Annotated in this window: 427 protein-coding genes, 3 tRNA genes, 27 pseudogenes, 2 riboswitches and 1 other annotated feature (1 of these 460 only partly in view); of the genes and pseudogenes, 303 read left to right on the top strand and 154 right to left on the bottom strand. The window is 42.1% G+C overall.

The window, feature by feature from the left end:
- Nucleotides 1-57, bottom strand: the start of a protein-coding gene (locus tag JNUCC1_RS02215) for an IS256 family transposase (RefSeq protein ID WP_156643798.1). Its footprint begins 1137 nt before the window's first position; the window shows 57 of its 1194 coding nt (coding positions 1-57); the start codon lies at nucleotides 55-57; its stop codon lies beyond the left edge, outside the window.
- A 22-nt stretch (nucleotides 58-79) separates the two neighbouring features.
- Here JNUCC1_RS02215 and JNUCC1_RS19425 point away from each other — a divergent pair, with 22 nt between their 5' ends.
- The 5 genes from JNUCC1_RS19425 (at nucleotide 80) to JNUCC1_RS02195 (ending at nucleotide 5006) form a co-directional block, all read left to right on the top strand.
- The gene (locus JNUCC1_RS19425; protein WP_442915411.1) at nucleotides 80-271 is read left to right on the top strand and encodes an IS3 family transposase; all 192 of its coding nucleotides are present in this window, start codon (nucleotides 80-82) and stop codon (nucleotides 269-271) included.
- Between the two features lie 361 nt (nucleotides 272-632).
- Nucleotides 633-1565 carry an ABC transporter ATP-binding protein gene (locus JNUCC1_RS02210; RefSeq protein WP_156643797.1) on the top strand — a complete coding sequence of 311 codons (933 nt, stop codon included), beginning with the start codon at nucleotides 633-635 and terminating at the stop codon, nucleotides 1563-1565.
- A gap of 12 nt (nucleotides 1566-1577) precedes the next feature.
- Entirely contained in the window at nucleotides 1578-2849 is a 1272-nt protein-coding gene (locus JNUCC1_RS02205) for an ABC transporter permease (RefSeq protein WP_156643796.1), read from the top strand.
- Complete coding sequence (locus JNUCC1_RS02200; RefSeq protein WP_156643795.1) at nucleotides 2846-3946, top strand: ABC transporter permease; 1101 nt, start codon at nucleotides 2846-2848, stop codon at nucleotides 3944-3946. Before JNUCC1_RS02205 ends, JNUCC1_RS02200 begins: the two co-directional genes overlap by 4 nt.
- A 100-nt stretch (nucleotides 3947-4046) precedes the next feature.
- Nucleotides 4047-5006 (top strand): alpha/beta hydrolase, encoded by a 960-nt coding sequence (locus tag JNUCC1_RS02195; protein WP_156643794.1) that lies wholly within the window; start codon nucleotides 4047-4049, stop codon nucleotides 5004-5006.
- Between the two features lie 51 nt (nucleotides 5007-5057).
- On the opposite strand, the gene JNUCC1_RS02190 is transcribed toward JNUCC1_RS02195, so the two are convergent.
- Nucleotides 5058-7064, bottom strand: a complete 2007-nt coding sequence (locus tag JNUCC1_RS02190; RefSeq protein ID WP_156643793.1) for a S9 family peptidase — start codon at nucleotides 7062-7064, stop codon at nucleotides 5058-5060.
- Between the two features lie 175 nt (nucleotides 7065-7239).
- Nucleotides 7240-8121: a D-amino-acid transaminase gene (gene dat, locus JNUCC1_RS02185; RefSeq protein ID WP_156643792.1), complete on the bottom strand. Its 882-nt coding sequence runs from the start codon at nucleotides 8119-8121 to the stop codon at nucleotides 7240-7242.
- 219 nt (nucleotides 8122-8340) lie between these two features.
- Between dat and JNUCC1_RS02180 the strand changes: the two genes are divergently transcribed.
- The 16 genes and pseudogenes from JNUCC1_RS02180 to JNUCC1_RS02105 all read left to right on the top strand — a co-directional run bounded on the left by JNUCC1_RS02180 (nucleotide 8341) and on the right by JNUCC1_RS02105 (nucleotide 28820).
- Nucleotides 8341-8414, top strand: a tRNA-Gly gene (locus JNUCC1_RS02180).
- Between the two features lie 150 nt (nucleotides 8415-8564).
- A complete protein-coding gene (locus JNUCC1_RS02175; RefSeq protein ID WP_156643791.1) occupies nucleotides 8565-10268 on the top strand; it encodes an ABC-ATPase domain-containing protein in 1704 nt (567 codons plus the stop codon).
- A gap of 39 nt (nucleotides 10269-10307) precedes the next feature.
- Nucleotides 10308-11468, top strand: a complete 1161-nt coding sequence (gene queG / locus JNUCC1_RS02170; RefSeq protein ID WP_156643790.1) for a tRNA epoxyqueuosine(34) reductase QueG — start codon at nucleotides 10308-10310, stop codon at nucleotides 11466-11468.
- Between the two features lie 9 nt (nucleotides 11469-11477).
- Nucleotides 11478-12017: a methylated-DNA--[protein]-cysteine S-methyltransferase gene (locus JNUCC1_RS02165; protein ID WP_156643789.1), complete on the top strand. Its 540-nt coding sequence runs from the start codon at nucleotides 11478-11480 to the stop codon at nucleotides 12015-12017.
- Between the two features lie 54 nt (nucleotides 12018-12071).
- Nucleotides 12072-12914, top strand: coding sequence for an amidase domain-containing protein (locus tag JNUCC1_RS02160; RefSeq protein WP_231746947.1), 843 nt, complete (start codon nucleotides 12072-12074; stop codon nucleotides 12912-12914).
- Between the two features lie 336 nt (nucleotides 12915-13250).
- Nucleotides 13251-13724, top strand: a complete 474-nt coding sequence (locus JNUCC1_RS02155; protein WP_156643788.1) for a tRNA (cytidine(34)-2'-O)-methyltransferase — start codon at nucleotides 13251-13253, stop codon at nucleotides 13722-13724.
- Nucleotides 13725-14181: 457 nt separating this feature from the next.
- Nucleotides 14182-17043, top strand: a complete 2862-nt coding sequence (locus tag JNUCC1_RS02150; protein WP_331713566.1) for a 2-oxoglutarate dehydrogenase E1 component — start codon at nucleotides 14182-14184, stop codon at nucleotides 17041-17043.
- A complete protein-coding gene (gene odhB, locus JNUCC1_RS02145; protein ID WP_331713565.1) occupies nucleotides 17030-18337 on the top strand; it encodes a 2-oxoglutarate dehydrogenase complex dihydrolipoyllysine-residue succinyltransferase in 1308 nt (435 codons plus the stop codon). Before JNUCC1_RS02150 ends, odhB begins: the two co-directional genes overlap by 14 nt.
- A 192-nt stretch (nucleotides 18338-18529) precedes the next feature.
- Nucleotides 18530-19600 (top strand): undecaprenyldiphospho-muramoylpentapeptide beta-N-acetylglucosaminyltransferase, encoded by a 1071-nt coding sequence (locus JNUCC1_RS02140; protein ID WP_156643787.1) that lies wholly within the window; start codon nucleotides 18530-18532, stop codon nucleotides 19598-19600.
- Between the two features lie 248 nt (nucleotides 19601-19848).
- Nucleotides 19849-20847 carry an ABC transporter substrate-binding protein gene (locus tag JNUCC1_RS02135; protein ID WP_156643786.1) on the top strand — a complete coding sequence of 333 codons (999 nt, stop codon included), beginning with the start codon at nucleotides 19849-19851 and terminating at the stop codon, nucleotides 20845-20847.
- 468 nt (nucleotides 20848-21315) lie between these two features.
- Nucleotides 21316-22176 carry an ABC transporter permease gene (locus tag JNUCC1_RS02130; RefSeq protein ID WP_156643785.1) on the top strand — a complete coding sequence of 287 codons (861 nt, stop codon included), beginning with the start codon at nucleotides 21316-21318 and terminating at the stop codon, nucleotides 22174-22176.
- Nucleotides 22173-23405 (top strand): quaternary amine ABC transporter ATP-binding protein, encoded by a 1233-nt coding sequence (locus JNUCC1_RS02125; RefSeq protein WP_156643784.1) that lies wholly within the window; start codon nucleotides 22173-22175, stop codon nucleotides 23403-23405. The genes JNUCC1_RS02130 and JNUCC1_RS02125 overlap by 4 nt, the downstream gene beginning before the upstream one ends.
- A 149-nt stretch (nucleotides 23406-23554) precedes the next feature.
- On the top strand, nucleotides 23555-23794 hold the full coding sequence (locus tag JNUCC1_RS02120) for a hypothetical protein (RefSeq protein WP_156643783.1): 240 nt from the start codon (nucleotides 23555-23557) through the stop codon (nucleotides 23792-23794).
- A 399-nt stretch (nucleotides 23795-24193) separates the two neighbouring features.
- Nucleotides 24194-25947 (top strand): annotated as a pseudogene (locus JNUCC1_RS02115) (ABC transporter ATP-binding protein).
- A 17-nt stretch (nucleotides 25948-25964) separates the two neighbouring features.
- The gene (locus JNUCC1_RS02110; RefSeq protein ID WP_156645356.1) at nucleotides 25965-27971 is read left to right on the top strand and encodes an ABC transporter ATP-binding protein; all 2007 of its coding nucleotides are present in this window, start codon (nucleotides 25965-25967) and stop codon (nucleotides 27969-27971) included.
- Between the two features lie 21 nt (nucleotides 27972-27992).
- Entirely contained in the window at nucleotides 27993-28820 is an 828-nt protein-coding gene (locus JNUCC1_RS02105) for a S1 family peptidase (protein WP_156643782.1), read from the top strand.
- Nucleotides 28821-28853: 33 nt separating this feature from the next.
- Here JNUCC1_RS02105 and JNUCC1_RS02100 read toward each other — a convergent pair whose 3' ends face one another.
- On the bottom strand, nucleotides 28854-29090 hold the full coding sequence (locus tag JNUCC1_RS02100; protein ID WP_156643781.1) for a YhdB family protein: 237 nt from the start codon (nucleotides 29088-29090) through the stop codon (nucleotides 28854-28856).
- 209 nt (nucleotides 29091-29299) lie between these two features.
- On the opposite strand from JNUCC1_RS02100, the gene JNUCC1_RS02095 reads away from it, so the two are divergent.
- The 7 genes from JNUCC1_RS02095 (at nucleotide 29300) to JNUCC1_RS02065 (ending at nucleotide 35457) form a co-directional block, all read left to right on the top strand.
- Nucleotides 29300-29941, top strand: coding sequence for a YhcN/YlaJ family sporulation lipoprotein (locus JNUCC1_RS02095; protein WP_156643780.1), 642 nt, complete (start codon nucleotides 29300-29302; stop codon nucleotides 29939-29941).
- Nucleotides 29942-30053: 112 nt separating this feature from the next.
- The gene (locus JNUCC1_RS02090; protein WP_156643779.1) at nucleotides 30054-31424 is read left to right on the top strand and encodes a dipeptidase; all 1371 of its coding nucleotides are present in this window, start codon (nucleotides 30054-30056) and stop codon (nucleotides 31422-31424) included.
- A 16-nt stretch (nucleotides 31425-31440) separates the two neighbouring features.
- A complete protein-coding gene (locus JNUCC1_RS02085) occupies nucleotides 31441-32202 on the top strand; it encodes a (S)-benzoin forming benzil reductase (protein ID WP_156643778.1) in 762 nt (253 codons plus the stop codon).
- A gap of 726 nt (nucleotides 32203-32928) precedes the next feature.
- Complete coding sequence (map, locus tag JNUCC1_RS02080) at nucleotides 32929-33681, top strand: type I methionyl aminopeptidase (protein WP_156643777.1); 753 nt, start codon at nucleotides 32929-32931, stop codon at nucleotides 33679-33681.
- Between the two features lie 196 nt (nucleotides 33682-33877).
- The gene (locus tag JNUCC1_RS02075) at nucleotides 33878-34603 is read left to right on the top strand and encodes an AzlC family ABC transporter permease (protein ID WP_231746946.1); all 726 of its coding nucleotides are present in this window, start codon (nucleotides 33878-33880) and stop codon (nucleotides 34601-34603) included.
- Nucleotides 34600-34893, top strand: a complete 294-nt coding sequence (locus JNUCC1_RS02070; RefSeq protein WP_156643776.1) for an AzlD domain-containing protein — start codon at nucleotides 34600-34602, stop codon at nucleotides 34891-34893. Before JNUCC1_RS02075 ends, JNUCC1_RS02070 begins: the two co-directional genes overlap by 4 nt.
- A 24-nt stretch (nucleotides 34894-34917) precedes the next feature.
- Nucleotides 34918-35457, top strand: coding sequence for a GNAT family N-acetyltransferase (locus JNUCC1_RS02065; protein WP_156643775.1), 540 nt, complete (start codon nucleotides 34918-34920; stop codon nucleotides 35455-35457).
- A 39-nt stretch (nucleotides 35458-35496) separates the two neighbouring features.
- Here the strand turns inward: JNUCC1_RS02065 and JNUCC1_RS02060 are convergent, their stop codons facing one another.
- Nucleotides 35497-36378, bottom strand: a complete 882-nt coding sequence (locus JNUCC1_RS02060; RefSeq protein ID WP_156643774.1) for a cation diffusion facilitator family transporter — start codon at nucleotides 36376-36378, stop codon at nucleotides 35497-35499.
- 211 nt (nucleotides 36379-36589) lie between these two features.
- Between JNUCC1_RS02060 and JNUCC1_RS02055 the strand changes: the two genes are divergently transcribed.
- From JNUCC1_RS02055 to JNUCC1_RS02040, 4 genes and pseudogenes are all read left to right on the top strand, one after another.
- Nucleotides 36590-37810 (top strand): MFS transporter, encoded by a 1221-nt coding sequence (locus tag JNUCC1_RS02055; protein ID WP_156643773.1) that lies wholly within the window; start codon nucleotides 36590-36592, stop codon nucleotides 37808-37810.
- A 108-nt stretch (nucleotides 37811-37918) separates the two neighbouring features.
- Nucleotides 37919-38152, top strand: coding sequence for an IDEAL domain-containing protein (locus tag JNUCC1_RS02050; protein ID WP_156643772.1), 234 nt, complete (start codon nucleotides 37919-37921; stop codon nucleotides 38150-38152).
- An 84-nt stretch (nucleotides 38153-38236) separates the two neighbouring features.
- Nucleotides 38237-39694 carry a methyl-accepting chemotaxis protein gene (locus JNUCC1_RS02045; RefSeq protein ID WP_197431599.1) on the top strand — a complete coding sequence of 486 codons (1458 nt, stop codon included), beginning with the start codon at nucleotides 38237-38239 and terminating at the stop codon, nucleotides 39692-39694.
- A 92-nt stretch (nucleotides 39695-39786) separates the two neighbouring features.
- A pseudogene (locus JNUCC1_RS02040) lies at nucleotides 39787-41090 on the top strand (MFS transporter).
- 49 nt (nucleotides 41091-41139) lie between these two features.
- Here the strand turns inward: JNUCC1_RS02040 and JNUCC1_RS02035 are convergent.
- Complete coding sequence (locus tag JNUCC1_RS02035; protein WP_156643770.1) at nucleotides 41140-42054, bottom strand: zinc dependent phospholipase C family protein; 915 nt, start codon at nucleotides 42052-42054, stop codon at nucleotides 41140-41142.
- A 173-nt stretch (nucleotides 42055-42227) separates the two neighbouring features.
- Here JNUCC1_RS02035 and fumC point away from each other — a divergent pair, with 173 nt between their 5' ends.
- Together fumC and JNUCC1_RS02025 are read left to right on the top strand one after the other, a co-directional pair.
- Entirely contained in the window at nucleotides 42228-43613 is a 1386-nt protein-coding gene (fumC, locus tag JNUCC1_RS02030) for a class II fumarate hydratase (RefSeq protein WP_156643769.1), read from the top strand.
- Nucleotides 43614-43735: 122 nt separating this feature from the next.
- Nucleotides 43736-43933, top strand: a complete 198-nt coding sequence (locus tag JNUCC1_RS02025; RefSeq protein ID WP_156643768.1) for an alpha/beta-type small acid-soluble spore protein — start codon at nucleotides 43736-43738, stop codon at nucleotides 43931-43933.
- 803 nt (nucleotides 43934-44736) lie between these two features.
- Here the strand turns inward: JNUCC1_RS02025 and JNUCC1_RS02020 are convergent.
- Complete coding sequence (locus JNUCC1_RS02020) at nucleotides 44737-45834, bottom strand: ABC transporter ATP-binding protein (RefSeq protein WP_156643767.1); 1098 nt, start codon at nucleotides 45832-45834, stop codon at nucleotides 44737-44739.
- A 114-nt stretch (nucleotides 45835-45948) separates the two neighbouring features.
- Nucleotides 45949-46845: a PucR family transcriptional regulator gene (locus JNUCC1_RS02015; RefSeq protein ID WP_156643766.1), complete on the bottom strand. Its 897-nt coding sequence runs from the start codon at nucleotides 46843-46845 to the stop codon at nucleotides 45949-45951.
- A gap of 212 nt (nucleotides 46846-47057) precedes the next feature.
- Here JNUCC1_RS02015 and JNUCC1_RS02010 point away from each other — a divergent pair, with 212 nt between their 5' ends.
- The 8 genes and pseudogenes from JNUCC1_RS02010 to JNUCC1_RS01980 all read left to right on the top strand — a co-directional run bounded on the left by JNUCC1_RS02010 (nucleotide 47058) and on the right by JNUCC1_RS01980 (nucleotide 56624).
- Nucleotides 47058-47420 (top strand): YlbF family regulator, encoded by a 363-nt coding sequence (locus JNUCC1_RS02010; RefSeq protein ID WP_156643765.1) that lies wholly within the window; start codon nucleotides 47058-47060, stop codon nucleotides 47418-47420.
- 123 nt (nucleotides 47421-47543) lie between these two features.
- Nucleotides 47544-48344, top strand: a complete 801-nt coding sequence (locus JNUCC1_RS02005; RefSeq protein WP_156643764.1) for an ABC transporter ATP-binding protein — start codon at nucleotides 47544-47546, stop codon at nucleotides 48342-48344.
- Nucleotides 48331-49974, top strand: a complete 1644-nt coding sequence (locus JNUCC1_RS02000) for a hypothetical protein (RefSeq protein WP_156643763.1) — start codon at nucleotides 48331-48333, stop codon at nucleotides 49972-49974. Before JNUCC1_RS02005 ends, JNUCC1_RS02000 begins: the two co-directional genes overlap by 14 nt.
- Nucleotides 49975-50201: 227 nt before the next feature.
- Nucleotides 50202-51107, top strand: coding sequence for a hydroxymethylglutaryl-CoA lyase (locus JNUCC1_RS01995; RefSeq protein WP_331713564.1), 906 nt, complete (start codon nucleotides 50202-50204; stop codon nucleotides 51105-51107).
- A gap of 167 nt (nucleotides 51108-51274) precedes the next feature.
- Nucleotides 51275-51505: pseudogene (locus JNUCC1_RS18905) on the top strand (helix-turn-helix domain-containing protein); the annotation flags it as partial.
- A 39-nt stretch (nucleotides 51506-51544) separates the two neighbouring features.
- Nucleotides 51545-51874, top strand: coding sequence for a cupin domain-containing protein (locus tag JNUCC1_RS18420; RefSeq protein ID WP_231746945.1), 330 nt, complete (start codon nucleotides 51545-51547; stop codon nucleotides 51872-51874).
- Between the two features lie 747 nt (nucleotides 51875-52621).
- Complete coding sequence (locus JNUCC1_RS01985; RefSeq protein ID WP_156643761.1) at nucleotides 52622-54319, top strand: transglutaminase domain-containing protein; 1698 nt, start codon at nucleotides 52622-52624, stop codon at nucleotides 54317-54319.
- Between the two features lie 85 nt (nucleotides 54320-54404).
- Nucleotides 54405-56624, top strand: a complete 2220-nt coding sequence (locus tag JNUCC1_RS01980; RefSeq protein ID WP_156643760.1) for an MMPL family transporter — start codon at nucleotides 54405-54407, stop codon at nucleotides 56622-56624.
- 44 nt (nucleotides 56625-56668) lie between these two features.
- On the opposite strand, the gene JNUCC1_RS01975 is transcribed toward JNUCC1_RS01980, so the two are convergent.
- Nucleotides 56669-57322, bottom strand: coding sequence for a lysoplasmalogenase (locus JNUCC1_RS01975; RefSeq protein WP_156643759.1), 654 nt, complete (start codon nucleotides 57320-57322; stop codon nucleotides 56669-56671).
- Nucleotides 57323-57500: 178 nt separating this feature from the next.
- Here JNUCC1_RS01975 and JNUCC1_RS01970 point away from each other — a divergent pair, with 178 nt between their 5' ends.
- Nucleotides 57501-59300 (top strand): cation:proton antiporter, encoded by a 1800-nt coding sequence (locus JNUCC1_RS01970; RefSeq protein WP_156643758.1) that lies wholly within the window; start codon nucleotides 57501-57503, stop codon nucleotides 59298-59300.
- Between the two features lie 77 nt (nucleotides 59301-59377).
- Here JNUCC1_RS01970 and ltrA (JNUCC1_RS01965) read toward each other — a convergent pair whose 3' ends face one another.
- The gene (gene ltrA, locus JNUCC1_RS01965) at nucleotides 59378-60637 is read right to left on the bottom strand and encodes a group II intron reverse transcriptase/maturase (protein WP_156643757.1); all 1260 of its coding nucleotides are present in this window, start codon (nucleotides 60635-60637) and stop codon (nucleotides 59378-59380) included.
- Between the two features lie 1077 nt (nucleotides 60638-61714).
- A complete protein-coding gene (locus JNUCC1_RS01960) occupies nucleotides 61715-62245 on the bottom strand; it encodes a DUF420 domain-containing protein (protein ID WP_156643756.1) in 531 nt (176 codons plus the stop codon).
- Nucleotides 62246-62505: 260 nt separating this feature from the next.
- Between JNUCC1_RS01960 and JNUCC1_RS01955 the strand changes: the two genes are divergently transcribed.
- The 6 genes and pseudogenes from JNUCC1_RS01955 (at nucleotide 62506) to JNUCC1_RS01935 (ending at nucleotide 65796) form a co-directional block, all read left to right on the top strand.
- Nucleotides 62506-62814 carry a tetratricopeptide repeat protein gene (locus JNUCC1_RS01955; protein ID WP_231746944.1) on the top strand — a complete coding sequence of 103 codons (309 nt, stop codon included), beginning with the start codon at nucleotides 62506-62508 and terminating at the stop codon, nucleotides 62812-62814.
- Between the two features lie 226 nt (nucleotides 62815-63040).
- A pseudogene (locus JNUCC1_RS19115) lies at nucleotides 63041-63340 on the top strand (gamma-glutamylcyclotransferase family protein); the annotation flags it as partial.
- Nucleotides 63329-63688, top strand: coding sequence for a gamma-glutamylcyclotransferase family protein (locus tag JNUCC1_RS19110; RefSeq protein ID WP_331713711.1), 360 nt, complete (start codon nucleotides 63329-63331; stop codon nucleotides 63686-63688). The pseudogene JNUCC1_RS19115 and the gene JNUCC1_RS19110, both read left to right, overlap by 12 nt.
- Complete coding sequence (locus JNUCC1_RS19420; RefSeq protein ID WP_442915410.1) at nucleotides 63646-63828, top strand: hypothetical protein; 183 nt, start codon at nucleotides 63646-63648, stop codon at nucleotides 63826-63828. The genes JNUCC1_RS19110 and JNUCC1_RS19420 overlap by 43 nt, the downstream gene beginning before the upstream one ends.
- Before the next feature lie 62 nt (nucleotides 63829-63890).
- Nucleotides 63891-63987: riboswitch (TPP riboswitch) on the top strand.
- Nucleotides 63988-64065: 78 nt separating this feature from the next.
- Nucleotides 64066-64829, top strand: a pseudogene (locus JNUCC1_RS01940) (3-oxoacyl-ACP reductase).
- A gap of 109 nt (nucleotides 64830-64938) precedes the next feature.
- Complete coding sequence (locus JNUCC1_RS01935) at nucleotides 64939-65796, top strand: DUF1028 domain-containing protein (protein WP_156643754.1); 858 nt, start codon at nucleotides 64939-64941, stop codon at nucleotides 65794-65796.
- Between the two features lie 2 nt (nucleotides 65797-65798).
- Here JNUCC1_RS01935 and JNUCC1_RS01930 read toward each other — a convergent pair whose 3' ends face one another.
- A complete protein-coding gene (locus JNUCC1_RS01930; protein WP_231746942.1) occupies nucleotides 65799-66899 on the bottom strand; it encodes a GGDEF domain-containing protein in 1101 nt (366 codons plus the stop codon).
- Nucleotides 66900-67061: 162 nt separating this feature from the next.
- Here JNUCC1_RS01930 and JNUCC1_RS01925 point away from each other — a divergent pair, with 162 nt between their 5' ends.
- The 6 genes and pseudogenes from JNUCC1_RS01925 to ltrA (JNUCC1_RS01900) all read left to right on the top strand — a co-directional run bounded on the left by JNUCC1_RS01925 (nucleotide 67062) and on the right by ltrA (JNUCC1_RS01900) (nucleotide 73628).
- Nucleotides 67062-68048: a diaminopimelate dehydrogenase gene (locus JNUCC1_RS01925; protein WP_156643753.1), complete on the top strand. Its 987-nt coding sequence runs from the start codon at nucleotides 67062-67064 to the stop codon at nucleotides 68046-68048.
- Nucleotides 68049-68165: 117 nt separating this feature from the next.
- The gene (gene crcB / locus JNUCC1_RS01920; RefSeq protein WP_156643752.1) at nucleotides 68166-68546 is read left to right on the top strand and encodes a fluoride efflux transporter CrcB; all 381 of its coding nucleotides are present in this window, start codon (nucleotides 68166-68168) and stop codon (nucleotides 68544-68546) included.
- Nucleotides 68543-68905: a fluoride efflux transporter CrcB gene (gene crcB, locus JNUCC1_RS01915; RefSeq protein ID WP_156643751.1), complete on the top strand. Its 363-nt coding sequence runs from the start codon at nucleotides 68543-68545 to the stop codon at nucleotides 68903-68905. The genes crcB (JNUCC1_RS01920) and crcB (JNUCC1_RS01915) overlap by 4 nt, the downstream gene beginning before the upstream one ends.
- Nucleotides 68906-69003: 98 nt before the next feature.
- Nucleotides 69004-70886, top strand: a pseudogene (htpG, locus tag JNUCC1_RS01910) (molecular chaperone HtpG).
- 99 nt (nucleotides 70887-70985) lie between these two features.
- On the top strand, nucleotides 70986-71762 hold the full coding sequence (locus JNUCC1_RS01905) for an enoyl-CoA hydratase-related protein (RefSeq protein ID WP_156643750.1): 777 nt from the start codon (nucleotides 70986-70988) through the stop codon (nucleotides 71760-71762).
- Between the two features lie 606 nt (nucleotides 71763-72368).
- Nucleotides 72369-73628 carry a group II intron reverse transcriptase/maturase gene (ltrA, locus tag JNUCC1_RS01900; protein ID WP_156643749.1) on the top strand — a complete coding sequence of 420 codons (1260 nt, stop codon included), beginning with the start codon at nucleotides 72369-72371 and terminating at the stop codon, nucleotides 73626-73628.
- A 249-nt stretch (nucleotides 73629-73877) separates the two neighbouring features.
- Here the strand turns inward: ltrA (JNUCC1_RS01900) and JNUCC1_RS01895 are convergent, their stop codons facing one another.
- Nucleotides 73878-74063 (bottom strand): YhzD family protein, encoded by a 186-nt coding sequence (locus tag JNUCC1_RS01895; protein ID WP_156643748.1) that lies wholly within the window; start codon nucleotides 74061-74063, stop codon nucleotides 73878-73880.
- A 169-nt stretch (nucleotides 74064-74232) separates the two neighbouring features.
- Here JNUCC1_RS01895 and JNUCC1_RS01890 point away from each other — a divergent pair, with 169 nt between their 5' ends.
- The 5 genes from JNUCC1_RS01890 to JNUCC1_RS19105 all read left to right on the top strand — a co-directional run bounded on the left by JNUCC1_RS01890 (nucleotide 74233) and on the right by JNUCC1_RS19105 (nucleotide 80410).
- Entirely contained in the window at nucleotides 74233-75465 is a 1233-nt protein-coding gene (locus tag JNUCC1_RS01890; RefSeq protein WP_156643747.1) for a metallophosphoesterase family protein, read from the top strand.
- A 1-nt stretch (nucleotide 75466) separates the two neighbouring features.
- Complete coding sequence (locus JNUCC1_RS01885; RefSeq protein ID WP_156643746.1) at nucleotides 75467-78454, top strand: ATP-binding protein; 2988 nt, start codon at nucleotides 75467-75469, stop codon at nucleotides 78452-78454.
- A 39-nt stretch (nucleotides 78455-78493) separates the two neighbouring features.
- The gene (locus JNUCC1_RS01880) at nucleotides 78494-79036 is read left to right on the top strand and encodes a GbsR/MarR family transcriptional regulator (RefSeq protein ID WP_331713563.1); all 543 of its coding nucleotides are present in this window, start codon (nucleotides 78494-78496) and stop codon (nucleotides 79034-79036) included.
- A 29-nt stretch (nucleotides 79037-79065) separates the two neighbouring features.
- Nucleotides 79066-80010 carry a 3'-5' exoribonuclease YhaM gene (yhaM, locus tag JNUCC1_RS01875; RefSeq protein WP_156643744.1) on the top strand — a complete coding sequence of 315 codons (945 nt, stop codon included), beginning with the start codon at nucleotides 79066-79068 and terminating at the stop codon, nucleotides 80008-80010.
- A gap of 94 nt (nucleotides 80011-80104) precedes the next feature.
- Nucleotides 80105-80410: a sporulation YhaL family protein gene (locus JNUCC1_RS19105; RefSeq protein ID WP_331713562.1), complete on the top strand. Its 306-nt coding sequence runs from the start codon at nucleotides 80105-80107 to the stop codon at nucleotides 80408-80410.
- Nucleotides 80411-81077: 667 nt separating this feature from the next.
- Here the strand turns inward: JNUCC1_RS19105 and JNUCC1_RS01865 are convergent.
- The 4 genes from JNUCC1_RS01865 to JNUCC1_RS01855 all read right to left on the bottom strand — a co-directional run bounded on the left by JNUCC1_RS01865 (nucleotide 81078) and on the right by JNUCC1_RS01855 (nucleotide 83747).
- Nucleotides 81078-82016, bottom strand: coding sequence for a peptidylprolyl isomerase (locus tag JNUCC1_RS01865; RefSeq protein ID WP_156643743.1), 939 nt, complete (start codon nucleotides 82014-82016; stop codon nucleotides 81078-81080).
- A gap of 484 nt (nucleotides 82017-82500) precedes the next feature.
- A complete protein-coding gene (locus tag JNUCC1_RS01860; protein ID WP_156643742.1) occupies nucleotides 82501-83046 on the bottom strand; it encodes a DUF3267 domain-containing protein in 546 nt (181 codons plus the stop codon).
- Nucleotides 83047-83268: 222 nt separating this feature from the next.
- Nucleotides 83269-83403, bottom strand: a complete 135-nt coding sequence (locus tag JNUCC1_RS18900; protein WP_269448128.1) for a hypothetical protein — start codon at nucleotides 83401-83403, stop codon at nucleotides 83269-83271.
- Nucleotides 83403-83747 carry a GbsR/MarR family transcriptional regulator gene (locus JNUCC1_RS01855; protein ID WP_231746940.1) on the bottom strand — a complete coding sequence of 115 codons (345 nt, stop codon included), beginning with the start codon at nucleotides 83745-83747 and terminating at the stop codon, nucleotides 83403-83405. The genes JNUCC1_RS18900 and JNUCC1_RS01855 overlap by 1 nt, the downstream gene beginning before the upstream one ends.
- Before the next feature lie 430 nt (nucleotides 83748-84177).
- On the opposite strand from JNUCC1_RS01855, the gene JNUCC1_RS01850 reads away from it, so the two are divergent.
- From JNUCC1_RS01850 to JNUCC1_RS01840, 3 genes are all read left to right on the top strand, one after another.
- Nucleotides 84178-85389 carry a quaternary amine ABC transporter ATP-binding protein gene (locus JNUCC1_RS01850; RefSeq protein WP_331713560.1) on the top strand — a complete coding sequence of 404 codons (1212 nt, stop codon included), beginning with the start codon at nucleotides 84178-84180 and terminating at the stop codon, nucleotides 85387-85389.
- Nucleotides 85382-86224, top strand: a complete 843-nt coding sequence (locus JNUCC1_RS01845) for an ABC transporter permease (protein ID WP_156643741.1) — start codon at nucleotides 85382-85384, stop codon at nucleotides 86222-86224. The genes JNUCC1_RS01850 and JNUCC1_RS01845 overlap by 8 nt, the downstream gene beginning before the upstream one ends.
- Before the next feature lie 80 nt (nucleotides 86225-86304).
- Nucleotides 86305-87273 carry a glycine betaine ABC transporter substrate-binding protein gene (locus JNUCC1_RS01840; RefSeq protein WP_197431598.1) on the top strand — a complete coding sequence of 323 codons (969 nt, stop codon included), beginning with the start codon at nucleotides 86305-86307 and terminating at the stop codon, nucleotides 87271-87273.
- Nucleotides 87274-87312: 39 nt separating this feature from the next.
- Here the strand turns inward: JNUCC1_RS01840 and JNUCC1_RS01835 are convergent, their stop codons facing one another.
- From JNUCC1_RS01835 to JNUCC1_RS01825, 3 genes are all read right to left on the bottom strand, one after another.
- On the bottom strand, nucleotides 87313-87681 hold the full coding sequence (locus tag JNUCC1_RS01835) for a YtxH domain-containing protein (RefSeq protein WP_156643740.1): 369 nt from the start codon (nucleotides 87679-87681) through the stop codon (nucleotides 87313-87315).
- Nucleotides 87682-87816: 135 nt separating this feature from the next.
- Nucleotides 87817-88335, bottom strand: coding sequence for a tryptophan transporter (locus JNUCC1_RS01830; protein WP_156643739.1), 519 nt, complete (start codon nucleotides 88333-88335; stop codon nucleotides 87817-87819).
- Between the two features lie 130 nt (nucleotides 88336-88465).
- Complete coding sequence (locus JNUCC1_RS01825; protein ID WP_156643738.1) at nucleotides 88466-88891, bottom strand: HIT family protein; 426 nt, start codon at nucleotides 88889-88891, stop codon at nucleotides 88466-88468.
- Nucleotides 88892-90092: 1201 nt separating this feature from the next.
- Between JNUCC1_RS01825 and JNUCC1_RS01820 the strand changes: the two genes are divergently transcribed.
- Entirely contained in the window at nucleotides 90093-90836 is a 744-nt protein-coding gene (locus JNUCC1_RS01820) for an ABC transporter ATP-binding protein (protein WP_331713559.1), read from the top strand.
- Nucleotides 90829-92046, top strand: coding sequence for an ABC transporter permease (locus tag JNUCC1_RS01815; protein WP_156643736.1), 1218 nt, complete (start codon nucleotides 90829-90831; stop codon nucleotides 92044-92046). Before JNUCC1_RS01820 ends, JNUCC1_RS01815 begins: the two co-directional genes overlap by 8 nt.
- Nucleotides 92047-92086: 40 nt before the next feature.
- Here the strand turns inward: JNUCC1_RS01815 and JNUCC1_RS01810 are convergent, their stop codons facing one another.
- The gene (locus tag JNUCC1_RS01810; RefSeq protein WP_156643735.1) at nucleotides 92087-93256 is read right to left on the bottom strand and encodes a M20 family metallopeptidase; all 1170 of its coding nucleotides are present in this window, start codon (nucleotides 93254-93256) and stop codon (nucleotides 92087-92089) included.
- Between the two features lie 1161 nt (nucleotides 93257-94417).
- Nucleotides 94418-94855: a ferritin-like domain-containing protein gene (locus tag JNUCC1_RS01805; RefSeq protein ID WP_156643734.1), complete on the bottom strand. Its 438-nt coding sequence runs from the start codon at nucleotides 94853-94855 to the stop codon at nucleotides 94418-94420.
- Nucleotides 94856-94976: 121 nt separating this feature from the next.
- On the opposite strand from JNUCC1_RS01805, the gene JNUCC1_RS01800 reads away from it, so the two are divergent.
- From JNUCC1_RS01800 to JNUCC1_RS01775, 6 genes are all read left to right on the top strand, one after another.
- Complete coding sequence (locus JNUCC1_RS01800) at nucleotides 94977-95612, top strand: phosphatase PAP2 family protein (RefSeq protein WP_156643733.1); 636 nt, start codon at nucleotides 94977-94979, stop codon at nucleotides 95610-95612.
- Nucleotides 95613-95710: 98 nt separating this feature from the next.
- On the top strand, nucleotides 95711-96478 hold the full coding sequence (gene liaF, locus JNUCC1_RS01795; protein WP_156643732.1) for a cell wall-active antibiotics response protein LiaF: 768 nt from the start codon (nucleotides 95711-95713) through the stop codon (nucleotides 96476-96478).
- 11 nt (nucleotides 96479-96489) lie between these two features.
- On the top strand, nucleotides 96490-97557 hold the full coding sequence (locus JNUCC1_RS01790) for a sensor histidine kinase (protein ID WP_156643731.1): 1068 nt from the start codon (nucleotides 96490-96492) through the stop codon (nucleotides 97555-97557).
- 29 nt (nucleotides 97558-97586) lie between these two features.
- Nucleotides 97587-98216: a response regulator gene (locus JNUCC1_RS01785; protein WP_156643730.1), complete on the top strand. Its 630-nt coding sequence runs from the start codon at nucleotides 97587-97589 to the stop codon at nucleotides 98214-98216.
- 73 nt (nucleotides 98217-98289) lie between these two features.
- Nucleotides 98290-98724 carry a disulfide oxidoreductase gene (locus JNUCC1_RS01780; RefSeq protein WP_156643729.1) on the top strand — a complete coding sequence of 145 codons (435 nt, stop codon included), beginning with the start codon at nucleotides 98290-98292 and terminating at the stop codon, nucleotides 98722-98724.
- Nucleotides 98714-99181: a thioredoxin family protein gene (locus JNUCC1_RS01775; protein WP_156643728.1), complete on the top strand. Its 468-nt coding sequence runs from the start codon at nucleotides 98714-98716 to the stop codon at nucleotides 99179-99181. The genes JNUCC1_RS01780 and JNUCC1_RS01775 overlap by 11 nt, the downstream gene beginning before the upstream one ends.
- 118 nt (nucleotides 99182-99299) lie before the next feature.
- Here JNUCC1_RS01775 and JNUCC1_RS01770 read toward each other — a convergent pair whose 3' ends face one another.
- Entirely contained in the window at nucleotides 99300-99806 is a 507-nt protein-coding gene (locus JNUCC1_RS01770; protein WP_156643727.1) for an antibiotic biosynthesis monooxygenase family protein, read from the bottom strand.
- A gap of 180 nt (nucleotides 99807-99986) precedes the next feature.
- Between JNUCC1_RS01770 and JNUCC1_RS19415 the strand changes: the two are divergent.
- From JNUCC1_RS19415 to JNUCC1_RS01745, 5 genes and pseudogenes are all read left to right on the top strand, one after another.
- Nucleotides 99987-102193 (top strand): annotated as a pseudogene (locus JNUCC1_RS19415) (PBP1A family penicillin-binding protein).
- 122 nt (nucleotides 102194-102315) lie between these two features.
- A complete protein-coding gene (gene hemE, locus JNUCC1_RS01760; RefSeq protein ID WP_442915409.1) occupies nucleotides 102316-103353 on the top strand; it encodes a uroporphyrinogen decarboxylase in 1038 nt (345 codons plus the stop codon).
- 54 nt (nucleotides 103354-103407) lie between these two features.
- On the top strand, nucleotides 103408-104346 hold the full coding sequence (hemH, locus tag JNUCC1_RS01755; protein ID WP_156643726.1) for a ferrochelatase: 939 nt from the start codon (nucleotides 103408-103410) through the stop codon (nucleotides 104344-104346).
- Nucleotides 104346-105746 carry a protoporphyrinogen oxidase gene (hemY, locus tag JNUCC1_RS01750; RefSeq protein WP_156645349.1) on the top strand — a complete coding sequence of 467 codons (1401 nt, stop codon included), beginning with the start codon at nucleotides 104346-104348 and terminating at the stop codon, nucleotides 105744-105746. Before hemH ends, hemY begins: the two co-directional genes overlap by 1 nt.
- Nucleotides 105747-106037: 291 nt before the next feature.
- A complete protein-coding gene (locus JNUCC1_RS01745; RefSeq protein WP_156643725.1) occupies nucleotides 106038-108275 on the top strand; it encodes a putative bifunctional diguanylate cyclase/phosphodiesterase in 2238 nt (745 codons plus the stop codon).
- 52 nt (nucleotides 108276-108327) lie between these two features.
- On the opposite strand, the gene pepF (JNUCC1_RS01740) is transcribed toward JNUCC1_RS01745, so the two are convergent.
- Nucleotides 108328-110121 (bottom strand): oligoendopeptidase F, encoded by a 1794-nt coding sequence (gene pepF, locus JNUCC1_RS01740; RefSeq protein WP_156643724.1) that lies wholly within the window; start codon nucleotides 110119-110121, stop codon nucleotides 108328-108330.
- Nucleotides 110122-110872: 751 nt separating this feature from the next.
- Nucleotides 110873-111001 (bottom strand): protein YhfH, encoded by a 129-nt coding sequence (yhfH, locus tag JNUCC1_RS01735; RefSeq protein ID WP_156643723.1) that lies wholly within the window; start codon nucleotides 110999-111001, stop codon nucleotides 110873-110875.
- A 103-nt stretch (nucleotides 111002-111104) separates the two neighbouring features.
- Between yhfH and JNUCC1_RS01730 the strand changes: the two genes are divergently transcribed.
- From JNUCC1_RS01730 to JNUCC1_RS01715, 4 genes and pseudogenes are all read left to right on the top strand, one after another.
- On the top strand, nucleotides 111105-111830 hold the full coding sequence (locus JNUCC1_RS01730; protein WP_156643722.1) for an MBL fold metallo-hydrolase: 726 nt from the start codon (nucleotides 111105-111107) through the stop codon (nucleotides 111828-111830).
- 84 nt (nucleotides 111831-111914) lie between these two features.
- Nucleotides 111915-112910, top strand: a complete 996-nt coding sequence (locus JNUCC1_RS01725) for a lipoate--protein ligase (protein ID WP_331713556.1) — start codon at nucleotides 111915-111917, stop codon at nucleotides 112908-112910.
- A 23-nt stretch (nucleotides 112911-112933) separates the two neighbouring features.
- A pseudogene (locus JNUCC1_RS01720) lies at nucleotides 112934-113604 on the top strand (NAD(P)H-dependent oxidoreductase).
- A 907-nt stretch (nucleotides 113605-114511) separates the two neighbouring features.
- On the top strand, nucleotides 114512-115039 hold the full coding sequence (locus tag JNUCC1_RS01715) for a competence protein ComK (RefSeq protein ID WP_156643721.1): 528 nt from the start codon (nucleotides 114512-114514) through the stop codon (nucleotides 115037-115039).
- Here the strand turns inward: JNUCC1_RS01715 and JNUCC1_RS01710 are convergent.
- A complete protein-coding gene (locus tag JNUCC1_RS01710) occupies nucleotides 114987-115376 on the bottom strand; it encodes a hypothetical protein (RefSeq protein WP_156643720.1) in 390 nt (129 codons plus the stop codon). The two genes, JNUCC1_RS01715 and JNUCC1_RS01710, sit on opposite strands and share 53 nt — an antisense overlap.
- Nucleotides 115377-115587: 211 nt before the next feature.
- On the opposite strand from JNUCC1_RS01710, the pseudogene JNUCC1_RS01705 reads away from it, so the two are divergent.
- The 8 genes and pseudogenes from JNUCC1_RS01705 (at nucleotide 115588) to JNUCC1_RS01670 (ending at nucleotide 127464) form a co-directional block, all read left to right on the top strand.
- Nucleotides 115588-116237: pseudogene (locus tag JNUCC1_RS01705) on the top strand (TVP38/TMEM64 family protein).
- A 108-nt stretch (nucleotides 116238-116345) separates the two neighbouring features.
- A pseudogene (gene addB, locus JNUCC1_RS01700) lies at nucleotides 116346-119854 on the top strand (helicase-exonuclease AddAB subunit AddB).
- Nucleotides 119848-123586, top strand: a pseudogene (gene addA / locus JNUCC1_RS01695) (helicase-exonuclease AddAB subunit AddA). Before addB ends, addA begins: the two co-directional pseudogenes overlap by 7 nt.
- 213 nt (nucleotides 123587-123799) lie before the next feature.
- Nucleotides 123800-123946 carry a cytochrome c oxidase subunit 2A gene (locus JNUCC1_RS01690; RefSeq protein ID WP_156643719.1) on the top strand — a complete coding sequence of 49 codons (147 nt, stop codon included), beginning with the start codon at nucleotides 123800-123802 and terminating at the stop codon, nucleotides 123944-123946.
- Nucleotides 123947-123979: 33 nt separating this feature from the next.
- On the top strand, nucleotides 123980-124441 hold the full coding sequence (locus tag JNUCC1_RS01685) for a cytochrome c oxidase subunit II (RefSeq protein WP_156643718.1): 462 nt from the start codon (nucleotides 123980-123982) through the stop codon (nucleotides 124439-124441).
- A gap of 14 nt (nucleotides 124442-124455) precedes the next feature.
- Nucleotides 124456-126141 (top strand): cbb3-type cytochrome c oxidase subunit I, encoded by a 1686-nt coding sequence (locus JNUCC1_RS01680; RefSeq protein ID WP_156643717.1) that lies wholly within the window; start codon nucleotides 124456-124458, stop codon nucleotides 126139-126141.
- 130 nt (nucleotides 126142-126271) lie between these two features.
- Nucleotides 126272-126907, top strand: coding sequence for an SCO family protein (locus JNUCC1_RS01675; protein WP_156643716.1), 636 nt, complete (start codon nucleotides 126272-126274; stop codon nucleotides 126905-126907).
- On the top strand, nucleotides 126904-127464 hold the full coding sequence (locus JNUCC1_RS01670) for a hypothetical protein (RefSeq protein ID WP_331713555.1): 561 nt from the start codon (nucleotides 126904-126906) through the stop codon (nucleotides 127462-127464). Before JNUCC1_RS01675 ends, JNUCC1_RS01670 begins: the two co-directional genes overlap by 4 nt.
- 77 nt (nucleotides 127465-127541) lie before the next feature.
- On the opposite strand, the gene JNUCC1_RS01665 is transcribed toward JNUCC1_RS01670, so the two are convergent.
- A complete protein-coding gene (locus tag JNUCC1_RS01665) occupies nucleotides 127542-128735 on the bottom strand; it encodes an ornithine--oxo-acid transaminase (RefSeq protein ID WP_156643715.1) in 1194 nt (397 codons plus the stop codon).
- A gap of 163 nt (nucleotides 128736-128898) precedes the next feature.
- On the opposite strand from JNUCC1_RS01665, the gene JNUCC1_RS01660 reads away from it, so the two are divergent.
- From JNUCC1_RS01660 to JNUCC1_RS01620, 9 genes are all read left to right on the top strand, one after another.
- Complete coding sequence (locus tag JNUCC1_RS01660) at nucleotides 128899-129261, top strand: YisL family protein (RefSeq protein ID WP_231746939.1); 363 nt, start codon at nucleotides 128899-128901, stop codon at nucleotides 129259-129261.
- Between the two features lie 80 nt (nucleotides 129262-129341).
- Entirely contained in the window at nucleotides 129342-130814 is a 1473-nt protein-coding gene (locus JNUCC1_RS01655; protein WP_197431596.1) for an alpha-amylase family glycosyl hydrolase, read from the top strand.
- A 147-nt stretch (nucleotides 130815-130961) separates the two neighbouring features.
- A complete protein-coding gene (locus tag JNUCC1_RS19410; RefSeq protein ID WP_156643712.1) occupies nucleotides 130962-131381 on the top strand; it encodes a glycerol-3-phosphate acyltransferase in 420 nt (139 codons plus the stop codon).
- A 123-nt stretch (nucleotides 131382-131504) separates the two neighbouring features.
- Nucleotides 131505-133115 carry a GNAT family N-acetyltransferase gene (locus JNUCC1_RS01645; RefSeq protein WP_156643711.1) on the top strand — a complete coding sequence of 537 codons (1611 nt, stop codon included), beginning with the start codon at nucleotides 131505-131507 and terminating at the stop codon, nucleotides 133113-133115.
- On the top strand, nucleotides 133112-134953 hold the full coding sequence (locus tag JNUCC1_RS01640; protein WP_156643710.1) for an LTA synthase family protein: 1842 nt from the start codon (nucleotides 133112-133114) through the stop codon (nucleotides 134951-134953). Before JNUCC1_RS01645 ends, JNUCC1_RS01640 begins: the two co-directional genes overlap by 4 nt.
- A 350-nt stretch (nucleotides 134954-135303) precedes the next feature.
- Complete coding sequence (locus JNUCC1_RS01635; protein ID WP_156643709.1) at nucleotides 135304-135471, top strand: hypothetical protein; 168 nt, start codon at nucleotides 135304-135306, stop codon at nucleotides 135469-135471.
- Between the two features lie 9 nt (nucleotides 135472-135480).
- Entirely contained in the window at nucleotides 135481-136788 is a 1308-nt protein-coding gene (locus tag JNUCC1_RS01630) for an IS1182 family transposase (protein WP_156643708.1), read from the top strand.
- Between the two features lie 354 nt (nucleotides 136789-137142).
- The gene (locus JNUCC1_RS01625; protein WP_156643707.1) at nucleotides 137143-137886 is read left to right on the top strand and encodes a hypothetical protein; all 744 of its coding nucleotides are present in this window, start codon (nucleotides 137143-137145) and stop codon (nucleotides 137884-137886) included.
- The gene (locus JNUCC1_RS01620) at nucleotides 137877-138830 is read left to right on the top strand and encodes a transposase (protein WP_156643706.1); all 954 of its coding nucleotides are present in this window, start codon (nucleotides 137877-137879) and stop codon (nucleotides 138828-138830) included. The genes JNUCC1_RS01625 and JNUCC1_RS01620 overlap by 10 nt, the downstream gene beginning before the upstream one ends.
- Nucleotides 138831-139541: 711 nt before the next feature.
- Here the strand turns inward: JNUCC1_RS01620 and JNUCC1_RS01615 are convergent.
- Together JNUCC1_RS01615 and JNUCC1_RS01610 are read right to left on the bottom strand one after the other, a co-directional pair.
- Nucleotides 139542-140405 (bottom strand): SDR family oxidoreductase, encoded by an 864-nt coding sequence (locus tag JNUCC1_RS01615; protein ID WP_156645346.1) that lies wholly within the window; start codon nucleotides 140403-140405, stop codon nucleotides 139542-139544.
- A 1492-nt stretch (nucleotides 140406-141897) separates the two neighbouring features.
- Nucleotides 141898-142764 carry a DegV family protein gene (locus tag JNUCC1_RS01610; protein WP_156643705.1) on the bottom strand — a complete coding sequence of 289 codons (867 nt, stop codon included), beginning with the start codon at nucleotides 142762-142764 and terminating at the stop codon, nucleotides 141898-141900.
- 145 nt (nucleotides 142765-142909) lie between these two features.
- Here JNUCC1_RS01610 and JNUCC1_RS01605 point away from each other — a divergent pair.
- Both JNUCC1_RS01605 and JNUCC1_RS01600 read left to right on the top strand, forming a co-directional pair.
- A pseudogene (locus JNUCC1_RS01605) lies at nucleotides 142910-143754 on the top strand (YitT family protein).
- Between the two features lie 36 nt (nucleotides 143755-143790).
- Nucleotides 143791-144261, top strand: coding sequence for a hypothetical protein (locus JNUCC1_RS01600; protein WP_156643704.1), 471 nt, complete (start codon nucleotides 143791-143793; stop codon nucleotides 144259-144261).
- 101 nt (nucleotides 144262-144362) lie between these two features.
- Here the strand turns inward: JNUCC1_RS01600 and JNUCC1_RS01595 are convergent, their stop codons facing one another.
- From JNUCC1_RS01595 to JNUCC1_RS01585, 4 genes are all read right to left on the bottom strand, one after another.
- A complete protein-coding gene (locus tag JNUCC1_RS01595) occupies nucleotides 144363-144626 on the bottom strand; it encodes a NifU N-terminal domain-containing protein (RefSeq protein ID WP_156643703.1) in 264 nt (87 codons plus the stop codon).
- 666 nt (nucleotides 144627-145292) lie between these two features.
- Nucleotides 145293-145478 (bottom strand): DUF3813 family protein, encoded by a 186-nt coding sequence (locus JNUCC1_RS01590; RefSeq protein WP_156643702.1) that lies wholly within the window; start codon nucleotides 145476-145478, stop codon nucleotides 145293-145295.
- Nucleotides 145479-145628: a hypothetical protein gene (locus JNUCC1_RS18130; protein ID WP_197431595.1), complete on the bottom strand. Its 150-nt coding sequence runs from the start codon at nucleotides 145626-145628 to the stop codon at nucleotides 145479-145481.
- Between the two features lie 147 nt (nucleotides 145629-145775).
- Nucleotides 145776-146615 carry a Cof-type HAD-IIB family hydrolase gene (locus tag JNUCC1_RS01585; protein WP_156643701.1) on the bottom strand — a complete coding sequence of 280 codons (840 nt, stop codon included), beginning with the start codon at nucleotides 146613-146615 and terminating at the stop codon, nucleotides 145776-145778.
- A gap of 137 nt (nucleotides 146616-146752) precedes the next feature.
- Between JNUCC1_RS01585 and JNUCC1_RS01580 the strand changes: the two genes are divergently transcribed.
- From JNUCC1_RS01580 to moaD, 5 genes are all read left to right on the top strand, one after another.
- Complete coding sequence (locus JNUCC1_RS01580; RefSeq protein ID WP_156643700.1) at nucleotides 146753-147514, top strand: alpha/beta fold hydrolase; 762 nt, start codon at nucleotides 146753-146755, stop codon at nucleotides 147512-147514.
- A 95-nt stretch (nucleotides 147515-147609) separates the two neighbouring features.
- The gene (locus tag JNUCC1_RS01575) at nucleotides 147610-147921 is read left to right on the top strand and encodes a metal-sulfur cluster assembly factor (RefSeq protein WP_156643699.1); all 312 of its coding nucleotides are present in this window, start codon (nucleotides 147610-147612) and stop codon (nucleotides 147919-147921) included.
- 83 nt (nucleotides 147922-148004) lie between these two features.
- Nucleotides 148005-148535 carry a molybdopterin-guanine dinucleotide biosynthesis protein B gene (mobB, locus tag JNUCC1_RS01570; protein ID WP_197431594.1) on the top strand — a complete coding sequence of 177 codons (531 nt, stop codon included), beginning with the start codon at nucleotides 148005-148007 and terminating at the stop codon, nucleotides 148533-148535.
- Between the two features lie 11 nt (nucleotides 148536-148546).
- On the top strand, nucleotides 148547-149020 hold the full coding sequence (locus tag JNUCC1_RS01565; protein ID WP_156643697.1) for a molybdenum cofactor biosynthesis protein MoaE: 474 nt from the start codon (nucleotides 148547-148549) through the stop codon (nucleotides 149018-149020).
- A complete protein-coding gene (moaD, locus tag JNUCC1_RS01560; protein ID WP_156645345.1) occupies nucleotides 149013-149246 on the top strand; it encodes a molybdopterin converting factor subunit 1 in 234 nt (77 codons plus the stop codon). The genes JNUCC1_RS01565 and moaD overlap by 8 nt, the downstream gene beginning before the upstream one ends.
- 234 nt (nucleotides 149247-149480) lie before the next feature.
- Here moaD and JNUCC1_RS01555 read toward each other — a convergent pair.
- Nucleotides 149481-150175: pseudogene (locus JNUCC1_RS01555) on the bottom strand (Crp/Fnr family transcriptional regulator).
- A gap of 238 nt (nucleotides 150176-150413) precedes the next feature.
- Here JNUCC1_RS01555 and JNUCC1_RS01550 point away from each other — a divergent pair.
- Nucleotides 150414-151559 (top strand): TIGR04053 family radical SAM/SPASM domain-containing protein, encoded by a 1146-nt coding sequence (locus JNUCC1_RS01550; protein WP_156643696.1) that lies wholly within the window; start codon nucleotides 150414-150416, stop codon nucleotides 151557-151559.
- Between the two features lie 40 nt (nucleotides 151560-151599).
- Here the strand turns inward: JNUCC1_RS01550 and JNUCC1_RS01545 are convergent, their stop codons facing one another.
- Nucleotides 151600-152418, bottom strand: coding sequence for an undecaprenyl-diphosphate phosphatase (locus JNUCC1_RS01545; protein ID WP_156643695.1), 819 nt, complete (start codon nucleotides 152416-152418; stop codon nucleotides 151600-151602).
- A 90-nt stretch (nucleotides 152419-152508) separates the two neighbouring features.
- Here JNUCC1_RS01545 and JNUCC1_RS01540 point away from each other — a divergent pair, with 90 nt between their 5' ends.
- Entirely contained in the window at nucleotides 152509-152874 is a 366-nt protein-coding gene (locus tag JNUCC1_RS01540; protein ID WP_197431593.1) for a hypothetical protein, read from the top strand.
- A 113-nt stretch (nucleotides 152875-152987) separates the two neighbouring features.
- Here JNUCC1_RS01540 and JNUCC1_RS01535 read toward each other — a convergent pair whose 3' ends face one another.
- Nucleotides 152988-153206 carry a DUF2929 family protein gene (locus JNUCC1_RS01535; RefSeq protein WP_231746937.1) on the bottom strand — a complete coding sequence of 73 codons (219 nt, stop codon included), beginning with the start codon at nucleotides 153204-153206 and terminating at the stop codon, nucleotides 152988-152990.
- A gap of 67 nt (nucleotides 153207-153273) precedes the next feature.
- On the opposite strand from JNUCC1_RS01535, the gene JNUCC1_RS01530 reads away from it, so the two are divergent.
- From JNUCC1_RS01530 to fabF, 4 genes are all read left to right on the top strand, one after another.
- Nucleotides 153274-153888 (top strand): hypothetical protein, encoded by a 615-nt coding sequence (locus tag JNUCC1_RS01530; RefSeq protein ID WP_156643694.1) that lies wholly within the window; start codon nucleotides 153274-153276, stop codon nucleotides 153886-153888.
- Between the two features lie 12 nt (nucleotides 153889-153900).
- The gene (locus JNUCC1_RS01525) at nucleotides 153901-154881 is read left to right on the top strand and encodes a BMP family ABC transporter substrate-binding protein (protein ID WP_156643693.1); all 981 of its coding nucleotides are present in this window, start codon (nucleotides 153901-153903) and stop codon (nucleotides 154879-154881) included.
- Nucleotides 154882-154991: 110 nt separating this feature from the next.
- Entirely contained in the window at nucleotides 154992-155930 is a 939-nt protein-coding gene (locus tag JNUCC1_RS01520; protein WP_156643692.1) for a beta-ketoacyl-ACP synthase III, read from the top strand.
- A 24-nt stretch (nucleotides 155931-155954) separates the two neighbouring features.
- Nucleotides 155955-157193 (top strand): beta-ketoacyl-ACP synthase II, encoded by a 1239-nt coding sequence (fabF, locus tag JNUCC1_RS01515; RefSeq protein WP_156643691.1) that lies wholly within the window; start codon nucleotides 155955-155957, stop codon nucleotides 157191-157193.
- A gap of 78 nt (nucleotides 157194-157271) precedes the next feature.
- Here fabF and ltrA (JNUCC1_RS01510) read toward each other — a convergent pair whose 3' ends face one another.
- Nucleotides 157272-158531 carry a group II intron reverse transcriptase/maturase gene (gene ltrA, locus JNUCC1_RS01510; protein ID WP_156643543.1) on the bottom strand — a complete coding sequence of 420 codons (1260 nt, stop codon included), beginning with the start codon at nucleotides 158529-158531 and terminating at the stop codon, nucleotides 157272-157274.
- A 1564-nt stretch (nucleotides 158532-160095) separates the two neighbouring features.
- Here ltrA (JNUCC1_RS01510) and JNUCC1_RS01505 point away from each other — a divergent pair.
- The gene (locus JNUCC1_RS01505) at nucleotides 160096-160302 is read left to right on the top strand and encodes a hypothetical protein (RefSeq protein ID WP_156643690.1); all 207 of its coding nucleotides are present in this window, start codon (nucleotides 160096-160098) and stop codon (nucleotides 160300-160302) included.
- A gap of 65 nt (nucleotides 160303-160367) precedes the next feature.
- Nucleotides 160368-161126, top strand: coding sequence for a YjbA family protein (locus tag JNUCC1_RS01500; protein WP_156643689.1), 759 nt, complete (start codon nucleotides 160368-160370; stop codon nucleotides 161124-161126).
- A gap of 71 nt (nucleotides 161127-161197) precedes the next feature.
- Here JNUCC1_RS01500 and trpS read toward each other — a convergent pair whose 3' ends face one another.
- Nucleotides 161198-162187: a tryptophan--tRNA ligase gene (gene trpS, locus JNUCC1_RS01495; protein WP_156643688.1), complete on the bottom strand. Its 990-nt coding sequence runs from the start codon at nucleotides 162185-162187 to the stop codon at nucleotides 161198-161200.
- 138 nt (nucleotides 162188-162325) lie between these two features.
- Nucleotides 162326-162504 (bottom strand) — a binding site (T-box leader).
- Nucleotides 162505-162635: 131 nt separating this feature from the next.
- Here trpS and JNUCC1_RS01490 point away from each other — a divergent pair.
- From JNUCC1_RS01490 to pepF (JNUCC1_RS01465), 6 genes are all read left to right on the top strand, one after another.
- Nucleotides 162636-163862 carry a putative glycoside hydrolase gene (locus JNUCC1_RS01490; protein WP_156643687.1) on the top strand — a complete coding sequence of 409 codons (1227 nt, stop codon included), beginning with the start codon at nucleotides 162636-162638 and terminating at the stop codon, nucleotides 163860-163862.
- 166 nt (nucleotides 163863-164028) lie between these two features.
- Entirely contained in the window at nucleotides 164029-164622 is a 594-nt protein-coding gene (locus JNUCC1_RS01485) for a GNAT family N-acetyltransferase (RefSeq protein WP_156643686.1), read from the top strand.
- Between the two features lie 286 nt (nucleotides 164623-164908).
- Nucleotides 164909-165304, top strand: coding sequence for a transcriptional regulator SpxA (gene spxA, locus JNUCC1_RS01480; RefSeq protein WP_156643685.1), 396 nt, complete (start codon nucleotides 164909-164911; stop codon nucleotides 165302-165304).
- Between the two features lie 328 nt (nucleotides 165305-165632).
- On the top strand, nucleotides 165633-166316 hold the full coding sequence (mecA, locus tag JNUCC1_RS01475) for an adaptor protein MecA (protein WP_156643684.1): 684 nt from the start codon (nucleotides 165633-165635) through the stop codon (nucleotides 166314-166316).
- 427 nt (nucleotides 166317-166743) lie between these two features.
- Entirely contained in the window at nucleotides 166744-167922 is a 1179-nt protein-coding gene (locus JNUCC1_RS01470) for a competence protein CoiA (RefSeq protein WP_156643683.1), read from the top strand.
- A gap of 69 nt (nucleotides 167923-167991) precedes the next feature.
- The gene (gene pepF / locus JNUCC1_RS01465) at nucleotides 167992-169809 is read left to right on the top strand and encodes an oligoendopeptidase F (RefSeq protein ID WP_156643682.1); all 1818 of its coding nucleotides are present in this window, start codon (nucleotides 167992-167994) and stop codon (nucleotides 169807-169809) included.
- Between the two features lie 44 nt (nucleotides 169810-169853).
- Here the strand turns inward: pepF (JNUCC1_RS01465) and JNUCC1_RS01460 are convergent, their stop codons facing one another.
- The 4 genes from JNUCC1_RS01460 to JNUCC1_RS01445 all read right to left on the bottom strand — a co-directional run bounded on the left by JNUCC1_RS01460 (nucleotide 169854) and on the right by JNUCC1_RS01445 (nucleotide 172453).
- Nucleotides 169854-170033: a hypothetical protein gene (locus tag JNUCC1_RS01460; protein WP_156643681.1), complete on the bottom strand. Its 180-nt coding sequence runs from the start codon at nucleotides 170031-170033 to the stop codon at nucleotides 169854-169856.
- Between the two features lie 454 nt (nucleotides 170034-170487).
- Entirely contained in the window at nucleotides 170488-171396 is a 909-nt protein-coding gene (locus JNUCC1_RS01455; protein WP_331713554.1) for a ClpXP adapter SpxH family protein, read from the bottom strand.
- Nucleotides 171397-171413: 17 nt separating this feature from the next.
- Nucleotides 171414-171794 carry a globin domain-containing protein gene (locus tag JNUCC1_RS01450; RefSeq protein ID WP_156643680.1) on the bottom strand — a complete coding sequence of 127 codons (381 nt, stop codon included), beginning with the start codon at nucleotides 171792-171794 and terminating at the stop codon, nucleotides 171414-171416.
- Nucleotides 171795-171880: 86 nt separating this feature from the next.
- Nucleotides 171881-172453: a CYTH domain-containing protein gene (locus JNUCC1_RS01445; RefSeq protein ID WP_156643679.1), complete on the bottom strand. Its 573-nt coding sequence runs from the start codon at nucleotides 172451-172453 to the stop codon at nucleotides 171881-171883.
- A 172-nt stretch (nucleotides 172454-172625) separates the two neighbouring features.
- Between JNUCC1_RS01445 and JNUCC1_RS01440 the strand changes: the two genes are divergently transcribed.
- The 3 genes from JNUCC1_RS01440 to JNUCC1_RS01430 are packed head-to-tail and all read left to right on the top strand — an operon-like array spanning nucleotide 172626 to nucleotide 175001.
- Entirely contained in the window at nucleotides 172626-173234 is a 609-nt protein-coding gene (locus JNUCC1_RS01440) for a GTP pyrophosphokinase (protein ID WP_156643678.1), read from the top strand.
- Between the two features lie 48 nt (nucleotides 173235-173282).
- On the top strand, nucleotides 173283-174098 hold the full coding sequence (locus tag JNUCC1_RS01435) for an NAD kinase (RefSeq protein WP_156643677.1): 816 nt from the start codon (nucleotides 173283-173285) through the stop codon (nucleotides 174096-174098).
- Nucleotides 174099-174110: 12 nt separating this feature from the next.
- Entirely contained in the window at nucleotides 174111-175001 is an 891-nt protein-coding gene (locus tag JNUCC1_RS01430; protein ID WP_331713553.1) for an RluA family pseudouridine synthase, read from the top strand.
- On the opposite strand, the gene prpE is transcribed toward JNUCC1_RS01430, so the two are convergent.
- Both prpE and JNUCC1_RS01420 read right to left on the bottom strand, forming a co-directional pair.
- Nucleotides 174991-175731 (bottom strand): bis(5'-nucleosyl)-tetraphosphatase PrpE, encoded by a 741-nt coding sequence (gene prpE, locus JNUCC1_RS01425; protein WP_156643676.1) that lies wholly within the window; start codon nucleotides 175729-175731, stop codon nucleotides 174991-174993. The genes JNUCC1_RS01430 and prpE overlap by 11 nt on opposite strands.
- A 621-nt stretch (nucleotides 175732-176352) precedes the next feature.
- On the bottom strand, nucleotides 176353-177522 hold the full coding sequence (locus JNUCC1_RS01420; protein ID WP_156643675.1) for an FtsW/RodA/SpoVE family cell cycle protein: 1170 nt from the start codon (nucleotides 177520-177522) through the stop codon (nucleotides 176353-176355).
- A gap of 198 nt (nucleotides 177523-177720) precedes the next feature.
- Between JNUCC1_RS01420 and mgtE the strand changes: the two genes are divergently transcribed.
- Nucleotides 177721-179079, top strand: coding sequence for a magnesium transporter (gene mgtE, locus JNUCC1_RS01415; RefSeq protein ID WP_156643674.1), 1359 nt, complete (start codon nucleotides 177721-177723; stop codon nucleotides 179077-179079).
- 72 nt (nucleotides 179080-179151) lie between these two features.
- Complete coding sequence (locus tag JNUCC1_RS01410; protein ID WP_156643673.1) at nucleotides 179152-179676, top strand: CotO family spore coat protein; 525 nt, start codon at nucleotides 179152-179154, stop codon at nucleotides 179674-179676.
- A gap of 57 nt (nucleotides 179677-179733) precedes the next feature.
- On the opposite strand, the gene JNUCC1_RS01405 is transcribed toward JNUCC1_RS01410, so the two are convergent.
- Nucleotides 179734-180189 carry a CotY/CotZ family spore coat protein gene (locus tag JNUCC1_RS01405; RefSeq protein ID WP_156643672.1) on the bottom strand — a complete coding sequence of 152 codons (456 nt, stop codon included), beginning with the start codon at nucleotides 180187-180189 and terminating at the stop codon, nucleotides 179734-179736.
- Between the two features lie 169 nt (nucleotides 180190-180358).
- Between JNUCC1_RS01405 and JNUCC1_RS01400 the strand changes: the two genes are divergently transcribed.
- The gene (locus JNUCC1_RS01400; protein WP_156643671.1) at nucleotides 180359-180694 is read left to right on the top strand and encodes a hypothetical protein; all 336 of its coding nucleotides are present in this window, start codon (nucleotides 180359-180361) and stop codon (nucleotides 180692-180694) included.
- Between the two features lie 62 nt (nucleotides 180695-180756).
- On the opposite strand, the gene JNUCC1_RS01395 is transcribed toward JNUCC1_RS01400, so the two are convergent.
- The 6 genes from JNUCC1_RS01395 to JNUCC1_RS01370 form a co-directional block, all read right to left on the bottom strand.
- A complete protein-coding gene (locus JNUCC1_RS01395) occupies nucleotides 180757-181464 on the bottom strand; it encodes a DUF421 domain-containing protein (protein WP_231746936.1) in 708 nt (235 codons plus the stop codon).
- Between the two features lie 98 nt (nucleotides 181465-181562).
- A complete protein-coding gene (locus JNUCC1_RS01390; protein ID WP_156643670.1) occupies nucleotides 181563-181985 on the bottom strand; it encodes a GNAT family N-acetyltransferase in 423 nt (140 codons plus the stop codon).
- Nucleotides 181985-182503 (bottom strand): YjcG family protein, encoded by a 519-nt coding sequence (locus JNUCC1_RS01385; protein ID WP_156643669.1) that lies wholly within the window; start codon nucleotides 182501-182503, stop codon nucleotides 181985-181987. Before JNUCC1_RS01385 ends, JNUCC1_RS01390 begins: the two co-directional genes overlap by 1 nt.
- Before the next feature lie 102 nt (nucleotides 182504-182605).
- On the bottom strand, nucleotides 182606-183358 hold the full coding sequence (locus JNUCC1_RS01380; protein ID WP_331713552.1) for an alpha/beta hydrolase: 753 nt from the start codon (nucleotides 183356-183358) through the stop codon (nucleotides 182606-182608).
- 75 nt (nucleotides 183359-183433) lie between these two features.
- Nucleotides 183434-185251 (bottom strand): ABC transporter ATP-binding protein, encoded by a 1818-nt coding sequence (locus JNUCC1_RS01375; protein ID WP_156643668.1) that lies wholly within the window; start codon nucleotides 185249-185251, stop codon nucleotides 183434-183436.
- A complete protein-coding gene (locus JNUCC1_RS01370) occupies nucleotides 185244-186974 on the bottom strand; it encodes an ABC transporter ATP-binding protein (protein WP_331713551.1) in 1731 nt (576 codons plus the stop codon). Before JNUCC1_RS01370 ends, JNUCC1_RS01375 begins: the two co-directional genes overlap by 8 nt.
- A gap of 165 nt (nucleotides 186975-187139) precedes the next feature.
- Between JNUCC1_RS01370 and JNUCC1_RS01365 the strand changes: the two genes are divergently transcribed.
- Together JNUCC1_RS01365 and JNUCC1_RS01360 are read left to right on the top strand one after the other, a co-directional pair.
- Nucleotides 187140-187212, top strand: a tRNA-Val gene (locus tag JNUCC1_RS01365).
- A gap of 741 nt (nucleotides 187213-187953) precedes the next feature.
- Nucleotides 187954-188484: a hypothetical protein gene (locus tag JNUCC1_RS01360; protein ID WP_156643666.1), complete on the top strand. Its 531-nt coding sequence runs from the start codon at nucleotides 187954-187956 to the stop codon at nucleotides 188482-188484.
- Between the two features lie 25 nt (nucleotides 188485-188509).
- On the opposite strand, the gene JNUCC1_RS01355 is transcribed toward JNUCC1_RS01360, so the two are convergent.
- The gene (locus JNUCC1_RS01355; protein WP_231746935.1) at nucleotides 188510-189388 is read right to left on the bottom strand and encodes an alpha/beta fold hydrolase; all 879 of its coding nucleotides are present in this window, start codon (nucleotides 189386-189388) and stop codon (nucleotides 188510-188512) included.
- 101 nt (nucleotides 189389-189489) lie between these two features.
- Between JNUCC1_RS01355 and JNUCC1_RS01350 the strand changes: the two genes are divergently transcribed.
- The 4 genes from JNUCC1_RS01350 (at nucleotide 189490) to JNUCC1_RS01335 (ending at nucleotide 193797) form a co-directional block, all read left to right on the top strand.
- On the top strand, nucleotides 189490-190272 hold the full coding sequence (locus JNUCC1_RS01350; protein WP_156645338.1) for a SurA N-terminal domain-containing protein: 783 nt from the start codon (nucleotides 189490-189492) through the stop codon (nucleotides 190270-190272).
- 196 nt (nucleotides 190273-190468) lie between these two features.
- Nucleotides 190469-191683, top strand: coding sequence for an ISL3 family transposase (locus JNUCC1_RS01345; RefSeq protein ID WP_156645337.1), 1215 nt, complete (start codon nucleotides 190469-190471; stop codon nucleotides 191681-191683).
- A 145-nt stretch (nucleotides 191684-191828) separates the two neighbouring features.
- On the top strand, nucleotides 191829-193379 hold the full coding sequence (locus JNUCC1_RS01340; protein ID WP_331713550.1) for a BCCT family transporter: 1551 nt from the start codon (nucleotides 191829-191831) through the stop codon (nucleotides 193377-193379).
- Nucleotides 193380-193503: 124 nt separating this feature from the next.
- Nucleotides 193504-193797 carry a HesB/YadR/YfhF family protein gene (locus tag JNUCC1_RS01335; RefSeq protein WP_331713549.1) on the top strand — a complete coding sequence of 98 codons (294 nt, stop codon included), beginning with the start codon at nucleotides 193504-193506 and terminating at the stop codon, nucleotides 193795-193797.
- Between the two features lie 53 nt (nucleotides 193798-193850).
- On the opposite strand, the gene JNUCC1_RS01330 is transcribed toward JNUCC1_RS01335, so the two are convergent.
- Nucleotides 193851-194126 carry a hypothetical protein gene (locus JNUCC1_RS01330; protein ID WP_156643664.1) on the bottom strand — a complete coding sequence of 92 codons (276 nt, stop codon included), beginning with the start codon at nucleotides 194124-194126 and terminating at the stop codon, nucleotides 193851-193853.
- Between the two features lie 74 nt (nucleotides 194127-194200).
- On the opposite strand from JNUCC1_RS01330, the gene JNUCC1_RS01325 reads away from it, so the two are divergent.
- Nucleotides 194201-194854, top strand: a complete 654-nt coding sequence (locus JNUCC1_RS01325) for a tetratricopeptide repeat protein (protein WP_156643663.1) — start codon at nucleotides 194201-194203, stop codon at nucleotides 194852-194854.
- Between the two features lie 105 nt (nucleotides 194855-194959).
- The gene (locus JNUCC1_RS01320) at nucleotides 194960-195139 is read left to right on the top strand and encodes a hypothetical protein (RefSeq protein WP_156643662.1); all 180 of its coding nucleotides are present in this window, start codon (nucleotides 194960-194962) and stop codon (nucleotides 195137-195139) included.
- A gap of 15 nt (nucleotides 195140-195154) precedes the next feature.
- Here JNUCC1_RS01320 and JNUCC1_RS01315 read toward each other — a convergent pair whose 3' ends face one another.
- Entirely contained in the window at nucleotides 195155-196345 is a 1191-nt protein-coding gene (locus JNUCC1_RS01315) for a class I SAM-dependent rRNA methyltransferase (RefSeq protein ID WP_156643661.1), read from the bottom strand.
- Nucleotides 196346-196546: 201 nt separating this feature from the next.
- On the opposite strand from JNUCC1_RS01315, the gene rfbA reads away from it, so the two are divergent.
- From rfbA to JNUCC1_RS01265, 10 genes are all read left to right on the top strand, one after another.
- On the top strand, nucleotides 196547-197473 hold the full coding sequence (gene rfbA, locus JNUCC1_RS01310; protein ID WP_156643660.1) for a glucose-1-phosphate thymidylyltransferase RfbA: 927 nt from the start codon (nucleotides 196547-196549) through the stop codon (nucleotides 197471-197473).
- Complete coding sequence (rfbB, locus tag JNUCC1_RS01305) at nucleotides 197470-198501, top strand: dTDP-glucose 4,6-dehydratase (RefSeq protein ID WP_156643659.1); 1032 nt, start codon at nucleotides 197470-197472, stop codon at nucleotides 198499-198501. The genes rfbA and rfbB overlap by 4 nt, the downstream gene beginning before the upstream one ends.
- Nucleotides 198465-199445, top strand: coding sequence for a glycosyltransferase family 2 protein (locus JNUCC1_RS01300; protein ID WP_156643658.1), 981 nt, complete (start codon nucleotides 198465-198467; stop codon nucleotides 199443-199445). Before rfbB ends, JNUCC1_RS01300 begins: the two co-directional genes overlap by 37 nt.
- Before the next feature lie 4 nt (nucleotides 199446-199449).
- The gene (locus JNUCC1_RS01295; RefSeq protein ID WP_156643657.1) at nucleotides 199450-200133 is read left to right on the top strand and encodes a GNAT family N-acetyltransferase; all 684 of its coding nucleotides are present in this window, start codon (nucleotides 199450-199452) and stop codon (nucleotides 200131-200133) included.
- Nucleotide 200134: 1 nt separating this feature from the next.
- Nucleotides 200135-200491, top strand: coding sequence for an EamA family transporter (locus JNUCC1_RS01290; RefSeq protein WP_156643656.1), 357 nt, complete (start codon nucleotides 200135-200137; stop codon nucleotides 200489-200491).
- 32 nt (nucleotides 200492-200523) lie between these two features.
- On the top strand, nucleotides 200524-201645 hold the full coding sequence (gene rffA, locus JNUCC1_RS01285) for a dTDP-4-amino-4,6-dideoxygalactose transaminase (RefSeq protein ID WP_156643655.1): 1122 nt from the start codon (nucleotides 200524-200526) through the stop codon (nucleotides 201643-201645).
- On the top strand, nucleotides 201608-203311 hold the full coding sequence (locus tag JNUCC1_RS01280) for a DUF6044 family protein (protein ID WP_156643654.1): 1704 nt from the start codon (nucleotides 201608-201610) through the stop codon (nucleotides 203309-203311). The genes rffA and JNUCC1_RS01280 overlap by 38 nt, the downstream gene beginning before the upstream one ends.
- A 57-nt stretch (nucleotides 203312-203368) precedes the next feature.
- Complete coding sequence (locus JNUCC1_RS01275; RefSeq protein ID WP_156643653.1) at nucleotides 203369-204268, top strand: DMT family transporter; 900 nt, start codon at nucleotides 203369-203371, stop codon at nucleotides 204266-204268.
- 85 nt (nucleotides 204269-204353) lie between these two features.
- Nucleotides 204354-205847 (top strand): peptide MFS transporter, encoded by a 1494-nt coding sequence (locus JNUCC1_RS01270; RefSeq protein ID WP_156643652.1) that lies wholly within the window; start codon nucleotides 204354-204356, stop codon nucleotides 205845-205847.
- 1068 nt (nucleotides 205848-206915) lie between these two features.
- Nucleotides 206916-208142, top strand: a complete 1227-nt coding sequence (locus JNUCC1_RS01265; RefSeq protein WP_156643651.1) for an ISL3 family transposase — start codon at nucleotides 206916-206918, stop codon at nucleotides 208140-208142.
- Nucleotides 208143-208195: 53 nt separating this feature from the next.
- On the opposite strand, the gene JNUCC1_RS01260 is transcribed toward JNUCC1_RS01265, so the two are convergent.
- Entirely contained in the window at nucleotides 208196-209776 is a 1581-nt protein-coding gene (locus tag JNUCC1_RS01260; protein WP_156643650.1) for an MFS transporter, read from the bottom strand.
- 452 nt (nucleotides 209777-210228) lie between these two features.
- Between JNUCC1_RS01260 and JNUCC1_RS01255 the strand changes: the two genes are divergently transcribed.
- Together JNUCC1_RS01255 and JNUCC1_RS01250 are read left to right on the top strand one after the other, a co-directional pair.
- On the top strand, nucleotides 210229-210726 hold the full coding sequence (locus tag JNUCC1_RS01255) for a metallophosphoesterase family protein (protein WP_156643649.1): 498 nt from the start codon (nucleotides 210229-210231) through the stop codon (nucleotides 210724-210726).
- A gap of 560 nt (nucleotides 210727-211286) precedes the next feature.
- Complete coding sequence (locus tag JNUCC1_RS01250) at nucleotides 211287-213524, top strand: YhgE/Pip domain-containing protein (protein ID WP_156643648.1); 2238 nt, start codon at nucleotides 211287-211289, stop codon at nucleotides 213522-213524.
- A gap of 123 nt (nucleotides 213525-213647) precedes the next feature.
- Here the strand turns inward: JNUCC1_RS01250 and pepT are convergent, their stop codons facing one another.
- A complete protein-coding gene (gene pepT, locus JNUCC1_RS01245; protein WP_156643647.1) occupies nucleotides 213648-214877 on the bottom strand; it encodes a peptidase T in 1230 nt (409 codons plus the stop codon).
- Nucleotides 214878-215031: 154 nt separating this feature from the next.
- Between pepT and JNUCC1_RS01240 the strand changes: the two genes are divergently transcribed.
- Complete coding sequence (locus JNUCC1_RS01240; RefSeq protein ID WP_156643646.1) at nucleotides 215032-215589, top strand: GNAT family N-acetyltransferase; 558 nt, start codon at nucleotides 215032-215034, stop codon at nucleotides 215587-215589.
- Between the two features lie 157 nt (nucleotides 215590-215746).
- Here JNUCC1_RS01240 and JNUCC1_RS18400 read toward each other — a convergent pair whose 3' ends face one another.
- The 3 genes and pseudogenes from JNUCC1_RS18400 to JNUCC1_RS01230 form a co-directional block, all read right to left on the bottom strand.
- Nucleotides 215747-215854 carry a putative holin-like toxin gene (locus tag JNUCC1_RS18400; protein ID WP_231746934.1) on the bottom strand — a complete coding sequence of 36 codons (108 nt, stop codon included), beginning with the start codon at nucleotides 215852-215854 and terminating at the stop codon, nucleotides 215747-215749.
- A 341-nt stretch (nucleotides 215855-216195) separates the two neighbouring features.
- Nucleotides 216196-217388 (bottom strand): annotated as a pseudogene (gene tnpB / locus JNUCC1_RS01235) (IS200/IS605 family element RNA-guided endonuclease TnpB).
- A 250-nt stretch (nucleotides 217389-217638) separates the two neighbouring features.
- Nucleotides 217639-217908, bottom strand: a complete 270-nt coding sequence (locus JNUCC1_RS01230) for a hypothetical protein (protein ID WP_156643645.1) — start codon at nucleotides 217906-217908, stop codon at nucleotides 217639-217641.
- Between the two features lie 257 nt (nucleotides 217909-218165).
- Between JNUCC1_RS01230 and JNUCC1_RS01225 the strand changes: the two genes are divergently transcribed.
- A complete protein-coding gene (locus JNUCC1_RS01225) occupies nucleotides 218166-218741 on the top strand; it encodes a vWA domain-containing protein (RefSeq protein WP_156643644.1) in 576 nt (191 codons plus the stop codon).
- Nucleotides 218742-218843: 102 nt separating this feature from the next.
- Here JNUCC1_RS01225 and splB read toward each other — a convergent pair whose 3' ends face one another.
- From splB to JNUCC1_RS19095, 5 genes are all read right to left on the bottom strand, one after another.
- Nucleotides 218844-219872: a spore photoproduct lyase gene (gene splB, locus JNUCC1_RS01220; RefSeq protein WP_156643643.1), complete on the bottom strand. Its 1029-nt coding sequence runs from the start codon at nucleotides 219870-219872 to the stop codon at nucleotides 218844-218846.
- Complete coding sequence (locus JNUCC1_RS01215) at nucleotides 219865-220128, bottom strand: transcriptional regulator SplA domain-containing protein (protein ID WP_156643642.1); 264 nt, start codon at nucleotides 220126-220128, stop codon at nucleotides 219865-219867. Before JNUCC1_RS01215 ends, splB begins: the two co-directional genes overlap by 8 nt.
- Before the next feature lie 84 nt (nucleotides 220129-220212).
- On the bottom strand, nucleotides 220213-221967 hold the full coding sequence (locus JNUCC1_RS01210) for a GMC family oxidoreductase (protein ID WP_156643641.1): 1755 nt from the start codon (nucleotides 221965-221967) through the stop codon (nucleotides 220213-220215).
- A gap of 21 nt (nucleotides 221968-221988) precedes the next feature.
- Complete coding sequence (locus tag JNUCC1_RS01205; protein ID WP_331713547.1) at nucleotides 221989-222627, bottom strand: gluconate 2-dehydrogenase subunit 3 family protein; 639 nt, start codon at nucleotides 222625-222627, stop codon at nucleotides 221989-221991.
- The gene (locus JNUCC1_RS19095; RefSeq protein WP_331713546.1) at nucleotides 222591-222803 is read right to left on the bottom strand and encodes a twin-arginine translocation signal domain-containing protein; all 213 of its coding nucleotides are present in this window, start codon (nucleotides 222801-222803) and stop codon (nucleotides 222591-222593) included. The genes JNUCC1_RS01205 and JNUCC1_RS19095 overlap by 37 nt, the downstream gene beginning before the upstream one ends.
- A 230-nt stretch (nucleotides 222804-223033) precedes the next feature.
- On the opposite strand from JNUCC1_RS19095, the gene JNUCC1_RS01200 reads away from it, so the two are divergent.
- Nucleotides 223034-224263: a Zn-dependent hydrolase gene (locus JNUCC1_RS01200; protein WP_331713545.1), complete on the top strand. Its 1230-nt coding sequence runs from the start codon at nucleotides 223034-223036 to the stop codon at nucleotides 224261-224263.
- A 61-nt stretch (nucleotides 224264-224324) separates the two neighbouring features.
- On the opposite strand, the gene hemQ is transcribed toward JNUCC1_RS01200, so the two are convergent.
- Genes hemQ through JNUCC1_RS01175 form a run of 5 tightly spaced genes read right to left on the bottom strand, consistent with a single transcriptional unit; the run spans nucleotide 224325 to nucleotide 227166 of the window.
- Entirely contained in the window at nucleotides 224325-225071 is a 747-nt protein-coding gene (hemQ, locus tag JNUCC1_RS01195) for a hydrogen peroxide-dependent heme synthase (RefSeq protein ID WP_156643640.1), read from the bottom strand.
- Between the two features lie 54 nt (nucleotides 225072-225125).
- Nucleotides 225126-225425, bottom strand: coding sequence for a metal-sulfur cluster assembly factor (locus JNUCC1_RS01190; RefSeq protein WP_156643639.1), 300 nt, complete (start codon nucleotides 225423-225425; stop codon nucleotides 225126-225128).
- Nucleotides 225426-225451: 26 nt separating this feature from the next.
- Nucleotides 225452-226708: a hypothetical protein gene (locus JNUCC1_RS01185; RefSeq protein ID WP_197431591.1), complete on the bottom strand. Its 1257-nt coding sequence runs from the start codon at nucleotides 226706-226708 to the stop codon at nucleotides 225452-225454.
- On the bottom strand, nucleotides 226701-226919 hold the full coding sequence (locus JNUCC1_RS01180) for a DUF2249 domain-containing protein (RefSeq protein ID WP_442915408.1): 219 nt from the start codon (nucleotides 226917-226919) through the stop codon (nucleotides 226701-226703). The genes JNUCC1_RS01185 and JNUCC1_RS01180 overlap by 8 nt, the downstream gene beginning before the upstream one ends.
- Nucleotides 226906-227166: a DUF2249 domain-containing protein gene (locus JNUCC1_RS01175; protein WP_156643636.1), complete on the bottom strand. Its 261-nt coding sequence runs from the start codon at nucleotides 227164-227166 to the stop codon at nucleotides 226906-226908. Before JNUCC1_RS01175 ends, JNUCC1_RS01180 begins: the two co-directional genes overlap by 14 nt.
- Before the next feature lie 219 nt (nucleotides 227167-227385).
- Between JNUCC1_RS01175 and JNUCC1_RS01170 the strand changes: the two genes are divergently transcribed.
- Together JNUCC1_RS01170 and JNUCC1_RS19090 are read left to right on the top strand one after the other, a co-directional pair.
- On the top strand, nucleotides 227386-228429 hold the full coding sequence (locus JNUCC1_RS01170) for a beta-carotene 15,15'-monooxygenase (RefSeq protein WP_156643635.1): 1044 nt from the start codon (nucleotides 227386-227388) through the stop codon (nucleotides 228427-228429).
- A gap of 28 nt (nucleotides 228430-228457) precedes the next feature.
- On the top strand, nucleotides 228458-229369 hold the full coding sequence (locus tag JNUCC1_RS19090; protein ID WP_156643634.1) for a GNAT family N-acetyltransferase: 912 nt from the start codon (nucleotides 228458-228460) through the stop codon (nucleotides 229367-229369).
- A gap of 84 nt (nucleotides 229370-229453) precedes the next feature.
- On the opposite strand, the gene JNUCC1_RS01160 is transcribed toward JNUCC1_RS19090, so the two are convergent.
- A complete protein-coding gene (locus JNUCC1_RS01160; protein WP_156643633.1) occupies nucleotides 229454-230575 on the bottom strand; it encodes a M20 peptidase aminoacylase family protein in 1122 nt (373 codons plus the stop codon).
- A gap of 603 nt (nucleotides 230576-231178) precedes the next feature.
- On the opposite strand from JNUCC1_RS01160, the gene JNUCC1_RS01155 reads away from it, so the two are divergent.
- Nucleotides 231179-232246, top strand: coding sequence for an RNA-guided endonuclease InsQ/TnpB family protein (locus JNUCC1_RS01155; RefSeq protein WP_331713709.1), 1068 nt, complete (start codon nucleotides 231179-231181; stop codon nucleotides 232244-232246).
- Between the two features lie 194 nt (nucleotides 232247-232440).
- Nucleotides 232441-233759: pseudogene (locus tag JNUCC1_RS01150) on the top strand (SLC13 family permease).
- 58 nt (nucleotides 233760-233817) lie between these two features.
- On the opposite strand, the gene JNUCC1_RS01145 reads toward JNUCC1_RS01150, so the two are convergent.
- The 4 genes from JNUCC1_RS01145 to JNUCC1_RS01130 all read right to left on the bottom strand — a co-directional run bounded on the left by JNUCC1_RS01145 (nucleotide 233818) and on the right by JNUCC1_RS01130 (nucleotide 239012).
- Nucleotides 233818-234744: a prenyltransferase gene (locus JNUCC1_RS01145; protein ID WP_156643631.1), complete on the bottom strand. Its 927-nt coding sequence runs from the start codon at nucleotides 234742-234744 to the stop codon at nucleotides 233818-233820.
- 144 nt (nucleotides 234745-234888) lie between these two features.
- Entirely contained in the window at nucleotides 234889-235614 is a 726-nt protein-coding gene (locus JNUCC1_RS01140) for a GNAT family N-acetyltransferase (protein ID WP_156643630.1), read from the bottom strand.
- Between the two features lies 1 nt (nucleotide 235615).
- Nucleotides 235616-236725 (bottom strand): mandelate racemase/muconate lactonizing enzyme family protein, encoded by a 1110-nt coding sequence (locus JNUCC1_RS01135; protein ID WP_156643629.1) that lies wholly within the window; start codon nucleotides 236723-236725, stop codon nucleotides 235616-235618.
- A gap of 1003 nt (nucleotides 236726-237728) precedes the next feature.
- Nucleotides 237729-239012, bottom strand: a complete 1284-nt coding sequence (locus JNUCC1_RS01130; RefSeq protein ID WP_156643628.1) for an IS110 family transposase — start codon at nucleotides 239010-239012, stop codon at nucleotides 237729-237731.
- Between the two features lie 621 nt (nucleotides 239013-239633).
- Between JNUCC1_RS01130 and JNUCC1_RS01125 the strand changes: the two genes are divergently transcribed.
- Nucleotides 239634-240602 (top strand): glycine betaine ABC transporter substrate-binding protein, encoded by a 969-nt coding sequence (locus JNUCC1_RS01125; RefSeq protein WP_231746933.1) that lies wholly within the window; start codon nucleotides 239634-239636, stop codon nucleotides 240600-240602.
- Between the two features lie 192 nt (nucleotides 240603-240794).
- Here the strand turns inward: JNUCC1_RS01125 and JNUCC1_RS01120 are convergent, their stop codons facing one another.
- Nucleotides 240795-240986, bottom strand: a complete 192-nt coding sequence (locus tag JNUCC1_RS01120) for a hypothetical protein (protein ID WP_156643627.1) — start codon at nucleotides 240984-240986, stop codon at nucleotides 240795-240797.
- Nucleotides 240980-241132: a hypothetical protein gene (locus JNUCC1_RS01115; RefSeq protein ID WP_156643626.1), complete on the bottom strand. Its 153-nt coding sequence runs from the start codon at nucleotides 241130-241132 to the stop codon at nucleotides 240980-240982. The genes JNUCC1_RS01120 and JNUCC1_RS01115 overlap by 7 nt, the downstream gene beginning before the upstream one ends.
- A gap of 244 nt (nucleotides 241133-241376) precedes the next feature.
- Here JNUCC1_RS01115 and JNUCC1_RS01110 point away from each other — a divergent pair, with 244 nt between their 5' ends.
- Nucleotides 241377-241709, top strand: a complete 333-nt coding sequence (locus JNUCC1_RS01110) for an alcohol dehydrogenase catalytic domain-containing protein (protein ID WP_156643625.1) — start codon at nucleotides 241377-241379, stop codon at nucleotides 241707-241709.
- A gap of 20 nt (nucleotides 241710-241729) precedes the next feature.
- On the opposite strand, the gene istB is transcribed toward JNUCC1_RS01110, so the two are convergent.
- Both istB and istA read right to left on the bottom strand, forming a co-directional pair.
- Nucleotides 241730-242494 (bottom strand): IS21-like element helper ATPase IstB, encoded by a 765-nt coding sequence (gene istB, locus JNUCC1_RS01105; protein WP_156643624.1) that lies wholly within the window; start codon nucleotides 242492-242494, stop codon nucleotides 241730-241732.
- A 13-nt stretch (nucleotides 242495-242507) separates the two neighbouring features.
- Nucleotides 242508-244031 (bottom strand): IS21 family transposase, encoded by a 1524-nt coding sequence (gene istA / locus JNUCC1_RS01100; RefSeq protein WP_231746932.1) that lies wholly within the window; start codon nucleotides 244029-244031, stop codon nucleotides 242508-242510.
- 110 nt (nucleotides 244032-244141) lie between these two features.
- On the opposite strand from istA, the gene JNUCC1_RS01095 reads away from it, so the two are divergent.
- The 3 genes from JNUCC1_RS01095 (at nucleotide 244142) to JNUCC1_RS01085 (ending at nucleotide 246969) form a co-directional block, all read left to right on the top strand.
- Nucleotides 244142-244762, top strand: coding sequence for an NADP-dependent oxidoreductase (locus JNUCC1_RS01095; protein ID WP_197431590.1), 621 nt, complete (start codon nucleotides 244142-244144; stop codon nucleotides 244760-244762).
- 132 nt (nucleotides 244763-244894) lie between these two features.
- Complete coding sequence (locus tag JNUCC1_RS01090; protein ID WP_156643622.1) at nucleotides 244895-245377, top strand: hypothetical protein; 483 nt, start codon at nucleotides 244895-244897, stop codon at nucleotides 245375-245377.
- A gap of 167 nt (nucleotides 245378-245544) precedes the next feature.
- Complete coding sequence (locus JNUCC1_RS01085; RefSeq protein WP_156645333.1) at nucleotides 245545-246969, top strand: alanine/glycine:cation symporter family protein; 1425 nt, start codon at nucleotides 245545-245547, stop codon at nucleotides 246967-246969.
- A 57-nt stretch (nucleotides 246970-247026) separates the two neighbouring features.
- On the opposite strand, the gene JNUCC1_RS01080 is transcribed toward JNUCC1_RS01085, so the two are convergent.
- Genes JNUCC1_RS01080 through JNUCC1_RS01070 form a run of 3 tightly spaced genes read right to left on the bottom strand, consistent with a single transcriptional unit; the run spans nucleotide 247027 to nucleotide 250576 of the window.
- A complete protein-coding gene (locus JNUCC1_RS01080) occupies nucleotides 247027-248910 on the bottom strand; it encodes a PTS fructose transporter subunit IIABC (protein WP_156643621.1) in 1884 nt (627 codons plus the stop codon).
- Nucleotides 248907-249830: a 1-phosphofructokinase gene (gene pfkB, locus JNUCC1_RS01075; protein WP_156643620.1), complete on the bottom strand. Its 924-nt coding sequence runs from the start codon at nucleotides 249828-249830 to the stop codon at nucleotides 248907-248909. Before pfkB ends, JNUCC1_RS01080 begins: the two co-directional genes overlap by 4 nt.
- Nucleotides 249827-250576, bottom strand: a complete 750-nt coding sequence (locus JNUCC1_RS01070; RefSeq protein ID WP_156643619.1) for a DeoR/GlpR family DNA-binding transcription regulator — start codon at nucleotides 250574-250576, stop codon at nucleotides 249827-249829. The genes pfkB and JNUCC1_RS01070 overlap by 4 nt, the downstream gene beginning before the upstream one ends.
- Nucleotides 250577-250772: 196 nt before the next feature.
- On the opposite strand from JNUCC1_RS01070, the gene JNUCC1_RS01065 reads away from it, so the two are divergent.
- From JNUCC1_RS01065 to JNUCC1_RS01040, 6 genes are all read left to right on the top strand, one after another.
- Nucleotides 250773-251465, top strand: a complete 693-nt coding sequence (locus JNUCC1_RS01065; RefSeq protein ID WP_156645332.1) for a response regulator transcription factor — start codon at nucleotides 250773-250775, stop codon at nucleotides 251463-251465.
- A complete protein-coding gene (locus JNUCC1_RS01060) occupies nucleotides 251462-252448 on the top strand; it encodes a sensor histidine kinase (RefSeq protein WP_156643618.1) in 987 nt (328 codons plus the stop codon). The genes JNUCC1_RS01065 and JNUCC1_RS01060 overlap by 4 nt, the downstream gene beginning before the upstream one ends.
- 95 nt (nucleotides 252449-252543) lie before the next feature.
- Nucleotides 252544-253305, top strand: coding sequence for an ABC transporter ATP-binding protein (locus JNUCC1_RS01055; RefSeq protein WP_156643617.1), 762 nt, complete (start codon nucleotides 252544-252546; stop codon nucleotides 253303-253305).
- Nucleotides 253295-255265, top strand: a complete 1971-nt coding sequence (locus JNUCC1_RS01050) for an FtsX-like permease family protein (RefSeq protein WP_156643616.1) — start codon at nucleotides 253295-253297, stop codon at nucleotides 255263-255265. Before JNUCC1_RS01055 ends, JNUCC1_RS01050 begins: the two co-directional genes overlap by 11 nt.
- A 777-nt stretch (nucleotides 255266-256042) precedes the next feature.
- Nucleotides 256043-256924, top strand: coding sequence for a DMT family transporter (locus JNUCC1_RS01045; RefSeq protein ID WP_331713544.1), 882 nt, complete (start codon nucleotides 256043-256045; stop codon nucleotides 256922-256924).
- 35 nt (nucleotides 256925-256959) lie between these two features.
- Complete coding sequence (locus JNUCC1_RS01040) at nucleotides 256960-257538, top strand: ribonuclease H1 domain-containing protein (RefSeq protein ID WP_231746931.1); 579 nt, start codon at nucleotides 256960-256962, stop codon at nucleotides 257536-257538.
- 120 nt (nucleotides 257539-257658) lie between these two features.
- Here the strand turns inward: JNUCC1_RS01040 and JNUCC1_RS01035 are convergent, their stop codons facing one another.
- Nucleotides 257659-257859 carry a YjzC family protein gene (locus JNUCC1_RS01035; RefSeq protein ID WP_156643614.1) on the bottom strand — a complete coding sequence of 67 codons (201 nt, stop codon included), beginning with the start codon at nucleotides 257857-257859 and terminating at the stop codon, nucleotides 257659-257661.
- Nucleotides 257860-258167: 308 nt separating this feature from the next.
- On the opposite strand from JNUCC1_RS01035, the gene codB reads away from it, so the two are divergent.
- The 5 genes from codB (at nucleotide 258168) to JNUCC1_RS01010 (ending at nucleotide 264514) form a co-directional block, all read left to right on the top strand.
- The gene (gene codB / locus JNUCC1_RS01030; RefSeq protein WP_156643613.1) at nucleotides 258168-259436 is read left to right on the top strand and encodes a cytosine permease; all 1269 of its coding nucleotides are present in this window, start codon (nucleotides 258168-258170) and stop codon (nucleotides 259434-259436) included.
- Complete coding sequence (locus JNUCC1_RS01025; protein WP_156643612.1) at nucleotides 259437-260705, top strand: cytosine deaminase; 1269 nt, start codon at nucleotides 259437-259439, stop codon at nucleotides 260703-260705. It abuts the gene before it with no gap.
- Nucleotides 260706-260943: 238 nt separating this feature from the next.
- Nucleotides 260944-261633: a helix-turn-helix domain-containing protein gene (locus JNUCC1_RS01020; protein ID WP_156643611.1), complete on the top strand. Its 690-nt coding sequence runs from the start codon at nucleotides 260944-260946 to the stop codon at nucleotides 261631-261633.
- Nucleotides 261634-261638: 5 nt separating this feature from the next.
- A complete protein-coding gene (locus JNUCC1_RS01015) occupies nucleotides 261639-262538 on the top strand; it encodes an IS3 family transposase (protein ID WP_156643610.1) in 900 nt (299 codons plus the stop codon).
- 908 nt (nucleotides 262539-263446) lie between these two features.
- Entirely contained in the window at nucleotides 263447-264514 is a 1068-nt protein-coding gene (locus JNUCC1_RS01010) for an RNA-guided endonuclease InsQ/TnpB family protein (RefSeq protein ID WP_331713708.1), read from the top strand.
- Between the two features lie 206 nt (nucleotides 264515-264720).
- On the opposite strand, the gene JNUCC1_RS01005 is transcribed toward JNUCC1_RS01010, so the two are convergent.
- The 5 genes and pseudogenes from JNUCC1_RS01005 to JNUCC1_RS00985 form a co-directional block, all read right to left on the bottom strand.
- The gene (locus JNUCC1_RS01005) at nucleotides 264721-265686 is read right to left on the bottom strand and encodes an acetamidase/formamidase family protein (RefSeq protein ID WP_331713543.1); all 966 of its coding nucleotides are present in this window, start codon (nucleotides 265684-265686) and stop codon (nucleotides 264721-264723) included.
- A 16-nt stretch (nucleotides 265687-265702) separates the two neighbouring features.
- Nucleotides 265703-267043, bottom strand: a complete 1341-nt coding sequence (locus JNUCC1_RS01000) for an APC family permease (protein ID WP_231746929.1) — start codon at nucleotides 267041-267043, stop codon at nucleotides 265703-265705.
- A gap of 175 nt (nucleotides 267044-267218) precedes the next feature.
- Nucleotides 267219-267725, bottom strand: coding sequence for a ferritin (locus JNUCC1_RS00995; RefSeq protein ID WP_331713542.1), 507 nt, complete (start codon nucleotides 267723-267725; stop codon nucleotides 267219-267221).
- 130 nt (nucleotides 267726-267855) lie between these two features.
- Nucleotides 267856-268740 carry a fructose bisphosphate aldolase gene (locus JNUCC1_RS00990; RefSeq protein ID WP_156643607.1) on the bottom strand — a complete coding sequence of 295 codons (885 nt, stop codon included), beginning with the start codon at nucleotides 268738-268740 and terminating at the stop codon, nucleotides 267856-267858.
- Between the two features lie 182 nt (nucleotides 268741-268922).
- Nucleotides 268923-269147 (bottom strand): annotated as a pseudogene (locus tag JNUCC1_RS00985) (hexameric tyrosine-coordinated heme protein).
- Nucleotides 269148-269295: 148 nt separating this feature from the next.
- Between JNUCC1_RS00985 and fadH the strand changes: the two are divergent.
- Nucleotides 269296-270063, top strand: a complete 768-nt coding sequence (gene fadH, locus JNUCC1_RS00980) for a 2,4-dienoyl-CoA reductase (RefSeq protein WP_156643606.1) — start codon at nucleotides 269296-269298, stop codon at nucleotides 270061-270063.
- A gap of 60 nt (nucleotides 270064-270123) precedes the next feature.
- Here fadH and JNUCC1_RS00975 read toward each other — a convergent pair whose 3' ends face one another.
- Nucleotides 270124-270687 carry a methyltransferase domain-containing protein gene (locus JNUCC1_RS00975; protein WP_156643605.1) on the bottom strand — a complete coding sequence of 188 codons (564 nt, stop codon included), beginning with the start codon at nucleotides 270685-270687 and terminating at the stop codon, nucleotides 270124-270126.
- A 161-nt stretch (nucleotides 270688-270848) separates the two neighbouring features.
- Between JNUCC1_RS00975 and JNUCC1_RS00970 the strand changes: the two genes are divergently transcribed.
- The 5 genes from JNUCC1_RS00970 to JNUCC1_RS00955 all read left to right on the top strand — a co-directional run bounded on the left by JNUCC1_RS00970 (nucleotide 270849) and on the right by JNUCC1_RS00955 (nucleotide 272897).
- On the top strand, nucleotides 270849-271538 hold the full coding sequence (locus JNUCC1_RS00970) for a metallophosphoesterase family protein (protein ID WP_331713541.1): 690 nt from the start codon (nucleotides 270849-270851) through the stop codon (nucleotides 271536-271538).
- 96 nt (nucleotides 271539-271634) lie between these two features.
- A complete protein-coding gene (locus tag JNUCC1_RS00965; RefSeq protein WP_156643604.1) occupies nucleotides 271635-271976 on the top strand; it encodes a hypothetical protein in 342 nt (113 codons plus the stop codon).
- Nucleotides 271973-272104 (top strand): hypothetical protein, encoded by a 132-nt coding sequence (locus JNUCC1_RS18895; RefSeq protein WP_269448125.1) that lies wholly within the window; start codon nucleotides 271973-271975, stop codon nucleotides 272102-272104. Before JNUCC1_RS00965 ends, JNUCC1_RS18895 begins: the two co-directional genes overlap by 4 nt.
- A gap of 78 nt (nucleotides 272105-272182) precedes the next feature.
- Complete coding sequence (locus JNUCC1_RS00960; RefSeq protein WP_156643603.1) at nucleotides 272183-272380, top strand: DUF2188 domain-containing protein; 198 nt, start codon at nucleotides 272183-272185, stop codon at nucleotides 272378-272380.
- 154 nt (nucleotides 272381-272534) lie between these two features.
- Nucleotides 272535-272897, top strand: a complete 363-nt coding sequence (locus tag JNUCC1_RS00955) for a hypothetical protein (protein ID WP_156643602.1) — start codon at nucleotides 272535-272537, stop codon at nucleotides 272895-272897.
- Between the two features lie 50 nt (nucleotides 272898-272947).
- On the opposite strand, the gene JNUCC1_RS00950 is transcribed toward JNUCC1_RS00955, so the two are convergent.
- The 3 genes and pseudogenes from JNUCC1_RS00950 to JNUCC1_RS18380 form a co-directional block, all read right to left on the bottom strand.
- Nucleotides 272948-273562 (bottom strand): DUF3298 and DUF4163 domain-containing protein, encoded by a 615-nt coding sequence (locus JNUCC1_RS00950; RefSeq protein ID WP_197431588.1) that lies wholly within the window; start codon nucleotides 273560-273562, stop codon nucleotides 272948-272950.
- Nucleotides 273563-273634: 72 nt separating this feature from the next.
- Nucleotides 273635-274201, bottom strand: coding sequence for an MATE family efflux transporter (locus JNUCC1_RS18385; protein WP_231784123.1), 567 nt, complete (start codon nucleotides 274199-274201; stop codon nucleotides 273635-273637).
- Between the two features lie 291 nt (nucleotides 274202-274492).
- Nucleotides 274493-274893: pseudogene (locus JNUCC1_RS18380) on the bottom strand (MATE family efflux transporter); the annotation flags it as partial.
- Nucleotides 274894-275146: 253 nt separating this feature from the next.
- Here JNUCC1_RS18380 and JNUCC1_RS00940 point away from each other — a divergent pair.
- The 4 genes from JNUCC1_RS00940 to JNUCC1_RS00925 all read left to right on the top strand — a co-directional run bounded on the left by JNUCC1_RS00940 (nucleotide 275147) and on the right by JNUCC1_RS00925 (nucleotide 278559).
- Nucleotides 275147-275704, top strand: a complete 558-nt coding sequence (locus JNUCC1_RS00940; protein WP_442915407.1) for an O-acetyl-ADP-ribose deacetylase — start codon at nucleotides 275147-275149, stop codon at nucleotides 275702-275704.
- A gap of 41 nt (nucleotides 275705-275745) precedes the next feature.
- Nucleotides 275746-277554, top strand: coding sequence for a glycerophosphoryl diester phosphodiesterase membrane domain-containing protein (locus JNUCC1_RS00935; protein ID WP_156643600.1), 1809 nt, complete (start codon nucleotides 275746-275748; stop codon nucleotides 277552-277554).
- A gap of 90 nt (nucleotides 277555-277644) precedes the next feature.
- The gene (locus tag JNUCC1_RS00930) at nucleotides 277645-278334 is read left to right on the top strand and encodes an NAD(P)H-dependent oxidoreductase (protein WP_156643599.1); all 690 of its coding nucleotides are present in this window, start codon (nucleotides 277645-277647) and stop codon (nucleotides 278332-278334) included.
- Between the two features lie 42 nt (nucleotides 278335-278376).
- The gene (locus JNUCC1_RS00925; protein WP_197431587.1) at nucleotides 278377-278559 is read left to right on the top strand and encodes a hypothetical protein; all 183 of its coding nucleotides are present in this window, start codon (nucleotides 278377-278379) and stop codon (nucleotides 278557-278559) included.
- 449 nt (nucleotides 278560-279008) lie between these two features.
- On the opposite strand, the gene JNUCC1_RS00920 is transcribed toward JNUCC1_RS00925, so the two are convergent.
- Nucleotides 279009-279686, bottom strand: coding sequence for a DUF1129 family protein (locus JNUCC1_RS00920; RefSeq protein ID WP_156643598.1), 678 nt, complete (start codon nucleotides 279684-279686; stop codon nucleotides 279009-279011).
- Entirely contained in the window at nucleotides 279683-280012 is a 330-nt protein-coding gene (locus JNUCC1_RS00915) for a PadR family transcriptional regulator (RefSeq protein ID WP_156643597.1), read from the bottom strand. The genes JNUCC1_RS00920 and JNUCC1_RS00915 overlap by 4 nt, the downstream gene beginning before the upstream one ends.
- A gap of 180 nt (nucleotides 280013-280192) precedes the next feature.
- On the opposite strand from JNUCC1_RS00915, the gene JNUCC1_RS00910 reads away from it, so the two are divergent.
- Nucleotides 280193-280756 carry a hypothetical protein gene (locus JNUCC1_RS00910; protein WP_231746928.1) on the top strand — a complete coding sequence of 188 codons (564 nt, stop codon included), beginning with the start codon at nucleotides 280193-280195 and terminating at the stop codon, nucleotides 280754-280756.
- Nucleotides 280757-280989: 233 nt separating this feature from the next.
- On the opposite strand, the gene nagE is transcribed toward JNUCC1_RS00910, so the two are convergent.
- From nagE to JNUCC1_RS00895, 3 genes are all read right to left on the bottom strand, one after another.
- On the bottom strand, nucleotides 280990-282474 hold the full coding sequence (gene nagE / locus JNUCC1_RS00905; RefSeq protein WP_156643596.1) for an N-acetylglucosamine-specific PTS transporter subunit IIBC: 1485 nt from the start codon (nucleotides 282472-282474) through the stop codon (nucleotides 280990-280992).
- A gap of 72 nt (nucleotides 282475-282546) precedes the next feature.
- The gene (locus tag JNUCC1_RS00900; protein ID WP_156643595.1) at nucleotides 282547-283365 is read right to left on the bottom strand and encodes a PRD domain-containing protein; all 819 of its coding nucleotides are present in this window, start codon (nucleotides 283363-283365) and stop codon (nucleotides 282547-282549) included.
- 39 nt (nucleotides 283366-283404) lie between these two features.
- Nucleotides 283405-283899 (bottom strand): PTS sugar transporter subunit IIA, encoded by a 495-nt coding sequence (locus tag JNUCC1_RS00895; protein ID WP_156643594.1) that lies wholly within the window; start codon nucleotides 283897-283899, stop codon nucleotides 283405-283407.
- Between the two features lie 255 nt (nucleotides 283900-284154).
- On the opposite strand from JNUCC1_RS00895, the gene JNUCC1_RS00890 reads away from it, so the two are divergent.
- Nucleotides 284155-284979, top strand: coding sequence for a metallophosphoesterase (locus JNUCC1_RS00890; protein ID WP_156643593.1), 825 nt, complete (start codon nucleotides 284155-284157; stop codon nucleotides 284977-284979).
- Between the two features lie 221 nt (nucleotides 284980-285200).
- On the opposite strand, the gene JNUCC1_RS00885 is transcribed toward JNUCC1_RS00890, so the two are convergent.
- Nucleotides 285201-285608, bottom strand: coding sequence for a S1 domain-containing RNA-binding protein (locus JNUCC1_RS00885; RefSeq protein WP_156643592.1), 408 nt, complete (start codon nucleotides 285606-285608; stop codon nucleotides 285201-285203).
- A 781-nt stretch (nucleotides 285609-286389) separates the two neighbouring features.
- On the opposite strand from JNUCC1_RS00885, the gene JNUCC1_RS00880 reads away from it, so the two are divergent.
- Complete coding sequence (locus tag JNUCC1_RS00880) at nucleotides 286390-288573, top strand: MMPL family transporter (protein WP_156643591.1); 2184 nt, start codon at nucleotides 286390-286392, stop codon at nucleotides 288571-288573.
- A gap of 46 nt (nucleotides 288574-288619) precedes the next feature.
- Here the strand turns inward: JNUCC1_RS00880 and JNUCC1_RS00875 are convergent, their stop codons facing one another.
- Both JNUCC1_RS00875 and JNUCC1_RS00870 read right to left on the bottom strand, forming a co-directional pair.
- Nucleotides 288620-289225: a C39 family peptidase gene (locus JNUCC1_RS00875; RefSeq protein WP_231746927.1), complete on the bottom strand. Its 606-nt coding sequence runs from the start codon at nucleotides 289223-289225 to the stop codon at nucleotides 288620-288622.
- Entirely contained in the window at nucleotides 289200-290123 is a 924-nt protein-coding gene (locus JNUCC1_RS00870; protein ID WP_156643590.1) for a GNAT family N-acetyltransferase, read from the bottom strand. Before JNUCC1_RS00870 ends, JNUCC1_RS00875 begins: the two co-directional genes overlap by 26 nt.
- A gap of 146 nt (nucleotides 290124-290269) precedes the next feature.
- Between JNUCC1_RS00870 and JNUCC1_RS00865 the strand changes: the two genes are divergently transcribed.
- The 7 genes and pseudogenes from JNUCC1_RS00865 (at nucleotide 290270) to JNUCC1_RS00835 (ending at nucleotide 299908) form a co-directional block, all read left to right on the top strand.
- The gene (locus tag JNUCC1_RS00865) at nucleotides 290270-290668 is read left to right on the top strand and encodes an Hsp20/alpha crystallin family protein (protein ID WP_156643589.1); all 399 of its coding nucleotides are present in this window, start codon (nucleotides 290270-290272) and stop codon (nucleotides 290666-290668) included.
- 128 nt (nucleotides 290669-290796) lie between these two features.
- Nucleotides 290797-292401, top strand: a complete 1605-nt coding sequence (locus JNUCC1_RS00860; RefSeq protein ID WP_156643588.1) for a BCCT family transporter — start codon at nucleotides 290797-290799, stop codon at nucleotides 292399-292401.
- 662 nt (nucleotides 292402-293063) lie between these two features.
- Entirely contained in the window at nucleotides 293064-294470 is a 1407-nt protein-coding gene (locus tag JNUCC1_RS00855) for a cytochrome ubiquinol oxidase subunit I (RefSeq protein ID WP_156643587.1), read from the top strand.
- Nucleotides 294439-295470, top strand: a complete 1032-nt coding sequence (cydB, locus tag JNUCC1_RS00850; protein ID WP_231746926.1) for a cytochrome d ubiquinol oxidase subunit II — start codon at nucleotides 294439-294441, stop codon at nucleotides 295468-295470. The genes JNUCC1_RS00855 and cydB overlap by 32 nt, the downstream gene beginning before the upstream one ends.
- Nucleotides 295470-297200, top strand: coding sequence for a thiol reductant ABC exporter subunit CydD (gene cydD / locus JNUCC1_RS00845; RefSeq protein ID WP_156643585.1), 1731 nt, complete (start codon nucleotides 295470-295472; stop codon nucleotides 297198-297200). The genes cydB and cydD overlap by 1 nt, the downstream gene beginning before the upstream one ends.
- A pseudogene (gene cydC / locus JNUCC1_RS00840) lies at nucleotides 297197-298923 on the top strand (thiol reductant ABC exporter subunit CydC). Before cydD ends, cydC begins: the two are co-directional and overlap by 4 nt.
- Before the next feature lie 76 nt (nucleotides 298924-298999).
- Nucleotides 299000-299908, top strand: a complete 909-nt coding sequence (locus tag JNUCC1_RS00835; RefSeq protein ID WP_156643584.1) for an EamA family transporter — start codon at nucleotides 299000-299002, stop codon at nucleotides 299906-299908.
- 49 nt (nucleotides 299909-299957) lie between these two features.
- Here the strand turns inward: JNUCC1_RS00835 and JNUCC1_RS18125 are convergent, their stop codons facing one another.
- On the bottom strand, nucleotides 299958-300110 hold the full coding sequence (locus tag JNUCC1_RS18125) for a hypothetical protein (protein ID WP_197431586.1): 153 nt from the start codon (nucleotides 300108-300110) through the stop codon (nucleotides 299958-299960).
- A 180-nt stretch (nucleotides 300111-300290) separates the two neighbouring features.
- Between JNUCC1_RS18125 and JNUCC1_RS00830 the strand changes: the two genes are divergently transcribed.
- Nucleotides 300291-301547 (top strand): MFS transporter, encoded by a 1257-nt coding sequence (locus JNUCC1_RS00830; RefSeq protein ID WP_156643583.1) that lies wholly within the window; start codon nucleotides 300291-300293, stop codon nucleotides 301545-301547.
- A 62-nt stretch (nucleotides 301548-301609) separates the two neighbouring features.
- Entirely contained in the window at nucleotides 301610-302032 is a 423-nt protein-coding gene (locus JNUCC1_RS00825) for an OsmC family protein (protein WP_156643582.1), read from the top strand.
- A gap of 57 nt (nucleotides 302033-302089) precedes the next feature.
- Here JNUCC1_RS00825 and JNUCC1_RS00820 read toward each other — a convergent pair whose 3' ends face one another.
- The gene (locus tag JNUCC1_RS00820; protein WP_156643581.1) at nucleotides 302090-302470 is read right to left on the bottom strand and encodes a carboxymuconolactone decarboxylase family protein; all 381 of its coding nucleotides are present in this window, start codon (nucleotides 302468-302470) and stop codon (nucleotides 302090-302092) included.
- A gap of 229 nt (nucleotides 302471-302699) precedes the next feature.
- On the opposite strand from JNUCC1_RS00820, the gene JNUCC1_RS00815 reads away from it, so the two are divergent.
- Nucleotides 302700-303887, top strand: a complete 1188-nt coding sequence (locus JNUCC1_RS00815) for an exonuclease SbcCD subunit D (protein ID WP_156643580.1) — start codon at nucleotides 302700-302702, stop codon at nucleotides 303885-303887.
- Nucleotides 303888-303904: 17 nt separating this feature from the next.
- Entirely contained in the window at nucleotides 303905-307000 is a 3096-nt protein-coding gene (locus JNUCC1_RS00810) for an AAA family ATPase (RefSeq protein WP_156643579.1), read from the top strand.
- A 32-nt stretch (nucleotides 307001-307032) separates the two neighbouring features.
- Here JNUCC1_RS00810 and JNUCC1_RS18120 read toward each other — a convergent pair whose 3' ends face one another.
- Complete coding sequence (locus JNUCC1_RS18120; protein ID WP_197431585.1) at nucleotides 307033-307191, bottom strand: hypothetical protein; 159 nt, start codon at nucleotides 307189-307191, stop codon at nucleotides 307033-307035.
- A 224-nt stretch (nucleotides 307192-307415) separates the two neighbouring features.
- Here JNUCC1_RS18120 and JNUCC1_RS00805 point away from each other — a divergent pair, with 224 nt between their 5' ends.
- The gene (locus JNUCC1_RS00805; protein ID WP_156643578.1) at nucleotides 307416-308285 is read left to right on the top strand and encodes a glycine betaine ABC transporter substrate-binding protein; all 870 of its coding nucleotides are present in this window, start codon (nucleotides 307416-307418) and stop codon (nucleotides 308283-308285) included.
- A 90-nt stretch (nucleotides 308286-308375) separates the two neighbouring features.
- The gene (locus tag JNUCC1_RS00800) at nucleotides 308376-308729 is read left to right on the top strand and encodes a DUF4870 domain-containing protein (protein WP_231746925.1); all 354 of its coding nucleotides are present in this window, start codon (nucleotides 308376-308378) and stop codon (nucleotides 308727-308729) included.
- A gap of 46 nt (nucleotides 308730-308775) precedes the next feature.
- On the opposite strand, the gene JNUCC1_RS00795 is transcribed toward JNUCC1_RS00800, so the two are convergent.
- The 4 genes from JNUCC1_RS00795 to JNUCC1_RS00780 all read right to left on the bottom strand — a co-directional run bounded on the left by JNUCC1_RS00795 (nucleotide 308776) and on the right by JNUCC1_RS00780 (nucleotide 312399).
- Nucleotides 308776-310362 carry a peptide chain release factor 3 gene (locus JNUCC1_RS00795; protein ID WP_156643577.1) on the bottom strand — a complete coding sequence of 529 codons (1587 nt, stop codon included), beginning with the start codon at nucleotides 310360-310362 and terminating at the stop codon, nucleotides 308776-308778.
- A gap of 163 nt (nucleotides 310363-310525) precedes the next feature.
- A complete protein-coding gene (locus tag JNUCC1_RS00790) occupies nucleotides 310526-311740 on the bottom strand; it encodes an NAD(P)/FAD-dependent oxidoreductase (protein ID WP_156643576.1) in 1215 nt (404 codons plus the stop codon).
- On the bottom strand, nucleotides 311733-312134 hold the full coding sequence (locus JNUCC1_RS00785) for a (2Fe-2S)-binding protein (RefSeq protein ID WP_156643575.1): 402 nt from the start codon (nucleotides 312132-312134) through the stop codon (nucleotides 311733-311735). Before JNUCC1_RS00785 ends, JNUCC1_RS00790 begins: the two co-directional genes overlap by 8 nt.
- The gene (locus JNUCC1_RS00780) at nucleotides 312127-312399 is read right to left on the bottom strand and encodes a (2Fe-2S)-binding protein (protein WP_156643574.1); all 273 of its coding nucleotides are present in this window, start codon (nucleotides 312397-312399) and stop codon (nucleotides 312127-312129) included. Before JNUCC1_RS00780 ends, JNUCC1_RS00785 begins: the two co-directional genes overlap by 8 nt.
- Before the next feature lie 171 nt (nucleotides 312400-312570).
- Between JNUCC1_RS00780 and JNUCC1_RS00775 the strand changes: the two genes are divergently transcribed.
- On the top strand, nucleotides 312571-313746 hold the full coding sequence (locus tag JNUCC1_RS00775; protein ID WP_156643573.1) for an NAD(P)/FAD-dependent oxidoreductase: 1176 nt from the start codon (nucleotides 312571-312573) through the stop codon (nucleotides 313744-313746).
- Nucleotides 313747-314529: 783 nt separating this feature from the next.
- Nucleotides 314530-315444: a DoxX-like family protein gene (locus tag JNUCC1_RS00770; RefSeq protein ID WP_156643572.1), complete on the top strand. Its 915-nt coding sequence runs from the start codon at nucleotides 314530-314532 to the stop codon at nucleotides 315442-315444.
- Nucleotides 315445-315535: 91 nt separating this feature from the next.
- Here the strand turns inward: JNUCC1_RS00770 and JNUCC1_RS00765 are convergent, their stop codons facing one another.
- Nucleotides 315536-315742 (bottom strand): capping complex subunit for YIEGIA, encoded by a 207-nt coding sequence (locus JNUCC1_RS00765; RefSeq protein ID WP_156643571.1) that lies wholly within the window; start codon nucleotides 315740-315742, stop codon nucleotides 315536-315538.
- Entirely contained in the window at nucleotides 315742-316653 is a 912-nt protein-coding gene (locus JNUCC1_RS00760) for a YIEGIA domain-containing protein (RefSeq protein WP_156643570.1), read from the bottom strand. Before JNUCC1_RS00760 ends, JNUCC1_RS00765 begins: the two co-directional genes overlap by 1 nt.
- Nucleotides 316654-317127: 474 nt before the next feature.
- Here JNUCC1_RS00760 and JNUCC1_RS00755 point away from each other — a divergent pair, with 474 nt between their 5' ends.
- From JNUCC1_RS00755 to lepB (JNUCC1_RS00740), 4 genes are read left to right on the top strand one after another with little or no spacing between them, the layout of a single operon-like run.
- A complete protein-coding gene (locus JNUCC1_RS00755) occupies nucleotides 317128-317562 on the top strand; it encodes a hypothetical protein (protein WP_156643569.1) in 435 nt (144 codons plus the stop codon).
- 33 nt (nucleotides 317563-317595) lie between these two features.
- Nucleotides 317596-318369 carry a hypothetical protein gene (locus JNUCC1_RS00750; protein ID WP_156643568.1) on the top strand — a complete coding sequence of 258 codons (774 nt, stop codon included), beginning with the start codon at nucleotides 317596-317598 and terminating at the stop codon, nucleotides 318367-318369.
- 60 nt (nucleotides 318370-318429) lie between these two features.
- Nucleotides 318430-319017 carry a hypothetical protein gene (locus JNUCC1_RS00745; protein ID WP_156643567.1) on the top strand — a complete coding sequence of 196 codons (588 nt, stop codon included), beginning with the start codon at nucleotides 318430-318432 and terminating at the stop codon, nucleotides 319015-319017.
- Nucleotides 319018-319032: 15 nt separating this feature from the next.
- Entirely contained in the window at nucleotides 319033-319572 is a 540-nt protein-coding gene (gene lepB / locus JNUCC1_RS00740; protein ID WP_156643566.1) for a signal peptidase I, read from the top strand.
- 64 nt (nucleotides 319573-319636) lie between these two features.
- On the opposite strand, the pseudogene JNUCC1_RS19405 reads toward lepB (JNUCC1_RS00740), so the two are convergent.
- Both JNUCC1_RS19405 and JNUCC1_RS00730 read right to left on the bottom strand, forming a co-directional pair.
- A pseudogene (locus JNUCC1_RS19405) lies at nucleotides 319637-319717 on the bottom strand (YjcZ family sporulation protein); the annotation flags it as partial.
- Between the two features lie 90 nt (nucleotides 319718-319807).
- Nucleotides 319808-319915: a YjcZ family sporulation protein gene (locus JNUCC1_RS00730; protein ID WP_156643564.1), complete on the bottom strand. Its 108-nt coding sequence runs from the start codon at nucleotides 319913-319915 to the stop codon at nucleotides 319808-319810.
- A gap of 407 nt (nucleotides 319916-320322) precedes the next feature.
- On the opposite strand from JNUCC1_RS00730, the gene JNUCC1_RS00725 reads away from it, so the two are divergent.
- Nucleotides 320323-320613: a hypothetical protein gene (locus JNUCC1_RS00725; protein ID WP_156645324.1), complete on the top strand. Its 291-nt coding sequence runs from the start codon at nucleotides 320323-320325 to the stop codon at nucleotides 320611-320613.
- 641 nt (nucleotides 320614-321254) lie between these two features.
- Here the strand turns inward: JNUCC1_RS00725 and JNUCC1_RS00720 are convergent.
- Entirely contained in the window at nucleotides 321255-322034 is a 780-nt protein-coding gene (locus JNUCC1_RS00720) for a DUF2268 domain-containing protein (RefSeq protein WP_156643563.1), read from the bottom strand.
- Between the two features lie 136 nt (nucleotides 322035-322170).
- Between JNUCC1_RS00720 and JNUCC1_RS00715 the strand changes: the two genes are divergently transcribed.
- From JNUCC1_RS00715 to JNUCC1_RS00700, 4 genes are all read left to right on the top strand, one after another.
- Nucleotides 322171-322545, top strand: a complete 375-nt coding sequence (locus tag JNUCC1_RS00715) for a YppG family protein (RefSeq protein WP_156643562.1) — start codon at nucleotides 322171-322173, stop codon at nucleotides 322543-322545.
- Between the two features lie 175 nt (nucleotides 322546-322720).
- Nucleotides 322721-323773 (top strand): fatty acid desaturase, encoded by a 1053-nt coding sequence (locus JNUCC1_RS00710; RefSeq protein ID WP_156643561.1) that lies wholly within the window; start codon nucleotides 322721-322723, stop codon nucleotides 323771-323773.
- Nucleotides 323774-323800: 27 nt separating this feature from the next.
- A complete protein-coding gene (locus JNUCC1_RS00705) occupies nucleotides 323801-324928 on the top strand; it encodes a sensor histidine kinase (RefSeq protein WP_156643560.1) in 1128 nt (375 codons plus the stop codon).
- Nucleotides 324929-324939: 11 nt separating this feature from the next.
- Nucleotides 324940-325542, top strand: coding sequence for a response regulator transcription factor (locus tag JNUCC1_RS00700; protein ID WP_331713540.1), 603 nt, complete (start codon nucleotides 324940-324942; stop codon nucleotides 325540-325542).
- Nucleotides 325543-325613: 71 nt separating this feature from the next.
- Here the strand turns inward: JNUCC1_RS00700 and JNUCC1_RS00695 are convergent, their stop codons facing one another.
- The 5 genes from JNUCC1_RS00695 to JNUCC1_RS00675 form a co-directional block, all read right to left on the bottom strand.
- Nucleotides 325614-326069, bottom strand: a complete 456-nt coding sequence (locus JNUCC1_RS00695) for an Hsp20/alpha crystallin family protein (protein WP_197431584.1) — start codon at nucleotides 326067-326069, stop codon at nucleotides 325614-325616.
- 92 nt (nucleotides 326070-326161) lie between these two features.
- Nucleotides 326162-326719: a DUF4396 domain-containing protein gene (locus JNUCC1_RS00690; protein WP_231746924.1), complete on the bottom strand. Its 558-nt coding sequence runs from the start codon at nucleotides 326717-326719 to the stop codon at nucleotides 326162-326164.
- 168 nt (nucleotides 326720-326887) lie between these two features.
- Nucleotides 326888-327538 carry a peptidylprolyl isomerase gene (locus tag JNUCC1_RS00685; protein ID WP_156645323.1) on the bottom strand — a complete coding sequence of 217 codons (651 nt, stop codon included), beginning with the start codon at nucleotides 327536-327538 and terminating at the stop codon, nucleotides 326888-326890.
- A gap of 227 nt (nucleotides 327539-327765) precedes the next feature.
- The gene (locus JNUCC1_RS00680; protein WP_156643557.1) at nucleotides 327766-328470 is read right to left on the bottom strand and encodes a c-type cytochrome; all 705 of its coding nucleotides are present in this window, start codon (nucleotides 328468-328470) and stop codon (nucleotides 327766-327768) included.
- Complete coding sequence (locus JNUCC1_RS00675) at nucleotides 328467-328694, bottom strand: hypothetical protein (RefSeq protein ID WP_156643556.1); 228 nt, start codon at nucleotides 328692-328694, stop codon at nucleotides 328467-328469. The genes JNUCC1_RS00680 and JNUCC1_RS00675 overlap by 4 nt, the downstream gene beginning before the upstream one ends.
- A gap of 134 nt (nucleotides 328695-328828) precedes the next feature.
- Between JNUCC1_RS00675 and coxB (JNUCC1_RS00670) the strand changes: the two genes are divergently transcribed.
- The 9 genes from coxB (JNUCC1_RS00670) (at nucleotide 328829) to tatA (ending at nucleotide 338388) form a co-directional block, all read left to right on the top strand.
- Nucleotides 328829-329545 (top strand): cytochrome c oxidase subunit II, encoded by a 717-nt coding sequence (coxB, locus tag JNUCC1_RS00670; protein ID WP_156643555.1) that lies wholly within the window; start codon nucleotides 328829-328831, stop codon nucleotides 329543-329545.
- Nucleotides 329546-329575: 30 nt separating this feature from the next.
- Nucleotides 329576-331498: a cytochrome c oxidase subunit I gene (locus JNUCC1_RS00665; protein WP_156643554.1), complete on the top strand. Its 1923-nt coding sequence runs from the start codon at nucleotides 329576-329578 to the stop codon at nucleotides 331496-331498.
- Nucleotides 331485-332057, top strand: coding sequence for a cytochrome c oxidase subunit 3 (locus JNUCC1_RS00660; RefSeq protein ID WP_156643553.1), 573 nt, complete (start codon nucleotides 331485-331487; stop codon nucleotides 332055-332057). Before JNUCC1_RS00665 ends, JNUCC1_RS00660 begins: the two co-directional genes overlap by 14 nt.
- Before the next feature lie 214 nt (nucleotides 332058-332271).
- Nucleotides 332272-333156: a sulfate reduction electron transfer complex DsrMKJOP subunit DsrO gene (gene dsrO, locus JNUCC1_RS00655; protein WP_156643552.1), complete on the top strand. Its 885-nt coding sequence runs from the start codon at nucleotides 332272-332274 to the stop codon at nucleotides 333154-333156.
- 16 nt (nucleotides 333157-333172) lie between these two features.
- Nucleotides 333173-333757 (top strand): NrfD/PsrC family molybdoenzyme membrane anchor subunit, encoded by a 585-nt coding sequence (gene nrfD, locus JNUCC1_RS18890; protein ID WP_269448124.1) that lies wholly within the window; start codon nucleotides 333173-333175, stop codon nucleotides 333755-333757.
- Nucleotides 333754-334440, top strand: coding sequence for an NrfD/PsrC family molybdoenzyme membrane anchor subunit (nrfD, locus tag JNUCC1_RS18885; RefSeq protein ID WP_269448123.1), 687 nt, complete (start codon nucleotides 333754-333756; stop codon nucleotides 334438-334440). Before nrfD (JNUCC1_RS18890) ends, nrfD (JNUCC1_RS18885) begins: the two co-directional genes overlap by 4 nt.
- A 2-nt stretch (nucleotides 334441-334442) precedes the next feature.
- Nucleotides 334443-337541 carry a molybdopterin-dependent oxidoreductase gene (locus JNUCC1_RS00645; RefSeq protein WP_331713539.1) on the top strand — a complete coding sequence of 1033 codons (3099 nt, stop codon included), beginning with the start codon at nucleotides 334443-334445 and terminating at the stop codon, nucleotides 337539-337541.
- Between the two features lie 27 nt (nucleotides 337542-337568).
- Nucleotides 337569-338159 (top strand): molecular chaperone TorD family protein, encoded by a 591-nt coding sequence (locus JNUCC1_RS00640; RefSeq protein ID WP_156643551.1) that lies wholly within the window; start codon nucleotides 337569-337571, stop codon nucleotides 338157-338159.
- A gap of 34 nt (nucleotides 338160-338193) precedes the next feature.
- Nucleotides 338194-338388 (top strand): twin-arginine translocase TatA/TatE family subunit, encoded by a 195-nt coding sequence (gene tatA, locus JNUCC1_RS00635; RefSeq protein WP_156643550.1) that lies wholly within the window; start codon nucleotides 338194-338196, stop codon nucleotides 338386-338388.
- Between the two features lie 40 nt (nucleotides 338389-338428).
- Here tatA and JNUCC1_RS00630 read toward each other — a convergent pair whose 3' ends face one another.
- Nucleotides 338429-339118, bottom strand: a complete 690-nt coding sequence (locus JNUCC1_RS00630) for a Crp/Fnr family transcriptional regulator (protein WP_197431583.1) — start codon at nucleotides 339116-339118, stop codon at nucleotides 338429-338431.
- Nucleotides 339119-339283: 165 nt separating this feature from the next.
- On the opposite strand from JNUCC1_RS00630, the gene JNUCC1_RS00625 reads away from it, so the two are divergent.
- Both JNUCC1_RS00625 and JNUCC1_RS00620 read left to right on the top strand, forming a co-directional pair.
- Entirely contained in the window at nucleotides 339284-341104 is a 1821-nt protein-coding gene (locus JNUCC1_RS00625) for a MotA/TolQ/ExbB proton channel family protein (protein WP_156643548.1), read from the top strand.
- Nucleotides 341094-341783: an OmpA family protein gene (locus JNUCC1_RS00620; protein WP_156643547.1), complete on the top strand. Its 690-nt coding sequence runs from the start codon at nucleotides 341094-341096 to the stop codon at nucleotides 341781-341783. Before JNUCC1_RS00625 ends, JNUCC1_RS00620 begins: the two co-directional genes overlap by 11 nt.
- 32 nt (nucleotides 341784-341815) lie before the next feature.
- Here the strand turns inward: JNUCC1_RS00620 and JNUCC1_RS00615 are convergent, their stop codons facing one another.
- Nucleotides 341816-342595 carry a helical backbone metal receptor gene (locus tag JNUCC1_RS00615; RefSeq protein WP_156643546.1) on the bottom strand — a complete coding sequence of 260 codons (780 nt, stop codon included), beginning with the start codon at nucleotides 342593-342595 and terminating at the stop codon, nucleotides 341816-341818.
- Nucleotides 342596-342830: 235 nt separating this feature from the next.
- Nucleotides 342831-342904: transfer RNA gene (locus JNUCC1_RS00610), tRNA-Pro, on the bottom strand.
- Nucleotides 342905-343088: 184 nt separating this feature from the next.
- Here JNUCC1_RS00610 and JNUCC1_RS00605 point away from each other — a divergent pair.
- The 3 genes from JNUCC1_RS00605 (at nucleotide 343089) to ltrA (JNUCC1_RS00595) (ending at nucleotide 347613) form a co-directional block, all read left to right on the top strand.
- A complete protein-coding gene (locus JNUCC1_RS00605) occupies nucleotides 343089-344498 on the top strand; it encodes an MDR family MFS transporter (RefSeq protein ID WP_156643545.1) in 1410 nt (469 codons plus the stop codon).
- 121 nt (nucleotides 344499-344619) lie between these two features.
- Nucleotides 344620-345765 (top strand): MFS transporter, encoded by a 1146-nt coding sequence (locus JNUCC1_RS00600; RefSeq protein ID WP_156643544.1) that lies wholly within the window; start codon nucleotides 344620-344622, stop codon nucleotides 345763-345765.
- A gap of 588 nt (nucleotides 345766-346353) precedes the next feature.
- Nucleotides 346354-347613 carry a group II intron reverse transcriptase/maturase gene (gene ltrA / locus JNUCC1_RS00595; protein ID WP_156643543.1) on the top strand — a complete coding sequence of 420 codons (1260 nt, stop codon included), beginning with the start codon at nucleotides 346354-346356 and terminating at the stop codon, nucleotides 347611-347613.
- Nucleotides 347614-347689: 76 nt separating this feature from the next.
- Here ltrA (JNUCC1_RS00595) and JNUCC1_RS00590 read toward each other — a convergent pair whose 3' ends face one another.
- Nucleotides 347690-347944: a hypothetical protein gene (locus tag JNUCC1_RS00590; RefSeq protein ID WP_156643542.1), complete on the bottom strand. Its 255-nt coding sequence runs from the start codon at nucleotides 347942-347944 to the stop codon at nucleotides 347690-347692.
- A gap of 138 nt (nucleotides 347945-348082) precedes the next feature.
- Between JNUCC1_RS00590 and JNUCC1_RS00585 the strand changes: the two genes are divergently transcribed.
- The 4 genes and pseudogenes from JNUCC1_RS00585 (at nucleotide 348083) to JNUCC1_RS00570 (ending at nucleotide 353184) form a co-directional block, all read left to right on the top strand.
- A complete protein-coding gene (locus JNUCC1_RS00585; RefSeq protein ID WP_156643541.1) occupies nucleotides 348083-349207 on the top strand; it encodes an IS4 family transposase in 1125 nt (374 codons plus the stop codon).
- Between the two features lie 389 nt (nucleotides 349208-349596).
- A pseudogene (gene dacB, locus JNUCC1_RS00580) lies at nucleotides 349597-351029 on the top strand (D-alanyl-D-alanine carboxypeptidase/D-alanyl-D-alanine endopeptidase).
- A gap of 59 nt (nucleotides 351030-351088) precedes the next feature.
- Entirely contained in the window at nucleotides 351089-352432 is a 1344-nt protein-coding gene (locus tag JNUCC1_RS00575) for a vWA domain-containing protein (protein ID WP_231746923.1), read from the top strand.
- 56 nt (nucleotides 352433-352488) lie between these two features.
- Nucleotides 352489-353184, top strand: coding sequence for an SDR family oxidoreductase (locus JNUCC1_RS00570; RefSeq protein WP_156643539.1), 696 nt, complete (start codon nucleotides 352489-352491; stop codon nucleotides 353182-353184).
- Between the two features lie 47 nt (nucleotides 353185-353231).
- On the opposite strand, the gene JNUCC1_RS00565 is transcribed toward JNUCC1_RS00570, so the two are convergent.
- Nucleotides 353232-353882, bottom strand: coding sequence for a DNA-3-methyladenine glycosylase family protein (locus tag JNUCC1_RS00565; RefSeq protein ID WP_197431582.1), 651 nt, complete (start codon nucleotides 353880-353882; stop codon nucleotides 353232-353234).
- 208 nt (nucleotides 353883-354090) lie between these two features.
- Between JNUCC1_RS00565 and JNUCC1_RS00560 the strand changes: the two genes are divergently transcribed.
- From JNUCC1_RS00560 to JNUCC1_RS00550, 3 genes are all read left to right on the top strand, one after another.
- On the top strand, nucleotides 354091-355305 hold the full coding sequence (locus JNUCC1_RS00560; RefSeq protein WP_156643537.1) for an NAD(P)/FAD-dependent oxidoreductase: 1215 nt from the start codon (nucleotides 354091-354093) through the stop codon (nucleotides 355303-355305).
- A gap of 238 nt (nucleotides 355306-355543) precedes the next feature.
- Complete coding sequence (locus JNUCC1_RS00555) at nucleotides 355544-355795, top strand: hypothetical protein (RefSeq protein ID WP_156643536.1); 252 nt, start codon at nucleotides 355544-355546, stop codon at nucleotides 355793-355795.
- A gap of 95 nt (nucleotides 355796-355890) precedes the next feature.
- Complete coding sequence (locus tag JNUCC1_RS00550; RefSeq protein WP_231746922.1) at nucleotides 355891-356751, top strand: VanW family protein; 861 nt, start codon at nucleotides 355891-355893, stop codon at nucleotides 356749-356751.
- Nucleotides 356752-356775: 24 nt separating this feature from the next.
- Here JNUCC1_RS00550 and JNUCC1_RS00545 read toward each other — a convergent pair whose 3' ends face one another.
- The gene (locus JNUCC1_RS00545) at nucleotides 356776-358719 is read right to left on the bottom strand and encodes an aconitate hydratase (protein WP_156643535.1); all 1944 of its coding nucleotides are present in this window, start codon (nucleotides 358717-358719) and stop codon (nucleotides 356776-356778) included.
- A 176-nt stretch (nucleotides 358720-358895) separates the two neighbouring features.
- Here JNUCC1_RS00545 and JNUCC1_RS00540 point away from each other — a divergent pair, with 176 nt between their 5' ends.
- From JNUCC1_RS00540 to JNUCC1_RS00520, 5 genes are all read left to right on the top strand, one after another.
- A complete protein-coding gene (locus JNUCC1_RS00540) occupies nucleotides 358896-360674 on the top strand; it encodes a M3 family oligoendopeptidase (RefSeq protein WP_156643534.1) in 1779 nt (592 codons plus the stop codon).
- Between the two features lie 72 nt (nucleotides 360675-360746).
- A riboswitch (TPP riboswitch) is annotated at nucleotides 360747-360849 on the top strand.
- A 108-nt stretch (nucleotides 360850-360957) separates the two neighbouring features.
- Entirely contained in the window at nucleotides 360958-361530 is a 573-nt protein-coding gene (thiT, locus tag JNUCC1_RS00535) for an energy-coupled thiamine transporter ThiT (RefSeq protein WP_156643533.1), read from the top strand.
- Nucleotides 361531-361648: 118 nt separating this feature from the next.
- Nucleotides 361649-363070 (top strand): hypothetical protein, encoded by a 1422-nt coding sequence (locus JNUCC1_RS00530; protein WP_331713538.1) that lies wholly within the window; start codon nucleotides 361649-361651, stop codon nucleotides 363068-363070.
- A gap of 165 nt (nucleotides 363071-363235) precedes the next feature.
- Complete coding sequence (fdhF, locus tag JNUCC1_RS00525; protein ID WP_156643532.1) at nucleotides 363236-366172, top strand: formate dehydrogenase subunit alpha; 2937 nt, start codon at nucleotides 363236-363238, stop codon at nucleotides 366170-366172.
- 1 nt (nucleotide 366173) lies between these two features.
- On the top strand, nucleotides 366174-366704 hold the full coding sequence (locus JNUCC1_RS00520) for a DUF1641 domain-containing protein (protein ID WP_156643531.1): 531 nt from the start codon (nucleotides 366174-366176) through the stop codon (nucleotides 366702-366704).
- A 23-nt stretch (nucleotides 366705-366727) separates the two neighbouring features.
- On the opposite strand, the gene JNUCC1_RS00515 is transcribed toward JNUCC1_RS00520, so the two are convergent.
- From JNUCC1_RS00515 to JNUCC1_RS00485, 7 genes and pseudogenes are all read right to left on the bottom strand, one after another.
- Nucleotides 366728-367585 carry a DUF421 domain-containing protein gene (locus JNUCC1_RS00515; RefSeq protein ID WP_156643530.1) on the bottom strand — a complete coding sequence of 286 codons (858 nt, stop codon included), beginning with the start codon at nucleotides 367583-367585 and terminating at the stop codon, nucleotides 366728-366730.
- A gap of 14 nt (nucleotides 367586-367599) precedes the next feature.
- On the bottom strand, nucleotides 367600-367803 hold the full coding sequence (locus JNUCC1_RS00510; protein WP_156643529.1) for a DUF1657 domain-containing protein: 204 nt from the start codon (nucleotides 367801-367803) through the stop codon (nucleotides 367600-367602).
- A 7-nt stretch (nucleotides 367804-367810) separates the two neighbouring features.
- Nucleotides 367811-368161 carry a stage V sporulation protein AE gene (spoVAE, locus tag JNUCC1_RS00505; protein ID WP_156643528.1) on the bottom strand — a complete coding sequence of 117 codons (351 nt, stop codon included), beginning with the start codon at nucleotides 368159-368161 and terminating at the stop codon, nucleotides 367811-367813.
- Nucleotides 368158-369173 (bottom strand): annotated as a pseudogene (gene spoVAD, locus JNUCC1_RS00500) (stage V sporulation protein AD). The gene spoVAE and the pseudogene spoVAD overlap by 4 nt, the downstream one beginning before the upstream one ends.
- Nucleotides 369173-369607: a stage V sporulation protein AC gene (gene spoVAC, locus JNUCC1_RS00495; protein ID WP_331713706.1), complete on the bottom strand. Its 435-nt coding sequence runs from the start codon at nucleotides 369605-369607 to the stop codon at nucleotides 369173-369175. Before spoVAC ends, spoVAD begins: the two are co-directional and overlap by 1 nt.
- A gap of 58 nt (nucleotides 369608-369665) precedes the next feature.
- Nucleotides 369666-370124 carry a YhcN/YlaJ family sporulation lipoprotein gene (locus JNUCC1_RS00490; protein ID WP_156643527.1) on the bottom strand — a complete coding sequence of 153 codons (459 nt, stop codon included), beginning with the start codon at nucleotides 370122-370124 and terminating at the stop codon, nucleotides 369666-369668.
- A gap of 60 nt (nucleotides 370125-370184) precedes the next feature.
- Complete coding sequence (locus JNUCC1_RS00485; protein ID WP_156643526.1) at nucleotides 370185-370391, bottom strand: DUF1657 domain-containing protein; 207 nt, start codon at nucleotides 370389-370391, stop codon at nucleotides 370185-370187.
- Between the two features lie 220 nt (nucleotides 370392-370611).
- Here JNUCC1_RS00485 and JNUCC1_RS00480 point away from each other — a divergent pair, with 220 nt between their 5' ends.
- The 5 genes from JNUCC1_RS00480 to JNUCC1_RS00460 all read left to right on the top strand — a co-directional run bounded on the left by JNUCC1_RS00480 (nucleotide 370612) and on the right by JNUCC1_RS00460 (nucleotide 377128).
- Complete coding sequence (locus JNUCC1_RS00480; protein WP_156643525.1) at nucleotides 370612-371892, top strand: molybdopterin molybdotransferase MoeA; 1281 nt, start codon at nucleotides 370612-370614, stop codon at nucleotides 371890-371892.
- Nucleotides 371893-371896: 4 nt separating this feature from the next.
- Nucleotides 371897-372919 carry a GTP 3',8-cyclase MoaA gene (gene moaA, locus JNUCC1_RS00475; protein WP_156643524.1) on the top strand — a complete coding sequence of 341 codons (1023 nt, stop codon included), beginning with the start codon at nucleotides 371897-371899 and terminating at the stop codon, nucleotides 372917-372919.
- Nucleotides 372920-372932: 13 nt separating this feature from the next.
- Nucleotides 372933-373343 carry a YwpF family protein gene (locus tag JNUCC1_RS00470; protein ID WP_156643523.1) on the top strand — a complete coding sequence of 137 codons (411 nt, stop codon included), beginning with the start codon at nucleotides 372933-372935 and terminating at the stop codon, nucleotides 373341-373343.
- A 428-nt stretch (nucleotides 373344-373771) separates the two neighbouring features.
- Nucleotides 373772-375133, top strand: coding sequence for a TrkH family potassium uptake protein (locus tag JNUCC1_RS00465; RefSeq protein ID WP_156643522.1), 1362 nt, complete (start codon nucleotides 373772-373774; stop codon nucleotides 375131-375133).
- A gap of 18 nt (nucleotides 375134-375151) precedes the next feature.
- Entirely contained in the window at nucleotides 375152-377128 is a 1977-nt protein-coding gene (locus JNUCC1_RS00460; protein WP_156643521.1) for a GGDEF and EAL domain-containing protein, read from the top strand.
- Nucleotides 377129-377179: 51 nt separating this feature from the next.
- On the opposite strand, the gene JNUCC1_RS00455 is transcribed toward JNUCC1_RS00460, so the two are convergent.
- The 3 genes from JNUCC1_RS00455 to lepB (JNUCC1_RS00445) form a co-directional block, all read right to left on the bottom strand.
- Nucleotides 377180-378316 carry a S1C family serine protease gene (locus JNUCC1_RS00455; protein WP_156643520.1) on the bottom strand — a complete coding sequence of 379 codons (1137 nt, stop codon included), beginning with the start codon at nucleotides 378314-378316 and terminating at the stop codon, nucleotides 377180-377182.
- Nucleotides 378317-378334: 18 nt separating this feature from the next.
- Nucleotides 378335-379492 (bottom strand): zinc ribbon domain-containing protein, encoded by a 1158-nt coding sequence (locus tag JNUCC1_RS00450; RefSeq protein ID WP_156643519.1) that lies wholly within the window; start codon nucleotides 379490-379492, stop codon nucleotides 378335-378337.
- A gap of 300 nt (nucleotides 379493-379792) precedes the next feature.
- Nucleotides 379793-380323, bottom strand: a complete 531-nt coding sequence (gene lepB / locus JNUCC1_RS00445) for a signal peptidase I (RefSeq protein WP_442915406.1) — start codon at nucleotides 380321-380323, stop codon at nucleotides 379793-379795.
- Between the two features lie 210 nt (nucleotides 380324-380533).
- Here lepB (JNUCC1_RS00445) and JNUCC1_RS00440 point away from each other — a divergent pair, with 210 nt between their 5' ends.
- Nucleotides 380534-380716 (top strand): aspartyl-phosphate phosphatase Spo0E family protein, encoded by a 183-nt coding sequence (locus tag JNUCC1_RS00440; RefSeq protein WP_156643517.1) that lies wholly within the window; start codon nucleotides 380534-380536, stop codon nucleotides 380714-380716.
- Between the two features lie 136 nt (nucleotides 380717-380852).
- Nucleotides 380853-380987, top strand: coding sequence for an FbpB family small basic protein (locus JNUCC1_RS00435; RefSeq protein WP_156643516.1), 135 nt, complete (start codon nucleotides 380853-380855; stop codon nucleotides 380985-380987).
- A gap of 48 nt (nucleotides 380988-381035) precedes the next feature.
- On the opposite strand, the gene ric is transcribed toward JNUCC1_RS00435, so the two are convergent.
- The 6 genes from ric to JNUCC1_RS00405 form a co-directional block, all read right to left on the bottom strand.
- Complete coding sequence (gene ric, locus JNUCC1_RS00430) at nucleotides 381036-381728, bottom strand: iron-sulfur cluster repair di-iron protein (protein WP_156643515.1); 693 nt, start codon at nucleotides 381726-381728, stop codon at nucleotides 381036-381038.
- 477 nt (nucleotides 381729-382205) lie between these two features.
- Nucleotides 382206-383489, bottom strand: a complete 1284-nt coding sequence (locus tag JNUCC1_RS00425; protein WP_156643514.1) for an IS110 family transposase — start codon at nucleotides 383487-383489, stop codon at nucleotides 382206-382208.
- A 652-nt stretch (nucleotides 383490-384141) separates the two neighbouring features.
- On the bottom strand, nucleotides 384142-384618 hold the full coding sequence (locus JNUCC1_RS00420; RefSeq protein ID WP_156643513.1) for a YkyB family protein: 477 nt from the start codon (nucleotides 384616-384618) through the stop codon (nucleotides 384142-384144).
- Between the two features lie 92 nt (nucleotides 384619-384710).
- On the bottom strand, nucleotides 384711-385562 hold the full coding sequence (locus JNUCC1_RS00415; RefSeq protein ID WP_156643512.1) for a metallophosphoesterase: 852 nt from the start codon (nucleotides 385560-385562) through the stop codon (nucleotides 384711-384713).
- 147 nt (nucleotides 385563-385709) lie between these two features.
- Nucleotides 385710-386612 (bottom strand): cation diffusion facilitator family transporter, encoded by a 903-nt coding sequence (locus JNUCC1_RS00410; RefSeq protein WP_156643511.1) that lies wholly within the window; start codon nucleotides 386610-386612, stop codon nucleotides 385710-385712.
- Between the two features lie 11 nt (nucleotides 386613-386623).
- Nucleotides 386624-386923 (bottom strand): ArsR/SmtB family transcription factor, encoded by a 300-nt coding sequence (locus tag JNUCC1_RS00405; RefSeq protein WP_156643510.1) that lies wholly within the window; start codon nucleotides 386921-386923, stop codon nucleotides 386624-386626.
- A 193-nt stretch (nucleotides 386924-387116) separates the two neighbouring features.
- Between JNUCC1_RS00405 and cbpB the strand changes: the two genes are divergently transcribed.
- The gene (cbpB, locus tag JNUCC1_RS00400) at nucleotides 387117-387557 is read left to right on the top strand and encodes a cyclic-di-AMP-binding protein CbpB (RefSeq protein WP_156643509.1); all 441 of its coding nucleotides are present in this window, start codon (nucleotides 387117-387119) and stop codon (nucleotides 387555-387557) included.
- Between the two features lie 68 nt (nucleotides 387558-387625).
- Here the strand turns inward: cbpB and JNUCC1_RS00395 are convergent, their stop codons facing one another.
- Nucleotides 387626-388468 carry a mechanosensitive ion channel family protein gene (locus JNUCC1_RS00395; RefSeq protein WP_156643508.1) on the bottom strand — a complete coding sequence of 281 codons (843 nt, stop codon included), beginning with the start codon at nucleotides 388466-388468 and terminating at the stop codon, nucleotides 387626-387628.
- 203 nt (nucleotides 388469-388671) lie between these two features.
- Here JNUCC1_RS00395 and JNUCC1_RS00390 point away from each other — a divergent pair, with 203 nt between their 5' ends.
- The 5 genes from JNUCC1_RS00390 to JNUCC1_RS00370 all read left to right on the top strand — a co-directional run bounded on the left by JNUCC1_RS00390 (nucleotide 388672) and on the right by JNUCC1_RS00370 (nucleotide 394334).
- Nucleotides 388672-389214: a peroxiredoxin gene (locus JNUCC1_RS00390; protein ID WP_156643507.1), complete on the top strand. Its 543-nt coding sequence runs from the start codon at nucleotides 388672-388674 to the stop codon at nucleotides 389212-389214.
- 103 nt (nucleotides 389215-389317) lie between these two features.
- Nucleotides 389318-389770, top strand: coding sequence for a redoxin domain-containing protein (locus JNUCC1_RS00385; RefSeq protein ID WP_156643506.1), 453 nt, complete (start codon nucleotides 389318-389320; stop codon nucleotides 389768-389770).
- Nucleotides 389771-389941: 171 nt separating this feature from the next.
- Entirely contained in the window at nucleotides 389942-391690 is a 1749-nt protein-coding gene (locus JNUCC1_RS00380; RefSeq protein WP_156643505.1) for an ABC transporter ATP-binding protein, read from the top strand.
- Nucleotides 391691-391804: 114 nt separating this feature from the next.
- Nucleotides 391805-393547 carry an ABC transporter ATP-binding protein gene (locus tag JNUCC1_RS00375; RefSeq protein WP_156645319.1) on the top strand — a complete coding sequence of 581 codons (1743 nt, stop codon included), beginning with the start codon at nucleotides 391805-391807 and terminating at the stop codon, nucleotides 393545-393547.
- Between the two features lie 124 nt (nucleotides 393548-393671).
- On the top strand, nucleotides 393672-394334 hold the full coding sequence (locus JNUCC1_RS00370) for a potassium channel family protein (protein ID WP_156643504.1): 663 nt from the start codon (nucleotides 393672-393674) through the stop codon (nucleotides 394332-394334).
- A gap of 41 nt (nucleotides 394335-394375) precedes the next feature.
- Here the strand turns inward: JNUCC1_RS00370 and rnjA are convergent, their stop codons facing one another.
- The 3 genes from rnjA to def form a co-directional block, all read right to left on the bottom strand.
- The gene (gene rnjA, locus JNUCC1_RS00365) at nucleotides 394376-396043 is read right to left on the bottom strand and encodes a ribonuclease J1 (RefSeq protein ID WP_156643503.1); all 1668 of its coding nucleotides are present in this window, start codon (nucleotides 396041-396043) and stop codon (nucleotides 394376-394378) included.
- Nucleotides 396044-396047: 4 nt separating this feature from the next.
- Nucleotides 396048-396257 (bottom strand): DNA-dependent RNA polymerase subunit epsilon, encoded by a 210-nt coding sequence (locus tag JNUCC1_RS00360; RefSeq protein ID WP_156643502.1) that lies wholly within the window; start codon nucleotides 396255-396257, stop codon nucleotides 396048-396050.
- 427 nt (nucleotides 396258-396684) lie between these two features.
- Nucleotides 396685-397236: a peptide deformylase gene (gene def / locus JNUCC1_RS00355; protein WP_156643501.1), complete on the bottom strand. Its 552-nt coding sequence runs from the start codon at nucleotides 397234-397236 to the stop codon at nucleotides 396685-396687.
- Between the two features lie 251 nt (nucleotides 397237-397487).
- Between def and JNUCC1_RS00350 the strand changes: the two genes are divergently transcribed.
- The 5 genes from JNUCC1_RS00350 (at nucleotide 397488) to lpdA (ending at nucleotide 403318) form a co-directional block, all read left to right on the top strand.
- Nucleotides 397488-398156: a YkyA family protein gene (locus tag JNUCC1_RS00350; RefSeq protein ID WP_331713537.1), complete on the top strand. Its 669-nt coding sequence runs from the start codon at nucleotides 397488-397490 to the stop codon at nucleotides 398154-398156.
- 365 nt (nucleotides 398157-398521) lie between these two features.
- Nucleotides 398522-399604: a pyruvate dehydrogenase (acetyl-transferring) E1 component subunit alpha gene (gene pdhA / locus JNUCC1_RS00345; RefSeq protein ID WP_156643500.1), complete on the top strand. Its 1083-nt coding sequence runs from the start codon at nucleotides 398522-398524 to the stop codon at nucleotides 399602-399604.
- A 3-nt stretch (nucleotides 399605-399607) separates the two neighbouring features.
- On the top strand, nucleotides 399608-400585 hold the full coding sequence (locus JNUCC1_RS00340; RefSeq protein WP_156643499.1) for an alpha-ketoacid dehydrogenase subunit beta: 978 nt from the start codon (nucleotides 399608-399610) through the stop codon (nucleotides 400583-400585).
- Nucleotides 400586-400603: 18 nt separating this feature from the next.
- The gene (locus JNUCC1_RS00335; protein WP_156643498.1) at nucleotides 400604-401905 is read left to right on the top strand and encodes a dihydrolipoamide acetyltransferase family protein; all 1302 of its coding nucleotides are present in this window, start codon (nucleotides 400604-400606) and stop codon (nucleotides 401903-401905) included.
- 3 nt (nucleotides 401906-401908) lie between these two features.
- Entirely contained in the window at nucleotides 401909-403318 is a 1410-nt protein-coding gene (lpdA, locus tag JNUCC1_RS00330) for a dihydrolipoyl dehydrogenase (RefSeq protein ID WP_156643497.1), read from the top strand.
- Nucleotides 403319-403360: 42 nt separating this feature from the next.
- On the opposite strand, the gene JNUCC1_RS00325 is transcribed toward lpdA, so the two are convergent.
- On the bottom strand, nucleotides 403361-404884 hold the full coding sequence (locus JNUCC1_RS00325) for a glycine betaine uptake BCCT transporter (protein WP_331713536.1): 1524 nt from the start codon (nucleotides 404882-404884) through the stop codon (nucleotides 403361-403363).
- A gap of 202 nt (nucleotides 404885-405086) precedes the next feature.
- On the opposite strand from JNUCC1_RS00325, the gene JNUCC1_RS00320 reads away from it, so the two are divergent.
- From JNUCC1_RS00320 to JNUCC1_RS00305, 4 genes and pseudogenes are all read left to right on the top strand, one after another.
- The gene (locus tag JNUCC1_RS00320) at nucleotides 405087-405971 is read left to right on the top strand and encodes a polysaccharide deacetylase family protein (protein WP_156643496.1); all 885 of its coding nucleotides are present in this window, start codon (nucleotides 405087-405089) and stop codon (nucleotides 405969-405971) included.
- Between the two features lie 150 nt (nucleotides 405972-406121).
- The gene (locus JNUCC1_RS00315; protein ID WP_156643495.1) at nucleotides 406122-406232 is read left to right on the top strand and encodes a GapA-binding peptide SR1P; all 111 of its coding nucleotides are present in this window, start codon (nucleotides 406122-406124) and stop codon (nucleotides 406230-406232) included.
- Between the two features lie 111 nt (nucleotides 406233-406343).
- Nucleotides 406344-407308: pseudogene (locus JNUCC1_RS00310) on the top strand (NAD(P)H-dependent flavin oxidoreductase).
- Entirely contained in the window at nucleotides 407305-407592 is a 288-nt protein-coding gene (locus JNUCC1_RS00305) for a UPF0223 family protein (RefSeq protein WP_156643494.1), read from the top strand. Before JNUCC1_RS00310 ends, JNUCC1_RS00305 begins: the two are co-directional and overlap by 4 nt.
- Nucleotides 407593-407600: 8 nt before the next feature.
- Here JNUCC1_RS00305 and JNUCC1_RS00300 read toward each other — a convergent pair whose 3' ends face one another.
- The gene (locus JNUCC1_RS00300; RefSeq protein WP_156643493.1) at nucleotides 407601-408221 is read right to left on the bottom strand and encodes a YktB family protein; all 621 of its coding nucleotides are present in this window, start codon (nucleotides 408219-408221) and stop codon (nucleotides 407601-407603) included.
- A 149-nt stretch (nucleotides 408222-408370) separates the two neighbouring features.
- On the opposite strand from JNUCC1_RS00300, the gene JNUCC1_RS00295 reads away from it, so the two are divergent.
- Complete coding sequence (locus JNUCC1_RS00295) at nucleotides 408371-408562, top strand: hypothetical protein (protein ID WP_156643492.1); 192 nt, start codon at nucleotides 408371-408373, stop codon at nucleotides 408560-408562.
- Between the two features lie 140 nt (nucleotides 408563-408702).
- Nucleotides 408703-409518: an inositol monophosphatase family protein gene (locus JNUCC1_RS00290; RefSeq protein ID WP_156643491.1), complete on the top strand. Its 816-nt coding sequence runs from the start codon at nucleotides 408703-408705 to the stop codon at nucleotides 409516-409518.
- A 40-nt stretch (nucleotides 409519-409558) separates the two neighbouring features.
- Here the strand turns inward: JNUCC1_RS00290 and JNUCC1_RS18115 are convergent, their stop codons facing one another.
- Nucleotides 409559-409735 carry a DUF5325 family protein gene (locus JNUCC1_RS18115; protein WP_197431581.1) on the bottom strand — a complete coding sequence of 59 codons (177 nt, stop codon included), beginning with the start codon at nucleotides 409733-409735 and terminating at the stop codon, nucleotides 409559-409561.
- Between the two features lie 109 nt (nucleotides 409736-409844).
- On the opposite strand from JNUCC1_RS18115, the gene JNUCC1_RS00285 reads away from it, so the two are divergent.
- Nucleotides 409845-410156, top strand: a complete 312-nt coding sequence (locus JNUCC1_RS00285; protein ID WP_156643490.1) for a YlaH-like family protein — start codon at nucleotides 409845-409847, stop codon at nucleotides 410154-410156.
- 36 nt (nucleotides 410157-410192) lie between these two features.
- Here JNUCC1_RS00285 and JNUCC1_RS00280 read toward each other — a convergent pair whose 3' ends face one another.
- The gene (locus JNUCC1_RS00280; protein ID WP_156643489.1) at nucleotides 410193-410396 is read right to left on the bottom strand and encodes a YlaI family protein; all 204 of its coding nucleotides are present in this window, start codon (nucleotides 410394-410396) and stop codon (nucleotides 410193-410195) included.
- 128 nt (nucleotides 410397-410524) lie between these two features.
- Here JNUCC1_RS00280 and JNUCC1_RS00275 point away from each other — a divergent pair, with 128 nt between their 5' ends.
- Nucleotides 410525-410776, top strand: a complete 252-nt coding sequence (locus JNUCC1_RS00275) for a hypothetical protein (RefSeq protein WP_156643488.1) — start codon at nucleotides 410525-410527, stop codon at nucleotides 410774-410776.
- A 29-nt stretch (nucleotides 410777-410805) separates the two neighbouring features.
- Here the strand turns inward: JNUCC1_RS00275 and JNUCC1_RS00270 are convergent, their stop codons facing one another.
- Entirely contained in the window at nucleotides 410806-411408 is a 603-nt protein-coding gene (locus JNUCC1_RS00270) for a YhcN/YlaJ family sporulation lipoprotein (protein WP_156643487.1), read from the bottom strand.
- 128 nt (nucleotides 411409-411536) lie between these two features.
- Entirely contained in the window at nucleotides 411537-412037 is a 501-nt protein-coding gene (locus JNUCC1_RS00265) for a hypothetical protein (RefSeq protein WP_331713535.1), read from the bottom strand.
- Nucleotides 412038-412259: 222 nt separating this feature from the next.
- On the opposite strand from JNUCC1_RS00265, the gene JNUCC1_RS00260 reads away from it, so the two are divergent.
- Both JNUCC1_RS00260 and JNUCC1_RS00255 read left to right on the top strand, forming a co-directional pair.
- Nucleotides 412260-412532, top strand: coding sequence for a YlaN family protein (locus JNUCC1_RS00260; protein ID WP_156645316.1), 273 nt, complete (start codon nucleotides 412260-412262; stop codon nucleotides 412530-412532).
- A 138-nt stretch (nucleotides 412533-412670) separates the two neighbouring features.
- Complete coding sequence (locus JNUCC1_RS00255) at nucleotides 412671-413858, top strand: FtsW/RodA/SpoVE family cell cycle protein (protein WP_156643485.1); 1188 nt, start codon at nucleotides 412671-412673, stop codon at nucleotides 413856-413858.
- Nucleotides 413859-413888: 30 nt separating this feature from the next.
- Here JNUCC1_RS00255 and JNUCC1_RS00250 read toward each other — a convergent pair whose 3' ends face one another.
- Entirely contained in the window at nucleotides 413889-414848 is a 960-nt protein-coding gene (locus JNUCC1_RS00250) for a COX15/CtaA family protein (RefSeq protein ID WP_156643484.1), read from the bottom strand.
- A gap of 1116 nt (nucleotides 414849-415964) precedes the next feature.
- On the opposite strand from JNUCC1_RS00250, the gene coxB (JNUCC1_RS00245) reads away from it, so the two are divergent.
- The 5 genes from coxB (JNUCC1_RS00245) to ctaG all read left to right on the top strand — a co-directional run bounded on the left by coxB (JNUCC1_RS00245) (nucleotide 415965) and on the right by ctaG (nucleotide 420943).
- Nucleotides 415965-417023 carry a cytochrome c oxidase subunit II gene (gene coxB / locus JNUCC1_RS00245; protein ID WP_156643483.1) on the top strand — a complete coding sequence of 353 codons (1059 nt, stop codon included), beginning with the start codon at nucleotides 415965-415967 and terminating at the stop codon, nucleotides 417021-417023.
- Between the two features lie 54 nt (nucleotides 417024-417077).
- Entirely contained in the window at nucleotides 417078-418931 is a 1854-nt protein-coding gene (gene ctaD / locus JNUCC1_RS00240) for a cytochrome c oxidase subunit I (protein ID WP_156643482.1), read from the top strand.
- The gene (locus tag JNUCC1_RS00235; protein WP_156643481.1) at nucleotides 418932-419555 is read left to right on the top strand and encodes a cytochrome c oxidase subunit 3; all 624 of its coding nucleotides are present in this window, start codon (nucleotides 418932-418934) and stop codon (nucleotides 419553-419555) included.
- 3 nt (nucleotides 419556-419558) lie between these two features.
- Complete coding sequence (gene ctaF / locus JNUCC1_RS00230) at nucleotides 419559-419879, top strand: cytochrome c oxidase subunit IVB (RefSeq protein ID WP_156643480.1); 321 nt, start codon at nucleotides 419559-419561, stop codon at nucleotides 419877-419879.
- Between the two features lie 158 nt (nucleotides 419880-420037).
- A complete protein-coding gene (gene ctaG, locus JNUCC1_RS00225; protein ID WP_156643479.1) occupies nucleotides 420038-420943 on the top strand; it encodes a cytochrome c oxidase assembly factor CtaG in 906 nt (301 codons plus the stop codon).
- An 84-nt stretch (nucleotides 420944-421027) separates the two neighbouring features.
- Here ctaG and ytvI read toward each other — a convergent pair whose 3' ends face one another.
- The gene (gene ytvI / locus JNUCC1_RS00220; protein ID WP_156643478.1) at nucleotides 421028-422086 is read right to left on the bottom strand and encodes a sporulation integral membrane protein YtvI; all 1059 of its coding nucleotides are present in this window, start codon (nucleotides 422084-422086) and stop codon (nucleotides 421028-421030) included.
- A gap of 163 nt (nucleotides 422087-422249) precedes the next feature.
- Complete coding sequence (locus tag JNUCC1_RS00215) at nucleotides 422250-422618, bottom strand: YugN family protein (protein WP_156643477.1); 369 nt, start codon at nucleotides 422616-422618, stop codon at nucleotides 422250-422252.
- A gap of 151 nt (nucleotides 422619-422769) precedes the next feature.
- On the opposite strand from JNUCC1_RS00215, the gene JNUCC1_RS00210 reads away from it, so the two are divergent.
- The 6 genes from JNUCC1_RS00210 (at nucleotide 422770) to coaD (ending at nucleotide 425749) form a co-directional block, all read left to right on the top strand.
- The gene (locus JNUCC1_RS00210) at nucleotides 422770-423168 is read left to right on the top strand and encodes a YlbD family protein (RefSeq protein WP_331713534.1); all 399 of its coding nucleotides are present in this window, start codon (nucleotides 422770-422772) and stop codon (nucleotides 423166-423168) included.
- Nucleotides 423169-423181: 13 nt separating this feature from the next.
- The gene (locus tag JNUCC1_RS00205) at nucleotides 423182-423415 is read left to right on the top strand and encodes a YlbE-like family protein (protein WP_156643475.1); all 234 of its coding nucleotides are present in this window, start codon (nucleotides 423182-423184) and stop codon (nucleotides 423413-423415) included.
- Nucleotides 423416-423510: 95 nt separating this feature from the next.
- Nucleotides 423511-423948, top strand: a complete 438-nt coding sequence (locus tag JNUCC1_RS00200) for a YlbF family regulator (RefSeq protein WP_156643474.1) — start codon at nucleotides 423511-423513, stop codon at nucleotides 423946-423948.
- Nucleotides 423949-423983: 35 nt separating this feature from the next.
- Nucleotides 423984-424256, top strand: a complete 273-nt coding sequence (locus JNUCC1_RS00195; protein WP_156643473.1) for a YlbG family protein — start codon at nucleotides 423984-423986, stop codon at nucleotides 424254-424256.
- A gap of 439 nt (nucleotides 424257-424695) precedes the next feature.
- Nucleotides 424696-425274 (top strand): 16S rRNA (guanine(966)-N(2))-methyltransferase RsmD, encoded by a 579-nt coding sequence (gene rsmD, locus JNUCC1_RS00190; protein WP_156643472.1) that lies wholly within the window; start codon nucleotides 424696-424698, stop codon nucleotides 425272-425274.
- On the top strand, nucleotides 425267-425749 hold the full coding sequence (gene coaD / locus JNUCC1_RS00185) for a pantetheine-phosphate adenylyltransferase (protein ID WP_156643471.1): 483 nt from the start codon (nucleotides 425267-425269) through the stop codon (nucleotides 425747-425749). Before rsmD ends, coaD begins: the two co-directional genes overlap by 8 nt.
- Before the next feature lie 18 nt (nucleotides 425750-425767).
- Here coaD and ylbJ read toward each other — a convergent pair whose 3' ends face one another.
- On the bottom strand, nucleotides 425768-426973 hold the full coding sequence (gene ylbJ, locus JNUCC1_RS00180) for a sporulation integral membrane protein YlbJ (RefSeq protein WP_269448120.1): 1206 nt from the start codon (nucleotides 426971-426973) through the stop codon (nucleotides 425768-425770).
- A gap of 153 nt (nucleotides 426974-427126) precedes the next feature.
- Between ylbJ and JNUCC1_RS00175 the strand changes: the two genes are divergently transcribed.
- Nucleotides 427127-428155, top strand: a complete 1029-nt coding sequence (locus JNUCC1_RS00175) for a SepM family pheromone-processing serine protease (RefSeq protein WP_156643470.1) — start codon at nucleotides 427127-427129, stop codon at nucleotides 428153-428155.
- A gap of 4 nt (nucleotides 428156-428159) precedes the next feature.
- Here JNUCC1_RS00175 and JNUCC1_RS00170 read toward each other — a convergent pair whose 3' ends face one another.
- Nucleotides 428160-429377 carry a nucleotidyltransferase gene (locus JNUCC1_RS00170; RefSeq protein ID WP_156643469.1) on the bottom strand — a complete coding sequence of 406 codons (1218 nt, stop codon included), beginning with the start codon at nucleotides 429375-429377 and terminating at the stop codon, nucleotides 428160-428162.
- 152 nt (nucleotides 429378-429529) lie between these two features.
- On the opposite strand from JNUCC1_RS00170, the gene JNUCC1_RS00165 reads away from it, so the two are divergent.
- From JNUCC1_RS00165 to JNUCC1_RS00150, 5 genes are all read left to right on the top strand, one after another.
- Complete coding sequence (locus tag JNUCC1_RS00165; protein ID WP_331713533.1) at nucleotides 429530-430111, top strand: YceD family protein; 582 nt, start codon at nucleotides 429530-429532, stop codon at nucleotides 430109-430111.
- Between the two features lie 36 nt (nucleotides 430112-430147).
- Nucleotides 430148-430321, top strand: a complete 174-nt coding sequence (gene rpmF / locus JNUCC1_RS00160; RefSeq protein ID WP_156643467.1) for a 50S ribosomal protein L32 — start codon at nucleotides 430148-430150, stop codon at nucleotides 430319-430321.
- A 128-nt stretch (nucleotides 430322-430449) separates the two neighbouring features.
- A complete protein-coding gene (locus JNUCC1_RS00155; protein ID WP_231746921.1) occupies nucleotides 430450-431031 on the top strand; it encodes an enoyl-CoA hydratase/isomerase family protein in 582 nt (193 codons plus the stop codon).
- Nucleotides 430992-431186: a hypothetical protein gene (locus JNUCC1_RS18375; RefSeq protein ID WP_231746920.1), complete on the top strand. Its 195-nt coding sequence runs from the start codon at nucleotides 430992-430994 to the stop codon at nucleotides 431184-431186. Before JNUCC1_RS00155 ends, JNUCC1_RS18375 begins: the two co-directional genes overlap by 40 nt.
- A gap of 106 nt (nucleotides 431187-431292) precedes the next feature.
- Entirely contained in the window at nucleotides 431293-431781 is a 489-nt protein-coding gene (locus tag JNUCC1_RS00150; RefSeq protein ID WP_156643466.1) for an RsfA family transcriptional regulator, read from the top strand.
- Nucleotides 431782-431856: 75 nt separating this feature from the next.
- On the opposite strand, the gene JNUCC1_RS00145 is transcribed toward JNUCC1_RS00150, so the two are convergent.
- Nucleotides 431857-432342, bottom strand: a complete 486-nt coding sequence (locus JNUCC1_RS00145; RefSeq protein ID WP_156643465.1) for an N-acetyltransferase — start codon at nucleotides 432340-432342, stop codon at nucleotides 431857-431859.
- Nucleotides 432343-432526: 184 nt separating this feature from the next.
- Between JNUCC1_RS00145 and bshC the strand changes: the two genes are divergently transcribed.
- From bshC to JNUCC1_RS00005, 28 genes and pseudogenes are all read left to right on the top strand, one after another.
- Nucleotides 432527-434155, top strand: a complete 1629-nt coding sequence (gene bshC, locus JNUCC1_RS00140; protein WP_197431580.1) for a bacillithiol biosynthesis cysteine-adding enzyme BshC — start codon at nucleotides 432527-432529, stop codon at nucleotides 434153-434155.
- Nucleotides 434156-434342: 187 nt separating this feature from the next.
- Nucleotides 434343-434774 carry a division/cell wall cluster transcriptional repressor MraZ gene (mraZ, locus tag JNUCC1_RS00135; protein ID WP_156643463.1) on the top strand — a complete coding sequence of 144 codons (432 nt, stop codon included), beginning with the start codon at nucleotides 434343-434345 and terminating at the stop codon, nucleotides 434772-434774.
- 18 nt (nucleotides 434775-434792) lie between these two features.
- Nucleotides 434793-435724, top strand: a pseudogene (rsmH, locus tag JNUCC1_RS00130) (16S rRNA (cytosine(1402)-N(4))-methyltransferase RsmH).
- Between the two features lie 33 nt (nucleotides 435725-435757).
- On the top strand, nucleotides 435758-436135 hold the full coding sequence (ftsL, locus tag JNUCC1_RS00125) for a cell division protein FtsL (RefSeq protein ID WP_156643462.1): 378 nt from the start codon (nucleotides 435758-435760) through the stop codon (nucleotides 436133-436135).
- A 5-nt stretch (nucleotides 436136-436140) separates the two neighbouring features.
- The gene (locus tag JNUCC1_RS00120) at nucleotides 436141-438342 is read left to right on the top strand and encodes a penicillin-binding protein (RefSeq protein ID WP_156643461.1); all 2202 of its coding nucleotides are present in this window, start codon (nucleotides 436141-436143) and stop codon (nucleotides 438340-438342) included.
- Between the two features lie 79 nt (nucleotides 438343-438421).
- A pseudogene (locus tag JNUCC1_RS00115) lies at nucleotides 438422-440358 on the top strand (stage V sporulation protein D).
- Between the two features lie 189 nt (nucleotides 440359-440547).
- A pseudogene (locus JNUCC1_RS00110) lies at nucleotides 440548-442016 on the top strand (UDP-N-acetylmuramoyl-L-alanyl-D-glutamate--2,6-diaminopimelate ligase).
- Nucleotides 442017-442018: 2 nt separating this feature from the next.
- On the top strand, nucleotides 442019-443389 hold the full coding sequence (locus JNUCC1_RS00105; protein ID WP_156643460.1) for a UDP-N-acetylmuramoyl-tripeptide--D-alanyl-D-alanine ligase: 1371 nt from the start codon (nucleotides 442019-442021) through the stop codon (nucleotides 443387-443389).
- A gap of 36 nt (nucleotides 443390-443425) precedes the next feature.
- Nucleotides 443426-444412: a phospho-N-acetylmuramoyl-pentapeptide-transferase gene (gene mraY / locus JNUCC1_RS00100; protein WP_331713530.1), complete on the top strand. Its 987-nt coding sequence runs from the start codon at nucleotides 443426-443428 to the stop codon at nucleotides 444410-444412.
- A complete protein-coding gene (murD, locus tag JNUCC1_RS00095; RefSeq protein WP_156643459.1) occupies nucleotides 444409-445755 on the top strand; it encodes a UDP-N-acetylmuramoyl-L-alanine--D-glutamate ligase in 1347 nt (448 codons plus the stop codon). Before mraY ends, murD begins: the two co-directional genes overlap by 4 nt.
- Before the next feature lie 74 nt (nucleotides 445756-445829).
- Complete coding sequence (gene spoVE, locus JNUCC1_RS00090; RefSeq protein ID WP_156643458.1) at nucleotides 445830-446939, top strand: stage V sporulation protein E; 1110 nt, start codon at nucleotides 445830-445832, stop codon at nucleotides 446937-446939.
- A gap of 126 nt (nucleotides 446940-447065) precedes the next feature.
- The gene (locus tag JNUCC1_RS00085; protein ID WP_156643457.1) at nucleotides 447066-447851 is read left to right on the top strand and encodes a cell division protein FtsQ/DivIB; all 786 of its coding nucleotides are present in this window, start codon (nucleotides 447066-447068) and stop codon (nucleotides 447849-447851) included.
- A 157-nt stretch (nucleotides 447852-448008) separates the two neighbouring features.
- A pseudogene (gene ftsA, locus JNUCC1_RS00080) lies at nucleotides 448009-449399 on the top strand (cell division protein FtsA).
- Nucleotides 449357-450502: a cell division protein FtsZ gene (ftsZ, locus tag JNUCC1_RS00075; RefSeq protein ID WP_156643456.1), complete on the top strand. Its 1146-nt coding sequence runs from the start codon at nucleotides 449357-449359 to the stop codon at nucleotides 450500-450502. Before ftsA ends, ftsZ begins: the two are co-directional and overlap by 43 nt.
- A 234-nt stretch (nucleotides 450503-450736) precedes the next feature.
- Nucleotides 450737-451657: a sigma-E processing peptidase SpoIIGA gene (gene spoIIGA / locus JNUCC1_RS00070; RefSeq protein ID WP_331713529.1), complete on the top strand. Its 921-nt coding sequence runs from the start codon at nucleotides 450737-450739 to the stop codon at nucleotides 451655-451657.
- A gap of 23 nt (nucleotides 451658-451680) precedes the next feature.
- Nucleotides 451681-452400, top strand: a complete 720-nt coding sequence (gene sigE / locus JNUCC1_RS00065; RefSeq protein WP_156643454.1) for an RNA polymerase sporulation sigma factor SigE — start codon at nucleotides 451681-451683, stop codon at nucleotides 452398-452400.
- A 122-nt stretch (nucleotides 452401-452522) separates the two neighbouring features.
- Nucleotides 452523-453302, top strand: coding sequence for an RNA polymerase sporulation sigma factor SigG (sigG, locus tag JNUCC1_RS00060; RefSeq protein ID WP_156643453.1), 780 nt, complete (start codon nucleotides 452523-452525; stop codon nucleotides 453300-453302).
- Between the two features lie 184 nt (nucleotides 453303-453486).
- The gene (locus JNUCC1_RS00055; RefSeq protein WP_156643452.1) at nucleotides 453487-453753 is read left to right on the top strand and encodes a YlmC/YmxH family sporulation protein; all 267 of its coding nucleotides are present in this window, start codon (nucleotides 453487-453489) and stop codon (nucleotides 453751-453753) included.
- 61 nt (nucleotides 453754-453814) lie between these two features.
- On the top strand, nucleotides 453815-454624 hold the full coding sequence (gene pgeF, locus JNUCC1_RS00050) for a peptidoglycan editing factor PgeF (RefSeq protein WP_156643451.1): 810 nt from the start codon (nucleotides 453815-453817) through the stop codon (nucleotides 454622-454624).
- Between the two features lie 4 nt (nucleotides 454625-454628).
- A complete protein-coding gene (locus JNUCC1_RS00045; protein ID WP_231746919.1) occupies nucleotides 454629-455345 on the top strand; it encodes a YggS family pyridoxal phosphate-dependent enzyme in 717 nt (238 codons plus the stop codon).
- Nucleotides 455346-455351: 6 nt separating this feature from the next.
- Nucleotides 455352-455783 carry a cell division protein SepF gene (locus JNUCC1_RS00040; RefSeq protein ID WP_156643449.1) on the top strand — a complete coding sequence of 144 codons (432 nt, stop codon included), beginning with the start codon at nucleotides 455352-455354 and terminating at the stop codon, nucleotides 455781-455783.
- A 1-nt stretch (nucleotide 455784) separates the two neighbouring features.
- Complete coding sequence (locus JNUCC1_RS00035; protein ID WP_156643448.1) at nucleotides 455785-456066, top strand: YggT family protein; 282 nt, start codon at nucleotides 455785-455787, stop codon at nucleotides 456064-456066.
- Nucleotide 456067: 1 nt separating this feature from the next.
- Entirely contained in the window at nucleotides 456068-456817 is a 750-nt protein-coding gene (locus JNUCC1_RS00030; protein ID WP_331713528.1) for a YlmH family RNA-binding protein, read from the top strand.
- Nucleotides 456818-456944: 127 nt separating this feature from the next.
- Nucleotides 456945-457448: a DivIVA domain-containing protein gene (locus JNUCC1_RS00025; RefSeq protein WP_156643447.1), complete on the top strand. Its 504-nt coding sequence runs from the start codon at nucleotides 456945-456947 to the stop codon at nucleotides 457446-457448.
- 160 nt (nucleotides 457449-457608) lie between these two features.
- Nucleotides 457609-458079, top strand: a complete 471-nt coding sequence (gene lspA, locus JNUCC1_RS00020; protein WP_156643446.1) for a signal peptidase II — start codon at nucleotides 457609-457611, stop codon at nucleotides 458077-458079.
- Nucleotides 458076-458987, top strand: a complete 912-nt coding sequence (locus JNUCC1_RS00015; RefSeq protein ID WP_156643445.1) for an RluA family pseudouridine synthase — start codon at nucleotides 458076-458078, stop codon at nucleotides 458985-458987. Before lspA ends, JNUCC1_RS00015 begins: the two co-directional genes overlap by 4 nt.
- A 192-nt stretch (nucleotides 458988-459179) precedes the next feature.
- Nucleotides 459180-459722, top strand: coding sequence for a bifunctional pyr operon transcriptional regulator/uracil phosphoribosyltransferase PyrR (gene pyrR, locus JNUCC1_RS00010; RefSeq protein ID WP_156643444.1), 543 nt, complete (start codon nucleotides 459180-459182; stop codon nucleotides 459720-459722).
- Nucleotides 459723-459879: 157 nt separating this feature from the next.
- Nucleotides 459880-461276 (top strand): annotated as a pseudogene (locus JNUCC1_RS00005) (uracil-xanthine permease family protein).
- Nucleotides 461277-461373 lie beyond the last annotated feature (97 nt).

The raw sequence follows: 461373 nt of genomic DNA, 5'->3' as shown, positions 1-461373 counted from the left end.
TTCAATGTCTTGTTTTTGGGCTAGTGCTTCGATTAAATCTGTAGTAAGATGGTTCATAGGGAAGACCTCTTTTCTGTGAATGTTGTCGCTAACTCTATTCTACAGAAAGGGGCTTCCTTTTTTAAATGAAGATCGTTTAATCGTCATTTCTATTTACACAAACTATTTTACACTCTCCTATATTTATTACTACAATCATTTAAGAATCAAATCAAGATTAAATCGAAAAACCCCAGTAGCTTATCGTAAGCTCTTTGAGTTAAATGCATAAAACCGAGTGTCCAATTTTATGGGTCCAGTGCAGTACATTAGGGAGGGTCGACTAAGTGTGAAAGTAGTTTTCTTGAACAGATGTCGCACTTGAACTGTGATGAAGTTAAAGCGACTTCCCGCAGCGCAAATCACGACCCTCTCATAAAATTATAGTGGATCTAATTAGTTCGCAGTTTACTTATATTATGCTTATAATGATACAAAAGCTTGGTAACTTGGTTATCGGGCTTTTTTTGTGAGTTGTTTTAGAACATGACTTAGGTCATATGGTTTGTGTTTAAATCATGACTGGAGGCAGTATTCCTTTTGTCTTAACTCCTATAAACTAGAGTTAGAAACCATGAACGGGGGAAGAGGCTATGCTTGAATTAATCGAGGTATCAAAGCGATTTAAGAAGAATCAAGCTGTGAAAAATGTAAGTATGTTTATTGAAAGAGGAGAGATTATCGGTCTGCTTGGTCCAAATGGAGCAGGGAAATCCACTACTATATCCATTTTGTCATCACTCATTGAACCAACAAACGGAGATGTGCGCTTGTTTAATAATAGCATCCTTAAATCACCGGGCCCCATTCGAAAAGTTCTTGGGATTGTCCCCCAGGAAATTGCCTTGTACACGGATTTGACGGCGTCTGAAAACCTGAAGTTTTTTGGGAAACTTTATAAACTGTCTGGGCAAGTGCTGAAAGAACGTGTTACTGAAGTGCTCAACATCGTCGGATTAACAGATAAACAAAATGAAGTGGTGAAGACTTTTTCAGGGGGGATGAAACGGCGGCTCAATATCGGTGTTGGCCTTATGAATGATCCGGAATTGCTTGTGATGGATGAACCGACAGTAGGGATTGATCCGCAATCACGTAAATATATACTAGAAACCGTCAAGCGTCTGAACAAGGAGAAAGGCGTAACCATTTTATACACAAGTCACTATATGGAAGAAGTTGAATTTCTTTGTGACCGGATTTACATCATGGACCAGGGAAATCTGATCGCATCCGGCACAACAGAGGAAATCAAACACATTATGTCAGCTGAAAAAACAGTTTTGATACGGACTTCTGAGATCAATGATGCCTTTTTGGAAAGGCTTAATGAAGATCCAACCATTCAGCATGTGACGGTGGAAGAAGAAATGATCACAGCTCTTGTACCACGTGAACTTAATTTATTCCCAGTCATATCACATGCAGCGGAAGAAACTCAAACAGAACTGATGGCTGTAACGATCCAATCACCGACACTTGAAGATGTCTTTCTGCATTTAACAGGCCGGGCATTAAGGGATTAGGAGGGAAGTGAAATGATATGGTCAACCATAAAAAAGCATGGACTTCTATTCTGGCGCAACCACTCCCATATGCAACTCTTGATTGGCTTACCGTTAATTTTGATTGCTATTTTAGGGTTTTCATTGCAAGGATTTATGAGTGGGGATGTGACGACGTCATTTCAAGTGAAAGTAGCGTTGGTGGAACACGAGAATGAAGAAACACAGATCAATCAATTTATTCAAGAGCTTAATGATCAAGGACTACCACCTGAACACATACAAGAGCTGAAAAATAAAGCTGTATCTTTTGCGCCGATCGGGATGTTTAAAGAGATTGTTTCCGATCAGCTTGACGGCGCTGTAACGATTGATAGGGTTGATCCAAGTGAGAAAAGTGCTGTTCTCGAAAATGATGAATATGCTGCTTTGATCGAGGTGCCGAAAGGTTTTACTGTACAGACTTTGAAACAGGCTTTTTTAAATGAAGCACAGGAGGAACAGGCACAGCTCCATATTATCAAGAATGAAGATAACCAACAGAAGGCTCAAATGGTTGTTGATTTATTCAAGACCTACAAAGAACAGCTGGCACGATCGATATATATTCAAAAACTTGACTTGAATCAGGATATGCTCACAGCCGGAATGGGGTCTGCAATTGGGGCGGCACAAAGTATTGGTCATGCTGAACCTATATCTGCAAAGACATATTATGCCATAGGAATGGTGACGATGAACATGCTTTTTGTGGCCACTTCAATTGCTATGTGGGCCTATCATGAGCGCGAAAATCACATATTTAACCGCATGATCATCAGCGATACAACAAGGCGGCAATATGTACTTGGAATTTTTGCTGCCGGCAGCCTGTATGCATTACTGCAAGCTTTAGTGATATTTGGTATTTCGGTGTTGCTGTTTAAAGTCTATTGGCCTGATATAGGATTGTTTATGTTTGTAACAGGGACACTTGCGCTATCGGTGGGTGGTTTGGCGGCGCTGTTATCAGCCGTCAGTTACCAGCTCGATTCGCTCGCTGTCACCAGTTTATTCAGTTCTTTTGTCATTTATATGTTTGCATTTTTGGGCGGGAGTTTCTTCCCTGTCAGTGATGTGGCGGAAATTATAGGCAAAATGGGCAATTTGACACCAAACGGAGCAGGCATGACAGCTTATTTAACCATCATGCGCGGTGGAGATTTAATGGATATTCTGCCTTATGCAAGTGCCCTGGGTATTGCTGCGCTTGTTCTCTTAATTGCGGCGTTAGCGGTCTTTCCGAAAAGAGGTGCTCACATATGATTGGCATACTGTCAGCAAAGTTTAAATTAATTTATCGTAAACCAGGGATGCTTCTGAGCATGACCATTATGACATTTATCTTTGCTTTTGTTGTTGGTATGGGGGACAAAGGCAGTGTGCAGGTTCCCGCATACGAAGCGGATGAGGGTGTTCGGGACTCCTTTGGGCAACAGCTTTCTGAGCTAAATGGATATTCTTTTACGTGGATGGACAAGGAAAATCTTATTAAGCAAATTGAAAGCGGCAAGGCGGAAATGGGTGTTATTCTTCATGATGAGGAATTTGAGGTGCTTGTCGGCGTTCAATCCGGTTTTGTGAATCTGGTGCAACAGAATATTGAACAGGTGTACAGAACCACCATGCAGGACAAAAATATTGTGGAAGCAGCGGCATCAAGTGGGAAAACTGTTCAGCTGGATGACCTACATCAAGCTGTTTCGGCAGGGCCTTTTCAATTGGAAGTTGAGAACGCTGGAAAGGAAGAAGGCGCTTCTTATAATCAGGCTTATCATGCATTGTTCGGTTTCACGTTGTTTTTTGTCATTTATACAATTGGCAACAGTGTGTTTCAAATATTAGCTGAAAAAGAGATGGGCGTTTGGGATCGATTAATTCTTTCACCTGTAAAAAAGTGGCAGGTCTACACAGGCAACTTCCTCTACAGTTTTTTAATCGGATACATCCAGGTTGCAATTGTGTTCATTGTATTTAACTATGTGATTGGTGTTGATTTCAAAGGGCAATTTACAGAGATGTTGCTGGCGATATCAGCTTACGTGTTTGCGATTGTTGCATTATGTATATTGCTAACCGGTATTGTTAAAACAGGACAACAGTTTAATGCGGTGATCAGCATCGTCGCACTTGCGATAGCAATGATCGGAGGATTATTCTGGCCGCTTGAAATTGTAGAATCGGATATTATGCTCATGCTGTCTAAGGGGGTGCCAACATCTTATGGGTTAAGTTTGATTAAAGATATTGTCGTTTACGGGCACTCATTTTCGGAAGCTCTTTTCCCAATGGCCATGCTTGTTTTTATGGGGGTCTTGATGGCAGGTGTTGGCATTCATTTAATGGAAAAAAGACATATATAAGTCTTGTAAACAAGTTCCAGTGAGCTTTTGCTAAAAAATCTCCATAAGTATCTATTTTCATATTATAATGGATGAAGAGGCAAAACTCAGGGGGAATAGCATGAGACGTAAAAAGTGGCTGAAAATCATAATTGGGTTGGTACTTTTTGTGTTGGTCATTGATATTGGTGCCAGCCTGTTTTTCTATAATTTAGCAATTAAACGAGAGGAAACCAAGGATTTTCTGCAAGGAAACAAAGATCTTGAGGTTTCAGCGGAAGCGATGGCTGAATTCACTCAGGGTGATTGGCGTGACTGGGTGCGTGAACAGCCGTTTGAATCGATGACCTTGACCTCATATGACGGGCTCAAGCTGGAAGGCTATTTCCTGCCGGCAGACGAACCGACTGATAAACTGGTTATTTTGACGCATGGCTATCTTGGAAATGGTAAGCAAATGGGACTTTATGGAAAATACTATTATGAAGAGCTGGGCTACAACATCTTTATGGCAGATGCCAGGGGACACGGACAAAGTGAAGGGGATTATTACGGCTTCGGATGGCATGATAGGCTTGATCTGATCGACTGGACTAAAATCCTCACTGAAAAGCTGGGAACTGACACTGAAGTCGTCTGGCATGGTTTGTCAATGGGAGCAGCATCCGTCCTGATGGCAAGTGGGGAAAAGGTGCCTGAAGAGGTGCATGCGATTGTGGCCGACAGCCCGTATGCAAGTGTGTATGACTTGTTTGCTTATCAGATGAAGCGCATGTTTCACTTACCGGCATTTCCGATTCTGGACAGCACAAGCGTTGTTTCAAAAGTGCGAGCAGGGTATTCACTTACTGAAGCCTCAGCTATGGACCAGGTGAAAAAAGCCGATGTTCCAATCCTTTATATTGCAGGTGAAGGAGACACATTTGTCCCGACAGAAATGGCGCTTGAACTCTATGAAAATACCAACAGTCCGGCTGAGATTCTTACGGTGGAAGGCGCCAATCACGGAGAATCCTATATTGTAGACCGAGAAGCGTATTTGAATAAATTGAACGCCTTTTTAGATCAATATGTAGAATAAAATGAGACAGGGTCCCTGGCAATAAGGGAAGCCCTGTCTCATTTTCAAAACTTACAAATATGTCTCAAACCATCTTAAGATATGATTCAGACGTTCGATTCGCATATATGGCGCACCGCTGCGGCTCAGTTCGTGATTTGCACCTGGAAAACGGACGAATTCCACTTCTTTTTCAAGATGCTTCAGTGTGATAAACAACTGCTCGCCTTGTTCGATTGGGCAGCGAAGATCCTGCTCACCATGGACAATTAAAAGCGGTGTTTCAACGTTAGCTGCATATTTCAAGGGTGAGAAATCCCATAGTTTTTCAGGATCGTCCAACAGGTTCAGGCCGTGCTCCCATTTGGTGAAGAAGAACCCAATGTCACTTACACCATAGAAACTGAGCCAATTGCTGATGGAGCGCTGAGTGACGGCTGCTTTAAAGCGGTTCGTGTGGCCGACAATCCAGTTGGTCATGAAGCCGCCGTAGCTTCCACCTGTAACGCCAAGCCGTTCTTCATCGATAAAACTGTAATTCTCTAATGCATAATCAACAGCGCTCATCAGGTCTGTGTAATCTTTGCCACCATAGTCCTCACGGCAAGCATCTACAAAGTGCTGACCATAACCATGGCTGCCGCGCGGATTCGTATAAAGAACGACATATCCTTTTGCCGCGAGAAGTTGCATTTCATGGAAGAATGACTGTCCATACATCATATGCGGACCGCCATGAATTTCAAGAACGAATGGATATTTTTTGCCTTCTTCAAATCCGTATGGTTTCAGCAGCCAACCTTGGATTTCCCATCCATCTTCAGCGGTTACCGTCAGTTCTTCAGGTACAGCAAGATGTACATCAGCCAAAAATCCGGCGTTCGCCATCGTGATTTGCTCAAACATCCCATCAGTGCCGAGCTTGTAAAAATTACCCGGGTCTACAGGCGTGCTGACGCCTATAATAAACGTATGTGATGATTTATGGTAACTGAACCCAAATACATGATTGTCGCGGTTATAAAGTGTAGACAGTTCACCATTTAATGTAACAGAGTGTAAGCCGGTTGCGCCTCTGTCTGTGCCAATGAAATACAAGGTTTCTCCATCTTCACTCCAAACTGGCCCAGCTTCAGAGGCCCCCAGTCTGGTGTCCCCGATCATTAAATCGCCTACAGGAAAATCCCAATCGGAACTGAGACATGTCCGTTCATTTGTTTTCAAATCGTATACATACAGATCATTTAATGTCGCTCCGGCGTATTGCTGTTCATGGCCGACAACAGCAACCTTCGTTCCGCAAGGCGAGAATACTCCTCCGCCATAGCTGCCTTTGCCATTGGTTAATTTTTCAATTTGCTTGGAGGCTGTATCCAATTTATATATATCGTTAATGAGTTCACGATCAGCTTGTTCATTTAAGTTAGCAGCAAACAGGATGGTCTGCCCGTCTGGTGAAATATCAAGAAATCCGTGATCTGCATCAGCTGAAGTCAGTTGCGTAAAAGACTCATTGTCAATGTCATACAATACGATCTGGCTGCGTTTTGCATCCCGAAAACCGCTGGCATCAGATTTATGTTTCAGCTGATCGATGACAATTGGCTGTTTCTTTTTCTCTTGGGCTTCTTTCTGACGCTCTTCTTTTGATAATTCCTTTTGACGCTCAACATCGTCATCAGCTTCAAGCATGGCTGTAAAAATAATAAACTTTCCATCTTTTGACCATTCAGGATTAACAGCACCATTTTTAAAGGTGGTTAATTGCCTCGCTTCACCGCCCTCAACCGGGAGAAGCCATAACTGTGGCACACCGCTCCGGTCAGACTGAAATACGATGGACTTGCCATCCGGAGAAAAGCGCGGGTGACTTTGTTTGCTTTTGTGGAATGTCCACTGTTGTGGATTGGTTTCTGATAGATTTTGAAAAAAGAGTTGTGATTCATACGAGTCATCATCTTTCACTTTTGTTGATACAAAGACATATCCGCTGCCATCAGGGGCAATTTGCGGATCACTGTATATATCGAGTTTTTTGAAATCTTCTGCCGCAATTGGGCGCAGTGTGTGTTCTGTCATGCTAATTCCTCCTCATTTCGCTTCAGATTATAACAACTTTTCTTTATTTTAATCTATTTCGGGTGGCGAATCAAATCTTAAAGATATAAAGACCCGAACACTCAATGGTATCCGGGTCTTATTTTGTATCCGTCATTTACATAATTTCTATTAAACAAGGAACAGAGTTTTGGACCTATGATTGAATAAACTGAGGATCCTTTTTTCTGTATGTTTGTATTTGTGCACTGAAACGTTCTTGAAGTTTTCGTGTAATAGGGCCAGGCTTACCGTCAGCAACGATTGTCTGATCAACTTTTGTAATTGGAATGATCTCTGATGTTGTACTCGTCAAAAACATTTCGTCAGCTGTGGTAATCTCTTCAACTGTGAAACCGTCTTCAACGAAAGGGATGCCTAACTCATCTGCGTAGTTTTCAACACGCCTGCGTACACAACCGTGCAAAATGCGTTTAGTCGCAGGGAACGTATAAATCTTTCCAGCGTGTACCAAATAGACATTTGACGAGGTGCACTCTGTGACTTCACCATCAATGTGAAAGATGGCTTCATAGCAACCTTGTTGGCGAGCTTCCTGTTTGGCAAGCACATTTGGCAATAAGTTCAAGCTTTTAATGTAGCAATAGCTCCAACGCACGTCGGGTTTGGTTATAGTGGAGACACCATGCTCCAGGTGCTCTTCGTTGCGCGGCAAGTCATTGATATAAGCATACACATTTGTTTTCGCATCTGCCGGGAATAGATGATTTCTTGGAGCAGAGCCGCGTGTTGCTTGTAAGTAAACCGTGCCGTCTGCTCTCATATCATTCTTCTCCAGAAGTTCAATAAGCAATGTCTTAAGCTCTTCGTTCGTAAACGGCAGTTCAAGTTTAATAGCTTCTGCCGATTGAAATAGTCTGTTGACATGCTCGTCAAATAAATCATACTGGCCATTATAGATGCGGATTACTTCATAAACACCATCACCAAATTGCAGGCCGCGTTCTTCAAAGGGATACGTTAGATTATCCTTATGGGTAAAACCTGTTTGGGACATGATGATTGGATATTGGGTCATTGTTAGCCTCCTAATTGCTAAACTTACATTCTATGTAATTGTATGAAAGTATGCATGACCATTATAGCATGATTATTTCTTTTTTTGGAAAGACAATAATTGGGTTTTGTGCTAAGTATTATGCATCTTACAGCACCTCCATTTTTTTTAACCAAAAAAATGTTGAATCATGTCGTTTTTCCTGATATACTACTTAATACGTCAAAAGCAAAGCTCTTTGCGGGTGTAGTTTAGTGGTAAAACCTCAGCCTTCCAAGCTGATGACGAGGGTTCGATTCCCTTCACCCGCTCCATACATACCAACGCAGTATCTCGTGGATCTGACCACGAGGTGTTGCGTTTTTTATTGTTCAGCCTACTGGCTGGGTGTATGATAGGTTTAAACAGAAAGCTGATCGGCAATCGATTAACATACAACTTAAGCAAAGCGAGGTATTTAACTTATGAATAAACTTTTGCAAACGTTGAAGCGAATCGATGGGAACAGTTATAAAGCATATAAAGACATTAGGGGAACTTATGAATTCAACAATTTCACATTGTATATAGATCACGTTCAAGGAGACCCCTTTGCAGCTCCCTCAAAAATCAGACTTGTGATCCCGACAGACAAGCGAGCGCTGAAAGACAATTGGTTTCAAGAGCGTTACCGTCAAACAGCTGCAGAAGACACACTGGCCCGATCCGTAAGCAAAGCCATTCGCCATAACCGAACAACGGTAAAAGGTTCAGGTAAAAGCGGACGTATTCAATTTGACGCCCCTCACCAGGAAGTGCTGGAAAGAAGTGCAGTGCAGATTACTCCTGAAAAAATTACCGTATGTCTGTCAGTAGGGCTGCCTGCTAACGGACGCCGTATCAACGGCGGAGAAGCGATCAAACTGTTAACGGATGCGATGATCGATATTATGAAGCATTCCATTTTAACAGTAAAAGATGAAACGATTGAATCGGCTGTACAGCTTGCTGATCAGCAACAGGCGATTCGAAAAGAAATGTCAGATAAAGGCTGGATTGCTTTTATTGCTAATGGATCGATTCTCCCTAGGGAAAGCGGTATTAGTGACAGACCAATGAACAATGCAGTCCCCTTTCAAAGTCCGCCTGAACTGGAAACGGAGATTTCTGTGCCTCATCAAGCGTCCCCTGTAAAAGGGATGGCTGTCGGAAAAGGGATCACATTAATCGTGGGAGGCGGCTACCACGGAAAAAGCACCCTTCTGCAAGCGATTGAGCGTGGTATTTACCATCATATAGCTGAAGATGGTAGGGAATATGTTCTGACGGACCCTGATGCAGTTAAAATCCGGGCAGAAGATGGACGAAATATAACGGGGGTTAACATTTCACCTTTCATTAATAATTTGCCTCATGGACAGGACACGCATAACTTTTCGACTGAGAATGCAAGCGGGAGCACATCACAAGCTGCGAACGTCATGGAGGCGCTTGAAACAGGTGCATCAATCCTTCTTGTCGATGAAGATACAAGTGCGACGAACTTTATGATCAGAGACCACCGTATGCAGGAGTTGGTTCATAAAGATAAAGAACCGATCACCCCGTTCATTCAGAAAATCAAACAACTATCTGATGACCTTGACGTGTCCACCATGCTCGTCATGGGTGGTTCGGGTGATTATTTCTCTGTTGCAGATACTGTTATTATGATGGATGAATATTTGCCTTATGATGTCACCCAGCAAGCTAAGAAGATTATGGAGGCAGATCCATTAAAACAGAACATCAATACTGACTCAACATTCGGTCCAATCACGCACCGGTCATTTGACCCGAAAACACTGCAAACTCAAAAAGGCAAACGTTCTAAGACACAAGCTAAGGGACAGACCCATATTTTAATGGGGCGCACGGATATTTCTTTCAATGAAACGGAACAACTTGTGGATGCATCCCAGACACGCATGATTGCTGAAATCATCCAGCATTTGGAACAACGAGGTAGCTTGAAAGGACAAACGCTAAATGACATGCTTGACGAGATTGAAAGCCAGATCGATCAAAAAGGCCTGGCATCATTTACACCTTTTCCAAAGCAGCACCCAGGTGACTTGGCACGTCCTCGCCGGCATGAAATCGCAGCAGTGTTTAACCGGATGCGCACAGCCCTGGTGATACAAGCCTAACGTACAAAAACTACCGAACAATCGAAAGGAGGTGCCCCGATGTCTGAAGCATCATTGAAAAAGAAGATTATTGCTTACAGTAAATCAATTGGCATTGATAAGATCGGTTTTACGACAGCTGACGTTTTTACAGCATTAAAAAACAGACTGAAAGAACAGCAAGAACTTGGCTATCAATCTGGATTTGAAAAAGGGAGTATTGAAGAACGAACCGAACCAAAACGTTTGTTCACAGAAGCTCAGTCGATCCTTTCGATTGCCATCGCCTATCCCTCCCGTATGCCGAATCCGCCAAAAGGTGAAAAAGGCAACCGCCGGGGCATCTTCTGCCGTGCCTCATGGGGCACAGATTATCATGTTGTGTTAAGAGATAAATTAGAGCAGCTTGCTGCTTTTATTAAAGAACAGAAACCAGAAGCAGAAACCAAAATTATGGTAGACACAGGCGAGTTATCTGATCGCGCTGTAGCTGAACGGGCAGGTATTGGCTTCAGCGGAAAAAACACAGCCATTATCACACCGGAATTCGGCTCATATGTATATTTGGGAGAAATGCTGACAAATATTTCTTTTGAACCGGATCAGCCGCTTGAAGATGGCTGTGGAGATTGTACGAAATGCCTGGATGCCTGCCCAACAGGTGCGCTCATTGAAGGCGGCCGGCTGAATGCCCAGAAGTGTCTGGCGTTTCTAACCCAAACAAAGGATTTTCTTCCAGATGATTACCGCTCCAAAATCGGAAATGCCCTGTACGGATATGATACATGTCAGGTTGTTTGCCCTTATAATAAGAAAGTGGACTTTCACCTGCATCCAGAACTTGAACCAGAACCCGAGGTGGCTAAACCAAAACTTGTACCGCTTTTGACGATTTCCAACAGACAGTTTAAAGTAACATTTGGACACGTGGCCGGCTCATGGCGGGGTAAAAAACCTTTGCAGCGCAATGCTCTATTGGCTCTTGCTCATTATAAAGAAACAACTGCTGTTCCTGACATCATTCATGTAATGACCGAGGATGTACGACCTGTGATGCGTGGCACTGCAGCCTGGACGCTTGGCAAAATAGGGACAGATGAAGCATTTGCTGCTATAAAAAAAGCAATGGAAAATGAAACAGATGAAGATGTTCTATTTGAAATGGACAAGGGGCTCCAATTTGAAGCCAGCCACTTACAAGCGGATAAAGCGAGGGAGTGAGGGGAAACGATGAAGTTGCTATACAAAGAGACGAGAACGCCACTTGGTCCAATAACAATAGCTGGAAGTGACACCCATGTGGTGCGGATCGACTATGGACCTTATTCTGATCTGAAACCAGTCTGGGATTCGTGGAGCAGCCGGCAGATCGGAAGTACAGATTTTTTACCGAATTCCAATAATGCCATTGATCTAGCAGCGGCTGAACTTGGGGACTATTTTGAGGGGAAGCTGTTTAATTTCTCGTTCCCTTTTTATTACTATGGAACAGACTTTCAGAAAAAAGTGTGGCAGGCACTTTATATGACGCTTCCCTATGGGGGCACCAGATCCTATAAAGACATTGCTGAAATCATTAACAAGCCAAAAGCAGTCCGGGCTGTAGGTGGTGCGGTTAATAAAAATCCATTGTCGATCGTTGTCCCATGTCATCGTGTAGTCGGAAAAAAAGGCGGGCTTGTTGGCTACAATGGGGGACTTGATAAAAAGGAGTTCCTTCTGAAACATGAACAAGAACAACTAGACCGCGTGTCTTTGCACAGGTCTTAAATTATAAATATGTGCAAGCCCTCCCGGCATAAATATAAAGGGGAGGGATTGCAATTGGACCAACTTCAGAATATCTGGATGCGTATGTTTGAGAATGAAAATAAGCGTGATGCGTGGTGGCATAAAAAGTGTACGGTGTACCACCAAAGAGGATATGAAATGCTTCGAGTGCGGGGACGCGGGGAATTGTATCGAATTTTGCGTTATGCCCCCACTGCTGAACATGAATATCTTATGCATCTGTCCATTCTCTTGAAAAAAAGGGATCACTTTTATATTGAAGAGCTTTCGGTTCCTTTTGTTTTTAATGTGGAAAGAGGAAACGTTGTTCATCACCGGATATGCGGGATTTCGTCAGCGGATGAGGAGACATCGCCAGTGCTGACAAGGGAAATAAGCCCTGAAGCACATCAAAGGTTCACCTATGATCGACAGGCTGCTGTGAAATATGCTGAGCGGTGGTGGAACAGCTATAACCCCGCATATCGGCGCTTCGATGTGGATTGTACAAATTATGTTTCCCAATGCCTGTATGCTGGAGGCGCGCCAATGCATGGCGCCCCTAAACGGGATAGAGGCTGGTGGTATCAAGGCGACAATTGGAGTTACAGCTGGTCTGTCGCCCATTCGCTGCGGTGGTATCTAAGTGGGGCAACACAAGGTCTTAAAGGGTCGGAAGTCAGTGAGGCGAGTGAATTGGAGCTGGGAGACATTATTTGCTATGATTTCCAGGGCGACGGCAGGTGGGACCACAACACCATAGTTGTCAGCAAAGACAATAACGGCATGCCTCTCGTCAACGCCCACACAGATAACAGCCGCATGCGTTACTGGTCATACGAAGACTCTCTAGCCTGGACCCCCGACACCCAGTACAAATTCTTCCACATCGGCTGACACACCCTTATATGCGTACTAAGACACAAACAGCGAACGAACGAAGAATTGTATGACTGCTTCTGGCATCCGCTCTGGGAAAACACTGCACTTTCCGCGAGCGCTGCTGAGCCTCGTGCCCACAGGAAGTGGATCATGAAGGCTTTGCGACAAGACGTCGCGTTCTTAGCCTTCCTTCCCCTATACCATGCTGTGGGGTTTCACCGAGGTTTATTTTCCCGCTGGAGTCTCCGTGTTTTCTCCGAGCTTGATTTGCCTGGTTACTTTACGGGTGTTGTTGATTGATGATTTTTAGGTAGGAATAATATATAGATGAGATGAAAGTGAGAGGTTTTTATGGGGCTTCATATTGTGTTATATCAACCAGAGATTCCGGCTAATACGGGGAATATATCTCGAACATGTCATGCTACGAATGCTACACTGCATTTGGTTCATCCGCTTGGTTTTTCTACAGATGACCGGATGTTGCGGCGGGCGGGGCTCGACTACTGGAAAGATGTGGATATCAAGGAATATCCAGCAATCGATGACGTGTACCGTACATACCCGCACGGTGACTTTTATTATATCGAAAACTTCGGCACCCGGCATTACACTGATTTCGATTTCAGTGATTCTAATAAAGACTGGTTTTTTGTATTCGGCAGGGAGACCAATGGTATTCCACACGAATTGCTTAAAGGTAAAGAAGATAAATGCCTGCGTGTCCATATGAATGACAAAGTGAGAAGTCTTAACTTGTCCAACACTGCTGCTGTCATAGTCTACGAAGTATTGCGCCAACAGAATTTTCCAGGCCTTTCTTAAAAAACACCATCAAAAAACTGCCGTACAGGATAATCTGCACCGGCAGTTTTTAACTTTTTACTATTGATTCTTTTTAGGAACGCCGGGTTTGGCTTCATAACCAGACGTGAAACAAGATGTAAGGAATACAACGATTACGCCAGCTAAAAGGGCAAGCTTCATGAAATTAGCCTCCTTTGATCAACCTTTATGTATTTAATATAAGTGCTTTTTGCTTCAGTTATGTGTCTATTATAACGGAAAAAATGCTCCTTGTGAACCAAGAACCATTTAATCTCGCTGAAACCGTATATTTTTTTAAAAAAATCCCTTTTCGCAGGTCTTTGATCCACTGGGAAATAAACATTGAATAAATAAGTGATATTAGTTGATGAAATAAGTCATCAAGCCTATAATGAGATATGGATTTGAACACTTTCCACCGAAAGAAATGTTAACGACTATTGGGGGTATAGACGTGGCACAGAATGAAGAATCTTATGACAGATTCTGGGGGGATTTTCACGGCCCGAACCGAGGGTATGTTGAAGAACAATATGAACTTTACAAGGAAGATCCAGATGCTGTTGAATCATCGATTAGAGCGGTGTTTGAAAAGCACGGTGCTCCAGATTGGCTAAAAGGTGCCGCTGGATCGTCCCAGGATACACAACCTGCTACATCAATCGAACAAGTAAAAACACTTACCTCGGCAATGAAACTTGTGGAGGCCATCCGTCGTTACGGACATCTCGAAGCAAAAATTTATGCTGTAAGTGAAGAAGACCGTCAAAGTAATCTTGTTCAACCGGAATCATACGGACTGACGGAAGACGAACTGCGTAATATCCCGGCCAATTGGCTTTGGGAAGAAGCGCCAAACGGTGTTGATAATGGTCTTGATGTTGTAAAACATTTAAAAGAACGTTATTCCGGACCTATTACATTTGAATTTGATCATGTTAATAGCGATGAAGAGCGGCAATGGCTGCTCGAACGAATTGAAACAGGCGCCCACCAATTTGACCCATCAAATGACGAGCAAAAACAATTGCTGGAGCGTCTCGCGCAGGTTGAAGGCTTTGAACAATTTTTGCAAAAAACATTTGTTGGCCAAAAACGGTTCTCGATTGAAGGACTGGAAGCAATGGTTCCGATGCTTGACCGTATTGTCAAGTACGCAACGCGGGACAACGTCGAACACATCATGATGGGTATGGCGCATCGTGGTCGTTTAAGTGTGCTTGCACATGTACTTGGTAAACCTTTTGACAGGATTTTTTCTGAATTCCAGCATTCACCGGATAAAGAATTGGTTCCATCTGAAGGTTCAACCGGTATTAATTATGGCTGGACAGGTGATGTGAAGTATCATTTCGGTGCTGTCAAAGAAGTTCAGGGCGGAGATGAAACGACTACCCGCATTACGCTCGCCAATAATCCGTCACACTTGGAGTTTGTTAACCCTGTTGTAGAAGGATTTGCACGTGCCGGGCAAGACAATCGCCTTGAAAAAGGCTATCCGAAACAGGACTTTAATCAAGCACTTCCTGTTCTGATCCATGGTGATGCTGCTTTTATTGGTGAAGGGGTAGTTGCTGAGACGTTGAACTTAAGCAATTTGCCTGGTTATGACACGGGTGGTTCCGTTCATATTATTGCCAACAACCTTGTAGGCTATACGACAAACCGCCATGAAGGCCGGTCTACACGGTATGCCAGTGATCTGGCCAAAGGATTTGAAATTCCGATTATTCACGTGAATGCTGATGATCCTGTCGCGTGTATTCAGGCTGTTAAGATCGCCTATGATTACAGACAAACATTCAAAAAGGATTTTCTAATTGATCTTGTAGGTTATAGAAGATATGGTCACAATGAAATGGATGAACCGCGGACCACACAGCCGCAGTTGTACCAAATTATAGATGAGCATCCGACCGCAGCACATATCTTTGCTGAAAGACTTGAGGTTGATGGTGTTATTGATAAGGATCATTTCGAGCAAGTGAAGAGAAATGCTCAGGAAGAGCTGCGCAACGTATATGATGGCATGAAGGAAACGGAATCAAGCAAACTCGAGCCGCTCACGATGCCAAAAGCGCTGACGAATAGTCTGGAAGATTATGATACCACTTATCCGCTTGAAAAACTGAAACAACTAAATCAAGGCTTATTGAAGCGGCCAGAAGGGTTTACACCGTTCAAGAAACTGGAAAAAATCCTTAAACGCCGTGAAAAAATGCTTGATGAAGGGAATAAAGCAGACTGGGGTGCCGGAGAGGCTCTCACATATGCTTCTATTTTGAGTGACGGTATTCCAATTAGGCTAACAGGTCAAGATTCTGAACGTGGCACATTTGCGCATCGTCATCTGGTTTTGCATGACGTTAAGACAGGCGACACGTATTGTCCACTCCACGGTATTGAAGAGGCACAGGCTTCATTTGACATTCGTAACAGTCCATTATCCGAGGCAGGCGTACTCGGGTTCGAATACGGGTATAGTGTACAATCACCAGAAACACTTGTAATCTGGGAAGCTCAATTTGGTGATTTTGCCAATGCGGGCCAAGTCATTTTTGACCAATTCATTTCATCAGCTCGTGCAAAATGGGGGGACATTTCCAATATGGTCATGCTTCTGCCACACGGGTATGAGGGACAGGGCCCTGAACATTCCAGCGCACGTCTTGAGCGTTTCTTGCAAATGGCTGCCGAGAATAACTGGATTGTTGCAAATGTAACATCATCTGCACAATTCTTCCATTTGATGCGACGTCAGGCATCTATGCGTGGACGTGAGGAAGCCCGTCCATTGGTGGTTATGTCACCTAAAAGTCTATTAAGAAACCAGCGTGTGGCCTCTTCTGCAGAAGAATTTTCAGAAGGCAGCTTTAGGCCGTTGCGTGACCAACCGAATCTTAAAGTCTCCAAGAAAAATGCTAAACGGCTGTTGATTGGATCCGGTAAAGTGATGGTTGATGTTGAAGAAGCGATAGACGAAGCAGATGAATCATTTGAGTGGCTCAGAGCCTTAAGACTTGAACAAATTTATCCATTCCCAGCTAAAGAACTGGAAAAAGAACTGAAGGCACTGCCAAATTTGGAAGAGATTGTTTGGATACAGGAAGAACCTAAAAACATGGGCAGCTGGGATTTCGTTGATGATTATCTCCGCGATCTTCTTAAAGAGGGTCAAACGCTGCGTTATGTTGGCCGTCCTGATCGATCTTCTCCTGCTGTCGGAGAACCAAATGTGCATAAAGCTGAACAGAATCAAATCATACAAGAAGCGATAAACCCGTCCAAAGGAGGAAATTCCAGTGAAAGAAATTAAAATTCCAGAACTGGCTGAGTCAATTACGGAAGGGACCATTTCACAATGGTTAGTTAAAAAAGGAGAAAAGGTTGAGAAAGGCGATCCAATCGTTGAACTTGAAACAGACAAAGTCAACGTCGAAGTCAATTCCGATTATGCAGGTGTATTGGCTGAGGTTCTTCATGAAGAGGGCGACGATGTTGAAGTTGGCGATGTGATTGCCAAGGTTGACGAGAATGGTGAAGCAGGAGGCGAAGATACGTCCTCTGAAACAACAGAAGAAAAGACATCTGACGCTTCTGATGCCAAAGAAACTGAACCAGCCAAAACTGAGGAAAAAGAAGAAACTTCCCAGTCTAAGCAGGAAACATCAGAAACAGAATCTGAGGGATCAGATAAAGAAGTCGTTGCTTCACCTGCAGCACGTAAACGGGCACGCGAGCTGGGCATAGATCTGAGTTCCGTAAAACCGCGTGATCCACTCGGCCGTGTTCGTCCAGAAGATGTGGACGAAGCAGCCCGCACAAAAGAAGAGGCAAAATCTGCACCTAAAAAAGAAACAAAGAGCAAGGAAGACAAATCCAAGAGCAGCGAGAAAACAGAATTCTCAAAGCCAGTTGAGCGTGTGAAAATGTCGCGTCGCCGTCAGACAATCGCCAACCGTCTTGTTGAAGCACAGCAAGGAGCTGCAATGCTGACAACATTTAACGAAGTCGATCTGACCGAAGTGATGAAACTTCGCAGCCAACGCAAAGACAAGTTCTTGGAAAAGCACGATGTTAAACTTGGTTTCATGTCGTTCTTTACAAAAGCTGTCGTCGGTGCTTTGAAAGACTTCCCGCTTTTAAATGCTGAAATTCAAGGCAACGAAATCGTCATGAAACAATTTTACGATATTGGCATTGCCGTATCAACGGAAGATGGGCTTGTTGTGCCTGTTGTTCGCGACGCGGACCGTCTGGATTTTGCCGGTGTTGAAAAAGAAATTGGCAAACTCGGCAAAAAAGCACACGACAACAAACTTGCCTTGAGTGATTTACAAGGCGGGACGTTTACCATTACAAATGGTGGCATCTTTGGGTCAATGCTGTCTACGCCAATCCTGAATGCTCCACAAGTCGGTATTCTTGGGATGCACAACATTCAGAAACGTGCTATGGTTATGCCAGATGATTCCATTGAAGTGCGCCCGATGATGTATATCGCACTTTCTTATGATCATAGAATTGTTGACGGCAAAGACGCTGTTCAATTCCTTGTTAGAGTAAAAGAGCTGTTGGAAGATCCTTATGATTTATTGCTCGAAGGATAATAAGATCGAAAAAACCTGTCAGGACTTGTCCTGACAGGTTTTTTCATCCCGAGCGCCGATAAAACCTCCCGAGCGCCGATATTTTCATTCTGTGCTTCCTTTTTGTTGGATTTTCCATTATCATTGAAGATGGTTCGTTTAAAACACAGCTCCATCTTTGGAGTCCGCTAATTAGAGAAGGGGCCAACATTTATGAAGCATAAACATATTTTATTTACAGGCGGGGGAACTGCAGGGCATGTTATGGTCAACCTGGCACTTATCCCCGTTTACCAGAAAGATGGCTGGTCGATTGATTACATCGGATCACACGACGGCATTGAAAAAAAACTGATTGAACCACTTGAAGGCGTTACATATCATAGTATTTCCACCGGTAAGCTTCGTCGCTATATGTCCAAAGAAAATTTCAAAGATCCTTTTAAAGTGATAAAAGGGGTCATGCAAGCATGGCGGATCATAGGACGCACAAAGCCGGCAGTCATATTTTCTAAAGGCGGTTTTGTATCTGTTCCCGTCGTTCTCGCCGCAAAATTACGCGGGGTACCCACAATTATTCATGAATCTGATTTTACACCAGGGCTTGCCAATAAGATTGCAATTCCATTTGCTAAGAAAGTTTTGGCCACATTCCCCGAAACAGTGAAATACTTGCCAGATAACAAAGCTGAATATGTCGGAGCAGTTATTCGTGATGAATTATTTCAGGGAAATCGCAGCAAGGGTCTCGAGCTCGCGGGACTGAATGAGGAAAAACCTGTCCTTCTCGTCATGGGCGGCAGTGGTGGTGCCCAAATTATCAATGAAAAAGTGCGGCAAACCCTTGATGACCTGCTGAAAGACTTTCAAATTATTCATATCTGTGGTCAGGGAAAAGTTGATCAAACTATTGATAGAAAAGGGTACGCCCAATTCGATTATGTAAATGAAACGCTGAAAGACATACTGGCAGCAAGTGATTTTGTCCTGTCCAGAGCAGGTGCCAACGCGATTTTTGAATTCCTGGCGCTTGAGAAACCAATGCTCCTGATCCCATTGTCACGCCAAGCAAGCCGGGGCGATCAAATCATTAATGCTGAATCATTCAAAGACAAACAATATGCCCGTGTTCTTGAAGAAGAAGAACTGACTGAAATCCGCTTGGCCGAAGAACTCACACGTCTCAAAGAAACTGCACCGGTCATGCGGGATCACATGAAGGCGTACCGAAGCGACAAGGCAAAGGACAAAGTAATCAACATTATTAATCAGACTAGTAAATAATAAAAGGATCTGCCCAAATAAATGGAGCAGATCCTTTTACTATTTAGAATTGAAATCGGTAACACGTCGTATTTGTTAGAATGTTGTACGATAAGTAGCTATAGCTGATGATACATACAATAATTGGACATTATAGCCAAATATGCGAGAATATACGGCTTTAACGTGCTTGCTATATCAAAAAGAACTTTGGCATAATTAAACATAACCTGAATGACATCAGGAAAAAAGTCTCATAGGAGTGGATCATGCGAAAATACAGTTTAATAGTTCTAATATGCATCATCGTGTTAACAGGCTGCGGTGTTAATGCGGATGGAAAGCTTGATAAAATTGTTCTGGCAGATGCCCAGTGGAACAGCCTTCAAATCCATAACGAAATTGCCTCCACCATTATTGAAGAGGGCTATGGAATAGAAACGGAAGAAATGACAGGTTCAACAACAGCAACCATACAAGGTTTACGTGAGGGCAACATCCACGTTTATATGGAATTCTGGACTGATAATTTCGCTGATTTGTATGAGAAAGCAATGGAAGCAGGCGATATCGAAGTCGTTTCCGTTAACTTTGATGATAATAAGCAAGGGTTATACGTCCCGACATATGTCATTGAAGGGGATGAAGAGAGAGGCATTTCTCCGATGGCACCTGATTTGAAAACGGTTGAAGATCTTAAGAAGTATCCGGATGTATTTGAAGACCCAGAAGACCCTGGAAAGGGAAGAGTGATCAGTTCCCCAAGTGCATGGGAAGAGGTGGATACCGCAATATCAGCCAAATTTGACCATTATGGGTTAGATGAAACCTTCAATAAATTCCTGCCCGGATCAGATGCTGCAATTGCAACGTCATTGGCAGGCGCCTATGAGAAAGGCAAAGCATGGGTTGGGTATTACTGGGAACCAACAGCTGTGACAGCGAAGTACGATCTGACACTGCTGGAAGAACCAGAATACGATGAGGCGGAATGGAAGGAAACAAAAGGCACAGAATTTCCGCCAAACGATGTGGTCGTTGCCGTTCATAAAGATTTTCGTGAAAAAGCGCTTGAGGTTGCTGAGTTTCTTGATCACTACGAAACAAGCAGCGAGCTAACGGAAGAAGCGTTGAAATATATGGATGAAAACGATGCGACAGCTGAAGAAACTGCAGCCTGGTGGATGAAGCAACATGCCGATGTGTGGACTTCTTGGCTACCAGAAGACATTAGCAGCAAAGTTCAAGAAGCTCTCAACATAAATTAACGCTTTCAAAAACTCGAAACACTGCTGTTTATGCATCGTTCCGGGTATTTTGATGTTATTATATCATGTTATCATGACATATTTGGTGTTAATGGAAGGATTTATAATAATTAGGCTAAAATTTCCTTAATAAGTGCTGATTCCTCGGGTTTATGAAGGATTATCACCAAATACTAACTGTTAGCTGGTTTGAGTATTATGTGGAAATTGTATATTATTTTAACTAGTCCAACCCATCCTCTATGCTTTCTTCTTTTCATCATTATCCAACTTCATTATATTTTCGTAGAGCGGTAGTGTAATAGAGAAGCAAATCAGACTTCAGGAACAAGACAGAAAAAGTCAAGAATGCTCTAATTTCTTATAAGAGCAGCTGACCAATCTGGTTGGCTGTTTCTTCTTTACGGATGAATTTAAAAACTGTACAAAGAGAGGTGAAACGGCTGCACAAGATGCTGCAGTCTGCCCATGTTCGATTTTCCTGATATAAGAACGAATATCGGTGATTACGTTAATGATTTTGTGAAATTCTTAGACAGTACGTTTGAAGGTTTATTTGAATTTATCTTTTTTGTTGCTTCTCGTACCATAAATGGCATTGATGATTTCCTTGTGATGCTGCCCTGGTGGTTGTTTATTGCTATTATCATATTGCTGGGCTGGTATTTTAAATCGGTTTTGTCAGGTGTACTCTATGGTTTTTTTGTCTTCCTAATTGGTTCTTTCGGTTTATGGGAAGACATGATGACAACGATCGCGATCATTCTGGCTGCCGTCTTAATTTGCTTGATTTTGGGGATTCCAGTCGGGGTTTGGATGGCCTTCAGTCAGCGATTTTCGACTATTTTCACACCTGTGCTTGATGCCATGCAGACGATGCCGAGCTTTGTGTATCTCATTCCAGCAATATTCTTTTTTGGACTTGGAAACGTTTCAGCGATCTTTGCTACTTTGATCTATGCATTACCGCCGGTTATACGTCTTACCGAACTCGCTATACGCGGTGTAGACAAGGAAGTTGTTGAATCAGCTCAATCATTTGGTTCTTCCAGATGGCAAACGCTTAAGAAGGTTCAACTTCCTCAAGCTCTGCCGACAATAATGGCTGGAGTGAATCAGACGACTATGATGGCGCTTGCGATGGTGGTTATCGCCTCCATGGTTGGTGCTAAAGGTCTTGGTGAACAAGTCCTTATATCGATTAACCGGATTGATATTGCACTTGGTTTTGAAGCAGGAATCAGTATTGTATTTTTGGCCATTATTATCGACCGGATTACAAATGGTGTTGCGGATAAATTTCAGAAACACAGGAGGGTGGCTAAATGAGTCATATCAGACTTGAACACGTCTCTAAAGTCTTTGGTCCGAAACCAAAATCAGTTCTGCCCATGGTGGAGCAAGGGGCATCTAAAGAAGAGATTCTTACTGATACCGGTCACACAGTCGGTGTATATGATGCTTCGTTAGAAATTGATCATGGAGAGGTCTTTGTGATTATGGGCCTGTCCGGCAGCGGTAAATCAACATTGATCAGATGTTTCAATTTACTGAACAAGCCGACAGCGGGATCTATTTATATTGATGATGAAGATATTACGACATATAAAAATAACGAACTTAAAGAAGTCCGCCAGAAAAAAGTAGCGATGGTATTCCAGCATTTCGGCTTATTTAACCACCGAACCATTATTGGCAATGTAGAGTATGGACTTGAAATTAGACAGATGGCAAAAGAAGAGCGTCGTGAAATTGCCATGAAAAATATTGAGATCGTTGGGCTGAAAGGATATGAAGATAAATATCCGGATGAACTCTCAGGTGGTATGCAACAGCGTGTTGGCTTGGCGCGTGCACTTGCCAATGACCCGGATATTTTGCTGATGGATGAGCCTTTCAGTGCTTTAGACCCTCTAATCAGAAGGGAGATGCAGCTGGAACTGTTAGATATTCAAAATCGTCTTCAGAAAACAATTGTTTTTATTACACATGATGTAAATGAAGCCTTCAAGTTAGGAGACCGTGTCGCTGTAATGAAAGACGGGCGTGTTGTCCAGGTTGGAACGCCTGAAGAGATTATCGAATCACCGGCAAACGAATATATTTCGGAGTTTATTAAAGATATTGATCGGTCAAAAGTTTTTCAGGCTGAACATATTATGACGAAGCCAAACGCGCTCGTTTCAGTAAAAGACGGTTTAAAAGTGGCAATTAAGGAAATGGAAGAAAACGGTATATCCAGTGTGTTCGTTGTGGATCGAAGCAGAAAACTGCAAGGTCTTGTGACAATAGACGATGCTGTTGAAGGGATCAATCAAAAGAAGCAACTCATTGATGTGCTTCGTAAAGACATTACTACCGTTAAAAAAGAGGAGTATGTGAGTGAACTGATCCCGAAAGCACTGGAATCCTCGTTTCCGCTCGTTGTGACAGACGAAACTGATCGTGTGGAAGGTATAATCCTTAGAGTGCATGTAATGTCTGGTCTTGTTGCAGAGGATATTGATGAAAGTGAAGAATATAAGTCAAATGGAAATGATCAACAAGTACAGCCATAAGCTGTACTTGTTTTTTTAGGTATTTATACCTTATTAGAGAAACACTTAAATAAGCTGAATGACTCATTTTTTTAAAATGTTAAAAAACTGCTTGTGATACGAAGCGGATCATGATAAAGTAAAGGCACAGACTCGGAAGGGGTGATTTTATGGAACGTTTTGTCAGAAGTTGTCGCTTGTGCAAACGTGAAATGGAAGCCAGTCCATTTACCATGTGTCGGGAATGTTTACAGGATAGTGAACGTATTCGTCAATATACCTTAAGTCATCCGCACGCTTCTGTAGATGAAATTGCCGAGTCAACAGCTGTTTCTTATAGTAAAGTTCTCAACATGATTCAACTTGGGATGAGTACTAAGAAACCTGCTGAACCTACTTCGCAACAATGAGGATGAGCTGAGAATAGGCATAGTAGTCCGATGAGAAGAGCTGAGAGCAAAGCTGTTCTCTTCTTTTTGTGTCAATAAACACTGCCCCCAGGGTTACATTCAGTTCCAACGTCGTCCTGGGGTGAACAAGTTGTTTCCATTTCGAAAAATCCTTTACTTTTAGAAAATGATTGGCTATACTTAGCTGAGCATATATTGAAAGGTGGCCATACAAAATGAAAAGTTTGAGAATCCCACAATGTATTTCTAAAACTGCATATTTTGTTATGGCCTCTTCAAAACTATAGTCGTTTATCAAAAAAACTGTATTCAATAGGCCACATATGTGTGGCCTTGTAATTTATGGGCATGCGTCACAGACGTATGCTTTTTTCTTTTTGAAAGTGTAGGTGATTTAGCTTGTTTCATGTATTTAAAAAACTGGATTGGTTTTTCAAACAATATTGGAAGAGGTATCTATTTGCCGTTGTTGCGTTGATTACAGCAAGTGCCATTGGATTAATCCCTCCAAAACTGGTGGCTATGTGATCGATCAGATCCAATTTGATACTTTAACGATGGCTCTTTTGACATCTGTAATCCTTGGTTACATTACATTGACGCTCTTACATTACGCTATTTCTTTCCTTTGGGATTACACACTATTTGGCGGTGCGGTTATACTCGAGCGCTCAATGCGCAGCATGTTAATGGATCACTTTCTTAATATGTCTCCCACTTTTTTCGGCAAATACCGAACAGGGGACTTGATGGCACGTTCGACCAATGACTTGAAAGTGATCTCTCTGACTGCTGGATTCGGAATCTTGACCCTTGTGGATTCAACGACATTTATGCTGATGCTTGTTGCTATGATGGGTTTCACCATTAGCTGGTCCTTAACGCTAGCCGCACTTATTCCGCTTCCCATTATGGCACTCATCATGAATAAATATGGGACAGCGATCCACTCACGCTTTACAGAGGCTCAAGCGGCTTTTAGTGATTTGAACAACAATGTCCTTGAATCGATAAAAGGGGTTCGTGTCATTCGAGCTTTTGTTCAGGAAGAGCGTGATCAACAACGGTTTGAAAGTATGACAGAACATGTTTATGAGAAAAACATGCAGGTTGCCAAAATTGAAGCATTATTTGAACCGACAATGAAGATTCTCGTTGGCTTCTCTTATACAATTGGTCTTGGCTACGGAGCGATTCAGGTCTTTGAAAATAAGATATCTCTCGGTGATCTGGTGACATTCAACGTGTACCTTGGCATGCTAATCTGGCCAATGTTTGCTGTCGGTGAGTTAATCAATATTTTGCAGCGGGGGAATGCCTCCCTAGACAGGGTGAATCAAACATTGCATTATAAACCGGATGTAACGGATGTTGGCCACCCGACACTTGTCAACAAACCCACATCAATTGATATTGCACATCTAAGTTTTTCTTACATAGGAACTGGGGTTAACCAATTAACCGATTTGAATCTTTGCGTGCGTGAGGGAGATACCATTGGTGTTGTCGGTAAGACTGGTGCAGGTAAAACAACTTTGTTCAAACTGCTGCTTAGACAATACCCCCGTTATACAGGCTCAATTGAGATTGCTGGTGTTGAATTATCACGCATCCGACTTACTGACATCCGTTCATGGATTGGATATGTTCCACAAGATCAAATGATGTTCTCCAAAACCATTCGGGAAAACATACAATTCGGCAAAGCTGATGCTACTGATCAAGAGATTTTTCGAGTAATGGAGCTCGCTCATTTTCTGGATGACATTAAAGCCTTGCCCAAAGGTCTGGATACAGAGGTCGGGGAAAGTGGTGTGACGCTTTCAGGCGGCCAGAAACAGCGTGTGGCCCTGGCACGGGCGTTTATTAAAGATCCTGATATTTTAATATTGGATGATGCCTTATCTGCTGTGGACGGTAAAACCGAAGCGAATATCATTGCCCATCTGCGAAAAGAGCGCCAGAGTAAAACAACGTTTATCGCAGCCCACCGGTTATCAGCCGTTCGGCATGCAGACCAGATTATTGTGATTGAAAACGGAAAAATCACTGAAAAGGGAACTCATGACACACTCATGGGTGAAGGCGGCTGGTATAGTCGACAGTATATTCAACAGCAGCTTGAAGGGTCAGATGAGGAGGTGGAGCAGTGAAAAAACGTTCTGCTGAGATGCGGTTGATGCGCTATGCCTGGTCGTTTAGAAAAGGCATCTTAATTGGAATCGTTTGCCTTGTCATTGCGACAGCATTAGAACTGGCAGGTCCGCTGATCGCCAAGACCGTCATCGATGACCATATTCTAGGGGTGGAAGGGGAATGGTCTCAGGTTAAAGTTGAAAATGACCGGTATACGGTCGAATATGATAATCAATTGTATAAACGAACGGATCGTATTAAAGGCGAAGAAACAACTGGAAAGGTTACCATTCTGCAAGCAGACAGAAGTTACTACATGGTGGACGAAGCAGTCCCACTTAATGGCAAACGCTCTGTAAAAGACGGGGTTATTTCGATTGAAACCGGCGAAACTACCCAAACCTTTTCAGGGGAGAGGTTATCCTTAAAAGACATGTATCCATTTTTCAAGCCTGAGCAAAAGCCCATATTATTATTGCTAGGTTTGTATATGGGGCTGCTTCTGATTGCAGGGGTGTTTCAGTATTACCAGACTTACAAGCTTCAGGAAGCGTCCAATCGTATTGTGCAACAAATGCGAAATGATATTTTCGCACATACGGAGCGCATTCCGATCGACTATTATGTTAATGAACCGGCTGGAGCGATTGTCTCGAGGGTAACGAATGATACAGAAGCAATCAGGGATTTATACGAACGGGTTCTATCCATTGTTGTAGCGAGTTTGATCTATATGGCAGGAATATTTGTCGCTTTATTTATTCTCGATGCGAAACTAGGTGCCTTTTCCTTGGTCCTCATTCCCATTATATTTGGATGGATGAGAGCGTATAAGGCTTTTGGAACCCGTTATAACACGGTTATTCGCTCGACGATCAGCTCCCTGAATGCTCATATTAATGAAGCCATCCAAGGCATGCCAATTATCCAGGCTTTCTTAAGACAAAAAGCAACCAAACAGGAATTCGACGTACTTAATGAACGTCATTACACATATCAGCGTAAATTGGTGAAACTAAATGCATTGACTTCTTATAACCTCGTTACAGTCATCCGTAATTTAGCATTTGTTGGGTTCATCTGGTATTTCGGTATATTTTCCTTTGAGCCGGAAGCTCTTTTATCAATTGGAATGCTCTATGCGGTGGTTGATTTGCTGAACAGGCTGTTTGAGCCTGTGACTGATATTGTTAACCAGCTTCCCCTCATTGAACAGGCACGGGTAGCTGGACGGCGTGTATTTGAACTGATGGATCATGAAGGAGAAACGATTAATAACACAGAAGTGGCCAAATACCGGGGTCATATTCGATTTGACGATGTATCTTTCAGTTATAATGAAACGGATTATGTGCTCAATCATATTACTCTTGAGATTAAACCAGGCCAGACGGCTGCTTTCGTCGGTCATACCGGTTCAGGCAAGAGTTCGATCATGAATCTGCTGTTCCGTTTTTATGATCCGCAGCATGGCGCGATTACAATCGATGGACAGGACATTCAAAAATGTTCTCGACAACAGGTCAGACACCACATGGGCATCGTGTTACAGGATCCGTTCTTGTTCAGCGGCACCATTCTTTCTAATGTCACATTAAATGATGAAACTGTATCTCAAGATAAGGCTATAGCGGCTTTAAAAGCTGTCGGTGCAGATCACTTTATTGAAAAACTGCCTCAGGGGTATGACGAACCAGTATCGGAAGGCGGGAAGAGCTTTTCTTTGGGGGAACGACAACTGATTTCATTTGCGAGAGCTTTGGCATTTGACCCCGCTGTTCTGATTCTTGACGAAGCCACGGCGAACATTGATACAGAGACTGAAATGATCATTCAAAAAGCCCTCGATGTTTTAAAAGAAGGCCGCACAACATTGGTCATTGCTCATCGATTATCGACCATTCAGCAGGCAGATGCGATTTTTGTGCTTGAAAGTGGTAGAATAGTGGAACAAGGAAATCACGCTGTTTTGATCGGCCAAAAAGGAATCTATTACCATATGTATCAAATGCAGCAAGGCCAGTCGAAGCACGTGAATTAACTACCTGGACAGGGTGATGGCATGACACATCATAAACAGGATGAGCATGATATTATCGATGAAGACTTGTATGAGGAATTTGATGATGAGGAATTATATGAACTGGTTGAGGCCGAACGCCAAAAAGCATTAAATCGAGCACGTGAAGAGCGGCACAACCCCAAACCGAAACGTCCTTTTCCAAAATGGGTCTTCTGGATCATTGCGATGGCGATGGTATTAAATATTATGGCGCTTCTGCCCCAGACATTCGCATTACCGGTGTTTGATTTCATAAAAACATCTGCAAGTTTATCTTCTCAGGATGATATTCAGGCCTATAAAAAAGCTGTCGCAGTGGTTGAAACCGAAGATGGGCGCGGAACCGGGTTTGCCATATCTCAAGACGGAAAACTAATTACGAATCATCATGTGATCGAAGGACAAGATGAAGTAACGGTTGCTTTTCCAGATGAAGGACTGTACAGAGCAGAGGTCATACAAACCAATCCTGACATTGATCTGGCAATCCTTCAAGTGATCGATTCAGGGCAATCATTTCCACATCTTAACCTTGCAAAAGAAACCACTTTTAAGGATCATGAAAACGTTTATTTTATCGGTAACCCATTGAGGTTTCAAGGTATAGCAAACGAAGGTGAAGTGCTTGGTTATACCGAGCTGTCTGGCTGGGAAGAACCGGTTCTTATGATTAAAGCTCCGATTTATAATGGTAACAGCGGGAGCCCAGTAATCCGGCATAATGGGCAGGTGATTGGAGTTGTATTTGCAACATTGAACCATGATGATAAGGGGAAAGTTGGACTCGTTGTACCAATCGATTATTATTATAAGTACTTTGAACACTAAAAGCCAGCTGTTATTGGGAACAGCTGGCTTTGGTTATAACTCTAAGGCGAATGTTGGAACATGTTTCATGGCATGATCAATATAGTACAATAAATCATCATGCGCCGATAAAATGTGCTGCTCGTCAAGGGAATGCTGATAAGCCTGTAAAAAAAACTGGATCTTTTTTGACAACAAGTCATCTTCTGTCCGGACCATTAATACAAGCAAATCATCCCAATGTCCCCATAAAGTATAATATAATGCTTTATCGTAATCAGGTATATCCATGCTATTGCCCTCCTTGTATCCAAGGGTTGTAAGGCGTTCGGCAAAATCAGTCACCAGAACAGGTGAATATAAATTAGCTTCCCCTTGAAACCATTATATTTACAAACAGAAAAATGGTGCCTGTGCCAATTTAAGGTTTCATGATTACAGGGCATAAAAAAAGCAGGTCCGATTCATACTAACCTCAAAACATAAAGGAGGTTTGTAATATGAAGAAATGGATCAATATAAGTTTGATGCTCGTTTTTGTGCTTGTGATTTTTGCTGCGTGTCAAAATACGGGTGATGAAGACAATATGGAACAAGGCATGTTAGATCGTGACAATGGTCGCGATGGTGTCGAGCAAACAAGATATGGGAATGACGGAAGAAATGATGCAAACGATACCGACACGCCACTCATGGACCGGAACCGTGACTCAGACATGGACAGAAACAACAGACAATTGAACAACGACCGTAATAACGGCAATAACGATAACCGCTATGAGGTTGCTGATGAAGCAGCTGACAAAATTGCGGACCAAGTAGACGGTATTGACTCTGCATATGTGCTTACAACAAATAATAACGCTTATGTCGCAGCAATGCTTGATAACGATAATAACCGTGGGAATTCACAAAAAAATAATGACCGCGGGGATGAGTTAACAGACGATGTTAAAAAGGAAATTTCAGATATCGTTAAAAAAGTCGACGGTGACATTGACAATGTTTACGTGTCAACAAACCCTGACTTTATTGATTTAACGAATAACTATATTAATGATGTGGACAGAGGAAACCCTGTGGAGGGTATGTTTGACCAAATGGGCAATATGATTGAAAGACTGTTCCCACAAAATCGTTAATAACACTGACAAGGTCCCGCCTACACAGGCGGGGCCTTTTTTAAACCCTTTAAGTCGTCATACCTCATCTCTTTGTGATAAAATAGATCAAAATCAAATGGAGGGATGTTCGATGAGTAAACAAGCAATAACGTACTTGCAAGAAAATCGTGATGCCTTACTCAATAAACTAAATGAATTTTTAAGCATTCCGAGTGTAAGTACAGATAGCGTACATAAACAGGATATTGCTGATGCGGCCAGCTTTTTAGAGACATACTTAACAGATATCGGGTTCTCCGGGGTTCAGCAAATCGATACGGGCGGTCATCCCCTGGTATTTGCTGAGTATAATGAAGCAGGACTGGATGCTCCAACGGTTTTATTTTATGGTCACTATGATGTGCAGCCCGTTGACCCAATTGATGAATGGGACAGTGATCCATTTAGGCCAGAAGTTCGAGAAGGACGCTTGTACGCAAGAGGTGCCAGTGATGACAAAGGTCAAGTCTTTATGCACCTTGCAGTATTTGAAGCGTTCATGAGAACTGAAGGCTATTTGCCGGTTAATGTGAAAGTGTGTATTGAAGGTGAGGAAGAAATCGGAAGTGAGAATTTATACCGTGTGCTTCACGAACAACAAGATCTTTTCAAAGCAGACTTTACCGTCATTTCTGATTCAGGCATGGTGGCTAAAAACCAGCCTACGATTCTTTACGGTCTAAAAGGATTTACTGGACTGGAAGTGACTGTGGATGGCCCTGACCATGATATTCACTCCGGACTTTATGGCGGTGCCGTTCGTAACCCACTCATGGCGCTGAGTCATATCCTGGCTTCAATGAAAGATGTTGATGAAATTGTCACAGTTGATGGTTTTTATGACCATGTTGAGCCATTGTCTGAAGAAGGAAGACGCTTAATCCAAGATGTTCCTGGGGAAGATTATCAAGAAACACTAAACATCCCGGAAACAGCATCAGAGAAAGGCTATACGCCTAAAGAACATACAATGGGACGACCAACTCTGGAAGTGAATGGCATGTATGGCGGGTATCAAGGCGAGGGAACGAAAACGATTATCCCTGCATCCGCCACAGCAAAATTGACATGTCGCCTTGTTCCTGGACAGGATCCCGAACAAATCCAACAGCTGCTTGAGGATCACATTCATAAAGCCGCTCCATCAGGTGTCAGTGTTCATGTGAAAAAAGAGAATTTGTCAGCCAAAGCCTATAAGGTATCACCTGACCATCCTCTTATTAAAAAAGCCGCTGAGAGCTATACAGAAGCGTTCGGGAAAGAAACGGTTTATGTGCGTATGGGCGGCTCCATACCTGTGGTAGAATGGCTTGATGCTATTTATGGTGCCCCGATTGTCTTAATGGGCTTTGGCACTCCAGATGACAGATTGCATTCACCAAATGAAAGCTTCCCGCTGGATAGTTTTGACCAAGGGATGGAAACATTGGCACACTACTGGACAAAAGTAAGCCAGAATTAACAAGGAGGAGAACGGCATGATTTACGCTGTTGTAACAGGTGTATCTCGCGGACTCGGCGCCGCGGTGGCAAAGCGATTGCTTGAAACAGGCGTCCACGTTATTGGCGTATCTCGAAAAGGCAACTCTGAATTATCCGATATAGCCACTTCAAAGGGTGTTAAATACAAGGATGAACGCTGTGATTTGTCCAATCTTGAAGAGATAGAAAAAGCATTTAACCGCATATCAGAAATACTGATGAACAACCGACCGAAGAAGCTTTATCTCATTAACAATGCTGGTGTTGTGGAACCGATTGATCACAGCATGAATATTGATCATCAGGCCTTGAAAGATCATGTGATGATTAACACTTTGGCGCCTATGGTCCTCATGAATATGAGCTTGAAATATGCCACTGAGAACGGATTAACATTTGTAGGAGCGACGGTTACCTCCGGGGCTGCTGAACGTCCCATGTATAGCTGGAGTGCTTATTGCAGTACGAAAGCCAGCATTAACATGTATACCGAAACTTTGGCGCTGGAACAGAAACAACTCAGAACAGGCCACAAAGTGTTCGCGTTTAGTCCGGGTATTATGGACACAGATATGCAAAGTGAAATCAGGAAAACTTCCGAAGAGGCATTTGCGGAGCGAGAAACATTCCGAGCCTACAAAGAAAAAGGAATGCTGCGTGCACCGGAAGAAGTAGCAGGCGTTTTGGCAGATATCATAACAAATGAGAGCAAGATCGACAGCGGCAAAATCTACAACGTTCGTGACTACTTGTCCTAACAGAACATGATAACAGGGCTTCAGAACAAAGCAATCTGCTATCCAGGCAGATTGCTTTACTATTAGGAACCCCCTTATTCCAGACCCGCTCCAAAACCCATTAACAAAAGTCGACACAAACTCCGAACTAGCGAAAACTTGGAGTAACTGCTTCTGGCAACAAACCACCACAATGACAGTATCGTGATTTGCGCTCCGGGAAGTCGCTTTCCGCGGGCACGGCCTCAGCCTCCTCGCTCGCAAAAACCGCTCGCTGTGGGGTCTTCGGACTCGTGCTGTTCCCGCAGGAGTCGACTTCCCTCCGCTCCAATCACTCTATGTTAGTCAGTGGCTTGGACGTCCCAGCACACATATTCATCCGGGACATTTATGAGCTCTAACAAAGCTCGGGAATACACGGAGACTCCAGTGGGAGGACAAGCCTCGGTGAGACCCCGGAGCGCGGTAGCGCGAGGAGGCTCAGCAGCGCCCACGGAATGCGGAGTGTTTTCCCCGAGCGGTTGCCAGGAGCAGTCATAAAATGCTTAGTTTGAGCTACCCAGTTAGTTCGCAGTCTACTTAAACTGTCTCAATGACATAAAATGTACATGAACCGAAACTTATCAACGTGCATGTTGTTCATAGAGATTAAATTCAGTGGTGATGATGATTCTTGTGATTTGTGGTACACTTTAACAGGGATATTCGTACGTTGTGATTAATTTTTATGAAAGGAAGAAGACATCAATGATAACAAGAAAAAGCAAACGGGAAATTGAAAAAATGCAGAAGGCAGGTGACCTTCTTGTTGCCTGCCATAAAGAGATAAAAAAAATGATCAAACCAGGCATTACAACAATGGAGATTGAGCAGTTTGTTGAAAAGTACTTGGCCGAACACGGGGCAACCCCTGAGCAAAAAGGCTACAGCGACTATCCATATGCCACATGTGCTTCCATCAATGATGAAATATGTCACGGATTCCCGAGAGATACCCAACTTAAAGACGGTGATATAGTAACCATAGACATGGTTGTCAATCTTAACGGCGGCTTGGCGGATTCAGCCTGGACATACGCAGTTGGGAATGTTGATGAAAAAGGAAAACAGTTAATGGACGTAACAAAGACTGCACTTTATAAAGGCATTGAGCAGGCCAAGGCCGGGAATCGAATTGGAGATATCGGCCATGCCATTCAAGCATACGCTGAAGGAGAAGGCTTTTCAGTGGTGCGTGACTTTACCGGTCATGGGATCGGACCAACCATTCACGAAGAGCCGCACATTCCACATTTTGGACTCCCAAATAAAGGACTCAGATTAAAAGAGGGCATGGCGATTACAATTGAGCCCATGATTAATGAAGGTGATTGGAAAAGCAAGATGGATGATAACAATTGGACGGCCCGAACAATCGATAAGGGACGTTCAGCCCAATACGAACATACCCTCATTGTTACAAAAGGTGAGCCCATCATTACGACCGACCAAGATCAATAAAACTTCCTTTAACCCCGCAATAGATACAATTGCGGGGTTATTTATAGAACCCATAGATCGCCGTTGGCAATTCGGTTTTAAATTTCACTACCCCACACTTTGGATTTGGTGGTTTATCTTTTTTCTGGTTTCGGATATAATGGTGTAATATTTCTAAATAATATGGTTTGTATTTATTGCAGCAAGGGGGATGAGGATGGAGAGACAGATGGCTGGAACGTCTGGTACAACTGCGAAAGATATGATAAAAAGGGGATTTTGGGTTGGGTTTCCGATCATGCTTGGATATTTGCCAATTGCCATAACATATGGGGTTCTGGCTAAACAGGCAGGGTTGTCACTTCTTGAATTAACGTCTATGAGTGCACTTGTATTTGCAGGGGCAAGTCAATTTATGGCGGCGAATATGATTGCGATTGGTGCAGGTGCAGTGGAAATCATTATCGCAACACTTGTGCTGAATTTTCGACATTTCGTCATGAGCCTATCCTACTCCAATCATGCCCGAGATATTGGACGTTCTTGGAAAGTTCCTTTATCATTAGGATTGACGGATGAAACCTTTGCCGTCTCAGCCATACATAAAGACGAAGGCAAAAAGGCTTATGGTCGCTATTTTTATGCAGCACTTATTTTAACGGCCTATTCTTCATGGGTAATTGGATCGCTGCTGGGGGGACTCCTCGGTGAAGTGATACCGCCGCGTTTAAGTGAGAGTATGGGAATTGCTTTGTACGCCATGTTCATAGGGCTCCTTATCCCTTCAGTAAAAAAAGAACTTAAAGTTGGCCTGATTGCGCTTTTTGCAATGCTTCTGAACTATTTATTTGGCTTGTATTTAAGCGAAGGATGGTCGATTGTCCTGGCTACGGTTATAAGCGGTTTTTCTGGTGTGTTTCTGCTGAAGGAGGATCAATCATGATTTTTATCATCATTTTAGGTATGGCACTTGTGACAATGATTCCCAGGATGATTCCTGCCATTATCGTTGAAAAACTAGAGTTTCGCGATTGGGTCAACAGATGGTTGAATGCGGTTCCTTATGCAGCGCTTGGTGCTCTGATTTTTCCGGGAATTATGTCTGTGAATACCGATAATCCATCCATAGGGCTGCTTGGAGGGCTTGTTGCTGTTGGTCTCGCCTTGCTTGGTCTAAATGTGATCATTGTTGTTTTTGGAGCCATTGCGACCGTTTTTCTTTTGTCCATGTAAATTAGTCTGTCAGGAGGACGTTTGATGTATACCATACGCAAAGCCCGGGATGAAGACGCTGCAGCGATTGCTGATGTTCATATCCGGAGTTGGAAAAATACCTATCAAGAGCTTATAGATGAACAGGACTTATCGAATACAACATATGAAAACCGGAAAACTTTATGGGAAACAGTGCTTCGGGTACAGAAGCCCAATCAGTGCACATTAGTGATCGAACAGGATGGAAAGATTGTAGGATTCGTTTCTGGGGGGCCTGAACGTACAAAACGATTTAAACACGATTGTGAAATCTATACGATTTATTTACTTGATGCTTATCAGAAACAGGGACTCGGAACTCGCTTGTTGAAAGCTTTTGCCACAGAAATGAAAGCGTTTGGCTTTAGTTCTTTGCTCGTCTGGATCTTAACACAGAATCCATCCAGCCGGTTTTATGAGCGATACAAGGCAGAGCCTGTTGGAAAAGAAGCAACAACAATTGGAGAAGGCACATATCAAGAAACAGCATACGGCTGGGATACACTGGATGAATTGCTTCATATGCTGAATCAGCCGGTGTAAATACGAAGAATAAGAGCGAAGGCAGATACTGCCTTCGCTCTATGTTTTTGGCTTTTTTTCAAATGGTTCGATGTGTATATGAGCGTGTGAAACCCCGTGTTTATCTTCCAGCAGCTGCTCTACACGCATAGTAATATCATGACTTTTTTTCACGTTCATTTCTGGATCAACGAGAATGGTAATATCAATTAGTGGCATATTTCCATGAATCCGACCTTTAACATCTTCCACTTTCTTCACATCAGAAACTTGTGCAATGCTTTCTTCTATTTCCCTTATCAACTGTTCATCAAATCCGTCTGTTAAAGCATGGGCGGAGTCACTGAAAATATCCCAAGCTGTTTTACAAATGATCAGTCCAACGATCAGCCCTGTCAGTGGGTCAAGCCAGAATATACCAAACTGTGCCCCTGTGATTCCAAGAAAGGCACCAATACTCACCAAGGCATCTGAACGATTATCTTGTGCAGCAGCATGCAGTGAAGTGCTGTCAACTTTACGGGATAAATTCAAGTTAAATCTGTAAACGGCATACATGGTAATTGCGCCGCCGAGAGCGACCCAAGTTGCCAGCATGCTTGGTTGTGTATGACCAGAAACAAACAACTTTTGCACGGTATTTACAATGACCTGTAAACCAACGGCTGCCATAACAAACCCAGCGAATAAGGAAGCAATTGTTTCTGCACGGTAGTGCCCATAGTGATGATCTTCATCAGGGGGGCGCCGGGAGATTCTCAGCCCGATGAGGACTGCGACGGAGGCAATAACATCGGTAGCATTGTTCAACCCGTCAGCTCTTAAAGCATGGGATTGTCCAACATATGATATAAAAATTTTTGCGAATGCCAGTATTAAGTAGGCGATAATACTGACCCAAGCGCCTCTTTCCCCTTTTTTTAAGTCATCAGCCCTATTCATAAATGTGACCTCCATCTCAATTCCTAAGTGCATCATATAGTGTATCAGACCGTTTCATGGTGGGTCGAGAGAAACATTGAAGCCCTGAGTTACACTTCTTGGTCTGAGTCAAACTTAATCACCACTGGAAAAAATTCGGTCTTTCCAGCGAGCATAAAACGAGCGCGAGTGTGCATAGTAATCATAGTTTAAAGTAAAGGATGCATGGCATATGACACATACCAATCAGTCCGGTGTGGATCAGGATAAAAGAAGATGGGCAATCATTTCTTTAGCTTCCATACCGTTGATTATGACGCTTGGCAATTCAATGCTGATTCCAATTTTGCCGCTTATGGAAAAGGAACTCGGCATTACTGCACTGCAATCAAGTTATATTATCACTGCCTATTCAATCGTCGCCATTATTCTGATACCTATTGCCGGGTTCTTATCAGATCGGTACGGCCGGAAAGTCATCATTGTTCCAGCGTTGATTATCACTGGCATTGGCGGTCTGGTAGCAGGAGTTGCTTCCTGGAAAATGGATGATCCATTCATGGTGATTTTACTTGGAAGGATCCTGCAAGGTGTTGGATCTTCCGGAGCGGCCCCAATTGTTCTTCCACTTGTTGGAGATATGTTTCAGCGGGATGAAGATGCAAGTTCTACTATGGGCATTATCGAAACGTCCAACACGGCCGGCAAAGTTCTCAGTCCCATTCTTGGGTCACTTCTAGCACTGGTCGTATGGTTTTTGCCATTCCTGTCCATTCCGGTATTCAGTCTTATATCTGTTTTGCTGGTTATATTTTTAATAAAAGCAAGTGATGATCAGGGTGAGGAAGAAGAGCCATTTACATTTAAAAAATATCTTCAATTAATTAAAGATGTATTTGCTGAACATGCCAGATGGCTGGTGGCCGTCTTTATAATCGGTGCCATATTAATGTTTATATTGTTTGGCTTTTTGTTTTATTTATCCAGTGTTCTTGAAGATCAGTATGGATACACAGGGGTATGGAAGGGTTTAATGCTGGCTGTTCCGTTGCTCGCTCTTGCAGTAGCATCATACATTTCCGGAAAAAAAATAAAAGACGATCTGAAAGTAATGAAGTGGATCACATTTATCGGTATTATCCTGGCAGGTAGTGCAGTGGTTTTAATTCCTCTTAAAGCTTCACCTGTATATTTGCTGGCCATTTTCTTTGTTTGCGGAACAGGCATAGGCATGTCGCTGCCTGCACTTGATGCTTTAATTACAAAGAGTCTTGAGAAAGATGTGAGAGGCATTGTAACTTCAATTTACAGTGCAATGCGTTTCATAGGTGTTGCAGCAGGCCCGCCGGTCATTGCGTTTTTAATGACAAAAGAAATTGCATGGATTGCTGGTTTGCTTGCGGTGTTTGCACTTGGAGCGGGGTGGCTCGCATACAGAAATATTAAACCATAGCAAATTGCAAAGTTTTTTCTAGGTAAAACACACATTTTTGCTTTTTATGCTTGCAATTATTCTAAACATTAAGCATAATGGTAAAAAGGGACCAAAGGGGTGTGTGCCATGCCAAAACAAACAGCAATTTGCACGTACGTTCGTTACACTGGTCCGATGATTCGGGCGAGACGGGAGATCCCGTACGAACTGCAAGTGTCAGCCCGATTGATTATGGATGAACTATGTTTTAATTGGAACAAAGCATATTTGGAAGAAGAAATTAACAAAGCGATTGATCATGGAGACCGAGAACGCTTTATAGAGTTAGGGTTACAATACAAACCTTTTATACGGGAGTAATGCTTTTGGACGTCTTGCTGCATCCTGGCAAGACGCTTTTTCTGTGCTCGAAATATAATGCGGTTACATATAGGGGGAAACAGCATGCGGGGTCATGAGAATATATTATTGCGACAGAACAAGATTATGATTTACATACTCGTCTTTTCAGTTTTACTCGGATTTACAGCGGAAATCGTTGTCGGGGCACCTAAAGAAAACATTTGGGCAATTGGTGGCGGCGGAGCCATTTGTATAGCTTTTTTAACGTTTCTACAAGTAAAGCAAAGACTGCTTGATCTTATTCCATATCTGGCCATTGTGTTCATTGGGGTGGTTTCACTTATTGTGATTATGAGCTCTAATTATGTAACAAATATGCTGTTTGTGTTTTTTATATTGGCTGTTTCAGCTATTTCTCTTTCAGCAAGAACGCTGGCAACCGGGGGCGTATTAGGACTTTTGCTGCTGGCATTTTTTGTTTCTGAAAAAGGGGAAGCGTTAGGCTTCACAGGGAGAGCAGCAACAATTACGATCGTTTTTTATGTCCTGATATTTGCCGTTCTTTTCATGCAGGTTAAAACTGCCCGTAAACTTTTGCTGGCGTCGGAAACGGCTATAGAGGAAGGAAAGAAGAGAGAGGAGCTGCTGCAGCATCAGCAAAAACTGATGGAAGAAAGTGCTGTAGCTGTTCAGCAGCAGATGGCAACGATGGAAAAAGACAGTACAGATTATACACATTCAATGAATGAAATGCTTGCAGCTTTTAGCGATATTGCGGCGGCAAGCCAGCAGCAGGCAGATGGTGCAACACATATTTCATCAGAAACCAATCAAACAAATTCACGTTTGGATAAGATGCTTGGTTCTTTTGCAAGAAGTACACAAGACGGAAAAGAATTGATCGACTTATCGCAAGCAGGGGAATCCTCTCTCAATAAACTTACTCATACTATGTCTGGTTTCCACCAGTCGTTTAACGAATTGCATAAAAATATGGAACAGCTTGTTAAACATATGAAAGAAAACAGTCAGTTTACAGCCGATATTCAAAGCATTGCAGAACAGACAAACCTCCTTGCACTGAATGCCAGTATTGAGGCGGCGAGAGCAGGGGAGGCCGGAAATGGTTTCACGGTTGTTGCCAAAGAAGTAAGGAAGCTTGCTGAAGTTTCACAGCAAACAGCCGAGTTGATCCGCAACAATTTAAATGCTGTCGAAGAAGATGCCTTGAATGTTCGCGAAGAAATGGTACATAACACACATCAGTTAAACGAAAGTCAGACATATATATCAGAAGCCAGGAATAACTTCGAACATATCACAAAACAGCTGATAAATTTCATTCAATATCTGGGTTATTTGCAAAAGCAAGCAACGGAGATTCAGTCAGCATCGCAATCTATTGACGGATCTGTTGATCAGTTGGCTTCGTTGATTGAGGAAACCACCGCAACGATAGAAGAACTGGCAGCAGTTGTTCATCAGCAGGTAGACCGGATGAACCATTTATCACGCGCTATTGAGGAAACAAATCAAACCGCGGCTGCGTTGCAAACATAAAATGCGTCAAGATGAAAACCAGACATGGATCACCATTTAATCATGGTTTTTGTTATGCTTAAACATGAATATAAATAAAAGGGGTGAATTAATTGGAGAGAAACAAAAAGACCAAATTTAGTTGGATCCTGTACGATTTTGGTAACTCGGCTTTTGCAACAACAATCATGGCTGCGGTATTGCCAACATTTTATTATGATGTCGCTGCTAAAGGCTTGGGAGAATCACAGGCTGCAAGTTATTGGGGATATTCTCAATCCATTGCTGTTTTAATTGTAGCAATCCTCGCTCCGATATTAGGCGCAATCAGCGACTACTCAGCCGCCAAGAAAAAGTTCCTGCGTTTTTTTGCTTACATGGGGATTATTGCGAGTATCCTATTGGCTTTCGTAGGTGAAGGTGATTACCTGTTTGCATCGATCTTACTGATTGTGGGCACTATTGGTTTCTCAGGTGGTAATGTGTTTTATGATGCCTTTCTGCCCGAAATTGCAGGAGAAGAAGAAATAGACAAGGTGTCAACTGCTGGCTTCGCATGGGTTATATTGGGGGCGGCCTGCTTTTGGCTATTAATGTGTTAATGATTCTGAAGCATGACTGGTTTGGATTGCCAAGCGTCACGGCGGCGAGTCAGGCTGCTTTTGCTTCTGTCGGCGTATGGTGGTTTGTTTTTTCCATTCCGCTCTTCAAGCATATTCGTGAAGAAAAGAAAACGGCAGTTAAACGGGAACGTTCCTATATCGCGATTGGTTTTTCACGGGTGGGAAACACGTTTAAGGAAATCAAGCAATACAAGCAATTGCTGATTTTTCTCTTGGCATTTTGGATGTATAATGACGGGATCTCAACGATTATTAAGATGGCCACTATTTATGGCAAAGATATTGGTATTGATACGAATTCATTAATTATTGCACTTTTAATCACACAATTTGTCGGGATTCCCTGTACGTTCTTCTTTGGTTATCTGGCCAATAAAATAACGGCTAAACGTGCACTTTTTCTTGCCTTATACGTCTATTTAGGGATTGTCGTACTCGGGTATTTCATGTCATCGGCGCTACATTTTTACTTACTGGCCATTTGTGTTGGTCTTGTTCAAGGCGGTGCACAGTCATTAAGCCGTTCAATATACGGCCGGTTAGTCCCAGCTAATAAACATGCTGAGTTCTTCGGATTTTATGGCATATCGTCAAAGTTCGCGGCAATTGTTGGGCCGTTTGTCTTTGCACTCGTCGGGCAGTTAACCGGATCAAGCAGACTTGGAATCATGTCACTGATTTTCTTCTTTATTGGCGGCATTATTTTACTCAAATTTGTCGATATTGATAAAGGGGTACGAGAAGCTGCATCACAAACTTCATGGTCCGATCGAACGGAGATCAATCCTAAATGATGAAAGCAAAACATCCGGTTGTCAGTATGACGACCGGATGTTTTTGACTTTATACAATGGGCCTGCAGTATCGGTTTTCCAGGTTTAAATCAAGTGGTTCACCTGTATCGTATGAGATATTTCCTATCATACTCTGAAGTCTTTGTTCAGATGCTTTGCTATGTGCGCGCCAGTACATGAGGATTTCTGTCATAATGGCAATGCCTTCATCCCTGCTCTTACAATACAGGTCCACAAAGCTCTCTGTATGGTATTCATTAGTGGCGGAGTGATACCATGGCTGATGATTCAAGTTTAAGTAATCCACTTCACCTTTGATTGGACGATGGGAATACGGCCCGACCACTGACTTAAAAAAGGTGTTTTTCCATCCAATAGGATCTTTCAAAAGCTTAAGTGCCAGCTTCATATCTTTGTATGATTTTTGAATGTAGTTTGTGTCCTGAGCCGGTAGCTCTGTATAATAAGCTCGCATCGTGTTGTCCAATAAAAAGACGATGTCATCCGGCAAATTTTTTCCAACATCAATTTCTTTATAAACAGGGGCTTTCCACGTTTTAAGCTTGTGGTATTTTTCCATCATGATGGTATCAATAATCACTTCAAGTTTTTGGTGGTCACTGCCGGCATATCCCGCCTTGTAGTGAATGTAGGGGTGTGTATTACGATCAAGGATATGATGTGTCACAAAGCCAAAAATATATGCACGGACATGAGGTTTCATGTCTTTAGCTTTCTTGATTAAATCCATTAAAATGGGGCCGCATTGCTCAGTGTGGAGTTTGTTCCCGATATTTTTGACAGGATCGTTTTTAATCCATGGCCAGAAATTATGATAAAAGAAAGGGTCTGGACCTTGAGCTCCTAATTTCATAAATGTATCATACTGCATAAAAGGATTTGGATTGTCAATCGAATCGATGACATCTTCACAAAAAAGCATATGGGTCCATATATTAGGCATCACGAAAACCTCCTCTCGTGCTATTCTTGTCTGTATTATAATAGATACGACATGTACTGACTACCAGAAAAAGGCACGAATTTGTGTCAGAACGAACACGTTGTATTTATCCTTTAACCAAAAGTTTGGTACAATGTTGTTGGGTATACAACATACAAAGGGAGGATCACATTATGGATTATCGGAGTGAACATGATACGTTTGGAGAAGTGAAAGTACCGGCAGATAAATTCTGGGGAGCCCAGACGCAACGCAGTAAACAAAACTTTCCAATCGGTAACGAAACTATGCCTATTGAGATTGTAAAAGCTTTTTCAATCCTTAAAAAAAGCGTGGCCAAGGTAAACTACGACCTGGGAATTTTGGAAAAAGAGAAAGCAGATGCCATTGCATATGCAGCAGACAAAATTCAAAAAGGTGAACTGAATGAACATTTTCCGCTTGTTGTCTGGCAAACAGGCAGCGGCACGCAGTCCAATATGAACGTAAATGAAGTCATTGCATATGTCGGGAATGAGTGGCTGAAAGAACAGAATAGCGATTTAAAGCTTCATCCGAATGATGATGTCAATAAATCACAAAGTTCAAATGATACATATCCGACAGCAATGCATATTTCCTTTGTTTTGAAGCTGGAACAAGATGTCTTGCCGGGTGTAAAGCAAATTAAGGCGACTTTGAAAGAAAAAATGGATGCTTTCATGGATATCGTAAAGATCGGAAGAACCCACCTTCAGGATGCAACTCCATTAACACTCGGCCAAGAAATCAGCGGCTGGCACCGGATGCTGGAAAAGTCTGAACGGATGGTTCAGGAAAGCCTGACTTATTTGCGCGAATTGGCTATTGGCGGCACAGCTGTTGGGACAGGATTGAATGCGCATCCTGAATTGTCTGAGCGTGTTTGTGAAACGATAAGTACTGAAACAGGTACTAATTTCATATCTGCTCCAAATAAATTTCATGCATTGACAAGCCATGATGAAACAGTTCATGCCCATGGTGCATTAAAGGCCCTTGCTGCTGATTTGATGAAGATTGCCAACGATGTGCGCTGGCTTGCAAGCGGACCACGTTGCGGAATCGGTGAGATTACGATACCGGCAAATGAGCCTGGAAGTTCAATTATGCCTGGCAAAGTTAACCCGACACAAAGTGAAGCTGTTACGATGGTTTCTGCTCAGGTTATGGGGAACGATGCGACCATCGGATTTGCTGCAAGTCAAGGGAATTTTGAACTGAATGTATTCAAACCTGTGATCGCTTATAATTTCCTGCAATCCTGTCAGATCCTTGCTGATAGTATGCTATCTTTTGATGAACGGTGTGTGCAGGGGATTGAACCCAATCAGGAAAAGATTGATCAATACCTTAACGATTCTTTGATGCTTGTTACAGCTTTGAATCCGCACATCGGGTATGAAAATGCTGCGAAAATAGCTAAAACGGCTTTTGAAGAGCAAAAAACATTAAAAGAAACTGCTGTTGAATTAGGTCTGTTAACCGAGGACCAGTTTGAAGAATATGTTAACCCAAAAGAAATGACTTATCCAAAATAATGCCATGCACGTCACCTCTTTAGTCTAGGGACCGATTGTCAACTTACACACTATTTACCAGTTAATATATGTGATAAGTTTTTGGGTTCTGCAGACAATATGGTTACAGGAGGTGATAAGACATGGCAAACAATAATTCAAACCAGTTGGTCGTACCTGGTGCACAGCAGGCTCTTGACCAAATGAAAACAGAAATTGCCCAGGAGTTCGGTGTAAGCCTTGGTCCTGACACGACTTCCCGTGCAAACGGTTCAGTCGGTGGTGAAATCACTAAGCGTCTTGTTCAAACTGCACAGCAGCAAATGGGTGGACAATATTAATTGAGTTATGTAACTGAATAGCGAATGGCTATAAAAGGAGGGCAAAACGCCCTCCTTTTTCAAATGGAATAAACTCCATCACAATTTAAGTAAACTGCGAACTAACTTATGACTGCCCCATGCAGCCGCTCGGGGGAAACACTGCGCTTTCCGCGGGCGCTGCTGAGCCTCCTCGGTCTGCCGACCTCCGGGGTCTCATCGAGGCTTTGCATCCCGCAGGAGTCTCCGTGTTTCCCCCGAGCTAGGTGTGGAATGCTCACCTTCTTTCTCTTGCGTAAGCAGAATGGTTGGAGGTGTGAATGCGCATATAGGAGCTGGGATCCCTTATAAACGGAAATAAATGCTCATAAGCAAGCCGTGGTTACGCATAAATCGAAATTAATATGCATAAGTGGACCTAGTACTAACTGCTAAAGAAGTGTTTACGTTCTTACTTGAATTTTGAGCAGAACCGTCCAAACACCACTTTAATATATAGTGATTGGAGCGGAGGGAAGTCAACTTCTGCGGGAACAGCACGAGTCTGAAGACCCCACAGCGAGCGGTTTTTGCGAGCGGGGAGGCTGAGGCCGTGCCCGCGGCTAGAAGACACTGTGAAAGTGTCCTTCTTGAACAGATGTTGCACTTGAGCTGTGATAAAGTTAAAGCGACTTCCCGCAGCGGAAATCACGACCCTCTCATCTTAAGTATAGCCAAGTTTTCTCTGGTTCGTAGTTTGTGTCAATTGTGTCATAGGTCGGGTTTTTTGAAGGTGTGATAATTATAATGAAAAAAGAGACGGTGGGCCGTCTCTTTTTTGGTGTTTATCGGATTCTTAATTCTGTTTCGGGATCGAAGAAGTGTACGCGGTTCATGTCGAGGGCGAGGTCGATTGAGTCGCCGCCGTCGATGTCGGTTCTTGAGTCAATGCGGGCTACGAAGTCCTGTTCGTCTACTTTGGAATAAAGGAATGATTCGGAACCCATGAGTTCAGCGACATCAATGTCTGCTGTGATTTTTGTTTCTGGAGATGAATTGATAAATGCCAGTTCGTCGTGAATGTCCTCAGGACGGATTCCAAGTATAACGTCTTTATTAACAAAGTTTTGTTCACGCAGCATCTTCATCTTGCCTTCAGGTACTTTAATACGCAGATCCCCCATTAAAAAGTATCCTTCTTCCAATTTTCCGGTTAGGAAGTTCATGGACGGGGAACCAATGAAGCCACCGACAAAGACATTCTCAGGGAGGTCGTAAACTTCTTTTGGAGCTCCAACCTGCTGAATAATACCATCCTTCATAACAACAAGGCGCGTGGCCATGGTCATTGCTTCTGTCTGGTCGTGTGTCACATAGATCGTTGTTGTTTGCAGACGGCGGTGCAATTTTTGAATTTCAGCACGCATTTGCACACGTAACTTTGCGTCCAGGTTTGATAACGGTTCGTCCATGAGGAAGACCTTGGCGTCACGAACAATAGCCCGGCCAAGTGCAACACGCTGGCGCTGACCACCAGAAAGTGCTTTTGGTTTTCTGTCCAAATACCCTTCCAATCCGAGTATTTTGGCGGCGTTATCAACGCGTTCTTTAATTTCATCCTTTTTAAACTTACGGAGCTTAAGACCGAATGCCATGTTATCGTAAACGTTCATGTGTGGATAGAGCGCATAGTTCTGGAATACCATCGCAATATCACGGTCTTTAGGAGCAACATCGTTCATTTTCTTGTCATCAATATACAATTCACCTTCTGAAATTTCTTCAAGTCCGGCCACCATACGCAATGTGGTTGATTTACCGCACCCTGAAGGCCCGACGAATACGATGAACTCCTTGTCTTTAATATGTAAATCAAAATCATTCACCGCAACGACGTCTTTGTCGAATACTTTTTTAATTTTATCTAATCTCAGTTCAGCCATTGTAATCCCTCCAAGTTGTTCTGATTTTATTGTACAACAGCCAATGGAGGGGGTAAATGGACAATGTGCACGAACTATGTAAGCGTTTTTTGTGCATGTGTTCCAGTCTTCGTTTTAGTGTATTTTATTAGCCAATAGAGCCAAGTGGACACTGACGGCCTCAGGGAACTGCCGAATGTCAATCCCTGTTTTTTCTATAAACTTGTCCAATCGATATTGTAGACTGTTACGGTGCATATAAAGCTTTTTAGCTGTAGTCGAAACATTCATATTGCAGCTCACAAAGGCACCTAATGTCTTAAGCATGTCTGGATCTTCCGCAAACTCACCGAGGACAGCTTGTTCAATTAATTGCTGTTTTTTCATAGACAAGTGGTTCAGCAGAACAGCAGGCAAAGCTTCCGTATATGACAACACAGCTTGATCAGATGATTGAAAAGCTGTTTCTGCTGCGACAATAATATTGTTGTAAAGGTCTGGTGCGGTCGTATAATCTGTTGTAATCGGGCCCACGAAAAAGTGGAGTTTCATGTATAAATCACTCATAAGAATGTCAATTATCTGCTCATATGAAATGGCTTCTTCACCATTTTCGACGGGAGATTCAATTAAAACGCCAGAGTAATCCGTAATCCATAGCATTGGTATTTCCTTATTAAACAGTTCTTGTATGGCTTCTTTAAATACATCCGGATGAATTCGATCTGGAGGAAAAGCAAAATATACAAATCGATAAGATTGCTTATTATTATTGACTGTTTCTTTCCGGGAGCGCCGATGGACCAGATCATTCCAAAAGCGTTCATTTGCTGTCATGTTCGGCAATACGGGATTTACTGTTTTCATAAATGTGGCAAGATACATGGAATCACGTTCCGTCAGTGCCGCTTTTGGAAACCCAAGCACTTCTTCTGCAGGTGTTTTAAACCACTCATACGCTTCGTAGGCAACGTCAGGCTGATCAGCGATATCGACAAGTTCAGGAAACAATTTTTGTAAATTTGCTTTCATATTTAATCGATCCTTTATGCGGGTTTTATGATGTCAGTATACCAGTTGTAACTGTGAATAGGAATTGATGTTATTGGTATACATCAATTCCTGCCTTTGTTATAGTATGTTTAGTGTTCGTATTTCGGCCGGTATAAACGAATTTTCATGTTTTGAAAACATTTGGACGGATACTTTCACCTGCCAAACAAAAGAACGAAGGAGGATGCATTATGGCTAATATTACAGAACGTGCGCACGATCTTGAACAAGCCATCAGAGACAGCGAGGAATTTCAGGCGCTTCAGTCTGCCTTTGAAGTTGTTATGCAAGATGATATCGCGCGCAACATGTTTCATGAGTTTCGCAACACGCAAATGACACTTCAGGAAAAACAAATGATGGGCGAAGATATAACAGAAGAAGAAGTGCAAAACGCCAAACAAGTGGTTGAGCGTGTTCAACAGCATGAAGGCATTTCAGCACTGATGGAAAAGGAAGAACAAATGAATCAGGTTGTTAACGAAATCAGCCAGATCATTACTAAGCCCCTGGAAGACCTTTACGGAACACAAGCTGAAAATGAAAACAACTAATCATTTATGAAAAAAGCACCCGCAGAAAATTACTTCTTGCGGGTGTTTTCTATATGGAGTAGAAACTTTTATCGTTATATACACGTAAAGAAGAAGGAGACTATAGAAAATAGGGGGATAAGGATGGTTGATGAGAAAGTATTGTCACTTGAAGACTTAACGATGACATTTCCTGGAAAAACAGTGTTAAAAGGCATTAACCTGGACGTGTACAGGGGACAAATAATAGGCTATATTGGCCCCAATGGTGCGGGAAAGAGTACAACGCTGAAGATCATGCTTGGTCTTTTGGACGGTTATAAAGGCCATGTTGAAATACTCGGCCAAGATATTGCCAAGAGTGATCATACATACAAACGTAAAATCGGCTATGTGCCTGAGAACGCGGATCTTTACGACAACCTCACCGCTTGTGAGTATCTGGTGTTCTCTGGAGAATTGTATGGTTTAGCTCGAGAAAATGCTGAAACTAAGGCCCGTCAACTGCTAAATGAATTTGACATGCTCGATGTATGTGACACGCGTTTATCTTCTTTTTCAAAAGGGATGCGACAAAAAGTGCTGTTGATTTCGAGCTTACTTCATGACCCGGATTTGATTTTCCTTGATGAGCCCTTGAACGGCTTGGATGCTAACAGTGTCATGGTTGTTAAAGATGTACTCGAGCAGTTGGCAGCCAAGGGGAAAACGATTTTTTATTCCTCTCATATTATGGATGTCGTTGAGAAGATCAGTAATCGCATCGTATTGATTGTTGATGGGCAGATCAAGGCAGATGGCTCATTTGAAGAGTTAAGGGAACAGAGCAAGGCAGGCTCACTGGAAGCTGTATTTAATGAATTGACAGGGTTTAACGAACATAAAGAAACTGCCCGTAAATTCGTGGATATTATCATGGACGGTGCTGCCGATGCAGAACTTTAAAATACTTCAGCTGCTCGATTTAATCAGTGGGATCTTTAAGGCTCTGAAAATTGATTATCCAACGATGCGCAAAATTCTCCAAGTTAAATTGACGATGGATCAACGCCGTGTTCCAACAATGTTTCAAGCGAACATGACAGAGAAAAAGGAAAAGGATAATCAATTACTCAAATCACTTGGAATATATGTGCTTTATGGCTTGATATTGGTGCCTTTTTTGTTTTTAGGGGATTACTATTTTGAAATGAGCCTTTTTTTCGGTGTGTCAATGTTTATTTTAATGACATCACTGATTTCTGATTTCTCCTCAGTGCTTTTGGATGTTCGTGATAAAACATTGCTCAATACAAAGCCTGTGGATGAGCGGACGGTTAATGCTGCTAAATTCGTTCACGTCGTTATATATATCAGCCAATTGACTGGTGCATTTTTATTTATACCATTAATCGTAGCGATTTTTGCTAAAGGGATATTGTTTTTCCTTTTATTGATCGCAGAAATCGTTTTACTCGTTTTGTTTGTGGTGGCTTTAACAGCTTTGATCTATATCTATATACTGCAGTTTTTTACAGCAGAGAAATTGCGGGACATTATCAATTATGTACAAATCTTGTTGTCCGTCAGCATTGTAATAGGGTATCAGATTGTGATCCGCATGTTTGAATTCACCGATATGAATTTTGTCTATACGTTCGAATGGTGGCATGTGGTACTTCCGCCAATTTGGTTTGCCGGGCCATTTGATCTGTTTTTCCAGAGTAACCAATCAGGCGCAGCTGGTTTAATGACTGTATTAGCGATTGTCGTACCGATTAGTGCGTTCATGTTATATTACCGTCTTGTACCTTCGTTTGAAAGGAATTTGCAAAAACTGATGTCAAGTTCCTCCACCAGCAAAGGATCACGCTGGAATTTATCAGATTTATGGGCACGGATGCTTTGTCGCTCAAGGGAAGAGCAGTCGTTTTTCCGTTTTTCAGCCTCAATGATTAAGCGGGAACGTGATTTCAAATTGCGGGTATACCCATCACTTGGCATGGCGCTCGTCTTTCCATTCATTTTTCTGATGAATTTTGTAAGTATGGAGTCTTTTGATGCGCTTCGAGAGAGTAACATGCATTTTAATATTTATTTTACTGCGATTGTCATTGGGCCGGTTGTATACATGCTAAGACACTCCAGCAGATATAAAGGAAGTTGGATATTTTTCGCAAGTCCAATTAAAAATAAATCAATGTTCTACAGTGCGACTCTAAAGGCGTTTCTTATTTTATTATATTTTCCAGTTTATTTCGTAGTTGCAATTGCTTTTGTATGGATTTTCTCCGGTCGGATCATACCAGACTTAATCGCCGTTGCTATCGCTATTATCTTGCAGACGCTGATTTCTTATAAGCTGACGAATAATGATGTTTTTCCATTTTCAAGGCCATTTGAAACAGCACAACAGGCCGGGAGCACTATGAAGTTCTTTTTGATGATGTTTTTTACGGGGATATTTTTCGTTTTCCACTGGCTGTCATCGAAAATTGATTATGGTGTGTATATTTATATAGCCATTTTACTAATTGCTACAATCGTAAGTTGGAAAATGGTATTCCGACAGAAAAAGATGTTAATTGATATGTGAAGCAAAAAATCGGGTGAGTAGACATCCGATTATTTTGTTCATATAAATAAACGGAAATGTCTGATTTGACAAATGGGTTTGTGTTCAGCTATAGTGAATTCAACAAGGTTGAATAAAAGTAAACAGTGATGAATATAAATACAAGTAGCAATATATCTTTTTTAGCAAAGCTTAGGGGTGGGAGCAGCTATTTTGTAAGCGAATTCAAAAAAGTGAGGAGGGGTTTTGTGGGACGTTTGCCTGAATTTGTTCAAGTAAAGGAAGTCGGACCAAGAGATGGCCTGCAAAATGAAAAAAAGCAGGTGTCCACGGCAGATAAAGTGGCATGGATTGATATGCTATCTGACTCCGGCGTTAAAGAAATAGAATACTCATCTTTTGTTCATCCAAAATGGGTGCCGCAATTATCAGATGCGCATGATGTAGGGCGTCAAATTAAACGGCGGGAAGGTGTGAGATACTCAGCGCTTGTTCCAAATATGAAAGGTCTTGAATTGGCACTTGAAACAGGAATTGATGGGGCATCTGTTTTTATGTCTGCCAGTGAAACTCATAACAAAAAAAATATTAATAAAACCATTAGCCAAACTTTTCCTGTTCTGGGTGAGGTGATCAAGGAAGCTAAGTCAGCCGGGAAGCACGTTACTGGCTATGTCTCTACTGTCTTTGATTGTCCATATGAAGGAAAAATTAAACCTGATGCAGTCATAAGAGTCTGTGACGAGCTGCTCGAAGCAGGTGTAGATGATTTATCTCTTGGGGACACGATCGGAACCGCTGTGCCATCAGAGGTCGAAACCCTATTGGACACTGTCATGCAGCGGTATTCGAAGGACAGAATTATTATGCATTTTCATGATACACGTGGGATGGCAATAGCGAATATCATGGCATCATTAAGATATGGTATTACACGTTTTGACAGCTCAGTTGGTGGTCTGGGCGGATGTCCATTTGCTCCCGGAGCTGCTGGAAATGTAGCAACGAATGATGTTTTGTATCTTTTACACGGGATGGGTATTAAAACGGGTATAGATGAACGAAGCATGCAGGAAGCAGCGCTTATGATGCAGAATAAATTGGGAAAGACATTACCCAGTAAATCGCTCGCTTCTGCCCTCGCTCAGGAGTAACAGGGGATGATAGATGCGGGTAAGAGAGACAGCTGATTTGCTGGGGCCGGCTATACCAGCGAGCCTGGAGAATATGAGCCAGTCTGTTGATGTGACGGAATGACCGTACTCAATAGGCTGGCTTGTAGTTTAAATTGACGCATGTTGCTCACTCCTCTATGATATAGATTATAATTCTATTCGAGATAAAGGGTTGGGAAGGGGGAATCACCATCAATCTACAACACATCGGAACAAAAATAAAACAAGCACGACAACGCAGTAAACAAACACAGCAGCAAATCGCCGACCAATGCGGCATTTCCAAAAGCTTATTATCGAAAATAGAGAATGGACAAACAGCCTCAGCTGTCGCTACTTTATCCAAGATTTCTGAGGCACTGGAAATCCCCTTATCCTGGGTACTTGATGATCAGCCTGAAACAGATCTTGTTTTATTGGAACAATCCAAACGACAGCATGTAATCGGTGATGAGCATATGGGTTACTCCTATGAATTGTTGGCTAAATCACGTTTTTCTTCTGTAGAACCAACGATTGTACATGTTACACCGAAAGACCAGAACGTGCGCCATGATCCTTACACACATACCGAAGATGAGTTTATTTATATTTTGCAGGGGACGATCGAATTATTTTATGACGACGATACATATGAAATGAGCCAAGGAGATACAGCCTATTTTAAAGGCAGTAAACCTCATTTATTTGTCCCAGTGGATAACATCGGAGCAAAAGTATTAACAATATTTATAGAAAACCCCTAACCAACAAGAAGCGTATCCCAAACGCTTCTTTTTTACGTCCCTAACCCCCCTTCCCCTAAAGTACAGTAGACACAACCTGCGAACTAATGAAAACTTGAATGACTGCTTCTGGAAACTAACCACTACAATGAGAGCGTCGTGATTTCCGATGCAGGAAGTCGCTTTAACTTTATCACAGCTCAAGTGCGACATCTGTTCAAGAAACCCACTTTCACAGTGTCTTCTAGCCACTGGCACGGCCTCAGCCTCTTTGCCCCGGCAAGGGGTATGTCGACGTTGCCCGCAAAGGGCGGTCTTAGTCGACCCTCCTTAATGTACTCGCTGTGGGGTCTTCAGACTCGTGCTGTTCCCGCAGGAGTCGACTTCCCTCCGCTCCAATCACTCTATGTTATTAAGTGGCATGGACGGTTTTACTCACATAAGAGTTAGAGAATAACCTCTCATATCTAGCTCGGGGAAAACACGGAGACTCCCGTGGGAGCAAAAGCCTAGATGAGACCCCACAGCGCGCAGCGCGAGGAGGCTCATCAGCGCCCACTGGACGCGGAGTGTTTTCCCCGAGCGGTTGCCAGTGGCATTCATTAGATCTGTCTAGTTAGTTCGCAGTTTACTTAAACTTAGGAGTTGGGGAGTGTTGTCTAGAGTCGTCCTCTTTTGGAGGGTGGGGTTGTTGGTTAGAAATTGAATATGTGGTAAAATATTTATACTATTTTCTTGAAATTCGTTTGGGCACAGGGGGTATTTTGAATGAGGCGTTCTGGAGTCATCTTTATCTTGAGTTTGATGCTTACAGGTTGTTTGGGTCATGATAACGAGCCTTTATCAAAAGAACACACCGCTCCTGAGAACACTGAGGAGAAAACCGCGTCCAATCAAAAAGTCTCGTCTGAAGTAACTCCTGTTAAACTGACCTCTTATGCAGAACGTGCCGGATTAAAGCTTGATTCCCCATTACAAGACCCAATGGAGGTCAACACAGGCTTTACGCTTTCTGGTGAATTGAGAGATGTGCCAAAAACTGATTCGCCTGTGTATATTTGGGTTAAAGTAATACCAAAAGCAATCATAGATGACCTTGACGATGAGAACTTTCATTATTACATCCCCATTGAAGATGGGAAGTTTTCCACTCAAGTTAATATGCATCACGGTGCTGGAGATTATCAAGTTTCGATTCTGATTCCAAGCTCAAAAAAAGAAGAAGCAGATCAGTATTATGATGGCGCTAAGTTTACTGTAAAAAATAAAGATCAGGAAATTGGGCGCGATATCCTGTATCACGAACTGGCCTTTGTAAACGGATTAACAATTACGACACCAGAAAAAGGTATGATCACTTCAGATGATGGCACATTTGCATTGAAAGGTCGGGTAGGAAACCCTTCTCCTGGTGAGGAACTGGTTGTTGAAATGTACAAAGGAGAGGAAAGTGAATTGGTGGTATTGCCCCTTTATGACGGCTATTTCGAGGAACAGATTCCATTATATCTTGGTAAAGGACGGCACCATATTAAGTTGTTTACCCTATATAAAGAGGATGATAATTATTATGAAACGGCTTCATTTTTCATAGATAATCAGTCTGATATTGACTTTGCCGAGTTTCAAAAAAGCGAACTCTACTTGGCAAGCGGAGTGGCTTTAGAAGAGCCAAGTCTTCACAAAGAAGCCTTAATTGATGAGGCCATTTATCCAATTTCAGGAAAAGTTGTACCGGAAGCCCCATTATCCAGCGATGTGGATTATGTGATTGCCACTGTGGTGCTTCTTGATGAAGAATTAGAAGCCAATTACCTGATACCTGTTGAAAACGGGCGGTTTTCAGGGGAGGCGTATTTTCGGTTTGGTCCGGGGGAATATGAGGTTATATTCAGCATTCCTGATGTTGAAAAGGGGGATGATCCTTCTGCCTATCATTATCAGCCGATTGCACACTTCACTCATACAGTTGCCGATGTGCCCGATCACCGCGATCTTTTGCCGTCCTGGGGAATCCAGTCTGAACATCCTGCTATTAAGCAATGGGCTGAAGAATTAACGACTGGCAAAAAGGATGACCGATCTAAAGCAAAAGCGATTTATCGTTTTGTTGCACAACATATTGCTTATGATGTGGATAAAGCAGAACAAAATACTTTCAGAGCTGATGACAGTGCGCTCTCTGCGCTCGAATCCGGCACTGGCGTCTGTCAGGATTATGCATATCTTGCAACAGCCTTATTGCGTGCGGCAAATATAAAAGCACATTATGTGACAGGTGAAGCAGTCGAGCGTCATGCTTGGGTGGAAGCTTTTATAAATGGGGAGTGGATTGAGATGGACCCGACATGGGGAGCGGGTTATGTAGAAAATAACACGTTTTATCCGGCGTATACGGAGGTCTATTTTGATCCTGATCCTGAATTGTTGGCAGAAACCCATACCAGAACAGGCATTATTTATTGATCCAGGTGTATGAATCAACTTAAAGGGGTATAGTTTGAAATGCTGTTTTATGAATAACGAGAAATACGAAAAAAGGGGGTATTTTATGAAGAAATGGCTCAACTTTTGGTCTAAGGGTGTGACTGGGAAACGAACACGCTGGGCGGTATTGGGATTGTGGATCGCCATAATTGCTCTTATTTCAGTTATTTGGCCGCAAGTAAACAGTCAAACCACCGATACCAATCAGCTTCTGCCGGATGATGCGATGTCAGTCGAGGCCTCACAAATAATGGATGAACAATTCTCAAATGACGCAGGAAAGCCGCTTTTGCTTGTCTGGTACCGGGAGTCTGGTTTAACAACTGAGGATTTTGAAGCAGTTCAGTCGCTGTACAAAAAGCTTAAAGAATCACCAATTACAGAGCAAAAATTCATCCCTCCATTTGGAGAAGCACCGCCCCAGGCATTGGAGGGATCAGCTTCGGAGGATCAAGCTGCATTATCAACACCGGTTTTTTTTGATGAAGGGGCAAACGAGGAAGAACTGCAGAAAGGTCTCGATACAATTGAACAATACATAACCGACATCACGGGTGAACAGTTAACTGAAAAAGACTTGGGCGCATCAGGTCTCCATGTTCGCTTCAGCGGTCCCGTGGGAATACAGCTTGATGCGGGTGCTTTGTTCGGTAATGCAGATATCACCCTGCTTATAGCTACCGTTATCCTTGTGCTCGTATTATTAATTGTTCTCTATCGATCGCCGATTTTGGCTGTTGTGCCGCTTGTTGCAGTCGGATTTGCCTATGGCGTGATTAATCCGCTCCTTGGTTTTATGGCAAAATGGGGCTGGATTGTGGTAGATGCACAAACAACTTCGATTATGACAGTCCTTTTATTCGGGGCGGGGACGGACTATTGCTTGTTCCTTATATCCCGCTATCGTGATGAATTAAGACATGTTGAAGACAAATATACTGCACTTGAACGTGCACTGAAGCACTCCGGTGGGGCAATTATGATGAGCTCATTAACCACAATGCTCGGCCTGCTTACCTTGGGGCTTGCACTTTACGCTTCCTATAACCGTTTTGCTGTGCCATTTAGCCTTGCGATCTTTATTATGGGCATTACAGCCGTGACCGCATTGCCTGCTATACTTTCCTTACTGGGTAGAATCGCATTTATTCCATTCATCCCACGCACAGAAAAAATGATTCAAGCACTAGAGAAGAAAAAAAGAAAAAAACTGCGCCGCCCTAAAGAAAGGACGCGTTTTAGCAGTTGGTTAGGCAAGCTTGTAACCGAAAAACCATGGCGAATCATTATCAGCCTTGTACTGATATTTGGTGCATTTGCCGCTGTAATTCCAAAAATGCAGTTCACTTATGGACTTTTGGACTCTTTCCCTGAAAACATGCCGTCACGTGAAGGATTTGAAATCATTCAGGAACATTATCCTCCAGGGGAAGCCGCTCCTGTGAATGTCATTGTGAATACGAAGGGGAAAGATGTGCCACTGGCAGAAGCTTTTTCTGACATGAACCATATTGAAAAAGTTAGTGATCCCCATATAGGATCTGAAAACAGTGACTATATGCAAGTGGAAGCGACACTTAATATTGATCCCTATTCAGATAAAGCAATTAAACAGATTCCTGAAATCGTCATGACCACGGAAAATGCGCTTAAAGCAGCTGGAATTAACCAAGTAGAGGATGTTGTCTGGGTAGGGGGAGAAACTGCCACACTCTATGAAACAGAAGAAATCACCAGCCGTGACCAGGATATTATTATTCCGATCGTTTTACTGATCATTGGCGCCTTACTGTTTGTTTACTTACGTTCATTGGTTGCAACCTTATATTTACTAGCGACGGTTGTATTGTCATACGGAAGTGCGCTTGGGATCGGCTGGCTTGTGCTTCATTATATCTTTGGGGTTTCGGCTATACAAGGCTTGATCCCACTTTATTCATTTGTGTTTCTGGTCGCACTTGGCGTGGATTATAATATCTTTCTGGTCTCCAATATATGGAACAAGGCTAAACGTTTTCCGATTACACAAGCAATCGATGAAGGGGTTGGAGAAACCGGGAGTGTGATTAGCTCTGCGGGACTTATTCTGGCTGGGACCTTCTCAGTATTAGCCGTTTTACCGTTACAGGTTCTTGTGCATTTCGGGACAATTACCGCAATTGGTATTCTGATTGATACCTTTATAGTCCGTCCGCTGCTTGTTCCGTCCATCACAACTGTGTTTGGCCGTTACGCTTTCTGGCCAGGAAAATTATGGAGGCAAACTTCACGAAACAAGGATTAACTGAAACAAACAGCCGATCGGCATTGTGGCCGGTCGGCTGTTTGTTACCATATGAACCTGCGTCTGCGGCCGTCCAAGTTATGCAAGCTGTGGGCAATGAAGAATTGAGCCCCATAATAAGTGAGCATAATAAGGGCATGTGAATGGTCAATGCCGCCAATAAATTTGTTCCAGGCAAGGATTGAATCTGACACAATAAATAAAAGGCTTCCCAACATTGCCCACTTGCTGCCTGTCATAAAGGCTGTTAAGGCCATAAGCGATATGGCGGCTATATAGAGGATGACTGGAATAATAAGAGCTTGTGAGTCATCCAGTTGCAAAGCTTCGACCATGCGCATTGAAAACCAAATTCCATAAATGGCGAGAGGCACGATGATAAGACTTTTGACAACAGAGAAACGAAATTGTGTTAGAAAACCGCATATATAAAACACATGCCCAATGAAAAATGCAATCAAGCCAATCGTAAACCATTGGATGGTGGCATCCCCAATCATTGAGAAGATGAGAGCAAATAATATCAGCCAGTGAACAGGCTGTTTTTCTTTGGGAGACATCCTGACAGCGTAATAAAAAATCATCAGCATGGGAATCAATTTGAATACGAGTTTAATGCCAAATGGTTCTAAGGGAACGATATAAACATAGACAATACTCATAAGTGCAATTAGAATAGGCATCCGGTACATAATCATTGTCAATACCCCTTTCAACAGCTTTTATTAAATCATCTTTCCCGCATATGATTCAACAACCAGAAGTGAAATTCCTGCTTATACGACATCTGAACTGTCTGTTTAAGTCAACTTTTGGTAAAATATCAATACATATTCAATGTATAATGCTCAATAATATTTCTAAGAAGGTGTTTAAATGGAAGAAGCAGCCCTCATAAGTATCGTTGTAATTCTAGCGCTTGGCATATTCTCACAGTGGCTGGCATGGCGGATTCAATGGCCCTCAATCGTCATAATGTCGGTCTGTGGTTTATTAATTGGCCCGATTCTAGGTTTAATTAATCCGCAAACAGCCTTGGGCGACCTGTATAGCCCAATGATATCACTAGCTGTAGCCATTATTTTATTTGAAGGAAGTTCGAGTCTGGATATACGGGAAATCAAAGGCGTTTCCAAATCAATATTTCGAATCATTACCTTTGGTGCGTTTATGTCCTGGATTCTGGGGTCACTTGCCGCCCATTATATTGCCGGCTTAACCTTGGAAGTTTCTTTTATAATAGGCGGATTGTTCATTGTGACTGGTCCTACAGTTATTATTCCACTTCTCAGAAATGCGAAACTTAAACAAAGAACTGCTGCTGTCTTAAAGTGGGAAGGAATTATTGTAGACCCTGCTGGCCCGCTGCTGGCGTTATTTGCTTATGAAGTGATTAAAGTGCTGACCCATGAAACACTAACAGCGACTTATTTGCTGCAATTCATTGGTGCGGCATTTCTAGCGGCCCTCCTTGGATTTATTGCAGGCGTGGGAATCAGCATTTTGGCTAATAAAGGATTCTTTCCTGAGTACTTAAAATCGCCCATCATTCTTTCAGCAGTATTGTTGTCGTTTACTGGCGCCGAAATTATTATGCATGAAACTGGCATGTTAACGGTGACCGTTATGGGACTCACCATGGCTAGAATGAAGCGTTACGTCTCATCGATTGGCAATGTCAGCCATTTCGTTGAAAACATTTCAGTTTTACTGACGTCCACCGTATTTATATTATTAACTGCCTCACTCTCACGTGAAACGATTGCAGAAGTATTTACACTCCCGATTATCGGGTTTGTATTGGCTATGTTATTTATCGTTCGACCTCTGTCCATCTGGCTGCCGACAATCGGGACAGAACTGACCAAACAGGAGAAAACCCTTATTGGCTGGATTGCTCCACGAGGAATTGTAGCCCTGACTGTAGCTGGTTATTTTGCTTCCATATTAATTAATGATGGCTATGAAGAGGCTTCACTGCTTATGGCGCTCACGTTTGCGCTTGTGTTTATTACTGTATGTGCGCATGGGTTTACTCTAGGCCCTCTCGCAAAAAAATTAAACCTGGCTAATACGCAGCCCCCCGGCGTTTTAATTGTCGGGGCCAGCAGCTTTTCGATTGCATTAGGTCAAAAGATTAAAGAATTGGGTCATCCCGTGTTGCTTGCTGATTCTTCAGAGGGCCGCTTACGTCCTGCAATCAATGCCGGTCTTGAAACATATAAGGGAGAGATTTTATCGGAACATGCTCAATATGAAGCAGATTTGACGCCATATGACACCATCTTGGTTATGACAGCAGATGCTTCGTATAATGCTCTGGTTTCTCAGACGTTTGCACCTGAATTCGGGTTTAATCATACATTTAGTCTGCCTAGTTCCCAGCATGCTCAGGTGAACCAGGGTGAACTGCCTTATGCGGTCAAAGCTCATTTGTTATTTGGAGAAGCAGCCGTGTTTCCTGAATTAAATAAAAAAATCAATACCACCTATTCCCTTGTAACACATGCCATTGCTGAAGGGGACCCAACAAATACAGATGCTTTCAGAAAAAAATCCATACCGTTGTTTATTAAACGAAATAATGAAAAGCTTAACTTTGTCACGGAAAGTAAAAAGATCACTCTAGAAGAAGGAGATCAGCTCGTTGTCCTAGCAGAAACACAATCTCATTAAGCATCGAGTAGGAGGGGGTGATTAACCCCCGACCTCTCACACCACCGTACGTACGGTTCCGTATACGGCGGTTTCATTTAAGTCCAACGCAACGTTTGATATCGTTTAAGCAGACTCTTAAGCCCTTGGGTTGACCAGTATTGGTCACCAAGGGCTTTATGCAAGATAGGGCTTTTGGCAATCCGCCAATAAGCCTTTCTTGTGTTGGCCCATTCCCACGCTTTCTCTTTCTTCACGCCGTATTTCACAAGATTCTTGTACTTCGTTTTGACTAGCTTCCATTCTTTCCACCTAATCATTCGCAGTCTTCTTCGAATCCAGGCATCCAGTTTGTTGAATGTGGTTGGCGTTTCTGCCAGTTGATAATAACCAAGCCAGCCCACCAAATATCGATTGAGTTTCTCGATTCTATCTTTCATATTCATGGATTTTCTTCTGGATGTAAGAGCCCGGACACGTTGTTTGAAGCGTTTGATACTCTCTTTGGGTATCCGGATTTTCGGGTGATCTTTGTGAAACGTGAAGGAAAACCCCAGAAATTTACGTCTCCATGGGCGATCCACCGCACTTTTCTCTACGTTGACCTTCAGCTTGAGTTTATTTTCAATAAATTGTGTAATATTTTCCATTACACGCAACCCTGCACGTCTTGATTTGACGTATATATTACAGTCGTCCGCATAGCGGACGAAACGGAGTCCTCTTTTCTCCAATTCCTTGTCCAACTCATCTAAGACGATATTGGAAAGTAGTGGACTGAGCGGACCACCTTGCGGAGCTCCTTCTGTATTAGGACGCACTAAACCCTCTTCCATAATACCTGCCTGCAGGTATCTTCGAATCAGCTTCAATAGATGTGGGTCCTCAATACGTTTGTTCAATGTGCGCATCAAACGATCGTGGTTGACTTTATCGAAGAATTTCTCTAGGTCCATGTCAACGACCCAACGGTAGCCTTCTTTCATGTATTGCCTTGCTTCTCTTACGGCATCATGTCCTCGCTTGTTTGGTCTAAATCCATAACTGTGTTTCGAGAACGTTGAGTCGTATTCTTCAGTGAGAACTTGTGCAATTGCTTGTTGGATGAATCTATCCAACACGGTTGGGATGCCTAACTTCCTCTTCCCGCCGTTTGGTTTCGGGATTTCGACACGACGGACAGGTTGAGGACGATAAGACCCCTCTTGGATTTCTTTTCGCAGGCTTATCCAATGTTTCATGACATGCGCTCGTAGGTTTTGTACGGGCATTCCATCTACACCATGACTGCCTTTATTGCGTTCAACGCGTTTTAGTGCGTTTATTAAGTTTTCCCGTGATAGAATTCGATCCAACATGATATCCAACTCCTGCGTGAATTGTTCTCTCCTCTTGTGTGGCAATCACTTTCAGCCCTTCTAATGTCCCCCACGGAATTCACCGTTTCCTCCATTAGGAAGGATATATGTTTCTGCTTCATCAAGTGTTGCGTACGCGAAGCGACAATTCTCCTTAAATGATTCAGCCCTTCATGGGAACTCTAGATATCCCCATTACTATGGCGTCTGCTGACTTCTGACAGTTCAGTGAGTACTTACGTACTCAGTTACACAATGGGTTGTGCATTTCTGCCAGACCTCCCAGGGTAAGCACACACCCTTCCTCCCCATGTCCCCGCTTCATCTACTTTATGCACCCTTTGGCAGTATGGGTTTTGGCTTGTTGCGCAGCCTCGTCCAAGTACATCTAGCCTTATGAAGTTCGTGTTCCTCGGGGCGGAGATTTGCCGCAGACTTCCTTCAGATTCCAGATTTCTCTGGACACCCTTGTCCTTGGCTAATCGCTACTACTGCCTTCACGATTCGGGACTTTAACCCTATAGAGTGTGTGCATGCCTGGCACACACAAAAGGTGGCGCACCATGCGAACCAACATGATGCCCCACCTTTTTGTCATTGTCATTTCAACATACACATTCGACACAAACTGCGAACTAATGAAAACTTGAATGACTGCTTCTGGCAACCGCTCGGGGAAAACACTCCGCGTCCAGTGGGCGCTGCTGAGCCTCCTCGCGCTGCGCGCTGTGGGGTCTCACCGAGGCTTTTCCTCCCACAGGAGTCTCCGTGTTTTCCCCGAGCTTGGTAAGGAGTGTTTATCATTTCTTTTGCTTTTGTGAGCAAACAGCTCAAGCACTGATTAACATAAAGTGATTGGAGCGGAGGGGAAGTCGACTCCTGCGGGAACAGCACGAGTCCGAAGACCCCACAGTGAGCGGTCTTTGCGAGCGAGGAGGCTGAGGCCGTGCCCGCGGAAAGCGACTTCCTGGAGCGCAAATCACGGTGCTCTTATATACATTGATGGGTTTTGACCTACTATGCTTTTTAGTTCGCAGTTTACTTAAACTGTGCCTTGATTGATGGTAGGGTGATTTTTTAATAGTATGGTGAGATCATGAAGTAGACGATGACGCCGCTGAGGCTGACATAGAGCCAGATGGGCATTGTCCAGCGTACGATTTTTCGATGCTTTTTCACTTGTCGAGTCAGTCCCCAAACGAGAGAAAACAAGGCGAGGGCCACGACTATTGGCGCCAATACAATATGAGATATCAGCACGAAGTAATAGATGGATTTAACTATCCCTTCGCCGCCAAAAGATGTGCTCGGTGCAAGATAATGGTACGTCAGGTATGAGACGATGAACAAAGTTGTTGTTGTGAAAGCCGCAAAAATAAAATTACGATGCATCGCAATATTTTTCCTCAAAATAAAAAAGAGTGCTGCTAAGAGAAAAATAAACGTGAAAGCATTAAAAATGGCGTTCAATCTTGGCAGGATCGTTACGTCAAACGGGATGGAACGGTCCTGCTTTGGCATGAAAAATAAGAAAGCGATCATACCGTTTACGATTATGGTGAGTGTAATTACAGGCCCTGCATAGTTTTTATCTTTATTCAGAGACATATTGAAAACCCCATTTCAAATAAGTTACTTCAAATATTGTAGCATGCCTTAAACATTCCATGCCACGATGGTGTCTCATTGATCCCTGTTTAAATCTAAGGCGGAAATTTGATCTTATGGAAAGCTGGACATGATATACTAGTGGGAAAACAAACAGTCAGCTAAATCCAGAGAGGTGTTTCATTATTACATTAAAAAAAGCCATTCAATTAAGGGAGAAGGGGAATATTACAGAATCCAATGCTTTGCTTGAACATTTATTGGAAGTAACACCTGAGGAAGCATTGGTTTGTTTTCATGCTGCTTGGAACTATGATTTACTAGGGGAAGAGTCAAGAGCGGTTGTACTTTATGAAAAGGCGCTTCAGTTGGGTTTACCAGATGCCGAACAGGAAAAGACGTTATTGCAGCTTGGCAGTACATACCGTACATTGGGGATTATGATAAAGCAAAGAACGTACTTGAGAAAGGGATCAATCTGTATTCTGATAATCATGCTATCAAGATTTTCTATGCGATGTGTCTTTATAATTTGGAAGAATACCATCAATCAATATCAATATTATTAAATAGTGTGGTGAACACAACACGAAATAAAGATATATTAAACTATAAAAAAGCAATACTCTTCTATTCTACACAGATAGATAAAGTGTGGAGATAATGATGAAAAATGGGTAAGGTATAAACTACAAAATTGTGATATTAGCAGTAAAGGAGGCCTGTTTTAATGAACAGTAAGAAGTTTGTCTTTGTTTATGGCACGTTGAGACAACATGAACGCATCATTATTTCTTAAACCAAGCTTTTCTCGTTTCAAAAGAGGCCTGGACAGCTGGCAGGTTGTATGAGACACGGCATGACTTTCCTGTAATGGAACCGACTAATGAAGATACTGTATTTGGGGAACTGTACAGAGTTTCAGAGGCAACACTGAAAGAGCTGGATGCATTGGAGGGTTATCGAGCAGATGCTTTCGATAACCTGTATGACCGCGTTGAACAGACCGTATACACAGATGCAGGACACTACGAAGCAATTATGTACGTGCTCGCCTCACAAACGGATCAGCTCAAAAAGAATGTGATAAAGGGAGGCGACTGGAAAGTACACCATTTAATCAAACAGCCTTCATTTCTTTACTTTGCCTACGGGAGTTGTATGGATGACGCACGATTTAAAGCGCAGCAGGCAGATCAGTTTTTTACAGATGTTCTCGGGCAAGGAGTACTGAAGGGTTATACACTACGCTTCACACGCAAACAGCATGACGGGGGGCGTGCAGATATTGTTGAAGAGGGAGGTGTTGTTGAAGGGAAGGTGTATCGTGTAACACCTGAAGTTTTGCCTTATTTGTATAAGCGTGAGGGGTTCATGCGGGCATATATCGTCCGGCTGTTGTGTCTGTCGGCTTCCAAAATGAAGAGACTAAGGAGGCGTTGACCTTTATTGTCCGTTATAAAGAGGCTGAAACTGCGCCGCCATGGCATTATATGAAGGAAATTTTAAGAGGCGGGGAATCATGCTGCAGTGAAAAGTATTTGAGCGATTTGCGGGAAAGATATTCGTATATAAAAGGATGAACAGTGTCTAATGTTGCACAAATAAACCATTGTGCTAGAATGAAAGCATACCATATCATAAAACCGATCACTGGGGGAGCGCAAGCTGAGAAGAGGAGACTCTGACCCTTGGAACCTGATCCAGTTAACGCTGGCGTAGGGAAGTGGCGTCTAAATTGAGGCATGAATACATATGCGATCAAACACGTCCACCGTTCCTGGTGGTCTTTTTTTATGGGGAAAGGGGAGAAGGATATCATGAAATTAAATGAACAGATTGTTTTGGTCACAGGTGCGAGCAGAGGGCTAGGAGCGGCAATTGCCAAAGCGTTTGGACACGAGGGCGCAAAGGTGGTCGTGAATTATTTGGCTAGCGAAGATCTGGCTGAAGCTGTGGTACAGGAGATTGGAGCTGACCGTGCTATTGCATTAAAGGCAGATGTGCGCGATCAAGATGCGGTCAAGCTTATGTTTGCCAAAGCCAAAGACCATTTCGGCTCACCGGTGACAACGGTTGTGAATAATGCATTGATTGGCTTTAAATTTAATGGAGATTTGCGCAAACAAATCAATTCGATTGCTTGGGGGACTTCCAAACTCAATTTGAAGGTAGTATTAAAGCAGCACTGAATACGGTCCAAGCAGGTCGTGAAGATATGATTGATGCCGGGTTTGGGCGATTCATCAATATTGGGACTAACTTATTCCAGAATCCGGTTGTTCCCTATCACGACTACAACACAAGCAAGGCTGCACTTCTGAGTTTCACCCGAAATGTTGCGAAAGAACTGGGACCGCATGGTATAACGGTTAATATGGCCTCGGGTGGGCTTCTCGATAAAACGAACGCCAGTGCAGCAACACCTGATGTTGTGTTTGACTTGATTCGAGAGCAAACACCCCTTCAAAAAGTAACATCCCCGGAAGAGGTTGCAGATGCTATTTTGTTTTTCGCATCACCTTGGAGCCGTGGCGTTACCGGACAAAACTTGATTGTTGATGGCGGACTCGTCATGAATTAATATGAAGAAATGCTTTCACTTCTCTCATAATGGTTGTTATTCACTGGAAAAATTGTATAATTATGATAACACATTCCGTGATAGATTCAACGACAAGGGTGGGGTGGACATGACTTTTTCAATTGCAGGGTATGATCCCGAAACAGGTGAACTCGGTGTGGCTGTTCAATCAAAGTTTCTGGGGGTTGGTTCGGTAGTACCGTGGGCAAAATCTGGTGTTGGTGCAGTGGCCACACAATCCTATGCCAATCCCGCCTATGGACCCATGGGACTGGACCTTTTGGAACAGGATAAAAGTGCCCAGGAGACGATCGACATTTTAACATCTCAGGATGAGGGCCGTGCTTATCGTCAGGTTGGTATTGTCGATTCAAACGGGAACGCTGCGACCTTTACTGGTGAACATTGTTATAACTGGGCTGGTGGCAGAACAGGAAAGCATTATGCTGCTCAGGGGAATATTCTTGTTGACGAAAATACAGTCGATAAAATGGCCGAAACATTTGAAAGAACTTCAGGCTCTCTTGCGGATAGGTTGCTTGCCGCTCTAGCTGCGGGGCAGGAAGCAGGAGGCGATAAGCGGGGACAGCAGTCAGCAGCTCTTTATGTGGTGAAAAAGCACGGAGGTTATCTCGGGGTCAATGATCATTATATCGACCTTCGAGTTGATGATCACTCAGAGCCCATCAATGAACTGCAGCGCATCTATCTGCTTCATCAGCTTTATTTTGGTGTGACACAGCCAGATGATGTGCTGTTAGTGAAAGATGAAATAAAAAATGATGTTGCATTTCATTTGCGGCGTCTTGGTTATATTTCTTCTAACAAAATAGATGAAAGTCGTTTAATCGAAGCATTGACTGCCTTCATTCATAAAGAGAATTTCGAAAACAGGGAACTGAAAGAAGGACAGATTGATGCGAAAGTACTGGGTTTTTTAAAGTCCAAACAAGAAACACAACGCTGATTTCAGCGTTGTGTTTCTTTCGTATTATGAACGGTATCTATTGAAGAGACTTTGTTTCGTCCGGTTTGCTTAGCGTTATATAAAGCATGATCTGCGTCTTCAATTAAATGATAGGCGTTTTGGGTCGTTTCAGGAAATGTTGCTACTCCTATTGAAACGGTTAAATAAATTTTTGTTCCCGAACTGAGTAAGAAAGGCTCGGCTTCAACAGCTTGGCGAATTGATTCTGCAATATCTTGTGCATATGCTAACGGACATTCTGTGAGTATTATTGTAAATTCTTCACCGCCTTTGCGGCTTACAATATCAGTAGAACGGACCGAGCGGGCCAGAATCATGCCAAGCTCTTGCAGAACCAGATCCCCTTCGCTATGGCCGTATGTATCATTAACCTGCTTGAAAAAGTCGATGTCAATATAAAGAAGTGAAATAGGATGTTTTTCATTAGCATGCTCAATTAACTGGTTGAACGTGTGGTCAAAGCTGCGATGGTTATTTAACCCCGTAAGTCCATCTATTTTAGCCTCATTCATATACTTTGTATAAAGTATATGAGAGTTCAGCAAAAACTCAGCAACATAAAAAGCAATAAAACCGGCCAGATATGAAATCAGCCAAAATGCGGGTATGATAATCACAAGATCAGTCGGCTTAATTAAGATAGCGACTAGGCTTGTAAATATGATGTTAGAAAAAGTCATAATGCTTAAGAGCTTAAATTTTTTGGCAAGGTGCTGTTTCATAATGAAAATCGAAAACCCTGTTGTCAACAGGATGAACAGGATACCAAACACACTTGATAAATTGAATCCGATCAAGAGACGGCCCGCAATGATCACAAATGCCGCAGTAAGAGCTGGGACCGGGCCTCCGTAGTATGACATCAAGACAACTGGGATATGCCGCAAATCTATAATAGTTGTATCAATATTCATACTGAAAAACATCAGCACAAATCCAAGCAGCCCACCGAGAAAGCCGGCAATGACTTTTTCTCTAAAAGCGGACTGCCTGTTAAGCGGATGTTTATTAATAAATTGTGTATAAAGGAAAAGCATAGCTACAATGATAGCCAAGTTGGTAAATAAATCTTTAATTATCAAACCGATCACCCTTTGAATTCATCCGTATCTAAACATAGCATAACAGGAAGAGAAAATGAACCTTAAAAATGAGAACTTGATAAAAAACAGCATGTTAAATGATGACAACTCATATAATGCATGATGTGATGCTTCGAAAAACTTCAGAGGGTCGTGATCATCATGAACAGACTGATACGTGCAGGGATTGTCGGATATGGTCAAGTGGGAAGAGGCGTAGAAATTGCATTGAAGCAACAGAGAGATATGACGCTCGGGGCAGTATTTACGCGAAGGCGGCCTAATGTGATTAAACCTTATTTTAGCGATACAGTTGTAAGAGATTACAATGACATGGCATTGTATGAAGATGATATTGATGTCATGATTGTTTGTGCACAATCAAAAGCAGATCTTCCTGAGATGAGTCCGCATGTTGCTTCCATGTTTAATATGGTTGATAGCTATGATATCCATGCTGAAATTGTTGAGCACCTTGATGCAGTGGATGCAGCTGCTGAGAAGGGCGGGAAAACCGCGATTATTGGAGTGGGGTGGGACCCGGGGATTTTCTCCATGCAGCGTCTGTTGGGAGAAGTCTTGCTTCCGAACGGTCAAACAGATACGTTCTGGGGTGAGGGGTTGAGTCAAGGACATACTGCTGCTGTAAAGGATGTTGCTGGCGTGACAGATGCTGTTCAGTATACAATTCCTAATCAAGATGCATTAGAAGCGGCGCGGTCGGGCAGAAAATTATCGTTTAACGCGACAGAACGGCATGAAAGGATGTGTTATGTAGTGGCTGACAATCCAAGCGAAGAAAAAAGAATTGCCCATGAGATCAAGACAATGCCGCATTATTTCGCTGATTACCGAACGACGGTTCATTTTATCAGCTTGGATGAATTAAGAACAAATCATCATCAAAAAAAGCATGGCGGTCACGTAATCAGGTCTGGTTATACAGAGAAATCACACCATCAATATGTAGAGTTGACCGCAAAATTTGACAGTAATCCCGAATTTACTGGGAGTGTGATGGCTGCTTATGCCCGTGCCGCCTGTCTTATGCAATCAAATAGGCAAACAGGTGCAAAAACTGTTTTCGATATTCCGCTTACTTATTTAACCTCCCGTCCAATCCGCGATGTAATCCGAGAGATGCTTTAAGCTAGAATTGGTTTTATACTGAGAGCTGACCTTTGGAGCGTTTTTGCTCCAAAGGTTTTTTAGTGTACAATAAATAGCATCGATGACTTCTATTTCGGAATTAAAAGGATGAGCGGTATGAAGCAACTATTATTGGTTATGGCTGGCGGAACGATCGGAGCTGTGTTGCGTTATGGGATAGGCGCTTTTGTTTCCTACGATGCATTTCCATATGCAACGCTTCTGGTTAATATGTTGGGCTGTTTTTTGCTCGGATGGCTTTTAACACTGGGAAAAGTTAAAAAGAAGTTGCATCCGGACTGGAGTCTCCTGCTGGGTACTGGCCTGCTTGGATCATTTACAACATTTTCCGCATTTTCATTTGAAACGGTACAGCTGCTGGAAAACGATATGATCGGTCGCGCATTGATTTATGTGACTCTTTCCATTGGGGCTGGGCTTATACTTGCTTACGCGGGTGTTAAACTTGCCCTTAGAGACGGAGGTGAAAAAGCATGATTATGACCGGTATCGGCGGTGCGTTCGGTGCGGTCTTCAGATACACTCTGGCAAGTTTAATCAACCGTAACATGGAACACCGTACTTTTATTCCCGTTGGAACTTGGTTTGTCAATGCCGTTGGATCGTTTACCCTCGGGGCTTTGTACAGCCTTCACGTGAATCAGGTCATAACCGACCCACTATGGTTCTTGCTTGGAGTTGGCTTTTGCGGAGCTTTTACGACATTCTCCACGTTTGGTCATGAAACCATTACTCTATTACAATTGAAGAAAACATATGCAGCAGCTTCATACGTAGCAGGTTCGGTTATCGTTTGTACTCTGGCTGCGTGGTTGGGAATGCATATTTTCGCGTAATCTTAGCACTTGATCATGTCGAGTGCTAATTTCTTTGCTCAAATTCTTATTTCTTATATAATAAGTAAGGGATTAATATAACAAAGGAGAGAATGTAAATGGCACAAAAAGCATTTCAAGCTGAATCAAAGCGCCTGCTAGATCTGGTGATTAACTCGATTTATTCACAGAAGGAAGTGTTTCTCAGGGAACTGATATCCAATGCGAGCGATGCGATTGACAAAATCTATTACAGAGCTCTTACAGACGATAACCTGTCTTTCAATCAGGCGGACTACTATATAGAAATAGAAGCAGATAAAGACGCTCGAACATTACGGGTTTCAGACACAGGAATCGGTATGACTCAAGAAGAACTGGAAGATAACCTTGGAACCATTGCTCAGAGTGGGTCTTTTGCATTTAAGAATGAAACAGAACTCAAAGATGGCTATGATATTATCGGGCAGTTTGGTGTCGGTTTTTATGCTGCATTTATGGTAGCTGATAAAGTGACTGTTGTTACCAAACCACTTGGCAGTGATGAAGCTTTTAAATGGGAATCTGAAGGCAGAGAGGGCTATTCAATCGAGCCTGCACAAAAAGACACAGTCGGGACTGACATTATTTTGACCATCAAGGAAAATGGTGAAGAGGATAATTATGATCAGTTTCTTGAGGAAGATCAACTCACAACAATTATAAAGAAATACTCAGACTTTATCCGCTATCCGATTAAAATGGAAGTCACGAAGTCCAAGCCAAAAGATGAGGACGAGGAAGAATATGTGGAGTATACCGAAGAGGAAACCATCAACAGCATGGTTCCGATCTGGCGCAAAAATAAAAGTGAGCTGACTGATGAAGACTATGAGAACTTCTACCAGGAGAAACGGTTTGGGTTTGATAAGCCTCTCACATACATTCATACAAACGTTGACGGCACGATTCGCTATCATGCGATTTTGTACATTCCAGAAACCATGCCATTCGACTATTACTCCCAGGATTATGAAAAAGGCCTGGAGCTTTATTCAAACAGTGTCTTGATTATGGATAAATGTGCCGATCTTTTGCCGGATTATTTCAGTTTTGTCAAAGGGATTGTGGACTCCGAGGACCTGTCTTTAAACATCTCGCGTGAGATGCTGCAGCATGACAGGCAGCTTAAACTGATTGAGAAGAACATTACCCGTAAAATCAAAAAGAATTGGAAAACATGATTAAAAACGATCGGGAGAAATATGAGACGTTCTATAAAACATTTGGTCGTCAGCTGAAATTCGGTGTGTACTCGGACTTTGGCGCAAATAAGGACACACTCCAAGACCTCCTGATGTTCTATTCGTCTAAAGAAAAGAAGCTTGTCACATTATCTGAATACGTTGAGAACATGCCAGAAGATCAGCCGTATATTTATTATGCAACAGGCGATTCTTATGAGCGAATCGAAAAGCTGCCACAAACTGAAATGGTTGCTGATAAAGGATATGACATCTTATTCTTTACAGAAGATGTCGATGAATTTGCGATTCGCATGCTGATGACCTATAAGGAGAAAGAATTCCGTTCTGTCTCTAGTGGGGATCTTGGTTTTGAAGACGATGCGGAAGAACAAGAGGCAGAAGAGAAGGAAGCAGATAATAAAGCGCTTTTTTCAGCTATGAAAGATCTGCTAACAAATAAAGTGAAAGATGTCCGTGCGTCCAAACGTTTGAAATCACATCCAGTATGCCTGACAGCTGATGGCGAGATTTCACTTGAAATGGAAAAGGTTTTGAGTGCCATGCCGAATAATCAGTCTGTTCAAGCGGAAAAAGTTCTGGAAATTAACGTAAATCATGATGTATTCCAGGCTCTCCAGAAAGCGTACGACAGTGATCCTGATCAATTGAAGTTGTATACAAACCTTTTATACAACCAAGCGTTGCTTATTGAAGGGATCCAGGTTGATGATCCGGTTGAATTCACCAATGACATCTGTAAAGTAATGGTGCCTTAAATTGGTTGTCCCGCTAAGACATGATATGATGGACATGACGCATGCATTTGCACCATGAACGTCTCACCAGCGTCGATTTGATTTCCAAGGGGAGTTAGAATGAATACTGTTTTATTGGAAAGTAAAAAGGGTGTTTCTTATATTTCTCTCAATCGGCCCAAGAGCTATAACGCTTTAAATGTTGAGATGCTGAATGAACTGTTGGATGTCATTAAACAAGTGGAAAAAAACGATGATCATGTAGTGATGATCTTCGGGGAAGGCAAGGCGTTTTCAGCTGGCGGTGATGTAAGCATGTTGCAGCATGACTTTGCTGATGAAGAATTATATGATAACGTCATGGACACCATTGAAGACATCATGAGACGGTTGTATATGCTGCCTAAAATTGTGATTAGTGCAGTTGACGGGCCTGCAGCGGGTTTGGGTATGAGTCTCGCTTTAGCAGGGGATTATGTTGTAGCGAATTCAAAGTCACGGCTGGGCATGCTGTTTTTAGGTGTTGGGCTTGTTCCAGATGGCGGCGGTCACTTCTGGCTTAAGGAAAGACTTGGCACTGTGGCTGCTAAGAAATTTATCTGGAGCATGGAACAAGTAGTGGCCAGCGATGCAGAAGAGATGGGCTTGGTTGATATAGTATCCGATAAGCCTGCAGTCGAGCGTGCAGAACAAGTGGTCAAGCATATTCTTGTTGCACCAATTCAAACGATGCTTAAGACAAAGAAGATCTACCATGAACAGAAGTTGAATGAACTCAAACATTACCTGGCAGAAGAAAGGGAAGCCCAGCGCATATTGAGACGTTCTGAAAATCATCAAGAAGGTGTTAAGGCATTCATCGAAAAACGTGCGCCTGTTTTTAACAATAACTTGTAAAACACGAAACCAAGATCAAAGAACCCTGTGCCTTGGAAGAAGCACAGGGTTCTTTTTTGTGTGTGCCAGGCATGCGCACACTCTATAGGGTTAAAGTCCCGAATCGTGAAGGCAGTAGTAGCGATTAGCCAAGGACAAGGGTGTCCAGAGAAATCTGGAATCTGAAGGAAGTCTGCGGCAAATCTCCGCCCCGAGGAACACGAACTTCATAAGGCTAGATGTACTTGGACGAGGCTGCACAACAAGCCAAAACCCATACTGCCAAAGGGTGCATAAAGTAGATGAAGCGGGGACATGGGGAGGAAGGGTGTGTGCTTACCCTGGGAGGTCTGGCAGAAATGCACAACCCATTGTGTAACTGAGTACGTAAGTACTCACTGAACTGTCAGAAGTCAGCAGACGCCATAGTAATGGGGATATCTAGAGTTCCCATGAAGGGCTGAATCATTTAAGGAGAATTGTCGCTTCGCGTACGCAACACTTGATGAAGCAGAAACATATATCCTTCCTAATGGAGGAAACGGTGAATTCCGTGGGGGACATTAGAAGGGCTGAAAGTGATTGCCACACAAGAGGAGAGAACAATTCACGCAGGAGTTGGATATCATGTTGGATCGAATTCTATCACGGGAAAACTTAATAAACGCACTAAAACGCGTTGAACGTAATAAAGGCAGTCATGGTGTAGATGGAATGCCCGTACAAAACCTACGAGCGCATGTCATGAAACATTGGACAAGCCTGCGAAAAGAAATCCAAGAGGGGTCTTATCGTCCTCAACCTGTCCGTCGTGTCGAAATCCCGAAACCAAACGGCGGGAAGAGGAAGTTAGGCATCCCAACCGTGTTGGATAGATTCATCCAACAAGCAATTGCACAAGTTCTCACTGAAGAATACGACTCAACGTTCTCGAAACACAGTTATGGATTTAGACCAAACAAGCGAGGACATGATGCCGTAAGAGAAGCAAGGCAATACATGAAAGAAGGCTACCGTTGGGTCGTTGACATGGACCTAGAGAAATTCTTCGATAAAGTCAACCACGATCGTTTGATGCGCACATTGAACAAACGTATTGAGGACCCACATCTATTGAAGCTGATTCGAAGATACCTGCAGGCAGGTATTATGGAAGAGGGTTTAGTGCGTCCTAATACAGAAGGAGCTCCGCAAGGTGGTCCGCTCAGTCCACTACTTTCCAATATCGTCTTAGATGAGTTGGACAAGGAATTGGAGAAAAGAGGACTCCGTTTCGTCCGCTATGCGGACGACTGTAATATATACGTCAAATCAAGACGTGCAGGGTTGCGTGTAATGGAAAATATTACACAATTTATTGAAAGTAAACTCAAGCTGAAGGTCAACGTAGAGAAAAGTGCGGTGGATCGCCCATGGAGACGTAAATTTCTGGGGTTTTCCTTCACGTTTCACAAAGATCACCCGAAAATCCGGATACCCAAAGAGAGTATCAAACGCTTCAAACAACGTGTCCGGGCTCTTACATCCAGAAGAAAATCCATGAATATGACAGATAGAATCGAGAAACTCAATCGATATTTGGTGGGCTGGCTTGGTTATTATCAACTGGCAGAAACGCCAACCACATTCAACAAACTGGATGCCTGGATTCGAAGAAGACTGCGAATGATTAGGTGGAAAGAATGGAAGCTAGTCAAAACGAAGTACAAGAATCTTGTGAAATACGGCGTGAAGAAAGAGAAAGCGTGGGAATGGGCCAACACAAGAAAGGCTTATTGGCGGATTGCCAAAAGCCCCATCTTGCATAAAGCCCTTGGTGACCAATACTGGTCAATCCAAGGGCTTAAGAGTCTGCTTAAACGATATCAAACGTTGCGTTGGACTTAAATGAAACCGCCGTATACGGAACCGTACGTACGGTGGTGTGAGAGGTCGGGGGTTAGTCACCCCCTCCTACTCGATTGTTTAGGAAATTATAAAATTTCGAACTGTTAACAAATATTTCCAAAGGCCACGTCCAGCTCCAACGCCTACCCCATCGAGTCATAAGCAAGAACGTTTCGTGTCAAAGCCCACCACTACGCGTTCTTGCTTATGCTTTTCGGGGGTGACCAAGGCGTTTCTGCTTTGTTCTGTTTATCTGTGAAACAGGATGAGTTTTGCATCTGGTGAGACGCAACGATGTGTTTTGTCGTTCAACCCTTCTTCCTCAAGTCTCTTGGCACCAATTACTTTTGCTTCGTCATCATTAGCTGCAGTGAAAGATTCGTCGAGCAGTAAGTCTCCATTTTTTTCGAAAACCGTCAAAGCATAAGTTTGCATGTGTCCCATCCTCCATATGTAGAGATTTGTCGATAAGTCCTTTTAATCTAAAGATAACACATCTTCTTAAAAGTTGCACCTTCGAACGTGCATTCGCCTTTTCTGTTTGATACAATAGATCAAAACATACAACAGTTGATCGTAAAGTTAATCGATGGAGGTAATAATAATGGCTGAAACGCATATTTCATTTATCCATGCAGCCGACCTGCATTTGGACAGTCCGTTTAAGGGGCTGGGAGAAGCGCCAAACTCAGTGCTTCAAGACGTGCGGGAGAGTACATTTAAGGCACTTCAAAATCTTGTAATTGCAGCGATTGAGCATGAAGTAGACTTTGTGTTGATTTCAGGAGATGTGTTTGACCAAGACCATCAATCTTTAAAGGCCCAGGTCAGGTTACGGACAGCCTTTGAAACCCTCGAAAAACATGGGATTAATGTTTACATGTTATATGGGAATCATGATTATACAAGCGGAAATAAATATCCAGTGACATATCCTGAAAATGTTTATATATTTCCAGATGAAGAAGTTCGGAGCATTGTTTTTCATAAAAAAGGAATACCACTCGCAGCAATATACGGATTCAGTTACGAACATCGCTCAGTAACCGAGAACAAAACAGGTTCTTATTACAAAGAAGATCCCTCTATCCCCTACCATATCGCTATGCTGCACGGTAGTCTGGCATCCAATACAGAGCATGATGTTTATGCACCTTTTCAATTAAAGGATATGATGGAGGTGGAGATGGATTACTGGGCTCTTGGGCATATTCACAAACGAGAAATTTTACACACAGATCCGGCTATTGTGTACCCTGGGAACACCCAAGGCCGGAGCCGCAAAGAAACGGGGGAGAAAGGGTGTTATTATGTAAAAATGACGCCTAATGACGTGAACCTTACCTTTATGCCACTCAACACAGTGACTTTTAGGGAAGTTCATGTTGCAACTGGTGAGTGTGATACCATTTTCCACCTGGAAGAAGCCATTTCATCTGCTCTCACTGACCGCATAGATCACACACACCAGCTGATATATCTATCCCTTTCAAGTACAAACCGTTTACTGGACACCTGGGAACAGGATGGACGGCTTTCAGAATGTATGGAGCTGATTAATGAAAAGATGACGTCCGATTCTCCATGGCAGTACATATACCAATATCGTCTGACAACACACATCTCATATGAAGACCTGTATCAAGGCTCCCATTTTGCAGGGGAGCTTTTACGAGAATTAGATGAGGCTCCCGTACAATCGTATTTAGATGATTTATATCGTCATCGCCATGCCAGAAAATACTTGAAGCCAATTAATTCAGAAACAGAGCAGGCACTTAAAGAAAAAGCGAAACAGTGGCTTGTTCAGGCACTTTTTTCTGAGGGGAGGCAATAACATGCAATTTGTTAAAGCGCATATTTTCGGGTTTGGTAATTGGATTGATGAAACGATTGATCTGTCCAATCGAGATTTTATTTGCCTATATGGCGAAAATGAAGCCGGTAAATCTACATTGCAGGCGTTTTTGCTGTTTATGCTTTTTGGATTTCCCCCGAAGAAAAGGGCGTTTTATCAGCCGAAAGCAAGCAGCCGCATGGGTGGGCGATTGACAGTGAAGGATTCAGATCACCAATTATACACCATCGAACGGATGCACCATGTACGTAACGGTGCAGCGGTTTGCGAAATGGAAAATGGGGAAATCTATCAGGAAGACTGGTTAAAAGCGCAATTAAATGGCATGACTCAAGCGACATATGAATCTATTTTCTCCTTTTCAGCCTTGGATTTGACAGAAATTCGCAATATGAAAGCAGAAGATCTTGGAGATGTACTTTTAGGGGTTGGTCTTACAGGATCCTCAGGCATACAGCGTATTGAGAAAAAACTAGAAAACGAAATGGGAGAATGGTTTAAGCCAACAGGAAAAAATCCGGTCATTAACAAACAGCTGAGACACTTGGACGACCTTAAGAAAAACATCTCTGAACTCAAAGAAACTGAAGAAACGTACCGAGATAAAAAACAAAGCTTAGACGCGTCTGTAATCTCGTTTCGAGAGTTAAAAGAACACGTAAAAACCTTTCATGACAAACGTCAAATGTTGGAGAGACAAGTGGAAGCTCTGCCGCTTTTAAGAGATTATGATGCATGCTTGAGAGACTTGGAGGCGTTCCCTGAAGAAATCCGATTTCCTGATAACGGCACAGAGCGCTTTGAAAGATTGGCAGACCAGCTGCTTCCATTGAGAGGTGAATATGCCGCGCTTGAAAAGACCAAGACACAATATAAAAACATTCTAAGTCAGTTGAAAGCAGAGAAGTGCTCTGAAGAACACCTTCAAACAGTTCGATATCTTCTTGAACAGCAAAATATAAGGAGTGATCTGCACCGGCAGATTAAGAGACAAAGCGATCAAATTGAGCAACTGCATCATCAGATTGAAGCCGAACTCAAGTCACTCAGCCTTGATCTTGGTCAAGAAGAACTGGTCCATATAGAACTGCCTTTTGGAACAGAAAAACGTTGGCAGTCCTTAAAAGAAAGACATATGGAGCTGGATTCAGAAGAACAAAACCTTCAAGAGCAACATCTAATACTGCTTCGCGAACAAGAAGTGCTGGAGCAAGATCAGGAGAAACTGACGCGTCAGCTGCTTGATGAGAAAGAGGTAAGGAAACTTAAGGCTTTGATTGATGAGGATGATGCACACAATACCGCAGAAACGTTACTTCAGCAGACGAACAAGCAACAGGATCAGTGGCAGCAAATGAAACAGAAACGTCTGAAACGTTTATCCATAACACTTTGGTCCGCGCTTACCATCGGGGCTGCTGTAGCTTTTGCTGGGCTATTTATGACCAATACCGTGATGTTGTTTACTGCAGGATTGATATGGGTCTTCGGAATTGGTCAATACATCTTTGGTAATCGATCTTTAAATGATATGTCTGAGATGTTTTCAACAAACAATGGTCATGACGGCCGTACAGCATTGTCTGAAGCTGAACGTGCTCAATTTGAAGCTGATCTCACACGGCATAATGAAGCTCAAGATGCACTTAAAGACCTTAAAGCTGCTGAGAAAACCAATCACTTGGAATGGCTTAAATGGGATGAAAGAAAGAACACCTTTGACATTCAAAAAAGCCAGCAGAGTCAAGCCGAGGCAGTGGAGAAACAAACGTATCCGTTCCTGGGACAAGTTGATATCACTTATTGGCCGGAACTATATTTGACACTTCGCCATATGTTATCACGTTTTGAGGAAAAAACGATACTTATTGAGGAACGTACAGCCACAGAACAGAAATCCTATGAACTTCATTCTCAGGCATCCGCATTTTATAAAGAAAAGGGCTGGCCTTTTTCAAAGGAGAAAACAAACGTTGCGGCTGAGTTGTCAGCTTATCTTGACGAACAACGCAATATAGAAAATCGGATTGATTCTTACATTGTTTCCATAGAAGATCATCAAACCGCTCTTGATGCACTTAAGGAAAAAATGCAAACGTATGAGAATGAGCAAGCACAATTGTTTAGACAAGCCGGGGTGTCAGAGGAAGAAGACTTTTGGGAAAAGGCAAGCAAATTTGAATCCAAACAACAGTTAAAGCATCATTTGAAAAGTATTACGGACCAGTTATCGAATCGTTTTTCCAAGGAAGAACAGCATTATTTGTATACTGAAGCTTCACGTGACGAAAAGAAATGGCAGCAGGAATTCGAAGTTTTGCAGGTACAGCAGGAAGGGTTGGAAGAGAGGCTCGAACAGGAACGTTCAAACCAATCGCAGTTGTACGCTGAATTGAAGCAAATGGAATCCGCTGAAACCTTATCCCAACGCCAACATCAGTTTAACAGTGAGCAGGAGGAATTAAGAAGACAAGCTGAGAGATGGGCGGTGCTCGCAACTGCAAAAGGTGTGCTTAATGACGCTAAGCGCACGTTTCGTGAGAAGTATATGGATAAAATAATGCGCCAGACAACGTTATACTTTAAGACTTTAACGGACGGGCGATATTCAAATGTGTTTGCTCCTGAAAAGGGTGAACTGTTTCGTGTAGAACAGCAGGATGGTATGCGCTTTAATGTGACAGAATTATCTCAAGGCACCCTTGATCAGTTATATGTCTCTTTGCGGCTTGCGATCGGCTCTGTTATAAGCGATGCACACAATTTTCCTTATATGATTGACGATGCCTTCGTTCACTTTGACGCAGTTCGTACGCGTCAGGTGCTGGGTCTACTTCAAAAAATCAGCTCACAACAACAAATTATACTATTCACCTGTAAAAAAGAAATTGTACAAACTGTTAAAAAAGAAAAGACAGTTTACTTGAACGAATCCGTTCGCATTGCTAATAATTTAGTGATAGAATAGCTTTAGCAAAATTTATCAGGTGTGATGGAGGGGTGGCAAGTGACTGAACAGCATGAGAAGGACTGGGAATTGTATGAAGAGAAAATTGAGAAGTTCATACAAGTGATCGCTAAAAACATGAATTTATACGGAATCACATCGTCTATTGGCAGATTATATGGCGTCCTGTACTTTTCCGGTGACCCGATGACACTTGATGACATGCGCGATGCACTTCAGATGAGTAAAACAAGCATGTCTACAGGAGTCAGAACGTTGTCAGATATGAAAATGGTGGAATCAACATTCCGGCGCGGCATCCGTAAAGATTTATATCAGTCTGAAGAGGATTGGTATAAATCATTTACATCTTTATTTGGCAATCGTTGGCGTCAATATACGGAATCCAATATTGAAGAGGCGGACGAGACGATTGCAGAGCTTCGCACAATCAGCGAACAAACGAGAGATGAACGTTTGCAATCTAAAATTGACCAGGATATAGAACGTCTCGAATATGCCCGCAACTATTATGAATGGCTTATGGAGTTTATCCATGTCATAGAATCAGGCAAGATATTCGAATACATTCCAAAAAAATAGACATGCATGTTCAGGGGGAGGAACGGCATATGAAAAAAGGTATCGGCCATCACCAAGTAGGAGAATCATTTGATGATTTTCTCCTGATTAAAGACGCTGCAAAGGGCGTTGCGAGTAATGGAAAACCCTTCATGACGCTGATTTTATGTGATACTTCGGGAGACATTGAAGCAAAACTGTGGGATGCAAAAACAGAAGACGAAACAACTTATACTCCGGAAACGATTGTGCGTATCAATGGCGAAATCACTCAATTCCGCGGTCGATCTCAATTGAAAATTATGTCGATACGTCAAGCTCAAACAGCAGAGGGCGTTCAAGTGGCTGATTTCATTGAAAAAGCACCTGTAGAAAAGGATGAACTTGCAGAAAAACTTACTGAAGCGATTTTTGAAATGCAAAATCCGGTTTTACAGCGACTTGTCCGAGCTTTTCTTAAAAAGCATCAGAACGATTTATTGCTATATCCCGCAGCGGCGAAGAACCACCATGAATATGTGTCAGGACTTGCGCATCATATCGTGAGCATGCTGGCAATTGCCAAAGAACTGCATCGCCTGTATCCTGAAGTGAATAAAGATTTGTTGTATGCAGGGATCATACTTCATGATCTTGGAAAGTTGAAGGAATTGTCGGGAACGGTGACGACAACATATACCCTTGAAGGAAAGTTAATCGGACATATTCCCATGATGGTGGAAGATATCGGGCGCATGGCTGAACAGCTCCAGATTGAGGGAGAAGAAGAAGTCCTTATTCTTCAGCATATGGTTTTGTCACATCATGGGAAAGCTGAATGGGGCAGTCCGCGTCCTCCGCTTGTAAGAGAGGCTGAATTGCTGCATCTCATTGATTTGATCGATGCAAAGATGAATATGCTGAATAGAGCACTTGATAAGGTGAAGCCAGGAGAGTTTACAGAGCGGCTGTTTCCACTTGATAATCGCTCCTTTTATAAACCAGTATTTGATTAACATTAGTCCGCTGTAAATTATAAAAACAGGTTATTTTCTTACATGCTTGTTCATATAAATGAGAACAGAAGCCGTGGACAAGGGAGGGAATAACATGCTGTTAGGTTTACCCTGGTGGATCTATATGGTGATTGCTTTCATTTTTTTCAGTGGGTATATGACGTTTCGAGCAATCCGAGCAGAAAAACAGTTGGAGCAACAGTATATTGAGCGTGAAGGCAGTATTTTTATGGAACGTATGGAATATGAACGATTGATGAGAAAAGAAGAAAGAAATGAAGCTTTGGTGCACGAAGCCGAACAAGAACAACATATCTATGAACAAGACAACGAACGTCAAATTGAAGCAGAAAACATGAAAGAAGATAAAGAACAACAACGCCAACAAGTCTCGGTTTGATCTAATACCACCTTACAATCGACACAAACTGCGAACTAATGAAAACTTGAATGACTGCTTCTGGCAACTAACCACCACAATGAGAGAATCGTGATTTGCGCTGCGGGAAGTCGCTTTCCGCGGGCACGGCCTTAGCCTCCTCGAGGAAAACCACCTCTGCGGGGTCTTCGGACTCGTGCTGTTCCCGCAGGAGTCGACTTCCCTCCGCTCCAATCACTTTATGTTCTTTCAGTGACTTGGACGGTTCTACTTAAGAAATCAGGTATGAACGTGAACACTTCTTGGGCCGCCCACTGACAGGTGAGGTTCCTTATTAGTCATAATCTTGGCTTACTATGAGATTTATTTCCGTTAATGTTTTTCAATCCCTATATGCTGATTCACACTTTCAACCGTTCTACCCACGAAAGCGAGAAGGAAGGTCGACACTTCTCACTCAGCTCGGGGAAAACACGGAGACTCCCGTGGGAGCAAAAGCCTAGATGAGACCCCACAGCGCGCAGCGCGAGGAGGCTCATCAGCGCCCACTGGACGCGGAGTGTTTTCCCCGAGCGGTTGCCATTGGCAGTCATAAAATCCCAAATTAGATCTAACTAGTTAGTTCGCAGTTTACTTAAATTGTGCATAAAAAAAGGTTCATCTCATGGATGAACCTTTTTGTTTGGTGTTATTTTTCGTCTTTATTTTCTTTGTCTTGTTCTTCTGGCGCTTTTTGGTCTGAGTTTGATTTAAATAAATCTTCATCAATGCCCTCTGCTTTAACCTTCACATCTGCTTCTTCCATGATTTTATCAAGTTTTTCTTGTGCTTTTTGCATGTCGACTTTTTCATTTAAAAGCGCGCGACGAATGTCTTCTTTATTGTCTTCCAGTGAACCGACTTCTTCTTCTTTTTCTCGTTTATCATTTACTTTAATGATATGGAAACCATGAGATGTTTCGACTGGATCACTGATTTTACCTTCTTCAAGGTTCAGAACTGCCTCTTCAAATTCAGGCACCATACGCTGTCCTTGTGGGGCAGTTACACCGACTGAGAAATATCCAAGATCTCCACCGTTTTCAGCTGATCCCTGATCTTTTGAATATTCTTTGGCCAGCTTAGCAAAGTCCGCACCATCCTCAAGCTTTTTCTTTACTTCTTTTGCAGTTTCTTTATCTTCAACAAGAATGTGCTGGGCCTTGATTTCCTTTTTCATTAGTTCGTACTGCTTTTCGATTTCTTTATCGGTAATTTCAATATCCTCTGATGCAGCAGCTTCACGTAGCATGCTTGTATACATCAGGCGACGAAAGTTTTCTTCATCTCCGAATCCCTGTTGCTGAAGGAGCATAGGGAATTGCTCACCGTACTGTTCTTTCATTTTATCAACTTCTTCGTCGGCATCTTCTTGCGTAACATCCTCATATTTATCGCTAAGAACCTTGACTTCAATCATTTCCCGGAGAACATCCTCTCCGTAACGGTCCTTTAATTCATCGTAAAATTCACTTTTAGTAATATTTCCTGCTTCTGTTTCAACGACTGCTTCAGAATCATCGTTGCTGCATGCCCCCAGTGTGAAAAGTGAGGTTGTTGCAACTGCTGCAATAAGTACCTTTTTCATATGTTACACTCCTAATTTAAATGTGTTTTTAGTACAACCATTAGTTAATATATCACATCTAATGTGAAAAAATATAGCGTGTTTAATGATTTCCACACTTTTAATATTAAACAGTCACATTTATAACCCTGACGTATGAGGATAAAAGCAAGATTAAAATCATGATATTTATAAAGCGGAAAAATGTTTTTTGTTTAGCTGGCTTCAATTCCATTTTTAGGCAAAAATTTTGTGTGAGTGTATTAAAAATGAAAAAGACTACAAAAGCATACACTAAAAAAATAATCTCCATACTGATCCCCCGATGCTAAGCAGTAATACGATTTGATTTGCCAAGCGTCTTTCTACAACCTCTACTTTATCAAAATTAACCCTCAGTGGAAAGTGGTAAGTATGATCAGCATGATCTGATCAGTTCATTCATTGGATTCTGAGCTATAAGTAAAGGTTCTGTCATAACAAAATGACAGAACCCGAAATACTTTTATCTAGACATTTTTACAAGGATATCTAAATCATTCGCACCATTTTCCACAACGGCTGATTTGGGTGCTCTTAAAATGTGGACAATATAGACAAAATCTCTGAACGACACCCCAATATGAAGCGCAGTAAACACGAGAGCATACGCAAATAAAGACGGGGATGCCAGACTCAAGGCCAATCCGGGGATTGTTATTAAGAGTGTTGGGAGAAGCATGATCGCCAATGCTAATTTTTTTGACAAATAGCTTCCCGAATAGCAGTGAAACGTTGGCAGACATTTAACGCGTGTTTTATATTTAATTTTTACAGGCTTATTTGTAATAAGAAGCGGCAGTATATGAGCCAGTGAATGCAGTGTGGGCAGCATAACAAGTGCCAAAATGAATAAAACCATACCTTGGTCGGCAATTGTATCTGTTCCATGAATCATAGAAACTGGCACAAACAAAATAATAAAAGAGCCTAACCCGATTAATGAAGACATTAAATATAATCGGTTGCTCCCATAATCTTTCTCAATATTAATCGACTTCCAGCAATTCATTTTGATCACCCCTGTTATCCTACATAGTTCTGACTTTGAAATCTTAATGAATCATAGTATGTTTTAAGCAAAAAAGCAATAGGTTTTTACCCATTTTTTCATACTTTTTCTCGACATGTTTCAACTTTGATTCATTATGTTTCAGGAAGCAGATCATAACAGGTTTTTTAGGTAGTTATAGGTACAAAAAAAGCACCCTTTTTAGGTGCCATTTTCTGTAGGTTATTCACTGGCTGAAATGTTTCGTAACTGACTGAAGCTGTCTTTAATGTTGTGGTGAAAATCGATCATTTGTTCAAGTTGTTTTAGAGTAGAAGGATTGAGATCTTCGTGTTGGGTGGTATCTTTTATATGCATTAAGGCTTCTTTCTGGTTTTGCGTAGCACTGACCCATTTTTGTAAATAAGCATCCATGAATATATTAAACAGGGGGAAGCAGCCTGATATAAATCTTTTCGTTCTCCTTTTTTCCATACACGTGTCACCAATTTTAGATCTAACAGACCTCGGACGCCATTGCTCATTGATGTTCTGCTTTTTCCGATGGCCTCACTCATCTCATCTAATGTTAATGGTCTGTCCTCTAAATACATATATGCGAATAAACGGGCTTCCAGTGTTGTCAGGCCAAACAGTTCAGCGGTTTTGGCAAACTCCATTATAATCTGATCAGAAACAGTCTCTTGTGTATATCGAAACATATTAACCTCCTAAAAGCCATGCTAATATAAGGTTACACGAAAGTGATCTTTTTTAAAAATAGGCATTTGAATAGTATATAGAAGCATAAGCAAGGAAATAAAAGGATAATCCTTTATAAGTTCGTACAGTATAAACTGAATGGATTATACGTACAAAAACAATGGTATTTACTGTTTGAGTTATATAGTGCTTTAGGTATATAGTAGTATAGTGATATAAAGAGTTGATAAAGTTTGTGGGCGTTGCGAATAATTGTTAACCTTAAATGCATGGTCTATAAAACAGCTCGTAAATAAATAAATAATGCATATGTCCCATGTCCATTGGTGAATATAAGCGTAATGTTTGTCATCTGCTAATGGATTTTGTATGTTGTATCATGTGGTTTTTTTGGGCATATGACAAAAGAAAATTAAGAGAGGTGACAACGTGAGCGAGATTAAGGTTGAAAAATTAACCAAAGTCTTTGGCAGGCAACCTAGCCGTGCTCTTGAACTTTTAGAGCAAAACAAAACCAAAGAAGAAATTTTGCAAGAAACCGGCATGACGGTCGGTGTCAATCAGGCCTCTTTCGAAGTAAAAGAAGGGGAAATTTTCGTTATCATGGGTCTGTCAGGTAGTGGTAAATCCACGCTTGTAAGACTATTGAATCGTTTGATTGAACCGACAGCCGGAGAAGTTTGGGTAGGAGACAAAAATGTCACGAGTATGAAGAAAGAAGAACTTCGTGATCTTCGCCGTAAAAAAATGAGTATGGTATTTCAGAATTTCGCTTTACTTCCACACAGGACCATTATGGAGAATGCGGAATATGGATTGGAAATTCAAGGCGTTGATAAAAGTGAACGAAGTAAAAAAGCGCAAGAAGCCTTGGAAATGGTTGGTCTGGGAGGCTATTTGGATAAGTATCCAACAGAGCTTTCAGGCGGTATGCAACAGCGTGTCGGTCTTGCACGAGCGCTTGCAAACGATCCAGACATATTATTAATGGACGAGGCGTTCAGTGCCCTTGATCCACTAATACGGAAAGACATGCAGGATGAGTTGCTGGACTTGCACCAATCTGTCGGAAAGACTATCATCTTTATCACACACGATCTTGATGAGGCTCTTAGAATTGGTGATAGAATCGCACTCATGAAAAACGGAGCAATCGTACAGATCGGTACGGCAGAAGATATTTTGATGGATCCTGCCAATGATTATGTCGAACGTTTCGTTGAGGATGTTAACTTGGCTAAAGTTCTTACTGCATCACACATAATGAAACGTGCAGAAAATATAACGCCTGACAGAGGCCCGCGTGTGGCACTGGAAATCATGCGTGAAGAAGGCATTTCAACACTTTACGTAATTGATAAGAAGAAGAAACTTCTCGGGTATATCTCTGCTGATCAAGCTTCAGAGGCAGTGAAAGAAAAGAAATCGGTTGAAGATGTCATGTCGACCGATGTACCAACAGTAGCTCCGGATACATTGCTCACAGATCTGTTTGAATCTGCAGCGACATCAAATGTTCCACTGGCTGTAGTTGATGAAGAAAACAGACTTCAGGGCATCGTTGTAAAAGGTGCCATCATGGGCGGCATGGCCGGTGATGAAAAAATAATTAACGGAAATGGGGTGACAGATCATGGATGAACCATTGTTGCCAAAGCTTCCGTTGCAAGACTGGGTTGAATCATTTGTTGATTTTCTTACAGATACGATCGGTCCTGTATTTGATGGTATATCATCTTTTATCGGGACATTGTCAGAAGGGCTTGTATGGTTATTATCAATTGGGGAAATCCCTTTTGCACCGTATATACTCATTGCCCTAATTACTATTTTGGCATGGTGGGTAGCAGGCTGGAAAGTTGGTCTGTTTGCACTGATTGGTCTCGAGTTGATTAACAATCTTGGATATTGGCCGGAGACAGTGGATACACTAGCACTTATTTTCATGTCGGTCATATTTTCTATTGTAATTGGTGTCCCTATTGGGATTTGGATGTCCCAAAAAGGATCCGTCCAGGCGATTATCACACCGATACTGGACTTTATGCAGACAATGCCTGCATTCGTATACCTGATACCTGCCGTTGTGTTCTTCGGGCTTGGTGTCGTGCCTGGCGTCATTGCAACAATTATATTCTCGATGCCGCCAACAGTCAGATTGACAAACCTCGGTATACGCCAAGTTGATGAAGAATTGATTGAAGCTTCCAGTGCATTTGGGTCAACAACAGCCCAAAAACTGAGCAAAGTACAAATCCCGCTTGCAATGCCGAATATTATGGCAGGGATTAACCAAACGATCATGCTTTCTCTATCAATGGTCGTTATTGCTTCTCTAGTAGGGGCACCTGGTCTTGGTGAAATTGTTTACCGGGCTGTAACACAAGTTAGAATCGGTCTTGGATTTGAAGGTGGTCTGGCACTTGTTATAATTGCTATGCTTCTGGACCGAATCACACAAGGTGCCAATAAGTAATGCGCATGACTCTATGTGCCGGATCTATAGCCGGCACATAGGGATTGCATATATATTAAATTTTAGGGGGTAATTAGTTTATGAACAAAAAGTTCAATCTTAAACTGACAGCTTTTGCTTTGATCTTAATGCTGTCGATGCTGCTTGCAGCTTGCGGTGGCAATAATGCTGAGGAAGACGGGACAAATGACACATCCGGAAACAATAACGATTCCGGAAATGATAATGGAGAACTTGCCATCGGCCAGGAAGACCTGACATTACCGTATGTTGCTTGGGCAAGAGAAACACTCAGTACGTACATGCTGGCAAACCTGCTTGAACAAGTTGGCTACAATGTAGATGTCAAACAAGTAGAAGCAGGTCCAATGTTCTCAAGTGTTGCTGATGGTTCAGCTGATTTCCATACATCTGCATGGCTGCCTGCAACACACCAGTCTTATTGGGAAAAGTATGAAGGCGACATCGTAAAGGTCAACCAAGTACTTGATAAAGCACCACTTGCATTGGTCGTTCCAAGCTATGTTGATGGCATCAACACAATGGAAGATTTAAAGAATAACGAAGAGTTCGGTGAATCAGTAGATTGGAAGATTACGGGTATTGACCCTGGTGCCGGAATTATGCAGAATACTGAAAAGGCACTGGAAGAATATGGCCTTGACAAATGGGAGCTGACAACAAGTTCAGAAGCTGCTATGCTTGCTGAATTGCAGTCTGCAATAAAAGATGAAAAGCCAATTATCGTACCATTGTGGAAGCCACACTGGGCATTCGGTGATATGGATCTGAAAATGCTTGAGGATCCAAAAGAAATCTACGGCGGTGAAGGTGACCAAATTTACACTGTAGCACGCAGTGGACTTGAAGAAGATGCACCGAGAGCATACAAAGTACTCGAGCAATATGACGAAACGTATGATATGCTCGATAGCATGATGCCTAAAGTCTATGTTGAAGACCAGGATCCAGAAGACGTTGTTCAAGAATTTATTGACAACAACCCTGATCTGGTTGATGAATGGCTTGATGGTGTACCAACAGAATAATGATATAAAGAAAACTGCCCGATTTACCGGGCAGTTTTTTTATGCTTCGTTTTTCTTTTGGACGTTTTCTTCAAGCTCTTTTAAGCTGGCTTCAATTTGTTTTAAGTATTCCTGAATATTTTCCTGATGGGGTTCAACGGCTGTTTTCCATTCCTCAATGGATTCTTTCATTTCATTAGTAAGATTTTTAATGAGTGTAACGCCTTCTTTTGAAGTGTCAGAGATTTGCTGTTTCAGACGAACGCTATCTTCTTTTAGTTTTAACATGAGCTCTTTTAGGTCAGTGCCTTGCTCTTTTGCTCTTATGCGCAAGTCTCTTCCTGAAGAGGGGGTCATTAATAGTGTTGCAGCAGCACTAACGGTTCCGCCTATTAAAAAACCCAGTAAGATTGATTTGCTTTTTGCCATATTCTTGCACACTCCTTCATTTTGGTTATATATGTGTGTACCTCGTTAGTACCTACCAATAAACATTGTCATAAATGGTTAAAAAAATCCTCTGACAAAAGCCGTGCCAGAGGATTTGTGTATTGTTTGTTACTGTCAGGAAACGGGTATTGGCTGCCGTTTCAGAATGCCTTGCACAACTGGATAGATGACCGCCATTACGATTGTATTCACCACTGCAGCTGGTAAGACTACAGTTGCAAACATGGGAATAAATGCGCCTTCCATCAATCCAACAATAAATAATGCTACTGAGAGAAAGATCGATCCGCTGACAATGGTTCCCAAAGCCGTTAGAACAGGTGCACTGATATGGCCGTTAATCTTATTTCGTACCAGTAAAAACAAACCAAAAAACACAAAGGCTGTAATTGGTTTATCAATTAAGTTGGAGATTTCTCCACCTGGCACTGTTGTGGTTAAAGCAGACATAATGCCAGTAACGATAGACAGGAGCACCACATACTTTGCTTTTGGAAATATCATAATCCCCAAAAACATCATTGCCAGAAGCATATCCGGTCTCATTCCAAACAGAATTGGCGGTGCAACGGCGTGCAGTACGGCTCCCATACTGACCAACAGCGACATGACAATCAAAATCCTAATATTCATTTATACCTCTCCTCTGCTCAAGCTAAAGCTCGGCTAATGATTTTATCTCCCAACTGTACGCTCATCGTCAGTTGCGGAAACTGATTTCATTATAGCAGACTTTTCTAATAAAAAAAAGTATCAGTTTGAATTAAATATGCTTGTTGATTTCTGCTGCGATTTGCTGAAGGTCTTGTTGTGTATAGTCATCCTCGTGTGTAACCCAGCTCGGTTGGAAGCCATCGGCTGTGCCATATCTGGGCAATATATGGATGTGGTAATGGAATACAGCTTGTCCAGCAGCTTTTTCGTTGTTATTCAGTAAATTGATACCATCGGGCTTATAAGTCTCTTTAATGGCCCGCGCAATCTTAGGCACACGTGCAAAAAGTTCAGCAGCTACATCGTCAGAAGTATTATAAATATCCTTCGTATGCGTCTTTGGAATAACAAGTGTGTGTCCCTTTGTAACCTGACTGAGGTCTAAAAAAGCATACACATGCTCGTCTTCATACACCTTGGCAGAAGGCAGTTCCTGATCAATGATTTTACAAAAGATACAATCTTCATGACTCATTTACATCGACTCCTTGTATACAATTTGATGCTTCTATTGTAGCGATGAACACACCCATATGTAAAGCCAACACTTCAAACCCAGATATACATATCATCACCAACAAACAGCTTAGTCAGAGTTTAAGTAAATTGCGAACTAAAAAGCATAGTAGGTCAAAACCCATCAATGTATATAAGAGCACCGTGATTTGCGCTCCGGGAAGTCGCTTTAACTTTATAACAGCTCAAGTGCGACATCTGTTCAAGAAAACCACTTTCACAGTGTCTTCTTTGCCAAGGGGCCTGCAGGACGCAGGTCGTTCGATGTTGGCGCAGGACGCGCCGGTTTTAATCGAACATCCCCTGACGCCTCCTTGCCCCGGCAAGGGGTATGTCGACGTTGTCCGCAAAGGACGGTCTTAGTCGACGATCCTTAATATGCTCACTGTGGGGTCTTCGGACTCGTGCTGTTCCAGCAGGAGTCGACTTCCCTCCGCTCCAATCTCTCTATGTAATTCAGCGGCTTGGACGGTTCTGCACACGTATTAATATGGGACATTAACACGCTCTAACCAAGCTCGGGGAAAACACGGAGACTCCCGTGGGAGGAGAAGCCTCGGTGAGACCCCGGAGGTCGATAGACCGAGGAGGCTCAGCAGCGCCCACTGGACGCGGAGTGTTTTCCCCGAGCGGTTGCCAGAGGCAGTCATTTCAGGCTTTCTCTGGTTCGAAGTTTGTGTCTAGTATGTATTAAAAAAAACAGGCTGATCCGGGTTTTAGGCGGACCAGCCTGCTGGGTGAAGAAAGAGGATGAATGCTGTCTACAGTATCCAATGTCGGGGACCGGTAAACAAATTGTTAAATCGCGTGCTTGGTTTTACACCATTAAGCTTTTTAACGGACTTGCCTACGTGCACCTTTTACCAGTGATCTCTTGCGGGAGATGGGTACTGGCAAAATGGTTATATCATTGAATTGTCGATCGCAAACACCTCATTTTGTGGTTGACCACAAGTCATGGTTGGTGATGCTGTGCAACTCATCCTCCGTCTTCAATACCTATTGTGGACTGAAGGTGTTTCTTTTATACACGAATAACAAAAAAATTTTAGATGAACAAAGGTGCTTTGATATATGCGATTAATGAATTGATATATTTTGGCATATATTAAATAACGTGATAAGATTTGATTCAAAGGAATAAGATTGGGGGACGCATTGTGGAGCCGCTTTTGAATGTTAAGCAATTACACGGGGGATACACACATAAAGACGTTTTGCACGGTATTTCCTTTCAAATATACCCTGGTGAGATCATTGGTTTAATCGGTTTGAACGGGGCAGGTAAAAGCACAACCATCAAACATGTTATTGGGATGATGGAGGCAAAGAGAGGAACCATTGAAGTAAAGGGGCAAACGTTTAAAGACCACCCTGAATCCTATCGGCAGCATATGGCTTACATACCGGAAATGCCCATTCTGTATGATGAGATGACTTTATATGAGCATTTGAAACTAACCGCAATGGCATATAACGTGTCAGAAGCTGATTTCGAAAAAAGGTTGCCACCACTATTAAAGGAATTTCATATGGAGAAACGGCTTAAGTGGTTTCCGGTTCATTTTTCTAAAGGGATGAGGCAAAAAGTCATGATCATGTGTGCTTTTTTGATTCAGCCTGATTTATATGTTGTGGACGAGCCTTTTGTTGGTCTAGATCCACTTGGGATACAATCTTATTTGGAAATGATGGATCAAATGAAGGAACAAGGAGCTGGAGTGCTGATGTCCACCCATATTTTGGCGACAGCAGAAAAATATTGTGATCGATTTGTGATTCTGCATGAAGGATCGGTTAAAGCGATTGGAACGATGGAGAAGTTACGTTCTGATTTTCATATGCCTGGTGCTTCACTTGATGATTTATATGTGCAGCTGACAAAGGAAGATAGCCATGTTTGATGCACATGATTTTTTTAAAAAACGTTTTTCAGGTCATTTGAAAGAAATCAATCGTTATTTACGGTACATACTTAATGAGCATATTGTGTTTGCGATGCTGTTTTTTGTTGCGGCTCTTGCCTTTTACTATCAGCAGTGGCTGAGTAACCTACCTGAAGATTTTCCTACAGCTTGGGTGTTGGGGCTTGTATTTGGGATAGTGGCCTCTCTAAGCCCTGTGCAGACACTTTTGAAAGAACCTGATCTTGTTTTCTTGACACCAGTCGAGCACTTGATGGGACCTTATTTTCGTAACAGTCTTATCTATAGCTTTGTGATCCAGCTTTATCTTGTTTTGATTGCGGCAGCAGCGCTTGGACCGCTATATTTCCACACTTATCCTGAACGTGGCACGAAGATGTATTTATTGATCGTGGTTGTGCTGCTTATTTTTAAAGGCTGGAATTTGCTAGCCAACTGGTGGATGCTAAAGATACGCGATGTCAGCGTGCGGAGAATTGACACTGTTGCAAGACTGATCCTTGGTATTGCAATCTTTTATTTTCTTATTGATGGCAATGTGCTGCTTGCTGGTGTATCGACTTTGCTTTTTATGATTGTCTTTCTTTATGATTGGCGTGTCTCGAGCCGGCAAGCTGGTGTTGCTTGGGACATACTTCTTGAAAAAGACCAGATGCGAATGCAAGCTTTTTACCGTTTGGCCAACATGTTTACTGATGTGCCACATTTGAAAACCCGCATTAAAAAAAGACGGTGGGTGGCACGTTTTGCTGCAAAAGTTTCATGGGGGCAAGATCAGACGTATGATTATTTATACCGTCTGACGTTTGTGAGAAGCGATTATTTTTGGATGTATTTGCGGCTTGTTATTATAGGAGGGGTTGCCGTCTGGGCGGTCCCAAATATATGGATGAAGATTATTTTTACCCTATTGTTTCTTTATTTAAGCGGTTTTCAAATGATGACCTTATTCCATCACCATAGAACTGTTATGTGGCTGGATTTGTACCCTGTTCGGACTGAACTTCGCAGCCGCGCACTCCTCAGACTTTTAAGAAAGCTGGCTTATTTACAGACGGTGCTGCTGGTCATTGCAGCTTTAATCAGCAGCAGTGGCGACTGGCTGACAGCTTTAAGTGTGTTAGGGGTTGGAATTGGGTTTAATGTCTTATTTAACGAAGGTTATGTCCGCAAAAAAATGTATGCCTAATTAAGAGAACCCTCCAGATTGTCCTGGAGGGTTCTGTGCATTATTTATTCTGATAAGCAAAATAGGCACTGATAAGCGTTTTTGCAGCGATGGGCATGGCGCGTTCATCAAAGTTGAATCTAGGATGATGATGCGGATATTCATTTCCTTCAAGTAGGGCGCCTGTAAAGAAGTATGCTCCTGGTTTTTCCATGACGTAATAGGCGAAATCTTCGCCACCCATAACCGGGCGTACTTCATTACGCGTGTGAATTTCTGCAATGTTTTTACTTGATTCGAGAACAAGCTCAGCTTCATCTGCGTTATTTACGAGCGGGGGATAGCCCTTGAAGTAATCCAATGTACATTCGGCATTATGTGTTGTGCTGAGCCCCTTAGTGATTTTTTCCATTTCATCTATGACAAGCGCCTGTACGTCAGGATTTAGGTACCTAACTGTTCCGACAATACGTGCTTTATCGGCAATGATATTAAAGGCATCTCCTGCTTCAAATTGCCCCACGGTCACTACAGCTGTTTCCAAAGGATCCAGACGTCTGCTGACAATATGCTGTAGCTGTGTAATAAGCTCGGTCCCAATTACTATTGCATCTTTGGTTTCGTGAGGATATGCGCCATGTCCGCCCTGTCCTTGAACTGTAATTTCAAACCGGTCTGCACCTGCCATGAATACGTCTTTTGAGGTTTCGAGTACACCGAGCGGCGTTGTGGCCCAGAGGTGTGTTCCAAACACAGCATCTACATCATCAAGTGCACCAGATTCTACAATTGGCTTTGCTCCACCGGGCGCATATTCCTCCGCATGTTGATGTAAGAATACAATTGTGCCTGGCAAATCTTCTTTATGAGCTGTCATGACTTTCGCGAGTGCAAGCAATGTAGATGTATGGCCGTCATGCCCACAAGCGTGCATAACACCATCGACAGTTGATTTGTACGGTACATCTTTTTCGTCTTGAATGGGAAGCGCATCAAAATCTGCCCTTAATGCAATTGTTTTTCCTGGTTTGCCGCCTTTGAGCCGCGCAATCACACCATTTCCTCCCACATGAGTTTCATACGGAAGGCCAAGCTCTTCATAGAACGCAGCAATATAAGCTGCTGTTTTTGTTTCTTGAAAAGACAATTCCGGATGCTGGTGCAAGTATCTGCGCCGCTCAACCATTTCCGGATACATCGCTTCAATCTCTTTAAAAATTCCCTGCAACATCATACATCCCCCAACTGATTTTCCAACATTATAACACGCAACAACCACTTTGTCTTGACAGTTTAGAATATGAAAAAGATACATACAACAGAAATTAAGTAAACTGCGAACTAACCAGGCAGATTTTATGACTGCCTCTATATGTTAAACGAGCACCGTGATTTGCGCTCCGGGAAGTCGCTTTCCGCGGGCACGGCCTCAGCCTCCTCGCTCGCAAAAACCGCTCACTGTGGGGTCTTCGGACTCGTGCTGTTCCCGCAGGAGTCGACTTCCCGGAGCTCCAATCACTCTATGTTAATTGAATGCTTGGACGATCCTATTCAAGAAAACAAGTAAAAACGAGAAAACTCTTAAGTAATTAGTACTAAGTCCATTCATACGTATTATTCCCAATTCAGACGTAATCTTGGTTTACTTATGAACATTTATTCCGTTTATGAGTGATTTTCAGCCCCTATATGCGCTTCAACCGTTCCGCCCAATAAAGCAAGAAGAAATGAACACCACTCACCTAGCTCGGGGGAAACACGGAGACTCCTACCATGAAAATTAAATCTCTTAAGAATCGCAAAAAGACAATATTTAAGTAGACGCAGCTCATGTTTTTTAAAAAAACTAAGATGAGAGCGTCGCTGTATTGGTGCATTTAGGTTAGTAAGATAATGTGTTCTTGATCTCCTTCCTAAGACATACGGCATCCGTTATTTATTAAGGCTGGCGCAACAACCAGAATAGGGTTAATCTACCATGAGTGCTTCCCGAATGGGAGCAACAATAAGTGATGCGCCGTGGTCGAAGGAGTCAGACTGCGGGTAGGGCTCTAAGGCACCAAGGAGTATCGACCTTCCTCATCCAGCCGTAGCACTAGTATCGCCACCCTACATCTATTTTCATCCCCTTGTGGTGTATAGCGCTTTTCGCGATACATGGTTGACTGTGGGAGAAAAAGCCTAGATGAGACCCCACAGCGCGCAGCGCGAGGAGGCTCATCAGCGCCCACTGGACGCGGAGTGTTTCCCCCGAGCGGTTGCCAGTGGCAGTCATAAGTTAGTTCGCAGTTTGGGTCGATTGTGTCTTATAGATCAGGGGAAAGGGGTGGGTTTTTGAGTGAAAAAGCCTGCGTCGACTGTGTCGCGCAGGCTTTGGAGATTGGTATTGTGTTTAGCCGCTGATTCTTGGATCGTCGAGCAGGCGTTGCATTTCTTCTTTATGGTGGGTTTCATCTGCAATGATATCTTCCAGTTTAACAACGAGCTCTGTCAATTTAAGTGCTTCAGCTTGCTGTTTGCGTTTCTCATACCGTTCGATCGTTGCTTTTTCAGCCTTCATGACTTCCTCAAGCAAGTCTTTTACCTCTGTTACTTGCGGTGGTTGGGCAGCAGTTGTTGTTGGGGTGCCGCCAAGTGATTTGATTTTTTCGGACAGATAAAGCGCATGTCCGAGTTCATCAGAAACTTCATCCTCGAAAAATGGTTTTAACGCAGACCGGTATAATCCGGATACCACAGCGGCACTGTATGTGTATTGTATGGCTGCACCATACTCACCGCTTAAATCTTCATTCAAACCTTCAATGAGTTCTTCCATTTGTTTGTCCATCTTAATATCACACCTTTTTAATCATTGTTTTGTTCTACTAAGATATGTTCCCCGAAAAATGTGTTTTAAAACACGTGGATGCGGTATGATGGAAAGAGATTACTTTCAGGAGGAATGCTGAATGAAACGTACACAAATGAGATGGTTCTTACTCATTCCTGTGCTGATTCTTTCAGGGATATGGATAGCGGAGCTCGTCTCAGACCAAGTGCCATTTATAGATCAATGGACACGCGGACCAGTAGAGGTTGTTGCATCGACACCTGTATATTCATTTTTTCGTTTTATGACAAACTTTGGTTCCTATTTTTTTATGTTTCCGTTTACAATTGTCATGGCTATCTTCCTTGTATTTATGTACCGCGATTGGATTCAGCCTATCTTCTTTGCCGGGGGCACACTTTTAGCCAACCTCACCAATAAAGGCATTAAACATCTAGTTCAAAGAGAACGCCCAAGTATTTTGGAAGCAGCTAATGCGGAGGGGTTTAGCTTTCCATCGGGACACGCTATGATCTCCCTCGTGGCATATGGATTGCTGATGTATTTTATCGCTAGAAAAATACAGACGAAAACGACTGCGATCGCTGTTCAAGTTACATTTGTCTTATTGATTGGCCTGATTGGCATCAGCCGTTATTTTATTAATGTCCATTATCTGACGGATGTTGCAGCAGGGTTTGTATTCGGCTATCTAATCTTTCTCGGCCTCACGCACTTATATGAACATATCGAAGAAAGAAGAACTCAGTCTTAAGACGGAGATAAAAAGAGACTGAGGGTTGTTTCACACGTGCCGGAGGTCATATATAATGAAAGCAGAGTTTATGTTAAGCGTTGGAAAGGGTGGGGAATGTGAGAGGACGATTTTTAACGAACCTGGTGGCTATTACATTAATTACGTTTGGTGTTTTGCTTGTACTGGCAAATGTTGGAGTCATTCAGTTCGACTTTAAAACGATTTGGCATCACTTTTATCCGGTTTTGTTTGTTGTCTTTGGCTTGAAATGGCTGATCAATGGCCTACGCAATAAAGGTGGCAGCTGGATTTTCGGGTCGTTGTTTTTGCTGGTGGGAATATTATTGTTATTGGACAGGTTTGATGTAATTGCATTTGGGTTTGAAGATATGCTGAAATTATGGCCGTTACTTATTATTTACATCGGGTTTTCCATGATTGGATGGCCATGGAAAAAAAAGGGACGCACGTTTGTTTACACTGAGAATGGAGAGAAGAAAGTGTTTCACCGCCATCGAAAAAGCAGCCGGTTTTCCATAGGGGATCACTCTTTTAATGAGGAAAATTGGACATTGACACCGATTGATTATCGTGATGCGGTTGGCGATTACTACATTAACATTGCGAAAGCGTTTATACCGGAAGAGGAAATTCCAATCAGGATAAATAACTGGGCAGGGGAGATTCAAATCTTGCTTCCAAAGGACGTTCCGTGTCGAGTCGATGCCAGTGTTAAAGCAGGCGAATTGATTGTGTTTGGGGAGGCTTTGGATGGCATTAATCGTTCACTGTTTTTCGAATCACCTGATTATGCAGATGCCACACGCAAGCTTGGTATGCATTTGAGAATGAAAGCCGGATCTATCCGTGTTGACCGGGTCTAAGGGGGTAAACCATGAAGAATTGGTTTAGCAGTATTCGATTCAGTTATATTCGTTCACATCTGTATACACTGTTTATGGTAACGGTTATACTATTGGCCTTTTTTCTGACCGTGCATGTACTCTTTGATCCGAACTGGCTCACGGCAACCGGGATTTTTAGTTTTATACTGGCTTATACCTTAATTGGGCTGATTGTTGCCATTTATTCTGGGTATAGGGCAGGTGGATATTTAAAGATGCAAATTGATGGTATTTCAGTGCTTGTGACACAGTTTGCTAACGGGAATTATGAATCGTCTATATATTCCAAGGAAAATAATGAGCTGGCTCGATTGAGTCTTGAATTGAATGAACTTGGTGGGAAATTTCAGCAGCAAGTGGAATCATTGCAACGTCTTGCTGATGAAAATGCGGAATTCACTAAGTCGGCACATAAAGCAGCGGTGATTGAAGAACGGCAACGATTGGCCAGAGATCTGCACGATGCCGTCAGTCAGCAGTTATTTGCCTTGACAATGATGTCAGAAGCAGCCTTGAAACAATTTGACCGTCATCCGGACATGGCAAAATCACAATTAGAGGAAGTAACGGCGGCCGGCCAACAGGCTCAAACTGAAATGCGCGCTTTACTCCTCCATTTGCGTCCGGTTTATTTGTCAGGTGATCCACTTCCAGTTGGTATTCACAAACTGGTTGAGGAGTTAAAGCAGAAATGTTATATCAATTTTCATCTGAAAATTGAAGAAGACCTCGGCTTGCCTGAATCAACCGAGGAGCATTTGTTTCGCATTATTCAGGAGGCGTTGTCCAACATACTTCGCCATGCAAACGCATCCAATGCTAAAGTAGTGATTGAAAACCGCCAACGTGAGGTTTATGTCCATATAGCTGATGACGGAGATGGTTTTAACGTTCGCGAAGACAGTACGCGCAAAACATCTTATGGCCTTAAGACAATGAAAGAACGAATAGGTGAGGTCGGAGGAACATTAAATGTCCGTTCAAGTAAGGGTGAAGGAACCTATATTGATATACGCATTCCAAAATCATCCGTGCTTAACGAGGGTAAAGAGGATTAGCGAACCATTTGTGGAGGGGAGAGATACAGATGATCCGATTGGTGGTTGTTGATGATCATGATATTGTAAGAAAAGGTCTTATTGCTTATTTACAGACAGAGGAGGAAATAGATGTAGTTGGTCAGGCTTCCAGTGGCAGAGAAGGAGCCGCTCTCATTATTAAAGAAAAACCTGATGTTGTGCTTATGGATTTAATGATGGAAGACGGAGACGGAATTGAGGCAACTGCAGAGGTCATGGCATATAATAGCACATGTAAAATTATTATACTTACAAGTTTTTATGATGACGATCAAGTGTTTCCGGCAATCGAAGCAGGTGCTTTCAGTTACATGTTAAAAACGTCTTCTGCCGCAGACATTGCCGAAGCGGTAAAAAAAGCGGCAAGAGGGGAGACGGTTATTGAACCAAAAGTAGCTGGTAAAATGATGACAAAATACCGTGATCAAGCGAAACAGCTTCATGAGGAACTGACACAACGAGAGCTGGAAGTCTTGCTTCTGATCGGTGAGGGTATGACCAACAAAGAAATTGGCGATCACCTTTATATTGGCATCAAAACGGTGAAAACGCACGTAAGTAATATTTTATCCAAGCTTGAACTGAGTGACCGCACTCAGGCAGCGGTGTATGTTCACAAAAAACAATTGCTTCAATAGCAGACCATAGCTCAGCTTTGTTTTTTGGAAGAGATCCTAGTATAATACAACTGAACAAAGAGGAGTGAATGGCATGGCCAAGCAGGATACAATATTGCTGGCGATATGGGTTCAAGCTCTGATTGCGAGCGCGGGCAGTTTGTTTTACTCTGAAGCGGTAGGGTTTGTCCCGTGTGAACTGTGCTGGGTTCAGCGTATATTCATGTACCCGCTTGTTGTGATCTACGGTGTCTCCGCATGGAAGAAGGATATCAGATTTGCCCCCTCAGGACTTATATTAAGTGTACTTGGGCTCATGGTATCTGTATTTCATTATTTAACACAGAAGATACCTTTCTTTCAGGCGGCAGGAGATGCCTGCGGGACCGTTTCATGCAGTGGTACATATGTGAATTATTTAGGATTTATTACAATACCATTTATGGCCGGAATCGCATTTATTGTCATTATTATTGGGCATATTCTGCTCATCAGAGGTTTCAAGGAGGACATAAGTTATGAAAAATAAAATGCTCGTTATTCTCGTTATCATCGCACTATTATTTGCAGCTTTATACTTTGTTGTAGACTATAGGGACAGATCAGCATCTGAAGATAATCCTTTTGGAAAAGATAAATTGGATCCGGCTACTATTGACCAGCTCGATGATCCTAATTATGACAATCAGATTATTCCCTCAGAACTTGATGAGAAGCTGGCAAATGAAGAAGATATTACAGTTTACTACTACAGCCCAAAATGCTCTTTCTGTATAAAAACTACTCCTGTACTTGTTGATGTGACAGAGGAGATGGATGTGGATGTGAAGAAGTTTAACCTGCTGGAATTTGAAAACAAAGCCATCCAATACACGCCAACATTAATTCATTATGAAGACGGAAAAGAAGTTGGTCGCCTTGTTGGAGAACATTCAAAAGACGAATTCCGCAACTTCTTTAATGAATATGTATTAGATGATGAATAAAAAAGGAACCGCTGACTGATTGATTCCAGTCAGCGTTTCTTTTATTCGTACATATTTAACACAAACCCGAATCCTAGTTAGTTCGCAGTCTACGGAAAATGTTGAGTATGTTGCTGGGTTAGTCTTGTACTTCGTCTGGATCGATCATGTGGTAGTGGGTCTGGAATGGGCGATCTGCGAAGTAGGCTGGATGTTTTGTGCCCTGATCAGCATGCGCAGCGGAGAAGTGATCAGATGTTTTCCAGTTCTCAAAGTCCGTTTCACTTGACCACTGTGTCAGCACAACATACGTACGTCCTTTGTCAGGCCGCAGAAGTCTGAAAGCAGAAAATCCCGGTACGCCTTCCATACGTTTTTTATTTTTCTTAAACCGATCTTCAAAAATTGGTCGACCTTCTTCAGTAACCGGAATGTTATTCATCACAACATATCCTTGTTTCTTCAATGTTCCCTCTTCAGCTATAATTTCATAGTCTCTGCCTGATTCGAACACACTTTTATCTTCGGACTCATAATAAACGGTGACATTTTTATTATTTTCCATATAATAAAAATGATGTTCTGGGTGCTGATCTATTAGATTCAATAAGAAATCGAGTGTGCCATTTGTCATATAGGCATGCATTTACTTCATCTCCTCTGTTTTCTATTATAACCATCAATGTTCCTCTAATTTCATTGTACCTCTTATTGTGCCAGGTTAGTCAAATAGATGCCTCTTACAATTGTCCCCTTTACGGATGAATGTCAAACTTTCACCCTTGCAGTTTTTGTCGTATACTGGAACGTATGAACGTATTCAGGAATGGTGGCCTTTATGAAAAAACGTACAAAAGAAAACAAAAAACGACCAATGACACCTAAGCGCATGTTAAAACTTTCAGGTTGGCTGATGACGTGTCTCATTCTCCTGGGTTTAATTGGATATGCTGTTATATTGTATGGAGGCAGATGGGTTGTTGATGATGATGCTTTGATACCTGATGCTGCCACAATTATTGAAACGGCAGATGGTGAGGAAATTGGACGTGTATATACAGAAAATCGTATACCAGTAACAATTGATGACATCCCGGCACATGTGCAGGAAGCTTTTATTGCAATTGAAGACAGACGTTTTCGCAAACATTCCGGTGTTGATATTAAAGCGATCGCAAGGGCAGTTTATAAAGACATTCTGGCGATGGATAAAGTAGAGGGCGGCAGCACCATTACCCAGCAACTTGCCAAGAATCTTTTCTTGTCACATGATAAAACATGGCTCCGCAAAACCAAGGAGGCTATGGCTGCCATTTATTTGGAACGGACACATACGAAAGATGAAATATTAGCACTGTATTTGAATGAAATCTATTTCGGACAAGGTGTTTATGGCGTAGAAATGGCTGCTCAAACCTTTTTCTCAAAACATATCAATGAACTGACGCTCTCTGAGGGGGCAATGCTTGCAGGCCTTGCCAAAGCTCCAAATGGCTATTCACCGGTTCAGCATCCCGACAAAGCATTAGCAAGGCGGAATGTTGTACTAAATGCAATGACTGAGGCAGGTTACTTATTAACCGAGGAAAAACTGCGTGCACAGGGTAAAACGCTTGGTTTAGAGGTCTTAAAAAAAGAATCGAGGCCTTGGGTTGAGAGTTATATAGATCTTGCGATGAAAGAAGCGGCAGAACTATACCATCTAAGCATTGACGAGCTTAAACGCGGCGGCTACCACGTCGTTACCGCTCTTGAGCCAGCTGCCCAAGAAACTGCCTATAAACTTATGCAAGAGGATGCGTATTTCCCGGGTAATACTGAAGGGGCAGAAGGGGCGTTTGTGTTAATGGAGCAGGACTCAGGTGCTATCGTTGCAGCGCTTGGGGGACGCGCTTTTGAAACAGGAGATTTGAATCGTCTGACAGTGAAACGGCAGCCGGGCTCAGCGTTTAAACCGCTCGCAGTATACGGTCCAGCTTTGATGACAGAGACGTTTGAGCCTTATTCTATACTGACAGACGAGCAGGCAGCGGTAGCAGATTATGAAGTTAGAAATCATGATGACCAATATGAAGGCACTATATCACTTTATAAAGCGCTTGTGGAATCCAAAAACACAGCTTCTGTCTGGTTACTAAATGAAATCGGACTTCCGTACGCCAAAGACTACTTGCAAAAAATGTCGATTGATGTTCCTGATGAGGGGTTGAACGTCGCGTTAGGCGGCCTTTCAAAAGGAGTGACTCCAATCGATATGGTCAAAGGCTTCAGAACGTTTGCACACGGGGGGAAGTGATAACGCCTTATACGATTTTAAATATATATGATCAAGACGATGAGAAAATTGTTGAGGCAGATCTTGAAGAAAAGGAAGTGTTTTCTCCGCAAGTTGCCTGGTATATGACTGAGATGTTGACAACAGCAGTTAAGGAAGGAACTGGGCAGCCTGGTGATTATGATAAAGCATTAGCAGGTAAGACGGGGTCTACTCAGCATCCTCGTGCTAATAAAGGCTATAAAGATGCATGGTTTGTGGGCTACACGCCAGATTATGTGGTCGGAACCTGGATGGGATTCGACCACTCCGATGAAACCCATTACCTCACCGGTGGGAGCCCGTATGCGACACGCTTAACCAAAGCTATTCTAAGTGACCTTGATCAGCAGCAATCTCTCAGTGCATCTTTTACGAAACCTTCCGACGTGGAAAAACTTGAAGAACCGGTTGAACTGGCAGATATCACGCAAATTGAATTGAATTATCAGTTTGGTGGCCTCTCCTTGGTTCAAGGAGAGCTGATTTGGGAGGGAGGCACAGACGATCGAATCGTGTATCGAATTTATAAAAGTGAAGAGGGAGAAGTTGAACAGATCGGAGAAGTGACAGGGCAACATTCATACACAATTAAGCGTCTGTCATTGTTTAGTCAGGTTTCTTATTATGTTGTGCCGTACAATCCGCAGACAAACGAAGAAGGAAAGCCTTCAGAAGCTGTATCGCGATCACTATTTGACTTTTACCAAGGTCGATAAAGCAACGACATTTTAGACAAATTGATGACAATAAAGCCTTTCAGCTATACAGAAGGTAATTAACGTTTTATAGTAGACAAGGGAAGATTATGATTGGAAATAGATTAAAAGGGTGGATGAATGTGGCGAAGCAGTTTAACGATACGATTATTAAAGCGTATAAAGGAGAAACAACCAATTACACGCCGACATGGTTTATGCGGCAAGCTGGACGGTCACAGCCGGAATACCGGAAATTGAAAGAGCAGTATTCACTTTTTGAAATAACACACCGTCCTGAGACTTGTGCATATGTGACACGTTTGCCGGTAGAGCAATATAACGTTGATGCTGCGATCTTGTATAAAGACATCATGTCACCGTTGCCAGCGCTTGGGATCGATGTGGAGATCAAGTCCGGAATTGGCCCAGTTATACATAATCCGGTTGAAACAATGGAAGATATTGAGAGGCTCGGGACAATCAATCCGGAGAAAGATATCCCGTATGTACTGGATACGATTCGCTTATTGACTAAAGAACAATTGTCGGTGCCACTGATCGGTTTCAGCGGAGCACCATTCACATTGGCAAGCTATATGATAGAAGGCGGACCATCCAAGACCTACGCTAAGACAAAAGCGTTTATGTACCGCCAGCCTGATGTATGGTTTGGATTAATGGACAAGTTAGCTGATATGACCGTTGCCTATGTACAGGCACAAATTGATGCTGGGGCACGGGCGATTCAGATATTCGATTCTTGGGTCGGAACTCTGAATGCTACAGACTACCGCACATTTATTAAGCCTGTGATGACCCATATCTTCTCGGAACTCCAAAAAAATGAGGAGATCCCGTTTGTTCTGTTCGGTGTTGGTGCTAATCATTTGTTGCTTGAATTTAATGATTTGCCAATTGATGTACTTGGTCTCGACTGGCGTACATCGATTAAAGAAGCGCGGGATATGGGAATCACGAAAGTGCTGCAAGGCAATCTTGATCCCGCAATTTTACTTTCCGACTGGGAAACCATTGAAGCTCGGACTAAAAAAATACTTGATGAATCCAAGAATGACGGGCACCATGTCTTTAACTTGGGACATGGGGTGACACCTGACATTAAACCTGAAACACTTAAGAAGTTGACCGATCTGATTCACAGTTATAGCGCAAGATAATGTATTATGGCGAGCTACATGCTCTTTTGAAATTTTATTGAAGAGGTGTTGAACATGGAAAAAAAGAAAATCGGACTGCTTGTTATGGCCTATGGGACTCCATACAAAGAAGAAGATATTGAACGCTATTACACACATATCCGTCACGGCCGCAAACCGTCCAAAGAAGCATTGGATGATCTGACAGAACGCTATAAAGCAATCGGCGGCATTTCGCCCCTTGCGAAAATCACGAAACAACAAACAGAAGCGCTTGAAAACAGGTTAAATGAGATTCAGGATACGTATGAATTCAAAGCTTATATCGGCTTGAAGCATATTGAGCCTTTTATAGAAGACGCCGTAGCAGAAATGGCTAAAGATGGCATTAAAGAAGCTGTATCCATTGTGCTGGCACCGCATTATTCCACGTTCAGCGTGAAATCTTATAACCAACGCGCCAATGAGGCCGCGGAAGAACATGGCGGACTAGCCATTCAATCTGTTGAAAGCTGGTATGATGCTCCAGGCTTTATTAAATATTGGGCTGATGCAATCAACGATACCTATGCCAAAATGACCGACGCAGAACGTGAAAAAGCCGTTCTGGTTGTATCTGCTCATAGTCTTCCTGAGAAAATTCTCGCAGGTGGAGACCCCTACCCTGAACAGCTTAATGAAACAGCTCGGCTTATTTCCGAAGCTACTGGCATTACGGACTATGAAATCGGTTGGCAAAGCGAAGGGAATACACCTGATCCATGGATTGGACCAGACGTGCAGGATTTAACCCGTGATTTATTTGAACATAAAGGCTATACCACTTTTGTTTATGCGCCTGTTGGCTTTGTTGCTGATCACTTGGAAGTGCTCTATGACAACGATTATGAGTGCAAAGTAGTATGTGATGACATTGGAGCAAGCTATTACCGGCCTGAAATGCCCAATAGCAAACCCCAATTTATTAACACCTTGGCAGAGGTTGTCATGAATAAACTGAGGCTTGATGTGTGATGACACAACACAAGCAAATTGTTATCGTCGGTGGAGGCATTACAGGGCTCACGACTGCTTATTATTTAAAACAGCATATTGAAACAGCATCACTGCCTTACGATGTGAAACTTGTAGAAGCAAGCTCCCGTTTTGGGGGCAAAATTCGCACACTCAGACGTGATGGCTTCACAATTGAACGCGGTCCTGATTCCTTTCTTGCTCGTAAACAGCCAGCGGTTAAGCTCGCTGAAGCACTTGGCATGGAAAACGAATTGGTGCGTAACGGCACAGGACAGTCCTATATTATGACTCATGATCAACTGCATAAAATGCCACAAGGTGCATTTATGGGGATTCCGACACAAATAAAGCCGTTTCTGTTTTCAGGTATATTCTCCAAGCGCGGTAAACTGAAAGCTGGAATGGATCTGGTTAAACCGAAATCAAAACCTCAGACAGACCAGTCACTGGGTGGCTTTTTCAGACATCGTTTTGGAGATGAGCTTGTTGAAAGCCTTGTTGAACCGCTACTTTCCGGTATTTATGCCGGAGATATTGACAAGATGAGCCTCATGGCGACGTTTCCGAACTTCTATAAGTTGGAACAGGAATATGGCAGCTTGATTAAAGGGCTTCAGAAGACGATGCCGAAACGAAAGAAAAGCAAAGGAAAGAAACCAGGTATGTTCTTTTCGTTCAAAGGCGGCTTGGAGTCTATGATTGAAAGGCTCGTTGAAGCGTTAGGTGATGAGATTCCATTTACGGATACAGCGGTAGATCATATCGAAAAGAAGCCTTATGGCTATCATATTCTGCTCGACAACGCTGAGGTGTTAAAAGCAGACGCTGTTGTTATGGCAAGCCCACATTATACCTTGCCGAATGTATTCAGTCAGTATGATTTTTTCAAAGCGTTTAACGATGTGCCATCCACATCTGTTGCCAATGTTGCTTTAGCATTTGATGAGTCAGACATTAAGCAGGACATTGACGGCACTGGATTTGTTATTTCCCGCAATAGTGACTACCGTATCACCGCAGTCACATGGACACATAAAAAATGGCCGCACGCTGCTCCAGACGGAAAAGCGCTTGTCCGTTGCTATGTGGGGCGGCCAGATGATCAGCAGGCTGTGGACTTGTCAGATGAAGAAATCATTGACATTGTTATGAAGGACCTGAATAAAACGATGGATATTAAAGCCGATCCTGAATTTTCAGTGATCACCCGCTGGAAAAATGCGATGCCGCAATATACAGTCGGACATAAGGAACGGCTGGAGGGCGTCCGCGAACAAATGGAAGTCAAGCTGCCAGGCGTGATGCTTGCTGGCAGTTCATATGAAGGCATCGGTGTGCCGGATTGCATTGCCCAAGGAGAAGCAGCTGCTCAGCGTGTGCTGGACTTCTTGCGTTAGTACATCTGAAAAAGCTCCAGGATACGTTTTAAAGCGTGCCTGGAGCTATTTTGTTGCTTAGAAATAAAATATCCGAGCAGTTAATATCCATTGGCAAGGGCCACGTCCAGCCCAACGCCTATCCCCTCGAGTCATAAGCAATAACGTTACGTGGCCAGACCGGCACTACACGTTCTTGCTTATGATTTTCGAGGATGACCAAGGCGTTTCCGCTTTTGTTCACTTTTTGTGGATTGTATTTAAGAAATACGGGAAAAGTTAAGTAATACGCGGTTTGAAGAGAGGGTTTTTATGGGGTTGTTACAAGCGAGATGGATGATCGTTTTTTTTATGATTGTTTACTATATCGCAACAATTATATTTAGCGGAGAAACAATTCTACGTCAATTTACCGCTTCTATGTTTCCTATTGCAGGAGGACTGCTCGCGCTTCAGTGGGTATGGGGTGCTTATCGATCGTCAAGAAAGCGAATTGAACATATTTTCTGGCGCTGGACGTTATGGGGTGTTATTGCCTATTCGATTTCAAATATTGCGTGGCTTTCATGGCAGGTCATGTACAAAATTGATTATTATCCCGGGATGGCTCATGTGACTTGGTTGTTGGCACCGACTTTTTTTCTTGGAGGCTTACTATACTTACTTTACATTTTACAAAGAAACACAACAAAAAATCGGTTTTACTTTAATATTGCCATCTTCATGACAGCTGCTGCAGCTATTACGATCCATTATTTGATACAACCGTTGTTCACTTGGTCAGATGATTCTCTTGTTTATGAAATTCTTCAAGTTGCGCATCCAATTTTAGATTTGGCGTTAGTATTTGCATTAATCCATATCTTTCATCTTACTTCTCCAAAGGATAGGAAGACATGGTTTTACGTTTATGTATGTGCTATTGTGGTGCAATTTGTACCTGATTCTGTTTATGTCTCGTTGAATACCTACAATCTATACGATTCAGGGAGTATGCTCGATCCGCTCTGGGTGCTTTCAATTTTGTTAATTGGTTATGCCGGGCTTTGCTATAAAAAACTGAAGGTCTCCAATGAATGGCAACCACCCCAATATTTTCACGATAAAGATACACTTTTGCCATATGTGGCCGTTTTTGGCCTTCTTGCTTTTTATATTTATGAAAACGAATTGCACACAAGCGCACTCGGAGTCGGTCTTGGTATTGTTTTTATCCTAATTATGATCAGACAGATGCTTGTGATTAAACAAAATCGTGATCTCATTAAAGAATATCGTGCGAAAGCATTCCAAGATCCTTTAACATCGCTAAACAACCGCAACCGATTCCAATATGACATGGAATTTTATATGGAGAGAGCCTATCGACTGGACTTAAACGTCTGTATTTTTATGATTGATTTGGACAGGTTTAAGGACGTCAATGATTCTTTGGGCCATGATATGGGAGATGTGTTGTTAAACAATGTTGCCCAACGGATTGAGCAGAGCCTCGGTGAAGACGATAGATTATATCGTTTTGGCGGGGATGAGTTTGTAACGATACTTCCAAACGGAACAAAACAGTATTGCCTCCAGGTAGCCCAAAAGATTATGGCCCGTTTTGTGGAGCCCATCACTGTAAAGGAATATGAAATTTCAGTTGTGCCAAGCATCGGAGTCAGTGTATACCCGGAACATGGCCGTACAAGTGAAACATTGTTGAAACAAGCTGACGCGGCGATGTTTGCTGCAAAAAGGGATGAGGGCAATCATATACACATCTATAATGAACAGCTTCAGCAGGCCCATATTCGTAAATTTAAAATCGAATCCGGTCTTGGGCAGGCAATTGCTCATAACAGACTTCGTATGGTGTACCAACCTAAGGTCATCTTGGATACAAGACAAATGATCGGGATGGAAGCTCTCATGCGGTGGGAACACCCGGAACTGGGATCCGTATCACCAGGTGAATTTATCCCTGTTGCTGAAGAAACCGGTCAGATTATTCCGATTGGCGAATGGGCCCTTGAGGAAGTCTGCAGACAAAACAAGGCGTGGCAAGAGGCTGGTTATCCCGAGATGTGCGTTTCAGTCAATGTTTCTGTACGGCAGTTTCAGCATAGTAACTTTGTGAAAAGTCTCGACAGGATTTTAAAGAAAACCGGTTTAAATCCAATGTACCTTGAAATTGAGATTACAGAGAGTATTATGCAGTCATTAAGTGCATCCAGGAACATCCTTAATCAATTACATGGGTTAGGTGTCAAAGTGGCGATTGATGATTTCGGAACAGGTTATTCATCTTTATTCATCCTGGAGAGTCTGCCAATCGATACAATTAAAATCGATAAAGCTTTTATAGATGACCTATCCTCTTCAAAAAGATATTCTCTTGTAAAATCCATGATTGATATCGGAGAGAATTTGAATTTGGGAGTTGTTGTTGAGGGAATTGAACAAGAAACACAAGTCCGTTCACTTAATTCAGACAATAATCTCATTGGTCAAGGCTACCTATTCGGAAAGCCGATGCCTCCTGATCAAATTGAAAAAAGATTTACTTGAACAACAAGCAGAGACCGTGTCTTTGGGTTAAAGACACGGTCTCTTATTTGAGTTATTTTTCCAATTGATCGATGAGAGAGCCAACATAGGATACAGCTTCTTTGATGGCATCTGGCTTGGACATATCAATGCCTGTTTTCTTAATTAGGTCGAGCGGCTTTAACTTTCCGCCGGTGCGGAGAACATCGAGCCATTGTTCCACAGCGGGGGTGCCTTCTTTTTTAATTTTTTGTGCCATGGCGGTGGAAACTGTCAGACCAGCGGAATACGTGTATGGATATAGACCCATGTAATAATGCGGCTGACGCATCCAAGTGAGGCCTGCACCGTCGTCAATGGTAACCGCATCTCCCCAGAAGTTTTCGATGACCTCTTTCTTTTGCTGACACAATACGTCAGCTGTAAGAGGGGTGCCAGCTTCTGCCAGTGCATAAACACGACGCTGGAATTCACCTTCAAGCAAGTGCGTTACAAAGTTATGGTAATAGGTACCGAGCAGCTGGCTCACCACCCAGCGCTTCATGCGAGGGTCATCGGTTTTCTCCATAAGATGGTCTGCTAGTAAAAGCTCGTTCATTGTAGATGGCGCTTCTACGAAATACGTCGATGGACGCGTGTTAACGAGCTCTTGGTTTTTGCCGGCCAAATAAAAATGTCCAGCATGACCAAGTTCATGAGCCAATGTAAATGTACCGCGCATCATGTCGGTCCATGTGATTAAAATATATGGGTGTACGCCGTATGGACTCGCGCAGAAAGCACCACTCTGCTTACCGACGTTATCAGCCAAATCAACCCAACGGTTTGAGAGACCTTGTTCCATGATGTCACTGTACTCAGGCCCCATGACTTTGAGGGCTTCAAGGATCATGGTTTTGGCTTCCTCGTATGTTGTAGATGGATTAAACTCTGGATCAAGCGGGGCTTTTAAGTCGCAAAACCGCAACTCATCGAGTCCATAGTCCTCTTTCACCAACTTCGCGTAACGGCGCATATGCGGAGCCAGTTCTTTCTGAATGACATCAAGTTGGTTATGATACATTTCCTCAGTCACTTGCTGTGGATGTAAAAGCATTTCTGTTGCAGACTTATAACCGCGCAGCTTAGCCATTGTAACCTGCTTGTTTACTTCTGTTGCATAAGTGGCTGCATATGTGTGTTTATATTGATTCAGTGTTTTGATAAAAGAATCATATGCGTTCCGGCGTTCTTCTGTACTTGGTGACATTTCATACCGATCTTCATACAGCGTTTCAGACATCGGCAGTTGATTGCCTTCAGCATCTGTAATAGGGTCAAAGACCATGTCAGATGCTTTGCTGCGCTCATAAATCATAAACGGTGCATCGTGTACTTCACCGAGTGCAGCAAGTGTTTCTTCAATGTCTGGAGCCAATGTGTATGGTTTCATTTCCATCACATCATCAAGCATCTTTTTGTAAGTATCCAGCTCTGGCTTTTCTTTAATGTAAGTTTCAAGCGTATCAGCCGGAACCGTTAACAATTCTGAATTGAAAAATGACAGCTTGGCGCTGATTTGGGCCATGGCTGCACCAACTTTAGCAGCGGCTGCTTGGTTTTCGGAATCAGAACCATCAGCACTGGAAATTAAATTCGCATAGGTGCCAACACGGATTAACCGCTTTTGATAGGCTTCCAGTGCTTGGAGCGCCTCGAGCAGTGTCTGAGCTGATTCACCGAGTTTTCCTTTGAATTGTGTGACAGTCGTGACATCCTTTTGCAATGCCTCAAGTTCTTTCTCCCAATCCGTATGTGTTTGGAATAGATCTGTTAAATCCCAAGTGTGCTCAACCGGTACCTGATCCCGTGTTAAACGTTGCGTCATCAACAATACCCCTTTTCTCATCAAAGTTTCGTGTCCCTAAACAAAGACATAAATTAAAAATAACAGCAATGATAAAATTTTTCAATCAATATAACCAACATTTTTCATTTCCTAGACAATTATGATATAGACACAAACTGCGAACTAGTAAAAACTTGGAATGACTGCTTCTGGCAACCGCTCGGGGAAAACACTCCGCGTCCAGTGGGCGCTGCTGAGCCTCCTCGGTCTATCGACCTCCGGGGTCTCACCGAGGCTTTTCCTCCCACAGGAGTCTCCGTGTTTTCCCCGAGCTTGGAGAGGTGTGTTTACCTTCTTTCTCGATTTTATAAGCAGAGGGATTGAAGGTTAAATGGACTGAGCATCAATCGGAAATCACCTTAAAGTTGAGTTAGCATTAGCTGCTCAAGAAAAGTTTACGTTCACTCTTAATTTCTTGAGCAAAACATCCAAGCACCTAATTAACATGAAGTGATTGGAGCGGAGGGAAGTCGACTCCTGCGGGAACAGCACGAGTCCGAAGACCCCACAGCGAGCGGTCTTTGCGAGCGAGGAGGCTGAGGCCGTGCCCGCGGAAAGCGACTTCCTGCAGCGGAAATCACGGTGCTCGTTTAAACATATGGAGTGCTTAGTGGCAGTCATTAGATCTGTCTAGTTAGTTCGCAGTTTATTTAAATTGTGTCTTAGGAAGTGGGGGATTTGTGGGGGTAGGTGTTGAAAGGAGCTGGGGGCAGCTCCTTTTGGGGTGTTTTTAGTGTGCGGGGTGGTCGCATTCGTCGCAGATGTTGCCGTAGCAATCGGCTTTTTCGTGGATGGCATTTTGGCATATGTGACACTTTTTTCTTGGCAAGTTGCGAAAAAACTCCAGAACGTTCATCATAAAAGGGAAACCTCCTTGAATAAATGCGTGTCGTTGTATTATAACAGTATGATAATAATTAACGGTGTGTTACAACAAAATAGAGAAATAGGAGTGATTTACAATGAAATGGACAGTTGTCGGATTTTGGGGCGGTTATCCTGCCCCGGGTAGCGCGACCTCAGCATACCTCTTAGAAAAAGATGGTTTCACGTTGTTGGTGGATGCAGGGAGCGGGGCACTATCCCGTCTGCAAACAATCAAACCATTGTCCGAATTGGATGCAGTGATCCTGTCACATTACCACCACGACCATGTAGCTGATATAGGTGTGTTGCAATACGCTCAGCTCGTCAGATCTTTTATTGAAGACGGTGTTAAAGTGCTTCCGATATACGGACATCAGGAAGACAGCACTGGATTTGATGCGTTGACACACCGTATGACAAAGGGGGTCCCTTATTTCCCTGAAGAGGAGCTGGTGATTGGGCCGTTTCGAATCACATTTTTAAAAACTAAGCACCCTGTGCCTTGTTACGGAATGCGTATTACGGACGGTGATCAAACCATTGTATATACAGCAGATACTGCTTATCAGGATACTTGGATTGATTTTGCACGGAACGCTGACCTCCTTGTGGTTGACTGCAATTTTTATGCCCACCAAAGTGGAGGAGATGCTGGCCATATGACCAGTGCAGAAGGAGGACGATTGGCCCAAGCAGCTGGAGCGAAGGAATTGCTTTTAAGTCATTTACCTCAGTACGGGCTCCGTCAACAGTTGGTTGAAGAAGCGACAGAACACTTTACTGGAAAAATACATCTGGCGCATGAAAATTTTACATGGTGAAGTTAGTGGACAAGCCTGCAAGTTGAACAAAAACAAGCGATCCATTAAACTGTTAGATGGTAATTAAAAAGGGAGGGCACACTTGTGAAATTTATTGATAACAAAGGGATTACAGATCCAACCATTAATTTGGCTCTGGAAGAATACGTACTGGAGAATTTCGGTGAAGAAGATACATACCTTTTATTCTACATCAATAAGCCATCGATTATCATCGGCCGTAATCAAAATACGGTTGAAGAGATCAATACGGACTATGTTGAAGAAAATGGTATTAAAGTTGTTCGGCGTCTGTCTGGCGGCGGAGCGGTTTATCATGATGAAGGCAATTTAAATTTCAGCTTTATCACAAAAGACGACGGAGAAAGCTTTCATAACTTCGAAAAGTTCACGAAACCTGTCGTTGAAGCGCTCAATCAAATTGGAGTGCCGGCCAAGCTTGAGGGACGTAATGATCTTTTGGCAGATGGACGCAAGATTTCAGGTAATGCTCAGTTCTCAAAGAAAGGTCGTATGTTCAGCCACGGCACATTAATGTTCGATTCCGAGATTGAGCACGTCGTATCTGCACTTAACGTCAATAAAGCCAAAATCACATCAAAAGGGATTAAGTCAATCCGCAGTCGTGTCGCTAATATCTCTGAATTTCTTGAAGCCAAGATGACAATGGATGAGTTCAAGAATATGATCTTGCGCTATATTTTCGACGTTGAAGACGTAAAGGATGTTCCCCGTTATGAATTAACAGATAAGGATTGGGAGAACGTCCACCAAATTTCAGCAGAGCGCTACAATAACTGGGACTGGAATTTCGGGAAGTCACCTTCATTTAACGTGAAACACTCGCATAAATTCGACTCCGGTCTTTTAGATGTGCGCCTCGACGTTAAAAAAGGCATCATTGAAAATTGTACAATCTATGGGGACTTCTTCGGACTTGGAGATGTTCATGTACTTGAGGACAGACTGACAGGAGCACGTCATGAACGCCAGGCGATTGAAGCGGCCCTTGAAGACATTGATGTGTCTTATTACCTAGGGAAGATCACAAAAGAACAATTTATCAACTTGATTTATTAATATTTGAAAAGGATGAACCAAACATGCTAAAGCAAGCAAACATCAATAGAGAAGACATCTTGGCAGCTTATCATTTTCGTCACGCCACGAAAGTATATGATGACACCCGACAGATTTCAAATGAGGATTTTGATTTTATTTTAGAAGCCGGGCGACTGTCGCCCAGTTCGCTTGGAAGTGAGCCATGGCAGTTCTTAGTTGTGCAAAACCCTGAACTTCGCCAAAAACTGTTGCCAGTTGCACCAGGTGCAGCAGAAAAATTAAGAACTGCATCTCATTTTGTCATTCTCTTGGCCCGGAAAAACCTACGTTATGACTCGGAACATATGTTGAACCAAATGACACATGTGCAGAAGATGCCCAAAGACATTATTGACCGTGCCGTCGGGAGCTTCAAGAGTTTTCAGGAGCTCAATAAGATTCTCGATAATGACCGCACGCTTTTTGATTGGGCCTCTAAACAAACTTATATTGCGCTTGGCAACATGCTACTGCGGCCGCTTTGAGCGGAATAGATTCCACTCCGATGGAAGGGTTTGACCGGGAAGCTGTGGAAGACTTGTTGCAACAGGAAGGCGTGTTGGATAAAGACGCCTTTGGTGTATCTGTCATGGCAGCTTTCGGTTATCGAAAAGAAGATCCGCCTAGAGAAAAGGCCCGTCAGTCTTCAGAAGACGTGGTCCACTGGGCATAAGTTGAAAAATACGTTTTGTCGTCATACTTCAAGTAAGGCCCGGTATAATACCGGGCCTATTTTGATAGGAGGTGTGGGACATGGCTCATGTACCAGAAGAATTATCAACGTTTACTGCATAAATCCAGATTTCCATGCACAGGCTCACCAACTGCAATACCGAATAAAGAAATACAACACCAACCCGACAACAAAACCCCAAAACCTAAAACACCCAAACAAGAAAACATCTTTTAAAAACAACTGTCCCCTCATCCAACAAACAATCGACACAAACTGCGAACTAATGAAAACTCGAATCAAATATTTTAGAAGAAACCTCACTTACTTAACGAGAAGGACACTAACCACCACAATGAGAGTATCGTGATTTGCGCTGCGTGAAGTCGCTTTCCGCGGGCACGGCCTCAGCCTCCTTGCGGAAAGACCACCGCTGTGGGGTCTTCGGATTCGTGCTGTTCCCGCAGGAGTCGACTTCCCTCCGCTCCAATCACTCTATGTTATTAAGTGGCTTGGACGGTTCTACTCTCATATGAGTAAGAGAATAACCTCTCATACCCAGCTCGGGGAAAACACGGAGACTCCCGTGGGAGCAAAAGCCTAGATGAGACCCCACAGCGCGTAGCGCGAGGAGGCTCATCAGCGCCCACTGGACGCGGAGTGTTTTCCCCGAGCGGTTGCCAGTGGCAGTCATAAAATCTACTTAGTTAGTTCGCAGTTTACTTAAATTGTGTCCTTGGAAGGCTAAGTTATATGAAAGAGAGATCAGGTGCTGGGGAGTGTAATTGTGAACAATTTGTGAACTTTTGTCTAAAAATCAGTTTTTGCTGTATTTTTGTGTAAAAATTTGCTAAATTATTTAAGAAGCCTCTTTTTTCTTTCCAATATTGAAGGGAATGATTCATTCATGTTGGAACACTATCACACAACAATGCCCTCGCATGAAATTTCACCTCTGACATTGGCTGTTATTGCGAATCAAGATCAGTTCGGAAAGACGCAGACTTTTGTAATGGAAGAACAAGACGAGTATGTCGTAAAACAGACACCCAGCAAGATCATTGATGAGGCATGCCGCTTCTTTGGAGCCAGTCTGCGCGGTCGTCAGGACGGTACCAAAGACATATGCGGTATTACACACAAGGCCCCTATATCCATTGATCCCATAAGCGGCATGTATTTCTTCCCGACAGCCTCACCTGCACACCGCCAATGCTCCTGGATCGCTCATTCCCATATTGATGACATTTTCCAAGCAGGCAAAAACCAGACGGAAATCTACTTTAAGAATGGCAAGAAAGTTGTAATCGATGTGTCATTCGGCTCTATGCTGAATCAAATTCAACGCACAGCGCAATTCCGTTATTTATTGGACCATCGGATTAAGCTTTTGCAGAAGCATAATCCCGGGAAGGTGCCAAAGCCGCTGACATGAGCTCACGCACAATGGCCTCCACTTTTTTGCGAATCGCCGGATTAAAGTAGTTACGTTGTTCTTCTCGTCCTTTACACAAAAACAAGTAAGATGAAAAAGTTTCGTTTTGGTTTAGGGTGACGACCTCAATTTCTTGCTGCTGCATTTTTTTCCGTAAGGTGCGCCGTTCATTTTTGGCGATAGTTGCCATTTTGCCCAGAAGTTCTGTATATGGTTCTTTAATTTTAAAATTGCCCTGACGGATCCGTTTTGCGTCTTGTTCAACCACGACCACGGCCATTGATAAAAAGAGAAAGCGTGAAGCAATTTGCAATTCTTCTTTGTTCAAGTAACTCATTAGATACCCCTCCTCGGGACAGGAACAAGTGTTCTTTACTCTATTATATGTTAAAATAAAAAAAAATAAACCGTTTAGCATAAAAAATTATGGAAATGAAAGAAAGAGGCTGAACTTGCTAAGACTATACATAATGGAAAAACGCATTAAAACGTTGTATAGTAGAGTTTGACAAGTAATGTATGTCGTCTGAATGAGGAGAATTTGCTGCATGCCTGTTATGAACATCATCACAAACCTGAAGTTTATGTACGAGAACGATGAATTGGATGAATACATCTTTCAATTGTTGAATGATTATGAAAGCCTCGGGCCGCTGCCTGGGATTCTGCTGCCATTAATAGAAGCTTTTTTACCGTTTTTGCCACTTGTCGTGTTTGTTATTGCCAACGGAGCCGCATATGGGCTTGTTAAAGGATTTTTGTGGTCTTGGATTGGCGCGAGTGGTGGGGCAATTGGCGTCTTCCTGTTAGTTCAAAAGCTGGGGACAAGCGTCTGTTCAAGGCAATCCGGAGAAATAAACAAGTTACAACGGTCACCAAATGGCTGGAGCGACATGGATTTGGTGCTTTATTTTTACTGATGTGTTTTCCGTTTTCACCTTCATCTGTTATTAACGTGGTATCAGGATTGTCGAAGATCAGCACCCAACAGTTTATACTGGCTGTGTTACTTGGAAAGTCAGTGATGATTTTTTCGATTGCCTACATTGGATCGAGCATTCTTTCGTTTGCGGAAAATCCAGTGCGGACAATCGTTGTGGCTGTTTGTATTTTGCTGTTTTGGGTAGTTGGAAAGTTTATTGAGAAAAGGCTGCAGCGCCGTGGTGCTCTTGATGAGCGTGAACAAAGAGAAGAATAAGCTTATTTTATATATCAATCTGCTATATAAACGTGTTCGTCTTTGATAAAATGAAAAGACGAACACGTTTTTTTAAAAGATTTTAACGCCAAGATGAGGGGAAGTGCTGTGGGATTGCGTGTATTGCTTGGGGGAGCCGGGACTGATAAGAGTCAAGCGATCCGAGATGAAATCAAAGAACAAGTTGTTGCCAAACCACAAGGCTCGGCAATTTTTTATATTGTGCCAGATCAAATGACTTTTCAGGAAGAATACAGTCTGTTTCATCCTCATGATGTTCCGGGGAGTATACGGGCACAGGTGATGAGTTTTTCCAGGTTGGCCTGGCGTGTGCTTCAGGAAGCGGGGGAGGAACACGTCAGTTTATCAGCTCCATTGGTGTGCAAATGATGCTTAGAAAAATTATGGAGGAAAGGCAAGACGAATGGAATGTTTTTCAGAAGGCGAAGGAAAAACAAGGATTTCTCGAGCGTCTGGAAGCGATGATGACAGAATTTAAACGGTATTTAATTACGCCAGAAATGCTGAAAAGTCAGATCGATGAGATGGCGCGCTTCCAGCACAAATATACATCTGAACAGGTACTGACTGATAAGCTTGAAGATCTGGTCTACATTTATGATAAGTTCACAGATCTGTTGCAGGGTCAGTATATGGATGGGGAAGACCAACTGCAAATACTTGCAGAAAAAATCCCTCAGACAAACATGTTTCAGGATGCAGAGATTTACCTGGCTGGTTTTCACAGTTTTTCGCCAAAGGAGTTGTTTGTTATTGAACAACTTCTTAAGACATGCCGCCGGGTGACGATTGCTCTGACAAGCGATGAGGTGCCAACATATGCCGTTCAGGAGCTGGATCTGTTTTTCCGGACAAAAACGACTTGTCAGGCATTGAAAAACATAGCCCGTGAAAATGGCCTTCCGATAGAAGAAGATGATGTGTTGCCTGCCGATCAGGGACGCTTCAAAGACAGACCAGCTTTTGCTCATCTTGAGACCCAATTTGATGTAAGACCGCCAGTTCCTTATGAAAAAGCCGAGGTGCCGATTCAAATTGCTGAAGCTGTTCATCCGAGGGCGGAAGTTGAAGGTGCGGCCCAAGAAATAATCAGACTCGTACGGGATGAGGGGTATCGTTATCGTGATATTGCTATTTTGATGAGACAGGCGGATGTGTATCATGATCTGATTGCCACGGTTTTTAATGATCATGATATCCCGGTGTTTATTGATGAAAAGCGGTCAATGCTCAATCACCCGCTGATCGAAATGCTCCGATCGTCATTAGACGTTATTGAGGGGAACTGGCGATATGATGCTGTGTTTCGTGTGCTGAAAACCGGTTTTATTCCTGCAACAGATTCTAGCGCGCCATTGACGCCGGACGCCATTGATGAACTTGAAAATTATGTGCTTGAATATGGCGTGAAGTCACGAGGACGCTGGCTTAGTGATGAGGACTGGGTATTCCAGCGGTTTCGTGGATTTGAGGACGCCTCCCAAACAGATCAGGAGAAAGAAACGCAAGAGAACATTAATGCGTACAGACGTCAGGTGGCTCAGGGCTTGGCTGATTTCGATCACAATATGCGCCAAGCGACTACAGTAAGGGCATTTTGTGAAGAATTATTTTTATTGCTTGAGCATCTCGGGGTCCCAGCACAACTGGAAGCGATGCGTACATTTTATGATGAAGAGGGGAAAATTGAAAGAGGCCGCGAACAGGAGCAAGTATGGCAAGCCTTGATCCAGCTGCTTGAGGAGTTGGTTGAGACGGCGGGAAACGAACCTATGTCGCTCGCAGTTTTCAAAAAAACGATTGAGTCCGGGCTTGAAACGCTCACGTTTGCCCATGTGCCTCCAAGTATGGACCACGTCATTGTCGGTACCGTGGACCGTTCTCGTCTAAGTCATATTCAGTGTGCCTTTTTACTCGGGGTAAACGACGGGATCTGGCCAATGAAACCGCCGATAGACGGGATGATCAATGAGGAAGAACGTGAGCTGTTGCGTGACAACGGATTTGAACTGGCAGACGCCGGACGCCGGGAGTTGCTTGATGATTGGTTTTTCATGTATACCGCACTCACCTTAGCCCGTGATCATTTATGGGTGAGTTATCCATTAAGTGATGAAGAAGGCAAGTCGAAAATGCCATCACCACTCATTAGCCGGCTGGAGAGTCTGTTTCCATCTTTGACTGAGCATCTGCTTTTGCAGGATCCAGATGAATTGCTGGAAGCCAACCGATTCATTACCACACCCCTAAGAACCCGGGCGGCACTTACATCCCAGCTTGCACGTTATCGGAAAGGCTACCCGGTCCAGTCGATCTGGTGGCATGTGCTTAATTGGTATATTGCCCATACGAAAAAGAATGAAAGTACGTATCGCATTTTGCAAAGTTTATATTACCATAACACCCCTGTGAATCTGTCAGAAGACACAACTGAGAAGTTATATGACAAAACCGTGAAAGCAAGTGTTTCCCGGCTCGAGACCTATTACAGCTGTTCCTATCAGCACTTCGCCAAATACAGTCTCGGGCTTGAGGAGAGAAAGACATATAAATTGGACGCACCAGATATTGGACAACTCTTCCACGAAGCATTGAAGCAGATCACAGAATGGGTGCAAGGGGAAGGGCGCCATTTCGCAGATCTCTCCAAGAACGAGACAGACCAATATGCGGACAGAGCCGTCAATGAACTTGCGCCTGTTCTGCAGCATCAAATTTTGCATAGTTCAAACCGGTACTTATATATTCAAAAGAAATTGCGTGAAGTGATTGCGCGCGCAACGTATGTACTGAGTGAACAAGCACGGTACAGCGACTTTTCACCAGTCGGTCTGGAACTTGGATTCGGAACAGGGAAAAACGAAACGCTGCCGGCACTTACACTTCCGCTTGCAAATGGCTACAACCTTATGCTGCGTGGACGAATCGACCGGGTGGATCAAGCTGTGCGCAACGAGCAGTTGTATTTGCGGATTATCGATTATAAATCAAGTGCCAAGGGATTAAGCCTTATTGATGTATATTACGGCCTTGCGCTGCAAATGCTTGCCTATCTTGATGTGATTCTAACCCATTCAGAGACATGGCTCGGCAAGCAGGCGACCCCGGGTGGCGTCTTATATTTTCACGTGCACAACCCGCTGATTAATCGGAATAGCAACATGCCGGAGGATCAGCTTGTTGAAGAGATTTTCAAACAGTATAAAATGCAGGGGATGCTGCTCGCTGATGAATCGATTGTGCAGATGATGGACACGTCCCTCAGTTCCGGGCGCAGTCAGATCGTGCCGGCCGGCGTCAGGAAAAATGGCGGCTTTTACAATGATTCAAAGATTGCTGACCAAGGAACATTCAACGCTCTGCAGGCGCATATTCATCAGCTTATGCAGACAGCAGGCCTTGATATGACATCGGGACATGTGGATTTGAATCCTTATTTACAAAAGCAGCATATTCCATGCACCTATTGCCCGTTTCTCTCAGTTTGTCAATTCGATACGGCGCTTGAAGACAATCAATACCGAAAACTGAAATCAATGAGTGATGAAGACGTTATGGAAGAGTTGCGCCGGAGCAAGGAGGAAACACAATGGTAAAATGGACAACAGAACAAGAAAGGGCGATTTATACAGCTGGACGCGATGTGCTGGTCGCTGCTGCTGCCGGCTCAGGAAAGACGGCTGTATTGGTGGAGCGGATCATTCAAAAGCTGGTCCGTACTGACAATCCGGTGGATATAGACAGCTTGCTTGTAGTAACATTCACAAATGCTGCCGCTCAGGAAATGCGCAACCGGGTTGGTGAAGCACTGGAAAAAGCGCTTGCGGATAATCCCGAGTCCAATCATTTGAAAAAACAGCTGTCTCTTTTGCAGCGTGCATCGATTTCAACTTTGCATTCGTTTTGCCTTGATGTGATTAAACAATATGCTTACGTCCTTGATATTGATCCAGCGTTTCGCATCGCTAATGATATGGAAGCGGATTTAATGAAACAGGATGTTCTGGACGATCTGCTAGAGAACTGGTATGGACAGGAAGGTGCGGACCAGAGAAGCTTTTTTGCAGTGGTGGATCGATTTTCAAGTGACAGAAGTGATGTGGATATAGAGGATCTGATTTTGAAGGTGTATACATTCGCTATGCAGCATCCACAGCCTGAAGCTTGGCTTGATCAGCTTGCTTCAGTTTATGAAATTTCGGATGATTGGAGCGAAGAAAACCTGGGATGGCTTGAAATTATCAGGCGTGAGGTTCAAAGTGAACTGACAGCAATTCGTTCAGAAATGAATTTGGCCCATCAGATGACCCAATTGCCGGATGGTCCTTATCCCTACGCGGAAGCGATTGATCGGGACTTTGCCATGGTAGACGAAGCGTTAAAGCTATCTGATGATTGGAATCAGCTGCAGACCTTTATGACTGAGAGCAAATTTGCAGCATTGTCACGTAAAAAATCTGATGGCAGCGAGGACATAAAAGAGCGTGTGAAGAAACTGCGCGACGGCTATAAAAAACGCTGGAACGATATGAAGGGCGAATGGTTCAGCCGTAACCTCGAGGGTCATGTTGCCGATATGCAGGAACTTGCGCCTGTGATCAGACAGTTGACCAATTTGGTCAAAGCGTTTAAGATCAGCTTTTCTAAGAAAAAACAGGAAAGCGGTGTTGTGGATTTTTCAGATCTGGAACATTTTTGTCTGCAGATTCTCATTGAAGATATCGCACCAGATGGCTCAGTACAGGCCTCAAGTGTTGCGAAACAGCTGAAGAAACAATTCAGTGAGGTTCTTGTCGACGAATATCAGGATACAAACTTGGTTCAAGAGACGATTCTGCAGCTGGTGAGCGATGAAGAGGGAGCGGGGAACCGATTTATGGTTGGGGATGTGAAGCAAAGCATATATGGGTTCCGACATGCCGAACCATCTTTGTTTCTGGACAAATATAAACGCTTTGCCAAAGACCGTGAGCCAGGTGAAAGAATTGACCTTGCGCGTAATTTTCGCAGCAGAAAGGAAGTGCTGTCAGGTGCTAACTATATCTTCAGACAAATTTTGGACGAAGATCTTGGAGATATGGTGTATGACGAAGCAGCAGAACTGATCTATGGAAACATGTCATACGATGAAATGCCTGCTTCTGCACCTGATCCTGAGCTCATTCTTATTGATCGAGAAGCCTCTGATGAATATGAAACTGATGCGCAGGACGGGGATGAAGACTATCTTGATCTAGAGAAGGCCGAGCTTGAAGCCCGCGCCTATGCAGACAAAATTAAAACATGGATCGGACAAAAAGAAGCCAAGCCGATGCAAGTTGTCGATAAGGCGACCGGCAAACAACGGGATCTGCAATTCCGTGACATCGTAATCTTGCAACGAGGCATGAGCTGGGCACCTACCATTGTAGATGAATTGAAGAAACAGGGAATTCCGGTGTATGCTGAGTTATCCACAGGATATTTTGCGGCCATTGAAGTGAAGATTCTTCTAAATACGCTGAAAGTCATTGATAACCCGCGGCAGGATATTCCGCTTGCATCTGTTCTGCGGTCGCCGATTGTCGGTCTGAATGAAGAAGCATTGACACAAATCCGTTTGGCTGATCGGCGCGGCACGTATTATGATGCGCTAAAAGCTTATATGCGTACGACGTCATCAGGAGAAACACTTCAAAAAGTAGAACGCTTTCTGGAGCTGTTCGAGCGGTTTCGGCTTGCGGCAAGAGAAGGGCTCTGTCAGATTTGGTCTGGCAAATTTATCGTGAAACAGGCTATTACGACTTTGTTGGCGGTATGCCAGGCGGACGCCAGCGGCAAGCAAATCTCAGAGCGCTGTATGACCGGGCCAGGAGTTATGAAACCACAGCATTTCGGGCCTATTCAGGTTCCTTAGATTTATTGAGCGTATGGAAGAACGCGATGATGACCTTGGGGCAGCCCGCGCACTTAGTGAACAAGAGGATGTTGTCAGGATCATGACGATCCATAAGAGTAAAGGTCTCGAATTTCCAGTGGTTATTCTGGGAGGAATGGATAAACAATTTAATATGACTGATTTGCGTCAGCGTTATTTGCTGCACAAAGATCTTGGATTCGCAACACGGTATATTGACCCCGAAAAGCGAATCTCTTATCCAACTTTGTATTACCATGCCATGAAGCAGGAGAAAAAGCGCGAGATGCTTGCTGAAGAGATGCGGGTCCTATATGTAGCGTTGACCCGGGCGAAAGAAAAACTCGTCATGATTGGTAACGTCAATTCATTCGCAAAAAAACAAGAGAAATGGGTTCAAATGATTGAACATGGTGAATGGGTGCTTCCGGCCCATTATCGCATAAAGGCTAACTCATATTTAGATTGGGTAGGGCCTGCTCTTGCACGTCATGAGATGAATGAGGTTCTGAGAGCAGAAGAGATGGCGGATGCGGTTCTGGAAGATATTCGAATTGACCCATCCAAATGGGAGGTAACCATAGTCCATGGAAGTGATTATGCCAACATGGATGAGGATGGGGCGCTGGGGGCAGACACCTTAAAAGCTCATATCGAAGCATGGACGTCTGTGCCAGTGGATCTGGACGAAAGTCTTGAAGGAGAGGTTACACGCCGTCTTGATTTTGTGTATCCTTATAAACAAGCAGCAGAGAGCCGGGCAAAGCAGTCTGTTACAGAAATCAAGCGCCAGCGTGAGATCCGTGATGAATATAGTGGGGAGGGCCTTGTGAAATCGTTTCAGGCTCCGATCGTAAAGCGGCCGAATTTCATGCAAAAGGAACAAAGCATATCAGCGGCTGAACGAGGAACAATCATGCACGCTGTCATGCAACACATTCCGTTTAATGCCCAAATGTCAGAAGCTGAGGTTTCTGCCTTTACAGAAGGGCTTGTCCACAAAGAAATACTTACCGCAAAACAGGCGGAAACCGTTGATACAGAAGCAATTGCATCTTTTTTTCAAACGGATATCGCAAGTCTTATGATTAATGCCTCTGAGCTCTATCGTGAAATTCCATTCAGTCTCGCACTTCCTGCAGATGATGTATATGCGGACTGGAGGGGAGAGACAGATGAAAAGGTGCTTGTTCAGGGTGTGATTGACTGTGCGATTCCAACAGAAGATGGCCTAATCCTGCTTGATTATAAGACAGATCGAATTAGGGGCGAAGCGGATGATGCTGTTATTAACCAGCTTAAGAAACGATATGAAGTTCAAATTAAGTTGTATCGACATGCGATCGAACAAATTTGGCAAGTCCCCGTTGCCAGCACATATTTATATTTCTTTAATTTAGGCGGAGAATCACCTGCAACCCTTAAATTATAAATATCTAGAGCACATTGTGTCGGATTTGTTACAAGTGTTCTAAGAGCTTCAATTCCTTGCACGGCAAGGTTTTGAAGTTCTTTTTTTACGTCTTTTTTTCTAGTTATGGTATGGCTGTGATTTGAATCACACTAGGGGCGTGATTTGCTTCACTTAAGTGAGAACTGCTCTCATTTATTCTATATACAAGAACAAAAGGAAAGGGTGAGCGGGATGACTTCTCCAAAGAAGACAGAGATGGCACATACAGACCATGAAGAGGTTTCCATGAAAGGCACATTGGTTTCAGTACTGCTTATAGGTGGCTTTATTGCACTTCTGTGGTTTGCGATTTGGGGCATTTATATGATGAGAGTTTAACAGACATCTGCTTATAAAAAGGAGGAAGCACTTATGCATCGCTATGAAAAGTTTTGGCTGATCGCGAGCAGTCTTATGATATTAGGATTTATGTTTTTTATCGGTTATCAGGCTTTTGCACTCGAAATGGGGCCACCAAGTCATCAGGAAACACTGGATCCGGAAAAGGTGGATGAAACAGCCCCTTTTGACAATCCCGGCGTTAAAAAAATTGGTGAAAACGAATATGAAGTCGTCATGACTCTGCAAATATTCAGCTTTACGCCAACAGATATAGAAATTCCGGCCGGATCAACTGTTCACTTTACAATGACATCAAAAGATGTTGTTCACGGGTTCCAAGTAGCAGGTACAAACATTAATGCCATGGTAATGCCAGGTTATGTTCAAAAAATTACCCAGAAGTTTGACAAACCGGGAGATTATCTAGTTCTATGTAACGAATATTGTGGTGCCGGCCACCAGGCCATGAGCACAACCATTAAGGTGAAATAAAGGAGGGAGAACAGATGGAAGCTGTATTAAAGCAAAACACAATCATGGAAAAAACCAATCGTGTATTAGGAATCAACGAGAAAGACGCACGTATTTCCAGAACTTATTTTATCGTAACCTTTCTCGCTTTGCTTGTCGGTGGTTTTCTTGGGCTTTTACAGGGGCTGAATAGAGCAGGTCTGCTGGAATTGCCAACCTGGATGAATTATTATCAGATTTTGACAGCACACGGCTTATTCTTAGTACTGGTCTTTACATCGTTCTTTACAATTGGATATTTTTACGCTGCATTATCACATACTCTTGGAGGGCTTTTAGCTGAAGTTCGGACAATGGCTTGGATCGGTTTCGGTCTTAAAATTGTTGGGTTCGTCATGGCTCTTATCCCAATTCTGATGAACGAAGCATCTGTTATGTATACTTTTTATCCGCCAATGGCCGCTTCACCCTGGTTTTATGTTGGCTTGGCTTTGATTGTAGTAGGTGTTTGGATGTGTGCATTCGGAGCCTTTATCAATGTTGCTCATTGGCGCAAACAAAATAAAGGTAAACACATTCCGATTCTATCGTTCTTTGCAACTGGTGTATTTATACTGTTGTTCTTCGGAAGTCTGCCTGTTGCCATTGAAGTGATCGGTCTGATTATTCCTTGGTCATTTGGCTGGGTTGATACGATCAACGTCATGTTGAGCCGGACTTTGTTCTGGGCATTTGGTCACACTTTGGTAAATATCTGGTATTTAACAGCTGTCTCCGCCTGGTATGTTATTGTACCTAAAATTATGGGAGGGAGACGTTTCAGTGACTTACTCACTCGGCTTGTCGTAATCCTGCTTGTAATCTTGAATATACCGGGAGGTTTCCACCACCAGATCGTGGACCCCGGCATTTCGGAAACAGTCAAATTCCTTCACGTGTTCATGAGTTTGGCAATTGGTTTCCCTTCACTGATGACTGCATATGCTATGTTTTCCGTGTTTGAAAAAACTGGTCGCAAAAAAGGCGCTAAAGGACTGTTTGGCTGGTTTAAGAAACTGCCTTGGGGCGACGTGCGTTTCTTGGCACCAATGATTGCCATGATCGCTTTCATCCCTGCTGGTGCTGGCGGTGTGGTTCAGACAATGAACCAGCTGGACCAGGTCGTTCATAACACCATGTGGATTGTTGGACACTTTCACCTAACACTTGGAATGACAGCTGTTATGACCTTCTTCGGCATGAGTTACTGGCTCGTTCCATATGTGTCAGGACGGATTCTCACACCTAAAATGAATAAATTCGGTGTCATTCAGACAATTATCTGGACCGTGGGTATGTCCACGATGTCAATCGCAATGCACCTTGTTGGCCTGCTGGGCTCTCCAAGACGGACATCATTCTCAACGTATGGTGACCATGCCACAGCTTTAGGCTGGGATCCATATTTGATCTTCCTTGCTATTGGCGGCACACTGTTAATCATTGGTGTCATCATGCAGGTATACGCTGTTTTTCACCTCATGTTCCGTGCGCCAAAAGGGCAAGAAGAATTCCCGATTGCAGAGCCAGAAGAAAGTGCGTCGAAAACACCATTCTGGACAGAGCGCTGGACACGCTGGATCTTCATTATGTTGATCGTCGTTGCAATGGGCTACGTGATTCCGCTCGTCGACTTTATCGGCAATGCACCTCCAGGATCACCACCATTTAAAACTTGGTAATCATAAAAAACAAGAACAGCCAAAAGCCCAAGCAATCCCGGCTGTGGCTGTTCTTTCATCATTTTTAAATTCTATGCATTTTAGATCTGACTCAAACGTTTAGAGCTTTTTTATAAAGGAAGTGGTCGGTATGTTGAAGGGAAAGGAAAGTAAGGTGGCGCTTGGACTGGTTCTGTTGTTTGGTTTTTTATTGTTTTTCATCGGAACGGACGGGTTCAGTGCTTTCACAGCGGAAACAGCGCGTAAACACAATTTGATCGACAGTCAGCCTGTGTTTCCGGAAGTGACACTGGAAGACAGCCAAGAGCGTGTCTATCCTTTTTCCGAATTTGCGGGGAAATATGTGCTGATTACATTCATATATACCGCATGTACCGATGTATGTCCACAGCTTGAAATGAACATGTCTGAAGTATACCAGGCATTACCTGAGGATGTTTTGGGAGAGGACATTGTGTTTTTGAGTGTCAGTTTTGATCCCGAACAGGATACACCCGAAACTCTGTCAACGTACAGAGGTTATTTTGACAGTGACGGTGAAACATGGCGAATGGCCAGAATTAATGATCAGGAAGAACTTAATAGTCTTTTAGATGCTTTTGGTGTGATCGTTATACCGGATGATAATGGTAATTTCACTCATAACTCAGCCTTTTACCTGGTAAACCCTGAAGGACGTCTGGAAAATGTTATGGATTACAAACAGCCGGAAGCTGCCGCTGAAACCATCCGAACTATTTTGGAGGAAAAGGGTGGTGATGTATGATGACACAAGTCAAAGTTGGATTAGCGATGTGGGTGTTTCTCATGCTTCCTCCAGTAGCGGAATTGCTGGAATCTATTATGATCATTCATATGCATATGCAAATGCCGCTCTTTGTCATTGCCGGATTTTTAATAGCCCCATGGTTTCAGAAAAAATGCCCTGCCGTTTTCTCCAAGTATAACAGGAATGGCATTCCCGGCATTGTTTTGTTCTTAATTATTATGCTGTACTGGATGGTGCCGCGGACTATGGACGAAGCATTAACACTGTCTGTTATGGAAATCTTTAAGTTTGTCAGTTTACCATTTTTGGCTGGGGTTCCGCTTCGTGACAGTTGGACAAAATTGGGAAAAGCAGCGAAGAATATGGTATTTATCTTTTTTCTGGTATCATTTGCTGCGATGGGTGCTTTGTACATTTTTTCCCCGGTGCAGTTGTGCAATAACTATCTCCAGATCGAACAGGTCACATTGGGATGGGGCTATATTACAATGGGCGCTGCCATACTGGTGTATCTCGCACAAATGCTTTTCATCGATCCTGCAGATTATGAATAAGGATACGCTTTTTACAAACAGAAAAGAAACCACCATGGCAAAACATGCCGCGGTGGTTTCTTGCTTGTTTACTGTTATTATTGGGCTAATACGTCTTTAATGTGGTCAATGGCCCATTCAAGATCTGTTTTGTTTATGGTTAATGGTGGTGCAAAGCGGATGACGTTCTCATGTGTTTCTTTGCATAGGAGCCCTTTCTCTTTCAGTGCTTCACAGTACGAACGTGCAGGCTCAGTCAATTCCACACCGATAAACAGCCCTTTGCCTCGTACTTCTTTAATGACAGGATTATTGATTTTCTTCAACTCACCCATCATGTAGTTCCCCAGTTCAAGTGAACGATCAGCAAGCTTTTCATTTTCAATGACCTCGAGTGCTGCAGAAGAGACAGCGCAAGCGAGCGGATTCCCGCCAAACGTGGAGCCGTGTGACCCCGGGTTGAAGACGCCAAGTATATCTTTGTTGGCAACAATGCATGAGATCGGCATGACACCTCCGCCAAGCGCTTTACCGAGAATAAGAATATCCGGTGTAACATCTTCCCAGTCACAAGCGAACATCTTTCCACTGCGGCCAAGGCCAGCCTGGATTTCATCGGCGATATATAGAACGTTATTTTCATGACAAACGTCGTAAGCTTCTTTCAAAAAGCCTTCAGGCGGCATAACGATTCCTGCCTCACCTTGAATGGGTTCAAAAAGAAAGCCCGCTGTGTTCTCGTTGATCGCTGCTTTTAGCGCATCAATGTCTCCATAAGGAATAATTTTAATTCCTGGAAGCATGGGACCGAAGCCACGTTTATACTCTGCTTCTGAGGAAAGAGAAACCGCTGTCATGGTCCGGCCGTGAAAGTTTCCTTCGCACGCAATGATTTCCGCCTGATCTTCTGCGACACCTTTCACATCGTACGCCCAGCGTCTGGCCGTTTTTATAGCTGTTTCCACAGCTTCTGCACCTGTGTTCATCGGCAAAGCCATTTCTTTGTTGGTTAATTTACAAATCTTCTCATACCAAGGTCCAAGTTGATCGTTATGGAAAGCGCGTGAGGTCAATGTGACTTTTTCCGCTTGTTCCTTTAATGCTTCGATAATTTTTGGGTGACGATGTCCCTGGTTGACCGCAGAATAAGCACTTAGCATATCCATATAGCGGTTGCCTTCCGGATCCTCGACCCATACGCCCTCTGCGTGAGCTACGACAACAGGTAGCGGGTGATAGTTTTTTGCACCATATCTTTGCGTTTGGTCGATGATGTTTTGACTGAGTACCATGCAATCCCTCCATATTTAACAAAAATACATAACACTTTCAGTATATCATGATTGCTCTGTTTTTACAGAATTTAAAGGCTTGGCGCTTCAACCGTATGTTGTGAAAAATTTTGGCTGGCATGATATGATACAAGCAAGCACCAAAAAGTGGGAGGAAAAAAAGTTGAATACACATTTACATGTTACATCTTGGGTTTTGGCCCTTATTTTACTTGCTGTAGTTGTAATGTTGCATAAACAAGGAAAGGCAAAGGCAGGGAAAATTGTACATATGATCCTGCGCCTGGATTATTTGCTCATACTTTATTCAGGCGGAGATCTGTTTGCAAATTACATGGGAGATGACCTGCTGATGCTTGCTATAGTGAAACTTTTAGCAGGAATCTGGGCGATCGCTGCCATAGAAATGATTGGTGTCAAAACGGCTAAAGATAAACCCGCCGGTTCATGGTGGGTACAGCTCGTGCTCGCATTTATCATCACATTGGTGCTTGGATTTGGCTTTTTACCGTTGGGATTCGCTTAAGATTGCGGGCGGGTGTCTGGGGAGAATTTCCAGACACCCGTTTTTTGCACGAAGCGGTTTAATTAATGGAGGTACATATCATGAAAAAACAACTTTGGATAGCAGCTTTGGTCGCGTGTGTGCTTATGAAGTCAGTGCCAGTGCATGCGGAAACAAATTCAATAGATCAAGGCATTTCATATCATATTTTGATCGACCGATTTAACAATGGAGATGTCAGTCTAGATGAGACAGTGGACGTAACAGATCCACTCGCCTATCATGGCGGTGATTTTAAAGGCATCGTTAAACGCCTTGATGCGCTGAAAGAACTTGGCATCACTACGATTGTCTTATCACCTCCAATGGCCAATGCTGACAAAGGTTTTCACGGATACTGGATTGAAGATTTTATGGCAGTGGAGCCGCAGTTCGGTACAATGGAAGATTTTAAAACACTTGTTAATGAAGCACATGACAGGGATATAAACGTGATCATGGAATTCGTAATGAATTATGCGGCAAAGTCCCACCCGCTGGTCAAAGAGTCGCCTGAAACGACTGTGGAAAATGCTGTGATAGATGCTCCATGGAAAGAAGGAGCTGTTGTGTTGGATCAAACAAATCAGCAGGTGAAAGAAATGATCACGGAAGCTGCGCTGTTTTGGGTGCAGAATACAGATGTGGACGGCTTCAAATTACATGCTGCTGATCAAACAAATCAACAATTTTTACAGGAATTGACAGATCAGATTAAAAATGAGAATGACTCTTTTTTGCTGCTCGCCAGTGTGCTTGATGAAGAAGCAGATCTAACACCGCTTTTGGAGAACAATAACTTAGACGTCATTGATGATCCAGATATTCAAAATCGGCTGAGAGCAGCGTTGGCTGAGCCAGGGCAAAGCCTTACTCCAGTTATTGATGCAACTGACTCAACGGATAAGCAGCGTTTATTGCAGGCTGATGATTTTTATACGAAGCGCTTTTCTCAGCTGACCGCTGAAAATGGGCGCAATGACCTGACGAGCTGGAAACTGGCGCTCACATATTTATATACCGCTCCAGGGCTCCCAAATCTCACTCAAGGATCGGAAATCCCGATGTATGGAGACGGATGGCCGGAAACAGCCAAACTTGTTCAGTTTAACCGTCAGGACGAAGATACTCTGGCTTTTTACGAAAAAATAGCTTCTATTAGAGAACAATTTCCTGTTCTGGTTGATGGAGCGTTTACTTTTGTTGGTGATAGTGGTGCGATGAGTGTCTATAAACGAACGAATGATAATCAAACCGTATATGTGGCTTTGAACAACGATGTAAAGTCACAGGTTGTTTCTGTAGAAGGATTGAGTGACGAACAACAGCTGAATGGGATACTTGGTGATAACATAGTCCGGCAAAACGAAGACGGTGCCTTTGATCTCGTCCTGCCACGGGAGACAGCCGAAGTGTATATTGTAGAAGAAAACACTGGTCTCAACTGGCCGTTTATTCTTTTTGTCGGCGGCGTCTTTCTCTTGTTCCCGATAGGGATCATTGTTATGGGGAGAAAAGCAAAGAAAAATAATTGATTGAACAGCTGCCCGAGACGGCAGCTGTTTTTAGTTGTGTGATGTAGAAAGTCATCTTCTGGTTTTGTTCTTGCGTTGCTTAGAGAATAAATTTAAAATGGCGATAAGGAACATTCACCAGAAAATAATGAAGGTGGCGTCCCGGATATGTCTGCAGTGTTGATCGTAACGGCCTACTTATTTGGTTGTGTAAATGGAGCTTACTATATTGGCAGAGCAATTGCTAAGGAAGATATCCGGACGCTTGGCAGTGCAAATGCAGGCGCACGAAATGCTGGACGTATATATGGTGCAAAAGCGTTTGTTATGACTATAGCAGTAGATGCTTTAAAGACTGCTGTGCCCATTAGCATTGTGCTTTTCTATGAAGATGCACCATCTCTCATCCCTTATTGGGTTGGACTCAGTGTGCTGATTGGACACATATGGCCGATACAGTTGCAATTTCGCGGGGAAAGGGTGTTGTTGTTTATCTTGCGACAGTGCTTGTTTTGGAGCCTGTCGTACTTTTGCCTGTTGGGATCATCTCTTTGTTTGGTTTGCTTGTTAAACGACTTTTTACTGTGATTGGACTTATTGCGCTTGTAACAGTTCCGGTGGCGGCTGCGTTTCTTTCAGGGGTGTGGCAGGGTGGGATCTTTATGATCATGTTAATCATTGTGATCTGGGCGCATTTGAAGGAGTGATGGGATGACGACATTTAACCATATCATATATAAAACAGCTGACACACCAGATGAACTTGAACAAATTCACCGTTTAAACCATGAGGCGTTTGTTACCGAAATCCCTCAGCACGAAAAGAGGGAAGATAACAGGCTTGTAGATCGCTTCCATAAGGAAAATACATATATGATCGCCAAAGATCAACATAAAGTTGTGGGAATGATTGCCGTCAGAGGCAACCGCCCGTTCTCACTGGATACTAAACTGGAAGACCTTGATGCTTATATCCCGATGAATGCAGCCCCTTGTGAAATCAGGCTGCTTGTCATAAAAAAGGAATACCGTAAAGGCACCGTGTTTTTCGGCTTGTGCGAACAATTAATAGAGTATTGTCTGGAACAAGGCTATACATTAGCTTTGATTTCAGGAACGACACGACAGGAAAAGTTATATAAGCGTATCGGTTTTCGCCCGTTTGGCCCTCTCGTTGGAACAAAACGAGCCCGTTATCAGCCAATGTATTTAAGCAAAGAAAACTTTGAAACATCCAAAAAAGGATTCAAACAATTAATGGATCGCCGCAAACAGCCGTTCCAGCATCAATTTCTGCCTGGCCCTGTCCCTGTCAGTGATAAAGCTGCCAAGGCCTGGCACGCACCAGCCGTCTCACATCGTTCAGAGTATTTTAGAGATATGGTGAGCGGCGTGCAACAGCAGTTACGCAAGCTGACTGGGGCTATGCACGCCATTGTAGCTGTCGGAACTGGCTCGCACGCTAATGACATGGTCGCTGCACAGCTTTCCATGTTGAACGGTAAAGGGCTCATTTTAGTGAACGGAGAATTTGGTGAGCGGTTAATAGACCATGGTAAGAGATGTGGACTTGATTTTAGCTTGATTCAAAAACCATGGAACACACCGATCTTTCGGGAGGATATCGCAGAAATATTGAAGAATGAGGATAAAATCGAGTGGCTGTGGACGGTTCATTGTGAAACATCGACAGGCTATCTGTTCGATATGAACATGCTAAGCGAGCTTTGTGATGAACACAATGTAAAGTTATGTGTAGATGCATGCAGCAGTCTTGGAGTTGTTCCTGTTGATTTGAGTCGGGTGTATCTGGCGAGCGGCGTCAGTGGCAAAGGACTTGCCTCATATCCTGGGCTCTCAATCGTTTTCAGCTATGAGCAGTTTCAGCCATCGGTGTTGATTCCTCGTTATCTTGATGTCGGATTGTATCAGCAATCAGGCAGTGCTCCATTTACGCATTCTTCTAACAGTGTGGCAGCACTTCAGCAGGCATTGGAGAATCGGCCACAATCTCCCCAGCCACTTGCGGATCGAATTCGTGAGATGTTTTACAGCGTTGGGATGGACGTTTTGGGTGACGATAGCTATTCGCCCGGAATTGTGACAGTAGCCCTTCCGGCTAATATATCAGTCAGGAAGTTTGGTGACTGCTTGAAAGAAAAAGGTATTTTTATAAGCTATGAGAGCGGTTATCTGCTCAAGCAGAATTGGTTTCAGACGGCATTGATGGGGGTACAGAAAGAGGATTCCGCACTCAATGCAGCTCAAGAGATTACGAGAGAGTTTAAGCGGTTTAAGAGAGAGACAGGGGGCACTTCATGAACAGGTTAATACCGTATTTATCAAATCATCTTATTGGGGTTACTGTAATGGCACTGCTGTTAAAAACAGTGCTGGTGACACTTATATCCTTTCATGCTCCTGTAACAACATGGTATGATGTTGTACTTTTGATAATCGGACCTCTTGGGACGATTATGTTGTTTGTTGGAATCTCATTTTTGTTTACCAGACTCATGCGTCCATGGCTGCTGATTACAGCATATGTCATTGTGACTGGATTGCTTTATGCCAACGTGCTGTATTATCGTTTTTATATTGATTTTGTTACGGTTCCCGTTTTATTTCAGCTGAGCAATGTGGGAGGCCTGGGGCCAAGTACTGTCGAGTTATTAAGTCCGTGGGATCCTTTTCTGGTGCTTGACCTGATTTTAATTATTTACCTGATGAAGCGCAAACGAAAGCATCATACACCATTTTATACACCCAATAAAAAAAGTTATACCTTTACAGCATTTGCCACAATCGCAATTACATTTGCCTTGGCTTTAATGCAAACGCCATATTTACTGAAGGTAGACTATGACCGTGAGTTACTTGTAACCTCACTCGGCCTCTACAATTATCAGTTTGTAAATATTGCCACGAGCATTAAGGTTCCTATCGAAAAGGCCATGGCTGATGAAGGTGAAGCAAAAGCTGCTAATAAGAAATTGACGAGGACAGAAGAAGAGGAAACAGATCTGTTTGGGGTTGCTGAAGATAAAAATGTGATTATAATAAGTCTCGAATCAACTCAAGGGTTTGTGATTGATGAAGACGTGAACGGAGAGTCAATTACACCATTTATGAATGAACTGATTGAGGATAGTTTTTATTTCAGTAATATATATGATCAGACTGCTCAGGGTAAAACGTCTGATGCAGAGTTTATGATATCCACAGGGCTATACCCGCTTCCGAGTGGTTCGGCATTTGTACGCTATCCTAAGAATACTTATCAATCATTGCCCAAGATATTACAAGAGGCTGGAGGCTATCAGGCTTATTCATTCCATGCCAACGACCGGACCTTCTGGAATAGAGAAGAAATGTACACAGCTCTTGGTTATGAAGAATTTTTCTCGAAACGTGATTATAAAGTGACGGAAGAAAATTCCGTTAACTATGGACTCAAGGATATCCCTTTTTATGAACAGAGCATGGAAATGCTAAAAGATCTGCCCGAACCTTATTTAGCTAAATTTCTAATGTTGACCAACCATTTTCCATTTTTGCTTGAAGAAGAAGATCAGTTCATTGATAAAGCAAATACGGATCTTGAAGTGGTAAACAGATATATGACAACGGTGAGATATGAGGATGAGGCTTTAAAACGCTTTTTCGAACTGCTGAAAGAAGCGAATATGTATGAAGATAATATTTTTGTTATTTATGGGGATCATTACGGAATCTCTAAGCAATATGAAGAGGGAGTTCATCAATTTCTGGATGAGAAAGATACGCCGCTGAATCATTTGGCTTTACAGCGGATCCCGCTCATTATCCATGTTCCAGGGCAAGAAGGGAGAGAGATTGATATAACTGGGGGGCAGATTGACATACGTGCGACACTATTGCACCTTCTCGGTGTAGATGACCGAAACAACATGTCGCTCAGCCGCAATTTGCTGACACGCTCAGGTGATCATCCAGTTGTATTTCGCGATGGTGGGTTTGTTACTGAGAATTATGCTTATATTGAACGTGGATGCTATAACAGGGAGCAGGAGAAAAAAGTCTCCCAGTCCAAATGCACACCATATTTAAAACAAGCCCGTGATGAACTGCGCATCTCAGATCACCTTATCCAACGTGACTTACTGCGATTTCTGGAATAAGCCGAAGTTCCTCATTGCTTTTACAGTCGTCCCCTATAACGAATAGTAGACACAAACTGCGAACTAATGAAAACTTGAATGACTGCTTCTGGCAATCGCTCGGGGAAAACACTCCGCGTCCGGTGGGCGCTGATGAGCCTCGGGCCCACAGGATGTGGGTCATGAAGGCGTTGCGACAGGACGTCGCGGTCTTAGCCTTCCTTCCCCTCTAGCGCGCTGTGGGGTCTCATCTAGGAGTCTGTCCGACGGAATGAAAGTATTACCAGATAAATGGGTGGAATGCCGGACTTTCATGTATAATTAATATTACAAAGTGAAGATTGAACGGAAAAAGAAAGGGGCATTCCACCATGGCACCATTTAAGCCTTATTCAGTGGAGCAAGGAGAGCTAATCCCGACGTATTTTGGGGATTTGATTCCTTCTGATCACCTTGCTCGCACTGTTAACGACATTGTTGATGAACTAAATATTTCTCATATGACAATTCACTATAAAAATCGTGGTCAAGAAGCTTAAAATCCGAAGATGTTGATTAAGATTCTCTTTTATGGCTATCAAACGGGTGTGTTTTCATCCCGTAAATTGCATACGGCAATTCAAGAAAGCATTCCCTTTCGCTGGCTGGCCGGTGGCCAGAAGCCTGATCACCGCACTATTAGTGATTTTCGAAAAAACAACATAAATAATTTGGCCCCTTTATTTAGTCAGGTTATTCTAATCGCTAAAGAATTAGGTCATGTATCCATGGCACATGTAAGCATTGACGGTTCAAAGTTCAAGGCTAATGCTTCAAAGCACAAAGCGATGACACGCGGCTATATGAAAAAAGAAATTAAGCGTATGGAACAGCTTATTGCCGATCACTTGAACGAAGCCCAGCTGCAAGATGCCATCGAAGATGAACAAACGGAACCCACAAGTCGAGGTATACAAGATCATCAAAAGCGCCTGGAAACGATCAAGGAAGCATTACAAAAACTAGAAGAACGCAAACCTGAATCAGCTTTAGCAACAGCTGACAAGGACCAGGCTAATTTTACGGACGATGATTCACGAATTATGAACACCCGGACACAAGGCGTGATACAAGGCTACAATCCACAAGTTGCAGTTGATTCAGACCGTGGCTTTATCGTTGGAATGGCCATGAGTAATAATTCCAGTGATCAACAACAGTTTGAAAATGTCTTATCCTCCATTCGGGAGAATATGGGTGCCATGCCAGAGATTGTTACAGCAGATGCCGGTTATTTTAGTGCAGCCAACATTCAACAAGCCGAAACCTATGGAGTAGATGCCTATATTGCAGCAACCAAAGAAGGCAAACAAAATGGTAATCCTTATGACAAGTCGAATTTCACTTATGACCAAGAACAAGATACTTATATCTGCCCTATTGGTCAAAACATGGTGCTTAAAAAAGTTAAATACCGCCATCATGAGACCAGACCTACAACATGGATTTATGAAGGTCAAGCATGCTTAGACTGCCCCTTTCAAAGTGAGTGTGTAAAATCTAAAACAGGCAAAAGAACTATACAACGTACAGAAGCTGATCCAATACGTGAAGCTATGAGAACGAAAGTTCAAAGTGACGAAGGGAAAGACATTTACAAGAAACGTAAAGCAATTGTAGAGCCGGTGTTTGGGCAACTGAAAGCGTGTCAAGGCTTTCGGCAATTTCACCTCCGCGGAAAAGAAAAAGTTTCGGGTGAATTTGTGCTGCTTGCGTTGGCTCATAACCTTAGGAAGCTTCATTTTCTTAAGCATCCAAAAAATGTGTTAAAGCAAACAAGGGATAAGTCTGTCCAAAATCTGAAAAAGTTATCATAAAGGGCACGGATAAGGCTGGATTTAAACACTATTCATTTCAAAATAGCGTTTTTTTGGAGAAATATGCTCAAAAAGTTAAATCTGACCCCTTAAATAACATTCCGTCGGACAGACTCCTAGGAGCCCTGGACAGAAGTAAATTGCGAAACTTCACTAATATACGTATTAAAATTATTGTGCGGTGTTTATCATGATTTGGACATAGAAAAAAGCACTCCTTTGATGATACAATGTTTTTTGGGAAAAACATACCAACGAAGAGTGCTTTATACCGTTCATTATACCTTGTTTTGCCCAAAAAAACCATCGTTTTTAGGTACTCTTTGTTGGGATTAAAAAATGAGGAGAGATTTTATGGCACATCGCAGCCCGAATTGTCCAAATCAGATTGTTCTTTTTGAGGAATTATTACAGGAGAGAGTTGAACACAAGCCACACGCTGCCCGTTTCTTTATGTACTTAGCAAATGTACTGGATCTAAGGTACTATGCATCTCTATCTATGGGAGCTCCACGCTATTCCCGCCGGGAATTGACAGCAGTTATACTTTACGCCATGTATCATGGTCATTATGCGGCGCAGAAAATCCAACAATTTGCTGAAGACAGCATTGGCGCACAATGGATCTTATCCGGCATGCGAATGCCCAGCTATAAAACGGTGGAACGCACAATTGATGCCTTATTCGAAGAAGTTGATCATCTCTTCATTCAGATCATCGGAATTTGTGATGGGTTATTCCTGGTTGGTTGGAAACGTATGTATATTGATGGTACAAAGATTCAAGCTAATGCCTCTAAACACAAGGCGATGAGTTATGAACGTCTAACAAAGAAAATTGATAATCAATCAATTAATATTGAGTCGTTATTTGAAACGATGAAGCCATACATCAGCAGCTTGGAACAGGTACCGGATGATAAGTTAAACGCTTGTATCCATGATCAGGCCCAATTAGTTAACCACATTTTACGACAACAACACGAAAGAGAACTTCGGAAAAAAGAACAGCAAGTGTTCAACCTTGACCTTGATGAGGCTGAGAAAACGCAGGGCTTGAATTTGGAAGAAACGTTAAAGCGTCTTCTATGCTTCTGAATAACGTTCCATCTGAAACATTTAACCAGGTGGTAAATGTGTTAAACGATATTGCGATCACAAGTGATCGACTCAACACGATGGAGCAGGCAAAAACAGCTCTGGAGCAAAGATGGAAAGAAGAGAAGGGGAACAAAAAAATCCCACCGGAAAAGCAAATCAATTTTACGGACGCAGACTCTAACATTATGATGACAAAACATCATGGAGTGCAGCAGTGTTACAACAATTTTGCCTGGGTGGATGATAAGACCCATATTATACTTGGTACACACACGGGCAACAGCGCTTCTGATCAACTTGAATTACAGCCAACACTACTTGATGCGCAAAACATGTGCGGCTCATTGGAAGGGATGCAGGCTGGTGCCGATGCCGGATTTTTTTCCGCCGAGAATATTCGTTTCATGAAGGATAAAGGCATCGACTTTTATGTATCCTATCCAGAGCTAAAGAGTCCGTTTGGAAAAGATAAATTTGATTATGACCCGGCATCTGATACATACACATGTCCAGAAGGAAGTACATTGGGGAGAAAAAAAATAAAAAAGTCCGGAAAAATTGGGGAGTACAGTAATTTAGAAGCTTGCCAAAAATGTCCTCTCAGTGCGCAATGTACGAAAGCAACAGACGGTATTCGCAGAATAGAGAGGCATTTGGAAGATGATAGTCTTCGTGAAGATGCGAAGGCAAAGGCCAATAGTGAGAAAGGCAAGGAAATTTTAAGACAAAGAAAAAGCGTACCAGAACCAGTGTGGGGAAATATCCAAACACAAGATGGCTGGAAACAGATGCATATGCGGGGGAAGAAAAATGCCTCCCGTGAGTTCAAATTACACTGTGTGATGCACAACATTCGAAAAATAGTCAAGCTCTACTTGAATAGTTTGTCATATCAGCAGGTGGTCCAAGAGAAAGAAAACAGCCTACGGTATCCCGCCTGATGGAAGAAGCCCGAGAGGAGGTGCTGAACGTTTAGTCGCAATAGCAGAAAGTTTAAAATCGTGATGTTTATTTGTCATACCTATTTTTTTCTTGATTTATTTTATGTCAATAAAAAAGTTAAATAACGCCATCTTTAGCTTTTTAAAAAATACTTTTGTCTAGGGCTCCTAGGCTTTTGCTCCCACAGGAGTCTCCGTGTTTTCCCCGAGCTAGGTGAGTGGTGTTCATTTTCTTGCTTTATTGGGCGGAACGGTTGAAGCGCATATAGGGGCTGAAAATCACTCATAGACGGAATAAATGCTCATAAGTAAACCGAGATTACGTCTGAATAGGGAATAATACGTATAAATGGACTTATTACTAATTGCTTAAGAGTGTTCACGTTCTTACTTGCTTTCTTGAACAGGACCGTCCAAGCATTCAATTAACATAAAGTGATTGGAGCGGAGGGAAGTCGACTCCTGCGGGAACAGCACGAGTCCGAAGACCCCACAGTGAGCGGTCTTTGCGAGCGAGGAGGCTGAGGCCGTGCCCGCGGAAAGCGACTTCCCGGAGCGCAAATCACGGTGCTCTTATATACATTGATGGGTTTTGACCTACTATGCTTTTTAGTTCGCTGTTTACTTATAATGTGCCTTGGTTATAGTAATAGTATTTACAAAAAGCTTAGTAAAAAAAGCCACCTCTTTGAGTGTGGCTTTTTTACTTATTTACCCGTTCAGAATGATGCCGCCGTTGACGTGGATGACTTGTCCAGATACGTAAGAAGCGTCTTGGCTGGCTAGATATACATAAGCTGGTGCGAGTTCGGCGGGTTGACCGGGACGTTTCATCGGTGTTCCAGAACCAAAGTTGCTGACTTTCTCAGCACTAAAGGTGGATGGAATTAACGGTGTCCATATAGGACCAGGTGCGACTGCATTGACGCGTATACCTTTTTCAGCAAGTGATGCAGCAAGAGAGCGTGTTAATGATACAAGCGCACCCTTTGTTGCAGAATAATCGATCAGGTCCTCGCTGCCTTCATAAGCTGTAACAGACGTTGTGTTAATGATGGCATCGCCTTCTTTTAAATGAGGCATAGCCGCTTTTGTCATATAGAAAGCTCCAAAGACATTTGTTTTAAATGTCTTTTCAAGTTGCTCGTTTGAAATATCAAGAATATCTGCTTGGGGATGTTGTTCTGCGGCATTATTAACAAGAATTTCAAGTTTGCCGAAATGCTCAATGACATCAGTTACCACACGCTCGCAAAATGTCGGGCTGCTGATGTCGCCTTCAATTAATAGACAAGATCTACCTTCCTGTTCAATAAGCCTCTTCGTTGTTTCAGCATCTTCACGTTCATTTAAATAAACGATGGCCACATCTGCCCCTTCTTTGGCAAAGTGCAGACTGACAGAGCGTCCAATGCCACTGTCACCACCAGTCACAAGTGCTACATCACCCATAAGTTTTCCACTGCCATTATAGTATTTCCGTATATATTCTGGTTCAGGATGCATATGTGATTCTATCCCTGGTTGTGTATCTTGAGTTTGCTTATTTGATGTCATATTCATACCTCCATTCATTTTACTATACCCAAATAAAGGGAGGTGAAACGTCGCACTAATATTTACTAGGGCTTTATGAAATCTGTCTGCAAGTTGGATTCTAAACACAGGTCTACCAGTGAATACTGAAACAGTCATGCTGATGATACTGATCAAAAGAATTAAAGCAGCCACCAAAAGTCCATGACTAGCAAATGGGAAGGAAGGTAAATTCATCCAATCAAGCAGCCCCTGAAGGAATAAAATACTTTCATTTAAAATCAAGCCAATGGCAAACATACTTACCCCTCTTAACATGGCTTTGCTTCGGCTATCCAATAACCCGGTAATTTCATACAGGACAAGAATCATACCACTGACGAAACCGAGGAGGGTTAAATGCAAGTATCCAATGACAATGCTGCGTGTTTCATAAATCATATTAGCGAGATTCGGCAACATCAGGCCGAGTTCTAGGGTGCTTTTAGCAAATAAAAGAAAGAGCACTGCCCCAAGGAGCCACACAACTTTTTCTGAAAAATGCTGTTTTATTTGTGTCCAGCTTTTTGATACGGCACAAATGATGAGGAAAATTCCAATCCATTGTCCAATACTGCCTGCGATGGCGAAAATATAACTGTAGCCAGGTAACGACTCAACCCATAAAATAGATAAAATGTATCCAGGGAATAAAGCAAGTAAATAGAACCAGAAGCCTCTTCTCAGGTGGGTGTGATTGAGTGTGATATTCGCCTGAACCAGCATGAAAATAAGCATTCCGATCAGCATGAAAAATAACCAGCCGTTGTATTGAAAATGCAAATAAAAATAGATCGTCATATCAAACCAGGCAGTATCTTTTAGTCCATTGGCTGAAATCGCACCAAGCATAAACGGACCAACTGATGAGATGATCAGCGTGAATAGACCGGCTTTAATATACAATGCCGCCGTTTTTGAACCCTGGGTAATATAATGAAGTCTGCGATAGATGAATATGACAGCCCAATATTCCACTCCAATATGCAAGGTTGAAAGGACGATGGAATACAATGCGTATCCTTCGTAAAGGAAAGCAGCAAACATGGATACAGAAACGATGAATAAAGAGAGCATGAGGATCATGCCGTGCTGCTTTTCTTTTTTGGTCATCTTTCGCCAGATAATAGCGAAAAAAACGACGAGCACTCCCATAAATGCCCAGCCGATCAGCGCCAGATGTGAATGTCCATGCAGCAAATGCTCATATGGGATGAGGTTGTTACGGGTAAAAGGAAAGATCCGCATCACCAGACCGGTTAGTGCGGTTAATAGGAATAATGAGAACGATAACAATACGATTGTCCGTCGCATGAGCGTACCTCCTGAACTTATACATATATGCTAATCTCAGTATGTAGAAGGAGAAGCACTCACACAATGCAGAATAAGATTTGTCACGAATCTGAAAAAACTTTGTGGCAAATATATGACTGAAAGAAGAAAAACCTCTTAGATGCGATACACGCGCCTAAGAGATTTAATTTGAAAACTATTTATACGGCTTATTAAGAAAGAAAAGAGCCAGTGTCCCTGGACCTGAATGGGCTCCTATAACTGCGCCAACCATTTCAATTACAACATTTTTCTGAGAGATATTGAATTTTTCACAAATCATGTCGCGAAGTTGCTCAGCGCGTTCGAGGTCGTCGCCATGGCTGATCCCAATAACCTGGTTACTGAAATCATCGCCACGAGCCGCCATCAGGTCAATCATCCGGCCAAGAACTTTTTTCCGTCCTCTGATTTTTTCAAGTGGAACCAATTTACCATCTTCAACATGGAGCAGGGGTTTAATCTTTAACAATGAACCCACAAATGCTGCTGTTTTGCTGACACGGCCGCCCCTATAAAGATACTCAAGGTCATCTACTGTGAAAATATGCTCCATATGCTCAGCATGATAGCTGGCAGTCTCTATAATGGACGCTGCATCTGCACCTTCTTTCGCAAGTTCTGCTGCCCGTAAAATAACGAGGCCGTAACCGATTGAAGCACACTTGGTGTCGATCACGTGAATTTGTGCACCTGGGTAGCTTTCTTTTACTTCTTCGGCCATCATTGCCGCAGATTGGTAGGTGCCTGAAAGCTCTGATGAGAACGCTAAATAGACTAATGGTTGATTTGTTTCAGCATAAGATGTAAAAATGGTCTTAAAGGTCTGTGGGGATACTTGAGAAGTTTTTGTGCCTTTACCAGCTCGCATCTCATCATAAACTGTTTTAGGCTGAATATCGATGCTGTCACGATACTCTTTATTATTCAAGTGAACAGTTAACGGTACCATTTCGATATCATATTCGTTATAATAATGCTCTGTCAGGTCACATGAAGAATCAGCCATTATTTTTACGGTCATGATTTCACCTACATTTCTTATATTCATTCAAAGATTTGTATATGTAACTTATTAATAGTTTAATATGGTAAGGTCAGTTAGTCAAAGTATACTTGATAATATTTCCAAAAATATAAAAGTAAACCATCAGACAAGGAGGTAACATATGTTTTTAGTTGAAGCGAGACGGGTTGTAGTCGTAATTTTTGGTGCTATTTTAAATGCTGTGGCACTTAATTTTTTCCTGATTGGCGCAAATGTTTATGCCAGCGGCTTTACAGGGGCGGCACAGCTCATTTCGAGTGTGTTCAAAGATTTTATCGGAATCGGAATCAGTACCGGTGTGATCTTGTTTATTTTAAATATACCAGTTGCTATTTTAGGCTGGTATAAAGTAGGCAAAGGATTTACCATCTACAGTATTTTATCAGTCATATTCACGACAACAGCATTAGAAATCATGCCTGTTATGAGTTTGTCTAACGACATTATTCTTAATGCCGTGTTTGGTGGTGTCATTGGGGAACTGGTGTGGGACTCACGTTGAAGTGGGGTGCATCAACAGGTGGTATGGATATTGTTGCAATGGTACTCTCAAGACTCAATGATAAACCGCTTGGCACATATTTTCTAACACTGAATGGTGTTATTATTTTAATGGCTGGCGTGTTATATGAACCGGAAAACGCGTTATATACACTCTTAACGCTTTACGTAACGACACGCGTGATCGACGCGCTCCATACACGTCACGAGAAGTTGACTGCAATGATTGTGACACACAAAGCGAACGAGCTTCAGCAAGCCATTCACAATAAAATGGTGCGCGGCATCACCATCTTGCCTGCGAAAGGCGCTTATTCTGGTGAAGATAAGAATATGCTTTACCTCGTCATTACAAGATACGAGTTGTATGATCTAGAACAAATTATAGCAGATGTCGATCCAAATGCATTTGCCAATATTGTACAGACAACAGGGATATTCGGTTTTTTCCGTCGTGAGGCCTAAAGTGACCTTTTCACCCTTGTCCAGGAGGAAGAAGATATGAAATATATAATCATGATTTTGCTGTCAGCGGTTATTCTGGCAGGCTGTGGGTCTGAGTCTGACCAAAACACAGAGCAAACAACAGACAATCAAGCTAAACAAGAAGTAAATGAAGAATTAAACGAAGGCTCAAATGAAACTAAGAACGAAGAAACAGCGATGGATATCGCCTTTAAAAATATTGATATCAAGATACATGATAAGAAAAACGTACGTATTAAAGGAGAGGCAAAATCATCCAACGAAAAAGCTTATTATCAAATTCTTCATAAAGACGTTCTTGTTGAAGAAACCAAGATTGAATTAGAAGGGGAAGATTGGACATCTTTCACCATTGAAACCACACTGCCTCAAGATGTAATAGAAACAGAAGAGGTGCCTGTCCTGATGATTTACGGGAAAACTGAAAGTGGAAAAGAAGTCAACCCAAATTATTTCGGCATTGACTTTATCAGACAGAGCTATTAATCGTCTTGATCAAAGGAAATAAGAAAAAATCGACGTATTATCAAAGAATAAAAAGCCCGCCGGCATATCTGCTGGCGGGCTTTTCTATGTACCTGTGTGAATTAATAGCCGTGTTCTTTAAAAACGTCCTGAACTTTAGGTGTAACATCATCCCATTCAGCATCGAACTGCTTGTTCACTGTAATGAAGTTCTGATAGCCGAAAACATTATCCACTCCGTCAAGTGCCATTAGATCATTTAAAATGGCATGTTCACTCGTATCACCAGGCATAACAGAAATGCTGTTCGTACCCTCAAAAATCAACTTATCTGTTGTGAATTTCAAAGCATTTGGATTCGGAGTCGCCTCTGCGCGCACACCCATCACTATCCCCTCCAATTAGAATCTTTATCAACTGCCCTTATCATAGCAGATATCCCCATCGTAAAAAAGTAAAATGACAAACCCCATAAATAAAACCCCCTCTAGGTCACAATAGACACAAACTGCGAACCAGTGAAAACTCTAAATAACTGCCACTGGCAACCGCTCGGGGAAAACACTCCGCGTCCAGTGGGCGCTGATGAGCCTCGGGCCCACAGGACGTGGGTCATGAAGGCGTTGCGACAGGATGTCGCGTTCTTAGCCTTCCTTCCCCAAATGCGCGCTCCGGGGTCTCATCTAGGCTTTTGCTCCCACAGGAGTCTCCGTGTTTTCCCCGAGCTGGGTGTGAGTATTCATGCCTTTTTGCTTTTGTGTGCAGAGCCGTCCAAGCCGCTAAAGAAAATAGAGTGATCGGAGCGGAGGACAGTTGACTCCTGCGGGAATAGCACGAGTCCGAAGACCCCGCAGTGAGCGTTCTTTGCGAGCGAGGAGACTGAGGCCGTGTCCGCGGAAAGCGACTGTCCGCAGCGCAGATCGCGTTCCTCTTACAAAAATATATGGGTATTTCTTTTACGTCGCAGTTTACGGGAACTGGACACAGGAAAACGGATCGGGGCACGGGGGGTGCTCCGATCCGTTTGTTGGTTGAGCTTCCAACTTGGGAGGTTATTTTAACTGATTGCTCTCCTTTAATTGCTGCTCAAGCTGTTGCAGCTGCTGTTGTTCTTCAGGTGTGGCTTCATTATAAGCCGATTGAATGGCATTTTGAGCAGCTCGCTGTGATTGTTCATCATTGTTTTGCATGAACTGATTCATAGCATTCTTGGCTTTTTGGAGATAATTGTTTTCCATTTAAAACCCTCCTGTCGTATGGTTGTCAGCTTCAGCTTCCTTTCGCTCCTTATCGGAGAAGCGGGAGCGATACGGAAATCGTTCTGCATGCTGTTTGACACCCTCAGCACCTTGGTACACGAATCGTCTGGACTTGTTATTCTTGGCCATCGGCGATTCCTCCAGGCAGATCCTCTTGACGAAGAGCATCTGTAATAGGTGAACATGATGCATAACCGGAAGTAAAAAAGTGAACGCTTTTTTGCGCTCACTCCTAGTATGGATACTCCAATTAAATATATGGGTGGAAATTTCCGGTTATTTAGCTGGGGAGGAAAGATCCAATTTTAAATATGCTTCAAGGAATTTTCCTACGCCGTCTTCTTCATTCGTTTCAGTTACATGTTTGGCAAGTGATTTTAATTCGTCAATAGCATTCCCCATCGCGACTCCAACGCCAGCATAATCAATCATTTCCAGATCATTATCCTCGTCACCAAACGCAATAATTCGCTCGGGAGGGATATCATAATAATGAGCCAGTTTATGAAGTCCGACTGCTTTATTAATGCCTTTTTTTACAATTTCAATGATGTTCCATGGAGCGCCCCATTTCCGGTGCTCAATCACTTCTGCATGAAAATCGTCAAGATGTGCCCTTAAACGATTGATGTGATCTTCTCTCGGATGAATCAAGAGAGAGGTCGGATCGGTGTTTAAATTGTTTTTCAGACTGCCTATGGTAAACGGACTGTCTTGACGCGTCTGTTTAAATATGTTCATCACTGCCTCATCGCTTCGATCAAGATAAACGTGATCCTGAACTTCTGCAATAATGTTACGCACATTAAAATCATTTGCAGCTTCCACTACCGCGCGGGCAGTTCTAACAGGCATCGGGTTATGCAGTGCGTCCCATTTTTTGTCGCGTGGGTGATGAATCAGCGCCCCGTTAAAATTGACCATAGGTGTATTTAATTGAAGCATATTGTAGTAATCAATACTTGCACGGTGCGGCCGCCCGGTTGCGATCACAACAATATGCCCGGCATCGATTGCTTTCTGGGCCACAGTTTGATTTTTGATACTTATGTTTTTATCATCTGTTAAAAAAGTTCCATCCAAATCAAGTGCAATAATATGCTGTTTTGTATTCATTTGCCTCACCTCATATCACATAGTGTATAGTTCGGAACATTGGATGTAAAGGAAGAATGCCCTCAAGCCTTTTAGAAAGGGGAAAAACAAACAATATGCTATAATAATGTCAGCTACAACAGAAAGGAACATGTGACATGATTGGCGTTTTTTCAGAATCAATCAAAGGAATACCAAGTCTTATTGTGGTTCAGGCTGACAGGCAAAATGAGCCTCTGCCCGTGTTTATCTATTATCACGGATTCACGAGTGCTAAAGAACATAACCTGCCGCTTGCATATATACTTGCTGAAAAAGGCTATCGGGTGATACTCCCGGACAGCTTGTATCACGGAAACAGAGCTGAAGGACTTGATATGGAGCAAATGCAACTGTCTTTTTGGGATGTTGTGTTTGAGAATATCTCAGATGTAAAAACAATTTATGACTGGCTGTCAGATTCCGAGCTGGTTCTTGAAGGCCGGATTGGCATTGGGGGAACAAGTATGGGTGGCATGACTACCACAGCTGCTTTAACCCAATACCCATGGATCAAGACAGCGGCTGTCATGATGGGGACCCCCAAATTAACCGAATACGCTGATATGCTTGTAGATCAATATCAAAGAACTAGCGGCAAAGCTATAAATCAGGAAACGATAAAAAACGTATACAGTAAGCTGACTAAAATTGATTTGTCCAGACATATGGAGAAGTTAAATGATCGCCCTGTATTTTTCTGGCACGGGGACAAAGACCCTGTTGTGCCATTTGAGCAATCACACAGCTTTTACAAAGAAGCTGTTAAACAGTATAAGCATACAGATCGGATTTATTTCCTGAAAGAGAAGGATCGTGATCACAAAGTTAGCCGTTTTGCGATGCTTGCAGCAGTTAAGTGGGTTGAAAATCATTTATAAAACACGTAAAAAAGCTAAAGTGTGATTTAAATCATTTCAAACATGTAAAAAATATGTTTAAATAGATGTTAAGAAAGACTAGGGAGGTCGAAAACATGGATGAAGCGTTAAAGGAAAATATGCTTGGGGCACTGGAAAATGTGATTGACCCTGAGCTTGGCATTGACATTGTCAATTTGGGCCTTATATATGATGTTGAATTAGATGAGAATGGGTTATGTGTTGTGACAATGACACTAACATCCATGGGTTGTCCGCTCGCTGGGCATATTGAGCAGGATGTACGCCGGGCGTTGTCCGACATTCCGGATATCAAAGAAATCGAAGTCAATATCGTCTGGAACCCGCCTTGGGGTAAGGATAAAATGTCTCGATATGCCAAAATTGCACTCGGCATTCCGGATTAATGCAGACAGAAGGCTGGTTCATCATTCATGAATCAGCCTTTTTAATTTATGTGCACACGATTTTGGGTGAGAGAGGCATGTGTATGAGTGCGAGAGACGATTTTCCTATTTTTCAAGTAGTGGGCTATAAAAATTCCGGCAAAACAACGGTTACATCAGCACTGGTTGCTTATTTAACCAAAGCAGGATATAAAGTAGCCACATTAAAGCATCATGGGCATGGCGGCAAACCTGATCGTGCCAGCGGTACCGACAGTGACAAACATCGTCAGGCCGGCGCCGTAATCAGCGGTGTGGAAGGTGATGGTGAACTGCAGCTTACGGTTGCCAGTAAAACCGAGCTCACTTGGGAACAAATCAAAACCATGTATCAGACTGTTTCTCATGACATTCTCATATTGGAGGGCTATAAAAATGCTTCCTTTCCCAAAATTGTCCTGCTTAGAGAGGAAGCTGATTTCGGACTATTGAACGATATTGATCAGATTCATGCTGTGGGACTGCGAGACCATCATTTAATGCCTGATCATCATGCTTTTACGTTTTTGCTTGAAGATCTTGATAAGGTGCTTCCTGATCTTGTCGCACATCTGCTTGATCGCTTCAAGCTATAAAAGGAGCGCATATGGAGAAAAACTTTTGGATTACTGAAGACACGATAGATGTACAAGATGTTATCAATAAAGTAACACGGCCTGAAGCGGGTGCAGTCAATGTTTTTACAGGTATTGTCCGGGAATTCACCCGTGGGAAACAGACTCTTTTCCTGGAATACCAAGCGTATAAACCGATGGCCGAAAAGAAGCTGGCTGAGATTGGCCGTGAGATTGAAGAACGGTGGGGAGACGTTCAGACAGCGATTGTCCATCGTACTGGTCGTCTGGAAATTTCAGACGTGGCAGTCGCCATAGCTGTTTCAACACCTCATCGGAAAGATGCATTTGAGGCCAGCAGTTATGCGATCGAGCGTATTAAGGAGATCGTCCCTATTTGGAAAAAAGAAAACTGGGCTGATGGCACCAAGTGGATGGGTGATCAAAAGGAACAGGTTTCATATCGTCAGGGCGTACCATCAGAGGAGGCGATGTATGATGGTTAATGTATTGTTTTTTGCAGGTTTGCAAGAGGCAGTCGGGAGACACGAAATAGAGCTTGATGCTGCTGGGATGACAGTCGAGGAATTGAAGAATCATGTTTTATCAACGTATAACATCAATCACATCAATCATGTGATGGTAGCTGTTAATGAAGAGTATGCAAGCGACAATATTACGGTTCAGGACAATGATACAGTGGCATTCATCCCCCCAGTCAGCGGAGGATGAGCCCAACTTGATAAAGTAATAACAAAAAGTGCCTATCAGAACAGATCGGCACTTTTTTCATTGCTTAGCAAACTATAAAATACCCGAGCTGTTAACGAACATTGCCAAGGGCCACGTCCAGCTCCAACGCCTACCCCTTGAGTCATAAACAAGAACGTTTCGTGGCAAGTTCGCCACGACACATTCTTGTTTATGATTTTCGGGGGTGACCACGGCGTTTCCGCTTTTGTTTTATTAAATAATAATTTCCTTATGGAGTTCTTCAAAATTAATTAACATATGACCGTTTTGATCTGAAGCAATAAGTTTCTTTTTCTTAAGTTGGGTTAAGGTACGGCTGACTGTTTCACGGCTTGATCCGATCATATTGGCAAGTTCACGATTTGTGAACAACGTCGTAACTCTGATTAAATCGTCCGGGCGTTTTTCCCCGTGACTCTGGGACAATCGCAAGAGCAGCTTGATAATTTGTTCGGTTGTGGTATGCAGAATTTTTTCTTCAAGCCGTGTTTGTAAGTCTACGATTAATTCTCCCAGCACCCTGAACAACTTAATACAAATTTCGGGGTGTGTAATGAGGAAGTTTTCGAATTGGCTAATTGGGATATAAAGCAAGTTGGCATCCTCAGCGACTTCTGCGTGGGCAGGATAATTGTCTTTTCGGAAGAAGCCTTGATGGGGAAACATGTCCCTGGCTGTAGCATATTAATAATCTGTTCTTTCCCATGAATGTCTGTCCGGTATATTTTGACCTTGCCCTGGTGAATGAAATAGACATTTGTCAAAGGGTCATCTTGCATGAAAATGTGTGCACCTGAACGAAAAGTACGGTTTTTAGTAATATCTAAAATGGGCTCCATTTCAATATCCGTTAACCCTTTAAAAATTCGAAATGATTGTAAGAGCGCTCTGACAGTATCTTTATCCATTCTCATTCCCCCTATAATAAGCTCTCTTGTAGTTTCTATATCTCCTATAATCTTACCATGTATCAAATGAATGTGGAAATCAAAAAAAGAGCTAAAATTTGTATGCTTGTATGAACCTCTTGCTTCATGCTTCTTTGTGTCAATTTTATTACATTGTGATTTTCAGTGATGCGCGTCACACCAGACCATGTTTTTGGAAGTTATGATTAAGTAAGACGAATTGAATGGAGGGTCTTACATGTTTTCACGAGATTATAACGAAAATCCATTTATTGTGATTTGGGAATTAACACAAGCATGTCAGTTAAAATGTCTGCATTGCCGGGCAGAAGCTCAGTATCATCGGCATCCGCTCGAACTGGATTTTGAAGAAGGCAAGAAATTGATTGACGATATTTATGCGATGGACAACCCGATGCTTGTCTTTACCGGTGGTGATCCACTCGAGCGTCCAGATGTGTTTGACATAGCTGAATACGCTATTCAAAAAGGTGTGCGTGTATCCATGACACCATCTGCCACACCAAATGTAACAAAAGAAGCTATGAAGAAGGCAAAAGACATCGGACTTGCCAGATGGGCGTTTAGTGTGGATGGCCACAATGCAGAGATTCATGATCATTTTCGCGGCACCAATGGTTCGTTTGATCTGACCATGAATGCAATCAGTTATTTACATGAACTTGACATGCCTCTCCAGATTAATACAGTTATTTCGAAATATAATTATGAATACCTGGATGAAATGGCTGAAATGGTAGAAAGGTTAGGGGTCGTATTATGGAGTGTGTTCTTCCTTGTTCCGACTGGACGTGGCAAAGAGTCAGATATGATCTCTCCTGCAGAGCATGAAAAAGTTTTGCGCTGGCTTTATAAATTATCCAAACGGGTCCCATTTGATATTAAGACGACAGCAGCTCAGCATTATCGCCGGGTTGTCATTCAAAGTAAAATGCGAGAGCATAAAGGTATGAGTGACGGCGACCGCATTTACTATGAGGACGCCCTTATGCAAGGAAAAACGGGATCAATCGATGGTCTTGGCCGTGCCCCTAAAGGCGTGAATGATGGTAATGGCTTTGTGTTTATATCTCATACTGGAGATGTTTATCCCAGTGGCCTGCTGCCCATCAAAGCGGGCAACGTCAGAATGCAGCCGCTTGCTGACATCTATCGTCACTCGGAGGTATTTAAGAACCTTCGTAATCCCGATCAATACAAAGGTAAGTGTGGCGTGTGTGAATTCCGCCATGTATGCGGCGGTTCTCGTTCCAGAGCCTATAATGTGACAGGGGACTACATGGAGAGTGAACCATATTGTGTTTACATTCCTAAGGCGATGAGAGAACAGCAGAAGAGAGAACGACTTCAAAAACAAAATTAACGCAAAAAGCGACCAGCAGGATGACTGTGGTCGCTTTTATTTATACTAGAAACAATAAAACCAGGATTCCAACGATCAAGCAATAAAAGGTGAAATATTTGAGGTTGCCTTTTTTCATGATATTAATGAACCACTTCAGCGCGAAGAATGATGCTATTATGGATGCGATGAAAGCAAGCAGGTTTGGAATCATATCAAAATTTTCATCTTTTATAATATCACCGATACTTAAGACGGAAATACCAAGGCTTACGGGAATGTATAATAAAAATGAGAAACGCAAAGCGGTGTCGCGACTCATGCCAACAAGCATCGCGGCAACAACTGTCGCACCAGAGCGGCTGATACCAGGCACCAGAGCGATTGATTGTGCGAAACCAACAATAAGCGCATCTTTAACAGTAATATCGCCGTCATCTTTCCAGCCGGTCAAGTTGCGAATGATCCACAATGCGGCTCCCGTAATCAATAATGTTATGCCCACTACCGCAACGCCGCTGAGTTTCTCACCAATATAATCCTCGAGCAGCAGTCCAATCACACCTGTTGGAATCGTTGCGATCACAAGAAATACGATAAAATAAAAATCGCCTCTTGCGTCATCAGCTTTTGATATTATAAAACGAATTCCGTTTTTGATAAGCCGGATAATGTCATGTCTGTAGACAAGAAGGACAGCAATCAGTGAGCCAAAGTTTACAAGAATTTCAAAAGACAGTCCTTTGATTTCCACATCAAGAATTTCTCGTAATATAATCAGATGTCCACTTGAAGATACCGGTATTGGCTCTGTAATGCCCTGGAAAAGTCCGAGAAAAATGTACTTTAAAACAAGAAAAATTTCGTTCGCTTGATCCATTTGATCATGTCACCTTCTTTTTTAAAAATGTAATGTGTGTCGTCACTTTCCGTGGGCATGCGCATAGGCTGGAGGTGAGGAGGTTGACAGATGAATACAAAACACAATCACCATCATCACCATATGTATGAACTGTGTAAGGCGCATATTCACGCTTACGTGCTTGTCGAAACCATGGAAGGTCAGCAAGTTGACGGGATCATTACCGGTATCGATGATGATCATGTATACATGGCAGTACCGGTTGGAGACATGGACACACAATCGGGAGATATGTATCGGGGGGATCGTCAATACGGCTATGGCGGCTATGGTTATCCAGGTTATGGTTACGGTCCTGGTTACGGGTATGGGCCCGGCTATGGCGGTTATGGTTATGGCCGACGCGATCCGTTCAGAAGGCTTGTATTACCTTTAGCTGCCTTGACAGCAATTAGTGTTCTCCCGTGGTACTAAAGCTTATGAACATTTAGCATTCAAAAAATTAAGGAGAGGGCTTTAGAAAAAGGCCCTCTCCGTTTAATGATCTGGAGATGAATTTTCTCTTTAAAGCATAAGCTCATCCAGAACTATGCTTCAGGGTTTTCTTTCAAAACGCCTTCACCCAAGATGAGCACGATGACTCCAATTGACAGCCCGGCAATCAATCCGTGTATAAGCTGGAAAGAATCACCCGCCATGCTGGCAAGAACATAGGATACAGCACAGCCTATGAGAATCGACCAGAAAAACGTCATAATAAACCGCATATGTAACACCTCGACTTCATGATAGATAAATTTAGACATATATAGATTAACTTACTACAGTTTACCAAAACAGTATGAAAATGAAAAGCTTTTTAGGGGGATGAAAATGTTTTATTACGTAGAGAATTGTTTTCATTGGATTGGCTTTCATCTTGTCCAGCATTTGTTGGACGCAGGCGAGTGTGTTATAGGGATTGATCAAGTCTCATCCCCACAAAAAGAACATTTATATTTGTTTATGGGAAGGCATGACCGATTCCAGTTAATGAGTAGAGAAGCGGCACCTGCCAATGGTATCAAAAAAGACGTAAATCTACAGGTTTGCAACAATAAAAATGGGTCAGAAACGGATAATGGACATATTCATATTGTGTACGGTACAGAACACGATCAAACTAATGAAACGATTGATTTACCTCTTTTATTTGGGTTCTGGATGCCGATGACAGAATTTGGAATGAAGCGTGTAAACGGTGAATGGCTGCCCTTTGCTTCTGATGCTTTCTTGAATGAAGCAGTTTATATTGAGGACTATATGAATGATTTGGTACATTGTATACGAGAAGGGTGTCTTTCTGAAATTTCCTCAAGTTGTCCAAATCAATACCTTGCCAATCTGGGGAAAGTCAAGGACAATAGGACTATTAAAACAAATTTATCCATCGTACAAGAACATTATCATCGCAACACGTCATTTTATCCTGAAACGAACGCTTATTAGATAGGAGAGTCTATGTTGAAACGTTCAGTCCTTTTGGTCTCATTTATTCTGATCCTAGTTTCTATTGTGCTTTCAGCCTGTTCTTCAACACCGGAACATGAAGGCCAACTTTATAAAGCTGGCTTGATTCTGGAGGGGAAGGCAGGTGAAGAGCCATGGAATGCTAAAGGATATCGAGGTCTGACAGCAATAAAAGAAAAATTCGGTGTTGAAGTGTATTTCAAAGAAAATGTTGAAACAGATCAGGAAGTTACTGAAATCGTTCGAGAATTCTCCCAGAAAGGGGTCAATCTCATCTTTGGGCACGGCAGCAAATTCGGTCGTTCTTTTGTAGATATGTCTACTGTCTATCCGGATATTCATTTTGTTTATTTCAATGGTGGACAACATGCGGAGAATGTCACCAGTTATAACTTTAATGCCCATGCAATGGGATTTTTTGCAGGAATGATCGCTGGAGAAATGTCACAAACAGAACATGTCGGGATCCTGGCTGCATATGAATGGCAATCTGAGATAGAAGGGTATTATGAGGGCGTTAAGCACCAAAACCCTGCTGCAGAAGTGCATATTGATTATGTGAATGACTGGAACAATGCTGGGTCGGCACTTGATGCTTATGAACGCCAGCGAGATGTGAACGTGGATGTGTTTTATCCGATTGGTAATCAATTCTCAAGGAAAGTGATAGAACAAGCAGCAGAAGACAACTTGTATACAATTGGATATATCAATGACCAATCGAATATTGGCGAAAGATATGTATTGACAAGCACCATACAAGACGTTGAAAAGATTTATGAAATGGCTGCTGAGCATTTTGATGAAGATCGTCTTGCGGGTGGTGTATACAGACTTGGTTTCCCCGAAAATGTTTTGTCACTTGGACCCTATAGTCAAGACATTCCCAGGTATTTCCGCAATGAAATCGAACATGCTGTTGATATGTATAAAACTACCGGATTGTTGCCTAATGAACTATCCGTGCACTAAGGAATCCAAGCCTCTTGTCGTTACGCCTCTTGCAAAATCAAAAAGCATGCATTAAAATTAGGACCAAGTCATAATGATTGATAGTAAATTTATTACAAGGGGATGGAATCATGAATGTTGGTGTAATGGGCACAGGTCACTACCTCCCGGAACAAATCGTTACCAACAAAGATTTGGAGAAAATCGTGGATACCACTGATGAGTGGATCAGAACGCGTACTGGCATAGAGGAAAGAAGAATTGCAGGGGATGACATTGACACCTCTGATATGGCATTTTATGCAGCTCAGAACGCGCTGAAAGAAGCAGGGGTGGAAGCAAAAGATATAGATTTAATATTGGTCGCTACTGTAACTCCTGATACCCCTTTTCCGTCTGTTTCTGCGATGCTTCAGCACCGTCTGGGAGCAGAGCATGCTGCCGGAATGGATCTTGGAGCAGCGTGTGCCGGTTTTATATATGGCATTGCGACTGCTAAACAATTTATTGCAACAGGTATGTATAAGCATGTGCTTGTGGTCGGAGCCGATAAATTATCAAAAATCACTGACTGGAGCGACCGTAATACATGCGTTCTATTAGGGGACGGAGCAGGCGCCGCTGTTATTGGTGAAGTGTCGGAAGGAAAAGGCATTCTTTCCTTGGAACTGGGGTCAAAAGGTTCTGGAGGAGATTATCTTTATCAAGATAAAAAGGGCCATTTGATCATGAATGGAAGAGAAGTATTTAAATTCGCAGTGAGACAAATGCCGGAGTCTTCCGTAAATGTCGTTGAAAAGGCAGGCTTCAAAAAAGAAGATGTTGATTACCTGGTACCGCATCAGGCCAATATCAGAATCATGGAAGCCGCAAGAGAACGTCTTGGAATCGCCGAAGATAAAATGGCGCGCACAATCAGCAAATACGGTAATAATTCAGCGGCTTCAGTGCCTATAGCCTTATCTGAATCCGTAAAAAATGGTAATATTAAAGACAACGATCTTATCGTTCTCGTCGGTTTTGGCGGGGGTCTGACGTGGGGTTCAGTCGCCTTGCGTTGGGGAAGATAACGTCTAAACAGGAGGCATACCCTTATGACAAATAAAAGAGTTGTGATTACAGGACTTGGCGCTGTCGCACCGGTGGGCAATGAGGTTCCTGAAATTTGGGAGAACATTACAGCAGGTAAATCCGGGATCGACTATTTAACCCGGCTTGATCGGGAAGCTTTTCCAGCCCAAGTATCCGCAGAAGTAAAAGACTTTGACCCGTCTTCATGGATTGAAAAACGTGACATCCGTAAAATGGATTTATTTACGCAATACGCCGTGGTAGCATCCCAAATGGCGGTGAAAGATGCCGGCTTGGAAATCAATGATAAAAATGCGGATCGCGTTGGTGTATGGATTGGTTCTGGTATTGGCGGCATGCAAACTTATGAAGAGCAGTTTGCCAAATTTCAGGCAAAAGGCTACAAACGGGTCAGCCCATTTTTTGTGCCAATGTTGATTCCAGATATGGCAGCAGGCCAAGTATCCATTCAACTGGGAGCAAAAGGAATGAACTCATGTACAGTAACAGCTTGTGCATCGGGTGCGAATTCGATCGGTGATGCCTTTAAGGTGCTCCAGCGCGGCGATGCCGATGCCATGATTACTGGAGGAACAGAGGCTCCGATTACAAATATGGCTATGGCAGGATTTTCTTCCATGAAGGCTTTATCTTTGAGCGATGACCCTGCACATGCCAGCCGGCCTTTTGACAAGAATCGTAATGGCTTTGTCATGGGTGAAGGCGCAGGTATTCTGGTTCTTGAAACACTGGATTCGGCACTTAAACGCGGCGCTACAATTTATGCTGAAATTGTCGGCTATGGCTCCACAGGAGATGCCTACCATATTTCTGCACCTGCAGAAGAAGGTGAAGGAGCTGCCCGTGCTATGCAACAAGCTATTCATGATGCAGAGCTTGATACAAAAGATGTGGATTATATTAATGCTCATGGGACAAGCACAGAGCTGAATGATAAATATGAAACCACAGCTATAAAGCAAGTTTTTGGCGATCATGCCAACAGCCTGGCTGTATCCTCAACGAAGTCCATGACAGGACATTTACTCGGAGCAGCAGGTGGACTTGAAGCGGTTATATCCGTCAAGACTATTCAGGACGGAATTATTCCGCCCACCATTAATTATGAAACACCAGATCCTGAATGTGATCTCGATTACGTGCCAAACGAAGCCAGACATCAAAATGTTGACGTCGTACTCAGCAATTCACTCGGATTCGGAGGCCACAACGCATCACTCGTATTTAAGAAATATGTATAAATAAATCGAGTAGGAGGGGGTGACTAACCCCGACCTCTCACACCACCGTACGTACGGTTCCGTATACGGCGGTTTCATTTAAGTCCAACGCAACGTTTGATATCGTTTAAGCAGACTCTTAAGCCCTTGGGTTGACCAGTATTGGTCACCAAGGGCTTTATGCAAGATAGGGCTTTTGGCAATCCGCCAATAAGCCTTTCTTGTGTTGGCCCATTCCCACGCTTTCTCTTTCTTCACGCCGTATTTCACAAGATTCTTGTACTTCGTTTTGACTAGCTTCCATTCTTTCCACCTAATCATTCGCAGTCTTCTTCGAATCCAGGCATCCAGTTTGTTGAATGTGGTTGGCGTTTCTGCCAGTTGATAATAACCAAGCCAGCCCACCAAATATCGATTGAGTTTCTCGATTCTATCTGTCATATTCATGGATTTTCTTCTGGATGTAAGAGCCCGGACACGTTGTTTGAAGCGTTTGATACTCTCTTTGGGTATCCGGATTTTCGGGTGATCTTTGTGAAACGTGAAGGAAAACCCCAGAAATTTACGTCTCCATGGGCGATCCACCGCACTTTTCTCTACGTTGACCTTCAGCTTGAGTTTATTTTCAATAAATTGTGTAATATTTTCCATTACACGCAACCCTGCACGTCTTGATTTGACGTATATATTACAGTCGTCCGCATAGCGGACGAAACGGAGTCCTCTTTTCTCCAATTCCTTGTCCAACTCATCTAAGACGATATTGGAAAGTAGTGGACTGAGCGGACCACCTTGCGGAGCTCCTTCTGTATTAGGACGCACTAAACCCTCTTCCATAATACCTGCCTGCAGGTATCTTCGAATCAGCTTCAATAGATGTGGGTCCTCAATACGTTTGTTCAATGTGCGCATCAAACGATCGTGGTTGACTTTATCGAAGAATTTCTCTAGGTCCATGTCAACGACCCAACGGTAGCCTTCTTTCATGTATTGCCTTGCTTCTCTTACGGCATCATGTCCTCGCTTGTTTGGTCTAAATCCATAACTGTGTTTCGAGAACGTTGAGTCGTATTCTTCAGTGAGAACTTGTGCAATTGCTTGTTGGATGAATCTATCCAACACGGTTGGGATGCCTAACTTCCTCTTCCCGCCGTTTGGTTTCGGGATTTCGACACGACGGACAGGTTGAGGACGATAAGACCCCTCTTGGATTTCTTTTCGCAGGCTTGTCCAATGTTTCATGACATGCGCTCGTAGGTTTTGTACGGGCATTCCATCTACACCATGACTGCCTTTATTGCGTTCAACGCGTTTTAGTGCGTTTATTAAGTTTTCCCGTGATAGAATTCGATCCAACATGATATCCAACTCCTGCGTGAATTGTTCTCTCCTCTTGTGTGGCAATCACTTTCAGCCCTTCTAATGTCCCCACGGAATTCACCGTTTCCTCCATTAGGAAGGATATATGTTTCTGCTTCATCAAGTGTTGCGTACGCGAAGCGACAATTCTCCTTAAATGATTCAGCCCTTCATGGGAACTCTAGATATCCCCATTACTATGGCGTCTGCTGACTTCTGACAGTTCAGTGAGTACTTACGTACTCAGTTACACAATGGGTTGTGCATTTCTGCCAGACCTCCCAGGGTAAGCACACACCCTTCCTCCCCATGTCCCCGCTTCATCTACTTTATGCACCCTTTGGCAGTATGGGTTTTGGCTTGTTGCGCAGCCTCGTCCAAGTACATCTAGCCTTATGAAGTTCGTGTTCCTCGGGCGGAGATTTGCCGCAGACTTCCTTCAGATTCCAGATTTCTCTGGACACCCTTGTCCTTGGCTAATCGCTACTACTGCCTTCACGATTCGGGACTTTAACCCTATAGAGTGTGTGCATGCCTGGCACACGCAGACTTAAAAGACCGGTCAACTACCGGTCTTTTTTTTAAGGCTCTTATCTAAAATATTATTGCTTTTACAATAAAATCTTTTAAAACTTATTTAATGCGTATTAGACACAAACTGCGAACCAGTAAAAACGTGAATGACTGCTTCTGGCAATCGCTCGGGGAAAACACTCCGCGTCCAGTGGGCGCTGATGTGCCTCGGGCCCACAGGATGTGGGTCATGAAGGCGTTGCGACAGGACGTCGCGGTTTTAGCCTTCCTTCCCCAAATGCGCGCTCCGGGGTCTCATCTAGGCTTTTGCTCCCACAGGAGTCTCCGCGTTTACCCCGAGCTAGGTGAGTGTTATTCATCTTCTTGCTTTATTGGGTTGAACGATGAAGCGCATATCGGGGCTGAAAATCACTCATGAGCGGAGAAATGCTCATAAGTAAACCGAGATTACCTCTGAATTGGAAATAATACGTATAAATGGACCTAGTACTAACTGTTTAAGAGCGTTCACGTTCTTACTTGTTTTCTTAAACAGGACCGTCCAAGCATTCAATTAACATAAAGTGATTGGAGCGGAGGGAAGTCGACTCCTGCGGGAACAGCACGAGTCCGAAGACCCCACAGTGAGCGGTCTTTGCGAGCGAGGAGACTGAGGCCGTGCCCGCGGAAAGCGACTTCCCGCAGCGCAAATCACGGTGCTCGTTTAAACATATAGAGTGCTTAATGGCGGTCAAAAAACCGCCTATTTAGTTCGCAGTTTACTTATACTATGCTTGTTTAAAAGCACGATTCAGGTGTGGTAACGCTATTTCTCAGCAAGGAGTTGTCCTGCTCTGTGCCCAGCAGATGTCACACTTCTACATTACGGTCAGTCAATATCCGATTCGTACCTGGTTGTGTTTCCTTTCTCTCGCTACGAAGTGTGCTGAAGTTTGCTAAACGGGCATTTGCACTTTTGGGATTTAGGTCATGTTTTTGGTGCAATATACATATACTTCATTAAATCTCTGGACAAGCATGGGGTGAGATTATGGGGCATATATTTATTTTTTTGATTGGATTTGGACTAGCTGTTTCAGGCGGTGTGACACTGATTGTCTACGTTAACTTTTTGCCGGCAGGGCTTGGGTGGATGGACTATATTCTATTCATTAAAGACCGGCCGGAGTGCTACTTTTTACCAATTGGTATTTTGTTAATGGGTATTGCTATATATCGCTTTCCAAACAACCTTTAAGAATATTTTCAGGCAATCATGGCCATAATGTATTCTAAGTTATAGTAAAAAGCGAGGGTTGTTTTATGTTATATTTGCATGATGTATGGGTGAATTGGTTTGAAGGCGAAGAGAACGGATATAACGTCTGTTACTTTCATGAATGGCGCAAAGAAGATAAAATCGAACTCTTGGATCAAGTGCCGCTTCTGTACATAACAAAACCGCTCTACCAGTATATCGAAAATGATATGCATGACGTACCGAAAGCACTTCTGGATACAGTTTATCGGCGCGCTTATGCGAGAAAAGGGCAGATGCGGAAATGTCTGGATTATGCTGCTGTGATAACAGATGGAACAGAGATCATCGCAATTGATACAGCGGGATACAGTATACCGATCAAAAAAAGCCGTCTCATTCCACGTCAAGAACAGCTCGTTTATGACATGGTGCAAAACGTGAAGCCGAAGTCATATGGTTTTGAAACGCTTGATTATAAAAAAGCTTATCACATGCTATCAATGGCTCCAGATCTTGTCTTCGGGTTAACTAGGCGAGAGCGGCAGCTCAAACAGCTTATGATGATGGGGTTGGATCAGCTGAGAACTGCGAACAGGATTGAAGAATTGCGTTATTGGTTGACTGAATGGGATCCAAAGCAATATCCGAATATCCATTATATGAACGAGGAAAAAGCCTGGAGAACACTCTACAGTAGTGTGCGGCAAGGATGGAGTCTTGCCCATGAAGAGTTCTGTGAGAAGTTGATTAAAGGGCAGCCTTTTCTTGAAAAAATGTGGGCTTTTGAAGAACAGAAACAACAAGCTTCAAAACAACAGTAATTCTTTATTACTCAAATATAATGCCTGGCATGATTAACTTCCATGCCAGGCATTTATGATGTAAAAAATTATTATTTTCTCTTGCGTCCAAGGCCCATCGCTTTTTTGGCTTTGGCAAGTGTTTTGTTGGCGGTCATAGACGCTTTTTCAGCACCATGATCGAGTATAGCATCTAGTTCCTCAGAGTTGATGAGATCAGCATATTTTTCTTGAATAGGTGCCAGTTTTTCAATGACTGCATCAGCTACGGCTTGTTTAAACACGCCGTATCCCTCTCCTTCAAAGGCTTCTTCCAGTTCAGTGATCGAGCGCCCTGTGCAACTGGCCATGATTGTCAACAGGTTTGAAATGCCAGGTTTAGACTCTTTATCAAATTTAACGATGCCTTCAGAATCTGTTACAGCGCTCTTAATCTTTTTTTCAATCCGTTTTGGTTCGTCAAGCAGAGAAACGAATCCTTTCGTATTGCTGTCTGATTTACTCATTTTTTTCTCGGGATTTTGCAAAGACATAATACGGGCTCCGACTTTCGGAATGCTGATTTCCGGCACGGTTAAAATGTCGTTAAAGCGGTTATTAAAGCGCTGGGCGAGATTGCGCGTAAGTTCCATATGTTGGGTCTGATCTTCTCCAACTGGAACAATGTCCGTATTATACAGCAGGATATCGGATGCCATTAGAGCCGGATAGGTCAATAATGCTGAAGAAACCCCTTCTTTACCTTCAGACTTATCTTTGTACTGCGTCATCCGTTCAAGTTCGCCCACATAACTGATCGATTGCAGCATCCATCCCATCTGTGTGTGTGCAGGAACTTCTGATTGGATAAATAAGGTAGCTTTCTTTGGGTCAATGCCTGATGCAAGGTATAGGGCTGCAAGTGAACGAATTTGTTCCCTGAGTTGCAGACGGCCCTGTGGAACAGTTATGGCATGCTCATCCACAATACAGAAGTAGCAGTCATGTTCATTTTGCAGTTCAGTAAACTGCACGAGCGCTCCCAGGTAATTGCCGAGTGTTAAAGTGCCGCTTGGCTGAATGCCTGAAAAAATGGTTTTCATAAGAAATTGCCTCCAGTATTTTGTTGAGATTAATGGTGTATAACAATACATTTTAAAAGATATATGGGGAATGACTTTATCTAAGTGATAGGGATGGTTTTACTTTTTTGCCACAAAAAAAGCCCACTCATCCTCAGGTAAAGGGACGAATGAACCGCGGTGCCACCCTTATTATTCAGCCATCAACGGCAGAATCACTTTAAACAGTTATGTGCTCTAAAGTCCAATTCCAATTCACCTTGATGCTTGTTTCCACCTACCACAAGCTCTCTAATAACCAGAGGGTGATTGTACTGCTTCTTTATCATTGCACATATTAATATTGATCCAATTATAAAGAAACATCATCGAGAAATCAAGAAAATGACAGTATTTAATTTTCCTATTCAATTTTGCATCCCAGTCGTATATAATAGAATGCAAGACTAATATGGGAGATTGATGATACATGATCCGTAAACTTATATATAAACCACTTATCAGCGCAGTTGCGTTAACAGGAGCACTGCTTATGCCTGCCCAATCTATTGATGTACATGCTGAATCCAATGAAGCAAAACCCATGAAATTACACCATGAACGACAGACTTCACTTGAATTGCTTGACTCAGAAACCAAGTTTCAACGGTTTACATATGATTCAGGCCTCCAGTTTGATTACCCTGATGCTGTCAGAGGCATCTACGTGACTGGTCCTTCTGCGGGAGGCAGTCGCTTTGAAGGCTTGGTTGATCTTGTCGATACAACTGATCTCAACGCAATGGTCATTGATATTAAAGAGGATCACGGCAACCTGACGTATAAACCGGAAGAAGGGTCACCTTTTGAAGACATCGCGTTAAATTATATGGATGACCCAAGAAAAATGTTAGAGGTTCTTGAAGAAAAAGGAATATACCCGATCGCACGTATCGTTGTTTTTAAAGATTCTGTACTTGCTAAGAAGCGTCCTGAATTGTCATTTAAGGAAAATGGCAAGGTCTGGGTGAATAATAAGGGAGAAGCTTTCGTCAACCCGTTCATGAAAGAAGTTTGGGAATACAATGTTGATATTGCCGAGGAGGCTGCCAAGCTGGGCTTCAAAGAAATCCAATTTGATTACGTGCGCTTCCCAGAAGGATTTGAACGTTACGCTGATCGCTTTGACTACAGTTTAGGGGAATACGCAGACTTTAAAGAAGGGGAGATTAAGCAGCGTGTCGAAGCTGTAACTGATTTTGTGAGTTATGCCCGGAAAGAGCTTGAATATTACGATGTCGATGTTGCCGTTGATATTTTTGGCTATGCTGCGGATGTTGTAGAAACGCCGGGAATCGGTCAAAACTTCCTTGAGATCTCAGAAAACGTAGACGTTATTTCATCTATGATCTACCCGAGTCACTGGGGAAATAACTACTTTGGCATACCTATGCCGGATAAAGAGCCTTACCGCCTAGTAACTGAGTATGCAAAAGTAGAAAATGATCTACTTGCACAACTGGGGGATAAAAGCCCTACATCAAGACCATGGCTTCAGGATTTTGAAGCACCTTGGCTTTATTCCGGCCCAACCAAACAATATGGTAAGGCAGAAGTAGAAGCTCAGATTAAAGCACTGAATGAAAACGGCATTGACGAATTTCTGTTGTGGAATTCTGGCAATACGTATACAAAGAACGTTGACTACACACCATAATAATATGGTTTAATTAAACGCTATTTTAAGTATACGAAAGGTGAGCTATGCACAACGGTGCTCACTCAGTTTTATCCGGCTATTTTCAGAAAAAAGCCGTTTAACAATCAACAACAATTGATGTATACTTAATGATGATTAATTTGTGAAGGAGACGTTTACTTTAATGGATTGGTATGAAAAGCTGAATCAATATTTCCCGATTGAAGAAATGAAATCACAGGAACATATGGAAATGCTTCTTGAAGAAAAAGGCGATGTCTACTATAAAGATGAAGGTCCTTATCATGTGATGATGTATGCGGAGTTTGAAACGTTTATTTTTATAGATTATGTATGGGTTTCAACCAAATCACGCGGGCAGGGAATTGGCCATCAACTTATAGAAAAGCTCAAGATGAAAAATAAGCCAATCATCCTGGAAGTTGAGCCTGTGGATTATGAAGATACAGATACTGCCAAGCGCCTTCATTTTTACAAACGGGAAGGATTTTCACATGCACAATCTATTGGTTATAATCGCCGGTCCCTGGCAACGAAAGAAGAAACACCAATGGAAATCCTATTCTGGTCACCAAATGACGAATCGGAAAATGTCATTTATGAACAGATGAAAAAAATGTATGAAGACATCCATACGTATAAGGATGAAGAGTTGTACGGCGAATCGTATCAACCTGTTCATGAGGTTCTTGTATTTGATCAAGAAAGAGATACTAATGATATTTTTGATCATTTGGAAGAACCGGAGAAGGCTTAAGAAAAGCGTGCCGGCTTTAATCATGGCCGGCACGCTCTCTTCTGTTAAGAAAATCAAAATTTTTTTCAAAAAAAGGTTTAAACGCTTTCTAATAGGGAAAGTTAAGTATATAAAATAAGAACAAAATGTGAACAACACTTTTTAAATTTGTCTTTTTTGGAATAAGCCTACCTTTTGCTTGACAAATGTAGTATAATTTACATAGTGGATAAATTAAACTTATTCTTAAATAAGAAATCTATAGGTTTAAAGCAAGTATATTTCAGATTGAGGAGTGAGATTTAGAATGGTCACACTATATACCTCGCCAAGCTGCACATCTTGCCGAAAAGCAAAATCTTGGTTGGAAGAACACAACATCCCGTTCACAGAACGGAACATCTTTTCAGAATCTCTAACGATGGATGAGATTAAGGAAATTCTAAGAATGACTGAAGATGGAACAGATGAAATTATCTCCACAAGATCGAAGGTGTTTCAGAAGCTTGATATCAACATTGATCAATTGCCATTGAAGGATTTGTTTGATCTGATTCAAAAAAATCCCGGATTGCTTAGACGCCCGATTATTCTTGATGAAAAACGCCTTCAAGTTGGTTACAATGAAGATGAAATCAGGCGCTTCCTGCCAAGGGAAGTCCGAACTTTTCAATTGCGCGAAGCACAGCGCATGGTCAATTAATCACGACACGCACCTAGTACCTCAATATACCATAAAAACGCAGGTTGAAATTTCTTAATCTGCGTTTTTCTTGTGAATCGGATTTTTACTCGTGACAAACGCATAAGAATCGGTTAAAATAAGATATTAACTCATCAAATATGGGCATTTTAATTTTCAAAATGACATGTGGTATCATACAATGTAAATAAGAAGATAAATAGGCATGCAAACAGTCGGATGGGGAAAAGCCCTTTTACCGAAGCGGCACTTATAGATGAACCGTACCGAAAATGTTTTTAGGTAGTGGTGAGCAGGAGCCAATTCATTAATGAAGGGGAGAAGATGAATGGAAATAGAACGCATCAATGAGAATACAGTAAAATTTTATATATCTTACGTTGATATAGAAGACCGCGGTTTTGAGCGTGAAGAGATTTGGTATAATCGTGAACGCAGTGAGCAGCTGTTTTGGCAAATGATGGATGAAGTTAATTATGAAGAAGACTTCAATGTTGATGGACCATTATGGATCCAAGTCCAGGCAATGGAAAAAGGCCTCGAAATCATCGTGACAAAGGCTCAGGTTTCGAAAAATGGGGAACAGCTTGAACTTCCTGGTGAAAATGGCAAGACGATTGATCTGGATGTTGATGATAAAATCGAGGATCTGCTGGATGATAAGTACGGAAGTGAAGAAAAGGATGACTCTGAAGAAGATGAAGAGGATCATTTATCTCTTATTATGAAATTCCGTAACTTTGAAGATGTGATTCAATTAAGCCACTATATGCCTGAAGATCTGAATAACGTTGATAACACGCTGTACCATTACAACGACCATTACTATTTATATATAGGTTTCGATGAGGAAGTAATGGATGACGATGTACAAGAAGATATTATGAGCATGATGTTTGAATTCTCCGAAGACACCCAAACTACGGTACACATTCTTGAAGAATACGGAAAAGTGATATTCGACAACAACACATTCGCTCAAATCAGACAACACTTCCCAGCTCAAATATAAATTGACACTTGCGAAAGCAGGTGTCTTTTTTTGTCTCCAAACTAATCACTCTATTTAATTCATTGACTTAGACGGGTCAATTTACATAATGGTCGGAGAACCAGCCTCACGATTAGTTCGGGAGAAACACGGGGAGTCCTGTGGGATGCAAAGCTCCGGTGAGACCCCGGAGGCCGACATCGGAGAAGGAAGGCTAAAATCGCGACGTCAATCGCCACTTCTTCATGGCCCACGCCCTGTGGTTCCGAGGCTCATCAGCACCTACTGGACTCAGAGTGTTTTCCCCGAGCGGTTGCCAGGAGCATTCATAAAATACCTAATTAGGTTTAGTTCGCAGCTTATGTAAAGTATGTTTGTTAAAATATTATTTTTTGCAGGATTTTATTAGTTGGTGTCGTATAGTAGGGTATGGAGGTGTTTGTATATAATGCTTCAAGCTAAAAATGAATATGATGAATTGGTGACCCCTGCTTTGATGACGCGTCAGGAGCTGGAAAATCTGCGTGGACAAGCACATGTCTGTCCGCTTTGTAAACAGTCTGTGGTTTTACGCGCAGGGCATAAGGTAATTGCGCACTTTGCTCATCACATCGCTGACACTTGCCCCGATATTGATAAAGGAGAGGGTGTGTATCATGAGCGTGGCAAGTTGTTATTATACCGCTGGCTCCTGCAACAATTCCCCAGCACTGTTACACTTGAAACGTGGCTGCCTGACATTCAACAACGGCCGGATTTGTATTTAGAAATCGGTCACAAGAAAATTGCTATTGAATATCAATGTGCCCGTATTTCAGCAAATGAAATTCATAAAAGAAATCGCGGATACGCACAATTGGGCATCACCCCAATTTGGATTCTGGGTGCCAACCACTTTAAACGACTGCACCGTTATCGCTTTCGTCTCAACCTCTTTATAAAACAATTTATCCACATATTTTCACCTGGATTTCCTCAAACATTGTTCTTCTTCCATCCTGAAACATCCGAAATAGCCATTGTGAAAGATATTTATGAAACTGATTCGAAGCGCGCCCTTGGAAGAATCACAATTTGTAGGGTTGGGGATCTCATGTTTAATGAGCTGTTTGGCTCTGAGCAATTTGATTCGATGACTTTACTCAGATTGTGGAAAGAAGAAAAAAGACGCTTTAGAGCGGCCCCGCTTAAACGCCAGTATGGTACCAACCTTGTCTGGCACCAATGGTTGTATGAGAAAGGCAGTCACCGGGAACACTTGCCTGCGATTGTTCACTTACCGGTCCCCACACAACACCTCATGAAAACCCCCTTGTGGAACTGGCAAAGTCGTCTTTGTATAGATCTCCTGATTCCCTTGACTTTAGGGCGACCCATAACACTTGAATGCTGCATCGATCATGTGAAGAGCCATTGTTCACCCTCGCTTCACAGTTTCAAAACTTATCACCCTGTCTATTGTTACTTGTCCTGGCTTGTCTTACTTGGAATTATGAAGGAAGTAGCACCCAATGTATTTATAAAACATCAATTGATTCCAGTTCCCAATCATATTGAAGCCGCGATAGCCATGGATCAAATCATGTTAGAAGAACTTTCCAAAAAGTTGAGCACAATAGAAGCATGAATCAGCACTTTTCAGTTATACTAGAAAAGACGGACATTTATTGCTTTAAGTAAAGAAGGAGGAGATTGAATGGCGGATACGACAAAAGAATTGCCTAAACGGGAAGACATTCCTGTTGAATTAACATGGGACCTTGAAAAGATTTTTTCAACAGATGAAGCATGGGAAGAAGAGTTTAAAGCACTTAAAGAGGAATTCCCAAAGTTTGCCGAATTCCAAGGGAAATTAGGAGAGTCAGCAGATACACTGCTTAAAGTGTTTAAATTACAAGATGAATTATCTGAACGTTTGGGTAAATTATTCGCGTATTCCCATATGCGTTACGACCAGGATACGACAAATGGATTTTATCAATCTTTAAATGCACAGGCTGAAAGCTTACTAACTTTGGCCTCAAGTGCCATGAGTTTTATTACACCGGAAATCCTGGAAATGGAAGAGGCTAAGTTACAGCAGTTCGTAGCAGAAAATGATGGACTTAAGATGTATCAGCATACATTGGATGAAATCAATCGCAGTCGGCCGCATGTGTTAAGTCAGAAGGAAGAAGCCCTTCTTGCTCAAGCCGCAGAACCAATGTCCAGCACATCTCAAACATTCAGCATGCTGAATAATGCAGACTTGACGTTCCCAGTAATAAAAGATGATAACGGAGACGATGTGGAACTCACACACGGACGTTATCTTGGGTTTATGGAGTCAGCCAAGCGTGATGTACGTAAAGGTGCATTTGAAGCAATGTACAACACTTATGATCAATTTAAGCATACATTTGCGTCTACTCTGGCTGGACAGGTTAAATCAAGTAATTTCAATGCCCATGTGCGTCATTTTGATTCTGCACGTCAGGCAGCGCTGCACAACAATAATATTCCCGAGCAGGTATATGACAACTTGGTTGAAGCAGTGAACGAACGTCTGCCTTTATTGCACAGATATGCTGACCTGCGTAAGAAAGTCCTCGGTGTGGATCAATTACATATGTATGATATGTATACACCGCTCATCCAGGATACAGATATGAAGATCAATTATGAGAAAGCCCAGCAATATGTGTTAGAAGGTCTTGCTCCGCTTGGTAAGGAATACGTCAATATTTTAAAAGAAGGCTATGAAAACCGTTGGATTGATGTAGAAGAGAATAAAGGCAAACGGAGTGGGGCTTATTCTTCTGGATCTTATGGAACAAATCCGTATATCTTAATGAACTGGCGTGATTCGGTTAACGACATGTTTACCCTTGCCCACGAATTGGGCCATTCCGTGCATAGTTATTACACAAGAGAAGCACAGCCGTACCGGTATGGAAACTATTCAATTTTTGTAGCCGAAGTAGCATCTACTACAAACGAAGCGCTGCTGAATGAATACATGCTGAATCATCTTGAAGATAAACAGCAGAAGCTATATATTTTGAATAATTTTCTGGAAGGTTTTCGCGGTACAGTATTCCGGCAGACAATGTTTGCTGAATTCGAACATGAAATTCATAAACAACAGCAGAATGGCACAGCACTTACAGCCGACAAACTAAGTGAGATCTACTATGATCTGAATCAAAAATATTTCGGCGAAGATGTTGTGTCAGATGAAGCTATTGCGCTGGAATGGGCCCGGATTCCGCATTTCTATATGAACTACTATGTGTACCAGTATGCCACAGGCTACTCAGCCGCTACTGCACTTGCAGCAGGTATCCTTGATGGCAAAGAAGGCGCTGTTGATCGTTATATCAATGACTTCCTGAAAGCAGGCAGCAGTGAAGATCCTATTGAAGTGCTGAAAAAAGCCGGTGTCGACATGACATCAAAGCAACCGATACTTGCGGCACTTGATGTCTTTGAAGAAAAACTCACAGAGATGGAGAATATGCTTCTTGATCAGTAAAATAAAACACCCATCCATGAAAAACATTTCATGGATGGGTGTTTTTAACGCATTTTTCCCCTGTATGTTTTTCGGTGAGCAAAGGTAAAAATTGTGGCATATATGGCTATGAATAACAGTGGGAGTGTAATATAAAGCGGGATCAGCTGCATCAGTCCAAATATATTAAGAACGAACGCCACAACCGTCAGTAAGAAGAAGATGACCGGATACAGTTCTTGCATGGCACTGACCTCCTTAAAATTTTCCTCTTATAATAGCCTATGAGTATAAGTTGAGTGGTAGAAGTATGACATCTTTGTGAACTATAGCACAAACTGTTGATTCGTGAAGCCCAATCAGATATTATAATAAGTGAGATCAATCCCAAACAATAAACCCCTTTGTTTGCTGTGTGAAATCTCCCACCCCCCTTTGTTTTTTATAAAACAAGGTATGAGCGAGCATACGCGTGTATGCTCGCATTTTTTATTGCTTAGGAAATTATAAAATATCTCAGCTGTTAATAAACATAGCCAATGGGCACGGCCAGCTCCAACTCCTGCCCCCTCGAGTCATAAGCAATAACGCATCGTGGCAAAAACCGTCACTAGACGGTCGTGCCTATGATTTTCGGGGGAAACGTGTTTCCGTTTTTACTGTAAAAACCCCTCCAGATTGCCTGAAGGGGTTTTAAAACTAGCGGTTTGTCCTATATTCCCAGAACAGACCGTGGCGTGTTGCATGTTTAGTGGCCTTTTGTCTGATTTGCAGTTTTTTCAGTTCGCGTTCAGCTTTTGCCTGGGTCCAATCATAAACAACTGCAACCTCTTTAGAAGCAACGACATTATAAAACGACAGGAAGACTTCAAGAGGCGGTTTTGAGGTTGGAATGATATGGGTATTTTCAAGGATTTGATATAATACGCGCACATAGATCTCATAGGGGTATAAACCTGACACTTTAATGCCTGGCTGTTCAGCTGTCTGATTAAAGAAAACGAGTGTTGGGACATAATCTACTTCCATTTCACGTGTGAGATTTAAATCACTGTGAAGGGCTTTGTTTGCCGTTTCAGAGTACAAATCTTTTTTAAATTCTTCAATATCAAGTTTGGCTTCATAAGCGCAGTCCATTAAGACTTTTTCATCAGAAATGTTTTTCTTTCTTAGAAAGGCGCTCTCCTGAACTTTTCTTAGAAAAACCCTGCCTGCTTTTTTACCTTGGAGTTCAGCTGCTTTAATTGCAAGCGAAGGCCGCCATGGAGACATATGGGGGTTATCTTTCCACAAATCAGCATCACAGCTCATGCCAGTTCTGCTGGCTGTTTTTTCCCAAATTTCTTTTATATTTCGTGGTTGATCAAAAGGTTTATGGTTAAGAGCGTTTAACTGTCCGCTTACAATGGGACGAACTGTAAAGAAGCGACCATATTCAATACTCAACTTTTTCAAATAGGGTTCCAAAGCCCAGCATTCTACACAAAGGGGATCGACAAATACATACAATTCCAACGGCTTCTTTACGACATCTACATAACTGTATGTAGTTGATGACGATGTGTTGGCATAATCAAAGCTTCTAAGCTCGTCATGATACGAATTCACATCGATTCTCCTTTCTGCTAATCAGGTGTATTCATCATATGGTTGGCGGTCATGGTTAGCTTGTCAAAAATAGCGGTACGATACGGCTCTTGAATTTCTGCTTCGTTGAGAGCAGCATCCATACATGCAAGCCAGGCATCGCGACGGACAGGTGTGATTGGAAAGGGGAGATGGCGTCTGCGCATCATTGGATGGCCTCTTTCCTCAGTATATAAACGTGGCCCTCCAAAGAACTGTGTCAAAAACAATCGCTGCTTGCGCGCAGTTTCGGTCAGGTCATCCGGGAAAATCGGTGTCAATAATGGATGTTTCCCAACGCGTTTGTAAAATGCGGTCACGAGACGATCAATTGTGTCAGCCCCGCCAATCGCTTCATAGATTGTGCCATAAGTTGTCATGGTTGGTTCGCTTCCTTTATCAAATGATTAATGATATATATATTCTATCAACGGGGATTTAAACGGGCAACTAATCTGAATGTCGTTTATTGTTCAAGAGCGCTAAACAACCGTGCGATTTTGTTGGGAGTTGTTCGGTGTGGGATGTTTTCATATTCAAGAACATGACGAAACACCTCTTTTACTTGCTCTTGAGATGATCCTTCAACTTCCAGTTCAAAATCTTCTTGCCCGTTATAAAGGCTATGGTCTAACACAACCAGAGCACCAGAGTGTGTTATTTCCCAGCGCTTTGTTGTCAGTTCACCGAATAATTTAAGGTTTTCTTCAATGATGCCAAGTGATTGAAGTTGCTTACCTGTATTGACTTTTTTGACGGGGGCGCCGCTTAGCCAACTGACAGCTTCTTCTTTAGTAAGCGCGTCATGTGTTTCAAGCAAACCTTTAGGATGGCGTTCTTTCAATGTGAGCGTATATGTGTTATTTTTTTTGCGAATTCTGAGGGCAGCACCTTGCTCCCTTAACGTAAAATCCGGTGTTTCAAAATAATAATTCGATTGCACAAAAGGCTTTTCGGGAAATTTAAGTTTCTTATGCAATGATTCCATTTCAGATTGTGTGAGTAAATTCTTTAATTCTATTTCAACTTCCTGTGTCATCTCTTATTCCACCTACCATGCCATCATTATAATTTTAATTACAAATGATTATGCCTAATGCACGTATATTATGCAAAACAAAACCCTTATATTTGTTTCTCACTCAAGTTAGGCAGTGTTATATGTTAGAATAAATACAGTTGATTTGAACAAAAACCAGGTGGTGGCATAAATGAACTGGGAAGCTCTTTTAGCTCCTTATACACAGGTTGTTGAAGAATTAAAAGTTAAATTAAAAGGCATGCGTGCCCAATTTGAATACGAATCGAGGCATTCGCCGATAGAGTTTATTACGGGAAGAGTTAAACCGGTCCAAAGCATTATGGAAAAAGCAGAGAGCAGACGCGTTCCGTTGAATAGAATTGAGCAGGATATCCAGGATATTGCTGGCGTAAGGGTAGTTTGTCAGTTTGTCGATGATATTTATACAGTGGTGGATATGTTGCGTGCACGTCATGACCTTGAGATTATAGAAGAGAAAGATTATATAGTGGAGAAGAAGGATAGTGGTTATAGATCATTCCATATGATTATTGAATATCCTGTCGGAACAATTCATGGAGAGAAAAAAGTGCTTGCAGAAATCCAAATTCGTACACTCGCTATGAACTTCTGGGCAACCAATGAGCATTCACTGAATTATAAATACAAAGGCAGCATTCCAAAAGAAATCAAGACGAGGTTGCAGCGCGCTGCAGAAGCTGCTTTTAAATTAGATGAAGAGATGTCTAAAATCAGAAATGAAGTACAAGAAGCTCAACGTATTTTTCACAGGAAGTAACCAGCGCTATTCGTCATACTAAATGTTTCAGAAAAGGAGAGAGCATCGTTGAAGTTTGCCATTGTGTCAAAAGGGGATGAACGATCAGACCAGATTACATCCACCTTAAAGCAGCACTTAATTGATTTTGAACTTGTTTATGATACTGAGCAGCCGGATTTGGTCATATCCGTTGGAGGGGATGGGACATTTCTTGAAGCATTCCATCGTTATATCCATTGTTTGAAATCCACAGCTTTTATTGGTGTACATACTGGGCATCTTGGTTTTTATGCAGACTGGGTTCCGGAAGAACTTGAGAAATTAGTGATTGAGATCGCTAAGACCCCGTTTCAAGTTGTCGAATATCCACTGCTGGAAGTAATTATCCGGTCTAAATCAGGGGGGAGCGAAGACAGAATGCTTGCTCTTAATGAGGCAGCCATTAAGACAGCTGATGGATCGGTTGTATTTGATGTGGAAATTAAAGGAGAGCACTTTGAGACATTTCGAGGGGATGGACTGTGTATATCAACACCATCAGGGAGCACAGCATACAACAAAGCACTTGGTGGAGGCATCATTCACCCATCTCTCGAGGCAATACAATTAACAGAAATGGCTTCTATCAATAACAGGGTGTTTCGTACTATTGGTTCACCCCTTATTCTCCCCAAGCATCATACATGTCTATTGAAGCCAATTGTTGACCGGAGTTTCTTGATTACAGTAGATCATTACACAGAAACGTATACAAATGTAAAGTCCATTCAATGCCGCGTGGCAAAAGAGAAAGTTCGGTTTGCAAGATTTCGCCCGTTCCCGTTCTGGAACAGAGTTCGTGATTCATTTGTTGCCGAGGACGATACAACAATACCTGAATAAGGGGACAGTGCCGTGATATTTACAGTTGAAAAAGAGCATGATGGCATCACAATTCATGATTATTTGCGTCATGTTCACGGCTTTTCCAGAAGACTCTTCCGTGCACTCAAACAAACAGAAGCTCCATTTTCAGTCAATGGAGTTGTTTGCCGTTTCAATTGCAGGCTCTCTACTGGAGATGTATTGGAGATTTCTTTTCCGGTAGAAAGACGGAGTCCGCGAATTAAGAGCGAGCATATACCGCTTGATATCGTGTACGAAGACAATGATGTAATGGTTATCAACAAACAAGCAAAGATGGCTGTCATGCCATCTTTGAATGATCCTGAAGGTACACTCACCAATGCGCTTTCTGGTTATTATGATGAAATTAACCTTCATTCTGCTATCCATATTGTGACAAGGCTTGATAAGGATACTTCAGGTCTAGTCCTAGTTGCTAAAAATCGCTTTGCACACATGGCATTGTCATTTCAGCAAAAAAGCGCTTTGATTACCCGAAGATACTATGCCATTGTCGAAGGAGAACCAGAGGAGGAAGCCGGTGTATTTTGTGCGCCCATTGGTCGTAAAGACGGATCTATAATTGAGCGAACGGTGCGGCCAGACGGCAAATATGCAAGAACGTTTTATAACTTGTTATATGCTGATAAAAGTCATGCACTTGTTGATGTGAGACTGGAAACGGGGCGGACTCATCAGATCAGGGTGCATTTTGCCCACGCAGGGTTTTCACTTGCAGGAGATACCTTATACGGCGGGCATACCGGTAAGATTCATCGCCATGCGCTGCATTGTTATCATTTGGAATTCATTCATCCCGTAACACAAGAGAAGCACAATTACGATGCTCCTTTGCCGGAGGATATGCGGACTGTGTTTGGTAAAAAGATCATTCTGTAAAGCTGAATTTTTCTTTTTGAAAAGGCTGTTTTGATGGAACAGAGACAGTCGTTTCCTCTGGTAGACGGAAAGCCGTTAATGCACCGCCAAACACACAACCAGTGTCAATGTTGATGGTTTTGTGAACGATGCGGGGCTTCAGTACAGGTGTGTGTCCATATACAACCCACATACTCCCGGTATAGGTTTGAGCCCAATCTCCCCGGATTGGCCGTCCGTCGGGATGGGTCTTGCCCGAGACGTCTCCGTAAAGAACGAAGGATTCAGCTTTTTTACCATACTCACCAATCAATGATGATTTGATTCCAGCGTGAGCGATGATGGCGTTTGCGTCTTTTAACACAAGATACAGAGGTGCGTTTTCATACAACGTCATAAACGCATTTTGGACTTGTTTTTGTTCTTCTTCACTTAAGCCCATATATTCTGCCACTGTTGTTTCAAGACCGTGTTTTTGTTGGACAGGATTGCCGCGGAAGTACCGGTATAATTTGTTGCAATGGTTGCCAGGCACATATTTGGCTGTCTTTTTTTCAAGAACCATTTGTGAAACCAGTTTGATTATCGCAACTGAGTCAGGGCCACGGTCAGTGAGGTCTCCAAGAAAAACAGGTATCCGCCCTTCAGGATGGATAAAGGCACCACCATTTTCAACGTAGCCAAGTTTCGCAAACAAATCTTTTAACTCACCGACACACCCATGAACATCCCCAATAACATCTATCTTCATACAAACACCTCCCTATAAACAAAGCAGACGGTCACCCCGCCTGCTTTGTTTATTTTTATTATAGACCAGTTTCGCATAGGATGTTTTTATATTTATAAAAGCACAGTATAAGTAAACTGCGAACTGGCTTATGACTGCCTCACGCAGCCGCTCGGGGGAAACACTGCGCTTTCCGCGGGCGCTGCTGAGCCTCCTCGGTCTGCCGACCTCCGGGGTCTCATCGAGGCTTTGCATCCCGCAGGAGTCTCCGAGTTTCCCCCGAGCTTGGTATGAGAGGTTATTCCCTAACTCTTATGTGAGTAGAACCGTCCAAGCCTCTGAATTAAATAAAGTGATTTGAGCGGAGGGAAGTCGACTCCTGCGGGAACAGCACGAGTCCGAAGACCCCACAGCGAGCGGTTTTTGCGAGCGAGGAGGCTGAGGCCGTGCCCGCGGAAAGCGACTTCTCGCAGCGCAAATCACGATTCTCTCATAGTGGTGGTTGGTTGCAAGAAGCAGTCATTCCAAGTTTTCTTTGGTTCGCAGTTTGTGTCAATTGTTCATTAAAGTTTTAACTGCAAATGTAACCGTCTTTTGAGAAGGGTTTTCTTTATATTATTATTTTGTTTAATATAGGTAGTTTTATTCGAACATATATGTTTTTGTCCGGGAATGTACGTTTAGTACAATGCCGATTGCAATTAAGTAGGTCAGTGTTGAGCTTCCACCATAGCTTAGAAAGGGCAGCGGTAATCCGGTGATGGGCAGAAGTTGGATAGACATGCCGATATTTTGGAATATCTGGTACACGAACATGCCAATAAAACCTGTGACAAGAAAACTGCCGAATTGTTCATTGCTCATGATCGCAATGTGGATCATGCGGTAAATGAGCAGGAAGAAGAGAATCAGGACCACACTTGCCCCAATAAATCCGAATTGCTCAGCAATGGCTGTGAAAATCATATCGGTATGCTTCTCGGGGACATACACTTCCATAGTGCTGACGCCTTTGCCAAAAAGCTTTCCAGAGCCAATCGCAAGCATTGCAAGCACCAGCTGATACCCTGAATCAGGATATTGTTCTGGATAGATCCATCCATAAAAACGGCTTTGGATATGATTAAAAACAGTTTCTTCCAGAAATTCCGATAAAGGCCCCGGTACATAGAACCATACGGCAATTGCAAGGCCTGCTACAAGAAAGGCCGCTGCGAAAATAGTCAGTATTACCCGCCACCTAATACCAGAGACAAGCAACATGGCTCCGGTTATACTTGCGAGCACAAGCGCACCGCCGAGATCGGGCTGGACTGCGATTAAAGCCATGGGCGGCAATGCAACCAGCATGATTTTTGTGAAGAGCCACAAATCCGTTTTATTCGTACGATTGACATATTTCATGTTATGGCCGAAGATAAGATGTGCGATGATGAGCACATGTGCAATTTTAAATAATTCCCCCGGCTGGACTGAACCAATTCCAGGAAGCATAAACCAGCTAACCGCATTATTTGCTTCATGCACAATGCTTGCTGGAAATCGGAAGAACAGCATGAGAAGTGTTGTGATGCCCACTCCGTAAAGGACCCACGCAACTTGTCTCAAACGGTCGTAATCAATCAGCATAATGAGGAATATCAGTATCCCCCCAATAATATACCACTGTGTTTGTTTGAGCAGGAAATTCTGGTTATCGTACTTGGCCGGTAAATAAGGGTCTATTGTATGCAAAGCAAAGATGCTCGCTGTAAAGAGTAGAATAATGATCAAAATCAATGTATAATCTATATTTGTCTGTTGGTTCTTCATGGTTTTAACCTTGCTTTCTGTTTTTGTAAGTCTAGACGTATTTTAACATAAGTCGACAGTATTGTATTGGAAACATGAAACTTTATTCTATAAAATGATAACACTAAAAACAAGTATACATGTTTTTGAATGTGCAAAACAGGGAATGACTATTTAGATTATATTTGAACGGCCCCTTTGACAAAGGATGTGAATAAAATGGAGAACGAGATTCGAACAGAAAATGCTTATACCCTTTTGGATGCTGCTTTGGATGGAGATCAGATGACTGACTTCCGTCATGTGTATTTAGAAATGCACCCTTATGATCAGGCCATGTATTTCATGCAGCTGGGTAAAGAAAAAAGGATGCAGTTGTATACCTATCTCTCACCTGAAGAAATGGCCGAAATTATGGAAAACATTGAACGTGAAGACACTGAGCCTTACTTCATTGAAATGGATCCGCATTTCGCAGCAATGGTGCTTGGAAGGATGAGTGCCGACGATGCGGTGGATATTTTAAATGAACTGGATAAAGACCAGGTTGTCAGTTTTTTAACTTTAATGGACGATCAGCCGGCAGAAGAAATTAAACAGCTGCTTCATTATGAAGAAAAAACAGCCGGTAGTATCATGACAACTGAATTTGTCGCTTTGTTCAAAACCCAGACAATTAGTGAAGTCATGAAGCAATTAAAACAGGAAGCACCCGAAGCAGAAACCATTTATTATTTATATGTGCTTGATGAGGATAAACGTCTTGTTGGTGTCACCTCACTAAGAGATTTGATTATTGCTGAAGAAACAGATATTATTGCTAACGTAATGAGTGAGAACGTCGTGTCTGTATCTGTGGCAAAAGACCAGGAAGACATCGCACAAATGATGCGCGATTATGATTTTCTCGCATTGCCGGTAGTGGACTTTCAATCCCATTTGCTTGGAATCATTACTGTAGATGATATTCTCGATGTTATGGAAGAAGAAGCAAGCGATGACTATTCTAAGTTTGCCGCTGTTATGGATACTGACAGCCGGACTGATAACCCCTTTTCAGCCGCAAAAAAACGTTTGCCGTGGTTAATTATATTATTATTCCTTGGCATGTTTACAGCGAGTCTGATTGGGATGTTTGAAGAAACGATCTCACGTGTTGCGCTTCTTGCTGCATTTATTCCCGTTATTGCCGGTATGGCAGGAAATACAGGTACACAAGCTCTTGCTGTTGCTGTCCGTGGTATTGCGACAGGTGACTACGGCAAGGAAGGGAAGATTAAGTTGCTGGCCAGAGAGGCCGGAACAGGCGCCATCATTGGAATAGTTTGCGGTATCGTTATTTTTGTTGTTGTTTTGGTATGGAAACATAATCTGGCCTTTGGGATTCTGATCGGTATAGCCATTATGATGACACTATTTGTCGCAACCATATCAGGGTCCATTATTCCGATTCTCATGGATAAACTTAAAATTGACCCAGCAGTTGCTTCAGGTCCTTTTATTACTACGATTAATGACTTGATTTCAGTTATTATTTATTTTGGTCTGGCGACATTATTCCTGAGTATGCTGACATAGATAAGGGGCACATCGCCCCTTTAGACTACATATACTGTGGTGGAAAGAGCCTATATAAAGGAGCGATTCACCATGGCTGAAAAACGATATGCCAAGTCGCCGCTGTTATATGTTGAACAGTCTGGCATTAATGAACCGAAAGCGCGCATGCAGCATCAGTATCAATCACCCAAGAAAAAACCAAACCGATTGAAAAAGGAAGAATCAGTTGTCCCACAAAAGAAGAGAACAAAGAAAACCGCAAATAAAAACAAACAAAACGAACAGCTGGTTGAAGAAGAGATTGAACAAAATGAAGAGCAAAACATAAATGAATTCGAATCAGTGCCACAAACTGAAGAGGAAGATGTTCAGGAGAAAATGCAGGACAAAAAGTTTAAGGATATGTCAATTGATGAGAAGTTGGTCTATTTAACAAATCGTTCCCCACACGCACCTGTTCTTCGTTGCGAAATTAAAACAGAAGACCGCACATACCGGGGTGTCATTATGGAATTGGATGACAATATCGTTAAAGTGCGTGTCGGCAGACGAACTTCTATTACAAAGGTTCAAGTAACTGATATTAAAAGTGTACGCCTGCTAGGTCTCATTTAACAAAAAACGGGGATAAGCGTTTAACCGCTTATCCCCGTTTTTGGTTCTCATAACACATTAAAATGCTGAAATTGCCGGCAAGCACGTAACATGGCAGAAGCAGTTGAGATCAACTGTCATACAGATACCAGTTGCTTCCAATTCTCCTGTGAACTGAGTTACAGGCGAATCTGGATCATCGTCATTATCATTATCATCTCTCAGCAATTCAAGAACAGCACAGCAGTCATCTGTTACTTTTTTCACTCTGAAATAGAAGCTGCCCATAATGTCATTAATTCTGTCCGGATCGGCTCCAAAGCCCTTAAATGGCTGACAGCCGTCCTTGCAGTAAAGCAGAACTGGAACCGTATCTAAGCCATTTCCAACATCTGTATCACCGAGTAAATCACTGATTGAACGTTCGCAACTCGTTTCACAGCAATTCTCCACAACATCTTGTTGCGCATCTGCAATTTCTTTTAGAATATCGCAAACGCAATTTCCAGTATCATGCACTTTTCCACAACCCATACATGATTACCCCTTTCTATATTTGATTTCTTAAGCTTTCTTTAACAGACTATGTAATAATCGTGTCATGGTGTGGGCAGACGTGCAGTTTAGAATTTTATTTTTGGGGTATATCCCAATAAAGGGCTTTTGCCCCATTTCATGTGACTGTAAATTTGAGGAGGTGCGAATGATGGGTTATATTATGCCGGTTTCTCATTTTCAGTATCAGGACTACCAGGTTCGGGATATTAAAGGAAACAGTCGTCCTTTTTATGTGGAGAGACCTTATAAAGCTGTGTTGGAAGCAGCCTATGAAGAAGCCGCAGACTCAGGAGAACATGAAGAAACATATAAGGAACGCCCATCCACTAACTTGCTTAATCAGCAAAATCATATGAATGCCATGCCTCGTCACACTGTTACAGAACCAAACTCCGATTCATTCTACCTTCCAGATCATGCTGCAGCAGATACATTAGCTGAAATGACGGGGAAAGGGTTAACATTTAATGTACATGTATGAATACGTGAAAATCCTGACAAGGAGGTTCAACACCATTGTCAGGATTTTTATATAAGACCTTACTAGTCTTTTTTTCTTTCCGTTTTCTTTGTAAATGACTGTACAAACAACTTTTTGCCTTCTGTATACTCGCAGTAAAAGATATCTTTAATATGATTAAAGCCGCTTTTCTTGAGCTCATCAAGCAACCAGGATTTGGACAGGCCAGCTTCAATGAGATTATCTTCAATTACCTCTCCATCTTCTATTAATGCATACGGGAGGAAGGCAGGTTTCTGGGAAACATTAAGATCTTGCTTTGTCGGCTGCTGATAGGCAGGCTTTTTCAAAATGGATAGTTTCCCGTCAGTTTCGAGGATCCCATACTCAACTTCCTGAACTGAGAATACATCTTTCTCTCTCATAAGCTGTTGTACTTCTTCTACTGTCATTTTATTCTTTTTCATTTCTTCTTTGATCAATTCGCCATGATGAATCATGAGGGAGGGCTTTCCTTCAAGAAAATAACGTGACCCTTGAAAACGCTGGGTGATAAATTCAACGACATATAATAAAAGACCCCACAGCAAAACAACAAAAGCAATTTCAGGGATGCCTGCTTTGTCATCAAACAAGGCATTTCCAACAAGTTCCCCGATGATCACTGCAGAGATGAAATCGAAAGCAGTCAACTGTGACATTTGAGTTTTGCCGAGAATTTTAGTCAATATAAATAAGGCTATAAAGCCAAAAATCATATCTGTCCCCATTTGAAAATATTTTTCAAACATACATGACGCCCCTTTGTGCGGATTTATGATTAGCTTTACCCAATCACTGGGGTTCATGCAAATAAGCAAAAAAACAGGGCGTGTTTAGCCCTGTTTTTTTACAAGTGTTTGATCATGGTTACGTGTGGAATGCCTGCGTCCATGAATGTATCAGATATCGTTTCATAGCCCAGTTTCTTATAAAAGTTTTCTGCATGTGTCTGTGCATTCAGTTTGGCTTTAGGAAGTTTATGCTGTTTTATGAAGTCTTCCATAGCTTGGATAATTTGTTTGCCATATGAGTTGCCGCGATACTCTTTTAAGACAGCTATGCGCTCAAGTTTGCCATAATCATCCACGAGCCTGAGCCGACTTGCAGCTGCGGGATTTCCATCTGCATATCCCACGAAATGGGTGGCAGTTTCATCAAACTCATCCATTTCCTCTTCAGGCGGAACATTTTGTTCAACGATAAACACCTTGTGTCTGATTCGAAATGCAACTTCTCGTTGTTCGGGTGTTTTAACAATAATGATTTGCATTAGGCCTTTTTACCAAACTGAAACGTTTCATAAACGGTCCAAGTTCCATTCTCGAGTTGATAGAGCAGGTGGAAACGGTCAATATAGTCTTCATAGGCCATTTCCTTCATTCGCAAACTTCCGAAGACATCAGAATATTCATCTTCCACAAGTTTTTGAGCCACTGTAATATGCGGAATAAACTGATACGTCGCATTCTGAGGGAAAATGCCCTCATGCATTTTTTGATGGAGTTCCTGCAATTCCTGGATAGGTTCAACTTTCATATAAATTGTGTTTGTGACAGGTGCAAATGTACTTACTTTATTAATGTTGAGTGTAAATGGTTTGGTTTCTTCAGCAATTTTGTCAAGCTCGGGAATCAACTGGTCTATGGTTTTGTCATCTGTTTCAAACTTTTCTTTCAGTGTGATATGAGGGGGGATGTTCTCATAATGCGGGTCATATCGCTTTCTTAATGCATTGGCGTCGTCCTGGATTCTTTTGGATGGAAAAATGGCTATACCGTAATTGGTCATATGCGTTACCTCCTATTATAGTCTATTTATACTGTTACATCTTGTATGCCAAGTCTATTATAACAAAAAGCAAATTGTTTTGTAGGAATTTGGAATATATTCCTAACTTATTTTATACCCGGACGGGGGATCAATCAAACATGAGTGGCAATATTTCGGGTAACTGTTTCTGCCAAGCCCCCATGTATGACCAGCGCCGTCTATTTCATCATATTGATAGGAAGCCCCTACAGACTCAAGCAAATTGGCCAGCCGTCGATTCGGCGATAGAAAATCCACCTGTCCATCCTGAGTTGTTGTTACACTGGTTTCAGCTGTTCCAATCGAATGATAAATATCGATCGCATGGATGTCTTTTGCTTTTTCGACTGCATTTATGACTGTGTCATTTACAAGCGGAGATTGCATAATGACTTTTCCGAATGTGTGTGGGTATTTCAATGCAGTCATTAAAGCAAGTGTACCAGCCAGTGAATCACCCATCAATGCCCTGGACTGTCCCATATGATAAGTGGGGAGGAGTCCCTCTAAAAACGGGACGACTTCGTGTGCCAAAAATTTAACATAGGCAGCGTGCTGGTCACCATCAGGATGATATTTTTTGAGTCGGTCATATTTGTCTTTATAATGAATGCCGATAAAGATGGTGTTGGCAATGCTAAAGTCTGAATGCAATTGGTCGCTTAAAGTTGCTACTTTACCCAGTTGAAAATAATCATCTCCATCTTGCATGATGCATAAATGGTATTTATACAGATCCGAAAATGTTTCAGGGTAGTATATCTTTAATGTCATCTGTTCATTTAAATACGTGCTAGCAATTGTTTTTTCAACCATGGTTCCTTTTCGTGCCACGGGCGTCACTCCAGTCTCGTAAAAGATTCTTAAACTTATCGTACTATTTGCCGTACAAAGACGCAATAAAGGCCTCTAATTCGCAAGGGTCTGAAGTTGTCCTTTGTATAGCTCATGGTAACTTCCGTTCTTTTCAACCAGCTCTTCATGGCTACCTTGCTCAATGATATGCCCATGTTCAAGCATGATAATTGTGTCAGCTTCTTGAATCGTATTCAGCCGGTGAGCGATCACGAAACTGGTGCGGCCTTTCATCAGCCGTTTTAAGGCGTCCTGAATTTTAACTTCTGTAATGGTGTCAATATTGCTGGTCGCTTCGTCCAAAACCAAAATGGCTGGTTTGGCAAGGATGGCTCTTGCGATGGTTAGCAATTGTTTCTGCCCTTGACTGATTCCGCTGCCATCTTGATCGAGTATGGTGTTATATCCGGCAGGCAGCTTTTTGATAAAGCTGTGAGCATTCGCGTCTTTAGCAGCTTGAATGACATCTTCATCACTTGCGTTGAGCTGGCCGTATCTAATGTTCTCCTTGATCGTCCCACGAAACAAATAGGAATCTTGGAGCACGAATGCCATGTGTGCCCTGAGGCTAGTGCGTTTGATGTCTTTAATATCAATACCATCAAGCAGAATGGCACCTGAATCATAATTATAAAATCTTGCAATCAGATTGATGATGGTGGTTTTGCCTGCACCGGTATGCCCTACAAAAGCTACAGTTTGACCGGGTTGTGCCTCAAAGGAAATATTTTGTAGAATAGGCGTGCTTTCATAACCAAAACAAACATCACGAAACTCAATGTGGCCTTCAGTTGTTTCTACATTGCGTGCTGTTTGTTCATCTTGTTCTTCCTGCTCCTCGTCAATGACATTAAACACACGTTCAGCCCCGGCGATTGCTGAGAGAAGAATGTTAAACTGATTCGACAACTCATTAAGTGGACGGGTGAACTGTCTTGCGTACTCTGTGAAAATAACAATAACCCCTACTGTAATAACTTGGTTGACAGCCAGAATCCCGCCGGCAAAAGCAATAAAAGCAAAGCTGAGAAAGTTCAAAACGTTCATGACTTTAGGGATAAACCCTGTAAAGGTCTGAGCCCAGAAATACGTCTGCTGCAACGTCTGATTTCGTGATTTAAAAGAGTCAATGACACGTGTCTCCTGGGAATATGTTTTAACGACATGCTGACCTGAGACCGTTTCTTCAACATAACCGTTTAAATCACCTAGATCTCTCTGCTGTTTCTTATAAAGCGGGCCAGTGCGCTTTGTGATCCAACGCATTCCAATAAACATAAGTGGAACGATTGTCATAGTAATGAGCGTAAGCAGTGGACTTAAATATAACATAACGCTCAAAGTGCCAATTAGTGTTAATACACTGGAAAAGATCTGAATGACTGACTGATTGAGTGTATTGTTGATGTTATCGATGTCATTGGTTATCCGGCTCATCAACTCTCCATGCTGCCGTTTATCGAAATAAGAGATAGGCAATCGGTGAAATTGTTCAAAGAGATGCTTACGTAAACTAAAGACCGTGTTTTGAGCAATCCCTACCATCCAATAATTTTGCAGGAAAACAGAGACAGAATGGCCCAGGTAAATGACAATCAGCCACACTAACAGCAGACCAAGCCCAGATGTTTCACGGTTTTCAATGTACTTATCAACAGCAACACCGACCATGAAAGGCCCTGCCAACACCAGAGCAGAACTGGCAACAACCATCAGAATAACCAATGTGAGACGCATCTTTTCTCTGGCCAGATAAGACCAAACGCGCTTGATGGTGGCCCAAGCATTATTGGCTTTATCCTGTTTGTCACGGCGAATGTGTTCGAGCGGAATCTTGTCGTATTGGAATGGCCTCTTTAATAATTCAAGCATGTTCAGCATACTCCTTTCCAAATTGAGACTCGACAATTCGACGATACAGACTCGATTGCTCAAGCAGTTCGTTGTGTGTGCCGTGAGCGAGCACACGGCCATCGTCCATTAATAAAATTCGGTCTGACTTAATTGCAGTGGCGATCTTCTGTGTAATGATCAACGTTGTACAGGCGTATGTGTCCAACGCATCCAACAATTTTGATTCGGTGGATAAATCCAGTGCACTTGTACTGTCATCGAGCATCAAGATCTGAGGATTTCTAATCAATGCCCGCGCAATTGAAATGCGCTGTTTTTGCCCGCCTGAAAGGTTCACACCTTTTTGTCCGACACGCGTCTCGTAGCCATCGGTCAGATCCATAATTGTATCGTGGATCTGAGCATCCTGAGCAGCTTTTTTCGCGTCTTCCTTTGTAGCATTTTCTTTACCCCAGGCAATATTATCAAAAATCGTTCCACTGAAAAGAAGAGGGTTCTGTGGGACATAGCCAATGCTTCTTCTCAGCCCAGACAAGGTGTAGGACTCAATACTGTCCCCGTCAAACAATATATCCCCTTTTGCGGGGTCATAAAGTCTTGGAATCAATTGAAACAGGGATGTTTTCCCTGATCCTGTTGAGCCAATGATTGCAAGCTTTTCATTAGGACGTACTGTAAAGGAGATATTTTCAAGCACCTGCTCAGTTGTATTGGGGTAGTGGAATGAAACGTCCTTGAAGATGATTTCCCCTTTTTTAATTGCAGGTGGGTGATCTGTATCTTCTTCATCAATAGGATCAACCTGAATGGTAAGCACATCACTCAGTCGTTCAGAGGACGCTTTCATACGGGAAAAAGCCAATATGATAAAGGTAAACATAGAAATAGCCATGGCGACACGAAGCGCATAATTGACAATAGCGACTACATCACCGACATTCGTGGTTCCGGCAACAATTTGTTTATTTCCGTACCAAAGGATAAATACCAGACTGAGGTTCATGACGAAAAGCAGCACTGGCATGGAAGCTTCTACAAACCGAAAAGCTTTGCGCGTTGTAACGGCTAGATCTGTATTGGAGCCACTAAAACGTTTTTCTTCATAATTACGTCTTAAGAAGGCTTTAATCAACCGCATGCCCGAGAGGTTTTCCTGCATAACCCTGTTAACTGTATCGACCTTTTCTTGTACCTTATCAAACATTTTCGAAGCCCGCTTAAGGACCCAAAGGATAAATCCGATGAGCAGCGGGACGGTGATTAAGAATATAAGCGCCAAACGGGCGTTAACAATAAAGGACATTAATACGCCGCCTAACACAAGAAAGGGCGCCTTTATCATCACTCTGAGTCCCATAAATACAGTGTTTTGCACCTGACGGATATCATTTGTAAAACGTGTCATTAACCCTGAAGTTGGGTAAAGTGATAAAAGTTTAAAAGAAAACGATTGAATCTTTTTAAATAAAGCTTCTCTAATGTCATAGGCGAAATGTGAACTGGTATGTGAAGCATAGAAAGAATTCAGCACACCTGCTATAAATGTGAGCAGGCTCAGACCGATCATGATCGATCCCCACATGACAATAGTATCAATATTTCCTTTGACAACCCCATCATTGATCATTTTACCTAAGAAAAAGGGAAGTAAGAGTTCAGCCACTAATTCAAATAAAGTTAATGTATAAGCGATTATAATAAATAGTTTATAAGGTTTTAAAAATGAAAATATTTTACGCACAGTCATCCTCCTGAGGTGAAATGTATTGTATTATTATAGAGGGTTCCTACCCGTTTTTCCATTAATGTATTTCATGGTGTTAACTTTTTTATAAAAAACTATTGACTTCATGAAAGAAATTACATATACTATTATTTGTCGATAGAGACACAACACCATCTTCAAGATTCCGTAGCTCAGCTGGGAGAGCGCTACCTTGACAGGGTAGAGGTCGTTGGTTCGAGCCCAATCGGAATCACTACACAAAAAGAACCGGATTCTGTAATGTAAACAGAGTCCGGTTTTTTTGTTGTTTTCATATAAAAAGTCACTATTTGTCAAAACACAGTATAAGTAAACTGCGAACTAACTTAGGACTGCCGTTGGCAACCGCTCGGGGAAAACACTCCGCGTCCAGCGGGCGCTGCTGAGCCTCGGGCCCACAGGACGTGGGTCATGAAGGCGTTGCGACAGGACGTCGCGGTTTTAGCCTTCCTTCCCCTATGCCGACCTCCGGGGTCTCACCGAGGCTTTGCATCCCGCAGGAGTCTCCGCGTTTTCCCCGAGCTAGATATGAGAGGTTATTCTCTAACTCTTATGTGAGTAAAACCGTCCAAGCCACTTAATAACATAAAGCGACTTCCCGCAGCGGAAATCACGATACTCTAACAAACATATATGGTTCAATTTGGATATATCGGAAATTTTGCATGCGATATCGGAATTTTTGAAGTGTATATCGGCGTTTTTAACTCATATATCGGAAAATCACATGAAATTGCCATATAAGTCGTAACTTAAAACTTCCCCGAGAACTTTTATGTAGGTTTATAAAGTTTTCTCTGGTTCGAAGTTTGTGTCTACTATTCGTTAAGCGGTATAAATGTAAAAAATTTGGAAAAAAGGACTTTTTTAAGTTGTTGAAACTTATATACATCTACATCGTAAGGAATATAGAACGCATTGAATAAATCAAGAGTAAAGAAAGGAGATCACACAATTGGATTTACTGGAAATTTATCTTCTGAGAAACAAAAAAAGACGTGATCATGTAGTTGCTGAGACGGGTATTAGCCGAGATTTACTTGAACTGGCTGATCCGGACAGACCCAGCTATATTCCTGCTGAAGCCGTCAGAGCGATTGCTGAAACAGTTGGTAAAACACCTAAAATGGTTCAACTTGATCTTAAAAATCTGGAGCGAGAGGAAGGGTATAAAATCGTTTATGATGCTCCTGATCTCTTATCCGCTCTAGAAGAGAAAGAACCGCATATTATTATTCGTGGTGAATTTAAAGACATTTTTAAAGAAACATATCAGCAGCCTTTGTCAGACACAGAACAGATGGGTATGGATCTTGGCTCAGGTGGTTTTATTCGTTTCTTCGGCGATGCGTTTTACAGGATATTTAATCTTTATGATGAAGATACCAAACAAAAGAAAGATATAGAGAGTAAAGTACGTAAATATACCATTAGGCCTCTTAGTGAACAGGAACTTCTGCTTTATTTGAAACAGCTGGAATATTAAATTTAAAAGAATGCTTTGAGTTTCGTCACCAGTTTTTGATCTGGTGATAGATATCAAGCGGCCGTTCTTCGGTGATCAGGTGCCCTGTTTTTGGATATGTTTTCAACGTCGCATTGGGCAAATCCGTAGCGAGTTTCTTACCGGCTTTAAGCGGGACAACTTTGTCTGCTTCACCCCAGATTAATAATGCCTGATGGTTAATCTTTTTTAGCTCTTCGCTGCTTAAATCACCCTCCCGTTCCCGTAAAAACCGGACAAGGCCTTTATAAAAGTCTTTCTCTTCTAATGGTCGTCCATATTCTTGGACCAATTCCTCCGTAACAAGTTTTTGATCGTAAAGGACATTTTTCAGCGTGTCCTTTACGCCATTTTTTTGTACAATGTATTTAGCGAACAAATGAAAGAATGGTAAATGAGAAGCGATCATCATTCTTTTGGGAGAAGGCCCTAGATAGGCTGAGCAACTGATAAGAACGAGCTTCTCAATTTTTTTCGGGATGAGTCTGGCGGTATATAATGCTATTTGTCCCCCCATGGAATGCCCTACTAGCGTTATTTTGTCAAAATGAAAATAGTCAAGGCACTCTGAAATAAGTTTGGCGTAGTTTTCATATGAATAAGTGAAATGTTTTGATTTTTCACTTCTGCCAAATCCTGGCAAGTCTATCGCAATAACGGAAAAGTCCTGTGCCAATAGTGGCATGATAGGGTTAAATGTATAACTGGAGGCTACAAAACCGTGAATTAATATGAGAGGCGGCTTGCCGTTCAAGGTATATTCACAATAAATTTCTGTGTCCATAAGTGTTAAAATTGTTTTTCTGAACTCAGTCTGTTTTTGTTTCAACATGTCACCCCATTTGTAATCGCATAAACTGACAACGTATGAATTATTATGTATCATATCAGATGGATTAAACAAAAGCATTTGTTTCTGGTACGAACTGTAAGAATATGTTACAATGACCAGCGATGTAAATTTGAAAGGGGAACGACTATTTGAGTATGAAAAAGAAGTTGTTGTTTGTATTGTTCGCAAGTCTTGTTGTACTGCTAAGTGCATGTGGCGGAGACGGGAACGATTCTGATAAAGGAAATGAATCAAAAGATGGCGGTGAAGAAAAAACGGCAGAACCTTCACAGGAGATGCCTGAACCCGATCTTGAAAATATTCCAGACGTCGTTGCTGAAGTTAACGGTGAAGAAATTTCAAAGGGCGAGTTTGAGTCCTTATATACAAGCCAATTTCAGAGTGCTGCAGCTCAGGCTCAGATGTCCGGCCAAGAGCTAGATCAGGAGCAGTTAAAGAGCCAAGTTGCTGAGGGATTGATTGGTCAGCGTCTTGTTATTCAGGAAGCTGAAAACAGAGGCCTGGAAGCGACAGATGAAGCGATTGAAGATACTTTGAATTCAATCATAGAAAGAAACGGTTTCGAGTCAAAAGAACAACTTATGGAAGGCCTTGAAAGTCAGGAAATCGACAAGGAAGAATTCATGTCAGAAGTTGCTACTCAAGCAAAAGTGGATCAATTGCTTGCTAAAGAATCAGGCAACTTGGAACCGACGGAAGAAGAAGTGAAAGAAGCATATGAGGGTATGAAAAAGCAACAAGAAGTTCTGAATAGTCAAGGGGAAGAAGATGGGGAAGATGCTCCTGAAATACCTTCTTTTGAAGATATTAAACCCCAACTTAAAGAAAAATTATACGGTCAAAATGAACAGGAAGCATACCAGAAGCTAATTGATCAGCTTCGTGAAAAAGGCGATGTGAAAAATCATTTATCATAAATGACCACAGTATGAACATCTATACAAACTCAAAGAACAGGGTTATGTGCCCTGTTCTTTCTATTTTAATTGGCTCTACAATATATGTTGGGGTTTAAAAAATTTCACATGAAAAAACACGCAAACTCCTATTTTTGTTAAACTTTGTTTAGACCAAACAAACCAAAAAAGGAGCTGCGTGTAATTGAATTCTAACATGTATTTACCAGGTTTTGAAGAGTTTGTGATAACCAAATTCCTTAAATTTGAAGATTATGTTCATATCCATGTGGAGCTTAAAATACGGCCGCATCGCTGTCCTGAGTGCCAAAGGTGGACAAATAAAGTTCATGACTATCGCAAACAAAAAATTAAGCATACCAAGATGTTCACGAGACATACTAACATTTTTTACCGTAAGCGGCGGTATAAATGCATACACTCTGATTGCCGTAAAAAAGGCTTTCCTGAAGACAACACCCTCGTTGAGCGTTATCAACGGCAATCAGTTGAGTTTAAGCAGGCAATGGGCCTTGAGGTGGTTCATGGAAAGAACTTTAAGGATGTCGCTGCGCGAATGGGGACATCTCCTACAACAGTAATGAGGCGATTCGACGACATAGCATCAGGTATGTTGGATGAAACGAAAGAGTTGCCGGATACCATCGCTATTGATGAATACAAAGGGGATGCAGGTGGGGAAAAATATCAGACCATTATTGCAGATCCAATTAACAGAAGAACCATTGATATTTTACCTGATCGTAAAAAAGACACCTTAAAGACTTATTTAAAAAAGCATGGACAGAAGGTAAATAAAGTCGTAATGGATATGAGCCAATCGTTTAAAGCGGCTGTTGACCAAGCTTTAGGAGGGCCAATTGTGATTGCAGATAGGTTTCATTTTTGTCGTTATATCCATTGGGCGCTTGAACGTGTGAGAATTAAGGTTCAAAAGGAATTTATAGATTATGACAGGAAAAAGTGTAAACGCATGAAACATGCCTTCCACAAAAAGCCGAAGGATTTAACTTCTAAACAGCGTTGGTATTTGGATTATTACTTAAATCAATCAGATTATTTAAGACAGGCATATGAGCTGAAGGAAGCCTATCGGCATTGGTTTGAAGAAGCGAAAACGATGGGGGCTGATCACCTTAAGGTGATCAAAGATCGCTTATACGAATTTTATAACCTAGTTAGGCGTTCTGGAGTTGAGGAGTTCCGTAAAGCAATTGAAACTCTTCAAAACTGGCAAAAGGAAATCATGAACAGTTTCGCCTTTGATCTTAACAACGGGTATATCGAAGGCCTAAACAATCAGACCAAGGTCATTAAGCGCAATGCTTTTGGGTTTCAACGGTTCGACCGATTCCGTATGAGAATTTTATTGCATCACCAATATAAGCATATTAATACTCGAATAGCATAAATAGGAGTGGGCATTTAAGTGCCCACCCCAACATTTGACTTAGAACCTTTTAATTTTAAAATATACGATTATAAGATGTATTGAACGGGTATGTAACTTTAGTTAGCGGGCAAATTAATAAAAAAGAATTCTTAGGAGTGAAAGTGTGCAGAAGAATCGTTTTAAAGGTACGGATTGGACCGTATTCTATGTAAGTGGCGGATTTTTAATCGCATTTATTTTATTATCGTTAATAAGCAGTGATATGGTCGGGGCAGGCATCAGTACACTATTTGGCTGGACAACGACATTATTCGGCGGGTACTGGCAACTGCTTCTCCTTGCCAACTTCATTATTGGCCTTTATTTAGCATTATCGAAGTTTGGGCGGGTGCGTCTTGGGAATCAGGCGAAACCCAAATACAGCTATTTCCGTTGGATTGCCATGATCCTGGTTACGCTTCTCGCAAGTGGTGGTGTATTCTGGGCAGCATCTGAACCATTGTATCATTTTATGACAGCACCGCCTCTGTTCGGTGAAGGGGAACTGAACCATGTGAATCGTTCATTTGCTCAAGCTTTCCTTCACTGGGGTTTCTTGGCTTGGGCCATTTTGGGCACGCTTGCCACAATTGTCATGATGTACGTGCATTATACAAAAGGGTATCCTCTTAAACCGAGAGGGCTGTTATATCCGATTTTTGGAGAGAAAATATACCATAAAAGCGTTTTGGGTTCTACAGTTGATGTGTTTTCTATACTATCCACTGTAGCAGGTACACTTGGACCACTTGGATTTCTTGGCTTACAAATTTCATACGGTCTAAATCATCTATACGGTGTGCCCCAGGGGTTGACTACAAGCATCATTGTTATCTTAGTCTTAACTGCAATTGCAGCTATTTCTGCCGCAACAGGTGTTGATCGCGGAATTCTCACTCTGAGCCGGTATAACGTTGGGTTCACTATATTTCTTGCTGTTTTGGTATTGATTATAGGACCGACCATCTTTATTACGGACACATTTGTCGGAGGCTTGGGATATCAGCTCGATCATTTCTTTTCCATGGCACTGTTCCGTGGAGATGATGCCTGGCTTGGCTCATGGACGATATTTTTCTGGGGTTGGTTTATAGGCTATGCCCCGATGTTAATTGTCTTCATCAGTCGTATTTCCAGAGGCCGGACCATTCGGGAGCTTATTATTGCCGTATCTATTGTAGCTCCGCTTATTAGTAATTTCTGGTTCTCGGTTGTTGGGGGTACTGGTGTGTTTTTCGAAATGGACAAACCAGGGTCTGTGTCGACAGCTTTAACAGAAGGTGGTATGCCTGCTGCGGTTATGGCCATTTCAGACCAGCTGCCGTTGGGAACTTGGATTGGACTTGGTTTTCTGATCGTCTCGATTATATTTGTAGCAACGACGGCTGATACCATGTCTTATACAGTTGCCGCGACATTAACCGGCAGTGATAGCCCTATGAGATGGCTGCGAGTGTTCTGGGCTGTTATTTTCGGTGTGACAGCAGTGATGATTATGTCCATAGGCGAGGACAGTATTACGTCTATCCAAAATACCATCGTCATTACAGCTGTACCCGTTTCTCTGTTTTTACTTCCGCCTATTTGGCTTGCGCCTAGGATTGCAAGAAAAATGGCGCTTGACCAGCGGTTGATCTGGAAGCGTACAGGGCCAAAGCCTAAGTTTAAAGATTAAACCACTTTTGTTTTGTCAAGTTTTTGTTGATTTAACGCCTGATGTTTGATTTAAGTTAGGAAAGAGAATGTTTATAATAGAGATAGTAAAAAAATAAGCTCATTATAAGCGGAGAGTGATTAAAGTGAAGTTGAACGTTCATGACGAAGCAGCCCAGTGGTTTATTGAAGAAATGGATTTGGAAAAAGGGGATCATGTCCACTTTTTCCTGAAGATATATGGTGGGATCCCAACAGCTCATCCGAACTACTTTCTCGGTGTAGGGATAGATGAAGCTGGAGAGGATCTTAGCATTAAGGATAAGAAGTCCGGCATTTTATTTTATTTCAATGAAGCAGATGCCTGGTTTCTGGATCAATATGATATGGAAGTGGTTCGCGAAGAAGATGAAGTGAATTATTACTTCCATGAAAAATGATTGATCCTGTCAGATATAAATCAACCCTCCGCATTATGCGGAGGGTTGATTTATTATAATGGACCGAGGTTGTTTTCATTTAATTCCTGAATGTCTCCTCTTAAATTATGCAGCTGTTCATACGCCTGTTGAAATTGAGGATTTTCAGTAGCCGACTTGCCGGCAGAGCTTTGGATTGATTTCAAAGACGCCTCAGCTTTGTTGAGTTCGTCAATGGCTTGATCGTAGACAGAAGTATCTGAACCCTGGGCATCACCGATCATTGTTTCAGTATCTTTAATTTGTGCATGCGCTTGCTGGATGCGCTCTGTCAGTTTTTGATTAGACAACTTCATCACCTCTGGAATAGAATAGGTATAGTTTCACCATTCATGAACGGTTTTATGTAAAGGAGTTAATTTGTATGAGCATGCTTGAAGATAAGCTGAAGAGAGCATTAAATTACTTGAACGAGGGAAATTTAACCCAAGCTGAAGTGTTGTTTTTGCAATGCGTCGATAAGGCAGATGATCAGAAGTCGAATGTCTTTGCCCAAAGCATGCATGGCCTTGCTTACGTAAAAATGGCTCAAGAACATTTCGATGAGGCATGGGATTTGTACATGAGACTTTTAGAGTTGGCAGAAACCAAGAACGATACCAACGGACGAGCCATTGTCCACCATCAACTTGGTATGGTAGAACAAACAAGAGGTCATTATGCAGAAGCGCTTGAACAATTTGCCCATGAACAGTCGATTTACCAGTCCAGCATGGTCGAAGATGATCTTTCCGTTGCCATTAACCTGTTTGAACAGGGGTATGTTTATTTTCTCATGGAGGATTTTGAGAAAGCGAGCAATGCGCTGGATGAAGCGCTCGACCATGCGCAACGTTCGGACGACCCAGTTACCATCGCCTCAGTTCATCACGCCCTCGGTGATCTCGCCGCCCAGGGAAAAAACAAAGACAAAGCTCTTGAGCATTACACAGAGGCACAAGCTATTTTTCAAAAAGAAAATGACAGCCCCATGGCGGAAGAACTGACAGGGAAAATCACAACAGTTTCAGCATGGTGATGATTTAAAACTTTTACTTGGTGCGTGCCATTATTTGGTGCGCGCTTTTTTACATAGGCTTTTTTTGTGTACACAAGATATATGTGACAGGAAGGAGGTGTTTAGGTGTCTATGGATGAAGATGAGGTTTTAAAACAGGCCCGAACGTCGGGTTTGACGTATAACCAAGCAAAAGCTTATATCGCCAGAACAACTGGGGGCAAAGGCACGCATATATACAGCAATACAGACACAGAAGCTGTCAGGCAGAAAAATGCTGCTTCCATGAGTCGGAAACAGCGCTAAGTTAACAGTGTTGTATTATTCGCTTTTTTGAACGACAAGAACTTTCAAATAATTTCCTGCTGGATATTGCTTGTTTACCTTGAAATCGTCCGGCAGGGAAAATTCATTCAATACTTTGTATTCAGTTGATGTGTTTTCAAAAGCTTTATGGATAAAACTTCTAAACTTCTTCATATTGAATGTTGCATTATTGGTTGAGGCTACTATGATCCCGTTTTTTCTTGTTAAATGAATGGCTTCTGCCATCAATCCGGTATAATCTTTCGCGGCACTGAATGTCCGTTTTTTGGAGCGGGCAAAGCTAGGCGGATCCAGGATGACCATGTCAAATGTCAGGTTTTTTCGTTTGGCATATTTAAAGTAATCAAACACATCCATGACGACAATATCCTGGGCTTCAAAATCGAAGCCATTGACACTAAATTGCTCGATTGTTTTTGGTTTGCTCCGTTTAGCCAGATCGACGCTTGTTGTTTTGCTCGCATTCCCATGCAGAGCAGCAACTGAAAACGCTCCTGTGTAAGAGAATGTGTTCAGCACTTCTTTCCCTTCTGCGTATTGATCGCGTATTGCGCGCCGCACCTCTCGTTGGTCCAGAAACACACCAACCATTGCACCTTCATTTAAGTCTACCGCATAATTCATATTGTTTTCTTGCACAATTATAGGAAATTCTCCTCTTTCACCTTTTACAAAATCATCATCATCTATGTATTTACCCTTTTTGTCAAAACGTTTCTTTTCATAAATCCCTTTGTAATCCACAAGTTGTTCAAGAGCCTTGACAATAGCTTCTTTAAACATATAAATACCCTCGCTGTACCAATTGATCAAATAATATCCGGAAAAGTAGTCAATCGTTAAGCCCCCAATTCCATCTCCTTCTCCATTAAAGACCCGAAAAGCAGTTGTGGCAGGATTTTGATAAAAGGTGTTTCGATGACCGATCGCTCTTGCCAGCTTGTTTTTAAAAAAAGCAGCATCAATCGTGTCGTTCTGATTTTGCGTAAGCACCCAGCCTAGCCCCTTATTTTGATACCCTACATATCCTTTGGCAATAAATTCTTTTTTGTCGCTATGGAGGTGGATGATTGATCCTTCTTGAATATCGGTATTTGGGTTATTAAGAGCTTCTTTCTTAATAAGTGGGAAGCCATTTTTGTATTGTTGTACAAATGTGTGTTTTAAAGTGAGACGGTTTGTCATTTGCTTCTCATCCTTTTTTTGATCAGTATGTCTGTCATTATCGCATGTTGACGCACAAAAAACAAAAGTGCATCACCCAATGTAATTAAAGTGAAACCAATTTGAAAGATTACAGATGTTTAAAACGGATATAGAAATAGTACAGAAAGGATTCATGCGAGATATAAATGGGTATTTAATAAAATAAAGAGGTGAACGATCATGAAAGGAATTATATTAGCGGGCGGAAGCGGAACCAGGCTGTCTCCCAGCACAGATAGCATTAACAAACATTTACTAGCTGTGTATGATAAGCCAATGATTTACTATCCAATGTCCGTTCTGATGTTGGGTGGTATTAAAGACATTATGATCATCAGCACACCCGAAGATATTGGCAGATTTGAGGATCTGTTCGGAGATGGTTCAGAGTTGGGTCTTAATCTGGTTTATAAGGCTCAAAAAGAGCCCCGCGGCATCCCGGAAGCCTTTATAATGGCAGAAGACTTCATTGGTGATGATGATGTAACGCTGATTCTGGCTGATAACATTTTTTATGGGCAAGGTTTCACAACGCTATTACGAAACGCCATGAAAAAACACCGTCATGCGACGGTATTTGGTTATCGCGTAAAGGACCCTGAACGTTTTGGTGTGGTAGAGTTTGATGCCAATCAGCGTGTTGTCTCGCTTGAAGAAAAGCCAGAAAACCCGAAATCTGATTTTGCTGTTACAGGGTTATATATGTATGATTCTGACGCCCCAAGACTAGCCAAAAAGTTAAAACCCTCAGCTCGTGGGGAACTTGAGATTACTGATCTGAATAAAGAATATCTTAAACGCGGAAAACTTGACGTTGAATTGCTTGGTCGCGGATTTGCCTGGATGGATACAGGGACAAATGAATCCTTGTTCGAGGCTTCTGAATTCGTGAAAATCACACAGCAGCGCCAAGGATTCAAACTTGCTTGTCTTGAAGAGATCGCTTTTTATATGGGCTACATGTCCCGAGAGGCGCTTTATGAAAAAGGTAAAGCGATGGCCAAGAACGATTATGGCGCTTATTTATTGGACATTGCCAATCGTGAACATACACAACAATACTGGGATGGGCTGGATCACAATCCCATGCTGGAGGTCGTTGAATGAAAAAGCAGCCAACACTTCTCGTTACTGGAGGAGCAGGATTTATCGGTTCAAATTTTATCGTGAATTATATGAAACAACACCCTGATGTTCATATTCTTAACATTGATATACTCACATATGCCGGTGATCCATCTCATTTATCGTCAGTTGATGATCTTGAACGCTATCAATTCATTCAGGGAGATATCACCAATGAGAAATTAATTAACGTGATTTTCACAGAGTTTAATATCATCGGTGTCGTGCACTTTGCCGCTGAATCACATGTGGACCGTTCAATAAAAAACGCAACAGAATTTGTGCAGACAAATGTGGTGGGGACACTGACACTTCTTCAAGCTGCACGACAAGCGTGGGAGCAGGAAGGGACGCTCCAAACAAACCGATTCCACCATATTTCGACAGATGAAGTTTATGGCTCTATTGAAGGGGACGGTAAATTCAATGAAGAGAGCCCATATGATCCGCGCAATCCTTACAGTGCATCCAAAGCAGGGGCCAATATGATGGTGCAAAGCTTTGGTTATACGTACGGAATGAATGTCGTCATATCGGGATGCTCGAACAATTACGGACCGCGCCAACATGAAGAAAAGCTGATCCCAACCATTATTTCTAATGCCTTAAAAGGAGAGCGCATTCCGATATACGGGGACGGCAGACATGTGCGTGACTGGCTGCACGTAGAAGATCACTGCCAGGCGCTTGAGATGATTTTTCATCACGCTGAACCGATGTCAACTTACACGATCGGTGGCAACAATGAACGAACCAACATCGAAGTGGCTACCAAAATATGCGATGTGCTTGATCGGGAACGACCAGACTTATTAGAGACATATGAAATCAGCACATTTAAAGATCTCATCATGTACACCATTGACAGACAAGGCCATGACCGCCGTTATGCAATAGATGCTTCTAAGCTGCAGCATGAATTAGGATGGGAACCAAAAATCACTTTAGATCAGGGACTGGAGCAGACAGTAAAATGGTATATCGACAAATGGACAGCAAAAAAAGTGTAATGATCTCGGTGGTCGTGCCTGTGTACGGCTGCAATGCGTGTCTTGAAGAATTGACCAGCCGTCTTGCTTCCTCCGTACAACCCATATGCAAGGACTATGAAATCATTTTGATAAATGATGCAAGTCCTGATGGCGCCTGGAAGACGATCAAGACTTTGAACAAACAAAATAAACATATTAAAGGCATCAACCTTGCGCGTAACTTTGGACAGCATCATGCCATTACGGCAGGATTGGACGTGGCAGTGGGAGACTGGGTTGTAGTAATGGATTGTGACTTGCAGGATGCTCCCGAGGATATACCTGCTTTGTATGAAAAAGCACAAGAAGGATTTGATGTTGTACTTGGACAGCGTGAATCTCGCCAGGACTCATGGATGAAGCGTCTGTCCTCGCGTATGTTTTACAAGGTGTATGATTACTTCGCAGGTACGGCCTCAGATCATTCTATTGCAAATTTCTGCATTCTTTCTAAAGAAGTGGTTCATGGCTTTAGACAGATGCGGGAGCAGAACAGACTGTTTCCTATGTTTATACAATGGCTTGGATTTGAAACCGCTGCGATCCCTGTGCATCATCAACCACGGGAAAGTGGGAAATCTTCATATAATATCCGAAAGCGGATTGCACTCGCTGCAGACGCCATTATTGCTCAGTCTAACAAACCGCTTCGTTTATCTATTCAGATCGGATTTTTGATATCGTTTATCTCATTTCTATTTGGTGTCTATCTATTTGCCAGATATTTCTTTTTAGATGTGCCTGTAAAAGGCTGGACGAGTGTCATGGTTTCCATTTATTTCATAAGCGGGTTGATTTTTTCTAACTTCGGTGTGCTTGGTTTATACATGGGCAAAATTTTCAATGAAACAAAAGGACGGCCGATTTATCTTGTGCGCGAAGTGACAGATAATCGACCGCATCAGGAAGAAGAGGGGAGCTGATTGTATGACATTATTAAGGAAGACCCCGTGGGACAAACGAAATTTTAACATTGAAACATATGAACTATCCAATTCTTCTCCAGAAGCTTTACAGGAGACAGACGAGTTAGAAGGTCATTTTACATTAAAAATGGACCCTAAAGAGAAAAACAAAGACATTCTGGAGCATGGTTTTTATTATGTAGATACGTTGCTTGAGCCAGTTTGCAAAGAAGAACAACTGAATTTGTTTACGAATGAACGGGCACATTTGTCAGCATCTTACCCGGCAGATGAAATCGATGAGATCGCACGGAGTGTATTTGACTTTGGGCGGTTTCACCGTGATTTTAATATACCGGATACGCTTGCTGATCTTAGATATTTGAATTGGGTGCGTGATTTAAAAGAAGAAAATTTATTGTTTGGCTTGTATTGGGATGATGAATTGGCTGGTTTTTATGGGTATAAAGACAATCAGGTACTGCTGTTGGGCATAAAAGAAGCTTTTCGCGGTAAAGGACTTGCCAAATTATTTACAAGCCAAGCTTGTGATGCCCAATTCAAGTTGGGTCATAACCGGCTTAAAACATCAATATCAGCATCAAATGCGCCATCGCTTAACGTGTTTTACAGTCTGGGTTTTCGTTTGGCTGGAGCCGTCGATGTGTACCATAAATTAAACGGGCCAAGGCCTGAAGAGGGATAAGATGGGATATTTATATATATTAGGAACGATTTCTTTTACAGTCTATGGACAACTCATATTGAAGTGGAAGATTGATCAGTACGGGGCCTTGCCCGAAGCACTCTGGGATAAAGCTGTGTTTTTAATTCAACTTTTATTTAACCCATGGATTTTATCCGGTTTTGCTGCCGCGTTTATTGCGGCTCTATGCTGGATGGCTGCCATGACTAAGTTTGATATCAGCTATGCCTATCCATTTATGAGCCTATCCTTTGTCTTGGTTTTTATTATCTCGGCATTTTTATTTGCAGAACCAGTCACCTTGCAAAAGTCAATAGGCATGGCATTGATCGTGCTGGGAATTATTGTAATGAGATGATGTTTTAAAAAAGTATAATAGAGGTGTGGCATATGATTCCTTTTAATAAGCCCAGTGTGTTGGGCTCAGAAGAAGCAGCAGTGAAAGAAGTTTTCTTTAACGGAAAGTTATCAGGCAATGGACCGTTCACTAAGAAGAGTACAGGTTGGCTTGAAGAAAATCTACCTTGTGGACGTGCATTGCTCACACCATCATGCACCGCCGCACTTGAGATGAGCGCGATCTTAACCAATGTGGGCCCCGGGGATGAAGTCATTATGCCCTCATATACATTTGTTTCGACAGCGAATGCCTTCGTTTTACGCGGAGCAATGATTCGCTTTGTTGATGTGGATCCAGAAACGATGAATATCTCTCCGGTTGATATTGAAGCAGCTGTTACTGGACAGACCAAAGCGATCGTCGTGGTGCATTATGCAGGGGTTGCCTGTGATATGGATGTCATTATGGATATTGCCAATCGACACAATTTGTGGGTGATTGAAGATGCCGCGCAAGCATTAATGAGTACATATAAAGGAAAAGCCCTTGGAACGATTGGCCACTTAGGCACATTCAGCTTTCATGAAACCAAAAACATTACATGTGGTGAAGGCGGCGCACTCATTATTAACGATCCAGCCCTAATCGAACGGGCAGAAATTATTCAGGAAAAAGGAACCAATCGTAAGCAATTTGTCAAAGGCATGGTTGATAAGTATACCTGGCGCGATATCGGTTCTTCTTATATTCCCAGCGAACTGAACGCCGCTTATCTGTTTGAACAACTTCAACATGCAGATTTGATTACGTGTGATCGCCTAAAAACATGGCAGATGTATTATGAAGGCCTATTAACCTTAGATAAAACCGGGCGGGCAGAATTGCCGCATCTTCCAGAAGGGTGTATGCATAATGCACACATGTTTTATTTGAAGACACCCGAGCGTGACGCTTTAATGAGCTATTTGCAAACCCATGAGATCATGGCAGTTACACACTATGTACCGCTCCATACATCTGTGGCAGGTAAGCAATTCGGCACATTTGTCGGAGAAGATATTTTTACGACGCAGGAGAGTGAGAAGTTGCTCAGACTGCCTTTGTATTTTGGCATGAAGAAAGAGGCTGTTGACCATGTCATCGAACGTGTATGCACATTTTTTGAAGTATAAATATATATGGATTGCTTCTGCAGTATTGTTTGTTTATCTGCTGCCTTATTATGTGCTTGGAGAAGACACGCATATTCGGGTCCATGATAATTTGGATTCGAATATTGTCTGGTACAAGTTGCTTGTGGAAAGCGGCTTGATTTTCGCAGAACCAGGCGCTACACTCCCCAATGTAATTAATGGTCTCCCCAGAAGTGCTCTTGCCTCGGGTTTTGATGCGATGGTCTGGTTGTATAAATGGTTTGAACCGATGACAGCTTATGCCATCGGACAGACCATTATGCGAATAGGCGCTTTATATGGGATGTATATGCTTTTATCAAGACATGTTTTTAAAAAAGAGCAGCTCCCAGGCTGGCTCATACCTGGAATAGCCGTTTTATTTGCGATGCTTCCGTTTTGGCCATCCGGTATGTTGTCAATTGCCGGTCTTCCACTTGCATTCCATCTGTTTTTGACGATTCGCGAAAAAGGGAAGACCGCACCTTGGTACATTTGGGTTATGGTGGGCGTTTTACCGTTTTTCTCGAACTTCATATTAACTTTTGTATTTTTCCTCGGTGTTATGGGCCTTCTATGGCTATATGATTGGATTCAAAATAGACAAAGCAACTGGGTCCTATTTTCAAGCATTGCAGGTATGACCTTGGTCTATCTTGCGAAAAATTATCTACTGATTTATTCAATGTTTTTGTCAAGCGGGTTTACGTCTCACCGTGACGAAAACAGCCTTGGTCATAACAGCTTTTCAGAGACAATTGATTTGTTCGTCCATAATTTTATCAATGGGCATACCCACGATTTGGCTGTTCAGACAAAGATTATTATCCCTGCTGCATTACTGGGATTATTCATAGCTTTGTTTAAAAAGTTCACACCGAAGCGTTTGCTGCTCTTTTTGCTTGCTAATGGCGCTTTGTCTTTATGGTACGCATTTTGGTATTTTGAGGGTTGGCGTGTGTTGAAGGATCGAGTAATGATACTGAATACGTTCAATTTCAGTCGGATACACTTTTTCGATCCAATGATTTGGTATCTGATTTTTGCTATGGTGCTATACATACTATGGCGCCAAGTGAAATTCGGAGGGATCATGGCATTTGTCTTGCTCATCGCACAAGGCACACTTGTATTTTCACTGAATGAAGAAGCTAAATACAGCGAGATCGGGACCCCAACATTTTCTGAATTTTATTCTGTAGAGATGTTTGATCACATCAAGGATTATATTGGGAAAGAACCTTCGTCTTATCAAGTGGCGAGTATCGGTATGCACCCGACCATCGCTCAGTATAATGGCATGTATACAGTTGATACGTACAATAACAGTTATCCACTGGAGTATAAACATGCCTTTAGAGAAATTATTGCCCCGGAATTGAAGAAAGACAGTAATCTTGAAAGCTACTTCGATACATGGGGCGGCAGATTATATATGTATAGTTCTGAACTTGGAAAACACTACATGTTTGAAAAAGACAGCGATCAGACCATTGAGGAACTGGACATTGATTTGAATGCATTTCGTGAGCTCGGCGGTGACTATATTTTATCTTCAGTCTCAATTGAAAACTGGGAATCGCTTGGGCTTGAATTCGAGAAATCGTTTACTACGAAAGACAGTCCTTGGAAGATTTATCTTTACAATGTGCCTGACCCTTCTTAAGGGTACTACTCAATTGCGTCTCCTTCTGATACGATTAACATGAAGAGGGGGACCAGAATGTATTGGTACGTGCTGCTTATTTTTGTAGTGATCTTTTATGCCGGGAATTTGTTGGTTGGGCGTGATATTAATGCTCTTCCGCCGTTTACAATAGCATTTTCCCGGCTTGTGATTGCGTTTATTGTTCTGTTGCCGCTCGGGTGGCACCAGCTGAGACGTTTACGACCGGTTTATCGTACATATAAAAAGCCATTTTTTCTCATGGCTTTGACTGGTGTCGCTTTGTTTAATACATTGATCTATGCTGCCCTTCAGTTTACAACTTCCACAAATGCAGCTGTTTTAGAATCATCTGTCCCAGTGGTCACTGTTATTGCCAGCGCCTTTTTAATTAAAGAGCGGTTGAACATACTACAATGGCTCGGCGTTTTATTGTCCCTGTTTGGAGCTATATGGGTTGTATTAGATGGCAATTTGTCAGATGTGGCATCCCTTTCCTGGAATGTGGGGGATGCATTAATGATTGGTGCCTTGCTCTGCTGGTCAGCCTATTCTATTTTGATCAAAAAATATATGCATTTATTCCCTGCGTATGGCGCGCTTCTTGCGATGACTGGTGTCGCTGTCTTGTTATTGCTGCCTTTTGTTGTGTTCGAGTGGCTTTTGACAGGAATACCGGTAATCTGGACGCCTGGCCATATGGTAGGACTTGTTTACCTCGGCGTCTTCCCTTCCGTTATTGCTCTTATTTTTTATAATAAAGCTGTATCCCATCTGGGGGCTTCACGTGCCTCGATTTTTCTGAATTTCTTGCCGGTGGTGACGATGATTGGGGCTTATTTATGGCTTGGTGAAGAAATCACGTTAATGCATGTTACCGGCACAATATGCGTTATAGGTGGTGTAATACTCACCACCCGTCAAAGAGAAAAAAACAGTAATCCGGTCGACGGTTGAGTTATCAGTTAATTGACATCATATTAAAAACCAATTAAAATTATACTGATTTTCTTCAAAAACATCATAGAAGGGGACATCCTCCATGACAACCATGAGTAAAGAAGACATCGTAAAAAGTGTCCCGCAGAAAGGCTTTTTTGGGCAGCCAAAAGGTTTGTTCACATTATTCTTTACCGAATTTTGGGAGCGCTTTTCATATTATGGCATGCGGGCATTGTTATTATATTTTATGTATACAGAGGTTACTGCAGGCGGACTCGGAATTGACGATGCTACGGCGAAATCGATTATGGCCATTTACGGCTCACTCGTTTATATGTCTGGAATCATCGGCGGATGGATTGCCGACCGCTTGCTTGGTGCACAGCGAACGGTTTTCCATGGCGGAGTTCTAATCATGTTGGGGCATATTATTTTGGCACTACCAGCAGGAAAAACCGCGTTGTTTATATCGATGTTACTGATTGTTATCGGTACTGGATTATTGAAGCCAAACGTTTCAAATATTGTTGGGGATATGTACAGTCCAAAAGACAACCGACGTGATGCGGGTTTCAGTATTTTTTATATGGGGATTAATATGGGTGCTTTTATTGCCCCATTTGTAGTTGGCACACTCGGACAGGAATATAATTTCCATTTAGGATTCGGCACAGCTGCAGTCGGGATGTTCCTTGGTCTCGTCATGTTTGTTTTGACAAAAAAGAAATCTCTCGGTCTCGCAGGTACCTATGTGCCCAATCCGTTAAAAGATGATGAGAAGAAAAAGGTTTACGGGCGATTTGGTATTGGGGCGGCTGTAATTCTAATTCTTGGACTTGTGACGATTCCAACTGGGATTTTAACGATCAATCGTTTCACCTATCTTGTCAGTATTTTGGGTATCATTATCCCTGCACTTTATTTTATCGTAATGTATAGAAGTCCTAAAACGAATTCAGATGAAAAGTCACGCTTAATTGCCTATATTCCATTATTTGTTGCTGCTATGATGTTTTGGGCGATCGCTGAGCAAGGATCGATTATATTAGCGGAATATGCCGATAAGCGAACTGAGCTGAGTGCATTTGGATTGGAATTGCATTCATCGTGGTTTCAGTCATTGAATCCGTTATTTATTATTGCACTTTCACCATTATTCGCTGGATTATGGGTGAAGATGGGGGACCGTCAGCCGTCGACATCACACAAGTTTTCCTATGGGCTTGTTTTCGCGGGTTTGTCATTTATCGTCATGATCATTCCGGCGCTGGCTGGTGGTGTGGATACGTTGGTTAGCCCGATCTGGTTGGTTCTGAGTTTCTTTTTAGTCGTTCTTGGTGAGCTATGTTTATCACCTGTTGGTTTGTCAGCTACAACCAAACTCGCTCCAGCTGCTTTCTCAGCTCAGACTATGAGCTTGTGGTTCATGTCCAATGCATCTGCACAAGCGATCAACGCGCAGATTGTAAAACTGTATAAGCCAGAAACGGAAGTCTTGTATTTTGGTGTCATCGGCGGTATCTCCATTCTATTAGGTTTACTGCTTTACGTATCATCACCAAAAATCCAATCCTTTATGAAAGGCGTTAGATAGTTTAAATGCAGTATACTCTCGTGTAGATTGCAGATTAATCAGTTGAGAATATAAGTAAACTGTGAACTAACTTATGACTGCCTCATGCAGCCGCTCGGGGGAAACACTGCGCTTTCCGCGGGCGCTGCTGAGCCTCCTCGGTCTGACGACCTCCGGGGTCTCATCGAGGCTTTGCATCCCGCAGGAGTCTCCGTGTTTCCCCCGAGCTGAGTGAAAAGTGTCGACCTTACTTCTCGCTTTCGTGGGTAGAGCCATTGAAAGTGTGAATCAGCATATAGGGATTGAAAAACATTAACGGAAATAAATCTCATAGTAAGCCAAGATTATGACTAATAAGGAACCCCACCTGTCAGTGGGCGGCCCAAGAAGTGTTCACGTTCATACCTGATTTCTTAAGTAGAACCGTCCAAGTCACTGAAAGAACATAAAGTGATTGGAGCGGAGGGAAGTCGACTCCTGCGGGAACAGCACGAGTCTGAAGACCCCACAGCGAGCGGTTTTTGCGAGCGAGGAGGCTGAGGCCGTGCCCGCGGCTAGAAGACACTGTGAAAGTGGGTTTCTTGAACAGATGTCGCACTTGAGCTGTGATAAAGTTAAAGCGACTTCCCGCAGCGGAAATCACGACGCTCTAACAAACATATATGGTTCAATTTGGATATATCGGAAATTTTGCATGCGATATCGGAAATTCTGAGGGTTATATCGGAATTTTTGAAGAGTATATCGACGTTTTCAACTCATATATCGGAAAATCACATGAAATTGCCATATAAGTCGTAACTTAAAACTTCCCCGAGAACTTTTATGTAGGTTTATCAAGTTTTCTCTGGTTCGCAGTTTGTGTCGATTGTGTATTTAAGGGTGTGGGTGTGATGGTGGTTTTAGAAAAGATTTACTATGAATAATGGAGAAGGAGCTGTTGTGGGGACAGCTCCTTTTTTGTGTTAATATTTTGGCTCTACAATATATGTTGGGGTTTTAAAAAATTCCAAATGAAAAAACACGCAAACTCCTATTTTTGTTACACTTTGTTTAGACCAAACAAACCAAAAAAGGAGCTGCGTGCAATTGAATAATAACATACACTTACCAGGATTTGAAGCGTTTGTGATTACTAACTCCCTTCAATTTGAAGATTGCGTTCATATTCATGTGGAGCTTGAAATCCAGCCCCATCGCTGTCCTGTGTGCCACAGGTGGACAAATAAAGTTCATGACTATGGTAAGCAAAAAGTTAAGCATACCAAGATGTTTACAAGACACACTTACATTTTTTATCGTAAGCGTCGGTATAAATGCGAACACTCTGATTGCCCTAAAAAGGGCTTCCCTGAAGATAACCCTCTCGTTGAGCGTTATCAACGACAATCAGTTGAGTTTAAACAAGCAATGGGTCTTGAGGTGATTCATGGAAAGAATTTTGCAGATGTCGCTGCACGAATGGGGACGTCTCCTACAACCGTGATGAGACGTTTTGACGCCATTGGATCCAGCATGCTTGACGAAACAAAGGAACTACCTTCCACTATTGCGATTGATGAGTATAAAGGAGATGCTGGTGGAGAAAAGTATCAAACCATTATTGCAGATCCAGTCGACAGAAGAACACTTGATATTTTACCCGACCGTAAAAAGGATACGCTCAAGGCTTATTTACATCACCATGGACAGAAGGTTAATAAAGTCGTAATGGATATGAGTCAATCGTTTAAAGCAGCTGTAGACCAGGCGTTAGGCGGGCCCATTGTAATAGCTGATAGGTTTCATTTTTGCCGCTATATCCATTGGGCACTGGAACGGGTAAGAATAAAGGTTCAAAAGGAATTTATAGATTATGACAGGAAAAAGTGTAAACGTATGAAACATGCCTTCCACAAAAAGCCGGAGGATTTAACTTCTAAACAACGTTGGTATTTGGATTATTACTTAAGTCAATCAGATTACTTAAGAGAAGCATACCAGTTAAAAGAAGCTTATCGGCATTGGTTTGAGGAAGCGAAAGCTTTAGGGGCTGATCACCTAAAGGTGATCAAAGACCGCTTATATGAATTTTATGATCTGGTCAGGTCTTCCGGAGTTGTGGAGTTCCAAAAAGCAATTGAAACCCTGCAAAACTGGCAAAAGGAAATCATGAATAGTTTTGCCTTTGATCTTAACAACGGCTATATTGAAGGTCTAAACAATCAGACCAAAGTTATTAAGCGTAACGCTTTTGGGTTTCAACGTTTCGATCGCTTCCGTATGAGAATTTTATTACATCATCAATACAAGCGTATTAATACTCGAGTGGCATAAATAGGAGTGGGCATTTAAGTGCCCACCCCAACATTTGACTTAGAACCAATATTTTATTCTTTTTCACTTTTTTTGGCGTCGCGGTGGAATTGTTTTTGGAATATGAGTACGATCGCCATGATGGCAATGGCCATGACAACTGTGAATAAATAGATGGGGGTGTAGGCGCTTTGTGCAGCTGTATCAAAAGCATCTTGGACGGCCGCTTGAATAGCAGGGTCGGAAATATTGTCGATGGTGTTTTGTAATTTGCCATATCCGTCCGTCGGATCGATCTGATTCGTCGTCTCGGAAGAAACATCATCAGGGTTTAGACCGTGATCACGTAATTTTTCTGGGATAAGACTGTCCATCTTGTTAAAACCATGCTGAATAAAAGCACCAAACAAAGCCGGAGAAAGGGTGAGTCCTATTTGTCTTGCCACACTTAGGGTTCCGAGTGCCGATCCTTTTTGTGAACCAGCAGCGTTGGACGTAAGCATTGTCAGCGGCGCACCGAGCACAAAGCCAAAACCAGCGCCCGCGATAACAGAGAATAGGATAAAGGCAAGCTTGCCAGCTGTGAAAAATGCGAGTCCTCCAAACCCGAAAATATAAATAACGCCTGCTAAAACGAGTGTTTTAACCGGCCCCATCTTATCAACAAAATAACCTCCGCCACCAGCTCCAACACCGGAAGCGAGCGCCAAAGGTGTCATCCAGTAACCTGATTTGGCAGCTGAAATCCCAAGAACTTGTTGGGCGAAGGATGGTATAAAAATAATAGCCCCTATAAAGGTTCCTGATAATAAAGCCATTACCATGGTCATAGCGTATGTCGGCTTAGTGAGCAAACTGTAGGGTAGGATGGCATCAACAGAATGAGTTTCCTGACGCTTTTCCACAAAGAGAAAACCGGCAAATATGATCGTTCCGAGCACTAGGAGCGCCAACATCAGCCATTCTAATGAGGAGCCTTTGCCTTGGGCGGCACCTAGGTTAATTGCAAACATCACACTTAAAATGGATAATGACAGTAAGGTTATGCCAAGATAATCGATCTTGGACATAACCGCTTCTTTCGTTTCTTTTAACGTCTTCATACCAAAAACAACTAGCGCAGCCCCAATCGGCACATTGATTAGAAATAACCAATGCCAGCTCCCTGTTACATCTATTAAAAAGCTGCCAATGTTCGGACCAATTACAGAGGCAATACCATTCATGCCACCTAATAAACCGAGCATACTGCCTTGTCGTACTTTTGAAAAGGTACTGATGACATGGGCACTTGCAATAATAAAAAGCCCACCACCCCCAAATGATTGTAATAAACGTGCCGCAAGAAAAAACGTAAAATTCGGACTGAGTGCAACGCCTAGAGATCCTATCGTAAATATAGTTATTTCAATGAGAAATAACTTTTTTCTGCCGTAACGGTCAGCTAATTTTCCTACGATTGGGGTGGTCACCGCAAGCCCCAATGTATAAATTGTGATGCCCCACGAGCCAAGAACTGGCGAGACTTCGAAAGAGGCGTTAATTGTTGTTAATGCTGCGCTGATAATACCGTTATCTAGAGCAGCCATAAAAACACCAAGTAGTAAAACAATAAATGCCAGATTAATCTTCGTCTGTTTTTGTGATGCAACCATATTTTCATCTCCTCACTTGCATAGGGCAGACAACATCATATTCTTGCAGGAACAATTAGACCTGACAAAGATGTCATCGTCTTTGTAAGATATCAGAATTCATCTTGCGCGTCTATTTTTAAAGAGGAAGGATAGATTGATTTTCATTAAATATGGCTGTAATATAGAGATAATAGGGTTTCGAGAGCGTAATATGCGGAAACAGTTCTGTAGGAGAACACCGCCTTGCCAAATGCGGGGGCGCGGGTTTCCGCTCTAGTAAAAAAGACTGTAATGTCTTGGCCTCCCTAAGATCATTAGCAATATCGTGTAGTGATGATCTTTGCCACGAAGCTTTAGTGCTTACGACTTGAGAGGATAGGAGTAGCAGCTGAGCGAGGCCCAGGAAAAGACACTTGTGCATATTACAAGTGTCTTTTCTGTCAAGCACAGATAGATGGGGTGAAGACAACATGCACATTGTGATTCTTTCTGATACACATATGCCCAAAGCAGCTCAAAAGCTTCCGAAGCAACTCATTGAGGCATTAAAAAGTGCAGATCACATTATACATGCTGGAGATTGGTCAACGATGGATGTATATGAAACATTGAAGAATTATGCTCCTGTCACAGGTGTGTACGGAAATAATGACAATGACGATATTCGTGCAGTATTTTCTGATAGAGCAGTTGTTGAGTTTTCTGGCTTTCCAAAGATTGGCGTTGTTCATGGACACGGTACAGGTAAAACAACCGAAAAAAGAGCAGCAGAAGCTTTTCTTAATGAGGAGACACCGCCAGATATCATTGTTTTTGGGCACTCCCATATACCATTCCTGCGTTATATGAAAAAACAACTGATGGTCAATCCTGGATCGCCGACAGATAAACGCACCCAGCCTTATTATTCATTCGCCGTGTTAAAAATGGGAGAAACGGTTGATATTAAGCATGTCTTCTTTAAATAGACCCTTACCTAAAAGAAAATTGCTTTTGCAGTAAACTCCTAATCGATAATAGACACAAACTCCGAACTAATGAAAACTTGAATGACTGCTTCTGGCAATCGCTCGGGGAAAACACTCCGCGTCCAGTGGGCGCTGATGAGCCTCCTCGCGCTCCGCGCTGTGGGGTCTCATCTAGGCTTTTGCTCCCACAGGAGGTCTCCGTGTTTTCCCCGAGCTTGGTAAGGAGTGTTTATCTTTCTTTTGCTTTTGTGAGCAAACAGCTCAAGCACTGATTAACATAGAGTGATTGGAGCGGAGGGAAGTCGACTCCTGCGGGAACAGCACGAGTCCGAAGACCCCACAGTGAGCGGGCTTTGCGAGCGAGGAGGCTGAGGCCGTGCCCGCGGAAAGCGACTTCCCGGAGCGCAAATCACGGTGCTCTTATATACATTGATGGGTTTTGACCTACTATGCTTTTTAGTTCGCAGTTTACTTATACTGTGTTTTGATCAGTAGCAGCAATATCTAATAAAACTTTTATAAAGTGAAAAGTATGATGTCTGGAAAGAAGGTTCAACTAGATGAAACAAAGTTGGAATATATACAGTGGTGACCTTAAGCGAACGGTCGCGAATTGGGTCGCTTTGATCATTATCGGGGGGCTGGTTTTTCTCCCGTCGCTGTACGCCTGGTTTAACATTAAGGCCTCATGGGACCCTTATGGCAACACAGATCAGATTCCCGTTGGCATTGTGAATGAAGATCAAGGCGCAACAGTTCAGGATCGTGATATTAATGCAGGTGACGAACTGGTTCAAACGCTTAAAAAAAATGATTCTCTAAATTGGCATTTTGATAATCGAAAGACAGCAATGGACAAAGTTGAATACGGAGATTATTTTGCAGTTATTATTGTTCCTGAAGATTTTTCAGAAAAACTGTCAACGGTTGTAGGTGGCACACCGGAAAAATCTACAATGGAATACTATGTTAACGATAAACTGAACGCCATCGCTCCTAAAATTACGGATAAAGGTGCAGGGGCCATTGTTGACAAATTGAGCAGTCAGTTCATTGCAACTGTGAATGGTGTCATTTTTGATATGTTTAACGAGTTGGGAGTTGAGATTGAGGATAAACTCCCAGATATAAAAAACTTTGAAGACTATGTATTTACAATGGAGGAAGAACTTCCTCAAATTTATGAGTTGATCGAAGAAGGCTTGGATGAAGCAGGGTCAGCTCAAGGAATTATTCATGATGTTCAGAATCGTATTCCTGAAGCGAAACAAGCAAGTGGGAAAGGCCTGCAAACCATTAACAACACAACTGCTATGTTAAACAAAGCAGAAGAAAAGCTTGATCAACTGGCTCCGAAAATTGAAAGTGACCTGGAGAAAGCTCAAACCACCGCAAAAGATGTCAATGACTTCCTTTCCGACTTAAATGGTTTGGATATTGATTATAGCAAACAGGAAGAATTAAAAAAACAAATTGATCAGCGGGTTACAGAAGCGATTGCACAATTGGATGAAGTTGAACAAGCCTTGGACAGACTAGGCGAATTAAATGATCAGCAAAATAGCGTGGGCTCTGGCGAAGAAGGAGATGAATCAGGGGAGACTGATAGGCAGCCTGAAAGTACGCCATCACAGGAGGAGATTCAGGCTATTTTGGATCGGGCAGCGGCAGACGTAGCGACATTGAAAGAAGCCTTGCAGGAAATTCAAAACAACACACGCAGTTTGGATGAATTCGTAACCAAAAAACGTGATGAAGTTGATGAGGTTTTAGCCAATCTCCAGGAACTTTCAGCTAAAACGGAGAACCGAATCGGGAAGTTTCTAAAGGCATACAAGAACGACATTCAACCAGCTGTAAAAGAGAATATTCGCTCAGCCAAATCAACTCTTATAACAGGACGAGATATCTTACAGGATATTCAAAAGACGATACCCCAAGTGGAGTCGGTATTGGGAAATGCAGACAGTACCCTTGCAGATGGTGAAGACATGCTGCAAAAGGTCAAGAAAGAATATCCATATATCAATACCAAAATTAACGAATTGGCTGATCGAATCAGAGAAGTTCAAGGGCAAACAGATGTGAATGAGATTATTAGTTTGTTGCAAAACGACCCTGAAGCAGAAAGCAGTTTTTTTGAAGAGCCTGTTCAATTAAATAAAAATGAGCTCTTTCCAATTGCCAACTACGGCTCTGGCATGACACCATTCTATACAGTGCTTGCCATTTGGGTAGGTGGGCTTTTACTCATTTCTTTACTCGCAACAGATGTTCATGATCCATCGCTTTATACGGTAAAAGAGCGGTATTTTGGTAAACTGTTCACCTTTCTAACCATTGGTGCTCTTCAGACAATCATTGTAACCTCAGGGGATCTTTGGCTGTTAAATGTTGATGTGGTACATCCTGCCTGGTTTATATTATTTGGATTGTTCATCAGTATCATATTCATCAGTATCATTTATACGGTTGTCACGATTTTAGGAGATGTCGGTAAAGCCGCGGTCATCATCATGCTTGTCTTACAAATAGCTGGTGCAGGAGGGACGTATCCGGTGGTTCTATTGCCGGAATTCTTCCAAGTCATCAGTCCGTTCCTGCCATTTACGTATGCAATCGATCTGATGCGTGAAGCGCTTGGGGGAATCGTGTGGGACCGCGCGTTGCGTGATATTGCAGCCCTATCCTTATTCGGCTCAGTATTTATTGTTGTTGGGACATGGTTGAAAAAACCCATTAACAAACATACTGACAAACTTGCATCTAAATCCAAAGAATCCGGCATGTTTCACTAGCATTTGAACAGATGCCATAGTCTAAAATGAAAGCCAGAAGCGGCCCCTGCTTAGGAGCCTCCTTCTGGCTTTTTATTTGCTTATGTTTCTCGGGGATGATCAAGGCGCTTCCGCTTTTGCTCGTTATCGTCGTTCAAATAACTTACAAATTTCTACGATCACATTGGTCGCTTTTTCCATATTATCAACGGAAATGTACTCAAATTTCCCATGATAATTCTCACCGCCGGTAAAAATATTCGGGGTTGGCAAACCTTTGTATGACAGCTGTGAACCATCCGTCCCCCCACGAACGGGTTTGATCAATGGTTCAATTCCGAGATTTGTCATTGCTTCGCTTGCAACATCGACAATCTCCATAACTGGTTCAATTTTTTCTTTCATATTGTAATATTGATCGTTCATTTCGAGTGTCGCACTACCGGGACCATACGTATCATTGATCTGTTCAACATAACGACTGATGGTGTTTTTTCGGGCTTCAAAATTGTTTTTATCAAAATCCCTGATGATATAATTTACAACGGTATTTTCAACATTACCGTTAACATCAATTAAATGATAGAAACCCTCATATTTTTCCGTATGCTCAGGTGCTTCCTGTGAAGGGAATTTACAAATAAATTCCGCAGCCATCTTGCCCGCATTCACCATTTTATTCTTGGCTGTTCCAGGATGAACGCTGTTGCCTGTGAACGTTACTTTGGCAGCGGCAGCATTGAAACTTTCGTATTGCAATTCACCGAGAGGGCCTCCATCAATTGTATAGGCGAAATCTGCATTAAAACGCTCGACATCAAATTTATGCGGCCCACGGCCAATTTCTTCATCCGGCGTGAAAGCCACACGAATATCACCATGTTTGATGTCAGGATTTTGTTTCAAATAGGCCATGGCGGTCATGATTTCAGCAATGCCCGCTTTATTGTCGGCACCAAGGAGAGTGCTCCCATCCGTTGTTATCAGTGTATGGCCTTTGTAGCTGGCTAATTCAGGGAATTCTTCAGGTGAAAGCACAACACCAAGCTCTTTATTTAACTCGATCGCTTTCCCGTCGTAATCGCTGACAATCTGTGGATTCACATCTTTGCCAGTGAAGTCTGTTGCGGTGTCTACATGTGCCAGAAAGCCGATTGTCGGTACGCTTTTATCGGTATTTGTTGGCAAAGTTGCCATAACGTAAGCATTGTCGTCAATGGTGACGTCTTTCATACCAATTGTTTTTAACTCTTCCACCAACAGTTCGGCAAGATTCCACTGACCTGGGGTGGAGGGGGTGGTTTGGCTGTCTCCATCAGACTGTGTGTCAATTCTGGCATATGTATCCAGTCGTTTAATCAAATCCTGTTTCATTATGTCATTCCTTTCTGTACTTAACATATGTTAAGTATACACGGAAGGCGAGCGGTTTTGCAGTAAATGAGCATAAGATCGTTTGCTGAAACATGTAAACTGAAGTAATATACATACAAAGTTGGAAAGCAGTGGTGAGAAGGGGAGAACTGTTATGTCTAAGGTTATAATGACTGAGAATGGGTTAAAGCTCAGATTATTTCAAACATCTGATGCAGCTGATGTCGCCCACATGTGTAACAATTATAATATTTATAGGAACACGTTACACTTGCCATACCCTTATTCAGAGGAAGATGCAATAGCATGGATTAAGCCTCAACTTGAACATTTTAAAAACGGCAGAGCTTATGAATTTGCAATTACGGATCAGGATTCTGGCAAAATATACGGAGCAATCGGCGTATCTCATAATCAGCAAGCTCAAAATGGTGAAGTCGGATACTGGATCGGGGAAGAATACTGGGGGAATGGCTATGCAACAGGGGCTTTGAGGGCAATTATGCAATTCGCTTTTGAAGAGAAACACTATCATAAGGTATATGCAAGGTGCTTTGGTTCAAATCCGGCTTCAGGCCGTGTTTTGAAAAAAGCAGGCATGCATAGGGAAGGTATATTGATCGACCATGTGACAAAGGACGAACGATATGAAGATCTTATTTACTATGGACTGCTAAGAGACCAATATGAGGACTTAAGTGAATCCCCATAAATCTTTGACAGTATAACTATTTCATCTTATACTGAAAATAGAAATAGGCACCGAGCAGTTCCAGCTGCCCGGTGCCGGCAACTACAAACCGCATAAAGAGCGGTCGACCAGATTTTGATGTGAGCAAAAGAAGTAAACGCCAACCTGGGTGGGGCGGTTACTTCTTTTTGTTTAGAAAGACGACAACAGCGATTATAAGTGTGAGTAATGCAATCAGCGAAATGCTGAATTGCGCCACGAGACTTAATGCTTCGAATGCCGTCATTCCAACCACCTCCCTTCTGAAAGGAAGATGGCCAACCGCCCACTATACTTATGTAGTTGCTATTATAAGATTATCATATATGAATTAAACTGCATAGCAGAAACCGAATATGCGTTCCTGTTCTATTTTATTCCTGTTAATGGCTGTAATCTAAAATGGTTCAGTGCTTCATTAACATCCTGTACATTTTGAACTACCCGCCACTTATCCACCTTACGGTCTGATTGAAGTGGGGGATTCTTGGGAATAAAGCATACTTGACTATGATGGCATACACCATAGTCAGAGGTTTCTCTTATTGACCAAGCTATCCCCGCAGTCCCTGCGGTTCTTACTGCATTTTAAGCTGACGCTTGTATGCGTAAGCCTTCAGCTAATATGTTTTTGCTGGCATTGATATCCCGGTCGTGGGGGATCAGGCAAACAGGACAAGACCAGTTTCTGGTTTCAAGCGATTTCCTGCCGTCTTGATGGCCGCATTCGGAACATATCTGGCTGGATGGGAACCATCTGTCCACTTTTACGATTGTTTTGCCGTACCAGTCAGCTTTGTATTGTAATTTCGTAACAAAGCGAGACCAGGAGACATCAGAGACAGCTTTTGCCAGCTTGTGATTACGTAACATGCCTTTTATGTTTAAGTCTTCGATACAGATGATATCGTGGTTGGGGCCAACAGGATGTTGGTCATGCAGGCGTTGCCACAGGACGTGGCGTTCTTAGCCTGTCTCCTTGTTATCGTACTTAACTTATTAAGAAAATCCTCACGCTGATTCATGACTTTTTCATGCAAACGCGCCACTTTCCTTTTTTGTTTTTGATAATTTTTAGCTTCAAAGAGATTGATACCGTTCTTTTTAGCGTTTAATGCGCGTCTTGCCAGTTTTTTCTGTTCCCGTTTTAATTTCTTTTCCATTTTTGCTGTGAACTTATTATTATCGATTTTCTGGCCATCAGAAAGGATGGCAAAGGCTTCGATACCTAAATCTATACCAATAGAAGTATGCGTTTTCGGTCGTTCGCTGACTTCTGTTTCCGCTAAAATTGAAACAAAATACTTGCCGCTCGCGTTTCTTCTTATGGTGACGTTTATGATACGTCCACGAACGTCACGACTTTTGGCAAATCTAACCAATCCCAGTTTAGGAAGTTTAATCTTATTGCCGACAACCGCAATATTACCGTTCGTGTATTTCGTTTTATAAGACTGGACATTGTTCTTTTTAGATTTAAACCGCGGTGCTTTAGTTTGTTTCTTAAAGAATCTCGAAAAAGCATCAGCAAGATTTTTAAGCGATGATTGAAGAGCAATACTGTCCACTTCTTTTAACCACTCGTATTCATTTTTTAAAAAGGGCAATCCGGAAGAACAGGCGTGATAGGTCAAGCCCTTGCCTGTTTCTTGGTAGGTATCATTCCATTCAGCGAGGAAACGATTGAAGACAAAACGGCTACAACCAAATGTTTTGTTGATCAGTTCTGTTTGCTTTTTAGTGGGATGGATACGAAAATTATAGGCTTTATGGACGGACATGGCTAGTCACCCTCCTCGAACGAGAACCTATGTTCTATTATATCATAGTGATCGTAATTATGCAACGTTTTGCGGGGGAAACAAACGCCTGGTTGGTGCCTATCCTCCAACTGCTATTTATCTCATTGATATAGATTTTTGAGCAGTCGGACAATTGAGGTAGCAAAACTACACCTTGTCCGAAGGCGATTCATCTCCCACTTACCACTGGGCTTTGCCCTTCACGCGCTTGAAGAAGGCGTTTTCTCGCCTAATTTTGATAAATCTTTTGTTCAAGGCAAAATTGAATGACCAAATCCCCAGTATTGTTACCTGACAAGGCATAGCCTGCAGCCTCAAGCAGTTCCTCAGCTTCTGCCTGATCCAGCTCTAGTGCCAAAGCAAGTGCAATTACAGTGTTTTTCTTAGGATGATAATCAACATTTGAACGGATCTTGGAAAAATGTCTGTGATCAATGCCTGCCCGCTGATAAATGGCAGAGTCGGATTCGCCTTTTTCATCGATATATTGAAACAGCACCTGCTGAAAGTTGGTTTTTGATGTTTTTGAATGTAATTGTTCAGGTCAATAGAAAGTGTATTTTCAGATACAGTCCCAGCTTGTACTTCCTTCTCTAGAGCTGGGTATTTTTGATGTTGCCGGACATAATCGATGAGGGATGCAACTGTTTCTGATCTGAGCATTCAATCCACTCCTTTAATGTCGCTTTGAAGGCGACCATTCTGTTTAAGACTTACGTTATGATTATAACAGAATAACAGGAAAGGATGATTCATATGACTGGAAATGTAACTGAAATTATCTTCCTGCTCGATAGAAGCGGTTCGATGGCAGGCTTGGAAGATGATACGATTGGAGGGTTCAATGCATTTGTGGAGAAGCAGCGCAGTCTTTCTGGTGAAACAAGACTTACGACGATTCTCTTTGATGATCGGTATGAAATGATTCATGACGGGGTTCATGCAAACAAAGCATCCTTAACTCATGAGACGTATTATGTGAGAGGCATGACCGCATTACTTGATGCTGTGGGAAGAACCATCAATACTGTAAAAGCTCGGTGTCAGGAAGAGGATCAGAATGTTATTTTTGTGATCACGACAGATGGTATGGAAAATGCCAGTCAGGAATTTTCACAGCGTCAGATAAAAGAAATGATTACATGCCAGCAAGCAAAACACGGATGGGAATTCATTTTCATGGGAGCAAATATTGATTCGGTTCAAGAAGCGGATAATATTGGGATTAGAAAAGATCGTGCCAGAACATTTGAGGCATCTCATGCGGGCGTTCAAAGTATGTATGAAGAACTTCATGAAGACATCGTCGATTACCGGCAAGGCAAAATTTAATGCTCTTCATTTTGGGCATAGACTTTTGTCATTTTAGGGAAACACAACAGAAGTCGATCTTTACGTGAACGTGGGGCTCGAGTTATGAGCCCCCGCGTATTCTCACGTAAAATACTCAATCTTCGCATCAGGAAAAAAGGATTTAATGTAACCGCCAAGGGTGTCTTTAATCGCTTCTTGCTCATTATCCTGGTAAACGTATTTTCCAATTCCGTAGCGTCCCCATTTCCATTTACGCTTGGATTCGTCTAACTCCAGTTTAGTCATGGGATAGTTTTCCTGAATGACACGTTTGGCCGGCTTGGTAAACCGGTGCTGTATGAGCTCAAACGTTAAATCTTTCGTCGCCTTCTGGGGCAGGGCAGCTTCCAATTTTTCAAACATTTCTTTGTAGCCTTCCTGCCAGCCCTCATGGATATAAATGGGCGCAACGATGAAACCGAGCGGGTACCCTGCCTCAGCAACTTTTACAGCTGCTTCAATACGCTCGTTCAATCTTGAGGTTCCAGGCTCAAAGTACTTGATGATGTATTCATCGTTGACACTAAATCGAAACCGGGTTCTGCCGTTATGTTTGGCATCCAGCAAATGATCCACATGGGCAAACTTTGTGACGAACCGGAGTTTTCCGTGCTCTGAAGACCCAAAATACTCAATCGCACGTTTTAACGTATGTGTCAGGTGATCAACACCTACAATGTCAGAAGTACACGATGCTTCAAATCTGGTGATTTCCGGAGCGCGTTCTTGCATATAGGCTTCCGCTGCATCAAAAATTTCATCTACATTGACATATGTGCGAATATAAGGTTTACTGCCCATTGTTGTCTGTAAATAACAATAGTGGCAATGCCCCATACAGCCAGTAGCAAAGGGGATCGCATATTCCGCGGATGGCTTTGATGTATCGAATTTTAATGTTTTGCGCAGTCCGACTACAAGGGTTGACTTGGCCGTTCGGTATTTTTGAAAATGGTTATCTCCAGGTAGATTACGTATTTGGTTGTGAGATGTCGTTTCACGGATTTCAATGCCCATGTTATTAAACTTTTCAACGAGTTCATTGCCAAGCGGATATTCCAATGCCCTTGGTTCAACATAGACAAGCTGCGGTACAAAGGGCCTAACCATAATACGTTTCTCCTCCAGTATCAGGAGAGTCAAAAGCTTCTTGATAAGCTTGTTCTGCTTCTTCCTCAGTCTGATACACTGCAAATTCCTCTGTCAAGGGAAAATAAGTTTCATGAATGAAAAGAGACAAACCTGTATGGCTCTCAGGGTCCTGAACAACAGCTGCCTGTTGCACATGGGCGACATCTTGAGCATGGGGATTACGTATAATGATATAAACCACTTCGCCAGGCTGGAAAGATTGATTGATTTCCATATTGGGCCTCGACCTCCTTGGTATTTTCTATAAATCAGCCTCCTTAACTTTTCCCATTTACCTCAAGTTATTCAATGTGGTGAATTATGATAGTTGACTATCTTTCTGTTTAGCTGAAACCAGTTTTCCACCGCCGTTGTTCAAGTATTTCTCGATACCTTCTGCAGCACGATAAGCAAGAGCGCCAATAGTTGAAGTCGGATGGTGTCCAGCGAATTGCGGAAACGCAGACCCACCAACGACAAACAAGTTTTCTACATCCCACATTTGCAAGTAATTATTGACTGCGGAAGTTTCCGGGTCTTCACCCATAATCACCCCACCAGCATAGTGTCCACCTTGATAGATGTGGTCAAACTCTTCAGGGATTGTATCTTCGTCTATTATATCAGCACCCATTTCTTTAACAATTTCTGTACATTTTTCAACTCCGAACTGAGCGATATTACGATCCTGATCGGTGTATTTGTTGGTAATACGAATTAATGGATCATTAAAATCATCTTTATAGGTCGGATCAAGATCCAAATAATTATGCCACCATGACATAATGGCAGGGGTGTACCAAACATAGAGATTACGGTAGGCATAGTAAACCGAGTTTTTCTTGAACTCAGATCCCCATTTAGGTGTACCGTCGGGAACATGATTACTGGCTATTGCTCCGTCACCGTACTGTCTGAGTTCAATACCGCCGCCATTAATGAAGTCTACATCGGAATGATCAAAGTTATCAGCCGCATAATCACTTAAAGTCGCTCCAAGTGCGCCGGCCCCCATATACAGATTGAATTTCTTGTCGTCAAAGTAACCTCTTGCTCCACGAAAAGTCAGGTTAAATTGTCCGTTAAAATTACGTCCAATGACACCTTTTCTGGTTTTGGGATCATATTGTTCACCAATGCCTGACAACATTAGGAGACGGTTATTCGTCAAAGTGAACCCAGCCAGCACAACGACATCTGCGGGTTGATCATATTCCAGCCCGGTATCCAGATCTACATATCGGATCCCGTTTGCCTTGCCGCCACCATCATAGAGAACGCGCCGGGCATTGGCCTTGGTTCGTACTTCAAAATTACCCGTTTTCTGAGCAGTAGGGATGACAGATACTAACGGGTCGGACTTTGCTCCGAAATCACAGCCGTACTGTGTACAGTAGGAGCAATACATACATGCGTTTAAGACCTCTCCATCAGGGTTTTCGTAGTTTTGTGAGAGGTTGCCAGCTGCTACCTGATAGGGGTGATATCCCAATTTCTTGGCAGCGTCTTTGAATAAACGGAGAGGCGGTGTTTCTTTCAAAGGCGGATTTGGATAGCCTTCCGATCTCTTTGCGCCTAGTGGATCTTCTTCCCCTGAAATCCCTGCTGTTTTTTCAAAGCGGGTATAGTATTTGTCCATCTCATCATAGGTGATGCCCCAATCCTGAATGGTCATGCCTTCAGGGATTTTATCCTTACCGTATCGTTCAACTGTTTTACTGTATATCTCGAAATCATACGGCCAATAACGATACGTTGCACCTGCCCAGTGCACACTGCCGCCACCCAAGTCCGTTCCGGCCATATATTCATCACGGGTGCGTACAGGAAGTGCTGTTTCATCCAGTGTATTTCGCGATGTAATAGTTTCATGTGATAGGTTTTGCATCATTTCAAACCGATTCGTAAACCGCAATTCGTCTTTGACTCCGATATAATCTTGTCTGTTTCTGTATTCACCGCGTTCAAGGGCTACAACCTTTTTCCCGGCTTTCGCCAATTCCGCAGAAACGATTCCGCCCGCCCAGCCGGTACCAACTACAACGACATCTACTTTATCCAATTGTTTAGCCATATTTAAACCTCCAAGCGATGTTTAGGATTGATAATCTCTTAAGCTCAGTTGTTTCTTTTTTATAAAGGATTCTTCTTCAATTTCATTCGTATAGCCCATCCGCGGCCCTGGATATTCTTTCATTTTCCAGCCAAGCATGTGTTTATTCCCACCGTAAACCGGATCAGCATAAGCACCCTCAATTGTGGTTTGCTTCAAGAGACTAAAGAATGTTACTGAAGCGACACCATTCATTTTGACTTCCCCTGATTCAAATGCCTGCAAAATTTCATCTTGTTCAGTGCCTTCTAGGTCAACGAACTTCTTATCATGTCTTTTTCGGCTTACTTCATCGATACGGCGTATGCCTTGCATAAAGATTTCGCCACGGTTCAACCTTGATTGATGTCTTGGAATTGGTGTAGGTGCCTGAGTGTCAGTGTTAGGGCCAGACTTATCTTGGTCTGGGTTTTTGTGTTGGTATTCATGTGTCTGCAGGTTCAGATAAAATGGACTCTTCATATAAGATTTTCCATTTAGACCCCAGTAACCTGCCAGTTGCTTATCAATAAAATAAGGAACCTCCAATTCAATGGCGCCAGGCCCGGTCTCGTCTTTAGGGAAAATACGTTCTGTTGCAGCGGCTAATATAGCGAAATCCTCTTGTCGACTAAAGAACATCCTGGCGTAATGCAGATTTTCAGTTTGATCTGTAGTGACAGGTGCCTTCTCATCTGTCTGGAATTGACTCGTAAAGAGCCCCCGAGCAATGATCCGCCAACCACACCCCCAGCAACCATACCAGTGTTCTTTATAAACCTTCTCCGACTCAATGCATCTTTTTGTTCATCTGTCATAATGCGAACCTCCTAAACCATTATCACGATAAATAAGTCACACTTATACTAACCAACTGTTTCCATCTCTATACAAAAAAGCATTCATCACATCACTCATGATTTTATTGTCTTTTGGTAGTAAGAAATAACGATCTCATTGGTATTTTGATTGGTTATTTGATTCTTGGTATGATGGAAATATATTTTTACGAAGAAATCCATATTTTTCTTGAGAAAGAAGAGGTCTAGTGGAAGCGAATGTAGAACGAATTGCTAAGCACATTGAAGCGTTAAGCAAGTTTACATCAACACCTGGGGAGGGGGTAACACGACTAAGCTACAGCAAAGAAGACCTGGGAGCGAGAGCATACATTAAAGAACAGATGGAGACATATGGACTTTTGGTATACGAGGACGGAATGGGAAACGTGTTTGGAAAATTACCAGGGCGTGGGACAGACCTCCCAAGTGTTATCATCGGCTCTCATTTTGACAGTGTTCCGAACGGCGGTGCTTATGATGGTGCGGCAGGTGTCGTGGCTGGTCTAGAAGTTGCTGCATTATTTCAGGAACACGCGATCACGCCTGAGCATCCCTTGGAAGTTATCGCCATGGTAGAAGAAGAGGGCACACGTTTTGGAAGTGGACTGATGGGATCAAGAGGAATCGTGGGCAATTTAACAGAAGAATATTTAAATAAAACAACGGACAATGACGGAATCTCTATAAGAGAGGCCATGACACATGCTGGCGTAAACACTGAAGTGCCGAGAAAAAGGGATCCTAAGACAATCAAGGCTTTTTTGGAAATGCATATCGAACAGGGGCCTGTTTTGGAAGAAGCAAAAGTCCCCATTGGCATCGTTGAGGGCATCGTAGGGCTGGCGCAGCTGGAAGTGACAATTGAAGGGAAGGCCGGGCATGCAGGGACAACCCCTATGGAAAAACGCAAAGACGCGATGGTCACGGCAGGAAAAATGGTTGGACAGTTACCGGAACTTGCCATCGACGAAGGATATGGCACTGTGATCACAACAGGAAAGCTTCAAGTGTATCCAAACGGGGCGAATGTCATTCCGAATAAAGTTGTATTTACAGTGGATATCAGAGCCGGGGAGGAGCAACAGGTTTTAAATGTCATTGACAAAACAAAAACGCTTATTCAGGCACATAGTGTGAACGGTATGAAGATCCATGTTGAAGAACAATTGTATATTCAACCCAAAGCACTCGATTTGTCGATAAAGCATCTGCTGGAAGAGACAAGTAAGACACACAACATCACTTATCTTAATATGAACAGTGGAGCGGGACATGACGCTATGGTACTGTCTGATGTAACCCCAACCGGTCTTCTGTTTATCCCAAGTCTAAATGGTCTCAGCCATTGCCCAGAAGAATACTCAGAACCAGCGGATATCGCCAAAAGTGTTGATATTCTTTATACTGCCATCAAAGAATTGGTTTTGGGAAAGTAGTGACGCCTCAAACAATATGACACACGGAGCCAATTAAGGATCTGGCTCCGTGTGTTGTAATTCATTTGATTGTAAAATAACGTTCGACGTCGGTTGGTTGAATCCTATGTCCAATATAAAATGAACCGAATATGCCATACCTGGCACTGACTTCATCGAAACGTGTGTCATAGATGAGCTTTTTGAAATGGAGTGGGTCATCACAGAATAAAGACACGCCCCATTCATAGTCATCCAGACCCATAGCACCAGTGATAATTCGTTTTACGTTTTCTGTAAACGGTTTGGCTGTTTTGATGTGGTCGAACATCATACGGCCCCGTTCTTCTTTTTCAAGCTGATACCAGTTGTGGTTCTCTGCTCGCAGCTTGCTCATTGGATAAAAACAAATATAGTCTTCGTTCGGAATTGTCGGGAATAGTTTTTTCACCATGTCAGGGTTCTGATAAGGATCTGTTTCAGGTTTGGTATAAGAACTTTTTTCAATGATCGAGACAAAAGAATAGGCTGGCTTTGTAAAATGAGCAAAAGCCGTTTTGTTCAATGCGTTCTCCAGCTGGTTTAAGTCTTTCATTTCCGGCCTTAGGACCATGAACAAAAGGTCAGCTTTTTGTCCGACGATAGAATAGAGCTTGTGACTGCCTTGTTTTTGATCTTCAACCACTTGCCATTGGTCTAGTAAAGCACGAAGTTCATGCAACGCTTTTTCGCGAGTCGTTTCAGAAGCATGTTCCCACTTTTCCCAATCCATAGTGCGGAAATCGTGCAGTGCATACCATCCATCATATGTTTCTACTGTTTCAACCATCTTAACACCCCTCAATAAAGTTTAGTAAATGTTTATACAAATTCGTTCGTCAGCTTAGCTGAGTTTTTCAAGCGCGCGTGAGCTCATGTTGGCTGGTGTCCATGCCGGTTCCCAGACGAGATTAACAGTGACGTGATTAATGCCATCGATCAGCATCAGTCGTGATTTTACACCATTTTTAATGCTGTCATGGAGTGGGCAACCAGGTGTTGTGAGCGTCATTTTTATGGTGGCATGATCATCATTGACTTGAACATCATATACAAGCCCCAAGTCCACGATATTAATACCGAGTTCAGGATCTATTACTTCAAACAAAGCTGCGCGTGCTCTTGCTATCAGAAGGTCACTCATAGGTACAGCTCCTTTCACGAAGGTTATTAAACAAAGAAAATTTTTATCACGGATAATGCATATATAAGCGCCGTAACTACAAGAACAGTCTGGAAGAGAAGAACAAACATTCCAGATCCGGCCAACGCACTGATTGTAATGCCAAGCACCGCAATGATAAATGAAGATAATACATACACACATCTTTTTTCATTGATCATGTCTTTCAGGGTCGGTACTTTCTCCTTGCCGATCATATTGGCATACTTATGTGTCCACCAGAGAAAAGGCACAATTTTATACAAATAACCTAAAATACTTAAAACAACCCAGCCCATCACATAAAGAAATACGAGCCAGCTCCATACTGCGGCATTCGTTACGTGAAATAAACTTAACACCAAGGCTAGGCCATGAAGCGTCAAACCGACTGGAATGGCGAATAGGGAAAAGGCAAATGGTTTATCAAGCCTTTTTCGCAAACGTTTTGCCAAAATTTCTCTGATGTCCAACGCGAATAGGAGAAAACCTGTAAAGAGTAAACCCCATCCAATCATGTTAATAACACTTATGGAAGTCCAAAATGAACCGATCAAGATAATAAGCCCAGTTCCGTAAAAAAGCAAGGCTGGTTTCGAGCGGCTCTCTGAGTATCCGTGGGAGAGACTGAACATAGGCACGAGTTTATAAGAGAACCCGAAAATCAGTAAGGTAAACCACCCAGCGGCACCTAGCGCTATGTGACTGAATAATATAGGCTGATGATTGCCTGCAGAGGCTCCCGCAAGATGTAAAGCTAGCATAAAACCTCCAATTATGGCGGCAAACAAAGCGACCAAAGCACCAATTACAAAGAAAAACATCGTATTTTTGTCTTGTTTAACAAGCAGTGTTTTAAACATCTGGAAAACAAAAAAAAGTATACCGATTACTGCACAAGCACCACCGTAAACCGCTGATCCGGGATTCACAAAAAGAAGTACACTGAAGACACCAAAACCAATGGCTGTAATGACGAGTTGGATGACAGCAAATGTCTCATTCCAAATTGGTGTTAAAAACGCAACAGGTACCAGCTGATACATCGCCCCCATTGCAACCATGACGGCAAACCCAAGTAAGAGAACGTGGGCTCCCGACCAAACGGCAGGTGTTCTGAATTGGCTTATGGACAACTCTCCATAGTTGAACAGTAAGATGATTTGTGCGCCGACAAATGCAGTCAAGCCGAGTATGATAAAAGATAAAGGGATTTTAATGTTTGTACTTGAGTTCAGCGAACCACCAGGTATCATCTTAATCACCTTGCTTGGTGATCGTAATTTGAAAACTGCCGTCCTCAAGCGGTTCGGTTTCGTGCTTATACCCGCGCTCATCCAGCTCTTCATATAGAAACATCGGGCGACGGTCATTAATGATCGCCAATGTTTCCCCATCTTGCATACCATCAAGCGTTTTTAGGGTGCGCATCATTGGGGCAGGTGGTTCAAGACCTCGATTATCAATTGTGTTCATTAATTTCATCCTCCTTTTTGCGATAGATGACTTTCCAGTGCTTGCGTTCTAATTTTTCTGCTTCATGGGTGAAGCCTCGGCGTTTTAACACGGAATGCAGCGGCACGGGATTAAACGGTGCATGCAGCTCAAGTGTTTGACCTGGTTTGAGGCTTTTGACAGCTGTCATAATCTTGTCGAATGGCTCTTTCTTTAGGCGAAGGTCTTCTCGAACATCGACTTCCAATACATTTTCATATTCAGCCATAACATCACCTTTACATTATGTAATCAGTTCTTACTAACTATGATAATCATTATCAACTAGATGAGCAGTGACCTGTGTCACACTCTAGATAAATCGTCATAGAAACTTCACAAATGTAGAGAGGTGGATGATGACTTCTAATTATTTAAGGATCTCTGAAGAGTGTGTGTTACAATAGTCATAACTTTTAATAGCTTCCACAAAAGGAGTTTATACAATATGGGGATAAATCAAAAATCTCTTCATCATATCTGGCTCATTTTTATTTTCCTAGTGGTGGCTGTAAACTTGAGTTTGTATCACACGGCAATAGGGAGAGACGTGTTGACGGAAACATCTAATAGAATAGTGATTGGCTCAATAATTGACTTGGCTTTGGTATTGCCAGTTTTATTTTGTGTATGGCGACGCAAGTGGGACCCGAAGCATATTGCTATTACAACTGCTGGAGGTCTGATACTCGTACGTTTCCTTATACCAATGGAATTCCTAGCTCCATATGCAACCATAACTTTGGTCGGATTTATAATGGAAGGTCTAATTATAGTACTAGAGTTGTTTGTCATTTTTACATTGTTTAAATACATGCCAAAAATTACGAGAGCCTCAAAGAGCAGTTCGCTGCCACTTGTTTTTGCATTTCCACAAGCAGTTGATTATAGAGTGAAAAACAGACCTATTGTTAAAGTTATTTGTTCGGAACTATTAATGTTCTATTACGCATTGGCCAGCTGGAAAAGACGTCCGCAATTAACCAGTCAAACATTTACTTTACATAAAAAATCCAGTCAAATCGCATGGGAAGCTATGCTGATCCATGCTATATTATTTGAAACCATTGGGATACACTTCTGGCTGTATGATAAGTATTTTTTGTTGTCAGTTATTTTATTGGTGCTCAATGTTTATTCAATCATGCTGATCATCGCAGACATACAGGCGGTTCGTCTAAACCCGTTAAACGTTAATGATGAAGGTTTATATATATCATTGGGACTCATGAAACGCATGGAGATTAAGTGGACTGATATTGAAGATATATTTGATGCACCCAAGGATTTAAAGAGAAAAGTCTCTAAAGATACAATTGAATTTATAGCCCGTGATTTTGAACAAGCAACACCGGATGTTATTTTGAAACTTAAACATCCCGTTAAGGCGACTTTTATAATGGGACTCGAAAAGGAATATGAACGGGTTGCGATACGAGTGGATGATCCAAGAAGATTTAGAACGCTAGTAAAGTCAAAAATGAATCATTAAACGGTGCATTCAAAGGGGACTTGGTTAAATGGAAAAGTGGTACGGAGCTGCAGCTATTTGTTTGAATGCAGATAATTCGTTGCTCATGATAAAACAAGGCACACTGGAAGAAGAAAAATTATGGTCTATTCCTTCTGGTGGGAGGGAACCTGGTGAGACTAATGAAGAATGTTGCATTCGTGAAGTAAAGGAAGAAACAGGGTATGATGCAAGCATTTTGCGACCATTATTTTTTAAAAAGACCATACAGGATGATTACATTGTAGAGGTAGAGTACTTTGAAGTGAGAATTTGCGGTGGAGAAGCAAATATACAAGATCCTGATGGTCTCGTATATGAAATTGATTGGAAAAAAGCTGATGATATAACAAATTTAGGATTAACTTATCCAGATGAACGGAATTTATTAACGGATTTTGTCAAAGGAGCGTCTCATTTAAACTGGGGCACACACACGATTATTACAAAAAGGTGTGTTCTTGCTCCGATCCAATCAGATAACCTTGAAGAAGTTGTGAATTTGTATTCAAATGTACGTGTCAGGCAGTATTTAGGCGGTGCATGTGAAGTGGATGATATTAAAATTACATTCCGAAAAATGCTGGAAACGAATGAGGATGACTGGAACTGGGTTATACGTTCAAAGCAAACGAATGAATTTATTGGTCTCGTGAATGTGGCTATGCACCATTCTAACGAGGATTATGAAATTTCTTATCAACTGTTGCCAAAATGGTGGGGAAAAGGTTTGGCGACAGAAGCTACAAGTGAAATTATCACCTTTTGTTTTACACATTTGAAACTTCCAAGACTCGTCGCAGAAACACAAATTGCTAATAAGGCCTCCCGCAAATTACTAGAAAGACTAGGGATGGAGCAAGTAGACCAATTCACAAGATTCGATTCAGCTCAGGCCCTATACATGATCGAATCTCGGTAATCTCATATCAGTATACAGAGCAGGCCCCTATGTCTATTAACCTGGGGCCCGGCTCCTGTTACTTGTTGCCAGTATTGTAATTGGCTAGATTTTGTATGTTTTTCTTATAGCTTCGTATAGAATATTTACACCGTTGATGAGAGCGTCGTGGTTAAATGTCATGTCGGGGTGATGCAGACCGGGGTGCAAGTCGCAGCCCAACCCAAGCATGGTAGCCTTTAATTCAGGCCGTTTAATGGTGTAAAAATGAAAGTCATCTCCGCCCGTGGTGATGAGCGGGGAGTCTACTTGATCACCACCTAGAACTGAAGAGATAGCCTCTTCCATTATACGGATTGCTTCCTCGTTTAATTCAGCAGCTGGAACATGTTCGATATCTGTAATCGAAATATCTGTTTCGTGTAGATCGGCTATAGCCTTAAAAATGCCCCGGACTTTATCTGTCAAGTCATCCATTGTAGGATTGTCCTGTGTTCGCATATCTATAGTAAACTTGGCAGCCCCAGGAATAATATTCGTGTTTTTACCGCCTGCAGTCATGCTGGTTATTTTGACGGAATGTGGTACACGTGGATTTAAATGAATACTGGAAAGGTGGGCCATGATTTCGTAAACCACTTCAATCGCGTTTGTAGTTAGATGCGGACGTGCTGCATGACCATCAGTTCCATTGATTTCTACCGTATATGCAGTGTTGGCCCCATGTACAATAACAGGTGACGCATGATTCATCGCAGTTTCTTCGATGGGGCGGAGGTGAACGCCGAATAAATAATCCACATCCTCAACCACCCCTTTTTCGACCATTTTCAATGCCCCTCCAGCCACTTCTTCAGCGGGCTGAAAAATAAATTTTAAGGCGATCTGATCCTTAAGCAAAGGATCTGCAGCAATTTTCCACAGTAAACCAAGTACCATTGCCATATGGGCATCGTGTCCGCATGAATGATTAGCTTGAAAAGTTCCTCTCACATTCTGCCATAAAGCATCCATATCGGCTCGGATAGCTACAACAGGACGGTTACCATCAAAGGTGCCAAACTTTCCAATAATCCCAGTGGTGTCATTGAAAGTGGTAGTGTCGCAACCCTGCTCTTTCAGTAGTGATTTAATGTAGTCTGTTGTTTCTTGTTCACCCCAGCTTATCTCAGCATTTTGATGTAAATAATTAAAGGTTTCCTTAACACGAGCGTGCAGACTGGTCATATGAAACTCCTTTTTAAATGGTATTTTGCGCTATTTTCCTTCAAAACCTTGTGCATGTCAATGCGTTCGTACATGTATCTTGCTATAAGTGTTTCAAATTTCCTTAAATAGGTAATCTGTTAAATAGCTAAAAAACAAAGGAGGCTCCAAAATGTTATCGGCAGCGTGGAATTGGTTTTGGGAAAAAGATGCTCAGGCTAAGGATCTTGTACGCTTTTTTGTGAAACCGAATTCAACTCGAACTTCCAGCACAAACACGGGTAGTAATAGCTCATCTGGAAACAACGGGGGTGGAAAACACCGTTATTATAAGACGGGTCAATTGATTGGATTGTTTTTAGGTCCAATCCTGTTCATACTAACTCTCCTTTTTTTTCATCCTGAGAATTTGTCTGGATCAGGACAGGCCATCCTTGCAAGCACGATGTGGATTGCTGTTTGGTGGATTACCGTACTAATGAGCGGGAAAGCCCATTCCTTCAGGTGTGGGATGAGAGCGAATATATTAAGACATGATCTTAAAAATAAAAGGTTCAAAATAATTAAAATAAAACTGGAACATATGTTCTTGATTTGATATAATACAGTTGAGGAGGTGAAATGGTGCCAACAATTTCTCTGAAAGTAGAATTGCTAAAGCCGACAATAGAAAAACAAAATGTGTTTCAAACAATGACACAAACAAACACGGATTTCGCTAATTGGCTTTTGACTTATGACGATCTGAACAAAGCGACATCCAAAGTTTTCAAGCTGTTCTCATCCAACAAACAACTGCCCTCAGCAGTTGTTAATCAAACGATTCGGGATGTAAAAAGTCAAAAGGGACACCAAAAAGCGAAAAGATATAAACGGCTCTGGTGTGCTTTCAATAACCAAAACGCCAAAATAGAATATGACAGCCTTTATAAAATCAGCTTCCCGACACTTGAAAAACGTATCGGCGTGCCTTTGGTCGTCCGACCGTTTCAGCAAAAATGGCTCGATAAGATTTTAAACGGTGAAGCCAAACAAGGTACGGTTGACCTTTTTAAAAAGAGAGGCCGCTGGTTTGTGACAATTGCCATTTCCTATGACGTAGAAAAAACGACCAACGAGAAGGTATTGGGTATTGACCTTGGGTTGAAAAACATCGCCACATGCAGTGTCGGCACGAAAAGTTTATTTTTTAAAGGCAATCAAATAGCCTTCAAAAGAAGAAGATTTTCTTCAAGAAGACGCAAGCTGGGCAAGCTGAAAAAACTTCAAGCTATCAAAAAATCAAAAGATAAAGAGTCGCTTTGGATGAGAGAAATGAATCATACCATATCCCGTCGAATCATACGGTTTGCCAGGTCCAACGGTGTTGGACTGATCAGAATGGAAGATTTAACAGGTATTCGCATGGCTAAATCAAAAAAAGAAGCAGGCAGAAACCTAAACAATTGGAGTTTCCATCAGCTTCAGACATTCATTCAGTATAAAGCAGAAATGGCAGGCATCTGGGTTGAATATGTCGTGCCAAATTATACATCGCAAACATGTAAATGCGGAAATTGTGACAAGCAAAACCGCAATGGTTTGAGGTTCAAATGTAAAAAGTGCAGCTATAAAAACCACGCGGATTTAAATGCAAGCATCAATATCGCAAAAGCCCTGTCAGGCATCTCCAAACATAAACAAGTTATATAACTTGTGTACCGGTAACAGGTATACCGCCAATTGCGGTACAATTCATAACGCAGTTGGACGGGGCCATGGCAACCCCCTTAACTTGAGGCTAGTTCAAAACCGAAAGGGACTGCGAACGTCTTAGCACTCGAGAATCCCACTGCTTTAGCTGTGGGAGTGTCAAAGAAGCCATTCCGATTTCTGCTACTTCACTTTTGCCTATTATTCTATTCCCACTGACAAAGGGACTCGACATAGATGCGACCACTTCGGCATACGGCGATGACACCATTTTTCTGTTTATGGGTGGGTTTATGATTGCCCTTGCTATGGAGAAGTGGAACTTGCATGAGCGGATTGCGCTAAACATTATTTCTATTATAGGCACCAATACAGAACGCATTATTCTTGGATTTATGGTTGCAACAGGGTTTTTGTCCATGTGGATCTCGAATACCGCCACATCCATGATGATGGTACCGATTGGTCTAGCTATTATCTATCAAGTATCCGATCAATTGAAAGAAGACAGTGAAATCGATACATCTAAAGAGAACTTCGGCTTTGGTAAAGCGTTAATGTTGAGTATTGCCTACTCAGCTTCAATTGGTGGTATTGCAACAATAATAGGTACACCACCGAATACCATTTTGGCAGGAAGTATTGAGAAATTATATGGTATTGAATTGTCCTTCGCTAAATGGATGCTGTTTGGTGTGCCGGTTGCATGGATCTTTATTTTCATTGCCTGGATTTACTTGGTAAAAGTGGCTTACCCCTTAAAATTAAATCAGCTTCCCGGTGGCAAAAAGGTTATTAATGAAGAAAAAAATAAATTGGGAAAAGCCTCGTTTGAAGAGAAAGCCGTTTTAGTAGTGTTCGTCCTAGCAGCATTATCCTGGATTAGTCGGTCCTTTGTTCTGACTAACATTAATGAAAATATCAACGATGCAATTATTGCGATGTCAGCAGCCCTCGTGCTATTTATTATCCCCTCCAGAACCGAAAAACGTGATTATCTCCTCGACTGGAACACAGCTGTCAAGCTGCCTTGGGGGATTTTACTCCTGTTTGGGGCGGTCTCTCTATTGCGGCAGGTTTTAAAGAATCGGGTTTATCGGAATGGATCGGGAATCAGCTAAGTGTGCTGGAAGGCGTTAACATAATTCTTATTATTGCAGCTGTAGCAGGTCTCGTGATCTTCCTGACCGAGATCACGTCTAATACAGCAACAGCTTCAATGATGTATCCTATCATGGCATCACTTGCAGTGGCATTGGGTGTGCATCCTTTTGCCTTGTTGATCGCTGCGGGAGTTGCTGCTTCCAGTGCCTTCATGCTCCCAGTAGCAACACCGCCAAACGCGGTTGTGTTCGGTTCGGGCTATCTCAGAATACCAGATATGGCTAAAGCTGGAATTGCGTTAAATATTATAGGCGTTATCATCGTCACATTAGCCATTTACTTCCTTATGCCATATGTGTTTGGGTTAAACTTAACTGACATTCCGGACATGTTGAAAGACCCATCCTAAACATTCGGGCCCAGGCCCTGGGTCTTTATACCTAGGGGCCTAGGCCCGAAAAGCTGGTTTAAATAAATATACCAAGTCCAATTCCCGTAACCATTGCCATTAGTAATAGGAGTTTCTCATAGTTGGAAACCTGTTCATGGTCGTCCACCTTCATTTTGAAGAGCATACCTATGGCAATTATACTGATAGTTATTAAACCAATCGCTGCCCAGAATCGATCTGTCCCAAGCCAAAGTACACAGCAGGCCATCATGCCAAAATAAAGCAAGGCAGGAAATTTGGCAAAAGACAGACCAAAGCGATCTGCAGCCCACACAACACTCGTAAACTTTTTTGGGGAAGCTGCTCTGTCTGCATCACGATCGGGAATGTGGTGCACCATCACCCAAGCATTGCAGAAAAACGCATTAATTGCCGCATTTTGCAGTGCCCATTCAGGAATTGTGCCAAGTGCTATCCATGGCCCACCAATCCCAAGCGCAAACACCGCTGGAAACATGGAGAGCCATTCCCCAACAAATGGCTTATAACTCAATTGCAAGGGAGGAAGGGAGTACGACCAGGCGCTCCATAATCCAATGGCGAGTAAAAGGGCTACTTTGTAAAATCCAAAAACCGAAAGGAAAACAATCCCAATGGAAATTGCAGCAATAAGCAACTTGCCCAGTCGCCACAGGTTTTCAGCAGAAATGATACCATCTTGGATCACCCGACTCCCGCCAGACAGTATTGCTGGACTGTTCTGATCTGTTCCTGAGAGGTGATCGGTGTGGTCGTTTAAAATATGTGTTAACACGCCATGAATAAATACCCCACCGAACAGCAACAGTAAAAAGATGATTAACAGCTTTTCATTAGAAATATGCCCGTACAAAAAAAGCGGCAGCATGGCAGAAACGATTGTTGTGACACTGGAAGATGCGACTGCAATGAACCGCATTAACATCCAAGTGTTTTTGATGTGCTTCAAAACGGCTTGTTTCATTGGGTTCACTCCTCTACAATCGACTGTAACCAACTTTCGAGCAAAAATGAACATTAATGAAAAATTTCTTGAGATTGATAGTGTTTAAAACATGCAGATGCACAACTGCATGTTTTAGTTTTTAGTAATTTATTCTCAGCCTGCTTATTGCTGCAAGGAACTCGTATCATATTTTTGATAGGTTACATCGTATCCACGATCTGATCTTTTGAAAGACGTGCCTTTGTAACCTTTGTCGAGCAACTGAACCTGGGTATGTGTTTCTTCCATTGAGACAGTTTGACTGTCGAGGACCTGTCTATGATCGTGTGTTGCATCAAGGTCGCGGAACAATACATAGCGAAGTTTGCCACCGTATTTTTCTTTCAGAACGATGATTTCCATACCAAGGACCAACTTATCCTTGAGGCTGGGAATATTGAATGGCGCGACAGTAGATGCAACATAGCGATACTGGTTCCTGTCGATATGGTTTAAGACGATCCGTCCCATGTAAGTCTGCAAACCATTTCCACGATAATTGGGATGGACGATGGTAATCTCGGAATATATGACATGCGGAAGTGCTGAGTAGGGAAGACCCGCATCAGTACCTAGGTGCTCAGGATCATTTACTTCTGGAGTCAGCATGGCTCTGAATGCGATCAGTCGCTCCTCCAGAAATGCTCCTGCCATATAACCATTTCCAGATAAGATATGTTTAACCTCTTCACGAGAGAGGATTTCAAGCTGCTCAGGCTGGTCAAGTACGTATTGTGCGCTTTTTTGTAACAACAACACATCATCGCAATCTTCCATGTGTAGCTGCTGAATTTTAAATGTTTCTCCTGTTGTTTTAAGCACCCCTTCTGCAGTCAGCGCACCTTTCATACTATCGGACCTCCTCGGAATAGACGGTTAATTCATCAAGAATGTCCTCGTCAACATCCACACCCAGTCCTGGTCGTTCACTCAATTGGATAAATGGGACGTCATAATGTAGATCACCAATGTCTTTGGAAAACATCAGGGGCCCGGTCAGTTCAACGCTGGAAATCACTTTTTTAGAAAAAGCAACATGCAAACCAGCTGCAGAGCCGATTGACGACTCCACCATTGAACCGACCTGGCAGTCCATTCCAGCCATTTCCGCCATAGCAGCTAGTTTTGCAGCTGGATACATGCCGCCGCATTTCATCAATTTGATATTTATTTTGTCAGCAGCACGTTTAGCAATAATCTCACGCATAGATTTAAACCCTGTAAGCGCCTCGTCAGCCATAATCGGTAATGCAGCTTTTGTTTTTACCTCGCCAAGCGCATCAATATCGTCCGCAATCACGGGTTGCTCGAGCCAATCAAGATGTACATTCTGAAGAGCATGAAGTGCTTGCAGGGTTTGTGGGGCGGATTCCCAGCCTTGGTTGACATCCACCCGAATGGAAGCTTGGTGACCCACCTGATCATGAACAGCTTTTATCCGTTCAACATCTTCTGTTACATCGTACCCGACTTTCAACTTAAATGACGTATACCCTTTTTCCACATGCTTCTGGGCATTATCAGCCATTTGTTTTGGGGTATCGATGCTCAAAACATGTGTGATCGGAAATTTGTCATGATACCTGCCTCCAAGCAATACATAAGCCGGGACCTTCAGTGCCTTCCCAGCAAGATCAAAACAGGCGGTGTCCAGTGCAGCTTTTGCCGTTGGAGCCCCGAGAACTGCTCGGTTCATAACGTCATGAATCTTTTCTGAATTCATTGGATTCCTACCAATGAGCTTAGGGGCAAGCGTTTTCGTGACCATATGATAGACACTTTCCACGGATTCACCTGTTACATGTTCATCTGCAACGCCTTCTCCATAGCCGGTTCGTCCATCGTCAGTTGTGATTTTGACAATCACAGACGGCATACTGTCAAACGAAGCATAACTGATGATAAATGGTTCAATAAGAGGTAACTCAATTACAAAAGCTTCAATTGCGGTTATTTTCATTACTTCACCCTCCCTTTGTTATTAAGCGTGCATTGATTATTCCTATTCTGCTTGTATCTAGTAAATATTGCAATCCTAAAGATTTTGCCCCCGTATTTACCCAGTTAGGTAAAAAACTAGCTCCCTATCAAAATGATTGTCATCTTTACAGTTAAAATCATAGTCGACACAAACTGCGAACCAGAGAAAACTTTATAAACCTACATAAAAATTCTCGGGGAAGTTTTAAGTTACGACTTATATGGCAATTTCATGTGATTTTCCGATATATGAGTTGAAAACGCCGATATACACTTCAAAAATTCCGATATAACCCTCAGAATTTCCGATATATCCAAATTGAACCATATATGTTTGTTAGAGTATCGTGATTTCCGCTGCGGGAAGTCGCTTTAACTTTATCACAGCTCAAGTGCGACATCTGTTCAAGAAGAACACTTTCACAGTGTCTTCTAGCCGCGGGCACGGCCTTAGCCTCCTTGCCCCGGCAAGGGGTATGTCGACGTTGCCCGCAAAGGGCGGTTTTAGTCGACCCTCCCTCTATATAATTAAAATATCTCCAAAATGCTCTTACTTTCTTAGAATTACTCAAACACTTCATTGACATATTGAATGCGGGTTGAGTATCAGGTGTTGATTTCGGAAATTTCGGACGTAGTCTATGCCATCCTAACGCCCAAATTGTGAACATTTGGTGACAAGAGACGTGATAACCGTGCTGAAAATCTCCACACAACTTATGGTCGCTCACCCTCCCATGTATCACGGGATTATTATCCATACATTCCTTCGTCCTGCGTATCCACAAGGTGGAGGTCGGAAATGCTCCTTAGCTGGGTCTATTGCCCGAATGGGTTAAATAAGCTCCGACTCTGCACTATTGGTGTTTGTTCAATCCTAAGGCCATCAGATGCATTTGTTGAAACATCCCAAATGAATTAAAAAGGTTTATTAATCGCTCATTCAGAACCACTTATCTACGTGGAGTAGTTAACATCAATATTCATGCCACCTGACTTGTTTGTAATTCAGGTAGTCCTTGTAGTAGTTTACTTCCATCAAATTCACACTGCTTCGTGCCAATGGCGAATAAGACACGTATCAACTTACCGCACAAAGCGATCAGAGATTGTTGCTTTTTCAAAGGACGATCGGGACGCGTGGTGTAATAATGATGCAATGTCTTGAACGTCGAATTATGTGCTACCAGTGGGCGCACAGCTAAATAGATCGCTCTTCTCAATCGCTTGCGTCCACGCTTGTCTATTCGTGTTTGCCCTTTGAATTTACCCGAGCTGTGTTCTTTTAAGGATAGACCAGCCATACTTACAATTTGCTGGGGATGACTGTAGTTGGAGAGGTCTCCGACCTCGGCGAAAAACGTGGCCACTGTCGTGGGACCAATGCCTTTAATAGCCATCATTTCTTTAGCTCCAGGTAGATCTGTTATAAGTGTTTCGATCTCTTTATCCAATGACACAAGTTGTTGGTTGTACAATTCATATTGATCAAGCAGAGTCTGTAATTCCTGCCTGGCAAAGCGCAAACCTATCTGAACACCAATGCTTTTCTGGGCAGCTTGGACAAGCTGATTGGCACGTTTGATGCCCACACCACTTTTAACGACTGTTTTCCACGTTGAAAGCACGTCTTCAGGGGTCATATCCTGAATATCAGATGGAAATGGGAATTCACGCAGTGTACAAATAGCTGTCTTACCATTCCAGTCATTAAACACATCATCAAACTCCGGAAAATACCGTTGTATGGCGTTTTGGATGCGTCCTTCGACAATCATCAGCTGTTTGGTGAGTTGATCTCGTAATTTAATCCCTTCCCTTAACTCGGCATAAACACCGTCAAGAAGGTTCGGTACAGAGTATCGACCATCCTTAACCATCTGTGCAATAACACGTGCGTCTTTCGTATCATTTTTTGTGGGCGAATTGTCGTCCAGCTCTTTGCTTTTTTTAACATGCATCGGGTTAACTAACACAAAGTCATAACCTTTGGCGTTCAGGTAGTAGGCTAGACTCTTCCAAAAGTGGCCAGTCGGTTCAACGCCAAACATGACATGTGTCTTTTGGTTTTTCTCTTGAAGCCTAGCTACCCAATCAAGCAGCTTTTGATAACCGTGTATTCGATTTTCAAAGATCAATCGTTTGCCAAATTCAATACCTCGATAATCTTGTGCGCGAGCTACGTGTTTGTCTTTTGCGATGTCAATCCCCACGATCAATGTGGATTCTGTGATTTGCGCGATTTTGTGATTTTGGTTATAATTCATTGCGAGTCCTCCTTGGTATTTATTTAATTCGGGGTCATGATCATGACACCCTGTACTATACCAAGAGGGCTCTTTTCTGTTCAAACCTCAAATTTCTTCATTACAGGAATGCTCCTTAATGTAACGCTGCGGGGTCTTCGGACTCGTGCTGTTCCCGCAGGAGTCGATTTCCCTCCGCTCCAATCACTTTATGTTATTAAGTGGCTTGGACGGTTTTACTCACATAAGAGTTAGAGAATAACCTCTCATATCTAGCTCGGGGAAAACGCGGAGACTCCTGCGGGATGCAAATCCTCGGTGAGACCCCGGAGGTCGTTAGACCGAGGAGGCTCAGCAGCGCCCGCTGGACGCGGAGTGTTTTCCCCGAGCGGTTGCCAGTGGCAGTCATAAAATCCCAAATTAGATCTAACTAGTTAGTTCGCAGTTTACTTATACTGTGCCTTAGTATATGGTAACGAATTTGTACGAAAACGGCTTAAATCTAAGAGAGTGTTTGTATAGTGGTATTCATTCTCTCATGAGCTTGTTTTTGCTTAAATTCAGGTTTTTTTGCTCTTGGTAATGTATTATGAAATCCATTAAAATAAAACGGATACTTAAAAAGGAGTGATCTGAAGAGATATGATGAAGAAGCAGCATTTCATAGGATTTATTATGATCTTAGTTTTGTCGATGTTATTGGTGGCATGTGGTGGTAACAATGACAACACTGACAATCAATCATCGGCAGAAAATAATGGGGACCAAGAGGCAACCAACGAAAACAATGAAGGGCCCGAACTTGGAAAGAAGGAGCTGACCATCCCGTACGTTGCCTGGGCACGTGAAACGGTTGTAAGTTATTTACTGGGAGAAGTACTGGAAGATATAGGCTATGACGTAGATGTTAAGCAGGTCGAAACAGGACCAATGTGGGCAAGTGTTGCGGATGGCTCTGCTGACTTCACAGCATCAGCGTGGCTGCCTGAAAGCCAAAAAGCCTATTGGGACAAATACAAGGACGAGGTTGAGGAAGTCAATCAAACCCTCGATGAGGCGCCACTTGCATTGACAGTTCCAACTTATATGGAAGACGTGAATTCAGTAGAAGACTTAAAAGGCAATGAAGAACTTGGTGAACAAGTTGATTGGACCATTACCGGAATCGATGCAGGTGCAGGGATCATGTCATTGACAGAGCAGGCTCTGGAAGATTATGAACTTGATAACTGGGAACTATTAACAAGTTCTGAAGCTGCGATGATCACCGAACTGCAAACGGCTATGGATAAGAAAGAACCTATAGTTGTCACATTATGGAAACCCCACTGGACATTCGGTGTTATGGACTTGAAAATGCTTGAAGACCCTAAAGGCACATACGGTGGAGATGGGGGTCACATTAGCATCGTTGCTAACGATGAAATGAAAGAGTATGCTCCGGCAGCTTATCAACTCATCACACAATATACGGAAACCTACGACATGATTGAGGAACTCATGCCCAAGGTCTTTGCCGATGACGAAGATCCGGAAAAAGTGGCACGTGAATTTATCGATAACAATCCAGAACTCGTTGAAGAATGGACACGAGGGATTACAGCTGAGTAGGTTTTACTAAAACAGCTTCCCTAGATTTAATAGGGGAGCTACTTTAAATATTTTAACATCAATGGAGAACTAACGAGGAATCAATTGGTCAACAGAATGAAATGGGCTTTATAACAATTCCAAAAAAGGTATACCAGTAGTTAAGAGGTTTAAACGAAAAAACCGGGCATTTGCCCGGTTTTTATTTAAGACCTACTTCTTCTTAAATTTATGCGCCCATACCACTATCTCAGGGTCCCATACAGCGCTTTGGTGAATGGATGTTAGGGCTTCCTTATATTGTTCGAGGCTACTGTAGCCTTCCTCTTTGACATCCTCTTCTGTGACGTCTTTAAGTTTTTGGGGATAGACATCTTCTATAACGAAAGCCTGTCCTTTTAACACCAGCTCATCCCTGGATCAGCATAACGATCATTACGTCGTTCGGACGTTTTTTCACCGTTGATAATCATGTTGATGTGCTCTTCTTTTGAGACAAGTTTGTTGATGTCATATTTTTCAGGCCAGTCCTGCTTGTTTTCGTAAACCATTATAACCTCTCCTTTTGCATGATTGATTTGGTCAACAACGCTTATGGCGTTTGTTTATTCTTATAATACCTTGTAAATATGAACGGGGTATGAATGGAAATTAACAATTATCCCTCCCATAAGTAACATAGCCTAAAACAGCAGACATTAATCTTGTTTGCTTGAATGAGAATACGTCGATCTCTATACTGGTATATTATAACACTTTGTTAAAATATAAAGATAATGAAAGGATGGTAAAGCTATGAAAGCAATTGTGATGGAAGAATACGGTGATAAGGATGTACTCAATTATACAGATATCAAAGAGCCGGAACTAAAGGCAAATGATGTTTTGATTGAAATTAAAGCAACGTCGGTTAATCCAGTGGACTGGCAGATCCGGGCTGGCTATTTACAGCAGGCGATACCATATGAATTCCCTTTGATTATTGGCTGGGATGCCGCGGGCGTTGTGAAGAAGGTTGGATCGGATGTGACTAAGTTCTCTGTTGGTGATGAGGTGTTTTCCAGTCCGGACATGATGCGGAACGGGACATACGCTGAATATGTCGCTGTGGATGTATTTCGCAAGTGAAAAGTGAGCCATTTCGCAATTTAATTTTGAGCCACTTTGTTTCCACTCATTTTGATCCAAGCTTCTGTTTCCTTCATTCGGTAAGAAGGCCCTATCATGTTTACGACATGAGATTTATGTGTAAGACGATCGGTTAACGCAGCCGTCAATACCGGGTCATGAAACATGTCTTGCCATTTCGTAAATGGCAGGTTGCTGGTGATAATTGTTGATTTCCTACCTGCCCGTAGCGAGAGGTGAGAAAACAGTAACTCCGCACCTTCCTTGTCGAAAGAAATGTAACCTAATTCATCCAGGATAACAACGTCATATTTCCCAAACTTCAACTCAAATGAGCGCAAGGTTCTTTCTGAACGATGTTCCTTTAGCTGGTTTATCAAGGAAGGGACCGTAGCGTAGAATACCCGGTATCCTGCCAAGCATGCTTCCATTCCAAGCCCAATCGCAATATGGGTCTTCCCCGTGCCCGATGAACCTGTCAGAATGACATTTTGCCCTTCCTCTATGAAATCCAGTGTTTTTAAATGAGGTAATTTTTGACTGGCTTGTTCCGGTAATTCTTCTACTCTCAATTCCTCCAATAGCTTCTTCTGTGGGAAATTAGCCGTACGGATACGATTTTGCTTTGCCCGCACCTGCCGGTCGGCTTTTTCTTGTTCAAGCACTTGAAGTAACACTTCAAATGCTTGAGCTGGTTGTTCCAAAGCTTCATTCTGAACGATTTTTCGTATGCTTGGTAAGCGCAAATCTTTACATAGATCAATAATTCGTTGTTGTTTATCCATTGGTCACTGCTCCTTATCCGACTTGATTAAACATGTCTGCGTATGCCTCCATGTTGCTCACAGACTGATTCATGGTTTCATCTCCACCGGAGAACGCTTTGGTCGTAGACGTGGATTGTCCGCAAATAAACAGGATGCTGTCCGTCGTGACGAGATCAAATCGGATGGCACTTAGTTCTTCTACGGCTTCAAGGACCCGTTTCAGATTATTGTTTTCTTTCACGTAAAGAAGCAGCTCTATGAATTCTTTCTCTTTTCCTATATAATAATTGTTGTAGATATCTTTTATTTGGGTTGGTGCCTGTCTCAAACATTCACTTTGGGATATGGCACCTTTTTTCTTTTGGAAGGTACTCAGATAGTGATAAATATTCATTTGCCATTCATGCACACCCCATTTTCGTTGATGCTCAGCTACAAGCTCTCCATCAATAAACAACTTAATATACGTGGCACCGGCCTTTGCCTTGATGTATTTCCCAACGTGCCCCTCCGGCACAGAATAATGATTTTGCTTAATCATCACTGTGCTATATTTATTCACCTGACATTCAACCAACTCCGCGCTATCAAATGGTGCCATAACAGCAGGTCTTGCGACTTTCTTTTCATCTTCCAATAGCGTTATATGCTTTACTTGATGTTCATGATGATACCGTTCATTGATCTTTTTAAGTGTACAGGAGAGGTGATCTTCCGCCTCTTGTAAACTCGTAAATGAATAGATTGCTGAGAATGCTTTTCTCCGTATAAACTCTACACTCCGTTCCACATGTCCTTTCTCATTGCCTTTCCGTGGCTCACACAAACGAATTTTAAACTGATAGTAATTGGAAAGATTAATCATGCTATCTGTGACCGTTTTCTCTGTCCCTACAAAAGATTTTACAACGGTCCGCATGTTATCATAGGTAAAGACCTTAGGAATAAAACCGATATGATGAATGAACTCCGAATGAACATCCAGTACACAAACCTGAGACTCAGATTGATAAATCTTCGCGAAGCGATAATTGCTGTGAGCTAATGTGAAAACTGCTAATGAATAACTTTTGATTTCTCCATCAATCTCAAGCTTAATTTCGCCCCAATCAAATTCCGCCTCATAACCAGGTACACAATTCCGCCGGATAAACACCTCCCTTGATTTAGCCACTTCTTTATTAACAAAGTTTCGCACCGTTGTGTAACTAATGGCGTGTCCGGCATCCAACAACGCCTCATGCATATCTATCATTTTCATTTGCTGCTTGGCCATGTAGTGGTTTCTCTTCCATTCATTTTCCTTTATATAGCCGCGCAAAATTCGCTTTATATCATCTGTTAATACTCTCTTTTTACCAATCCGCTTTTTATATGCAGGCGCCTTTACAATATTCTCAGCTATTGGAAGATCCCTTACATCTTCCTTTCTGCTCTTCTCATAATCGTCAATGTAACTTTTCACCGTATTTCTAGATTTTCCCGTTTGTTCGGCAATCTTTCTCTGACTTACTCCTTCCAAGTATGATTTTATTATTTTTTGTTTTTCCATCAATGTGATCACTCCGAGTTCAACCCCTGATATTTCATTAGGGGTATATTTTCTATTAGAGTGGCTCAATTTTCAACTGCGATGGTGGCTCACTTTTAAGTTACCATATACATGTGGATGAAAATATGGTTGCGAAAAAGCCAAGCAATCTATCGTTTGAAGAAGCCGCTTCAGGGCCGCTCGTCGGGTTAACCGCCTGGACAAGCTTGATAGATATTACTGATATTAAAGAAGGCGAAAGGGTATTAATTCAAGCAGGAGCAGGCGGTGTCGGAAGTTTCGCCATTCAGTTGGCAAAAGCATATGGCTGCTGGGTTGCAACTACCGGGAGCGGCAAAAACGTAGACTTCCTTAAGGAGCTTGGAGCAGATCAAGTGATCAATTATGAGGAAGAAGCTTTTGAAGATGTACTTTCACCGGTGGACGTTGTTCTTGATACACTAGGCGGGGAAGTTCAAGACCGGAGTTTCAAAGTCCTTAAAGAAGGCGGGCGTCTCGCTTCCACAACAACGGCTCCAGATGACCAATTGGCTGAAAAATATAATGTAAAAACATATCAGGTTTCTATGGGGAGAGACGGAAAAGTCTTGGCGAAAATCGCTGACTTGTTTGAACAGGAAAAGATTAAACCGGTTGTAGAAAAAGTTCTGGAGTTGTCTGAAGTGCAGGAAGGTCATCGGATTAGTGAAACGGGCCACGCAAAAGGCAAAATTGTATTGAAAGTTCAAGATTGAAGACAACTTTTAGGGCAAGAGGCTTTTTTGGTGCTTTTGTCCTAAATTATTGGATTTATACATACTTTTGTAGATTTTTTTGGTCAAGTGCCATATGATGGTAATTGAACAAAAAACAGAGGGAGATTTGACATGAAGAAAATTTTTTGGGGTTTTTTATTTTTACTTATTGTTGCAGCAGGCTGTTCGAGTGAAGAACAGGATAATCTGGTGAGCTATTTTAATGATGACATCCAGCCGCTTGCACCACAGGAAGAGGAAGTTGTTGCAGAGTATGAGAGTGTCACAGGGCCTAATTTTACAGATGATCAGACACTATATGATGCATTGACAGAATCGATTGTGCCGAAATACGAAGACCTTGTTAAAAAGGCTGAAGCAATTGAAATTGACGACGAGGAAATTGCTGAGGTGCATGACATTTATCTGACCGCGGCTAATAACCAGCTTGAGGGCTTCCATTCGATTGTTGAAGCATTGGAAAAACAGGATCCCTCAATGATTGAAGGGGCTAATCAGGTTTTAACTGAAGGGTTTCAGGGGATGCAAGAATACCAAACAGCTCTCCAAGATTTAGCCGATGAACGCAATGTGGAAATTGAAGAAGCAGAATAAATTTTAAACGAAATAAGGCTTCCTGTTCAAATGGGAAGCTTTATTTTTTATTAAGGAATTTTGGGAATACGAATTGTTAAGAAAGGGTAAGTCTTTATTGAGGATTCTCTAAGAAGAAGAGGAGGATGAGTGTTATGGATGGGAAGGAAACAGCTTGGGAGAGCTTAATGTCTATCTTGGAAAAAGGAATCACCGAGGCGAACGATGCCATGTGGGGAACGATTCTGATTGTTGTATTACTCGGTTTGGGGCTCTGGTTTACGGTGAAGACAGATTTTGTTCAGTTTCGTTTATTTCCAGAAATGTTCCGTGTTCTTTTTGATAAGAGGTCCATTTCGGCAGCTGGGAAAAAAGGAACGTCTTCGTTTCAGGCATTTGCGATCAGTGCAGCTTCCCGCGTTGGTACGGGGAATATGGCGGGTGTTGCCTCTGCGATTGCAGTAGGTGGGCCGGGCGCTGTGTTCTGGATGTGGCTTATTGCAATGCTTGGTTCGGCTACAGCTTTTGTGGAAAGTACTCTGGCACAAGTGTATAAGGTGCCTGAAAAGAACCAATATCGTGGAGGACCAGCTTATTATATTGAAAAAGGCTTGAATATGCGCTGGCTTGGGATTGTTTTTGCGGTAACAATTGCCTTTACATACGGCCTGGTGTTTAATTCAGTACAATCCAATACGATCAGTCTGGCTTTTGGAGGACAATTTGACTTCAGTAAAGGCTGGATGGCGGTTGTGTTAACGATTTTGACGGCTATTGTTATTTTTGGCGGTCTAAAGAGTATTGCACAGGTAGCCCAATACGTGGTCCCAGTGATGGCTGTGTTGTATATTGCGTTAGCCGTATATATTTTAGCGATTAATCTTGATGTGGTGCCTGATATGATTTCCATTATATTTGCTAATGCGTTTGGTTTTAGAGAAGTTGTGAGCGGCGGGTTTGGCGCTGCGATCATGATGGGAATTAAACGGGGCTTGTTCTCAAACGAAGCAGGTATGGGTAGTGCCCCCAATGCGGCTGCCACGGCTGAGGTTACACATCCGGCTAAACAGGGATTAATTCAAGCATTGGGTGTGTTTTTTGATACAATTCTTATTTGTAGTGCAACAGGATTTATATTAATTTCGGCAGGTGGCTATGCAGACAGCAAAGCAGACGGCATTCAGCTGACACAAAAAGCATTTGAATTCCATATGGGAGATTGGGCAGCGATATTTATTGCGATTGCCATATTTTTCTTTGCTTATAGTTCAATCCTTGGCAACTATTATTACGGCGAAAATAATATCGGTTATATTAAAAATAGTAAATGGGGTTTGTTTATTTACAGACTTGCTGTGCTTGCGATGGTCGTATTTGGGTCTATTGCAACGTTTGATCTTGTCTGGGCGTTGGCAGATCTGACTATGGGGATTATGGCGCTGATCAACCTGTATGCGATCACCCGACTGTTTAAAATAGCCAAAAGGGTCTTGGATGACTATGTGGAGCAACGCAAAGCTGGAAAGGATCCAACATTCTACAAGGACACTTTAGATAATCAAAACGGCATCGAATTCTGGGATCGAGAACAAACCACAGAAAAAGAATCTTAAAAAAGTAAGGGGGCCAGCCTCCCAGGTCTTATGACCCTGGGGGCTGGCCCTTTTGCGTTACTTTTTCTTGAGTACGCCTAAAAGAAGGGCGGTTATGATGGATCCGATAACAACGGCAAGCAAGTACAGCAACCATCCACCTTGGACGAGGGGGAAGACAAAAATACCGCCATGTGGTGCTTGAAGACCAATGTTAAACATCATGGACAAACCACCAGCTGCTGCAGAACCAACCATAAGAGATGGAATCACTCGAAGCGGATCTGCTGCAGCGAACGGGATTGCCCCTTCAGTAATAAAGGAGAGTCCCATAATGTAATTGACTTTCCCTGCTTCTCGTTGTTGCTGGTTGAACTTGTTAGGGAAGAGGGTGGTAGCAATGGCAATTCCAAGTGGAGGAACCATACCAGCGGCCATGATCGCAGCCATTGGTTCATAAACTCCGCTTGCAATCAATCCGGTGCCAAACAGATAAGCTGCTTTGTTAACAGGTCCACCCATATCGAATGCCATCATCAGACCGAGTACAATTCCGAGAAATACGGCGTTTCCTGTACCCAAACCTGTCAGCCAGTCGGAAATGGCCGTATTCAGCATTGTAAAAGGTTTATTGACTACGAAAAACATCAGAAATCCAGTAATGGCAATACCAAATAAAGGATAAAGTAAAATGGTTTTAATCCCTTCAAGTGAGGAGGGCAACCCGGCAAGAACTTTTTTCAAACCGACGACAATATAACCACCGAGAAAACCCGCAACAATACCGCCAAGGAAACCAGCCCCGCTTGTTGAGGCCATCAGTCCCCCGACCATACCAGCCGCAAAGCCGGGACGATCAGCAATACTCATGGCAATAAACCCAGCAAGCACAGGGATCATAAGAGCAAAGGCATTGCCGCCGCCAATCGTGTTCAAAGCTTCTGCAATAACGTTATAGGATGCATCATCTGGATTGTGCGCATTGATGCCAAACAGAAAACCAAGAGCAATAAGAATACCGCCGCCAATGACAAACGGGAGCATATTAGAAACACCGCTCATCAAATGTTTGTATATTGTGGCCCCAATCCCGCGACCTTGTTCATTGTTTTCCTCACTTTGGGATTGGGAACTGCCTTTAGCCTGATAAACTTTACCTTGCTGTTTCAAGGCTCTCTGTATCAAGTCATCAGATTTTGAAATCCCGTCAGCAACTGGTACTTCTATGACAGTCTTGCCACTGAATCGATCCATTGCTACATTTGTATCTGCAGCAATAATGACAGCTATTGCCTGTTCAATATCTTCTTGAGTTAATATGTTTTTGGCACCACCAGAACCATTTGTCTCAACTTTAATATCAATGCCTTTTTCTTGGGCAGTGGTCTTCAATGAATCGGCTGCCATATATGTGTGCGCAATACCTGTCGGACAGGCCGTTACGGCAACAATAAATGGTTTGTCTCCGGCGGTAGCTGACGTCTCAGCTTCTTCTTCAGCATCATCATTTTCATCATGCAAATCAATGATTGCTAGGACCTCATCTTCAGTAGAAGCTTCCATAAAAGCTTTCCGTACTTCCGGTTTCATCAACATGCCAGATAATCTGGCAAGTGCCTGCAAATGTGTATCGTTCGCGCCTTCTGGAGCTGCAATCATGAAAAAGAGGTGAGAAGGCTGCCCATCAAGAGCTTCATATTCAATACCCTCAATCGAACGACCAAATGCGATCGCAGGCTCTTTAACTGCTTTTGTTTTGGCGTGTGGTATGGCAATGCCATCGCCAATCCCGGTCGTACTTTGACTTTCGCGGTTAAGAATTTGCTTTTTGAATTCATGGGTGTCAGAAAGTTTTCCGGCTCTGTCCAGTACATGAATCAATTGGTCAATGGTGTCTTCTTTGTAAGTGCTTGTGAGATTCAATTGGATAAGGTCTCTTGACAACAATTCCGTAATTTTCATAATGAGTCTCCTCTCGAAACAGGTTTGATATCAGATAATAAGCTGTGAATCATTTTTTCAGTGGCTAAACCGTTGGAAAAAGCTGTGGCACTTCCTGCAGCAACACTTAACTTGAACGCTTCATATGTGGAATGAGACGCATGGTATCCTGCAATAAAGCCTGCTACCATGGAATCGCCAGCACCGACTGAACCGACAATATTTCCCCTCGGAGCTGAGGTGATGAACGTCTTGTCTTTGCTGATCAGAACTGCGCCGTTTCCTGCAAGTGAAACAAGAACATGCTGGGCCCCATCTTGGATCAGTTTTCTTCCATATGGAATTGCCTCTTCTGCAGTTGTGACTTTAGTATCAAAAAGTTCACCGAGTTCGTGGTGATTGGGCTTAATTAAAAATGGTTTGTATGGAAGAACACGTTTCAGCAAATCTCCTTCAGCATCAACCACAAATGGCGTGCCCTGCTCATAACAGATACCTGCCAGCTGCTCATACGTTGTGTCGGGTAAAGTTGAAGGAATACTGCCGGATAGGATCAACATATCATTCGTTGTGAGTTTCTTAATCTGGTCTGTCAGCGCTTGGTATTTTTCTTGTGAGCAGGTAGGTCCTTTGGCGTTCAGTTCTGTTTCTTCCTGAGCTTTAATTTTGACATTAATGCGTGTGTCTTCCTCGACTTGTATGAAATCCGTTCGAATGTCTTTCTTGTGCAGAAGCTGGCACAGGCGGTCCCCGGTAAAGCCACCAATTAAGCCAAGTGTCACGCTGTCAATACCAAGTGTCTTTAAAACCTGGGAGACGTTAATTCCTTTGCCACCGGGAAATTTAAAAGTTTTATCAACCCGGTTTAATCTGCCTGTCTGAAGGTCATCCAACTGTAAAATATAATCCAGTGACGGATTGAGTGTAAGGGTGTAGATCATGACATCACTGCCTTTATATGAATTTGATCAGGGTAGAGAGATCTTGTTTCTGACGCCAATTGATCAGTAATGATCGTTGCTGCATCGAGATTGGCTATTTTTGAGAATGTGATCTCGGAGAACTTCGATTCGTCAGCGAGTACATAAGCTTCACGTGAAAGCGACATGGCAAGATGCTTAACCTGTGATTCTTCTTGGTCTGGAGTTGTAAGTCCAGAATCCGGATGAATACCATTGACCCCCATGAAGCACTTATCAAATCGATAGTTGTGCAAGCTTTCCAATGCGCCTCGACCAATTAAAGCGTTTGTTTTAGATTTTGCATACCCACCAGTAATGTATGTTGGGATTTCGTGCTCCAGCAAGGCTTGAATATGCATCAAACCATTGGTGACCACAACGATGTCCTTGGGAAGCTGATCAATCATTTCATAAACGGTCGACCCCGCATCGAGGAATATACTGTCACCTGGTTTAACAAGTTGAACAGCATAGCTCGCAATAAGTTGTTTATTATGACGGTTTTTGGAGGATTTTTCGGTCATGCTGGCTTCCTGCAATTTCCCTTGAAGTCGAGCAGCACCCCCATGGATGCGTTTGAGGTGTTTTTTATTTTCAAGATGTGTGAGATCACGTCGTATAGTTGACTCAGAAGCATTCGTTAAATCCACTAACTCTTGTAATTTCACCACCTGTTTGTTGTCTAAGCTGTCAATAATCAGCTGATGTCGTTCAGATTCCAGCAACCTGTTAAACCTCCTTTAAACGCTTTCAATATGATTCTATAAACAGTATACAACCATAAACGATCAAAATCAATCATAAGCACCCAAAAAACAATCTAGAAATGAAAAGGTATTATAAGTCTCTCTCTGTATTGCCTCAACTCCTCTTAAGTATTACTATTAAAGGAGATTGTCATGCGGAAGAGTGGTGGAATTGATGTTTAAGATTATGCTGATTGAAGATGATGAAACATTATTTCAGGAAGTGAAGGAAAGATTGTCCCAATGGACCTATGAAGTCTTAGGTGTTGCCGATTTTGGCCGTGTTCTTGAGTCGTTTACATCGATCAAACCAGACTTGGTGGTTATCGATATTCAACTGCCGAAATTTGACGGATTTCATTGGTGCCGATTGATCCGGTCACATTCTAATGTCCCAATCATTTTCCTGTCGTCACGGGATCATCCGACAGATATGGTGATGTCCATGCAACTTGGAGCAGATGATTTTATCCAAAAGCCTTTTCACTTTGACGTTTTGATCGCAAAGATTCAAGCCACTTTAAGACGTGTTTATAATTACAATGTGGATACACAGCTTGACCTGAAGACATGGAATGGTGCAACAGTAGACTTTCTAAAGGGAACTGTATCCAGTACGCAGGGTGTCGTTGACCTAACAAAAAATGAAATGTACATATTAAAAGTATTGATAGAACGCAAGAATGAAATTGTCACAAGAGAGGACCTGATCACAAGTCTCTGGGATGATGAGCGGTTTGTGAGTGATAATACATTAACGGTCAATGTGAACCGTTTGCGAAAGAAACTGGGTGAGATCGGGCTCGGTGAGACAATTGAAACGAAAGTCGGGCAGGGATATGTTGCCAGGGAAGAGGAAAGCCTATGATTAAAACATACCTAAAAGAACGGAAAAGCTGGATCATGTTTGTGATCTTCTCACAGATGCTCATGATCCTTATTGGTTATCTCGACAGAAGTATACCGCTGAACGCCATCTTGTACACAGTTTTCCTGGTTTCTCTGTTTTTTCTTGTGTTTGTTGTTGTCAGGTATTTTAAAGAAACGCGCTTTTATAAAGCAGTAAAAGACCAAGATCAGATGCCGCTCAACCAATCCCCATTTGAACATATCATCTCTGAAGCGATGAATCAGCAGAATGATCAGCACAATCGTGAGCTGAGCATTTTGTCGACAGATGTTGAAGGAGAAAGGGAGGATATGCTCAGTTGGATTCATGAGGTCAAAACCCCTCTAACCACCATGCAGCTGATGATTGACCGCGTTGAGGATGCTGCCTTGAGGTCACAACTTATGTATGAATGGCTGCGTATCCACCTGTTGTTGGACCGCCAATTGCATCAAAAGCGCATCCCGTTCATCAGTAATGATCTATTCATAGAAGAAACGGAATTGGAGCCAGTGTTGTTTGAAGAAATAAAAGCTCTGAAACCGTGGTGCATGCAAAAGGGTACTGGGTTTGAAGTCGATTTACAGATAACTTATGCTTTGACCGATCCTAAGTGGTTTGCGTTTATCATACGTCAATTGCTGACCAATGCTGTAAAGTACAGTGAAAAAACAGATGTATTAATCAAAAGTGACACTAAGGATGAGCAGCGCATACTGGTGATCCAAGACTTCGGCAGAGGCATCGGTAAACAAGATCTTCCGCGAATATTTGACCGTGGATTCACAAATACAACCGCACACTATGATGAACGGGCAACTGGTATGGGGCTCTACCTGGCTAAGCAAGCAGCAGATGCGTTGCATATTGACATCCATGTAACATCCAAACTGATGGAAGGCACCCGGTTTACATTAACATTTCCAAATAAAAATGACTTTGTCGATATAACAGGCATGTGACGATATTGTCACATGCCTGTTCGTGATTGTAAGGTAAAGCGAAGGCAAGAAAAAATGAATGTGGGTATGATAAAAGCAGAAGGAGTGAGTGAGATATGGCTATTCTTGAAGCAGCTAAAATTTATAAAACATACGGGAACAAATTTAATAAACAAGAAGTGCTTCACGCACTTGACTTGCAGGTTCAGGAAGGTGAATTTCTGACCATTATGGGAGCATCCGGATCCGGCAAAACAACCCTTCTAAATGTGCTATCCTCCATTGACCGGGTGAGTCAAGGAGAGATCACAGTAAAAGGAAAAGACATCAGCTGCATGAAAGATAGGGAACTTGCTGAATTTCGCAAGCATCATTTGGGGTTTATTTTTCAGGAATATAATTTATTGGACACATTAACGGTAAAGGAAAATATTCTGCTTCCTTTATCTATAAAAAAAGCATCCAAAAAAGAAGCAAATAAAGCATTCGATGCGGTGGCTAAGGATTTGGGAATTCAGGATATTGCCAGTAAATATCCAAATGAAATTTCCGGAGGGCAAAAGCAGCGGACATCAGCGGCACGTGCATTTGTTCACAATCCAAGCATCATATTTGCTGATGAACCAACAGGTGCTCTTGATTCCAAGGCAGCGTCTGATCTACTAAACAAATTGAGCGATCTGAATGACAAGCACGAGGCATCGATTGTCATGGTGACGCACGACCCTCTTGCAGCAAGTTTTAGTGAACGTGTTGTTTTTATCAAAGACGGACAAATCTATTCACAGCTATACAAAGGTGATCAGACACGCCAGGAATTCTTCAAAGACATCATTCAGACTCAGGGCGTGTTAGGCGGGGTTCAATATGAACATTAAACAACTGATTTATCGCAACTTGAAGAAAAATATTCAGCATTATTTTCTGTATATATTTGCCCTGATTTTCAGTGTGGCACTCTATTTTGCCTTTGTAACTTTGCAATACGACCCTGCAATGGATGATGCGGCTGGAACAGTCAGAGGTGCAGCGGGCTTAAAAGCAGCATCGGTTTTGCTCATTGCAATTGTTTCAGTTTTTCTTCTTTACGCTAATACACTGTTTATTAAACGTCGAGGAAAAGAGATCGGATTGTTCCAGTTGATCGGCATGACAAAAGGTGCGATCTTTAGGATTCTGAGTGTCGAAAACATTATATTATACTTCGGCTCTGTTGTAATTGGCGTGTTTCTGGGTTTTTCAGTGTCAAAACTGTTAATGATGATGTTATTCAGGCTTACAGGTGTGGAAGATGTGGCCTCGCTTCATTTCTCACCAGAAGCTTTAGTCCAGACAGTACTTGTTTTTACAGTGATTTATGTGCTGCTCATGATCATGAATGCTGTGTTTATTAAACGGCAAACCATTTTAGCCTTGTTTCGAGTGACATCTACTGCCCAGCTGAAGATTAAGCGTATGTCAATATGGCAAGCCGTTATCGGTATCTTGGGGATTGCCATGATTTTATTTGGGTATTATCTATCGTCGAAATTGTTCAGCAGTGACGTACTGGGCACTCAGTTGTTCCTGGTTATGATTACCATACTTTTCTCAACCATTCTGGGGACATATTTCTTTTATAAAGGGTCGGTCAGCTTTATTTTCAATCTTCTCCGTAAGCGTAAGGGCGGGTATTTGAACGTTAATGATGTGTTGTCACTTTCATCAATCATGTTCCGCATGAAGTCCAATTCATTTTTATTAACCGTCATAACGACTGCGTCAGCGCTTGCGATCGGGTTGTTGTCGCTCAGTTATATTTCTTATTACTCTGCGGAAAAGACGGCCGAGGAGAATATTCCTGATGATTTTGGCATTCCGAATCCGGTGAGTGCAGAGGAGGCTCCGCAACCGGATATGTTTATGAAAGCTTTGGATGAAGCAGGAATCGAATATACGTCACATCATCTGGATTTACAGCAAAGTATGGCAAACCTCTCGGATGTTATTGCATTGTCGGGCGATGAAGATGCTTCAACATCAATGTTCAATTCCGAGGAAACGCCTATGATCGTCATCAGTGATGAGGGGATTGAGGAACTTGACGCAGAAGAGTCTGAAGTGTGGTTTGTAAACAAGGCTGAAATCTTGGATAAAATCATCCGTTTCAAAGACCAAGGAGAACTCAGTCTGTCAGGTGAGAGTACTACTCATGACCTTGAGTTTAAAGGGTTTAAAGATATAAATATTCTGCCAGCACGGCTAAACGGCGCTTTTCCCGTTGCTGTTGTCGACCAATTGATTTATGAACAGCTTGCGGCTGACACAAATCCAGATATCAGCAGTGAGTTTTCCAAGTATACAGGCGTGAACATTAAAGATAACCGTCATATAGAACAAGCAGATGAGATGTTCCATGATATGGGTTTTGCCAAATGGGCTGGCTATGAATCACAATATGCGGCAATACAAGACCAAAAAATGAATGTCGGTCTGACAATGTTCATTGTCGGTTTTCTGGGTCTTGCTTTTCTGATCACTTCCGGCTGTATTCTCTACTTTAAACAAATGGATGAAAGTGAAGATGAAAAGCCGAACTACACGATTCTTAGAAAACTTGGCTTTACACAGGCGGATTTGATTAAAGGGATTTCTATTAAACAAATTTTTAACTTCGGTATTCCGCTGATCATTGGGTTAAGCCACAGTTACTTTGCAGTCAAATCTGGTTGGTTTTTCTTCGGAACAGAAATGGTGACGCCTATGATCATTGTCATGCTGATCTATACAGGGTTGTATTCCATCTTCGGTATGTTATCGGTCCTTTATTACAAACGTGTGATTAGAGAGGCGTTATAGAAATAGCATTAAGGCAGGGCATCCCTATATGTAGGTGCCCTGTTTTAAAATGCTCTTTTTTAAGATCTTAAATTCATAGCTTAAGTAAACTGCGAACTAACCTATGACTGCCTCGTGCAGCCGCTCGGGGGAAACACTGCGCTTTCCGCGGGCGCTGCTGAGCCTCCTCGGTCTGCCGACCTCCGGGGTCTCACCGAGGCTTTGCATCCCGCAGGAGTCTCCGTGTTTCCCCCGAGCTAGGTGTGGAATGCTCACCTTCTTTCTCTTGCGTAAGCAGAACGGTTGGAGGTGTGAATGCGCATATAGGAGCTGGGATCACTTATAAAAGGAAATAAATGCTCATAAGCAAGCCGTGGTTACGCATAAATCGGAATTAATATGCATAAGTGGACCTAGTACTAACTGCTAAAGAAGTGTTTACGTTCTTACTTGAATTTTGAGCAGAACCGTCCAAACACCACTTTAACATATAGTGATTGGAGCGGAGGGAAGTCGACTCCTGCAGGAACAGCACGAGTCCGAAGACCCCACAGCGAGCGGTTTTTGCGAGCGAGGAGGCTGAGGCCGTGCCCGCGGAAAGCGACTTCCCGCAGCGCAAATCACGATTCTCTTATTGTGGTGGTTAGTTGCCAGAAGCAGTCATTCAAGTTTTGATTGGTTCGCAGTTTGTGTCTACTATTCATTAGGGTTTATAACTGTGTTAATTTATGTTGTTTTTTCTTATGCCCCCATGAGATAATATTGGTTCATATTTTGGATGGATGCGGGGGATTCAGGGTGAAAGCGAAGTTTGCGTTTATTATTGTGATGTTATTGTTCGGGAGCATCGGATTGTTTGTAAAAAACATTAATCTTTTATCTAGTGAAATTGCGCTCTTCAGAGGTGTGATTGGCAGCGTGTTTCTAATCGGAGCCAGTTTTCTGGTAAAACAGAGATTTAACTTTAAAACAAGTAAACAAAATCTGGTGCTTTTGCTTACATCCGGAACGGCATTGGGGTTCAACTGGATTTTTCTGTTTGAAGCCTACCAGTATACGACGGTTTCCAATGCAACGCTCAGTTATTATTTTGCGCCGGTCTTTGTCATGGTGCTGGCTCCCTTCTTATTAAAAGAAAATTGGACATGGAAGAAGGGGCTCAGTATTGTGGTTGCGCTCCTCGGTCTGTTTTTGGTCGTACAGCCTGATTCGGGGATGGGCTCCGAAGCCTTAAATCATCCGATCGGTATTGGTTACGGCTTGTTGGCAGCGGGCTTTTACGCAAGTGTAATTTTAATGAATAAGTTTCTTAAAGGGTTGTCGGATTTTGAAACGACTGTCATGCAACTGTCCATTGCTTCGTTGGTCCTGTTGCCCTATGTAGTTTTTACAGAAACAATGAACTATTCCGGACTTGATACGCAGTCGCTCGTGTTGGTCTCAATTCTCGGAGTCATTCACACGGGTGTTGCATATCTATTGTATTTTCCCGCCTTGCAGAAACTTGATGGACAAACGATTGGCATCTATAGCTATATAGACCCGATTTCGGCGGTGCTTATGGCAGCCATTATATTGAGTGAAAGTATGAGTGTGCTGCAAATTGTTGGAGGGATTTGCATTCTAGGATCCACGTTCTTAAGGGAAGTGACTGGTCATAAAGATGAAGTGGAACTATAATATACAGAGCAAACTTGAACGAGGAGATGAAGCAAATGGCAAAGTTTTACGGTGTCCGTGCAGGAAGGGAAACGGGTGTCTTTACAAGCTGGCCGACGTGTCAGAAACAGGTAACAGGGTTTAAAGGGGCCCAGTTTAAAAGTTTTCCTACACGAGAAGAGGCGGAAGCGTATGTTAATGGGGGAAAAACCAAAACATCGGAAACCAACCATGGGGGTCTGGATGTGTTTGTTGATGGCAGTTATACAGATGGCCGCTACAGCTGGGCATTTGCGGTGTATGATCAAGGTTCATTGATACACAGTGATGCAGGTGTTGGTACAAACAAAGAGGCGTCTTCGATGAATAATGTTGCAGGTGAATTGGCTGCAGCGATGCGGGCGGCAAAGTGGGCAAAAGATAGCGGTAAAATAATTGTCATTCATCATGATTATCAAGGCATTTCCAGCTGGGTTGATGGTTCATGGCGGGCCAAAAACCATATGACCCAAGCTTATCAAACATTTATGAAAGACTACACGTCTTTTGTTTCGTTTAATAAAGTTGCCGGTCATACTGGAATTGAAGGCAATGAGCTGGCCGACCAACTTGCAAGAGAAGCGTTAGGCATTTAAACTAAAAGACGGGCTGAGCGTACAGACTGTCTTTTGTTTTTCATAGATCTTAAACGGTGAATAAGTATTGAATGAAAAAAAGCTGACTTACTCATGGAGTCAGCTTTTTTTATCTGGCTTCTATTTTTGTGGTCTTTGGCGTGACAGGTCGCGTTTATTTTTCCAGATGCGGTCTTGATTCGATGGTTCCGGAAAAGATTCTCCTGCCTTAAGTTCAACTTGTTCTGGGAATTCAACATTACTCCCGGTTTCCCCAACTTCAATATAAATGCCGTTATTGGGCGCTTTGTCACCTTCACGAAATTCTGTTTGTTCACCCAACTGCAACGCCTCCTTTAATAATCGTTATGAGTAGTATGCCAAGCAGCCCATCCTTCATTCATATGCGGAAAGGACTTGACTTTACAAGGCGTATCTGTGATAATTGTCTTAATCAAATAAGGTACCTTTAATTCAGTCCTGTGAGGCTGACAAGGACAGCGGATATGGTAACAGAACGCCGTGTATGGTTGTGTTCATGCATGTATTTCTGTGAGCCAGCAGGTTTCTTGTCATTTGCGACGGGAAGCCTGTTTTTTTATGCTTGCCATTCGCTCTTGGTCCGGTACCGAAAACCAGGAGGAATCACCATGAAAAAAATGGATACAGAATTTGCGTTATCAGCAGTACCGGCATCGCATCGCAGCGGATTTGGAAAAATGCTCGTCGTTATGCTTGGGTTAACGTTTTTCTCAGCGAGCATGTGGTCAGGGGGCGAACTTGGCCAAGGGTTAACGTTTATGCAATTTATGGGAATTGTGCTTATCGGAAATTTAATATTAGGCGCATATACGGGAGCACTTGCTTATATGGCATCCAAGACAGGGCTGTCGACGCATCTGCTTGCTCGTTATGCTTTTGGTGAAAAAGGGTCTTACTTATCATCCTTTATGCTTGCTTTTACACAAATTGGGTGGTTCGGTGTAGGAACAGCAATGTTTGCTGTGCCGGTAGCCAAGATGACAGACATCAATGTGTATGTACTGATTGCGATTGCAGGGGTGCTCATGACATTTACAGCTTTTTTCGGAATGAAAGCACTGGCAATCATCAGTTTTGTAGCCGTACCGCTGATCACTGTTCTAGGCAGTGTTTCAGTTTTTAAGGCAACTGAAACACTCGGCGGCATGGAAGGTCTGATGGGATATGAACCAACTGAGGCAATCGGATTGGCTGCGGCGCTTACGATTTGTATCGGGTCGTTTATCAGTGCCGGTACATTAACACCAGACTTCACACGCTTTGCCCGGAAAAAGCGTTCAGCTGTTATCGCAACTGTTGGCGCATTCTTCATCGGGAACACGCTGATGTTTTTGTTCGGGGCTGTCGGTTCGATTGCAACTGGGTTTGCTGACATTTCAGAAGTGATGTTCACGCAAAAATTAATTTTACCTGCTATTATTGTTCTTGGACTGAACATCTGGACCACAAATGACAACGCCCTGTATGCATCCGGACTCGGCTTGTCCAACATTACAAAAATTTCAAAGCATAAGGTTGTTATTTTCAACGGCATTATTGGTACAATTGCTGCTATGTGGCTGTACAACAACTTTGTAGGGTTCTTAACAGTCCTGGGTTCAGCATTGCCGCCTATTGGTGCGATCATTCTTGCTGACTTCTTCATTTTAAACCGTGGAAGTTACCGAGCATTCAGTGATATGCGTTTCAAAGCGGTTAATTGGATTGCACTTGTTGCATGGGGAGCAGGGATTGCATCTGCATTATTCCTGCCAGGTATTCCGACAATTAATGCATTGTTGGGCGCAGGCGCTGTCCACGTAGGTGTTACGAAACTCGTTGCTGTTCTCAGCACGAAAGAATTTGCTTTAACTCAAACAGAAAAGGTGAGTCAATAAATGAAAATCATGAATGCTGCTTTACGCGGAAAAACTGGGTTATGGAACATTGAAACTGAAAATGGGAAAATCACAGCAATAAAAGAAGCTGACAGTCAAACGGTTGATGGTGAAAATGTGCTTGATGTAAAGGGTTCTTTGGTACTGGCCCCCTTCATTGAGCCTCATATTCATCTTGATACAACGCTGACAGCAGGGGAGCCTAAATGGAACCAGAGCGGCACATTATTCGAAGGCATTGAACGGTGGGGTGAACGAAAAGCATCACTCACACATGAAGATGTGAAACTGCGCGCAAAAAAAGCTCTCACTTGGCAAATCGCGCAGGGCATCCAGCACGTCCGGACTCATGTTGATGTAACAGATCCAAAGCTCACAGCGTTGAGGGCCATGCTTGAGGTTAAACAAGAAGTCGCACCGTATTTGGACTTACAGATCGTTGCTTTTCCGCAAGAAGGTATTTTATCGTATCCAAATGGGAAAGAACTTCTGGAGGAGGCTTTGAAACTTGGAGCCGATGTGGTCGGAGGCATCCCGCATTTTGAATTCACCCGCGAATATGGTGTCAAGTCGATGGAAATTGCATTTGACCTTGCAGAGAAATATGACAAGTTGATTGATATTCATTGTGACGAGATAGATGATGAGCAATCCCGATTTGTTGAAATTGTGGCAAAGGAAGCATTTGAACGCGGACTCGGCTCAAAAGTGACTGCCAGCCATACAACCGCTATGGGGTCATACAATGATGCCTATACTTACAAATTGTTTCGTTTGCTGGGGATGTCTGAAATTAACTTTGTGGCAAACCCGTTGGTCAACATCCACTTGCAGGGTCGGTTTGACACCTATCCGAAACGGCGCGGTCTGACGCGTGTAAAGGAGTTGCTTGAAGCAGGCATGAACGTAAGCTTTGGACATGATGACATCTTTGACCCATGGTATCCACTTGGCACAGGCAACATGCTTCAAGTTCTTCACATGGGAATTCATGCATCTCAATTAATGGGTTACGAACAAATCGTTAATTCAATTGATCTAATTACTTCCAACAGCGCCAAAACAATGCATATTGAAGACGAATATGGAATTGAAACAGGGAAGCCTGCTAACATGATTGTGCTGAATGCGGAAAATGAGTATGAAGCCATCAGAAAGCAAGCAATCGTTACCCATTCAATTCGGGAAGGTACCATCATTGCAGAAACAAAGCCAGCTCAAACAACAGTGACACTTGAAACTGAAGAAAAAATCGATTTCTCAAGATAAAAAGAAATAATAACCCACACAAAAGAGGACAGGCAAACCGCCGTCCTCTTTTTTACATACTCAAAAAGACACCTGATATCATTAATTAAGACGTAATTTAAGTAAACTGCGAAGTAACTAGGCAGAATTTATGACTGCTTCATGCGGCCGCTCGGGGGAAACACTGCGCTTTGATACGCTCCCATTAGAGTAGACAGTTAAAGAATAAAAAACAACTACTCTAAGGGAGGCATACATCTTGGGACATCCACATTATTCTGCCGAGTTCAAGTGGAAGGTTGTACAAGAATATAAAAAAGAGGGGCGCATCTTGGCCAAGATGACCCGCAAATATGGAGTACATCGAAATAGTGTTAAAAGATGGACTGAAATTGTAGATAAAGAGGGAAAAGCCGGGCTCAAGCATCGCCCCCATGAGAAAGCTTATTCTAAAAAGATAAAGCAGGCAGCTATTGATGACTATCGCTCCGGGGGCTATTCTCTGCGAGAAATAACGAAGAAATACAACATTTCAAGTCCATCGGTTTTAAGAAAGTGGTTAAAAGATTACAATCGTCATAGAGACTTATTAGAGCGTTTAAGGGAGGAAAAGGTTTCTATGGCGACAAAAGGACGAAAAACCACTAAAAACGAGCGTTTGCAAATTGTTGAAGAGGTACTTAAAAACAACAGGGATTATAACCTTATAGCGACCACCTTTGGGGTGTCGTATCAACAAGTATATAGATGGGTTCAAGAGTTTGAAAAAGGTGGATTCGATGCTCTTGAAGATCGTCGTGGTAAACCAAAACCTGAGACGGCGTTAACGACCGAAGAGAAACTGAAGCGTCAATTACGAGACAAAGAAAAGGAAAATGAACGCCTGCAGGCGAGGGTTGATTTCTTAAAAAAGTCGAGGAGCTTGGAAAGGGGAGATTCGCAACAATAACGCGTGTGCGGCATGAAAAGGATTATCGTGCCATTGAATGCCTAAAAGGGAACTATTCGATTGAATTATTGTGTGAAGTTGCGGGTGTCGGTAGGAGTGCTTATTATAAATGGCGAAACCGAGAAGACACGCCTGAAGACACTTTTAACAAAGAGCTGTTGGAAGAGATTCAGGAGCTCTATCAAGAACACGATAAAACACTCGGCTACCGGCGCATGGCGCTATTCATAAATCGAAGACATGAAGAGAATAGAGGAGATCGGGTAGTCAATGAAAAACGCATTTACCGTTTAATGGGTTTTCTGGATATCGAAGCCGTTATACGGCGAAAAAGAAAAGTGTATACGCCTTCGACAGCTGCGCATACGGCTGAGAACCTCTTAGATCGTGATTTTACCGCCTCCAAGCCAAATGAAAAGTGGTTAACAGATGTAACGGAGTTTAAGTATGGTGAAGATAAAAAAGCCTATTTAAGTGCTATTCTCGACTTGTATGATAACCGTATTGTTCGATACACCGTCACCCGAGCTAACAATAATGAATTGGCATTTGACACCATCAATAGAGCAATCGAAAGCTTGGATGATCAAGAACGCCCTTTATTGCATACTGACAGGGGTGTGCAGTACACATCTTACGGCTATAAGCGCATCCTAGAAAAAGCGGAACTGCGTCATAGTATGTCACGACCAGGCAAATGTATTGATAATGGGCCAATGGAAGGTTTCTGGGGCACAATAAAATCTGAAAAGTATTACCTTCAAGCATGGAGAAACGCCTCATTCAATGACCTTTCTAAAGCTATCGATAAATATATTCATTACTATAATAACGAACGTTTTCAATTAGCACTAGGTGGGCTAACACCTTTCGAGAAAACCAAAGTGTTTTCCCACCTGAACTGATACAATTTTATTTTTACGCTGTCTACTTGACAGGGTGCGGTCCACTTTCCGCGGGCGCTGCTGAGCCTCGGGCCCACAGGATGTGGGTCATGACGGCGTTGCGACAGGACGTCGCGGTTTTAGCCTTCCTTCCCCTATATCGCGCTTGCGGGGTTTCACCGAGGCTTGTCCTCCTGCTGGAGTCTCCGTGTTTCCCCCGAGCTTGGTTAGATAAATGCCCCAGATGAATATATGTGTAGAACCGTCCAAGCCGGTTCATAACATAAAGTGATTGGAGCGGAGGGAAGTCGATTCCTGCGGGAACAGCACGAGTCCGAAGACCCCGCAACGGAAATCACTTTATGTTAATTGAATGCTTGGACGGTGCTGTTCAAAAAACAAGTAAGAACGTAAATACTTCTTCAGCAGTTAGTATTAGGTCCACTTATGCATATTAAATCCGATTTATGTGCAACCACGGCTTACTTATATGCATTTATTTCCATTTATGAATGATTTCAGTTCCTATATGCGCTTCAACCTTTCCGCCCAATAAAGCAAGAAGATGAACACCACTCACCTAGCTCGGGGAAAACGCGGAGACTCCAGCAGGAACAAAAGCCTGGATGAGACCCCGGAGCGCGCAGCGCGAGGAGGCTCATCAGCGCCCACAGGACGCGGAGTGTTTTCCCCGAGCGGTTGCCAGGGGCAGTCATTTCAGGCTTTCTTTGGTTCGTAGTTTGTGTCTACTGTTCATTTGAGCAATTTGTGATTACCGTACTAATGAGCGGGAAAGCCCATTCCTTCAGGTGTGGGATGAGAGCGAATATATTAAGACATGATCTTAAAAATAAAAGGTTCAAAACAATTAAAACAAAACTGGAACATATGTTCTTGATTTGATATAATACAGTTGAGGAGGTGAAATGGTGCCAACAATTTCTCTGAAAGTAGAATTGCTAAAGCCGACAATAGAAAAACAAAATGTGTATCAAACAATGACACAAACAAACACGGATTTCGCTAATTGGCTTTTAACTTATGACGATCTAAACAAAGCGACATCCAAAGTTTTCAAGCTGTTCTCATCCAACAAACAACTGCCCTCAGCAGTTGTTAATCAAACGATTCGGGACGTGAAAAGTCAAAAGAGACACCAAAAAGCGAAAAAATATAAACGGCTCTGGTGTGCTTTCAATAACCAAAACGCCAAAATAGAATATGACAGGCTTTATAAAATCAGCTTCCCGACACTTGAAAAACGTATCGGCGTGCCTTTGGTCGTCCGACCGTTTCAGCAAAAATGGCTCGATAAGATTTTAAACGGTGAAGCCAAACAAGGTACGGTTGACCTTTTTAAAAAGAGAGGACGCTGGTTTGTGACAATTGCCATTTCCTATGACGTAGAAAAAACGACCAATGAGAAGGTATTGGGTATTGACCTTGGGTTGAAAAACATCGCCACATGCAGTGTCGGCACGAAAAGTTTATTTTTTAAAGGCAATCAAATAGCCTTCAAAAGAAGAAGATTTTCTTCAAGAAGACGCAAGCTGGGCAAGCTGAAAAAACTTCAAGCTATCAAAAAATCAAAAGATAAAGAGTCCCTTTGGATGAGAGAAATGAATCATACCATATCCCGTCGAATCATACGGTTTGCCAGGTCCAACGGTGTTGGAATGATCAGAATGGAAGATTTGACAGGTATTCGCATGGCTAAATCAAAAAAAGAAGCAGGCAGAAACCTAAACAATTGGAGTTTCCATCAGCTTCAGACATTCATTCAGTATAAAGCAGAAATGGCAGGCATCACGGTTGAATATGTCGTGCCAAATTATACATCGCAAACATGTAAATGCGGAAATTGTGACAAGAAAAACCGCAATGGTTTGAGGTTCAAATGTAAAAAGTGCAGCTATAAAAACCACGCGGATTTAAATGCAAGCATCAATATCGCAAAAGCCCTGTCAGGCATCTCCAAACATAAACAAGTTATATAACTCGTGTACCGGTAACAGGTATACCGCCAATTGCGGTACAATTCATAACGCAGTTGGACGGGGCCATGGCAGCCCCCTTAACTTGAGGCTAGTTCAAAACCGAAAGGGACTGCGAACGTCTTAGCACTCGAGAATCCCACTGCTTTAGCTGTGGGAGTGTCAAAGTATTCTTCATGGATCGTTCTGGTGTTTATTAAAGGTAAGGGTCATTTAAAAATCGAGTTGGGTAAGAATGCTGATACGAGCCAGTTAGGTGCGTCTACTATTTCATTTATGCGTAAATCAACTGCAACACTGCAGAGCATATACGCCTCTTCATCTGTCACGCGATAGGTATCCACAATATGTTCAATCATATATCGAATCGCGTTCTGAGAAGCGGCATAGAGATCAGGACCATGGCCAGTTGTGACGTAATAGCCTTGACTGTCTGCTTCTGGTGTGGGCGGACCTGGAATTTCATAGCGCGGTTCTGCAATGGATTTTCCTTTATGCAGTTTAAAACGAATGGTGGTTTCCATAGATGCTTCAATGGCAGTGCCGCATACTTCACCATCGCCTTGAGCAGCATGGGTATCTCCAATGGAAAACAAAGCTCCTCCTACCCAGACAGGCAAATAAAGCTTTGTCCCTCGGGTTAAATGACGAATATCCATATTCCCACCATTCTGCCGCGGAGGAACAACACTGAAATTGCCTTCCTCAGGCAGGGCTACGCCTATCGTACCTGGAAAAGGCTTAATGGCAAGATTGATGCCGGGTAAAAATTCTGCAGTGTTTCGGCTAGCCAAATCAAAAGTTTTAATCGCAGGCTTTTGGAAGTCATCTGCAAGCAGTCCGAATCCAGGAATAATTGCTGTCCAACCCCAGTCAAGCTGCTTGAAGTCGAGCATTTCAATTTCAAGTGTATCACCTGGTTGTGCCCCTTTTACATATACCGGCCCGGCCACAGGATTGACTTTACCAAAATCAATATTTGCGACATCTTCGGCTGTTGATCGACGGTTAAACTGTCCACCGGAAGATTCGGTAATTTCGTAAGTGACGGTTTGGCCGGAATCAACCTCGGCAATTGGCTTGAAGTCTTTGTCCCATCCATAATGTTTATGAGAATTAAAGTCGTGAATGGTCATGTGCATATGGTTATGACTGTGAATTGACAAATACAACACACTCCTTAGGATAATATTAATCTAGTGAAGGATTCTTTTTCTTAATTGCAAAATAGATAGCAACAATACAGCCCACCGCGACCCAAGCCAATCCGAGCATCTTCGCTTGCGTGGCAAGGTTAATCCAGACGTACGCAATAATGATAAACCCAATTAAAGGTAATACCATGTGAGCAAAATAGTTACGGCTGCCATTCTTCAGCACATAGTGAACAAAAACACTTACATGTAAGAACATGAATGCTGTAAGTGCACCAAAGTTGATGAATGACGTTAATATACCAATATCTCCCATGAAAATCAAACCAATCACTACTGAAATCACAGCAACAACAAGAATACTTGCATATGGTGTTTTATGCTTAGGGTGCACCTTAGATAAAAACTTGGGTAGTTTTCGATCGCGCCCCATGCTGAACAGTACACGAGAAATGGCTACTTGAGCAACGAGGGCGTCCGCTATTCCCCATGCAAGCGCAGTTGCAATGGCGGTGAGAACACCAAGCCATTCACCGCCCGCAATAGTGGCTGTTTCATAGAATGCGGTTCCAATATCTTCAAAACTATTAAAATCTGGATAAATGAGGGCCGCAACCCAAGTTTGTACCATGAAAAGCACACCAACGATCAATAAAGAATAAACCGTTGCCTTTCCTATGGCTTTTGGTCCCCCAGCAGACTCCTCGGATAATGTTGATATCGCATCAAATCCAAGAAAACTGAGAACAGCGATTGATACAGCGCCCATAACGACACTCATACTGAATGTGTCAGGGTTGTATAATGGGTCAAATGAGAACGTAGCTCCATTAACACCAGTTGCAATTGCATGTATTCCTACCACAAGGAAAATAATCAAAACCATTAATTCAAACACAAGAAAGATCATATTTGTTCGGGCTGTAAATTTAATTCCGAAGTAGTTAATAACCGTGTTAATTAGTATGAAAAAAATAAGCCAGAACCATCCTGGAACAGCTGGCCACATTCCTGTCAGGGCTGTGGCACTTACAACATAAAGCAATGCAGGAACTAAAATATAATCCAGAAGAATTGCCCAACCAGCAATGAAGCCTACATACTGATTAATGCCACGGCCAGCATATGAATAGACCGAACCAGCCATTGGAAACGCTTCTGACATTCTGGCATAACTCCAAGCAGTGAAAATCATTCCTACCATTCCAATGAGGTAGGCGAGAGCAACCATACCGTGGGCTTCCACCATAACTTCACCGTAGATGCCGAATGGGGCAATGGGCACCATGAAAATAAGACCGTACACCAGCAGATCGCGAAATGACAACGTGCGGTGAAGCTCTTGCTGATAACCAAATTGTTCAAGCTTTTTACTCAAAATAAGACCCTCCCTTGGAATAATGAATTATGTCTAAGTGACAGGCCAACAGTTATAGTAATTCATATGAAGGAGGAACAAAAAAATGATTAAAGCTTTTAAAAGCGTTCATTACATAAAAAAAGCGAACAGTTATTGTTAACTGTCCGCTTTCTTACCACTTATTAGAGGGGTATTAATCATTTTCTGGTGAAAATTTCCGTTCGCCAAGTTCTTTTTCATAAAGGAAAAGAGCATTTTGGTCTTCGCTGATGCGGTTTAAGTAGTCAATATGCGTCTCGAACATCGCTTCTTCTTCAACTTGTTCATCCAAGAACCAGTTTAAGAAGGAGATGGTAGCGTGTTCTTTTTCTGCCCAAGCTAAGTCTGTTAAATCATAGAAGTTTTTCGTGACGCCTTTTTCCTGTTTTAAGGACGTTTCAAACGTATCTAATATCGAATTGAAGTCTGTCTTTGGGCTTTTTGTCCCGACGATTTTAACTTGAATGCCACGATCATTTAAATAGTCATATAGCTTCATAGCGTGAAAACGTTCTTCTTCAGCCTGTTGAAGATAGAAGTTGGCAAATCCAGAATAGCTATGATGTTCGCAATAAGCTGCCATGGCCAGGTATGCTTGTGCGGCATCGAGTTCATTGTTGACTTGATCGTTGAGTGCGTTCCCTAATTTTTCGCTAATCACATTAACATCCCCTTTATGAAAATTTGTTTCCAGCTTCAGTATAACTGATAAAAGGAAGGAATTCAGTATATAAGACCAATCAAAAGGCGGACCACCATAAATGACGATCCGCTTCATAATTTAAACGACTTTAAATTGATGCATTATAAATGGAAAGAACAGCCTTTTCTAGTTCAGCGTTAAATGCTTCATCAGACTGGTCCGCGTTCAGGTCCTGGCTCAATGCTCTTGAAAAGCTGGCAATCAGGCCATCATTCTTTTTGAGCATTTCATTCGCTTCGTCACGGCTGTAGCCGCCTGATAGCGCGACAACTCGCACAACATTTGGGTGGTCGATAAGTGTTTTATAAAGATTTGCTTTTGATGGAATGGTTAACTTCAGCATAACAAGCTGATCCTCTTTTAACGTATTCAGATGCTTGAGAATCTCATCTCTAAGCATTTCTTCAATCGATTCTTTGAGATCACTATTAATGTCCACTTCTGGTTCAATGATCGGTACGAGTCCAGCTTCAATGATTTGTTTGCCGACGTCAAATTGCTGATCCACGACATCTTTTATGCCATCTTTGTTAGGTTCCTTAATGACCGACCGCATTTTCGTGCCAAACATATTGCGTTCATTGGCACGTTTCAGAAGATCATCAAGACCAGGGTTCGGTTTCATGAGCTGAACCCCTTTTTCTTCATCAGCAAGACCTTTGTCCACTTTGATGAAAGGAACAATGCCTTTCTCATCCCAAAGGTAGTCTCCTGTGTATTTACCTTCAATCTTACTATCCATCGTTTGTTCAAATAAAATAGCTCCGAGGATGTGGTCTGGATTGAATGCAGGGGAGGTGATGATTCGTGTTCGCATCTCGTGGACAAGATCAAACATTTCATCTTCACTTGAATAAGAACTTTCCGGAACACCATATGCGGCGAGTGCTTTCGGTGTACTGCCACCGCTTTGGTCCAACGCTGCTATAAATCCATTTCCATTTTTAATTTTGTCAAATTGTTTTTGCTCCATGATCTCACTCCTTATTGATATTCAATCATCTTTTATTATCCCTAAGTACGTGCTGCATATTATATTGTATCATTAATGGGCTGGTTGTTCATAATCTACGCATTAAAAAGCCGTAAATGCGTGAAAACGAATAAAATAAACATGCTGGCTTTCAATAGTTGCCAGCATGTTTATAAGTAATGTTATTTCCAATAATTATTAGCTGCAGCTACAGTTTGGAAATGAACGGCAATAACCTGTGAGGCCATTGTAAGACTGTCGGCATTGTCTGCATATACAGGACGAAGTTTTTATCGGGTTTCAGCTGAAGGCTGGGTGTACCCCACGCCTTTTCGAGCTAGTTTAATGGCAAGTTCAAAACCTTCCTGTGGCGTCTCGGTTAATAAGCTAGGCAACCATTCAGACATTAAAGCATCTCTCTTCATCTTTCCTTTCAATATAAAATAATTTCATAATATATTCAATGATTTGAACTGGCTTTTTAATAAAAGGAAGATTTATGGTATAATCTGGAATGAATGATCATTCATTCTAAAAATGAGGGAGATGTTTGATTTGAAGGGAGAAGTGGTTATTATCACTGGAGGTTCCAGTGGTATGGGGAAGGCGATGGCGAAGCGGTGTGCTGAAGAAGGCGCGAATGTTGTGATTACTGGCCGCAATCACGAAAAGCTTCAGGAAGCCAAAGCTGAAATGGATGAGGTTGCCATTGGAGAAGTTGCAATCGTACAAATGGATGTGCGCCGTTCAGATGATGTTGACCGCATGGTACAAACGGCAGTCGAGAAGTTTGGCACAATTGACCATCTGGTGAATAATGCAGCAGGCAATTTTGTCGTTGCGGCTGAAGATCTTTCTGTGAATGGATGGAATTCTGTCATTGATATTGTGCTGAACGGTACATTTTATTGCAGTAGAGCTGTCGCTAATTACTGGATTAAAGAACAAAAGCAAGGTCATATTCTAAATATGGTTGCAACTTATGCGTGGGACGCCGGTGCGGGTGTTGTCCATAATGCTGCTGCCAAAGCAGGTGTTCTGAGCATGACCCGAACACTAGCGGTAGAATGGGGAAGTAAATATGGCATTCGTGTTAACGCCATCGCACCTGGACCGATTGAACGGACAGGCGGTGCCGAAAAACTTGCTCTTTCAGAAGAAATGGCCGAACGTACGCGTCTCTCTGTGCCATTAAAACGTTATGGCACACCTGAAGAAATAGCCGGCTTGGCCCATTTTCTAATGTCAAAAGACGCTGCCTATATCAATGGGGAAGTTGTCACAATGGACGGCGGACAATGGCTCAACCAATTTCCGTTTTAAATGGAGGAAGAACCATCGTCTATATAGGCGATGGTTCTCGTTTTGCATACTAAATTCATATTATGGTTTGCGGCAGAAAATGGTTTGCTGAGTTGTTTGTTCATTCATCTGAAAATATAAAATATCCCAGCCACGAAAGATTTCGAGCAACTCATTCGGCTTGAGCAAGAATTTTTCATTAATGGGCGTTTGTGAGGACTCATCATGCGTCTTATAATACGTTTCAAAAAATAAATATCCACCTGATTTAAGGCTCATTGTCATAAAAGGGAAGAGGGACCGATCGAGGTAATATGTTGATATAACCAGATCGTAGTTGTTCTCTCTGGAAGGAAGCGCATTTATGTTTTCCAAATCAGTTATGATTGGATACACAGACAAATTTTGTTGGGATTTTAGCAGTTGCATATGACGAACAGCAACGTCAGATAGATCCCACGCTTCAACCTCATACCCTAATCCAGTTAAAAATGTACTGTTAGCTCCCAATCCTGCTGCCAAATCAAGTGCAGTCCCGCCGGTTAAATAATCCTTCCAACTGACAAGCCGCTCGTTCGGGGACAACTTGGTGCCATCCTTCAGTATCTCTTCATGCTTTACATTCCATTTATCACGTGCGTTCAAAAATCATCACCCTGTTCCATTATCAGTAAAACAATATTTTTTAGCAACTTTTTAGTTAAAAGACTCGTCTATGAGACCGGATTACCAATTGTATTTCATTTCTAAAATGATACGATAGAATAAGAACAAAGACTTCCAAATAGAGAAGAGAGGGTTATAACGTGACTCATAATAGAATACTGGCAATTAGTGATATACATGGTGCACTTGACATGTTTGAGGTCCTTTTGGAGAAGGTGTCCTATGACCCTGCTCAGGATCAGTTGATTTTATTGGGAGATTATGTAGATCGCGGCCCTAATGCGTGTGGTGTTATCAATAAAGTTATGTCGTTGAAAGAGGAAGGGGCCATTGTTCTCAGGGGGAACCATGATGACATGCTTGTCACAACAGTTGAGGAAGAGCCTGGTGCATGGGAAAGGTGGAGCAGAAACGGCGCCAAAGAAACGTTGTTAAGTTATGAACCAGATATGGATCAACTGCATTTACCAGATTCAGAACTGTTTAAAAAACATGTCGCATTCCTTAAGCAGCTTGACTATTACTATGAAACTGACACACATATCTTTGTCCATGCAGGTGTGGTTCCAGGTCTCCCCTTAGAAGAAACAGATCCATTTGATCTTGTATGGATACGCGAGTCTTTCTTTCAGAAATACAAGGGCGATAAAATCGTCGTATTTGGACATACACCAACACCAATCCTTCATCAAAAACAAAACCGATACGATGTGTTCGTAGGCGAAAATAACATCGTTGGCATTGACGGTGGGGCGGTGTATGGAGGCCAGCTTAATTGTTTAGAGTTGCCTGGGAATAAAACATATTCAGTTCGGAATGATGGACGTTAGTAATGGGTTAAAGTGCCTGAACGCATGTTTACGATTCTTCTCGTGTGGAAAATAGAAACATATATAACCCCACACACTGGGAAGGCGGAACACATTATGCAAAAACATCTTAAACATGTCATCATCGGCGTTGCTGGCGGTGTAGTCCTGGCGCTCTTTCTACAAGTGATTCATTGGATAACCGGCAGTAACGCATATATATTATTATATAATGTGGATTACATCCCTATATTGAAGGAGACGGATAATGAGGTACTTGTAGGAATCCTCTTTCATTTCGTGTTTTGCATTGCAAGTGTTGCGCTGCTCTACCCGATTTTGAATTATGTTTCTCTTGAAGACAGCCTATGGGCCTATGTTTTTATTTATACTGGAGGCAGTGGTCTTCTGTATTCTTTAACAGGCTTAACCGAACGCCCCCACAACTGGGAGACATGACAGCTTGGTTTTATTGGACGCTGGCTCACTTCATTTACAGTTTAATTGTTGGCTGGCTTGTGATTCATTGGAAAAACAAACCTTCTAAGCAAAAAGAAGCGCCTTCTGAGGAACATATTTCGCTTTGATAATTACGGGTTTTAGAATCTGTATGGCGGGAAAACTTAAATTACAAGGACAACCATTCGAAAAAGGAGTTTTGTCAGATGAATACGTACACAGTTGTGCCAAATGTAGATGCAACCGCTTGGATTGTAAAGCTTGAGGATGTTGCGCCAGAAAAAGAATATGAATCTGAAGATAAAGCTGTTGCTGCAGCAGAAGAAATGGCTCAGGCCAATAGTCCAAGTATGGTTCAAATTTTGGACAAGTACCATAAAGTTACAGATGAAAAAAGGTTTTAAATCCACTTAAAAAAGTGAAGGTTCAAATCTATGGACCTTCACTTTTTTGTTTTTTGCTTATGAGTGACCAAGGCGTTTCCGCTTTTGTTCTTGTAAAGCACACCCCTATCCAGAGTACATATATTGTATAAAAGCTTAATGGGGAGGGAACGTCTTGTACGGATCAAACTATCCGAATTATGGCTGTAACATATTTAATCATTCCCCTTTTTGGAGAATTCCTTACCCTGAGGTCGATACCCAATATTTTCAGCAGGCGGCATTAACATTTCAAGCACTTATGGAAGACGCCAGTCAATTAACAAATGCATTGGCTGATAATACAAATTTAGCACATGACATTATGGCAAACGCCCAAGAAAATAATTTACAACGCGTTGAAGAATTGGTTCAATCAACTGGGGTTAAAGGAAAGGTTGACGTGCGGTATAATCCGGATGGCATTCATTTTGAAATGTCCTCACACGTTTCAGGTGTTGATTGCTGCAAGCCTAATATGGCGATTAATTGGCGTTGACCACATTAAATCAAAACAGGCACTTTAAATAGAAAAGTGCCTGTTTGTTGTTAACTCATTTTTTCAAGAATGCTGTTTGGAGCAATCACGCTCTGTAACTGATAAATCGGGATCGGGAACATGGGGGCACCCACATAATGGGGGGTTATTTCCAATGGCTGGTAAAATACGACAAGTGTTTGATCTGCAATATAATAAGATTGGTTACGTTTAACACTCGGGTAAGTGTCTAGGAGGGTAATATCACGTTCTTTGATTTGTTTTTGAATAAGAGAAGATATGAGTCGTTTATAATCACTTCCCCGTGCAAATAAGTCATGGAACGAAATAATCTCTCCTGTTGTCGTATCAAAAGTCAGTGCTTGTAATACTGTAAGCCCGTTAGCGTGCTGAGGGGCAATGGCATAGTTGGTCAAAACCAGACTCAGTATGTTGCGTTCGTTTGTTTTAATTTCAAATGTGCCGGTCATCTCAGCAAATTGCTGAACTTGCTGCTGATGATACTGGGTTTGAATAAGGTTCATAACATTGTGGTAGATGCTCTCATTAATTGCATTCTGAACAGGAGCATTTTGCAAACCACTGATGTACGGAACATATACGGTCAAGCCCGGCTGGGACATAACCCGTGCCTGAACAACTGCAGGTAAAGCTGGTGAAGTCATTAGAATCATCCTTTTTAATCGTTTGGAATTATCCTATGCATCACCGATGAAAATGTCCTGCAACCTCGAAGCTTAAAACCTCCGCTCAAATGTCCCTTGCTCCATAACGCCTTTTCGGGCATATACCATCAAAACAACGGCAACAATGCTTTCAGCCACGGGCAGTGATAGCCAAATCCCATTAATTCCAAAGAAATAGGGCAGAATTAACAACATGAGAATTAACAGTATAAACCCCCTGAATACTGTAATCCCAACAGATGGTTTGATATATCCAATGGACTGGTAATAGGTCATATAAATGAAATTGATCCCCATAAATACATAGCCAAGAAAGAACAAATGGATGCCGGTTGCAGCCATATCAGCAATAGTATCAGAAGCCACACCAAAAATGGAAACAAGAAAATCAGCTCCGAAAAACCCAATCAGAATAAAGAGGGCACCCAGAGACAGAACCGTCAATTCAGAAATCCGAATGGTGGACTTGATCATCTCTGGTTTTCTGGCGCCGTAATAGTAGCTGATCATGGGCTGTATGGTTGATCCAATTCCGAGAAAGGCCAAAAACATGAAGGCGTGTAAATAATTGATGACTGAAAAAGCAGCAAGCCCATTTGTGCCGATATAATAGGCCATGGCCACATTGTAACCCATCACAAATACACCCATCCCAACTTCCGAAAGAAACCCCGGAAAGCCAATTCTCATAATTGCCCAGGTTGTGCTTTTTTGAAACGAAAGTTTGACCAGCTTGAGACCTGATCCTTTCTTGAAAAAATGGATGCAATAGATTAAAAGCCCTATAGCTGTGGCGATGACGGTTGCAAGTGCCGCACCTTTCACTTCAAGCCCTAGAATAAAAATCATCCAATAGTTCAGGGCAATATTGATGAGAGCTGTTGCCACCAGACCCGTCATGGCGAGCTGTGGATCTCCGTCATTTCTGATAAATATACTGATCACTGCTTCAAGGGCAATAATCAAGGCGGCGTAAAATAAGATGCTCATATAATCAAGAACATATGGCATTGTTTCTGCATTAGCCCCGAACAAAGAAGCTAACGGCTCGATAAACAAAATGCACAAAACGGATGTTACAATTGTGATTCCAATTGTCAATACCATAGATAACGTAAAGATTTGCTTGGCTTTTTCTTCATTTTCTTCCCCGATCGCAATGGAGTAAAGCGTACCGCCCCAAGCCCAATAAGAAGGGCGAGTGAGATGATAATCGACCAAACCGGCACAGCGATGTTGACACTGGCAAGTGCGACTGATCCAATGCCGTTTCCAACGAAAATTCCATCAATTACAATGTTAACGGACATTAGCATCATACCGATTAAAGTCGGAATAAAATATTGAAAAAAACTTTTAGCTGCGGACTGTGATCCCAGCTTTTCATTAACCATTCCCATAGCCTTCGCCCAATAGCTCATTTATATTTAAATAGTATCAGGTTTAGACAACCCGCCAAGCAAGAGAATCTGACATATATGTATATAGCCTGGGTGCTTTAGGGTATTGTCTTTGAAAGACTGGAAAAAGAATTCTGTTTGACATAAGATAATGGAGGTGTGCATGATGCATACAGAGATTAACAATAATCGCTTGACACTTATTACCGGAGATATTACAAAGCAAAATGCTGATGCTATTGTCAATGCTGCTAACGGGACACTAATGGGCGGTGGTGGTGTTGACGGTGCAATTCATCGGGCGGCGGGCAAACAATTGCTGGAGGCCTGTAAACAAGTCCGTGAAAAGGAATTAAACGGTGAAAAACTGGCAACAGGACAGGAGGTTATGACGAAAGGATTTGAATTGCCGGCTGACTGGGTCATTCATACCGTTGGGCCTGTATGGAGTGGAAATTTACAATCAAAAAAAGAGCAGCTGGCAAACTGTTACCAAAATGCATTGAAAATCGCGCAAGCTAAAAATCTCTCAAGTATTGCTTTTCCATCTATATCAACAGGGGTCTATCGATTTCCCATAGACCTTGCAGCTCAAATTGCCCTCGAAACGATTATTTCTTTTTTAAAAGATCACCAGTTTGGGGAAGTTGTAATGGTGCTATTTTCTGAAGGGGACTATACCACATATCAACAGGCTTTAAATGATCAAATGAACACGTAGATGTATCGTATTTAGAATTTAAACAGAAAGGAAGGGTGGTCATGTTTCATATGTTCAGAAACAGTTTAGATGACTTCAAACGAGCATATCCAAAATATCTCTCGTTTGAAGTGATTTATTCGTTTCTGGCGAGTTTGATTTTCACACCATTTTTATCATATTTGTTTAACAAATTGTTTATGATGGTCGGGCGGGGAGAAGCCCTTTTAAACAAAGATATTTATATGGTGGGTCTCAGTTACAAAGGTGTTTTAGGCTTATTTGGGATCAGTTTTTTAGCAGTAGCTGTCTTGTTTGTAGAATTTGGCGTAATTATTATCATCGCAGAAAAAAGTTATTTTAAAGAAGCTGTGACGGTTTCTGAAGCATTTGTGACGGCTATGACCCGAATCCCTAAGCTCATAGGTTTGGGCATATTTCATTTAATCTTTTTACTGCTGCTGGTTATTCCGTTTTTAGATGCCTCTACACTTCCACCGATATTGGATGTAAATATAACGATTCTGATTCGGGATTTGTTCAGAGAATCGTTAACGGCTAAGGTGTTTTATGCAGCAATTATTGCCGGAATTGCCTATGTGTACATGCGTTGGATATACACCTTGCATTTCATATTTATAGAGAATCAATCCATTCGTAAAGCAATTCGCGCAAGCTGGGGTTTGACACGGCATGGCAAGTTCCGACTCGTATTCACATTGATCTTGTGGAATGCCATTATTGTTGTATCAGGTTTTGGGATTGTGAGCTTGATATCGCGGCTTTCAATGATTCTTGACTCCAAAGTGGTCGGCGATTTTATTGGAAACTATCTGTTGACGGCATCCAGTTATATAGCTTTGATCATGTCTCTTTTTTTCATACCGGTTAACATGATTATACTGACACGCTTATTTTACAAGTCTCTTGACGAAATGGGGATGCCTGTTCTTGATCAATTGAATCTGAAAAAGGCCTCGTTCCTGAGACGTTTGGAGGATAGGATTGGCGCACTGATCAAGCGTGGTAAGATCATCTTAATATCCATACTTGTGCTCGTCCTAACTGGTGGGTTTGCCATGAACTATTTCATTAATGATTCCATTGTTTATTTACCGTGGGATGTGGAAGTTGCCGGGCATAAAGGGGATGGGTTCAGCGCACCTGAAAATTCAATTTCAAGCATTAAATCGGGGATTCAAAAAGGGGTTGACGCCGTGGAAATCGACGTCACACTGACAAAAGACAATGTGCTTGTGCTCAGTCACGATCAGGATCTAAGAAGAACTGCGGGTATCCCCGCCGAAATCAAAGATCTCACATATGAAGAGTTGTCTAAAATTGACATAGGGACCCCGTTTGATGAAGCCTTTGCGGGAGAAACCATACCAAAACTTGATGAAGTGCTGTCTTTGACAACAGAGACCAACACGCGCGTGATCATCGATGTAAAAACCAATATCGACGAAGACATTTATGCGAGTGAAATTGTGAGACTCGTAGAAAAGCATGGTGCAGCAGAATTGGCCTCTGTGCAATCGTTCAACCGTCAATTCCTGAAAATGATTCGCAAACAAAATGAAGAGATTGATATCGGACAAATACTTTATCTTTCAGCTGGCAATCTGTCTAACATGGATGTGGATTTTTATACTGTTCGCGAAAGTATGCTGACCAAACGATTCATTAAGCATGCGAAAAGAGAGAACCGAAAGATCTGGGTATGGACTGTTAACTATGAGCGAAACATTAAAGAGGTCCTTTCTTATGATATTGATGGGATTATTACGGATTATCCCGAAAAGGTGCAGCGTATACTGGGAGTCCGGGAAGCTGAAGGTGAAACGGGCATGAGGCGCGATAAACGATAATTCGTTTGCTTGCTAGAGATTATGAAGTTGTTTTATGATAGAAGAGATTGTAAATGGCTAATTAAATTATTATGGAAAGTGTGTATATATATGAAGACATTAGTAATTATATCGCACCCGGATATTTTGGAATCAGGAAGTCAGCAATTTTTGCTCAATGCAGTTCCTAGTGAAGGGGTAACGATACACCATTTAGAAAGCACTTATCCTAGTGGAAAGATTGACGTGCAAAAAGAGCAAGAACTTTTAGATGCCCATGACCGGATTATATTTCAATTTCCTTTTTATTGGTATTCGTCACCTGCTCCGCTAAAACAGTGGCAGGATGACGTCCTGACCAACGGGTATGCTCATGGCAAAGCAGATGGTAGATTGGCTGGTAAAGAATTTGGACTTGTCTTTATGCTTGGCGTGCATGAACGCGAATACCAGGCAGGAGGGAGAGAACTCTTTTCGATCAGCGAACTGACACGGCCGTTCCAGGCGATGGCCCATAAAACCGGAATGACCTATCTACGCCCATTAACTGTGTATCAATTTGCATATATGACGGACGAGGAAAAGATGGATCTTTACATACGTTATCAGCAAAAATTGACCAATGAAAACTCTGAGAGCCTTGCTTCCCGCGAAAGATGGGTTTCTGAGCAGTTGCGTCAATTAAATACAAACGATCTGGAGCCGGGTGCTGAAGATATTTTAAATCATGCCGCAGACTTAATGGAAACAAACCGTACCACAATCGATGAATTACAAGTCGTACTTGATCAGATGTGGTAAGAGTTTACAGACTGAAGACGGATAAAAGGCAGGCGTTGAAACGTGGAACAAAATGAATGGATTCTAGGAGAACTCGATCGTCTATTTGCAGAGGAAAAGGATTTCAGGCGTTTAGCTTTGATTAAAGCTGCTCGAGAAATTATCGGAGAGCAGGATAAACGCATTTGGCAAATGGAAGGGGAATTGGACGGCACGCTTTGGAGCCCAAAGAAATGGGACGAATAAGAACAAAAGCGGAAACGCCTTGCTCACCCCGAAAATCATAAGCAATAACGCGTAGTGGAGATTTTTGCCACGAAGCGTTATTGCTTATGACTCGAGGGGTAGGCGTTGGAGCTGGACGATACAAAAGCGGAAGCGCCTTGCTCACCCCGAAAATCATAAGCAAGAACGCGTAGTGGCGATCTTTGGCACGAAGCGTTATTGCTTATGACTCGAGGGGTAGGCGTTGGAGCTGGACGATACAAAAGCGGAAGCGCCTTGCTCACCCCCGAAAATCATAAGCAAGAACGCGTAGTGGCGATCTTTGGCACGAAGCGTTATTGCTTATGACTCGAGGGGGTAGGCGTTGGAGCTGGACATGGCCTTTGATAATGTTTATTAACAGCTCGGATATTTTTAAATTTCCTAAACAAGAATGAAGAGAGCTTCCGTTTGAAAGAAGCTCTTTTTGTCTAAACTTTTTTCATTGTGATCCACCCAGAAACAAACAAACCAGCACCAAGAATGAGTGTTCCCCAGTGCGGAAAATGAAATTCTGGACCAATATCGGGTGTAAAATAGATAATCAGCATAAACAATCCGATAGAGAACACCCCATACAGCCATAAAATGAAAAACTCGAGTTTTTTACCGATATTCTTAAAAGTGCTCCAACGCAAATATTGAATCAATATATACGTCAGGAAAAAAGCAGCGGGTATGGAGATCAGGGTTTTGATTGTAAACCCTCCGAGGTGTATCGTTTCATGTGCTGCTCCTTTTGAAAAGATATGATACATCACAATATTGATCAGGCCTGTAAGCATTGCCCCGGATCCAAGGAAATACAATATCCCCATTAGAAAGTATTTTACGAAGTTCTTGGGCATTTTTTGCGGGAGAGCACCGATGATATCATCAGCATACCCCTTGGGGTCATCACCGAAGACATCATGGGCTGTTTTGCCTCCTGCTTGCGCTTCAAGTAGATGCTCAAGCAGTTCTGAAAGAATCTCTTCGGTAGCAATATCTGATTTACTGAATGACAATCTGATATATACAAGCATATCCTCGTAGTACTGCAAGTTTTCCGGCGTAAGTTCTTTCCTTTTCTCATTGTTCTCTTTAATTAATTCTTTTTCCGTTGTCATATTTGATCCTCCCCCTGTAATAATTGGTCGACTGGCTGTTTGACACTCTCCCAATGGATCTTAAAAGCTTCAAGTGCTTCAGACCCTTTGTCAGTGAGGTTGTAATATTTGCGGTTGGGGCCGCTTGGTGAAGGCTGCAAGCTTCCTGTAATTAATTCCTCTTTTTGCATGCGCAGCAAAACAGGATAAATGGATCCTTCACTGACAGATAACCCGTAATCCTGAAGTTTCATCGATAACTCATATCCATACACAGTTTGCCGGGCAATAATTGCCAGAATACAGCCTTCTAAAATTCCTTTTAACAACTGGCTTTTAATAGACATTAACCCACCTGCCTTGTATAACAAGATACCAACCAAAAAAGTATTTGCTACCTTGTAATAACATATAGTATAAATGAAACATAACTAACTTGCAATACCAAGTAGCTTTAAACTTTAAAATAAATGTATTTTCGCCTATTCTTAAAACGTTATTAAATTGTAGAGTAAGGAGGAGACACCATGATCATTGGGGACCATACGAAGGATTATCTGCCAGCTATCAAACAGCTACCAGTAAATCGGCCGCTTGAAAAAGATGATTTACTGAATGAAACGTTTCTTCTGTCTAAAGAAAACAATTTGCGTATGTATTATGCGCCTCATAATGAATATCTTAACCAGAATGCACGAATTGTGATTGTTGGCATCACACCCGGCTGGCAGCAGATGAAAAAAGCCTACGAGCAAGTGCTCCAGTGTGTGGATAATGAACAGACAGAGGATGAAGATGTCTTAAAACAAGCAAAATGGGCAGCTCGTTTTTCCGGAAGTATGCGGCGCAATCTTATCAATATGTTAGATGAATGTGGCTTGCCTGATCACCTTGGATTAGCATCTTCCGCAGAGTTATTCTCGAACAAAACGAACCTCTTGCACACCACATCTGTAATTAAATATCCAGTATTTTATAACGGTAAGAATTATACAGGTCATCAGCCGAATTTTAATCAATCTTCAATGCTTCACACATATGTACAAAAAGTATTCCCAACCGAGTTGCAGCTTATAGAAGGGGCGGGTTAATTATACGCTAGGCAAAATTGTCGAGAAGGTTTTAAAGCAATTACAAAACGGTCGTATGCTGCCTGAACATACATATGTATATGGGTTTCCGCATCCATCGGGGGCTAATGGACATCGAAAAAAGCAATTTCTTCAACAAAAAGAAAAGATGAAGTATGTAATTCAGCAGTGGGGAAAAGAGCATAGTTAAAACCCCAGTCCCAAAAAGAAATGGGCTGGGGTTTGATACTTACCTAAACGTTACGGATTTTCATAATTTCATCTGCAACAAATTCTACCTGTGTGCCTACAATGACTTGAATGCTATGCTTGCCGACGATGTTGACACCCGGAACGCCTGTTGCTTTGATGCGTTGCTCGTCAACTGCATCCATGTCTTTGACTTCCAGGCGCAGTCGTGATACACAGTTGTCTACAGAGGTGACGTTTTCGTCGCCGCCAAGACCAGCGTATATTTCAGCGGCCATTTGAGAAAAGTCATTCTTGCCACTCTTTGATCCACCAGTTTTAGGTGGTGTAGCTGCACCTTCAGCATCTGCTACAGCAACATCATCATCTTCAGCGTCTCCTTCATCACGTCCTGGTGTTTTAAAGTTAAACTTCACAATCAGGAAGCGGAACAGGAAGTAATAGATCACTGCAAATGCGAGCCCCTGCAGAATGAGCATATAAGGTTGGTTGGCAATTGGATTGGTAAAGCTTAGGAAATAATCCACAAACCCAGCACTAAAACCAAACCCTGATGTCCACTGGAATAAGGCTGCAATAAACAGTGAAAGTCCTGTAAGCAGCGCGTGTACTACATAAAGAGCAGGTGCCAAGAACATAAATGAGAATTCAAGTGGTTCAGTTACACCTGTAAAGAATGATGCAACAGCTGCAGCAAGCATAAGAGACGCTGCTTGTTTTTTCCGTGTTGACTTAGCAGTATGATACATAGCAAGTGCTGCTGCTGGCAAACCAAACATCATAATCGGGAAGAAACCTGCTTGATAGCGTCCGGTAATACCTTGTGTACCTTCGCCAGCAAGGAACTTTCCAATGTCATTAATGCCGATTGTGTCAAACCAGAATACAGAGTTTAGAGCATGGTGCAGACCTGTCGGAATGAGCAAACGATTTAAGAAACCATATAAACCGGCACCAATTGCACCGAGGTCACTGATAAACGTACCGAATGTAACGAGCCATGAATAAATAATTGGCCATAGGACGAATAAGATAGCGGCAACAACTGCCATTGCAGCAGCTGACATAATGGGGGCAAGTCGTTTACCACTAAAGAACGCCAAGGCATCCGGAAGTCGAACATCACTAAATCTGTTATACATCATGGCAGAAACAATTCCGGAAATAATACCGATAAAGACGTTTTCGTTTTGAAGGAATGCGTCGTTAACAGCTGAGACATCAATTCCTTTTAAAGCTGATACTGTATCTGTGGACATTAAGCTTGAGACAACTAGAAACCCTACAAGTCCACTTAATCCCGCAGCACCATGTTTATCTTTGGAAAGTCCAATCGCTACACCTACAGCAAACAGAATACCAAGGTGGCCGAGAATTGCTGTTCCGGCATTAAGTAGAAATGATCCAATGACATTTCCTTCCCAGAAACCAAGGATCCAGTTTCCTAGACCGGCAAGAATAGCCGCTGCTGGCAGAACTGCAACAGGGAGCATTAATGCACGGCCCAAATTTTGTAAAGCTTTCATCATGTTAATAACCTCCTTTTTTAAATAAGAACAAGGCTGGTGTATTCGGTTTCAATAAGGGTATAAATGATAAAGTTAATTCTGTCTCAACCGCTCAATATGAAGCGTGATATAGCCAAGTTCTTCTTCAGGCAAATAAATGTTATGGTCAAGAGCAATATTTTCAGCAATTGTCTGAGCACATTGGAAGGAAATCTGATATTTCGACTTAATCATCTCCAGCATCTCCGGATCCATGGTGTGGTTATTGTATTGGTTTGTCCGGGTAAGTGCAAAATGGAGATGCATGATAAGCCTTTCATAGGCTATGTCGTTTTCCTCGATTGTTATGCTTAGACATGATTCAATGCTGTCGACCATCTCTCTGACGATGGTGGTCTGTCTTACAGCCTTGCGCACATCACCTCCTTTAAGTTTCATCGTATGGATGTGGAGGGCAATGAATCCTGCTTCGTCGAGAGGCATTTTGACGCCTGTTTTTTCTTCGATGTGTCTGATTGCCCATAGAGCAATGTTAAATTCTTCTTTATATAAAATCTTAATCTCCTGGAGTAGCTTATTATTGACGCGGATGCCTTCTTTTAGTCGCTCAATAGCAAATGAAACGTGGTCTGTCAGCATAATAAGGATGTGTTCATTGATTTTCATACCGAGTTCTTGCTCTGCATGCTTAATAATATCTTCGGCCAGGATCAAATGCTCCTCAGGGATACGTTCGAGCAACTGCTGTAATTTCTCATGCTCTTTTAGCACAAATAATTTTTCTACTGTACTTTGCGGGAGGATGTCGTTTTTGTGTTTATTAAATCCGACACCTGGTCCCATGGCGATTTTCTCTTGATCGTTGTCCATAACAATAACAGCATTATTGTTTAATATTTTTCTGATTTTCATTTTAAACACATCCTTAATGTGTACGTTTAAGATACTCGATCAGGTAATCGTCATAATCACTGTGTCTTTTATTTTAGCGTTTTTTGTTGTTTTAGGTGTAATGTTTCCTTTTAGATCGTTAGTATTTGTAATAACGACTGGTGTTATAATATGTTCAGCATGTTCCTTAATGTATTCCAGATCACATGTGATAACGAGATCTCCCATTTTCACTGTATCCCCAACTTCAACGTGAGTTTTAAACCCTTGTCCTTTTAACCCCACGGTTTCGAGACCGATATGGACAAGTATTTCTACATTGTCAGTTGTGCGGATGCCATAAGCGTGTTTCGTTTCAGGGATTTGAACAATTTCGCCGTCCGCCGGTGCTGTGAAACGCCCGTCTGATGGAATAATGGCGATACCGTCTCCCATCATTTTTTCGGAGAAGACAGGGTCGGGTACCTCAGTAATGGGAATAATTTCGCCGTTAACAGGAGTGTATATATGTCCGGGATGTGATTGAGTTGATTTCTGAAAAAGGTTTTTAAACATGATGAAGCCTCCTGTGAAATGATAGCCAACATTAAAATGACCATTAAAAAAGGCATGGTAAACCACTGACGATGTTATCGTAGTTGATTCACCATGCCTGATCTAGTCAGTTACATGATAGCGTTATTTAATTATCTTGTAATCTTAAATTAACATAGCGTTACAAAGATTGCAAGAGGTAGTAATAAGAATATCACCTACAAGGTCATTCGTGTATAATAGGTCTTATGTATATGGAGTAAAGAGGTAGATGGAATGAACAACAAATTGAAGTACTGCACTGGGTTTTTTGCATCATGTCTAATTGGATGTGGCATCAAAATTTTTCATGATACGTTCTTATTCAAAGTTAATCAAATCAGTTTTAAAACCAATAAGTGGACGAATGGAACCAAAATGAGAGTTGTACAACTAAGTGATTTGCATAATAGAACCTTTGGGAAAAAGAACAACCGGCTGCTCAAAGCAATTAAAGATCAGAATCCAGATGTGGTTGTCATTACTGGGGATTTAATTGATCGCAAAACACGGGGTTTTAGAAATGTTTATCAGCTAATCGATGTCTTGACGGTCATGTGCAAGCATGTCTATTTTGTTTCAGGTAATCATGAATGGGAACATCCGGCAACCCAAATATTTATCCAAGGATTAAAAAGCCGTGGGGTCATGATACTCGACGGAGAATATGCCAAGTTGGGTAAAGAAGGCAACAGTCTACGCCTGATTGGTGCGGGTTATGCTGTTGAAAATGCCGAAGAATATGATTCATATGATCTTTGTTACAGCACAGATGATTTTAATTTAGTGCTGGCTCACATGCCCGATGGCCTGGATATTAGTGAAACATCTGTTGATCTCATGCTCTGTGGCCATACACACGGAGGACAAATCCGATTTCCTTTGATCGGTGCTATGGTAGCTCCGGGCCAAGGTTTGTTTCCACATAGGGCTAAAGGTATTTATCCGCTTGAAAATGGTGGTTATATGTATATCGACAGCGGTCTGGGAACAACTCACATCCCAGTTCGTTTTATGAATCAAAGCCAATTTACGGTAATTGATTTAGAAGGCTGTGATTAAGAACAAAAGCGGAAACGCCTCGGTCACCCCCTGAAAATCATAAACAAGAGCATGTAGTGGGGGTCTTAGCCACGAAACATTATTGCTTATGACTCGAGGGGGGGAGGCGTTGGAGCTGGACGTGGCGTTTGACAATGTTTATTAACAGCTCGGATATTTTATAATTTCCTTAACAACAAAAAAAGGCGCGCTCGCACAGAGCACGCTTTTTTATTATATATTTAACCTCGTCTGCCGCCGCGGCCGCCACGTTTTCCTTCAGTGTTGCGTTTAAGGGATGATAAGTTCTCTTCGCTTGATTTTAAAAACTTTGCCATTTTATCTTCAAAGCTCTCTTTAGGTTTATATGATCCTTTGGAGCGGAAGTTTTGGCTCTGTTTTCTTGGGCGTTCAGGGCGCTCAACGGTTTTCTTGATAGAAAGGGCAATCTTACCTTCTTTTTCACTTAAGACTTTAACTTCGATCTCATCTCCGACCGTCAAGTGATCGTTCACATCTTTAACAAAGCTGTCAGCGACCTCGCTGATATGGACCAAACCTGTTTTTCCATCAGGCAATTCCACAAATGCACCAAAATTGGTAATACCAGTTACTTTTCCTTGTACCTTACTGCCGATTTCTATTGACAAAAAAGTTCCTCCTCAAAAATGTTAGCAACTTATTATAGCAAGGATTTAAATATTTTTCAATCATTGATACCCAAACGTTCTTTTTTAATATTGTCTTCCTAGAGATAGCCGAAATAAAAAAGCAAAGTATAAGTAAACTGCGAACTAAAAAGCATAGTAGGTCAACACCCATCAATGTATATAAGAGCACCGTGATTTGCGCTCCGGGAAGTCCCTTTAACTTTATCACAGCTCCAGTGCGACATCTGTTCAAGAAACCCACTTTCACAGTGTCTTCTAGCCGCGGGCACGGCCTCAGCCTCCTTGCCCCGGCAAGGGGTATGTCGACGTTGCCCGCAAAGGGCGATTTTAGTCGACCCTCCTTAATGTAATCGCTGTGGGGTCTTCGGACTCGTGCTGTTCCCGCAGGAGTCGACTTCCCTCCGCTCCAATCACTCTATGTAATTCAGTGGCTTGGATGGTTCTGCACACGTATTAATCTGGGACATTAACACGCTCTAACCAAGCTCGGGGAAAACACGGAGACTCCTGTGGGAGGAAAAGCCTCGGTGAGACCCCGGAGGTCGATAGACCGAGGAGGCTCAGCAGCGCCCACTGGACGCGGAGTGTTTTCCCCGAGCGGTTGCAAGAAGCAGTCATTTCAAGTTTTCTTTGGTTCATAGTTTGTGTCTACTTTTTGATAAGGGGTTATGGGAGATTTTTAATGAAATGTATCGTTCATTCTCTGTTCATATTCATCATTTAAGCTGGATTTATCATAAAAATAAAGGTGATGAATGGTATGTTAGCTTATGTACGAGAGTTGGTTAAGCGGGTTAGCAGCAAAAAAGGTGTGAAAATCACACTGGCGGTATGGGTGATCGCACTCATTGCTTTGACTGTATTTGCTCCATCAGCTGGTGATTATGAACAAAACAGTGAAGAGGCCAGCATTTCAGGAGATCGCCCTTCAGAAATAGCCTCACATTTAAAAGATCAGGAATTCCCCTCAGATGACGGCCTTACCGCGTTGATGGTGTTTCATCGTGACGGGGGCTTGAATGATCAGGATAAAGAAAAATTAACCAAGCTTAGCGAATGGCTGGCTTCAGATGATCGGCCAGAGGACATAGCGAGCGCACTTCCATTTCATGAGGTTCCTGAGGAAGTACAGGATAAAATGATTTCGGAAGATGGCACGACCCTTTTATTTAATGCAACTTTCAAAGAAGGTGTAGACAGTGATCTCGTTCACAATACACTGGATAAAATATCAAACAAGGTGGACAGTCTTGATATGGGGGACGTCCAATTTGAAATAACAGGGCCAGCAGGGATTGCGGCTGATACAATTGCCATGTTTAAAAATGGTGACTTCGTGTTGATGATTGGCACGATTGTGCTGATCTTTATCATCCTCATACTCATTTATCGTTCACCTATTTTGGCCATCACACCATTAATTATTGCAGGTTTGGTATATGGTGTTGTGGATCGACTTTTGGGTATAGCCGGGAAGTATGAACTGTTTGAAGTCAATAGTTCAGCAGTTTCAATTATGCTGGTTCTTCTCTTTGCAGTCGTTACCGATTACAGCTTGTTTATATTTTCCAGGTATCGTGAAGAACTGGAGAAGACAGAATCAAAATACGAATCAATGTCGAAAGCAATCTATCATGTTTCTGAACCGATTTTCTTCAGTGGCGGTACTATTTTCTTAGCCATGTTGACCTTGTTTGCAACGGTATTTGAACCTTATCATGCATTTGCATCAGTGTTTTCGGTCAGTGTAGCCGTCATTCTTATCGCAGGTTTGACATTAATTCCAAGTGTATTTGCCATTATGGGACGGAAAGCATTTTGGCCTTCGATTCCTAAAGCCAATGAAACATCTAAAAAAAGCCGCCATAAATTTTGGGGCGGGGTCGGACATTTGGTTAAAAAACGTTCAGGTGTTATAGCGGCCGTGTTGGTTGTTATTATGGGGATCGGAATTTACAACGTAACACAAATCGATTATTCGTTTAATCAGCTGAAGTCATTCCCGGAAGATATGTCTTCAAGAAAAGGATTTGAATTGCTTGAGGAACATTATCCAGCAGGGGAGCTTGCTCCGGTTAACGTCATTGTGCAATCGGACGATACATTTGACAATGATACGGACTTCAGAGACCATATATCATCCTTAATCCAGCAATTAGAATCTGCAGAACAAGTAGATTCCGTATCGCCAGGATTATCAGATGCTATGGTTAAAGGAGACGAAGAACTTCCGCGGGACTTTCTCGCTGAAAGTAAGCGGGCGGTGAAACTTCAATTAACTCTTAGTGGCAATCCGTATGAACCTGAAGCATTAGATGCAATTGAGGATTTGAGGGAAAATGAAGGGCAATTGCTAACCTCCTCAGGTTTCTCTACAAAGAGTACGAGTCTGCATTACAGCGGACAAACTGCTCAGCAGCTCGATGTTCGACACATGAATGAACGGGATACCATTGTATTGTTTGCCATTGTAATTGTATTAATTGTCTTAGTTCTTGCATTCCAGACGCGATCCTTGCTTATGGCAGGATTGATGGTAGGGACGATTCTTTTGTCCTTTGGAGCGACACTTGGATTCAGTTGGTGGATGTTTGAACACTTGATGGGATACGATTCAATCAGTTATAGACTGCCGGTATATACATTTGTATTTATGGTGGCGCTTGGTGTCGACTACAATATCATGCTTGTGTCAAGAATCCGGGAGTACGCGAAAACGAAAGTTTGGAAAGATGCTGTTGAAGAAGGCGTTAAAATGACAGGTGGGGTTATATCTTCAGCAGGGCTTATACTCGCGGCAACTTTTGCTGTCTTGATGTCACAGCCGATTCAGGAATTGTTCTTATTCGGTTTTGCGATGGCATTCGGTATATTGCTCGATACGTTTATCGTGCGTGGATTCCTCATGCCGTCCTTATTAAATCTGACACACAGGGAAAAATAGAGAAGCACAATCAGCCGTACACACTTATATGTGTACGGCTGATGTGTTATTTAACATGAAGTGTGACAGCACGTTTGCCGAGTGACCCCCAGTTATGAATGAATGTATCCCTGTCATAAAATTCACGTTTTCCTGTATCCGGGTCATGGACGATGATGAAGTCCTGGTCATATCCAACTACCGTGACAGCGTGTTCGTTGTTGTACCAATCAATCATTTGCCCGAGCGGGTCCTCCCATGATTTATGGTAATAGGTTTCCCTTTGCTTGAGTGTCGTCCAAGCTACAACAGGTGTTCCTTTGTCTAAAACAGAGAGGACTTCTGTGAAATCTCTCCCGCTCAAATCCAGGCTGCATTCGGGCAAGAAATGCTCAATAATACGGAGTATGGGCTTTTGGAAGACACCATAACTTCCTTCGTCAGAATAAGGGTCTCCCACAAAAGTTTCATCGGGATTCGCACCATACCATTTACCATCTATTTCATGTACTTTATCGCCTTTTATAAGTTGATCTGCCACCGCAAACTTATCAGCATCAATTTTTGCCCATCTTAACAGCATTGAGGTTGCGGTTGCCTCACATCCGGTGGGCAAGTCTGGATATTGATAATCCAATGGCACACCCTCAATAAGAACTTGTTTGTTCAGCATGCGTCGATGCCTCCGTTAACTCAGTTAAATATTTTTGTGAATCTCGGGTAATTCCATGTAGAATCCATGGTGATTTAAGGGTGAAAGGATGTGCCCATGGCAATAAACTGACATCATATTCAGTCAAATCAATCCACACCAGTGTTTCCCTCTCGGATGTTTTGTGCTTCAGTGTCTTATATTCACTTTCAATTGTTTCCCAAAGTCCTTCCTGAATTGAAAAGTCAGACCAAGGATAGACGACATGTAGATATTGATGCTTCTTTCTGTCCGGTTTTAAAATCACCATACGTGTTTGTGCTGCATTCTCATAAAACACCCAATCCTTTATGGTGTCTGGTTCAAAAAGATGTGGGGTTGCCGGCAGGGGATAATAGCATTCGTAGGGAAACACTGTTTTAGGTTGAGTGAACACACTTTCAAGCCAGGCCTGCTTCCGATTTGTATCGTCGATTTTTGTCCATATGTCACATTTTCCCTTCAGTAAGCCGGGCTCTTTTGTTGTCGCTCCGTAAAGACTGATGATCGGTGTTAATCCGATCTTTTCCAGCACGCGTCTTGCAGGTAAATTATTTTCTTCTGTGTTAGCACCGACCCAATTAATTCGCGGGTTTTTAAAAGCTTCCGTGGTGATATATTTCATTAAAGTTGTCGCATAGCCATATCCTCTAAAACGCGTATCACTACGCAATCGTCCGAGCATGGCGTACGATCCTGCAATAACAGAAAATCCGCCGATACAGGCTAATTGGTCGTCGGCAAACAGGCCGTATATAGTATCCCCTCGTTCAAGCAACTCTGGAAACACTCGCAGAACGTAATCGTCATTGATCCCTGTTTGCATGTTTGCGATGTGTGAATAGTCTTTTTCATTCAATGTGCGAATATATTGTGTCATAGTTAATCACCTCAAGTTCTAAGTTGCTCATACAGCTATTATACGTGGAAGAGAAACTGTTTTCATTTAAAATGCAATCAGGTTTAGAACCTTCTCTATTTGGATAAAGTGACTGTAAGACAGTTTATTATAAAGGAGTGAGAAGGATGTATAGGCCGATAAGCGCTATTTACGGTGGGCAACCTGAATATACCAGCGAATCTCATATAACCCCTTTGAATAACCAGAACGTTCATTTGGATGTGTTTGAAACAGATCATGATGTCATTGTAGAAGGATTTGTGCCGGGGGAGACGCGGAAAGAATTCATCGCCTACAGTGTCAATCACAAAACGCTCCAAGTCAGTTTACCAGCTGAACAATACACACAATCTACTCCTAACGGAAATTCACAGATGATCAATGTACGTGTTCGACTGCCCTCGCTAATAAATGAAGATTCGAGTCAACTTTACTATGAGGATGGAAGGATAAAGTTCAAACTGCCTAAACGTTACCCGAAGTATAAACTATATCTCGTTGCGTTATTGAATATCTTTAAATAATTGATTTAAAAACAAGCTGCCAAATGTGAATACGGCAGCTTGTTTTTTTAGTAGTCGCCCGTGAGTTTAATTCAAAACAGAGAGGGTATTGAGATGATGAAAACTTAAACAAACAGGAGGATTCACTGATGGCAAATAAGCAGTCAAATACAGCAAAACGACGACTAATTGATCACAGAATCTTTTTGCCCTCACTGGTTGTAGTTGTAGCGATCAGTATGTTATTTGCGATGTACGAAGATACCTCTCTTGAATTGTTGAACAATGTATTCGATTCTATTGTTAATCACTTCAAATGGGGTTATATCTGGTATACGATCATTCTGGTGGCAGCAGGACTTTACCTTTCTTTTTCTAAATATGGAAATGTCGTTCTCGGTGACCCTACCGAGAAACCCAGATTTACCTTATTTGAATATGCTTCTATATTAATTGCCATGGGTTTGGGTTCTACAATCATGCGAACTGGAATGCTTCAATGGGCATCTGTAGCAAATGACCCTCCATTTGGAGTGGAGGCAGGGTCAACTCAAGCCTTGATGTGGGGAAACGCTTACGGCATGTTTATGTGGAGTTTTCAGGTGTTCGCCATATTTGTGATGGCCGCACCAGCAATGGGATATGTATTGCATGTTCGAAAAAAACCTTTTATGCGGATTTCTGAAGCATGCCGTGTTCTCTTCGGAGATAAATTCACGGATGGAATTGGCGGTAAAGTACTTGATATTATCTTTCTTATTAGTATTTTAACCGGCGCTGCAGTTACCCTTGGTCTGGGAGCACCGATTGTCACTTACAACGTAGCTGAGTTACTCAATACAGAAATCACATTTACTCTTACGTTGATTGTGACACTTGTCTGGGTTGGTCTTTTCTCAGTTAGTGCGTACCTTGGTATTGAAAAAGGTATTAAACGACTGAGTACGCTTAATATGTATTTAGCAGCGGCCTTTGCCTTGTTCGTGATGGTAATTGGCCCGGGAATTTTCATACTGGACTATTTTACTGACACGGTCGGCTTTCTGTTTTCTAACTATACAGATCTTGCTTTCTATACGAACTCGCTTGATTTAAAAGGTTCGACTCATATTGAAAGCCATATCGTTTTTTGGTTTGCTTATAGTGCAACTTGGGCAATGCTTCATAGTGTGTTCGCCGCTAAAATTTCCCGTGGCCGTACGATCAAGGAAATGATTTTGACCTATTTGCTGGCTCCGACTATGATATCCTGGGTAGCGACCGGCGTGCTTGGAGGACTTGGAGTTAACCGTTATTTGACAGGCGAACTAGACGTTCTTGATATTGTTAAAAATCAAGATAGAATGCAAGCTATTCCCGATATCCTGTCAACACTGCCGCTATCAACCTTTGTGATTATTGTGTTTGTAATTATTGCAACCATCTTTTTAACAACAACACTTGATTCGACGACATATACAATCGCATCCTATACAGGTACCGAAAATATGAGTAAAGCAGAACCCTCAAAGTACTTGCGCATCCTTGTAGCAGGCGTTATTACAGCACTTGCACTCGTACTAATGCGGATTGGAGGTCTGGCCCCACTTGAGGTGCTGTCGGGACTCATGGGTATCCCGATTATCGTCGTTCAATTTCTGACAATTTATGCTGCTAAAAAAATGATGGATGAAGACAAAGCTTGGATCACACAAGTTCGCGATCATAAAAGAAGCTCATCACGCCAAAGACAGTACAACAGAAAACAATCATAAACACGACAGAACGGGTATTTCCCGTTCTGTTTGACCTTTTATGTGAATTGGTGCACAATGTACATAGATTTGTCACTAAACTGTCCCATCTTTGTAACGGTTAACACTTTATTCAAGTGGTTTATGTTGTATGCTAGATGTGACTTAAATCACACCCAAGTCAAAAATAAACACCAACCCCGTAACGTTGACACAAACTGCAAATCAGTAAAACTTAACTCATACTCAAGATGAGAGAACCGTGATTTGCGTACTGGGAAGTCGCTTTAACTTTATCACAGCTCAAGTGCGACATCTGTTCAAGAAGCCCACTTTCACAGTGTCTTCTTTGTCAAGGAGCCTGCAGGACGCAGGTCGTTCGATGTTGGCGCAGGACGCGCCGGTTTTAATCGAACATCCCCTGACGCCTCCTTGCTCCGGCAAGGGGTATGTCGCCGTTGCCCGCAAGGGGAGGTTTTAGTCGCCCCCTCCTTAATATAACGTTGTGGGGTTCAATCGCCACTTCTTCACGACCCACATCCTGATGGTTCGAGACTCAGCAGCGCCCGCGGAAAACGCAGTGTTTTCCCCGAGTGGCTGTATGAGGAAGTCTTAAGTTGGTTCGCTGTTTATGGAAGATTCGGTATGGTATAGATTTCATTTTATATAAGGGGGCTTTTTGTATGGATCCTTTGGTTATTGCTCGGTTACAATTTGCATCGACGACGATCTTTCACTATTTCTTTGTGCCAGTTTCGATTGGCTTGGCGTTCACGATTGCAATTATGCAGACGTTGTATGTGTTTAAAAAGAAAGATGTTTACCGCAAGATGACAAAATTCTGGTCTGTTTTATTTCTGATTAACTTCGCGGTTGGGGTTGTCACTGGTATTTTTCAAGAGTTCCAGTTTGGCATGAACTGGTCAACGTATTCCCGTTTTGTCGGGGATGTGTTTGGACCATCACTCGCTATTGAAGGGTTATTGGCTTTCTTTCTTGAATCAACCTTTATTGCTGTATGGGTCTTTGGCTGGAATCGACTGCCTAAGAAAGTACACTTGGCCTCGATTTGGCTCGTGGCTATCGGAACAATCTTGTCAGCCTTCTGGATTTTATCGGCGAACTCGTTTATGCAGAATCCGGTTGGGTTTGAAATTGCTGGAGAGAGAGCACAGATGAACAACTTTGCAGCTATTTTAACGAACCCCCATCTATGGGCGCAGTTCCCGCACGTACTTGTTACTTCGCTCGTTACAGGCGGTTTTGTCATTGCGAGTATCAGTGCATGGAAACTGCTGAGGAAACAGGATGTGGAAATGTTTAAGCGTTCTTTCCGTGTTTCGATTATCGTTGCCACTTCAGCAGCATTTTTAATGATGTTTACAGGACACTGGCAAGCTCAGTATCTCGTAGAATCTCAACCTATGAAAATGGCTGCTGCTGAAGCTTTATGGGAAAACAGTGGAGATCCTGCACCTTTTACTGTATATGCATCCATTAACACTGAAGAAAACATGAACGATTATGAGCTGCAAATTCCCTACATGCTGAGCTTTTTGTCTTACAATAAATTTAGTGGATCTCTCGAGGGGCTAAATCAGCTGCAAGCAGATTATGAAGAGAAGTATGGTCCTGGTGACTATATCCCCTCTGTTCCGACGGTTTTCTGGGCTTTTCGCATAATGACAGGGTCTGGCGGTCTGCTGCTGCTCCTTGGTTTATATGGAGGTTATGTATCACGAAGAAACAAAACACCAAAAGCGAGCCTTTATTTGAAAATCATGCCTTTTGCTATGGCTCTTCCATTTGTAGCTAACACTGCAGGGTGGATTATGACAGAAATGGGGCGTCAGCCTTGGGTTGTCTTTGGCATGATGAAGACAGAAGATGCTGTTTCACCTTCTGTAACAGCGAATGAAATGTTGTTCTCGTTGGTTACATTTACCTTAATTTATGCGATTCTTGCAGCGTTGACGGTTTACTTGTTCAGCCGTCATATTAAAAAGCCAGTGTTTGTAGAAGAAGAAGCAGAAAGTAATCAAGACCCATTTGGTACTGATGAAGGAGGTAAAAGTCATGTCTCTTCCTGAGTTTTGGTTCCTGGTAATCACAATCTTATTTGTCGGGTTCTTTGTTTTAGAAGGATTTGACTTTGGTGTTGGCATGATCGCCCGCTTTTTGGGGAAAGATGATACAGAAAAACGCGTTTATATTAACACGATTGGACCGTTTTGGGATGCAAATGAAGTTTGGCTAATTACAGCTGGCGGTGCTATGTTTGCAGCATTTCCTCACTGGTATGCGACAATGTTCAGCGGGTTCTATATACCGTTGGTGTTTATGCTACTCGCGCTGATCGTTCGCGGAGTATCATTTGAATTCCGGGGCAAAGTTGAAAATCCGAAGTGGAAGCATACTTGGGATTGGGCACTGACAATTGGAAGCTTTCTTCCCCCTATATTATGGGGTGTAGTCCTGGCCAACTTTATGACCGGTATGCCGATTGACGAAAACAAGGAAATGGTCGGTGGCTTTCTGCAATTTCTACATCCATTTGCTCTTCTAGGCGGTGTGATGCTGCTGATGCTTTTTCTTGTGCATGGGCTGCAGTTTATTTCTATTCGAACAGAAGGAGAATTGAACGACAGGGCGAAAGCGTTTAGCAGAAAAGTTGCCCCTGTTGCATTGATTCTGTTCCTGGCCTTTATCGTGGTTGGGTATTTTGTCTCAGACGTCTTTACTTACCATGGGCAAACCTTTATGACGATTCCAATACTCGCCTTCATTGCTTTGTACTGGGGGCTGAGCAGCAAGGCACAAGCTGGAGAACGGACGCGTTTTGCTCTTACAACCGTATCCATTATTCTTTTAACAGGCAGTATCTTTCTGGGGATGTTTCCGAGAATTATGATCAGCTCAATCTCGGATGCGTATAGTTTGACCGTTGAAAATGCGTCATCAGGTCCCTACACATTGAAGATCATGAGTTATTTCTCGATTGCATTATCACCGTTTGTTCTCGGGTATCAGGCTTGGAGTTATTATATTTTCAGGAAACGACTGAAAAAAGAAGATGAGTTGGAATACTAATGACACAAACACGTACAAGAGGATTACCTCGTTATAAAGGGTCCAGGCTGCTGCACGGATCTTTAACTCTGCTGACGCTCATTGAGGTGGCTGCCATTATTGCCCAGGCTATTTTCCTGGCCCGGGCAGTCACCTTCTTGTTTCAAGGTACGCCCGTTTCAGACATTTGGTCAGAGATTGGGTTATTTTTGGTCGCTTTTATTTCTCGTTACATGACGACACATGCTCAAACAATGCTTGCCCAGCGCTATGCTGCTGACACAGCCCGAAGACTGCGCACTCAGCTTGTGCAACGCTATTTTACAAGAGAGCTCTATTTTATTCAGCAAAAAGGTGTTGGCCATCTTACGACCTTAATGATGGACGGTGTTGATCACGTAAAAGCGTACTTGGAAATAATCAGTATGCGCATGATAAAAACAATGATTGTGCCTGCTGTTATTGTGGTCTATGTATGGACCATAGATGTATCTTCTGCTGTAATTTTGGTGGTGACTGTTCCTGTTGTCATTATGTTTATGATTCTACTTGGCAAGGCAGCACAGGCTATGGCGGATAAACAATATGACACATACAAGCGGTTGAGCAATCACTTTATTGACTCACTAAAAGGACTGGAAACACTTGTGTATCTAGGGCAGAGCAAGAAGCATGCAGAAAGAATTGATCAAGTCAATACAGATTACCGGAAAGCCACTATGCGGACGTTAAAAGTTGCCTTTCTTTCCTCATTTGCTCTGGATTTTTTCACAAGTTTATCAATCGCATTTGTTGCAGTAGGTCTTGGACTTCGATTGATTGATGGACATATAGACTTGCTGCCTGCTTTGACGATCCTTGTTTTGGCACCGGAGTATTACTCTCCTATAAAACAGGTGGGGAAAGATTATCATGCAACACTTGACGGACAAGTTGCTATGGGAGAAATTAATGCTGTGCTTGCAGAACAAGAAAATGAAAACAACCAGGAAAGGGTTTTGGTTGTTCAAAATAACCGGACATTTCCTGCATTGTCTTTTGACAATGTGTCACTAAGGCTCAACGATAAGCCTGTTTTAAGCAGACTAACGTTTGCCATGCCAAAAGGGTGGATAGGGTTGGTTGGACCCAGCGGATCCGGGAAATCCAGTTTCATTAACGTTCTGGCAGGGAGACTCCTGCCTGTATCTGGAGCGATTAAGTTGGATGATGAGCATGTATCAGGCTTGAATATCAGAGAATGGTATGATCTGATGGCCTACATCCCCCAGACACCTTACATTTTTCCACTGTCTTTAGCCGATAATGTTCGGTTTTATGCGCCGGAAGCATCTGATGATGACATTAAACAAGTGATTGATCACATTGGGTTAAGACAATTTGTTAATACACTGCCTCACGGGATTGATGAACCAATCGGTGAGGGCGGGAGAATGTTAAGCGGAGGACAGGAACAACGTATTGCCATTGCCCGTGCGCTTTTGTCTGATAAACCTGTTATTTTGTTGGATGAGCCAACAGCTCATCTTGATATTGAAACAGAATATGAAATTAAACAGGTGATGCGAGAGGTGTTCCGCGACCGGCAAGTCATACTTGCGACCCACCGGCTGCATTGGATGAATGATATGGATTATATTTATATGCTGAAGGAAGGTATGATTGCAGAAGAGGGGACACACAACGAACTGGCTGCAAGAGATGGTGCCTATACTCAATTTATTCAGCGAAGAGGTGAAACCGGCCTATGAAAACATGGATCTTACCTTATATCAGATTTTATAAAGGCCGCATTGCACTAAATGTCCTTTTCTCTGTTCTGGGTGTCGGTTCCGGAGCGATGTTGCTGTTTATTTCAGGCTATTTAATTTCCAAGTCTGCACTTCGGCCGGAAAACATTATGCTTGTGTATGTGCCAATTGTAGCCGTACGAGCTCTCAGTATCTCACAAGCGGTTTTTCCCTATTTGGAGAAACTGACAGGGCATAATGTTGTGTTAAGAATTTTGGCGTACTACCGAAATAAACTTTATGACATCATTGAACCTCAAGCCCTTATGCTCAGGAGCCGTTTCCAGACGGGGATATCCTGGGTGTCATTGCTGAAGACATCGAAAAACTCCAGGACTTTTATATACGGACGCTTTTTCCAGCTGTATCCAGTGTATTTATTTATACAGCAGTCATCATTGTTTTTGGCGTATTTGATCCGTTATTTATGCTCCTCGCATTTGCAGTTATGGGGGTTGCGGTTTGGCTTGTACCGATGTTTTCCTATTTCATCATGCGTCGTCATCATGTGTCTATTAAACAGAAACGGAGAAAGCTGTATCAGCATGTAACAGATGCCTTATTTGGACAATTGGACTGGCTTGTCAGTGGGCGTGTTTCTGAATTATTTAAACGAGTGGAAATGGAAAATAACAGTCTGATTGACAGGGAAAATCGTGTGCATCAATGGCATCATTTAAGAGATGCGCTTCTGAGGCTCGTTTCAGGCATTATGATCATCCTGACGATGGTATGGGTTTCTGGTCAAACAGATGAAGGTGCCATGTCAGCTACAGTAATTGCAGCTTTTGCCCTGATGATGTTCTCAGTTACTGACGCCTTGATGCCGACAAGTGATGCTGTAGAGGAGCTTCCGTCTTACAGGGATTCCATTCACCGAATGAATCAACTGGCTGCGCGGGAAAACAACAATGGTCCCATTAATGAAAGGGCTGCTGCCCGTATTTCCGCTCATCCATCCATACATTTAAAAAATGTTACTTTCGGATATGATCATGTTCAGCCACCAGTCATTGATCAATTGAACCTTTCAATCAATTCTGGGGAAAAAGTCGCTCTATTGGGCAAAAGCGGGGCAGGTAAATCAACTTTACTGAAACTGATGTCAGGTGTCCTTGAGCCTGCAGAAGGACAGCTCCTGCTAGATGACGCCAAGATGGATGCCAGTTTCTTATCAAAGCAAGTTGCTGTATTGAATCAGCATCCACATTTGTTTAATACAACCGTCGCAAACAATGTCCGTATTGGCCAGCCTGATGCCACAGAAGAAGAAGAAATAATCAATGTTTTGAGGGATGCTCAAATGATGGACATGATTGAGACCTTGCCTGAAGGTATTCATACGAAGATGGAGGAAATGGGCAAGCGCTTTTCAGGTGGCGAACGTCATCGTATTGCTTTTGCACGTTTGCTTCTTCAGGACACGCCCATCATATTATTGGATGAACCGACAACTGGGCTTGACCCTTTAACTGAACAATCGTTATTAGAAACAATGTTGCACGCTGCTCGCAATAAAACGGTGGTCTTAGTCACCCATCACCTTGCAGGTGCAGAATTAATGGATAATATTCTGTTTATAGATAAAGGTGGTATTAAGATGGCTGGAAGCCATGACGAACTCATGGAGACCAGTGACTATTATCGAACATTGTATGCAATGGATTCGGGTGTTCACGGATGACCCCGCCCATGGTATAATAACCTTCTGTGCGTTTGACTAGCTTTAAGTTTGGCAGATATGATGGAGGTTTTTATGCATGTGGTTTGTATTTTCACTTTTAACAGCGTTTGCTTGGGGCGGCGCCAATCTATTTTATAAGAAAGGGTCTGACCCTGACGACAAACTCAGTCACTTAAAGATTGTTGTCATGGTCGGCCTTGTAATGGGTATCCATGCTGTATTGTATATGCTAATCAAGGATGTGGCGTTTGACCCATTTGATATTGTACGTTATTTCCCAGTTTCATTCTTATATATTTTGTCGATGACCATCGGGTATATCGGTTTAAGATATATTGAATTGTCGATTGCTGCGCCTGTGCAGAACTCTTCTGGGGCCGTCAGCGCCATTCTACTATTCATTTTCTTTCCAAGAGAGCTGCATATGCTTGACATTGCTGGAGTGATCATTGTCACTGCAGGGGTCATTGGACTAGCTGCGCTTGAAAAACAGGACGAAGTTGAAGCTATGCAAAAGGTTAGTGGGTCAGTCGATAAAAAGTATCAAATCGGTGTATTGGCGATCACCTTTCCAATCCTTTACAGTCTGATTGATGGTTTAGGTACATTTGCGGATGGAATTTACCTTGACGAACTGAAATTAATCAGTGAAAGTTCAGCCCTGATTGCCTACGAATTAACATTTTTCATGTGTGCTGTACTGGCTTTTATATATGTAAAAGGCATCAAAAAGGCACAGTTTAACTTTTTTGTTGAGCGGGATAAAGGATATGCAGCCATTCTTGAAACGGTGGGGCAATTTTTCTATGTATTTGCGATGGCCGGCAATGCCATCATTGCAGCGCCGCTCATAGCCGCACATGGTATATTTTCAGTTATTTTATCACGCATTTTTCTTAAAGAGGTTCTATCAACACGACATTATATTATGATCATCATTGTCATGACCGGAATCATTCTCCTCGGCGTGACCGATGCTTTATAACCAAAACGGCAGCTCCCTTCATCGATAGGAGCTGCCGTTTTTAAATGCATTAGAACATCGGAAATACATAGTTAATGAGAAACCATAGGATTCCGAAGAAAATAATGAGGTAGGTGGCATATTTGATAATAGCGACGCCCACTTTGGATGGATCGCTTTTCTTTTCTTTTCGCTCAACTTCTACATCCCGATTTTCATCCATGATGAATCCTCCTTGTTTAATGAATTTCACTCGTTTAACAGGTGCTGGATCATCTATCTTGGTCTGTGTTTACCCGGTTTGAAACTGGATAAACATGAGAACGGGGCAAGGGGTATTTACTTTTTGGAAAAATGAGGGTAATATATTTAGGGACACGAAACAAAGAGGGCGGCGGCACTGATGCGATTTTTTCAAGAATGGATCGAACAGTTTAAAACTTATAATCAAAATGTCAAGCTGGCCCTGATTGCCAACATTTTTTCACAAATAGGGCTTGGCATGTTTATGGTGATTTATAATTTCTACATACGGGAGCTTGGATACAGCCAGGATGTGAACGGAGAGATTATTGCTCTTCAAGCACTTGCTATGGCGATTATACTTGTTCCTGCAGGCATTATGAGCGATCGATTGGGACGTAGGCGTGTAATGATGTATGGGGCGGTTGCTTCAGGTCTGGTTCTGGTCACTAGAAGTATCATTGAACTCGAATCATTGCTGCTGCTCACTGGTTTTGGCACTGGGTTGTTTACAGCTTTTTTGCAAGTCTCAACGATTCCATGGCTCGCAGAAAACTCCACCGCCAAACAGCGGGTCCATTTATTTAGTTTGCACGCAGCACTTGTAACGGTTGCACAGGTAGCTGGCAGTCTTCTGGGCGGTTTTTTGACAGATATCTTTGCCTATGTGACTCATGACTTAGCCAGTATTCGATACACATTGATTGTTGGAAGCGTGTTTTATTTATTGGCTTTTTTCCCTATAGTTAAAATGACAGAGGCACCGAAAAAAAAGCCGGATCCTTCTGTGAAGGTAAGGCCATTACTGTTTTTTAAAGCAAATTTAAATGGTTTCAAGATCATTGCTTTGTTTGCTTTTGCCCAGTTGTTGATTGGATTCGGAAGCGGCTTGGTCATCCCCTATTTAAATTTGTATTTTGCAGATCGTTTTGCAGCGTCTAATTCCATGGTTGGAATGATTATCTCACTTGGTCAAGCAGCAACGGCTGTTGCCATGTTTATTGGCCCTGCAGTTGTCAGGGAAATTGGGGAGGTGCGAGCTGTTGTCTTTCTGCAGCTTGCATCACTTCCTTTTTTACTGCTGACTGCCTATACACAAAATCTGCTTTGGGCGACGTTAGGCTTCTTGTTTAGACAAGCACTTATGAATGCAGGTAACCCGATTCAAATGTCGTTGATGATGTCCAAGGTCAATGATTCTGTAAGGGGCTTGGCAAATTCAATAAACCAAATGGTGTTTCAGTTGGGATGGGCGTTTATGGGACCGGTCTCAACGGGAATTGTAATAAAGTACGGGTCGTATTGGGGATATGCCAACGTGTTCTCTATTACTGCGCTGCTTTATTTAACAGGGTCACTTTATTTCTTTTTTGTATTTAAAAAGCTTACACCATCCAAGGATTCAGCTCATATATAATTTAATCTAGATTGTAAATGATACAAAGGAAAGACAAAGTGTTAATAAAAGGAGGCGTCTAAATGGAATTGAGAGTCAAGTGGGAACAAGGAATGGCTTTTTCCAGCGAAACCCCATCAGGCCATCGCTTGAGGATGGACGCGAACGAAGCTGTTGGAGGACAAAACACAGGGGCCCGTCCGACCGAATTCCTGTTAAATGCTGTTGCAGGCTGTACAGGTATTGATACCTTATCGATCTTAAAGAAAATGCGGATCGAACCTGAAGCATTTCACATGGATTTAACAAGTGAACGCGCGGAAGAGCATCCAAAACGATTTACGAAAATCCATATTGAATATGTGTTGACGGGTAATCTACCTGAAGACAAGGTGGCAAGAGCGATTCAATTGTCTATGGATAAGTATTGTACGGTGTCTCATTCTCTTAATGCTGAAATGTCAGCAAGCTATTCTATAAACGGTTATAAAAGCAAACTTGTTTAAAAAGAGCCGGCATATGATCCATTTGAATGGATGCGTACGCCGGCTTTGTGTGCTCGCTTAATGTAATGTCTCCTGAAAATGATCAAAAGTATCCAGTGCCAGTGTCACTCCTTGGGAAAACGCGGCACCGCCTCCGAGTGCTGCACTGACTGCGATTGTTTCTGCGATTTCCTCTTCTGTTGCCCCGTTTACGGCAGCCCCTTTTGCATGATAAATAATGCAATAATCATCTTTGGCATAAATACTGATGGCAAGGGCAGTAAGCTGTTTTTGCTTTCGACTAAGTGCGCCCTCTTTAAAACAGGCTTCGGTAAATTTAAAATACCCTTCTGCCATATTAGGCAAAGACATTTCGATCCGGCTGGATCCTTGCTTGTAATCCAATATGGATTGCTCAAAATAATTGATAGCTTCATTTTGTTGGTGCTCATTTTCCATGCGGTAATCACTCCATTTTTTATAAATAACCTGTTTTATTTTGACACCACATCTACAAAGTAATACATGGCAGATGATGTCAAAACACATTACCATAACGACAAAACCTTCAAAAATACGTTATACTGGAAGAAGACGATTACGCTTACCTGAAAACAGAGACAAAGTGAGACGTTGTGAAAACTTGAATGATTTTTTTAACAATCGAAAGATGGGGAGGAGATCGATTATGAAGATATTTCATACGGCGGATTGGCATTTGGGGAAGCTTGTGCAAGGGGTATATATGACTGAAGACCAGCGCTTTGTACTGGAGCAATTCAAAACAGCAATTGACCAGGAAAAACCGGATGTTGTGATTATCGCGGGTGACTTATATGATCGGGCAGTTCCCCCAACGGATGCCGTTCACTTACTGGATGAAGTTTTAGAGGATATTGTGCTTAAAAAAGGCACACCTGTTATAGCCATAGCCGGAAATCATGACAGTCCAGGACGTCTGCATTTCGGGAGTCGCATTATGCAGCACAATGGGTTACATATGACTGGACAATTAAGCCAAGAATTAAAGCCGGTTATTCTTCATGATAACTATGGAGAGGTCCATTTCCATCAGGTTCCATATTGTGATCCAAGCGTTGTCAGACATGTTTTTGAAGATGATACAGTTAAAAGCCATGATGATGCTATGAAAACAATCGTATCCCACATTGAAGAAACAATGGACCCTGATGCTCGACATGTCTTTGTTGGACATGCATTTGTAACGCCGCATGGAGAGGCAGAAGATAATACGAGCGACTCAGAACGACCATTATCTGTTGGGGGTGCAGAGTATGTGAATGCCCGCCACTTTGTCCCGTTTCATTATACAGCGCTCGGTCACTTGCACCAGGCGCATTATGTACTGAATGACACCGTTCGTTATGCCGGCTCTCTCTTGAAATATTCCAGTTCGGAAGTTGCTCATCAAAAGGGTTATCTGATCATCGACATGAACGCAGAAGGACAAGTAGAGGTGGAAAAACGCTTATTCACACCAATGAGGGATATGCGTGTCATCGAGTCATCTATTGAGGAACTCATGGATCAGGAAGTCAATGAAGATTATGTATTTGTACGTCTAACCGACGAAACCCCTGTACTCTCACCAATGGAAAAAGTGCGCTCCGTTTATCCGAACGCTATGCATGTAGAGCGGACATCAGTTACGCCGTTCGCTCAAACTTCTGGCGAAAAGGGAAAACCACGGACTGAGATGGATGCCATTGAGCTATTCTCAGCCTTTTATAAAGAAGTGGAAGGCCAGAAGCCGTCCGAAGAAACCGAATCAATTTTTAAAGATGTTCTCGATGAGTTGCTTCAGGAAGAAAAAGAAACCGAAACAGATCATATTAATTTAACCACACATTCTTAAGGGGAGGTGATCTGCAAATGAAACCATTGGTATTAACGATGACGGCATTTGGTCCGTATAAAGACAAAGAAACGATCGATTTTACTGAACTGGAAGATAACCGTTTGTTTGTCATAGCGGGGAATACCGGTGCAGGAAAAACAACCATATTTGATGGGATTAGCTTTGCTTTGTATGGCGAGGCGAGTGGACAAGACCGAGATAAAAGCCTTATGTTGAGAAGTGATTTTGCTGATGATGATGTACATACATCTGTAGAGTTGTTATTTACCATTCACGGAAGAACATACCGGATCTTACGCCAGCTTGGGCATGTGAAAGCAGGCAATAAATCAAAAACAGGAGAACGATATGAATTTTTTGAGCGGCTCGAATCCGGTGATGAAATCCCGTGTGTAGACCGGCAAATGGTGTCTGAAATTGATCGTAAAGTTGAAGCCTTGATCGGACTGACACAGGACCAATTCAAACAAATTGTCATGCTTCCGCAAGGAGAATTCCGTAAACTGCTTACATCCAAAACAGAGAACAAGGAAGAAATTTTGCGGCGGTTGTTTAAAACAGATGCCTATAAACAAATCAGTGAACGGTTGCGCACCCGCAAAGAGGCATCAGAACAAGCTTACAATCGAAAAAAACAGACATTTGATCATTACGTTGGTACTATAGAGGCGGTCTTACCAAAAAGGGAAGACTCTGTTTTATTTGAAGTCGTTGAAAGTGAACATATGAATGTGAATCATATACTGTCCGGATTTGATGAAGAACTTCTTTTCTATCGTGATCGGATTGAAGCTGATGAAAAGGAGTACCACGCAGCTTATCATGCCCATAATGAAAAACAGGCAGAATGGCACCAGGCAAAAGCACTTAATGAATCGTTTGAAGATCTTGCTGTTAAAAAAGACAAGCTAGACACTTTGAACCAACAAGTTCCTGACTACAAAATCAAAGAGAGAAAGCTTGAAACAGCACAGCGGGCAGGGAACATTGAGCCTTATGAAAAACAAACTGAAGCAAGCCGGCAAACAGAAAAAGTAAAAGTGAATCAATTGAAGAATGCTGAAACGGCTAAGAAAAATGCTGAAAAAGCATACGAAAATGCTGAAGCACATCATAAAATAGAACAAGAAAAACAGGCAGAGCGGGATGAGGCAAGGCGAAATCTGGACAAGTTAAAAGAGTATGTTCCTGCTGTAGAAGCCTTTAGGGACATTGAAAAACGGCTCACTTCACTGCACAAAACAAAAGAACAGGTTGAAACAGAGTTGGCGCAACTGCAGAACAAGGCCGATGCTGTGAAAAAAGAGACATTAGTCAAAAAGCAAACATTAGACAAGATTGATTCAATTCCATCATTACTCTCTGAGAAAACGATTCAACTGGAAAAAATGCGTGAAGAGGCACGAGTTCTCCGCGAATTCTTAACAGCTCAAAAGAATGTTGAAGAATTTAGGCGAGATGTTCAAACAAAACAAAAAAGCTATGAAAAAGCCAAAAAAGCTTATGATCAGGCGGAAACAGCCTGGCTTAATAACCATGCTGAACTGCTCGCCACTAGGCTTCACGATGGAGAAGCATGTCCAGTTTGCGGAAGTACGTCACACCCTATGAAAGCAAACACCCATTCCGATGGTGTAACGAAACAATCGCTTGATAACGCTAAGTATGAACTTGACCGAGAAGACCAATCTTACCGGGAAGCAAAAGCCCATTTGCATACATCAGAAAGCACCTTAACCACTCAATCGGAGGCAGTTCGAACATACGTGGATAATCTGGACAAAGTAAAAGAGCTTTATGACGATCTCGTTCCACGCGGCCAAGAACTCAAAGCGCAGATTCAATCGTTAACAAATCAAGACAAACAACGTACAGCTCTGAAAAAAGAAGTAGAAACTTTTGAAGAACAGTTTAACACGCTCGAAAAACAGCTAAAGGAAAAAGAGCATGCGGTACAAGAAGCTAAGACGAATGTCGATAAAGCAAAAGCTGTGTATGAGGACCGTGTCACAACGATACCGGAAATCTATCGCGACTTGGAGAAATTAAAGCAAACGGTTAAACAAGCAGAGCGCTATAAACAGCAGCTTGAATCAGCCTGGGACCAAGCGCAAACGCAACTACAACACGCTAAACAGACATTCACACAAACTGAAACCAGCTATGAACATGTACAGAAACAACTTCTGGAAGCAGAAAACAACAGGAAAGAACACGAAAAGCAGTTCGACGAGCAGCTGAAGCAGGCGGGGTTTACATCGCAACAGGCTTATCAGGAAGCGAAAATGGATGCAGCATCAATTCAAACACTTAAGGAATCTATCGAATCATTTAAACAGCAGCGCATACTTCTAATGGAACAAACCACCGAGCTTGCCAAAAAACTTGAAGGTAAAAGGAAAAAGGACATCACAGCTTTAGAGAAAGAAAAAGAGACACTTAAGACTGCGTATGAGACTGCTTTCAAAATGTGGAAACAATCAGAGGATTACTACAGGGAAGCGAAAAATCTGCAAGTTCAAATCGAGAAAGCTCACGAGGAAGTTGTGGCAGCAGATCGTCAATTAGGACGCTTAACGCATTTACATGATGTGATCCGCGGGCAGAATGCTCAAAAAGTTTCGTTTGAACGGTATCTGCAAATTGAATACTTAGAACAGATTATTGAAGCTGCTAACGAACGGCTGAGACATCTGTCAAACGGACAATTTTATTTAATCCGGAGTGATCGTCAAGAGGCTCATGGGCGCCAGAGCGGTCTTGGACTTGATATTTACGACGCCTATACAGGACAAAACAGAGATGTTAAAACCTTATCAGGCGGTGAAAAATTCAACGCCTCTCTATGTCTCGCACTTGGCATGTCTGATGTGATTCAGAGTTTTCAAGGTGGCGTTTCGATTGAGACAATGTTTATTGATGAGGGCTTTGGGACACTTGATGAGGAAGCTTTGCATAAAGCAATAGATACGCTTATTGAATTGCAGCAGTCAGGCCGTATGATAGGCGTTATATCACACGTGCAAGAACTCAAAACCATCTTCCCAGCTGTCCTTGAAGTAAAGAAGACTAAAGAAGGGTCAAGCCGTACAGCATTTTTAGTTAAGTAAAGACTGGAATCTGCTTTCCAGTCTTTTTTCTTTTACGAACGTCCATGACGTTTGTTTTTCTTATTGTCGAGATTCAGGAACTCGGTGTCTTCAGACATTTCTACTTCATAGCCTTCATGTTGTTTATTGAATTTGTTACGGTTATTCTGTTTGCCTTTATCCTTGTTGCGGTTTTTATTTTGCTCTGACATTACAACACTCCTCTTTTACTTGGTTAGGTTTAGGATGTCCTGTTTTCGTTTGAATATGAATAAGAAAAACTTTTAAGGGATTTTAATTAATGTTTGCTTTAGGTTGTGTTAGTATTTATCTTTGTACGGTTCAAGTATGCGTAATCCCTTGAATCATACAAAAATAAGAGAAAGAAGGGTAAACTATTATTAAGAGACAAGCTGTATACAGTAACCTCGTAAAGATGATGATGGTGGTTGGAATTGCGATTCTGTTTACAGGATGCAGCGACAACAATGAAAATAGTGGAGAAGAAGCGGGTGATAAGGGATCGGAGGAAAAGTCAACAATCAAAATTGGTTTGGACCCTTATGACTATGCCACCGTTCCAGCCTATTTGTCAGCTGTCATTCTCGAAAATGAAGGTTTTGAAGTTGATATTAAAGAAGCAGAGGTTGGTATTTTGTATCAGGCCTTATCAAGTCAGGATATTGATGCCTTTATCGATATTTGGAGACCCAATTTGCACAGCGAATATATAGAGGAATACGATGATTCGTTTGAAACAGCTGGAAAGTTATTCTCTGACATGCCACTGGGAATGGGCGTTCCGACTTACATGGAAGACATCAACAGTATCGAAGACCTGAGGGAACATGCAGATGAGTTTGATCATACGATTTACTCCATTGAGCCAGGCAGTGGTATGGGAAAGACCACAGAAGTAATGGTTGAGGATTATGAAATGGATGACTTTGAAATTAGCAACAGCAGTGTTGCCGGCATGATGGCCCAGATGAAAAAGTTAATAGAAAAAGAAGAGCCGATCGCATTTAATGCTTGGCGCCCACACCCAATGTTTGTTAACTATGACATCAAATTTTTGGAAGACCCGAGAAATTCGTGGAAGCTTGATGACGTTGAAGTTGGCGTAACGCCTCAACTTGAAGAAGAGGCTCCGACGGCGTATACGTTGTTTTCCAATATGGAACTTGATCTTGATATGGTTGAAGAATGGCTTATTTCGCTTGATGAGGGTGAAAAACCAAGAGACCTGGCTGAAGCCTGGATTGAAGAACACCAGGATACAGTTGATGAGTGGTTGGGTAAGTAATCCATCGCTATAGGAGTAACAAAAATGACCTCGTTACGATTGTACGAGGTCATTTTTTTCAAGATATGCTATAATAAAATTCTGCATAATATGATTGAACAAAGGGGGATCAACATCGACATGACAGAGAAGGATGAAAGACTATATGCCATGCTGATTTATTTGACTAGTTTTTTTACAACCTTCATAGGTCCGCTTGTTATTTGGATTATAAAGCGAGAGGAATCATCATTGGTGGACTTCCATGGTAAGCAGTATTTGAACTTTCTGATCTCGTATGCGATTTATTCATTTGTAGGCACCATATTAATTTTTGTAATCATAGGTATCGTTGCACTAATCGCACTCGGTATTATGGCTTTTGTTTTTACAATTATTGCTGCTATCAAAGCTTACGACGGTAAATATTACAAAATACCAACTGTTATTCAATTCATTAAGTAAACAAAAATCACCGGTCATGCATTAGATTGCATGACCGGTGATTTTTTTAATGAGACTGATCATATTGATTGACTTCGAATAGATCAATCAGTTCAATGTCAGGATGTTTATCTTTGAACCAATTCAAGGAAAACGCATTTTTAAACAAAACGACGTCATTTCCATTTCTGTTTCTGACAAGCATGTTGCGTTCGTCAAATAGAGAGGGGTCTGCATCTTCAGGCTGGATCCACCGAGGCAATCGTTCTCCAATCGGTTCCATCATAACGTCCACATTGTATTCATTTTTCATTCTATGACGAAAGACTTCATATTGCAGCTCGCCGACTGCTCCCAGTATGTGTGCATCCGTGCTTCGTTTTTTATAAAGTTGTATAGCGCCTTCTTGAACGAGCTGTTCAATCCCCTTGGTATACTGTTTGGATTTCATAGCGTTTTTCGGTGCCACGCTCTGAAACAGTTCTGGTGGAAATTGAGGGAGTTCATCATATTCAAAAGCACTACGGCCATCATACAAAGTGTCTCCTATTTGATACACATTCGGATCATAGATACCAATGATATCACCGGCATAAGCTTCTTCGATTGTATCTCTGGAGGAGGCAATAAATTGCTGAGACTGAGCCAGTTTAATTGCTTTACCGGTACGTGACAATTTCACCGTCATGCCTCTATGAAAAACACCGGAACAAACCCGTAAAAAGGCGACTCGGTCCCGATGGGCGGGATTCATGTTGGCTTGAATTTTAAAAATAAATCCTGAAAAAGCCTCGTAATCCGGTTGAACCAAACCCGCGGTCGACTTTCGCGGTGCGGGAGGCGGAGCCATAGAAATAAAAGTGTCAAAAAACGTTTGAACACCAAACGGCGCAAGGGCACTGCCAAAGAATACCGGTGTTTGTTCACCTGCTAATATGGCATCCATGGAAAAGGTTTCGCCTGCTTCCTCAACAAGCGCCAATTCATTTCGGCTTGCTTCAAATGTTGCATTAGCCGTTAATTCTCGGTGTTTTTCATGATCCAATTCGTTGTAGGGGATGCCTATTTCCTGTTCATTACCCGTATATTGAACGAATTGCTCATTATGACGGTCAAAAATACCGAGAAATCTTTTTCCCATTCCAACAGGCCAGTTCATTGGATAGGTTTCAATGTCTAATACCTCTTCAATTTGTTCCAATAATTCAAGCGGTTCACGACCTTCACGGTCAAGTTTGTTGATGAATGTAAAAATGGGTATCCCGCGCATACGACATACTTTAAACAGCTTGATCGTTTGTGCCTCAATGCCTTTTGTGGCATCAATCATCATGACTACACTGTCAACAGCTGTAAGTGTTCTGTAAGTATCTTCACTGAAGTCCTCGTGGCCTGGTGTATCCAGAATATTGATGTGATAACCTTTGTAGGGGAAGTTCATCACGCTGGAGGTAACGGATATGCCACGTTGTTTTTCAATATCCATCCAATCTGATGTGGCATATTTTCCTGATTTTTTTCCTTTTACAGTCCCTGCTGAACGAATCAGGTTACCGAAAAATAGTAGCTTTTCAGTCATCGTTGTCTTACCAGCATCAGGGTGTGAAATAATGGCGAATGTACGTCGGTTGTCAACATGGTCTTTCAGTTGCATATAAATCCCTTCTTCTATTTTAATATCTTGATTAATTGTTGTGTTTTCATTTTAGCACTGTTAAAACATAGCATGGGGCGGATACAGGCGTCAATATGCAAGCATAGGTTGGATAAAAAAGATCCTGTTTCTTATAGGAGAAACAGGATCTTTTGACAACGAATTATGTGTGGCTGTTATATGCAGTAAAGCTCTGGGCTACTTTTTCTCTGCCTTCATGAATGCCTGGATGAAATTGAATTGAGGCATTTTCGCGTGTTTGTATCACATTTTGTATGGCACTTTCAATACCATGCTCAATGAGATCGACAGCGTCCATCGAATCTCTGACAATGGAAAGACCTGCGACAGTCCCTTGAGCTCTTGCTACTTTGGCACTTTCGATACCGGTGATATTTCCAGCTACATATAATCCTTCAAGTGGTGTTTCCATTCTCTCATTGTGAACAGGCACGTGCCCTCCTAGTTCTTCTACATACTGAAAAGGGCACCCAGCTACCGCTGCAAGCTCTGCAAGTGGGTAAAGTCCTCCTGCAATACAGACAAAATCAACTGCAATTTTTTCCTCGGTGCCCTTAATAGGTGCGCCTTCAGGTGTAACTTTGCATATGGTGACAGCCTCGACCTGGTCTGTACCATGGATTTCTGTTACAGCCTTTCGGACATGAATGGGCATGCCCCACATTTTCACACCACCCGACGGGTAAAATGACACGGCCAGATCCCTGATCCATTTTGCTTTTGCAAACTTGCTTCCAAAACGCAGAAAAGCAGAAGGAGCCAAATGGGCAATTCGCATAAGACCGTCCATGACCTTTTTGGGGTGTGCATGATCTGCAGTGACTGAGTTATAAGCAGGAAGAACCATGCTGTCCAGGTCAACTCCAGCCAACTGCATTTCGCGTGCAATAGCTGCAGACAGCACATTAATACCTACGACTATACCTTTTTGGCCGACTTTCACCCTATGAACGTTCGTCATCACTTGGGCTGCGCCGATCGACATGACCCCAGGGAGTGTCCATCCGGGAACAGGTGCAGCAGATTCTGCAGCACCCGTTGCAATAAGCAGTTTTTTACTGTGCAACAAGCCTTTATTTGTATGAACTGTGTAGCCGGCATCTGTTTTTTCGATATGGTGAGCGGATACGCCACAGCGAATGTCTGTTTCAAGTGTTTCTGCCTTATCGAGCAATTGATCTGTTTCGTATATACCATTCCACCATTCGCCGCTTGGCTCTTGATGCAATTGGCCAAGCAGACGTCCACCCGGCTTTGGAAATTCATCTATGACAGCGACACTTAAGTCCCATTCGCGACACGCTATAGCAGCTGATAAACCCGCAGGTCCTGCTCCGACAACTAAAACATCATACATGTGGATCACCAGCCTCTTGCTTGGCGAAATCAGCATATGTTTTTGGAAGTTTATGCGCGTCATGATGCTGAGAGTCAAGAGGGAGCGCCTCTTTTTGTCCACTTTTAACCTCCATGCCCTCTCTTATCGGCGTCAGACACGCACGAACACCATCAGCACCGTCAACCGTTGTCCGACACTCAAAACAATGTCCGATATTACAGTAAATTCCCCGAGGGGTGCCGGTCTCCTCATGAACACGTAACCTTCTTACCCCATTTGCCAAAAGAGCGGAAGCAATCGTATCACCTTTAAACCCTTTATATGTATGACCGTCAAATGTAAAAGTCACCTCTTCACGGTCTTGCATGCGTCCCAGAACAGGGTGCTCTGTAATTCTCTTTTGTTTATTCATCTTCAGTCTGCCCTCCAAGCGTCGCCAAAGTTACCGGTCGCACCGGCGGCTGTACTTTTAATGGTATTTGATCACTTGGTTTTTCTCCGGTAATATCTTCAAGCACTTTATCTACAGCTGGCCTGCACGTTCGGCCGCCACAATATCCCATGCCTGCTCGCGTTCTGAGTTTAACCTCGCGAGCTGATGCTTCGTATTGGTCTGCAGTTTCTTTAATATCCTTCAATGAAACTTCCTCACATCTGCAAATAATCATATCATCCATACAATATACCTCCCGACTACCATACAATGAAATGGCTTACATTAAGAATTACACAAAGATTGACATCTTATTTACAGCTATTCTAACATATATGTTACTATGGTATTAGCATTTTACCTAAAATAAAAAACAAATTTTGAAATACATAAAAGAGCGGGGAGGATGTGCTACATGGCAGCAAAACACCATGCAGAAGTTGCGATCATCGGAGGAGGTATTATGGGGTGTGCGATAGCTTACTATGTTTCAAAAGCTGGTTTTGATTGCATGCTCATCGAAAAAGGGGATATCGCAAGCGGGACATCTTCCCGTTGTGACGGCAACATTACGATTGTGGACAAAGATCCTGGATTTGACAGCAAGATGTCAATGGTGAGCCAGGAATTAACAGTTGATCTTGCCAAGGAACTTGAGATTCCATTCGAATACCGCCCACTGGGGAGTATCCTCGTATGTGATAATGATCAAGAAATGGAAGCGGCTATTGATTGGGTTAAAATTCAAAATGAAGCCGGATTAAAATTCAATGTGTTGGATCGTTCTGATATCAAGCAAGAATCACCTTTTTTTGCAGATGATATTCCTGGCGGGCTTGAATGTGAAACAGACTCCCTAATAAATCCTTATTTATTTTGTTATGCACTGATCGACAAAGCAAAACAGTACGGATTAAAACTGTTTACCCAGAGAGAGGTTACCGGACTGGCAAAAAAGGATGCATTTGAAATCTCCACTTCAAACGGTGAATTTACTGCAAAGAAAGTAATTAATGCTGCTGGCGTGTGGGCGCCGTTTCTTGGTGAAATGCTGGATGTTGATATTCCAATCAAACCTAGAAAAGGCCATATTATGGTTGGAGCACGCCAAGAACCTGTCATGATGCGAAATGTGATGGAGTTCGGGTATCTGATGAATAAATTCGAACGTGAACGCATAGCTGATGAGGAAACACAAAAGCACGGCGTAGCCTTAGTACTTGAGCCCACCGAGAGCCAGAATTTCCTTCTTGGATCAAGCCGTGAATTTGTCGGTTATGACGGGCGCGTGGATATTAACGTGATTCGAACAATGGCGAGACGGGCGATGCGCTTTTACCCGAAAATGGATGATTTTACAATGATCCGGGCATATACCGGTTTCAGACCTTGGACAGAAGACCATTTGCCGATTGTTTCTGAAGTAGAAGAGATACCAGGTTTTTATATAGCAGCAGGCCATGAAGGTGACGGAATCAGTCTTGCCACCGTTACAGGAAAACTTATTCAGCAAATGATCAGTGAAGAAGAAACCATAATCCCAGTGGATCCGCTTAGATTTGACCGATTTCAGAAAGTCACAAGTTCATAAGAAGTTGCAGACAAAGTCGCATGGCGTTTCAGTTAAAAAAAGAAACGCTGCGACTTTTGTTTTAAGTATTATTATAATTAGAACAACACAATTTAAGTAAACTGCGAACTAACTAGTTACTAGTTAGATTTAATTCGGGATTTTATGACTACTCCTTGCAACCGCTCGGGGAAAACACTCCGCGTCCAGTGGGCGCTGATGAGCCTCGGGCCCACAGGACGTGGGTCATGAAGGCGTTGCGACAGGACGTCGCGGGTTTTAGCCTTCCTTCCCCAAATGCGCGCTGTGGGGTCTCACCGAGGCTTTTCATCCCACAGGAGTCTCCGTGTTTTCCCCGAGCTTGGTATGAGAGGTTATTCTCTAACTCTTATGTGAGTAGAACCGTCCTAGCCACTGAATTACATAGAGTGATTGGAGCGGAGGGAAGTCGACTCCTGCGGGAACAGCACGAGTCCGAAGACCCCACAGCGGAAATCACGACGCTCTAACAAACATATATGGTTCAATTTGGATATATCGGAAATTTTGCATGCGATATCGGAAATTCTGAGGGTTATATCGGAATTTTTGAAGAGTATATCGACGTTTTCAACTCATATATCGGAAAATCACATAAAATTGCCATATAAGTCGTAACTTAAAACTTCCCCGAAAACTTTTATGTAGGTTTATAAAGTTTTCTCTGGTTCGCAGTTTGTGTCTATTATTCTTAATTTGAAAAGTGCTTTTAGGTTGTGTATGTTGGTTTGAAGTATGTTACAGGTTAAAAGGGGTGGGGGCAGCATGAAGCGGCAGCCGATTTGTGTGGAAACGTCTATTAATGGTGATATGGATGAAGTGTGGGAGAAGACACAAAATCCAAAGATGCATGAGCAATGGGATTTGCGGTTTACATCGATTACGTACTTACCAAAGCAGCCGAACGAACCGCAACGATTTACATATCGCAGGACAATTATCCCGGGAATTTCTGTGAAAGGTTGGGGTGACTCTGTTAGTCATCATCATTCTGAAGATGGATCACGCACATCCTCATTGCATTTCGGAACAGAACAAAAAACATCCCCAATTAAAGAGGGGCGAGGGGTTTGGAAATGCAAGTCTGAAGGGGACTCGATCCAGTTTTCGACACAATATGATTATGAAACACATTATGGTAATGTTGGGCATTTATTTGACGGGTTATTATTTCGTCCGTTGATGAAGTGGGGAACCGCTCTTAGTTTTGATGTTTTGAAAAGATGGGTTGAGATAGGGGAAGAGCCTGCTACCCAATACCGGCGCTTTTTCACTCACTGGATGCTCGTGTGGATGTTTGCCTTTGTGTGGGTTTATCACGGCCTTGTGCCGAAACTGTTATTTATGCATCCGCTTGAAATTGCTATGATACCCAGTTTCCTAGAATTAAGTCAGAATCAGATGGAAGGCACTGTGATAGTAGCTGGGATATTTGAAATTGTGGTGGGACTTCTTTGGCTCTTCTACTCCCAGAAACGTCATCTGTTTTTCGTCCAAATTGGTATGTTTTCAGGGTTAATGATAGCAGCAATCGTTGCAGATCCTACCATACTGACATATCCTTTCAATCCATTAAATTATAATCTGGTGCTGGTGATCATCTCGGTTATCGGCTATATGAACGCAAACGCCATTCCCACAGCTAAAACGTGTCTTCGGAGGGGAAAGGCAGCGTTATAAGCAAGAACGAGTTGTGACACAAATGCCACTCCACGTTCTTGCTTATGATTTTCAGGGGCACCAAGGCGTTTCGGCTTTTGTTTTTTAGCAGTCATACTCGTATCACCATATAGTCACCGTTTGTTAACTGGACGACGTCTGCTTTCATGGCTTTGGCAATATCCTTGGTCATGTCGGCAGCATCTTGTTCATTTTCAGCCAACAAAGAAAGGCAGTTGCTGGCAAGTATCCGCTCCTTCACAGATGTAATATAGGCAAGAATCGTATATTCAGGTCTCATGGATGACTCTCTTCCCATCAGGCGCGACCTCCTTTTGCTTTATTCATCACACTATGGGCTTTTTTGGCGCTTTCAAGCAATGGGCACTGTTTAACTGCTTCAATAAATGCATCAATATCTTGCTTGATCGGGATAAGAGCAATAACAATTCGCCCATCAACATAATCCTTACGTGTGAAATTATACCGTTTATTTCCAAGTGCCCGAGTTACCTCAAACAAGGCTGCCTGACGCTGTCCAAAGTTATCCAGATTAATTCTAAAGTGATTTTCATTGGGTTCAATAACTACGGCCATGCCTTCAGCTTGAAACAAATCTTTGGCATTCTCTGTGCCTAATAAATTACTGACGAAAATCCCATCCACATACAAGCTTGCCCCCTTGATTTCAATTCCGCCTTCACGAACTACTGCAATATCTCCAATGGTCTTTCCTTTGGTGAAGTATTTCAATCCGCCTGCCACACAAATCGCAGCAACAATACCGATGACATTATTCAGCCACATATTGAAATGCAAAGAGCTTATGACGATTGAAGCAGCCAAGGCAGTTATAAAAGCGATGTAATTACGCGCCTCGAATGTTTTGGCGATCCCGTCAATATAAGCATCACCTCGGTATGTATATTCTGTGTTTTCCAAATCGCTGAGACTGTCTTTCTCCATTTTACGGACATCTCTGAATTGCTGAAGGGCAAGCGTCAGAAATATTACCGCAACGAAGTTCATGCTCATTAAGGCAGGGACAGCCACGGCACCAAGTGCTGCTGCCACAAAACCGGTAATAATATGAATCAGGTACCCATTGGGATAGCTGGGATATTGTCGGTAATCTTCTTTTAAAACCCAAATTCTAGCCATTGTCCCCGCCAAAACAGCCACAATGATAACCCCTAAATCTTCTCCAGAAAGCATAGGCTGGTCTTCCATGAAACATCACTCCTTCTTATGATTAGTGTTTACCATTCATGCTTTTTCATGAAGAAAAACCCGGCGAAAAAGAGTTCTTCAAGAAGAACGATAATTTGACAAATTTATACATGATCTACATTACTTTCTTAAACAAAAACACACTTGGGACTAACGAATTAGCATAGCTATAAAGTCTATAATGACCACTTTTAAATAGGCTCTTTTACTAGTCGTTAAGACTCAATTTTTAGAAAATACAGTTTGTGAGATAAACAAAGCATATGCGATTAAATGAAAGTAAAATGTTCTTTATAAAGTATATTTCGCTTATTTCACGATTTTGAATTTTTGATTTGTTGTTCTATACTCTCGCCAAATGATTCACAAAAGTTCAGCACAGATCAATCACAAAGCAAGATGATGAATTCGACAAGAGAAGGAGGGGGTGAAAAGTCCGGGTTCCGATTTCATTGGACATTAGGACAATAAAACATGAAGAAGACAACTTTATGGCTTGGCGTGATACTCATTCTGTTAGGTTCAACAACGTTATATGCCGGAAATCAGTCGGCAGGATTCAGACTGGAGCAGACATACAACGACATGATGGCAGTGTGGGATAAACAACTGGATGAGCAAGTCAAATACGGAGAACGGGAGATAATCACCATCCGTAATATGAAAATGAATGCAGGTAAAGAAGACTTTTTTAAGGACATGTCCGAGTGGAACCGGACAAGTATACAAACAGCTGATTCTGAAGTGGCGACCTATCACCATACATACATGACAAACTTACAAAAGGTCGAAGAGAACATTAGCCCGGTGGACAAGCTTAAGATTTATGAAGAAAAAAAGAAAGCACAGATTGAACAGGAGATTGAGGAGGATATGATGTCGTTTTTGGAAGGGATCTTAAACGACTGACCAGCTAAAAAAAACGAAAAGGGGAAATTGACTATGAAAATGCTTGGAACAGTTAAAGGAAAATTAATTGCAGGAACGCTCGCTGTAGGTGTTATTTCAGGTTCAGGATTTGCTCTTGCCAATACTGACGCAGGAGAGAACTTGAAAAACTGGTATGAAGGTGTGTTTAACGACAGAGTTGCAGCTGCTGAGGAAGAGGCAGATGCTTATGCGGAATCGAAGGAGCAGGAGTTTGAAGGTTATTATGCCGACAGAAAGGACCATCAGGGTGGTATTGTAGACCGGCATAGAAATAAACAAACCAATAATGCTATAGATGGAATTGCCGCTGCTAAACAAAGTCACCTTGAGGATTTGGGAGCAACTAAGCAGGAGATTATGGGGCAAATGGAAGTGGAGTTCTACGACGCTTTTGTAGCAGGTACAGCTGAAATCGTTGCACGTGGTGATGCAGCGGAACAGTGGGTTAAAGATGACCTTGAAGCGTTTGGAATAGAACAGGAATCAAGAATGCTCGAACAAGTCACTAATGATTTAACAGCTGCAAAAGAAGAAGCTGTTACAGACCTTGAAGAAGCTATAGAAGCAGCTAAACAAGAAGTGAGCGCTGAAGTCGAAGCACGGGGTGAAAATTTGGAAGGAAACTTTAGAACACAAATCAATCACCAGTTAACACGTATAGAAAATAAAACCAATGAAATTTTACAAAGACTGCAGGAAGAGCAAAAAACAATCATCTCTGAACACGCTGCTGATCTCGAACAGGAAGCAAAAAACGCTTTGGATGATGTTGTTTCAGGCATTTAAGATCAAGGCGGCCGAGGCATGAAATCCTCGGCCTTACATATAACGGGGAGGGGGATACAAGTGAGGCGAGCCAAATGGATCAAATGGGGGTTAACCAGTCTTGCTGCAATCGTCATGATCATTATGCTGACCACAGGTGGAATGCGGGTGGCATTTGCTCACCAGGACATGAAAGGGTTGTTTATGCAATGGTTTGACAGAGAAACAACAAGTGCAATCGCAGATCTCGATGAATCCGTGACAAAAGAGCAGCACAAGCAGACACAACGGCTGAAGTCAGAGGTTCAGAACCGCATTAACGAAGCGGAAGCAGAGCTTGTTGCTTATAAGAACGATGTAAAAGAATCAGCTATAAATGAAATCAGACAATACGCAGATACCCTTGCAGAAGAAGTTAGTACCGATACAAGTCAAGAGCGATCGGCTTATCAGGCAAAGCTAGATCAAATCGTTGCTTCAGCACTAGCAGAAATGAACAATGTCCCTTACAATCCCCCGGAATCAACAGAACAAGAACCAGAAAAGGAAGCAGATAAAGAAGATAACCCTAAAAAAGAAATAATAAAAGAAGAAACTGATTCTCAGCCCAAAGATGATTCAAATGATAAAAAAGACGATAAACAGAAAAAAGAATCTGAACCTGAATAAAAGGATGAGAAATATATGGAAAACACAATAACCGAAACCACAAATTCACAAGCTGCTTCCAAACAAACTATAAAAAGTTTATTTAATTGGCTTGGCTTTATCCTATTTCTGGCTATTCTATTTTTCACAGTTCGATTTGCCATAGGGATCATTATTGTTGAAGGGGATTCAATGGCTCCGACGATCGGTAGTGGAGATGTGTTTTTATCGAACAACGTACTGTATGACCTTGATCGCCATGACGTCATTGTTTTTCAAGATGAGAAGGGGTTTGATGTCATTAAGAGAGTGATCGCACTTCCTGGTGAGACAGTGGAAATCACTTCTGGAACGATTTATGTAAATGGAACCCCAATGGATGTCTCCTCCACGAAGGGCATCCCTAAAGATATGTTGTCTGTAACTGTTCAGGAAAACGCCTATTTCGTCATTGGTGACAACCGTGATCCAGGTGAAAGCCTTGACAGCCGCGATCCTTCTATTGGGTCAATTCCCGAAAACCGTATCAAGGGTGAGGTTGTATGGTCGATTAAACCATTTGGCAAACTGCCATGATCCATCCAATAAAAAACAATACTGACTGTCGTGAAGACAGCCAGTATTGTTGTCTTAGGTTGATTTACAGCCAGGCTGCGCCGACGATTATCAGCAGGATAAAGAGGACGACGATCAGAGCAAAGCCGCCTCCTGCATAGCCGCCACCACCATAATTTGGTGCGCCATAGCCATAGCCGTATCCGCAATTCATTCCATAACCCATGAAATTACCTCCTCTTTGTTATTAATCGGTTTAGTAACCATAACCGCCAACGTAAGCCGTGCCTACGATGATCAGTAAAATGAACAACACTACAATCAAGGCGAAACCTCCGCCATAACCTCCATGTGCTTCACTCATAAAAACACCTCCATGAGCATTTGTTAATTAATATATGCAATTGTCCGGTTCTTGCAATGGACTTTAACCCATTTGGGCGTAATATGGGCGTTCGTCCTTAATACCATTCAATCCCCACATGCGCTGCAGCTACGATGATCAGCAGAAAGAATAAACAACGAGCAAAACAATAGAAGTGTTGTGGCATTTGTGATAATGACTCATTGGTTTTCCTTCTTTTTGTAGGGATACCACATGTTATGCGACCCCTATGCAATTGCCCGGGACAAAAACCCATTTTGGATAAAAAAGGGCGTTCATACGATACGACTGGTTGGATATCCCATTCAAAACATATCGACATACATAGACTGGCATAGGGTGCGTTAATTAACGCACTTTGTAAATTGTACAGAGGAGGTGGCATGTTGTCAGTTCAACATTATCATCAGATGTGTCGGCGTTATAAAGGAAGGGCGGTAGAGGTGCGGACAAAGCGTGGACAAATTCACAGGGGGATTATTATGAATGTGGATGATCGACAGGTGTTTTTAAGGCCTATCGGTGCTAACAAGAATCTCGGAGGCTTTGGGTACGGTTTTTACCGCCCTGGTTATGGTTATTCTCAAGGAGGTTACTACAACAGAGGCGGATTTGGATTCGGAATTGCCCTTGGAGCCATAGCAGGACTCACTTTACTTCCCCTTTTCTTTTGGTAAAGCCATGTCATACAAAAGCCAGTCTCACCAGGCTGGCTTTATATATGTTTAAATACGCCACTTTAATCCGTAACAATTCATGTACATTATAAGTAAACTGTGAACTAACTTATGACTGCCACTGGCAACCGCTCGGGGGAAACACTGCTCTTTCCGCGGGCGCTGCTGAGCCTCGGTCTGACGACCTCCGGGGTCTCATCGAGGCTTTGCATCCCGCAGGAGTCTCCGTGTTTCCCCCGAGCTGGGTGATAAGGATTTACCCTCCCCGCTTCTTTAGGAATAGAACGGCTCAAGCACTGACTAACATAAAGTGATAGGAGCGGAGGGAAGTCGACTCCTGCGGGAACAGCACGAGTCCGAAGACCCCGCAGAGGTGATCTTCCTCGAGGAGGCTAAGGCCGTGCCCGCGGAAAGCGACTTCCCGTAGCGGAAATCACGATGCTCATACAAACATTGACTTAGTTATTCGGCGTTTTCAAGACATAAATCGGAAAACCACGTGAGATCACCATACGATTAGTAACTTAAAACTACCCAGGTCAGGGAGCTGTTTTTTGAATTTTCATTAGTTCGGAGTTTGTGTCTACTATTCGTTTGGGGTTTTTTAGGCGTAAGAGTAATACTCTTATAGAAAAGTGTCTTCAGTTTTGTGCCAGACTGGCGATGTTTTCTGATGGCGTCTCGAGAAGTTCCGGCCAAGTTGTTGCTGTTTGCTTAACATAAGATTTGACCATATGATAACCAGCTGCATAGCCTGCCATAGCCGGATACCGTTGTTGTCCATATAAGATGCGGTCATGTAAAGGGTGGCTCCGTTTTAAAGTTTGATAAGGTCTAATAAACTTTTCGATAATATAGCTGATTTCTTTGGCATTGTAATAATTTGTCCAATTTGCAGTGTTTTCCTTTCCCAAAAGATCATAAACAGCGTATTCCGCAAGCCCCTCCATGATTACACTATCAATAAAACTTATTTCGTCCTCTGTCTTATGATAATGATTGAGTCGGGCCACATGGTTATATTCATGAATGAATACGGACCTGATCTCATGTTCATCATGATGTGCAGAGACAAATAAAAACAGTTTGTCATAAAATGAAAGCCCTGCTTTACCGTTGTAATCCCTTTGAAGCTGATGGTTTTCTGTATCAGCCGGTAAAATGAAAACGGGGACTTTCGGCACTTGCCATGACTTTTTTAATTTCAATTTCTCAGCTTTGACGGTATACCATATCCGTTTATCCAGTTGCGGTACAGGCGTTTCCGGGTTACGGGAAGATGGTGCATATAATCCATGGGCATGCAAGTGTTTATAGATGTCTACAGCACTGGCCTCAGGGAAATATTTTTCCAACCGTTTGCACCAGTACATTACATCCTCACTTTTCTCCAACCATAAATCTGTTCTTATAACTCCCATAAATTCACCCCCATCAATCACGATTTAATTGATGAACTGGGACAAAGTCATGATCGATTTGCCCCGTTTATGAATATACTATTAATGTATGTGAATTGAGGTGCTTAAAATAGCAAGATTTAAGAAAGGAGATGTTATGATGTTTCCCGTTCAGCAGAGACGTATGGAGCGAAACAGACCGATGCCTATTCGGCCTGGATTTCCCCAAAACAATCCCAGTGGCGCTCCCCGCAGGCCCTTTGCAAAACCTCCAGCACAACCACCGTACCCAGCCAACCCATTTGCCAGACCGCCTGTTCAAAATCCGCCATTCCCAGGAAGCCAAAGTTATGGTGGCGGTGAAACAGGTCAGTTTCCCGGCAAAAAGAGTGTTGCCAATCTGACAGCGATGTTCCAAACACCAGATGGCCAGTTTGATATTGAAAAGATTGCAACAACTGCTCAGAGCATTAACAAAATATACAATGATGTCAGTCCAATGATTTCTGGATTTTTGAAGAACAGAAAATAAATCAAAAAACTTATTGAAAAGCCGGCAATTATCTATTGCCGGCTTTGTTTATCTCGATTCAGAACAGGTATATGACAAATGTCATATGAACAAACTGACAGATGTGACTACCAGACGTGACGCCGATTTTCTATAATATAAGTAGAGAATTTATGATGCTGAAGGAGGGCTTCTGTTGAGCCGTAAAAAACAAGTTGAATTAAAAAAAATGGCTGCTCCATTTGCAAAATCCGATACAAGAGCAAGTGTATACCAATTAATCAATACGATTTTGCCTTTCCTGTTCATTTGGTTCCTCGCTTATCAAAGTTTGTCCATATCATTTATGCTTGCAATCCCCTTCATACTTCTCGCTTCGGGATTTGTCGTGCGGATTTTCATTATATTTCATGATTGTACACATCAATCTTTCTTTAAAGGTAGCCAAGCCAACCGAATTGTTGGTACAATTACAGGGATTATAACGTTGTTTCCCTTTGAAAAGTGGAAGAGAAATCATGCCATTCACCATGCAACGAGCGGAAACCTCGATAAGCGGGGTACGGGTGACGTTTGGGTCATGACAGTAGATGAATACTTAAATGCATCGTTTTGGGGACGGATGGCATACAGGTTATACAGAAATCCGATCATCATGTTCGGTTTTGGTCCATTGTACCTGTATCTCATATCTAATCGATTTAACCGGGTGGGTGCAAAACGCAAAGAACGGATCAATACGTATGTGATTAATCTGTCTGTCATATTGATTTATTCGGGGTTAATGTTGTTGATCGGCTGGCAGGCATTCTTAATGATCCAGCTTCCCATCATGTTTATAGCTGGAGCACTTGGAATTTGGCTGTTTTATGTTCAACATCAGTTTGAAGATTCCTATTTTGAGAATGAGGATGAGTGGAGTTTTGTAAAGGCTGCGGTAGACGGAAGCTCTTATTATAAACTGCCAAAAATACTGCAATGGCTGACTGGGAGCATTGGTTTCCATCATGTTCATCATCTGAGCCCGCGTGTACCGAATTACAATCTTGAGAAGGTGCATGAATCAACCCCGCCATTACAGCAGGCGACGACCATCACGCTGCTCTCAAGCCTTAAAGCTCTTCGCTTTAGATTGTATGATGAAGCCCATAAAACGTTTGTCAGTTTTCAAGAAGTTAAAGCAATTATGAAACAGAAACAACTGCAATTAAAATTGCAAAAAAGAATAACTGCGCTGCAAGAGAAATAAACCTACGTAAACCCGGAGGCCAGACCCATGCAAAAACAGAGATGGTATCATATTGTTCCGAAAAACACAGGTCTCAGTATTTATGCATGGGTTGCGTTTTGTATTTTGCCTTTTTATTTTGTATTTAAGACTGCCTCAGTACCAGGGATTATTTTTGGGTTGACCATGATTATGTTGTTTTTCACTGCTTATCGGTTGTCATTTGTTTCCACTGGTTGGCCTGTTTATACGTCTGTAGCGATTGAAATGTTTATTAATATATTAATGACTGTAATACTGGGGTATGTTTATTTTGCTTTGTTGTTGGCGTTTTACATTGGTAATCTTCCTAAGAAATCAGCTTTTATTTCTTTGTATGTGATCCATCTGACGACAACACTTGCAGCAGCAAGCCTCGGTTTCTTCACACAGACTGATGTTTTTTTGTCACAACTGCCGTTTATTGTGATTAGTCTCATCGGTGTTATATTTTTGCCGGTTAATTTATATAGCCGTGCAAAACGTGAAGAGCTGGAAAATGAGTTGCGGTCTGCAAAGGAAAAACTATCTGACTTGGTCGTACTGGAGGAGAGACACCGGATCGCTAGAGACCTTCATGATACATTGGGTCAGAAACTGTCACTCATCAGATTAAAAAGCGAGCTTGCAGATAAAACGATTCATTCGAATCCCGAACGGGCTCAAGAAGAGTTAACAGACATTAATGAAACAGCTCGGATTGCACTTAAAGAGGTACGAGAGATGGTTTCTGACATGAGAAACGTCAGACTGCACGAAGAAATACTTCGGGTACAAGCGATGCTGAAAGCCGCAGAGATTACATGGGAGATTCAAGGAGAAACAGAGTTGAGGCATACACCGATGCTTGCAGAAAATGTTCTTACCATGTGTTTGAAGGAAGCTGTAACAAACGTTGTTAAACACAGCGAAGCCAGTCACTGCCAGATCGCGATTTATCAGACCATTGATGAGGTAAAGCTTCTCATTACCGATGATGGCAAAAGTTTTAAGTATGAAGATGCTTCTATCAAACATAATGGGCTCAGAGGCATGAGAGAAAGACTTGAGTTTGTGAATGGTACACTTGATATTACGACAGAAAAAGGGACCACCTTGAGTATTCGAATTCCGAATGTGGTCAAACACATAACATAGGAGAGATGGCCGTGATTCGGATTGTAATTGCTGAAGATCAGCGCATGCTGCTGGGGGCGTTGGCTGCTTTACTTGATCTTGAAGAAGACATTGAGGTAGTCGGGAAAGCTGGTAATGGAGAGGATGCACTGAAACTGGTCAAACAGTATGAGCCGGATGTTTGTATCATGGATATTGAAATGCCCATCAAAAGCGGTTTGGATGCAGCGGAGGAATTAAAAGACCACCCGTGCAAAATTGTTGTGTTGACCACTTTTGCACGTGGCGGCTATTTTGAACGGGCTCGGCAAGCTGGAGTGAATGGATATTTATTGAAAGACAGTTCAAGTGATGAATTAGCAGAATCCATAAGAAAGATTATGAGTGGCAGGCGTGTGTATGCACCCGAACTGATTGATATGGCCTTTGACCCAAAGACACCCTTAACCGAACGCGAGGAAGAAGTTTTATATTTAATTGCAGAAGGAAAAAAAACAAAAAACATAGCTCATTCCCTTCATTTAACGAATGGAACAGTGAGAAACTATGTATCAACCATTCTTGATAAACTGGAAGTGGATACACGTATTGAAGCTGTTTCTCTCTATAAAGAAAAAGGATGGTTTCGAAAATAAAAGAGTCTGTTTCCAAACCATAAAACCGCATTGCCTGTGTGAATTTCATTCAGGCCATGCGGTTTTAAACATTATCCATCTTCCTCAATTGTAATTTTCTCTGAAGTTGGTTTAGGGATTGTGATGACGAGCTGTTCTGCCTTCAATCGGGCCTTTGTTTTTGATCGAGGGATTGGGAAGGGTAAACGCACAACACGGCTCATTTGATGCGTATTTGTTTTTTGTTCAAACATATTTTCTTCTTCATTATAAACTTCATGATTCGTTTTTGTATTCACTATTATATTTAGATTGTGACCTATGATTTCGAGATGAATTTGTTCCTGTTTTATCTTCTCCAGATATGCCGTAATGACAAAAACGTCTTTCTTTTCTTCAACATCAACCCAGAAAGGTTTTAAGTCAAACATGGAACTCATTTGTTTAAATGAACCTTGAAACACATGATCCACTCGATTCATGAATTCGCGAAAAGGGGTTAAGTCAACGTCAAATCCGTTTGGAAAAGGATCTTTTTTCCATTTCATTAATCGCCCACTCCTCTTCAACCAAGAATCTAGCATACTGTTAATGTATGCACATTTGGAGAATCAGAGTGGGCGGACATTCTGATAAAATGTTACATCGCTTCCTTAATCCCACGCCTTACGAGCCACCAATTTGCTGGATAGCTGGTGAGGAATCCTAAAATCATAGCGATTTGCATCATAAACCAATACGTTGCTTCATTGGGTTTAGGTGGTTCGGTGAATAACAGAAAATGAACAATAGCCATCCAGCCAAACATCCCGATTTCAAATGCTATCAGTGACAAGGTATCAGCTTTGATGGCATTTTTTAAGGTAGCAATTTTACCATTTTTCTTATTCATGGGGTAAACGGCGAAAAATTGGAATAAGATCCCGAATAAATATGCAAGAATAAATTCTACCACATAATGGGCGAATAAAGTCATGCCGAAGATCGTAAGCCGTGTGATCGCAACGATTGGCACTCCGACTGCATCCCCGAAAGTGCATCCTGCTGAACAATGAGAGGTCGACATGAACACTTTAGAACCAAATCCACGTGTATCGTCGCCTTGAAAGTCTTTTGCTTTCAAACGGCCCCATTTAAAATAAGACCATATGGCAAACGGTCCAAAGAACCATCCATTAATGATCCAGACAGCATTCATAATCCCCATCATTTGGGGTGATTAAATACATCGATCGCTATTATAATAGCGCTGCCGATGCCAATTCCAAGCGCAATCCAAGAGATAGTTGTCAACATAAAAACACTCCATTCTTTAAAAAAATGGTTTGTTTTTTGTCTACCCGTTTGGAATGAAATTAAACGAAAGCTATTTGACATCGGGTTTCGGAATATCATTTCCATTCTTATTGATGGTGACTTTTTTCATACGTTGATCTTCCAGAGGTTTGTCCCGTTCATCGCGTTCAGCAGAAACAATCTGGTCAACTGTATCCATACCTTCAACAACTTTCCCGAAAGCAGCATAGTCACCGTCAAGATGTGTAGAAGTTTCGGTCATGATGAAAAATTGTGACCCAGCAGAGTCTGGGTCGCCCGACCGGGCCATTGACAGCACACCACGCTCGTGAGAAAGATCATTCTCAAAACCATTGGAACTGAATTCACCTTTAATTGAATGGCCTGGTCCCCCAGTGCCGTTCCCTTCCGGATCACCTCCTTGGATCATGAATCCGGGAATAACCCTGTGAAAAATCAAGCCATCGTAAAAGCCATCCTCCGCAAGTGACACGAAATTGGCTACCGTGTTAGGAGCAATGTCTGGATAGAGTTCGATCTTAATTGTTTCCCCGTTGCCCATCTCAATCAATGCCGTGGGTTTCTCGCCTGAGGTTGATTCATTTTCACCCTGATCCTGTTGTTCTTCTTCATTTTCAGAGGTCCCACAAGCTGCTAATAATAAAAGCAAGGCCCCCAAAATCAAAATCCCCTTACAAATTCTCAACTGATACCTGACCATTCTAAAACTTCCTTCCATATGTAATACATCCATTATAATCTCTTTCACCAATAAGTAAATAAAATCTCCACCCCCCCTTAGTTAACAATCTAAGAAGACTGTGAAATAACTTATGACTGCTTCTGGTAACCGCCCGGGGAATTTAACTCTTTGTTGGTTCGAAGTTTGTGGGTTGGGGATTTTAAAAGGGAGCTGCGTTGGCAGCTTCCTTTCTACTTTTTTGGTGTTTAGTTATTTTGGTTTTTAGCTTTACCTTTTTTATCGTCTTTGTTCTGATCTTTAGGAATGATCACGTCGAGTTGGGTCCAGTCGAAGGTGCCGTTCCTAATTTGTTCGCGACGTTCTTTTGTAATGTATGTGCGTTTGGATTTAAGGTGGTAATCACCAACTTTATCTCCACCCAGCGGCCGTTCGTGTGATAAAACAAATGCTGCAAGGTCCGCTGCTTCTTGATCTGTTAAGCTTCCTTCCTTTCCTTTAGGCATGTTATTTTGGATAAACCCGGATGCTTTCTCAATCTTCGTCATCCCAGCAGCTTCATTAAAGGATCCATCTCCCCATAATTGCGGGCCCGTATGGTCACTTGTACCCGAACCATCTGTAGCATGACATGCGATGCAATTCTTTTTTGTGAATAACTCTGCCCCGTTTGCAACGTCAGGCTCTGGAACCTTTTTCTTATCATTGCTCATACGCCATGTTATATCATCCTCTGATTCGACATCTTTGGATATAAATTCAAAATAAGCGACCATTGCTTTCATCTCACGGCTGTCCTTATCAAGCTTTTCCCCATTCATGCTTCTAACAAAACAGCCGTTAATTCGGTCTTCTATAGTTGTAAACTCGCCCCTGCGCATAATCGGAAACTTTTTGGTAATGCCGACCATTGGAGAATTCGGAGCAAGACCGCCATCACCGTGGCAACTCATACAAGACAGCTCATTGCCAACGTTTTCAGGGACAATAGCTTTGGTGTCGTCGAATACTTTTTGCCATATAGAATATCGTTATCTTCATCCAATGCATCGAGCTCTTCTCGAATATCTCTGGCATCGTACATTTCATCTTCGCCACTGGCCATATTGGAGCAGGCGGCTATAACGGACAAACTTATAAATATAAGCCACACATAACGCTCCTTCGTCAGAAACATGGTATTCCTCCCTTATATCAATCTATTAATTTTCTATACCCAGAAAATCATATTGAAAAACGAATGTTTATTTTAAATTGTGCATGGGTAGATGAAATTGTAATAGATAGAGAAGATAGGGAGGGAAGCAAACATTGAAGCGCTTGATGTTATTGTCATTTGTTTTTTTGCTCTCGGGATGTAGCGATATCGCTGTGTTAAATCCGAAAAGTGTAACTGGACAGGAACAAGCTTATTTAATCTGGTTAAGCCTTGGGATTATGACCTTGGTCATACTCGTCGTATTTGTTTTATTTGCATGGTTTACGTTTAAATATCGCTACACTAAAAACAAAGACGGTTTTGTCCCGACTGATGTAAAAGGGAATTTAAAACTAGAATTGACTTGGACGATTATTCCGTTTGTTTTACTTGCTATTTTAGCCGTGCCTACGATTATGACGACATATGATCATTCACCTGAATTGCAAGCTGATAATCGTGAAGGTGCAGATAAAGAAGGTACTCATATTAATGTAACAGGTCAACAATTCACTTGGACATTTGAATATGAGAATGGAAAAACGGTTCATGATGAATTGATTATCCCCGAAGACGAAACAATTGTTTTTCATATAACCTCAAAAGACGTGATTCATTCTTTTTGGATTCCAGAATTGGCTGGCAAAGTTGACGCTGTCCCGGGCAGGGTCTACACCTATGAAATTAAGGATGCAGAAAGAGGCACTTATAGAGGTAAATGTGCAGAGTATTGTGGGATACAGCATACCAATATGGTTTTTAACACAGAAGTGGTTTCAAAATCTGATTATGAGGACTACTTAAAAAAACCAGATAACCAGGACGACTAATCTTAAAATTTGTAGGAAGGAGCAGTGAAAATGTATATACCCTTTTTTGAAAAACATGTCCCATCTGACGTTATAGCCGCCTGGGTATCTGTGATTATTATTGGCATTGTCTTGGCTACATACGTCATTAAGCAAAATAAGTGGTCTGTCATTTGGGAATATATGCGCACAACTCACCACCGTAAAGTGGGAACACTCTATATGATTTTTGGTTTTCTGTTTTTTCTCAGGGCAGGTGTAGATGCGTTATTAATTCGCTCACAGCTTGCTTTGCCGCAAAACGAATTTTGGTTATTTCAATTCCAGAAATATAATGAGGTGTTCACCACACATGGCACCATGATGATTTTTTTTGCAGCAACTCCTATGCTGTTAGGCCTGATGAACGTCGCTGTCCCATTACAAATCGGAGCGAGAGATCTAGCGTTTCCATTTCTGAATGCGGTCGGGTTTTGGCTGTTTTTCGCCGGGGGAATGCTCTTTAATCTAGCTTTCTTTTTTGATAGTGCTCCGGCGATTGGCTGGACAGGCTATGCGCCGTTGTCTACATCGTTATTTACACCAGATGTCAATTCTGACTACTATGTATTTGGGGTACAGATATCGGGGCTTGGTACGATATTCACAGCATTGAATATAATTGTAACGATATTCAGACACCGGGCTCCAGGCATGAAACTAATGAGAATGCCACTGTTTACGTGGGCAAGTCTGATTACATCGTTTTTAATCCTTGTGGCTTTTACAGTGCTTGCTATCGGTTTATATCTGTTAATGTTTGATCGAATGTTCGACACGAAGTTTTTCAACGGCCCTGATGGTGATCCGATATTCTGGCAGCATTTATTCTGGATTTTCGGGCATCCGGAAGTATACATCCTGGCACTGCCGGCATTCGGACTATTCTCTGATATTATAACCACATTTTCCAAGAAAAGAATATTCGGCTATCCGGCTATGGTAATCTCAATTGGCACAATCGCATTTCTCGCGTTTACAGTTTGGGTACACCATATGTTTACAGTCGGTCTCGGCCCGCTGGTTAATACAGTATTTGCCTTAACGACGATGGCCATCGCTGTCCCGACAGGCGTAAAAGTATTTAACTGGTTGTTTACAATGCGAGGCGGGGTATTGCGAATGACAACCCCGATGTTATTTTCACTCGGGTTTATACCTTCATTCGTCATGGGAGGTGTGACCGGCGTTATGCTTTCGGTATCAGCTGCCGATTTCCAGTTCCATGATTCACACTTTGTGGTGGCTCACTTTCATTACGTTATTTTAGCGTCAACGATATTAGGGATATTTGCAGGGATTTATTACTACTTCCCTAAGATTACGGGATACCAATTAAATGAAAAACTTGGGAAATGGCATTTCTGGCTGTTTTTAATTGGATATCATCTGACATTTTTCCCAATGCATATTACCGGCATGAATGGGATGCCACGGAGAACATTCACATATGACGTTGGGGAAGGTTTAACGGCCACTAACTTCATCAGTACAATCGGTGCATTTCTCATGGGAATCGGGGTCGCAGTGATGTTCTACAATCTGTTTATAACCATACGAAAAAAAGAACGTGTCGGTTCTGATCCGTGGGACGGAAGGACACTGGAATGGACTGTTGCTTCACCAGCACCAGAAGATTCTTTTCAGCCCATGCCGATTGTAAAAGAGATGGACCCCTATTGGTACGCGAAACAACGGGGAGAGGACTTGGAAACAACTGATGAAAAATTGGCATCCCCTATTTCCAGAGACTCAATTATTCCGTTTATTATGGCCAACCTGCTAGCGGTCCTTTCATTCGGTTTAATGTATGGCTGGATCTGGCTTGCTGTACTTGCAGGTGCAGGTGTGTTCATGTGCTTTATCATTAGAGCCTTTCGTGATGAGCGGGAACAATACTACGGAAAGGGGGAAGATGGCCATGAATCAGTATGAAGCAGCTCTCTTCAACGATAAAAAGTTTGGTTTTCTCATATATCTTTTCGTTGAAGCTATTATGTTTTTAACGTTGTTTGCCACATATCTGATCTTCACCCCTTCCTCAGAAGGGCCGCATCCGTCAGACGTATTTGAGACGAAAAGTGTTATCTTGTCTTCCATATTCCTGCTATCTTCAAGCGGAACATTGATAATGTCTGAACGAGGCCTAGAAGGAAAACAACTTAAAAAACTTATACCCTGGCTTGGGGTCACATTATTGTTTGCGCTTGTGTTTCTTGGTCTGGAGATTAGTGAGTTTTATACGTATGTACAGGAAGGTTACACGTTAAGCACCAGTTCGTTTTTGAGTTCATATTATGTGCTGGTTGGCCTGCATGCGGCTCACGTAGCGTTCGGATGTGGATGGATGATTGTTTTATTCATACAGCTGAAACGGCATATTCCGCACAGCTTATATATCGAAAAGTATAAAATATTTTCCTATTACTGGCATTTTGTTGATATCGTTTGGATTGGTATTCTGCTGGTTGTGTATGTGAGGTATATATTTTAGCAAAACATTAGATTAAAAGCTGCTGAAACTCTAATTAGAGATTCAGCAGCTTTTTTATCTAGCAAACGTCATTACACGTCCTTGTGTTTTTGGGGTGATCAATTGTGTGTATGACGAATTCATGAACACTCTTTCAAGTGTAACAAAAGTCACATATTGCACGTTAGGGGGTAACCTATACTTGAGTTAACACATCAGTAAAGAGGTGAAGTTAATGCTTAAGCAAATGCTTGAAAAAGACTGGAATCAGCTGGCAGAGACTAGAGTTCCTGATGCTAAAACAGAACTGGATCAATCCCCATACAGCACGCAGCTTGGAATGGATATGGCTGATGATGCTCGCAGGGTTGTTGCAGGGAACCTGGATATTAAAGCATTCCATAAAAAATATCACTCATCTCTGCTCGGGGAATTTGGTGATTTATTCACCCAGGAACCGATCGATGAAGAGGGAAACACAAAGAAAGGCGTTAAATGGGGAATGGTGATTGACCTGCAGAAATGTGTCGGGTGTGATTCCTGTACAGTCGCATGTAAATCAGAAAATAGAACCCCACCAGGCATTTCCTATAATGTGGTCCTAGAAGAGGAAATTGGAGAATTCCCTAACTTGGCAAAGGTGAACTTACCTATGCCTTGTATGCATTGTGATAAGCCACCATGTGTTCAGGTCTGCCCGGTTAAAGCGACCTTCAAACTGGATAATGGGATTGTCACAATCGACAATGACCGCTGTATCGGATGTCGATACTGCATCATCGCCTGCCCCTATGGTGCACGTTCATTTGATTTTGGTGAAAGCTATGAAGATGAAATGCTCAGTTTTAATGATGTAACAAGCCCTGAATATGGCATTGAACGGGGAGAGCGCGGTAAACGTAAAAGTCCAATTGGTACAGTTCGAAAATGCAATTTCTGCTTGCATAGACTTGAACGTGGTGAAGAGCCTGCCTGTGTGGAAACGTGTATCGGGGATGCAAGATTTTTCGGTGACCTTAATGATCCGAACTCAACCGTTTCAAAACTTGCAAACAGCCCACGCGCATTTCGACTAAAGAGCGAGCTCGGTGCTGGCCCTAACGTTATTTATCTAAAATAAGAGGAGGTGTAGCAGTATGGCCACGTTAACGAAACCTGATATATCAAGCGAGTCAAAAATGAGTCCAGCGTTTAAGTGGTGGGTTGGCAGTTTGTTGGTGCTGCTTGCAATAGGTGGTTATTTTATCATTGAACGACTTGTGCTGGGACTCGATACGACCAATTTATCTTCCATTACCCCGTGGGGTGCATGGATTGCCTTTTACATTTTCTTCGTTGGTCTTAGTGCCGGATCGTTTCTGTTATCATCGCTGATCTATGTTTTTGGCATGTACCAGTACGAGCGCATCGGTAAAATGGCATTATTTACAGCAGTCGTCTGTATGATCGTTGCTTTAACATTTGTCTTGATGGACCTAGGACGCCCTGAACGTTTTATTAATGCCATGGTGTTCTGGAACGTGATTAGTGTCCTGGCATGGGAAATTCACTTTTACGTCGTATACATTACGTTACTGGTTGTTGAATTGTATATCGCCATGCGAGAAGACCTTGTTCGGCTGCGACCTGCTCAGAACATTCGCGGAAAGGTTGCCCGCATGCTGACATTTAGAAACAGTACCATTAGCGATCAGACTAAAAAAGAGATCACCGTTGGATGAAGATACTAGGCATTATCGGCATACCGCTTGCAATTCTTGGTGTACACGGAGGCACAGGAGCACTGTTCGCTGTAGTTGGCGCTCGTTCTGCTTGGAATACAGGATTATTTCCGATCATATTCGTTGTATCCGCCATGGTCTCTGGCACAGCGCTATTGTTGGCAGCCTACATTATTAAGACAAAAGTCAGCAAACAGCCGATAGACAAATCGATGGTGATATCACTCGGGAAAATGATGATCGCATTTCTGTTTATCGATTTACTTCTCCAGTTCTACGAGTATCTCGTTGGTGTATACGGTCTTGAACCTGAACACTTACAGAATATGGCGATCCAGATGGGTGGACCATACAGTTGGTCATTCTGGGGTGTACAGATGTTTCTTGGGGCAGCTGTTCCGATCTTCATTATTTTTTATAAGAAGACAGCCGCTAATATTAATGCCATTCTGACAGCTGCTGTTCTTGTGGTAATTGGAATCATTGGTGTTCGTTTCAATATTGTGGTTCCATCCCAGATTGTTCCGGTATTTGAAGGGATGCCTGCTGGGAATTACTATCCGACAATTAATGAGTGGATGGTCAGTGTCGGTATTGGTGCCATGGGACTGTTAATTTTCACCATAGGCGACAGATTGTTGCCCCTCGAAGAATCCCCTGAAAATATGGAAAGGGAGGGATAGCTGTGGAAGATAAATCCATGTCAAGACGTAAATTCATAAAAGCATTGGGAGCGTTTGGAGCAGTGGCGGCTGTGGGTCCGGCCTTTATTGGTCCGGTAAAACAGGTATTTAATGGCGTTTGGTATGATGAGGGTCACGGCTCTGGGACAGATTATCAGGATTACGGCGCTGAAGATGTTATTTTTTCAACATGTGAACAATGCAACACGTATTGTACCATTAAAGCTTATATCACTGCAGGAAAGAAAGAAGGTCCTTATTCCACAGTCATTCGTAAACTTGCAGGAAATCAGTATAGCCCGTTAAATATGGTGCCATTTGGCGCAATTGCATACGCAACGCCGGTGGATGAAGCTGTCAAAGGGAATGGCGATGTGAAGCGCGGTGGACGTGGCGCCCGCGGTGGACGCATTTGTTTGAAAGGACAGGCCGGAATCCAGACCGCTTATGATCCTTACCGGGTGAAAGATCCACTTAAACGCGTTGGACCAAGAGGCAGCGGTAAATGGAAAGTGGTCAGCTGGGATGAAGCTTATGATGAGATTGTCAATGGCAGCGAAGATCTAGGGTCACCTGGTTTAAAAGAACTCTCTGCATATGTATCTGAAGAAGGTGTCATGGCTGATTGGGATAAAGTAAAATCAGGCACGATGACGCAAGAGACTTTTGACTCGAAATATCAAGAGGTTCTTGTAGATACAAAACATCCGGATTTTGGACCAAAAGTAAATCAAGTGACCTTCATGGTTGGAGATCGTCGTGATTTTGTGCAACGGTTTATCTCTAACAGTCTTGGCAGTAAAAACTACTATCATCACGGTGGTGTCTGTGGTATCAGCTCTGTTATTGGTAATGTCCGATCTTATTCAGGTGAGAAAAAGAAGAAACGTCAGTATGCTGACATAGAAAACACGCTCTTTTTACTTGTTTGGGGGACCAACCCCATGGTGGCAAACAAAGGACCGACATGGCTGGCACCAAAGTTAACAAACGCCATTAAGGACGGCATGCAAATGGCTGTGGTAGACCCGCGCTTCAGTAAAACTGCCGAAAAGGCTCACATCTGGGCTCCCGTTAAACCAGGTACGGATGCAGCGCTTGCTTTAGCAATTGGACGCACCATAATTGAGAACAACTGGCATGATACAGTTTATCTCACAAACCCGAACGGAGAGGCTGCTCAAGCCGACAATGAGCCGACCTGGAGTGATGCCAGCCATTTGGTTAACTTAAGTGATCCTAAACGGCCGAAAGTACGGGCGAGCGATTTAGGCATAGGCAGTGAAGAACAATTTGTCGTAATTGAAAACGGCAGTCCTGTTCCACATGACAAAGCTTCCGAGGGTACGCTTGAGGTTGATACAACCCTTAAAGGAATCAAGGTGAAATCAGCTTTTCAGTTGTATAAAGAACGCACGATGGAAAAGTCAGTCGAAGCTTACAGTAAAATCACAACGATACCCAAAGCTCAAATTATCCAGATTGCTAGACAATTTACTTCATACGGTAAACGTGCATCAATTCTTGCTTATCGTGGCCCAGCCATGCACGTAAATGGATATTATACTCAACGTTTGATCGCAAGTTTAAACCATCTGATCGGCTCTTATGACTGGAAAGGCGGCAACATTACAACAGGTGTCTTTTATCAGGAATTTGAAGGGCGCTATGATCTAAATACAGTTCCAAATGGGAAACAACCTTGGGGGATTCCAACAGGCCGGAACGGAGTCAAATATGAAACAACAAGTTTATTTGAAAAAGACGGCTATCCTGCTAAGCGGCCATGGTTTCCATACAGTCCGCAAACAGTCGGTGATGTGCTTCCAAGTGCGGTGAATAAATATCCTTATCCGATCAAGGCATTGATCACGCATAGGATGTCACCTGTTTTATCTGCACCAAACGGCCAGATCCAGGAGCTCGCTCTGAAGGATCCAGATGTCCTGCCACTATTCGTAGCATCTGACGTGCAAATTGGAGATACGAGTAAATATGCCGATTTTATTCTGCCGGATACTGTTTATTTAGAACGGTGGGGAAGAGAGGCTATTTATCCCAACATTACAACCAAATTAGCGAGCATTTACCAGCCTGTAACAAGAGTCTATCCGAATGTGCGGTCGTTTGAAAACAGCATTATCGAAATAGCCAAACGGATGGATTTGCCAGGCTATGGGAAAAATGCTTTTACAGATGGAAGTTCGCTTGATATTGAAGAGGACTATTATATTAAACGCGTAGCCAATATAGCGTTTGACGAAACCCCCGTACCAGATGCTGATGCAAGAGAACTTGAAATCTTTACCAGAGCTCGAACTAAAGCATTGGGTAACTATTTTGACGAAGCACGATGGCGGCAAGCCGTTAAACCAGAGGAGTGGAAAAAAGTTGTATATGTGTTGAATCGGGGCGGACGTTTTGAAGAAGCCGGCAATGAGTATATAAATAATCATATTAAATACGGTTTCAGCGGGCAGGCCAACTTTTATGATGAAGGTGTGGCAGCAGGCAAAAACTCATACGATGGTCAATCTTTTGAGGGGATGCCTTTTTATGAAGAAATTAAAACGTTTGATAGAAAGCCGATTAAGCCCAAACAACCGCTCCAATTTATAAACTGGAAAGCCAGGAACATGGGCACATACAGAAATGTTAGTTCGGCATGGTTAAGAGAAGTGCGCTCTGACAATTATATATGGATGAATAAAGTCGATGCATCTATCAGAGGCATTAAAACCGGTGATACTGTTAAAATAATGAATGACAGCATAACCCTTGAAGGAACAGTTTATGTAACAGGAGGTATTGCCCCAGGTGTTGTGGGCAGTGCGTATAATATGGGGCAACAGGGCTACGGCGTAAATCGACAAACAATTAATGGACAAAAGCAAGCGAAACTGCCTGAATACAATCATACGCCATTTAACTTTAAACAGCCCTTTCATGAAGATGACGGCTACCCTGGCAGTCGAAGTGACGGGTTTCCGGTTAATAAGCTGACAGCAATGGATCACTCCTTAAAAGACGGAGCGATTTATGATGAAATAGGCGGTGCTCCTGGACAACTCGACATGTTTGTTGATATAAAGAAAGTATAGGTCTATCAATATTGGGAGGTGTTGTGTATGGTTGAAACAACACTTGAAGAAGCATATGGGAAATTACTGTTAAGTGACTTGTTTACGCATATCTGGTTTGGCGATTGGGAGGCGTATGAAACCGCTATTGAACAAATCCCGGAGGAACTTGTAATGGAATTACCCTTTACAGACCATTATATTAGAGAAGAAACAGCACTATGGCGTGATAATTACTTCCAGATACCTGGAGAATATTTTATTCCGCCTTATTTATCAAGTTATTTCGGGAAAGATGAAAAAGAGCAGGAACGTGCACGGCAAGAAGTTCTTTGTCTAGTGGGGGATTATGATAAATTTGGCTTTTATTATCCACTTGAGCAAAATGAATTCCCTGATCATTTCGGGAGTGTGACAGCTTTCATCACAGCTGCATTAAAATCAGAAATAAAAGCACACGAAGAAGGTGATGCTGAATTGGCAAGCCAGTTACACAACTTTCGACATCATATTTACACAACTTATTTGCAGAAAGGTATTGCAAGTATGATGACTCAGTGCGAAAATAGAGTGTCAGATCCTTTTTTCAAAGCTTTTCTCACTTTTTATCAACAGAGTATGGAAGATATAGCCAAATAATCCAGATGTTAAAATCTACTAAGGAGTGATTTAAATGGGCGGCTTAGCAAGCATTGGTATACCAGGGTTGATTTTGATTCTTGTGTTGGCACTGATTATATTTGGACCGTCAAAACTGCCTGAGATCGGAAAGGCAGCAGGCAGCACTTTAAAAGAGTTCAAAAAAGCAACCAACGAAGTCATGAATGACGATCAGCAGGACGAACACAACGAAACGAAACAGTCATAATAAAACAGCCAGAGCTTGATTGACCAAAGCTCTGGCTGTTTTAATGGATGTTGCAGATATCGAGCGGGCAATCCCCACAATTAATGGCCGTTTTGAGATAATCGAGGTCGTGAATCGTGATATAGCCTCTTGCAGCTGATATGACTTTTTTTCGCTTGAGTTCGCTCATCAAGCGATTAATGCTTTCCCGCGATGTCCCACAAAAATCAGCGAGGTTTTGGTCGGTCATGCGATTGGTAATTTTAATTGTCCTACCGTCAAAATATCCGTAGCTGTTGGCAAGTCTGATTAGAGTGGAGTATAGTGCCCCTTTCTTCCCAAACATGACAAGATCACGAAAACGTGTTTGATCACGCCTGGCATACTCACTCATAAGCTGGATGAACTCTAGAGCGAGTGTGCCATTTTGCAAGAGGTTTTCTTTTAAAACGTTTTTGGAAATAACGGCAACGTTACCATCAGTTAACATTTGTGCATTTAAAATATGAGTGACGTCATCTTCAATCAAAGAAAGTTCACCAACCAGATCCCCCGGAACACTGTGCCGAAGTGTCAACTCATTGCCATCGTTGGATAATTTGCTGATTTTAACTTGTCCGGCTTTAAGCAGGAAAAGCTTTTCGCTTTCATCACCTTCACGAAACAAGTAGGCATCTTTTTCAAATGTTTCAAACGCCTCTGCCTGATCAAACAACACATTTAGTCCCGACCACAATTGCTCTGTTTTCAAATGACACCCCTCCAACCGCAGCCCCAAAAGGTACTTTAATAACATGGTAGCATACTTAGGAAAGAAAACCCATGGACTCTCCGGAAATGTTGCAGATTAGTCAAAACATACTTGTACACATGATTTGACCTTCTTATGAATACTCTTTATTGGGAGGGAAATTTCATGGTAGAAGCGATATTACGTATGTTCACTGGTGAAGATAAAGCCGCAGCCGTTCTAGCCAATCCATTGATTGAGCTGATCTTCACCATTTTATTTATTTTATTTGCTGCTGCGGTTTTCATTCATATGATCATTTACTTTAAACTGAAACAGATTAAACAGGACCGCGATCGCATGCTTAAAGAACCGCTCAGCACAGTGAAAAAGGATTTTGAAAACCGTGGAACAATCGAGGCTGGTCATGTTGAGACATTTGTTCAAGAGAAGTTTTCCGAGTGGCGTATGTTCGGTATGCCGGTTATTAATTTGATTAAACTTGTTCAAATGACCGTATCTGTATTTATTTTAATCGGTGTTCTGGGAACCTTTATCGGTCTTGCTCTTTCTCTTGGCAGCATCAATGCGGGTGGCGATCAACTGGTTGAAAATGTTGCAAGTGTATTGGCAGGAATAGATGTAGCGTTTTATACAAGCATTGCCGGAATGGGTTTCTCCCTGATTATGACCGTTTTAACGAAAGCGATGAATACCGAATATATGTTGACTGATATCATGCTTAAAGTCGAATCCGAGCTGGAAGGTCAGAAGGGAAATGGAGAAACACAGCTGATTAGCGTATCGGAACAAATCCGGGATGCCGTAGATCAGCTGCGCGAATCCAATGCCCAGTCTCTTGGTCAGGTTGTGAACGCATTTGATGGCTTTCAGGCATATACAGCCAGCCTTGAACAATCTGCTAAAGATCTGGCTCAATTTAATGAAGGCTTAAGCCACAATCTTGAGGAATTTGAAGCCCTATTCCACAACATGAAACAAGTGACGGAAGGATTTCAGGAAGGGACTAGTCAGTTAAACGATAATTTTGCTTCCTTGTTTGCCTATTTTAAAAAGAACGATGCCAAACAAGAACGTCTTGTCCATACATTTGAAAACATTCATGAAAAAATAAGTGCAGCAGCAGATACACAAAAAGAATCTTTGGAACATGTGCAAAGTTCAGTAGGTAACTTGGAATCATTCATGAACAATGCCGTTAATCAGCAATCAGTGATCCAATCGTCTTTTGAACGTATTCACACCCATACTGAGACACTTGTCAAACAGATGGAAGCACAGAATAAGAATTTTAAAGATATATTTGGTCACAATGTCAGTCATCAGTTGGGGAGTATAATCAACCAGTTGGCAGATTTCAGTAAGGGTTTTGAACACATGCGGCATGTCTTCCTCAAGCTGCCTGAAACGCTCGATGCTATTAATCGCACGCAGGATGAATATAGACATTTGCTGTCAGGTCGATTTGAGGAAATCAGGGCCTTCGAGCAAACCTTCAGTGATCATTTACGGTCTCATAATGAATCGTCACGGACATTTGAACAGAATATGCAAACTGCAAATCAGACTTATGAGCAGATGACCAGGCATAACCATCAGGTGATTAAAGATATGAACCATCTTCTCTCAGATATCAGGCAGGGGCAGGAAAATCGTGAGAACAGGATCGAAGGCTCTTTGGATGATCTTAAGAATTCATTGACATCTTTTTCCAATGCACTGGAATCAACAGTGGGTGATCGCTTGGATAAAGGGGTGCGCAGCTTGATTCAAACTACGGATACGTTGAATGATGGGATTCGCAAAGATTTAAAAGAATTAACCCGTGCGTCACAGGATATACAGCAAGCCAACTCGCGTAAGATAGAACAACTCCTCCAGGCGCTTACAGATGAGATCAATATGTTGAATCAACGGTTAAATACAGTGAGGCAGGAACCGGCACGAAACAGGGCTGTGACGGGGATGAGTTTGTATGAGGAATAAATACAACCGGTTATTCAAAGAAGAACAAAACGAAGGACATTTCTGGCCGTCTTTCACTGATTTATTAACGACTATTCTACTCTGTTTCATCTTGATTTTCATTAGTATGATGATCATTAAATCCCTGCAAATAGAAGAGATGAAACGGACAATTGACCAGATCATGGGGGTCAGAGCCAAGCTTGTCAGTGACTTGAAGGGAGAGTTCAGTGAATCTGATCTGGGAATTGAAGTGGATGAGAAGACGGGTGCGATTATTTTTAATACGGAAATTTTATTTGAATACAGTAAATCAGATTTAAAGCCTGCATCTCTCGATTTCCTGGATGAGTTTGTACCCAGATACTTGGACACCCTACTTGATAGCGGTTATGAAGACTATATTGCAGAGATTATTATAGAAGGTCACACCGACCAGAACGGGTCCTATTTATACAACCTGGAACTTGCTCAGGACCGGGCATACAGTGTTGCGGAATATGTACTCAGTGATCAATTTCCTTATCAGCACATACAGGAACATGTGAAAGAAAAATTAACCGTTAACAGTAAATCTTATACGGATTTTCGAACTGATGAAAGCGGAAAGTATAGTGCAGCAGCATCAAGGCGTGTAGAATTTAAATTCCGCTTGAAAGACGAAGAAATCCTTGAAAAAACACGGGAAATACTGGAGTAAGGGGAGCTGCGCAATGCAGCTCCCCTTATGGGTTATACTGTATTAAATAGACGTTCAAAATAGTGTGGAGCCTCGAGCATTTTAGGGCCGTACCACAGCATTTCACCATCGATTATGACGGGTATTGCTTTCGGTACCAGAGCCTTAAATTCATGAAGATGCTTCTCACGAAACGGAAAAGGCTCTGTGGCGAGTAAAATATAATTGAGTTCGGCATCATTCAATTCATCAATTGTAACTTCGGGGTAACGGGAGTCTCTGTTTATAAATGGATTAATCAAACCCATGGCATCAAGAGTGGACTGAATGTATGTATTGCCACCCACAACCATATAAGGATTTTGCCAAATAACGTAAGCCACTCTGCTTCCATCCATGCGGGGGAGAGACTGAAAAGCTGTGTGGATCTCCGCATTGAGTTCTGATGCTTTTTGTTTGCGATCTGTTACAGTACCAAGGTCTTCTACAATCTGGTAAACATCATGAATCTTTTGGATTTCAAAAACAAACACTGGGAAATATTGTTCAAGGATCTCAACCATTTCTTTCGTGTTTTCTTCTTTTTCTGCAATGATTAAATCAGGATTCAAGTCTTTGATGCGTTCCAATTTCATATCTTTAGTGCCACCAACGTTTACTGCATGTTTGACTTTGTCTTTCGGAAATTTACAGAAACGTGTTCGGCCAACGATCTGTTTCTCCAATCCTAAATGATACATTGTTTCCGTGATGGCAGGCACGAGTGAAACAATGCGTTGTGGGGGATCATCGTATTCGATTGTGCGTCCGAGATGATCGTTAATCTTTGCCAATAGACACCCTCCTCAAACTATACTTCTGTCTCCAGTTTAACCAAAGTGATCCCCATGCCACAAGAACAAAAACGGAAACGCCTTGGACACCCTCGAAAATCATAAGCAAGAACGTGTAGTGGCGGCCTTTGCCACGAAACGTTATTGCTTATGACTCGAGAGGTAGGGGTAGGCGTTGGAGCTGGACTAAAAAAGACACTTTCAGATCCTATTGGACCGGAAAGCGTCTTAAAAGTCGGGATGACAGGAATTGAACCTGCGACCCCTAGCACCCCATGCTAGTGCTCTACCAAGCTGAGCTACATCCCGTTTTAGAGTCGCGATACCTATTATAATGTAACCATCTTATAAATTCAATGGTTACTGAAATGAAAAGTGAGGAATTGACGTTTATGAATCAATTGTTTTGTTTGAGATCGAAGTGTGGTAGAATAAAGGAATTGTCCGTAACTGTTTCGTAAACAGAAATAAAATTTTGGAAGGAACAGACATTATGGCTGACTCAGGTACACAACCAATTAACAAAATACCAATTATGATTGTTCTAATATCAGGGGCGTTTGTTGCCATACTAAACCAAACGCTTCTTGGCACAGCATTGCCGCCGATTATGGAAGATCTCAATATCAGTGAAAGTACTGTTCAATGGCTGCAGTCGGTATTTATGCTGGTGAACGGGATTATGATTCCGGTTACCGCATTTTTAATTGAGCGCTTTACCACACGAAAACTTTTTATGAGTGCAATGGGCATTTTTGGTCTTGGCACGCTTGTGGCAGCTGTTGCTCCTGATTTTACTTTTTTAATGGCTGGACGTGTTTTGCAGGCAGCGGGGGCAGGGATTATGATGCCGCTGATGCAAACCATTTTATTCTTGATATTCCCCGTGAATAAGCGTGGCACAGCCATGGGGCTTTTCGGAATGGTTATTGCGTTTGCTCCGGCAATTGGACCAACACTGTCGGGCTGGCTTGTCCAACAATATCCTTGGAGAAGTTTGTTTTATGTCATCTTGCCGATTGTAGTGATCGATTTAATCGTTGCTTATTTCATTCTCAAAAACGTGACAAAACAAACCTTTCCGAGAGTGGATGTTTTGTCGATTACATTGTCCACACTCGGGTTTGGGGGCATATTATACGGATTTAGTACTGCGGGTAATTCTGGCTGGGGCAGCTGGTATGTTATTGTCTCCATCTTAGTTGGTATGATTACCCTTGTGTTGTTTATTTTAAGACAGCTTAAACTTGAAACGCCCATTCTTGAATTCAGGGTATTTAAAAATACGATTTTCACCTTAACAACCGCGCTTGGAATGGTATCCTTTGTAGCCATGATTGGTGCAGCTGTTGTTCTTCCGTTACTTATGCAGAACATGCTGGGCTTCTCTCCCCTTGAATCTGGTCTTGTGCTGATGCCAGGTGCGATTGTAATGGGTATTATGAACCCAATCACCGGACGGCTGTTTGATAAATTTGGTGCCAGATGGCTAACCGCTATCGGTCTATCGATCATGACAATTACCACGTTTATGTTTGCCTTCTTGACACCTGAAACGACATTTACTTATCTTGCTGTCGTAAATGCTGTTCGTATGTTTGGTATTGCTATGGTGATGATGCCTGTAACCACAGCAGGATTGAATCAGCTGACACCGGAACTGATACCACACGGTACTGCCATGAACAACACAATGCGCCAAGTTTCAGGAGCGATTGGAACGGCTTTGCTTGTTACGGTTATGGTGACACAGGCGAACCCGGATAATGGTGTAGCCGGTGCGGTGCACGGTGTAAACATTTCGTTTGTGGTAGCAGGGATCTTTTCTTTAGTTGGTCTCGTGCTCTCATTCTTTATTAAATTTCAAAGACCTGAACCTGAAACAACAGCTGACCGTTCTTAGAAATGGATGACACAATTCACCAATTGATCACAATTTCTTGATGAACTAGGACTTGTACTAAGGTTTTTGTATTTCCTGATTGCTCATTCATGTATAATACAAATGAATGTGAGGGTGGAAGATGAATCGTATATTATACTTTATTATTGTTGTATCGTTTCTGGATACTTTTATCCAATTACCCATTATTACGCCCTATGCCAGGGAACTCGGGGCATCTTATTTGCTGACAGGTGCTATTGTCGCTGTCTACTCGCTCGCTAATATGATTGGCAATATTTTTGGCGGCCACTGGATCGATCGGTTCGGCCGTAAAAAAATGCTCTACAGTGGCATGTTCGCTGTTGCGTTCGTCCTATTGTTTTATCCGCTTCCCCAAACAGGTGCGCAACTATTTTGGGTGCGTTTTTTCCATGGTTTGGCAGGTGGTGTTCTCATACCGGGGGCTTTTGCCTACGTGGGGGATCAGTCAAAATCTGAAAAACGAGGCAAAGTCATGGCGCTTACCGGAGCGAGTATTGGCACGGCAGCCATTGTCGGACCGGCACTCGGCGGAGGACTTTCTTCACTTGGCAGAATCAATTATGTGTTCTGGTTTGTAGCGGTGCTGTTTATCATTACTGGCATCTTAATTACAATTTTTGTCAAAGAAAGTCTTGTTTCTACGGACCGAGGCAAGGCTTCTCTTGCTCATTTTTTACCACTATTAAAAAAACGTCCGATTCTGCAGGCTTCGCTGGCAGCTTTGGCACTTATGATTTCTAATGGTACATTGGCATTTGCTTTGCCGATTAAAGTAACGGAAATGGGACTTACAAGTGCCGCAACTGGAATGCTATTAAGTACATATGGTGTTGTAGCATTAATTGTTTTCCTAACACCATTGAATCGGATGTATGACCGTTATTCACCAGTTATGCTTGTGGTGGCAGGGATTGCTACGATTGGTTTTGTACATGTGATGCTCAATATCATTAGCATCAGCTGGGCCGTTGTCTTACTGATGGTGGTGTATGGTGTCGGATTTGCACTTGTATTCCCATCGATGAATAAAATAATTGCTGATAGTTCATCAGCTATTGACCGTGGGAAGGCTTATGGAATCTTTTACGCGTTTTTTTCCTTGGGTGTTATTGCAGGATCGTTCGTTTCGGGTGCTACTGCAGAAGTGTTTGGCAAACCATTTTTGTCGAGTGCGGGTACCATGATTATCGTGGTCACAGCACTTTTAATCATTTCGAAAAAAGGTCAAGAAAAACAAATATAAATATGAAAAAAGGGGACTTCCTTTAGGGATGTCCCTTTTTTGCGTGTGCCAGGCATGCACACACTCTATAGGGTTAAAGTCCCGAATCGTGAAGGCAGTAGTAGCGATTAGCCAAGGACAAGGGTGTCCAGAGAAATCTGGAATCTGAAGGAAGTCTGCGGCAAATCTCCGCCCGAGGAACACGAACTTCATAGGGCTAGATGTACTTGGACGAGGCTGCGCAACAAGCCAAAACCCATACTGCCAAAGGGTGCATAAAGTAGATGAAGCGGGGACATGGGGAGGAAGGGTGTGTGCTTACCCTGGGAGGTCTGGCAGAAATGCACAACCCATTGTGTAACTGAGTACGTAAGTACTCACTGAACTGTCAGAAGTCAGCAGACGCCATAGTAATGGGGATATCTAGAGTTCCCATGAAGGGCTGAATCATTTAAGGAGAATTGTCGCTTCGCGTACGCAACACTTGATGAAGCAGAAACATATATCCTTCCTAATGGAGGAAACGGTGAATTCCGTGGGGGACATTAGAAGGGCTGAAAGTGATTGCCACACAAGAGGAGAGAACAATTCACGCAGGAGTTGGATATCATGTTGGATCGAATTCTATCACGGGAAAACTTAATAAACGCACTAAAACGCGTTGAACGCAATAAAGGCAGTCATGGTGTAGATGGAATGCCCGTACAAAACCTACGAGCGCATGTCATGAAACATTGGACAAGCCTGCGAAAAGAAATCCAAGAGGGGTCTTATCGTCCTCAACCTGTCCGTCGTGTCGAAATCCCGAAACCAAACGGCGGGAAGAGGAAGTTAGGCATCCCAACCGTGTTGGATAGATTCATCCAACAAGCAATTGCACAAGTTCTCACTGAAGAATACGACTCAACGTTCTCGAAACACAGTTATGGATTTAGACCAAACAAGCGAGGACATGATGCCGTAAGAGAAGCAAGGCAATACATGAAAGAAGGCTACCGTTGGGTCGTTGACATGGACCTAGAGAAATTCTTCGATAAAGTCAACCACGATCGTTTGATGCGCACATTGAACAAACGTATTGAGGACCCACATCTATTGAAGCTGATTCGAAGATACCTGCAGGCAGGTATTATGGAAGAGGGTTTAGTGCGTCCTAATACAGAAGGAGCTCCGCAAGGTGGTCCGCTCAGTCCACTACTTTCCAATATCGTCTTAGATGAGTTGGACAAGGAATTGGAGAAAAGAGGACTCCGTTTCGTCCGCTATGCGGACGACTGTAATATATACGTCAAATCAAGACGTGCAGGGTTGCGTGTAATGGAAAATATTACACAATTTATTGAAAATAAACTCAAGCTGAAGGTCAACGTAGAGAAAAGTGCGGTGGATCGCCCATGGAGACGTAAATTTCTGGGGTTTTCCTTCACGTTTCACAAAGATCACCCGAAAATCCGGATACCCAAAGAGAGTATCAAACGCTTCAAACAACGTGTCCGGGCTCTTACATCCAGAAGAAAATCCATGAATATGACAGATAGAATCGAGAAACTCAATCGATATTTGGTGGGCTGGCTTGGTTATTATCAACTGGCAGAAACGCCAACCACATTCAACAAACTGGATGCCTGGATTCGAAGAAGACTGCGAATGATTAGGTGGAAAGAATGGAAGCTAGTCAAAACGAAGTACAAGAATCTTGTGAAATACGGCGTGAAGAAAGAGAAAGCGTGGGAATGGGCCAACACAAGAAAGGCTTATTGGCGGATTGCCAAAAGCCCTATCTTGCATAAAGCCCTTGGTGACCAATACTGGTCAACCCAAGGGCTTAAGAGTCTGCTTAAACGATATCAAACGTTGCGTTGGACTTAAATGAAACCGCCGTATACGGAACCGTACGTACGGTGGTGTGAGAGGTCGGGGGTTAGTCACCCCCTCCTACTCGATTTTATTCTGTATGTTGAAAGATCTTTTGTATGTGATTGAGTTGGTTCTGGGTCTGATGGAGCTCAGGATGTTGGGTAATATGTGCCTGAATCATGCTAATTTGCTGCTGGGCTGCTTGAATTTGCATCTGGGCGTGTTGAAGCTGTTGTGGATCTGCCGTAGCCTGAGCTTCTTGAACAGCTTGTTGCACTTGTTTAACTGCTTGGGCGGCATGCTGAAGTATTTGATCTTGATCTGTTATTTTAATCACCCCCATTCACTAGCGTCGCATTAAAATGCAACAATGTCATTCAAAAAACGGAATCTTCTTGAATCCGTGTACGGACATAAAAAAATCCTTTATAATGGTTGGTGTGGTAGTAACCTATCCAAATCCATTACAAAGGACATACACATGGATAAGTCTACACGAAAAACATCATTCAAACAATGGTTAGCACCAATTAATCAAGCTTTATTTGAAGAACAAGTAAGTCTGCATCGACTGGACCATTATACGAAAAAGCTCTACATGGATTCGTTTATGTCATTACTGTTGTACGCCCAACTCCATGAAATAGAGAGTTTACGGGCTCTGAGCGACGCTGTTTTCTCAGAAGAACTTCAACGATCGGCAGGTTTGGACACAATCAGTTTTTCACAACTGGGTCGCCGGCTTAACCAAGTGCCTACGGCTTTCTTTCAAACCATTTTTCTGGATTTGATTTCCCAAATCCATGCGAAAACACAGTTTCAACAGCGAAGACAAGTTACAACGCCGTTAAAAATCATTGATTCTAGCACATTGCCGCTTAATCTGACGAACCATAACTGGGCTGAATTCCGGCAAACAAAGTCAGGTGTCAAACTTCACTTACGGCTGGTGTTTATGGAAGAAGGGCATTCTTATCCAGATCAAGCTGTAATCACCAATGCGGTCCACCATGATCGTGGGCAACTGGAAGTTCTTGTCGACGACAAGGCCTGCATGTACGTATTTGACCGCGGTTACCTGGATTATGAACGTTTCGATCGTATGACTGACGAAGGCTTTTTCTTTGTTTCTCGCTTGCGTAAGAATGCCGTCGTACGTGTACTTGAGACGTTTTCACTACCAGAGGAATCGAATGTGTTATCGGATGAAATGGTTGTCATTGGATCACCCCAAAACCGTTCGGAAAACGTGTTTCGCAGACTAAAATTGTTTGACACAAAAGGCAATGAGCTTACACTACTGACGAACCGCTTTGATTTGGATGCCGATGAAATCGCCGACATCTATCGATCAAGATGGGCCATTGAACTATTCTTCAAATGGATGAAGCAGCATTTGAGCATCAAAAAGTTTTACGGATACAGTGAACAAGCTGTCCACAACCAGGTCTATATCGCAATGATTGTGTATTGCTTGAACGTATTGGTTCAATTGTACACAGGCAGCCATCGAAGCTACTTGCAGATAAGTCGCTATTTAAAAGCATCCCTGTGGAAGCCAGCTTATATATGGTTGAAAAAAATCGAAGGGAAAGGTATCCCGTAAAACGTCTTTGTCCTTGTTGTTTCTGCCGTTAGCCATAGTAAAAAAATGGATGTTTACTACCTTTAATTCGGTGTTTTAACTTTTTTCGTTTTACACCGAAGGTGTTAATCTGAATATTTCGTTTATATTAATGCGACGCTAGTGACCCCCATTATATACTTTAGTTTGGGTGGATTGGTTTTAGGTATTCAAGGGTTAATTTCCCACCCGTATATACAGTAATTGGACATGTTCCAATGAAGAAGCTAATATGAAATGAAATAAACCAAATCAAAGGAGTGCACGTTTTGATCCGTTATAGATTACTTTATGCTGGGATCACAATACTCGTGCTTGTAATCATCGTCTTGACCTTTCAATTTGAAAAAGAAAACCAATTGAAACAATCGATGAAAGAGGAGGAAGATATGATCCATAATAATGACATAACTGAAACAAGCAGTTTCACCAGTCAATTAAAACGCCGTATTGATTCAGTACTGGATCAAGAACCGGATCTGCAAGGTGCAATCGCAGGTATTAGTGTGAGATCTGCCGAATCCGGCACATTGATATATGAGCAGCATGGTGATATTCGTCTTCACCCTGCATCTAATATGAAATTACTAACCGGTGCGGCTGCATTATCAGTACTAGGGCCGGATTACACCATGTCAACCCAATTATTAATCGACGGTCAAATTGAAGCCGGAACGCTCAACGGTGATTTATACATAAAGGGGAAAGGTGACCCGACCTTAACGCAGCAAACTTTCCAGAAGATGGCGCTGCTGCTGAAAGAAAAAGGGATCACCCATATTGAGGGGAACGTAGTAGGTGACGATACCTGGTATGATGATGAACGCCTGTCACGGGATTTGAATTGGAGCGATGAAACATATTATTACGGAGCTCAAATTTCAGCTCTGACTGCTTCACCGAACACGGATTATGATGCTGGAAGTGTTATTGTTGGCGTTAAGACTGGTGAAGCAGGGGAAACGCCGACGGTTAGCCTTATGCCGGAAACAAATTATGTGCAAGTGAAAAATACTGCAATAACCACTGAATCAGGTAATGCTGAGGCCGAATTAACAGTTGAAAGAGAACATGGTACAAATATAATTAAGGTTTCGGGATCACTCCCGACAGCAGCGAATTCGGTATATGAATGGATTTCGGTATGGGACCCGACTCAATACGCACTAAGTTTATTTCAAAGCGCATTAACAGAAAAAGGCATTACTGTTTCAGGGGAAATAAGCACTCATAAAACCCCTGATGGAGCTCAACTCATACACACACATGCCTCAATGCCTTTGAAGGATTTGCTCGTACCATTTATGAAGCTTTCCAACAATACAATCGGTGAAATGTTGATCAAAGAAATGGGACAATTGGAACACAGTGAGGGTCATGGGAAAAAGGCTTGCAGGTTCTGGAGACTAAGCTGCTAGAGCTTGGTATGAACACAGGCACGATTCTGATCAGAGATGGTTCAGGAATTTCTCATATTAATTCAATCCCTGCGAATGAATTGACAAAGTTGTTGTTTAACGTTCAGGAAGAAACATGGTTTCCTTCTTTCTTGCGATCGCTCCCGGTTGCTGGTGCACCGGACCGTATGAATGGTGGAACGCTAAGAGAACGTATGTCACACCTAGATGTTAAAGCCAAAACGGGAACAATTTATGGTGTCAGTACTTTGTCAGGGTATGTTAATACGCATAACAAGGAAACGCTGATCTTCTCGATTTTATTAAACAATCTTTTGGATGACGAAGATGGACCGGATATAGAAGATCGGCTGGTAGAGGCTATCGCAAATGAGCAAAATGACTAAATGAGGTGATACATATGAAAAAGTGGGCGCTCTTTCTCTTAATGTTTCTTTTATTCATATTGTTAGCTTGTAATGATGAGGAGACAAATGAGCACGTGTCAAGTGACCAGGAGGAACATGAAAAACCCGAAGTTCGAACAACTCCTTCCGAGAGCTCGAAGCCTAAAACGAAGCCATTACCAGAAATGACGTGGGAGCACTTAGTCAATCAAGAAGAAGGCAAATTAACGGCAAATCTTGACGTTGATGAAAAGATGAGTGATCAACTGGTTGAAACTCTGGAAAAAGAAATAACAGCATTGACAGATGAAACAAATGATCCTGAACAGATATATAGGGGAGCAGTTGATCTATTAGCTAGCTCGTATTATCAAACATATTTTGAAAAGGCCAGCACGTACGACCCTGACTTTGAGGAGCCATATCTGCCTGATCCGGAAATTGAGAAAAAAGAAGGAAAAAAAGCCTCTCCAAAAAAAGCGTTTATTTTACTTGATGCAAGTTCAAGTATGCTTCTCAGGGTGAATGGAAAAATAAAAATGGATATCGCTAAGAACGCTGTCCAAAGATTTGGTGAAGTAATTGGACAGGACAGCGACCTATCTCTTCTTGTATACGGTCACTTAGGGTCTGAGTCCTCAGAAGATAAACAGCTTTCTTGTGAAGGAATTGAAGAAGTTTATGAAATGAGCCCATACGATGAAGAAACTTTCCAGGCATCGCTTAATTCTTTTGAAAGTAAAGGCTGGACACCACTTGCAGGGGCTATTAAAGAAGCGGCAAATATGAGCCGGGATTTCACAGAAGACGTGACGGTTTATGTTGTAAGTGATGGGGTGGAAACTTGTGGCGGTGATCCAGTTGCTGCTGCCGAAGCTTTTACAAAAGATTCAAAAGAAAGAAAGGTTCATATTATCGGTTTTCATGTTGATGAAACAGCTGAAAATGAATTGAAGAAAGTATCTGATGCAGGAAACGGCACTTATTATCCGGCTGACAACGAAGAGGAACTTCAGGATACCATTCAGAAGAGATGGCTTCCATCTTTAGCCGATTTGGCATGGGCCCATACAAAAGCTCCCGGACCTTGGGAAGTTCTGGGGAAGCTTGAAGAGCTGGAGAAACACACGAATAAACTTACTGAAGTAAGACAATTGGAAACAGAACGCTTAAATACTGTTTATCGCTTGATTCGTGACCATGACTTATTATCCAGCGAAGCACGTGAAGATCTTAAGGCTCTTCTGGATGAAAGAGACGATGAGATCCGAACGCTCATTAAAAATTTGACCGATGAGAAGAAAGAAGATATCAACAAGCAAGCAGATGACATTAAAAACCGTGTTAGCGAATGGCGGGATAGAATGTATGAATTAAGGGACGAAGAACGTGATCATTCTTAATGTATGCTAGAATAGAAAAATAAGATCTTGTATAACATGGAGAGGAGTTCGATTAAATGGGACAATTAACAGGTAAAACAGCCATTGTAACGGGTGCAAGCAGTGGAATAGGTTCGGGAATTGCAACTCACCTGGCCTATGAAGGTGCAAACGTGGTGCTTGCCGCCCGAAGCGTGCATAAATTAGAAGATCTTGCTGCCTCAATCAATGCAAATAACAATGGAAAGGCTGTTGCGGTTCAGGCTGATGTATCGAATGCCCCTGAAGTCACGTCACTTATTGAACAGGCAAAAGAGACATTCGGCAAAGTAGACATCTATATTAATAATGCTGGCGCCATGTTGTCAGCACGCATAACTGATGGTGCAGTGGATGAGTGGGAGCAAATGGTTGATACAAATATCAAAGGCGTTTTGTACGGGGTAAACGGGGTTCTCCCAGATATGATCACACAAAAATCAGGGCACATTATCAATATTGCCTCGGTCTCGGGATTTGAAGTGACAAAAGTGAGTACCGTATACAGTGCCACAAAGTCTGCTGTTCGCGCAATTTCCATTGGACTCGAGAAAGAGCTTGCCCGTACCGGAGTCAGGGTCACAAACATATCCCCCGGACAGGTAAACACAAGAGAGAACACCAATAAAGACCGAAAACCGCTTGAGACAGATGATATCGCACATGCTGTGATTTATGCTCTGACTCAGCCGGATTATGTTAACGTAAATGAAATCACCGTGCGTCCTGTATAAACTTAAGACGCTCTGAATGAAGCGTGTGCGCTTTTTAAGCACACGCTTTATTTTAGGTCTTCAATTGAATCATAGGACAGCCATCCTCTTTGAACTGCCTCCCATAAATAGATAGATGCAATGGTGCAGTGGGGTGACCATTTTTCACCTTCCACCAGGAGTGCTTCCTTTCTTTTGGACTGTTCGACCTGGTAAAGCCATCTCGCAGCACGCTGAAGACCAATGTCTCCGATCGCAAGTATGTTTTGTCTTTTTAACGAGAATATTAAAAACATATGTGCCGTCCAAGCACCAATCCCCTTAATATCCGTTAAACATTTGATAACAGTCTGATCGTCAAAGTTATCCAGCTCATTTAAATTCAGCGAACCGGAACAGACTTTTTCTTGAAGATCCCGAAGATATTGCAATTTACTTCTTGAAAATCCACATTCACGGATTGTTTCATCCGGAAGGCGCTTCACAGATTCTGCGGTAATGTCCCCATCTAATGCACGGTCCAAACGATTGAATATGGCTTCTGCTGCCGCAACAGATATAAGCTGTCCTGTAATTGAACGAACGAGGGAACGAAATCGATCAGGCCGTGTTTGGAAATCAACATTGCCAATTAATCCAATCAGCTCTCCTAATTTAGGGTCCTTTTTAGAAAGTTGTTTCACTATCTTATCGTTTTGATTCACATGCCAAATTGTCATTATGCCGCCCCCCATAGAACTTTTAAGTCTATTTTAACAAGACGGCGTTAAACTTGCACCATATGATGGTGGATTAATAGCCCTGAGGATTATTTTTTGCTATGATATAGGATGTAGGTTATATAAACACTAAGAATAGCAGTCAATCTGAATGGCGCACATCAAATATGTGCTGGCAAACAGATTATCAAGGAAGGAGCTTGTACGAATGAATTCTAAAAAACCAAGGATTGTCGTTCTCGGTGCCGGATATGCAGGCATGATGACCACTAAGCGGTTGTGTCAAAACCTTGCACCGGAAGAAGCAGAAATTGTACTTGTCAATAAGCATAATTATCACTACCAGACGACCTGGCTGCATGAGGTAGCTGCTGGGACGATTAATCCTAACCAGGTCCGCATTATGATCAGTGATGTGATCAACCCTAATCGTGTCAGATTGATTTATGATACGGTTGCTAAGGTGAACAAAGAGGATCAAGTGGTTGAATTGGAAAACAGTGAATTGAGCTATGATTATCTTGTCATCTCTCTTGGATTTGAAACCAACACATTTGGCATAAAAGGTATGGAAGATCATGCCTTCTTTATCAATGATATCGATACGTGCCGTGAGATCTACAGTCACATAGAGTATCAGTTCGCAAAATATAACACTCAGGAAAACCCAGATGATGACAGCCTTGCCATCCTTGTCGGCGGGGGCGGTTTTACAGGTATTGAGTTTGTTGGAGAGCTTGTGGAAAAAGTTCCCGAGCTTTGCAAAAAGTATGATGTTGACCGCAGTAAGGTCCGAATCATCAACGTTGAAGCGGCACCATCGATTATGCCAGGATTTGATAAAGATCTGGTGGCCTATGCAAAAGATTCACTTCAGAGCCGCGGTGTTGAATTTATGGAAAATGCTAAGATTCAGGAATGTACTGAAGATGGTTTTGTTGTCGGTGATGATCATGAGAAGGTCAAAGCTGGAACCGTTGTATGGACAGGTGGTGTGAAAGGCAGCTCTATCCTGACTGAGTCAGGGTTTGAATTGACAAAAGGTAAGGTTACTGTCGATGGCGATCTCCGCGCACCAGGTGAAGAAAATATCTTTATTCTGGGTGACTGTGCATGGGTTATGAATAAAGAAGAAGGTCGGCCATACCCACCAACTGCCCAGTCTGCTATGCAGCATGCTGATACTTGTGCTGCCAACCTCCGTGCTCTGCTCCATAATGAACCGCTGGAATCTTTTGTGTTTGACGATAAAGGTACAGTCGCATCATTGGGTGTAACAGATGGCATGGGGACCGTATTTTCCGGAACGAAGCTATACGGAAAGTCCGCCGCAACAATGAAGAAAGTCGTGGATAATCGTTACCTATTCTTGCTCGGCGGACCGAAACTTGTATTGAGAAAAGGCAAGTTCCGTCCGTTCTAATCATTTGAAACGGTTAAATTGTTGAAAATGGAATGAGGAGGAATCGACCATGAAAAAGGGAACGTTATATACATTTTTAATGGTACTTGCGTCTGTTGTAGGTTATGTTTATGCCAGTCGCAAATTTGAGGACACCAGAGACTTTAGATAATGAATATATGCAGGCTGTTCACGTCATAGGGACGGGACAGCCTTTTTGTCATTTTAGATACAAAACAGTTAAAAAGGGGGTGTCTTGATGAGTACTGGATTAATAATTTTTCTTGTTATTCTTTTTGCGGTTGCTGTTGTTGGTACATTGTACGCCTTTAAACAAGAAGAAAAGAAAATGAAACAATATGAGGAAGAAGGCGATACCCCTGAAGAAGAACTGAAACGATCCCTTGACTACGAAGAAGAATCACTCAGGTCGAATATACCATTGCAAATAGCGATCTATATCATTGCTATTGTTTTAAGTGTTGTGGCTTTTCTATGGTTTATCATGTGAAAATAGAGAGTAGAAAAAATGTAACAGCTTCTGCATGTTATATGTATATAACCCCATACTAAAAAACAGATAATATGGTTAAGGGGTTATGTGAAATGAAGCAGTGTTTAGCTGTGATAATCATTATTATGATATTTCCTGCGATGTCTGTTGCAGCAGAAGAAATAGATCTTATATACGAAGATGAACCAGTTGAGACAATACATCGGGACTATTTCTTCCTAGAAGGTTCAGGCGGTTTGATTTTTGATCAGAAGCGTATGTATGCGCTTTATAAGAAGATACAGAAGCGTATATATACCTCGCCTAAGAACGCCAGAATTACATCAGATGATGAAATTTCATCAGAAATTCCAGGGATACAAGTTCATGAGCTCAACTTCCGACAAATGCTGATGAGCCACTTGCTGCAAAAAGACGCATCATCATTCGAGATCCCGACAGAAAGGATTTACCCTCGTGTAGATAGTGAACTCTTGAATCAAATCCGAACCATACAACTTGGTGAATATCGCACCCATTTCGAACAAAGCCATACTGAGCGCAGCCATAATATTGAGCTTGCGGCCCAAGCGATCAACAATTATGTTGTTTTTCCTGGAGAAACATTCTCTTTTAATCGCATTGTCGGAGAGCGAACTGAAGAGAAAGGGTATAAGCGAGCCCCTGTTATTGTAAAAGGGGAATTAACAGAAGGTATTGGCGGTGGGATTTGTCAAGTCTCATCAACTTTATTTAATGCAGTAGACCTAAGGGGAGTACAAATTGTGGAACGGTACTCTCATAGCAGGCAAGTGCCTTATGTGCCTTCTGGAAGGGATGCAGCAGTGAGTTGGTGGGGGCCGGATTTCGTATTTAAGAACAAATATAGCCAGCCCATATTGATTTTGGCAGAAGCTCATCAAGGTAATTTGTATATTCGGATCATGTCATCAGAAAATATAAAAAATAAATAGGGGCGCTGCGCCCCTATTTATTTTTTATATTTTTGCTTTAATCCAATTGATCAGACCGCCGTGCAGGATTGTGTCGATTTGTCTTTCTGATAAGCTGTGCTCAAGCTCAATGGTGCCTTCTTTTCCTTTAAGCAAGGCTGTCAATTTATTTTGTTTTTGTATTGTTTTTCGTATGTCTGCTAAATGCAGTGTATCTCCGGTTTCGAGTTTTTCATAATCTTCTTCGTTTACAAACGTTAAGGGGAGAATCCCAAAGTTGACGAGATTTTGCCAATGGATTCTGGCATAGTCTTTCGCAATAACAACTTGAAGCCCTAAATAGCGTGGGGCCAGTGCAGCATGCTCACGACTGGATCCCTGGCCATAATTATATCCGCCTACGATAGCGTGCCCGCCGCTATCTTTTGTTTGCATCGCTTTCTTAACGTATGAAGGATCTACAGCTTCATAAGTGAATTTGGCAATTTCGGGTAAATTACTCCGATATGGAAGGACACGCGCTCCGCCAGCCAAAATTTCATCTGTAGATATATTGTCTCCTACTTTCAACAGGACAGGAATTTCCAGCTCATCAGGGAGTTCATTCATTTCTGGTATAGAAACGATATTAGGGCCTTTTACGATTTCTACATTCTTTGCTTCTTCAACTGGCAAAGGCGGTTCAAATAAATGGTCATCCACATATTTTTCATTCGGGACATTGACTTTCGGGTATGGCTTATCAAATGTGCGCGGATCAGTGATTTCTCCTTTTAACGCTGAAACAGCTGCTGTTTCAGGGCTCGACAAATACACACTGTCTTCAACTGTTCCGGAGCGCCCCGGAAAGTTTCTGGGCGTTGTTCTCAGACTGTTTTTCCCAGTTGCAGGTGCCTGCCCCATGCCAATACACCCGTTACACCCTGCCTGATGCAGCCGTGCCCCTGATTGCAGCAAACTTGCAATATGAAACTCTTTCACCAAGCTGGTCAGCATTTGTCTTGAGGTCGGGTTTATGTCAAAAGACAATGTATCAGCAATTTTGTTGCCTTTCACAATTTCAGCTGCAATTGCAAAGTCCCTGAAGCCCGGGTTTGCTGAGGAGCCGATGTATGATTGATAGATAGGAGTTCCGGCGATTTCGCTGACAGGAACGACATTGCCAGGACTAGAAGGCTTTGCAATTAAAGGAACCAATTCAGACAAGTTGATCTCGTCATGGAGATCATACGAAGCGTCTTCATCTGCAACCAATTCCTCCCATTCCTCTTCACGGTCCTGCGTCGCCATAAAACGCTTGATTTCCTCATCTGAAGGAAATACCGTAGTCGTCGCACCGAGCTCTGCACCCTTGTTTGCGATCACATGACGGTCCATGGCAGAAAGTTCTTTAACGCCCGGTCCGTAATATTCAATAATCTTCCCGACGCCACCTTTGACATCATATCGTCTAAGCATTTCCAGTGCTACGTCTTTAGCACTGACCCAGTCAGGCAGTTTCCCAGTAAGCTTGACACCCATGATTTCCGGCATTTTGATATAAATCGGTTCTCCAGTGATGGCAAGTGCAACGTCAATGCCGCCTGCTCCCATAGCAAGCATGCCCATGGCACCATTTGCACATGTATGACTGTCCGAGCCAAGCAGGGTTTTACCGGGTCGTGCGAGACGTTGCATGTGGACAGGATGGCTTACACCGTTACCGGGACGACTGTAATAAAGCCCGAAGCGTTTTGACGCACTTTCTAGAAATAAGTGATCGTCAGGATTCTTGTTGTCAACCTGAATTAAATTATGGTCGACATACTGTGCAGAGGCCTCTGTTTTTGCATAGTCAAGACCCATCGCTTCTAATTCAAGCATGACCATAGTTCCTGTCGCATCTTGTGTTAAGGTTTGATCGATCTTTAAACCGATTTCCTCTCCTTTTTTCATTTCCCCAGACACAAGATGGGAATGTATTAACTTTTCCGTAACATTAAAAGCCAATGTATATCCTCCTTTTAATTATATGTGTAAAAGACACTTCTATATATATATGTACCTCTTATGAGTAATGTTCAAACCGATATAACATATGTCGTCGAGTCATATGAAATGAAAAAAATAAAAAGTCCCGTTATACTGAAAAAGTAAGTTAATTTAAAAGAGGAGGAATTCATTTAATGACTGAAACTTATCAGCCAACATGGGATTTGGATACTGTGTTTTCTGGAGGAAGTGATTCAGAAGAACTCCGTACATATCTCACTAAATTGGAATCCAATATTGATAAACTTAAAGGTTATGTGGACTCATTTGACCCGGTTTCTGCCAGCAGTGTTCAGCTGGCAGAAACGATTGCCCATCTTGAAAAAACGACGAAACAACTGCGTGAAGCTTCTGCATTTATCAGTTGTTTGAGCGCTCAGGATGTAACCGATAAAAAGGCGACCATTCTTGTTGGTAAGCGGAGTGATCTCAGCGCTCGACTAGGTACGATAACAACATCACTTGACCAAAAAATGGTTAAAATTCCTGGGACAGACTGGGAAAAGATGCTTGAACACCCGGATCTAAAACCTCTGAGCTTTGTGCTGAATGAAAATCGCTCAAAGGCAAAAGAGCAATTACCTGCTGCTCAAGAAATGTTGATCAATGATTTGTCTGTTGACGGTTATAATGGGTGGGGACAGATGTATGATGCAATTGTTGGAACAATGTCTGTAGAGCTCGAAGAAGACGGAAAAAAAGAATCCTATTCTGTAGGTCAGGCGTCCAATAAATTAAGTCATCCGGACCGTTCAATGCGGAAACATGCTGCTGAACAATTGAATGAAGCATGGTCAGGTCATGCTGATTTATTCGGACAAACCCTTAATCACCTTGCCGGGTTCCGGCTCCAGAAGTATAAACATCGCGGTTGGGATAATGTATTAAAGGAACCGCTTGAAATCAATCGTATGAAGCAAGAAACGCTTGATGCCATGTGGCAGGCAATCACAGATCACAAACAGCCATTTGTGGATTTTCTTAAAAGAAAAGCAGCGTTATTGGGCCAAAAAGAGTTAAGTATGTATGATATTGGAGCCCCGATTTCCAAATCAGAAAAAACGTATTCTTATTCTGAAGGGGCAGACTTTATCGTTAACCACTTCCGGAATTTCAGTCCCAAAATGGCGGATTTTGCTCGAATGGCTTTTGAAAAACGGTGGATTGAGGCTGAAGATCGGGCAGGAAAGCGTCCTGGAGGCTTTTGCACGAGCTTTCCTGATAGTGAACAAACACGTATTTTCATGACGTACTCTGGTACAGCATCAAATATTGCAACGCTTGCACATGAACTTGGGCATGCCTACCATCAGCATGTCATGAATGATATACACGGTTTAAATCAGCGCTATGCTATGAATGTGGCTGAGACAGCTTCTACGTTTGCTGAAATGATTGTGGCTGATGCATCTGTCAACAGTGCTGAGACACCAGAAGAAAAGAAAACTTTGCTCGAAGATAAGATCCAGCGCAGTGTCGCGTTCTTTATGAACATACATGCAAGGTTTTTGTTTGAAACACGATTCTACGAAGAAAGAAAGCGAGGTATGGTCTCTGTTTACAGGTTAAATGAACTAATGATCGAAGCACAGAAAGAAGCGTATTGTGAGGCCATCACAGATTATGATCAAAACTTCTGGGCTTCCAAGCTGCATTTTCATATAACAGGTGTGCCATTCTATAATTTCCCTTATACATTCGGCTATTTATTCAGCTTGGGTCTGTATGCACATGCAAAAAATAAGGGAGGCAGTTTTGAAGAAGATTATATAGCACTTCTTAGAGATACGGGCCGCATGACTGTGGAAGAGTTAGCGATGAAACATCTTAATGTGGATTTAACAAAACCGGATTTCTGGGAGAATGCGATCAAGTTGTGTGTCGCAGATGTAGAGGAGTTTCTCGCTTTATAAACAGAACTTGCCAGTAAGTTGTTTGCCTAAAGAGGATATGTTATACTGAAATTAACAAAAAAAGCGAATAGTTAAGCCTTCAGGGGGAGCCGTATGGCTGAGAGTGGACACAATATGTTCAGACCCTTAGAACCTGTTAGTTAGTACTAGCGTAGGGATGGCGGCTTTTTTGATGGACTTTAAAGCAGTGTGGGCGGAAACTCATCAAGAAGCTTCCCCTTGGCACTGCTTTTTTTGTGCTCTGATATTTTAGAATAGAGCTATTATTAGGGGAGGAAATGTTTTGCAATCGACACGTATATTATTTTTGATTGAAATTTCTATGCTGACAGCATTGGCGTTGGCGCTTGATGTCATACCTTTTCTTAATTTCAAAGTATGGGCAATGGGAGGATCTGTTTCTCTGGCTATGGTACCTGTATTTATTGCTGCTTTCCGCTGGGGCATTAAAGGCGGATTGCTGTCGGGTTTTCTTTGGGGAGTGCTTCAGGTGGCGGTTGGTCAGGCATTTATCGTTCACTGGGCCCAAGCACTTATAGAATACGGTTTAGCATTTACGGTGATTGGTTTTGCCGGTCTCTTTGCCGGCAAGGTCAAGGAGGCAGTGAAATCCGGTAACCAGAAAGGATACTTGACTGCAATCACTTTAGGTGTTGCTCTTGGAAGCGCCCTTCGTTTTTTAGCGCATTATTTTGCTGGCGTTATCTTTTTCGGTTCGGCAATCGAATCACAATCTGCATGGTTGTATTCTTTCTTGTATAATGTCTCATACATGGTTCCAACTGCGATCTTATCAGTTTTGGTCGTGTATTTCTTATTCAGAACACAGCCTAAAACGCTGTTGAAGGCAGCATAACCAAAATCCGCTCACACACGGGCAGTCTGGCAGAATCCAGGCTGCTTTTTTATTGCACCGCTTTTTCTTTGTTTGCATAGGCTGTTAACATACTTGCACAGAAAGGGAGCGGTGAAAGGTGGAATTAACCTTATCCCATTGGTTGTATGGTTTGTTTACACTTGCCATAATTTTAACAATGATATGGCGTAAAGGCGTGGTCTTTCCAACGCTGCTTGGCACATTTATTATTGCTTGGGTATCCAAAGGAAATATGGTTGACGGGTTAACAGCGATTTTTAACGCCAACCTTGTAGCTGCAAAAGAATTGTTTAATATATTTTTGATCATTACGTTTATGCTAGCATTGCTGCATGCGATGCGGGATTTAGGGGCAGATAAACGAATGATTCAGCCTATTGAAAGATTTATGGTCAATGCGCATGTATCTTACTTCATTCTTGCAGGAGTTACCTATGTGATTTCATTATTTTTCTGGCCGACACCAGCTGTACCACTCATTTGTGCTTTGCTTGTTCCGGCCGCGGTCAGGGCGGGCTTGCCGATTATGACAGCGGCAGTAGTTGTTGCATTGTCTGGTCAGGGAATGGCTTTGTCGTCTGACTACATTATGCAAGTGGCTCCTGGGATTTCTGCCAGTTCAGCAGGCGTTGAAACCTCACAAGTAGCAGATCAGGCGCTCATGATGTCTCTTATTGTCGGGGGCGTTGCCATCAGTTTAGCATATATGTTGCACCGAAAACATATGCGGCAATCGGGAGATCCGCTCAATGATCAGGAAATCGAAAACTTGCAGGCGGCGGATTCTGAAACCCATACAACGCGAACGAAGCACAGGGACTTCTGGAGCAAAGCGTTTGCGTTTATTGTGCCACTCGCGCTCCTTATAGTAGTTGTTTATATGATGTCCACAAAACTAACTTCTGGACGCATGGGTGGATTAGAAGGGGGAGATGGGGCTGCGTTTGTTGGCGGCGTTGCTGTTGTCCTTCTTTTGATGGCTACAACTGTATTCGGTAAACAACATGCACTTGATTATATTACAACACACATCACTAATGGTTTTGTTTTTGCTTTTAAAGCAATGGGTCCCGTTATACCAATTGCAGGGTTTTTCTTTCTTGGAAGTTCAGACTTCTCAGGAGATATTTTGGGAATCGAAAATGATGCACCAGCGTTTTTGTTTGACCTTGTGCAATCCACACAAGATTTCTTGCCACAGAATGCATTTCTCGCTGCATTTAGCATTTTGATCATTGGAATGATTACAGGGCTTGACGGTTCAGGCTTTTCCGGGCTGCCTTTAACTGGCGCTCTCTCTGCTTCTCTTGAGAGCGGCGGCATGGATATAGAAACTCTTGCAGCTATTGGACAAATGGGGTCAGTTTGGACTGGCGGCGGTACCATTGTCGCATGGTCATCGTTAATTGCTATTGCTGGGTTTTGTGGTGTATCAGTCATGGATCTTGTCAGGAAAAATTTTCTGCCGGTGGTAATCGGTCTCATTACTGCTACAATCGCCGCTGTAGTATTGTTTTAACAAATATGGAGCTGACGGAAAATCAGCTCCATTTTAAATTCCTATTTTTAATGAATAATTTGTTTTGCTGGAAAAAGTCAAATTAAAAGAGTTTAATAATATATATAGGAGGGAAGAGGAAGTTAATTTAGTGTTTAAATTATTTTACAAAGGGGGAGGAGTGGGATGGAAGATCATCTCATAGTAACGATTGATGGAGAGGAATTTTTGGCAAAACCAGGTCAAAACTTACTCGATTTAATCAATACCACCGATCGTTTTGTGCCTCAGATTTGTTATAACGAATCTCTTGGGCCTGTTCAGACCTGTGACACATGCATGGTTACGGTGGATGGTGTCATTACAAGAGCTTGCGGCACACCCGTAAAAGCAGGGATGGAGGTTAAAACAGATAGCGGTCGGGCTTATGATGCTCAAAGAGAAGGGCTTGACCGGATACTCGAAAACCATGAATTGTATTGCACAGTTTGTGATTTTAACAACGGTGATTGCGAAATACATAACACGGTCGAAGCCTTTGGAATAGAAGAGCAAACCAGACCCTTTAAACCAAAACCATACGAAGCAGACCATGGCACATTTTACCGTTACGACCCTGATCAATGTATTTTATGTGGTCGCTGTGTTGAAGTTTGCCAAGATGTTCAGGTAAATGAAACGCTTTTGATTGACTGGGATCGGAAACAGCCAAGAGTCATTTGGGATAATGATGTGCCGATTGATCAGTCATCCTGTGTCAGTTGCGGGCAATGTGTGACAGTCTGCCCATGTAATGCATTAATGGAAACGGATATGCTCGGTGAAGCAGGGTTTATGACAGATCAAAAGCCCGGTTTGCTCAGATCAATGATTGATGTGACGAAAAAAGCTGAAACAGGCTATGGTGCCCTCATGGCGGTTTCGAATACTGAAGCTGCGATGCGTGAAGAGCGAATAGAAAAAACAAAAACTGTATGCACTTATTGTGGTGTCGGGTGTTCATTTGATGTATGGACTAAGGATCGTAAAATTATTAAGGTTCAGCCCCAGCATGATTCGCCTGCGAACGGTATATCCACATGTGTAAAAGGGAAATTTGGCTGGGACTATGTAAATTCTGAAGAACGGCTGGAGAAACCTCTTATACGAAAAGGCGACGCATTTGAAGAAGTGGAATGGGACGAGGCGCTTTCATATGTTGCCAAGCGTTTCAGCGATATTAAGACGCAAAATGGAGCCGACAGTCTCGGGTTTATTGCTTCATCTAAAGCTACCAATGAAGAGTCTTATTTAATGCAGAAATTTTCCAGACAAGTTATAGGTACGAACAATGTTGACAACTGTTCCCGTTATTGTCAATCACCGGCTACAAAAGGACTATTCAGGACAGTTGGGCATGGTGGAGATTCAGGCTCAATTGATGATATTGCCGAATCAGATCTGGTGATTACAATCGGATCCAATACTGCAGAGTCGCATCCTGTTATTGCTTCCCGAATCAAACGGTCGCAAAAATTATTTGGGCAGAAATTGTATGTGTTCGATCTGCGTAAACATGAAATGGGACAACGGGCGGATAAGTTTTTCTCACCTAAAAGCGGAACTGATATTGTATGGCTGTCTGCAGTAGCGAAGTATATACTCGATCAGGGTTGGGAAGACCATACATTTATCGATCAGTGGGTCAATAACTTTGGAGATTACAAAAAGAGTCTTGAACCGTTTACAATGGGGTATGCTGAAAAGTTAACAGGCATCTCTGAGATAGAGTTAAAGGAAGTGGCCAGAGAAATAGCAGAAGCAGAAAAAGTAGCAATCTGCTGGGCTATGGGAGTAACTCAACATCAGCGCGGCAGTGATACAAGTACAGCGATTTCAAACCTATTGCTCATAACCGGCAATTACATGCGTCCCGGTACAGGAGCATACCCACTTCGAGGACATAACAATGTGCAAGGTTGCAGTGATTTCGGCAGCATGCCTAACTTCTTCCCGGGGTATGAAGCAGTTGCAAATGATGATGTACGAAAACGCTATGAAGAAGCATGGGGACAGCCTATTCCGGCTGAACCAGGTATGGATAACCATGAAATGATTGACGCCATACACGATGGAAGCCTTGACGCACTATATGTTAAAGGCGAAGACACGGGTGTTGTGGATGCAAACATTAATTATGTACGTGCTGCTTTTGAAAAACTTGATTTCTTTGTCGTGCAGGATTTGTTTTTTACCGAAACCGCTTCATATGCTGATGTAATCCTGCCTGCCGTCGCGAGTCTTGAAAAGGATGGGACGTTTACAAATACCGAACGTCGTATCCAGCGTCTGTATAAAGCACTGGAACCGGTTGGAGAATCCAAGGCAGACTGGGTCATACTGAGAGATCTTGCCCGTCGTATGGGGTATGAATGGTCATATGAGCATCCATCTGAAATTATGGATGAAGCCGCATCTCTTGCACCTTTATTTGCGGGTGTTAATTATGAACGAATGGAAGGTTATAAGAGTTTACAGTGGCCAGTCGATGCAGATGGAACAGATACACCGCTGTTATTCACAGAAGGTTTTCCGTTTGAAGACAATAAAGCGCGGCTGTATACACTCGAATTCGAACTGGACTATGACACAGATGAGGAATATGACCTGCATGTCAATAACGGTCGTGTCCTTGAACATTTCCATGAGGGGAATATGACTTATAAGTCTGATAAGCTCACATATGAATTGCCAAACACGTTCTTGGAAGTATCCCCAGAATTAGCGAAAGAGCGGAATATTGAAGAAGGTGCCCACGTTAAGCTCATTTCCCGATACGGAGAGGTAACCGTATATGTTCATATCACAAACCGGGTACAGAATAATGAGTTGTATCTGCCGTTAAACGACAGCGGCGAATCGGCGATTAACTTTCTGACCAGCAGTGATGTAGATAAGGATACAAATACACCTGCATTTAAAGAAGTCGCTGTCAAAATGAAGGTTCTAAAAAAGAAAGGTAAAAGCCCGATTCCGGATCACAACCACCGAAAAGGCAACAGGCAGCCGCAGATTGGTGTTCAGGTCGAAAAGAAATGGGCACGTTCTGATTATGTTAAACCAGGCAGTAAGGTGGTGAAATAATATGGCTGAACCCATTAAAACAATTAAATATATGGAACCGCCAAGTATTGAAGAAAGACGTGAACAGAATACACAGGATATTCTAAACACATTAGGCGATCACAAAGATGCGATTGTCAGCGGTATAGAGTTACTTGATGCTTTACACGAAAGCGGATTGCTGGATATGCTGACCGCCCTTGTAAAGCAAAAAGACACAGCCATTGAACAGTTTGTAACAGAACTTAATAAGGAGCAATATACCGGGATACTGGAAAACCTCGGACAGCTCCTATTTCTTGCAGGGGAATTGGATGTTGAGGACATGCGGGACATGATTTCCCGAGTGAACTCTGGTGTGTCGGAAGCTGCAGCAACAACTCATAAACACCACACCACATATATGGATTTAGTTAAAGCACTGAAAAACCCCGAAATCAATCGGAGCGTTACCTTGATCCTTCAATTCCTGAAAGGGATGGGCGTTAATAGTTTCCCTTTTAAAACCACACCTTTACAGCCGTCAGGCTATGGTGTGGTTTTTATTTTTTAAATCTTCTTTCCTCCAAAACGATTTTAGTGTAAATAAGGTTCAAGGAGGTCAATGGCCGTTTGGACGTTTTTGCTGTTTCTTTCGTATAATTGTTTGGAATCAGGATTGTTTGTTTCAAGTGCGAAAAGTTCCAGGTCTGCCTGACACTTTTTCAATGTTGCGAGGAGCAAGGGTTTTTCGGTCGGCTGCGGGACACTAATCATATCATCATACAAGTCCACAGTTAACTGACCGTCTGTATCAGCCTGTGCGAGATACACATTCTCAATACTAACATTCATTTTGTCGAGTTCAGTTTCCAGCCAGTTGACACTAAGTGATAAATTCGCCAAAGGCTCTAAAAGCATCTCACCGTCCATGATGACTGCTTCTGGTTGTTTTTCTGGAGCTAGGTTCATTTGCAAATCTTTAGTTGTGGGCGCCTGTGCTTCCTTCTTAGGCAGTACGCTGACAGTTCCTGAAGGTTCAAGTAAAGCAAACTCAACATCAGCTGCGTTAAACATATCTTTTCTTCGCAGGCTTTGGAGGAGGTCGTCTGCTGAAAAACCTTCTTTCTTTAAGTTGTCTTCCATAATCTTACCGTCTTGAATCAGAATGGTACTTTTACCTTGGGTGAAATCCCTCAAACGTTTGTTTTTCAGTGCTAGATAATCGACTGTAAATGGGACAAAAAACCAAACCAGCATGGCTAATACAGCGTGAATAATATTGGCATCAGTATCAAATGAGTGAATAGCCACGATCCCGCCGAGTACAATTCCTGATATATACTCAAAAATGCTCATATTTGAGAGCTGTTTTTTGCCCAGCCATTTAGTCAGAAAGAACAAGATCACGAGTAGAATGAGCGACCTTGATATTACCATTAGCCAATCAGGCATTGCATACATCCTCTCTATGATTTGTATTGCGGTTCTTCATTGGCAAGTTTAATGGCTTGCTCATGTAAATCGTTTTTTACGGAAGTTAAAATCTCTTCAGCCTGCTTAAAAGCCAAATGCGCTTCATCGGATAGGGTTTTCTCACTCAATATGGCAACATTTGCTTCAGCGCTTTTTATTGAGGACAGACAACCCTTCACTTGCGAACCTACTGTCATAACCTGTTCATCCTTTCGGTTTAAATAATAATGCCCCGAGAACACCGAAAATAATGGCTGCAGAAATACCCGCGCTGGTAACCTCAAACATCCCTGTTACCACACCAATCAGCCCGTGTTTGTCCGCTTCGGCCATTGCACCGTGAACAAGTGCGTTGCCAAAGCTTGTAATTGGTACTGTAACGCCTGCACCAGCAAAGTTAATTAATGGGTCGTACAGGCCAAACCCATCAAGAATCGCTCCAGAGATTACAAGAATTGTTAACGTTTGTGCAGGTGGCAGCTTCAGTACATCAAACATGAGTTGCCCGATCACACATATTAGCCCTCCAACAACAAATGCCCAGAAAAATATCATTTGATATCACGTCCTGCTTCAATTGATACAGCATGGGCAATGCAGGGGATGGAGTCGTTTTGATTGACCGATAAAGGGGAGTGGAGGGCTCCAGTGGCAACGATCAGCATCTTCTTGATTTCTCCATTTTTCATTTTGTTGAGAAAGTGTCCATAAGTCCCACAGCCGCGCATGCAGCACCGCTTGCACCAGCTCTGACTGGCTGGTCTTTAGAATAAATGGTCATGCCGCAGTCAACATACTGATCTTCCGTTATAGAAATGCCCCGCTCATTCAACAAGTCTAAGGAAGTGCGATGCCCAATTTTTCCGAGATCTCCTGAGATAATCAAATCATAATATGAGGCATCAATATCACGATCTTTCAAATGGGCGATGATGGTATCCACTGCAGCAGGCGCCATGGCACCTCCCATATTGAAGGGATCTGTTAACCCCATATCAACCACTTTTCCAATTGTGGCCGAAGTAACAACGGGGCCGCTTCCATGTTTAGCAACAAGTGCACAACCAGCTCCTGTTACAGTCCACTGTGCGGTTGGAGGTTTTTGACCGCCGTATTGAGTTGGGTATCTATATTGTCTTTCGGTAGCGGAATGGTGACTGGAACAACCCGTTAGGATATAATCTGCACCACCGCCATTGATTAAAAACGCACTGAGCGCAAGCCCTTCAGTGGTTGTCGCACATGCACTGAAAAGCCCAAGAAATGGCGCATCAAGCGTCTTTGCTGCAAAATTAGTTGGGGTAATCTGATTAATTAAATCACCACTGATCAAGAAATTAATTTGTTCTTTTTGAATGTCTGACTTTTTCACTGCAAGCTGACAAGCCTCTTCCATCATCATCTGTTGGGCTTTTTCGAAAGACTCTTGCTTCAGCCACATGTCATCATGGAGAATGTCAAAATCTTGGCGGATATTTCCTTTCGCTTCATATGGTCCTCCCACCACGCCTGTAGAAACAATCACCGGCTGTCTGTCAAACACCCATGTTCTGGTGCCTTTCATCACTATAATCCACCCCATTGTACAAGAATCGTTTTGATTAAGACGATTACAAATGCAGAAAACACGCCAAACACAATCACTGGCCCTGCCATTTTCAACATATTGCTTCCGGTACCGAGGACCAAACCTTCAGTACGGTATTCAATAGCAGAAGAGATTACCGAGTTGCCAAAGCCTGTTACGGGAACGGCCGACCCTGCACCTGCAAATTGTCCCAGTTTGTCATACCATCCCAAACCTGTCAGAATCATTGTTATAAATATTAGAGTTGCGATCGTGGGATTTCCGGCGGTTTCTTCCGTGAAATTAAAGTAATATATATACATGGTTGAAATCACCTGGCCAATAAGACAGATTGTCCCTCCTACAAAAAAAGCTTTTAAACAATTGAAGAGTACTGTTCGTTTTGTTTCTCTTTTTTTTGGAAACTCTGATATGTTTGAGCTTCTGGGGCAGGTTTTTTTTCTTCTTGTCTGCCATCTGCATCACCCCGTTTTATGTTTTTTTATTCATCATTTTAATGAGCTTTTGAATTTTGATTTCCAGTTTTTTGCGGGAAATACTTTTTTCTTTTATTGCATGCTCGAGACGATCAATTTCAATCACCAGTTTTTTGTCGGTGGATAGTTCAATGATCATATCGGGAAAAGCTTTTTGAAGTGCTTCTTCATAGGATTTCTCATGTTCTTCCAGCTTCAGCCGCTTTGAATGTTTGATCTCTACAGCAACAATCACTGTCTTAGGGGTGTTAACCGCCTTGACTGTCTTAATTTCCTCATATTCACGTAATATATTCTTTACATCATTGGATACATGCTGATCTGTGCCATCATTCGTTCTCATCGGAATATATTCAACATCTTCACCAGTCTCAGTGTTTTGATCTCCTGGGTTGCACCCGGCAAAGCTTAGAACCAGAGCGAAAACAAATCCGATCATCATATAATGTTTCATGCTGCAATCCCCCATTAAAATAAGGATGTTCCACCAGATGAGTGGAACATCCCCTGTGGTTTAAAATCCTTTATACTGAGGTTCTTCCTGCTCGATTTCCTGAATTCTTGGCTCAACTGTGTCAACAATCGTTTGAGCTTGCTGAGCTGCTTGTGTGTACATTTGCTTAGCTTGTTTGTTCTCTGTTTGCAGTGCAAATTGCTCTAGACTTGCCTGGGCACTTTTCAGTCCTGCAACAGTTTGCTTAATCTGAGATCCAACTGTCATGTGACGCCCCTCCTTTTTAAAATAAATCATTTTATATCGTTTATTATTAGCGGGGAAATATACTTCATTCTTATTGCCTAATTATGTAAAAGGACGGCTGAATTCTATGTCAATCAAGCAAACATTCGGTTGGTGTCATATCAATTTTGGTATTTCTTTGTTAAACTGGTGATAGTTACTTTATTCAGTACAGTATTTGTGAAAGGCGGAATGGAAGGAAATGGTTGAAATTCGAAACCCGATACAAGTTGAAGAGGCTGTTGCTAAAGTTATGGCACACAAACAAAAAGGGGAATTTGAATACGTTGACATCAGTCTATGTGACAATCGCCACTTAGCAGAAGGTATTGTTGCGACATATCCCATTCCTGCGTTTGACAAATCCCCTTATGATGGCTTTGCTTTTAAGGCAGCAGATACGTCAGGTGCCAGTCCTGATTCTCCCGTTACTTTTCAGGTGGTCGATCACATTGGAGCCGGACATTTGCCGGAAGCAACCCTTCAATCAGGCCAGGCGACACGCATCATGACCGGCGCGCAAATCCCTGATGGTGCAGATTGCGTTGCCATGTTTGAGCGGTGCGACACATTTGAAAAAAATAACCACACATATATGTCAGTCACCAGTGAAACGAAACCTGGTGATAATATCATTAAAACAAGTTCAGAAATATCTGAGGGAGAACAACTCCTTTCTGAAGGTACAATAATTAACCCAGGTGTTAAAGCACTTCTTGCTACTTTTGGGTATAAGCAAGTCAAAGTTGCTAAACAGCCGTTGGTCGGTGTTATTGCAACAGGTACAGAGCTGCTTGAAGTGGACGAACCACTTGAACCCGGTAAAATACGGAATTCCAATGCTTATATGATAGCTGCACAAGTTAAACGAGCAGGAGCGGTATTTAAATATTATGGGCAGCTGCCTGATGAGCTCGAACCGAGTATGAAGATTATTGACAAAGCACTGGAAGAAGTAGATATTTTAGTGACAACAGGCGGTGTCTCAGTAGGGGACTTTGACTTAATGCCTGCGATCTATGAGCAACTTGGTGCAGACGTGTTATTTAACAAAGTTGCTATGCGGCCAGGAAGTGTCACTACCGTTGCAGTGAAGGGAAACCAAATACTATACGGCCTGTCAGGAAATCCATCTGCTTGTTACGTAGGGTTTGAGCTTTTTGCCCGACCACTGATTCGCCACCGTTTATACTCGAAATCCCCCTTTCATAACAGGGGAAAAGCTGTCCTGAAAGATGATTTTCCAAAAAGCAATCCCTTTACCCGGTTTGTCAGAACTTATGTAGAAATTGAAAAGAGCACCCTTACAGTGCGTCTTGCTGGCATAGATAAGTCTAATGTTGTATCTTCACTACCCTTTACGACAAGCTTAATGGTGCTCCCTGGCGGAACTGAGGCCTATAAAGCTGGGGATGAGGCAGAAGTACTGCTTTTGGAAGACACAGACGGGATGTCTGAATTTAAATCTTTAAAGGAGGCATAATAAGATGCAAGAGAACAAAACACCTATAACCGATGTTCTTGGGAGACCTTTGAAAGATTTGAGGATATCTGTTATTGACCAATGTAACCTAAGATGCACCTATTGTATGCCTAAGGAAATTTTCGGCGAGGATCATGTGTTTCTGCCTGATCACGAGCTGCTTAGTTTTGATGAAATGACCAGAGTGACACGTGCTTTTGTTAATCTTGGTGTTGACAAAATCCGCATCACAGGGGGCGAGCCTCTGATGCGCAAGAATTTGGATGACTTTATTGAGAGAATCACACATATTCCAGGGATCAAAGATATCGCATTGACAAGTAATGCCTTCTTTTTGCCGCGGCAGGCTAAAAAGTTAAAAGCTGCAGGACTTGAGCGGGTCAACATCAGCCTGGATGCAATAGAAGATGATGTTTTTAAAGAAATTAATGGTAAAGGTGTCGTTACCCTACCTGTGTTAAAAGGAATTGAAGCAGCTCAGAATGCTGGTCTTGAAGTAAAAGTTAATATGGTTGTTAAGAAAGGTATGAATGAAAGTCAGATTCTTCCGATGGCTCGTCATTTCAAAGGCAGCAATGTTATTCTGCGTTTCATAGAATTTATGGACGTTGGTAATCATAATGGCTGGGATTTAAATAATGTCATATCCAAAAAAGAAATTGTCGACCGGATCCATGAAGAGATGCCACTTGAAGCGGCTGAAGAAAACTATTATGGGGAAGTGGCTTCACGATACAAATATAAAGACGGGGAAGGGGAGGTCGGTGTTATTTCCTCTGTAACCGATTCGTTTTGCAGCAGCTGCACCCGACTTCGGTTATCAGCTGACGGAAAATTATTTACTTGCCTGTTTGCTTCCTCTGGATTGGATATCCGTGAAAAACTGCGTGAAGGTATCACAGATGAAGAACTTGAACAAACTCTGATCAACTTGTGGTCAACAAGAACAGACAGATATTCTGACGAACGGATGGAATTAAAACCCAATAAACGGAAAAAAATTGAGATGTCTTATATCGGCGGTTGATAAGGGGGAGCATATGAAGACATTTAAATTGAAGGGTCTAACGTTAATGGAACCGGTTGGAGAGGCTTTTGAACACCATGAAATTGAATTGATTGATGGTCTGACCATCAATCGTGAAGATGAAGAGAATCGATGGGTTATAGAAGCATATACAACAGCTGATTATAAAGAGATGTTTGAGCGATTGCGTAAATCTGGTGAGGATTTAATGGTCGAAGCCAGAATAACGAATCCAAATAATCCGCCAGCCCAATTTATCACAAGGATAATTGGTGCAAACGAAATTGGGGAAAATGTAAATGTGCTTTTCATGGGCACTATTATTGACCAACGTAAAGCATCTGTAGAAAAACAGGTGAAAGCATTAATTGACGCAGGTTACCAGGGAGACACGCTTGTCGAAAAAATCAAAGAAACACTGTAAAAACTTGCGATAGTTTATAACGTTGCTCGTTACGGAGAAACAGAGTATCCATAAACTGCGAACTAACTTATTACTGGCTCATGCGTCCGCTCGGGGGAAACACTACGCCTTCCGCGGGCGCTACTGAACCTCGGGCCCACAGGATGTGGGCCATGAAGAAGTGGCGATTGACGTCGCGGTTTTAGCCTTCCTTCCCCTATGACGACCTCCGGGATCTCATCGAGGCTTTGCATCCCGCAGGAGTCTCCGTGTTTCCCCCTACATATTCAGTAAAAGTTCTTTACAAACAGCCGTGTCGCGTGAGACGCGGCTGTTTGTGTGATATGATGTCGAAAAAACACGCATTTATTCGGATAGCCTGTTATAATAATGTTAACATATGCACGTATTGACCGATATACTAAGTAGTGCTGTAAGGAGACCATAATATGTTTTTTGCTCACCCATTATTGCGCTGGGTCAATAAATTATCAGCGGTACAACTTATTCTTGTTTTTTATCTTCTTGCCGTGGTTATGTCCACGTGCTTACTAGCTTTGCCGATTGCCTATCAAGATGGTGTAGATATTTCGTTTATTGATATTTTGTTTACGGCTGTCAGTGCCATCAGTGTTACAGGACTCAGTACCATTACTGTAGCAGATACATTGAGTACAACAGGCATCATTTTTCTTGCAATTGTCCTCCAGCTTGGAGCAGTAGGCGTAATGGCCATTGGTACCTCTATATGGCTTTTGCTTGGAAAAAAGATTGGCCTGAGGGAACGCAGGCTGATCATGACAGACCAAAATCAGACTAGGTTTGCGGGCATGGTTAATCTTATTAAGCAACTGTTTCTCGTTTTGGGTGTTATTGAATTAACAGGTTTTCTTGTGCTGGGTACCTATTACTTACAATATTTCCCTACTGGCGAAGCTTATTTAAACGGTTTTTTTGGAACAGTAAGTGCTATTTCAAATGGCGGATTTGACATTACCGGCTCATCGCTCATACCGTTTAAGGACGATTATTTTGTGCAATTTATCAACATCTTGCTGATTATTTTTGGTGCAATAGGTTTTCCAGTATTGATTGAACTGAAGGAGTATTTATTTTCCAAAATTAGTGATAGAAAAACGTTTAGGTTTACGCTATTTACTAAACTGACGACAACAACCTTCTTTGTCTTGGTTGTTCTTGGGACATTATTTATCTATCTGTTTGATTCTGTCCAATTCTTTGAAGGAAAAACATGGCACGAGACGTTTTTTTATGCGCTGTTTCAGTCTGTAACAACAAGAAGCGGTGGTTTGTCAACAATGGATGTTAGTTTACTCACTGAGCAAAATCATCTGTTTATGTCTGTCCTCATGTTTATTGGTGCGTCACCGAGCAGTGCAGGCGGTGGTATTCGTACAACTACATTTGCACTAGTTGTCATTTTTATCATTACGTATGTGCGTGGAGGGGAGAGCATCAGGCTCTTTCGCCGGGAAGTCTACCAAGAGGATTTACTTAAAGCAGTTACTGTCATGCTGGTAGCCATTGTATTTGTGTTTATGTCTGTCATAACGATTTCTGTGATCGAACCATTTTCGGTCATTCAAATACTATTTGAGGTCACATCAGCCTTTGGAACTGTAGGATTGTCACTTGGAATAACAAGTGAATTGACCACAGCCAGTAAGTTGATATTAATGGTCTTAATGTTTATAGGCAGGATTGGTATTATTACATTTTTGTTTACATTTAAAAACAACACAAAACAAGGTAATTTTCATTACCCTAAAGAAAAGATTATTATAGGATAAACGTTGGGAGTGCAGGTTATGACACCAGAAAGTATGAATTCGCCAATACATGAGCACATCTTTAATGTTCTGAAAGAAGCAATTGTCTTTATTGATGAGGAAGGTCTTATACTTCAAAGCAATGACGCTGCACGATCACTTTTGGAATCGAAGGACCTGACAAAACGATCCATTCTATCCTGTTTGAATTTTGAAGGGTTCAGCAGAATAACCGATACGCATCAGCTTGTTCCGTTATATAACAAACCTGATAAACTTGTTGATGTTAAAGTGGTTAGTATCGAGCACGGTCTATATTGCATGATCATGGATGAGCTATCCCTTGAAGAGCGTAAAGCCGAGGTGAAAGAATACCTGGGTGAACTCGAGCAGATAGGTGGAGAAGGGATGGTTGTCCTAAATGGGAATCAGATTGTGGATGCTGATGAAACCTTCTCCAATTTATTCGGCTATTCGTTACAAGAATTAAAACATATGAAGCTGACTGAACTTGTTCAAGATATATGTACAATCCCGCATTATGATCAATATATCGGCAACCACGTCAGAGACTGTGAACAGGTCGGCATAAGAAAAGATCAGTCTACGTTTAATGTGGAGATCAATGAAAAAACCTATATTAATCATGAAGATGGGACGACAACAAGAGTTGCGTTAATTACAGATGTTACTGCTCAGATTGAAAACGAAAAACAAATTGAATACATGGCGTATTATGATGAATTGACAGGCCTTCCCAATAGGAATTTTTTCATCCAAACTTTGAAACGAATGATTGAAGAAGCAGAAACAGATGGTGAGATGCTTGCGATCTATTTTATTGATCTTGATTACTTTAAAGAAATTAATGATACACTTGGATACGCCTTTGGTGATGCATTGTTGCAAGCTTGCGGCAACCGCCTAAAAACTTTTTTGCAGTCGGGTCGCTTCATAGCCCGAATGGGCGGTGATGAATTTCTATTGCTGCAGAGAAATATTCGACAGGAATCAGATGCCACCAGTTTAGCTGAAGAACTGATCAAAGAGTTCGAAAAGCCCATTAACATTAGAGGGTATGAAATTTTTATTACACTCAGTATAGGCATCAGCATTTATCCCAAAAACGGGCGTAACGCGAATGATTTGATCAAACACGCAGATTCAGCGATGTATGTCATTAAAGAGAAACACAGGAACAACTATAATTTGTTCGAAGCTTCTATCTCCGAAAACTTTAAAATTATGTTAACGATGGAGAATGAAATGCGCAAAGCTTTAAAAGATGGGCAATTCCTATTGCATTACCAGCCACAGAAAAGCCTCGACAGCGGAAAAATTGTCGGGGTGGAAGCTCTTTTGCGCTGGCAGCACCCAACAAAAGGTCTGGTTCCCCCAGGTGACTTCATACCACTTGCAGAAAAGACCGGGCTGATTATTGAAATAGGGGATTGGGTGATTCGTGAAGCTTGCAGGCAAAATAAACAATGGCAGGATGAGGGATACTCACCGATTATAGTGAGTGTGAATTTATCCGCGAAACAATTTCATCAGCGAGAGCTCGTGGAAAAGGTTAAACAGGCACTTGATGAAACAGACCTCGCCCCTGAATATCTAGAGCTTGAGATCACAGAAAGTATGGCAATGAGCAATGAAGAGTACATTCTGGATACGATGAAACAATTGCGGGAACTGGGCGTTTTCGTTTCTATTGATGATTTTGGCACGGGCTATTCATCTCTGAAGTATCTAAGTCTATTTCCAATTACCAAGCTCAAAATCGATCAGATGTTTATTAATGGCAAACAGCAGCAAAATAAAGCGATCGTTAAATCCATTATTAATATGTCACACTCCATGAACATGAAAGTAATTGCAGAAGGAGTGGAAACAAAAGATCAGCTGCATTTTCTTAAGTCTGAGAAATGCGATGAAATGCAAGGCTTTTATTTTAGTAAACCATTGCCGCCGAATGATGTTCAAACGATATTTAAAACGGTTGTCCTACCATACTGATTGATGTGCCAACAATAAAAGGCCGGGCAAGATTAACGCCGCGGCCTTTTGTTATTTTGATTCTCTGTTTAATTTCAGGATTTTCAATTGCTCATTCTCATAACCTATAACAAACTCATATGTGAAGCGATTCGTTGTCAATTCATCTTCTTTGGGCAGTTTATTCGAAATATCAACATCAGCTTTTGCCTTCACCTTGTTGTTCCCAATCACTTCAAAGTGCTTGTTGGTGATCGAGATTTCAGCTGCCTGCATGTAATCTTGTCGAAAATCAGGGTACGAAGTCTCTTTCTGAATATCACTTCCCAGAATGGTATACGCCCCAACGTAATCGCGCATCCTCAAACTGTCAAAAAAGTAATCCAGTAAATATTCTGTGTCTGTAATAAGCTGTTCAGGGTCTGCTTTTTGTAAAAGGTCATCTGTACTGGCGAAATCCAGCTGATCATTTTTTGCCTCATTTGACCACTGCTTCAATTGTGGGAGCACATCGTCGATCGGGATACTGAACCCCAAGGTTCCGTCTTCAGTGCCAACTGAGTTAATACCCATCACCTTTCCTGATTCACGACTGATCAGAGGACCACCGCTGTTGCCATGTGTTATTTGTGCGGAAATCTGGTAGACATTCTGGTAGTCATAGCCATCTACGGAAAAGTTGCGCTCTGTTCCTGAGATGATTCCTAATGTAACAGTGTTCTGGAAACCGTGAGGACTTCCTAGAGCAATAACCTCATCCCCGATTTCAGCTTTTTCTTCCTCGAGGTCGAGATGAACTTGTCCTGCTAGCTGTGGCACTCGAATCACAGCGATATCTGTTTCATCACTAATTCCGACCAGAGCTCCCGGATAAATTCTTGCATTTGCTGTTCTTACATAAATGAGATCAGCATCTCTGACAACATGGGCATTTGTTACAATATCCCCCGATTCATTATATAAAAACCCTGATCCTGTAATTGTATCATCTTCAGAGCGACCCTCGATCAACATAACATTTTTTTCTGCTTCGTGTACGATTGAGGTTAAGTCAGGGCCCGCGTTTTCCTCATTGACAAGGCTGACTGCTGGTGAGTCAACAACGAGCTCCTGGCTGTTCCAAAATTGATATATGACATATATTGTAAACGCACCGCCCAAAATTATAAGCAATGAGGTTATGAACGGCCCTTGATGTTTTTTAAGCATAGCGTCAACTCCAAATGGTTATTTTGTATACCATTTAATTGTATCTACCTGTACTTGCACATTTTCACCCTTATCTTTTATATCATAATGTGTGAATTCAAACTGACCTATTTCTCCAGGATAGAGCTTGTCAGGAAAAACATAGGCATGGTGCGTGGCAAACGGATCCCCGTCTCCAGATGACAGTGAATACTCAATTAAAATCGTATTAATCGGAATGGTGGCAACACTTTTCACTTCACCTGTGACAAGTAGATTGCCTTGTTCATCGTCTTTGGCTGTGACTTTAACCAACTCAATTGCATCATTTTCATTAATTTCCTGTTCTTCATTAGCAGTGTTGATTGCCTGTTCAATGCGCTCCTGCTGCATTGTTTCAAATGCTTCTTGCTCATTTTCAATTGTCGTCTCCAAGCTGAGAAGTTTTTCCGATTCGGGGGCATACTTCAGCCCGTCTTCAACAATAATACGAGCATCCTTAAAATGATTGTTATTAATCTGTTCACTTGCTTTAGCATGTGTATAATCGACAATCCGTTCCCGTATCGTGTTTGCCATTTGGGTTGCTTCTTCGGTTGCTATAGCTTCGGCGTCCCACAAAAGCATTTTTAAATCGCTGATTGAGGATTCCTTGTTAAGATCTTCTTTTAACTGGATCGTTTTCACTGCATCTCGTTGTTCAGAAAGTCGATCAATTAATCTGACGACCGCATCGCCAGAGTAGTTTTTTAAGTTATTTTCAGCTTTGCTCACGAGAGTAAGCGCCTTTTGAAAATCATGCTCTTGTGCAGCTTTTTGAGCTTTTTCTAAGTCCTGTTCTGTACGTTCAGCAGTTTTCGCAAATGAGAAGCCGGTTTTTGCCTGGCTGAAATTCGGGTGGTAAGCCACTGCATCATTAAACAGATCTTTCGCCTGAGCATAATGTGCCTTTTCAAGCTGGACAGATCCCTTGTTATATAGTTCTTCTGCCGTTGTGGTTTTGTGGGACAGAATTAAATAAGATGTCCCGATAATGATAGACATCAGCAACAAAACCCCAACTGGCACATACCAGAATTTATTTAAAAGAGGTTTGTTTAATCGGGTAGACATATCATCTGGCAAAGGCTTACCGCAATTGATACAATATGATTCTTCATCTTTAACAGGTGTGCCGCAAAATGGGCAATGCCCCATTGTACAACCTCCTCGTTTTATAAGCTATGTATTTAAGCGTAATTGACAAAATTCGACTGTTGCTTTATTCATTTTAACATAACTTTACTTTATTTAGGTAAGGAAAATTGGTATGATAAGAGTGGAAAGTTTTTATGTTCAGCTATAATAAAGGAGGACGGACAATATGTGGGAAGTTGCTTTTGGTGTAGTTTGTCTCGGCATTATTGTACTAAATGTAGGTTATTGTCTCTTTGATAATGAAAAATAAAAAATTCGGGCCTGCCTTTGGCACGGCCCGTTCATTATTTATTTGAAATGTTATCTTGTGAGTCCCCATTGGTCAAATGGATAGTATATCAATTCAGAACGGCCTATAATGTCCTCTTCTTTAATCAGCCCCAAACCATTTCTACTGTCTCTGCTTTTTGCACGGTTATCTCCCATCACAAAATAACTATCTTCAGGTATATGAATGGGACCAAAATTGCCAGTACTGTTGATCGCTTCGTTCCCAATGAAATCTTGTGCAACTTCCTGGTCGTCAATATAAAGAATATGGTTTTGCATTTCTATCGTTTCTCCTGGAAGACCAATAACTCGTTTAACATAATTTTTCGATGGGTGTTGAATGATAACGATATCGCCACGTTCAGGACTGTCTATTAAATAAATAAATTTATTAAAAATAACACGCTCCCCATCTTCAAGCGTGGGGTCCATGCTCTCACCTTCCACAACAGAAGTGGCCATGACAAAGTTCTGTAATAGCAACCCAATCACAATGGCGATAAGAATGGCTTTAGCCCATTCCAACCATTCGCTTTTCTTTTTTTTATTCGTTTCTGTCACGAAAGACATCCTTTCTGTGCCAAATGTTAAAGTTCATTATAAACTCTAAATGTATTTTACGCCCATTCTCAATAATAGCATAAAATGATTGCTTAATCACTCGTCTATTTTAAAATCTCAACCACTTTACAAACGTACGTTCTGATAATACTTGATATTGTCATATAGAACGTGGTAAAGTTAAACAAACTTCCAAAAAGGAGTTGTTACATGAAGATGAAAGAACAGAGGCTGCTCGAGAAAATAGAACATTTGCGTCGGGTTATGCATAAAACAGCGGAGAATGAAGGCTTAACAGGACCTAACTCCATTCAAATCAGTCAGCAATTGGACGAGCTTATGAATGAATATGAAATTAATAGAAAGCACAAAGAAAAAATGGAGCGCCAATGAGTACAAGTTTGGTGCTCATTTTTTATTTGGAATGTGTTCATTGAAAACAAACCGTAATATAATTTTCACATAATTTAGATTTAGGAAGCAGATAATAGGGTATCATATAGATAACAAAAGAAAAGGAGTGAACAAAATGCATCCTAAACATCTGACATTTGAAGAGCTTGTTGAGGAAAATAAAAATGCTTTAATGCGCGATGATAAAGAACTTGATAAGCTGGAAATACGCCTGGAAAAAAGACAAGAAGAATATATGAAAGAACAATAAAAAGATTAATATAAGACGGGGACTCATTTCTAGCAGTCCCCGTCTGTTTTATATTCTTTTGAATAAAATATTATTTTCCAGATGCACGTGGGTAAAGGTCTGATCTTCCAGTTCAGCAAGACGGGCATAAGTGATGCGGTAACTGTTGCAGGCGTCTTCTGGCGGTTGGAAATCATGGGTGATATGCCGCATCTGTTTAATAAGATTTCCAGCTTCATCATGTTCTGCCTCTAATTCATCATTTGCCTGATGAATTTGCGTGCGCAACGCTTCACTTGGATTTAATTCGTATTCTTTAATTAGAGGGAAGACGTCTGCTTCTTCTTTAACCATATGTTCTTCCATTTCCAGTTTAAAAGCGTTGAACAAACGGTTTAACTCAACAAGGTGAGGATGCTTTGCCCCATGCGCACGGAAGATTTTACTTACGAATTGATTTAATGCAGGAAGCTCGTCATTCAAATAGGCATGATGTGTATGAATAATGTGGTCCACTAATTCATTTAAGGGAACTGATTCCCAATCTGTCACCGCATGACCTTCCGCACTCCAGTCTTTATAAAGGTTGTTTAGTTTTGATAATATATCTGCCTCGTCGAGATGATTTTCCGTGAAAACATTTTTCAGTGGCTGATCACCGCCACAGCAAAAATCGATCCGATGTGCTTTAAACAGGTCGCTCGCTTTTGGAAATACCTTCACGATATCAGCAGGTTTATGTTCAGCAGTAAATGTTGTCATATTAAGTCCTCCCTCTATATAATTAAAATATCTCCAAAATGCTCTTACTTTCTTAGAATTACTCAAACACTTCATTGACATATTGAATGCGGGTTGAGTATCAGGTGTTGATTTCGGAAATTTCGGACGTAGTCTATGCCATCCTAACGCCCAAACTGTGAACATTTGGTGACAAGAGACGTGATAACCGTGCTGAAAATCTCCACACAACTTATGGTCGCTCACCCTCCCATGTATCACGGGATTATTATCCATACATTCCTTCGTCCTGCGTATCCACAAGGTGGAGGTCGGAAATGCTCCTTAGCTGGGTCTATTGCCCGAATGGGTTAAATAAGCTCCGACTCTGCACTATTGGTGTTTGTTCAATCCTAAGGCCATCAGATGCATTTGTTGAAACATCCCAAATGAATTAAAAAGGTTTATTAATCGCTCATTCAGAACCACTTATCTACGTGGAGTAGTTAACATCAATATTCATGCCACCTGACTTGTTTGTAATTCAGGTAGTCCTTGTAGTAGTTTACTTCCATCAAATTCACACTGCTTCGTGCCAATGGCGAATAAGACACGTATCAACTTACCGCACAAAGCGATCAGAGATTGTTGCTTTTTCAAAGGACGATCGGGACGCGTGGTGTAATAATGATGCAATGTCTTGAACGTCGAATTATGTGCTACCAGTGGGCGCACAGCTAAATAGATCGCTCTTCTCAATCGCTTGCGTCCACGCTTGTCTATTCGTGTTTGCCCTTTGAATTTACCCGAGCTGTGTTCTTTTAAGGATAGACCAGCCATACTTACAATTTGCTGGGGATGACTGTAGTTGGAGAGGTCTCCGACCTCGGCGAAAAACGTGGCCACTGTCGTGGGACCAATGCCTTTAATAGCCATCATTTCTTTAGCTCCAGGTAGATCTGTTATAAGTGTTTCGATCTCTTTATCCAATGACACAAGTTGTTGGTTGTACAATTCATATTGATCAAGCAGAGTCTGTAATTCCTGCCTGGCAAAGCGCAAACCTATCTGAACACCAATGCTTTTCTGGGCAGCTTGGACAAGCTGATTGGCACGTTTGATGCCCACACCACTTTTAACGACTGTTTTCCACGTTGAAAGCACGTCTTCAGGGGTCATATCCTGAATATCAGATGGAAATGGGAATTCACGCAGTGTACAAATAGCTGTCTTACCATTCCAGTCATTAAACACATCATCAAACTCCGGAAAATACCGTTGTATGGCGTTTTGGATGCGTCCTTCGACAATCATCAGCTGTTTGGTGAGTTGATCTCGTAATTTAATCCCTTCCCTTAACTCGGCATAAACACCGTCAAGAAGGTTCGGTACAGAGTATCGACCATCCTTAACCATCTGTGCAATAACACGTGCGTCTTTCGTATCATTTTTTGTGGGCGAATTGTCGTCCAGCTCTTTGCTTTTTTTAACATGCATCGGGTTAACTAACACAAAGTCATAACCTTTGGCGTTCAGGTAGTAGGCTAGACTCTTCCAAAAGTGGCCAGTCGGTTCAACGCCAAACATGACATGTGTCTTTTGGTTTTTCTCTTGAAGCCTAGCTACCCAATCAAGCAGCTTTTGATAATCGTGTATTCGATTTTCAAAGATCAATCGTTTGCCAAATTCAATACCTCGATAATCTTGTGCGCGAGCTACGTGTTTGTCTTTTGCGATGTCAATCCCCACGATCAATGTGGATTCTGTGATTTGCGCGATTTTGTGATTTTGGTTATAATTCATTGCGAGTCCTCCTTGGTATTTATTTAATTCGGGGTCATGATCATGACACCCTGTACTATACCAAGAGGGCTCTTTTCTGTTCAAACCTCAAATTTCTTCATTACAGGAATGCTCCTTAATGGATTTGACTTTATCATACCTGTTTATGCAAAGTCTCACTGTGACGCGCATCACTTATCATGTTTAAATTAATCACTTTGTGAATACTATATGACAAAGGTGGAAAAAATAGTAAGAACTTATTTGAAAGAGCTGATAACGTGCTAAGTTTCGGAAGCATCATTAATATTCGGCAATTATTGATCTTAGGTATGAAAGAAGAACATCTTTATATATGTGCGGTAATACTAGGGTTGGCAGCAGCTTATTTTTTGCTTCAGCCTATTGTTATGTGGTTTATACAAATAGGCGCACAAGGAGCGTTGACATACATGATTACGAGTCTTTTGCTCATGGTCGTCCTACTTTCAATCAAGGGTTTTTTTGAGCTGAGTTTGCCCACTGATATCGAGAATGGTCTTATGAAGCATACACTGCAAGGGCTGGCAGGGTTTGGACTGTTTATAATGGTGATTAACATATGGGGACGTATAAGAAGCAAACAAAAAAGAGCTGTTAAGGCTCTTTTTTTTGTGTTAAGTATATACAAGTTTCAGCGCCTCGTTGACCTTACAGGCGGCCATTGCATTTTGCCAAGAGATGAAGGTGTATAATAACGTGATGAATATGTTTTTCTGCTTGTCTTTTTTTCGTTTGGAGGGGACCAATCGATGTAGCGATAAATGATACGCTTTGCTTTGGCCAAGGACATTTTGGTTTGGGGATTGCGATAGTTTTCATTCAAGTGACCAAGATGGTTCAGTTCTTTAAAATCCTTTCTCTCAGGCGGCACATGAAAATAATAACTGCCAACTCTTACTAACAGCGTTGAATGCTGATTGCTAAGTTTGGGGTTTTTGGAAAAGTGAAGTCCAAGTTTTTCAGCGCGTTCTTCCTTCAGCAATTGTTCGATGGCTGTTTTTTTGATGGCGTATAAATGTTGAGGTTCAGGTGCTGTTTTGGCATGGCGATTTACAGTAAAGATTGCTTGGGCCAGTTCTTCTATTGGAATTGGGTCTCTACTACACATACATCATCCTCCTTTCATAATGTTACTATTATCCTATCTCAAAGCTTGTCCAGATTCAATAGAAAAATCGGCACTGTTCTGAAAAGGTATTTTTACTCAGCCTTCAGGGTATAGACATGGATTTCCGGGCGGCATAAAAATCGGTAAGGCATCCTGGTAGTGCCAATTCCTTTGCTGACATAAAGTGTATAACTTTGCTCAGGAAACTCATACTTTCCTTGAATATACTTTTTAGCATCTGCAGGCGTATAGAGATGACCGATGAAGGGAAGTCGTACTTGTCCGCCATGGCTATGTCCGGAAAGCTGAACATCGGCATGAGATCGTTTACCAGTATCAGCGAAATCCGGTTCATGAGCGAGCAGTATCGTAAATAATTCCGGATTGACAGAAGAAAGAGCCTGTTCGAGATCCGGCCGGCCTAAGATTGTGTCATCAATACCCGCCAAGACAATCGATTCATCATTGGATCCTATTTTAGCATGTGCATTTTTTAATAACTCAAATCCCGAGTCTGTCATAACTTCATTGAGAATTTCAGTGCCGTATCCTCCGTGGTCATGATTGCCGTACACCCAGAACTTCCCGTATGGTGCTTGCAAAGACTGCAAAGCATCTGCCAGTGGCTCCCGCCAATTATAGGTATCTGGGTCATCCACAAGGTCTCCTGTAAACACAATTAAGTCAGGAGAAAGGTCGTTGATCGTTTTAACCAACTTTTTAAAGGCGCCTAAGTTATAATGAAATCCAATATGTGTATCTGAAAATTGGATAATTTTAAACCCGTCAAAGTCAGGGGAGAGTTTTCCCGACAGTATTATTTCTTCTTGAATGTGAAGCATGGCAGGCTCAATTTCTCTGGCATAATAGTATGTTCCGCCCCCAATTCCGAGAACGGCAAGTGCTGATCCCATTAATCGCTTTATAAACGTTCTTCTATTCATAGATGCTATATCCTTTCAAGTGGAGTGAAGTAGCCTCTGATTCTGTATTATAGCATCAATAGCACTTAGAAATGAACATATAAAAGAAAGAATTTATAAAGCGGAGAGCAAATCTTGCGATTGTACTCTCCGCTTTAAAAAACCCTCTTATTCATCGCATGATTCGCCCTCTGTGTTTGTGGCAGTATTTTTTCCCTCGATCTGAATTGTGCTATGACTGATGCCAAACTTGTTCTTTAACATCTTTTGTGCGGCAACGAGTATCTTGTCTCGATCAACGTCAGAATCCACGACCAAATGACAGGTAAGGGCCGGAAAGTCGGAAGTAATAGACCACACATGCAGATGGTGTGCGTCTTTAACTTCTGTAATACCTACAAGTTCATTATGAATGTCTTCCACATTAATATTATCAGGTTTTCCCTCCATTAATACGTGAGCGGCATCCCTGGTAATGCGAATCCCTGAACTGATAATAAGAATAGCAACAACAACACTTGCAATTGGATCAGCGATATTCCAGCTGAAAAGAAGAATCAACACACCTGCAACAAGTGCGCCTATTGAACCGAGGAGGTCTCCAAAAACATGCAACAGAGCGCTTCGTATATTTAGGTTTTCCTTTGAATCGCCGCGCATCAGCATCCAGGCAACAACGATATTCACAACCAACCCAATTGCTGCAATGATCATCATGCTGGCGCTGACTTCAGGTGGTTCTAAAAAGCGTTTATAAGCTTCGTAAAAGATATAGACTGAAATTACAATCAATGTAATTCCGTTAATAAAGGCCGCTAGAATTTCCATTCGACTGTAACCGTATGTCTTGCTTTCAGTTGCTTTTTTTGTACCGATTTTAAATGCGATGAGACTGAGACCCAATGACGCAGCATCACTCAGCATATGGCCGGCATCGGATAATAGAGCGAGACTGTTCGTAAGGAAGCCTCCAATAGCCTCGACAATCATGAAGCCGAAAATAATTAAAAAACTGATAAACAATACCTTTTTATTGTCTGTATGGTGTTCGTGACTGTGATTATGCCCCATACAACAACCTCCTATATATGTCTGACATGTAATATCGTTTGTTCCAATAGATTTCGAACATGTTCATCATCTGCTTCGTAGTAGTACATTGTTTTTTTCCGTCTGTATTTAACAAGCCTTAGCTGTCTTAAATATTTCAGTTGATGAGAGACAGTCGATTGTTGCAGACTGAGATGTTCTGCGATTTCATTGACTGAACATTCACGATGATACAACAAATGCAGAATTCTAATTCGTGTCGGGTCAGATAAAGCCTTGAAAATGTTCGAAACCTCCATAATCAATTCTTCATCTAAAGGCTGGTATGTCATAAGATCGCCTCACTTACATTATTATATGAGCATATGTTCATACTTTAAATAAAATGGTTTATGAGGTCAAATAAAAGGAGCTAAAAATGTTTATGCAGCATAAACTATGGTAGTATGGAAAGTGAGGATGGCTACTCCTTTTGGGCCAGGCAAAAGCAGGTCTCGAGAAAAGTGAAAAAAAGGAGCGATATGTATGGAAGTCATACAGGATAGAACGTTGAATGATATTGTTGTGGAAGATATGATGATTCCTTCTGAAAAAGTAGCTCATGTACAGTTAAATAATCCTCTGGAACACGCGCTACTCGTTTTGGTGAAATCAGGCTATTCTGCCGTTCCAGTATTGGATACGTCTTTTAAGTTTGTTGGCATAATCGGCAAAACCGTGATTCTAAATCAGACACTGGGCATGGAACAGTTTGAAGTCGATAAACTTTCAACAATGCGTGTCAGTGAAGTGATGCATACCGACATACCGACATTATCTGCTGGCGAACATTTTATAAGTGCTCTGAAAAAGGTAATCAATCATCCTTTTGTTTGTGTTACGGATGAAGAAGACTATTTTATTGGTATACTGACTAGGCGCGCTATATTAAAAGCGGTCCAAAGAAATTACTTTCAAGACAAGTAACTCTGATATGCGTTCTAATAAACCCCCTTACGGATCCGTAAGGGGGTTTTAATAATAAAATATAGAACCTATTTTGCACTCTCTTCAATAAAAACCTGGTGTGGATATGGAATGGTGATATTGGCTGCATTCAGTGCCTCTTTAATGGATTTACGCATATCCCGTTCGCAAGCCCACTGCATTCCATTTTCAGTTTGTCCGAGAACACGCAGCACAACACTGGATGAGTCAATTGCCTGAACCCCGAGAACATCAGGCCCTTCTTTGAACCGTTCATCATCTCTGTACTGTCTACAAACTTCTTCAAGCACAGTAATGGCTTCATCCATATTGGAGTCATAGCTAATCCCAATATCGACCAGTGCACGCATATTTCCGCGAGTATGATTGGCAACACCCTCGATGAGCCTGTTAGGTACATAGTTGAGCGTACCGTCAAAACTGCGGATTTTTGTTGTGCGAAGTCCAACCTCCTCCACAACGCCGTCATAGCCTGCTGTTGTGACATAATCATCAATTTCCAACTGGCGCTCCAATAAAATAAAAAAGCCTGTGACCACATCGCTTACAAGGCCTTGAGCTCCAAAACCAATGGCCAACCCAATTACGCCGGCACTTGCTAACAATGGCCCTATAGGCGCATTAAATGTAGCAAACAGCATCAGAATGAAAATAAATAAAAGCACATAGGAAAAGAGGTTGATTAATAATTTTTCCAGTGTCTTGGCACGTCCATTTGATATTTTACGTGTTCGCCCCGCATTATGGATACTTGAGCGTATCATTTTATTTCCAATTGGTTTAACAATTGAATAGGCAATAATAAGTAACAAGATTTTGCCTGCGATGGGCAGTATGTCATTTAACATGCCACTCAGGTTAAGTGCCAGCCCGTCTTCGAATATGTTCATGTGATTTCTCCTTTCTTTATTCTCACTTAATGAGTTACCATAATAACAAAAATATAAACATCTTTCCATTAAACAAGCGGCTAAAATGGTTAATAAAGCCATAAAGCTAATTTAGAGTCATTATAATTGATTAATTTATCCACTGTGTTATAATTTCAATCGGAACGTTAATTAAACCAATTATTATTTCGGAGGGATTACATATGGCAGAAAGAATGGTAGGTAAACAAGCACCTCGTTTTGAAATGGAAGCTGTCATGCCGAACAAAGAATTTGGCAAAGTCAGTCTGGAAGAGAACATGAAAGAAGACAAGTGGACAGTTCTTTTCTTCTATCCAATGGACTTTACTTTTGTATGTCCGACAGAAATCACTGCAATGTCCGACCGCTACGATGAGTTTGAAGACTTGGACGCAGAAGTGATCGGTGTATCTACAGACACCATTCATACACACAAAGCATGGATCAACACGTCACGTGAAGATAACGGCCTTGGTGAACTTCAATATCCTCTTGCTGCAGACACAAACCATGCAGTAGCCAAAGACTACGGCGTTCTGATTGAAGAAGAAGGCGTTGCATTGCGCGGTCTTTTCATCGTCAATCCGGAAGGTGAACTGCAGTACCAAACGGTATTCCATAACAACATTGGCCGTGATGTCGATGAAACATTACGTGTGCTTCAAGCTTTGCAAACCGGTGGATTGTGCCCGGCTAACTGGAAACCCGGTCAAAAAACGCTATAAAATGGGCTTGTATTAAAATGAAAGACCGGCTGTTTTTAAAGATACAAGCCGGTTTTTCATTTGTTATGCATTTTACTACATTTGTTTAACAGGAGGACACAGCATGAAACTTAGAGATCAAATGCCAGAATTAGAAGGCGCTACAAAGTGGTTGAACAGCGATCCAATTAAAAAAGATGATTTGCTCGGTGGTAAGCCAACATTAATTCATTACTGGTCTGTGAGCTGCGGACTTTGTAAAGAAGCTATGCCGAATGTAAATGAGTTTCGGGATGAATATAAAGATGAGCTGAATGTCATCGCCGTGCACATGCCCAGATCTGAAAAAGATCTTGATTTGGAGCAAATTGAAGAAGTTGCCAAAGAGCATGATATCACACAACCTATCTTTGTTGATAATGACCATAAACTAACAGATGCCTATGATAACCAGTACGTTCCTGCTTATTATGTCTTCGATGCAGAAGGACAGTTAAGGCACTTTCAGGCAGGCGGAGGCGGCATGAAAATGCTCCGGAAACGTGTTAATCGTGTACTCGGAAAGCCAACTAAATAATAAACACCAGTAACAGGCTGTAAATGGACAATCTCCATTACAGCCTTTTTTAAAGTCAAAAATAACAGTCGTTTAAAAAATTTATAAAAAATAAGCATTAGTTGTAGCTTTTTATTTCGGAATCCGTTATATTATATATTATGAATTCAACAACAAAGAGGAGGTGGGGGAATGGATACATTTAAGAAACTCAAACAATTTTATTGGCCATATAAAAAACTGTTCTTTTTATCATTGTTCTTTTTGCTATTTGTAACAGCAATTACAGTTGTTTATCCAATCGTTATTCAAATGACCATTGATGAAGTTGTTTTAAAGGACCGGTATCCACTTATACCCTATATTTCATTGGTGTTTGTAGGCCTGATGCTGATCAAAGGGCTTGCAACGTATTTTCATCAATATCTCGGTGATCTGTTCGGAATTACTGCTGTATACAGATTACGAGAAGCGCTTTATGAGAAATTACAGGTTTTGTCATTTAAATATTATGACAATGCAAAAACAGGAGATTTGATGTCAAGATTAACAGCTGATGTTGACGGATTTCGTTTTTTCTTGTCCGTCGGCTTTGCTGAATTACTCAGGGTTGCGACACTTATTTTGTTCAGTCTTGCGGTAATGTTCTATTATTCAATACCGCTTGCGCTTGTAACAATGGCAGCCATGCCATTTCTTGCTGTAGTGGTCTATAAATTTGACCAGCAAGTTCACCCTGCTTTTAAACGAATCCGGAAGTCATTTGGACACTTGAATACACGCGTGCAAGAGAATATCAGCGGAATTAACACGGTTAAGTCCTTAGCGCGGGAAGAATTTGAAATTGGACGGTTTTCAGATAAAAACGAAACATATAAACAAAATTATATTAACACGTCACTGATCTGGTCTAAATATTTTCCGCTAATGGAGTTTATCGGTAACGTTTGTGCTGTAGCATTGCTTGCTTTTGGCGGTTACCTTGTCATTAACGGTGGTCTTGCATTGGGCGAACTCGTTGCCTTTTTCAGTCTTGTTTGGTATATACTCGGGCCACTGATGAATCTTGGATTTATTGTTAACATGTTCTCCCAGTCAAAAGCATCTGGTGAACGTTTGCTGGAAATTCTGGAAGCAACAGAGAACATTCAAGAGGTTTCCAGTCCTATTGTAAAACCGATTAAAGGCCACATTACCTTTGAAGACGTGTCCTTAACCTATACTGTAGATGATGACTCTGCTTTAAAAGACATCAATCTAGATGCACCGCCTGGTAAAACGATTGGATTAATAGGAGCAACGGGTGCGGGGAAAACGAGTATCACTCAGTTAATCACTCGCTTTTATGAGCCTGAAGAAGGACGCATCCTTATTGATGGTAAGCCCGTAGAGCATTACGATTTAAAAGCATTGCGCCGTCAGATTGGCTTTGTTTTACAGGAGCCATTTCTGTTTTCTACCACGATAAGGGAAAACATTGCCTATGGAAATCCGGATTTAACGGATGAACAAATTATTGATGCGGCTAAACGGGCCCAAGCACATGACTTTATTATGGAAATGCCAGACGGGTATGCCACTTTGCTTGGGGAACGAGGCATGGGACTTTCTGGAGGACAAAAACAACGGATTGCCATTGCGCGGGCTATTTGTATAGATCCAAGTATATTGGTTTTAGATGATGCAACTTCAGCCGTAGACATGGAAACAGAATTCAAAATTCAGCAAGCATTAAAAGAAGTCATGAAAGGCAGAACAACATTTATAATTGCACACCGCATTTCCTCTTTAAAACACGCAGACGAAATTCTTGTACTGGATGAAGGGGAAGTCGTTGAGCGGGGCACACACGATGAGTTAATTGAAAATAGTGGACCATACACACGGATATTCAATATACAATATCAGGACCGGGAAGCGATTATGGAACATGCAAACTAGAAAGGGGGAGAAAGCGTGTCAGGAATAACAGATAAACCGAAATCCAACCGCCATCTAAAACGATTTTATTACACAGTGGACCAAGCGGTGGAAAAACCATTTAACTGGCAGCAAATGTGGCGGTTGCTCATTTATTTAAAACCGTATTCTAAAACATACCTGCCAGGTGCGATTATTGCCATGCTTGTTTCGACAATCGTTCGCCTAGCTGTCCCGATCATTATCGGTAAAGTTGCGATTGATGTCGCGATTAAACAAAAAGATACCAATTTATTAACGTACTTGGTGCTGTTAATCAGTATCTTGTATTTACTGAGTTATGTAGGAAATATATATCGGATCAAATGGGTTAACATTTTAGGTCAGAACGTGATCTATGATCTTCGCAAACATTTATTCAGCCATGTTCAGCGTTTGTCCCATCGTTTCTTTGATCAGCGTTCAGCCGGATCGATTATTGTACGGATAATGAACGACATTACGTCACTTCAGGAATTGTTTACGAATGGAATCATTAACCTGCTAATGGACGTTGTAACACTCACCGGGATTGTTATTATATTGCTTGTTCTGAGTCCAAAGCTCGCACTGGCGGTAATGGTTATTATTCCGGTCATGTTTTATATCTCTACAAAGTTGAGAAAAAACATACGTCGTTCATGGCAGGACGTGCGAATTCAGCAATCACGACTTAATTCGCACCTGAATGAAAGTATTCAAGGCATTAGAATTACACAGTCGTTTTCCCAGGAAAAAGAAAACGAGGAATTCTTTGAAGGTGTGAACCATGACACATACAAAAGCTGGCAAGTGGCAAGTAAGAAAAGTGCCATGTTCCGTCCATTTGTGGAAATGAGCAACGCGGCTGGTACGGTAATATTAATTTCGTATGGGGCCTATTTGATATTGCAAGGAGAGACAAATGGAGGAATTGCCATTGGTACATTTGTTACATTTGCCTTCTTTCTGGGAATGTTTTGGGAGCCAATCTCACGTCTTGGACAGATGTACAATCAATTGTTAATGGCGATGTCAGCATCTGAACGTATTTTCGAATTTCTTGATGAACAGCCAAATGTGGAAGAAAAAGAGAATGCTAAAGTGTTTGACGATATGAAAGGCCATATTGAATTTGATCATGTTCAATTTTCATATGACAGCGACAGAATTGCACTCCATGAAATTTCGCTTGATATTAAAGCTGGGGATACTGTAGCCCTTGTTGGCCATACAGGAAGCGGTAAATCAACCATCGCCAATTTAATCAGCCGTTTTTACGATCCCACACAAGGTTCAGTCAAAATCGATGGTCAAGACCTAAGGGATGTTCAGCTCGATAGTTTACGTCAAAACATTAGTGTGGTTCTTCAGGATACATTTATTTTTTCAGGAACCATTATGGAGAATATTCGCTTTGGAAAACCGGATGCGACAGACGAGGAGGTTATTAGAGCATCTAAAGTTGTGGGAGCAGATGACTTTATTCAGCGTTTGGCTGATGGCTATGAAACTGAGGTGGAAGAGCGCGGCAGTATTCTATCAGCGGGAGAAAGGCAATTAATGTCTTTTGCACGTGCTTTACTTGCCGACCCTCGTATTTTAATTCTGGATGAAGCAACCGCAAGTATCGATACCGAAACAGAAGTCAAGATACAGAATGCATTGAAACGTCTGCTCCATGGGCGAACAGCGATTATGATTGCCCATAGACTGTCTACGATTCGGGAATCAGACAACATCTATGTCCTGGAAAATGGAAAAGTGCTTGAAAATGGCAACCATGATCAACTGATGGCCAAAAGAGGCGAGTACTTTGGTCTTGTTAAGTCTCAATTTGAAATGCTGGATGCCATATAAATTTTAAAAATCACCTCCGGGTAACCGGGGTGATTTTTAAAAGTGAGGAGGGAAGGCTCGCTCATCTGCAACATTGTGTGATATGATAAATTGAAATTAAATGATGTTGTTTGGAGGAAGCAGTATGAAACGTGAATTTGCTGTTATTGGCCTTGGACGCTTTGGGGGAAGTATATGCCGTGAACTCAGCAGAGAAGGTATGGACGTTCTGGCCATAGATAATGATGAAGATAAGATAAATGAGTTTAAAAATATTGCTACATATGCTGTTGTGGCAGATTCAACAGATGAGGCATCGTTAAAAGAATTAGGTATTAAGAATATTGATCATGTGATTGTAGCGATAGGGGATAACATCCAAGCGAGCATATTAACAACTGTTATCTTGAATGATTTAGGGATTAACAGGATTACGGTAAAGGCCCAGAATGATTACCACGAAAAAATATTGAATAAAATAGGTGCAGATCATGTTGTGCACCCTGAACGGGATATGGGTAAACGCATCGCTCACAGTATTATATCTAATAACATTCTTGATTACCTTGAACTATCAGATGATCACAGTATTGTTGAAGTTAAGGCAAGCCGTCATATGATTGGTAAAACCCTTGTGGATCTTGATATTCGTGCCAACTATGGATGTAACGTTGTTGCGATCAAGCGGGGGACGGATATCAATGTATCACCGCTAGCGGAAGAGGAATTGAGGGAAGGTGATATCATGATTGTAATCGGTGCTGATAAGGATATTTCGCGCTTTGAAAAGCATTTGGTTATAGACTAATATATACAAAAAAGGATGGCTGCAGCCATCCTTTTTTTGTATTACACTTCCATAATGATCGGCAATACCATTGGCCGGCGTTTTGTTTTACTGTACAAGAACGGGGAAATGGTATCTGTAATTTCATTTTTAATCTCAGACCATTGTGTTGTTCGGCGTTCCATGACTTTGTTTAAGTGTTTGGAAACCATTTTTTGAGCTTCATTGATCAGGTCTTCTGATTCACGCATATAAACAAATCCACGTGAAATGATGTCAGGACCTGAAGCAATCTTAAAGGATTTCATATCGATGCTGACTACGACAATTACAAGGCCTTCTTCAGATAAAATGCGACGGTCACGAAGAACAATATTACCGATATCACCAATACCGCTTCCGTCTACATAGATGGAACCAGATGGAATTTTGCCTGCAATCATGGCACTGTCTTTACCGAGAGCAAGCACATCACCGTTATCCATTACATAACAATCGTCCGGGTCGATATCGCATGACGATGCCAGGTTAATATGTTCTTTAAGCATACGATATTCACCGTGGATCGGCATAAAGTATTTCGGCTTCATTAACCGCAGCATCAATTTCTGCTCTTCCTGACTGCCGTGTCCAGATGTGTGAATATCACTCAATTTGCCATGAATAACGTCTGCTCCAGCTCTGTACAATTTATTAATTGTCCGGCTTACACTGACTGTGTTTCCAGGTATTGGGGAAGAAGAAAAGACAACTGTGTCACCGGGTATGATTTGAATCTGTCGATGGGTTCCATTAGCGATCCTGGACAATGCAGCCATCGGTTCACCCTGAGAACCTGTACACAAAATCGTTACTTCATTTGCAGGCAGGCGGTTAATTTGATTGGCATCGATAAACGTATCTTTCGGTGCCTTGATATAGCCGAGTTCTTGTCCGATAGAAATGGAAGAATCCATACTGCGTCCAAAGACAGCAATTTTTCGATTGTGTTTCACAGCAGCTTCAACAACTTGCTGCAGTCGATAGATGTTCGACGCAAAGGTTGCAAAGATCAAACGGCCGTCAATTCTGCTGAATATATCATCAATATTCTGTCCGACAACCCGTTCTGACATTGTAAAACCAGGAACTTCACTGTTTGTACTATCAGATAATAAACAAAGTACGCCTTCTTTGCCTATTTCTGCCATTCTTGCAATATTGGCAGGTTCGCCAACAGGGGTAAAATCAAATTTAAAGTCCCCTGTCTGAACAATATTGCCAGGAGGGGTTTTAACTACGATACCAAATGAATCAGGAATACTGTGTGTTGTACGGAAAAATGACACAGATGTTTTGCGGAATTTATAAACATCATCTTCTTGAATTGTATACAATTTCGTGCTTCTCAATAAACCATGCTCTTCAAGTTTGTTTTTAATTAATCCGACAGCAAGTTTTCCTGCATAAATCGGAATATTGACCTCACGCAATAAATAAGGAATTCCCCCAATGTGGTCCTCATGACCATGGGTTATAAAAAGACCCTTGATTTTATCTTGATTCTGAACAAGATACGTGTAGTCAGGGATAACATAATCAATTCCCAAAAGTTCATCCTCCGGGAATTTAATACCAGCATCAATTAAAATAATCTCATCCTGAAATTGGACACCATACGTATTTTTGCCAATTTCACCTAATCCACCCAATGCAAATACAGCTGTTTGATCATTTTTTACGAATTTCATAATCTTAAACGTTCTCCAACTTGTAATTAGGGGATTGCTGCTCGAACTTTAAGTGGGTGTCGTCCAATGGGTGGATGAATTCAATATTGTAATTGCGATCGCTTAATTTTTTGCGTACTTCCCTTTCGGATTCAGCCTCTACATACAGACTTTTTGTCCGTTCACGAACGGGGATTTCATCAGGAAGGTCCTGATATAATACTTTATAAATCATTTCATCTCTCCTATCTTTTTTGTGAAATTTCTTTGAAATTGTATGGTTTTATTTGCAGACGAGTCTGCTGAAAATATGTTTATATTTAACCGCACATGGTATCGTATAGGTTTCACCGTGAATCTTTTTCGAAAGTTGTTGGTACACGACCTTTACCCCAAAAATCTTTCCAACGTTTTTTTAGCTTTTCTCTTAGGCGTTTTAACATGGGACAAGCAGCTCCCTTCATGAATTTAGAAAAGCTTAAAAGTATTCGACCGATCCAATCCCTATTACGTCCAGTATAATATGAAATGGATTAATTTAAAATAAAAATGTTTTAAAATGACTATGAATCCTCTCGTTTCATACTTATGAGCGCAGTGTCTAATGGTTATTTTTAGCTGAACGTTTTTTCTTATACAGGTATTGCCTACATTTGTAACGATTAATCAACTTCCTTGGCGTTTTCTGGAATTTGATAAGGATTGTCCAGGTTGATGTGATCGTAAAACATAACGCCATCTAAATGATCAATTTCATGCTGAATGACGATCGCAGCATAATCACGGAAACGCAATTTCAGCGGATTGCCAGTTTCGTCATAGGCTTTAACCGTTATCCGTGCATAGCGGGGTACATAACCTTCTACAGCTCTGTCGACAGATAAACAACCCTCTCCACCCGCAAGGTAAGCCTGCTCAACGGAATGACTTGTTATTTTGGGGTTAACCAATTTATAGCTGTGCTGCTTATTTTTTGCATCGGTAAAATGAACAACAATCATACGTTTGCAGATCCCCAATTGTGGTGCCGCAAGACCAACACCTGAGCGCAGTTCGTATTTTTCAGCTATTTCTTCGTCCTGGCTGTTTTTCAAAAATGTCATCATGTCGTCCAGAAGGGCCTGGTTTTCTTCCGAAACAGGCAGCTCGACACTGCTTGCCACTTCACGCAACGCAGAATGCCCTTCTCTTACAATATCTTTCATCAAAATCATGAATAAAACACTCCTCATTCTATTTTCAATAATATAAATGTTATTTAAAAATGTTTAATCCTAAAGCGTTATTGGAAACGTTTGGTGTATTTTTGTTTGCTGAAATGATTCATTTACGTTAATATCTTAACATATATATGACAAGCAGGGTTATTATTTTATTTGAACAGGCTTTGTTTGAATATCATTAATTCTACTTGAACTGTTTTTGTGATATAATTTTTTGAGTTGCAATTGAAGGAGGAGAAATCGTGCCGTATAAACGAACAATACTGATTACTGCATTTATGATGATTATAAGTTTTCTGTCCGCATGTACAGGTACATCAACGAGTGAAAAGATTTATGACCATCTGGAAAAAACGATTGAACTGGAAGAAGACTTTGAAGCTCAGCAAAAACCAATTGTAGAATTGGAAAAACAAGAACAAGCTATTTACAAAGAAATTATTGAGATTGGCATGGACGATTTCGATAAAATAAAGTCTTTGGCTGATGATGCGCTTGATATTATTGAACAGCGTCGGGAGAAACTCGATACTGAAAAAGAAAGTATTAATAAGGCTAAAAAGGAATTCAGTGAAATTGAGTCATTGGTGAAAGATATAGAAGATGAAAAAGTAAAAGAACAAGCTAAAGAAATGACAACCATCATGGATGAAAGATATGAAGCGTATGACCAGTTGTATAACGCTTATACAGATTCTCTCAACAAAGAAGAAGAGATGTATACAATGCTGAAAGATAAAGATCTTGAACAAGAACAGTTATCCGAACAAATCAGCAAAGTAAATGAAAGCTACCAGGCTGTTCTCGAAGCCAATGAAACGTTTAATGAACATACTGTTAAATATAATGAACTTAAAAAAGCATTTTATGATGCGGCAGGAATCGAAGTTGAAAGCTCTGAAAAAAAATAGAGTAAGCTGATGAACGGAATCACCATGTGATTCTGTTCTTTTTTATCTTTAGTAGTACAGTTTTAATAAAAAGTATAACAGTTTAAAGGAGTAGGCAAGCGCTTCACGACAGCGCGTATAACAAATAAAAATATCAGCAAGACAATATGATTGACCATATATAAAAATAAGTTTAGAATTAAATTGGATTAAACATTGTACCAGTCATTTCCCTTAACCGGAGTGTTACAGACTTTCAAATTCAGCATCTTAGATTAAGATCATCATGTAAAGGGAAAAGGACAAAAGAAAGTACAGTATTTACTCTGGATTTGGGCAGTCTAAACGAGACAATAGGAAGATAAAGAAAGGAAGAGGTGACAACCTTGAAACATGTGTTGAAGAATGTAGAAGACCAGTTCGAAATGTTTCAGATTCTGAATGAAGATGGAAAGATTGTCAATAAAGATGATGACCCTAATTTATCTGATGATGAATTAAAGGAACTCATGAAACGAATGGTGTATACAAGGGTTCTTGATCAGCGTTCCATCGCTCTAAACCGTCAGGGAAGGCTTGGTTTTTATGCACCAACAGCAGGACAGGAAGCTTCCCAGTTAGCCAGTCAATTCGCATTAGAAGCAGATGACTTTATCCTCCCGGCTTACAGAGATGTGCCACAGATTATTTGGCATGGTTTGCCACTCTATCAGGCTTTCTTGTTTTCTCGTGGACACTTCCATGGCAACCAATTTCCTGAGGGTGTTAATGCAATTAGTCCGCAGATTATCATTGGTGCACAATATATTCAAGCGGCCGGTGTGGCTTTAGGTATTAAAAAGCGCGGCAAAAAAGCTGTTGCTGTAACGTACACAGGTGATGGCGGAACGTCCCAAGGTGATTTTTATGAAGGAATTAACTTTGCAGGGGCTTATAATGCGCCAGCACTTTTCTTTGTGCAAAACAACCACTTTGCCATTTCAGTTCCTGTAGATAAGCAGACAGCCGCAAGAACACTGGCTCAAAAAGCTGTTGCTGCAGGTATAGAAGGCATTCAAGTAGACGGAATGGATCCCTTGGCTGTTTACGCGGTTACAAAACATGCCAGAGAGCGCGCCATCAACAATGAAGGTCCAATGCTTATTGAGACGGTCACATACCGTTATGGCCCACATACGATGGCAGGTGATGATCCAACACGCTATAGAACAGAGGATCTCGATAATGAATGGGAAAAGAAAGACCCACTTGTACGCTTCCGTAAGTATCTTGAAGAAAAAGGCTTGTGGTCAGAAGATCAAGAAAATGAAGTTATAGATCAGGCAAAAGAGGAAATTAAACAGGCCATTAAGAAAGCAGATGGCTATGAAAAGCAAAAAGTGACCGATTTCATTGCAAACATGCATGAAGTTTTACCACCTAACTTAGAAGAACAGATGGAAAAATATAAAGAAAAGGAGTCGAAGTAAATCATGGCACAAATGACAATGATCCAAGCAATCACTGATGCAATGCGCACAGAATTGAAAAACGATGAAAACGTGCTTGTGTTCGGTGAAGATGTGGGCAAAAACGGCGGCGTTTTTCGCGCAACAGAAGGGTTACAGGATGAGTTTGGCGAAGATCGCGTATTTGACACGCCACTTGCTGAATCAGCCATTAATGGACTTTCAGTAGGTTTAGCCTTACAAGGATTTCGTCCTGTACCTGAAATCCAATTCTTCGGCTTCGTATATGAAACAATGGATCAGATTTCAGGGCAGATGGCACGTATGCGCTATAGATCAGGTAATACACAGCAAATGCCAATTACAATCAGATCGCCATTTGGTGGCGGCGTCCATACACCTGAATTGCACGCTGACTCTCTGGAAGGTCTTATTGCGCAGCAGCCTGGGATCCGTGTTGTTATTCCATCTGGTCCATATGATGCCAAAGGCTTGCTGATTTCATCCATTAAGAACAATGACCCGGTATTGTTCCTTGAACACATGAAGTTATACCGCTCATTCCGTGAAGAAGTGCCTGAGGAAGAATATACGATTGATTTGGATAAAGCAGAAGTGAAGCGCGAAGGGAAAGACGTGACCTTGGTCGCATACGGGGCAATGGTCCATGCTTGTTTAAAAGCAGCTGATGAACTTGAAAAAGAAGATATTCAAGCTGAAGTCATTGATTTGAGAACTGTTTCTCCGATTGATGTGGAAACCATTATTAAGTCTGTTGAGAAAACAAACCGTGCAGTGGTCGTTCAAGAAGCTCAGAGACAAGCCGGGGTGGCTGCAAGCGTGGTAGCAGAGATTCAGGAGCGTGCAATATTACATCTTGAAGCACCTGTTCTGCGTGTCGCAGCGCCGGATACTGTTTATTCGTTCTCAGCTGCTGAAGAAGTATGGCTGCCAAACTATAAAGACATTATCGAAACAGTAAAGACATCAATTAATTTCTAAGGATGGAGGTCATCATTTATGGCATATAATTTCAAACTGCCAGATATTGGTGAAGGGATCCACGAAGGTGAAATCGTTAAGTGGTTTGTAAAAGAAGGCGATGAGGTCAAAGAGGATGACGTGCTTTGTGAGGTTCAAAATGACAAAGCAGTAGTGGAAATCCCTTCACCTGTTGATGGAACAGTCAAAAAAGTACATGTTGAAGAAGGTACAGTATCTGAAGTGGGCGATACCATTATTTCGTTTGATGCTGAAGGCTATGAATCTGATGATGAAGATGAAGAGGAAGAAGACAGTCAAGAGGCAAAAGAAGAAACGAAGGAAGAAAAGACCGCAGATACATCAGAAGAGACATCTAAAGCGAAAGAAAAGCCTTCTGAACAAACAGAACAAGACAGTGGACAACGAGTAATCGCTATGCCATCTGTAAGGAAATATGCACGTGACCACGATGTCAATATACAAGACGTAAACGGTTCAGGGAAGAACGGCCGCATCTTAAAAGAAGATATAGATCAATTCATAAGTGGTGAGCAAGCACCGGAAAAAACCGAACAAGAAGCTGAAGTGAGCGAAACTTCGAAAACTGCTTCTGAACCAGCGGCTGCTAAAGGAACATATCCTGAAACACGTGAGAAGATGAGCGGTATCAGAAAATCCATCGCAAAAGCTATGGTCAATTCGAAAACAAAAGCCCCTCATGTCACGTTGCATGATGAAGTCGATGTAACTGAACTTGTTGCCCATCGCAAGAAGTTTAAGCAGGTGGCACTAGACCAGGATATTAAACTTACCTATTTGCCATATGTTGTAAAAGCACTCGTATCAGCATCCAGAAAATATCCAATTATTAATGCAGCTGTAGATGATGAAACAGATGAAATCATCCACAAACATTATTATAATGTTGGTATAGCAGCTGATACTGATAAAGGCTTGCTCGTTCCTGTTGTAAAAGATGCTGATCGCAAATCAATCTTTGAAATTTCCAAAGAGATTGGGGAATTGGCTGTGAAAGCTCGTGACGGCAAGCTTGCCCCCGATGAAATGAAGGGCGCTTCAAACACGATTACAAACATTGGCTCAGCGGGAGGACAGTGGTTCACACCTGTTCTCAATTATCCTGAAGCAGCCATACTTGGTATCGGAAGAATTGCCGAGAAACCAATTGTAAGAGATGGTGAAATTGTGGCCGCACCTGTATTAGCCCTTTCACTGAGCTTTGACCACCGCATTGTAGATGGTGCAACAGCACAGCATGCTTTAAATCAGATTAAGCGGCTATTGAACGATCCACAACTTATTATGATGGAGGCGTAATATATGGTAGTAGGAGATTTCCCGATTGAAACAGACACACTCATTGTAGGAGCAGGCCCCGGCGGCTACGTAGCCGCTATCCGGGCTGCCCAAATGGGGAAGAAAGTAACCATTGTGGAAAAAGGTGAGCTTGGAGGGGTGTGCCTAAACGTTGGCTGTATCCCTTCAAAAGCTTTAATCCAAGCAGGGCACTTAGCTGACCATGCTAAAGGTCATGAAGACATCGGCATCACAACAGAGAACGTATCAGTTGATTTTTCTAAAGTTCAAAAATGGAAAGCCGGTGTTGTTAAAAAGCTGACTTCCGGAGTAGAAGGACTTTTAAAAGGCAACAAGGCTGATATTGTAAAAGGTGAAGTCTATTTTGTTGATAAAAACACAGTTAAAGTCATGGATGAAAAAAATTCTCAGACGTACACTTTCAATGATTGTATCATTGCAACTGGTTCCACTCCGATTGAAATACCTGGCTTTAAATATTCGAACCGGGTTCTAGATTCCACAGGCGCACTGGCATTAAACGAAATACCCGAAAAGCTCGTGATCATCGGTGGCGGGTATATCGGAATTGAACTTGGCACAGCATACGCCAACTTTGGCACAGAGGTGACTGTGTTAGAAGGTACGAAGGAAATTCTAGGCAGCTTTGAGAAACAGATGACACAACCTGTGAAAAAGCGGCTTAAGAAAAAAGGCGTCAAAATTATTACACAAGCGATGGCGCAAAGTGCTGAAGAAACAGACAAGGGTGTTAAAGTCACCTATGAAGCAAAAGGTGAAGAAAACAGCATAGAAGCCGATTATGTACTTGTAACAGTTGGACGTAAACCAAATACTGAAGAAATCGGTCTTGAACAAGTTGGTATTGATGTTGACGACAAAGGGTTAATAAAAATTGACAAACAATGCCGTACCAACATAGATAATATCTATGCCATTGGTGATATCGTAGCAGGTCCTCCGCTTGCCCATAAAGCTTCTTATGAAGGTAAAGTTGCAGCTGAGGCTATTGCAGGAGAAAACGCTGCAATTGATTATGTGGGAATTCCTTCTGTTGTATTTTCCGACCCTGAACTTGCCTCTGTTGGATATACAGAAAAAGAGGCCAAGGAAGAAGGGTATAATGTCAAAGTAGCAAAATTCCCATTTGCTGCAAATGGTCGTGCCCTTTCACTGAATGACACAGACGGTTTTGTTAAGCTTGTGACACGTGAAGAGGACGGTCTGGTCATTGGTGGACAAATTGCTGGTGCTAATGCCAGTGATATGATAGCAGAAATCGGTCTGGCCATTGAAGCAGGTATGACAGCTGAAGACATTGCGCTGACCATTCATGCACACCCTACACTGGGTGAGATCACAATGGAAACAGCAGAGGTCGCACTCGGGACCCCTGTTCATATGATGAAATAAGTAATAAAAAGCGGCCCGCCTTATTTGGCGGGCCGCTTTTTATTACTTTTTGGTTCTCTTTGACCGCAGGACTTTTTCCTCGTGTTTAAACTCTTTAAGCATCGATATCACAATCATGATCATAATGATTGCAAATGGAAATGCGACAATAATCGAGGCCGTTTGCAAAGCACCTAATCCGCCTTGCCATAACAATACGGCAGCAGCGCCGGATTGAATAACACCCCAGATGAACTTGACAGTGTTCGGTGGGTATAAACTGCCACCAGTTGTTTGCATGCCAAGTACGAATGTTGCTGAATCAGCTGAAGTGATAAAGAAGGTACTGATCAGCAAAATCGCTATAACAGACATAACTGTACCAAACGGAAAGTGTTCAAGCACTGCAAACAGAGCAACTTCCGAACCCAGCTCTCTTACCTGTGAAATAATATTCGCGTCATGGAAAAACTCCAGGTTGATGGCAGATCCGCCGAATACAGAAAACCATAAAGCTCCAAAAATGGTTGGCACCAGCAATACACCTAGCACAAATTCGCGGATCGTTCGACCTCGTGAAACACGTGCTATAAACGTTCCAACGAAAGGCGACCAGGCAATCCACCATGCCCAGTAAAACAGTGTCCAATTCCCTAGCCACTCTGAGTTTTCACTAAAAGGTGTCATCCGGAAACTCATGTTTGGAAGGTTTTGGATGTAACTCCCAAATGTATTGGTAAACAGTTCCATTATAAATCTGGTTGGCCCTGAGAAGAGCAGAAAGACCATTAACAAGATCGCCAGTATAATGTTTGTATTACTTAAAATCTTGATGCCTCTGTTAAGTCCTGACATTGCAGAAATCATAAATAAGACTGTTACAATGGCAATGATGATAAGCTGTAACGCCGTTCCAGCCTCAAAATCAAATACATACGATAATCCGCCGCTGATTTGAATTGCTCCGAAACCTAGAGAAGTAGCCACTCCAAAAACAGTAGCAAAGACGACAATGAAGTCAATAAACGTGCCGAGTGGTCCTTTAACACGATCTCCAAGTAATGGATGCAAAATAGCACTTACGACACCTGGTGCTTGTTTACGGAATTTAAAATAAGCAAGCGCCAATGCTATTGTGGCGTATGTGGCCCATGGGTGGAGTCCCCAATGGAAGAAACTGTATTGAAGTGAACGTTTAGCAGCTTCACCTGTTTCATTGTCCCCAAAAGGTGGATTGTGAAAATGCTCCAATGGTTCTGCTGCTCCCCAAAATACGAGTCCAATTCCCATACCGGCACTAAATAGCATGGCAAACCATGTGATGTAGGAGTATTCTGGTTCATCACCTGGCTTTCCAAGTTTAATGTTTCCGTACTTGGAAAAGATCAGGTACACAGCAAATCCTAAAAATACCGTTGTAGAGATTAAATAAAACCAGCCAAACTCTTTGACCAGGTAATTCTGAATGCCGCTTGTTACGTCATCCAGATTCGCGTGGGGGAGGACCTCTTTAGGAATGATGCCCCAAATAATGAATAGAATAGCCACTATAGCTGAAATGTAGAATACATTTGTTACTTTTTTCACAGGCAAACCCCTTTCTCTATATATCATATTGTTAATATGAACCATTAAGCATTTTAACATGCCTAATACCATTACAAAATCGTTTCCCTTTAAAAAAAATAATAAACAGTATTCCAACTAATTTTATATAAGACAAATCATAGTCAAATCCTGTCACATTTTGTATAATGGTATGTATATATACAACATCAAGGGGCAGACAATGAGAAAAATATATGTGTTCATCCTAGCTTTAATCTTTGTCGTTTCGGCATGTTCTTCACCTGATACCAGTGAAACTTCAGGCAATGAGAACGAAACCGATACAAATGCAGAAAGTACTGAAAATGCAACAACCGATAATGAGACCAATGAAAGTGAAGATACTGGTGATGCGACCGAGGATGAAAACACTGAGGACAGTGAAAATAACCAACCTGTTGAAGATGAACAGACAAATGAAGAAATTGAACCGATGTATGAAGTATCACAAGAGTCTTGGCATATCAAACCTATCACAGATGACGCCAATGAAAAGATTGTTCTTTTAACGATTGATGATGTTCCTGATGAGCATGCTCTGGAAATGGCAAAAACATTAAAAGAACTGGACGCGGGTGCGATCTTCTTTGTGAATGGACATTTCATGGAAACAGAAGAAAAGAAAGAAATTGTTAAAAAAATTCATGATATGGGTTTCCTGATCGGCAATCATACCTACAGTCACAAATCATTGCCTGATCTTGACAAAGAAACTCAAAAGGAAGAGATCATTCAAGTGAATGATATGGTAGAAGAGATTATTGGCGAACGTCCGGCTTTCTTTAGAGCACCATTCGGTCAAAACACAGATTACTCCAAACAAATTGCTGATAAAGAAAATATGGTGCTCATGAATTGGGTATACGGCTATGATTGGAATAAAGAATATATGTCTAGGGAGGCACTCACCGATATTATGCTTAACACAGAGCTCTTAGGCAATGGGGCCAACCTGCTGATGCATGATAGAGACTGGACAAACGCAGCTTTACACGATATCGTTGTTGGTCTCAGAGACCAAGGTTACGAAATTGTTGATCCGGAGTTAATTAAAACGATAAAATAGCCTTAAAAAAACTGCTATCGATTAGATGGCAGTTTTTTTATGCACATTTTAAACGGTATGTCATATAAATGTATTGTGTTATACTAAATAGTGTGTTATTCTTACTGTGTTATCAAAAAGCGCTTACATTAAACTTAAGGAGGCATTCGCATGGGAACGATCATTTGTAAGGAGTGTCATAATGTAATCGAACATTATGATGAAGAAAAAGTAACCACACTTTACGGTAAATGCCCCTCTTGCGGTAAGTCTGAATCATAAAAGCTATTATTTTTAAAAAGGTCACTCTATATGAGTGGTCTTTTTTTATGTGAAGACATCGATTCATGATAATATGAAAAGCAGAGATTGAAATGAATGGAGGATGTTTGAATGGATTGGAAAACAAGAGTCTCAGATCTCCTTAATATTCGTTATCCCATTATTCAAGGCGGACTTGCTTACCTTGCTTATGCAGATTTGGCAGCAGCTGTTTCAAATGCAGGGGGTCTAGGTCAAATTACAGCTATGAGCTTGGAAGGTCCTGAGGCACTGCGAGAGGAAATAAACAAAATACGCCGTAAAACCGACAAGCCTTTTGGTGTTAACTTTGCTATTGGGGGCACGGCAGAGCTTTTGAACATATGGTGGAAGTGGCTGTGACTGAAAGCGTACCCGTTATTTCTGTTACAGGAGGAAATCCTAAAGGGGTTCTTGATCTCGTGAAAGGCCATAATATTAAGACGCTGGTGCTTGTCGCTGCTAGAAGACAGGCGGAAAAAGCACAGGAATTGGGTGCGGACGCCGTAATGGTTGTGGGTCAGGAAGGTGGCGGGCATCTTGGAAGAAGTGATACAGGGACAATGGTTCTTACACCCCAAATTGTTGATCATTTAGATATTCCGGTTGTGGCATCAGGGGGAATTGTCGATGGTCGCGGATTAATGGCTGCACTTGCATTTGGAGCTGAAGGAATTGAAATGGGCACACGATTTATAGCGACAAAAGAATGCCAGGCAGCACATTCACACTATAAACAAGCGCTATTAGATGCGGATGAAGACTCTACAGTGGTGATTAAGCGATCCTTAGGGACACCAGCTCGAGCCCTTAAAAACACATGGACAGATCGGATCCTACAATTGGAAGCCCGAGAGTTGGGATATGAAGGCTTAAAAGACTATATTAGCGGAAGCGCCAATCAAAGATTTATTTATGACGGGCTGACAGAAGAAGGGTTTGCATGGGCAGGGCAAGGTGCTGCCAGAATTCATGATGTGCCAAGTGTATCCGACTTAATGACGAAAATCATAACAGAGGCAGAAGACATTAGAAAGAAATGGAGTGGTCAATCATGAATACGCATTACAATTACCCCATTGACACCGACTGGTCAACAGAAGAAGTGATTGATGTCGTCCATTTCTTTAATTTGATTGAGCAAGCTTATGAGCATGGTGTCTCCAAAGAAAGGCTTTTGCAAGCTTATAACAGGTTTAAGGAAATTGTTCCTTCTAAATCAGAAGAAAAACAACACTTTAAAACCTTTCAGCAATCCTCAGGTTATTCCAGTTATCACGCCGTGCAAGCTGCACGTAAAACCGAAGCTGACAAGGTGCGAATGCAAGCTGCCAACGATTGATTCATTTTTTATACAGATCTTGCCTGCATAGCTTTTTGATAAAAAGGAACGAGATCATCGGCTGTATCCATAACGATAGCCATGAATTGCTCATTATCCTGCAAACGCACATCGTCCCGGAGCAGATGACGTCCGATAAGGAATTCAGCTTTTTTGACATCTCTGAAACGTTCTAAATGAGATGTTTCCAATGAATCGATTGGAAAAGCATCTTTTTTCATATGATCCAACGACACAACATAATCTTCAGGCAGCTGTTTCAGATTTGAAAGGTTATTTAAAAATTCGCTTGCTATACGGCTTTTACCATCCAATTCATATATAAAGGCAAGCCATATAAATAGATGGGAGTCAAAAAGACCAACTTGAAAATGTGGGTGTTTTTTGTAGCCGCGTTTGTTGTCTGCAACAGCAAGCCATGTATCATTGGGCGGGTTAACCGTGCGTCTCGCATGTTTAGCTATGTGAAGGTACATTTCGTTTCCGAGCTTTTGAGATAAATGATCAGCCAATTCTGTACCTATCTCCTGAAATTTAGGTTGAATTCTCTGCTGGATCGCTTCCATGCGGGACTCTAACCCGTCTATTTTGAAGGTATCAAAATCTTTTTGCGTAAATGCTTCGACCATAGTTGTTCCCTCTTTTCATATTTGGTGATATTACACATTATCATGGATTGGCATCTTACCGTCAAGCTGCTTGTTTTTTATCCGTGATGAACGGATTTTTCCTTTGCGACATATAGATATATTAAAGCTGATCAAGGGGTGCTGAAGATATGAAATTCGTAATGGAGGCCATCCGTGAGCAAGAAGCAAAGGAAAAAGAACCCGTCATTAAATTAGAGATAGATTATGAATTGGCGACACTGCACGATGCCATGATTGTGGACGACCGAATACAGATGATTAAATCCAAAGAGCGGCTGAAGACGCTCTGCAGGCAGCTGACCTCGTTTAAAGACACATAATAATATGGAAAAAGAACATAATCGCTTCATATTGCGTGATTATGTTCTTTCTGGCTGTTTTCTGGACATGTTTTTCATGACGGAAGAGGGTGTATCTGATACGATATATAAGACAAAGTGAAAAGAAGGGGGCAATCTTATTGCAAAAAGAAACCATTACAAACATACATGCAAATGCAAAGACGTGGGTCCTGGAGGCCGGTGAACTGATCCGCAAGTTGATTCGGGAACCTATGACAATAGACACCAAATCTGATCGCAACGATTTAGTGACATCAGCTGACCAGGAAGTTGAACAGTTTTTTGCAAGTAAAGTCAGAAGTTTTTACGCGGATCACTACATTATTGGTGAAGAAGGATATGGGGATCAAATAGAATCTTTGGATGGGACTGTGTGGATCATTGACCCAATTGATGGGACCATGAATTTTGTTCATCAGCAGCGTTACTTTTGTATTTCTGTAGGCATTTATCAAGATGGTGTTGGTGAAATTGGCCTAATATATGACGTGATGGGGGATGTCCTATATAGTGCTGTACGTGGGGAGGGAGCATATAAAAACGAGCAGAAACTTCCCATGGTGAATCAAAATTTGACTTTGGAAGATTCAATTTTGGGTATGAATCATTTTTGGTTGTGTCAAAACAGACGGGTTGAAGCTCAATCCATGCAGAAGCTGGTTAAAACAATCAGAGGCACACGTACATATGGATCTGCAGCTCTTGAGTTTGCTTATGTTGCTGAAGGCATCGTGGACGGCTATCTTGCCCTGGGTCTGTCTGGCTGGGATATTGCAGCCGGAATCGTAATCGTAAACGAAGTAGGCGGCGTGACAACAGACATTGATGGAAATCAGATTGACCTCTTATCAAATAGCCCGATATTCGTAGCCAACCCTGCTATTCATACATCGATAATCGAACAATTTATTAAACCGGGCAGAAAAAATATATAACAACACTATAGAAGTGTTGTTATATTAAAGGTTTTAATCGCTATTTTGTACGCTTTTTTCGTTTCAGATAAAGCCCTAATCCCATGAGTCCAAATCCAAGTACAATAAATAAAATGATAAACAGAATACTTCGAAATGCAATGGCAAGACCAACTAAAAAGAACATTAGAATGACTAGAAAAGCCAATAATAACATCGGTATATCAATTTTCTTCATGGTGACACCTCTATATGATTATTAGTATGAAATTGCATGATTATATGGCATCATAAGCTGAAATCCAGTATGATAACATATATAGTCTATTATTTGATGGAGGCAAAAAATGAACGCAGATTTCAGTTTCTTATTTAATTACATATACGATCATTTTGGTGCAGAATATATATGGGAGATCTTCTATGTGTTGAATTTGATCTTCGGCATCATCTCCTACAAGCTGGGTTTTGCACGGAAACTTCCTGTTGGCAAGTCGGTTGTGGTTTATATTTTATTAGCGATCGGAACAATTATCATGACTTTTTTCAGTGTGTTGTTCAGAATGCCGATTACGGAGTCTTTGATTATTGTCGCCCTTGTTATGGGCGTTTACCGGTTTAGGCTTCACCGTGAACGGAAAAATCGAACAGACACTTAGCATGCTAATACGGGCATGGCACTGCCATGCCCGTATTTAAATATAATTATCTTGTTTCTTTTTTGGGTCATACAGGTGGAAGTTGCCTGTGTTATGCCGTTTTTTTGTGTTCTCTTCAATCCGGTCATGACAAGTTTGACACATATACATATTTATTCTTCTGTTACGCAGACGTTTTGCCTTAAGGCAATCATCCTGCAATGACTCTACTTTATCGCAAATCACACATTTAACTTGCATACAATCACCTCTATTAATGTGAACGAATTGACTTCCTATGAATTTTTAGTATAAAAGGGATGTTTTAAACCAAAATAGGAAGGGTATCTGTTCTGTAATATCATATCGTAATTCGAAAGGGTGTTTCAATGAATAAGACATATATGTTCTCCGCGGTCGGTGCTGGTATTGCCGCTGCAACCGTTGTAGGGACTGCAGTTGCGCGTTCTAAAAAGAAGCAGAATGAGCAAACAGTTGAGGATACGCTGAATGAAGCCGGTTTGCCGGATCAGACCAATCATAGGGATTGGGCCCAGAAGGAAAACGCAAAAATGGTTTCTGAAGGCTCACAATTTGGTGTTCAGTATTTCAATAATGTTAAGAACATGCCAAAGGAATAAAAATGTTGCCCGACAAAGGGCAACATTTTTTAATCTTTTTGTTTGTGATCGTTGGATTGATCTTTTTCTTTTTGATCCAGTTCCTGTTTCTCCTCTTTAGGAATAACGTCTTTATTTTGATCACGCTCTTTTGGGCGGTTTTCTGCAGGAGGCAATTCTGGCATGTAGCGTCCAACAATTGCCGAAAGCTCATCTATAATACCTTGGATGGGATATCCTTGAGCAATTTTGTCACCCATCCTTCTGACCCTTTCAAGAATGTCACCATCTGCAACAACTACAGCTGACTTTCCATACGGATCATGCTGAAGAGCCTCTATTACAGAATATTTTATGGTTCCAACTCTCGACCTGTCCAAGTCTTTATCCACATCTATAGCTACAACGGCATACGGACCAGCTACTACAGACGCGGCATCGGATACACTGGGCACATCACTTGCCACATGGGATAAATGATCGGCAATCTCCTGATTGGATAGTCTTTTTTGCTTGTGCGGGTTCGAGTCCTTCACCTGCACAATACGGTCTGATTGTTTAGTGTCTTCCCTCGGAAGCGCCTCATCTTTGTTCTGCATACATCCAGACAAAACAACCGCACTCAAGAGCGTAAATATAATGAATCGTATCATTGGCAACCTCCTCTCAGGCATCTGATATAGGTGTATTTTGTGCTCTATATGTTCTTTTATACAAAAAAAGAGCTGCACTACGCTGTTTGTTAAACATACGTAAGCAACTCTTTTCCGCTCATGCAGCATTATTTAACATAAATTTCTTTTACACCTTTAATAGGGTCGTTTATATTTGATCCATCTCCAAATATAAGGTGAACAGGGCCATCCTCTTTGAGCGGTTTTCCTTCCACCGCAAATAAAAAATATGCTTCGGTTAATGTTTTCAAAGGTATTATGATGCTGCCATCTATAAGTTTTAATTCAACCTCTGTTGCACCAGCGTTAACTTCAGCAGTTTCCAGAAACCATTTGATGGGCATGACATATGTACTCTTTAATATTTTTTCTCTTTCAAACCGCTTTATACTTCTGTTGACAGGTGGCTTGAGCATGTCAGAATGGAGTTCTCGATCCCATCTTTCAGAAGCATTTTTAACCCCATCCTCTTCTGTCTGTGTTTCGCTATTGTTTGAGAAAGCTTGATCAAGTTCGATTTTTCTATCGTCAAAAATCCAAACAGTTGGGTCAAGCGTAATGGTAAACCCCACATTTCCCTTAATTGGAACTATCATATGTTTAACCACCTTTTAGAAAAATATGTGCACCTTTAAAGAATAACAGAGAAGTCAGGGTTTTTCACGATAAAAAGATTTCATACAATGTAAATCAAAATAAATTTGCAATTACGCTCTTATAACGCTAAAATAAAGAGAGGATGCAAATATACTGTTAAAATAGACGGTATATGAACGGGAGCATTATCGCAATAAAAGCTACTTAACGGAGGGTTGATCTTGATTCCTGAGATGACATTAAATGACCGAGAAAGAGCATATGCACTTCTTAAAGAAGATGCTGATCATATATTGCGTTTAATTGAGGTGCAAATAGAAAATTTAACAATGCCACAGTGCCCTCTTTATGAAGAAGTCTTGGATACGCATATGTTTGGTCTCTCACGAGAGATTGATTTTGCTGTCCGTCTGAATTTAGTTGCAGAAGCAGAGGGCAAATTGCTGCTGGAAAACCTTGAACGCAAGTTGAATATATTGCATGAAGCCGCACAAAAAACAACGTAAACGGGCTTTCGATGTCTCACATACTTAAACTTTGCCCCGGAGCAGGCAAGGTTTTTTGTTTTTTTAGTGTAGTCAAAACTTTAAACGCACGCCAGATCAATGATTCAATTATCTTTTATCCATAGGAGACATCAGGCGATGATGCAAAAACTTAAAAATTACGATTATACATTAATGATAGTACCCATATTGCTGGCCTTGTTTGGCATTGTTATGATCTACAGTGCAAGCATGGTAACCGCTGTTGTAGAAGGCTTGGAAAGCAATCACTACCTTATTCGCCAGACCCAATGGTTTCTTCTTGGTCTTACGGCAATGATTACGCTCAGTTTATTTCCCTATCAGTATTATCAGCGCTTGGTTAAAATTATTATTGTAAGTGTGATTTTAATGCTGATTGGTGTCAAGCTATTTGGTACGACAGCCGGGAATGCTCAGTCTTGGTTCAGGATAGGGTCTGTTGGCATCCAGCCTGCAGAGTTTGCTAAAATCGGGATCATTATTTATCTCGCCTCTGTTTATTCCAAGAAGCAAAAATACATTGATGATTTTTATAAAGCAGTGCTGCCGCCACTTGTAATGACAGGTATCATACTGACATTAATAGTTGTTCAGCCGGACATCGGAACATCATTCATTATTTTATTGATTGCAGGTTCAGTTATTATAAGTTCTGGTATTCGTTTTAAACACTTGCTGATTCTGGTTATGTGTGCTTTAACGCTTATATTAATTGCTATCCCGAATATGGTCACTGACGTCCGTGTGAACCGTGTAACTGGCGCCTATCAGCCTTTCGAAGCCCCTGAGACAGCAGGACATCATTTGATTCAATCCTATCTTGCAATTGGCGTTGGTGGGTTAACCGGCGAAGGACTTGGACAAAGTGTTCAGAAACTTGGTTTTTTATTTGGTGCACATACCGATTTTATTATGTCAGTCATAGCAGAAGAACTCGGCTTTCTGGGCGTTGTGATTGTGCTTGGTCTGCTGGCTACGATTGTATTAAGGGGATTATACATTTCGAGCAGATGCAAGGACAGTTTTGGGGCTCTACTGGCGATTGGAATATCTTCAATGATTGGCATTCAGGCTTTTATTAACCTCGGATCAATTAGCGGTATTCTTCCAATCACCGGTGTTACATTGCCTTTTGTAAGTTATGGAGGTTCATCACTACTTGTATTAATGGCCTCGGTGGGAATACTGAATAATATTGCCAAGCAGGTAAAAAGTGATGAATCAGATTCTGATGAACCAAACAAAAAACAATCGAAACCTTCGCATTTAAATCAAAGGATGAATAAACAAAAGGCAGTCCGCTGAATAAACGGGACTGCCTTTTGTTTATCGTTTTTATTTAACATCTGCTGGTTTCGTGTAGGTAGTATTAGTTTGAGCTTTCTTCTCCATGGAGGCATGTCTGGTAGCCAGCATGACGAAATAGCTGAGAAGTGCGAAGTAACAAGAAATTACAAGTGCGTGCATAAGTGCAATTCCAAGGTTTAACATGGTGAAAATAATTAAGGCTCCGAATAACACCTGCATAAGAATTAGGCCGAACAAAATGCTAAAGCCATAAACCATTACCTTGCTGTGCCGGTAAGCTTTAATCGCTCTGATTACAAATGCTAACGTCCAGATAAACAAGATGCCAGCTGCGAGTCTGTGACCCATTTGTATCCATTGGGCACTGCTGAAACTTGAAATATCAAACGGGGAGGTATTGGTGCAAAATGGCCAGTCCGCACATACAAGATTGGCTTGGGCATGCCGGACCAAAGCGCCAGTATATACAACAATCAGTGTATAAAGCGTAAGTGCGTATATTTCCAACCGATGTTTCTTTTCGATAAAGAGAGCTTTTGTATCAAACTTTTGATCGATCTCAAAAATAAGTAACATAAGAAGAAATACAGCTGCAAAAGATATAAGCGAGATGCCAAAATGCATAGCAAGTACAAAGTCAGATTGGCCCCACATAACAGCTGCAGCACCGATCAATCCTTGCAAAACCAAAAAGAAAAGGGAGAGAAATGACAGGAATTTAACTTCACGTATGTGCCCTAGATGACGCCAAGCTAAGATTGCCAAAGCCAAAACGACAATTCCCATTATAGAGGAAACTAATCTGTGGCTTAACTCAATTACAAGTTCTGGCGTAATGTTTGTAGGCATAAATTCTCCATTGCAGAGAGGCCAACTTTTGCCGCACCCTGCACCTGAGTCTGTTTTGGTTACCAATGCGCCGCCCAGTAGTATAAAAATCATGCCTATTACAGCGGTAACCGATAATCGTTTTAGTCGTCGAATCATATATATGCCTCGTTTCACATTGTTGATATTTAAGTATCCTAGTATATTCTAAGATGACCATAATAAATAAGCAATAATTCTACTCAAAAATCTTCATCTGTCACATAATTGTTAAAGTATCTCGTTTTTACCCTGTTTTCACTATGAGTAAGTGATAAATCCTTGCATTGTTGGGCAGAATTTGCTAGAAATAATGTAGAGGGCGGTTGCTCCACCAAGGGTTGCCGTCCTCCTTGAACCATAGGATAAACTGCATGCCGGTCCTTGATGGTTGTGGGTTTGGCGAGAATTGTTACATGTTGCCAAGCATAAACGAACTGTCGATTTACCGTCACAATTTTGTTGTGTTCATTCAAGTTCATACCCAATTAATCCAGTCAGCATGCAATGTTCACAAAAACGTCACAATTGATCTTTAAGAGTAATTAAGCACGCGCTCTGTGCCGATACATAAATCAGCTCTAAGCGACGTTACAATGATTAATAATGGGAGCAGACGAGACGCTAATTGAGACTCTATGTGGGATCATTATTGTGTAAAGAATTAAAGGGGGGATTACAATTAGTAAATGGAACTGAACGTTTGTTAAGATGTTGTTATTGAGTCGGTCATGATAGAAGAAGGTTGATCTTTACGGGAGCGTTTCACTTCAAACCGCTTTTATTATTGGTATTGTGTTTACCGCTATAGATCTTTTATGCTGTTGTTTATAACGTGAGCAATAACGGCTTTCGTATATCAGGACTGGCTTCTGTACGTTGTTTTATATACAATGTAGTCAAAAGGAGCCATCAATACCAGCACCATTCGCACATGCGACAATTGGCAATATACCGATATTGCCGCCTTTGAAGTTTAGTATGTTCGAGCGACAAATCGTTATATATATGATATGCTTATTGCCGTTGCTTTTTTCGGCAATAGCCAAAAAGGTCAATATATTTTAGGTGATGTCGCAAATAGACGAACGGAACAGAATCTCCATTTATTTACTTAACTACTGATTACAATCTTGTTTCAGGTAATAGTGTTATTAACGATTGGATTTCCATTTGGTTAAAAACCAATTATATTATTAAAAGTGGAAGTTAAAAGAGAAAGAGAGGTATACATTCATGAAAGGTTTGTTTGGGAAACTTCGCGCACTATTCACGCTAGGGGTATTGGCGCTTGTTCTCGCCGGGTGCGGTAAGGAAAATCTCACTGCTCTCGTGCCAAAAGGATATGGTGCTGAAAGTTCCATGAAATTAATAATTCTTTCAGTTGTCGTCATGACATTTGTGTTTCTGGCCGTTATGATTATCTACACAATTGTTCTCTTTCGTTTCAGAGAAAAGAAAGGCCAGGAGGATTTCATTCCTAAACAAGTTGAAGGCAACAAAACACTAGAAACGATCTGGACAGTTATTCCGATCATTCTCGTGGTTATCTTGGCTGTGCCAACAGTCATCGCGACTTTTGATCTTGCAGATGTTTCTGGTGCTGCAGAAGATGAAGCCATAAGTGTCGATATTACCGGTAACCAGTATTGGTGGCACTTTGACTACAAAGGTCAAGATTTTCAAACAAGCCAGGATTTGTATATTCCGACTGGTGAGAAAGTGTATATCAACATGATATCAAGCGATGTCATCCACTCATTCTGGGTTCCTTCAATTACCGGAAAGATGGACGTCAACGTAGAGAATACGAATCGGATGTACATTGAAGCTTATGACGAGGGTGTTTACTGGGGCAAATGTGCTGAACTATGCGGCCCATCTCACTCATTGATGGACTTCAAAGTGATTGCTGTCAGTCCTGAGGAATATGAACAGTGGGCATCAGATATGCAAGCTGTCGATCCAGAAGAACAACCTCAAGAAACTGTTGCAGTAGAAGGTAAGGATTTGTTTGAATCAAATAATTGTATGTCCTGTCATGCGATTGGTTCTTCCGGCAAACAGGTTGGACCTAACCTAACAAACTTTGGAAACCGTACAAAAATAGCCGGCTTCCTGGAACCCACTAAAGAAAATCTGGCATCTTGGATTCAAGATCCTGAACAGTATAAGCCTGGCAACAAAATGACTGGCAACTATCCTGAAGTCAACAAAGAAGATGCAGAAAAAATTGCAGAATATCTGATGCAACTTAAGCATTCTGAGATTACACCTGATAGTGCCGGAGAATAAATGAATATTTAAAAGACAAAACTGGGATGAAAGATAAAGAGGGAGGTTAATAAATTGAGTATTGCAGCTGCTCAAAAGAGAAGCTTTAGTACTGTATTGTGGGATTACTTGACTACTGTTGACCACAAAAAAGTGGCGCATCTGTATTTGTTCGGTGGTGGTTTCTTCTTCCTGCTTGGTGGTATTGAAGCGCTTATAATCAGAATTCAGCTGATCAAGCCAATGAACGATGTTGTCAGTGCAGGTCTCTATAATGAAATGTTTACCATGCACGGAACGACAATGATATTTTTGGCGGCCATGCCATTAATTCTGGCATTAATGAACGCCGCGATGCCATTGCAAATCGGCGCGCGTGACGTTGCATTTCCGTTTCTAAACGCCCTTGGGGTTTGGTTATTTATCTTTGGAGGAATCCTTCTAAATTTGAGTTGGTTCCTAGGTGGAGCACCTGATGCAGGGTGGACCTCTTATGTGCCACTTGCAACCGACTCCGCTTCACACGGTGTAGATTTCTATGTACTTGGTCTGCAAATCGCAGGGGCAGGTACATTAATGAGTGGGATTAACTTTCTCGCAACAATCGTCAATATGCGTGCCCCAGGGATGACATACATGCGTATGCCATTGTTTACATGGACAACGTTTATTACAAGTACACTTATTTTGTTTGCATTTCCAGCATTGACAATCGGGTTGTTCTTACTGATGTTTGATAGAATGTTTGGGTCAGCATTTTTCGATGCTGCTCTAGGCGGTAACGCTATTATCTGGGAGCACTTATTCTGGATATTCGGGCACCCAGAAGTTTATATTTTGATTTTGCCGATTTTCGGTGTGTTTAGTGAAGTGTTTGCTACATTTTCTAAAAAACGTTTATTTGGATATACCGCAATGGTGTTTGCTACGATGCTCATTGCTTTCCTAGGATTCATGGTTTGGGCACACCACATGTTCACAGTGGGACTGGGACCTATGGCCAACTCCATTTTCGCAGTAGCAACTATGGCAATCGCTGTGCCAACCGGTATTAAAATATTTAACTGGCTCGCCACAATGTGGGGCGGAAGCATTAAGATTAATTCAGCCATGCTATGGTCACTCGGATTTATTCCGACGTTTACCATCGGTGGCATGACAGGCGTTATGCTGGGCTCTGCAGTTGCAGACTATCAGTATCACGATACGTATTTCGTTGTTGCTCACTTCCACTATGTAATTGTCGGTGGGACCGTATTTGGTATTTTCGCGGGACTTCATTACTGGTGGCCAAAGATGTTTGGACGCATCTTAAATGAAACTTTGGGACAAATTACTTTCTGGGTATTCTTTATCGGGTTCCATTTGACTTTCTTTATTCAGCATTTCCTTGGGCTCATGGGAATGCCGCGCCGTTACTGGGTATTCCTCGAAGGTCAGGAACTTGACCTCGGCAACTTGATTAGTACCATCGGAGCCTTTTTGATGGGTGTGGGTGTAATTGTATTCCTTTATAACGTTGTTGTTACAGCGATTAAAGGTGAAAAAGCAGCCGCAGATCCATGGGATGGCCGGACGCTGGAATGGTCCATACCATCACCACCGCCATTCTATAACTTTAAACAGGTTCCGCTTGTACGTGGACTAGACGCCTTATGGATCGAGAAAACAGAAGGAAATAGACAAATGACACCAGGAGAACCTCTTGATGATATCCATATGCCGAACGGCTCCATCATGCCGTTCTTAATGTCACTTGGCTTCTTTGTTGCTGGAATCGGCTTTATTTACCAGACAGATCACAAGCTCTGGTTCCTCGCTTTATATGGCGGTATGGCGTTTGCACTTGGCACAATGGTCGTTCGTTCCTTGAAAGATGACCTGGGATATTATGTTAAGAAAGAAGAGCTGGAAAGGGAGGCTAAATAAATGAGTCATATTCATCCACTGCATCCGGAAACGATGCCGAATGAACCCGAAAAGGCCACCCTTGAAGGCAAAAATAAATTCCTGGGTCTTTGGTTCTTTCTCGGCGGCGAAACGGTATTGTTTGCGAGTCTATTCGGAACGTTTATTGCTTTAAGAAATTCAACAGCAGGAGGACCAACTTCTCAAGAAATGTTTGGGCTTGAACTGGTCTTTATTATGACGGTCCTCCTCCTGACCAGTTCACTTACAAGCGTATACGCCATGTATCACATGAAAAACCATGACTTCAAAAAAATGCAGATCTGGCTTGGCGTTACAGGACTGCTTGGTCTGGGTTTTCTTGGACTGGAGATCTATGAGTTTTCTCATTATATATCTGATTATGGGTTTACATTCAGATCGTCTGCCTTTGGATCAGCCTTCTACACACTAGTCGGTTTCCACGGCGGACACGTGACATTTGGTATCTGCTGGCTGATTACAATCATGATCCGCAATGCCAAACGCGGACTGAACTTGTATAACGCACCGAAGTTTTACACTTTCAGCTTGTATTGGCACTTTATTGATGTCATTTGGGTGTTCGTATTCACAGTCGTTTATTTAATGGGAAAGGTGGCGTAAGAAATGGATAACACCAATTCCAGTAAGATGCGTGCTTATCAAAAGCAAAAGAACAAGGAAGAAATGCAAAAACATTTGATTTCTTTTGGGTTAATGATCGTATTGACTATTATTGCTTTTGCGGTTGTGGCAACAGGTGCCATGGATAAGATCTTTGTTATTCCAGTACTTGTCGTTTTGGCCACAATTCAAGTAGCTTTTCAGTTTTATTATTTCATGCATATGAAAGACAAAGAACACGGGATGCCCGCCACGATGATATACGGTGGTATCTGGGCTGCGCTTTTAACTCTCGCAGCACTTGGGGTCATCAGCTGGTGGTAAAGACAAGAAAAGGACTGGATCTTCCAGTCCTTTTCTAATGCAGTGAAAATATGCTACTTACTCTGTTTTTTGCTAAATTGTCATAAAACGTTTAAATGACATGGTTAATTAATTACGATATAATAAAAGGGTACTGTATTATAAGGAGTGACAATGATATGTGGCTAGACTTGCAAATATTTGGATTTCGTGCACTTTGGAGTCCTTATTTCATGATATTCGTCATTGCGATGGGGTTGGCATACTTTCTCATTACAGGCCCTTATCGGCATAAGTTTGATGCGTTGGCTGAACAGCCATCTACAAAAGAACAAATCAGCTTTTATCTTGCAATGATTCTTTTGTATGCTGTTAAAGGTGCACCTATTGATCTGTTATCTCACATTATGCTAACAGCTCATATGATTCAAATGGCTGTTTACTACCTGATATTTCCTATTCTTGTTTTACAAGGCATACCTGAATGGCTGTGGCGGAAAGTCTTATATCAGCCGGTTATTAAACCCTTTTTCAAGCTTTTTACCATGCCATTAATCTCGTTACTCATGTTTAATGTGCTGTTCTCTCTTTATCATTTACCGGCTGTTTTTGATTTTGCCAAGTCTTCACAGTTTGCCCATACAGCGACATCCCTGATTATTTTGTTTGCAGCTTTTATCATGTGGTTCCCGATTGTCGCGCCTATCAGAGACGAAGATACGATATCCCCATTGTTAAAGATCGCTTATATAATAGGCGGCACAGTTTTGATTACTCCAGCCTGTGTACTCATCATATTTGCTGATGTGCCTTTATTTGATGCGTATAGTGCACAAGGGTCTTGGATACAAGCTTTGAGCTTGTGTGTTCCTATTAATGTACTAGATGGTTTGCAATCATCTATTTCTGGTCCGAGTATGTTCTCGCCAATCGATATTATGGAAGACCAACAACTAGGCGGCATTATTATGAAAATCGTGCAGGAGATTGTATACGGCACGATGATTGCACGGATCTTCTTCAAATGGTTTAGCAAAGAAAGTCTCAAAATTGATCCATTGCCTTCAAATACGCCACAAGAATAAAAAGCGTCTGAGACAAAGTGAACGAACAACACCCGAACAATCATCCATTTCAAATTGCTAAATGGAGTTGTTCGGGTGTTTTTGTTAAATCTTAATGTTCCACTTAATAATACCAGCTTCTCTGGCTGAGGTAAACGCGATGACAAGAAGCGGTCCAAGTATAAAGCCGAAAAGGCCGATTAATTTCAGACCGAGAAACATGGCAATTAATGTAGCCAAAGGAGATAAGCCAATCTGCTGGCCCATAACTTTTGGTTCAACTGTCCGCCTCACTCCAAGCAATATGATGGTCAGAATAGAGAGCTGGACACCCATTTCTATATCCCCTGACAAGAACATAAATATCGCCCATGGCCCGAGAATAATGATGGAGCCAATGATTGGAATCATGTCTACCGCCCAAATGATCAGCGACATTAAAAATGCCACCTTAGGCGCAATGAACAAGAGACCGATTAGGGAGATTAAAAAAATAAAAATGCTTACAAAAAATTGAGCTTTTAAAAATCCAAGTATAACCGTTGCCAGGCGGTTACTCATGAATGAAACTTTCTCTTTAGTTGCATCTGTCATCAGATTATATGCTTTAGCTTTTAAAATTGGGAGTTCCAGCATAAATAAGAACAGAGCAATTAAATAAACAAGAAATGCTATTAAGTAATTTGGAATACTCGTAAACACCTGAGCAATTGAATCAATCGTTATTTTTTCCTTTGCTGTCTGACTGAGGGAGGTAACGTTTTCTTCAAAACTGGTGGATACCTGTTGAACAAATTCCGATGGCAGGTTTTGAGCATAGGACTCAAAACGGGCCTCCCATTCGTCATACACTACCGTGAGTTCGTTAAAGTAAGCTGGAACTTCTTCAACAAAAGTTACAACCTGTGAAATTGCCTTTGTCACAAAAAAAGTGCCCAGTAAGCCGAGAACAAGAACAAAAAGAAGGAACACAATCAGAACAGCCATTTTCCGACTGGCTTTTAAAGCCTTTTGAAGCATTCTTATAACCGGGTTTAGAATAAGAGCAGTTATAAAGGCAAGAACGAGCGGGACGGAGATGGGCAGGATGAAGTAAAGCGTCAAAACGGTAACAACTAAAAGTAATATGATGGTCCATTGGCGTTTTGTGAGAAAACGGAACAAGTTGACGTGAGTCTCCTTTCACTATGTATCTACATAGAAATATAGCATTAAATAGGCTATTTGAACAGATGTTTTTCTTAATTATTTGCAACATTATCAAATGAGATTTTCTCCAAAAATAAAACCGGCGCACTTAAACAAGATGCGCTGGTTTTATAATAGTTTATTCAGCCTGGTAGTCTGCCAATTCAGCTTTGAGCTCTTGCAATATTTTATTGGCTCGTTCCACCAGATTGTCTGGGAAGTTCTCTTCTTCCCCGTATTCAACACCATGGGGATAATAATGTTTCCCGAGTAATGGAGTCTTGAGTTGAATGATTGCTGTCTTTCGATCGACATCACCTTCAACTGCATACCCTTGAACACGAATATAATATGTAATGTTCTTTTCTGTTGAACCTATTTTATAGTCATAGGTCACACGTTCATAATCCCACTGTCCAGCACGAATAAATGCATGATTTCCCATTAATTGGTCCAGTGTTTTTATGTTTAAAATCATATCTTCGATGCCAAGATTTTCAAGTCTCAACCTTTTCACCCCTCTATAATTCTTTACACATGCTTATCATAATACTAAATAAATCAAGATGCAATTATTTAGGTGCGAATGCGCTTAACACAGATAGGACACCTTCAGCATACACTATAATGGAAAAAGGAACAGAAAGGTGGGAATGATTGTGTCTCAAAGGAATCTGCACCCCGATGTGCAGGCATTTAAAACATTTATCAATCAACACCCAAAACTAATTGAATCCATTAGAAGAAGCGGTCATGCGTGGCAACCATATTATGAAAAGTGGATTCTGCTTGGTGAAGATGATCCATATTGGGATGCTTTTAAATCTCCAACAAATCAGGATGATAAAAATGAGCCTCGAAAACAAACAGAAATGATTGAACAACTAAAAAAGTTTTCCGAAACGGTTGACCTTAACAAAATACAAGGTCATGCTCAGCAATTAAGCGGAACAATTGGAACAATCCAGGAATTAATCAGTCAATTTCAGAGTTCAAAAAACCCACAGGCCTCAGTTGATCCAGATGCTTCCAAACATCCTGAATGGTTTAAGGACTAAAGGAGGTTAAAACATGCAGGAAGCCACTCATCAATATTTGCAAAGTCGTCCTGACCTTCATTTGTTTGTGCGACGTCATCCAGAATGGTATCGGTTACTGACAAGAGAACCGGAAAAGATGGCAGAGCTTGAAAAAGCCGCGAAGGTTTTCTATGGCAAAACATGGCCTCAGCAGGTGGAGAGAGCCGGCCAGCGTCTGGATATGCTTCACATGCTTATTCAAATGGCCTCTATGATGAGAGAATAGCCTGTCCTTTATTGGGCGGATTAACAGTGTAAATCCGCGTTCTGTGCTTTTCTTTCAGCCGTTAACATGATAACATGTTTTTAGAGGTGATAGACATGTTTGCGACGATGGAATATGTAGATATTCTGGATTGCAGTGAAAAGCTTGCCAAGATCATTACCCAATCCGACGTTGTGAAAGCTTACGAGCAAGCTAGAATAGCAATGAACGAAGATAAACAGGCTCAAAAATATATATACGACTTCAATAAGTTAAAGGATGATTACGATGACATCCAGCGCTTTGGTCGGTACCATCCGGATTATAATGAAATTATGAAAAAAGTGCGCGCCGCTAAACGTGCTATGGATATGCATGATTCTATTGCATCGTTTAAAATTGCTGAACGTCATTTACAGACTTTGCTTGATGACGTAAGTGAACTGATTGCAGGCAGTGCAAGTGCTAATATCAAAGCACCCAGGGATGGTGCAGCACTTACTGACAGTGGTTGTGGCTGTGGCAGCGGCGGAAAATGCGGTTGTGCTTCCTAAATAGAATCGTATAAAGAAATGGTGGGAATGATTCCATGAAAGAAAGACAAGGTTTAATTGTCTGGTTTCAGCAAATGCGTAACACAAAATACATTAAACGTTTTGGACATCTGGTTCATGTTTCGAAAAAAATGAAGTATGCGGTATTATACGTTGATATGGAGCAGATTGATTCAGTTGAACAAAAGCTGTTAAAACAATCCTTTATTTCAAAAGTTGATCGATCTTATAAGCCATTTATTCAAACCGATTATGAGAATGCTAAAGTGGACAAAGCAAAAGAATATGACTATAAAATGGGCATTTAAGAACAAAAGCGGAAACGCCCTGGTCACCCCGAAAATCATAAGCAAGAACGCGTAGTGGCGATCTTTGGCACGTAGCGTTCTTGCTTATGACTCGATGGGGTAGGCGTTGGAGCTGGACGTGGTCCCTTGACAATCTTTATTAACAGCTCGGATATTTTATCATTTCCTAAGCAATAAAAAAACCTGCAGACATAGATCTGCAGGCTCTTTTTTGTTTTCTTCCGGAAAACAAAAAAGCAAAGGGAGAGGAGAAACCGGAAGAAATACTTAGGGGGAAGTCTAAGCATCTTCCGAATTCTAAACAGCCAAATTGCATGTCTTGACTGTTTCAGTATATTATTATTGACAAAGGCTGCGATATTATACATATCATAGCTCTAATTTATTTGTAGCGTGTTTTGTGGTACGATAATCAAGATTAATAACTGAGGTGTGAGACATGCGCATTATTTCAGGTGATTTAAAAGGACACCCTCTCAAGGCTGTGCCTGGCAAAATGACAAGGCCGACATCAGATAAAATAAAAGAAGCCGCGTTTCAAATGATGGGGCCTTATTTTAATGGCGGTGCTTGTCTGGACTTATTTGCCGGAAGCGGTGCATTGGGGTGCGAAGCTTTAAGCCGCGGTATGGACACTTGTATATTTATTGACCAGTCAAAGCCTGCTGTACATACGATTCAAACAAATATCAACGCACTCCGGCTCAGCCAACGGGCAGAGATATTAAAAACCAACGCATTACGTGCCATCGACAAAATGGGCAGGGGCAAACAGAGGTTTGATCTAATATTTATTGATCCGCCGTATAAAAAGGTGAATTACACAGCCGTAATAGAGGCGCTTATTAAACAACAACTCATTAATGACGAAGCGATCATCTATTGCGAACATGATCCCGATGAAGAATTGCCTCAGGAGAATATGAATCTTACCCTCATAAAACGAGCACAATATGGCAAAACAACCGCTATAACATTGTATCAATTTCTAGATAAAGGAGCACAAGATCATGAATAGACTTGCAATCTGTCCAGGCAGCTTTGACCCCGTAACATACGGCCATTTGGATATTATCAGGCGTGGCGCTCGAGTGTTTGATGAGGTGATTGTTGCTGTGTTTAACAATCACTCCAAACAACCGCTATTCACAGGAGAAGAACGAATCAGTTTGCTTAAAGAAGTGACCGCAGATTTACCTAATGTTCATGTGGATGTCTCAGAAGGCTTATTGATTGATTATGCTCGAAAAAAAGGGGCCCATGCGATCCTTCGCGGTCTGAGAGCAGTAAGTGACTTCGAGTATGAATTGCAGATCACATCAATGAACCGAAAGCTTGATGAAAACATTGAGACTTTCTTTATGATGACAAACAATCAATACTCATTTTTAAGTTCCAGTATTGTTAAAGAAGTTGCCAAATACCAAGGAAATGTTTCAGGATTGGTACCTGAACCAGTGGAGAGGGCACTAATAGAAAAATTTACTGATTGAGTTGTATCCTCAATCCTATTATTGATTCTTTTTGTTAATAAGAATTAAAACAGCAATACCGAGGCTGGCAATGGTCAAAAAAGGTCCATATTCACTTAAAACGTTTAGGATGTCAGCAGAAAGGGATGTATTGAAGTCCTGACCCACAGTCGTTACCGCTTCATCAGCAGGGTACCGATTTAAATAAACGGGTTTGTACAGTAATATTGTTAAAAGTGCTGCCAACATGCCGTGCAGTATTCTGGCAAAAAAGTATGGTTTAAAGCTGATATCTGTCTTAGCCAGAATACTGGCGACTTGTGCCTGTACAGAAAAACCGTTAAATCCCAAGATGAAGCTAACGATCACCATTTTCTGCAGCAACGAATCGATCGATAACTGTGAAATCAGTTGAGCACCAAGTGTGATTTCAAATAATCCGGATATAAAAGGAACTGATAGTTCTGGGGCTAGTTTAATCATTAGGAAAAAATACTGTATAAGACTACCGACAGCTGTAGAAATGCCGATAATGTGTAGCAATTTTGTCAGAACAGAAAAAAGAATAATGAAACCACCGACCATTACAAGTGTTTGAATCGCGTTCAAAACGGCGTCTCCGATAACTTCCCCGAGCGGTCTCGGATCATTCAATCGGGTACGATGCATGCTCTGAAACGCTTTTTTGATACTTACTGCAGCCTTTTGTTCAGTTGGTTTTGTGTGGGTATTACGCCGTTTATAGAAGCGCATACTAAGGCCCACAAGCGTATTCCCGGCATAATGGGCAAGAGCAAGTAAAAGCCCTAAGCGGGCATCATGAAAAAAACCAACAGCGACAGCACCGAAAACAAACAATGGGCTTGAAGCATTTGTAAACGATACAAGCCGCTCTGCTTCTACTTTCGTTAATTGATTTTCTTCACGGAGTCTGGCAGAAATCTTTGCTCCAGATGGGTAACCACTGGCCATTCCCATAAACCAGGCAAAGCTTCCTGCGCCAGGGACGTTAAAAAGAGGGCGCATAACAGGCTCAAATAGAAGCCCTATAAATTGAACCACACCAAAACCGATCAGCAGTTCAGCTGCGATAAAAAAGGGTAGAAGTGAGGGGAAAACCACTTCCCACCACATGTTTAAGCCTCGGACACTTGCGTCCAGCGATTGTTCAGGAAATGTAATTAAAGCCAGGGCAAGTCCAACGGCAAGGGAAGCTAGCAATAGAGTCATCATTATTTGTCTCAACCGATCGGCCCTCCAATAAACTCAGCTCACGCTGTACATGTTGTTTTATCTGCGTGTAAAATAGTGTTGCACGTACAAGTCTTTAACAATATACGCTATGAGTGTGCATAAATATGAATGGTAGTTATTAATAAATCAGGAAGGGGACTCATCATGAAATTTACCAAACGGCATTTAATCGCACTTGTTGCCATCATTGTGCTTGCTTTTTTTCTAGCAAATTACAAATTGCCTTATTACATATATAAGCCAGGTGGAGCAGATGCGTTGAATCCGATTGTAGCAGTTGAAGGAGGCTATCAAAGTGAAGGGGATATGCATCTCGTAACCGTAAGCGGCGGACAGGCGACGCCGATTCAATATTTATGGTCCTCTATATTGCCCCATCATGAAATTAGAGATATTAATACGGTCTTTCCGGAAGATGTTACGAGAAAAGAATATATGCATGCTCAGCTCGAAATGATGGAAAATTCCCAGGAAGCATCTACGGTAGTGGCTTATCAGGCAGCTAAAGCAGATATAAATATTCAATATGACGGCGTTTACGTAGCTCAGGTATTTGAAAAAATGCCAGCAGAGGGCGCTCTTAAATCAGGCGACCAAATTGTAAAAATTAACGGTGCGAATGTTTCTCAGGCACAGGATATGATTGATGTTGTGGATACAATGGAAGCAGGTGAAGAGATTAAACTCGTGATTGATCGTGAAGGGGAAGAACATACGAAGTCAATTGAATTGATTGAGTATCCGGACCGGGATGACGGTAAAATTGGAATTGGTGTCGGTCTTGTAACAGATAGGAAGGTCGAGGTTGATCCTGAAGTGAACTTTTCAAGCGGACGTATCGGAGGACCGAGTGCCGGTCTTATGTTCTCTCTTGAGATATATGATCAGCTCACTGAAGAAGATTTGACGAAAGGCTATCAAATTGCAGGGACGGGGCAGATTGGTTATGACGGCAATGTCGGACGCATAGGCGGAATCGATAAGAAAGTGGTGGCTGCAGATCGTGAAGGGTGTGACTTCTTTTTTGCACCTAATGAAGAAGGAGCCTCCGATTCCAACTACCAAACAGCTTTGAAAACGGCAGAAGAAATCGGCACGGATATGAAGATTATCCCAATTGATACGTTCGATGAAGCTCTTGATTATATTCAGCAATTAAAACCGGCGTCTTGACATTTTAAGGGTCGACCATAATTGGTCCTTTTAATTCTTGTTGAAATAACGCTGTATGTACGTTAGGTTCCAGTATACTATAATAAACATCCTGAGCCCTTTCCTCAATATCCAACATCTCATGGTTTAAATCAGGCATTCTGGAGATGAGCGGTATGCTCATCTTTTTTTTCTGCTTACTTAAATATGTACGTCCGGTCGGGGTCATGCCAAGCAAACGTACGTATGGGGCTTGCGTGTCTTGAAGGAATCGTGCTGCTGTTTTTTTCTTTGTTCCCGTTAATATATGAACAAACATGCGCTGCAATCTTGTCCAAGTGTAGCGTTTTGTTTTGATCCGAGCAACCCAATCGTTGAATGAAACAGCTGTTTTGGCAGTTTTCTTTATACGATGCTCGAGCCCTTCATCCACACCTTGAATTTCTGCCAGCTCCATAGGACTCATAGTTATGACTTTATATTTCAGATAAGGAAAATAGTGTTCCCATGTATGCCATATGTTGGTTTTCATCTGATAATCAAGCAACATTTCATACATCGCATCTGGTAAAGCATGTTGCACAGCGTCTGATATATGCTCGTGTTTAAGAAGTTCTTGTCTTATGCTCGTTGCACTGGCAATAGCATGACGGATATCTGCATCATGATAATCATTCTTAATTCTTTTAATCGTCAATGGACGAATGCCATTGTTAAGCGCCATGATGGATTTCACATAACTAAAGCCAAGTATATTGTTTGGCTTTGAAAGATCCAGTTTGGAAGGGTCTATACCAGCAGCCAAATAGGCGTATTTACTGGCTGAAGGATACGACAGCCCCTCGTCCAAACCGGCTGTGAGGGTCTTACTAAACACATTTTGATGCGCTTCCAATTGGTGGTACGCGTACAGAAAGCGGGAAATATCACCTGACTCGCTCCCGAAACAAATGCTATCCACACCAATTTCATTCAATACACGGACAGCGCCGTCAGCGAAAAAGTTGCTTCCCTGTACGGCATATACATAAGGCAATTCCAGAATAATATCCGCGCCGGACAGCAAAGCAGCTTTCGCCCGATGGAATTTGTCAATTATAGCCGGCTCACCTCTTTGCAGGAAGGATCCGCTCATCACTGCGATTATACAGTCCGCCTCCGATGTCTGACGCGATTGATTTATATGGTGGACATGCCCATTGTGAAAGGGATTATATTCGACAACCAGGCCGCAAGTTTTCATAACATCAGCTCCTAATAGTGGCTATTGGTGCTATTGTATCAAATTTTGTGCTTGTCCACACGGTGCTTCATTGGATAATTGAATTTAAATTGCGTATGATGAAGAGAAGAGCATGATAAGCTTTTGGTTTTGTTCAATGATGTAAAGAAAATATGTTGACAAAACACGGAATACAATTTAAAATAACCTTTGTGCCTGAGGTGATCGAAATGAAATTTACATTGGGTCAAATTAGGAAAAAAGCTTTTAAAGAACCGATGACATTTGATCAGTTAGTAGATGTTTCAGAACTGCAGTCGATGAATAATGATATCAGAGAAATTGAACCTGTCAGAGTCAAAGGGTTTTGTGAGTACCATGGTGAGCAAATTATCTTTTCATTTAATCTAATAGGGGATATGATTTTACCATGTGCACGAACATTGACAGACGTCAATTATTCGTTTGATATTGGAGCCCATGAGGTGTTTTCAACTTCCGAATACTTCAGTGATGAAGATGAAGAAAATGAGATTCATCCTGTAGAGGGCGAAACATTGGATCTGACTCCTTATATAAAGGAGCACATTTTATTGAACGTGCCTTTCCGAGTCTTTTCCGATCAGGCGAATTCACAGGATAATGTGCCTGTTGAAGGGGAAGGATGGGCATTTGTTGCAGAAGAACAACAAGAAGACACTGTTGATCCCCGTCTGCAAAAACTTGAATCCTATTTCAAGGACAAGTCCGAATAAGCTAACCCATACGCTGTAGTCAAGGAGGTGTAAGTCATGGCAGTACCAAAGAGAAGAACCTCAAAAAAGGTTAAAAATCAACGTCGTACTCATAAAAAGCTGCATGTGCCAAACATGGTGGAATGCCCTAACTGTGGTGAACTCACCAAATCACATCATGTGTGCAAATCATGCGGACATTATGACGGCAAAGAAGTTGTTAACGATTAATATACAAGCATGTAAAAACAGGTCATCCCTAGGGATGACCTGTTTTTGTCTTTCAAACTCAAATACCTCTTTTATTGTGAGTTGTGGTATAGTAAAGGGTATACGCTGACTATAAATGGAGGATATAGATGGAACATACAGTGCAATATGAATTATTCAATGGAGAATATGGCTTAATTAAACTTAATCGTCCTGAAAAACGAAATGCAATATCGAATGAAATGGCAGTGGCATTGAAGAAAATCCTTCTTCAGGCAAAACAAGATGCAATGAAGTGCCTCGTGATAACGAATACAGGCAATGATATGTTTTGTGCTGGGGGAGATTTAATTGATTTGCATAGTGATTTGAGCCCTGACGAAGCTTTTTCGATGTTATATCCTATGAAAGAAGTTTTATATGAATTGGCTTCGTTTCCTGTACCGACAATCGCTGTACTAAATGGCCATGCGCTTGGAGGCGGTTGTGAATTGGCCACGGCATGTGATTTTCGAATTGCAAAAAATACCGCTGATTTTGGATTTGTGCAATCCAGTCTTGGGATAGCCCGGGTTGGGGAGGCGGTACGTTGCTGTATGAAAAAGTACACCCGAATTTTGCTTTCCGCTGGCTTGTGGAAGCGAACATTTACAATGCCCCTGCATTACTGGAAAAAGGCTGGATTCATCATTTGTATACAGAAACAGAAGTGGATGGACATAAGCAGCTGATTGAGCCATATCTGGAACGATCTATCGATCAAATGCTGATGTTTAAACGGCAGTTCAGTAACAAAGTCCCCATGCTTGCTTTATCTGCGCAAATGAATGAAGATGTACGCGCAGCTGCAAGTCTGTGGGGAACCCGCGGCACCGTGAAGCATTGAAAGAATTTACAGCTAGAAATAAGAATGAACATAATCTTTAATAAAATAATAGTCTATCACACCTATCTTTAGCATACATTGATAGCAAAAGGTAAGGAGTGATGGCATGAGTAATTCCAGACAGGATGCATGGTCCAGAGATGAAGACATTATATTGGCAGAAACTGTGCTTCGCTATATAAGAGAGGGAAAAACACAGCTTGAAGCTTTTAAAGACGTTGCGAATCAATTGTCCCGGACCTCTGCTGCATGTGGATTTCGCTGGAATGCTACGATACGCAGGCATTATGAAGAAGCGATTCAACAGGCAAAGCAGGACAGAAAAACAGGTATAACGGACCAGATACACAATCCTAACCTCCAGTCACACGCTTCATCCCAACATGACCCCATTGATTCAGCGATCCGTTTACTCGAGAATATGAAAAAACAACAGCCCGCTGAGTTCGATGGCTTGATGGATGAAAAGTATGATGTCGTAATGACGCTTAAAGAAGAAAATGAAACATTAAAGCGAAGGCTGAAACGATATGAAGCAGCCTGGACTGAAATGGGTAAGTTATGGGAATGGGTGACAGAAAAAAGAGTGCGTTAAACTGTGGAAATAAAAATCCGACCATCGATTCAAAATGGAACGTGAATCGATGGTCGGATTTCTTTTATGTGTTGATTAATCTGTTTTTGAAACTTTTTCTTGAACCCCTTCGACCATCCATATTAATGGGTTTTCTCCAAGGTCTCTTTCCATTTCATAGTGTGCTTTCACAAAGCCCATTTTCTCCCAGAAACCCTTTGAGTTTACGCGAGGGCTGGTTTTGATAGGCAGATTATAGCTTTTTGCATATTCCACAAGTCTCCGCCCATATCCGTTCCCCTGATAACTTGGCAGCACTTCTAGTTTCCACAGCTCCAGATAATCCTGTGGCGGATCAAAATAAGCATCATATTTGGCTGGTACTTTATATAAGCTCATTCTTGCTACGAGAGTGTCGCCATAATAAATGCCGTAAAATGGTGACTCACTGTCATTTTCGACAATGTTGTTCTGCAGATCCTCAAGCATGGACAGCTCCTGGTTGCCATATTCACGAAAACGTTTAAATTGCTCGAGTGTCTTATAATTGATTAAGAGTTTCTCAACTTTAACACGATCCATATTCATCCCCCTCAATTTCATTTTTACTTTCTTTAAACACAAATTCTGTATACCTTTTATTATAATATAAATTGCTCTATAATTAAACGAAGATGCCATAGAGGTCAAAACAGATTAAATGAATGACTCATATGATTCGTGTAGAATACATATACGACTATTAACATTAAAGGAGTATAGCCAGATGCAAATTCACTCAATACCATTGGATGTTCATCAGCCTTTATTGCAAGACTATTATAATGAAAGTGAATATATGATGTCACATTTTCATTATAATCCTTTTGATGAATCATCTTTCCAAACCAGACTTAAAGATTTGAAAAACAACACTTATAATCGTAATGCTCTTACCGATGCGTTAAAAAAAATGAACGCAAATTGGGCTGCTCCTGAAGAATCAAATAAAAATATTGAACGCCTTAAAGATGACAACAGTGTGGTTGTGATTGCCGGGCAACAGGCTGGTTTATTAACAGGTCCGCTTTATACCATTAATAAGATACTATCTGTTCTTCAGATGGCAAAAGAGCAGGAGAAAAAACAGGGCGTACCAGTCATACCCGTTTTTTGGATGGCAGGGGAGGATCATGATTTTGCAGAAATCAACCATGTGTATATGCCAGATGAAGGTGGTATGAAGAAAAAGCCCATCGGCCAGCATGCCCCTGATAAAGTCCCGGTTTCCTCAATCTCGATAGATCACGAAAAGGCCCTTCAATGGCTTGATGATCTATTTATGTTGATGAATGAAACAGCACATTCCAAAAATCTGTATGAAACTCTGTCTTCTTGTTTGAAGCATTCTAAAACATATGTTGATTTTTTTGCCCGCGTTATTTACCGGCTCTTTCCCAATTCTGGACTTGTGCTTGTCGATTCTGATAATCGAGAACTGCGCCAACTTGAAACGGACTGCTTTTTGGAGTTAATTAACAGACAACCGGAGATTGCAAATGGTGTTCATCAATCAGTGCAATCACTTAAGCAGCACGGTTACACACTATCTCTTGAAACAGAACCGGATGAAGGTCATTTGTTCTATCATGTCAATGGCCAGCGGCTTCTTTTATTTAAGGAGGAAAACACAGGATTATGGAGAAGTAAAGCGCATGACATAGAACTGACGACTGAAAATTTGCTGGAAACTGCAAGCCGAACTCCAGAACGTTTAAGCAATAATGTGGTGACAAGACCCTTAATGCAAGAATGGCTGTTTCCAGCGCTCGCATTTCTGGGAGGTCCCGGGGAAATAAGTTACTGGGCAGCGTTGAAACCAGCCTTCTCAGCTTGTGGTCTCAAAATGCCCCCTGTATTACCACGTAAGTCCTTTACATATGTGGGACGAGATACAGAACGTGCACTGCAGAAGCATCATATCCATGTCGGAAATGTCATTCGCAGTGGCACCAGTGGAGAAAAGGGCAATTGGCTTTCAGCTCAGTTCAATCCACCAATTGAAGAGATGGTGACAGAGGTGAAACGCGCTATAACGACGGCACATCAGCCACTCAGCCAAGCAGCTGAAAAAATACAACCAGATCTCGGTCATATGGCTCAAACCAATTTACTGCACCTTCATCGTGAACTGGAACAACTTGAAAAGCATATTACAAAGAGGATAAAAGCCCGACACAGGGAAGAAATAGCGGAATTTGATTTAATTGAACAGGCAATTCGGCCTCTGAGTAATTTACAAGAACGTATTTGGACGCCGCTCCCATTCTTAAATGATTGTGGCATGGAAATGTTTGAGAAACTGGCGAATCAACCATGGCCAGACGACCAGGGGCACTATGTCGTATATTTGTAGTTGGAGATTTCTTGTACCACCGCTCCCCACTTTTTCAAACGATCTTTTTGCTCGTATTATCGGCGAAAAGGTCGTTTTTTTGTTGTTGAATCAGTTCTTTAGTCCTAATTTAATAGTGATCCAAATAAAATGGTGGTAGAAAGTGGGGGGTGTGGTAACATTGTGTTACGAAAGTGGGGTGGAATAGATGTTCATGGGAGAATTCCAACATAACTTTGATACAAAGGGACGTATTATTGTCCCAGCTAAGTTCCGTGACGAGCTTGGTGAACAGTTTGTTGTGACCCGTGGACTTGATCAATGTCTATTTGCCTACCCCATGGAAGAATGGAAAACAGTTGAAGAGAAATTAAAGCAACTCCCGCTCACCAAAAAAGATGCTCGGGCTTTTACAAGGTTTTTCTTTTCCGGAGCAGTGGAATGTGAAGTCGATAAACAGGGCAGAATAAACATTCCGCAACCGCTGCGCAAATACGCAGCGCTTGATAAAGAATGTGTCGTCATTGGTGTTTCCAATCGAGTAGAGTTCTGGTCCGCTGATATTTGGGATGATTACTTTAATGAATCTGAAGCATCCTTTGATGATATAGCCGAAAACTTGCTTGATTTCGATATATAAACAAAAGTGGGTGTTTGAGTGTTTGATCATTACAGTGTATTGAAAAGCGAAACAATTGAAGGCTTGAATGTTAAACCGAATGGGCTCTATGTGGATTGTACCCTCGGAGGTGGGGGCATTCAGAATCCATTTTACAGAGGCTAAGTGGAGATGGCCGATTGGTCGCCTTTGATCAGGACCAGGATGCTCTGGATGCTGCACAAGAAAGACTTTCAGAGTATCATTCAGATATCACCTATATCAGGGCGAATTTTAGGCATCTGAAAGCTGAATTGGAAAAGCAGGATATTCATGAAGTGGATGGTATTTTATTTGATCTGGGTGTATCATCTCCTCAGCTGGATCGAGGCGAAAGAGGATTCAGTTATCAACATGATGCCAAACTCGATATGCGGATGGACCAATCGAATGAGCTCACAGCTTATGACATTGTCAACCAATGGTCCTATAACGACTTGGTACGTATTTTCTTTAAATATGGGGAAGAGAAATTTTCAAAGCAGATAGCCCGTAAAATTGAACAAGAAAGAGAACAAAGGCCGATTCATACGACTTATGAGTTGACGGAACTCATTAAAGCAGGCATACCTGCTGCAGCCAGACGAAAGGGTGGGCATCCGGCAAAAAGGGTTTTTCAAGCTTTGAGAATTGCTGTGAACGATGAACTGAATGTATTTGAAGATGCCCTCAATCAGGCTGCAGAAGTAATTTCTCCAGGCGGAAGAATTGCTGTTATCACTTTTCATTCCTTAGAAGATCGAATATGCAAGCAATTGTTCAAAAGATGGAGCACACCAAAACCTGTCCCTAAAAATTTGCCGATTTTACCAAAAGATCACGAAGCACCATTTAAATTAATTGCCAGAAAACCAATTGTAGCAGATGAAGCAGAATTGGAAGCAAATCGACGTTCACGTTCAGCTAAATTAAGAATCGTAGAAAAAATATAATCCACTAATTGTCCAGGAGAGGATGAATTGCTTATGAATACAAGCCATGCACGGAGTTGGGAAAAGTCATACATACCTGCTGCCTCCCAACCAAAAACAGTTGTAAAAGTTAAAGAATCAGGTTGGATTACTAAAGGGGAAAAACTGATTTACGGATTTGCAAGTGTATGCTTAATAGTGGCAAGTATATTTATCGTGTCATATTCTTCATCAATGGATTCACTCAATCGTGACGTGCAATCGCTGGAACGTAAAATTTCGGTTCAACAAACGACGAATGAGAATCTTCAATTTGAAAAACAGGAACTGACCCGTCCTGAACGGATCACCCAGATTGCAAGAGAACACGGTCTGACGATTCAAAATGCTGAAGTGAAACAAGCGAATCTGATGAACAGCAATGCAAGGTGATTGGCATGAACAAAAATAAGCATAAGCACACACATTTGATGGCAGGCATATTCATCGTTATTTTTGCCTTTGTATTTCTGGGAGTGGCCGGGCGCTTTTTATACATTCAGGCCTCTGGCACAGTCAACGATGTGTCTTTGAAAGAATGGGCTAAAGATAAAAGGACGACATCCTATTCCATCAGTGCAGAACGGGGCAAAATTTTGGATAAAAACGGCGTAGAACTTGCTTATGATCATCCAACGTTTACCCTGTTTGCTACAGTGGACGATGCTTTCACAGTTAATGAAAAGGAGCCGCAGCATGTCGTTGATCCGCAAAAAACGGCAGAGAAGCTTGCTCCTTTTTTGGATGTGGACGAAAGTTATATTCTTGAACGAATTGAATGGGGACTTGAAAATGAAAAAACTCAAGTTGAATTCGGTTCTTCAGGTAAGGAACTATCTCAAAAAACAAAAGACGACATCGAGGATCTGGAATTGCCGGGTATTGGTTTCACCAAACATGCGATCCGTTACTATCCGAATGGCTTGTTCGCTTCAAGAATTGTTGGCTTTGCCCAGAAAAATGAATCTGGAAATATTAAAGGTGTCACAGGTATGGAAAAGCAAATGGATGACATGCTCCAGGGGGAACCTGGCCATATCTCTTACGAACGTGACCGATTCGGAACAAAACTGCTCAATCCTAATGAAGTAGTGAAAAAGCCTGAAGATGGAAATAACATCGCTTTAACGATCGACCAAAAGGTACAAACATTACTAGAAGATGTTATGACGCAAGTAGAAACTGAATACAAACCATCACGCATGACCGCAATTGTGATGGATCCAAAAACAGGTGAGATTGTGGCTATGAGCAATCGGCCCAGTTATAACCCGAACCATCCCGACAATATTCAAAACTGGTATAATGATGCCGTTTCAACTCCAATAGAGCCTGGTTCGACCATGAAGATGCTGACATGGGCAGCAGCAATTGAATCCGGAAATTATAAAGGAGACGAATTATATGAATCCGGCAAATACCAAGTAAGTGATCTTGTAACCCCCGTTCATGACCATAATAACGGAAAAGGATGGGGGGAAATCACCTATGATGAAGGGTTTAGACGTTCCTCTAACGTTGCTGCTTCAAAACTTGTCTGGGAAAAAATGGGCCCAGATACATTCCTGGATTATTTACATGCCTTTGATATGGATAAGAAAACCGGCATAGACCTTCCGGGTGAAGTAACTGGAAAAATCGTATACAGATGGCCTTCAGATAAACTGACGGCCTCTTTTGGACAAGGGAGCACTTATACACCCATTCAGCTTATGAAGGCGGCAAGTGCTATTGCCAATGATGGCCAGATGATGACGCCTTTCGTCAAATCAAAGATCATTGACTCCTCGAATGGTAAGGTGATCGAAGAAAAAGCCCCGAAACCCGCTGGCCAGCCTATTTCAAAAGAAACAGCTGATCGGGTGCTCGATCTGCTTGAAGATGTGGTGACAGAAGAAGGGGGAACAGGGCACATCTATGCATTAGAGGATTATTCCGTAGCAGGGAAAACGGGCACAGCCCAAATTGCGAATCCTGACGCTCCTGGACATTTGCGCGGGCGTGAGAATAATATATTTTCATTCCTTGGTATGGCTCCAAAAGACGACCCAAAGCTAATGATGCTTGTTCAAGTAAAACAGCCAGAATTAAAACCCACCGAATATGGGTCTATGCCTGTTTCGTTTATATTTAAAAACGTTATGGAGAACAGCCTCCATTATTTGAATATTGATCCCGATAAAGAGACAGACGCATCGGTTAACCCGATACAAATGCCAAAGGTGAAGGGTGCAACTAAAGATAAGCTGGAGCAATTTGCTTCAAAACACGGTCTTAAGGCCACCTTTATAGGCAAAGCGTCCTCAATCATATCAGCTAATGTGAAAAAGGATGACCTCATTTTACCTGGTCAGCGATTAATATTTGTTACCGAAAACCCCATCATGCCTGATATAAGCGGTTGGTCAAAAAGGGACGTTTTACAATTGGCTGATATGCTGGACCTGGAGATAAAGCTGGAAGGAGAAGGCTACGCCGTTAAGCAAAGTATTTCTGCCGGAGAGAAAATCAAGGGCGACAAGACGCTGTCCGTAACGTTTGACGTTCTTGAAACGACACAAGATGGCGGAGACAATTCAGAAGACAACACGAACGAATAGCTTGTCTGTAAGCAGTGTTCTATTCCGTATTTTTTATCATATAGTGGATACAAGCCTACCTATGAAGAGGGGATGAATCATGCGACATGTATCTGCTGTAACGATAAGAAGACGGGTGGTCACTGCTTTTCTTTTTGGTTTGATCATCTTTCTGGTCATTGATTTGCGACTCGGTTATGTACAATTTGTTATTGGTGATGAATTGTATGATAAAGCAAATGAGTCGTGGACCAGAGATATCGTTTTTGAACCCGAACGGGGATTAATTCTGGATGAAAAGGGCGAAATACTTGCGGAGAATGTCACAGCTCCATCCGTTGTGGTCATTCCAAGACAAATTGAAAACCCCGATGATACAGCCCATAAACTCGCAGGCATTTTGGATATATCAGAAGAAGATGCTTTAGAGTATGTGACGCGAAATGCATCCAGTGTCAACCTGCATCCGGAAGGAAGAAAAATTAATGAGGAACAGGAATCAGCATTAAGGCAACTGGATTTACCTGGCGTCTATCTTGCAAAAGATTCCAAGCGGCATTATCCGCATGGGGATGATTTGTCACATGTACTTGGTTTTGCCGGGATAGATAATCAGGGATTGATGGGACTTGAACTCTTTTATGATGAACAATTGAGCGGTGATGCTGGAAGTCTCTCTTATTATTCCGATGCCAAGGGACGGCGGATGAACACGCTTGCCGACGAATATACCCCACCGACAGACGGTTTGAATCTCAAAACAACGATTAATTTTAAAGTCCAGTCCATTATTGAACGGGAGCTGGATCTTGCTATGGAGAAGTATAATCCTGATGGCGCCCTTGCGATTGCAGTCAATCCGAAGACAGGCGGGGTCGTTGGCATGTCTTCAAGACCGAACTTTAACCCGGAAAATTATCAGGAAGTTGATTCTGACATTTACGATCGGAATCTCCCAATTTGGAGCACATATGAACCAGGCTCAACATTTAAAATCATTACGCTCGCATCCGCATTGGAAGAAAACACCGTTGATCTTGAGCATGATCATTACCATGATAATGGCTCGATTAAAGTAGGAGGAGCCAAGCTTCGTTGCTGGAAAAGCGGCGGGCATGGAGATCAGACTTATCTGGAGGTTGTAGAAAACTCCTGTAACCCGGATTCGTCAGCATGGGTCAGGATCTCGGTAAAGAAAGACTGTTTTCGTATATTAAAAAGTTCGGTTTCGGAAAGAAAACAGGCATAGATCTTCAGGGTGAAGGCAATGGCATTCTATTTAAACAGGACCAGGTAGGGCCAGTGGAACTTGGTACCACATCTTTTGGCCAAGGGGTATCAGTGACACCAATTCAACAGGTTATGGCAGTATCAGCAGCGATCAACGGCGGTTATTTGTATGAGCCGCATATTGCTAGTGAATGGCTAGATCCGCAAAATGGAGAAAGCGTGGAAAAATATGAACCTAATATGAAGCAAAGAGTCATATCAGAAGAAACGTCCAAAGAAGTTCGTCATGCCCTTGAAAGTGTGGTCGCTAATGGAACAGGTCGTCCAGCTTATGTTGAGGGCTATCGCGTCGGAGGGAAAACCGGAACAGCCCAAAAGGTCGGTAAAGATGGACGTTATATGCAAAATAATCATATCGTATCGTTCATAGGTTTCGCACCCGCTGATGATCCTGAGATCGTCGTTTATACAGCAATTGATAATCCGAAAGGGACGGTTCAGTTCGGCGGTGTTGTCGCAGCTCCTATCGTTGGAAGAGTTATAGAAGACAGCTTGCAGGCCCTTGGAGTTGAACGACGGGAAGAAGGACTTGAGAAAGACTATCAGTGGCCTGACCAGCCAAAAGTCGAAGTGCCTGATCTCATCGGGTTAAATAAAGAAAAACTGAATGAATATATGACAACTTTATCATTGAAGACAAGTGGTGAAGGGGATTACATTATTGATCAGGATCCTAAGCCAGGTGTGAAACTGGAAGAAGGCAGCACAGTAAGAATTTATTTAGCTGAAAAAAAACATCGAGAATGAACGTTGAATTTGCTATAATAATGTTGCGTGCACAATAAAAACAATACGTTTAGCATACACCCTGATATCCGACGACGCACATTTGATGTTGAGACCTTGTCTGCACGTACTTCACATTATGAAGATTACAAGGGGGAGTTGGATATATGCTTTGGTTGAAATCCAAGTCGGAATTATGGGTGTGGGAATATGAAATTAAGTAAGCTGTTAAAAGCACTTCCTAACGTGCGTTCAGCGTCTTCTGGAGAAGCTATCGAGATTATGGATGTCACAGATGATTCCCGAAAAGTCTCCACAGGTACCCTTTTTGTGTGTGTAGATGGTCATGTGACAGACGGTCATGATTATGCTGAAGAAGCGGTTAAAAACGGAGCAGTTGCCATCATTGCCGAAAGACAACTTGAGGCTTCTGTTCCAGTTGTTTATGTAAGGGATACAAGGAAAGCTGTTGCAATGCTTGCAGCTAAGTTTTTCTCTTATCCTACAAAAACTTTGCCTGTAATTGGGGTTACGGGTACAAACGGAAAAACAACCGTCACCTACTTATTAGAAGCCATCTTTTCGGAATACGGGATGAAAACGGGCGTCATTGGCACCATACAGCTGAAAATCGGGTCACAAACAGAACCAATCGAAAATACGACACCAAACGCTTTGTTTTTGCAGAAGACGTTCAGACGTATGCTTCTTGAAGGCGTGGATGTTGTGATCATGGAAGTGTCCTCCCATGCTTTGGATATGGGAAGGGTTTACGGCACTGAGTTCCTGACAACCATTTACACAAATATCTCACAGGACCATTTGGATTATCATAAAACAATGACAGAATATCTTCATGCGAAAAGTTTGCTTTTTTCTCAAATGGGTAATCAATATGATGTTAACACTCACAAATATGCAATTTTAAATCACGATGATTCTTCTGCTGACTTGATGCGAAAAAGTACAGCCCAGCCTGTTATGACTTATGGTACCCATACACCTTGTGACGTCAGAGCAAAGAATATACAGGTTGAGGCAGGGGGTACTTCATTTACCCTGGAGACTGAAAATCAATCTGTACACATACATACCAGAATGCTCGGGTACTTCAATGTGTATAACATGTTGGCCGCCAGCAGTGCTGCCCTCGCACATCAGGTCCCAATTGCGTATATCAAGAAAGCGTTGGAAGGTATGCGAGGGGTGGTGGGAAGATTCGAGCAAGTTGAAGCAGGTCAGTCGTTTTCGGTCATCGTGGATTATGCCCATACACCGGATTCATTATTGAACGTTCTGCAAACCATCAAACAGTTTGTCAAGGGCATACGTATGTTGTGGTCGGGTGTGGTGGAGATCGAGATAGGACAAAACGGCCATTAATGGCTGAAACAGCACTTCAATACGGAGATTGGTGTTTTTTCACTTCAGATAATCCACGTACAGAAAACCCGAAAGACATTCTAGCCGATATGACAACAGGACTCAAGGACACGCACTATTCGGTCATTGAAGATCGAAAAGAAGCTATTAAGGCAGCCGTTTCACGAGCTGAAAAGGGTGATGTCGTACTGATTGCGGGCAAAGGGCATGAAACATTCCAACAAATCGGTTTAACAAAGTTACTTTTTGACGACAGAAAAGCAGCAAAAGAAGCTATTGAGAATAAGGAGCTATGAATATGCTATTTACAACAGAATGGGCAGCGACTATATTAAAACAGTATTCTGGTAAGCCGGATGCTCAAACCCAAATTGAACACGTAACAACAAACAGTAAGGAATCGTCAGCTAATACATTATTTATTCCTATTGTTGGAGAGCGATTTGACGGGCATCAATTTATGGAGGAAGCCTTTAATAAGGGAGCTGTTGCAGCAGTTTGGCAAGAAGACTTAGAAAGACCAGAATTTTTACCTGATGATTTTCCGCTGTTTTTAACAACGGATACCACAGAAGCTATGCAAACACTGGCTTCCGCTTATAGAATACTTGTGGATCCGGTCGTCGTAGGTGTGACAGGTTCCAACGGGAAGACGACAACAAAGGATATGATCGCAGCAGTTGGAAAAACCAAATACAAAACACACCATACACTGGGCAATTATAACAATGGCATTGGTCTTCCACTGACTATTTTATCCATGCCTGCAGAGACAGAGTTACTTGTGCTGGAAATGGGAATGGACCGTTTCGGTGAAATTGAACAATTGTCAAAGATTGCCCAGCCGGATATCGCCGTCATTACCAATATTGGGGAATCGCATATGGCTTTTCTGGGGTCGCGCGAAGGCATTGCACAAGCAAAAATGGAAATAATCATAGGGCTTAAAGAAAATGGATTGCTGGTTATAGATGGGGATGAGCCTCTTTTGACGCATGCTGACCTTCCTTCACATACGGCAACTTGCGGATTTGGTTCAGCAAACGATTGGGGTGTATCAGACGTTGAAGTTCAACATCATCAAACAGTGTTCACACTTGGTCAAGAGTCTGATTATACAATTCCTCTTTTAGGCAAACATCACGCCTTGAATGCTGCCTTTGCAGCCCGTGTAGGAGAAGCTCTCTCCATTCCGCGAGATGTGGCTAAAAAAGCGCTTAAATCTTTGGAGTGGACAGCAATGCGATTTGAGTTGCTAAAAGGGCAAGGTGATGTTTCTGTGATTAATGATGCCTATAATGCCTCACCAACGTCTATGAAAGCAGCAATTGAAGTTGTTAACGATATGAAGGGTTTCGCTTCAAAAGTACTTGTCCTGGGAGATATGTTCGAACTGGGGGAAGACTCCAAAGCCATGCATCGTTCTGTTACAGATGCGATAGATCCAACCCAGATTAGCGCTGTATTTACGCTCGGGGAAGATGCAAAGGAGATTATTGAAGATATTCAACAGCATAATTCAAGTATTCATACGTCCCATGCTGCATCGAAATATGATATGATTGAGCTTCTGAGTCCATATTTGAATCAGGATAGCCTTATCTTATTCAAAGCGTCTCGGGGTATGCAATTTGAAACAATGATTGAACGATTGATCGATCCATCTTAAACGATTTGGACGGTTGCTGTACAAGGAGGAGAAACAGTGAACATCTTTACACTAATCATAACAATAACGATGGCATTTTTGATGACCGTCCTCATATCACCGATTTTTATACCGTTTTTGCGTAGACTGAAATTCGGACAGAGTATACGGGAAGAAGGCCCTAAATCTCATTTGAAAAAAACAGGCACCCCAACAATGGGCGGAATCATGATTGTGATCAGTGCTATTTTAACAACTGTTATAATGACGATCAAAGTTATGGGCGGTTCAATCGGGTATGAATTTTGGCTGCTGATATTTGTCATGCTCGGTTACGGTGCGCTAGGTTTTATGGATGACTTTATAAAAGTTGCTTTGAAGCGTAATCTTGGTTTAACCTCTAAGCAGAAAATGCTTGGTCAAATTTTAATTGGCGTTATATTTTATGTAGTCCTGTTGAACGGGGACTTTTCCACTGTGGTCAGCATTCCAGGAACAGACCTTCAATGGGATCTCGGCTGGGGATATGCACTTCTTGTGGTTGTGATGCTGGTAGGCGGCTCAAATGCAGTTAACTTAACAGATGGGCTTGATGGTCTCCTAGCGGGCACAGCAGCCATTGCTTTCGGGGCATTCGGGATCCTTGCGTGGCATGCTCAGGCGGGGGCTGAAACGACAATATTCACTTTGGCGGTAGTGGGTGCGCTTCTCGGTTTTCTCGTATTCAACGCCCATCCTGCCAAAGTATTTATGGGGGATACAGGCTCACTTGCATTAGGTGCTTCAATTGCCGCGATCGCAATTCTGACCAAACTGGAAATACTGCTGATTTTGATCGGCGGTGTATTTGTCATTGAAACACTCTCTGTTATTATTCAAGTTATTTCATTTAAAACAACTGGCAAACGTGTGTTCAAAATGAGTCCTCTACACCATCATTATGAATTGCTTGGATGGTCAGAATGGCGCGTAGTCACAACTTTCTGGCTTGTAGGATTGATTTTTGCAGCACTTGCTCTTTATATTGAGGTGTGGCTGACATGAAATTTCAAGAAGACTTTCCATATAACCATATATTGATTTTAGGTCTTGCCAGAAGTGGCACTGCAGCTGCTGAGTTTTTATTACAAGCGAATAAAAATGTTCGTATCAATGATTTAAAAGCAGAGAATCATGAGGCGATCTCCAAACTCGAAAAGCTTGGTGCTGAATTGGTCATTGGCACACATCCTATTTCTGTTCTTGATCAGGTTGAAGTTATTATTAAAACCCCCGGAATTCCTTACGAGAATCCAGTGCTGAAAGAAGCTTTGATACGCGGTATTCCAATTATTACCGAGGTTGAACTCGCTGGATATATGACAGAAGGTCCAATAATCGGCATTACAGGATCGAATGGAAAAACCACCACAACAACCCTGATTGGAGAGATGCTTCAAGCTGCTGATCAACATCCCAAGGTAGCCGGCAATATAGGTGTAGCCGCTACAGAGATGGTTCAGCAAATGACAACAGGCGATAAGCTGGTGCTTGAGTTATCTTCTTTTCAATTGGCCGGAACAGCAACTTTTAAGCCGGATATTGCGGTGTTGCTTAATTTATATGAGGCCCACTTGGATTACCATAAAACATTTGCCCATTATGTTGAGGCCAAATCACGGATTTTTGCCAATCAGACTTCAAATGACTATCTCATTTATAATGCTGATCAAGCTATTGTTAAAGATACGATACAAAACGCCAAAGCGACCTGTGTGCCGTTCTCAATGCATACCAGACAAGGAGAAGGGGCTTGGACAGATCAAGTATATATCTATTTTAAAGAGGAACAAATTATGCCTGTTGAAGAAATGGTTCTCGTGGGATCTCATAACCTGGAGAATATTTTGGCGGCTGTGGCTGTCGCCAAAATCAGCGGGGTAAACAACGAGGCCATCAAACATGTTCTTAAGACATTTAAGGGCATCCCTCACCGACTCCAATTTATTGGGAATGTCAATCACTGCAAATACTTTAATGATTCCAAAGCAACAAATATCCTTGCTGCCAAAAAAGCCCTTGCGTCATTTAAACAGCCAACCATATGGCTAGCGGGTGGTCTTGATCGCGGGCAGACATTTGATGAACTCCTACCTTCTCTAAAGAATGTTAAAGCTTTAATAGCTTTCGGGGAAACACGGCAAAAACTGGCTGACTTAGCAAAGAAAGCGGGCATTGATAACATCGCTTTGGCTGAAGATGTAACAGATGCCGTGACAACGGCTTATGATTATGCCACACATGAGGATATCGTTTTGCTGTCTCCGGCTTGTGCCAGCTGGGACCAATACAAGACATTCGAAGAAAGAGGTGACATGTTTATACAAGCTGTGCATAGATTAATGTAGGGGCTTGTTTAACATAGTACGGTCAGATTATTATATAACACGCCCCGCTTCCAATCCGGAAAAGGGGTGTTTTTTTGAATTCTTATAAAGATAAACGTTACACACCGGACTACACATTATTAAGCGTGATTATATTCCTGTTGCTGATTGGGATTATAATGATATTCAGTGCCTCTTATGTATGGGCAGAATATAAATATGATGATGCCTTTTTTTACGTGAAGCGGCAGCTCCTCTTTATTGGAGCGGGAGTTGCGGCAATGTTTATACTTATGAAAATTCCATACACACTGTTCAAACAGTATGCTAAGATCATTTTAGCTGCATGTTTTGTGCTGTTGATTATTGTACTGATTCCAGGGATCGGGATGATCCGCGGAGGTGCTCAGAGCTGGATTGGTGTAGGCGCTTTTAGTATTCAGCCTTCAGAATTTATGAAACTTGGTTTAATCATTTTTCTGGCAAGTTATCTATCAACGCATCAAAAGAAGATTACGTCATTAAAAAAAGGTTTCCTCCCATCACTTTTGCTTGTGTTTGTTGCGTTTGGTTTAATCATGATGCAGCCCGACCTTGGGACAGGCGTGGTGCTTGTTTTGACCTGCATGACCATGATTTTTGCCGCTGGAGCAAGACTCGGTCATTTTTTTGGTCTGGCGATTTTAGGTGTTATTGGCTTTTTAGGATTGATTATTTCGGCACCTTATCGAATTAGCCGTATTACAGCTTTCATTAATCCCTGGGAAGACCCACTGGGAGATGGGTTCCAAATTATTCAGTCCTTATATGCAATAGGTCCAGGCAGTTTACTGGGGGTCGGAATCGGGAACAGTCTCCAGAAGTATTTTTACTTGCCGGAACCCCAAACTGATTTCATTTTTTCCATTTTGGGAGAAGAGCTTGGGTTTATCGGCGGCACATTTGTATTGTTTCTGTTTGCGGTTATGTTCTGGAGAGGAATTAAAATTGCTCTGGAAGCCCCTGATACATTTGGTTCCTTCCTTGCTCTTGGAATTGTATCAATGCTTACACTTCAGGTTATGATCAACATTAGTGTTGTCATTGGTTTAATACCTGTTACCGGTATAACGCTGCCTTTTCTGAGCTATGGCGGATCTTCACTGACATTAACGTTATGTTCTGTCGGTATTTTATTGAATATCAGCCGATTTACGAGACTATAACAAACAAAAGGGCAAGGGTATATGTAATTGATTCATATTGTGATATAATTTAAATAATCACTGATGGAACGGCTGATTTTTAATGCCGTTTCGTTCTGTTTAAAATCAGATAAAGGACGTATAACGATGGGGAAAAATATTGTTTCAATTGAAGATCGCATACCTAAATTAAAAGAAGCACGAAAAAAGAAAGCCAACAGACGACTTATTACATATTTGACAATCTTTTTTGTGCTGATCTCAATCGTTATATATCTACAAACACCGCTTAGCCATGTTAAAACAATAACCGTTAAGGGCAATGAACAACTGGAGCAAGAAGCCATTGTTCAACTCAGTGGTGTTACTACGGATATGAATATGTGGTCGATTGATCCGAAAGACGTGGCTCAATCTATTGAAAAAAATGCAGAAATAAAATCCGCTCAAGTCGACCGTAAACTTCCCTCAACTGTTGCTATACAAGTTCATGAATTTAATCGTGTCGGGTATATGCCGGAGCAATCTAATTATGTTCCTGTTCTTGAGTCAGGAACCATTCTTAAAGAGCAAGCTATTACACGACCGGGAGGAGATGCACCACTTCTTTTAGGATTTAATGATCCCAAGATTTTGCTGGAAATGGCTCAAGAACTTAAGGCGCTTCCTTCAAATATTCGTGATTTGATTTCGGAAATCCATTGGAAACCCACAGAAGGGAATACTACTAAGCTTCGTCTCTATATGACGGATGGTTTTGTTGTAGATGGCACCATTCGTAATTTCTCAGAACGAATGCAAGTTTATCCTTCTATTGTCGCTCAACTTGATCCGGATGCAAAAGGAATTGTACACATAGGTGTCGGTGCTTATTTTGAAAGTTTCGACCAAGCTCCTCAAGAAATGGAAGAGGAGGCAGAAACTGGTGAATAAGTTATAATTTTCATGGGAATTCTCTTTTATTTGAGCGGATTGCCTTATATTTATTTTCTTTTTATCCAACTTCCTTTACAATGGTAGAATGAAGCATGGAATAGCTTGTTATGAATAGTAGAATAGATTAATTGAAATTATTTACGATGAGACGGAGATGCAGGAGGTGCCTTTTGTGAACAACGGTGAAGTACTAGTCAGTCTTGATATTGGTACATCAAAAGTAAAAGTCATTATTGGAGAAGTGTTAAATGATTCCCTGAATATCATCGGGGTTGGCAGTTCTGAATCAAACGGCATGAAAAAAGGGGCAATTGTTGATATCGACCAGACAGTTCAATCCATTAAAAATGCAGTGGAACAAGCAGAAAGAATGGTTGGTGTCCAAATCGAAAGTGTGATTGTAGGAATTAATGGGAATCACATTCAGCTTCAGCCCTGTCACGGTGTTGTTGCCGTTCAGAGTGAAAATCGTGAAATTAGCGATGAGGACGTGCAGCGGGTTATAGATGGTGCACAAGTCATTTCAATTCCCCAGAACGGGAAATTGTTGATGTTGTGCCTAAACAGTTCATTGTGGATGGTCTGGACGAGATCAACGACCCAAGGGGTATGATTGGTGTCAGGCTGGAAATGGAAGGAACCATCATTACATGTTCCAAAACAGCTCTTCATAATACATTGCGTTGTGTCGAACGTGCCGGACTCAGCATTACCGATATCTGTCTGCAGCCCCTTGCTGCAGGAACAGTCGCTCTTTCCAAAGATGAAAAAAATCTTGGAGTGGCTTTAATTGATATTGGAGGCGGATGTACATCTGTCTCTGTTTTTGAAAATGACCATCTTGCAGCTACAAGTGTGACACCACTTGGCGGCAACAATATTACAAAGGATGTTTCCATCGGACTCAGAACTTCAACCGAGGAGGCAGAAGATGTTAAGTTAAACCATGGACATGCTTTTTATGATGAAGCACGCGAAGATGAGACGTTTGAAATCATGGTTATTGGCAGTAACAACAGAGAAACCCATCATCAATTGGAAATTGCAGACATGATTGAAGCAAGGCTTGAAGAGATCTATGTTTTCGCTGCCCAGGAAATACAGCGTATGGGCTATCGTCATCTTCCTGGAGGTTTTGTATTAACAGGAGGCACAATGAAAATGGCAGGTGTACAATCACTTGCTGAAGATGTATTGCAAACCAATGTGCGAATTGCCATTCCAGATTACATAGGTGTGAGAGAGCCTCAATACACTGCAGGGGTCGGCATCTTGCAATTTGCCTATCATAATGCGAAAATACAAGGAAAAGAACTGTCTGAGGCAGTTGCTATGCCAGCTGCTGAAAACCAACAAACAAAGCAATCAAAACGAAAAAGAACCAAACAGGCAGACAAGCCAAAAACAAAGGAAAAGAGTTTTGCGAACTTGTTTAAGTACTTTTTGATTAATTCAGATCACCATTTAGCTTGTGATTTTGCCACAATAGGAGGAAAGAAGATATGTTGGAGTTTGAAACAAATACAGATCAATTGGCGACGATAAAAGTAATTGGAGTTGGTGGCGGCGGAAGCAATGCTGTTAACCGTATGATCGAACACGGTGTGGAAGGTGTTGATTTTATTGCTGTCAACACAGATTCCCAAGCCCTGAATCTATCAAAAGCAGAAGTGAAACTGCAGGTGGGCGATAAGCTGACACGCGGTTTAGGCGCAGGGGCGAATCCTGAAGTAGGCAAAAAAGCAGCGGAGGAAAGCCGTGAACAGATAGAAGACACTTTGCAAGGTGCAGATATGGTTTTTGTCACTGCCGGTATGGGCGGTGGCACTGGAACTGGAGCTGCTCCTGTCATTGCCGAAATTGCAAAGGAGCAAGGCGCACTCACAGTAGGTGTGGTGACCCGCCCCTTTACTTTTGAGGGACGCAGACGCTCCACACAAGCTGTTTCAGGAATTGAATCATTAAAAAGCAGTGTTGATACGCTGATTGTTATTCCGAACGATCGTCTGCTCGAGATCGTTGATAAAAACACCCCGATGCTGGAAGCGTTCCGTGAAGCGGATAACGTGCTGCGTCAAGGTGTTCAGGGCATTTCAGATTTAATTGCTAAACCGGGCTTAATAAACGTCGATTTTGCGGATGTTAAAACCATTATGTTTGATAAAGGTTCAGCACTAATGGGTATTGGAATTGCAACAGGAGAAACACGTGCCACAGAAGCTGCAAAAAAGGCTATTTCTTCACCACTTTTAGAAACATCTATCGACGGTGCTCACGGCATATTGATGAATATCACTGGTGGCACAAATCTAAGTCTATTTGAAGTACAAGAGGCAGCAGATCTGGTTACATCTGCAGCAGACGAAGAGGTTAACGTGATCTTTGGTTCAGTAATTAATGAAAACCTGAAAGATGAAATTATTGTCACTGTGATCGCTACAGGGTTTGACGAATCCAAGAAGTCTGCACCCCAACCAAAACAAAGAACAATGCCAAATCAGCAGTACCAGCAGCATCAGCAACACCAGCAGCACGCAGCGACAACTGAGAGCACTGAAAGGCATTCATCTTCTCAACAAAATACAGGGCATGATGAGGAAACACTTGATATTCCAACCTTCCTCAGAAACCGGAATCGTTCCCGGTAAATGCATCTCAAAAAAGGTAATTGGCCATTAAGGTCAATTGCCTTTTTTGTGTCCTCTAAAAACAACAATAAACAAGAAAAAAAAGTTCTTTTGGTAAAACGACAGGTTTGTTGATAAGTCGTTAAAATTAGTATCGATAAGGTTACAAATTGTGACAGACTTTGCTTATCTGCTCATATATACTACTCTATAACACTGTTAACTCGCAGTGGAAACCATCAAAGGGAGATTAATGTGACCATTTATCTGGATGCCGTTTGGCTGCTGAATTTTTTGTTAGACTGGATGCTGCTCATGTTGACGCAAACTCTGGCAAGAGATGCTACCGGCAGAATCAGAGTGATGGCAGGTGCTGGTGTAGCTTCCATGCTTGTCCCAATAACCTTATTCTTCCCGGGATCTTTTATTGCCACTTCATTTGGCAAGCTGATTTATTCTGTATGTATTGTTCTGGTTGCTTTCAAATACAAGAACATATATCAGACAATCAAAAAACTTGTTTTGTTTTACTTTACAACATTTGCCACTGGGGGTGGTTTGGTTGCCCTGCATTTTCTATTAAAAAGTCCAATTGGTCTCTCGCCAAACGGAGTTTTAACTTTATCCGAAGGGTTTGGGACACCGATCAGCTGGGTGTTTGTAGTTCTCGGATTTCCTCTTGTATGGCTCTTTACTAAACAGAGAATGGACAGGCATGCAAGTGAAAAAATCCGCTATGATCAGCTTGTCCCCGTTACGGTGGAATTTCGTGGCAAACAGTTCTCTACTTCAGGTTATATTGATAGCGGCAATCAGCTGTATGACCCTCTTACAAAGCAGCCGGTCATTATTTGTGATGAAACTTTTCTGCGGAAATGGTTTACAGAAGCCGAGTGGGAGATGTTAAAACAACTTGCTAAAACGCTTGATTTTGATGCAGTTCCAATCGATTTGAAGGAGAAATTGAATGTCATTCCTTATCAAGGGGTTGAAGGCAGAAGTGCGTTCTTAATTGCTGTTAAACCTGATGAATTGCTGGTTTATTATCACGATCAGATTTTACGCACCAAAAAGGTCTTTATTGGTATTCAGTTTGCTGACCTCGCCCATGATGAAAGCTATCATTGTCTATTACATCCGCAAATTATTCAACTGGCGACTGTACATTCAGCATAAAAGTCTAAAAGGAGCGATAACATTTGAAACAGTTAAAGCTGCGTTTGCGTTTATGGTGGTATAAGCTGCTTATTAAATTTGGGTTTAAACCCAAAGAAATTTATTATATCGGCGGCAGGGAAGCTCTTCCACCCCCATTATCGAAAGAGGAAGAACAAACATTACTCATTCAATTGCCAAAGGGAGACGAAACCGCACGGTCAATGCTGATAGAGCATAATTTGCGTCTGGTTGTCTACATTGCAAGAAAATTTGAGAATACCGGCATCAATATAGAAGACCTGATCAGCATTGGAACCATAGGGCTGATTAAAGCTGTTAACACATTTGATCCAGAAAAGAAAATCAAACTTGCAACATACGCTTCTCGTTGTATAGAAAATGAGATTTTAATGTATTTGCGTCGTAATAACAAAACAAAATCTGAAGTGTCATTTGATGAACCACTTAACATCGATTGGGATGGAAATGAACTGTTGCTTTCAGATGTGCTTGGTACAGAGGAGGATATCACCACACGCGAATTGGACATTAACGTTGATAAGGATTTATTAAAACAATCCTTATCTACATTGTCTGATCGAGAAAAGCAAATAATGGAGCTGAGGTTTGGGCTGATTGGTGAAGAAGAACAAACACAAAAAGCTGTCGCCGATATGCTGGGGATCTCCCAATCGTATATATCGAGGCTTGAAAAGAAGATTATTTCTAGACTTCAAAAAGAATTTAATAAAATGGTCTAACCCTCTGTTCAGCGCTTGTTTAATATTGTTTTTATGATTTTGTACGCGTATGTATCTGCATAAAACGATGCCCTCCCGGAGATACTGTCCATGAACAGCAAGAGGAACTGGGAGGGCAGAACATGTCGAGACATAAGGTTGTAATATGTGGTGTGGATACATCCAAATTACCTGTACTTAAAAATGATGAAATGAGAAAGCTTTTTGTAAAAATGCAGAACGGGGACCTCTCAGCAAGAGAGGAATTGGTTAACGGTAATTTAAGACTTGTTTTAAGTGTGATTCAGCGTTTTAATAATCGGGGCGAGTATGTAGATGATCTGTTTCAGGTTGGATGTATTGGGCTCATGAAATCCATTGATAACTTCGACTTAGGACATAATGTAAGATTTTCAACTTATGCGGTACCGATGATCATCGGTGAAATTAGACGGTATTTAAGAGACAATAATCCAATCAGAGTATCAAGATCATTAAGAGATACTGCGTACAAAGCACTGCAGGTAAGGGAGAAGTTAATCGGAAAAACTTCCAAAGAACCAACTGCGATGGAGATTGCGGAAGAGATGGGAATATCGCATGCGGAAATTGTATTTGCCCTGGATGCAATTCAAGATCCGGTTTCATTGCACGAGCCTATCTATAATGACGGCGGAGACCCGATTTATGTAATGGACCAATTAGGTGATGAAAAAGAGAAAGATTCCAGTTGGGTAGATAAACTTTCACTTAAAGAAGGAATGCTTCGGTTGAATGACCGGGAAAAAATGATCTTAAGCAAACGGTTTTTTCAAGGGAAAACACAAATGGAGGTCGCTGACGAAATTGGTATATCGCAAGCTCAAGTATCACGTCTTGAGAAGGCAGCTATAGAACAAATGAATAAAGAAATGTTTGAATAGACCACATCACCAGCTGTTTATGAGGTTGGAAGCATTTGAATCAAGATCAACAATCCGAACAATGGTCCATATTAGTATGGATCAGTTCGGATTTTTTGTGCTTTTAATTACAAATCCTTTCTGCCCTCTTACATAATAGTGCACCATCGTGATGCATATATATGTATAAAGGCAGGTGTATAGAATGGTTTTATTATCAGAGTTGCAGATTAAAGAAGTTATTATTGTTGAAAACGGCAGTCGGCTCGGCCATATCTCGGACTTGGAAATTGATGAGAGAACAGGACGAATTACGGCCATTATTTTGTACGACAAAAAAGGTGGTATGTTTGGCAAAGCGGATGAATTGATTATTCCTTGGAAACATATTGTGACCATTGGAACAGATGTGATCCTTGTGCATAACAGAGATGATCCCGATCTTTACCCTAATCAGCTGTTACTTGAATAATTATAGTTATAAATAAGGCGAAATATGGTAAAATGAAAAGAAACGTGTATGGAGGGTTCGCATGACGGATTGTTTTGAACATCATTCTGGTCATTTATTAAGAATAACAAAGTGGCAGGAGATAGACACATCCTTAAAAGCTGGATTCACATCGAGACAAAACGGGTTTGGACATCCCCCATATGATACATTCAATCTTGGTCTCCATGTCGGTGATGAAGATGACCGTGTTCTAAAAAACCGACGTTTGCTTGGGGAGGAGCTCGGCTTCTCTCTTGACAGATGGGTGGTGGGGGAGCAGGTACATGACAGTCTCATCAAGACGGTCACAGCGGACGATAAAGGAAAAGGAGCTGCTGAGCTTCAAACAGCCCTGCAAGGTGTTGATGGTTTGATAACAGATGTGTCAGGTATCATGCTCGCAGCATTTTATGCAGATTGTGTACCGCTTTATTTTTTCGATCCTGTCGATCACCGGATTGGCATTGCACATGCAGGCTGGAAGGGAACCGTTCAGGAAATCGCCGGCCGCATGATTACAAGGTTTGTTAAAAACGGTTCGGTTCTCCGTAATATAAAAGTCACCATTGGTCCGTCGATTTCACGACAAGCTTACGAAGTAGATGAGACTGTGCTTAAACAAATCCCTTCAAAATGGCATGAAACAACTGTTCAAAAGACAAAAAAAGGACATGGGTTATTGGATTTAAAGCAATTAAATGTGGAAATCCTTTTAAAGTACGGCGTTTTACGTCATAATATAGATGTGACCGAATACTGCACATTTCGCGATGATCAACTCTTTTTTTCGCATAGAAGAGCAGAAGGACCTACGGGGCGAATGCTCGGTTACATCGGATATTCGGTTTAATATATTGACAGGGGAAGATGTCGACTTGTTAAGTGTTGCACATAATTTAAACAATATACAGCAAAAAATTTCACAAGCATGTCAGACTGGCGGACGCGATCCTGAGGATGTGACAGTCATAGGTGTGACAAAGTATGCTTCGACTGAACGGACCATAGAAGCCGTTGAAGCTGGCATAACAAATATCGGTGAGAATCGACTTGAAGGGCTAACTGAAAAATATAACGCTATTGAACACGAAGTTAATTGGCATTTCATAGGTAATCTTCAATCACGGAAGGCTCGTGACGTCGTAGGAAAGGTTGCTGCCATTCACTCGTTGGACAGGCGATCGCTGGCAAAAGAGATTAATAAACGTGCCGACAAACCTGTTGATTGTTTTGTGCAAGTGAACGTCAGCGGAGAATCTACAAAGCAGGGGCTGCCGCCTGAAGAAACAAGCCACTTTATTGAGCAACTGGCGGATTATGAAAAGATCCGAGTGGTTGGATTGATGACCATGGCACCCCACATTAAAGATGAAGATCTGTTGCGACAATATTTTCGTACACTGGCTGAGTTGAAAGTACAAATTGAGAATGAACAATGGGATCACGCACCGTGTCATTATCTATCTATGGGGATGAGTAATGACTACGAGATTGCCATTGAAGAGGGTGCCACACATATCAGGATCGGAACAGAACTGGTAGGGCCACCAGAAAACAACGAAAGCAGGTGATTTGCTTTGGGTTTCAAGAATAAATTTAAAGATTTATTCACCCTGGATGACGAGTATGAGTACGTAGAATCAGATGAAAGAGTGCCGGAGTATGATTCACAGGAAGGCAGTAATAAAGGCAATGTGGTAAACCTGAAAAGCATGCAGCAGCCCTCGTCCAAAGTTGTGTTGTGCGAACCGCGAACATATAATGAAGTACAGGAAATTGCTGACCATGTTGTCAACAGACGTGCGGTTGTGGTAAATTTGCAGCGTGTTGACCAGAAAGAGGGGCGGCGCATTGTCGACTTTTTAAGCGGTACGGTTTATGCTTTAGAGGGTGAAATGCAAAAACTCGGCAGGGAAACGTTTCTCTGCACACCTGACAACATTACTGTATCGGGAGCTATTTCAGAATCAATAGCCGAAAATGATGACTTTATAAAAGGATGGTCGTAGAATGGGTTTGATCAGTTCATTATTTCAATTGGTATACTTTGCGTTGTACATTTACAGTTTCGCAATTATCATTTATGTATTTATGTCATGGTTCCCCGGGGCACGGGAATCATCGTTCGGTACTTTTTTGGCCAAGATATGTGAGCCTTACATGGAGATATTCAGAAAGTTTATTCCGCCGCTTGGGATGATTGATATTTCACCAATCGTAGCCATTTTTGTACTGATTCTGGCTAGAGAAGGTATTATGAGTCTGCAATTCATGTTGTTTGTCGTGATATAACATGGATGTGTATCAACATTTCCGTAAGGACGAACATCCTTTTATCGATCAGGTTTTATCATGGCGGGAAATGGTAGAGCGTCAGTATCAGCCCAAACTGACTGACTTTTTAGATCCAAGAGAACAAGATATTGTAAGAACACTAGCGGGTTCAGAGAATGATGATCTTAACCTTGAGCTTTTTGGAGGCAGTGAATATGCTGAGCAAAAGAGAGCAATCATTGCCCCTTACTATGAAACCATTTCAGAAGAAAACTTTGATATCGTGTTAATGGAGACATCTTTCCCTGAGCAGTTTGTTTCCATATCACACAGGGACGTGCTGGGCGCATTTTTGTCACTGGGGATCAAACGACAAAAACTTGGAGATATTATTGTCGGAGAAGGTGTCTTTCAAATGATCCTAGCTCGAGAGATTGCAGACTATACAATGGTTCATTTGGATAAGGTCAAACATGCTTCAATTCAGCTTCAGGAAAAGCCGCTTAAGAATTTACTCGATAAAAAATCAAACTGGATTGAGAAGCAACATATTGCTGCTTCACTTCGTCTGGACGTTATTTTAAGGGATATTTATCATTTATCACGCAATAAAGCGGTTCAATATATAAAAAGCGGATATGTGAAAGTGAATTTCAAACGCGTTGATGATGTTGCGTTTCAATTGCGGGAAGGGGATTTGTTGTCCGTCCGCGGTAAGGGAGAAGTAAATTACTGTCCGTCAACGGTGAAACAAGAAAAGGGAATCTGAAGATCGAAACAGCTATATTGCAATCGTGATAAAATTTGTAGTTTTTTGCAGAAATATAAGGACTTATGGTGAAAATACGCTATAATAGATATACTTAAACAGATTTTTTGATTGAGGAGGAACCAAAATGACATTATCACCCCTGGATATTCATAATAAAGAATTTACAAGAGGTTTTCGTGGTTATGATGAAGATGAAGTCAATGAATTTCTTGATCAGGTCATAAAAGATTATGAAATGGTTATTCGGGAAAAGAAAGATCTACAGGAAAAAGTCGATCAGATGAACGAAAAACTCAGTCATTTCACGAATATAGAAGAAACGCTGAATAAGTCCATTCTGATTGCTCAGGAAACAGCTGAAGACTTAAGAGGCAATGCTCAAAAAGAATCCAAGTTAATCATCAAAGAGGCTGAGAAGAATGCCGACCGGATCATTAACGAATCATTGAACAAATCACGCAGTATTGAGATAGAAGTGGAAGAGTTAAAAAAGCAGGCTAAAGTATTCCGCACGCGTTTGAAAATGCTGATTGAAGCTCAAATGGATATGATCGATACAGATGATTGGGATCATTTATTCGATGAAGATATGAATGAAGCGTCTGAACCGGTACAAGCCGAGTATTAACTACATAAGACTGGCTTCATATTTAAGCATGGTTAAATCCTCTCGTCCGAATTGGACTGAGGGGATTTTTAATTGATTTGCAAATGGCAAACATATAGAATATAAAAAGACACCTCGCATCTTTTTCCAGCGGGTATTAAGGGCTTATGGAGGACAGAGTATGATTAGGTACTATTTACTGGCGGCTTTTATAATCGGAGTTGACCAGCTGACGAAATGGATCATTGTTAAAGAAATGGAACTATATGAGCAAATCACGGTCATTAACGATTTCTTTTATATCACTTCCCATCGAAATACCGGTGCGGCCTGGGGAATTCTTGAAGGACAAATGTGGTTTTTTTATATTGTGACACTCATTGTAGTCGTTGGCATTATTTATTACTTACATAAATACACGCTTGATCAGCCGCTCTTGAGAATAGCGCTCAGCTTAATTCTTGGTGGGGCAATCGGAAATTTAATAGACCGGGTGTTTCGGAAAGAAGTGGTCGATTTCTTTGACTTTTTGATTTTCAATTACAATTATCCTATCTTTAATGTGGCCGATTCAGCCTTGGTTGTAGGTGTTGCTTTTGTAATCATCGCCACATTTGTAGAAGAAAAAAAGAAAGGACAGACCCCATCTTGACAATACTTAAACATATCGTAACAAATCCGGAAGCCGGTATACGTATAGATAAATTGCTGGTTCAGCTTAACCCCGACTATTCACGCTCACAAATTCAATCGTGGATTCAACACGGTTATGTACATGTGAATCAGCAGCAGATAAAAGGAAATCATAAATGTGCACCAGGAGATAAACTCGAGTGGGAAATACCTGTTGTTGAAGAACAAGTGTTTGAAGGAGAAGCAATACCGCTTGATGTTGTATATGAAGATGACTGGTTGCTCGTTGTTAATAAACCCCGAGGAATGGTGGTTCACCCGTCTGCAGGGCATATGTCGGGTACCCTGGTACATGCACTCCTTCATCACACAAACCATCTGTCAGACGAGAATGGTGAACATCGCCGGGGTATTGTGCACAGAATTGACAAGGACACAAGCGGACTTTTGCTTGTCGCTAAGGATAATGTGACACACCAGGATTTGGCACGTCAGCTTGCGGATAAAACTGTTAATCGCAGGTATGAGGCTATTGTACATGGCGTTATTGAACATGAATCAGGCCTGATAGAAGCCCCGATTGCCCGGGATCCAAAAAACAGACAAAAAATGGGTGTTGTTGATCACGGCAAAGACGCCACAACTCATTTTCATGTGCTTGAAAGATTTCCTTCTTTCACACATATTTCTGCTAAGCTTGAAACAGGGAGAACACATCAAATCCGGGTTCATATGAAATATATTGGCTATCCTGTAGCAGGCGATCCGAAATACGGTCCGAGAAAAACACTCCAGATCAACGGACAGGCACTACATGCTAAAATCATCGGTTTTACGCATCCTCATACAAAGGAATGGATGCAATTTGAAGCGCCGCTTCCAATCTATTTCAATGAATTACTTGATAAACTGCCTAATATGTATTGACAAGAAGGATCTCATTTGTCATAATGAGAGCAGTTTAATATAGTCCTTTAATTACGTCCAGAGAGGCTAATAAGGAACGGATTCATGATTCTGAACAGATCATGTACAACCCCTTTATGCTTACTCGGCAAAAGGGGTTTTTATTTGCAGAAGTAAGATGACTTTGTCCGTTTAAAAGAAAGAGGTGAAGACTTGCGAAAAAAAACAGAATTACTTGATCAAGCTGCCATCAACAGAGCTCTAACACGAATTGCACATGAAATTTTGGAAAAAAATGAAGGTGGAGCTTCAATTATTCTTGTGGGAATCAAAACCCGCGGAGCCCCACTAGCCAAACGTCTTCAGGAGAAAATTATGCAAATTGAAGGCATAACCGTTCCCATAGGGGAATTAGATATTACATTATACCGGGATGACCTTGAAAAAGCAGTTGAAAATGACGAGCCAGAACTAAAAAACACTTGGGTCCCTGTGGACATTGCGAGCAAACGTGTAATACTTGTAGATGATGTGTTGTTTACAGGCAGAACAGTAAGGGCGGCAATGGATGCTATTATGGATATTGGTCGGCCAGCCTCGATTCAATTAGGCGTACTGATCGATCGCGGCCATCGTGAACTGCCGATTCGTGCTGATTATGTAGGTAAAAATATTCCAACATCTGATCAGGAAGTGATTGTTGTTCACTTAGATGAAACAGATGAAAAAGAGCATGTGTCCATTTTTGAAAAATAAATACATGAGGACTTTTAATTAAATCCAGAGAGGTTTAAAAAGTCGATTGAGCATATGCATGGGCGCTTTATGCCTTCTGCACAACCTCTTTGCGGCTTTTGCAAAGAGGTTTTTTGTTTAATCGATCAGATAAACAAAAAGGAATGGAGGCTGAAAAATGAAACAAACAGAAATGGTAATGGATGTACACGAGGTACCCAAAGCAAGACAGTGGCTGTTATTAAGTATTCAACATTTATTTGCGATGTTCGGTTCAACCATTCTTGTCCCGTTTTTAACAGATTTATCAATTGCGGTTGCTCTTGTTTCGAGTGGACTTGGTACATTAGCTTATCTTGTCATTACGAGAGGAAAAATACCAGCTTATCTAGGGTCGAGTTTTGCATTTATCGTCCCCATCATCAGTGTCATGGGGGCGACCGGTCCAGGCGGCGTTATGATCGGCAGCTTTCTGGCAGGTGCAGTATACGGTCTGGTTGCTTTATTTATCCGGCTGCTTGGCCTCAATTGGCTGATGCGGATCTTACCGCCCATTGTGGTTGGTCCTGTCATCATGGTCATAGGACTGAGTCTTGCCGCAACTGCTGTAGACATGGCAATGTATAAGCCGGGCACAGAACAAGTATACAGCGGGACGCACTTAAGTGTTGCCTTGGTCACACTGGCAATAGCAATCATAGCCACTATTTTCTTCAAAGGATTTTTCGGTCTGATACCGATCTTGATTGGGATCACTGGCGGCTATATCTATGGCTTATTCGCCGGAATCATTGATACATCAGGAATCGTTCAGCAGTGGCATGATTTGACCACTTCAGGTTCATTTGGCGGTTTTGTTCAAGCTGTATTTAAAAAGCCTGACTTTGTATTACCTTTCATTGACTATTCTCCCTTAAGTGTTTTTAACACGAGCATCATTTTACTTATGGTACCTGTAGCACTTGTGACCATCGCAGAACACATCGGAGATCAAATGGTCTTGTCTAAAATCGCGGGGCGTAATTTTCTGAAGCGGCCTGGGTTGCACCGGTCTATACTCGGTGATGGTGTAGCCACGATGATTGCTTCCGTGCTTGGGGGCCGCCAAACACAACATACGGAGAGAATATTGGCGTTTTGTCGATCACACGTGTCTTCAGTGTGTTTGTCGTAGCGGGGGCAGCCGTGCTGGCCATCATGTTTGGTTTTGTCGGGATTTTCACGGAGCTTATTGCTTCTATTCCAACCGCAGTTATGGGCGGGGTATCCATTCTGTTGTTTGGCATTATAGCTTCGAATGGTCTGCGTATGTTAATCGATAATCAAGTTGACTTAAATGATAAACGGAATTTGATTATTGCATCAGTTATTTTGGTTATAGGAATTGGCGGCGCATTGATCAAAGTCAACATTCAAAATGAAGCTATTCAGGTAGAAGGAATGGCACTGGCAACAATCATTGGCGTCCTTCTGAACCTGCTCCTGCCTGGTAAAGAGAGTGGTTATGGCAATGGTGCCATGTTTGGAGATGACAACAAAAATGATTCAGAAACACACATTCGGGAGGTTATGTAAATATGAAGCATTTTATGTCAGTCGATCAGTTAACGAGAACCGATATTGAAACCATTTTGGACACGTCACATGATATCAGACAGACGAAATGTCAAAT

It is taken from the genome of Lentibacillus sp. JNUCC-1 (assembly GCF_009741735.1).
Lineage (GTDB): Bacteria > Bacillota > Bacilli > Bacillales > Amphibacillaceae > Lentibacillus_B.
Note: the sequence above shows the minus strand (reverse complement) of the source record. Positions and strands in the feature narration are given on the sequence as shown.

What these genes read in the sequence shown, in the direction of transcription:
- dsrO (WP_156643552.1), top strand. Translation starts at nt 332,272, where the DNA reads ATGCTTAAGCAAATGCTTGAAAAAGACTGGAATCAGCTGGCAGAGACT.
- JNUCC1_RS01255 (WP_156643649.1), top strand. Translation starts at nt 210,229, where the DNA reads ATGCACATTGTGATTCTTTCTGATACACATATGCCCAAAGCAGCTCAA.
- JNUCC1_RS01675 (WP_156643716.1), top strand. Translation starts at nt 126,272, where the DNA reads ATGTTGAAGGGAAAGGAAAGTAAGGTGGCGCTTGGACTGGTTCTGTTG.
- JNUCC1_RS00390 (WP_156643507.1), top strand. Translation starts at nt 388,672, where the DNA reads ATGGCAGAAAGAATGGTAGGTAAACAAGCACCTCGTTTTGAAATGGAA.
- JNUCC1_RS00930 (WP_156643599.1), top strand. Translation starts at nt 277,645, where the DNA reads ATGAAGACATTAGTAATTATATCGCACCCGGATATTTTGGAATCAGGA.
- JNUCC1_RS00145 (WP_156643465.1), bottom strand. Translation starts at nt 432,342, where the DNA reads ATGGATCGTGTTAAAGTTGAGAAACTCTTAATCAATTATAAGACACTC.
- yhaM (WP_156643744.1), top strand. Translation starts at nt 79,066, where the DNA reads ATGAAAAAAGGTATCGGCCATCACCAAGTAGGAGAATCATTTGATGAT.
- JNUCC1_RS01260 (WP_156643650.1), bottom strand. Translation starts at nt 209,776, where the DNA reads ATGGTTGCATCACAAAAACAGACGAAGATTAATCTGGCATTTATTGTT.
- JNUCC1_RS00795 (WP_156643577.1), bottom strand. Translation starts at nt 310,362, where the DNA reads ATGCAACTGAAAGACCATGTTGACAACCGACGTACATTCGCCATTATT.
- JNUCC1_RS00305 (WP_156643494.1), top strand. Translation starts at nt 407,305, where the DNA reads ATGAATACGCATTACAATTACCCCATTGACACCGACTGGTCAACAGAA.
- JNUCC1_RS18115 (WP_197431581.1), bottom strand. Translation starts at nt 409,735, where the DNA reads ATGAAGAAAATTGATATACCGATGTTATTATTGGCTTTTCTAGTCATT.
- JNUCC1_RS00560 (WP_156643537.1), top strand. Translation starts at nt 354,091, where the DNA reads ATGAATTCTAAAAAACCAAGGATTGTCGTTCTCGGTGCCGGATATGCA.
- JNUCC1_RS01585 (WP_156643701.1), bottom strand. Translation starts at nt 146,615, where the DNA reads ATGAATACAAAACAGCATATTATTGCACTTGATTTGGATGGAACTTTT.
- JNUCC1_RS01860 (WP_156643742.1), bottom strand. Translation starts at nt 83,046, where the DNA reads ATGAATTGCTGGAAGTCGATTAATATTGAGAAAGATTATGGGAGCAAC.
- JNUCC1_RS02010 (WP_156643765.1), top strand. Translation starts at nt 47,058, where the DNA reads ATGGCTAATATTACAGAACGTGCGCACGATCTTGAACAAGCCATCAGA.
- JNUCC1_RS00855 (WP_156643587.1), top strand. Translation starts at nt 293,064, where the DNA reads ATGGATCCTTTGGTTATTGCTCGGTTACAATTTGCATCGACGACGATC.
- JNUCC1_RS01895 (WP_156643748.1), bottom strand. Translation starts at nt 74,063, where the DNA reads ATGCAAACTTATGCTTTGACGGTTTTCGAAAAAAATGGAGACTTACTG.
- JNUCC1_RS00600 (WP_156643544.1), top strand. Translation starts at nt 344,620, where the DNA reads ATGAATCGTATATTATACTTTATTATTGTTGTATCGTTTCTGGATACT.
- JNUCC1_RS00770 (WP_156643572.1), top strand. Translation starts at nt 314,530, where the DNA reads ATGAAGCGGCAGCCGATTTGTGTGGAAACGTCTATTAATGGTGATATG.
- JNUCC1_RS01125 (WP_231746933.1), top strand. Translation starts at nt 239,634, where the DNA reads ATGATGAAGAAGCAGCATTTCATAGGATTTATTATGATCTTAGTTTTG.
- JNUCC1_RS01580 (WP_156643700.1), top strand. Translation starts at nt 146,753, where the DNA reads ATGATTGGCGTTTTTTCAGAATCAATCAAAGGAATACCAAGTCTTATT.
- JNUCC1_RS01565 (WP_156643697.1), top strand. Translation starts at nt 148,547, where the DNA reads ATGGAGAAAAACTTTTGGATTACTGAAGACACGATAGATGTACAAGAT.
- JNUCC1_RS00275 (WP_156643488.1), top strand. Translation starts at nt 410,525, where the DNA reads ATGAATAAGACATATATGTTCTCCGCGGTCGGTGCTGGTATTGCCGCT.
- JNUCC1_RS00565 (WP_197431582.1), bottom strand. Translation starts at nt 353,882, where the DNA reads ATGACAATTTGGCATGTGAATCAAAACGATAAGATAGTGAAACAACTT.
- JNUCC1_RS00480 (WP_156643525.1), top strand. Translation starts at nt 370,612, where the DNA reads ATGGTTGAAATTCGAAACCCGATACAAGTTGAAGAGGCTGTTGCTAAA.
- JNUCC1_RS19410 (WP_156643712.1), top strand. Translation starts at nt 130,962, where the DNA reads ATGTCTGCAGTGTTGATCGTAACGGCCTACTTATTTGGTTGTGTAAAT.
- spxA (WP_156643685.1), top strand. Translation starts at nt 164,909, where the DNA reads ATGGTCACACTATATACCTCGCCAAGCTGCACATCTTGCCGAAAAGCA.
- JNUCC1_RS01460 (WP_156643681.1), bottom strand. Translation starts at nt 170,033, where the DNA reads ATGCAAGAACTGTATCCGGTCATCTTCTTCTTACTGACGGTTGTGGCG.
- JNUCC1_RS01960 (WP_156643756.1), bottom strand. Translation starts at nt 62,245, where the DNA reads ATGTCTCTGAATAAAGATAAAAACTATGCAGGGCCTGTAATTACACTC.
- JNUCC1_RS01350 (WP_156645338.1), top strand. Translation starts at nt 189,490, where the DNA reads ATGAAAAAGAAGTTGTTGTTTGTATTGTTCGCAAGTCTTGTTGTACTG.
- JNUCC1_RS00335 (WP_156643498.1), top strand. Translation starts at nt 400,604, where the DNA reads ATGGCATATAATTTCAAACTGCCAGATATTGGTGAAGGGATCCACGAA.
- codB (WP_156643613.1), top strand. Translation starts at nt 258,168, where the DNA reads ATGAAAAAAATGGATACAGAATTTGCGTTATCAGCAGTACCGGCATCG.
- JNUCC1_RS00340 (WP_156643499.1), top strand. Translation starts at nt 399,608, where the DNA reads ATGGCACAAATGACAATGATCCAAGCAATCACTGATGCAATGCGCACA.
- JNUCC1_RS01985 (WP_156643761.1), top strand. Translation starts at nt 52,622, where the DNA reads ATGAGGCGTTCTGGAGTCATCTTTATCTTGAGTTTGATGCTTACAGGT.
- JNUCC1_RS02005 (WP_156643764.1), top strand. Translation starts at nt 47,544, where the DNA reads ATGGTTGATGAGAAAGTATTGTCACTTGAAGACTTAACGATGACATTT.
- ltrA (WP_156643543.1), bottom strand. Translation starts at nt 158,531, where the DNA reads ATGTTGGATCGAATTCTATCACGGGAAAACTTAATAAACGCACTAAAA.
- JNUCC1_RS01715 (WP_156643721.1), top strand. Translation starts at nt 114,512, where the DNA reads ATGTTGGAACACTATCACACAACAATGCCCTCGCATGAAATTTCACCT.
- rsmD (WP_156643472.1), top strand. Translation starts at nt 424,696, where the DNA reads ATGCGCATTATTTCAGGTGATTTAAAAGGACACCCTCTCAAGGCTGTG.
- JNUCC1_RS02045 (WP_197431599.1), top strand. Translation starts at nt 38,237, where the DNA reads ATGCGGGGTCATGAGAATATATTATTGCGACAGAACAAGATTATGATT.
- istB (WP_156643624.1), bottom strand. Translation starts at nt 242,494, where the DNA reads ATGGATAAACAACAACGAATTATTGATCTATGTAAAGATTTGCGCTTA.
- JNUCC1_RS01395 (WP_231746936.1), bottom strand. Translation starts at nt 181,464, where the DNA reads ATGTTTGAAAAATATTTTCAAATGGGGACAGATATGATTTTTGGCTTT.
- JNUCC1_RS00775 (WP_156643573.1), top strand. Translation starts at nt 312,571, where the DNA reads ATGGCAGCAAAACACCATGCAGAAGTTGCGATCATCGGAGGAGGTATT.
- mecA (WP_156643684.1), top strand. Translation starts at nt 165,633, where the DNA reads ATGGAAATAGAACGCATCAATGAGAATACAGTAAAATTTTATATATCT.
- JNUCC1_RS18895 (WP_269448125.1), top strand. Translation starts at nt 271,973, where the DNA reads ATGACAGCTTGGTTTTATTGGACGCTGGCTCACTTCATTTACAGTTTA.
- JNUCC1_RS01690 (WP_156643719.1), top strand. Translation starts at nt 123,800, where the DNA reads ATGACTTCTCCAAAGAAGACAGAGATGGCACATACAGACCATGAAGAG.
- JNUCC1_RS01145 (WP_156643631.1), bottom strand. Translation starts at nt 234,744, where the DNA reads ATGAAACAAGCCGTTTTGAAGCACATCAAAAACACTTGGATGTTAATG.
- JNUCC1_RS00890 (WP_156643593.1), top strand. Translation starts at nt 284,155, where the DNA reads ATGAACAACAAATTGAAGTACTGCACTGGGTTTTTTGCATCATGTCTA.
- JNUCC1_RS00870 (WP_156643590.1), bottom strand. Translation starts at nt 290,123, where the DNA reads ATGACACAATATATTCGCACATTGAATGAAAAAGACTATTCACACATC.
- JNUCC1_RS00815 (WP_156643580.1), top strand. Translation starts at nt 302,700, where the DNA reads ATGAAGATATTTCATACGGCGGATTGGCATTTGGGGAAGCTTGTGCAA.
- JNUCC1_RS01345 (WP_156645337.1), top strand. Translation starts at nt 190,469, where the DNA reads ATGTATTTACCAGGTTTTGAAGAGTTTGTGATAACCAAATTCCTTAAA.
- JNUCC1_RS02095 (WP_156643780.1), top strand. Translation starts at nt 29,300, where the DNA reads ATGAAGAAATGGATCAATATAAGTTTGATGCTCGTTTTTGTGCTTGTG.
- JNUCC1_RS18385 (WP_231784123.1), bottom strand. Translation starts at nt 274,201, where the DNA reads ATGGCCTATTATATCGGCACAAATGGGCTTGCTGCTTTTTCAGTCATC.
- JNUCC1_RS01135 (WP_156643629.1), bottom strand. Translation starts at nt 236,725, where the DNA reads ATGAAAATAACCGCAATTGAAGCTTTTGTAATTGAGTTACCTCTTATT.
- JNUCC1_RS01225 (WP_156643644.1), top strand. Translation starts at nt 218,166, where the DNA reads ATGACTGGAAATGTAACTGAAATTATCTTCCTGCTCGATAGAAGCGGT.
- JNUCC1_RS01115 (WP_156643626.1), bottom strand. Translation starts at nt 241,132, where the DNA reads ATGGTTTACGAAAACAAGCAGGACTGGCCTGAAAAATATGACATCAAC.
- JNUCC1_RS00235 (WP_156643481.1), top strand. Translation starts at nt 418,932, where the DNA reads ATGAGTCATATTCATCCACTGCATCCGGAAACGATGCCGAATGAACCC.
- JNUCC1_RS00920 (WP_156643598.1), bottom strand. Translation starts at nt 279,686, where the DNA reads ATGACAACGGAAAAAGAATTAATTAAAGAGAACAATGAGAAAAGGAAA.
- JNUCC1_RS02105 (WP_156643782.1), top strand. Translation starts at nt 27,993, where the DNA reads ATGACACATCATAAACAGGATGAGCATGATATTATCGATGAAGACTTG.
- JNUCC1_RS01600 (WP_156643704.1), top strand. Translation starts at nt 143,791, where the DNA reads ATGAAATATATAATCATGATTTTGCTGTCAGCGGTTATTCTGGCAGGC.
- sigG (WP_156643453.1), top strand. Translation starts at nt 452,523, where the DNA reads ATGTCGAGACATAAGGTTGTAATATGTGGTGTGGATACATCCAAATTA.
- JNUCC1_RS00460 (WP_156643521.1), top strand. Translation starts at nt 375,152, where the DNA reads ATGACACCAGAAAGTATGAATTCGCCAATACATGAGCACATCTTTAAT.
- JNUCC1_RS01615 (WP_156645346.1), bottom strand. Translation starts at nt 140,405, where the DNA reads ATGAATGGAGGTATGAATATGACATCAAATAAGCAAACTCAAGATACA.
- JNUCC1_RS01635 (WP_156643709.1), top strand. Translation starts at nt 135,304, where the DNA reads ATGGCACCATTTAAGCCTTATTCAGTGGAGCAAGGAGAGCTAATCCCG.
- hemY (WP_156645349.1), top strand. Translation starts at nt 104,346, where the DNA reads ATGACACAACACAAGCAAATTGTTATCGTCGGTGGAGGCATTACAGGG.
- coxB (WP_156643483.1), top strand. Translation starts at nt 415,965, where the DNA reads ATGAAAGGTTTGTTTGGGAAACTTCGCGCACTATTCACGCTAGGGGTA.
- JNUCC1_RS00915 (WP_156643597.1), bottom strand. Translation starts at nt 280,012, where the DNA reads ATGTCTATTAAAAGCCAGTTGTTAAAAGGAATTTTAGAAGGCTGTATT.
- JNUCC1_RS01300 (WP_156643658.1), top strand. Translation starts at nt 198,465, where the DNA reads ATGGTATATCGACAAATGGACAGCAAAAAAAGTGTAATGATCTCGGTG.
- JNUCC1_RS01925 (WP_156643753.1), top strand. Translation starts at nt 67,062, where the DNA reads ATGAACAGACTGATACGTGCAGGGATTGTCGGATATGGTCAAGTGGGA.
- JNUCC1_RS00940 (WP_442915407.1), top strand. Translation starts at nt 275,147, where the DNA reads ATGATGCATACAGAGATTAACAATAATCGCTTGACACTTATTACCGGA.
- JNUCC1_RS00380 (WP_156643505.1), top strand. Translation starts at nt 389,942, where the DNA reads ATGGATACATTTAAGAAACTCAAACAATTTTATTGGCCATATAAAAAA.
- JNUCC1_RS01550 (WP_156643696.1), top strand. Translation starts at nt 150,414, where the DNA reads ATGTTTTCACGAGATTATAACGAAAATCCATTTATTGTGATTTGGGAA.
- lspA (WP_156643446.1), top strand. Translation starts at nt 457,609, where the DNA reads ATGATTAGGTACTATTTACTGGCGGCTTTTATAATCGGAGTTGACCAG.
- map (WP_156643777.1), top strand. Translation starts at nt 32,929, where the DNA reads ATGATAACAAGAAAAAGCAAACGGGAAATTGAAAAAATGCAGAAGGCA.
- JNUCC1_RS01355 (WP_231746935.1), bottom strand. Translation starts at nt 189,388, where the DNA reads ATGATACATAATAATTCATACGTTGTCAGTTTATGCGATTACAAATGG.
- moaA (WP_156643524.1), top strand. Translation starts at nt 371,897, where the DNA reads ATGCAAGAGAACAAAACACCTATAACCGATGTTCTTGGGAGACCTTTG.
- JNUCC1_RS02015 (WP_156643766.1), bottom strand. Translation starts at nt 46,845, where the DNA reads ATGAAAGCAAATTTACAAAAATTGTTTCCTGAACTTGTCGATATCGCT.
- JNUCC1_RS00490 (WP_156643527.1), bottom strand. Translation starts at nt 370,124, where the DNA reads ATGAAACATTATATGATGATCGGATTTGTTTTCGCTCTGGTTCTAAGC.
- JNUCC1_RS01835 (WP_156643740.1), bottom strand. Translation starts at nt 87,681, where the DNA reads ATGGCAAAAAGCAAATCAATCTTACTGGGTTTTTTAATAGGCGGAACC.
- JNUCC1_RS00315 (WP_156643495.1), top strand. Translation starts at nt 406,122, where the DNA reads ATGGGAACGATCATTTGTAAGGAGTGTCATAATGTAATCGAACATTAT.
- JNUCC1_RS18130 (WP_197431595.1), bottom strand. Translation starts at nt 145,628, where the DNA reads ATGGCCAAGAATAACAAGTCCAGACGATTCGTGTACCAAGGTGCTGAG.
- JNUCC1_RS00895 (WP_156643594.1), bottom strand. Translation starts at nt 283,899, where the DNA reads ATGTTTAAAAACCTTTTTCAGAAATCAACTCAATCACATCCCGGACAT.
- pfkB (WP_156643620.1), bottom strand. Translation starts at nt 249,830, where the DNA reads ATGATCTACACCCTTACACTCAATCCGTCACTGGATTATATTTTACAG.
- JNUCC1_RS00820 (WP_156643581.1), bottom strand. Translation starts at nt 302,470, where the DNA reads ATGGAAAATGAGCACCAACAAAATGAAGCTATCAATTATTTTGAGCAA.
- JNUCC1_RS01630 (WP_156643708.1), top strand. Translation starts at nt 135,481, where the DNA reads ATGTTGATTAAGATTCTCTTTTATGGCTATCAAACGGGTGTGTTTTCA.
- JNUCC1_RS01325 (WP_156643663.1), top strand. Translation starts at nt 194,201, where the DNA reads ATGAGCATGCTTGAAGATAAGCTGAAGAGAGCATTAAATTACTTGAAC.
- JNUCC1_RS01815 (WP_156643736.1), top strand. Translation starts at nt 90,829, where the DNA reads ATGTTTGATGCACATGATTTTTTTAAAAAACGTTTTTCAGGTCATTTG.
- yhfH (WP_156643723.1), bottom strand. Translation starts at nt 111,001, where the DNA reads ATGATGAACGTTCTGGAGTTTTTTCGCAACTTGCCAAGAAAAAAGTGT.
- JNUCC1_RS01080 (WP_156643621.1), bottom strand. Translation starts at nt 248,910, where the DNA reads ATGAAAATTACGGAATTGTTGTCAAGAGACCTTATCCAATTGAATCTC.
- JNUCC1_RS18400 (WP_231746934.1), bottom strand. Translation starts at nt 215,854, where the DNA reads ATGACGGCATTCGAAGCATTAAGTCTCGTGGCGCAATTCAGCATTTCG.
- cbpB (WP_156643509.1), top strand. Translation starts at nt 387,117, where the DNA reads ATGGAAGTCATACAGGATAGAACGTTGAATGATATTGTTGTGGAAGAT.
- JNUCC1_RS01405 (WP_156643672.1), bottom strand. Translation starts at nt 180,189, where the DNA reads ATGGGTTGTGGAAAAGTGCATGATACTGGAAATTGCGTTTGCGATATT.
- JNUCC1_RS00025 (WP_156643447.1), top strand. Translation starts at nt 456,945, where the DNA reads ATGACATTATCACCCCTGGATATTCATAATAAAGAATTTACAAGAGGT.
- JNUCC1_RS00415 (WP_156643512.1), bottom strand. Translation starts at nt 385,562, where the DNA reads ATGAATAGAAGAACGTTTATAAAGCGATTAATGGGATCAGCACTTGCC.
- JNUCC1_RS00555 (WP_156643536.1), top strand. Translation starts at nt 355,544, where the DNA reads ATGAGTACTGGATTAATAATTTTTCTTGTTATTCTTTTTGCGGTTGCT.
- JNUCC1_RS01775 (WP_156643728.1), top strand. Translation starts at nt 98,714, where the DNA reads ATGAAAAATAAAATGCTCGTTATTCTCGTTATCATCGCACTATTATTT.
- JNUCC1_RS02000 (WP_156643763.1), top strand. Translation starts at nt 48,331, where the DNA reads ATGCAGAACTTTAAAATACTTCAGCTGCTCGATTTAATCAGTGGGATC.
- JNUCC1_RS00590 (WP_156643542.1), bottom strand. Translation starts at nt 347,944, where the DNA reads ATGGGGGTGATTAAAATAACAGATCAAGATCAAATACTTCAGCATGCC.
- JNUCC1_RS01440 (WP_156643678.1), top strand. Translation starts at nt 172,626, where the DNA reads ATGAACTGGGAAGCTCTTTTAGCTCCTTATACACAGGTTGTTGAAGAA.
- JNUCC1_RS01590 (WP_156643702.1), bottom strand. Translation starts at nt 145,478, where the DNA reads ATGGAAAACAATTATCTCCAAAAAGCCAAGAATGCTATGAATCAGTTC.
- JNUCC1_RS00030 (WP_331713528.1), top strand. Translation starts at nt 456,068, where the DNA reads ATGGATGTGTATCAACATTTCCGTAAGGACGAACATCCTTTTATCGAT.
- JNUCC1_RS02050 (WP_156643772.1), top strand. Translation starts at nt 37,919, where the DNA reads ATGCCAAAACAAACAGCAATTTGCACGTACGTTCGTTACACTGGTCCG.
- JNUCC1_RS00715 (WP_156643562.1), top strand. Translation starts at nt 322,171, where the DNA reads ATGATGTTTCCCGTTCAGCAGAGACGTATGGAGCGAAACAGACCGATG.
- JNUCC1_RS00320 (WP_156643496.1), top strand. Translation starts at nt 405,087, where the DNA reads ATGAGAAAAATATATGTGTTCATCCTAGCTTTAATCTTTGTCGTTTCG.
- JNUCC1_RS00465 (WP_156643522.1), top strand. Translation starts at nt 373,772, where the DNA reads ATGTTTTTTGCTCACCCATTATTGCGCTGGGTCAATAAATTATCAGCG.
- JNUCC1_RS01215 (WP_156643642.1), bottom strand. Translation starts at nt 220,128, where the DNA reads ATGGAAATCAATCAATCTTTCCAGCCTGGCGAAGTGGTTTATATCATT.
- JNUCC1_RS01175 (WP_156643636.1), bottom strand. Translation starts at nt 227,166, where the DNA reads ATGGCTGAATATGAAAATGTATTGGAAGTCGATGTTCGAGAAGACCTT.
- JNUCC1_RS02110 (WP_156645356.1), top strand. Translation starts at nt 25,965, where the DNA reads ATGCGGTTGATGCGCTATGCCTGGTCGTTTAGAAAAGGCATCTTAATT.
- hemQ (WP_156643640.1), bottom strand. Translation starts at nt 225,071, where the DNA reads ATGGTTGAAACAGTAGAAACATATGATGGATGGTATGCACTGCACGAT.
- JNUCC1_RS19090 (WP_156643634.1), top strand. Translation starts at nt 228,458, where the DNA reads ATGGAAAAGTGGTACGGAGCTGCAGCTATTTGTTTGAATGCAGATAAT.
- JNUCC1_RS00410 (WP_156643511.1), bottom strand. Translation starts at nt 386,612, where the DNA reads ATGGGGCATAATCACAGTCACGAACACCATACAGACAATAAAAAGGTA.
- JNUCC1_RS00835 (WP_156643584.1), top strand. Translation starts at nt 299,000, where the DNA reads ATGTGGTTTGTATTTTCACTTTTAACAGCGTTTGCTTGGGGCGGCGCC.
- JNUCC1_RS01050 (WP_156643616.1), top strand. Translation starts at nt 253,295, where the DNA reads ATGAACATTAAACAACTGATTTATCGCAACTTGAAGAAAAATATTCAG.
- JNUCC1_RS00705 (WP_156643560.1), top strand. Translation starts at nt 323,801, where the DNA reads ATGCAAAAACAGAGATGGTATCATATTGTTCCGAAAAACACAGGTCTC.
- JNUCC1_RS01450 (WP_156643680.1), bottom strand. Translation starts at nt 171,794, where the DNA reads ATGACAACTTATGGCACAATCTATGAAGCGATTGGCGGGGCTGACACA.
- fabF (WP_156643691.1), top strand. Translation starts at nt 155,955, where the DNA reads ATGACAAATAAAAGAGTTGTGATTACAGGACTTGGCGCTGTCGCACCG.
- JNUCC1_RS01295 (WP_156643657.1), top strand. Translation starts at nt 199,450, where the DNA reads ATGACATTATTAAGGAAGACCCCGTGGGACAAACGAAATTTTAACATT.
- JNUCC1_RS00680 (WP_156643557.1), bottom strand. Translation starts at nt 328,470, where the DNA reads ATGAGTTGCCACGGTGATGGCGGTCTTGCTCCGAATTCTCCAATGGTC.
- def (WP_156643501.1), bottom strand. Translation starts at nt 397,236, where the DNA reads ATGATTTTGATGAAAGATATTGTAAGAGAAGGGCATTCTGCGTTGCGT.
- ltrA (WP_156643543.1), top strand. Translation starts at nt 346,354, where the DNA reads ATGTTGGATCGAATTCTATCACGGGAAAACTTAATAAACGCACTAAAA.
- JNUCC1_RS01170 (WP_156643635.1), top strand. Translation starts at nt 227,386, where the DNA reads ATGGGGATAAATCAAAAATCTCTTCATCATATCTGGCTCATTTTTATT.
- spoVAE (WP_156643528.1), bottom strand. Translation starts at nt 368,161, where the DNA reads ATGATATTTTTCTGGGCATTTGTTGTTGGAGGGCTAATATGTGTGATC.
- queG (WP_156643790.1), top strand. Translation starts at nt 10,308, where the DNA reads ATGTCTGAAGCATCATTGAAAAAGAAGATTATTGCTTACAGTAAATCA.
- moaD (WP_156645345.1), top strand. Translation starts at nt 149,013, where the DNA reads ATGGTTAATGTATTGTTTTTTGCAGGTTTGCAAGAGGCAGTCGGGAGA.
- JNUCC1_RS02175 (WP_156643791.1), top strand. Translation starts at nt 8,565, where the DNA reads ATGAATAAACTTTTGCAAACGTTGAAGCGAATCGATGGGAACAGTTAT.
- JNUCC1_RS00450 (WP_156643519.1), bottom strand. Translation starts at nt 379,492, where the DNA reads ATGGGGCATTGCCCATTTTGCGGCACACCTGTTAAAGATGAAGAATCA.
- JNUCC1_RS02060 (WP_156643774.1), bottom strand. Translation starts at nt 36,378, where the DNA reads ATGAATAGGGCTGATGACTTAAAAAAAGGGGAAAGAGGCGCTTGGGTC.
- JNUCC1_RS19095 (WP_331713546.1), bottom strand. Translation starts at nt 222,803, where the DNA reads ATGACAGATGAACAAAAAGATGCATTGAGTCGGAGAAGGTTTATAAAG.
- JNUCC1_RS00360 (WP_156643502.1), bottom strand. Translation starts at nt 396,257, where the DNA reads ATGATTTATAAAGTATTATATCAGGACCTTCCTGATGAAATCCCCGTT.
- nagE (WP_156643596.1), bottom strand. Translation starts at nt 282,474, where the DNA reads ATGATGAAAGCTTTACAAAATTTGGGCCGTGCATTAATGCTCCCTGTT.
- JNUCC1_RS00935 (WP_156643600.1), top strand. Translation starts at nt 275,746, where the DNA reads ATGTTTCATATGTTCAGAAACAGTTTAGATGACTTCAAACGAGCATAT.
- lepB (WP_156643566.1), top strand. Translation starts at nt 319,033, where the DNA reads ATGGAAAACACAATAACCGAAACCACAAATTCACAAGCTGCTTCCAAA.
- JNUCC1_RS02025 (WP_156643768.1), top strand. Translation starts at nt 43,736, where the DNA reads ATGGCAAACAATAATTCAAACCAGTTGGTCGTACCTGGTGCACAGCAG.
- JNUCC1_RS00540 (WP_156643534.1), top strand. Translation starts at nt 358,896, where the DNA reads ATGACTGAAACTTATCAGCCAACATGGGATTTGGATACTGTGTTTTCT.
- JNUCC1_RS01190 (WP_156643639.1), bottom strand. Translation starts at nt 225,425, where the DNA reads ATGAGTGACCTTCTGATAGCAAGAGCACGCGCAGCTTTGTTTGAAGTA.
- JNUCC1_RS00420 (WP_156643513.1), bottom strand. Translation starts at nt 384,618, where the DNA reads ATGTGTAGTAGAGACCCAATTCCAATAGAAGAACTGGCCCAAGCAATC.
- JNUCC1_RS00515 (WP_156643530.1), bottom strand. Translation starts at nt 367,585, where the DNA reads ATGCCTGATTGGCTAATGGTAATATCAAGGTCGCTCATTCTACTCGTG.
- cydB (WP_231746926.1), top strand. Translation starts at nt 294,439, where the DNA reads ATGAAGGAGGTAAAAGTCATGTCTCTTCCTGAGTTTTGGTTCCTGGTA.
- JNUCC1_RS01685 (WP_156643718.1), top strand. Translation starts at nt 123,980, where the DNA reads ATGCATCGCTATGAAAAGTTTTGGCTGATCGCGAGCAGTCTTATGATA.
- JNUCC1_RS00270 (WP_156643487.1), bottom strand. Translation starts at nt 411,408, where the DNA reads ATGATACGATTCATTATATTTACGCTCTTGAGTGCGGTTGTTTTGTCT.
- JNUCC1_RS19105 (WP_331713562.1), top strand. Translation starts at nt 80,105, where the DNA reads ATGCTGTTAGGTTTACCCTGGTGGATCTATATGGTGATTGCTTTCATT.
- JNUCC1_RS01890 (WP_156643747.1), top strand. Translation starts at nt 74,233, where the DNA reads ATGGCTGAAACGCATATTTCATTTATCCATGCAGCCGACCTGCATTTG.
- JNUCC1_RS01490 (WP_156643687.1), top strand. Translation starts at nt 162,636, where the DNA reads ATGATCCGTAAACTTATATATAAACCACTTATCAGCGCAGTTGCGTTA.
- JNUCC1_RS01665 (WP_156643715.1), bottom strand. Translation starts at nt 128,735, where the DNA reads ATGGTACTCAGTCAAAACATCATCGACCAAACGCAAAGATATGGTGCA.
- JNUCC1_RS00875 (WP_231746927.1), bottom strand. Translation starts at nt 289,225, where the DNA reads ATGCTGAACAAACAAGTTCTTATTGAGGGTGTGCCATTGGATTATCAA.
- JNUCC1_RS01640 (WP_156643710.1), top strand. Translation starts at nt 133,112, where the DNA reads ATGAACAGGTTAATACCGTATTTATCAAATCATCTTATTGGGGTTACT.
- JNUCC1_RS00755 (WP_156643569.1), top strand. Translation starts at nt 317,128, where the DNA reads ATGAAGAAGACAACTTTATGGCTTGGCGTGATACTCATTCTGTTAGGT.
- rfbB (WP_156643659.1), top strand. Translation starts at nt 197,470, where the DNA reads ATGAAAAAGCAGCCAACACTTCTCGTTACTGGAGGAGCAGGATTTATC.
- JNUCC1_RS01865 (WP_156643743.1), bottom strand. Translation starts at nt 82,016, where the DNA reads ATGAAAAAGGTACTTATTGCAGCAGTTGCAACAACCTCACTTTTCACA.
- dat (WP_156643792.1), bottom strand. Translation starts at nt 8,121, where the DNA reads ATGACCCAATATCCAATCATCATGTCCCAAACAGGTTTTACCCATAAG.
- JNUCC1_RS00150 (WP_156643466.1), top strand. Translation starts at nt 431,293, where the DNA reads ATGAGTAATTCCAGACAGGATGCATGGTCCAGAGATGAAGACATTATA.
- ltrA (WP_156643757.1), bottom strand. Translation starts at nt 60,637, where the DNA reads ATGTTGGATCGAATTCTATCACGGGAAAACTTAATAAACGCACTAAAA.
- JNUCC1_RS00035 (WP_156643448.1), top strand. Translation starts at nt 455,785, where the DNA reads ATGGGTTTGATCAGTTCATTATTTCAATTGGTATACTTTGCGTTGTAC.
- JNUCC1_RS02020 (WP_156643767.1), bottom strand. Translation starts at nt 45,834, where the DNA reads ATGGCTGAACTGAGATTAGATAAAATTAAAAAAGTATTCGACAAAGAC.
- JNUCC1_RS00250 (WP_156643484.1), bottom strand. Translation starts at nt 414,848, where the DNA reads ATGATTCGACGACTAAAACGATTATCGGTTACCGCTGTAATAGGCATG.
- trpS (WP_156643688.1), bottom strand. Translation starts at nt 162,187, where the DNA reads ATGAAAACCATTTTTTCAGGCATTCAGCCAAGCGGCACTTTAACACTC.
- JNUCC1_RS01885 (WP_156643746.1), top strand. Translation starts at nt 75,467, where the DNA reads ATGCAATTTGTTAAAGCGCATATTTTCGGGTTTGGTAATTGGATTGAT.
- rffA (WP_156643655.1), top strand. Translation starts at nt 200,524, where the DNA reads ATGATTCCTTTTAATAAGCCCAGTGTGTTGGGCTCAGAAGAAGCAGCA.
- JNUCC1_RS01970 (WP_156643758.1), top strand. Translation starts at nt 57,501, where the DNA reads ATGGAAGAAGCAGCCCTCATAAGTATCGTTGTAATTCTAGCGCTTGGC.
- crcB (WP_156643752.1), top strand. Translation starts at nt 68,166, where the DNA reads ATGAAGCAACTATTATTGGTTATGGCTGGCGGAACGATCGGAGCTGTG.
- JNUCC1_RS01855 (WP_231746940.1), bottom strand. Translation starts at nt 83,747, where the DNA reads ATGTTTCGATATACACAAGAGACTGTTTCTGATCAGATTATAATGGAG.
- JNUCC1_RS01905 (WP_156643750.1), top strand. Translation starts at nt 70,986, where the DNA reads ATGAATACTGTTTTATTGGAAAGTAAAAAGGGTGTTTCTTATATTTCT.
- JNUCC1_RS01670 (WP_331713555.1), top strand. Translation starts at nt 126,904, where the DNA reads ATGATGACACAAGTCAAAGTTGGATTAGCGATGTGGGTGTTTCTCATG.
- JNUCC1_RS01525 (WP_156643693.1), top strand. Translation starts at nt 153,901, where the DNA reads ATGTTGAAACGTTCAGTCCTTTTGGTCTCATTTATTCTGATCCTAGTT.
- JNUCC1_RS01385 (WP_156643669.1), bottom strand. Translation starts at nt 182,503, where the DNA reads ATGACCAATTACGGTATAGCCATTTTTCCATCCAAAAGAATCCAGGAC.
- JNUCC1_RS00300 (WP_156643493.1), bottom strand. Translation starts at nt 408,221, where the DNA reads ATGGTCGAAGCATTTACGCAAAAAGATTTTGATACCTTCAAAATAGAC.
- ftsL (WP_156643462.1), top strand. Translation starts at nt 435,758, where the DNA reads ATGAATACAAGCCATGCACGGAGTTGGGAAAAGTCATACATACCTGCT.
- JNUCC1_RS02090 (WP_156643779.1), top strand. Translation starts at nt 30,054, where the DNA reads ATGAGTAAACAAGCAATAACGTACTTGCAAGAAAATCGTGATGCCTTA.
- JNUCC1_RS00455 (WP_156643520.1), bottom strand. Translation starts at nt 378,316, where the DNA reads ATGCTTAAAAAACATCAAGGGCCGTTCATAACCTCATTGCTTATAATT.
- JNUCC1_RS00405 (WP_156643510.1), bottom strand. Translation starts at nt 386,923, where the DNA reads ATGACATACCAGCCTTTAGATGAAGAATTGATTATGGAGGTTTCGAAC.
- JNUCC1_RS02135 (WP_156643786.1), top strand. Translation starts at nt 19,849, where the DNA reads ATGCGAAAATACAGTTTAATAGTTCTAATATGCATCATCGTGTTAACA.
- JNUCC1_RS01610 (WP_156643705.1), bottom strand. Translation starts at nt 142,764, where the DNA reads ATGACCGTAAAAATAATGGCTGATTCTTCATGTGACCTGACAGAGCAT.
- JNUCC1_RS01085 (WP_156645333.1), top strand. Translation starts at nt 245,545, where the DNA reads ATGTCTATCTTGGAAAAAGGAATCACCGAGGCGAACGATGCCATGTGG.
- JNUCC1_RS01730 (WP_156643722.1), top strand. Translation starts at nt 111,105, where the DNA reads ATGAAATGGACAGTTGTCGGATTTTGGGGCGGTTATCCTGCCCCGGGT.
- JNUCC1_RS01840 (WP_197431598.1), top strand. Translation starts at nt 86,305, where the DNA reads ATGAACAAAAAGTTCAATCTTAAACTGACAGCTTTTGCTTTGATCTTA.
- JNUCC1_RS19425 (WP_442915411.1), top strand. Translation starts at nt 80, where the DNA reads ATGTTGTCGCTAACTCTATTCTACAGAAAGGGGCTTCCTTTTTTAAAT.
- splB (WP_156643643.1), bottom strand. Translation starts at nt 219,872, where the DNA reads ATGGTTAGGCCCTTTGTACCGCAGCTTGTCTATGTTGAACCAAGGGCA.
- JNUCC1_RS00385 (WP_156643506.1), top strand. Translation starts at nt 389,318, where the DNA reads ATGAAACTTAGAGATCAAATGCCAGAATTAGAAGGCGCTACAAAGTGG.
- JNUCC1_RS02140 (WP_156643787.1), top strand. Translation starts at nt 18,530, where the DNA reads ATGAAGCATAAACATATTTTATTTACAGGCGGGGGAACTGCAGGGCAT.
- JNUCC1_RS18120 (WP_197431585.1), bottom strand. Translation starts at nt 307,191, where the DNA reads ATGTCAGAGCAAAATAAAAACCGCAACAAGGATAAAGGCAAACAGAAT.
- JNUCC1_RS00120 (WP_156643461.1), top strand. Translation starts at nt 436,141, where the DNA reads ATGAACAAAAATAAGCATAAGCACACACATTTGATGGCAGGCATATTC.
- JNUCC1_RS00800 (WP_231746925.1), top strand. Translation starts at nt 308,376, where the DNA reads ATGATTGAACAAAGGGGGATCAACATCGACATGACAGAGAAGGATGAA.
- JNUCC1_RS00510 (WP_156643529.1), bottom strand. Translation starts at nt 367,803, where the DNA reads ATGACAGTAGGTTCGCAAGTGAAGGGTTGTCTGTCCTCAATAAAAAGC.
- JNUCC1_RS01055 (WP_156643617.1), top strand. Translation starts at nt 252,544, where the DNA reads ATGGCTATTCTTGAAGCAGCTAAAATTTATAAAACATACGGGAACAAA.
- prpE (WP_156643676.1), bottom strand. Translation starts at nt 175,731, where the DNA reads ATGAAGATAGATGTTATTGGGGATGTTCATGGGTGTGTCGGTGAGTTA.
- lpdA (WP_156643497.1), top strand. Translation starts at nt 401,909, where the DNA reads ATGGTAGTAGGAGATTTCCCGATTGAAACAGACACACTCATTGTAGGA.
- crcB (WP_156643751.1), top strand. Translation starts at nt 68,543, where the DNA reads ATGATTATGACCGGTATCGGCGGTGCGTTCGGTGCGGTCTTCAGATAC.
- nrfD (WP_269448123.1), top strand. Translation starts at nt 333,754, where the DNA reads ATGAAGATACTAGGCATTATCGGCATACCGCTTGCAATTCTTGGTGTA.
- JNUCC1_RS00620 (WP_156643547.1), top strand. Translation starts at nt 341,094, where the DNA reads ATGAGGAATAAATACAACCGGTTATTCAAAGAAGAACAAAACGAAGGA.
- JNUCC1_RS00865 (WP_156643589.1), top strand. Translation starts at nt 290,270, where the DNA reads ATGTATAGGCCGATAAGCGCTATTTACGGTGGGCAACCTGAATATACC.
- JNUCC1_RS00585 (WP_156643541.1), top strand. Translation starts at nt 348,083, where the DNA reads ATGGATAAGTCTACACGAAAAACATCATTCAAACAATGGTTAGCACCA.
- JNUCC1_RS01290 (WP_156643656.1), top strand. Translation starts at nt 200,135, where the DNA reads ATGGGATATTTATATATATTAGGAACGATTTCTTTTACAGTCTATGGA.
- murD (WP_156643459.1), top strand. Translation starts at nt 444,409, where the DNA reads ATGAAATTTCAAGAAGACTTTCCATATAACCATATATTGATTTTAGGT.
- JNUCC1_RS01090 (WP_156643622.1), top strand. Translation starts at nt 244,895, where the DNA reads ATGAAGAAAATTTTTTGGGGTTTTTTATTTTTACTTATTGTTGCAGCA.
- mgtE (WP_156643674.1), top strand. Translation starts at nt 177,721, where the DNA reads ATGGAGAACGAGATTCGAACAGAAAATGCTTATACCCTTTTGGATGCT.
- JNUCC1_RS01710 (WP_156643720.1), bottom strand. Translation starts at nt 115,376, where the DNA reads ATGAGTTACTTGAACAAAGAAGAATTGCAAATTGCTTCACGCTTTCTC.
- JNUCC1_RS00470 (WP_156643523.1), top strand. Translation starts at nt 372,933, where the DNA reads ATGAAGACATTTAAATTGAAGGGTCTAACGTTAATGGAACCGGTTGGA.
- JNUCC1_RS02065 (WP_156643775.1), top strand. Translation starts at nt 34,918, where the DNA reads ATGTATACCATACGCAAAGCCCGGGATGAAGACGCTGCAGCGATTGCT.
- JNUCC1_RS00825 (WP_156643582.1), top strand. Translation starts at nt 301,610, where the DNA reads ATGGAATTGAGAGTCAAGTGGGAACAAGGAATGGCTTTTTCCAGCGAA.
- JNUCC1_RS00370 (WP_156643504.1), top strand. Translation starts at nt 393,672, where the DNA reads ATGAAACGTGAATTTGCTGTTATTGGCCTTGGACGCTTTGGGGGAAGT.
- JNUCC1_RS18900 (WP_269448128.1), bottom strand. Translation starts at nt 83,403, where the DNA reads ATGCATATAAAAGATACCACCCAACACGAAGATCTCAATCCTTCTACT.
- JNUCC1_RS00520 (WP_156643531.1), top strand. Translation starts at nt 366,174, where the DNA reads ATGGCTGAACCCATTAAAACAATTAAATATATGGAACCGCCAAGTATT.
- JNUCC1_RS00765 (WP_156643571.1), bottom strand. Translation starts at nt 315,742, where the DNA reads ATGGGAAGAGAGTCATCCATGAGACCTGAATATACGATTCTTGCCTAT.
- fdhF (WP_156643532.1), top strand. Translation starts at nt 363,236, where the DNA reads ATGGAAGATCATCTCATAGTAACGATTGATGGAGAGGAATTTTTGGCA.
- ric (WP_156643515.1), bottom strand. Translation starts at nt 381,728, where the DNA reads ATGACAACATTTACTGCTGAACATAAACCTGCTGATATCGTGAAGGTA.
- JNUCC1_RS00780 (WP_156643574.1), bottom strand. Translation starts at nt 312,399, where the DNA reads ATGGATGATATGATTATTTGCAGATGTGAGGAAGTTTCATTGAAGGAT.
- pepT (WP_156643647.1), bottom strand. Translation starts at nt 214,877, where the DNA reads ATGAAACAGGATTTGATTAAACGACTGGATACATATGCCAGAATTGAC.
- JNUCC1_RS01375 (WP_156643668.1), bottom strand. Translation starts at nt 185,251, where the DNA reads ATGCTTGAATTATTAAAGAGGCCATTCCAATACGACAAGATTCCGCTC.
- JNUCC1_RS01400 (WP_156643671.1), top strand. Translation starts at nt 180,359, where the DNA reads ATGATGGGTTATATTATGCCGGTTTCTCATTTTCAGTATCAGGACTAC.
- rpmF (WP_156643467.1), top strand. Translation starts at nt 430,148, where the DNA reads ATGGCAGTACCAAAGAGAAGAACCTCAAAAAAGGTTAAAAATCAACGT.
- JNUCC1_RS00260 (WP_156645316.1), top strand. Translation starts at nt 412,260, where the DNA reads ATGACATTAAATGACCGAGAAAGAGCATATGCACTTCTTAAAGAAGAT.
- JNUCC1_RS01595 (WP_156643703.1), bottom strand. Translation starts at nt 144,626, where the DNA reads ATGGGTGTGCGCGCAGAGGCGACTCCGAATCCAAATGCTTTGAAATTC.
- JNUCC1_RS00695 (WP_197431584.1), bottom strand. Translation starts at nt 326,069, where the DNA reads ATGAAATGGAAAAAAGATCCTTTTCCAAACGGATTTGACGTTGACTTA.
- JNUCC1_RS01250 (WP_156643648.1), top strand. Translation starts at nt 211,287, where the DNA reads ATGAAACAAAGTTGGAATATATACAGTGGTGACCTTAAGCGAACGGTC.
- JNUCC1_RS00280 (WP_156643489.1), bottom strand. Translation starts at nt 410,396, where the DNA reads ATGCAAGTTAAATGTGTGATTTGCGATAAAGTAGAGTCATTGCAGGAT.
- JNUCC1_RS01505 (WP_156643690.1), top strand. Translation starts at nt 160,096, where the DNA reads ATGGGGCATATATTTATTTTTTTGATTGGATTTGGACTAGCTGTTTCA.
- ctaG (WP_156643479.1), top strand. Translation starts at nt 420,038, where the DNA reads ATGTGGCTAGACTTGCAAATATTTGGATTTCGTGCACTTTGGAGTCCT.
- JNUCC1_RS01620 (WP_156643706.1), top strand. Translation starts at nt 137,877, where the DNA reads ATGCTTCTGAATAACGTTCCATCTGAAACATTTAACCAGGTGGTAAAT.
- ctaF (WP_156643480.1), top strand. Translation starts at nt 419,559, where the DNA reads ATGGATAACACCAATTCCAGTAAGATGCGTGCTTATCAAAAGCAAAAG.
- JNUCC1_RS00960 (WP_156643603.1), top strand. Translation starts at nt 272,183, where the DNA reads ATGAATACGTACACAGTTGTGCCAAATGTAGATGCAACCGCTTGGATT.
- JNUCC1_RS00900 (WP_156643595.1), bottom strand. Translation starts at nt 283,365, where the DNA reads ATGAAAATCAGAAAAATATTAAACAATAATGCTGTTATTGTTATGGAC.
- rfbA (WP_156643660.1), top strand. Translation starts at nt 196,547, where the DNA reads ATGAAAGGAATTATATTAGCGGGCGGAAGCGGAACCAGGCTGTCTCCC.
- JNUCC1_RS00805 (WP_156643578.1), top strand. Translation starts at nt 307,416, where the DNA reads ATGATGATGGTGGTTGGAATTGCGATTCTGTTTACAGGATGCAGCGAC.
- JNUCC1_RS01445 (WP_156643679.1), bottom strand. Translation starts at nt 172,453, where the DNA reads ATGACACAGGAAGTTGAAATAGAATTAAAGAATTTACTCACACAATCT.
- JNUCC1_RS00375 (WP_156645319.1), top strand. Translation starts at nt 391,805, where the DNA reads ATGTGGCGGTTGCTCATTTATTTAAAACCGTATTCTAAAACATACCTG.
- nrfD (WP_269448124.1), top strand. Translation starts at nt 333,173, where the DNA reads ATGGCCACGTTAACGAAACCTGATATATCAAGCGAGTCAAAAATGAGT.
- pgeF (WP_156643451.1), top strand. Translation starts at nt 453,815, where the DNA reads ATGACGGATTGTTTTGAACATCATTCTGGTCATTTATTAAGAATAACA.
- JNUCC1_RS01540 (WP_197431593.1), top strand. Translation starts at nt 152,509, where the DNA reads ATGAATACAAAACACAATCACCATCATCACCATATGTATGAACTGTGT.
- JNUCC1_RS00950 (WP_197431588.1), bottom strand. Translation starts at nt 273,562, where the DNA reads ATGACTTCACCAGCTTTACCTGCAGTTGTTCAGGCACGGGTTATGTCC.
- JNUCC1_RS00055 (WP_156643452.1), top strand. Translation starts at nt 453,487, where the DNA reads ATGGTTTTATTATCAGAGTTGCAGATTAAAGAAGTTATTATTGTTGAA.
- JNUCC1_RS01655 (WP_197431596.1), top strand. Translation starts at nt 129,342, where the DNA reads ATGAAAAAACAACTTTGGATAGCAGCTTTGGTCGCGTGTGTGCTTATG.
- JNUCC1_RS01110 (WP_156643625.1), top strand. Translation starts at nt 241,377, where the DNA reads ATGAAAGCAATTGTGATGGAAGAATACGGTGATAAGGATGTACTCAAT.
- JNUCC1_RS01210 (WP_156643641.1), bottom strand. Translation starts at nt 221,967, where the DNA reads ATGGCTAAACAATTGGATAAAGTAGATGTCGTTGTAGTTGGTACCGGC.
- JNUCC1_RS01390 (WP_156643670.1), bottom strand. Translation starts at nt 181,985, where the DNA reads ATGCAAATCATTATTGTTAAAACACCCGAACAACGAGAAGTTGCATTT.
- mraZ (WP_156643463.1), top strand. Translation starts at nt 434,343, where the DNA reads ATGTTCATGGGAGAATTCCAACATAACTTTGATACAAAGGGACGTATT.
- JNUCC1_RS00790 (WP_156643576.1), bottom strand. Translation starts at nt 311,740, where the DNA reads ATGTATGATGTTTTAGTTGTCGGAGCAGGACCTGCGGGTTTATCAGCT.
- JNUCC1_RS00640 (WP_156643551.1), top strand. Translation starts at nt 337,569, where the DNA reads ATGGTTGAAACAACACTTGAAGAAGCATATGGGAAATTACTGTTAAGT.
- JNUCC1_RS02085 (WP_156643778.1), top strand. Translation starts at nt 31,441, where the DNA reads ATGATTTACGCTGTTGTAACAGGTGTATCTCGCGGACTCGGCGCCGCG.
- JNUCC1_RS01780 (WP_156643729.1), top strand. Translation starts at nt 98,290, where the DNA reads ATGGCCAAGCAGGATACAATATTGCTGGCGATATGGGTTCAAGCTCTG.
- JNUCC1_RS01800 (WP_156643733.1), top strand. Translation starts at nt 94,977, where the DNA reads ATGAAACGTACACAAATGAGATGGTTCTTACTCATTCCTGTGCTGATT.
- JNUCC1_RS01935 (WP_156643754.1), top strand. Translation starts at nt 64,939, where the DNA reads ATGACTTTTTCAATTGCAGGGTATGATCCCGAAACAGGTGAACTCGGT.
- pepF (WP_156643682.1), top strand. Translation starts at nt 167,992, where the DNA reads ATGGCGGATACGACAAAAGAATTGCCTAAACGGGAAGACATTCCTGTT.
- JNUCC1_RS02070 (WP_156643776.1), top strand. Translation starts at nt 34,600, where the DNA reads ATGATTTTTATCATCATTTTAGGTATGGCACTTGTGACAATGATTCCC.
- JNUCC1_RS01315 (WP_156643661.1), bottom strand. Translation starts at nt 196,345, where the DNA reads ATGACAAACCGTCTCACTTTAAAACACACATTTGTACAACAATACAAA.
- JNUCC1_RS01205 (WP_331713547.1), bottom strand. Translation starts at nt 222,627, where the DNA reads ATGTTCTTTAGTCGACAAGAGGATTTCGCTATATTAGCCGCTGCAACA.
- JNUCC1_RS02035 (WP_156643770.1), bottom strand. Translation starts at nt 42,054, where the DNA reads ATGCCTAATATATGGACCCATATGCTTTTTTGTGAAGATGTCATCGAT.
- JNUCC1_RS02120 (WP_156643783.1), top strand. Translation starts at nt 23,555, where the DNA reads ATGGAACGTTTTGTCAGAAGTTGTCGCTTGTGCAAACGTGAAATGGAA.
- JNUCC1_RS01420 (WP_156643675.1), bottom strand. Translation starts at nt 177,522, where the DNA reads ATGAAGAACCAACAGACAAATATAGATTATACATTGATTTTGATCATT.
- JNUCC1_RS00200 (WP_156643474.1), top strand. Translation starts at nt 423,511, where the DNA reads ATGTTTGCGACGATGGAATATGTAGATATTCTGGATTGCAGTGAAAAG.
- rnjA (WP_156643503.1), bottom strand. Translation starts at nt 396,043, where the DNA reads ATGAAATTCGTAAAAAATGATCAAACAGCTGTATTTGCATTGGGTGGA.
- JNUCC1_RS00435 (WP_156643516.1), top strand. Translation starts at nt 380,853, where the DNA reads ATGCATCCTAAACATCTGACATTTGAAGAGCTTGTTGAGGAAAATAAA.
- JNUCC1_RS00660 (WP_156643553.1), top strand. Translation starts at nt 331,485, where the DNA reads ATGAATCAGTATGAAGCAGCTCTCTTCAACGATAAAAAGTTTGGTTTT.
- JNUCC1_RS02190 (WP_156643793.1), bottom strand. Translation starts at nt 7,064, where the DNA reads ATGACAGAACACACACTGCGCCCAATTGCGGCAGAAGATTTCAAAAAA.
- JNUCC1_RS00255 (WP_156643485.1), top strand. Translation starts at nt 412,671, where the DNA reads ATGATGCAAAAACTTAAAAATTACGATTATACATTAATGATAGTACCC.
- JNUCC1_RS01270 (WP_156643652.1), top strand. Translation starts at nt 204,354, where the DNA reads ATGACAACCATGAGTAAAGAAGACATCGTAAAAAGTGTCCCGCAGAAA.
- JNUCC1_RS01575 (WP_156643699.1), top strand. Translation starts at nt 147,610, where the DNA reads ATGGATGAAGCGTTAAAGGAAAATATGCTTGGGGCACTGGAAAATGTG.
- JNUCC1_RS00910 (WP_231746928.1), top strand. Translation starts at nt 280,193, where the DNA reads ATGATCATTGGGGACCATACGAAGGATTATCTGCCAGCTATCAAACAG.
- JNUCC1_RS00295 (WP_156643492.1), top strand. Translation starts at nt 408,371, where the DNA reads ATGAAATTCGTAATGGAGGCCATCCGTGAGCAAGAAGCAAAGGAAAAA.
- JNUCC1_RS01770 (WP_156643727.1), bottom strand. Translation starts at nt 99,806, where the DNA reads ATGCATGCCTATATGACAAATGGCACACTCGATTTCTTATTGAATCTA.
- JNUCC1_RS02210 (WP_156643797.1), top strand. Translation starts at nt 633, where the DNA reads ATGCTTGAATTAATCGAGGTATCAAAGCGATTTAAGAAGAATCAAGCT.
- mobB (WP_197431594.1), top strand. Translation starts at nt 148,005, where the DNA reads ATGAGTGCGAGAGACGATTTTCCTATTTTTCAAGTAGTGGGCTATAAA.
- JNUCC1_RS02125 (WP_156643784.1), top strand. Translation starts at nt 22,173, where the DNA reads ATGAGTCATATCAGACTTGAACACGTCTCTAAAGTCTTTGGTCCGAAA.
- JNUCC1_RS00880 (WP_156643591.1), top strand. Translation starts at nt 286,390, where the DNA reads ATGTTAGCTTATGTACGAGAGTTGGTTAAGCGGGTTAGCAGCAAAAAA.
- JNUCC1_RS00105 (WP_156643460.1), top strand. Translation starts at nt 442,019, where the DNA reads ATGCTATTTACAACAGAATGGGCAGCGACTATATTAAAACAGTATTCT.
- JNUCC1_RS01785 (WP_156643730.1), top strand. Translation starts at nt 97,587, where the DNA reads ATGATCCGATTGGTGGTTGTTGATGATCATGATATTGTAAGAAAAGGT.
- JNUCC1_RS00425 (WP_156643514.1), bottom strand. Translation starts at nt 383,489, where the DNA reads ATGAATTATAACCAAAATCACAAAATCGCGCAAATCACAGAATCCACA.
- JNUCC1_RS00685 (WP_156645323.1), bottom strand. Translation starts at nt 327,538, where the DNA reads ATGGTCAGGTATCAGTTGAGAATTTGTAAGGGGATTTTGATTTTGGGG.
- JNUCC1_RS01845 (WP_156643741.1), top strand. Translation starts at nt 85,382, where the DNA reads ATGGATGAACCATTGTTGCCAAAGCTTCCGTTGCAAGACTGGGTTGAA.
- JNUCC1_RS00750 (WP_156643568.1), top strand. Translation starts at nt 317,596, where the DNA reads ATGAAAATGCTTGGAACAGTTAAAGGAAAATTAATTGCAGGAACGCTC.
- fumC (WP_156643769.1), top strand. Translation starts at nt 42,228, where the DNA reads ATGGATTATCGGAGTGAACATGATACGTTTGGAGAAGTGAAAGTACCG.
- JNUCC1_RS00570 (WP_156643539.1), top strand. Translation starts at nt 352,489, where the DNA reads ATGGGACAATTAACAGGTAAAACAGCCATTGTAACGGGTGCAAGCAGT.
- JNUCC1_RS00440 (WP_156643517.1), top strand. Translation starts at nt 380,534, where the DNA reads ATGAAGATGAAAGAACAGAGGCTGCTCGAGAAAATAGAACATTTGCGT.
- JNUCC1_RS01975 (WP_156643759.1), bottom strand. Translation starts at nt 57,322, where the DNA reads ATGATTATGTACCGGATGCCTATTCTAATTGCACTTATGAGTATTGTC.
- JNUCC1_RS01645 (WP_156643711.1), top strand. Translation starts at nt 131,505, where the DNA reads ATGACGACATTTAACCATATCATATATAAAACAGCTGACACACCAGAT.
- JNUCC1_RS01825 (WP_156643738.1), bottom strand. Translation starts at nt 88,891, where the DNA reads ATGAGTCATGAAGATTGTATCTTTTGTAAAATCATTGATCAGGAACTG.
- JNUCC1_RS02155 (WP_156643788.1), top strand. Translation starts at nt 13,251, where the DNA reads ATGGGGCTTCATATTGTGTTATATCAACCAGAGATTCCGGCTAATACG.
- bshC (WP_197431580.1), top strand. Translation starts at nt 432,527, where the DNA reads ATGCAAATTCACTCAATACCATTGGATGTTCATCAGCCTTTATTGCAA.
- JNUCC1_RS01535 (WP_231746937.1), bottom strand. Translation starts at nt 153,206, where the DNA reads ATGTCTAAATTTATCTATCATGAAGTCGAGGTGTTACATATGCGGTTT.
- JNUCC1_RS01530 (WP_156643694.1), top strand. Translation starts at nt 153,274, where the DNA reads ATGTTTTATTACGTAGAGAATTGTTTTCATTGGATTGGCTTTCATCTT.
- JNUCC1_RS01280 (WP_156643654.1), top strand. Translation starts at nt 201,608, where the DNA reads ATGTCATCGAACGTGTATGCACATTTTTTGAAGTATAAATATATATGG.
- coaD (WP_156643471.1), top strand. Translation starts at nt 425,267, where the DNA reads ATGAATAGACTTGCAATCTGTCCAGGCAGCTTTGACCCCGTAACATAC.
- JNUCC1_RS00720 (WP_156643563.1), bottom strand. Translation starts at nt 322,034, where the DNA reads ATGGGAGTTATAAGAACAGATTTATGGTTGGAGAAAAGTGAGGATGTA.
- JNUCC1_RS02055 (WP_156643773.1), top strand. Translation starts at nt 36,590, where the DNA reads ATGACACATACCAATCAGTCCGGTGTGGATCAGGATAAAAGAAGATGG.
- JNUCC1_RS02205 (WP_156643796.1), top strand. Translation starts at nt 1,578, where the DNA reads ATGATATGGTCAACCATAAAAAAGCATGGACTTCTATTCTGGCGCAAC.
- JNUCC1_RS01065 (WP_156645332.1), top strand. Translation starts at nt 250,773, where the DNA reads ATGTTTAAGATTATGCTGATTGAAGATGATGAAACATTATTTCAGGAA.
- JNUCC1_RS02200 (WP_156643795.1), top strand. Translation starts at nt 2,846, where the DNA reads ATGATTGGCATACTGTCAGCAAAGTTTAAATTAATTTATCGTAAACCA.
- JNUCC1_RS00760 (WP_156643570.1), bottom strand. Translation starts at nt 316,653, where the DNA reads ATGGAAGACCAGCCTATGCTTTCTGGAGAAGATTTAGGGGTTATCATT.
- JNUCC1_RS02130 (WP_156643785.1), top strand. Translation starts at nt 21,316, where the DNA reads ATGTTCGATTTTCCTGATATAAGAACGAATATCGGTGATTACGTTAAT.
- JNUCC1_RS01275 (WP_156643653.1), top strand. Translation starts at nt 203,369, where the DNA reads ATGTATTGGTACGTGCTGCTTATTTTTGTAGTGATCTTTTATGCCGGG.
- JNUCC1_RS02075 (WP_231746946.1), top strand. Translation starts at nt 33,878, where the DNA reads ATGGAGAGACAGATGGCTGGAACGTCTGGTACAACTGCGAAAGATATG.
- tatA (WP_156643550.1), top strand. Translation starts at nt 338,194, where the DNA reads ATGGGCGGCTTAGCAAGCATTGGTATACCAGGGTTGATTTTGATTCTT.
- JNUCC1_RS00485 (WP_156643526.1), bottom strand. Translation starts at nt 370,391, where the DNA reads ATGACAGTTGGATCTCAGATTAAGCAAACTGTTGCAGGACTGAAAAGT.
- ltrA (WP_156643749.1), top strand. Translation starts at nt 72,369, where the DNA reads ATGTTGGATCGAATTCTATCACGGGAAAACTTAATAAACGCACTAAAA.
- JNUCC1_RS01520 (WP_156643692.1), top strand. Translation starts at nt 154,992, where the DNA reads ATGAATGTTGGTGTAATGGGCACAGGTCACTACCTCCCGGAACAAATC.
- JNUCC1_RS18125 (WP_197431586.1), bottom strand. Translation starts at nt 300,110, where the DNA reads ATGGATGAAAATCGGGATGTAGAAGTTGAGCGAAAAGAAAAGAAAAGC.
- JNUCC1_RS01980 (WP_156643760.1), top strand. Translation starts at nt 54,405, where the DNA reads ATGAAGAAATGGCTCAACTTTTGGTCTAAGGGTGTGACTGGGAAACGA.
- JNUCC1_RS00085 (WP_156643457.1), top strand. Translation starts at nt 447,066, where the DNA reads ATGGGGAAAAATATTGTTTCAATTGAAGATCGCATACCTAAATTAAAA.
- JNUCC1_RS00625 (WP_156643548.1), top strand. Translation starts at nt 339,284, where the DNA reads ATGGTAGAAGCGATATTACGTATGTTCACTGGTGAAGATAAAGCCGCA.
- JNUCC1_RS01025 (WP_156643612.1), top strand. Translation starts at nt 259,437, where the DNA reads ATGAAAATCATGAATGCTGCTTTACGCGGAAAAACTGGGTTATGGAAC.
- JNUCC1_RS00830 (WP_156643583.1), top strand. Translation starts at nt 300,291, where the DNA reads ATGCGATTTTTTCAAGAATGGATCGAACAGTTTAAAACTTATAATCAA.
- JNUCC1_RS00170 (WP_156643469.1), bottom strand. Translation starts at nt 429,377, where the DNA reads ATGAAAACTTGCGGCCTGGTTGTCGAATATAATCCCTTTCACAATGGG.
- JNUCC1_RS00165 (WP_331713533.1), top strand. Translation starts at nt 429,530, where the DNA reads ATGTTGACAAAACACGGAATACAATTTAAAATAACCTTTGTGCCTGAG.
- JNUCC1_RS02100 (WP_156643781.1), bottom strand. Translation starts at nt 29,090, where the DNA reads ATGGATATACCTGATTACGATAAAGCATTATATTATACTTTATGGGGA.
- hemH (WP_156643726.1), top strand. Translation starts at nt 103,408, where the DNA reads ATGGAAAAAAAGAAAATCGGACTGCTTGTTATGGCCTATGGGACTCCA.
- JNUCC1_RS00990 (WP_156643607.1), bottom strand. Translation starts at nt 268,740, where the DNA reads ATGGAGCAAAAACAATTTGACAAAATTAAAAATGGAAATGGATTTATA.
- JNUCC1_RS00395 (WP_156643508.1), bottom strand. Translation starts at nt 388,468, where the DNA reads ATGAACATATTCGAAGACGGGCTGGCACTTAACCTGAGTGGCATGTTA.
- JNUCC1_RS01545 (WP_156643695.1), bottom strand. Translation starts at nt 152,418, where the DNA reads ATGGATCAAGCGAACGAAATTTTTCTTGTTTTAAAGTACATTTTTCTC.
- JNUCC1_RS02165 (WP_156643789.1), top strand. Translation starts at nt 11,478, where the DNA reads ATGAAGTTGCTATACAAAGAGACGAGAACGCCACTTGGTCCAATAACA.
- JNUCC1_RS00155 (WP_231746921.1), top strand. Translation starts at nt 430,450, where the DNA reads ATGGAACATACAGTGCAATATGAATTATTCAATGGAGAATATGGCTTA.
- JNUCC1_RS00965 (WP_156643604.1), top strand. Translation starts at nt 271,635, where the DNA reads ATGCAAAAACATCTTAAACATGTCATCATCGGCGTTGCTGGCGGTGTA.
- JNUCC1_RS00605 (WP_156643545.1), top strand. Translation starts at nt 343,089, where the DNA reads ATGGCTGACTCAGGTACACAACCAATTAACAAAATACCAATTATGATT.
- ftsZ (WP_156643456.1), top strand. Translation starts at nt 449,357, where the DNA reads ATGTTGGAGTTTGAAACAAATACAGATCAATTGGCGACGATAAAAGTA.
- JNUCC1_RS01790 (WP_156643731.1), top strand. Translation starts at nt 96,490, where the DNA reads ATGAAGAATTGGTTTAGCAGTATTCGATTCAGTTATATTCGTTCACAT.
- JNUCC1_RS00175 (WP_156643470.1), top strand. Translation starts at nt 427,127, where the DNA reads ATGAAATTTACCAAACGGCATTTAATCGCACTTGTTGCCATCATTGTG.
- JNUCC1_RS00285 (WP_156643490.1), top strand. Translation starts at nt 409,845, where the DNA reads ATGAACGCAGATTTCAGTTTCTTATTTAATTACATATACGATCATTTT.
- JNUCC1_RS01805 (WP_156643734.1), bottom strand. Translation starts at nt 94,855, where the DNA reads ATGGACAAACAAATGGAAGAACTCATTGAAGGTTTGAATGAAGATTTA.
- JNUCC1_RS01810 (WP_156643735.1), bottom strand. Translation starts at nt 93,256, where the DNA reads ATGTTGCAGGGAATTTTTAAAGAGATTGAAGCGATGTATCCGGAAATG.
- JNUCC1_RS01040 (WP_231746931.1), top strand. Translation starts at nt 256,960, where the DNA reads ATGGCAAAGTTTTACGGTGTCCGTGCAGGAAGGGAAACGGGTGTCTTT.
- JNUCC1_RS01830 (WP_156643739.1), bottom strand. Translation starts at nt 88,335, where the DNA reads ATGAATATTAGGATTTTGATTGTCATGTCGCTGTTGGTCAGTATGGGA.
- JNUCC1_RS00675 (WP_156643556.1), bottom strand. Translation starts at nt 328,694, where the DNA reads ATGTTTCTGACGAAGGAGCGTTATGTGTGGCTTATATTTATAAGTTTG.
- JNUCC1_RS01500 (WP_156643689.1), top strand. Translation starts at nt 160,368, where the DNA reads ATGTTATATTTGCATGATGTATGGGTGAATTGGTTTGAAGGCGAAGAG.
- JNUCC1_RS00550 (WP_231746922.1), top strand. Translation starts at nt 355,891, where the DNA reads ATGAAGCAGTGTTTAGCTGTGATAATCATTATTATGATATTTCCTGCG.
- JNUCC1_RS01410 (WP_156643673.1), top strand. Translation starts at nt 179,152, where the DNA reads ATGGCTGAAAAACGATATGCCAAGTCGCCGCTGTTATATGTTGAACAG.
- JNUCC1_RS01240 (WP_156643646.1), top strand. Translation starts at nt 215,032, where the DNA reads ATGTCTAAGGTTATAATGACTGAGAATGGGTTAAAGCTCAGATTATTT.
- JNUCC1_RS01180 (WP_442915408.1), bottom strand. Translation starts at nt 226,919, where the DNA reads ATGAACACAATTGATAATCGAGGTCTTGAACCACCTGCCCCAATGATG.
- JNUCC1_RS00195 (WP_156643473.1), top strand. Translation starts at nt 423,984, where the DNA reads ATGAAAGAAAGACAAGGTTTAATTGTCTGGTTTCAGCAAATGCGTAAC.
- JNUCC1_RS00785 (WP_156643575.1), bottom strand. Translation starts at nt 312,134, where the DNA reads ATGAATAAACAAAAGAGAATTACAGAGCACCCTGTTCTGGGACGCATG.
- JNUCC1_RS02195 (WP_156643794.1), top strand. Translation starts at nt 4,047, where the DNA reads ATGAGACGTAAAAAGTGGCTGAAAATCATAATTGGGTTGGTACTTTTT.
- JNUCC1_RS01680 (WP_156643717.1), top strand. Translation starts at nt 124,456, where the DNA reads ATGGAAGCTGTATTAAAGCAAAACACAATCATGGAAAAAACCAATCGT.
- JNUCC1_RS01485 (WP_156643686.1), top strand. Translation starts at nt 164,029, where the DNA reads ATGGATTGGTATGAAAAGCTGAATCAATATTTCCCGATTGAAGAAATG.
- JNUCC1_RS00860 (WP_156643588.1), top strand. Translation starts at nt 290,797, where the DNA reads ATGGCAAATAAGCAGTCAAATACAGCAAAACGACGACTAATTGATCAC.
- JNUCC1_RS00730 (WP_156643564.1), bottom strand. Translation starts at nt 319,915, where the DNA reads ATGAGTGAAGCACATGGAGGTTATGGCGGAGGTTTCGCCTTGATTGTA.
- JNUCC1_RS01745 (WP_156643725.1), top strand. Translation starts at nt 106,038, where the DNA reads ATGGGGTTGTTACAAGCGAGATGGATGATCGTTTTTTTTATGATTGTT.
- JNUCC1_RS01140 (WP_156643630.1), bottom strand. Translation starts at nt 235,614, where the DNA reads ATGAAAGGTGCGCTGACTGCAGAAGGGGTGCTTAAAACAACAGGAGAA.
- pepF (WP_156643724.1), bottom strand. Translation starts at nt 110,121, where the DNA reads ATGACGCAACGTTTAACACGGGATCAGGTACCGGTTGAGCACACTTGG.
- JNUCC1_RS01130 (WP_156643628.1), bottom strand. Translation starts at nt 239,012, where the DNA reads ATGAATTATAACCAAAATCACAAAATCGCGCAAATCACAGAATCCACA.
- cydD (WP_156643585.1), top strand. Translation starts at nt 295,470, where the DNA reads ATGACACAAACACGTACAAGAGGATTACCTCGTTATAAAGGGTCCAGG.
- JNUCC1_RS01160 (WP_156643633.1), bottom strand. Translation starts at nt 230,575, where the DNA reads ATGACCAGTCTGCACGCTCGTGTTAAGGAAACCTTTAATTATTTACAT.
- JNUCC1_RS00810 (WP_156643579.1), top strand. Translation starts at nt 303,905, where the DNA reads ATGAAACCATTGGTATTAACGATGACGGCATTTGGTCCGTATAAAGAC.
- JNUCC1_RS01470 (WP_156643683.1), top strand. Translation starts at nt 166,744, where the DNA reads ATGCTTCAAGCTAAAAATGAATATGATGAATTGGTGACCCCTGCTTTG.
- JNUCC1_RS00205 (WP_156643475.1), top strand. Translation starts at nt 423,182, where the DNA reads ATGCAGGAAGCCACTCATCAATATTTGCAAAGTCGTCCTGACCTTCAT.
- JNUCC1_RS01625 (WP_156643707.1), top strand. Translation starts at nt 137,143, where the DNA reads ATGGCACATCGCAGCCCGAATTGTCCAAATCAGATTGTTCTTTTTGAG.
- JNUCC1_RS00665 (WP_156643554.1), top strand. Translation starts at nt 329,576, where the DNA reads ATGTATATACCCTTTTTTGAAAAACATGTCCCATCTGACGTTATAGCC.
- JNUCC1_RS01060 (WP_156643618.1), top strand. Translation starts at nt 251,462, where the DNA reads ATGATTAAAACATACCTAAAAGAACGGAAAAGCTGGATCATGTTTGTG.
- JNUCC1_RS00690 (WP_231746924.1), bottom strand. Translation starts at nt 326,719, where the DNA reads ATGAATGCTGTCTGGATCATTAATGGATGGTTCTTTGGACCGTTTGCC.